This window comes from Lysobacter humi (ex Lee et al. 2017) (assembly GCF_054781815.1).
The window spans coordinates 160946-610467 of the sequence record NZ_BAAGTR010000009.1 but is presented as its reverse complement, the minus strand read 5'-3'; the positions used below and the strand labels follow the sequence as shown (position 1 = coordinate 610467).

The following is a 449522-nucleotide window of genomic DNA, read 5'->3' as shown; positions in this document are numbered from 1 at the left end:
CTCGAAACCCGGCTGGCCTACCTGCGCGAGCTCGAGGACCGGCGCGTCCAGGTCATCGCCAGCATCGAGGAACAGGGCAAGCTGACGGACGCGCTGCGCGCCGACCTGCTGGCCGCGGACAGCAAGGCGCGCCTCGAGGACCTGTACCTGCCGTACAAGCCCAAACGCCGCACCCGCGCACAGATCGCGCGCGAGGCCGGGCTCGAGCCGCTCGCCGACACGCTGCTCGCCGATCCATCGCAGGTTCCCGAGTCGGTGGCCGACGCCTACGTCGACGCCGAAAAGGGCGTCACCGACGCCCGCGCGGCGCTCGACGGCGCGCGCGCGATCCTGATGGAGCGCTGGGGCGAGGACGCCGCATTGGTCGGCGAGCTTCGCGAATGGCTCGCCGGCGTGGGCATGATCCGCGCGAAAGTCATCGAGGGCAAGGAGGCCGAGGGCGCAAAGTACCGCGACTACTTCGACCATGCCGAGCCGCTGGCGAGGATCCCGTCGCACCGCATGCTCGCGCTGCTGCGCGCGCGCCGCGAGGAGATCGTGCAGATCGACCTCGATCCGGGCACGGATGCGGACGCCGGGCACCTGCAGGGCACCGGCCGCGTCGCGAAGCACGCCGGCATCCGCAACGACGGCCGCCCGGCCGATCAGTGGCTGATGGACTGCGCGCGCCTGACGTGGAAGGCGAAGCTGCACCTGCACCTGATGCTCGACCTGATCGCGCAGGCGCGCGAGCGCGCCGAGGCCGAGGCGATCGACGTCTTCGGCGACAACCTCAAGGACCTGCTGCTGGCGGCGCCGGCCGGCCCGCGCGCCGTGCTCGGCCTCGATCCGGGGCTGCGTACCGGCGTCAAGGTCGCGGTGGTGGACCGCACCGGCAAGCTGGTCGCCACCGACACGATCTTCCCGCACGAACCGCGCCGGCAATGGGATCAGTCCATCGCCACGCTGCGCCGCCTGTGCACGCAGTACGGCGTGGAACTCATCGCGATCGGCAACGGCACCGCGTCGCGTGAGACGGACAAGCTCGCCGCCGACCTCATCAAGCTCGCGCCCGAGCTGCGCCTGACGAAGATCGTGGTGAGCGAGGCCGGCGCCTCGGTGTACTCGGCATCCGAAATCGCCTCGCGCGAGTTCCCGGAGGTCGACGTCTCGTTGCGCGGCGCCGTATCGATCGCTCGCCGGCTGCAGGACCCGCTCGCCGAACTGGTCAAGATCGAGCCGAAGGCGATCGGCGTCGGCCAGTACCAGCACGACGTCGACCAGTACCGCCTCGCCCGCGCGCTCGACGCGAAGGTCGAGGACTGCGTGAACGCCGTCGGCGTGCACGTCAACACCGCATCCGCTGCATTGCTCGCGCGCGTCTCGGGCCTGTCCTCGACGGTCGCGGAGAACATAGTCCGCCATCGCGACACGAATGGCCCGTTCCGCTCGCGCAAGGAGCTCATGAAGGTGCCGCGCCTGGGCGACAAGACGTTCGAGCAGTGCGCCGGCTTCCTGCGCATCGCCGACGGCGACGAGCCGCTCGATTCGAGCTCCGTGCATCCCGAGGCGTATCCGGTGATCGAGCGCATCGTCTCCTCGACCGGCAAGCCGATCCGAAGCCTGATCGGCGATGCGGCGTTCCTGCGCGGCCTGAGGCCCGAGCAGTTCGTCGACGACCGCTTCGGCGTGCCGACGGTGCGCGACATCCTCAAGGAGCTCGAGAAGCCGGGCCGCGATCCCCGCCCGGAGTTCAAGGCCGCGCGCTTCGCCGATGGCGTCGAGGACATCAAGGACCTTCGCCCGGGCATGGTGCTCGAGGGCGTCGTCACCAATGTCGCCGCGTTCGGCGCGTTCGTGGACATCGGCGTACACCAGGACGGCCTGGTGCACATCTCCGCGCTGTCGAACACGTACGTCAAGGATCCGCGCGACGTGGTCAAGGTGGGCGACATCGTCAAGGTGCGCGTGATGGAAGTGGACGTGCCGCGCAAGCGCATCGGGCTCACCTGCCGCCTCGAGGACGCCACGCCCCGTGCGCCGCGCCCAGAGCAGGCGGCTAAACCGGCGCCCGCACGCGGTGCCGCGCCGACGGGGCGTGGTCCGGGGCGCGACGCCGGCGGTCATGCGGCCGGACGCGGCGCGCCGAAGCCACAGCAGGCGCCTGCGAACAATGCGCTGGCCGAGGCGTTCGCGCGCGCCAAGCGCACCTGACGTGCTCGAGTGCCGCGGCGACGCGTCGCGGCGTCAGAACAGATCGCCCTGTGGCGGCTCGGGCAGCGTGTAGTCGAGCCGCCCGTCGACGATCCGCGCCGCGCCGGTGTACGGATGCTCCTTCGGGGCACCCTGGGCCTGGACGTGCAGCACCGTCCAGCCGTCGGCCTTGAAGTCGTCCGAGATCAGCGAGCGGTGGCACTGCCACCACACGGCCTCGGCGCACATCACGGCAGTGCGTCGCGCCGTCGCAAGTTCGGCAAGGCGCGAGCGCGCCTGCCGGTAGGCGACGGTGTGCATGTAGTCCGCGTAGCCGCGGAAGGCCTCGTGGCGCCACGCAATGTTCGGCGAGTCCGGGCGGGGCCGCCGTCGGCCGCCGAGGTCGCGCATCGGCACGTAGTCGATGCCCGCCTGCTGCAGCGCCTCCGCCATCGCGTCGCCATTGAACTGCGGATGCCGCCGCGAGCCCGCGAGCAGCCGCACGTCGGCGATCGCCTCGATGCGCTCGCGCTGCAGGATCTCCACGAACGTGGTCCACGCGTGCGTGGAATGGCCGACCGTCCAGAGTCTGCGATCCGCTGGCATGCGGCGATGCTGCCGCGGGCGTGATGAAGCGGCGTTGACGGCCGGGCGCCTAGGCTGCGGGCTTCATTGGAGAGTCCCCATGTCCGAGCCCACCACCGGCTTCGCGCGCACCGCCCAGATCGTGCGCTTCCTGCTGAAGTACCGCAGCGCCGGAATCTTCACCGGTCTCGAGCACGACGCCGTGCTGCAGGAGGTCGACGCGGAGGCCGAGGACGTTCCCGCCGGAAAGGCGGAGGAATTCGTCACCGACCTCGAAGCGCTCGGACCGACCTTCATCAAGCTCGGGCAAGCGCTGTCGACGCGGCCGGACATGGTGCCGCAGGACTACCTCGCCGCGCTCGAGCGCATGCAGGACAACGTGGTCGAGCTGCCGTTCGACACGGTGCGCCAGGTGGTGGAGGAGGAACTCGGGGTCCGCCTCAACAAGATGTTCCAGTCGTTCGACGAGAAGCCGCTCGGCAGCGCCTCGCTCGCGCAGGTGCACCGCGCCGTGCTGCGCGATGGCCGCGAGGTCGCGGTGAAGGTGCAGCGGCCGGACGCCGTCACCAGCGTACGGACGGACCTCGAATCGCTGCACTCGATCGCCGGCAAGATCGAGCGCCGCACCGACCTGGGCCGGCGCCTGAAGTTCGGCGACTGGGTCTCCGAATTCGGCCGCACGCTGCTCGCCGAGCTCGATTACCGCATCGAGGCCGAGAACCTGCAGCGCTTCGGCGAGCGGCTGCAGCCCTACGGGCGGCTCGTCGTACCGCGCCCGGTCTGGAGCCTGTCGGGCCGCCGCGTGCTCACGATGGACCTGATCCGCGGCCGAAAGGTCACCGACATCACGGGGCTGCAGCGCACCGAGCAGCGGCTCGGCGACCTCGCCGCAGACCTCATGCGTGCCTACCTCGACCAAGCCTTCGTCCACGGCGAGATCCATGCCGACCCGCACCCGGGCAACCTCCTGTTGAGCGATGACGGTCGGCTGGCCATCTTCGACCTCGGGATGATCGCGCACGTGCCCCCGAAGCGGCGCGACCGCCTCCTCAAGCTGCTGTTCGCGGCGGTGGACGGTCGCGGCGAAGACGTGGCGAACGAGGGCATCTCGATCTCGACGCGCCTGGAGGACTTCGACGAGGAGCGCTACACCCGCGAGGTCGGCCAGCTGGTCTCGTCCTACGCTGCGCGCCAGGGCGGCCGCTCGGTGTCGGAAGGCCGCCTGGTGCTCGACCTCACCCGCGTGGCGACGGCCTGCGGCCTGCGCACTCCGCCCGAGCTCAGCCTGCTCGGCAAGACGCTGCTCAACCTCGAATCCATCTGCGACGCGCTCGATCCGGACATGGATGCGAAGGACGTCGTGCAGGAGCACCTCAACGAGGTGATGGGCAAGCGACTGCGCCGCACGCTCTCCCCTGCCGGTCTCGCGGGCGAGATCATCGAAGTGGAGGGCCTGGTCCGCGAGGCGCCGCGCAAGCTGAACAACCTGCTGACGCTGCTCTCGGACAACCGGCTGCAGGTGCGCCTGGAAGGGTTGGACGACTCGAAGCTGATGGAGAACCTGCAGAAGATCGCGAATCGGATCACCGTGGGCCTGATCATCGCGGCCCTGCTGATCTCCTCCGCGCTGATGATGCGCAGCGGGTCCGGCACGACGCTCCTCGGGTATCCCGCCATCGCGATCGTCCTGTTCATCATCGCCGCCGTGCTCGGCCTCTTCGTGGTGATCAGCGTGCTGATCACCGACCGCCGCGCGCAGCCGAAGGAAGAGCAGAGCCTCAACTGAAGCGGCCGAAACGCGCGCAAGTATCTGAACGAGCTGACCACGGCTGCTTGCACGCGGCCGTCATCCCACTAAATTAGGCACATGGCTTCACCGGAAAACGACGTCGGTGAAGCGTGTCCTAACGAGGGGTGAGTCCATGCGCCTTCCGATGCTCGCGGTCGCCGCCGCGGCCTGCTTCCTGCCTGCGTCCATCTCGATCGCCGAGCCCAATGCGCCGGCGCGTCCGGCCGCGTCCGCGCCGCGGCTGCAGTCGATGCCCACTCCGGCCTCCGCGCCTGTGGCGTCTTCGACCGATCAGCTGGTACGCCGTCTGGCGTCGCTGGCGCCTGCCGCCGACCCGAAGGTGATCCGCATGGCCGTCGACGCGCGCGAGTGCGCGATCGCCAACGGCGATGCGACCGGCCAGGGCGAGCGGCTCGCCGTCATCGACTATTCGATGCCCTCCACCCGGCCGCGCCTGTGGGTCTTCGATCTTCGCGGCGAGCGCCTGCTCTACGCCGAGCACGTCGCGCATGGCCAGGGCACGGGCGAGAACATGGCGCGCGCGTTTTCCAATCGCGAAGGCAGCCACCAGACGAGCCTCGGCCTGTTCCGCACCGCCGAGACCTACCACGGCGGCAATGGCTATTCGCTGCGCATGGACGGCCTGGAGCCGGGCTTCAACGACCAGGCCCGCAACCGCGCGATCGTCATGCATGGCGCGGCGTACGTGAACCCGGAGGTCGCGCAGCAGCGCGGGCGTCTCGGACGCAGCCACGGCTGCCCGGCGGTGCGCACACAGGTCGCGCGCGAGATCATCGACACGCTCAAGGGCGGCCAGTTCGTCTTCTCGTATTACCCGGACCCGAACTGGCTGCGTGCCTCGCGCCTGCTCGCCTGCAACACGCGTCGCACGCAGGTCGCGACGCGCTGACCTCGTCTGTCACGGCGGCTTTGCGACGACGGCCGGACACTCCAGTGTCCGGCCGTTTTCTTTTGCCCCGATGACCGACGCTTCCACGCCGCAGTCCCCCGCCTTCGTTCGCCGCTACCTGCAGTCGGCCGTCATCGACGCCGACGACTACCTCGACGTCGCCCGCCAGCGCTTCCGCCGCGTCTTCCGCACGCACCAGCCGCGCCACATCGCGGCCTACCGGGGCTGGGGCGATGCCGATGGCGTACAGATGATCGGCCGCGTGCTCGCGGAAAAGCCGCTGGGCGGCCCCGGTGAGGCCGACGGCTGGTGGGACAACCTGCTCAACACCTATCGCCGCTTCGAGAGCGACGAAGTGCCCGGCGCTGCACTGAAGGTGCAGTTCGGCGCGTCCGCGGTCGACGTGGTGAGCGATCACGAAGGCTACTACCAGGCGCAGCTGCCGGGCTGCGGCGCGGTCGACACGCTCTGGACGAATGCCGCGGTCAGCCTCGCCGACGGCACGCTGCTCACGCCGCAGCCGATCCTGCAGGTCCATGCGGACGCGGGCATCGGCGTGATCTCCGACATCGACGACACAATCCTGCAGAGCGGCATCACCAACTGGAAGACCGCCGCACAACTGACGTTCCTGCACAACGCCCGTACCCGCAAGCCGCTCAAGGGCGTCGCGAAGCTCTACCAGGCGCTCCAGGCGGGCGCGGACGGCGCCGGGCGCGTGCCGATCTTCTACGTCTCGAGCTCACCCTGGAACCTCTACGACCTGCTCGAGGATTTCATGGAGCTCAACGCGATCCCGCCGGGCCCGGTCTTCCTGCGTGACCTCGGCACCGACGAGGGCAAGTTCCTCAAGACCAAGGGCCATGGCCACAAGCTCGAGCGTGCGCGCGAGCTGATCAAGCGCTTCCCGAAGCTGCGCTGGGTGCTGCTCGGCGACTCCGGACAAGCGGACGCCGAACTCTATGCGGAAGCAGCGCAGGAGTTCGGCGAGCGCATCGTCGCGATCTACATCCGTGACGTCGACCCGGAGCTCGACTCCGCCTACGACCGCGCGGTCGGTGGACACTTCGAGCGCGTGGCCGGCACCAAGGTGCCGATGCTGCTCGCACGCGACAGCCGCGCGATCGCCGAGCACGCGGCGGGCCTCGGCCTGATCGACCCGGCGTGGCTCGATGCGATCGGCCGCGAAGTGGATCGCGACGAAGCACGGCCGACGCTCGGCGAAGCCGCTGCCGAGGCGGCCGCGGAGGGCGCGGGCCCCGCTGCGGGACTCGCGGCCCCGGTCGATACGGCCGGTGCATCCGATGCGACCGATGCCGGCGCCGCCCGCGATGCCGACGCGCCGCCACCCGGCGAGCTGCCGCCGTCCGACGCGGAGGCCGCCCCCTCCAGCGGCGCCGGAAAGCGCCCGGTCGGCTAGAATTCGCGGTTCCCCACGCCGTGCCCCGCCGATGTCCTCGCCTTTCGGCACCGAGACCGTGCTCGACGTCCGCCACTGGACCGACGCCTACTTCAGCTTCACCACCACCCGCGACGACGGCTTCCGCTTCGACAATGGCCAGTTCGTGATGATCGGCCTTGAGGTTGAAGGCCGTCCGCTGATGCGTGCGTATTCAATCGCGAGCGCGAACTGGGAAGAGCAGCTCGAGTTCTTCAGCATCAAGGTGCCCGACGGCCCGCTCACGTCGCGCCTGCAACACATCCAGCCGGGTGACCGGGTGCTGATCGGCCGCAAGCCCACCGGCACGCTGCTGATCCACGACCTTCATGCCGGTCGCAACCTCTACCTGCTCGGCACCGGCACCGGCTTCGCGCCGTGGCTGTCGATCGTGAAGGATCCCGAGACCTACGAGCGATTCGAGCGCGTGATCCTGTGCCACGGCGTGCGCGAGCCGCGCGACCTCGCCTATCGCGACTACATCGTCAACGAGCTGCCGCGACATGAATTCCTCGGCGAGCAGATCCGCGAAAAGCTCCTGTACTACCCGGCCGTCACCCGCGAGGACTTCATCGTCGATGGCCACAGCCACCGCGGCCGCCTGACCGACCTGATGGCGACCGGCGTGATGATGGAGCAACTCGGCATCGCACCGCTCGACGCCGGGCATGACCGCGCCATGATCTGCGGCAGCCCGCAGATGCTCGCGGACTTCCGCGCGCTGCTCGACGGCCGCGGCTTCACCGCGGCGCCGCGCATCGGCACTCCGGGGCAGTACGTGTTCGAGCGCGCCTTCGTCGAGAAGTGAGGCGCGCCGCCGCGCACCGCGAGTGATGCGGAGCAGGCGTGGTGCGGCCGCAGCGCATCGTCACTCCGATCCGCGCCGAGGCGGGATGCGGACGCCCGTCAGGCGACGACGCGTTCCGGCCGCAGGGCCGCCCGGTAGGTCCGGCTGCACGGTATCGAGGTGCCGTCGCGCATCGCGATGCGTGCATCACCGGTGTCCAGCGGCTCGATCTCGACCACGCAGTCGAGATTGACGATGTAGCTGCGATGTACCCGAACGAACCGCGCCGGATCGAGCTGCGACCCGATCGCCGCCATCGTGGTGCGCAACGGATAGTCACGGCCACGCACGCGCAGGTTCACGTAGTTGCCCGCCGCCTGCAGCCACTCGACGTCCGCGGCCGCGACGAGGAATTCCTTGCCGAGCTTGCGTACGAGGAAGCGTTCGGGGCGCTCGGGGAGCGCGGGTGCGGCCGTGCCGTCCGGCGTGGCCAGCAGGCTCGCCTCGCCCTGCAGGCGCCGCAGCAGCAGCCGGTACAGCTCGATCGTCAGCACGATGCCGGCGAACTGGCGCACGTCCTTGAGATATTCGTAGACGAAGACGCCCCCCCAGGGACCGGGGTCGTAGACGTCGCCCTGCGTGGCGTAGATCGCCTTGCGCAGCGCGACCATCCCGGCCACGTGCGCCAACGACCACAGCACGCTGCCGAGCAGCAGCCACGGCAGGTGCCGACGCCAGGTGTCGAAGTGCAGTGGGAACCTCCGGGTGAACGCGAGCACGGCCGGAAGGAGCGCGAGCGCGACGAGATGGCTCGTCCACTCCCACACCGCCGGTTCCCAGGCGGCGAAGTCGAGGCCGCTGCGCCGGATGTCCATCAGCGCGGTGACGCTGTTGGCGACCGCGCCGATCACATAGCTGGCGATCCAGAAGCCCCACTCGACGCTACGACGCCAGGGCCGGTATCGCGTCCACAGCGTGTCGGAGGCGTCGTCCCGGACAAGCGGCGATGGGGTCTGGTGATCCATCCACGCATTCTCGCGCACCGCGGCACCGGGGCGGCGCGATTCGTCCCTCCCGTCCGCGGTCCGTCACTGCGCCTGCGCGATCAATCACTTGGCGATGAGCATGGGAGGAATGCAGGAGGACGCTTCCGCGATCGACGTTCCGGACCCGCCCCGATGACACCCCGCCGCCACGACATCGACGCCCTGCGCGCGCTCGCCTTCGCCCTGCTCATGCTGTACCACGGGTGCATGCTGTACGTGGCCGGTGAGGACTGGGGCTGGCACATCAAGAGCACGCACCTCGCCGAATGGCTGCAGGCGCCAATGCTGTTCGTGAACCGGTGGCGGATGATCCTCGTGTTCCTGATCTCGGGGCTGTCGGCGCACATCCTGCTGCAGCGGATGCCCGGCGCGCGCTTCGCGGGCTCGCGGACCCTGCGGCTGCTGGTGCCGCTCGTCGTCGGCATGATCGTGATCGTCCCGATCCAGCCCTACGTGCAGGGGGTCTCCAACGGGGCCGTGGCGCCCGGCCTGCTCGACTTCCTGCTCCGCTACTACAGCGGCCAACGCTGGCCTGAAGGGGCGTTCGACGGCTGGGAGCACGGCTACACCTGGAACCATCTCTGGTACCTGGCCTACCTGTGGGTCTATACCCTCACGCTCGCCGCGATGCTTCCGCTGCTGCGCAGCGCCTCCGGGCATCGCCTCCGCGCAGGGCTGCTTCGCCTACGCGGCGCGCGCCTGCTGCTGGTCCCCGCCCTGCCCTTCGTGATCGCAACGCTCGCGCTGCAACCCCATTTCGAGGACACCGGCGACCTCGTCAACGACTGGTACCGCCACGCGATCTATTTCACCGCCTTCCTCTACGGCTGGTGGATCGGCACCGATGCGGGCATCTGGGCCGAGCTCGCGCGCCTGCGCCGCCGATCGCTGGCGGCCGCGCTCGCGACGTTCGCCATCTACTTCACGCTGGTCGATACCGTGCCCGACGAGCCCGGCCCCACAATGCAGGCCGTGATCTGGACGTTGCGCAACGTCTATATCTGGTTCGCCTTGTGCACGATCCTGGGCTGGGCGCACGCGCTGCTCAACCGTCCATGGCCATGGCTGGGCTGGGCCAACGAGGCGGTCTTCCCGTGGTACGTGTTGCACCAGAGCCTGACGGTACTGATCGCCTACTGGCTGGTGCCGCTGCAGTGGCCGGCAGCGATCGAGGCCTCGATCGTCCTCATCGGCACGGTCGCGGGCTGCTGGGCCGGGTTCGCCGTGATCCGGCGCGTCCGGTGGCTGCGTCCGCTGTTCGGGCTCAAGCGCATTCGCCCGGCCGCGCTCGGGGCGAATGCCGCGGCTGCGCCTGCGCTCGCCTGAGCGGCCGCCCGGACGCCCGGGCGACCGCATGCGGCGTCAGTGATGCTGCCGGCGCAGCGGAACACCGGTGACGAAGGGCCGGATGCCCAGCGCCTCGTGCAGCTGCGACGGCACGTAGGCGCGGTCGCCCTTGATGACCAGAGTGGCCTTGCGCAGGTCGGTGATGCTCGTCGTCGGATCGCCGTCGATGAGCACCAGGTCGGCGAGCAGGCCCGGCGCGACGCGCCCGCGATCGTCGACCTTCGCATGCTTCGCCGCGTTGAACGTGGCCACCTGCAGCGCCTGCGCGGGCGTGAGGCCGGCCTGCACATAGAGCTCGAGCTCGCGGTGCAGCGTGAAACCCGGCATCTCGTCGGTGCCGGCGAGCAGCGGCACGCCGGCCCGGTACATCCGGCCGACGAACTCGACCATCTTCGCGAAGGACTTGTCGTAGCGGGCCGCGGTCGCGTCGTCGGGGATGTCCATTTCGGCGGCGAGGCGACTGCGCGTGACGTCCGGCGGCAGGTGATCCGCCACGCCCGCGACGATCGGCGACATCTCGCCGTCGCGCTGGTGGATGAACTCGAACGTGGCGAGCGTCGGATCGATCGCGATCTTCTTCGACGCCAGCAGTGCGATGAAGTCCTGCACCTCCTTGCCGTCGAGATCGAGGTCCGCCGTGCGCTTAGCCGGCAGGTAGAAGCGCTCCAGCGTGCGCGTATCGGTCGTGTCGGTGACGAAGAAGTTCAGGAGCAGCTGGTTGACGTGGTTGATCTCGTCATAGCCCTGCTCCGCGGCATCGCGCGCGCGCATGAAGGCCGGCACGTGCCCGCTCACGCGCAGGCCCTTCGAATGCGCATAGGCCGCGGTATCGCGCAGGATCGCCTTCGGGAAGGAGTTGTAGATCTTGATCTGCGGATAGCCATTGGCCGCATACCAGTCGACCGCCTTCTTCGCGCCGTCGAGATCCTTGATCACGAAGCCGTTGCGCGCCGACATCGGGCTCTCGCCTTCGATGAAGCCGGCCGGCACCACGCGCGGGCTCATCAGCGTGCCCGCCTTCTCCTGTGCGATCAGCTGCTGGAGCGTCGCGTTGTCGTTGCCCATGTCGCGAACGGTGGTGACGCCCGCGGCGAGATTCAGCCCGCCGTCCCAGCGCCCGACGTGACCGTGCATGTCGAACAGCCCGGGCAGCAGCACGCGGCCCGCACCATCGATGACACGGTCGGCCTTCGGCGCGGTCGCCGCGGTGGGTGCGACCGAGACGATCCGGCCGTCGCGGATCAGCACGTCGCTCGCCGCGCCGAGCGTCGCCGCGGCGCTGTCGAACACGCGCGCGCCGCGGATGAGCGTGGTGCCGGCCAGCGGCTTGCCGAGACGCTGCTGCATCGCGACGAGCAGTTCGCCCTCGGCCTTCTTCTGGCGCTCCTCGAGCGCGGCGGCGCTGGCCTGCCAGCCGTCCTGCACGAGCTGCAGGTAGCCCGGGGCGATGAAGGCGAACAGGCGCGGCGTGGCCTCGTCGGTGAACCAGGCGAAGCCGGGCGTGAGCCCCTGGCCCGTCATCGCCAGCAGACGCACCTGGCGCTGCGTGCCCTTCGCATCGCGCACGGTCTCGCGCGCGAGCTCGCGGACCGTGAGCGTGCCGCCCGGCACCAGCGGAAGCTTGCCGTCGGCGCGCTTGGCGAGCGCCGCCACGGCGACGGACGCCGTCTCCGGCGTGCCGCCGAGCGGCGAATACTGCGCGGTGCCGCTGACGGTCGACGAGCCGGCGTCGGCCGTGGACTTCCACTGGACCTTGTCGCCCTCGCGCACGTAGCTCTCGTCGATCTTCGCCCCGAAGGTGGACGTGCCGGTGACACGGTAGCGCTGGAAGGTACCGTCCGGCGCGAGCACGAACTCCTCCTTGAGCTCCGGCCCGCGGCCGTTGTCCTTGAAAATGAAGTCGGTCCGGACGACGCCGTCGTCGCCGTGGGTCACGACGTGGTGGCCCGCGGTCTTGCCGCCGTCGACGAGCGCGACGTAGCGGAGCGTCTCGGCCGACCAGGCCGGGAGGGCGAGCATCGCGAGCGCGAGTCCAGTGAGCACGGGCTTCATGGCGTCTCCTTACGCGCCGGCAGTGGCGCCGCCGCCGAGCCTCGCGCGGCATCGCCGGGCGCGCCACTGCCGAAAGGCACATACGACGATGCCGCCCGGAGGCGGCATCGTCAGTGGCGTTCGCGGGGCGGCCTCAGTGCTTCGGCTGGGACACCTTCTCGACGAGGTCGGCGGTGCGGCGGTCGCGGCCGCTCAGGGCCACGTCGGCCTGCGCCACGATGCCGCAGAGGCGGCCTTCCCGGTCCACCACGAGGATGCGGCGGATCTGCTCGCTCTCCATGAGGTCGGTCGTCTCCGCGAGGCCACTTTCGAGGCTCACGGTGGTGACGGGGCTCGTCATCACCTCGCTCGCGGTGCACTGCTGGGGGTCGCGGCCCTCGGCCACCACGCGCAGCGCGATGTCGCGGTCGGTCACCGTGCCGACCGGCTTGCCGGAGGCGTCGATCACCGGCACGAGGCCGCAGTCGTTCTCGAGCATCAGCCGGGCGATCTCGCGGATCGGCGTCTGCGCCTGGCACGTGGCGGGGTCGGGGGTCATGACGCTGCGGATGTCCATCGGGTTCCTCGAGGCGACGTGGGGGAAGCCGCAAACCTGCCCCTGCCCCGGTTTGTCGTGCGTGAAAGGCCGGCCGGTCGTTAAGGCCGCCTATGCCTTTCGTCATGGGCCCGTAAAGCGCCGCTGGTTTAGGCTCGCGCATTCACCCTGTCGAGGTTCCTCCATGAAGCATCCTCTCGCCCTCGCGCTGGCCGTGGCCCTCTCCACGACGGCCCTGCCGGTGCTCGCCCAGTCCCCCAAGGCCCAGCCCACCGTGAACGCGACTGCGAATCCCTTCTTCGTCGAAAGCACGCTGCCGCTGCAGTACCCCGCCTTCGACCAGATCGACGACAACGAGTTCGGCCCCGCGTTCGACCGCGGCATGGCCGAGCAGCTGAAGGAGATCGAGGCGATCGCTAACAACAAGGCGAAGCCCACCTTCGAGAACACCATCGTCGCGATGGAGAAGTCGGGCCGCGTGCTGTCGCGCGCCGCATCGGTCTTCTTCAACCTGACCAGCGCCGACACCAATCCGGCCCGCGAGAAGCTCCAGGCCGAGTACGCGCCCAAGTTCTCCGCGCATTCCGATGCGATCAACCTCAACTCGAAGCTGTTCGCCCGCATCCAGGCCCTGCACGAGGACCGCGCCAAGCTCGGGCTCGACGCCGAGAGCGTGCGCCTGATCGAGCGCTACTACACGAACTTCGTCCGTGCCGGCGCCAAGCTCAACGAGGCCGACAAGGCCAAGCTCAAGGCCATGAACTCCGAGCTTGCGCAGCTCGGTACCAAGTTCAGCCAGAACGTCCTGGCCGAAGTGAATGCATCCGCGATCGTCGTCGACAGCCGCGACGAGCTCAAGGGCCTGTCCGACGAGCAGATCGCCGCCGCCGGCGAGGCCGCCAAGGCGCGCAAGCTCGACGGCAAGTACGTCATCGCGCTGCTCAACACGACCACGCAGCCCTCCCTCGCCAACCTCGAGAACCGCGCCCTGCGCGAGCGCATCTACAAGGCGTCGATCGCCCGTGGCGCGCGCGGCAACGAGTTCGACAACCGCGCGATCGTCTCGCGCGTGACCAAGCTGCGCGCCGAGCGCGCCAAGCTCCTCGGCTATCCGACCCATGCGCACTACGTGCTCGAGGACGAGACGGCGCTGAACCCCGATGCCGTCAACGCGATGCTGCGCAAGCTCGCGCCGGCCGCGGTCGCCAATGCGCGCCGCGAAGCCGCCGACCTGCAGGCCATGATCGACAAGGAGCAGAAGGCCAAGAAGCAGCCGACCTTCAAGCTCGAGCCGTGGGACTGGCAGTACTACGCGGAAAAGGTCCGCCAGGACAAATTCAACTTCGACGAGAGCCAGCTCAAGCCGTACTTCGAGATGAAGAACGTGCTCGAGAACGGCGTCTTCTACGCGGCCAACCAGTTCTACGGCCTGTCGTTCAAGCAGCGGACCGACCTGCCCACCTATCACCCGGACGTGCTGGTCTACGACGTCTTCGACAAGGACGGCAAGCAGCTCGCCATCTTCCTCGCCGACATGTACGCGCGGTCCTCCAAGCGCGGCGGCGCGTGGATGAACTCGTACGTCGACCAGTCCAAGCTGATGGGCACGATGCCGGTCGTGGCGAACCACCTGAACATCCCGAAGCCGTCGGAAGGCAAGCCGACGCTGCTCACGTGGGATGAGGTGACCACCACGTTCCACGAGTTCGGCCACGCGATCCACGGCATGCTCTCGAACGTGAAGTACCCCACGTTCTCCGGCACGAGCGTGCCGCGCGACTTCGTCGAATACCCCTCGCAGGTCAACGAGATGTGGGCCGACTGGCCGAGCGTGCTGGCCAACTATGCGAAGCACTACCAGACCGGCGCGCCGATGCCGAAGGAGCTGCTCGACAAGGTGCTCGCGAGCTCGAAGTTCAACCAGGGCTTCGCCACGACCGAGTACCTCGCCTCGGCGATGCTCGACCAGGACTGGCACCAGGCCACCGCCGAGCAGCTGCCCGACGCGAACGGCGTGCTGGCCTTCGAGGCCGCCTCGCTCAAGAAGAACGGCCTCGACTACGCCGCGGTGTTCCCGCGCTACCGCACGCCCTACTTCAGCCATATCATGGGCGGCTACTCGGCCGGCTACTACGCCTACATCTGGTCGGAAGTGCTTGACGCGAACACCGTGCAGTGGATCAAGAGCCACGGCGGCCTGACGCGCGAGAACGGCGACCACCTGCGCGCCACGCTGATGAGCCAGGGAGGCAGCCAGGACGCGATGAAGCTCTTCCGCGACTTCGCGGGCCACGAGCCGAAGATCGAACCCCTGCTGGAGCGTCGCGGCCTGACGGCCCCGGGCGCGGACGACGGCAAGGCGCCGGACAGCAGTCCGACCGAGACCACGCCGTCGGGCAGCGCCGGCACCTGATCGCCGCTTGCGTCGCCTGCAACACGAACCGCCCGGAGCGATCCGGGCGGTTTTTTATTGCATGTATGACGGGTGTGCGTGCCGGTCAGGCCAGGCTTTTGGAGTACACCACGTCGTGGTGCGTCTTTGGCCCTGAGCCGGCACGTCGTCGACGTGACGGCGCAGCCACGCGGCATTTCGACGACGGCCGCATGGCCGTCACCGATCCGACCTCAGCGCCGTTCCGCCGCGCTGGTGTCGCGTGCGCCGCGGAACTCCGAATCCGGCGCCCAGTTCGGCCATGCCGTCGAATCGGCGAGCTGGCGGCCGACCGTGTAGAGCACCTCGAGGTCGCGCGCCATGCCGGTAAACGCCCACGAGGCTTCCCAGTGGTCGGCCGGCTGGTGGTAGCGGTCGGTGGTATAGGCCTTGTCGGCGGCATCGCCGGCAGCGCGCCCGCCCTGCACGCGATCGTTGCCGGACCCATAGGACACCGCCGGCACGCCACGCTTGGCGAACGGGAAGTGGTCGGAGCGGAAGAACAGGCCGGCTTCCGGGCGTGGGTCGGGCGAATACATCAGGCCCCACCGCTTCGCCGTCGCGACCAGCCGGTCCTGCAGCTCTACCTTCGCGTCGCCCGACGTGGTGAAGTCGCGCGCCGGGCCGTTCGGATCAAGCGCATCCATGTTGAGCACGCCGGCGGTCTTGCCGAGCGGATACAGCGGCTTGGAGGCGTAGTACTCCGAGCCGAGCAGGCCTTTCTCCTCGGCGGTGACCGCCAGGAAGACCACCGAGCGATCGGTACGCGGCGCCTTCGCGAAGGCGCGGCCCAGCTCGATCAGCGCCGCGGTGCCCGTCGCGTTGTCGACGGCGCCGTTGTAGATCGTGTCGCCCTTGGCATCCGGGCGGCCGATCCCGAGGTGGTCCCAGTGCGCGGTGTAGATCACCGTCTCGTCCGGACGCTTCTTGCCGGGCAGCCGTCCGACCACGTTCTGCGACGTGATCACTTCGCTGCTGACGTCGTAGCGGGCGGAGAACGTGGTGGCTTCGAGCGTGACCGGGCGGAAGTCGCGCGTGCGCGCCTGCTTCTTGAGCGTCTCGAAGTCGAGGCCGGCGCGCCTGAAGACGTCGACCGCGACATCGCGCTGGATCCAGCCCTCGAGCGGCGCATGCGACTCGGACGGATTCGCGCGCACGACGTCGAACATCGTGTTCGTGTTCGAGTTCTTGACCGTCGCCCAGCCGTACGACGCGGGGTCGGTCTCGTGCACGATCAGCAGCCCGGCGGCACCCTGGCGTGCCGCTTCCTCGTACTTGTAGGTCCAGCGGCCGTAGTACGTCATGGCCTTGCCGCCGAAGTCGCCCTGCCCCGTCTCGAAGTCGGGGTCGTTGATCAGCACGACGGCGATCTTCCCCTTCAGGTCGACGCCCTTGAAGTCGTCCCAGTTCCGCTCGGGCGCACGGATCCCGTAGCCGACGAAGACCAGCGGCGCGTCCGTGATCGAGACCGACTTCGCGCCGTTGAGCGCGGCGCGCACGGCGACCTGCTCGCCCTGCACCAGCGCCTGCGTGCGCCCGCCCGAGCGCAGGCTCAGGCTCGGCGTGCCGGTGATGTCGGCGCGCAGCAGCGGCACCGCCTGCGTCCACAGGCGCCGGCCGTTCGCGAGATCGCCGCCCGGCTGGAGGCCGGCGGCCTTCATCTGCGCGACGAGGAAGTCGACCGTTTTCTTCTCACCCGCCGTGGCAGGGCCACGCCCCTCGAATGCATCCGAGGCGAGCGTCTTCGTCAGCGAAGACAGGCGTTGCGGCGAGAACTTGGGCGCGTTCGCCGCGACGGCGGTGGCCGCGGCGAGCGTGAGCGACGCGCTGAGCGCGGAGACGAGCAGGAGCCTGGACAAGCGGGACCTCGGTCGACCGGTGGGAGCTCCGGATAGTAGACCGGCGGTTGCCGCCGAAGCGTCGCGCCGGTGATCCTGAGGCGCGACGCCGATGGAACACGCGACGTCAGTGCGCGGTACGCGCCGGCTTCTGCGGCGGCCGATAGCCCGACTCCATCATGTGGCCCCGCGCCAGGCGATCGGCATCACAGGGAACGGGAGGCTGCGGCGGCGCGGTACGCGACTTCGCCGGGGTGGTGGTGGCTGGATGCGCCATGCGGTCACTCCGGTCTGGGGGAACGGAATTGTCGCAGTGCAGCATCTCAGGGCCCGCGACGAATGGCCGCTTGCTGCTTTTCGGGGATGCGATTTCACGGTGGCGCGGGCGTCGAAGCTGAACGAAGTCGGCTACGCCCCGCGCGGTCCCCGGGCGGAGGGCCGCTTGCGGGCCACCTGAGCGTCGGGAGGTGCAGTTCCTTGCGTAGCGCCGCCGTTGCGGCCCCCAGCACTCTTGGTCGCCTTCGTGCCACTGCTCTTCGCGGCACCCACCCTTCGCCCGGTAGTCGGTCCAGTCGTATTTGCCGGCTGCTTCCCGGCGACTGGACGCTTGAGCGCCTTCTTTGCCGCGCTCGTCCGTGTTCGACCCCCGGCACTACCTTCGTCGGCGGGTGCGGACTCCGGAGCCGCCGGGGTTTTCCTGCCTGCAACCGGCCCCGCGGAGGAGGCCTGCTTTGCGCGGGTGTCGCCGCCGTCCGCGCTCGGCTCCGCACGCCGGCGTCGACTCGCGGCGACGGCACCCGACTGTCGACTGTCGCCGGCCGCCGGTCCCACCCGGCGCTTGACCGCCGCCTTCGAGCGGCCGGCGCCGGCGGACCCGGTGTCGAGCAGCACCCACGTCGGCGCGTGGTCGCTCGCCCCGGGCCGCCCACGCACCCAGCGGTCGACGCCTGCATCCGCGAGCATCGGCGCGAGCGCGGGGCTCAGCAGCAGGTGGTCGATGCGCAGGCCGGCGTCGCGCTCCCAGTGCTTCCTGAAGTAGTCCCAGAACGTGAATATCTTCGCGTCGCCATGGACCGCGCGGACCGAATCCGTCCAGCCCTGCGCGAGCAGGCGGAACCAGGCCTCGCGGCTCTCGGGCTGCAGCAACGCGTCCTTGCGCCACGACTTCGGGTCGTAGATGTCGAGCTCGTCCGTCGGCACGACGTTGTAGTCGCCGGCGAGCACCACGGGGCCACCCTCGTCGAGAAGCCCTCGCGCGTGCGCGATCAGGCGCTCGAACCACGCGAGCTTGTAGTCGAACTTGGGGCCCGGCCACGGGTTCCCGTTCGGCAGATAGAGCGCACCGACGACCAGGCCATGGATCTCGGCCTCGAGGTAACGGCTCTGCTCCGGGGCTGGATCGCGGGGGAGCCCGCGTCGACGCTCGACCGGCTGCGCGCCCCGCGCGAGGAGCGCGACGCCGTTCCACGACTTCTGGCCGTGCCAGATCGCCCCATAGCCGCGTGCCTCGATGTCGCCTGCCGGAAACGCCTCGTCCGGCGCCTTCAGCTCCTGCAGGCAGACCACGTCGGGCTGCTCGCGGTCGAGCCATTCGAGCAATGCGCCGAGCCGCGCACGGATTCCGTTGATGTTGTACGTCGCGACTTTCAGCCGGGCCATGCGGCGATCCTAGGCACCGCCGGTGCAGGGCCGGTGAGCGCGACTCAGGCGAGCAGTCGCTCCATCAGCGCGAGGTAGAGATCCGGCAGGCGCTCGAGGTCCGCGACCGCGACGTGCTCGTCGACCTTGTGGATGCTCGCATTGACCGGCCCGAGCTCGACGCAGTGCGCGCCCAACGGCGCGATGAAACGCGCATCCGACGTGCCGCCGCCCGTGCTCTCCTCCGGCGACGTGCCCGTGAACTGGCCGAGCACCGCGCAGGCCGCGTCACGCAGCGGCCCTTGCGGCGTGTAGAACGGCTCGCCGCCGCGGTGCCAGGCGACGCTGTAGTCGAGCCCGTGACGCGTGAGTACGTCCTCGCAGGCCGCCTCCAGGCGCGCGGCGTCCCAGTTCGGGTTGTAGCGGAGGTTGAACAGCACTCGCATCTCGCCCGGGATCACGTTGTTCGCACCCGTGCCCGCGTTGACGTTGCTGATCTGCAGGCTCGTCGGCGGGAACGTCGCATAGCCGTCGTCCCAGCGCCGCGCCGTGAGTTCCGCCAGCGCCGGAAGCGACTGATGGATGGGATTGCGCGCCTTTTCCGGATACGCGACGTGCCCCTGGATGCCGCGCACCGTGAGCGTCGCCGACAACGTGCCGCGACGGCCCACGCGCAGCAGGTCGCCGAGCACGGCCTTCGACGACGGCTCGCCGGTCACGCACCAGTCGATGCGCTCGCCGCGCTCGCGGAAGACGTCGGCGACGCGGCGCACGCCGTCGATCGCATCACCCTCCTCGTCCGACGTGACCAGCATCGCCACGCGGCCGCGATGCGCGGGATGACGCTCGACGAACCGCTCCAGCGCGACAACGAACCCGGCGACGCTCCCCTTCATGTCCGCCGCGCCACGCCCGTAGAGCACGCCGTCGCGGATCTCCGGCACGAACGGATCGCTCGCCCACGCCTCGCGCGGTCCCGGCGGCACCACGTCCGTATGCCCGAGGAGTACCAGCGTCGGGCCGCCATCGCCGTGCACGGCCCAGAGGTTGTCCACCTCGCCGAAGCGAAGGCGCTCGCAGCGGAAACCGGCGCGCTCCAGGCGCTCGGCGATGAGCTGCTGGCAGCCGGCGTCGTCGGGCGTGACCGACGGGCGCGCGATGAGGTCGCACGTGAGTTTCAGGACGTCGCTCATGGGCCGATCCCGAATCGCTTCTTGAAGCCGTTGTCGGAGAACCCCTGCGATATGTCGCCGTCGTCGGTGACGACGAGCGGTCGCCGGATCAGCTGCGGATGCTCGCGCAGCAGCAGCTTCCACTCGGCGTCGGAAGCCGCGGCCTTGCGTGCCGGCGGCAGGTTCCGCCATGTGGTCGAGGACTTGTTGACCATCGCATCCCAGCCGCCCAGCTTTTCCTTCCACCCGACGAGCGTCTCCGGCGACGGCCGCTGGTCGCGATAGTCGACGAAGTCGTGCGTCACGCCGAAGCGCGCGAGCCAGTTCCGCGCCTTGCGGCAGGTGTCGCAATTGGCCAGGCCGTAGAGCGTGGTCGGCATGTCAGTCGGCCAGCCCGCGCAGCAGGTCGTTGATCGAGGTCTTCGAGCGCGTCTTCGCATCGACCTGCTTGACGATCACCGCGCAGTAAAGCGAGTGCGAGCCGTCCTTGGCCGGTAGCTGACCGGAAACGACGACCGAGCCCGGCGGCACGTAGCCGTAGCTGATCTCGCCGGTCATGCGGTTATAGATGCGCGTGCTCTGGCCCAGGAACACGCCCATGCCGATCACCGAATGGTGGCCGACGACGACGCCTTCGACGACCTCGGAGCGGGCACCGATGAAGCAGTGGTCCTCGATGATCGTCGGCGTCGCCTGCAGCGGCTCCAGAACGCCGCCGATGCCGGCGCCGCCGGACAGGTGGCAGTGCGCGCCGATCTGCGCGCAGGAGCCGACCGTCGCCCACGTATCGACCATCGTGCCCTCGCCCACATACGCACCGATGTTGACGAAGCTCGGCATCAGCACCACGTCCTTGCCGATGTAGCTGCCGCGGCGCGCGATCGCGCCCGGCACCACGCGCGCGCCGAGCTTGCGGAAGCGTGCCTCGTCGAAGCCCTCGAAACGCGCCGGGACCTTGTCCCAGAACGGCGCGGGCTGTGCGTCGACGACTTCCATCTCCTGCGTGCGGAAATAGAGCAGCACGGCTTTCTTGAGCCACTCGTTGACCTTCCAGCCGCCCTGGCCGTCCGGCTCGGCGACGCGCAACTCCCCGGCTTCCAAGCCGTCAATCACGCGTTCGACGAGCGGGCGCGTCGAGCCCTCGATCTCGTCGACCGTGAGCATCGTGCGGCGCTCCCAGGCGCTGTCGATCATGAACTGCACGTCGTCGAGGCCGGGCCCCTTCGGCGCGGCCTTGCGGCGTGGCGACTTGCGGGCGGGGGTCTTGGCGGGCGGGGTCATGGACAGTCTCCGTCGAGGCAGGCGAGCAGTGCGTCGCGCAGCGCGTGCTGGTGGGTTTCGTCGAGGGGGCGGTCGACGCCAGCGGCATCGACGCGGGTGATCTGGAACACGTCCTCGGCGCGTTCGCCGAAGGTGGCCACGCGCGCATCGTGCACGCGCAGACCCTGCTCGCGCAGCACGTGCGCGACGTCGGCAAGCAGCCCCGGTCGATCGGTGCAGACCAGGCTCACCAGCGTGCGCGACGGTGCTTCGATCGCGTCGAAGCCGACCTGCGGCGCGATGCGGAAGTGCCTGAGATGCCGCGGCTGCGCACGCCGTGCAGGGCGCACCCCGGTGAGGTCGCCGGCCAGCACCTCGCGCAGGCGTCGCGTGACATCGCCGGGCTCCGGCTGTATGCGCGGGTCCACAGGCACGACCTGGAAGCTGTCGAAGACGCGCGCGCCGGGGCCGTCGAGCACGCGCGCCTGCGCGATCGCGAGGCCGAGGCGGTCGAGCGTGATGACGATCGCGGCGAACAGGCCGTCGCGGTCGGGCGAATGCACGAAGACTTCCAGCGCGCCCTGGTCGCCGAGCGGACGCGCGGCGACGCATGTATCGGCATCGCCCATCGCGCGCAGGGCCTGGGCCTGCCAGGCCAGCTGATCGGGACGACCGCGCTGGAAGCCGACGTCCGGCATGCGCGCCAGGAGTCGCTCGACCTCATCTGCCCCCAGTCCCTCCACGCCCAGGAGCGCGGCGGCTTCGGCTCGCGTCTGGGCCGCGCGCTCGTCCGCGACCAGCGGGTTTTCCAGCCCGCGTCGCAGCGCCAAGCGCGCCGACGTGTAGAGATCGGCGAGCAGCCGGTCCTTCCACGCGTTCCAGAGCTTGGGCGACGTGCCCGCGATGTCGGCGCAGGTCAGCAGGTAGAGCAGCTCGAGCCGCTCGCGATCACCCACCTTGAGCGCGAAGCGATGAATCACCTCGGGGTCGGCGATGTCCTGCTTCTGCGCGGTCACCGACATCAGCAGGTGCTGCGCCACGAGCCATTCGACGGTGGCGACGTCGCCCGGCGGGAGCGCGATCGCCTCGCAGAACTCGCGCGCATCCACTGCGCCGAGCTCGGAGTGGTCGCCACCGCGCCCCTTGGCGATGTCGTGGAAGAGCGCCGCGAGCAGGAGCAGCTCGGGTCGGCGCAGGCGCGGCCAGACCTCGTGCGCGAGCGAGAAGCGCTCGTCGGCACCGCTGGCGAATGCCTCGATGTTGGCGAGGACGGCGAGCGTGTGCTGGTCGACCGTGTAGACATGGAAGAGGTCGAACTGCATGCGCCCGGAGACGTCGCCGAATGCGGGAATCCAGCGCGCGAGCACGCCGAGCCGTGCCATCCGCGAGAGCGTCCGCACCGGCCGCGGCGCACGCAGGAGCTGCAGGAACGCCGCACGCGCGTCGGGCGTGGCGGCATGGAACGGCGGCACGATGTCGAGCGCTTCGGCCAGTGCACGCGCGGTATGGGAATGCAGGCCACGTACGCCCTCGCCCGCGGCCCAGGCGGCGAAAAGCGCGAACACGTCGAGCACGTCGCGCGGCCAGGGTGATCCCGCGCTCGCGGCGAGGTAACCCCGCCGCGATTCGAAGCCGGGCGCGAGCGGCTGCGGATCGACCGGCCCCTCGAGCTGCTCCTCGAAGCGCTGCAGGAGGCGGTCCCCGATGCGCCGCACCAGGCCGGCGCTCCGGTAGAAGGTCTGCATCATCTGCTCGACCGCGAGCGCGCCGGGCGCGTCCACGTAGCCCATGCGCGCGGCGAGCGCCTTCTGGTAGTCGAAGCGCAGGCGCTCCTCGCGCTTGCCCGCGACGAGGTGCAGTCCGAAGCGAAGGCGCGCGAGCACGTCGTGCTGGCGCTCGAGCGTCGCCTGCTCGTCCGCGCCGAGCTGGCCGAGGGTGATCAACGAAGCGAAATCGCCGGTGCCGAGCACGCGCAGCGCCATCCAGCGCAGCGTCTGCAGGTCGCGCAGGCCGCCCGGCCCTTCCTTGAGGTTCGGCTCCAGTCCGTCGGCCGTATCACCGAAGCGCGCATGGCGCGCGAGCAGCTCCTCGCGCTTGGCCGAGAAGAACCCATGCGGCGGCCACACGCGTGCCGGATCGATCGCGGAGGCCAGGGCCAAGCATTGCGCGCTCGACGCGTGCAAGGGACGCGCCTCGAGCATCGCCGTGAGCGTGGCGATGTCCTCGGCGCCCGCGGCAGTGCACTGCGCGGGCGTACGGACCGCGTGACCCACGGGCAGGCCGGCATCCCAGAGCAGCGCGACGAAGCGCGAAAGCCCGGCCGCGATCGCGGAATCGGGATCGTCGGGCGTCAGCACGAGCAGGTCGACGTCCGACTGCGGATACAGGCTGCCACGCCCGTAGCCACCCACTGCGAACAGCGCGACGCCGCTGGCGGGGGGCATCGCGCGGCCCCAGGCCTCGATCACCAGCGCATCGACGCCGGCGGCGCGGCGGCGTGTCAATGCGCGCGCATCGGCTTCGGCGCCGGCACCGTCGAACGCCTCCGCGAGCTGCGTTGCGAGTCCGGCCAGTCGCGCGCGTGCACCGGCCGCCCAGGCCGCGTCGTCCTGCGCGTCGTGCTCCGCCCGGCCGGTCGCGGCGGGCTCCGCCGCGCGGTCGCTCATAGGTCGTTGTCGTCGCCCGGCAGGCGCGTGAGGATCTCGACGCCGTCGTCGGTCACCGCGACGGTGTGCTCCCACTGCGCGGAGAGCTTGCGGTCCTTGGTGACCACGGTCCAGCCGTCCGGCAGCACCTTCGTGTGGCGCGTGCCCTCATTGATCATCGGCTCGATGGTGAAGGTCATCCCCGGCTTCAGGACCAGCCCCTCGCCGGCGCGCCCGTAGTGCAGCACCTGCGGATCCTCGTGATAGATCTTGCCGATGCCGTGTCCGCAGTATTCGCGCACCACGGAGAAGCGTTCCGACTCGGCATACGTCTGGATCGCATGGCCGATGTCCCCGAGCGTCGCGCCCGGCGTCACCGCGCGGATGCCACGGAACATGGCTTCCCGGGTGACGTCCACCAGCCGCTTCGCCATCACGGACGGCGTGCCGACGAAATACATGCGGCTGGTATCGCCGTGGTAGCCGTCTTTGATAACGGTCACGTCGATGTTGATGATGTCCCCGTCCTTGAGCACCTTTCCGACGCTCGGGATGCCGTGGCAGATCACGTTGTTGACCGACGTGCAGACCGTCTTCGGAAAGCCCTTGTAGCCGACGTTCGCGGGGATCGCGCCCTGTACGTTCACGATGTGGTCGTGGCAGATGCGGTCGAGCGCCTCGGTGGTCACGCCGGGCTTCACGTGCTCGGCGACGACCTGCAGCACCTCGGCGGCCAGGCGGCCGGCGACGCGCATCTTCTCGATGTCTTCGGGGGTCTTGAGGGTAATCGGCATCCCGCCATTATGCCGCGCAAGGTTGATCCGCACGTGCGCCGTGGCCCCAGCGCGCCGCCGCGCGCTGCGATACCCGCTTGCTCCTGCACCCGACGCCCGCGGGTCAGGGGGCGCTCCAAGAGGCCGGGCCAGGCCCATCGACTGGGACAACCGGCCGGCCTGGTCCGTCCCGCACCCGCGCCTCCGATCGCACCCCCCAAAGCGTGTCGGCCACCGCCGGTTGCCCGAAGTGTCTGATCCGACTACACTTTCGGGGCTCCGTGGCTCGCCGCGGGCCGCCCACGCCGGGCGCAGGGCATCGCGGCACGCGATTCCCGGGCGAATACACACCTGTCGCCACCGTCGATGCCGGGGTGCCCCGAATGGGGTTCGGACATCGGACGCGGCAGGGAGGCCCAACCCCGGAATCCTCGCCCGCATCGCGGGTGGCCGCTCCTTTTCTTCGGCCGGGTTCCACTGCCTGGAGTCACTGCAATGCCCCAGATCACCATGCGCCAGATGCTGGAAGCCGGCGTCCATTTCGGCCACCAGACGCGCTACTGGAACCCGAAGATGGGTCCGTACATCTTCGGCGCCCGCGGCAAGATCCACATCATCAACCTCGAGAAGACCGTTCCGCTCTTCAACGACGCGATGAACTTCCTCTCGGGCGTCGCGCAGAAGCGCGGCATGATCCTGTTCCTCGGCACCAAGCGCTCCGCGCGCGAGTCCATCAAGGAAGCCGCGGAACTCTGCGGCATGCCGTACATGAACCAGCGTTGGCTGGGCGGCACGCTGACCAACTTCCGCACCGTCAAGCAGTCGGTGCAGCGCCTGAAGGAACTCGAGGCCGCCGAGACCGACGGCACGTTCCAGAAGCTCGTCAAGCATGAAGTGCTGCAGCTGCGCCGCGAGCGCGAGAAGCTCGAGCTGTCGCTGGGCGGCATCAAGGAGATGAACCGCCTGCCCGACGCGATCTTCGTGATCGACATCGGCCACGAGGACATCGCGATCAAGGAAGCCAAGAAGCTCGGCATCCCGGTCGTCGCCGTCGTCGACACCAACTACGACCCGGAGCTCGTGGACTACGCGATCCCGGGCAACGACGACGCCATCCGCGCCGTGCAGCTGTACGCGCGCGCCGCCGCCGAGGCCGTGCTCGAGGGCAAGGCCGCCGCGCCGCAGGCCGCTTCGGTCCGCGAGGAAGACTTCGCCGCCGCCGAGGCCGGTGCCGAGGGCGCCGAGGACCGCAAGGGTCCGCGTCGCGCGCCGGCCAAGAAGGGCGCGCCGCGCAAGGCCGACGCTCCGGCTCCGGCCGCCGAGTAAGCGGTTCCACCCGGTGGCCACGCGCGTCGTGGCCACCGCGGTTCCGAGTTTCCCGTGACAGCCGCCGTCGGCGCCTGCACGCCGTCCCGCGACGCGGGACACCCTCCCCATACGAATGAGGCTACGTCCATGGCAGAGATCACTGCTTCCCTGGTCAAGGAACTGCGCGAGCGCACCGGCGCCGGCATGATGGAGTGCAAGAAGGCACTCACCGAGAACGGCGGCGACATCGAGGCGGCGGCCGACTGGCTGCGCAAGACCGGCCTCGCCAAGGCCGACAAGAAGGCCAGCCGCATCGCCGCCGAAGGCAAGATCGTCGCCGCGCAGAGCGAGAAGACCGCGCTGCTCGTCGAGATCAACTCCGAGACCGACTTCGTCGCCAAGGACACCAACTTCCTCTCGTTCGTCGAGACCGTCGGCCAGGCCGCGCTCTCCGCCAACGACGTCGAGGCGCTCAAGGCCACGAAGCTTGCGAGCGGCGAGACGGTCGAGGAAGCCCGTGCCGCCGTTATCGCCAAGGTCGGCGAGAACGTGCAAGTGCGTCGCATGGCGCGTATCGACAGCGACAACACGCTGGCCGCCTACGTCCACGGCGGCCGCATCGGCGTCATCGTGGAGCTCAAGGGCGGCAATGCCGAGCTCGCGCGTGGCCTCGCAATGCACGTCGCCGCGATGAACCCGCCCTACATTTCGCCCGCGCATGTGCCGGCCGACTTCGTGGCGCGTGAGAAGGAGATCGCGCTGGCGCAGGTGAAGGACACCGGCAAGCCGCAGGAGATCCTCGAGAAGATGATCGCCGGCAAGATCGCCAAGACCGTCAACGAGATCTGCCTCACCGGCCAGGCCTATGTGCTCGACACGAACCAGACCGTCGAGCAGGCGCTGAAGGCGGCCGGCGCGGAAGTCGTCAACTTCGTCCGCCTCGCCGTCGGCGAAGGCATCGAGAAGCAGACCGACGACTTCGCGGCCGAGGTCATGAAGCAGGCCGGCCTCGCGTAAGCGACCGCTACCGCGATACCGGAAGGGGCCGTGCACCGCACGGCCCCTTCTTTTTGCGACGCCGACGCTGCGCCGCCACGTGCCCTCGCCTACAATCGCGCCGCCCCCGCCAGCAGGTCCCGCCATGTCCGAACTCGCCTACCGCCGCGTCCTCCTCAAGCTCTCTGGCGAGGCACTGATGGGCAGCGAGGACTACGGCATCGACCCCAAGATCATCGATCGCCTCGCGCGGGAGGTGATCGAGGCGCAGCAGGCGGGCGCGGAGATCGCGCTGGTGATCGGCGGCGGCAACATCTTCCGCGGCGCGGGCCTCGCCGCGACGGGGATGGACCGCGTGACCGGCGACCACATGGGCATGCTCGCGACGATCATCAACGCGCTCGCCATGCAGGACGCGCTAGAGAAGCTCGGCACGAAGTGCCGTGTCCTGAGCGCGATCAAGATCAACCAGATCTGCGAGGACTACATCCGGCGGCGCGCGGTGCGGCATCTCGAGAAGGGCCGCGTGGTGATCTGCGCCGCCGGCACCGGCAATCCGTTCTTCACGACCGACTCCGGTGCCGCGCTGCGCGCGATCGAGATCGGCGCCGACCTGCTCCTCAAGGCCACGAAGGTCGACGGCGTGTACGACAAGGATCCGAAGAAGCACGCCGACGCCGTCCGCTATGACTCGCTCACCTACGATGACGTGCTCGGCCGCGACCTGCAGGTGATGGACACCGCGGCCTTCGCGCTGTGCCGCGACAGCGGCCTGCCACTGCGCATCTTCGACATGGACCAGCCGGGCCAGTTGCTGCGCATCCTCCGGGGCGAGCCGATCGGCACCCTCGTCCAGCGCGGCTGAGTCCCCGGCCGTGGGCCACGCGCATCACGACGGCGGCCACGGGCATCACCATGGCCATGGCGCGACCCGCGCCTTCGCCGCCGCCACCCTCGCGAACCTCGCGTACAGCCTGCTCGAAGCGGGCTACGGCGTGCTCGCGAACTCGCTCGCGCTGCTCTCCGACGCCCTTCACAACCTCGGCGACGTCGCCGGCCTGGCGCTCGCCTGGGGCGCTGCGACGCTCGCGCGCCGCGCGCCCACCCGGCGGCACACCTACGGCTGGCGGCGCGCGACGCTGCTCTCGCCGCTCGCGAACGCCCTCCTGCTGGTCGGCTTCGCCGGAGCCCTGGTCTGGGAGGCCTACCGCCGTCTGGCCGCGCCGCCCGACGTGCCGGGCCTGCCGGTGGTCGTCGTCGCGGCGATCGGGATCGCCGTGAACCTCGGTACGGCCTGGATCATGCACGGCGGCCATCACCACGACCTCAACCGGCGCGCCGCGTTCCTGCACCTGGTGGCCGATGCCGCCGTCTCGGCGGCGGCCGTGCTCGCGGGGCTCGGCATCTGGGCGCTGGGCTGGACCTGGCTCGACCCCGCCACGGCCGTGCTCGTTTCGGTGGTCGTCGCGATCGGTGCCTTCGGCCTGCTGCGCGAGAGCTTCGATGCGGCGATGGACGCCGTGCCGCGTGGCATCGACCAGCGCGAGGTACAGGCGTTCCTGGAATCGCAGGACGGCGTCACCGCCGTGCACCATCTGCACATCTGGCCGCTCGGCGCGGGCGAGATCGCGATGACCGCGCACCTCGTGCGCCCCTCCGCCGGCGACCACGACCGCTTCCTGGACCGCATCGGCCACGAGCTCGACGTCCGCTACGGCATCAACCATCCGACGCTGCAGGTCGAGCACGGGGACGCGTGCGAGCACGACCGCCACGATCGCGCCCCGCATCATTGATGGGCCCCGACGGATCGACGGCAGCCGTGCCCTATAATCGCCGGCCGACCGACCCCGACCGGAGCCCGCGATGCTCAACGAGATCAAGAACGACACCAAGGCGCGCATGGCGAAGAGCGTCGAGGCATTCCGCCACGACCTGGTCAAGATCCGCACCGGCCGTGCGACCACAAGCATCGTCGACCACATCAAGGTCAACTACTACGGCTCCGAGGTCCCGCTCTCGCAGGTCGCCAGCGTCGCGGTGAGCGACTCGCGCTCGCTGACGATCACGCCGTGGGAAAAGCCCATGGTCGGCGCCGTCGAGAAGGCGATCCTCGCATCCGACCTGGGCCTCACGCCGAATACCGCCGGCATGGTGATCCGCCTCAACCTGCCGCCGCTCACCGAGGAGCGCCGGCGCGACCTCGCGAAGGTGGTGCACTCCGGGGGCGAAGACGCGAAGGTGGCGATCCGCAACATCCGTCGCGATGCGAACCACCAGGTGAAGGAGCTCCTCAAGGAGAAGCAGATCACCGAGGACGAGTCCGCACGCGCCGAGCAGGACATCCAGAAGCTGACCGACGAGGCGATCAAGAACGTCGACGAGGTCGTGAAGGCGAAGGAACAGGAGCTGATGGCGGTCTGACCGCCGTCGCCCGACGCACTGGCGCACGCGCCACGCCGACGCGCCATGTCCACGCCGCCCGCCCCGCCCCGCATTCCGCGCCACCTCGCCGTCATCATGGACGGCAACGGGCGCTGGGCGCAGAAGCGCTTCCGCCCGCGCATCATCGGCCACCGTGCCGGTGCGCGTGCGGTGAACATCTGCATCGACTTCTGCCTCGAGCGCGGCATCGAGGCCCTGACGCTCTTCGCGTTCTCGAGCGAGAACTGGGACCGCCCGCCCGACGAGGTCGGTGGCCTGATGAAGCTCTTCAACGGCGCGCTCGAGCGCGAGATCGACGAGCTCGACCGCCGCGGCGTGCGCCTGCGTTTCATCGGCGACCGCTCGCGTTTCACGGACGCCATCCGCGCGCGCATGGCAGCGGGCGAGGCTCGTACCGCCGGCAATACGCGGCTGCAGCTCGGTATCGCCGTGAGCTACGGCGGGCGCTGGGACATCGTGCAGGCGGCGCGCAGTCTCGCCGAGGACGTGGCGGCCGGTCGGCTCGCACCGTCGGACATCGACGAGGCGCGCCTCGCCGGGCGCATCGCGCTGGCGGACGCCCCCGCGCCCGATCTCTTCATCCGCACAGGCGGCGAGCTTCGTATCAGCAACTTCCTGCTGTGGCAGCTCGCCTACACGGAGTTGTGGTTCACCGATTTGTTGTGGCCGGAGCTGGATGCGGCGACACTTCAGGCTGCGCTGGACGACTTCGCGCGCCGTGAACGCCGTTTCGGCCTGACCGGGGCCCAGGTCGCCGGCCCTACCGAGACGACCGAATGACCCGTACCCGTGTCGCCGCCGCCCTGGTGATGGCCCCCGTCGCGATCGCGGCGATCCTGCTGCTGCCGACGCCCTGGATGATGGTGGCAGCCGCCATCGTCTTCCTCGCCGGCCTGTGGGAGTGGTTCGACCTCGCCGAGGTCGACGACTCGCTCGCACGCACGGTGCTCGTCGTGGCGAACCTCGGCCTGATGGTCGCAATCGTCTGGGCCTCGCGCGTGCGGGGCGGCGGCACGCTCGCGCTGTTCCAGCTCGCGTCGATCGTCGGCGTGGTGTGGTGGCTGCTCGCGCTCGCCTGGCTCGGCCGCTACGAATTCGGCAGCAACCACGAATCATGGGCGCGTGCGCTCAAGCTGGCCGCGGGCACGCTCGCGGTGGTTCCCGCCTGGTGCGCGCTCGCCTGGCTGCATGCGGAAGAGCCGAACGGCCACCGCTGGCTGCTCGCGGCGCTCGCGGCGGTTTGGGCGGCCGACACCGGCGCCTACTTCTCGGGTCGCTATCTCGGCCGCCACAAGCTCGCTCCGCGGGTGAGTCCGAACAAGACGATCGAAGGACTGCTCGGCGGCGTCGCCGCGGGCACCCTGGCCGCGGTCGGCTTCGCGATGTTTGCGGGCGCACCGATGTCGGACCTGCCGAAGGTCGCGCTCGTCGCCGCTGCGGCGGTGCTCGTCTCGATCGTGGGCGATCTCTACGAGAGCCTGCTCAAGCGGCACGCCGGCAAGAAGGACTCGGGCACGCTGATCCCCGGCCACGGGGGCGTACTCGACCGCATCGACGCCGTGCTCGCCGCGCTCCCGGTGTTCGCGCTCGGCAAAGCGATCCTGGACTTCTGATGCAGCGCATCGCCGTCCTCGGAGCGACCGGCTCGATCGGCACGTCGGCGCTCGACGTGATCGCGCGCCATCCCGACCGCCTGCATGCGAGCGTGCTCGCGGCCGGCCGCGACGTCGATGGTCTCGTCGCCTGTGCGGCGGTCCATCGCCCCGAGCACGTGGCCATCGCCGATCCATCGCGCCTCGACGACCTGCGTCGGGCACTCGCCGCGGCCGGCGTGGCCTGCGAGGCACATGCGGGAATGGACGCGATCGATGCGCTGGTCACGGAGGCGACCTGCGATACCGTCGTCGCCGCCATCGTCGGCGCCGCGGGACTGTCGTCGACCCTTGCCGCCGCCCGTGCGGGCCGCCGCATCGCCCTGGCGAACAAGGAATCACTCGTGCTCGCGGGCGAGCTGGTGATGCGCACCGCGCGCGCCTGCGGGGCGACGGTGATCCCGGTCGACAGCGAGCACAGCGCGATCTTCCAGTGCCTGCCCGCCCGCGGCGACGCCGCCGCGCGTGACACGTCGGGGCTGCGCCGGCTCGTGCTCACGGCGTCGGGCGGCCCGTTCCGGGGGCGGAGCCGCGCGGCCATGGCGGACGTTACTCCCGCACAGGCGGTTGCGCATCCGAAGTGGTCGATGGGGCCGAAGATCTCGGTCGACTCGGCCACGCTGATGAACAAGGGCCTCGAGGTGATCGAGGCGCACCACCTGTTCGGCGTGGACGCCGATCGCATCGACGTCGTCGTGCATCCGCAGAGCCTGGTGCATTCGCTGGTCGAGTTCGTCGACGGCTCCACGCTCGCGCAGCTCGGACTTCCGGACATGCGCACCGCGCTCGCGATGGCGCTCGGCTGGCCGGACCGGATCGCCTCGGGCGTCGGCGGGCTCGATCTGGTCGCCGCCGGCGGACGCCTCGATTTCGAGCCGCCGGACCACGACGCCTTCCCCAGCCTCGGCCTCGCCTTCCGCGCCCTCCGCGCCGGAGGCACCGCGCCGGCCGTGCTCAACGCGGCGAACGAAGTCGCCGTCGATGGATTTCTCGGCGGGCGGATCCGCTTCCTCGACATTCCCGCGCTGGTCGCGTCTGCACTCGACGCGGTCGACAGCACGCCCGCCGACGACCTGCCGGTGCTCGAGGAGGCCGATGCCCGTGCTCGCCGTCACGTCGCCGCCCGGATCGACCATGCCGCATGACCGGCTCACGGCCGCTGGGCCCACCGCCGCCGTTCATCGGGCGGTGAACCTTCGCCGGTCAACGTGGTCAGTACCCGCGACCAGGCCGGCGGACGGCCGGGAGCCGACGTGAACGAGATTTTCGGATCGATCTGGTGGCTGATCGTCAGCCTCGGGATCCTGGTGACCTTCCACGAGTTCGGCCATTACTGGGTCGCGCGTCGCTGCGGCGTGCGCGTACTGCGCTTCTCCGTCGGCTTTGGCCGCGCCCTCTGGCTGCGCCGCGGCGCAGACGGTACCGAATACGCGATCGCCGCGATCCCGCTCGGCGGCTACGTCCGCATGCTCGACGAGCGCGAGGGCGACGTGCCCGCCGCCGAGCTGCACCAGGCTTTCAATCGCAAGCCGCTCGGACAGCGCGCGCTGATTGTGCTCGCGGGCCCGGTCGCGAACCTGCTGCTCTGCGTGATGCTGTTCTGGGGCGTGTTTGTCATCGGACGCCCGGATTACGCACCCGTCGCAGGGCGCGTCGAGGCGCTCGCGGAGGCCGCGGGGCTACGCGCCGGCGACACGGTCCTCGCCGTCGGCGAGCGCCGCACACCGACGTGGACCGAGGTCGAGTTCGCGCTCATTCCGGCGGCGCTCGACCGGGAAGACGTCGACGTCCGCGTTCGCACCTCGCAAGGCCAGGACGCAACCCGTCGCCTGCGCCTCTCACAGCTCCCGGCCGAGATCGACGAGCTGCGCGCGGTGGACGCGATCGGCCTGCGGCCGCGCCATCGGACCGTGCCTGCGGTCGTCGGAGACGTCCGCGCGGACGCCGCGGCCCGCGGCATCGTGCAGGCGGGCGACCGGATCGTCGCAGTGGATGGCCACGCGGTCGATTCGTGGGACGACGTCCCCGAGCGCGTCCAGACGATCGGCCGCCGCGGTGGTGCCGCGACGATCGAGGTCGAGCGACGGGGCGAGCGCCTCGCATTGCAGGTCGCGCCGCGCCTGGTGAAGGACGGCGACGCTTCGCGCTGGCAGCTCGGGATCGCGCCTGCGGACCCCGGGCGTCCGCCGACGGACGCGGTGCTGCGCTACGGCCCGCTCGAAGCGGTCCCCGCGGCGTTCCGCGAAACGGTCCACCAGACCGGGCAGCTGCTCGCGATGCTCGGTCGGGCGGTGACCGGGCGCATCGACCTGCGCAACACCGTGGCAGGCCCGATCACCATCGCGCGCGCCGCCAATACCTCCGCCGAACACGGGCCCGCGTGGTTCCTTTCGATGCTCGCCCTGCTCTCCCTGAGCCTGGGCATTCTGAACCTGCTTCCGATCCCCGTCTTGGATGGGGGTCACCTGCTGTATTACCTTATCGAGCTGGTCAAAGGCCGGCCGCTCAGCGAGCGCGCCATGGCGGCCGGGCAGTTCGTCGGCCTGGCGCTGATCGCAGGCCTCATGGGCCTGGCGTTCTACAACGACATCGTGAACAACCTGGTCGGCTGACACGGCCACCGTGCCGACCACCGCGCCCGCAATTCCCGGCGCCCCTACGGATTGGATCCACCGGACCTGATGATGACGCGACCCCTGTCCCGCCGCCTGCTCGCCCTCGCCCTCGCTTCCGCGATCGCAGCGGCCCCGGTGATCCCCGCCTTCGCCGAGACGTTCGCGCCCTTCAACGCGAGCGACATCCGCGTCGACGGCCTGCAGCGCATCTCCGCCGGCACGGTGTTCACCTACCTGCCCATCGAGCGCGGCGACGCCGTCGACTCGGCGCGCGCCGCCGAGGCCATCCGCGCGCTCTACAAGACCGGCTTCTTCGAGGACATCCGCCTCGATCGCCAGGGCGACATCCTCGTCGTCACCGTGACCGAGCGCCCGGCGATCAACCGGCTCACGATCACCGGCAACAAGGACATCAAGACCGAGGACCTCACCAAGGGCCTCACCGAGATCGGACTGGCCGAGGGCGGCACGTTCGACCGCCTCGCGCTCGACCGCGTCACGCAGGAGCTCACGCGGCAGTACAACAACCGCGGCAAGTACAACGTCGTGATCACGCCGACGGTGGCGCGCCTCGACCGCAATCGCGTCGACGTGACGCTCGCGGTCGCCGAGGGCGACGCGGCGCGCATCCGCCACATCAACCTCATCGGCAACGAGAAGTTCGAGGAGAAGGACCTCCGCGACAACTGGGAGTCCGCCGAGTCGAACTGGTTGAGCTGGTACCGCCGCGACGACCAGTACTCGCGCGAGAAGCTCTCGGGCGACCTCGAGAAGCTCAACGCCTTCTACCTCGACCGCGGCTACATCGACTTCAACGTCGATTCGACGCAGGTGCAGATCAGCCCCGACCGGCGTGACATGTTCATCACCGCCGGCCTCACGGAGGGCGAGCAGTACAAGGTCTCGGGCGTGCAGGTCACCGGCGACACCGTGCTGCCGAAGGAAGAGATCGAGAAGCGCGTCTTCGTGAAGGAAGGCCAGATCTTCTCGCGCCGCCTGCTCGAGATCAGCTCCGATGCGATCACGGCGACGCTCGGCAACGTCGGCTACGCCTTCGCGCAGGTCAACACGGTCCCCGACGTCAACCGCGAGGACAAGACGGTCGGCATCAACCTGCAGGTCGTGCCGGGCCCGCGCGTGAACGTGCGCCGTGTCGTGTTCAAGGGCAATACGCGCACCTCGGACGAGGTCCTGCGCCGCGAGATGCGCCAGTTCGAAGGCAGCTGGTACTCGCAGGCCGCACTCGACCGCTCGAAGATCCGCCTGCAGGGCCTGGGCTTCTTCGAGTCGGTCGACGTCGAGACCGTGCCGGTGCCGGGTACGCCCGACCAGGTGGACGTGGCGGTCAACGTCAAGGAGACGACGTCGGGCAGCTTCGTGTTCGGCCTCGGCTACTCGCAGCTGACCGGCCTGACCACGCAGATCCAGCTGTCGCAGAACAACTTCCTGGGCACGGGCAATCGAGTCTCGGTGCAGGCGAACCGCAATTCCTACCTGCAGCGCTACGACTTCTCGTTCACCAACCCGTACTTCACCGACAGCGGCGTTTCGCTGGGCTACAACCTGTGGTGGCGCGAGTTCGACAACTCCAACTACAACACCGCGCAGTTCAGCTCGACGAGCGGCGCGGCGCAGGTGGTGCTCGGGATCCCGATCACCGAGACCGACACGGTCACCGCGCTGATCGGCATCGACTCGAACGAGATCTTCGCGTCGCCCGGCTCCACGCCGCTACCGCTCGTCGACTACATCGACGCGGTCGGCCAGCGCACGTTCCACACATGGCGCGCGCAGATCGGCTGGTCGCGCAATTCGCTCGACAACTTCCTCACGCCCACGACGGGCATGACGCAGCGCTTCAACGCGGAAGTCGCCCTGCCCGGCTCGACGGCCGAGTACTACAAGATCAACTACGACATCTCGAAGTTCTGGCGCCTGTCGCGGCACCTCGTGCTCAACACGCGCGCGGACATCGGCTATGGCGACAGCTACGGCGACCCCTTCGTGCGCAACGTCTGCTTCACCGCAGGCACGGTGAGCGACGCGAACGGCGACGGGGTGCCGGATACCTTCACCCCGGGTCCGGACCCGAGCGAGCCGTGCCTGCCGACGTCGCCGGACTACCGCCGCACGATCACCGCGGACGGCCTGCCGTTCTTCGAGAACTTCTACGCAGGCGGCGTGCGCTCGGTTCGTGGCTTCGCGGACAACACGCTCGGTCCCCGTGCGGTGGCGTTCCCGGGCTCGACGTTCACCCAGCCGATCGGTGGCGCGCTCAAGACCACGGGCTCGGTCGAGATGTTCTTCCCGACTCTGATCAATAGCCCGGCGGCCCGCCTGTCGGCGTTCATCGACGTCGGCAACGTCTACTCGGACTTCGACTCCTTCGATGCGGGCGAGTTGCGCGCGTCCACCGGCATGGCGCTCACGTGGCGTTCCCCGATGGGCCCGATCACGATCAGCTACGCCTATCCGATCAAGAAGCAGGAAGGCGACGAGCTCGAGCGCCTGCAGTTCACCTTCGGCGGCGTGTTCTGACGTCGCCATGACGCACGACGGCGACGCACGCCCGCACTACACGGCCGGCGAGCTCGCCGAGCGCTTCGGGCTTGAGCTGCGCGGGGATGCGGCGCAGCCGGTGGAGGGCGTCGCCACGCTCGGCGACGCCGGTCCGCGACGCCTGAGCTTCCTGGCGAACAGCAGGTACCGCGCGCAGCTCGCGGACAGCCGCGCGGGCGTCGTCGTGCTCGCGGCCGGCGACGCGGCGGCCGCGCCCTGTACGGCGCTCGTCGCACGCGATCCCTACTCGGCCTTCGCGCGCATCGCCGCGCTGTTCGAACCGCGTGCCGACGCGCCGGCCGGCGTGCACCCGAGCGCCGCAGTCGATCCGACGGCGCACATCGACCCCACGGCCAGCATCGGCCCGCACGTCAGCATTGGCGCACGCAGTCGCATTGCCGCGGGCGCCGTCGTCGGCCCGGGCTGCGTCATCGGCGAGGACTGCAGCATCGGGGAGGCGACGCGCCTCGTCGCACGCGTCACGCTCGTCACCCGGGTGAGGCTCGGCGCCCGCGTGCTCGTCCATCCGGGTGCGGTGCTCGGCGCCGACGGCTTCGGGATCGCCATGGATCGGGGCGCCTGGCTCAAGGTGCCGCAACTCGGGGGCGTCGTCGTCGGTGACGACTGCGAGATCGGGGCGAACACGACTATCGATCGCGGCGCTCTTGCCGACACCGTCCTCGAGGAGGACGTGCGGCTCGACAACCAGATCCAGATCGCGCACGGCGTGCATGTCGGGGCGCATACGGCGATGGCGGGTTGCGTCGCGGTGGCAGGCAGCACGCGCATCGGCCGCTACTGCCTGATCGGCGGCGCAGCGGGAATCGTGGGCCATATCGAGATCACCGACCGGGTGACGATCACCGCGATGAGCCTGGTCACCCATTCGATCCACGAGCCGGGTGAATACTCGTCTGGCACGCCGCTGATGGACAACCGCAGCTGGCGCCGCGCCGCGGCCCGCTTCCGGCAGCTCGACCGGCTCTTCAAGCGCGGCGGCTGAGGCGCGGGCCGATCCCCGCGTGAAGGATTATCATGCCGGGTTTCCGAGGCCGGACCACGAGGACGGCCGTCGAGCAGGATCCCGAATGAGCCAGACCGTGCAACTCCCCGTCGACGTCCGTGGTATCCAGGCGCTGCTCCCGCATCGCTATCCGTTCCTGCTGGTGGACCGCGTCGTGGAGTTCGAGCCGCGCAAGCGGGTCCTCGCGATCAAGAACGTCAGCTGCAACGAGCCCTTCTTCAACGGGCATTTCCCGGGGAACCCGGTGATGCCCGGTGTTCTGGTCGTCGAGGCGCTCGCGCAGGCCGGCGGCCTGCTCACGCAGCTCACCGCGCAGACCGAAGGTAACTCGAAACCCGGGGAAAAGCTGTTCTACCTCGTCAAGGTGGACAACGCGAAGTTCATGAAGATGGTCGTGCCGGGCGACCGCCTCGAGCTCGACGTCGAGCTCAAGCGCCACATCCGCAACATGGCGATGTACACGGGCGTCGCACGGGTGGACGGCGAGGTCGTGGCCTGCGCGGACATCCTCTGCGCCGAGGCGCAGTCCTGAGATGGCGGCGACGGTCCATCCGAGCGCGATCGTCGAGGCCGGCGCGACGCTGGCCGACGGCGTGGTCGTAGGCCCGTTCTGCTACATCGCGCGCGACGTCGAGGTCGGCGCCGGCACCACGTTCGGCCCGCACTGCTCCGTGCACGGCCCGACACGGATCGGGCGCGACAACCGCTTCATCGGCCACTGCGCCGTCGGCGGCGAGCCGCAGGACAAGAAATTCGCGGGCGAACGTACCGAGCTGGTGATCGGCGACGGGAACACGTTCCGCGAGTTCGTCACGCTCAATCGCGGCACGGGCAACGGCGGCGGCACCACGCGGATCGGAAGCCACAACTGGCTGCTCGCGTATACGCATGTCGCGCACGACTGCACGATCGGCGACCACTGCATCTTCTCGAACAATGCCACGCTCGCCGGGCACGTGACGGTGGGCGACCACGTCATCCTCAGCGGCTTCGCGGGCGTCCACCAGTTCTGCCGGATCGGTGCGCATGCCTTCGTCGGCATGGGCGCGTTCGTCAATGGCGACGTGCCGCCGTTCGTGATGGTCGCGCAGGAGGACTACGGCCGGCCGCGCGGCATCAATGCCGAGGGCCTCAAGCGTCGCGGATTCACGGCCGAGCGCGTCGCCGCGATCAAGCGCGCCTACCGAGCGCTCTACGTGGCCGGCGGATCGCTGGACGACGCGCGCGCCAAGCTCGCCGAGCTCGCGACCGACAGCGTGGACGTGCGCCTGCTGCTCGAATTCATCGACGGCGGCGAGCGGCCGCTGCTGCGCTGACGCGATGGCGTCGAGGCCGCCACGCATCGCGATCGTGGCCGGTGAAGCCTCGGGCGACCTGCTCGGCACCGGCCTGATCCACGCGCTCCGCGCGCGCTGGCCGGACGCGGAATTCGCGGGCGTCGGCGGCGACGGAATGCGCGGCGCCGGGCTCGATGCATGGCATGACGCCGACGAACTCGCGGTGATGGGACTCGCCGAGGTGCTCCGCCACCTGCCCCGTCTGCTTCGCCTTCGCAGCGCCCTGCGCACGCGGCTGCTGCAGTGGCGGCCGGATGTCTACGTCGGCATCGATGCGCCGGACTTCAACCTCGGCGTGGAGCGCTGGCTCAAGGCGCGCGGCATTGCCACCGTGCACTACGTCAGCCCCTCGGTCTGGGCCTGGCGGCAGGGGCGCGCGGCGAAGATCGGCCGCTCCGCCGATCGCGTGCTCTGTCTGTTTCCGATGGAGCCGCCGATCTACGCACGTCACGGCGTCGACGCGCGCTTCGTGGGCCATCCGTTCGCCGACGAGATGCCGCTCGACCCCGATCGCCGCGCCGCGCGCGAGGCCCTGCGGCTGCCGGTGGACGGCCCCGTGCTCGCTCTCCTGCCCGGTTCGCGCCGGTCCGAGATCGAGCGGCTCGGCGCGGATTTCCTCGCCGCGGCGGCGCAGGTCGCGTCACGCGTGGCGGGCCTGCGGGTCGTCGCGCCCATGGCGCATGCCCGGGCGCGCGCGACGTTCGAGCACATCGTCGCCGGCAGCGACGCGGGCACCCAGCTCGGCGATGCGCTGCGGATCGTCGACGGCCATGCGCGTACCGCGATGGCGGCGGCGGACGTCGTGCTGCTGGCATCGGGCACGGCGACGCTCGAGGCGATGCTCGCCAAGCGCCCGATGGTGGTCGGCTACAAGGTCGCACCGACGACCTACCGGCTGGTCAAGGGCCTGGGCATGCTCAAGGTCGACCGCTACGCATTGCCGAACATCCTCGCCGGCGAGTCGCTGGTGCCCGAGCTGATGCAGCAGGACTGCACGTCCGACGCGCTCGCCGATGCCGTGGCCGCCTGGTTCGCCGATCCTGGCGCGGTTGCCGCGCTCGAGCCGCGGTTCATGAACCTGCATCTGGAACTGCGACGCGACGCGTCCCGGCAGGCGGCCGAGGCCGTCGCCGAGGTCGTATCCTCGCGCCATGCCGACGTCCGTCCCCCAGCTCGCGCTTGACCTCGCCTCGCCCACGGCAGCGGAACGCATCGCCGGTGTCGACGAGGCTGGGCGCGGTCCGCTGGCCGGGCCGGTCGTTGTCGCGGCGGTGGTCTTCGAGCCCGGACGCACGCCGATCAACGGGCTGGCCGACTCCAAGCAGCTCTGCGCGGAGCGGCGGGAGGTCCTCGCCGTGCGTATCAAGGCCCGCGCGATCGCCTGGCATATCGAGGTGGTCGATGCCGCCACGGTCGACCGCCTGAACATCTATCACGCGACGATGCTGGGCATGCGCGCCTGCGTGGAGGCCGTGGCGCATGTCGCACGGGTCGCACGCATCGACGGCAATGCGCTGCCGAAGGGCCTGCCCTGTCCCGCCGAGGCGTGGATCGGCGGCGATGCGCGCTGCCGCTCGATCATGGCCGCCTCGATCCTCGCCAAGACGCATCGCGACGCGCTGATGACCGAATTGCATGCGCAATGGCCGCAGTACGGCTTCGACCAGCACAAGGGCTATTCAACCCCTGAGCATCTAGCGGCACTGGTCAAGTATGGGCCGTGCAGCGCGCATCGCCAGACCTTCAAGCCCGTCGCTTGCGCTAGAACAGCAGAATATCCCACGCCCAAACGCGCGGACTAACATAATATTTACGTACTGAAGTGACTTCGCCTTGCGCTACCAAACGATTTCAGTGGCATGATGGCGGTCACAGTTCATTCAGTTTGATGCCATGTCGACTCGTATTGGACGCCTCCCGGTTTTCGCCGGCATCCTGGTTGTAGGCGCATTGCTGATTGCTACGATTTCCAGTCGAGGCCGTGAGTCAACGGCATTTGTCTCGGATGGGCCCGCGTCGCAAGGTGCCGGCAAGACCTTAGGATCGGAACGGAGCGCAGTTGCGGCAACCGCGGGTGGGATTGCACACGTGCCCTCAACGCCCCCACCTAAAGTGATCCATGACGTCGACGCCGAGCGAGAAAAGATCATACGAGCCAATGAATCACGATGGTTGAGCGACGCTCGCTCATCTGCTGAGGAAGCGGCGCTCGAGGCGGACATTAATACGGTGTTGTCATCGAAAGATTTGGCCTCCGTGCGCTCGCATCCTACTGACGTGCATGCCGACTGCCGAGTGAGTATGTGCAAGGTCGAAGCGGGATTCGGTGCCGACGGTGGCGGCGACTGGGTTGTTCGCATGACCCTTCTGCTAGCTGACCGGTTCGCAACAGCGCGAAACGTGACGGTGGTTTCGGCGGACGGTACCGCGCGGGAGGTCCTCTACTTGTATCGCCACGGCGTGATTCCCCCGAACTGATCCCAGGGAACCGCGCACCCTGCCTTAACAGCGCGGACTAGGCCTTTGCAGGCTAACGAGGTGTAACCATGAAGCGTTCTTCTCTCGTAGGCTCCGTGGCGGCGTCCGTGCTCGTTCTCGGCGCAGCCCTTACCTTCACTGTTTCTGCAAGCACGAACATCACGCGGCCAGCTTCAAGCATCTGCAAGGCGGCGTTTGGCGCCGGGGCGAGCGTCTTCTACTTTGATGCAGAGTTCGCTCAAAATACGTCGACCGGCACCCAGTATTTGTCGTGTTCCGTGGATGATATCCACGACACGACGTCGGTCCAGTCACCGACTAACCTGAATCTCCACTTTCAGAACCCGAACGCTTCGGCCGCAACGGTGACCTGCGTTGTGGTCCTCACGCACCCGGGGCTTTCGCGATCGGTTGCGTCCTATACGATTAACGTCCCGGCAAACACTGGCTCGGCCCACTCCTTTAGCGATATTGGCCCCGGCTCGACTCCGGCGCTCCCGGCGCGCACGGAATCGCTTGACATGTACACCATGAGTTGCGCGATCCCCGCAGGCGTGAAGTTCAACAATATTTCGGTTCAGAGCCCGCGGAATATGGCAGCATAATCGCCTTGGATGGGTACCTAGGAGGCCCCGACACGTCGGGGCCTCCTTGCTTTTTGGGCTTGGACGCCGCAACGCCTATGCGTAGTCGCAAGCCCGGTCTGGGCAAGCCGCGCACCATCCTCCTCCGGTCGTGCCCTGTCGAACGTGCTCGCACATGTCCCGCTTCGTCCACCTGCACCTGCACAGCGAGTATTCGCTCACCGATTCGACCATCCGCATCGACGAGATGGTGAAGCGGTCGGTCGCGCTCGGGCAGCCCGCGGTCGCGCTGACGGACGTCAACAACCTCTTCGCCGCCGTGAAGTTCTACAAGGCGGCCGAGGGCGCGGGTATCAAGCCGATCCTCGGCGCGGACGTGGCGCTGGCGGACGGCAACGAGTCGCCCACTCGGCTCACGCTGCTGTGCCGCGATCGCGAGGGCTATCTCACGCTCTCGCGCCTGCTGTCGCGCATGTGGATGGAAGGCCATCGCAACGACGGCGTCGCGCTGCGGCCGGACTGGCTGCGCGAGGACAACGCCGGCCTGTTCGCGCTGGCCGGACGCCAGAGCCTCGGCGGAACCCTCGCCTGCAGCGGGCGCCATGACCTCGCGGAGGCCTGGCTGGTCGACTGGAAGGACGTGTTCGGCGACCGGCTGCACCTCGAGCTCGTGCGCACGGGGCGCAAGGGTGAGGATGCCTTCAACTCGTTCGCGCTCTACGCGGCGTCGCTGCGCGACATTCCCGTGGTCGCGAGCAACGACGTGCGCTTCCTCGAGGCGAGCGGCTACGAGGCCCACGAGGCGCGTGTCTGCATCGCGACGGGCCGAGTGCTCGACGATGCCAAGCGCCCGCGCGAGTACAGCCCGCAGCAGTTCCTGCGCTCGTGCGAGGAGATGGACGCGCTGTTCGCGGACGTGCCGGACGCGCTCGAGAATGCGCATGCGCTCGCGTTGCGCTGCAACGTGCAGATGAAGCTCGGGGAATACGCGCTGCCAGCGTTCCCGGTGCCCAGCGAGCATACGATCGAGTCGTGGCTACGCAATACCGCGCGGGAAGGCCTCGCCAAGCGCCTCGAGAAGGCGCCGCCGTCGGACGGACGCACCGCCGAGGACTACGCCTCGCGGCTGGAGACCGAGCTCGACGTCATCATCAAGATGGGGTTCCCGGGCTATTTCCTGATCGTCGCGGACTTCATCAATTGGGGTAAGTCGCACGGCATCCCGGTCGGCCCCGGACGCGGCTCGGGCGCGGGCTCGCTCGTGGCATGGGCGCTGGGTATCACCGACCTCGACCCGCTGCCCTACGACCTGCTGTTCGAGCGCTTCCTCAATCCCGAGCGCGTGTCGATGCCCGACTTCGACATCGACTTCTGCATGGATCGCCGTGACGAGGTGATCGACTACGTGGCGCGCAAGTACGGCCGCGACCGCGTCAGCCAGATCATCACCTACGGCACGATGTCGGCGAAGGCCGTGCTGCGCGACTGCGGCCGCGTGCTCGGCCACGGCTACGGCTTCGTCGACTCAATCGCCAAGCTGGTGCCGTTGATCCCCGCCGATCCGCTCTCGCTCGACGACGTGCTTGGCCGGAGCGACCGCGCGAAGAAGGATCCGGAGCGCTCGATCGGCGAGTTCATCACCCGCTACAACGCGGAGGACGACGTCCGCGATCTCGTGGACCTCGCGCTGCAGCTGGAGGACCTCACACGGAACGCCGGCAAGCACGCCGGCGGCGTGGTGATCGCACCCTCCCCGCTCAGCGACTTCTGCCCGCTGTTCGCCGAACACGACGGCCAGGGCCGCGGCCGAAACCCGGTCACGCAGTTCGACAAGGACGACGTCGAGGCGGTCGGCCTCGTCAAGTTCGACTTCCTCGGCCTACGCACGCTCACGATCATCGATTGGGCGGTGAAGTCGATCAACGTGCGCCGCGAAAACGAAGGCGCGGATCCGCTCGAGATCATCGCGCTCCCGCTGGATGACCCGAAGGCCTACGAGATCTTCGCGCGCGGCGACACGGTGGCAGTGTTCCAGTTCGAGTCGCGCGGCATGCGCGAACTGCTCAAGCGCGCGCAGCCCGACCGCTTCGACGACCTCATCGCGCTCGTTTCGCTGTACCGCCCCGGTCCGATGGACCTGATTCCGGACTTCATCGAGCGCAAGCACGGCCGGCAGGAGGTGCAGTACCCGCACCCGCTGCTCGAGCCGGTGCTGGCACCGACCTACGGCATCGTCGTCTACCAGGAGCAGGTCATGCAGACCGCGCAGATCCTGGGCGGCTATTCGCTCGGTGGCGCCGACCTGCTGCGCCGCGCGATGGGCAAGAAAAAGCCCGAGGAAATGGCGAAGGAGCGCGTGAAGTTCGAGGCCGGTGCGAAGGAGCACCACGGCATCGAGCCCAACGTGTCCGGCCCGATCTTCGACCTGCTGGAGAAGTTCGCGGGTTACGGCTTCAACAAGTCGCACGCGGCGGCGTATGCGCTGGTGTCGTACCAGACCGCATGGCTCAAGGCGCATTACCCGGCCGAGTTCATGGCCGCCGTGCTGTCGTCGGACATGGACAACACCGACAAGGTCACGGGCTTCCTCGACGAGGCGCGCGCGATGGGCCTCACGGTGCTGCCGCCCGACGTCAACGAGTCGGCCTACATGTTCTGCGCGACCACACCGGACACGATCCGCTACGGACTCGGCGCGGTGAAGGGCGTCGGCCGTGGCGTCTGCGAGGCGATCTGCGACGCGCGCCGCGCCGGGCCGTTCAAGGACCTGCTCGACCTCGGCCAGCGTGTCGACGGCGGGCGGCTGAACCGGCGTGCCCTCGAAGCCATGGCGCAGGCCGGCGCGCTGGACGCGCTCGGGCGCAACCGCGCGAGCCTGATGCTCCAGATCCCCGAGGTGCTGCGCGCGACCGACCAGCTGTCGAAGGAACTCGCGGCCGGCCAGGCCTCGCTGTTCGGCGGTGTCGATACCGCGGCGCCGGCGCTGCACATCGACCTGCCGGTCTGCGACGAGTGGCCGATCGGCCGCCTGCTCGAGGCCGAGCGGGACACCCTCGGCCACTACCTCAGCGGCCATCCGTTCGATCCGTATCGCGATGACGTGCACGCGCTGATCGGCTTCGACCTCGGCGACCTCGACCGGATCTGGGCGACGCGTCCGGATACCGGCGGACGCGGCAGCTGGCGGCAGGAGGTCGAGACGACGGTCGCCGGGCTCGTCGTCGGCTTCCGCAAGAAGGGCGACTCGCAGGTGTTCGTCCAGCTCGAGGACGGGCGCGGCCGGCTCGAGTGCGCCTTCTTCGCCGAGACCTACGCCGAGAATGCGTCGCTGATCGGCAAGGATCGGCTGCTCGTCGTGCAGGGCGGCCTGCGCGAGGATGCGTTCTCCGGCGGCTTCGCCCTCAAGGCGCAGCGCTGCTGGGACTTCGCCCAGCTCTGCGCGCGCCATGCACAGCGTCTCGCCCTGCGGCTCGACCTGCGCGACGCCGGCACGCTCGCACGCGTGGAGGCGCTGCTCGCCGCACGGCGGCCGGGCCCGACGCCGCTGCGCCTGCACCTGCTGATCGACCGCGCCTCGGGCCTGGTGGACCTCGACGGCAAGGCGGGCGTACGGATCGACCAGGAGCTCATCGAGACGCTCCGGGCGACACCGGGCGTGCGGATGGTCAAGCTCGCGCTCGCCAGGCCCTGGGCGCACTGAGCGGACAGCCCCGGACCATACGCCGCCGGCGGGTCGAATCCGGCCTTCACGGGCTACACTGCCCGCCTTTCACCCGCCCGGTCGCGCATGAATCCGAACTACCTCGATTTCGAGCAGCCCATCGCCGATCTTGAAGCGAAGATCGCCGAACTCCGGCATGCGAGCGATGGCAATTCGCTCGACGCCGCGCCCGAGATCCGCACGTTGCAGGACAAGGCTCGCAAGCGCACCGCGCAGATCTTCCGCGACCTCAGCCCGTGGCAGGTCTCGCAGCTGGCGCGGCATCCGCAGCGGCCCTACACGCTCGACTACGTGCAGGTGATCTGCGACGAGTTCCACGAACTCGCCGGCGACCGCGCGTATGCGGACGATCCGGCGATCGTCGGCGGCCTCGGCCGCATCGCGGGGCGCGCGGTGATGATCATCGGCCACCAGAAGGGCCGCGACACGAAGAGCAAGATCCGCCGCAACTTCGGCATGCCGCGCCCGGAGGGCTATCGCAAGGCGCTGCGCCTGATGAAGATGGCCGAGCGCTTCGGCCTGCCGCTGATCACCTTCATCGACACGCCCGGTGCGTACCCGGGCGTGGGCGCCGAGGAGCGCGGCCAGTCGGAGGCGATTGCGCGCAACCTGATGGAAATGGCCGAGCTCAAGGTGCCCGTCGTCTGCACCGTGATCGGCGAGGGCGGCTCCGGCGGCGCGCTCGCGATCGGCGTCGGCGATCGCACGCTGATGCTCGAATACAGCACGTATTCGGTGATCTCGCCGGAAGGCTGCGCGTCGATCCTGTGGAAGTCCGCCGACAAGGCGAAGGACGCCGCCGAACAGCTCGGCCTGACCGCCAAGCGCCTGCATTCGCTGGGGCTCGTCGACAAGGTGGTGCGCGAGCCTACCGGCGGTGCGCATCGCAATCCCCAGCAGATGGCGCGGCGCCTGAAGAGCGTGCTGCTCAACGAGCTCGACAGCCTCGCGCGCCTGCCCGCCGATACCCTGCTCGAGCGCCGCTACCAGCGCCTGCGCAGCTACGGCGCGTACGAGGCGGCGTAGCTTCCGCGCGCCTGATCGCGTCCTCCGCTTGCATCGGGTCGACAGGTCCAAATCGTCGGCGACTCCGGCCTGCGGCAATGGGCATGTTGATGGGCCCGCCTCGGGTCGCTCCTCCGCCAAGCGCCGTCGTGTCGCTGCGTCGACGACGGTGCAGTGTGTCGGTTCGGCGCGTCAGGCTGCCCGAATGGCACCATGCCGCCCATGCCCCACCCGCCTTTCAATCCGCCGGCCGACGGGCCCGTCTGCATCGCCTTGAGCGGCGGTCTCGACTCGACGGCACTGCTGCATGCCCTGTCCGGCGATCGATGCGTACGCCGCGACGGGCTGCGCGCGATCCACGTGCACCACGGCCTCCATGCCGCCGCGGACTCGTGGGCCGATCACTGCCGTGCCACATGCGCGGCGCTCGACGTGCCGATCGACGTCGTGCATGTCGATATCACCGCGCATGCGCATCTGGGCGCCGAGGGGGCCGCGCGCGCGGCGCGGTACGCGGTGTTCGCGCAACGCCTCGTCCCCGGCGAACGGCTCGCGCTCGCGCATCATCGCGACGACCAGGCCGAGACGTTCGTGCTGCGCGCACTTCGAGCGTCGGGTGTCGACGGCCTCGGCGCGATGCGCGCGCGCGCGCCGTTCGCCGGCGGCGTCCTCTGGCGCCCGTGGCTGGGTATCCCGCGCGAGCACATCCGCGCCTACGCGGCCGAGAACCGGCTTACCTTGGTCCAGGACCCGTCCAACGGGGACACCGCGTTCGATCGCAACTTCCTCCGCCACCGTGTGCTGCCGGGCCTCCGGGGCCGCTGGCCGCACGTGGATGCAGCCCTCGCGCGCGCTGCCGCACTCGCTGCGGATGCCGCGACGCTGCTCGATGCCGCCGATGCCGACCTTCTGTCGCTGCTCGCGACCGACGACCCCGCCACGCTCGATCTCGGCGGGCTCAAGCGCCTCCCCGAGGCGCGCCGGGCGCGACTGCTGCGTCGCTGGGTCGCATCGCTCGACCTGCCGCCCTTGCCGGCGCGTGCGATCGCTCAGCTCGAGGCGGAGGTCCTGTACGCCCGCCCCGACGCGGAGGCCGCCTACCGATGGCACGGTACGCGACTGTCGAGCTGGCGCGACCGCCTGCATGCCAGTCGGGAAGGCGTCGCGGCGCCCGTCTACCCGTCGCTGTGGGATGGTCGCCTGCCGCTTCGTTCTGACCAGGGCGACGTGCTGGAACTGCGCCCGGCAGCGGCACTCCCCGCGCCCGTGTCAGTGCGTTCGCGCGCAGGCGGCGAGCGCATCCGGCTTCCCGGGCGCACGCATCGGCATGCACTCAAGGACCTGCTGCAGGCACGCGCGGTCGCGCCCTGGCATCGCGTGCGCCTGCCGCTGCTGTTCGCGGCGGATGGCGAACTGCTCGCTGCAGGCGACCTCGTCGTGTCGGCGACGCTGCGGGACATGCTGCGCCCGCTCCACGCGCGACTTGCGTGGTCACCCGCGCGCGGCCTTGTGCGCGCCACGGCCGATTGACCCCGCCGACCCCGCTCGCCACACTTGCCCGATGGCGAAGAAGAATCCCGCGGAGCCCTCCCCCGTCGCCGATTTCGAGCGCTCGCTCGATGCCCTCGAGCAACTCGTCGAGCGGATGGAACAGGGCGACATGTCGCTCGAGGAATCGCTCGCGGCGTACGAGCGCGGCGTGGGCCTGTACCGGCGCTGCCAGACGGCGCTCGAGGACGCCGAGATGCGCGTACGCCTGCTGACCGATCCGCAGGATCCCGAGTCCGCGCAGCCGTATCCCGACCTGCCCGCCCCGGATGCCTGACCCCGCCTTCGACGCCTGGCGCGTTCGCATAGACGACGCACTGGCGCAGGCCCTCGCATCCGCACCGGCGGTACCGCCACGCCTGTCGGACGCGATGCGGCATGCGGTCCTGCTCGGCGGCAAGCGCATGCGCCCCCTGCTCGCATTCGCCGCGGGCAGCGTCTTCGATGCCGACGAGGCGCCGCTACTCGCATCGGCCGTCGCGGTCGAGCTGGTGCATGCCTACTCGCTGGTGCACGACGACCTGCCGGCGATGGACGCCGACACGCTCCGCCGCGGCCAACCGACCGTGCACGTCGCCTTCGACGAGGCTACGGCGATCCTCGCGGGCGATGCCCTGCAGGCACTCGCCTTCGACGTTCTCGTCGCTGCACCCGTGTCGCCGCCCGTGGCGGTCGCGCTCGTCGCCACGCTCGCGCGTGCGGCCGGCGGCGCAGGAATGTGCGGTGGCCAAGCGCTCGACCTCGAGGCGACGGGCCGCAGCGCGGAGGTCGACGTCCCGGCGCTGGAACGCCTGCACGCCCTCAAGACCGGTGCCCTGATCCGCGCGTCGGTGCGCATGGGCGCGCTCTGCGGCCGGGCCGACGGCGATGCGCTGGCGTCGCTCGACCGGTTCGCGGATGCGCTGGGGCTCGCCTTCCAGGTGCGGGACGACATCCTCGATGTCGAGGGTGACAGCGCCGCGCTCGGCAAGACCGCCGGCAAGGACGCGCTGCAGGACAAGGCGACCTTCCCGGGGCTGCTGGGCCTCGATGCCTCGCGCCTGCGGCTGGCCGCGCTCTGCGAGACCATGGAAGCGGCGCTCGAGCCGTTCGGCGAGCGCGCTGGCGCGCTGCGGCTCCTGGCCGCATACGCCGTACAGCGCAGCCACTGACGCGGCAGCCACCGACGCGTCAGCCCCCTCGTCAAATGAAAAGGCCCGGCAGCGCCGGGCCTTTCCGTCGGTCGACCGCTGGGCTTACTTGATCAGCCGCAGCGTGAACGGATAGCGGTAGGCCACGCCCTCGTTCGCCTTGATCGCCGCCATGACGGTGAGCACGAGCGCGGCGATCGCGACCGCAGGCAGCAGCAGGAAGCCGATCAGCACGATCATCGATGCACCCGCGATCAGCATGGCGATCGTGACCGTGATCTGGAAGTTCAGCGCTTCCTTGCCCTGGTCGTCCACGAACGGCATCGTGTCCTTCTTCATCAGCCAGAGAATCAGCGGGCCGATGATGTTGCCGAACGGCAGGATCAGGCCGAGCACGGCCGCGACGTGCGCGAACATGCCCCACTGGCGCTCTTCCGTAGTGCGGGACGTGCCGACGGCGGCGGCATCGCCGTAATGCGGCGGTGGAACCGAAGGGCCGCTCGAAGGTTCGTTGAAGTCGCTCATCGCCGTGTCCTGGTGGTGTGAAGGCTGTTGCCGGAGCCGCCACTTTCCGCCGGACGCAGCGGATGGTCAACCGCCGTCGGTCACGCTGCCCGCGACGGTCATGCGACCGACGAGGATCGAGCCGGTCAGGATGTGCGAGCGCCGGTCGACATCGTTGCCCACGGCCTCGATCGCACCGAACATCGCGCGCAGGTTGCCGGCCACGGTGATGCCGTCAACCGGATAGCGCAGCTCGCCGCCTTCGACCCAGAAGCCGGCCGCGCCGCGCGAATAGTCGCCGGTCGTCGTGTTCGCCCCGTGGCCCATCAGCTCGGTGACGAGGATGCCGCGGCCCATGCGGCCGAGCAGCTCTCCGAGGCCGCCGGCATTCGCGGTGACCTGGAGGTTGTGCACGCCGCCCGCGTTCGCGGTGGTCTCGAGGCCGAGCTTGCGCGCCGAGTAGCTGCCGAGCACGTAGCGGCGGAGCACGCCGCCCTCCACCAGCGACGAATCGCGCGTGGCCACGCCTTCGGCGTCGAAGGCCGACGAGCGCAGCCCGCGGACGAGGTGCGGACGTTCATCGATCCCGAACCAGTCCGGGAACAGCGGCGTGCCCACCGCGTCGACCAGGAAACTCGCGCCGCGATAGAGCGCGCTGCCCGAGACCGCGCCGAGCAGGTGGCCGATAAGCGAGCGTGCCATTTCCGCGGCGAACAGCACCGGGTACTCGCCGGTCGGCACCTGGCGCGGGTCCAGCCGCGAGACCGCGCGCTCGGCGGCGCGACGCCCGACGGCCGCCGGCGCATCCAGGTCGCGTTCGGCGAGGCCGAACGTGTACCAGCCGTCGCGCTGCATGCCGTCGCCGCGGCCGGCGATCAGCGCGCAGCCGAGGCTGTGCTGTGTATGCCGCTCACGTCCCAGGAAGCCGTGCGTGTTGGCGTAGACCGACACGCTGCGCCCACTGCTCACCGTCGCGCCGTCGGAGTTCTCGATGCGCGCATCGGCGTCGCGCCCGGCGGACTCGCAGGCGAGAGCGAGCTCGATCGCACGGTCGGCGTCGAGCGCCCACGGGTGCCAGCTGTCGAACTCGGGCATTTCGCGCGCCATCAGCGCGGCGTCGGCGAGCCCTGCGGCGGGATCTTCCTCGGTGTACCGCGCGATGGCGCAGGCCTGCTCGACCGTCGCGACCAGGCTCTCGTCGCGCAGGTCGGCGGTGCTGGCGCTGCCCTTGCGCCTGCCGAAGTAGACGGTGACGGCGATGCCGCGATCGCGGTTGGATTCGACGGTCTCGACCTCGCCCATGCGCACCGTCGCGCTCAGCCCGGCGTCTTCCGAGCAGCTCACCTCGGCCTGCGTCGCGCCCTTTCGGCGGCAGTGGTCGATGAGGCGCTCGGCGAGGCCCGAGAGCATGTCGAGGCGCTCGGTGCTGTCGTCGTGGAGGGTCGTCGTCGGGGCGATCGCGTTCAATGTCTTATCCTTCCGGGCCTTGCATCCACGGCCACGGCCGCGGACGGATCAACGAGCGTCGCGACCGGGTTCGCGCGCTGGAGGCACGATGCGCGGTCGCGACGAAGAAAGCGGTGAATTCCTCAGCCCCAGCCGCAGCGAGAAGCGGCGGCAGGCGCTCGGCGTGCTGGAGCTGGCCGAGACCCTCGCCGCGCTGAGCGAGGCGCAGCTGGCGCGCGTGCCGGTGCCCGAGGCGGTGCTTCCGCACATCGCGGACACGCGGCGTATCACCGCGAACGTCGCGCGCAAGCGCCAGCTGGCGTTCCTGGCCAAGCAGATGCGCCGGCTCGACGAGTCCGAGCTGCAGGCGATGCGCGACGCGCTCGACGAGAACAGCAAGGCCGCGCGGGTGGAGGTGGCGGCGATGCATCGCGTCGAGGACTGGCGCGACCGCCTGCTCGACGGCGGCGACGAGGCCTTGGCGCGCTTCCTCGACGCGCACCCGCAGGGCGACCGCCAGCGCCTGCGGCAACTCGTGCGCAATGCACTCGAGGAGCGCCGACGCGGCAAGCCGCCGCAGTCGTATCGTGAACTCTTCCGCGAGATCCGCGACGCGGTGCTGGCTGGTGGCGATGCCGCAGCCGCGCACGAGGACGACGCCATCGACGACGCGGCGCACTGATCGCGAGATCGACGGGGCGGCGGCGCGGCTTCGGCCGCCCGCTCGTCGCGAGGGAGCTCGATGCCGAGCGAGCGCTGCGCCGCCCGTGCGCACCGGCACCCTCAGGCCCGCGTACCGCCGACCGTGAGCCCGTCGATCAGCAGGGAGGGCTGGCCGACACCCACGGGCACGCTCTGTCCATCCTTCCCGCAGACGCCCACGCCTTCGTCGAGCGCGAGGTCGTTGCCGATCATCCGCACCTTCTGCATGGTCTCCGGCCCGTTGCCGATCAGCATCGCGCCCTTCACTGGCGCGGTGACCACGCCGTCCTCGATCATGTAGGCCTCGGTCGCCGAGAAGACGTACTTCCCGGACGTGATGTCGACCTGTCCGCCGCCGAAGTTGACCGCGTACAGGCCGCGCTTGACCGAACGGATCATCTCCTGCGGATCGTGCGGGCCGGCGAGCATGTAGGTGTTGGTCATCCGCGGCATGACCAGGTGCGCGAACGACTCGCGACGGCCGTTGCCGGTGGGCTGCATGCCCATGAGTCGCGCGTTGAGCGTGTCCTGCATGTAGCCGACGAGCACGCCGTCCTCGATGAGCGTGGTGCAGTTCGTCGGCGTGCCCTCGTCGTCGATGTTGAGCGACCCGCGGCGGCCGGGCAGCGTGCCGTCGTCGACGATGGTCACGCCTGGCGAGGCGACGCGCTGGCCGATGCGGCCGGCGTACGTCGACGTGCCCTTGCGATTGAAGTCGCCCTCGAGCCCGTGGCCGACCGCCTCGTGCAGCAGCACGCCGGGCCAGCCGCTGCCGAGCACCACCGGCATGACGCCCGCCGGCGCGTCGATGGCGTCGAGGTTCACCAGCGCCTGCCGCAGCGCTTCGCGCGCGAGACGTTCCGGTGTATCGCCGCCGAGCAGCTCGTCATAGCCATAGCGCCCGCCACCGCCCGCATAGCCCTGCTCGCGCCGGCCGCCGTGCTCCACGATGACCTGCACGTTGAGCCGCACGAGCGGCCGGACGTCGGCCGCGACCAGGCCGTCGCTGCGCGCGACCAGCACCGTGTCGACACCGCCGGACAGGCTCACCGTCACCTGACGCACGCGCGGATCGGCGGCGCGCAGCAGGCGGTCGACGCGGCGCAGCGCCTCGACCTTGGCCTCGTTGCCCATCGCGTCGATGGGATCGAAGGCGGCATACAGTGCGCGCCCGCCGCTGCGGACCAGCGGGCGATCGCCCGCGAGCGCGTCGCTCGCCACGGTCCCCTTGGCGATCGCACGCGCGGACTGCGCGGCCTCCAGCAAGGCACGCGTGTCGATCTCGTCGGAGTACGCGAAGCCCGTCTTCTCGCCGCTGATCGCACGTACGCCCACGCCCTGCTCGATCGAGTGCGCCCCGTCCTTGACGATGCCGTCCTCGACCGTCCAGCTCTCGCGGCGCGCGTGCTGGAAGTAGAGATCGCCGAAATCGACGCCGGGGGCAACGAGCGCGGCGAAGGCGCGGTCGAGGCTGGCGACATCCAGCCCGGCGGGCGCGAGCAGGCGGGATTCGGCGGACGACAGCGCTTCGGTCATGGACTATTCCGTGGTGGCGCGACGCGGGCGCCGCTGCGGGGACTATAGGGAAGCCGGCGTGAGCGCTCAGCCGGCGGGCTCGACGGGGACATGCGTGCGGCTCTGGCTGCGGCTCATCACCTCGACCTTGGGATCGGCCCAGGGGCCGGTCACGCGGTACGTCTTGGCGCCGATCTGGCCCAGCGGCTTGCGCAGCACGGCATTGGCCGCCGCGCCGATCGCCGCGCCGACCGGCCCGCCCGTGAGTGCGCCGACGGCCGTGAGCAGGTTGCCGGACTTGGGGCGCACCTCGATGGTCTGGTCGAAGGTCTGCTGGCGCAGGTTGGCCGCGCCTTCGATGTCGATATCGGCCGCGGGGCCGCGGATCGCGAGGCCCTCGCTCCGCGCGAGCCCGCCACCGAGGCGCACGGTGCCGCGCAGGCGGTTGAAGCTGAAACCCTTCGAGAAGAAGTCGCGGAAGTCGAGCGTGAGCCGGCGCGGCAGCTCGGCGAGGCTGAGCAGGCCGAGCACGCGCCCCGCCCCGGGCTCCACTTCCAGCAGGCGGCCGTCACGTGCATCCACCGCCAGGCTGCCCTCGAGTGCCGCAGCGGAGAAGTCGGTCGGCGCGCCCTCCCAGCCGGCGACGAAGCGGGCCGTGCCCTTTCCACCGCCCAGACGCCCCCCGAAGCCGAAGCCTGCGAGCAGCGCGCCGAAGTCGCTGCTGGTCACCGCGACGTCGAGCCGCGTGCGCGCCGCGCTCGCACGGCCTGTCCAGCTGCCGGTCGCCTCGATCTTCTGGCCGCGTCCCTGCGCGACGAACTGCTCGAGCGCGAGGCCGCCCGGCATCGGGCGCATGCGCAGCCGCGAGGCGCCGAGCGACGCCGTCCCCAGCCGCAGGTCGTCGATGTCGACCGAGATGCCGGGCAGGCCCGCAGGATCGACCGAAGCAGGCGCCGCCGCGGCGGCGGTGCGCGCCGAGGGCGCCGGGCCCCCGCGCGACGCATTCGCTACGGCCGGCGTCGTGCGCGAGCCTGCCGCCGGCGCTGGCGGCGGACGCCAATGCACGCGCGCGAAGCGCCCGCTGATCGTGCCGCCCCGGTCGGGCACGGTGATGCTGCCGGCCAGTGCCGGGCCGTCGACGCGAACCCCGAGGGCGCCGCCCGCCGCCGGCGCGACCTGCAGGCGGGACTCGCCGAACTGCCCGCCCAGCATCATCAGCCGGGCGGTGCTGACGTCGACGCGCTGCAGCGACAGCCCATCGCCCCCGCTTCCCGTTCCGCCGCGTGCGAAGGCGATCCAGTCGAGTGCGTCGAGCTGCGCGGCGCGGCCCGTCGCGACCAGTCCCTCCGCGGGCGCCGGCTCCGACACCGTGCCGCCGCCGAGCGCCACGCGCACCCCGGTGCGGCCACGCACCGTGCGCGCACGCACGCCCATGACGTCGCCGAGCGCGACGGTGACGTCGCCGCTGCCCAACGGCAGGGGCGTGTCGACGAATGCCGCGAGCGCCTCGCCCGACGGCTTGCGCAGCGGCGCGGGGAGATCGAGCGCGGTGCCGACCAGCGACGACCGCAGCTGCAGGTGTGCGCTCTCGCTGACGCCCGGCGCGGCCCGCGGCACCACCACGCCGACGGTCCATGTCGAGCGCCCCCCGACGTGCGGCGCGAGCCAGGCCATCTCGGGTGCGCGCGCCAGCAGCGCATCGATGTCGAAGCTGCCGTCGACACCACCCTCGAACGCATTGCGCGCATCCCGCACATGTCCGACACCCGCCCGCAGCGCGAGCGCGCCCGGTTGGCCGTCGTGGCGCACGAGCAGGCGGTCGGCGGCGAAGCCGGCCTGGTCGTAGCGGGCGCGGCCGCGCACGTCGTCGAAGCGCAGGTTCCAGCGCCGATCGGCGAGCGTCGCGCCGCGTAGGTCCACGCTGCCGTCGATGGCGAGCGGCTCGGCCCGGCCGAGCGGCATCGAAAGCCCGAACTCCACCGCCGCCGGGCCGGAGGCCGAGATCGCGTCGAACGTTTCCGGCTGCATCGCGCGCAGCGGACTCGCGCGCACCACCTCGAGCACCCGCGCGGCGTCCGCGAGGCCTTGCGCGTCGACGCGGAGCGTGCCGTGGCTGTAGTCGTCGATCGACGCCTGCAGGCGGGGCAGCGCGATCTGCCCGACCCGGCCGCGGCCGTCGATCTCGAAACCGTTGCCGACGAAGGCGACGTCGGCAGTGACGTCCTCCGCGGCCGGCCAGTCCGGCTGGAACTTCACCGTGGCGCCGACGACGTGGCCGCGCGCTTCGAAGCGCCCCTCGCCGTGGACGAACGGCCAGTGGTCGAGGTCCCCGGCGACGATCGCGCGCCCCTGCTCCACGCGGCCGCCGACCAGCGCGGCATCGAGCCAGTGGACGACGGTGGCGGGCATGACGTGGCGCACCCAGAAGCGCTTGGCGACCGGAACCTGCGCCGGCCGGATGTCCGCGGCGAGCGTCATCCACGGGCGACTGCCGTCGCCCTGCCACTGCAGCCCGCCGCGCACGTCGGCGGCATAGCCTTCGCCCGCCACGTGCAGGGCCTGCGTGTCGACGCGCCAGCCCGGCGCATCCTGCCAGCCGTTGGCCCGGCCGCTGAGTCGCACGACGTGGTCGGGGCCGAACGCCTGCGGCCATGCGAAGCGGACGGGGCTCGTCGGGTCGAAGTCGAACTCGAGGCCGCGGGTATCGGCGAGCACGCCGCCGGCGAGCCCCGAGATGCCGGGGCTGCCCCCCACGCGTGCGAAGCCGATTCGACGCACGCGGGCCTCCACCCGTAGCGCCTCGCCACGGCCGTGCATCCGCAATTCCTGCACCAGCCCGGCGGGCCGCGCGGCACGGATCCAGCGGCGCAGGCCGGGCTCCATGCGGTCGGTCAGCGCCGCCGCCTGCAGCAGCGGCGCGGCGTCGACCTCGCGCGCGGCGAGTCCGAAGCGGCCACCGCCCGCGATGGCGAGGCCGTCGAGCGTCTGCTCCCGCTGGCCGGCGCCGATGCGCAGGCGCGGCAACGCCACGCTCCAGCGACCCGCGGCGGCCGTCCATTCGCCAAGCACGTCGAGCGTGCCGACGTCGAAGGCCGGCGCGCGACCGTCGAGCGGCGCACCGGCGAGCGTCACCTCGCCCAGCGAAGCACGCGCCGTCACGCGGGTGACACGCTTGTCGCGCACGTCGGCCCACGCTTCCGCGCGCCCGCGCCCGCCCGTGACGCGAACGCCGGCGGCCTTGAGCGCGCCCGACCAGCGCGCAAGGTCGACACGCTGCGCGCCCGCGTAGACGTTCGCGTCGCCGCTCGCGCGCCGGTACTCGACCACGCCATCCACCGGCGTTGCATTCGCGGCGGGCCACGCGCGCACGCCGGCCCGCACGCGGTCGCCGTCCACGCGCATGCGCACGTCGACGCGCGGCACGGTGAGATCGATGCCCAGCTCCGGCGCGACCACCGCGAGTCGGCCGTCGACGACGTGCAGCTCGCCGAGGCGATCGAGCGCGGCGAAGGGATCGCCCCCGGCCGTTTCCTGCCCCGGCAGCCCGCGGACATGCCAGAGCCCGTCGCGACCCCGCTCGAGCGTGAGATCCAGCCCACGCAGGCGCAGCTGGGTGAAGGCATGGCCCGGAAGCAGGCCCTGGTAGACGGACGCGAGGAGCTCGGCGTCGCCCAGGAGCACCGCGTCGCCACCCTCGCCGATCCGCAGGCCCTGCAGGCGCACCAGCGGGCCGAGCCGCGTCCAGTCGGTGCGCAGCGCATCGAAGGCCACCGGCCGGCCGGTGCGATGCTCCAGCCAGGCCTCCACGCGCGCCGGGTGCTGCGCGAGCAGCGGCAGCGCGAGGCTCGCCAGGCCCAGCACGATCGCGAAGCCGATCACCGCCGCGGCCAGCAGATAGCCGAGACCGACATGCGCGCGCTTGGCGTGGCGGAGGATCACGGGGCGGCGAAGTCCGAAGAGGAAAGGAAGCCGGCGGGCGCGAAGCACGCGTGGCGATGCGCGCGACGCGGCCCCGCCGCGCCGACGCTGCACGCCGCACGGGGCCGCATCACGCGCGCGAGGCCACGCAGGCGTCAGAGCAGCACGACATCGAACTGCTCCTGCGAATACTGCTCGTCCGCCTGGAAGCGGATCGACTTGGCGAGGAATTCCTCGAGCTCCGCGACGGCCGCCGATTCCTCGTCGGTGATGCGTGCGACCACCTTCGGCGACGCGATCACCAGCAGGCGCTGCGCATCGAACTGGCGCACCTGCCGCACGATGTCGCGGAAGATCTCGTAGGTCACCGTCTCCGGCGTCTTCAGCGAGCCGCGGCCGCCGCACTCGTGACAGGGCTCGGACAGCTGCCGCTGCAGGCTCTCGGTGGTGCGCTTGCGGGTCATCTCGACGAGACCCAGCGGGGAGAAGTCGTACACGGTCGTCTTGGCGTGGTCGCGGGCGAGCGCCTTCTCGAGCTGGCGGAGCACCTGCCGCTTGTGCTCGGCATCCGTCATGTCGATGAAGTCGATGATGATGATGCCGCCAAGATTGCGGAGTCGAAGCTGACGCGCGACCGACTGGGCGGCCTCGAGATTCGTGCGGTACACGGTTTCCTCGAGGTTGCGCTGACCGAGGAATGAACCGGTGTTCACGTCGATCGTCGTCATGGCCTCGGTCTGGTCGATGACGAGGTAGCCGCCGCTCTTGAGCGGCACCTGCTTCTCGAGCGCCCGCTGGATCTCGTCCTCCACGCCGTAGAGGTCGAAGATCGGCCGAGCGCCGGCGTAATGCTCGATCTTCTCGTTGAGGCCCGGCATGTACTGTGCGGCGAACGCCTTCAGCCGGTCGCAGGTCTCGCGCGAGTCCACCTTCACCTTCTCGACGTCGCGACGCAGCAGGTCGCGGACCGCGCGCATCGGCAGCGACAGATCCTCGTAGACACGCTCGCCCACCTTCGACGCCTGCGAGCGCTCCTCGATCAGCGACCAGACGCGACCCAGGTAGGCGACGTCCTCGGCGATCGCCTCGTCGGGCTGGCCTTCGGCGTTCGTGCGCACGATGTAGCCGTGCTGCGCGCCGCCGGGCGATGCCGACGTCACGATGTGCTTGAGTCGCGCGCGCTCGGTTTCGTCCTCGATGCGCGCCGAGACGCCGACCACGCGCGTGCGCGGCAGCAGCACGAGATAGCGCGACGGTATCGACAATTGCGTGGTCAGCCGCGCGCCCTTGCTGCCGATCGGGTCCTTCACCACCTGCACGACGATGTCCTGCCCGTCGCGCAGCAACTCGGTGATCGGTCGCGTGGGCTGGGATGGCAGCGGCGCGGCTTCCTCGCCGCCTTCGCCCACCGGCGCCGGCTTGACGACATCCCCGGCATGCAGGAAAGCCGCGCGCTCCAGGCCAATGTCGACGAACGCGGCCTGCATGCCCGGCATCACGCGCTGCACGCGGCCCTTGTAGATGTTGCCGACCACGCCACGCCGCCAGCCGCGTTCGATGTGCAGCTCCTGCAGCATGCCGTTCTCGACGACCGCCACGCGCGTCTCGCGCGGCGTGACGTTGATCAGGATCTCCTCGGTCATGCGCCCGCCCCGTCCGCCGCGAAAACGTCGACGCCGAAGTCGGCGAGCAGGCGCGCCGTGTCGTGCACGGGCAGCCCCATCACGCCGGAGTAGCTGCCGTCGAGCCGCGTCACGAACGCCTCCGCACGGCCCTGGATCGCATAGGCGCCCGCCTTGCCGGCCCACTCGCCGGTGGCGAGGTAGCCGTCGAGCTGGCCCGGCGTGAGCGCGGCGAAGGTGACCTCGGACAGGCTGATCGCCTGCGCCTCGCGGGAGGCGGACATCAGCCAGACCACGCTCACGACCTGGTGCGTGCGGCCGGACAGTCGCATCAGCATCGCCGCCGCGTCGTCGGCGTCGGCGGGCTTGCCGAAGACCTCGTCGTCGAGAACGACCTCGGTATCCGCCGCGAGCACCAGTGCGTCGGGGCTCGAGCCGACCGCGAGCAGCCCGGCGCCGGCCTTCTCGCGGGCCACGCGCCGCACGTAGTCGAGCGCGGGCTCACCGGGCTGGCGGACTTCGGGAATGTCGATGTCGAGGACGTCGGGGACGAGGCCCAGGCGGCCGAGCAGTTCGCGCCGACGCGGCGATTTGGAGGCGAGATAGAGCATCGGCGCAAGAATACCCGGTCGCCCGACCGGCACCCTGTGCTGAACGGCCCATCCCGCGCACAACCCCGCGACGGCTCACCGCTCGTTCACCGCAACGGCACGACCCTTCCCTCCAAGGAGCACCACCCGATGAAGCTTCTCCATGCCCCGCGCCGCCCCCGTTTCCACAGCCTCGTCCTTGCCGTCGCACTCGGCCTCGGCGGTGCGTCGATGAGCGCCGCGGCGCAGGCGCCCGCCACCGTGCAGGTGGCCGCCGACGGCACGCTGCTGACGGTCTCCGCGCAGGCCGAAGCACGCCGCGCACCCGACATCGCGACCGTCTCGACGGGCGTCGTCACGCAGGCCGCCGACGCGAACGCCGCGATGCGCGCGAACGCGGAGCAGATGACGCGCGTCGTCGCGGCGCTGCGCGCGGCCGGCATCGCCGAGCGCGACGTGCAGACCTCCGGCGTCAACCTCAACCCGCAGTACCGCTACGCCGAGAACCAGCCGCCGGTGATCACCGGCTACCAGGCGATGAACACGGTCAACGCGACCGTGCGCGACCTGGGTCGCCTCGGCCGCATCCTCGACGCGCTGGTCGCGACGGGCGCGAACCAGATCAACGGCCCCACCTTCGACATCGACGACAAGGACCCCGTGCTCGACGAGGCGCGCCGCTCGGCACTCGAGAAGGCGCGTGCGCGTGCCGACATGTACGCGCGCACGCTCGGGCTGCGCGTCCGCCGCATCGTCAGCATCGACGAGACGGGCATGCAGGGCGGGCCGCGGCCGATGATCGAGATGGGCGCGATGAAGGCGATGGCACGCGACCAGGCGACGCCCATTGCGCCGGGCGAGAACGTGCTCGGCGTGAGCCTCAACGTGATCTTCGAACTCGGGAGTACGCAGTGAATCCACGCGACGCCAGCGCCGGCGCGGCCGGCAACGCTCCGCCGGAGCCCGGCCCGAAGCCGGATCCACGACCGGGCATGAACCCGGGCTACGACGACGCAAACCCCGACAGCCGCGAGGACGTTCCGCGCAATCAGCCGGACGCCCGCGGCGAGAACTTCGGGAAGCTGCCCAACCCCGAGGCAGGCGGCCTCGAACGCGATCCGGTCGCACGTCCCGACCCCGCCGCCGACTCCCCCTGACACACTCGCGTGCCGTCGAAAAGGCCTGCATCGCAGGCCTTTTTCGTTGTCGGTCCGATGTTGCACGTCATCGCCCCGGCAATGCGACGGCGGCCACGGAATCGCGCTTCCGAACCACGCACGAACCCCATACGTCCACGTGATGCGTTCGATCCGGCACAGTCCCTCTGGAGCCGGTCATGCAGACAGCGATCCACTTCCGCGACGTCCATCCCGACAAGTCCCGCATCGCCGCCATCAGCGCCGCCATCGCGTTCAACGGGATGCTGCTGATGTTTCTCGTTGCGCCGATGACGGCGCCGCCGGTGGCCGAGCTCGGCAAGAAAGAGCCCGACGTGATCCTGATCCCGCCACCGCAGGCGAAGAAAGAGGAGCCGATCCGGGTCCCGATCGAGCGGCAACGCCCCCGTGATCGCGCGCCCGTTCGCGAGCAGCCACGCCCGGCCCCGATCACGCCGCCGGTGCTCGTCGACTCGCAGCCCGGCGACGAGCAGGCCGAGATCGTGCCCGAGCACATCGGTCCCGTCGTTCCGCCCGCCGATCCGGTGCTCCCGCCGGACGACGGCCGCCCCATGGAAGGCGCACACCTCGAGTACGCGAGCGCTCCGCCGCCGGCCTTCCCGCGCGAGGCGATCCGCGACCAACTGACGGGCACCGTCGTATTGGAAGTTCTCGTCGACGTCGACGGCACGCCGCTCGACGTGAAGGTCTCGCGCTCCAGCGGGCACCGCGTGCTCGATGCCGCGGCCCGCAAGCAGGTCCTGTCGAAGTGGAAATTCCGCCCGGCGATGCGCAACGGGCGCGCGGTGCAGGCGATCGGCATGGTGCCGGTGGAATTCCGCCTCGACGAGTGAGGCCGGCGTTCGGCGTCGGCCGCGAATGCCCCGATGGCGCAGGGACGCGCGTCGGGTTGGGCCGCTGACCGCGTGCTGCTGCCCACGGCGCAGTCCACCGCTTCAGGCGCGGTGATACGGATGATTCGCGAGCAGCGCCGCCGCCCGATAGAGCTGCTCGGCGACCACGAGGCGCACGAGCATGTGCGGCAGCGTGAGTGGGCCGAGGCACCACGACTCGTCCGCCTTCGCGCGCACGTCGTCGGCATGGCCTTCGGGGCCGCCGATCAGGAAGGCGAGGTCCCGCCCCTGTCCGCGCCAGTGCTCAAGGCGCTGCGCGAGCTGCTCCGACGTCCATGCGCGCCCGCGACCATCGAGCATCACGATCCAGGCGCCGCGCGGCACCGCCGCGAGCACGCGCGCGCCCTCGTCCGCCATCGCGCGCGCCGGGTCACGCCCCTTGCCGCGCAGGCCCGGCTCCACCTCGAGCAGTTCGAGCGGCAGCCAGTGCGAGAGGCGCTTCCGGTATTCGCCGAAGCCTTCGGCGACCCAGCCGGGCGCGCGCTCGCCGACGGCGACGAGGCGTGCCTTCATGGCGGGCTCAGCCGACGCGGGTCAGAGCGAGGGGCGCGGACGCCGTTCCACGTCGAACTCGTCGGCGTCGTCCTCGAAGCTCAGCGGCTCCTCGTCGTCCTCGCCGAGCGAGCCGTTCTGGAGTTCGTCCATGCGGCCCGGCGGCTCGTCGCCGACCGTCCACAGTCGCTCGAGCGCGTAGAACTCGCGCACGCGCGGCAGCATCACGTGCACCACGACATCACCCAGGTCCACGAGCACCCATTCGGCCTCGCGCTCGCCTTCCACGCCCAGCGGCATGACATCGAGGTTCTTCGCGAACTTCACCACCTCGTCGGCGATCGACTTCACGTGCCGCGTCGAGGTGCCGGAGGCGATCACCATGTAGTCGGTGACGCTGCTTTTGCCCCTTACGTCGATCTCGACAATGTCGCGCGCCTTCAACTCCTCGACCGCCTCGCGCACGGTCTTCAGCAGTTCGTCCACCGAGGGGGGCGGGCTGGGCAGGCGGGTCTTGATGACGTGGGCTTGGGTGCTCAAGGGCGAAGGGCTCCGTGGTGCGTGAAGGCCAGTATAGGGCGCTAGGCTGCGACGCCCGGTGCATATAGCCGGTGACGGTCGATGTAGGCCGCCACCGGCGCCGGGACGAAGTGGCGCCACGGCTGCCCGGCGGCGATCCGCGCGCGCACGGCGGTCGACGACTCCTCGCGCGGCGGATCCACCGGCAGCAGCGCGAGGCGGCCCGCCGGCGCGTCGAGCAGGGTATGCAGCGGCGACAGCCGCGTCGTGAGCTCGTCGACGAGTCCCGCCGGGGCGCCGCGCGCGACCTCGGGCATCGTCGCGTGGCCCGGGCGCGCGACCGTCAGCACGTGCGCGAGCGCGAAGAGCTCGCGCCAGCGATGCCACCGATGCAGCTGGGAAAGCGAATCCGCGCCGATCATCCAGACGACCGGCAGCGCGCTGCCGAGCTGGGCCCGCAGCTCGAGCAGCGTGTCGACGGTATAGGAGGGCGCGTCGCGCGAAAGCTCACGGGCATCGACCCGCAACCCCCGCTCGCCGGCCACCGCGAGCTCGACCATCCGCAGCCGGTGCCTGGCGTCGGCATGCGTGGCGTCCTTGTGCGGCGGGTCGGCGGCAGGAACCAGGTGGACGTCGACGCCGAGCGTGGCCCGTACGTGGAGCGCAACCGCCACGTGCCCGCGATGGACCGGATCAAACGTGCCGCCGTATCCGACGTAGGCCCGCATCAGTTCGCCGCGAGCAGCCGCACCGCGGGGCGATCGGCGAGCGCGAGCATCAGCCGTTCGAGCTCGACCCAGGCGTCGCCCGCCGCACGGCCCTTGGCGATGCGGTCGACGCGGCCGGCCTGCACCAGCAGCGCATCCCATGCGGCGGGCGCATGGCGCTGCAGGGCGCGCCGGTACATCGGCTGGCGCGAGTCCCAGATGCGCTGCGCCTTGAACGCCGCCGCGAGGTTGCCGCCGCGGGCCTGCATCTGTGCGAGCGCCGCGCCGCGCTGGAGTTCCATCACGATCATCCCCAGCAGGCCGGGCACGGCTTCGCCTTCCGCACGCAGCCCGGCGAGGACCCGCGGCACCTGCGGCACCTGCCCGTTCATCGCGGCATCGATCAGCCGGAAGACGTCGTAACGCGACGCGTCGGCGACCAGCGCTTCGAGCGTCGCGAGCGTCAGCGGCCGCAGAGAACCGCGGCCGGCGCCCGGTGCGGCCGGTGCGGTGCCCAGCAGCAGCATGAGCTTCTCGACCTCCTGCGCCGCGGCGAGCAGGTTGCCCTCCACGCGCTCGGCGAGGTGCATCACCGCATCGCGATCGGGCGCGAAGCCGCGCGACTTGAGCCGCCGCTCCAGCCAGCCGGGCAGTTCGTGCGGCTTCACCGCCCATGCGATGGCCACCGCGCCGATCCGTGCGATCGCCTCGCTCCAGGCGCCGCCGTGCTGGCGCGACCAGTCCTCCGCGGTCACGAGCAGGATGACGTCGGGCGACGGCGCCGCGCAGTACTCGCTGATCACCGCGGCCCCCTCCTTGCCCGGCTTGCCGGTGGGCAGGCGCAGTTCGACGAGCCGCCGCGAGGCGAACAGGCTCGGCGCATGGAAGCTCGCACTCAGGGCATCCCAGTCGGGCTCGCGCTGGCCGCCGCCGGCCTCGTGGACCTCGCGCTCGCCGATTCCGTCACGCCGGGCCGCCGCGCGCACGGCGTCGGCCGCCTCGAGCACCAGCAGCGGCTCGGGCCCGGCGACGAGGTAGGCGGGCTGCAACGGTCCGCCGTCCAGGCGCGCGACGAGCTGGTCCGGCGTGAGTTCCGCGGCCACCGCAGGCTCAGCCGCCGCCGGAGGATCCGTTCGCGGCGTCGCCCGGCGACGGGACGATCGCGGGCTCGGGCGTCTCCAGCGTGCCGGTCACCGGGGCGTTCTTGAACACCGCGTCGATGCGACGGAGGATCGATGCGCCCATCTCGCGGCGCAACTCGCGGGAGAGAACCTCGCGCTCGCCCTCGGCGCCGATCGCATTTACCGGGTTGGAGACGTAGTCACGAGAGAGCTCGATCGTCTGGCGCGGGACCACGACCGTTCCGGCGGCATCACGCAGTTCGAAAACGACGGCGTAGCGCAGGCTGAATTCCTGCGAGCGACCGAGTTCGTCGACGCTGATCGGCAGGTCGCCCCAGCGCTCGGTGATCACGTCGAGCACGGCGCCTTCCCCTGCGCCGCGTTCCACCGTGGCGCCACCGCGCTCGAGCATCTGCGCGATCGATTCCGCCAGCGGGCTGTACGGGTCCGCGGAGACCACGCGCAGCGGGCCGAACTGCGTCGGGAGCGAGAGGCCCTCGCGCAGGTGGAACCCGCAGGCGGTCAGGCCGAGGGCGAGGACGAGGGGCAGCAGGCGTCGGATCATCGGGGCAGTCTGCGGGAAGGAGTCGCGGGACGGCAATAGCGTCGGCATGCGGTGCGGAACGCGCCGTGACGCCCGGGCCGCAACGGCACCGGGCGCGGGCAGCGCATCAGCCGGCGACGATGTTGACGATCTTGCCGGGCACCACGATCACCTTGCGGATCGCCTGCCCCTCGAGGAACTTCGCGACGCCCGGCTCGGCGAGCGCCATCGATTCGACGTCCTCGCGCGCCGCACCGACCGGCGCCTCGATCGTGCCGCGCAGCTTGCCGTTGACCTGCACGGCGAGCGTGACCGCGTCGCGGGCCAGCGCGGCGGGGTCGGCCTGCGGGAAAGGCACGTCCTCGAGAAGCGTCTCGGGGTGCCCGAGCGCCTGCCACAGCGCGTGGCAGACGTGTGGCGTGACCGGATTGAGCAGCAGCACCATGGTCTGCAGCGCCTCGTGGCGCACCGCGCGGCCCTGGTCGCTCATGTCGTCGAACTTCGCGACGGCATTGAGCAGCTCCATCAGCGCGGCGATCGCCGTATTGAAGGAATGGCGGCGACCGTAATCGTCGCCCACCTTCTGGATCGCCTCGTGGAGCTGGCGACGCAGCGCCTTCTGCGCGGGCGTGAGCTGCGACGGCTCGACCTCGGGGTGGTCGGGCCGCGCGACGTGCGTCGTGACCTCGCGCCAGAACCGGCGCAGGAAGCGCGCCATGCCCTCGACGCCCGCCTCGTTCCACTCGAGCGACTGCTCCGGCGGCGCGGCGAACATCGAGAACAGGCGCACGGTGTCGGCGCCGAACTTCGCCACCATCGTCTGCGGGTCGACGCCGTTGTTCTTCGACTTCGACATCTTCTCGGTGCCGCCGATCTGCACGCGGCCGCCGTCGACCTTGCTGTGCGCACCGACGATCTTGCCGCGCTCGTCGCGGTCGATCTCGACGTCCGCCGGATTGATCCAGTCCTTGCCGCCGTTGTCGAGCTCGCGGAAGAACGTGTCCGCGATGACCATGCCCTGCGTGAGCAGGTTCGTGGCCGGCTCGTCGCCATCGACGAGGCCCGCGTCGCGCATCAGGCGGTGGTAGAAGCGGAAGTACAGCAGATGCAGGATCGCGTGCTCGATGCCGCCGATGTACTGGTCGACCGGCAGCCAGTACTTCGCACGTTCGTCGACCTGCTCGGCGGCGCCCGGCGAGCAGTAGCGCGCGTAGTACCAGCTCGACTCCATGAACGTGTCGAAGGTGTCCGTCTCGCGCTCCGCAGCGCCGCCGCAGTTCGGGCAGCTCGTGCGACGCCATTCGGGGTCGGACTTGATCGGCGAGGCCACGCCGCTGAATTCGACGTCCTCCGGCAGCAGGACGGGGAGCTGGTCCTCCGGCACCGGCACGTCGCCGCAACGCGCGCACAGGATTACCGGGATCGGGCAGCCCCAGTAGCGCTGCCGGCTCACGCCCCAGTCGCGCAGGCGGTAGTTCACGCGGCGACGGCCGCGGCCTTCGGCTTCGAGGCGCGCGGCGAGGTACTCGAACGCCTCGCCGTATTCCATGCCGTCGAGTGCGTCGGAATTGACGATCCAGCCCTTCTCGGTCCACGCGCCCTCGTCGAGGATCCGGCGCTCGAAGGCGTCGACCACCTCGACCGCCGCGCGGGTCTCGTAGGCGTCGGCGGCGCCCGACTCGCCAAGCGCGACGGTCATCGGGTCGTCGTGGCGTACGAGGTGCGTCGCGGCCTCGAACAGGGCGTCGCGTACCTCCGCGGGTGCGACCACCATGCGGATGGGCAGGTCGTACTTCTTCGCGAAGGCCCAGTCACGCTCGTCGTGGCCCGGCACGCCCATCACCGCGCCGGTACCGTAGTTCATCAGCACGAAATTCGCGACGAACACGGGCAGCGGCTCGCCGCTGAGCGGATGGATCGCGCGCAGGCCGGTGTCGAGGCCGCGCTTTTCCTGTGTTTCCAGTTCGGCTTCGGAGACGCCGCCCCGGCGCAGGTCGGCGATGAACCCGGCGAGGTCCGCGTCGCGCTCGGCAGCGGCCAGCGCGAGTGGATGCTCGGCGGCGATCGACACGAAGGTCACACCCATCAGGGTGTCCGGGCGGGTAGTGAACACCGTGAGCGGTGCGAGCGCCGCGCCGGACGGATCACGCACGTCGAAGGCGATCTCGAGCCCTTCCGAGCGCCCGATCCAGTTGCGCTGCATCGTCTTGACCGCATCCGGCCAGCCCGGGAGCGTGTCGAGGCCGTCGAGCAGCTCCTGCGCGTAGTCGGTGATGCGCAGGAACCACTGGGGGATCTCGCGCTTCTCGACGAGGGCGCCCGTGCGCCAGCCGCGGCCGTCGATGACCTGTTCGTTGGCGAGGACGGTCTGGTCGACCGGGTCCCAGTTCACCACCGAGTTCTTGCGGTAGGCCAGGCCCTTCTTCATGAGCCGCACGAACATGCGCTGCTCGTGGACGTAGTAATCCGGGCGGCAGGTGGCGAACTCGCGCGACCAGTCGATCGCATAGCCCATCTGCTGCAGCTGGGCCTTCATGTGCTCGATGTTCGCGTAGGTCCAGCGCGCGGGCGCCGTGTTGTTCTTGATCGCCGCGTTCTCCGCCGGCAGGCCGAAGGCGTCCCAGCCCATCGGCTGCAGGACGTTGTGCCCGGTCATGCGCTTGTAGCGGCTGATGACGTCGCCGATCGTGTAGTTGCGCACGTGCCCCATGTGCAGCGCGCCCGACGGATACGGCAGCATCGACAGGCAGTAGTACTTCGGCCGGCCGGGTTCCTCGCGGACCTCGAAGGCCCGCGTGTCGCGCCAGAACGCCTGGGCGGCGGCCTCGGTGCGGGCGGGGTCGAAGGCGCGGGGGTCGAGGATGTCGGGGGCGTCGGGGGAAGACACGGCAGGAAAAGCCCAGGAATGCGATCGGCAAGCCTATCGCAGCGCACAAATCGGCGTCACGCCTCGCGTCCGGGCCGGCCCCCTGCCGCGGGGCGAGGCACGGCGGGCTCGACAACGTCTTTGCCCCCGGCCCCTCGGGCGGCGGCTGTGCTTCAATCGGCCGCCTGTCGACCGGAGTTCACGATGCCCTCGCTCGCCCGCCTTCCGCTCGCCCTCGGCCTCGCGGTCGTGTCCGCCACCGGCTTCGCCGCGCCCGCCGAGCCCACCGCCCTGCACTGCGAGCGCGTGTTCGACGCGCGCGCCGGCCGGCTGCTCGGGCCGCATACCGTCGTCGTTCGCGACGGTCGGATCGCCGAGCTGCGTGCCGGCCGTGTCGAGGTTCCGGGCGCGCGGAGCGTCGATCTCGCGGGCCGCACCTGCACGCCGGGCTGGACCGACCTGCACGTGCACATGGCGCAGCAGTCGAGCCCGAAGAGCTACGAGGAGGAATTCCGCCTCGACGACGTCGACTTCGCCTTCCAGTCGGTCGGCTATGCCCGCAAGACCCTCCTCGCCGGCTTTACCAGCGTGCGCGACCTCGGCGGCTCGATCGCGCCGCACCTGCGCGATGCGATCAACCAGGGCCTGGTCGACGGCCCGCGGATCTGGGCGGCCGGCACCTCGATCGCCACCACCGGCGGCCATGCCGACCCCACCAACGGCTACAACACCGCGCTGCAGCACCTCGTCGGCCCGCCGGGCCCGACCGAGGGCGTGGTGAATTCGATCGACGACGCCCGCCAGGCCGTTCGCCAGCGCTACAAGGAAGGCAGCGACGTCATCAAGATCACCGCGACCGCCGGCGTGCTCTCGTATGCGAAGTCGGGCGACGCGCCGCAGTTCACCGTCGAGGAAGCCCGCGCCATCGTCGAGACCGCGAAGGACTACGGCTATCGCGTCGCGGCGCATGCCCACGGCAAGGAAGGCATGAAGCGCGCGGTGCTCGCGGGCGTGACCAGCATCGAGCACGGCACCTACATGGACGACGAGGTCATGTCGCTCATGAAGCAGAAGGGTACGTGGTACGTACCGACGATCTACGCGGGGCGCTTCGTCGCCGACAAGGCGAAGATCGACGGCTACTTCCCGCCCGTCGTCCGCCCGAAGGCCGAACGCATCGGCGCGCTGATCCAGGCGACCGCCGGACGCGCCTACCGCGCGGGCGTGCGCATCGGCTTCGGCACCGACATGGGCGTCGGCCCGCACGGCGACAACGCGCGCGAATTCGTCTACATGGTCGAAGCCGGGATTCCGGCGGCCTACGCGCTGCAGTCGGCGACGTTCTTCGCCGCGCAGGTGCTCGGCACGGACGACCAGGGCGTGATCGAGCCGGGCAAGCGCGCCGACATCGTCGCCGTCCCCGGCGACCCGCTGCAGGACATCTCGAGCACGCTAAAGGTCGACTTCGTGATGAAGGACGGCGTGGTGTACCGGCAGCCGTGAGGGTCGCCGCCGGTTTCGCGGGTGCCCTGCTCGCCTGCTCAACATCCATCGCGAGCGCCGCGGCACCGACGCCACCGGTCTATCGCGAGTTCGGCGAATGGATCGTCGCCTGCGACGTGACCGGCGCCTGCGAGGCGCGCGGCTTCGTCGACGACGGCGGCGAGGGCCTGCACGCGCGGTTCCGGCGCGATGCGGGCGCCGACGCCGAACCGGTGCTCGACATCGAGAGTCTGCCCGCATCGGGGGGCGAGATTTTCGTCGGGACGCGTCGCTGGCGTCCGACCCGGTCCGGCGCACTCGACTGGCGGTCGCGCGATGCGCAGGCCGACGAGCCTCGCGTCCGGATCCGCGGCATCGACGCGGTGCGCGAGTTCGTCGTCGCCGCGCAGGCGGCCGAAAGCTTCCGCATCGCGGCGGAAACCGGAACGCTGGTCGGGTTCAACGCCGCGATGCTGTTCGTCGACGACGTGCAGGGCCGCGTGGGCACGCCCGGTGCGCTGGCACGGCCCGGCTCGTCTAAGGCGCGCATACCGGCGCCGAAGCCGCTGCCCGCCGCGCCGGCCGCGGGCCGCGTGCGTGAGATCACCGGAGAAGCGGCACGCCGGTACACCTCCGCGATCGCCATTCCGGCCGACACCTGCGACCCGGCACTGCGCCACGAGTCGTCGCAGCTCTACGACATCGGCGGCGGCGAGGTCCTTGCGCTGATCCTGTGCTGGCGCGGCCCGTACCAGGCCGCGTCCGCGCTGTACCGGGGCCCGGGCGCACGCCCTTCGGCCGCGCGGCCCGTCCTGCTGCCCTTCCCCGCCGGCCTGTCCGGCCCCGACGAGGACGGGCACGTGCTGTTCGCCGACTTCGAACCGGCCACTGCGAGGCTGTCGTCATTCGGCAAGGGCCGCGGCATCGGCGACTACGGCGAGGCGGCGACGTGGATCTTCGACGGGCGCGAGTTCCGGCTCGTCCACTTCGCGATGCTCGCCCGGCCCGGCTGGCACCTGCCCGGTGATTTCCCGGTCCTGTGGCGCACCGCCGCGCCGCGAGGCGCGCGCCCGTGACCGGCGAATGGATCGGCTACGTCGCGGCCTTCCTCACGACGGTCTCGTTCATCCCGCAGGCGATCAAGACGATCCGCACGCGGGATACCCGCGGCATCTCCGTCGGCATGTATGCGGTGTTCACCGTCGGCGTCGCCTGCTGGTTCGGCTACGGCCTGGTGCTCGGCTCGTGGCCGATGATCGTCTCCAACGTGATCACGCTCGCGCTGTCGGGCACGATCCTCGGGCTCAAGCTGCGCTACGGCTGAGCCCGGCGGCGACGAGGAGCGCGGCGAAGTAGCTGCCGAACGCGATGCGCTGCGCGAGCCCCACGGGCAGCACGTGGGAGCCCACGAGAGCCGCGAGCAGCGTGAGGAGTGAGAGACCGAGCACCAGCAGCGCGCGACCGCGGTGCTGCCGCTCCCGCAGCCCGGCGAAGAGCAGGACGGCGCCGGTCGCGAAAGCGACCCACCAGAACGTCCACGCGGCGCCGTGCAGATGACTCGATCGTGCGAACAGGTCGCGCGAGTCGAGCGGCCAGAGGCCCTGCAGCGCAAAGGCGATCCCCGCGAATGCGAGTGCCTGGGTGCCGAGCCGCGCCGTCCACCGGGCCGTGCGCAGCCGCTCGCGGAGGATCAGCGACGTAGCGGCCGCGAGCGCACCTGGCAGCATGTAGGCGAGCACGTTGAACGCCGTTGCGCGCGGGACGCCCGAGGCCCCCAGCATCGCGACGGGATGCGCGAGCTGCGAATAGACCTCGAAACGGCCGCCGAACACGGCCACGGCGCCCGCGAAGGCGATGGCGGCGAGCAGCGCGCAGGCGCGCGCCGGGGTGACAGGAAGGTGCATGGCGCCATGCTAGCGTGCCGGCCTTGCCCCACCGTCCGCGCGCCCCCATCTGCCCGGCATTCCGAGGAATATCCATGATCGACGCCGCCCATCCGCATGTCTTCGACGCCACCGCCGACCGCTTCCAGGAGGAAGTCCTCCAGCGCTCCCTGCAGGTGCCGGTGCTGGTCGACTTCTGGGCGGAATGGTGCGGCCCCTGCAAGCAGCTGGGCCCTGTCCTGGAGAAGCTCGCCGATGCCTACGGCGGCGCCTTCCTGCTCGCGAAGGTGGACGTCGACAAGGAGCAGCAGCTGGCCGCGGCCTTCCAGGTGCGCTCGATCCCGACGGTCTTCCTGGTCAAGGACGGCCAGCTCGTCGACGGCTTCCCCGGTGCGATGCCGGAGGGCGCGCTTCGCGAGTTCCTCGCCTCGCACGGCATCGAGCCCCGCGCCGCCTCCCCGGCAGCCGCCGAGCCCGAGCGCGCGCCGGTCGACGCGCACGCCGAAGTGGTGCGCCTGCGTGCCGACGTGGCGGCGAAGCCGGACGACGACGCGCTGAAGCTCGACCTCGCGCTGGCTCTGCTCCAGACCGGCGCGACGGCCGAAGTCGAGGGCATCCTCGACGCGCTCCCCGCGAATCTGGCTACCGACGACCGCGCCGAGCGCGCGCGAAGCCACCTGCGCCTGCTTGCGTCGGCGAAGGACGCGCCGCCGCCGGAGGTGCTGGAGGCCGCCGTCGCCGCCGACCCCGCCGACCTCCGTGCACGCCACCTGCTCGCCGTCCAGCGCCTGCTCGGCGGTCGCGAGGAGGACGGCCTCGAGCACCTCATCGAGATGCTCCGCCGCGACCGGGCCTTCGACGACGGCCTGCCCCGCCGCACCCTCATCGATGCGTTCCGGGTGGTCGCCGACGACGATCTCGTCGGCCGCTACCGCCGCCGCATGTCCTCGCTGCTGTTCTGAGGTCGTGGTTCCGCGTATCTCGGCCGGCGCGCTGCGCCTGCTGATGAACCTCTGGCCGCCGTTCCTGGCGACCGGCATCCACGTGAGCCGCATCGCCGACGACTGGCGCCATGCGCGCGTCGAGCTGCGCCTCCGGCCCTGGAACCGCAATGCGGTGGGTACGCACTTCGGCGGAAGCCTCTTCGCGATGACCGATCCGTTCTGGATGCTGCTGGTGATGCGCAGTCTCGGGACGGACTACTGGGTCTGGGACCGGTCGGCGACGGTCGACTTCCTCCGTCCCGGGCGCAGCCGCGTCCATGCGGACTTCCACCTCGATGCCGACACGCTCGAGGCGATCCGCCTCGGCACGGCCGACGGCGGCAAGTACCTGCACTGGTTCGAGACGCCGGTGGTCGATGCCGACGGCGAAGTCGTCGCTCGCGTGCGCAAACAGCTCTACGTGCGTCGCAAACCTGCACGCTGATCGCGCCGCCGTCTTCGCGCTGCTCGCGTGGCGTCGTATGCTCGGGCGGACATGACCGAACCCAGCCCCGGACCGCACGCACCCGAATTGCCGCAGGTCGAGGGCTATCGCCTGCTCGGCGAGGTCGGCCGCGGCGGCATGTCCACCGTGTATCTCGCTGAACAGGTGGCGCTGGGGCGGCAGGTCGCGCTCAAGGTGATGGCGCCTCATGCACTGTCGGACGAGATCAGCCGGCGGCGCTTCGAGAACGAGGTGCGCACCATCGCGCGGCTCGAGCATCCGCACATCGTGCGCATCCACGAGCTCGGCCGCACGCGCGAAGGCGTGCCCTACTACTCGATGCCCCATCTCGCCAAGGGGCACCTCGGCGACAAGGACTACACGCGCGACGAGCCCGGCGCTGTCGGGATCGCGGACGCGCTGCTCGCGGCACTGGAGTACGCGCATTCGCGCGGCGTGGTCCATCGCGACGTCAAGGCCGAGAACGTGCTGTTCGACGACGCCGGGCGTCCCCTGCTCGCCGACTTCGGCATCGCATTGCGCCGCGGCTATGGGCCGCGCGTCACGGCGGCGGGCCTGGCCGTCGGCAGCACCGCCTACATGGCGCCGGAGCAGGCGCGCGGCGAGGACGTCGACGGGCGTGCCGATCTCTACAGCCTGGGCGTGCTTCTCTGGGAGACGCTCGCGGGCCGCCTGCCGTACGAGGCGCAGGACGCGCTCTCGATGGCGCTGATGCATGCGCAGAACCCGATCCCCAGGATGCCGCGGCACCTGCGGCACTGGCAGCGCTTCATGCATCGGGCGCTCGCGAAGCAGGCCGACCAGCGCTTCCAGACGGCCGCCGAGATGCGCGAGGCGATGCACGCCGTGCGCCCGCCACGGTGGCTGCCGGTCTGGGAGCGCACGCGTTCGGTGCTCGGCGGAAACGCGATGCGGGGCTTTGCGGCCATCGTCGCGGTTCTTGCACTCGCGGCCGCGGCGATCGCCTTCTGGCCGCGTGCGGAGCGGACCACGCCCCCGGCGAGCTCGCCGCCCGCGGCGACAGCCTCCTCGACTCCGCCCCCGGCCGCTGATCCCGACCCGATCGACTCGATGCTCGCGCCGCTACCCGGTGCCACGCTGGAGGTGGCCATCGAGCAGGCCCGCGCGCACCTCGCGCGCGGGGAGCTCGTCGCACCCGAGCGCGACAACGCACTCGTCGCGGTCATGACCGCCTGGCGCGACAGCCCGCACGATCCGCGGGTACAGGACCTCGCGCGCGACTTCAATTCCGTGATGCGCGAGCGCGTCGTGCGCGACCTCCGCGCCGGGCAGGACACACAGGCGCGCCGCATCCACGCAGGCGCGAAGGAATTCATCGCGCTCGCCGGCCGGGATGGCACCGCCGCGGCCAAGACGCTGCGCCAGTCGACGACGGACGCCACGCGCAAGCGCCTGGAAGATGCGCTGCGGCGCCGCGACGCACGCGAGGCGCGCCGTGTGATCGAGCTCGCGCGCGAGCTCGACGTCGCCGACCGCGATCTCGCCGCCTGGACGAAGGACGTCGCCGCGGTCGCCGCGGGTCGTGCACCCGTGGTGGGTGGCTCGAGCGACGGCCTGCCGACCGGTGCCGTGGCGCGCCATGCGGTGACGCGCGGCGAATTCGAGCGCTTCGTCGAGGCGACGCGGCGCGCACCGGCCCTCTGCCGCGAGCGCGCCTCGCTGCTGCGCGTCTTCGCGCCGCGCTCCTGGAAGTCGCCCGGCTTCCAGCAGTCCGGGGGCGATGCAGTGGTCTGCGTCTCCTACCAGGACGCCGAGGCCTATGCGCAGTGGCTCGGCCAGCAGACCGGGGAGCGTTATCGCCTGCCGACGGAGGCCGAGTCATCGCGCATGCCGGCACAGTCCGGCAGCCGCACGGTGGGCCTGTGGCTGCGCGACTGCGGCACGAACTGCACGCAGCGCCGGGTGACGGCCGGCTCCTGGCGTGGGCGCACCGCCGCGAGCCTGCTGCAGGCCAACCGCGGCTACGACGACGTCGGCTTCCGCCTGATCCGCGAGCGCTGAGCCGGCGCCGTAGAATCGGCGCATGCGCAAATCCACCCTGCAGGGCCTCTTCCTCACCGGGCTGCTCACGCTGCTGCCGCTATGGCTCACGTGGGTCGTCGTCACGTTCGTCTTCGGCCTGCTCTCCGACATCAGCCGTCCGCTGATCGGCCCGGCGCTGCAGGGCGCGGCGGCGGGCAGCCCGTCGCTCGCGTGGCTCGTCGAGCCGTGGGTGCAGAACTCGCTCGCGATGCTGGCCACGCTCGGCGTGATCCTGCTCTCGGGACTGATGGCGCGGCGCGTCTTCGGCCAGCGCGTGTTGCGGTGGTTCGAGGCGCTGATCAAGCGCATCCCCTTCGCGAACATCATCTACGGCAGCGCGCGGCAGCTGCTCGACATCCTGCAGACCAAGCCGGACGGCACGCAGCGCGTGGTACTGATCGACTTCCCGCATACCGAGATGAAGTCGATCGGTTTCGTCACGCGCGTGCTGAAGGAACAGGGCACGGGCCGCGAGCTGGCCGCGGTCTACGTGCCGACGACGCCGAATCCGACCTCGGGCTATCTGGAGATCGTGCCGGTCGAGAAGATCACGCCGACCGACTGGACCGTCGACCAGGCGATGAGCTTCATCATCTCGGGCGGCGCGGTATCGCCCGAGAGCATTCCGTTCTCGCCGCCAGCCGCAGAGTGAGCGCGATGCACCCGCCTGCCCCGCCGCATCTCCTCGCCGATCGCGCGACGCGCCTGTTCGTCGGGCTCGCCGCCCTGTTCTGCGTGAACACGGTGCTGGCCGAGTTCATCGGCGTAAAGATCTTCGCGCTCGAGCCGACCCTGGGCATCGCGCCGTTCGAGTGGCGCCTGTTCGGGCAGAGCGGCTCGCTCAGCTTCACCGCGGGCACGCTGCTGTGGCCCGTGGTCTTCCTGATGACGGACGTCATCAACGAGTTCTTCGGCCGCCGCGGCGTGCGGCTGGTCTCCACGCTCGCTGCCATGCTCATCGTCTACGGCTTCCTGTTCGCCTTCGCCGCGATCGCGCTCGCGCCGGCGGACTGGTGGGTCGGCGCCGCCCGCGCGCAGGGCGTGGCCGACTACCAGGCGGCATTCACCGCGGTGTTCGGGCAGGGCCTCTGGACCATCGCGGGCTCGCTGGTGGCCTTCGTGCTGGGCCAGCTCATCGACGTGGCGGTGTTCCAGCGGATCCGGCGGGCCACGGGCGAGCGTTGGGTCTGGCTGCGCGCGACGGGCTCGACCGCCGTCTCGCAGCTCGTCGACAGCTTCGTGGTGCTCTACATCGCGTTCGTACTCGGACCGCAGAAGTGGCCGACGTCGCTCTTCCTCGCGGTCAGCACCGTCAATTACGCCTACAAGATGCTCGCCGCCCTCGCGCTCATCCCGCTGATCTACCTCGTGCGCGCCGGCATCGTGCGCTACCTCGGGCGCGACCGCGCCGACGCGCTCCGGGTCGCCGCGGCCGCCTGAAGGCACCGTGACTTCCGACCGGCGTGCGGACCGGGCGCCTGCGCGATGCTTGGCGGGTCCCTCAAGGAGTCCACCATGACCCTCCGCCCGCTCGTCCTCGCCGTCGCACTCGTCACGGGGGCCGTCGCCCTCCCCGCCCTCGCCCAGGCGCCGCAGGCCGCCACGCAGCAGTCCAAGGCCCAGCGGCTCAACGCGCTTTACGAGCAGTACTGGGAGGAGTCGCTCAAGCTCAATCCGCTGCAGGCCACGTTCCAGGGCGATCCCCGCTACAACGACCAGCTGCCGGACTTCGGCAGCAAGCAGTTCCGCGATGAAGCGCGCGCGTTCACCGAGCGCTGGCTCAAGACGATCGAGGCCGTCGGCCCGGAGGGCCTGTCGGGGCAGGACCTGCTCAGCTACGAGATCTTCGTCCGCGACGCGAGGAACTCGCTCGAAGGCGAGCGCTTCCCGGGCTGGATGATGCCGGTCAACCAGATGGGCAGCATCCCGATGTTCGCGGTGCAGATGGGCTCGGGCACCGGCGCCCAGCCCTTCAAGACCGTCAAGGACTACGAGAACTGGCTCGCGCGCGGCAACAAGCTGCCGCAGTTGATCGATACCTCCATCGAGAACATGCGCGCCGGCATGAAGGCCGGCGTGGTGCAGCCGCGCGCGCTGATGGTGAAAGTGGTGCCGCAGCTCGATGCGCTCATCCAGGACAGCGCCGAGAAGACGATGTTCTGGGGCCCGATCGCCAGCATGCCGAAGGAGTTCTCGGAGGCCGACCGCACCCGCCTGACCGCCGCCTACCGCACGATGATCGAGCAGAAGGTGATGCCGTCGTACCGCAAGCTGCGCGCCTTCATCAACGACGAGTACATCCCTGCGACGCGCGAGACATACGGCATCGACAAGCTGCCCGACGGCCAGGCCTGGTACGCCTTCAGCGCGAAGGCCAGCACGACCACCGACCTCACCCCGGCGCAGATCCACGACATCGGCCTCGCCGAGGTCGCGCGCATCCATGGCGAGATCCGCAAGATCATGCAGCAGACCGGCTTCAAGGGCTCGCTGCAGGAGTTCTTCCAGTTCATGCGCACGGACAAGCGCTTCGAGTACAAGACCGAGGACGACCTGCTCAAGCACTACCGCGGGCTGGAAGCCAAGATCAACGAGAAGATCCCGCAGCAGTTCTCGCTCATCCCGAAGTCGCCGTTCGAGATCCGCCCGGTCGAGGCGTTCCGCGCGAAGTCCGCCGCGGGTGGTTCGTACATGTCGCCCAGCGAGGACGGCTCGCGCCCCGGCATCTTCTACGTCAACACCTACGATCTGCCGACGCGCAAGACGTGGGACGCCGAAGACCTCTACCTGCACGAGGCGATCCCCGGCCACCACTTCCAGATCGCTCTGCAGCAGGAGCTGACCAACCTGCCGAAGTTCCGCCGTTTCGGCGGCGAGACCGCGTTCGCGGAAGGCTGGGGCCTGTACGCCGAGTCGCTCGGCAAGGACCTGGGCGTCTACACCGATCCGTACAACTACTTCGGCTACCTGCAGAACGAGCTCTGGCGCGCCATTCGGCTGGTCGTCGACACCGGCCTGCACAGCAAGGGCTGGAGCCGCGAGCAGGTGATCAAGTACATGCTCGACAACTCGGCCGAGAGCGAGACGCAGTCGACCGCGGAAGCCGAGCGCTACATCGCGTGGCCGGGCCAGGCGCTGGCGTACAAGATCGGCGAGCTGAAGATCAAGGAACTGCGTGCACGCGCGGAGAAGGCACTCGGCGGCAGGTTCGACATCCGCGAGTTCCATGCCGAAGTGCTGAAGGACGGCGCGGTGCCACTGCAGGTGCTCGAGGCGAAGATCGACCGCTGGATCGCGTCGAAGAAGGCCTGATGGCGGCGGCCGGCGGCGCCTCCAGGCGTCGTCGGTCGTTTCTGCGCACCACCTCCCTCACGTCGCGGGTTGTGCAACGGCGGGAACAGAAAAGGGCCGCGTGAGCGGCCCTTTTCCTTGACGCGTTCGACGAGCCGTCAGCGCGGCGCGCTTCCGCTGCGGCGGCGCTCGCCACTGCCGGTGCGGCCCTGCTTCGGACCGGCATGCGCATGGCGCACCGCCGGCTTGCCGTGCGGACGATGCGCGGGCTTGCGACGCGCATTCGGCACCGGGCCCGAGAACTGGAGCGGACGCGCGGGCGTGAAGCCTTCCACCTCGACCAGCTGCACGTTCTGCTGCAGCAACTTCTGCACCTGCCCGAGCAGCGGGCCTTCGTCCATCGCGACCAGCGACAACGCCTCGCCCTTCGCGCCGTTGCGACCGGTGCGACCGATGCGATGCACGTAGTCCTCGGCGACCATCGGCAGCTCGTAGTTGATGACGAGCGGAAGGTCCGGAATGTCGAGGCCGCGCGCGGCCACGTCGGTCGCCACCAGCACGCGCGCCTTGCCCGACTTGAACGCATTGAGCGCCTTCTGACGCTGGGCCTGGCTCTTGTTGCCGTGGATCGCCACGGCCTTCAGGCCCGCCTCCTCCAGCTGCTCCGCAAGACGGTTGCAGCCGTGCTTGGTGCGACCGAAGACAAGGACCTGGTCGGTGTAGCGCTCGGTCAGGATCTTCACCAGCAGGTCGCGCTTGCGTGACGCGTCCACCGGATGCGCGCGATGCGCGATCGTGTCGGCGATCGTGTTGTTCGCGGTGACCTGCACCTGCTGCGGGTCGCGCATGAACTCGAGCGCCAGCTGCTTGATGCGCGTCTCGAACGTGGCCGAGAACAGCAGCGTCTGCCGCTGCTTCGGCAGCTTGGCGAGCACACGCTTGATCGCGGGCAGGAAGCCCATGTCGAGCATGCGGTCAGCCTCGTCGAGCACCAGGATCTCGATCTCGTCGAGGCGAACGGTGCCCCGATCCATGTGGTCGATCAGGCGGCCGGGCGTAGCGACGAGCACGTCGACGCCGCGGCGCAGCAGGTCGACCTGCGGCTGCATGCCGGCGCCGCCGAAGATGGCGGAAATGCTCATGCGCAGGTGGCGCGCATAGCCGCGCAGGCTCTCGGTGACCTGCACCGCGAGCTCGCGCGTCGGCACGAGGATCAGCGCGCGCGGCTTGCGCGGGCCGTTGATCGCGGTCGTCTTGCCGAGGCGATTGAGCAGCGGCAGGCCGAATGCCGCGGTCTTGCCGGTGCCGGTCTGGGCACCGCCGAGCACGTCGCGACCCGACAGCACCAGCGGAATCGCCTGCTGCTGGATCGGGGTGGGCTGGGTGTAGTTCTGGTCGGCGAGCGCGCGCAGGATGGCGGGCGACAGGCCGAGCGCCTCGAACGTCGAGGTATCGATCGTCATGGAAAACTCCGGAAACAGTAGGTGCCACGGCGTTGCCGTGGATCGACTCGGAGCTTTCCCTGAACCGCGCTGCGAGATGGAACGTCGTGACGCATCCTGCGTTCGCCGGATGCGTGTCTGCGCCGAGAAATCGTGCGGGATGACCGTCGCACCGGAACCGCGCAAGGCGGGCGAGAGCGAAAGAAACCTGGGAAGCGTGCCGCGGAAGCGGCGATGCCAGGCGCTGAACGGGGCGAATGGTACGTGAAAAGGCGCCGGGCTGCCTGAGCGCTGTGATTTTCGTTCAGGCGACCGTGCCATGACCTTCGACACCCGCCGCTGGCCGCTCGCAGCCGCTAATGTCGTATGGCATGCCACGCGGCGTGTCTGTCGCCATGTGCGGCATCCCCGTCCCACTGTCCTGGCCCGGAGCCCGACGTGATCCCCAAGAAATCCCCCCTCCTGCTGTCGCTCGCGATCACTGCCGTGCTCACCGGCTGCCCCGTCAAGGACGAGGCCGTCCCCCAGGCCGCCGTCGGAGATGCCGCGCCGGCCGCCGCGCCGGCAACCCTGCGCCTCGACGAGAGCCGCCTGCCGCCGGTGAACCGGTTCGCCAAGGCCGACATCGACGCCTCGAAGAACGCGTGCACCGACTTCGGCGGCTACGTCAACGGCACGTGGCTCGCCTCCAACCCGATCCCGAGCGACCGCACCTCCTGGGGCGCGTTCGAGATGCTCGACGAGCGCAGCAATGCCGTGCAGCGCCAGCTCGCTGAGCAGGCCGCGGCGATGCCGAACGCCGATGGCGTGGAGAAGATCGTCGGCGACTTCTGGGCGACCGGCATGGACGCGGCGGCGATCAATGCAGCCGGCCTCACGCCGCTGCAGAGCCGCATCGAAGCGATCACCGCGCTGAAGACGCCTGCGCAGATCGCCGAGCACCTGCGCACGACGGCGGCGCGCGGCGAGGGCACGCTGTTCTCGTTCGGCCCCGAGGCCGACTTCAAGAATTCGGCGGTGAACATCGCCTACGCGGGCCAGGCCGGCCTGGGCCTGCCGGACAAGGGCTACTACGTCGACAAGGACAAGAAGGACAAGCTCGCGGCCTACCAGCAGCATGTCGCGAAGGTGCTCGAGCTGTCGGGCATCCCGGCCGCCGACGCCGCGAAGCAGGCCCGGGACGTGATCGCGTTCGAGACGCGCCTGGCGAAGGCCTCCAAGTCCAGCGAGGAGCTCTCGCGCGACGTCTCGCTCTACTACAACCCGATCACCCCGGCCGAAGCCGACAAGCTCACGCCGAACTTTCCGTGGACGACGTTCTTCGAGTCGCAGGGCGTCGCGCCGCCACAGATGTTCTCGCTCGCGATCCCGGGCTTCCACAAGGAAGTCAGCCGGATGATCGGCGACGTTCCGGCTGCGCAGTGGCAGAGCTATCTGCGCTTCCATCTCGTGGACAGCGCGTCGCCCTACCTCGCGGACAACTTCGCGCAGGAGCACTTCAACTTCTACAACAAGGCGTTGCGCGGCCAGAAGGAGATGAAGGAGCGCGGCAAGCGCGTGCTGCAGACCATTGGCGGCCAGGCCGGCGAGGCACTGGGCCAGATGTACGTGCAGGTCGCGTTCTCGCCGGAGTCGAAGGCGCGCATGCAGGAGCTGGTGAAGAACCTCAGCGCGGCGCTCAAGGACCGCATCGAGAACCTGGCCTGGATGAGCGCGGACACCAAGAAGAAGGCGATGGAGAAGTGGGCAAGCTTCACGCCGAAGATCGGCTACCCCGACAAGTGGCGTGAGTGGGACGGCCTTGCGACGTCGCGCGACAGCTACATCGGCAACGTGATGGCCGCCAACGAGTTCAACTACAAGTGGCAGCTGTCGAAGATCGGCAAGCCGGTCGACAAGACCGAATGGGGCATGAGCCCACAGACGGTCAACGCCTACTACAACCCGCTGCAGAACGAGATCGTGTTCCCGGCCGCGATCCTGCAGCCGCCCTTCTTCGACCCGAAGGCCGACGATCCGCTCAACTACGGCGGCATCGGCGCGGTCATCGGCCACGAGATGATCCACGGCTACGATGACCAGGGCTCGCGCTTCGGTGCCACGGGCAACTTCGAGAACTGGTGGACGCCCGCCGACGCGAAGGGCTTCTCGGGCCTGACCGACAAGCTCGTGAACCAGTTCAATGCCTACGAGGCCGCGCCGGGCGCGAAGGTGAACGGCAAGCTGACCCTCGGCGAGAACATCGCCGACCTCGGCGGCATCGCAACGGCCTACGATGCGATGGTGCGCGCCACCGCCGGCACGCCCGACCCGATGATCGACGGCATGACGCGCGACCAGCGGTTCTTCGCCAACTGGGCGACGGTGTGGCGCCGCAACTTCACGCCGGAAGAGCTCAAGGTGCGCCTCACCACCGACTCGCATGCGCCGGCGAATTTCCGTGCGATCGGTGCGCCGTCGAACCTGCCGGCATTCGCGAAGGCCTTCGGCTGCTCGCCGGGCCAGCCGATGGTCCGCCAGGGCGACCAGCAGGTCGTCATCTGGTAAGCGGTCCGCGATGAGCCAGGAAAAGGCCCGGGATTTCCCGGGCCTTTTTCGTTGTGGCGTGCGTGAGGAATTCGTTCAAACCACGCGAAGGCGCATTGCTAGACTTCCGCCGATTCCGCCATCGGACCCCCGCGATGACCCCACGCCCGCTCGCCTGCGCCCTCGCCTTCGCCGCATTCGCGCTCCTCGCCACTCCGCAGGCCGATGCCCAGAAGAAGAAGCGTGCGCCGGCTGCGCCCGCGGGGCCGACGGCCTGTACCGACTTCCACGCGTTCGCGAATGCCGACTGGTACCGTGCGCATACGCTCGTCCCGGGCACCACGTCCGTCTCCGCGCTCGACCAGCTCCGCCAGCGCGCGCAGCAGCAGCAGATCGACCTGCTCAATGCCGCCGCCACGGCGCCTCAGGGCCAGATCCAGACGCTGCTCGGCGCCTTCTGGGCCAGCGGCCTGGACGAGGCCGCGGTCGAGCGCGACGGCGCGAACCCCGTGGCGCCGCTCCTGTCCCGCATCGATGCGATCCGCCGCGCGAAGGACATCCCGCCCGCGATCGCCGCACTGCACCAGGTCGGCATCCCCGTCGCGTTCAACTTCAGCGCCGACATCGACCTCGCCGATACCGACCGCCACATCGGCTACTTCAGCGACGGCGGCCTCGGTCTGCCCGACCCGGCCTTCTACACGCGCACCGACCCCGAAACGCGCGAGGTGATGACGCGCTACCGCGCCTACGTCGAGAAGATCCTGCTCCTCACGGGCGTGCCGCAGGCGCAGGTCGCGGCGACGGCGCAGCAGGTGATCGACCTGGAAACCCGCCTCGCGCAGGCCTCCCGCCCGCTCGCGCGCGGCGCCGATCCGCGCGCGAACTACGCGGCCGTGCCGACGGCCGGCTTCGGCAAGCAGTTCAAGCGCCTGCAGCTCGCGGAGTTCCTCAAGGCGCAAGCCGTCAGCGACGACCAGGTGTCGATGGCGAACCCGGCGCTCTTCACCGCGCTCGACAACTACGTCGCCTCGCTGCCGCCCGCGCAGTGGAAGGCCTACCTGCGCTGGCGCGTCGGCGACGCGATGGCGCCCTACCTCAGCAAGTCCTGGCGCGATGCGAGCTTCGACTTCCGCGGCCGCGTGCTCGGCGGGCAGGTCTCGCCCGTGCCGCGCCAGCAGGCGGTGCTCGACGCGATCAACCTGGCAGCCGGCCCGATGCTCGGCCGCGAATACGTCGCGCGCTACCTGCCGGCGACCTCGCGCGCGCGCGCCGAGGAGATCGCGGGGCAGATCCGCGACGCCCTGTCGACGATGATCGATCGCGATGCGCGCCTCGGGCCGGCGGCCCGTGCGGAGGCGAAGGCCAAGCTTGCGGCGCTTCGCATCGAAGTCGGCGCCCCGCGTCGCGACCTCGACTTCACCGTGCAACCGATGGGGCGCGGCAGCTTCGGCAGCAACATGCTCATCGCCTCGACATGGCGCCATCGCGAGGAGATGCGACGCATCGGACGCGGCAATGCCGACCGCCGCTGGGACGTGCTCCCGCAGCAGCCCGCGCTGACGTACGACGTGCCGCAGAACCGCCTCATCGTCACCGCGGCGATGCTGCAGCCGCCCGTGTTCGACGTCACCCAGACCGCACCCGCGCTGTACGGCGCGTACGGCGCGCTCGTCGGCCATGAGCTGAGCCATGCGATCGACGCACGCGGTCGCCTCATCGATGCGAAGGGTCAGGCGCGCGACTGGTGGACGCCGGTCGAGACGGCCGCGTGGACGTCGCTGTCGAGCCGCGTCGCCGGCCAGGCGAGCGCGCTGCCCTATCCCGCCCTCACGGGCGTCCGCGTCAACGGCAGCCTCGTCGACGACATGCTGATCGCCGACCAGGCGGGCGTCGAGCTCGCGCAGGCCGCGTTGCAGCAGGCCCAGCCGGGCGCACCGAAGGAGACGATGCAGGCCTTCTACACCGCGTGGGCGCGGCTCTGGCCGGAGCAGGTATCCGTCGACGTCGCCACCGAGCGCGCGGCGACGAGCACCTATCCACCGGGCCGCTGGCGCAGCGACGTGCCGCTGATGAATCAGCCCGCGTTCGGCGCGGCGTTTACCTGCAAGGCGGGGACGCCGATGCAGCCGAAGGCGGAGCAGCAGGTGCGGCTCTGGCCGTGAGCGATCGATGGTCGGCGGTGCCGCATCGGCACCGCCGCATCACCGCGACGTTCCGCGCCTGGCCTGAAGCTAGTTGACGATGCGCAGTCCGCTGCGCGACGCGCGTCCGCCACGACCCGGCGGAGGCCGGCGACGCCAATGGCGGATCAGCAGCCAGCCGAACAGCATCCCACCCAGATGCGCGAAATGCGCGACGCCCGGCATCGTGCCGGTCAGGCCGAAGAACAGTTCGATGAGGCCGTAGACGATCACCAGCGTGCGCGCCTTCATCGGCACGGGCGGGATCAGCAGCATCACGCGCTGGTGGGGAAAGAGCATGCCGTAGGCGAGCAGCAGCCCGAAGATGCCACCCGAGGCACCGACCGTCGAATACGGCTCGCCGCCCATCGCGATGGTTCCGTAGCCCACGACGAGCTGGCAGAGCCCGGCACCGACGACGCACGTCAGGTAGTACGTCAGCATCTTCCTCGCGCCCCAGGTGTGCTCCACCTGCGCGCCGAACATCACCAGCGCGAGCATGTTGAAGAAGAAGTGGGCGACATCGAAGTGCAGGAACCCGTACGTGACGAGCTGCCACGGCATGAAGCCCGGACGATCCCCGTCGCCGCTGCCGATCGGGTGCAGCTCGAGGTACTCGAACACGCGCCAGAGCCCGTCGCCGACTCCGCCCTGCGGGAGGTTCGACACGAGCGCCTGCAGCAGGAACACCACCGCATTGGCGATCAGCAGGTAGCGCGTCGCGAGGGGCAGCTTCGAAAACATGGCGTCTCCTTGACGCCACCATGTTAGCTGCTGCACCGCACTATCGGATGAGGATCAGCCGCCCGGCGGCCCCCACAGCGCCGCGTCGAGGCTCTCGGCGAGGGGACGCGCGCGCGCCATGCCCACCACGCGACCGCGCTCGACGACAACGCCTTCCGCGCGAAGGCGCGCGCACTGCTCGGCATGACCGACGCTGCCTTCGGGAAAGGCGATGCGCCCGTCGGAGCGGAGTACGCGGTGCCACGGCAACCCCTGCACATCGCCTCGGCTCAGCAGCCGCGCCACCAGCCGCGCGCGCCCGGGCAGCCCGGCGCGGCGTGCGATCTCGCCGTAGCCGGCGACCTGGCCGCGCGGCACCGCGCGGATCGCCGCATGGATCCGCGTGGCCGCGTCGTGGATACCGGAATCACCCGTCATGGCGCTAGCATAGCGGTCGTCCAGGAGAACCCCATGCGCGACTTCGACGCGATCCGCGAGTACCTCGACGGCGCCGGCCACGACATCAAGCTGCACGACGACGAGATGATGTGCGTGGAGCTGTCGCTCGACCACGGTCGCCGCCACCAGTCGATCTTCCTCAGCCGGAGCGCGGACGAGGACGGGCGTGCCTACCTGCGCGTGAGTACGGTGGTCGCACCGATGACGGGAGTCGACGCCCGGCGCGCGCTGGTCTTCAACTGGGACAGCCAGGTGGGCCATCTCGCCACCGGCGACCTCGACGGCGTACCGCACCTGCAGCTGTGCGAGAACCGGCCGCTCGACGGTCTCGACCTCGCCGAGGTGCACCGGCTGGTGCTCGAGATCGGCGGCGTCGGCGACCGCATGGAGCGCATGCTCTCCGCGGGCGGGGATCTCTTCTGACGGGCGGCGCCGCTCGGCACGGCCATGAACCACCGCCACGATCGAAACACTAATTTGACGGGTGACTAACCGCTTCCGGCGGATGGTGGTCGCGCGGCGAGCCCGCCGCACTCTCCGAAGCGAGTGCGTCTCCCGCTCGGGAGCCGAACCCCGGTGGATGAGCCCCCACCGGGGTTCTCTTGTCGGCGGCTCAGGCCCAGCCGAGCATGCGGAAGAGGCTGAAGAGCCCGTAGGCGATGCCGCCGGCCATCGGGATCGTCAGGATCCACGCCCAGATCATCCGCTCCACGACCGTCCACCGGATCGCGTTCGAGCGCTTCGCGGTGCCCACGCCCATGATCGCCGACGAGATGTTGTGCGTCGTCGAGACCGGGATGCCGAGGTGCGAAGCGGTCAGGATCACCGCGGCGGCGCTGCTCTCCGCGGCGAAGCCGTGGATCGGATGCAGCTTCACGAGCTTGTGGCCGAGCGTCTTGATGATGCGCCAGCCGCCCGCGGCGGTACCGGCGGCCATCACGATGGCGCAGGTGAGCTTGATCCACAGGTCGATGTCACCATCGGCGATCGCATTCTGCGACGGATGGAGGAACGAGAGCCACCCGGGCAGGTCCTCGAGCGTGCCCGCCGTCTGCGCACTGACGAGCGTGAGGGCGATGATGCCCATCGTCTTCTGCGCATCGTTCGAGCCATGGGCGAAGCCCATGGCCCCGGCGCTGACCAGCTGCGCCTTGCCGAACAGGGCGTTCATCCACCGCGGTCGCGCGATCCGCGCCAATGCGCCGCCGCTGCGCGCCATGAGCCCGATGATGGCGAACAGGATCCCCATCACCACGAACCCGGCGGTGAAGCCCGCGATCGGTGACGAGACCATCGGCACGATCACCTTCCACAGGATGCCGGCGCTCTTGTACCAGGGGTCCTTCACTTCGGACCAGATGATGACCTCCGGATTGTTCATCGCCGCGGCGAACGCCGCGCCCACGAGTCCGCCGATGAGCGCATGCGACGACGACGACGGCAGGCCCCACCACCAGGTGATCAGGTTCCACACGATGCCGCCGATGAGCGCGCACAGGATCAGCTGCGAGCTGACGTCGACGACGCCCGAATCGATCAGGCCGGAGGAGATCGTCTTGGCGACCGCGGTGCCCCAGAGCGCACCGACGAGGTTGGTGAAGGCCGCCAGGCCCACGGCCTGCGCGGGCGAGAGCACCTTGGTCGCCACGACCGTCGCGATCGAGTTCGCGGTGTCGTGGAAGCCGTTGATGTACTCGAAGACCAGCGCCGCGAGCACGACGAGAAGGACCAGCGTGAGCATCGCGGCGGCCTCTTACGAGTTCTTGAGGACGATTTCGTAGGCGACCGTGCCCGCGTCCTGGCAGCGGTCGATCGCCTTCTCGAGGATCTCGAAGAACTCCTTGAGCAGGAACATCTGCTGGGAGTCGAGGTTGCCGGAATAGATGTCGCGGTAGAGCTCGAGCATCAGGCGGTCGGCTTCGTTCTCGACCGCGCGCAGACGGTCGATCTGTGCCTTCATCGGCTCGAGCTTCATCGCCGGCAGCTGGCGCACCATCTCGACGACGATCCCGGCGGCCTGTTCAAGCATCGCCGCGCGTGGCGCGAAATCGATGCCCTGCAGGTGGCGAAGCGCGAGCGAGTAGCGGTCGGCGAACTTCTCGACCTGCTTCGGGATCTTGTACAGCGCCGAGGCGAGTGCCTCGATGTCCTCGCGCTCGATCGGCGTGATGAAGCTGTTGACCAGCTCCTGCCGGATCTTGTCGGAGGCGGTCCGCTCGCGTTGGCGCGCGAGCTTGAACGCATCGAGTGCCGGCTGCTGCGCGGTGTCGCGCAGCATCGCATGCAGCGACCGGGTGCTGTCGTGCGCCGCGACGGCGGCCTCTTCGAGCAGCGAGTAGAACTGCTTGCCTTGGCCGAAGATCGTCTGCAGGGAAAACATGCGGGCCTCGTGGTGGGTACGGCGATCCGCCAATTATGACGGTTCGATGACCCGGTGTAGCCCTGCCTTCACAATTTGGTCCTTCACGCGACTGTTACCATCGGCGCCCCCACCCCCCTGCCCCCTCCATGGACGACGACCCGGAACCGCGAAGTCTGATCCACTGCGTGTCCTGCCTGCCCGCCTCGCCCGCCCCCGGGGGTCGACGTGGTTGAGTTGCTCGTCGTCGCCTTCCTGATCCTGCTCAACGGCTTCTTCGCGATGTCGGAGATGGCCTTGATGACGTCGCGCAAGCTGCGGCTCAAGCAGATGGGGGAGGAGAAGGGCGCGGCCGGACGCGCCGCGCGATGCGCGCTGGCGCTGGCCGAGCATCCGGACAACCTGCTGTCGACCGTGCAGATCGGCATCACGCTGATCGGCATCCTCGCCGGCGTCTTCGGTGGCGAAGCGATCGGGCTGCTGATCGCGTCGCACCTCGAGGGCTGGTGGCCCGATGCGCGGGAATACGCCGACAAGATCGGGCTCGGCATCGCCGTGGGCCTGATCACGGCGGCCTCGGTGATCTTCGGGGAACTGGTCCCCAAGCGCCTCGCCCTCACCGATCCCGAGCGCATCGCGGTCCTCGTCGCGCTCCCGCTCAACGCACTCGCGCGTGCCGCGCGACCGGCCGTGCGCCTGCTCGGCATGATCAATCGCGGGGTACTGCGCCTGATGGGCGTGCGCGACGACTCGCGCAGCGGCGTCAGCGAAGAGGAGATCCGCATGCTGGTGAGCGAGAGCCACGAGCAGGGCGTGATCGATGCCGACGAGCGCAAGATGATGAACCGGGTGCTCAGCCTCGGCGACCGCTCGACCGAAAGCCTGATGACGCCGCGCACGCGCATCGTCTGGCTCGATGCGGGCGCGGCGGTCGACGAGAGCATCGAGGCGATGCGCGAGGCGCCCTTCTCGCGCTTTCCCGTCTACCGCGCGAACGACCAGGACGTGCTCGGCGTGCTCGAGGCGAAGTCGCTGCTCAGCGCGCTCGGCACGGGCGCGATGCCCGACCTGTTCGCGAACCTGCGCGAGCCGTTGTTCGTCTCGGAATCGACGCCGGCGCTCAAGCTCCTCGAGATCTTCCGCGAGGAGCAGCAATCGCTCGCCCTCGTCGTCGACGAATACGGCGACGTCACCGGGCTGGTGACGGTCAACGATCTGATGGGCGCCGTGCTGGGGCGCATCCAGTCGAGCGAGGGCGACGAGGCCACCGCAGCTGTCGTGGTGCGCGAGGACGGCTCGCTGCTCGTCGACGGCGCACTCGGCACCGAGGAGCTCCGCGAAGTCGTCGGGCGCAGCGTCCTGCCCGGCGAGGAGGAGCACGACTTCCACACGGCCGCGGGCATGGTGATCGCGCACTTCGGCCGCATTCCTCACGCCGGCGAGTCGTTCCTCTGGGATGGCTGGCGGATCGAGGTCGTCGACCTCGACGGACCGCGCATCGACAAGCTCCTGCTGCAACGCGTCGACGAGCCCGAGGACGAGGGCGATGCGCGACCGGGCTGAGGCATCCCGCGAAGTCGGCACGCGTGCCCTCCTCGACCGCTTCGCCGACGGCGATGCCGCCGAGCGCCTGCGGCTCGGCGACCTGTTCCGCGGTCTCGGCGATCGCTCCTTCGGCATGCTGCTGATCGCCGCGACGGCACCCGCTTTCATTCCGATCCCGGGCCTGGCGGGCGCACTGAGCGGCCCCCTGGTGATGCTCGTGGGCGTGCAGCTGCTGCTGCGCCTGCGTCAACCGTGGCTGCCCGGCTTCGTGGCCCGTCGCGGCCCGAACCGCGGCACGATGGCGCGGCTGCGCGACCTGCTCGCGCCGTGGCTGGGACGCCTCGAGCACGTCGTGCGGCCGCGCGCCACGGTGATGCTCGACCACTGGTTGCCCGACATCGTGACCGGGCTGCTGGTCCTGGTGCTCGGCCTGCTGCTGTCGCTGCCGATCCCCTTTACCAACTACATCCTCGCCGCGTTGCTGCTGCTGTTCGCGCTCGCCCTGCTCGAGCGCGATGGCGTGCTGATGGGCGTGGCCTGGCTGAGCGGGCTCGCGGCCGTGGTGGTGTTCGGCGTGCTGTCCGGCAGCCTCGCCGGTGCGGCCGCGCGGTTCCTCGACCGCCTCGGCTGAGGCCTGACTCAGGCCTCGACGGCTTCCGTCGCCAGTGCGAGGAAATCGGCGAGTTCCAGCGGGTGGCCGAGCCAGTAGCCCTGCGCGAGGTCGCAGCGACGCTCGCGCAGGAGCGCGTACTGGCCTTCCTTCTCGACGCCCTCGGCGACGACCGTGATCCCGAGCGAATGGGCCATCGCGATGATGGCCGATGTCAGCGCGAGGTCGTCCGGATCGCGCAGCACGTCGGCCACGAAACTGCGGTCGATCTTGACGCCGTCGACCGGCACGCGACGCAGGTGCGAAAGCCCCGAGAAACCGGTGCCGAAGTCGTCGAGCCAGACCTTCACGCCCATCGAGCGCAGGCGCGCGAGGAGCTGGCTTGCATGCGCCTCGTCGCCGATGACGGCGGTTTCAGTCAGCTCGACGTGCAACTGGTCGGCCGGCAGCCCGGCGTCGCGCAGGCTCGCCTCGACCATGCGGGCCAGGTCGCCGCTGCGCAGCTGGCGCGGCGAGACATTGACCGAGACGAACAGCGGGGGGCGCCCCGGCGGGCGCGCCCGTTCCCACTGCATCGCATCGCCGCAGGCCGCGCGCATCACCTGCGGACCGATCGTCTCGATCAGGCCGCTCTGCTCCGCCACGTCGATGAAGACCGACGGCGCGATCACGCCCTGCTCGGGGTGCCGCCAGCGCAGTAGCGCCTCGGCGCCGACGAGGGCGTGGTCGCGAAGACGGTAGACCGGCTGGTAGACGATCCGCAGCTCCCCTCGATCCCAGGCGCCACGCAGCTCGTGCTCGAGGTGGACGCGTCGCTCCACCGCCTCGTTCATCGCGCGGCTGAAGAACCGGTAGCAGTGCTTGCCCGCGACCTTCGCCTGGTACATCGCGATGTCGCCGTTCTTGAGCAGCGAGGTCGCGCCGGCCGCGTCGTCGGGATAGAGCGTGATGCCGACGGACGTGCCCATGAAGATCTGGCGGCCGTGCAGCGTGAGCGGCTCCGACAACGCGGTGATCAGCTCCTCGGCGAGTCGCGCGGCGGTCTGGCGCACGCCCACGCCCTCCACGAGGATCACGAACTCGTCGCCGCCGAAACGGGCGACGCGCCCGCCGCTACCGCCGATCCGCTCCACGATCTGCGCGATGCGGTGCGCGAACTGCAGCAGCGCCTCGTCGCCGGCATCGTGCCCGAGCGTGTCGTTCACGCGCTTGAAGTCGTCGACGTCGCAGAACAGCAGCGCGAGCTGCTGCTCCGCGCCGTCGAGCTGCAGGAGCCGCGCGTCGAGCAGCTCGCGGAACGCGAGGCGATTGGCCAGCCCGGTGAGCGCATCGGTGTACGCCATCCGCCGGATCTCGCGACTGTGCCTCGCGACGCTGCGGCTCATCCGTCCGAAGGCGCGGATCAGGTCACCGAGCTCGTCCTGGCGCCGCGTCGACGGGATCTCCGCGTCGAAGTGTCCGCCCTCGATCGCGCGGGCGGAATCGGCGAGCGCGCTGATCGGCCGCACCAGGCTGCGCTGGATGAGCGCAAGCAGCACGCCGGCGAGCGCGAGCAGTGCGCCGGAGAGCATGAGGATGGCGAGCAGCTGGCGCTGCCCCAGCTCGCGGATCTGGCCGCCGAGCTCGACCATCGCCGCGTCCTGGAACCCCCGGCCGTCACTGCGGTCGAAGCCCACGCGGACGCCGCCCAGGCGGGAATCGCCGATCATCACGGGGGCGACCGCATCCATCACGTCGCGCGTGGTCTGCACATGCACCTCGCGCGCGCCGATGGCCTCGAACGCCAGCACGTCGTCCATGCGACGGCCGTAGGTCGGGATGTCCGGCGTGCCGTCGTGCAGGATGTTGCCGTTCGCGTCGAAGACCAGTACATAGCGCACGCCCGGCTGGCGCAGCGATGCCTGCGCGAGTGCGCCGACGGCGTCGAGGTCGAAGTAGTAGAGCGGATTGGCGAGCGCCTCGGCGAGTTGCTCGGCGGTGCCGGTGGCCCGGCGCCGCAGGTCCGCGTCGAGCACCTGGTCGGAGGCACGGCGCGACATGGCCTCCACCATGCCGGTCACCTCCTGCTGGCGCATCCAGAACAGCACCATCAGCGCGCTGACCATCAGCACGGCGAAGCCCACCATGGCGAAGAACTGCGCCTGCAGGCCGAACCGGAGCTTCATTCGACGTCCGCCCTGACCCGGCTCACGCCACGCCCGATCGCCTGCAGCGCGCGCTCGGACCGCGGGTCGATCGGCAGGAAGCGCGTGGTGCCGAAGAACGCGAGCATCGCATCGCGCGCCGCGGGATCGCCCGCCGCCTGCAGCAGCACCTGGCGGAGCCGCGCCTCGATCCGCGCGTCGAGGTCACGACGGACCATCTCCACGGCGCGCGGGTAGTCGTCGGTGCGCCCGATCAGGACGAAGTCGCGCCGGAATGCCGCGGGCACGCGGCCGGGGTTCTCCCAGTCGAGGTTGCTCATGACGCCGGCATCCGCCAGCCCCTTGTGCACCCAGGTCGCGATGTTGAGCTCGGATCGCGCGAACAGGTAGCCGACGGCGCCCGGGCTCGGCTGGTCGTCGGGCGAGAGGAGGATCTCGAGCGGCATGCCGCGCTCGAGGAGCGTGGCGGCGGGTACGAAGTAGGCGCTGGTCGACGAAGGGCGCTGGAATGCCACGCGACGCCCGCGCAGGTCCTCCAGGCCGTCGAGGCCCCGGTCGCGACGCGCGAAGAAGACGCTGTGGTACTGGCTGACGCCGTCGCGCTCGGTTAGCAGGATCGGGCGGCCTCCCCCGCGCTGCTGAAGGAGCGAGGCGGTGCCCGCCGTCTCGGTGATCCAGTCGACGCGGCCGCGGCGCATGTAGCTGGCCATCTGCTGGGCGTCGCGTGCCATGAGGATGCGGCCTTCGCGGATGCCCACGTCGGCCATCCGCGGCACCACGTAGTCGAGCAGCGGCTTGAGCTGGTCGTAGTGCGCGCGTGGGTCGTCGCTGATCCGGCCGAGCACGAGGACGCCGTTGGAGGCCTCGGCCGCGGAAAGCGACGGGCACGCGGCGGCGGCGGCCAGCAGCAGGCAGGCGAAACGAAGTATTCGCGCGATCACGACGACAGCCGGAAGTGCTCCCCGGCCCCAGCCTAATCGAAACCGTCAGCCCGCGATACTTCCTTGACCGCCGTCACGGTCTCCGGCGAGCCGCGCCATGCGTTGGGCGTCGGCGAGCACCCCGCGGAGCAGCCGGAGCTCGCGCTCGTCCAGGTCGGCGCGGTTGAAGATGCGGCGCAGCTTGCGAAGGGCGCTGTCGGGTGTGCGGCCCTTGTGGAAGTCGATGGCGTCGAGCGTTTCGGCGAGCTGCGCGTAAAAGCCTTCGAGCTGCTCGTGCGACGCCGGCGGGTCGCGCGGCTCGGCCGGCCCGGGGGCGCCCGCGCGATCCAGCAGGGCCATGCGCACCTCGTAGGCGAGGACCTGGACGGCGGCCGCGAGGTTGAGCGAGCTGTACCCGGGGTTCGCGGGGATGTGCACCGCCGCGTGGCAGAGGTGCAGCTCCTCATTGGTGAGTCCGGTGCGCTCACGGCCGAACACGAGCGCGACGTCGCCGTCGTCCAGGCCACCCGCGAGCCGCCCCGCCGCCTCGCGCGGGCTCAGCTCGGGCAGCGCCACCCGGCGGCTGCGGGCGGTGCACCCGAGCACGAGCCGGCAGCCGGCGAGTGCCGCCGCGAGGTCGGGCGTCGTCGCGGCGCCGGCGAGCACGTCGTCGGCCCCGGCCGCCAGCGCCTGCGACTCGGCGTTCGGGGCGACTTCGGGCGCGACGAGGACCAGCCGTGACAGGCCCATGGTCTTGATGGCACGGGCGGCGGAGCCGATGTTGCCAGGGTGCTGGGTGCCGACGAGGACGATGCGGACACGGCCGGCGGCGAGGTCGAAGGGGTCGGTGCTCATGCCCTCAATGGTAAGCTTCGCGCCCCGCCATCGAGGGCGGATCGCTCTTTTCAAAGGCCGCGCGCCGGATCACACCATGCAGAAACCCGCCATCACCTTGATGATCAAGGCCGCGCGCGCCGCCGGCAACGTCCTCCTCCGCCACATGCACAAGCTCGACGCGCTGAACGTCGTCGAGAAGGACCGCATGGACTTCGCGAGCGAGGTCGACGGACTGGCCGAGAAGGAGATCATCAAGGAATTCCGCCGCGCCACGCCCGACTACGCCATCCTCGGCGAGGAGAGCGGCCCCCTCAACACCGGCGCGCGTTCGCGCTACACGTGGGTGATCGATCCACTCGACGGCACCAGCAACTACCTGCGCGGCATCCCGCATTTCTGCGTATCGATCGCCCTTTGCGAGAACGGCGAGCCGATCAACGGCCTGGTCTTCGATCCGCTTCGCAACGAGATCTTCCACGCCACGCGGGGCGCGGGCGCCGTGCTCAACGACAAGCGCATCCGCGTCGCCGACCGCCGCGACCTGTCCGGCGCGATGCTGATCACCGGCTTCCCGCCCCGCGAGCGCGAGCGCGCGAGCGCGCAGCTCAAGACGGTCGATTCGCTGCTCGGCACCGCCGAGGACATCCGCCGCACCGGCTCCGCCGCGCTCGACCTCGCCTACGTCGCGGCCGGTCGCGCCGACGCCTATTTCGAGGCGGGCCTGAAGCCGTGGGACATCGCAGCCGGCGTGCTCCTCGTGCGCGAGGCCGGCGGCAAGGTCGTCGACTTCCGCGGCCGCCCGATGGGCCCGATGGACAATCGCGGCCTCGTCGGCCGTCCGCTCGTCGCCGGCAACCTGAAGGTGACGGACGAGCTGCAGAAGCGGATCGTGGACACGGGTTACGCCGCGACGTTCGACTGAGGTATCGCGCGGCCTCGGCCGGTCGGCGAACGGAATCGGCGGGAGCGCGTCTGCGGCAATCGGAGCGCGCCACCGATCGGCGCCCGCGACATTCATGCTCGGCCAGCGACGTGTGTCCGGCTAACGCATCTATGCCGCCGCCGTGCCGGTATCAGGCCCGCCCGGTCTTCTGAGGAACGATCCCACGCGGCGGCACGCCGCTCCAGGCCGCGCGGCACTGGAGTGCCCATCAACCGCGCGCTTCACCTGCGTATCCCGCCGTAGCGCCCGACGAGGCGCACGCACCCGCGAGTACGTCCCCAAAACGCACGGGGCCGCTTCGCGCGGCCCCGTGGATACAGCGCAGGGCTGCGCTCAGGGACGACGCGCGAGTGCTTCCTCGTCGCGGACCTTCGGCATCAGGTCCTGCTTGCTCGCGCCCAGCCACAGCAGCAGCGGGCAGGCGACGAAGATCGACGAGACGGTGCCGACCACGATGCCGATGATCTGCGACTCCGCCATGCCGCGCAGCGAGCCACCGCCGTACAGGTAGAGCGCGACCACCGTGAGCAGCGCGACGAACGACGTGATCACCGTGCGTGAAAGCGTCTGGTTGATCGATGCGTTCAGCACCGCCACCGGCTCCGCGCGCATGCCGCGGAAATTCTCGCGCACACGGTCGAAGACCACGATCGTGTCGTTGATCGAGTAGCCCATCACCGACAGCACGCCGGCGAGCACCGTGAGGTCGAACTCGTGCCCTGTCAGCGCGAACCAGCCCAGCACCACCACCACGTCGTGGAGCGTGGTGATGATCGCGGCAACGGCGAACTTCCACTCGAAGCGGAACGAGATGTAGATCAGGAAGCCGACCACCACGAAGACGAGCGCCCAGGCGCCGTTCTCGAAGAGCTCGTCGCCGACCTGCGCACTGATCTCGGCGCTGCTGCGGACCTGCGCCGGGTTATCCGGCGTGGATGCCGCCTTCGCGATGTCGGCGGTCAGGCTGCTCGCACCCGTGCTCGCGCCTTTGCGCGGCAGCCGGACGAGCAGCTCGTTGCTGGCGCCGAACGCCTGCACCTGCGCGTCTTCGAACCCGGCGCCGGCAAGGCGCTGGCGGACCTGGTCCACCACCACGGGCTTGGCGAACTGCAGCTCGATGCCCGTGCCGCCGCGGAAGTCGAGCGCGAGGTTGAAGCCCTTCGTGACCATCGCGCCGATGGCGACGAACATGATCAGCGAGAGCACGACGAGCGAGACCCAGCGCAGGCGCATGAAGTTGAATGCGCTGTCGTAGGGGAAAACGTTGAACGGCTTCATGGGGACGTCCGGAAGAGGTCGGGCGCCGGCCGGAGCCGGCGCCGGGGGGTCAGATCGCGAGCGACTTCAGCTTGCGGCGCCCGCCGTAGATCAGCGAGGCGATCGCGCGCGAGCCGGACACCGCGGTGTACATCGACGTCAGGATGCCGACGATGAGCGCGACGGCGAAGCCCTTCACCGGCCCGGTACCGAAGGCGAACAGCGCGATGCCCGCGAGGATGGCCGTGAGGTTCGCGTCCGCGATCGTGCCGGCCGCCTTCTCGTAGCCGGTCGCGATCGCCGTCTGGGGCGGAAGCCCCGCACGCAGCTCCTCGCGTATGCGCTCGTTGATCAGCACGTTCGCGTCCACCGACATGCCCACCGTCAGCGCGATGCCCGCGAGACCCGGAAGCGTGAGCGTCGCGTTCGCGATCGACATCACCGCGATCAGCGCGAGCAGGTTGATCAGCAGCGCCAGGCAGGTGATCACGCCGAAGACGCGGTAGTAGAGCAGGAAGAAGACCAGCGCGAAGCCGAACGAGTACATCACGGCGCGCAGGCCGCGCTCGATGTTCTCGCGGCCGAGGCTCGGCCCGATCACGCGCTGCTCCACGAAGAACATCGGCGCCGCGAGCGCACCGGACTTGAGCTGCTGCGCGAGGTCGCGCGCCTCGTCGGCCGAGAGGCCGGTGGTCTGGAAGTCCTTGCCGAAGACGCCCTGGATCGTCGGCGAGCTGATCACGCGCTCCTCGCGACGGGTGCCCTGCACCTCGCGGCCGCCCACGATCTCGGTGACCGGCACCTGCTCGACATAGACCGTCGCCATGCGCTTGCCGACGTTGTCGATCGTGTGGTCGAGCATGCGCTGGCCGCCGGCGCTGTTGAGCGTGATGCTCACGCTCGGCTGGCCGCTGCGCTGGTCAACCGCGGGAATCGCGTTGACGAGCTGCTCGCCCGAGACGAGCACCCGCTTGGACAGCAGCAGCGGACGGCCCTGCCCGTCCTTGTAGACCCGTGCGCCCGGCGGGACGGACTGCGTGGCGAGCGCCGTCGCGGCCTCGGTCTCGTCACCGACCACGGCCCGGAATTCGAGCGTGGCGGTGGCCCCGATGCGGCGCTTGGCTTCCACGGTGTCCTGCAGGCCGGGCAGTTCGACCACGATGCGGTCGGCGCCCTGGCGCTGGATCACCGGCTCGGCGACGCCGAGCGCGTTGACGCGATTGCGCAGCGTCGCCAGGTTCTGGTCGATCGACTCGCGTGCGATCAGCTGCAACTGCTCCGGCGGCAGCGTGAGAGCGATCTCGCCACCGTTGACCTCCGAGCGGAACACCGGATACGACTTCTGGAGGAGCTCGATCGCCTTGTCGGCGTCGCCCGGCTGCGCCAATGCGATGCGCAGCGAAGCGGGTCCGGTGCGGCCGACCGACGTGGCGCGGACGCCGGCGTCGCGGAGCATCACGCGGATGTCCTCGACGAAGTTCTCGACGCGCTGGTCGAGCGCCGCCTTCTGGTCCACCTGCAGCACGAAGTGCACGCCGCCCTGCAGGTCGAGGCCGAGCGGCATCGCCTGCGCACCGATGGATTCGAGCCACGCGGGCGCGGTCGGCGCCAGGCTCAGCGCGACCTGGAAGCGATCCGCCTCGAGCGGGCGCAGCACGTTGGCCGCGCGGTTCTGCGCCTCGGTGCTGTCGAGGCGCACGAGCACCTCGCCGTCCTCGATCGCGACCGAGCGCGGGCGGATCCCCGCCTCCGCCAGCAGCGATGCGGTGCGCGCGCGCAGGGGCTCGTCGACGGTCGCGCCCTTGGGCGCGGTGACTTGGACGGAGGGATCCTTCTGGAACACGTTCGGCAGCGCGTAGAGCGCGCTGAGCACGAGGACGATCAGGAGGACGGCGTATTTCCAGCGCGCGTAGGTCAGCATCGAAATTCCAGCGGCTCCCCGCCGCGTCTCAAACCGGTTTCGGGGCGGCTCAGGCCGCCTTCAAGGTGCCCTTGGGCAGGACGTTCGCGATCGCGGCCTTCTGCACGCGCACGCGCACGCCGTCGGCGACCTCGACGGTGACGAAGTTCTCGCCAATGTCGGCGACAGTGCCGGCGATGCCGCCGGAGGTGAGCACCTCGTCGCCCCGCGCGAGCTTGTCGAGCATGCCCTTGTGTTCCTTCGCACGCTTCATCTGCGGGCGGATCATCAGGAAGTACATGACGCCGATCAGCACGAGGAACGGCAGGAAACCCAGGATGCCGCCACCCGGGCCCGGCGCGGTCGCAGTCTGGGCATGGGCGGCGGGGATGAGCAGGTCGAGCAGCGACATGGCGGTATCCGGCGAAATCGACTCCGGATTATGCCATGCGCCAGCGACCGTCCGGCCCCGGGGCCCGTTCAGTCGGCCGCGCCGGCCCGCCGCGCCGCGTAGAACGCGTCGCGGAAAGCCGCGAAGCGCCCGGCTTCGATCGCCTCGCGCATGCCGGCCATGAGCCGCTGGTAGTAGCGCAGGTTGTGCAGCGTGCCGAGCATCGGGCCGAGCATCTCGTTGCAGCGGTCCAGGTGGCGGAGGTAGCTGCGCGTGTAGCCGTTGGCGCAGGCGTAGCAGTCGCAGCCCTCCTCGATGGGCCGCAGGTCGCGCTCGTACCTGGCGTTGCGCACGCGGACGGTACCGGTCGACGTGAAGTAGTGCCCGTTGCGCGCATTCCGCGTCGGCATCACGCAGTCGAACATGTCGACGCCACGGGCGACGGCCTCGACGAGGTCCTCCGGCCGGCCGACGCCCATGAGGTAGCGCGGCCGGTCCTCCGGCAGCTGCGGCGCGGTGTGCTCGAGCATGGCGTTGCGCTCGGCCTCGGTCTCGCCCACGGCGAGGCCGCCGATCGCGTAGCCGTCGAAGCCGATCGCCTTGAGGCCGTCGGCCGAGCGCGTGCGCAGGTCATGGTGGACGCCGCCCTGGACGATGCCGAACAGCGCGGCGTCGTTGCCCTCGTGCGCGCGCTTGCTGCGCTCGGCCCAGCGAAGCGAGAGCTCCATGGACTTGCGCACCACCTGCGGATGCACCGGCTTGCCGTCGATCTCGACCGGTGGGCACTCGTCGAAGATCATCACGATGTCCGAGTCGAGCACCTTCTGGATGCGCATGCTCTCCTCGGGGCCGAGGAAGACCTTCGCGCCGTCGGTCGGCGAGGCGAACGTGACGCCCTCCTCGGTGATCTTGCGGCGGTGGGCGAGCGAGAAGACCTGGAATCCGCCGGAATCGGTGAGGATCGGCCCGCTCCAGCGGGTAAAGCCATGCAGTCCGCCGTGGTCGCCGATGACGTCGAGCCCGGGGCGCAGGTAGAGGTGGAACGTGTTGCCGAGGATGATCTCGGCGCCCAGCTCGCGGACCTGCCGCGGGGTGACGCCCTTGACCGAGCCATAGGTGCCCACCGGCATGAACGCCGGCGTCTCGACCGTGCCGCGCGGGAAGGTCAGCCGCCCGCGGCGTGCGACGCCGTCGGTGCCGAGGAGCTGGAAGGACATGCGGCTCATGGGGTCACTCGTTCTATGGACGGCGGCCGTGCCGCTCAGTCGGCCGCCGCGTGCAGCAGCATCGCGTCGCCGTAGGAGAAGAACCGGTAGCGCGCGTCGACGGCGTGTCGGTAGGCCTCGAAGACGCGCTCCTTGCCCGCGAACGCCGAGACCAGCATCAACAGCGTGCTCTGGGGCAGGTGGAAATTGGTGATGAGCGCATCGACCGTCGTGATGCGATAGCCGGGCAGGATGAAGAGCCGTGTCTCGCCTGCGAACGGCAGCAGGTCGACGCGGCCGTCCGCATCGCGGCGCGTGGCGCTCTCCAAAGCGCGCACGACGGTCGTGCCGACCGCGATGACGCGCCCGCCCGCCTCGCGCGTGCGACGGACCTGCTCGACCAGCGCCGCGCCCACGTTGATCCACTCGCTGTGCATCACGTGGCGGCTGACGTCGTCCTCGCGCATGGGCTGGAACGTGCCGGCGCCCACGTGCAGGGTCACGTGGCCGAACTCGACCCCCATGGCACGCAGGCGCTCGAGCAGCGGCTCGTCGAAATGCAGCCCCGCGGTGGGTGCCGCGACCGCACCGGCCTCGCGCGCGAAGACGGTCTGGTAGCGCTCCGCATCGTCCGCGCCGGGCTCGCGCTGGATATAGGGCGGCAGCGGCAGGCGCCCCGCGTGCAGCAGCCAGGACTCGAGCGGCTCCGGCACGTCGAAATCGAGCTCGAAGAAGGCGTCGTCCCGGCCGAGGACCCGCGCCGTGCCGCCCGCGTCGAGCTCGATGAGCGCCCCCTCCTTCGGGGTCTTGCTCACGCCGAGCTGCGCCCGGGCGCGATTCCCGCCGAGCAGCCGCTCGATCATGATCTCGACGCGCCCGCCCGTCGCCTTGCGGCCGAAGAGCCGCGCCGGGATCACGCGCGTGTCGTTGAAGACCAGCAGGTCGCCAGCCCGCAGCAGCGACGGCAGGTCGCGGAAGACCCGATCCTCGAGGCCACCGGATGCGGCGTCGCGCACCACGAGCAGCCGGCTCGCGCTGCGCTCGGGCAAGGGCGCCTGCGCGATCAGCTCGGGCGGCAGGTCATAGTCGAAGTCAGACTTCTTCACGGATTCGCGGGACGTTCGGGGGCGGAGAGTTTACGTGCGCCCGTCAGCGTTCGAACTTCGCCGACAGGATGATCGCCGAGGTGGTCCGCTCGACCCCGTCGATCGCGCCGATCCGGTCGGTCAGCGCGTCCATCGCCTCGACGCTGGGCACGACCCCGAGGGCCATCAGGTCGAACGGCCCGCTCACCGAGTGCAGTGCCCGCACCTCCGGCAGCGCGCGCAGCGCCTCCGAGACGGCCGCCATGTGGCGCGGAAGCACGGTGATCATGATGTGCGCGCGGATGTACCCGCGCTCGACCCCGTCGGCCACGCGCACGGTGTAGCCGGCGATCACGCCGTCGCGCTCGAGCCGATCGATGCGGCTCTGCACCGTCGTGCGCGACAGCCCGAGCCGGCGGGCGATCTGGGCGGTGGACGCCCGCGCGTTCTCGCGAAGGACGCTCAGGAGCGCCTCGTCGGACTCATTACTGGGCATATCGCCGCAGGGGTTCGTCGAATTGACGAATTATGGCATTTTTTCGTCGAAATCGCGCTACCAACCGACGACAGCTTGCCGGACAATGGCCGCTTGCCATGTTCCCGGGGGAGAAACCATGACCGTGCTCGACATCCTGCGCCCGTTGCGTGACCGCCGCGGAACCCGACGTACCGAGGGGCTCGACGATGCGACGGTCGTGCGTTTCGCCGACTCGCATCCGGAGCTGCGCGAGGCGATCGAGGCGGCCGCCGCGGAGTTCGCCCGCGTGCAGGGCGACATCGCCGACCTGCTCGACCTCGACGAAGACGAGCAGATGCGCCGCGTGCAGGCCGGCTATGTCAATTTCTATCCCGACGACGCGGTGAATCCGTACGTCGCCCTCGCTGCACGCGGCCCGTGGATCGTCACGCTCAAGGGCGCGGTGCTCCACGATTCCGGCGGCTACGGCATGCTCGGCTTCGGCCACGCGCCGCAGGCCGTGCTGGATGCGATGGCCAAGCCGCAGGTGATGGCCAACATCATGACGCCCTCGCTGGCTCAGCTGCGCTTCGACCGCGCGATCCGCGCGGCGATCGGCACCTCGCGCGGCGGCTGCCCGTTCGATCGCTTCTTCTGCCTGAATTCCGGCTCCGAGTCGGTGTCGCTCGCGGCGCGCATCGCGGATGCGAACGCGAAGCTGATGACGGACCCCGGCGCGCGCCACGCTGGCCGCACGATCAAGCGCCTCGTAGTCAAGGGCAGCTTCCACGGCCGCACCGAGCGCCCTGCCCTGTATTCGGATTCCTCGCGCAAGACCTATGCGCAGCACCTGGCGAGCTTCCGCGGCGAGGACTCGGTGATCACGGTCGAGCCTTACGACGTTGACGCCTTGCGCCGCGCATTCGCCGACGCCGACGCGAACGGCTGGTTCATCGAGGCGATGTTCCTCGAGCCGGTGATGGGCGAAGGCGATCCGGGCCGGAGCGTGCCGCGCGCCTTCTACGACGCCGCTCGCGAGCTCACCCGCGTGCATGGCGCGCTGCTGCTCGTGGACTCGATCCAGGCCGGCCTGCGCGCGACGGGCGCGCTCTCGATCGTCGACTACCCGGGCTTCGAGGATGCCGAGGCGCCCGACATGGAGACCTATTCGAAGGCGCTCAACGCCGGGCAGTACCCGCTCTCCGTACTTGCCGTCGGGCGTCGCGCCGCGGACCTCTATCGCAAGGGTCTGTACGGCAACACGATGACCACCAATCCGCGCGCGCTGGACATCGCCTGCACGGTGCTGGAGCTGGTCACGCCGCAGGTGCAGGAAAACATCCGCGCACGCGGCGCGGAGGCGGTCGCACGCCTGGACGCGCTGCGCGGCGAGCTGGGCGGGCTCATCACCAAGGTGCAGGGTACGGGCCTGCTGTTCTCCTGCGAGCTGGCGCCGGAGTTCAAGTGCTACGGCGCGGGCAGCACCGAGGAATGGCTGCGCGAGCGCGGCATCGGCGTGATCCACGGCGGCGTCAACTCGCTGCGCTTCACGCCCACGTTCACCATCACCAGCGATGAGCTGGACCTGGTGGTCGGCATGGTGCGCCGCGCGCTGCTCGAAGGACCCCGGATCGAGCAGGCGGTCGCCGCCTGATCGACACAAGGAGGCCGGGGCGACCCGGCCTTCGTCGTTTCAGGCGCTGCCGCCGAGGTGGATCGCCGCGGAGAGGATCGCGAGCAGCGAGCCGACGAGCACGACGATCCACGTCAGCAGCGTGCCCCAGAAGCGGCCCTTCGAATAGCCGGCGGAGGCGCCGAGCCCCGCGGCGTGCGCGAGCCGCGCGCCGAGCAGCACGAGTCCGAGCGCGGCGACCGCCACCTTCGCCAGGCCGCCGAGTTCGAGCAGCGCCAGCAGTACCAGCGCGAAGGGCACGTTCTCGATGAAGTTCGCATGCACGCGTATGCGCCGCAGCAGCTCGGGATCGCCGCCGTCGCCGAGTCCGATCTTGCGGCCGCGCCGCACGCGCACGATCGGCCACAGCAGTGCGAGCAGGAGCAGGCCGTGCAGGCCTGCGATCAACAGGGTGACGACGGGCATCAGGCCTTGCCTCCGGTGATGGCGCGGACGAGGAACCACAGGCCGACGAGCGAGCCGACCGCAACGGCGATGAACCACGGCCGGAGCAGCTCCACCGGCCTGCGCGTCGCCGCGGCGATGTCGATGGCCGGACGCACCGGCGCAGGCGCCGCCGCAGCGCGTGCACTGAGCGCCCAGGCGCCACCCCGCAGTTCCACCTTGCCGGCCAGTGGCGGCAGCACGAACTCGTGCCACGTGATGCGGACGTCGCCGATCTTGGGTCGCAGCGGGTTGTAACTGCTGCCGAGGCCGTCGCCTTCGGGCTGGTAACGCTTGGCGATCCTGCCGGGAAGACGCGAGAAACCCGGGCGCATCGGCGTCCACTGGCCCACCAGGCGCGCGACGCCGAGCGGCAGCGGCTTGCCGTCGAGGCTGATCGACTCGACCCACCACTGGCGATTGCGGATCGGCAGCCGCGCGGGATTGCGATGCGCGGCATCGAACGCGGCCGAATCGATCGGCGCGGCGTTCCACACGCGCGAATAGCCCCGCGCGTCGCGCCGCCACTGGTACATCTCGACGCGGCGCTCGAGTCCGAATGCCGACGATTCCACGCCGAAGTCGGTGTCCGTCAATACGCCGCTCGCCTTGGGCTCACCCTCCGGCGGCTGTTGCGCGTGCAATGGCGCGGCCGCCAGGAGCGCGGCGATCCACGGTGCGGCGAGCGCCCTCATGCGTGGAGCGGGCGCGCCTGCAGCGCCGCGACCTCGTTGGTGGTGCCGTACCGGCCCTCGGGCGTGCGGACCACACGCGCGAGGGCGCAGTCGGGATCATGGGTGAAGTACAGGTGCACGTCGCGCTCGAGCATCGCGTCGAGAAAGGCCCGCTTCTCGTCGATCAGCAGCTCGGCGTTGCGGTCGTAGCCCATGGTGATCGGCACATGCACCCACGGGCGTCCGGGAATCAGATCCGCGCAGAAGACGACGCCACCATGGGGCTGCCCGTCGGCGCCCGGCGCGCCGACGATCTCGGCGAGCATCAGGCCCGGGGTGTGGCCGTCGCTGAAATGGAAACGCACCGTGCTGCCGAGCGCCTCGCAATGCGGGCCGTCGACCAGCTCCAACCGGCCGGTCGATTCGAGCAGCGCCGGGAGCGCGGGGATGAAGCTCGCGCGATCGCGGTCATGGGGATCGCGTGCCCGCTCGAAGTGGCGGCGGCCGACCACGTACGTGGCATTGGGGAAGACGAGCGACGGGGCGTCGCCTTCGCGCCAGGCGGCCAGCAGCCCGCCGGCATGGTCGAAGTGCAGGTGCGAGAGGACGACGACGTCGATGTCCTCGGGCCGGAAGCCCACCTGCGCGAGTGAATCGAGCAGGACGTGGCGATCCTCGACCACGCCGTAGCGCTCGCGCAGACGCGGATCGAAGAAGGCGCCGATGCCGGCCTCGAACAGCACCGTGCGGCCCGCCAGTGGGCTCGCGAGCAGCGCACGGCAGGCGAGGTCGATGCGGCCGTGCTCGTCGGGCGCCGCCCATCGGCTCCACAGCGCGCGTGGCGCATTGCCGAACATCGCGCCGCCGTCGAGCTTCTGGCTGTTGCCCGCGATCGACCAGAGTTTCATGTGCCGCTCCCGGGCGCCGAAGACCGCATTGCAGCGCTCCTGCCCGCGCGGGTCAACCACAGGGACCGATGCGCTCCATCCGCGGGGCGCGAAACGAAAAGACCCCGCATGCAGGCATGCGGGGTCTCGCGATTCGATGGTGGCCGGGGAGGGAATCGAACCCCCGACACGGGGATTTTCAATCCCCTGCTCTACCAACTGAGCTACCCGGCCATCGCCACGGCGCGCCGTGGGAGGCGGAATGTTACGGAGTCGTGCACGCCTTGGCAAGCCGGATGGCCGGTAAACGGATGCGTCGCAGGGCCTTGGATCGGCCGCTCGCGACGGCATCATGGCGTTTCATCCGTCCTGCCGGAGCACTGCCGTGCGATCCGTCCTCCTCCTTCTGACCGCGGCACTCGCCACGGGTTGCGCGACCGGTGCCGCCACGCGCCGGGCGGAACAGCTCGAACTCTATCGCGCGCATGCCGGCGCGCCGGTGCGCAGCTTCAGCGCGATCGGCCGCGTCGACAGCTGGACGCCGCTCACCGACGACTCGATCGTGGTATGGACGTCCCCGCGGCGGGCGTATCTGCTGAGCGTGCCCGGTTGCCCGGACCTCGACTTCGCGCACGGCATCGCGCTGAGCGAAAGCGCCGGCCAGGTCCACGCGGGCTTCGACCGCGTGACGCCGCTGGGGCACAACACCATCCGCGTGCCGTGCATCATCGACGAGATCCGGCCGATCGACGTCAAGGCGTATCGCGAAGCCCGACGCATCGCGGAGCTGGAGCGTCCGCGCGACTAGGCGACCAGGCCTTGCCGCGGTTCGCCGGCCGCTGAAACGACGACGCCCCGGGAAGCGATTCCCGGGGCGTCGCACGTCAGGCCTCGGGACCTCAGTCCTGCGCCGCCTGGTACGCCGTCAGGTAACGCCCGGCGGCGACTGCGAATGCCGCACGGGTCACGGTCTTGTTCGGGTCGAAATACGCCTTGAGCGTCGGCTGCAGGTCGAACGGCCCCTGCACCACCGCGAAGCGCGCGTTGATCAGGCCCGCATCGAGCGCCAGCTGCACGTAGCCGCGCAGGCTGGCGGGGATCGCCGAAGCATCCTCGATCGGCACGCGCTTGCCGTCGTACATCACGCTGAGCGCCCCGTCGAAGGCCTGCGCCTCGCTCTGCAACGCCATGCTCTGCACCAGCGAGTACGCCAGGCTGACCCGGGTGACCGAGTCGTTCGGGCGGAACGCGCCGTTCACCGTGCCCATCACGCCGTTCTGCGACTGGGTGAGGTCACGCAGCGCGCCGCCGTTGGCGACCGCGGCCTCCGCGAACGTATAGCCCGCCGTGCCCGGCGACATGTCGCTGAAGCTGGAGCGCCCGTTGAACGGCAGGTGCTGGCGGACGTTCTGGCCCATCAGCAGGTACTGCGCGAGTTCGATGCGCTTGAGCACCTGATCGGGACGGAACTGCTTGTCGGAATAGCCGTCGACCAGACGGTTGGCGACCGCGAACTCGATCGCGCTGCGGGCCGGGTGGTTGGCGACGTCGCCCATGCCGGTGTAGCCGCCACTGCGGAGCATGGCGATCTCGCCGCGGATGGTGCCCGGCGCGCCGTAGCCGTTTGTCGCGTTGAGCGGGTCGACGTCGTTGCCCGAGACCGAGCCGATGCCGCGTACCTGCACGCGCCACGTGCCGGCCTTGCCCGGCGCGCCGGTGACGACCGTCTCGCCGAGCTGCGGGAGCGCGATCGAGGAACCGTAGCGGTTGCCGTCCGGATCGATCAGCGAGATCGCGACCGTGTTGTCGCTGATCGTGGCGCGCGCCGAGACCCAGCTCACACCCTCGTCGACCGTGAAGACGTGGTCTTCCAGCGTGCCGACCGGCGCGAAGAACAGCTCGAACGGCTGCGGAGCGCCGCCCGGCGCGAGCAGCGCGTTGGCATTGAAGGTGCGCAGCGAGTTGACCGTGCTGCCCCAGCCGTTGCGCACGCCCGAGGCCTCGGCGACGGCAGCATACGCATTGAGGTGGCCGGCGCCGGCCTCCCACGCCAGCCGCCCGGTCATGTTGGTGGCCGTGCGGACGATGATGTCCTTGACCTGAGCGGGGGTGAGGTTCGGATTCGCCTCGAGCATCAGCGCGACCACGCCGGCCACGTGCGGCGTCGCCATCGAGGTGCCGCTGGAGTACGTGTAGAACGGCAGGTGCTCGGGTGCGAGGCCGACGTCCTGCGTCGCCGCGAGCGGCGGCAACAGGCCGGTGTTCGCGCGGGTCGAGATGATGTCGACGCCGGTCGCGACGATCGTCGGCTCGTTGTAGTACGTCCAGGTCTTGCCGTCGGGCATGGTGAACGTGCCGCTCTCGCCGCGCTTGCCGCGCGAGGAGAAGCTCGTGAGTACGCCGTCCTTCTCGCCTGCGCCCACCGAGATCACCCAGGGCGCCTGCGCATACGGATTGTGGGTGTCCTCGCCCGCGCCGTCGTTGCCGGCGGCGAAGACGGTCACGATGCCGCGCTTGTAGAGCTCGTAGCTCGCGATGCTGACGGGATCGCGCGGATCGAACTTGCCGCTGCTGCCCCAGGAGTTGCTGGTGACGCGGATGGTGTCGCGGAACGAGAACTGATTCGTGGCCGCGTAATCGAGGCCACCGACCGCGTCGAGCACGAAGAGCACCGCGCCCGAGCCGTAGCCCACGAGCGACGCACCCGGCGCCGCGCCGCGGAACAGGCCGTTCGAACGCTCGCCGGTGCCGCCGACGCTGCCGGCGCAGTGCGTGCCGTGGCCGGAGCTGAGATCGGAGTTCGGCACGTTTTCGATGTAGGTGATCGGCACGATGCCGGGCACCACCTCGCGCGCGACTTCGGCCAGGACGTTCTGCGGCGCCAGGACGTTCTGCACGACATGCTCGCCGAGCTTCAGGTCCTCGTGCGTCGCGTCGATGCCCGAGTCGTTCACCATCACGCCGATGCCGCGGCCGCTGTAGGGGATCGCCTTCAGGAAGTCGGCCGGATTGGCGACGACGCGGGCCGCGCCCGACATCTCGCGCTGCTCCTTGTTGAAGTAGCGCAGCGGCGCGTTCCAGAAGATCGACACGACGTCGTCCCGCCGGGCGAGCGCGCGGATCTCGGCGGGGGTCGCGAGGACGCCGGCGATCGGCAGGGTGCGCATCGTGCGGCCGCGCTCGATGCCGAGCGCCTTGAGCGCGGTGAGCTGGGCGGCATTGACCGGCCCCGACTGCTTGTACGTGACGACGACGGCCAGCTCGTCCGCGGCGGCTGCCGCGGACATCTTCTGGACGAGCTGCGGATCGAGGTGCGCGTCGGCCAGGGCGACGCCGCTGGCGAGCAGGCCGGCGGCGAGCGCGGAGATACGTACGGTGAGGGAGCGGGAACGCGGGGCAGCGGACATGGGGGAGGCTCCAGAGGAAATGCGCCAGGGCCGGCGACGCTCCAGTTGTCCCATCTGTGCGCCGCGGGTCACATCCGGTGTTCCCTCCATCCGATCCGGGGGTAAACACTCATGCGCGGGACAGCCAAAGCGCGGTATACCGTTCCCGCGCCCCGCCCGGCCGTCCGGCGGAGGTGAGGGGTCGTCCAACATCGTCTTCACGTCGTGCCCGCTAGCGTCGCCGCATTCACGGCGCCTTTACGCCTGACCGGAGTCTCCATGTCCCGTGCGCTCACCCGCTGGTTCGCCGCAGCCGTCCTGCTGCTCGCCGCTCCGCTCGCCCTCGCCCAGTCACTGCCGGTGAACGTGACGGTGGCCGGCAACGTGGCCCGGATCGACGTCGGCGCCCTGGATGCGCCGCTTGCCGACGTCACGCTCACCTTCGATTCGCCGACCGGCCTCAACGCGGCGAACCTCGGCGTCAGCGCGCAGCTCGTGTCCCTGACCGACCCCGCTCTGCTCGCCCGCCTTCCCGGCGCGCTCGCCTCGCTCGACCCGTCCTTCCCGTTGCTCCTCACCATCGAGCCGCCCGCGGGTGGCCTGGCCTTCGAGCGCCTGGTCAAGGTCGAGATCCATACGCACGCGCTGGTCTACACGTACGGCACCAACTACCGGTTGTTCAAGGCGCCGCTCGGTGGTGCGTTCCGCGACATCACCACGCAGGTCGCGCAGGGCAGCGTCCGGGCCCGCGGCACCACGGGCGGGTTCTCGCAGTTCCTCATCCTGGCCGACGTGCGCCGCACGGGCGACGTCGTGACCGAGAAGCTGCAGCGGCTCCAGAGCCGCATCGCGCTTCTTCCGGCGACGGAGGCGGCCCCGCTCGAGGCCCACCGCGCGGCAGCGGCGAACGCCGTGGCCGACGCCCGCTACGACGATGCCCTCGCCCAGCTGGACGCGCTCGCGGCGCGCGTAAGCGCACGCGCTGGCACCACGATCCCCGACGTCTGGACCGCCGGCGGCGGCTCGGCGAACCATGCGGGCGAGCTGCTGGCCGGCGTCGACACGGCCAAGTTCTCGATCGCCTACCTGCGCAACTTCGGGCACTGAGTCGCGGTCCCATGGCGCCGCGGCCGGCCGGCCGCGCGCTACTATGCCGTGATGCAGGCACGGCTCATCGCCTATGTCCCGGAAGGGGCCGCGATCGCGCGAATCGTCGCGCCGGGCGAGCGTCTGCGCATCGGGCGCACCGAAGACGCCGACCTCTGCCTCGCGCATGCATCGATCTCGCGCCGGCATGCCGAGCTCCAGCCGCTGTCCGCCGGCGGCTGGACCCTCGTCGACCTCGAAAGCAAGAACGGCAGCTTCGTCGACGGCGCCCGGGTCACCGGCGCGCCACTGCCGCAGAACTGCTGGCTGCGTCTGGGCGACGTGCATTGCGAGTTCAGCACGCTCGACGCGCAGGCCGCCGAGGCGCAGGCCCGGCGCTGGCGCGAGCGGCGCACCCAGGCGACCGCCCTCACCGCGCGGATCGATGCGCTGGCGCAACCCGACGGCGGCGCTCCGGCGCGTAGCCATGCCCTGCTCGAGCACAGCCTGCGCGCCGTGCTCGAGCTCGCGCAATGCAGCCGGGGCTTCGTGCTGGTCGTCGAAGCTGGCCGGTACCGCGTGGCCGCGGCGCTGTCGCTCGATCCTCAGCAGCCGGTGCGCGACGGATTCTCGGGGAGCCACGGTGCGGTCGCGCGGGCGCTCAACACGCGCCGGCCGGTCGTGCTCAACGACATCGGCCAGGAGGCCTGGCTCGCGCGTCGCGAGTCGGTGATCCAGAGCCGGCTGCGGACGCTGGTCGCCCTGCCGCTGTTCGACGAGGAGCGGCCGCTCGGCGTGATCTACGCCGACCGCCGCGAGCCGGGCGCGCCGCTCACCGACCTCGACCTCGAGCTGCTGCAGGCCTTCGCCGAGCGCTGTGCGCTGTGGATCGCGGCCGAGCGCGGCGATCCCGAGCCGGGTGGCCCGCCGCCACCCAGCGAGGACGACTGGCCGACGCTGTTCACGGGATCCGGCGTCACGCGATGACCGACGCCACGTCGACCGGCCTCTACGCCCAGATGGACCTGGCGCCCGGCACGATGCTCGCCGGGCGTTTTCGCATCGAGAGCCTGGTCGGCGTGGGTGGCATGGGCGTGGTCTACCGGGCCCTCGACACGGCGCTCGACATCCCCGTCGCGGTCAAGCTGCTGCGACCGGAGCTCGCCCTGCGCGCCGACGCCTTCGAGCGCTTTCGACAGGAGCTCCTGCTCGCGCGGCAGGTCTCGAGCCCGCACGTGGTGCGCATCCACGACATCGCGCGGCATGAATTCCCCGGCGCCGAAGCGCGCTGGCTGATCAGCATGGATCTGATCGAGGGCGAGCCGCTCGACCACCGCCTGGACCGTGGACCGCTCGAGGTCGACGACGCACTCGCGATCGCCCGGCAGGTCGCGCTCGGGCTGCAGGCCGCGCACGCGCGTGGCGTGGTCCATCGCGACCTGAAGCCGGCGAACGTGCTCATCGACGGCTCGGGCGCGGCCTACATCACCGACTTCGGCGTGGCGCGGTCGCTCGCGGGCAGCACGCGCACGGCGACGTCAGGCATCGTCGGCACGCCGGACTATCTTTCGCCGGAGCAGGCACGCGGCGACCCGGTGGGGCCGCGCAGCGACCTCTACGCCCTCGGCCTGATCCTGCACGAGATGCTCACCGGCGAGCGCGCGTTTCCCGCGGCGACCGCCGCCGAGGCGCTCGCGCAGCGCCTCGTGCGCTCGCCGCCGCTGCTCACGGAACTGCGTCGCGACGTGCCCGGATGGGTCGCGCGCCTGGTCGAGCGCCTGCTCCGCCCGCAGCCGTCGCATCGGCTGCCCGATGCCGCGGCCGTCGTGCAGGCGATCGACCGCCGCGAGCTCCCGCGCGATTTCCGCCCACGCGCACTGCTCCGGCCTGCCGTCCTCGCGGCGTTGCTTGGCGTGGTGGCGCTCGGCGGTGCGGGCTGGTGGTGGACGGCCATGCGGGAAAGCGCGACGGCCGTCGTCGCACCCGAGCCGTCGCGACCGCTCGACCGCCTGCTCGTCGCGCCGCTCGAGGCCGCTCGATTGCCCGATGCGCTGCGCATCGGGCTCGACGTGCAGCTTCGCCATGCGCTGCAGAACGAGAGCGGACTCGCGCTCGTCGACACGGACCGCACGCTGCAGGCGCTGCGGCAGCTCGAGCCCGCGACGAGCCCGGCCGCCGCCGACCTGCGCCGCACGGGCGCCGCGAGCCGCGTGCTGCGCCTGCGTCTCGAGCCCGCAGGCAGGGGCTGGCAGGTCCTGGGCGACCTGGCTGGCGACGGTGCACCGCGGCCCATCGCCGGCCCCATGGCCGCCGACGCGCCGCGCGCCCTCGCCGCATGGCTCGCAAGCGACTCAACGCGCGTGATGCTCGGCAGCCGAGGCGCCCTGCGGGTCGAGCTGCCCGACGCCTCAACGCTGTCCACGGTCGGCGCTGCCGAGATCGCCCGGCGCGACAGCCACTACGACGCCGCGCTCGCCACCTTGCGGCAGTCGATGCCCACCGACAGCGCGGACGTTGCCGGTTGGCTGGTGTTCGCCGACGTCGCGCAGGCGGTCGGCGAGCGCGAGGCCGCGATGTCGGCGCTCGAGCGCGCGCAGCGTGCTGCGGCAGCGCGCGGGGCGCCCCTGCAACGGATCGTGCAGGCCGAGCGCGCCCTGCTCGAGGGCGACGGCGCGACTGCGACCCGATTGTGGCGCGAGCGGCTCGCGGCGGCGCCGTCCGACACCCGTGCCGAGCTGCAGCTCGCGCGCGCGCAGGGCGCGTCCGGCGATTTCGCCGCGGCAGTGAAGACCCTGGAAGCGCTCACCGTGCGCGACGCCCAAGAGGCGCGCGCCTGGTTCGAACTCGGCAAGTTCTCCATCCTCAAGGGCAATGCGCGGCCCGCCGTGGAAGACCACCTCGTCCGCGCGCTCGTGCTCTTCAAGCGCAGCCGCAACCGTTACGGCGAGGCCGAGGCGGTGAATGCACTCGGCATCGGTTACGGGCGACTCGGCCAGACTGCCGACGCCGAAGAGCAGTTCCGTCGTGCGGTGACGCTCCGCCGGGAGGTCGGCAACCAGCGCGGCGTCGCCACCAGCCTGCGCAACCTCGCGAACGTGCTGAGCCAGCGCGCCGCGTTCGACGAGGCGGCCCGGGCACTCGAACAGGCGCGCGTGCTGCACGTGCAGCTCGGCGATCGTCCGGGGCTCGCGGCGCTCGACAACGAGCGCGGCCTGCTGGCCGAGGAACGCGGCGACTATCCTGCGTCGCTCGAGGCGTTCCGCCTCGCGCTGCAGGGCTGGGAGCGCGCATCCGATCCGCATGGTGTCGCGCAGGCACTCAACAACATCGGCTTCGCGCACTACCAGCTCGGCGCCTATGACGACGCGCAGACGTACTGGCAGCGCGCGGCCGATACGTACCGGAGCCTCGGCGACCACACGGGAACGATCCGGACCGGGCAGAACCTCGGGCTGCTGGATGCCGCGCGCGGGCGGTGGGACGACGCGGGGCGCCGCCAGGACGAAGCGCTGCGCCTGGCGACCGCCCAGCAGATGCCGGAAGAGGCCGCGGTCGCGCATCGCAACCTCGCCGAGCTCGCGCTGATGCGCGGGCGCATCGGCGATGCGATGCGCGAGGCCGCGGCTGCGCGCCGGCTGTTCGACGAACGCGACGACGTGCGCGGCAGCATCGATGCGCGCCTGCTCGAGGCGCAGGCGCTGCTCGCCGCGGGCGCGGCGGAACAGGCCGATCGGGCCCTCGCGGCGCTGCGCGGCGACCTCGGACAGGCCTCGTCGGAGCAGCGCGCGATCGCGAGTCGCCTCGCCGCCGAGCGCGCGCTCGCGGCCGGTGATCGCCGCGCCGCCAGCGCCGCCGTACAAGCCGCAGCGCCCCTTGCGCAGGCTTCCGGCGTGCGCGTACTGCAGCTCGAGCTGGACCTGCTCCGCGCGCGCATCGGCAGCGCCGACGCCGCCGCGCTCGACCGCGCGACCGCGGCGCTGGGAAATGCCGGGCTGCGGCTGGAGTGGCTGGAGGTCGCGACCGCGGCAGCGATGGCGCGCGGCGACACAGCGGCGGCCGTCGCGCATTACCGCGAAGCCCGCGCGCTCCTGCGCGACGCGCATCCGCCGGGGGCGGCGCGGCTCCACGCCACCGGTGCGGAGGCGCTGCGCGCATCCGGCGACCGCCTCGGCGCGGACGATGCGGATCGCGCCAGACGCGAGGCCGCTGAGGCGCTCGCGGCATCGATACCGCCCCCGCTGCGCGCGCAGGCGGTGGCCCAGCAGGGACGGACCCCATGAGCCCCACCGATCGCTACGAATCGCTCCTGCAGCGCCTGGAAGCCAACGAACGCGAGTTCCGGCGCCTCGGCCGTTCGGTGCTGCGCGTGCAGGAGGACGAGCGTCGCCGCCTCGCGCGCGAGCTGCACGACGGCGTCGGCCAGAACCTCACCGCGCTCAAGCATCGCCTCGCGCAACTGCGCGACGCGCCCTCGGTGGATCCCGCGCTCCGCGAGGGCCTCGATGCGGCGATCGATCTCTGCGCGCACACGCTCGAGGACACCCGCGAGCTCTCGCGCCTGCTGCGGCCGACCATCCTCGACGACCTGGGCCTGGAGCCCGCACTGCGTTCGCTCGGCCGCAGCGTCGGCGAGTCGGCGGGGATCGCGGTGGCGATCGAAGTCGAGCCCCTGCCCGCGCTGGACGGCGAGTACGAGACGCTGCTCTTCCGCGTCGCGCAGGAGGCGCTCAACAACATCGCCAAGCATGCGCGGGCGCGCAGCGTGCTGCTGCGCGTGGTGGAGCGCGACGCTCGCTTGCAGTTGCAGGTGGTCGACGACGGCGTCGGCTTCGATCCCGCCGAGCGCGCGGGCGGCAGCGGCCTGTCGGGCATGCGCGAGCGGCTGCGTCTGTTCCAGGGCACGCTCGACGTGCACTCCTCGCCCGGCAGCGGTACGCGCCTGCGCGCGGTGGTGCCGCTCCCCGCCTGAGCCGGCTTGACGCCGACGCGCCCGGCCCCGCAGGGTTGGGGCCATGCCGCCCATCCGCATCCTGATCGCCGACGACCACACCCTCGTGCGCGAGAGCCTCGTCGGCCTGCTGCAGGCGGAGGGCGACGTGGTCGTCGTCGCCCAGGCGGCCGACGGCATCGATACCGTCGAGAAGGCGCTCGCGGTGCGGCCGGACATCGTCGTCGCGGACCTCTCGATGCCGCGCCTCAACGGGATCGAGGTCGTGCGTCGCCTGCGCGAGGCGCTGCCGGACACGCGCGTGCTCGTGCTGACCATGCACCAGGAGGACGAGTATGTGCTGCAGGCCGTGCGGGCGGGCGCGTCGGGTTACCTCGTCAAGGACAGCGCCTCCGCCGAGCTTCTCGCCGCGGTTCGCAACCTGCACGCCGGCCGTGGGCACTTCGGGCCGCAGGCGGCGCGCACGCTCGCGCAGCAGCTCCAGCATCCCGAGCGCACGCTCGACGATCCCTACGGGCGGCTCACCACGCGCGAGCGCGAGGTCTTCCACCTGATCGCCGAGGGCCTGACGACGAAGGAGATCGCGCGCAAGCTGGACATCAGCGCGAAGACGGCCGAGAACCATCGGGCCCGCGTGCTGGACAAGGTCGGCGTGCGCAATACCGCCGAGCTCGTGCGCTACGCGCTGCGCAAGGGCCTGCTCGACTGAGCCTCACGCGGCATCGACAAGACGCCGGCGAATGGGGGATTTCCCCGATGCCCCCTGGGGTGCAGACCGGATAGGTCACGACGGCGGCGCAGACGATGCTCGGTGGCGGAATCATCCCCCTTCCGAGACATACGCCATGTCGATGCTCCGTCGTTCCCGAATCCGCGCCAGCCTGCTCGCTGCCGCGATCATCGCCACCCCCTTCATCGCCGAGGCACGCCGCCTCGACCGGCAGCTGGAAGCCGTGCTGCCGACGCTCGCCGCAACGGATTCGCTCGAAGTCATCGTCACCTTCAACGGCACCTCCCCGGTGACCGACGCGCAGCGCGCCAAGCTCGCCGCACTCGGCCTGAAGGGCGTGACCATGCGCTCGCTGCCGATCGCCGGCGTGGTCGCCACGCCCGCGCAGATCCGCTCGCTGCTCGCGATGCCCGAGGTGCGCTCGGTCTGGCTCAATGCGCCCCTGCAGCTCGAGAACCGGGAGGCCACCGCGCTCACGGGTGTCGACCGCCTGCGCACCGACAGCGCGATGCGCATCAATGGCCTGCCGGTCACCGGCCGCGGGCTCAGCGTGGTGGTCAACGACTCGGGCGTGGACGGCACGCATGCCGACCTCGCCTTCCCGGAGCACACGCGCCAGAACGTGCTCGCGCAGACGAACCTGTACTCGCTCGATTCGATGCTGCCGATCACCTACCAGGAGGGCGTGGCGAACACCGACCTCGGCGGCGGCCACGGCACGCATGTGGCGGGCATCATCGGCGGCAACGGCGCGCGTTCGCCGGGCGCGTCGATGGAAGGCGTCGCGCCGGGCGCCGGCATCATCGGCTACGGGTCGGGCGCGGGTCTCTTCATCCTCGACACGATCGGCGGCTTCGACTACGCGCTGACGCACCAGGCGCAGTACAACATCCGCGTCATCTCCAACTCGTTCGGCAACACCGGCGACACCGGCACCGCGTTCGATCCGGACGATCCGACCAACGTCGCGACCAAGAAGCTCGCCGACCGCGGCGTGGTGGTGGTGTTCTCGGCCGGCAACTCCGGCTCCGGCGAAGGCACGATCACCGGTAACTTCAAGAAGGCGCCGTGGGTGGTCACCGTCGCGGCGGGCGACAAGCAGGGCCGGCTGGCGACGTTCTCCTCACGTGGCGAGAAGGGCCGCGGCGGCCAGGTCGAAGTGGACGGCGTGACCTACACGTGGGAGGACCGCCCGACGGTTACCGCGCCCGGCGTGGACATCGCCTCGGCCCGCGCCTCGCTCGGCGCGCTCGACAAGACGTCGATCGACGCGGACGCCGCGGCGCTCGGCACCGGCCTCGCGCCCTACTACACCATCATGTCGGGCACCTCGATGGCCGCGCCGCACGTCTCCGGCGTCGTCGCGCTGATGCTCGAGGCCAACCCCGGAATGGACTGGCGCGACGTGAAGCGCGTGCTGCAGGAGACGGCCACCAACATCCCCGGCCACGAGTCATGGGAAGTCGGCGCGGGCTACGTCAATGCGTACGCGGCGGTGCAGAGCGTGCTGGGCAAGGGCACGTTCGGCAGCACGGTGAACGCGACCCGCACGTTCCATGCCAATGCACTGGTGTCCACCGCCGGCAGCCAGGACTACGACATCGACTTCAGCCCGGTCGGCCCGACCGAGTCGGTGCAGTTCAACGTCGCCGAGGGCATCTCGCTCGTCGCCGCGCGCGCGAATGTCGGCGAGAACACCGTCGCGATCTCGCTCACCGACCCGAACGGCAAGCGCTATGGCTCGTCGATCGCGTTGCCGGTGCTGGGCCAGAACATCGCGGTGTCCGCGCCGGGCGTGCCGGGCACGTGGACGCTCACGGTGCGCGGCGTCGGCTCGGTCTCCGGCAACAACCTCGATCCGGCGGGCGTGACCAACGGCTACGGCGTGCCGGGCACGGTAACGGTCAACGTCAAGCAGCTCCGCACCGACGGCTACACCGGCCTCAACGACGTGGCGGGCCACCCGGCGCGCGGCTTCATCGAGTTCGGCGTCTCGCGCCGCCTCGTCGACAGCGGTGCGGACGGGCGCTTCCAGCCGGACGCGATACTCACCCGCGGCCAGCTCGCCGACTTCCTGACGATGGGCGCCGGCGTGCGGCAGTACAAGCCGGTCGGCGGCGGTTCGACGCTCACGGACCTCGGCACGGCGCATCCGGTCGCGGCGGCGGCGGAAGCGGTGACGGCCAATGGCGCGGCGCAGCGCGACCTCTCGCATCGGCAGTCCGGCGTCATGGGCCGCTTGGGGACCACGTTCCGGCCGAACGACGCGGTCACGCGCGTCTCGCTCGCCTACTCGCTCGTGCAGAGCCTGGGCCTGCAGGCGGAAGCCTCGTCGTTCACCGGCGACGTGACCGCGCTCTACGACGGCAAGCGCATCGTGGTCGCGGATGCGGCGGCGATCCCCGCGAGCCTGCGCGGCTATGTGCAGTACGCGCTGGACCTCGGTCTGATCAACGCGCGCTTCGCTGTCACGCAGGGGCCGTTCGACCTGCAGCCGACGATCCAGGCCTACTTCGATCCGTCGCAGACGGTAACCCGCGGTGCCTATGCAGCCGCGGCGAGCCGCCTCTACAACGCCTACGGCCTCTAGTCCTCCCCTGTACTGGAGCCGGGAAGCCCGCCGCAAGGCGGGCTTCTTTTTTTTTGCGGGCGCGTCGGTGCGGGCTGCTCGCGTCACAGACCCGTTAGCGCCGGTCTGCAGCGCGGCCGCCGTCGAACCGCTCACTATGTCCCGACTAGGGCGGGTGACCACCGGGGCGCCGCGCCTCCGACCCGCGGCGCTTCGTGCGTCGGCAGCGTCGATGGCTCGCCCGCGTACAAGCCACCCTTCTTCTTCGCACCCGGTTACACCGAGTCATCCGATCTGCGCCTGCAGACGACACGCGCGCGAACCACAAACGAAAACGGCGGCTGCATTGGCCGATGCAGCCGCCGTCCGGACCGATGGGCGCGGATTACCGGTTGGTGCCGGTCGTACCCGTCGTCCCGGTGCGATTCGTGTCGTGGTGAACAACGGTGTGGCGCTTGCGCGGCATCAGGCCGAGCAGGCCGAGGAGACCGAGAAGGCCCCAGTCGAAGCCGTCGTCGTCGTCGCGGGTGTCCACGGCATCGGCGCGATCGGCGCGGCCGTCATTGGCGTCCTGCGCGAGAACCGGCGCGGCCGCCGTGGCGAGGAAGAGCGAAAGCGCGAGTGCGGTAGTGGCGGGGGTCTTCTTCATGCGTGGGGTCTCCAGTCGGTTCGAAAAGTGCGACCTGCGTCGCGTTCCAAACCTAGAGCCCCCGGAGGGACAGTCACGTCAACGGCTGTAGGAAACGCTCAGCAAGGCCTCACGTCGCGACGACACCGACGCGCCGCTCACCGGGTCCGCCGTGGCTCGAGCACTCGAGCAGTCCCCACGGGATTGCGCGGATCGCTGCCGCCTTCGACCGTGCCCTTCGCGCGGTCCCACTGCACCGTCTGCAGGTTGCCCCAGACATGGCTCGAGCCGCGGCCGTCGGTCGCCGCCGGCGGAGTCGCGATCGTGTGGCCCATCGCGCGAAGCGCGGCGAGCGTCGCGTCCGGCAGCGCCGACGTCTCCGTCTGCACCGCATCCGGCAGCCACTGGTGGTGGTAGCGCGGCAGCGCCGCGACCTGCTGCGGCGAGAGGCCGTCCGCATAGCCGAGGATCCCGAGCAGCACCATGGTGATGATGCGGCTGCCACCGGGCGTGCCGAGCACCGCCACCTTCTCGTCGGAGACGAGGAACGTCGGCGTCATCGAGCTCAGCATGCGCTTGCCGGGCTTCGGTGCGTTCGCCTCGTAGCCCATCACGCCGAAGGCGTTCGGCGTGCCCGGGCGCAACGCGAAGTCGTCCATCTCGTTGTTCAGCAGCACGCCCGTGCCGCGCGGGATGAAGCCCGAGCCGTAGGTGAGGTTGACGGTCTGCGTGGCCGCGACGCGATTGCCCTCGGCATCGATGATCGAGAAGTGCGTGGTCTCCTCGTCTTCGAGCGGCGTCGGCGCGCCGGACAGCATCGCGCTCGGCGTCGCCTTCTCGGGGTGGATCGTGGAGCGCTGGCCCGCGGCGTATTCGGCGCTCGCGAGCAGCGTCGACGGCACGCGCACGAAATCGGGATCGCCCAGATAGAACGTGCGGTCGCGGTATGCGCGGCGCATCGCCTCGACGGTGAGGTGCACGCGCTGCGCCTCCGGGAGCTTCGCGAGGTCCCACGGCTCGAGCATCTGCAGCATCTGCGCGAGCGCGATGCCACCGGACGACGGCGGCGGCGCCGTCACCACCTGCCAGCCGTCGTATTCGAACCGCAGCGGTTCGCGCTCCTTGACGCGGTAGCCGGAGAGATCCTGCGCGGTCCAGCGCACGCCCTCACCCTCCACTCCTTCGAGCAGCCGGCGCGCGACGTCGCCGCGGTAGAAGCCGTCGAAGCCGTGCTTGGCGAGCGCCTCGAGCGTGCGCGCGAGATCGGGCTGCACCAGCAACTCGCCGACTTCGGGCGCATCGCCGTCGGCGAGGAAGACCTCGCGCGTGCCGGCGTAGCGCTCCATCACCTTCGCGCGGCTGCGGTAGCCGTCGGCGAGCCGCTCGTAGACCGGGAACCCGTCGCGCGCGATGCGGATCGCGGGCGCCAGCGATTTCGCGAGCGGCAGGCGCCCGTACTTGCCGGCCAGATGGACGAACGCGGCCGGCAGGCCCGGGATGCCGGCCGACCAGGGGCCGTTGGTGGCGCGATCCCGATCGAGCGCGCCCCTGGCGTCGAGATAACTTTCCGGCGTGACCGATGCCGGCGCCACTTCGCGTGCATCGACGAAGACATCGCGCCCGCGCCGGGCGTCGTGCAGCAGGAAGAAGCCGCCGCCGCCGAGGCCCGAGCTGACCGGCTCGACCACCGAGAGCACGGCGGACACCGCCACCGCGGCGTCGAACGCATTCCCGCCGTCGCGCAGCACCTCGAGGCCGGCGTCGGTCGCCAGCGCATGCGCGCTCGCGATGACTGCGGTGGGCGGGCGGGCGTCCACGCGGCGCGTGTCCTTCGCCGCGGCAGGCAGGACGAATCCGAGCGAAAGTACGACGACGGCGACGGTCGGCACGAGGCGCATCAGGCAGGCTCCAGCGAGCCGCCGGCCAGGCGGATGGCCTTGGCGAGCAGCTCGTCGCGGGATTCGGGAATCGCAGGGTCCGGGTCGATGCATTCGACCGGGCACACCACCACGCACTGCGGCTCGTCGAAATGCCCGACGCACTCCGTGCAGCGCGCGGGATCGATCACGTAGATGACCTCGCCCTGCGAGATCGCCTGGTTCGGGCAGGCGGGCTCGCAGACGTCGCAGTTGACGCAGAGTTCGTTGATCTTGAGCGACATGGAGGCCGGGCTTCGAGCCGGGTCCTCATTGTCGCACCTGTCCGCCGTCGCGATGCTGACGCGGGCGATACGCCGGCTTCCGTTGCCGGGACGCCCGGCGCCGCGAAGGCGCCGCCGGCCCGCAGCGACCGCAGGCGGCCGAGAGTGGGCCGAAGCGTCGCCCGCGACGGCATGGCGCCGGGCACCGGAAACGAACACGGCCGGCAGTTCGCCGGCCGTGCAGGACCGCGGTGGCGCGGGATTACTTGGCTTCGACGAACTGGAACGTCGCGCCCGACGGCTTCACCGCCGCCTCGACGCGCGCCTGGTCGGCGGCATCGCCGACGAACAGCACCTTCACGCCCTTCATCGAGCTCGGTGCGGCCTTCGCGAACGCGGCGGCGGCCAGATCGGCACTCTTCGCGGAATCCGGCGAGCCGAACGCGAGCAGCGTGCCTTCCACGCCGCCGCGCTGCACGTCGCCGAGCGCCTTCTCGAGCTGGCGGTCGTAGGCGCCCTGGAAGTCCGGGGAGTCGGCCGCGGGCAGCGTGTAGCCGTAGATGCTCAGCGCGCCGTCGGCATTGCGCTGGATCACGTCGGTCAGGTACGCGTTCCAGGCGTTCTCGTCGTTGCTGGTCGGCTTGGCGACGGCGGCCTTCTGGGTCGCGGCGTTCGTGGTCGGCGCCTCGTCCTTCTTGCAGCCGGCGACGAACGGGAGGCTCAGCGCGGCGACGAGCAGCAGGTGGGTGGTCTTCATGATGTCCTCGGTGGGTTCGTCAGTTGCGCTGCCAGTGGGCCTGCAGCGCGGAGGCTACCGCCGGCGGCACGAAGCCCGAGACGTCCCCGCCGAGGCGGGCGATCTCGCGTACCAGCGATGAAGAGATGAAGCCGTACTGCTCCGCGGGAGTGAGGAACAGCGTTTCGGCCTCGGGGATCAGATGGCGGTTCATGCTCGCCAGCTGGAACTCGTATTCGAAGTCCGACACCGCGCGCAGGCCGCGAAGCAGCACGCCGGCGCCGATGTCGCGCACGAAATGCGCGAGCAGGCAGTCGAAGCCCTGCACTTCCACGTGGGGGTGGTGCGCGACGGCCTCGCGGGCGAGGCCCACGCGCACGTCGAGCGGGATCGACGGCCCCTTCGACGGGCTTTCGGCCACGCCGATGATCAGGCGATCGAACAGCGGCGCGGCCCGGTCCACCAGGTCGATATGACCGTTGGTGATCGGGTCGAACGTGCCGGGGTAGACGGCGGTGCGGTGTCGGGCCGCGCTCATCGGGCTCACTGTGCTGTGGGCGGCTCCCCGGCCGCCCGGTCGGGGCCGAGTGTAGCAGCGGGCGCCGATGCGGCCGGCACGCGGTAGAGCGCATGCCGGACCTCGCGGGTTCGACCCTCGCGATGCAGCGACCAGTCGGCCGGCACCGCGGCATCGGCGCCGTGCGGCGCCTCGACGTGCACCAGCGCCCCCGGCGCCAGCCGGGGGGCGAGCGCCGGCCAAACGTCGCGCCACATCGATGCGCCGAACGGCGGGTCGACGAAGGCGATGTCGAAGGGCGCGCCGGCATACGTGCCCAGCCAGGCGAGCGCATCGCTGCGCACCACGCGTCCGCCCTGTGCATCCGGAAGGCGCGCGAGCGTGGAGGCGAGCGCGGCGGCGAGCGCGGGATCGCGCTCGAGCAGCACCGCCTCGGCCGCGCCACGCGACAGGGCCTCGAGCCCCAGCGCGCCGGTGCCCGCGAAGACGTCGATCACCCGGGCGCCCGGCAGGTACGGCATCAACCAGTTGAACAGCGTCTCGCGCACGCGGTCGGACGTGGGCCGAAGCCCGGGCGAGGCAGGCACGTCGAGGCGCGTCCCGCGCCAGTGGCCGCCGATGATTCGGATCCTGCCGTGCGGGCTGTTCATCGGGGGCGGGGCTGGGCCGGTGCTAGCATGTCGCGCCCATTTTCCCCCATTCCGACGCGCGCCATGCTGGGTTTTTTCCGACGCAAGAAGCCTGACGGGAGCGAGCGCCGCCTCTCGGTCGAAGAGCTGGCCGCCGCGTTCCCCGGCGCGCAGCAGCCCGATGCGCCGGGCGTGGCTGCGGACGACGACGCCGCGACGTCGGTCGTGGAGACCGAATCCGCGCTTCGTCCTGCGACCCAGCCCGACGCGCCGGTCGATGCCGATCCGCCGGTTCCTCCGCCTTCCGACGCGCCCGCGCTCGAGTTCACCGCGTTCGGCACCCCGGTGCACGAGGCCGCGACCCCGGTCGTGTCGCCCGTTCCACCCACCCCGCCCGGGGTCGCGATCGAGCACGCGGAGTCGGCGAGCACACGGGCGGTCAACGCCTTCCTTGGACGCGCCCCTGCTGCGGCCTCAGCCCCGGCGGCAGTCGCGCATTCCGACGCATCAGCCTCGCAGACGCCGTTGGTAGATGCCTCGGCCACCGCCCCTGCGAGCGCCAACGTATCGGCGCCGGAACCGTTCACACCGGCGCCTCCGGCCGCCCAGGGCGACAACGCCGACCTCGATTCGGGCAGCACCGCGCCTGCCGCTGCGGCCGGACGGCGCGGCTGGCTCGACCGGTTGCGTGGCAATGCGCTCACGCGCTCGATCACCGGCCTGTTCGCGCGCAACCCGAAGCTCGACGACGACCTGCTCGACGAGATCGAGACAGCGCTGATCACCGCGGACGTCGGCGTGACCGCCACGACGGAGCTCGTGGAGCGCCTGCGCCGGCGCATGAAGGCCCGCGAATTCGCCGATGCGAACGCGCTGCTGGCCGCGCTGCGCGCCGACCTGCTCGCCATGCTCGAACCGGTGGCGAAGCCGCTGGTGATCGACCGCGGCGTGCGTCCGTTCGTGATCCTGACGATCGGCGTGAACGGCGTCGGCAAGACGACGACCATCGGCAAGCTCGCGCGCCGCTTCCGCGACGAGGGCCGCACGCTGATGCTCGCCGCCGGCGACACGTTCCGCGCCGCAGCGGTCGCGCAGCTGCAGGCCTGGGGCGAGCGCAACGGCGTGCAGGTCGTCGCGCAGGGGCAGAATGCCGACGCGGCGTCGGTCGCCTTCGATGCCCTGCAGGCGGCGAAGGCGCGCGGCACGGAGGTGCTGATCGCCGATACCGCCGGCCGCCTGCATACACAGCAGGGCCTGATGGCGGAGCTCGGCAAGATCCGACGCGTGATCCAGAAGCTCGACGCGGCCGCGCCGCACGAGGTGCTGCTGGTGATCGACGGCACGACCGGCCAGAACGCGCTCTCGCAGCTGCGCCAGTTCCATGCCGCGGTCGGGGTGACGGGTCTGGTCGTCACCAAGCTCGACGGCACGGCGAAGGGCGGCGTGGTCTTCGCGCTCGCCCGCGAGTTCGGGATCCCGATCCGCTTCGCCGGCATCGGCGAGCGCCCCGAGGACCTGCGCGTCTTCGACGCCGCCGCCTTCGTCGACGCGCTGCTGCCGGAGTCGCTGGGCGGCGGATGACCGCCGGCGACGACGACCTCGATCTCCGCGCGCCGCAGCGCCGCTCGCGGCGTCGCGTCGTCCTGCTCGTCGTGGTGCTCATCATCGGTGCGATCGCAGGGCTCGCGCGCTGGGCGTCGCGCCCCGAGCAGGTCGCGCGCCTCGTGCTCGCGCAGACCGGCCGCGCACTCGGGCTCGAGATCACTGCGGCAGGCGTGACCGATTACACGCTGCGTGGCCGTCCGCAACTGGTGCTGCGAGACGTCGTGGCGAAGCGCCCCGGTGATGGAACCGCCGTGCTGCGCGCGAAGCGCATCCTCCTCGCGCTGCCGTGGACCACGTTGCGATCGCGCGGGCGCGACCTCGTGGTGCATCGCGTCGAGCTCGACCGCCCGGAGATCGATCTCGCCGCCTTGCAGCGCTGGCTCGCCACGCGCCCGAAGTCCACTGAAAGCCGCGTGCCGCGCCTCACCGACGGCTTCGTCGTACGCGGCGGGTCGCTCGTCGCCGACGGGTGGCAGCTCGAAGGCGTCGACCTCGACGTCCCGCAGCTCGCGCCCGATCGTCCGTTGCGGGTGCATGCGGCCGGGCGCGTCGTCGCCGGGACGACGCGGATTCCCTTCGACGTGCGCGCCACGGTCATGCGTCCGAAAGCGGGCGCGGGACTCGGTGTGGTGGGCGGCGTGACGGTGGAACGGCCCGATTGGAGGCTGCCGATGCACGTCCGGCTTTCGGGGCGGCCGCAGCTCGATCGGCAGCTCACGCTCCACGGGCTGCGCCTGGGCGCGCGGGCGCACTACGCGAAGGCGGCGACGCGCCTGCCGTTCGCCTTCGGCCTTGCCGGGCGGGCGCGTTTCGAGGACGGCCTCGTGCTGGAGCCGATCGGCATCGCGCTTCGGCAGGGCCGGGAACTACCCGACCTCGACGCCACAGGACGCATCACCTGGTCCCGCGCGCTCACGATCGAGGCCGATGGCGCGCTCGCGCGCTGGCCGTCGCGTTGGCCTGCGCTGCCCGAGCCCCTGGGCCGGCCGCGCGGCCCCCTGCCGATGCACCTCGCGTACACCGGACCGATCGACTTTTCGGGCCGCACCGATCTCGAACTGCGCGATCGTCGCTCGGTCTTCGACGGGGCGTTCCGCCTGCCCGACGTGCTCGAATGGATCGACGCGCCGCCTGGCGGCACGCCGATTCCGCCGATCGCCGGCCGCGTGTCGACGCCGCGGCTCGAGATTCCGGGTGCGACGCTCGAGGGCGTCGAAGTGACGGTCACGCCGTGACGGATGCAACGCCGTCGTTCGCAACGCGCCTGCTCGCCTGGTTCGATACATCCGGCCGGCACGACCTGCCGTGGCAGCATCCGCGCACGCCGTACCGCGTCTGGCTGTCGGAAGTGATGCTGCAGCAGACGCAGGTCGCGACGGTGATCCCGTACTTCCATCGCTTCGTCGACGCCCTGCCCGACCTGCCATCGCTCGCGCACGCGCCGCTGGACCGCGTGCTCGCACTGTGGTCGGGCCTCGGTTACTACACCCGCGCGCGCAATCTGCATGCGGCGGCGCAACTGTGCATGGCGCGCCACGGCGGCGAGCTGCCGCGCGATGTGGCCGCGCTCGCCTCGCTGCCCGGCATCGGCCGCAGCACGGCGGCCGCCATCGCCGCGCAGGCCTGGAACGACCGCCACGCGATCCTCGACGGCAACGTCAAGCGCGTGCTCGCGCGCGTGCATGCGGTGGAAGGCTGGCCCGGCACGCCGGCTGTCGAGCGCCGGCTGTGGACCTTCGCGCAGCAGCATGTCGACGACCCGGCACTTCCGGACGCGCGCATCGCGGACTACACGCAGGCGCAGATGGACCTCGGCGCGACACTCTGCACGCCGCGCCGCCCCGCTTGCGTCATCTGCCCGTTGCAGGACATCTGTGTCGCGCGGCTCGAAGGCCGACAGGGCGAGTTGCCCACCCCGCGGCCAGCGAAGGTGTTGCCGCGGCGCTCGGCGGTGCTCTTAGCGCTGCGCGATGCCGAAGGCCGCCTGTTGTTGCAGCGTCGTGGGCCTGTCGGCGTCTGGGCCTCGCTGTGGTCACTGCCCCAGTTCGACGACGAAGCCGCCGCCGATGCGTGGCTCGCGCGCCATGCGGTGGCGGCACGTGAGCTCATGTGGCTCGACGACGTGCAGCACGGCTTCTCGCACTACCATCTCACCCTGCGCCCGCGCCTGCATGCCACCGGCACGCCGGCCGCGGTCGCCGATGACGACATGCGCTGGGTCGATCGCGCCGCGATCGCCGGGCTCGGCATCCCGGCGCCGGTCCGCAGCCTGCTCGAACGCCTCCTGGAGACCTGACATGCCCCGCACCGTGGACTGCGCCTGGCTCGGCCGCGAGGACGAAGCGCTCGACTACATTCCCTGGCCGGGCGAGCTCGGGCGCCGCGTGCATGCCTCGGTGGGCAAGCAGGCGTGGGCGGCGTGGCTCGCGCACCAGACGATGCTGATCAACGAGAACCGGCTGTCGCCGATGAACCCGCAGCACCGCGCGTATCTCGCCGAGCAGATGGAGAAGTTCCTGTTCGGCGGCGGCGCGGACGCGGCACCCGGCTATACGCCGGACGTCTGATCACCTGGCGCCAGCGCGACGGCAGCCGACCGCTCGGGGCGTGGGCCCCATCGTCGCGCGTGATCGCGGCCACACCCACAGCACGCACGCGACGTTTGCCGGGTCGCGCTCGCAATCGTCGATGAGTGCCCGCGCCTGCGCGACGTCAAGCCGCGGCGGGCACGGAGCCCTCCACTGCAGCATGCGCTCCGGCCCAACGGCGAAATACAGCAGCGAAAACCCGACCTGCGGCACGACGAGCCACGCCATTTGGTTCCGGCCGTCGACCCTCGCGGCCGCGGGCATCGCCGAACGACAGCTCCATCATCGGCGCGGGGAAGTGCCGGTCGACGGCCCTTCCCGCGCCGGGTGGGAATGATCGTGCTCGCGTCGTCCACGGTCACCGTATGGCCAACGGCGAGCGCCCGCTGCCCGTCGTTTAGGCCTACGAGCGTGCGGCGTGCCATGCCGGGATGCCCGCCGCGAGCGCGACGAGCCTCACGGCGGCGATGCATGCAAGCCGGCGGTCCATGGGCTCAGGCGTCGAGTTCAGACCAGCGCGCGTACGCAGCATCGAGCTCGGACTGCGCGTTGGCCATCTCCGCATTGTGCGCGGTGATCATGCCTGGGTCGCGCTGGTAGAACGCCGGGTCGGCGAGCGCCTCGGTGAGCAGTGCGAGCCGTGCTTCGAGCGCCTCGATGCGCGCGGGCAGCTGCTCGAGCTCGCGCGATTCCTTGTAGCTGAGCTTGCGCTTCGGGGCCGGTGCGGCAGCGGTGGTCGACGCCGACGCCATCGCCGCTGGGGCAGCCTTCGGCTTGGAGTCCGCGCGCGGCGCGGCGCGCTGGCGCAGCCAATCGCTGTAGCCGCCGACGTATTCGCCGACGACGCCCTCGCCTTCCATCACCAGCGTCGATGTCACGACGTTGTCGAGGAAGTCGCGATCGTGCGAGACGAGCAGCAGCGTGCCGGGGTAGTCGCCAAGCAGTTCCTCGAGCAGTTCGAGCGTCTCGACGTCCAGATCATTGGTCGGCTCGTCCATCACCAGCAGGTTCGAGGCGCGGGCGAACAGGCGTGCGAGCAGCAGGCGGTTGCGCTCGCCCCCGGAAAGGCGCGTGATCGGCGCACGCGCGCGCTCCGGCGTGAACAGGAAGTCCTGCAGGTAGCCGATCACGTGCTTGCGCTTGCCGTTGAGCTCGATGAACTCGCGGCCCTCGGCGACGTTCTCGATCGCGTTCCAGTCCTCGCGCAGCGTGGCGCGGTACTGGTCGAAGTAGGCGATCTCCAGGCCGCTGCCGGTGCGCACCTCGCCCGCGTCCGGGGCGAGCTCGCCCAGCAACGTGCGCAGCAGCGTGGTCTTGCCGCTGCCGTTGGGGCCGATCAGGCCGATGCGGTCGCCGCGGAAGATCGTGGTCGAGAACGCGGTGAGCAGCGAGCGCCCGCCGAGCGCCACGGAGACGTCCTTCGCCTCGATGACCTTGCGGCCGGACGCATCGGCATTCGCGGTCTCCATGCGAACCCGACCGGTGAGGTCGCGCCGCTGCGCGCGCTCGTCGCGCATCGCCTTCAGGCGACGCACGCGGCCCTCGTCGCGGGTGCGGCGGGCCTTGATGCCCTGCCGGATCCAGACCTCTTCCTGCGCGAGCAGCTTGTCGAAGCGCGCGTTCTCCTGCGCTTCGGCGTGCAGGCGCTCTTCGCGACGGCGCAGGTAGTTGTCGAAGTCGCCCGGCCAGCTGGTGAGCGCCCCACGATCGATCTCGACGATCCTCGTGGCGAGCGCACGCATGAAGCGTCGGTCGTGGGTGATGAAGACGAGCGTGCCGCGCCAGCCCTTGAGGAAGCCCTCGAGCCAGTCGATCGACTCGATGTCGAGGTGGTTGGTGGGCTCGTCGAGCAGCAGGACGTCCGGCGAAGAGACGAGCGCGCGCGCCAGCATCACGCGGCGCCGCATGCCGCCGGAAAGCCCGGCGAATGGCAGGTCGCCGTCGAGCGAGAGGCGCGTCAGCGTTTCGGTCACGCGCTGGTCGAGCGACCAGGCGCCTGCGGCCTCGATGCGGGCCTGCACGTCGGCCATCGCGGCGGGGTCTGCAGCCTCGTCGTGCATCAGGTGGTGGAACTGCGCGAGCAGCGCGCCCTGCTCGCCGAGCCCGCCGGCGACCACGTCGAAGACGTCGCCGGCCGTGTTCGCAGGCACTTCCTGCTCGAGCCGGGCGACACGCACGCCGTCCTCGCAGCGGATCTCGCCGTCGTCGGGCGTGAGCTCGCCGGCGATGAGCTTGAGCAGCGTGGACTTGCCGGCGCCGTTACGGCCGATGACCGCGATGCGCTCGCCGGGGTCGATGGAGAGCTGGACGGCGTCCAGCAGGAGCGGGCCGCCGACGCTGAAGTCGACCGCCTGGAGAGTGATCAGGGGCATCCGACCATTGTACGGCGCGCGGTCAGCGCGATCGGGCGTCGACGGTCACCCAGACCGTGTCGGCGTACCAGCCGTCCTGCGACGGGCGCCCGTCGATGCGCACGAGGTCGCCGCTCTCGAGCTGCTCCGGACGCACCGGCTGGCCGCGGTAGTCGAAGCGCGTGCGGCCGTCGAAGTAGACGCGCTCCACGCTGCCGGCGTATCCGCCGCGGGTGATCTCGAGGAGCCCCCGACCAAGATCGACGCGGCGGACCGCGCCTTCCAGCGCGGCCGGCGCGCCATACGCGCCGCCGTAGCCGGGCGAGGCGCCGCCGTCGCGCACATTGCGCAGGACCTCGATCGTGCGCGCCCGCAGCTGGCGCCCGTCGTCGTCGACCTGGACGCGGACCACGTCGCCGCGCTCGAGGCCCGACGCATCGACCTCGCGGCCGCCGTAGTAGGTACGCGTGGCGCGGTCGAGCTGGAGTTCCACCCGGCTGCCGTAGCTGCCGTAGCCGTCGGTGGTGATCCACAGCCGACCGGTCGATGGATCGAAGCCGTCCACGCTGCCGGTCACGTCGCGACCGGTCTGTCCACGGTCGGGATAGCCGCCGTAGGGGCCGCCCGCGCCCGGATAGCCGGTCGCGCACGCCGTGAGGACAGCCAGGAGCAGCGTGGCAAGGACGACGCGCACGACGCGCGGGAGGGACGTTCGCATGGTGACGACTCCACAGTTTCCCGCGAGCCTCCGCCGACGCCGGTGAAGCGACGGTGTGCGTGATGAGGTCGCCCGGCTGCCGGGCGGCGACGTCGATGGGCACGCGCGGCGCCGACCGCGGATCGCGGATCGCGAATGGCGAATGCGCCGTTCGGGTCCCGATACGCACCTGTCGCCGGCGGCAGGAGGCACCATCGCGCCGCAAACCCGCAGCAAGCGCCGCGCGGCTCAGGAGCTGCAGGACAGCATCGAGCACCCGGCCTTGACGCGCGCCCAGTCCGGCCGGCGCGCGGCGAAGGCGTCTCGCCCCGGCTGCTCGTCATACGGGCGCCGCATGACGTCGAGCAGCTCGGCGATGCCCGAGGCATCGCCGCCCGCCGCGCGATCGATGGCCTGCTGCGCGAGGTAGTTGCGCAGCACGTAGCGCGGGTTCGCGCGGTGCATGCGCAGCCGCCGTTCCTCCGGATCGCCGCCGTCCCGTGCAATGCGCGCGGCATAGCGCGCAAGCCAGGCCCGCAGGGCCGGCTCGCCTTCGGCGCGCTTGGCGGCGTCGTAGAACGCCGGCTCGAGCGCATCGGGCGGCGCGTTCGCCGGGTCGAGTTCGCCGAGCCCCCGGAAGAACAGCGTCATGTCGACCTCGGTCGCCTGCATCCAGGCCTGGAGGTCTTCCATAAGTTCGAGGTCGCCTTCCTCGAAGCCGCGCAGGCCGAGCTTGGCCACGACGTTGCCGCGCTCGGCGGCCTCGTAGGCGGCGACGTACCGCGCGAGGCCGTCCTGCAGCGGTGCCACGTCCTCAGACAGCGGTGCCAGCGCCCCAGCGAGGCGCCCGAGGTTCCAGTAGGCGACCGCCGCCTGCTGGCCGAAGCGGTAGCGCCGCCGCTGCGCGTCCGTCGTGTTGGGCGTCCAGTCCGCGTCGAAGTTGTCGATCCAACCATACGGGCCGTAATCGATCGTCAGGCCAAGGATCGACATGTTGTCGGTGTTCATCACACCATGCACGAAGCCGACGCGCATCCAGTGGCCGACCATCACCGCGGTGCGCTCGCACACCTCGCCGAACCATGTGCCGACCGCGTCGGGGGCGTCGGCGTCGAGGTGCGGGAAATCGCGCCGGATGCAGAAGCCGACGAGGCGGCGCAGCAGCTCGAGGTCCATGCGCGAGGCGGGAAGCTCGAAGTGGCCGAAGCGGATGAACGATGGCGCCACGCGGCAGACCACCGCGCCCGGCTCCGGCGCCGGGTGGCCGTCGTAGAACATGTCGCGCACCACCGCGTCGCCGGTCGCGACGAGGCTCAGCGCACGCGTTGTCGGCACGCCGAGGTGGTGCATCGCCTCGCTGCACAGGAATTCGCGGATCGACGAGCGCAGCACCGCGCGGCCATCGGCGGTGCGCGAATACGGCGTCGGGCCTGCCCCCTTGAGCTGCAGCTCCCAGCGCTCGCCGGCGGCGTTGACGACCTCGCCGAGCGTGATCGCGCGGCCGTCGCCGAGCTGCCCCGCCCACTGGCCGAACTGGTGCCCGCCGTAATTGCCGGCATACGGCCGCATGCCCGGCAGCAGTGCGTTTCCGCCGAAGACCTCGGCGAACCCCGGCGACGCCGCGTCGGATTCGGACAGCCCGAGCGCCGCAAGCATCTCGCGGGACACCGCCAGCACGCGGGGTGCGGCCACCGGCGTCGGCGCCACCCTCGACCACACCGCGCCGTGCACCTGGCGGCGGCCGCCGTCCTCGCGCGGATCGCCCGGCAGCTCGGCGACGAAGCGATTGTCGAAATGCAGGCCCGCAAGGCTCATGGGGCGGCCCGGCCGATGCCTGCGTCGCGGTGTGTATCGATGGTCTGCATCGTCGGCATGCTAGCCCCCGCGCCTGAAGCCGCCGTCGAACCGGCCGCACGCGGGTCGACAGGCCATTGAAGGGCGAACGGCTACACTGCCGCCCCCGTCCGGCCCGCCCGGCGCGTCGTCCCGAGCCCGCATGAGCGCCGATTCCGCTCCCACGCCCCCGACCTTTTCCGACCTCGCGCTGGGCGCACCACTGCTGCGCGCCCTCGCGGATGTCGGCTACGAGACGCCTTCGCCGATCCAGGCCGCCACGATTCCGCCGCTGCTCGAGGGCCGCGACGTCATCGGCCAGGCGCAGACGGGCACCGGCAAGACGGCCGCCTTCGCCCTGCCCGTGCTCGCGAAGATCGACCCGACCCGCCGCAAGCCGCAGGCGCTCGTGCTGGCGCCGACGCGCGAGCTCGCGATCCAGGTCGCCGAGGCCTTCCAGAAGTACGCGACCTACCTCCCCGACTTCCAGGTGCTGCCGATCTACGGCGGCCAGGGCTATGCGCCGCAGCTGAGTGCGCTGAAGCGTGGCGTGCACGTGATCGTGGGCACCCCCGGGCGGGTGATCGACCACATGAAGCGCGGCACGCTCGACCTCTCGGAGCTTCGGGTGCTGGTGCTCGACGAAGCCGACGAGATGCTGCGCATGGGCTTCATCGACGATGTGCAGGCCGTGCTCGACGCCACCCCACCCACGCGGCAGGTCGCGCTGTTCTCCGCGACGATGCCGCCGCCGATCCGCCGCATCGCGCAGACGCACCTGAAGGATCCGGTCGAGATCGCGATCAAGTCGACGACGACGACCGCCGCGAACATCCGCCAGCGCTTCGTGTCGGTCAGCGGCCACCACAAGCTCGACGCCATCACGCGCGTACTCGAGGCCGAGACGTTCGACGCGATGATCGTCTTCGCGCGCACCAAGATCGCCACCGAGGAGCTCGCCGAGAAGCTCGCCGCACGTGGCATCGCCGCGGCGGCGCTCAATGGCGACGTGCAGCAGGCCCAGCGCGAGAAGATCGTCCAGCAGCTCAAGGACGGCCGCATCGACGTGCTCGTGGCGACCGACGTGGCCGCACGGGGTCTCGATGTCGATCGCATCACGCACGTGCTGAACTACGACATCCCATACGACACCGAGAGCTACGTGCACCGCATCGGCCGCACCGGCCGCGCGGGTCGCACCGGCGAGGCGATCCTGTTCGTGACGCCCCGCGAGCGCGGCATGCTGCGCGCGATCGAGCGCGCCACGCGCCAGCCGATCGAGCCGATGGAGGCGCCGAGCATCGAGGCGGTGAACGAGCGCCGCGTGGATCGCTTCCTCACGCGCATCTCGGAAGCGCTGGAAGCGGCCGACCTCGGCACCTATCGCGAGCTGATCGAGCGCTTCGAGAACGAGCGCAACGTGCCGGCGGTCGAGATCGCCGCCGCGCTCGCCCGCCTGCTCCAGGGCGAGTCGCCCTTGCTGATGCCGACCGCGAACGATCCGCTGCGCGAGCGCCCCGCGCCACGTGAGGACCGCGGCCGCGTCGAGCGCCACGGCCGTGACGATCGCCGGCCGCACGGCGAGCGCTTCGACCGCCCGGCGCGCGACGACCGCTTCGCGGACCGCGGTGCACGCGGCAATGCGCGCCCTTACGAAGGCGGCGGCGCCTCGGGCGAAATGCGCACGGAGCGCCCGCGCCACCACGATGCGCCACGTCCCGGCGCCGATGCCCGCGTCGAGCGGCCCCGCATCGAGCGCGGACCGGGTGCTCCGGCCGACCACGCCACGTCGCATCCGTATGCGCCACGCGAGTATCAGGGCACGCGGCAGGGGCACGATCGCCCCCGCGGTGAGCACGGCGCATCGATTCCGCGCGATGCCGGCGCGGGCTTCGAAGACCGTGCACCGCGCCCGCCACGGAACGACGGCGAGCGTGGCTTCGACGAGCGCCTACGCGAGCGCGCGCCTCGTACTGCGCCCGAGTCGGGCATGGAGACCTTCCGCATCGAGGTCGGCCACCAGCACGGCGTCAAGCCGGGGAACATCGTCGGCGCGATCGCCAACGAAGCGGACCTGGAAAGCCGCTACATCGGGCGCATCGACATCCGCGACGCATTCACGCTGATCGACCTCCCCGAGGGCATGCCGCACGAGGTGATGGAGCACCTGCGACGCGTGCGCGTCGCCGGCCAGCAGCTGCGCATCAGCCGCGACAACGGCGCACCGCCGCGGCGTAGCGGCCCCGGATCCGACGGACCGCGCCGTGGCGGTCCGGGCGACGGTCCGCGTCGCGGGCCGCCCGGCGGCGGCTTCGCCGGCCGGCCGCCCCGTCGGGATCGCTGACCGAGGCGCGATCACCCGGGCTCCGCGGCGGACGACGTCGCCGCGAAGACCGTGACGCCGGAACGCTGCCTTCCGAGGTGTGCCGCGCGAGGCGATCCATCCGGCGCGACATCACCGGGTCCAGGGTGCCGCCGAGCAGCGGGCGCTACGTCACGCGGATGCTGCAAACGAAGCGCTTGCAGCGGGCCCTCCTTCGCCGCGCGATCTGCTGGCTGCAGCCCCCGGTATTGCCGTGGCGACGCGGACGTAACGCGATCCGTCAGGCGGGATGGCGCGTGCAATGGATGTTCGACCCTAGGGACTCTCCGCAGAGCGGCGGCTTCATCCCGGACGAGGACGTGCCGTGCGCGCTACAGCGTGCTCACGGCATGTCCCGTTCCGCGTCCGCCGCGCGGATTGCGTACCCCGACCCGCCCAGGTGCACGCGCGCCTCGCCTTCTGCGGATAGCGGGGCACGCTGCGCGCCTATCCCTACTGCAGGTCGAGACGCACGTTCTCGCTGAGGTTGCCCGGGTTCTTGTTGACCGCGGTCATCAGGAAGTACAGCGCCTTGCCGGCCGCCGAGCCCGGGCCGTCCCAGTACTCGGCGCTCTGCGCCTGCACCCGCAGCATGCAGAGGTTCGGGTCGTCCTTCCCGTCGGGAAAGAAGATCGACATCGCGGGCGTCCAGTGCGCCTCGATGGTCGCGCGGTCGCGCGTGATGCCCGCCAGACCGGCGATCGAGACGTACGTGTTCTTGTCCTTCGACGAATAGGCGACGTTGACCTGCGGATTCGCCTCGATTTCGCGCACCTTCTCGCTGTCGAAGCCGGTGACGAACCAGAGGTCGCCGTCGCGCTCGACGCCCTGCGTGCCGAGCGGACGGCTGAGCAGGCGGCCGTCCTCGGCCTGGGTCGTCAGCATCGCGACGTGCATGCCCTTGATCAGCTCGCGGAGCTTTTCCAGGCCGGCTTCGCGGTCGGGGGTGTGGAAGGTCGGGTCGTGGCGGTCCATGGGGGCTCCTCGTGGAAGGCGCCTATCGGACCCCAGCGGCGGGCAACGCGCGGTGAAGCGTCAGGCCCCGTCGTCGACCAGCGGCGCGAGTGCGGGATCGAGCGCCACGCGGCCGTCGAAGACGAAGCAGCGCCCCGCGTAGCCGTAGCCGCCGACGCGCTCGAAGTAGCCGAGGATGCCGCCGTCGAGCTGCAGGACGTTCGCCATCCCGTCGGCCTGCAGGTGCAGGGCGGCCTTCTCGCAGCGGATGCCCCCGGTGCAGAAGCTCACCACCGTGGCGTCGGCGAGCGATTCGCGATGCGGCTCGAGCGCCGCCGGCAGGTCGGTGAAGTTGTCGATGGGCAGCGTGAGCGCGCCGGCGAAGGTGCCATGGGCGACCTCCTCGCGATTGCGCGTGTCGAGCAGGACGAGACGGCGCCCGGCGTCGTCATGGCCCTGCTCGATCCAGCGCGCGAGCGTGGCCGGGTCGACTGCCGGCGCACGCCCTTCCAGCGGCGCGGTGCCATCACGCCGGTACGTGATGATCTCGGGCTTGAGCTTGACCTTCAGCCGTCCGAACGGCTGCGCGCGGCTCCAGCTGCGCTTGACCTCGAGGCGCGCGAATCGGGCATCGTCCGTGAGCAGCGCCAGAACGGCCTCGACCGCGGCGGCCTCGCCCGCGAGGAACAGGTTCACGCCCTCGGGGGCGACCAGCACCGTCCCCCGCACGCCACCGGCCTCGCAAGCCTCGCGCAGGCGCCCGGCGATATGCTCGGGCGCGTCCAGACGGACGAAGTGATAGGCGGCGACGTTGAGCAGCATGGCGGCATTGTAAGTGCGGGCTCCGGCCACGCCGTGGCGTCGGTCAACGCTGCGCTACGCCGGTTCCAGGTGCGGCAGCGGGTGCCGTGAGATCACGTACGTCGCCCCGTTGTGGTCCTGCTTGAAGACGAACCCGTAGGCCATCTCGAGCGGCTGCGGCAGCCACAGCACGCGCGGTTCCAACCGGAAATGCCCGTCCCAGCCGGCCGCGAGCGCGGCTTCCTTGGCCGACTCCCAGCGCTGCAGGAAGTCGAGCGTCGCCGCGGTGTCGACGCCCTCGCGCGGGTCGCTGCCCTCGCAGGGCACGGCGAAGGCCTCGAGCGTTTCGCGGACGGTGCGCAGGTGGTGCCAGCCGTAGTCGATCGGACCGACCAGATAGACATGCCAGTTCATGCGCGGCCCCCTGCCGGCGAAGTGGCCCCGACTCTAACCGACCGCGGCATGCGCCGCGATCAGCCGAGGCCGAGCTGCGGCCCGATGACGTACCAGGCGGCGATCAGGACGACCGCCCAGATCGCCAGCTTCACGAACAGGCCCACCGCCTTGAACGTGAGGTAGAGCGCGAGCAGCGCGAGGGCGATGACGATCCAGCTCATGGGCATTCCGCGTTCGGGGTCCGACGCATGCTGCCCGAGAACCGTCGCGGGTGGCGTGACGCGGTGCGCGCGGCGGCGCGGGGCGGCATCATGCGCGCCCCACGCCTGCGCGCCGCCGATGCCTGCCGATCCCATATCCCTGCCCGGCATCGCCGTGATCGGCGGTGGCCCCGCCGGCCTGATGGCCGCCGAGGTCGCGCGCGCGGCCGGGGTGGAGGTCGACCTCTTCGAGGCCAAAGGCTCGGTCGGGCGCAAGTTCCTGATCGCGGGCAAGGGCGGGCTGAACCTGACCCACGGCGAGCCGAGGCCTGTGTTCGACGCGCGCTACCGCGAGCGCGCGGCGGAGGTCGCCCGCTGGCTCGACGCCTTCGACGGCGACGCGCTGCGTGACTGGGCGCGCGGGCTCGGCGTCGATACCTACGTCGGCACCTCCGGGCGCGTCTTCCCGCTCGACCGCAAGGCGGCTCCGCTGCTGCGTGGCTGGGTGCGCCGCCTGCGCGATACCGGCGTGCGCTTCCACGTCCACCACCGCTGGGCCGGCTGGGACGGCGCCGCGCACCGCTTCGAGACGCCGGAGGGCCCGCGCGCGGTGAGCGCCGCGGCCACGGTGTTCGCGCTCGGTGGCGCGAGCTGGCCGGAGCTCGGCTCGGACGGCACGTGGGTCGCGCCGTTCGCGGCACAGGGCGTGGACATGGCGCCCTTGCGACCGGCGAACTGCGGCTTCGAGATCGACTGGACGCCGCACTTCGCGGCCCGCCACGCGGGCACGCCGCTCAAGCCCGTGGTGGCCCACTGGACCGACGCCGCCGGCGACGAGCGGGCGCTGCAGGGCGAATGCGTCGTGAGCAGCTATGGCATCGAGGGCAGCCTGGTCTACGCGCTGTCCGCTGACCTGCGCGACGCCATCGACCGCGACGGGTCCGTCGTCCTCCGTCTCGACCTCGTGCCCGGGCGGTCCACCGCGGCGATCGCCGACGCCCTGCGTCGCCCGCGTGGCCGGCGGTCGGTCGGTGAGCACCTGCGTCGCAACGGCCGGCTGTCGGCCGTGCAGGCAGGCCTGTTGCACGAGGTCCTCGGCACGCCGCTGCCCGAGGACCCGGCGCGGCTCGCGGCCACGTTGAAGCGCCTGCCGCTGCAACTGCAGGCGCCCCGCCCCATCGACGAGGCGATCAGCAGCGCCGGCGGCGTACGGCTCGAGGCGCTCGGCGACGACCTGATGCTCCGCGATCGACCGGGCACGTTCGTGGCGGGCGAGATGCTCGACTGGGAAGCGCCGACCGGCGGCTACCTGCTCACGGCCTGCTTCGCGAGCGGCCTCCGTGCGGGCCGCGCCGCGGCCGCATGGACGCAGGCGCGACATTCGGGCTGACAGCCTCAAGGCCCCGCTCCGCCCGCCGATATCCGTTCCGTGGGCCGCCGGAGGGGCGGCCGCGGCACGCGCGCGCCGGACCGCCGCGCGAGAACAGGAAGCCCCGAGATGACTGCCCGCCCGACCGTCCTGCTGTGCGACGACTCCCGCGCGCTGCGCATGCTCACCAGCCAGCAGCTGGACGCGTGCGGCTACGCCCTCGCAGGCGAGGCCGACAACGGCGTCAAGGCTGTGGAGCAATACCTCGCGCTCAAGCCGGACGTCGTCCTGCTCGACCTCGTCATGCCCAAGGTGGACGGCAAGGCCGCGCTCAAGCGCATCCTCGAACTCGATCCGGCGGCCCGCGTGATCGTGCTCAGCTCCCTCGGTGCGCAGAATGACATCGAGCAGTGCCTGCGCATGGGTGCGAAGAGCTACCTGCAGAAGCCGATCGACCGGGAGACGCTCGCGCGCGTCCTCGGCGAAGTCACCGCCTGAGGACCGCGACCATGGCAGCCAAGTTCTTCGGCCAGTTCCTGCTGGAAAAGGGCGTCATCGACGCGGCGCAGCTGCTGCGCGCGCTCGACGTGCAGCGGGAGTCCAATCCCGCGCTCGGCGAGCTCGCCTGCGCACGCGGCATGCTCACCGCCGACCAGGCGCAGGCCATCAACGAGCGCCAGCGCCGCGAGGACAAGCGCTTCGGCGACATCGCGCAGTCGATGGGCCTGCTGACCGGCGACGAGGTCGGCCAGCTGCTCGACGAGCAGAAGTCGCGGCGCAAGCTGTTCGGCGAGATCCTCGTCGAGGAAGGCATGCTCAGCCGCGAGCGCCTCGAGGACGAGCTCCGCCAGCACGCGGGCGAGCGCGACGAAGCGCTGCGCTCGCTCGATGCGATGGTCGCGGGCCACCAGCTGGGTCGCCGAGTGGCCAACAGCGTGGCCACCTGCGGCAAGATCTTCCCGCGCCTGCTGCGCACGCAGTGCCAGTTCTCGCGCGTGGTGGATCCCGCCGCAGTGCCGGCCTGCGACGTCTTCGCGCTGGTGCGCGTGGCCGCCGACCGCCCGCTCGCGATCGGCATCGCCTGTGACGCCGCGACCATGACCGCGTTCGCCACCGCTTTCATGTCGATCCCGGCCGAGGCCTGCGACGAGGAGCTCGCGCGTGACGCGGTGGGCGAGCTCGTCAACGTGCTGATGGGCTACGTGGTGAAGGACGCATTGCCCGAAGATGCGAGCTATCGCGCCGAGCCACCGGATTTCGAGACGCCGCTGGCAGGCGTTGCCGACGGCATGCACGTGCTGCTGGAGATGACCTCGCAGCTCGGCCCGTTCGTGCTGGTGCTCGGCGACTGATCGCTCAACGCGCGAGGTGGTAGAGCTCGTAGCGATCCGGCGCCGGATCGAGTACGAGCAGCAGCTCGCGCGGCCCGATCCGCACCAGGCGCCCGACGGAGTCCGACTCGCGCGGCGCCGCGCCCGGATCGTCGATGCGGCTGTAGGCCACTGGAGGCTCGTCATTGACCGTGGCGCCACCGATGAAGGCCAGGCTGCGACCGTCGCCCGAAGGCAGCAGAAGCCCGCTGCGTCGCTGCGAGCCGCTCGTCTTCGCGAAGCGCAGGCGCGCACCGTCGCGGGCGATCGATGCGGCGAAGAAGGGATACGCGAACGTACCGTGGGCATTGACCTGCAGCGAGCGGACACGCCAGCGCCCCACGACATCGCCGAGCGGCTGCGGCCGCGCTGCACGCCTCAGCAACTCGCGCGCGCGGGCGAAATCCTCGGGATAGGCCCCCTGCTCCGGCCGGACCCGCTCGGCGAGCGCGAGCGCGCGCTCGATGCGCGGGATGTCGTCGGCATGGACCTGCCTGCGCCACGTGCCGCCGCCCCCCGCGGCAGCGGGGCCCATCGCGAGCACGGCGGCCAGGACGAACAGTGCGAAGCGGGCGGATGCTCGATGCATGACGGGTCTCCTGAGGGTCGCGACGAAGCTAGCAGGCGGACCTGAAACCGCGCCTGCCGCGCCTCCTGCAGCGGCGGCCGGTTTTCACGGCCCCTTGAGCCGGGCGACCCACAGACTGGCTTCCGACAAGCCCGGGGAGCTTCCGCATGACCACCAGTTCTCAGCCCACCGTCCTCACCGAGCGCGAGCTCGCCGCGCTGCGCCTGCTCGCGGTCGATGGCCGCGCCAAGATCGACAAGACCCTCGAGGACGACCTCTACGCGAAAGGCATGCTGCAGTCCTCGTGGGACCGCTGCCTGTCGCCGGCCGGCCGCCACGCGATCCATGTCGAGCGCCCGGGCATGGTGCCGGGCATCGACAACTGAGGAGGATCGCCTCGCGCGCGGGCGCCCGTGGGCAGCCCGCGTGACGATTCTCCCTCAGCGGGTCGCGCCGGTCGCCGGCTGCGACGTCGCGGAGCCCGCGGCACTCGTGGCACCGCCCGTCGCAGGCGTTCCCGAGGCGCCCGGCATGCCCTGGGCCGATGCAGATGACGCGGCGCCCGTCGGGCGGACCAGGCGCCAGGTCCCGAACTTGTCCTTGACGCCGTCGCCGTTCGTGCTGCCGGCCCCCGTATCCGCGGCATAGCGATAGAGCGGATGGCCGTCGTAAGTGACCTGGCGGCTGCCGTCCGGACGGACGATGCTGGCGATCATCGCGCCCTGCAGGCCCGGCCCGCCGCTGGGCTGCGTACCGCCCATGGCGACCGGCGGCCATGCGGTCAGGCACTCCCCCATGCATTTGCTGCCGTCGCGGTCGCCCTCGAGGGCGTACAGCGTCGCGCCGTTCCCGTCGCCCACGTAGGGCCCCTTGGGTCCCTGGCTCACCAGCGTGAGCGTGACGCCGCTCGACGGTCCGCCGGCCGACGCCGCCCCCGGCTGCGACACGCTGTTGCCGAGCGCCGGGCTCGCCGACTGCACGGGCTCCGACGGTGGGCCCACGTCCTGCGCCGCATCGGCCTCGTTGCCGTCGCGCGGGCGGTCGACCGCCCCGTCCGCGAGCGGATCGCCGCGCTCGCAGGCGCTCAGGCCTGCAACGGCCGCGAACACCGCGGCCGCGATCATCGTCCTGTTCCGCATGGTCTTGCCTCCTCGTCGTCCGGTTGCAACGGCCGCAGCCGCAGGCCGCATGAATAGCGGACCGCACGTGAGTATCGGGTGCCCGGGTCAGGCGCTGCGGCGGGCGCGCTTGTGCTCGTACATCCGCTCGTCCGCCGTGCGCAGCACCTCGCTCGCGTCGGCGCTGCCGTCATGCACCACCCAGCCCACGCTGCAGCGGATCCGCAGCCGCACGCCGTTGACCAGCCGCGGCCGCGCGAGCTCGTCCTCGATCGCAGCCGCCACCGAGCGCACGTCGCGTTCACCTGCGCGCAGCGACGGCAGCAGCACGACGAACTCGTCACCGCCTAGGCGCGCGACCACGTCGGTGTCACGCACCGTCTCGCGCAGCGCGTTGGCGGCGGCGCGCAGCACCTCGTCGCCCATGGCGTGGCCGTAGGTGTCGTTGACGTCCTTGAAGTCGTCGAGATCGATGAACAGCAGGCCGAACGGATGCGCGGGATCGCGCGGCACGGCGCACAGCCCCTCCAGCTGGGCCTCGAACGTGGAGCGGTTGGGCAGGCCGGTGAGCGAGTCGAGCGAGGCCGCGTCCTGGTAGCGCTGCGCGGTGGCCTGCGTATCCACCAGCGCATCGTGCAGGCGGTGCAGCAACCGCGCATTCTCCTCGAGCGCGAGCTGCCGGCCGAGCGCGCCGCCCATCGCGTTGCCGATCAGCGCGACGGCGTGCGCGTCGATGTCGTCGTAGGCATGCGGCACGGAGGAGCAGACCTCCAGCACGCCGAGGGCCGCCTCGCCGTACCGCAGCGGCGTGGCGATCAGGGAATTGAGCGAATGCTTTCGGCGCGCGTCGCCGCAGATGCGGTCGTCGTCCCGCGTCGAATCGCTGCGCACCGCCTCGCGGCGCGCGATGCACGCCTGCGCAAGGGTCTCGCCACCGTTGTAGACGTCCGTCTCGAGGGATGCCATCTGGCCCAGCCGGCAGGCGATGCTCAGGCCGCCTTCGCCGCCGTCGAGCAGCACCACGCCGCCCGTCGAGCGCGTGAGCCCGATCACCTTGTCGAGCGCGTCCTCGACGAACGCATGCGCCTCGCCGGCATGCTCGGCGATCGATGCGAGCGTCGAGACGAGCCCACGCAGGCGATGTATTTCGCTGTCCTTCGCGGATGAGGAGATCCATGGAAGGCCCCGTTCCGTGCGGGGTCGTCCGGGCGTCAACACTAGGCGGATCCGGCAACGGCAATGGTCCGCATCGTCGGCGCGTCGCGATCAATCCGGTGTGACGTCCGGGAGGTACGCGATCACGCTTCGCGGGGAGAAGCCCTCGCGCGCCTGCGGGGAAAACCCTCAAGCGGCCGTCGCGTCGATCGGTTCCACGAGGTCGGGACGATCGTTGCGGACATTGCCGACGGCGCGATCGACGCGATGCCAGGCGACCGCCGCTTCCGGCGCCGCGAGTGCGAGCTCCATCGCGCGCGCCGGGGGCGCATGCAGCCAATCGTGGAAGGCCGCGGCGCGGAGGATCAGCGGCATGCGGTCATGGATGCCCGCGACGGACTCGTCCGCTTCGCGCGTGATGATCGAGTACGTCAGCAGCTCACCGCCGGCACCGTCCGGGCGCGCCTCGAACAGGCCGCCGAAAAACATCACGGGTGCATCGGCGGGATGGATGAAGTACGGCTGCTTGCCGCTGCCCTCGGGCTTCCATTCGTAGTAGCCCGTCGACGGCACCAGGCAGCGACGCTGCTTCCATGCCGCACGGAACGCGGGCTTCGTCTCCACGCCGTCGAGCCGCGCGTTGATCGTGCTGTAGGCGAGCTTCGCGTCCTTCGCCCAGGGCGGCAGCAGGCCCCAGCGCATCGGCAGCACGCGTCCGCCATCGGCGTCCGGCACGATCGTCCAACCGCGCTGCGTCGGTGCACGGTTGTACGTCGGGGTCGGCGCGTCGGCCGGTACGTCGACCGCGAGCGGCTGCGCCGCCGCCTGCACCTGGGCCCAGCTCGCGATGAAGGTGTCGCGTCCGCACATGCATCCAGTCTAGAGCGCGCGCCGTACCACGACTGCACATGGGCGTCACGACGCGTAGACCGGCCGGTCACGAGCCGCGGCCAACACTCGACTTCCCCGCAACCCCTGGAGATTCCATGCGACTCTGGCGCTGGTCGTTCGTAATGCTCGCGGCGAGCGCGTTGATCGCCTGCATGCCGCGCCCCGACAAGACACGCCCCGTGCCCTCGGCGCTGCTCCCGTCGGACCAGGGGTCGCATCGTCTCGTGGTGGTGCTGCCGGGTCGCCGCGACCGTCTCGAGTCGATGCGCCGCAGCGGTGTCGGCGAGGCGATCCAGCGCGCGTGGCCGGACGCCGACGTGCTCTTTGCGGAGCTGAGCATGCCCTACTACCTCGACCGCAGCGCGACGAACCGGCTGCACAACGAGGTGATGCTGCCGGCGCGGCGCCGCGCCTACACGGAGATCTGGCTGGTCGGTGCCTCGCTCGGCGGAATGGGCGCGATCCTCTATGACCGTGACTATCCCGGCCAGGTCGACGGCATCGTCCTGCTGGCACCCTACACCGGCGAGCGCGCGATCCACGACGAGATCCGTGCGGCAGGCGGCGTCGCGAACTGGAATCCCGATGCCGGCACCGATCGCCCGGGACAGGAATGGCAGCGCGAGATCTGGCGCCACCTGAAGACCTGGGCGGCGGAGCCCGAGCGCACGCGCAATGTCTGGCTCACCTACGGCCGTGACGACTACCTGCGCGACGGCATGCCGCTGCTCGAGCCGCTGCTGCCGCAGGGCCAGGTGATGCTGCGCGACGGCGCACATACGTGGAGCGTGTGGACACCGGCGACCGCGGACGTGCTGCGCGCGGTCGATCCCGATCGGCGCCAGGCCGCCAACGACTGAGAACGCCGGCACACCGGCGCACCTTTCCGACGCAGAGGACGTTCAATGCATATCGAGATCAACACCGACAACCACATCCGCAACGACGAGTCGGTCGTGCGCCACGTGCACCAGACCCTCGAGCCGCTGCTCGAGCGCTATGCGGGCCAGGTCACGCGCATCGAGGTGCATCTGCACGATACGAATGCGGACAAGAAAGGCGACAACGACAAGCACTGCCTCGTCGAGGCGAAGCTCGAGGGCCGCCCGCCGATGGCGGCGTCCGAGAATGCGCAGACGCTCGCCGCGGCGATCAACGGTGCCGCGAAGAAGCTGCAGCGACGCCTGAGCCACGACCTCGGCAAACTGCACTGACGATGCCAACGTCCCGGTCGCGCGACGCTCCTGCGTCGCCGCGCCCACGGCGCATCCATCGCACCCGCGGTGCTCTAGCCAGTCGTCGACAAGCCTGTATGCGTAGAGTGTCCTCCCCAAGCGTATCTGCCCGATGAGCCTCGTGCCGCCGATTCCCGCCATGGACGCGCAGCCCCTGCGCGGCCGTGTCGTGCTGGTCACGGGTGGCGCGCAGGGCATCGGGCGCGGCATCGCGCAGTGCGTGCTCGCCGCGGGCGGCGCGGTGGTCATCGGTGATTCCGATGCCGAGGCGGGCCGGGCCTGCATCGCCGACTGGGGCGTGGGCGCGGCCGCGATGTTCGTGCGCGTGGATGTCGCGCGCGAAGCGTCGATACGTCGGTTCGTGTCCACCGCGCGCGAGGCCTACGGCCGCATCGATGGGCTCGTCAACAATGCCGCGATCGCCGATCCGCACAGCGGCCCGGTCGAGCGCCTCGCGCTTGCCGACTGGAATCGCTTCCTCGCCACAGGACTCACGAGTGCCTTCCTGTGCGCGCGCGAAGCCGTGCCCGCGCTGCGCGAGGCCGACGGGAGCATCGTCAACATCGCATCGACGCGCGCGTCGCAGTCGGAAGCCGACACCGAGGCGTACGCCGCGACCAAGGGTGGCCTCGTGGCGCTCACGCACGCACTCGCGGTGAGCCTGGGGCCCGACATCCGTGTGAACTGCATCAGCCCCGGTTGGGTGCCGACCGAGGCGTGGCGCAAGCCCGGATCACGTCGCGCGCCTAAGCTGCATGCGCGCGACCATGCGCAGCACCCCGCCGGCCGCGCCGGCGTACCGGACGACATCGGCGCGCTCGCGGTCTACCTGCTGTCGACGGCGGCGGGCTTCGTCACCGGCGCGGAATTCGTGGTGGACGGCGGCATGAGCCGCAGGATGATCTACGCCTGAGGAAGGTCGTCGCCGCGCGGAAGCTTCAGTGCCCACATGTTGTCGACGAGGTTGGGATAGCGGCGCCCGTTCTCTTCCGCACGCTGGCGGGCGGCGTCCTTCTGCGCGGGCGTGAGCCGCCCGCCGGCGCCGCCACGCGACTTCGGCGCGGGCTTCTTCCAGGGCGGGCTTCGATCGGTCGGCATCGGGATGCTCCGGCAGGGGCTCGAACGTAGCATGCACAGCATGGACACCGATGCCGCCATCGACGCGCTGCACGACTGGCTCGGCGCCCGGCGCCGCGTGTTCGTGCTGACCGGCGCCGGCGTGAGCACCGCGTCGGGCATACCGGACTACCGCGGGGCCGACGGAGCGTGGAAGCGCCGGCCACCCGTCACCTACCAGGCGTTCACCGGCGACGAGGCGACGCGACGACGCTACTGGGCGCGTTCGTTCGTCGGCTGGCCGATGTTCGAGGCCGCACGCCCGAACGCCGCGCATGTCGCGCTCGTCGGCCTGCAGGACCGCGGCGTGGTCGGCGGCCTGCTCACGCAGAACGTCGACGGCCTGCACCAGCGCGCCGGCGGCCGCGACGTGATCGACCTGCACGGGCGGCTCGATACGGTGCGCTGCCTCGCCTGCGGGTCGCGGTTGCCGCGCGACGAGGTGCAGCGCCTGCTCGCCGCGCGCAATCCGGACTGGCGCGGTCGCGAGGCCGGTTCCGCGCCCGATGGCGACGCCGACGTCGAAGCGGGCTTCGAGACGTTCGACCCCGCGCCCTGCCCCGCCTGCGGCGGCATGCTCAAGCCGGACGTGGTCTTCTTCGGCGAGAACGTTCCGGGTCCGCGCGTGCAGGCCGCGCGCGAAGCCCTGCTCGGGAGCGACGGCCTGCTCGTGGTCGGCTCGTCGCTGATGGTCTATTCCGGCTACCGCTTCGCGCGGCTCGCGGCGGACGCGGGGCTGCCGATCGCGATCCTCACGCGGGGCGTCACCCGCGCCGACGACCTGGCGTCGCTGCGGATCGATGCGGACTGCACGCAGGTGCTGCCGCCGATGATCGGCGGACGCTGAAACAGCCGCTGTCACCCTGCTCCGACCCGTGCGCCGCGAGACTCGCGCCGCACGGACGGACGCCATGAAGATCCATCACCTCAACTGCATTTCCACCTGCCCGCTCGGCGGGCGCCTGATGGACGGCTTCACGCCGTCGATGGTGGCGCGCGGCCACCTCACGTCGCACTGCGTGCTCGTGGAGACCGATCGCGGCCTGCTGCTGGTCGACACCGGCCTCGGGCTGCGCGACGTGCGCGATCCGCGCACGCGGCTCAGCCGGTTCTTCCTCGGCCTCGTCGCACCGGACTTCCGTGAGGAGATGACGGCGGTGCGCCAGATCGAGCGCCTCGGCTATCGCGCGGAGGATGTCAGCGACATCGTGCTGACCCATCTCGACTTCGACCACGCCGGCGGCCTCGACGACTTCCCGGCCGCGCGCGTCCATCTGCTCGCCCGCGAGCGCGACGATGCCGAGCGGCAGGCGACGTGGCTCGATCGTCAGCGCTTCCGCCCGCAGCAGTGGAGCTCGCGCGATCGCTGGCACACCTACGCCGGCGCGTCCGGCGAGCGCTGGATGGGCTTCGACTGCGTGCGCGAGCTCGAGGGCCTGCCGCCGGACATCCTGCTGGTGCCGCTGACCGGCCATACCCACGGGCATGCGGGCGTCGCGATCCGCGAGTCGACGGGCTGGCGCTTCCTCGCGGGTGATGCGTACTTCTTCCACGCCGAAATGGATCCGGTGCGTCCACATTGCACGCCCGGCCTGCGGGCCTACCAGTGGATGATGGAAAAAGACCGCGGCGCGCGCCTGCGCAACCAGGGGCGGCTGCGCGAACTGCGTCGCAGCCACGCCGACGAGGTCGAGCTGTTCTGCTCGCATGACGTGCTGGAGTTCGAGCGCCTATCCGGGCGCTCCGCGCGTATTCCGGCCGACCGGCTCGCGTCGGAGAGCGCGCCCGCCCGCATGCGCGTCGGCGACGTGCACTGGCTCGAGGGGATCGACGACGGCGACGCGCCGAGCTGGACGCGTCGCGATCGCGGGCCCGGCGGCCCGTGGCGGCATCACTAGCGCCACCACCCTGCGCCCACATGCGGGGCGCGACGATGGCCGTCGAGCTATCGAGGAGCCCTCCATGATCACCCGTACCGTCGTCATCACCGGCGCATCCAGCGGCTTCGGCCGCGGGGTCGCCCTCCGCCTCGCCGCCCAGGGCTACGGACTCGTGCTCGCCGCGCGTCGCGGCCAGCTGCTCGATGCGCTCGCCGAGGAATGCGGCAATGCGGTCGCCGTGCATGCCGATGTCGGTGATCCGACCCAGGTCGAGAAGATCGCGGCCGTCGCGGTCGCAAAGTTCGGGCGCTTCGACGTCTGGATCAACAATGCCGGCGTGGCGGCGATCGGGCCGTTCGAGAAGATTCCGCTCGAGGACCACATGCGCATCGTGCAGACGAACCTCGGCGGTGCGATGGCGGGCAGCCACGTGGCGCTGCGCCAGTTCCGCCGGCAGGGCTCGGGCACGCTGGTGAACATCGCCTCGATGCTCGGGCGCACGCCGGCGCCGTACTACGCATCGTACTGCGCGACCAAGTACGGGATCATCGGCCTGTGCGACGCATTGCGGCAGGAGGTCGCCGCGCAGGGCGCGACCGACATCCGCGTCTGCGCCGTGCTGCCGATGGCCGCCGACACGCCGTTCTTCGACCACGCTGCGAACTACAGCGGCCACACGCTGCAGCCCTTCCCCATCACCGATGCGGAGGAAGTCGTCGAGGCGATCGTCGGCGTGGTGAACGCGCCGCAGGACGAGATCACCGTCGGCATGTCGGCCACGGCAGCGGTGATCTCCGAGCGCATCTCGCAGGCCGTCACTCACGGGATGACCGGCGCCATGACGCAGCTGCTGCAGGACGAGGCACCCGAGGCGCCCGACGTCGAGGGCAACCTGCACCGGCCCGTGCACATCGGAACCGGCGTGCACGGCAGCATCCTGCAACGGATGGACGTCGAGCGCAGCCGGCCGGGCCACTGAGCGCACGGCCGCTTCGACAGTCGGGTCACCGCGCAGCGGCGAGGCTGGGCGGACTTCCCATCGACGAGGTGATGCGATGACCCGCACCCCGACCAACGAACCCGGCTCGACCGGTCACGGCTTCAACCTGAGCGGCGGCGGCCTGGTGGGCCACAAGGACGCCGGTCTCGACTCGGCGCGCGAGGCCGCGGCCCGCGAGGCGGCCGCCACGCAGGCTCAACGCGATGCAGCGCGCGACGGCGCCGACACCAGCGTGGCAGGCGGCCCGGGCACGTCCACCGGCCCCGGCATCAGCCGCGTCGGCAGCGGCACCACGGGCCTCAACAACTACTCGCCGGGCAGCGACCTCTCGGCGGGCGCACGCCTTGCGGGCGAGTCGGGCGGCGAGCGCGCCTCTGCCGGCATCAACGATGCCGACCGCGCCTCGCGCGACCGCGGCAACGACCTCGGCGGCTGACCCCGCGCACCGCCACGGCCGTCGCCCCGCGCGGCGGCCGTATCATGTCGCATGACCGAATTCACCGACCTGCCCCTGCGGCCTGCGCTGTTCGAGGGGCTCGATGCCCTCGGCCACGCCTCGATGACGCCCGTGCAGGCACGCAGCCTGCCGCTGCTGCTCGAGGGCCGCGACCTCGTCGCGCAGGCCCCCACGGGCAGCGGCAAGACACTCGCCTTCGCCCTCGCCCTGCTCCACCGCATCGAGCTCGCCGACGCGCGCGTGCAGGCCGTCGTGCTCTGCCCCACGCGCGAGCTCGCCGAGCAGGTCGCGCGCCAGATCCGCAAGGTCGCGACGGGCCTGCCGAACCTCAAGCTGCTCGTGCTGACCGGCGGCATTCCGCTGGCCCCGCAGATCGCGTCCCTGCAGCACGCGCCGCACGTCGTGGTGGGCACGCCGGGCCGCGTGCAGGAGCTGCTCGACGGCCGTCACCTCGATCTGTCCGCGTCGCGCGTCGCCGTACTCGACGAGGCCGACCGCATGCTCGACATGGGCTTCGAGGAACCGATCCGCGCGATCTTCAAGAAGCTCCCAGCCGACCGCCAGACGCTGCTGTTCTCGGCCACGTTCCCCGATGCCGTGCGGGCCGTCGCCGCGCGCTTGCTGCGCGAACCGGCCGAGGTCACCGTCGAGGCGGGCGCCGCGGATGGCGCGATCGAGCAGACGTTCTTCGAGGTCGAGCCCGCCCGCAAGCCCGCAGCGCTCGCGGCCCTGCTGCTCGAGCACGCCGCCGAGTCGGCCGTCGTCTTCTGCAACATGCGCCGCGATGCCGACGAGGTCGCCGCCTCGCTCGTCCACCTGGGCTTCGCCGCGCTCGCCCTGCACGGCGACCTCGAGCAGCGCGACCGCGACGAGGTGCTGGTGCGCTTCGCGAACCGCAGCTGCACGGTGCTCGTGGCGAGCGACGTCGCCGCGCGCGGGCTGGATGTCGAATCGATCGGGCTGGTGGTGAACTTCGATGTGCCGAGCGACGCGGACACCTACGTGCACCGCATCGGCCGCACCGGTCGCGCCGGCCGCGAAGGCGTCGCGCTCACGCTGTGCACGCCGCGCGAGCGCACGCGTGCCGGTGTGATCGAGGCCGCGCTCGGCACGCCGCTGCGCTGGCGTGCGGCACCCACTGCCGCACTGCGCCCGGGCTTGGCGCCACCTGCACCGATGGCGACGCTGCGCATCGATGCCGGTCGCACCGACAAGCTGCGCCCGGGCGACATCGTCGGCGCGCTGACGGGCGACGCAGGCCTTCCCGGGGACGCCGTCGGCCGCATCGACGTCTTCCCGACGCGCAGCTACGTCGCGATCGACCGCCGCCAGGCGGGTCGCGCGCTGGAACGCCTGCAGGCGGGCAAGATCAAGGGCCGCAAGTTCCGTGTCCGACGCCTTTGAGCCCGACGGCCCGCGGATCTGGGTCGACGCCGACGCCTGCCCGGTGCCGCTGCGCGAAATGCTGCTGCGGGCCGCCGAGCGCGCACGAATCCCCACGACGTTCGTCGCGAACCAGTGGGTCCGCATGCCGCCGTCGCCATGGGTGCGGTCGGTGCAGGTGGCCGGCGGCCCCGATGTCGCCGACGACGCGATCGCCGAACGCGTGCAGCCCGGCGACCTCGTCGTCACGCAGGACATCCCGCTCGCCGCGCGCGTGATCGAGCGTGGCGCCACGGCGCTCGGCCCGCGCGGCGAGCTGCATACCGCATCGACGATCGCCGAGCGCCTGTCGATGCGCAATTTCATGGACGAACTCCGCGGCGCGGGCGTGCAGACCGGCGGCCCCGCCACCTTCCATGCGCGCGACCGCCAGGCGTTCGCCGCCCATCTCGACCGCTGGATCGCGCACTGCCGCGCGCCGCGACGCTGAAACCGGAGACCCGATGCCGACTTCGTCCCGCCCCCGCCACCCTCGCCGCCGCCCGACCTCCAGCGGTGGCGCGCTCCCCGCACATGCGCACCTTCTCGATCCGGCCGGCCATGTGATCGGCGGCGCGGCGCTGCGCGGCGAGGAATGGGTGATGGTGCTGCGCGGTACCGTGGTGGCGGCGGTGGACAGCGCGGCGATGATGATCGCGATGCTGCGCCACACCGCGGCAAAGCTCGGCGCACGCCTGAGCGTCTCGCCGGTGCTGACCGCGCGCGCCGCCGAGGAGGCTGCCGGCGACGGCTTCGAGCTCGAGGCCTACCTCGCCCAGCTCGAGAGCGAGCGCCGCGAACGCCTCGACCCGCGCACGGACGACAACGCCACGCGGCAGTAGCTTCACGCTGCCGCCCGGCGTGTCGCGCCACTCTCTGCGACGTTTCGACGCCGCGGAGGTGGCATGCCGCAGGAAAGCGCCGGGATCCTGATGTATCGCCGCTCGCGCGAGGGGCTCGAGGTGCTGCTCGCGCATCCCGGCGGGCCGTTCTGGCACGCGCGCGACGAGGGCGCCTGGGGTATCCCGAAGGGCGGCCTCGAACATGGCGAGACGCCCGAGCAGGCCGCGCGACGCGAGTTCCAGGAAGAAATGGGCCGCGCGGTGGACGCTCCGCTGCAGCCGCTCGGCCGTCTTCGCCAGAAGGGCGGAAAGTGGGTGGAGGCGTTTGCGGTCGAGGGCGAGTTCGACCCCGACCGCCTGTGCAGCGCCATGTTCCGGATGGAGTGGCCGCCCCGCAGCGGGCGCTTCACCGAGTTCCCCGAAGTCGACCGCGCGGCCTGGTTCCGCCTCGACGAGGCGCGCCGACGCATCCTCGAAAGCCAGTCACCGCTCCTCGACCGACTCGACACGCTGCTGCATGGCGGGCCGTTGATCTGAATCCCGAGTACCCGGCCAATCGACGCAGGCATCCCGCTGCAAAGTCGACCGCCTGCCGCGCGGATGCCCCCGCGCCGCGTCGCGCGCATCGTTGCCCCGGATGCGGAATGCAGCATCCGGTAGCTCAGGCAGGCGGCAGACCCACCTGCCCTACCGCGGGCGGTCCACATGCGACGTAGCCGACGCACCCGCGCAGCCGATCCGTCGAGTGCACCGCGACGCGATGCGCCGCGGTCACCGACGCCCGCATGGAGCCCATTCGGCTCACAGCGAGCGGATCAACGCACGCCGCGTCGCCGTCGAGCCGCACCGTTCCTACCGCAGCTGGCTGTCCTTGCTCGCGCGCCGGTTGTAGCCCGCGAACTGGCCTTCGCGCTCGTCCTCGGCCGACTGGCAGGCGACGCACAGGCGAACACCGGGCAATGCGCGACGGCGCGCCTCGGGGATCGGCGCCTCGCACTCCTCGCAGTGCTCGCGGCCGGGCCCCGTCGGCAGCCGGCTGCGCGCGCGACGGATCGCGTCGCCCACCGTCGCATCGATCTGGTCCTGCACCGCGCCGTCGCCGGCCCAACCGGTCGCCATGTCGCACCTCGCTCGTGCCGATAATGATGCCGCGCCGCAGGTGAATCGCATGCGAGCCCCCGCGTCGACGGCCGCCGCCGCAGCCCGCAGAATGCCCTCGGGCGACCCTGGGGACTACCGATGACGACGCAGCCTGCCGATCCCGCCGCGCACGGAATGGGGATTCCGCTCGATCCCACGCTCCAAGCGCTGGTCCGGCCGATCCTCGAGCTCGTCCAGGAGGTGACCGGCCTGGAGTCCACCTACCTGACGTCGATCGACCTCGGCACCGGGCGCCAGTCGGTGCTGATCGCGCGCAACACCGGTGAGCTCGCCATCCCCGAGGGGCTGCATGTGCCTTGGCAGGACACGCTCTGCCGCCGGGCGCTCGCGGAAGGCCACATGGTCGAGCGTGACGTGCCGGCGCGCTGGGGCGACTCCGACGCCGCGCGCCTGCTGGGCATCCGTACCTACGTCAGCTGTCCGGTGCGGGCCGACGACGGCCGCGTGCAGGGCACGCTCTGCGCCGCGAGCACGCGCAGCCAGGACATCGACGCCACGGGACGGCGCGTGCTGGAAATGGCGTCGCGGCTGGTCGCGTTGCACGTCGACCGCGAGGCGCTGGTGGCCGCGCTGCGTCGTGCGAACGCGGAGCTCGCGCGAAGCGCGCTCACCGACCCGGTGACCGGCCTGCCGAACCGGCGCGCGCTCGAGCTCGAACTCGGCCGAATGCTCGCGCGTGCGCAGCGCGATGGGATGGCGGTCTTCGTCGCCTTCATCGACCTCGACGACTTCAAGCGCGTCAATGACCGCCACGGCCACGAAGCCGGCGACCGCCTGCTGCGCGCGATCGGCGTACGCCTCGCGGACGGACTGCGCGGCGGCGACCTCGTCGCACGCTTCGGCGGCGACGAATTCGTGGTCGCCGGTACCGTGCCGCGCGAGACGGCCGAGGCGTCGGCGCAGATCGTGCGCGCACGGCTGGCCGAGCAGACCGCCGGCGGCTTCGACGTGGACGGCACGCGCGCCTCGGCGGGCGCCAGCGTGGGCCTGGTGATCTCGCGCGTCGGCGAATTCGATGCGGGCGCACTGCTCTCGCGGGCCGATGCCGCGATGTACGACGCCAAGCGCGAGCGAAAGTCGCGCGCGTGAGCGGCACGGGGCCAGCCCGCGCGGGCAGCGAACCCGATGCGCCGACTCGCGGACGGCCCGGCCGCGACTACGCGCCGCTCGCACGGCGCATCCTGCTGCTGGCGGGCGTCGGCGCCGTGCTCGGCCTGCTCGCCAGCTGGGCATGGCACCAGCCGTTCCTCGCCTACCCGCGCGCGCTCGCGGATCTCGCGCGCCAGCCAGCGCCGTCGTCGCTGCCGGTCCCGGTCGACGGTGTGCGCGCGGTCGCGATCGCCGACACCTGGGGCGCGCCGCGCGGACGGGACCGGCGGCACCAGGGGGTCGACATCTTCGCGCCGCGCGGCACGCCGGTGCTCAGTGCGACGCGCGGGGTCGTCGTCGCCGTGCGCGACCAGGGCCTCGGCGGCCGCCAGGTCTGGGTGCTCGGTCCGGGCCGCGAACGCCACTACTACGCGCACCTCGATGCCTGGGCGCCGGGGCTCGCACGCGGTGACCTGGTTCGGGCGGGCACCCGGCTCGGCAGCGTCGGCACGACGGGAAACGCCCGCGGCACCCCGCCGCACCTGCACTACGGCATCTACGGCGCGGACGGTGCCCTCGACCCGTTGCCGCGCCTGCGCAGGCATCGTGCGACCGCCGAGTACGCGGCCTCCCCGGGCTCGACCTCGAAGGACACGGCAGGGGCGGACGCCGACGCCGGCGCGCGCCACACGCCGCCATCGCGCTGACGGCGCTTGGGCGCGCACGGCGCGGATGCGACAGTAGCCGCCCCGCTCCTGCACGCGACCGCATGTCTCCACGCCTCCGCCTGTCCCTCGTCGCGCTCTCGATCGTCGCCGCGCTCGCCGCCTGCGACCGCGCGCGCAAACCCAAGCCGCGCACGCCCGCCGAAGTCCGCGCGGAGCTGCGCCGCCTGCTGCCGTCGACGGTCCGCGACCGCGATGGCTGGGCCGCCGACGTGCAGGCGGCGTTCGCCTCGCTGCAGATCGAGCCGTCGACGTCGAACCTGTGCGCCGCGCTCGCGGTCACCGAGCAGGAATCGACCTACACCGCGGATCCGGAAGTCCCGGGGCTCGGGCGCATCGCGCTGCAGGAGATCGAGCGGCGCGCTTCGCGGCTGCACATCCCGCCGTTGGCGGTTCGCGCCGCGCTCTCGATCGACTCGCCGGACGGCCAGCCGTGGAGCGAGCGCATCCGGCGCACGCGCACCGAGCGCGAGCTCAGTGCGGTCTTCGAGGCGATGATCGCCGAGGTGCCGATGGGCGGGCGCCTGCTCGCGCGCGCGAACCCTGTGCGCACCGGCGGCCCGATGCAGGTGAGCATCGCCTTCGCCGAGCGGCATGCGCACGACCGCACCTATCCGTATCCGGTGAAGACGTCGATCCGCAACGAGGTGTTCACCCGGCGCGGCGGCATGTACTTCGGCATCGCGCACCTGCTGGGCTACGAGGCGTCGTACAAGCGCCCGATCTATCGCTTCGCCGACTTCAACGCGGGCTGGTACGCGAGCCGCAATGCAGCATTCCAGCGGGCGGTGACGCTTGCTTCCGGCGTGCCGCTCGACCTCGACGGCGACCTGATCCGGCACGAGGAAGACGAGAACGGCAGCGACGTGAGCCGCACGGAAGCCGCGGTGCGTACGCTCGCCCCGCAACTGGAGATGAGCGAGGCGCAGATCCGCCGTGCGTTGTCCCGCGCGGGCCGCCACGACTTCGAGGAAACCGAGCTCTACGAGCGCGTGTTCGCCCTGGCCGAGCAGTCCACCGGCCGCTCGATTTCGCGTGCGGCGCTTCCGCAGATCCGCCTCTCGAGCCCGAAGATCACGCGGCGACTGACCACCGAATGGTTCGCGACGCGCGTCGACGCCCGCTACCGGCGCTGCATGCAACGCGGCGGCGGGAAGCGCTGACGTAGGCCTGCATCGCGTCGCCTCGTCGGAGCCTGTCCGCCTGCGACCTCGCGCGGGGTCGAGCCCTCGCGTCGCAGCGGGACGCGGCGGCGAGACGCCATACCGCGGGTACCCGCGGCCATCCGGGCCAGCACAGTGGATTTCAGATTCGCGCCCCGGCGCCGATATCCGCTGTGCCTCCCCTTCGATGCCCGCGCCGATGACCGTGCGCCACGCCCTCCTCCTCCTGCTCGCGCTCCTGCCCGCGTTCGCCGACGCCGCACCGGACGACGGCAGCCGCAGCCGGCGGCCGCGCCGTGCGCCGCTCGACCCGGCCACGCTGCAGCTCGAGCCGGTCGCCGCGGTGCTCGTCGACCGCGACCGCGACACGGTGCCGGATCGAAAGGGCAAGGCCGTTCGCGTGCGCGGCGTCGTCACCGTTCCGACCGGCGTGCTGCGCGAGAACGGCTTCCAGGTGCTGATCCAGGACGCGACGGGCGGCATGGGCCTGTACAACCGTTCGCTGGACACCCAGCTCGCCGCGGGTGACGTGGTCGAGGCCTGGGGCGAGGTGAGCCAGTACAAGGGCGCGGTGCAGCTTCAGGACGTGCAGGTGCGCCGCATCGGCACCGCCAGGCTGCCGGCCGCGCCCACCGTCGCCGTCGCCGAGGCCGACGGCCCGGCGCACCTCGGCCGGCGCATCCGCATCGAAGGCGTCGTGGGCGGACTCACGCTGGACACCTACGGCATGCTCCGCATCACCGGCGACGACGGCGGCTCGATCCCGCTGTTCATCCCCGCGGCGCTCACCGACGACTTCGACTGGAAGGCGCTCCCGCGCGGCACGCGGGTGGCGGCGGTCGGCGTGCATTCGCTGTTCAAACCGACCTGGCCCTATGACGGCGGCTACCAGCTCGTGATGGCCAGCCCGGCGGACCTCAAGGTGCTGCAGCCGCCCAGGCCCGAACTGCCGGCATGGATTCCGTGGGCGATCGGCGGCACCGCCGCGACGCTCCTGCTCGGGCTGCTCGGCTTCCACCTGGCCCAGCGCCGCCAGCGGGCGCGGGAACTCGAGCTCAAGACGCTGTCCGCCCTCTCGGCCGCGCTCGCGCAGCCGGGCCTGTCGGACGCCCAGCTCGCCCGCCAGGCCTGCGGCATCCTGACCGCCTACGGCGTGGTCGAGGCGGCGATGGTGCACGTCTTCGACGAGCGCGGCTGCCTGGTGCAGCTCGCCATCTCCGCGAGCGACCCGCGCCTTGCGCCCGCGCTCGAATCCACCGAGCCGCTCTGCGCGACGGACGGCGTCGGCCCGGCCCAGAGCCACCAGATCGAAGCCCATGCCGCGGACAAGGGCCTGCGCGTGCTCGCGATCCATCCGCTACTCGCCACGACGGGCTCGCTGGGGTTCCTCGTCGCCCTGTCACCGCGCAAGCGCCGACCCAACGAGATGCAGGAGCGGACGCTGCTCGCGGCGGTCAAGCTGCTGGCGATGAGCCTCGACAACCAGCGCATGCAGGAGCGCGCCCGCATCGAGCAGCAGGAACTGCAGCAACTCGTGATCACCGACGAGCTCACCCGCCTCTACAACCGCCGCTTCCTCGAGGAGTACCTGCGCGTGCAGATCCCGCTGGCCAAGCGCCGCGGCGGCGGCCTCGCCTTCCTCGCGATCGACATCGACCACTTCAAGGCGATCAACGACACCCACGGGCACGAGGCCGGCGACCGCGTGCTCGCGGGCATCGGCGCACAGCTGTGCAGCGTGAGCCGCGGCGCCGACCTGCCCGTGCGTCTGGGCGGCGAGGAGTTCCTGCTGGTCGTGGCCGAGCACGAGGTCGACGGCGCGCTCACGATCGCCGAGCGCGTGCGCGCCGCGATCGCGGAGCATCCCTTCGAGGCCGGCGGCGAACGCCTGCGCGTCACCGTCTCCGTCGGTGTCGCCCTGTTCGGCCTGCACGGCGACGACATGCCCACGCTGCTGCGCGCCAGCGACGAGGCGATGTATGCCTCCAAGCGCGCGGGCCGCGACCGCGTCACGCTCTCGACGGCGATCGGGACGATCTACAGCTGAGCCCGTGCGCCCCTTGCCGGGACGCGCTGCACTCACTTCGCGGACGAAGTGGTCGTCGGCGCAGCCGGGGGTGCGAGGTGCTGCGCGAGGAATGCCGCGATGCCGGACCAGGTGGCTTCGATGTTGTCGATCTTCTCGAAGCCGTGGCCCTCCCGGTCGAAGAAGAGGCCCACCGGCTTGCGTCCCGCAAGGTTGAGCATGCGCACCATCCGGCGGCTGTGCTCGAAGTCGACGCGCGCATCCTCCCGTCCGTGGACCAGCATCAGCGGCACCACGAGGTCGGCGGCCCGATAGAGCGGCGAGGTGGCGCGCATGTCGTCGAGATCGGCCGCGACGTTCGGATCGCCCATGATCCGCACCACCGTGTCGCGCATCGCGTCGCCGGCTGCCACGCTGTCGCTGGCGGTGAAGAAGAGCGCGCGATCACTGACGCCGGAGATCGACACCGCGCAACGGAAGCGTCCGGGCCAGCGGATCGCCGAGACCATCGCGGAGTAGCCGCCGTAGCTGCTGCCGAGCGTGCACATCCGTGATTCGTCGATAGGGTAGCGTGCCACCGCCGCGCGGATCGCAGCGTCGATGTCGTCCTCGATCAGGCGCCCGTAGTTGCGGTGCCCCGCCTCGCGGAACGCGCGCCCGTACCCTTCGGAGCCCCGGAAGTTGACCTGCAGCACGGCATAGCCGAGCGACGCAAGGAACTGGACCTCGCGATTGAAATGCAGGTCGTCCTTGACCCCGATCGGGCCGCCGTGCGCCATCACGATCAGCGGCCGTGGTCCGCTGCCGGTCGGGCGGGTCAGGAAGGCGTCGAGCTCGACGCCGTCGCCCCGGTCCACCTTGAGTACGTCGGCAGGTGCGAATCGGCGGTCGGCCAGCCCCGGGTAGTAGTCGTCGAGCAGGCCGGCGCTCCCCTTCGCGACGTCGAGAAGGTAGAGCTGCGGCGGCTGGTCGATGCCGTCGACCATCAGCACGCGGACATTGCCGTCCCGGCTGCGCTCGAGGGTCAGCACCGACCGGTTGGGGAACGCGCGTCGCAGCATCTCGGACAGCCGCTGGTTCTTCGCGTCGAAATAGTCGGTCACGAGGCGACCATCGCGGTAATAGAGCACCGCGACGGGTTCGCGCCGTTCGTCCAGCACGGCGCCCCTCAGGTCGACGCCGGGCCTGCTGTGCACCGTGCGGCCCATCCGGCCGGTGGCGAGGTCGAACTCGACCAGGTCGCGCTGCCCGCGCCCTTCGTCGGTGAACCCGTAGAGCCGCTCGCCGTCGAACGAGAGCTGCAGTGGCATGAACTTCGACGGGTCGACCACCATTGCTTCGCGGAAGCGGCCGGCGACGCCATGCATCGCGACGATCTCGTTCTCGTCCTCGTCGCCCGGCTTGGGGCGGCGCTTGAAATAAAGCCGCAGCCGGCCCTGTCCATCGGTGAGCCATTGCAGGTCGTCGCTGACGCCGGCGTTGAGCCGCTCGCTGATGCGCGCACCCTTGAACTCACGAACCGTCTTCTCGTCGGTCAGATCGAGGCGATGGACGGAGAGCTGCCCGCGGTCGTCGCGACGCTGGTAGAGCACCACGCCCGGCTCGTTCGGCAGCAGGTCGACGAGGTCGCCCACCGGGCCCGCAACGCGACGCGCCTTGAGCGGGCCCGCCTCGGGCAGCTCGATGTGCAGCACCTGCAGCCAGTCGCCCAGCGGCGAATGCATGGTCGCGAGCAGGATCCGCTCGCTCTCCCACTGCACGTGATCGAAGCTCATGTCCGAAACCAGGACGCGCACGTTGGTGCCGCGTGCGATGTCGAAGACGTCGAGGGCCCACTTGTCCTCGCCCTCGCGGAGCGCCTGCGCGAGCAGGCGTCCGTCCTGGCTCAGCGAGACGTCGTCGATCCGCGCGTCCTTCCAGAGGTCGCGGGGCGCGAGCGGAAGCGGCGTCGCGGGCTTGGCCGGTGCGGTGACCGCATCGAGCTCGGTGTCCGAGCGCGCATCGCCATTGCGTCGAGCGGCGTACAACTCGGGAAACGGATCCGGATACCGCCCCGAATAGGCGAAGCCGTATCCCGCGGGCGTGGACGGATGCTTGGCCCGCAGCCAGTCGAGCGCGGCGAGCCCGCGGTTCGCCAGCCGCAGCTGCGATGTCGAGAACGCGCCACCGCGATAGACGAGGTCGCCCGGATAGTTGACCTTCCCCGGCTTCACCTCGAAGGCGAAATCCTCGTCGTCGCCGACGTCCACCCAGTTCGTGTAGATCCAGGTGTCGAGCCGCGTCACGCGCGTCCAGTGGTAGCGCCCGCCGGGAACGGCGTAGAGCCGTGTGGTGCGTCCCTTCTCGAGAGAGCGGAACGTTCCGCCGCCGAGGATCGCGCCGTCACGACGGAAGCGGACGCTCGCGAGCTCATAGTCGGTATCGATCGAGACGAGCAGGAGCCCCTCGCCCGGCCGAAGGTCGACCGGCTCGCCGGGCTTGATCAGTCGCGTCGCCCAGGCGGGTGCGGCCGCGAGCAGCAGCGCGAGCACCCATGCCGCGCCCAGGACCAGCGTGTAGCGGCCCGCGGGCCGTGGCTTTCGAAACATCCGGACACTCCCCCTCTCCCCCGCGCATGCTAACCGGCGGGCACGTCCCGTCGCACTTTCACCACCCACCGACGCGGTCACGACGGATGATCGCTGCTTGCCCCGGCGGGGCGCGAAGAGGTGAACGGCATGCGTGAAAACATCGAAGTGGGCCAGATGATCTTCGTCGCCGACGGCGAGATGGGCGTCGGCGCCGTGCGCGAAACGCGTGAGGGCGAAGTCGTCGTCAACATCCAGAATGCGGGTGACTTCACGCTGCCGATGGACGCGATCCGCGACGTGCACTCGGGCAAGGTGCTCCTCGACCTCGATCGTCTCGCGCCGGACGTGGTCGAGGCGCTGCGGCACGTGCACGACGCCGAACTTCCCGAGTTCAGCGTGATGGACCCCACCGACGGGACGCCGGACAGCGCACGGCGCCATTGAGGCGCGATGGGTCCGCTTGGGCCGCGTGCCGGACGCCATCCGCTGCAAATACGCCCTCGTGCACGGACGACGGTCGCCGAAACGCGCCGGAGTCCGTGCTGGCGCAAGCCCGGCGCATCCGCCGTCATCCGCGGGTCATCGCGCGGGAAGGCGGCGCGGGTAACCTGTTGCGCATTCCCATGACCCGACTGCACCCCATGACGCGTCTCGCCCCGCTCCTCCTGGGCCTCGCCCTCACGCTGGCCTGCACCCACGCCGCCGCCAGCAGCTTCGGCGGCACCACCGGCGGCGCGACCGCCAACGGCGCGTCCAATACGTCGGGTAGCACGTCCGGCGACGACAAGGTGGTGGCCGAGGCCCGCGACGACGCGGCCCTGTTCGTCGCCACCGACGGCCGCGTCCGTGGCGCGCGCCTCGAGGCCGCCCTGCGTTTGCTCCGCGAACGTCATTCCGGCGCGCGCGAGGCGGACGACCTGCAGCTGGCGCAGGCCATCCTGGCCCGCTGAGCGACCGCGTTCCGGTCACGGCCGCGGAAGCCTGCCTGCGTGCGCGCGCTGACGCAGGTGTCGCTCGCCCTCGCGCTCCTGCTCGGGGTGCGGCCTGCAAGCGCCGTCGAGGCACTGTCGGCGACGGAATCCGTCATGGCCGAGGGCCTGGTCGCCGAGGTACGGGCGCAATTGCCGGACGCCTGGGCCCGGGCGCCGCACGCGCAGCCGCGCATCGAGTGGACGGATGCACTGCCCGCCCACGTCCACGGCCGTGCGCTGCGTGGGCGCGTGCTGCTGCGTCGCGCGCTGCTCGCCGCGGTCGTGAGCGCACCGGACGCCACGACCCGCGACCGTGCGCGTGGCGTGGTGCAGGCGGCACTGGTGCACGAGCTCGCGCACCTGCTCGACCGCAGCGACCTCGGTGGCCTGTCGCGCGATCCGCGCCTGCTCGACCTCGCCGGCTGGCAGGTGCGACCGCTGGCGGGGCGGAGCAGCAACGCATTCCGCCTGCGCAGCCCCGACGCGTACGAGCGCGCGCGTCCCGCCGAATTCGTGGCCACCAACCTCGAGCGCTACGTGCTCGACCCGGAATACGCCTGCCGTCGCCCCGCCCTCCATGCCTACTTCAATGCGCGGCTCGGAGCGCCGCGCATCGCCGCGGCACGCTGCGCGGCCGGCCATGCCTTCGTGCAGTCGTCCGCCGTGCACGACGGCTCGCCCGCACTGCTGGAGATCGCACCCGAACGCGTCGCGGAGGTCGACTACCTGCTGGCGGAGCCCGGCCGCGGCGCGATGAGCCGCTGGGGACACGGCATGCTACGGCTGGTGATCTGCGCGCCGGGCCGGCCGCGCGGCCCGGACTGCCGGCTCGACCTCGCGCACCACCGCGTGCTCTCGTTCCGCGCCTTCGTCGACGACGTGCAGATCTCGAACTGGAAGGGCCTGACGGGCGCCTACCCCTCGCGCCTCTTCGTGCTCCCGCTGAACCAGGTGGTGGACGAGTACACCAAGGTCGAATTGCGCGGCCTGCGGTCCGTGCCCTTGCGGCTCTCGCGCGATGAGATCGACGCCCTGCTCGAGCGCGCGGCGCAGGTGCACTGGAGTTACGACGGACGCTACCGCTTCGTCGGCAACAACTGCGCCGTCGAGACATGGAAGCTCCTGCACGACGGCGTGCCGCGTCTTGCCGCCTTGCCGGTCGCCGCGATTACGCCGACCGGCCTGCTCACGCGGCTGCGGCGCACGGGCGTCGCCGACCCCGCGCCGCTCGCGGACCCCGACGCGGCGCGTCGCCTCGGCTACGCCTTCGATTCGCAGGAAGCGCACTACGCCACGCTCCTCGCGGGCGTGCGCAACGCGCTCGATCTGCCGGTGCGCGACGTCCGCGGCTGGCTCGCGCTCGATCCCGAAGCACGCCGTCCATGGATCGACCGCGCCGACCTGCGCGCAACTGCCGCGCTGCTGGTCCTCGAAACCGCGGCGCAGCGCCGCCAGGAACATCTCGCGCTCGATGCCCTCAAGCGCCGCCTGCTCGGCGGTGCGGTCCAGCGCAGCGCCGGTACGCGCGCCACCGACGTGCTGCGGCTCGCCGATCGGCTGTCGCGCCCCTCGGGCCTGCTCGACGACCCGGGTTACGGCCTGCCGCACGGCGTCGAACGCGAGCGCCTGCGCTCCGAGGGCGACCGCGTCGCGGCCGACTGGCGCGCCGAGAGCGAGGCACTGCGCATCGCCGCGCGCGAATGGCTGCCGCCTGCGCAGCGCCGCGCGCTCGACGCCACCGCGGCAAACGTCGCGCGCCTCGGCGAACGCGTGCGGCGGCTGCATCGCGAGGCAGGCGGGCTGCGACTCGACTGAGCCTCAGTCGTCCTCGTCGAGCGGCTCGTCCTCGAGCGGATCGATGGGTTCGTCCTCGCCGGGGTCGGCCGGCTCGAGCAGCGTGTAGTCGTCGACGTCGCGGCGGCGGATCCGCTTGGACACGCGATAGGCGACCAGTGACGGCTGCGGCATGCCGAGCAGAAAACGCGTGGCAAAGCGCGGGCCTGCGATCCACTCGCCGATCGCATCGGGACGGAGGAAGACCGGCCCGTCGGGGACGAGCGGCGCCGGAATCGCCCGGTTCTCGTGCGTGAGGATCGCGAAGCTCTGCTTCTGCGGTTCGTCGGCGGGCCAGCGGTCCCACAGCCCTGGCGCGAACAGTGCGTCGCCGGAGGCCGCCTGGATGAAGTACGGCCGTGGCGGGCGTGTCGTCCGATCCCACTTGAAATAGCCCGACATCGGCACGACGCAGCGGCGTTTCTCCCAGGCGCGCGAGAACACACGGCTGCGCGCCGCACGCTCCAGCCGCGCGGTCACCGTGGTGTACGGCGTTTCCGGCTGGCGCGACCAGCTCGGCACCAGCCCCCATTCGAAGTCCTCGACGCGCAGGCCGTCGCCGCGGTCGAACAGCACGGCGGCCGCGCCGCGCGACGCGATGTTGTAGCGCTCCGGGGCTTCGGCGAGCGACGCGGCAGCCGAGGCATCGAGGCCGCGCGGCAGCCCCTCGGGCAGGAAGGCCTGCACGAACCGGCGCATGCGCCGTCAGGTCCTCGCGTCGCGGGTGGATCGGTCGCGCATGACGCCTCCGCCGATGTGACCGGCGGTGGATAGCACGGTCGCGGTGAGCCGCACGTCAGCCGTGCGGCGCGGCCGTCAGGCGAGGCGCCCCAGCCCGTTGCAGAAGGCCTGCCAGGCCGGCACGTCCCCGATGAAGGCGAAGCCGACATGCTGCGCGATCGTCAGCGCGAGCAACGCGCGGTAGGGCATGAAGGCGCGGCCATGGCGCCGATCGTCGAGGAGCAGCGCGAACAGCAGCAGCTCGGTCACCACGAATGCGCTGTGGAAGGCGGCGTCGAACGACTGCACGAAGGGCAGCACGACAGGTGCGAGCCGACCGAGGGCGGGCGGCAGCAGAAGCAGCGCCGTGGTCGCCATCCAGCGAGCATGCAGGTGGACGTCGCGGCGATGGCGGATGGCGAGGTAGACCGCCGCGCCGAAGAAGCCCGTCGCGAGCAGGTCGACCCACGCCAGGCGCGGGCCGAACGCCTGCTGGAAGGGGTTCGAGCCGGTGCACATGTCCTGGATGATCAGCAGTCCCGACACCACGAACAACGGCGCCAGCACATAGGCCGACTTGCCCAGCACACGGTGGAGCGCGAGCCTGCGCCGGCGCACCAGCAGGCCCTGCGTGATCAGCAGGAGCATCCACGCGAGCGAGACGATCCCGTGGAAGTGGCGGACCGCGTCCGTCTCGCCCAGTCGCGACAGGTAGGACGGATAGAACGCGGCGAGCGCCACGAGCAGCAGCGCGATGAAGTAGTAGGCGGCCCGCGGATACAGCGGGCCCGGACGTGCGACGGCGACCATGGAGGCCTCCCGGATGCCGCGCACCTCCCCCGATGCCGGCCCGCGAAGGATGCCCCGTCCCGCCCGCAGCGGGACGGCCGCCCGTCCGCTCGCGGCAGCCGTATGCTTGGGCCCTTCCCTCCACGGAGCACCGCATGCGCCGCCTCCTGCCCGCCACCGCCCTGCTGACGCTCGCCCTCGCGGGCTGCCAGAGCGTTCCCGAGACCGGCGCCGCGTCGGTCCCGCCTGCCGTGGAATCCGCCGCCCCGACGCCCGACGCGCGCTTCGCGGAGATCTCCAGGCGCTGGCTGGACGGCTGGATGCGGCTCAATCCCGTCACCGCCTCGCAGCTCGGCGACCACCGCTTCGATGCGGAGATCGAGGACCTCTCCCCGGCCGGGCGCGAGCGGATGATGGCCTTCCATCGCGCGACGCTCGCCGAACTCGACGCGATCGACCTGTCGACGCTGTCGCGCGAGAACCAGATCGACGCACGCATCCTGCGCAACCAGGTGGCGGGCGACATCTGGAACCTCGAGACCTACCGCCCCTACGCCTGGGACCCGCAGCTCTACACCGCGATCGCGGGGAGCGCGATCTACAACCTGATGGCGCGCGACTTCGCGCCCATGCCGCAGCGCCTGAACTCGGCGACGGCGCGCATGGAGCAGTTGCCGAAGCTCTTCGCGCAGATGCGGGAGAACGTCGAGCCGGCGCGCGTGCCGAAGATCCATGCCGAGACGGTCGCGCGCCAGCACGGTGGCGTGCTGCAGCTGATCGACCAGTTCATCCTGCCCAATGCCGGCCAGCTGCAGGGCGCGGACCGTGCGCGGCTCGATGCGGCCGTCGCCGCGCTGCGCACGGCGGTCGCGGAGCAGCAGACGTGGCTCGACAAGACGCTGGTGCCCAATGCGAAGGGCGAGTGGCGTATCGGTGCGGAGCTCTACGACCGGAAACTGCAGTTCGCACTGATGTCCTCGCTGTCGCGCGCCGAGATCGGCCAACGCGCGCGGGCCGAGCTCGCCCGCGTGCGCGACGAGATGTACGGCATCGCGCGCAGCGTGCTTGCCGGCCGCAAGGGCGCGCCTGCGATCCCGGAAAAGCCCAGCGATGCGCAGCGCCAGAAGGCGATCGAGGCCGCGCTCGAGCTCGCCTACGCCGAGCGCCCCGCGCGCGATCGCGTGGTCGACGATGCGAAGGCGGCGCTCGACGTTGCCACGGCCTTCGTCAAGGCCAAGGATCTCGTCACCGTCCCGCCGGATCCGGTGAAGATCATCACGATGCCGGAGTTCCAGCAGGGCGTCGCGGTGGCCTATGCCGATTCGCCCGGCCCGCTCGACAAGGGCCTGGACACCTACTACGCGATCTCGCCGATCCCGAAGGACTGGACGCAGGCGCAGACCGATTCGTTCCTGCGCGAATACAACACGCGCATGATCCACCTCCTGAGCATCCACGAGGCGATGCCGGGGCATTACCTCGAGGGCGCGCATTCCGCGCGGCATCCGTCGATCCTGCGTGGCGTGCTGCGCTCGGGCCTGTTCGCCGAGGGCTGGGCGGTCTACACAGAGGACGTGATGGCCGATGCCGGCTACATGGACAACGACCCGCTGTTCCGCCTCGTCCAGCTCAAGTTCTACCTGCGCACCATCGCCAACGCGATCCTCGACCAGGGCGTGCACGTCGACGGCTGGAGCCGCGAGCAGGCGATGCGCCTGATGACGCACGACACGTTCCAGCAGGAGCGCGAGGCCGCGGGCAAGTGGGTGCGCGCGCAGCTCACCAGCGCGCAGCTGCCGACCTATTTCGTAGGCAGTGCGGAGCACTTCGACATGCGTCGCGCGGTGGAGGCGAAGGAGGGCGCGGGCTTCGACGCCAAGCGCTACCACGACCGCGTGCTGTCGTACGGCGCGCCGCCGGTGCGCTTCGTGCGGCAGATGATGCTGGACGAGCCGATCGAGTGATCGCGCACGCGGCACCGAAGGGAGGGCGGCCGGCGGCCGCCCTCTTTCGTTCGGGCGGGCCGGTGACAAATCCCGCGCCCGTGCCAATCACGGGGTCATACGTCACCGCGCGTGGAGCCCATGACCGCCGAAGCCGCACTCACCATGGATGACCGCGATGCCTTTGCCGCCTTGCTGCAGGCGCACCGGGGCATCGTGCACAAGGTCGCCGCCGCCTATGCGCGGCATCCCGACGACCGCGCCGAGCTCGCGCAGGAGATCGCGGCGCAGCTCTGGAGCGCCTGGCGCGGCTACGACCGCAGCCGTCTGTTCTCGACCTGGATGTACCGCGTCGCGCTGAACACCGCGATGACTGCCGCGCGTGATCGCCGCATGCGGCAATCCCACGTGGGCGAGCTCGACGACGCGGTGCTCGAGCACGTCGGCGCGGCCGCGCCGGATTCGGACGCGGCGTTGCTCCTCGCCCAGGTGATGGAGAGCCTCGACGCCCCCTCGCGCGCGCTGCTCCTGCTGCATCTCGAGGCACGCAGCACGCTGGAGATCGCCGACGTGCTCGGCCTCAGCGCCACCGCCGTCACCACCCGAATCCACCGCATCCGGCAGCGCCTGCGCGACCGGTTCGCCCCCGAGACAGGAGCCAACCCATGACGAACGATGCCTTCGACCGCCTGCAGGCCGCCTGGGCCGACCTCGACCGCCGCGTCGCCACGCAGGAGCACCTGCGGCTGGACGACGCACGCCGCGGACGCCTCGCCTCGATCCGGCGCCGGCTCTGGCCGTTCGCGACCGGGCAGCTGCTGCAGGCCCTGCTCGGGATCGGCCTGATCGCACTGGCCGTGGACGTCGAGACCTCGGCGGCCGCCGCGCCCTCGCTCATGGCCGCTGCGATCGCGCTGCATGCCTACGGTGTCGGCATCCTCGCCTGGGTCGGGGTCACGCTCGCCCTGCTCCCGCGCTTCGACCCGGGCCGCCCGGTGGTCGAGGTGCAGGAGCGGCTGCTGCGGCTCCGCCGCGCCTACCTGCGCGGGAGCATCGCGATCGGCCTGGTCTGGTGGCTCATGTGGATCCCGTTCCTCGCGGTGCTCGCCGCGTGGCTGGGCCTCGACGGCTACATGGCGCACCTGGCCGCGCATGTCGGCGAGCGTCCATCGCTCCTCACGTGGCTGATCGCGATGAGCGTCGGGGGGTTCGTCGGGAGCCTCGCGCTCGTCGCCCTTGCGCGGAAGCGTCCGCGGCTGCGCGAACGCCTCGTGCGCGTCATCTCGGCCGAGAGCCTGACGCGCGCGAACGACGAACTGGACGCCGTGCTGGCGATGCGGGACGCCACCGACTGACCTCCGTCCGTACCGTTCGCCGGATCCGCGGGCCGGTGCCGGTTTTCGCCCCGCGATGGGCCTAGACTGGCCTGGCCGCCACGTCCGGAGGCCGCCATGATCCGCACGCTCCTCGCCCTCCTGCTGCTCGCGCTCTCGACGACCGCCGCTGCCCAGCCGGTCGTCCCGCCGGCCGGCGACGTCCTCGCCCTGCCGGCCGACCTTCGCGAGCGATTCCATCGAGAGGTCCTCGCGAAATCGCTGCCGCCGAAGGAGCGACTCGACGCTATCGTCCGTTTCCTGATCGAACCGAGCGGCATCTACCTGACTTATCGGGCGGACGCCACGTATACCATCGCGGAGGCGTATGCCAAGCGAGACGCGAACTGCTTGACGTTTACCCTGATGGCGGTGGCCCTCGCCCGAGAGGCCGGGCTCGAGGCCTATGGCCAGGCGATCGAGAACACGCTCGTCTGGGAACGCGAGGGCGACGTCGTCTACCGCACCAACCACGTCAACGCCGGCGTGTCGTTCCAGCGCAAGCGTTTCGGCATCGATGTCTCGCAGGACAGCGTGATGCTGCGCGGCCTTCCGGACCCGATCAGCGACGCCCGCCTGCTCGCGCTCTACTACAACAATCGCGCGGTCGAGATCGACGCGAGCGGCGACGCCGCGACCGCCGACGCCTACATGGCGCGGTCGCTCGAGCTCGACCCCGAGTACGCGACGAGCTGGAGCAACGCGGGCGTGCTGCGCATGCGACGCGGCGACATCGACGGCGCCGAGCGCCACTACCGGCGCGCGCTCGCGATCGACGCCACGCACGCCGCGACGCTCTTCAACATGGTCGCGCTGCAGGAACGCCGGGGCGACCGTGCGCAGCTCGCGCACTTCCGCGAGCGACTCGACCGCGTGCAGGCGCGCGACCCGTTCCATCATTTCCAGAAGGCGGTGGCGCTCGAGGCGGCCCGCGACTTCACCGGCGCGCTGCGGCACTACCGTCGCGCGATCGCCCTGCACGACGGCGAGCACCGCTTCTTCCACGGCCTGTCCCGCGTCCAGGCAGCACTCGGCGATGTCGAGCACAGCCGCAAGTCGCTGGAGCGCGCGCACGCGCTCAGCGGCGGCGATGCGCGGATACGCTACCTCGGCAAACTGCAGAAGCTGCAGAAGCTTCGCGGCGGACGGGGCTGACGGCGCAGGCGACAGCGCGCGGCAGATCGCGCGACGCCGTCGCCGATCCGATGCCTATTGCGGGCGATCGAGCAACTCCTGCGCCACGTCGACCACGTCGCGCAGCTGCTCCGGCTTCTTCAGCACCGTGCAGCCGTAGCGTTCGCTCAGCTTGTCGATCGATGCCAGGTCGCCGAGGGACGTGAAGATCACCGTGCGCGGGCGCTCGGGCATCTGGTCGAGCGCGGCCAGCACCTGCCAGCCGTCGACGTCCGGCATCATCAGGTCGCATACGACGAGGCGGGGCTGGAGACCGGCCTGCAGGTACTGCAGCGCGACCAGCCCGCTCTCGGCCTGGAAGACCGTATGGCCTTCCATCTCGAGCAGGTCTGCGAGCATCTCGCGCACGCGGGCGTTGTCATCCACGACGAGGATCTTGGTTTCCATGTCGGTCACGGTGGCGGTGGCGCGACATTGGTAACCCGGCGGCTATTCACTGCGCGTGAGGCCGCTTGCACCCGCGGCGGGCCCGGGGGAGACCCGGGCCCGCCCGGGATCGACGTCAGAACCCGCTGACGTCCAGGCGTCCACCGCTCACGACCCGGCCGGCGCACGAGGGCGTCGCGACCGCCGAGCCGAGCAGTGCGGCCTTCACCTGCGCGGCCGTCGCCGACGGATGCCGCGCCTTGTACAGCGCCGCGGCGCCCGAGACGTGCGGCGTCGCCATTGACGTGCCGGAGTAGCTCGCATAGCCCGAGACCGGCGACCTGGACCCGCGGGCGCGCACCGGCACGGTCGACCAGATGCCCGAGCCGGGTGCGCAGATGTCGACGGTATTCGCGCCGTAGCTCGAGAACGAGCTCATGGCACCGGTGTTGGTGATCGACGCGACGCCGACGACGTTCGCGTTCGGATATTCGGACGGATAGCAGTCCGAGCCCGTGTCGCAGTCGTAGGCCGAATTGCCGGCGGCGGCGATGAACAGGATGTTCTCGTCGTTCGCACGGGCGATCGCGTCCTGCAGGGCCTGCGAGAAGCCGCCGCCGCCCCACGAATTGCTCGTCGCCACCAGGTTGATGCCGTGGCGGCGCTTCAGGTCGGTCATGTAGTCGACCGCCTTCACCGCATTTGCCGTGGTGCCACCGCGACGGCCGAGGAACTTGGCATTGATCAGCTTGACCGACCAGCAGACGCCGGCGACGCCCTTGCCGTTACCGCCGACGCCGCCGATCGTGCCGGCGACGTGCGTGCCATGGTCGTCGTCGGTGCCGTCGAACACGCTGTTGTTGCCGCCGTCGAAGTCCCAGCCGTAGACGTCGTCCACGTAGCCGTTGGAATCGTCGTCGATGCCGTTGCCCGCGATCTCGCCCGGGTTCCTGCCGGCGTTCGCGGCGAGGTCCTCGTGCGAGTACATGTAGCCCTCGTCGATGATGCCGACCCAGACGTCGCCGCACGACGTCGCGCCCGCGTTCCAGGCCTCGCCCGCCTGCGAGCCGAACGCGTTCGCCGGGTTCGTGGCGTTGCCGTACATGCCCCACAGGCTGCCGTTCGTGTAGTAGGTGTCGTTCGACGCGTCGGCATGCGTGTAGATCCAGTTCGGCTCGGCGTACTCGACGGCCGGATCGGCCTGCAGGGCCGCCACCGCGCTCGCCACCGGCGTGCCCACGGGCAGGCGCAGCAGCACGGTCTCGCCACGCCCGCGGCGCAGCGTCTCGACGCGCGATGCGCGCAGGCCGCCCTGGACGGCGCTGCGTGCCGCGGCGGGCGCGCTGTCGCGGTACTTCACGATCAGCTCGCCCGACTGGTGCGGCCGGCCGGCCTGCAAGGCCGCGGCGACGAGGTCGGGACGGCCGCCGGCGAATGCCGTCGAGCCCAGTCCAAGGGATGCGAATACGGCGGCCGCCAGCGCGCCGGTACGGAAAACTCGGTCCATGTGTCCACCCTCCGGGAACGCGTGCGGGACTGCACGCACCCCGCTTATGGCATGAACCGATGGTGACCGCCATCACAAAATTTCGACTGAAGTTGCGCTCTGGCGCCGCCGGGACGGTTTATATCCGTGTAGACGGAATGAAGACGGCCGTAGGGACCACGGCGTTGCGCCCATGGCGCCCACCTCGCCGACGGACGGTCGTTCGAGCTTGCCGCGCCATGCCGAAGCGTCCGGGGGTTTGCGGCGCCGCAGCATCCATGGAAGACCTGCGGATGAGCGCCATGCTCGCTCAACGCCGCGCGGTTCGGGATCACGATCCGCAGGGAGCGCAGCGTCCTCCCGCCGCCGGGTATGCACCGGCGGTGCCCGAAGGCGAGCGAGCTACGCGTCGGTGCCGACCGGCGTGCCAAAGATGCGGTCGCCGGCATCGCCGAGCCCGGGCAGGATGTAACCGCGTGCATCGAGGCGCGCGTCGATCGCGCCGGCCACGATCTCGACATCCGGATGCGCGGCGCCAACGGCCTGCAGGCCCTCCGGCGCGGCGACCAGGCACAGCGCCTTGATGCGCGGCACGCCGGCGGCCTTGAGGCGGTCGATCGTCGCGATCAGCGTGCCGCCGGTCGCGAGCATCGGATCGAGCACGAGCGCGACCCGGTCCGCGAGGTCGCCCGCGAGCTTCTCGTAATAGCCCACCGCCTGCAGCGTGGCCTCGTCGCGCTGCAGGCCGATGACGCCCACCTTGGCGGCGGGCAGCAGCTCCAGGACGCCCGGCAGCATGCCGAGCCCCGCGCGCAGCACGGGCACGAGCATCACCTTGCGGCCGTGGATGCGCTCGGCGCGGACGGGCCCGGCCCAGCCCTGCACGTCGACCTCCTCGGTCGCGAGGTCGGCGGTGGCTTCGTAGGTCAGCAACAGGGCGATCTCCGCGGCGAGCTCGCGGAACTCCTTGGTGCCGAGGTCTTCGCGGCGAAGCAGGCCGAGCTTGTGCCGGACGAGCGGATGGCGGACCTCGGTGACCTTCATGCTGCGAACTCGACGACGGGGGACGACAGTCTGCCCGACCGCCGCGACGGCGTCGCCGGCCGGCGCCCGAAGCCCCGAAAGCCGCGCCGCACCTGCCCTCCCCGACTTCGGGTACCCTACGCCGCCCCGATTCGGGGTCATCACCAGGTATGCATCACATGAACAAAGGTCAGCTCGTCGACGCCATCGCCCAGCGCTCGGAACTCACCAAGGCCCAGGCGGAAGCGGCGCTCAGCGCGACGCTCGAGTCGATCACGGACGCCCTGAAGCGCGGCGAGGCGGTGACGCTGGTCGGCTTCGGCACCTTCGAGGCGCGCAACCGCGCCGGCCGCCAGGGCCGCAACCCGAAGACGGGCGAGACGATCGAGATCCCGGCGTCGATCAATGCGACGTTCAAGGCCGGCAAGGCCCTGAAGGACTCGCTGAAGTAAGCGCGGCGGATCGCGCACACTAGACGGCCGGGGCGACCCGGCCGTTTTGCTTTTCAGGGCCCCCGCTTCGCGGGCGCGAGGCGCTCGTGGAGCTCCGGGATCATCATCGCCGCGGCCGAGCCGTACCAGCGGTGGTACTCGGCGACCATCTCGCCCTGCACGATGACCGGATCGGTCTCGGTAAGTCGGCGCGCCTCGTCGAGGTCATCCACGGCGAGCACGAACAGGCCGCGCCAGCCCGCGGGATCGGCCTCGAACGGCCCAGCGAGGGCGAGCTTTCCCGCCTTCGACAGGCGCTCCATGTTCGCGAAGTGCCCGGCGAACATCGCCTTGCGCGCCTCGCCGTCGGGCACTCGCGTGGGGCCGGTCTTGAGGATCACGAGCACGTACTTGCGCATGCCGCGCGCGTCGGCGCCGAGCCGCTGCGCGAGCGCATGGTCTGCCGCGGGCGCTGGGGCGGTCGGCGCTGTCGAGCCCTCGGCAGGCGTCGCGGCGAAGGCCGGCAGCGCGGCGGCAAGCAGGACGGCGGAAACGAGCATGCGTCGCATCGAAGTCTCCCGGGGCGTGCTGCTGCAGGTTAACCGCGACGACGCCTCGTGCACCGTACCCCTGCTGCGATGCGCCGATGCGATCCCAGACCGATGCACCCCGACCGGGCGAGCTGGTGCACGAGCCGGCCTATGTCTTCGCTTTCCGCAGTCTCGAACCCGCCCCGGACCCGCCGTCCGGCCTGCTCGTGTTGCTGCATGGCGTCGACGGCGACGAGACCCAGCTCGCGGGAATCGGCGCCGCGGCACCGCCAGGCACGTGGGTCGTGCTCCCGCGCGGGCCGCGCTCGATCAGCGGTGATCGCATCGGCTGGTACCGCGTCGGCCTGAGCGAGGACGGCCTGCAGATCGTCGAGGACGAGGAAGCCGAGGCGCGCGCCAGGCTGGTGGAGTTCGTGGCGCAACTGCAGAAGCGCCACGACATCCCGCCATCACGCACGCTGCTCGGTGGTTTCAGCCAGGGCGGCATGCTCGCCGCGGGCGCCGCGCTCGACGCACCGCGCGCGGTCGCGGGCTTCGCGATGCTCGCCGGCCATCCGCCGCCCGGCATCGACGCTCCGCATCCGCGCGGGGACATGGCGCACCTCCACGCACTGGTCGCGCACGGCCGCGACGACGGGACGCTGCCACTCGCGGACGCGGAGGCCGCCGCGCGGCGCCTGTCCGAGCTCGGCGTTCGCACCCGCCTGCACATAGTCGATGGCGACCACCTGCTGACGCGCGCGCTGCGCGACGAGGCGGTGGCCTGGATCGGCGAGCGGCTGGGCGACGGCGCGCTCAGCGGTGGGTGAAGAACATGAGGTGGACGAGGCGGCCGTTCTCGATGCGGTCGCCGAAGCCGGGCCCCGCCGTGTGCCACAGCCACGGCCTCAGCAGCACGAGGCGGTTGAAGCGCATCGGCACGCTCATCGTGAGCTCCCAGGCACCGTCGTCGAGGCTGTCGCGCTCCACGATGTCCCGGTGCGCCTCCTCGTACGAGGCGTAGCCGAGCGCCGCGACTTCCTCGGACGTCATCGGGCGACGATCCGTGCCGGTGCGCCTGTGGCGGAAGAAATCGGTGCCGCCGCTGCAATGCTCGGGAAGCGAGAGGTAGAGGATGCCGGACCAGTAGCCCGGATCGACGTGCACCTTGCCGCGCGCGCTGTCGGCGGCGAGCGTGATGCGGCACTTCTCGTGCGAGCCGGGCGGGTCCATCGGGCGCAGCGGCTCGCCGACGAGCTGCGAGACATAGTCCGCGAGCCCCGGGATCTCCAGCCGCTGCAGCGAGTTCCGCCCGGGAAAAACGCCCTGCACGTCCGGATACGTCAGGCCGAGCGCGGCTTCGCGCAGCGCTTCGGGTGATTCGAGGAAGTCGTCGACAACGATGAGCGACGTGGGCATCGGATGCGGCACGAACGCGGCGGCGTGCCGCCCCGGCATTCTGCGCGAAGCATGCGTCGCGCGGCATGCCCGTGAGCACGAAAAGAAGCAGGCCGCCCGAAGGCGGCCTGTCCCTACCCCGCTCGGCGAGCCGTCAGCGGCTCACCAGATGCGCACGCGATCCTGCGGTGCGATCCACAGCGGATCCTTCTCGGTGATGCCGAACGCGGCGTACCAGGCGTCGACGTTGCGCAGTGGCGCGAAGGCGCGGATCTGCCCCGGCGAGTGCGGACCGTTGACCAGCTGCTGCCGCAGCGCATCGTCGCGGAAGAGCGTGCGCCAGACCTGGCCCCAACCCAGGAACAGGCGCTGCTCGCCGGTGAAGCCGTCGATCACCGGGGCCGGCTTGCCGCCGAGCGATTGGCGATACGCCTCGAGCGCGATCGTGATGCCGCCCAGGTCGGCGATGTTCTCGCCCATCGCCACACGGCCGTTGATGCGCATGCCGGGCAGCGTGGGGAAATCGAACGCCTCGTACTGGGCGCCGAGCTTCGCGGCCTGCACCTCGAACTTCGCCGCGTCCTCCTTGGTCCACCAGTCGCGCAGCACGCCCTTGCCGTCGGACTTGCGGCCCTGGTCGTCGAAGCCGTGGATGATCTCGTGGCCGATCACGCCGCCGATGGCGCCGTAGTTCACCGCCGGATCCGCATCGGGATCGAAGAACGGCGGCTGCAGGATCGCGGCGGGGAAGACGATCTCGTTCTTCACCGAGTTGTAGTAGGCGTTGACGGTCTGCGGGGTCATGCCCCACTCGCCCTTGTCGACCTGCTGGCCGATGCGCGCGCGACGGAAATCCCACTCGAAGCGTTGCGCGCGCTGTGCATTGCCGAAGGCGTCGCCGGCCGTGACCTTCAGGCCGCTGTAGTCGCGCCACGTCTCCGGATAGCCGATCTTGAGGCCGAAGCCCTCGAGCTTGGTAAGCGCCTCGGCGCGGGTGGCATCGCTCATCCACTCGAGCTGGCCGAGCCGCGTGCGCAGCGCGGACTTCACGTTCGCGACGAGCGCATCCATCTTCGCCTTCGACTCGGCGGGGAAGTAGAGCTGCACGTAGTCGCGTCCGATCGCCTCGCCCATCGCGGCCTCGGCGAAGGCGGCGGCGCGCTTCCAGCGCTCCTTCTGCTGCGGCTGGCCGTTGAGGAACTTCGAACGGAACTCGAACTCCGCATCGACGAACGGCTTGGACAGCAGCGGCGCCGCCTGGTCGACGGTGGAGAAGGCCTGCCACGCCTTGAGCGTGTCGAGGTCGGCTTCCGCGTAGATCTTCGCGAGCTTCGGGAACGCGGTGTTCTGGCGCAGCACCGCGCGCTCGGCGTGGTCGACGCCGGCGGCCTTGAGGTACGTCGGCCACGGGAAGCCGGGCGCGTAGGCCTGGAGCTCCGCGGGTGTGGTCGGGTTGTAGGTCTTGTCGCGATCACGGCTGTCGGCGCGCGTCCAGTGGGCCTCGGCGACCTTCGTCTCCAGCGCCATGATCGCCTTCGCGTTGTCGGCGGGCTTCGGCCAGCCGGCGAGCCGCAGCATCTGCTCCACGTACGCGACGTAGCGCTCGCGCTGCGGCGCGAACTTCTCGTCGAGGTACATCTGGCGGTCGCCCAGGCCCAGGCCCGACTGGCCCAGGTAAAGCGTGTAGCGATCCGGGTCCTTCGCATCGTCGCCGACGAAGGCGCCGAAGAAGCTGCGTCCGAAGCCGCCGTTGCTGCGGCCCATCAAGGAGGCGATGTCGTCGCGGCTCCTGGCCTTGCGGATCTCCGCGAGCGCGGGCTGCAGAGGCGTGGCGCCGAGCTTCTCGATCGCCGCCTCGTCGAGGAAGCCGCGATACAGCGCCGCGACCTTCGCGGCGTCGCCGCCCTTGGCGGGATCGGCGGCGGGATAGCCCTCGACGAGCTTGCGCACGCGCGCTTCGGACAGGTCGCGCAGCATGTCGAAGCCGCCATAGCGCGACTTGTCGGCCGGGATGGGCGTGTTCTTCGCCCAGGCGCCGTTGACGTAGCCGAAGAAGTCGGTGCCGGGGGTGCGGCTGCGATCCATGCCGGCGAGGTCGATGCCCCAGGTGCCGAGGCGCGCGGCGGCGGTCGGGTCGACGGCGGCGCCGCCGCCGGTGGTGTCGGTCGCGAACAGCGCCTGCAGGGTGCAGGCCTCGTCGAGACAGTCGTGGTTCTCTTCCGCGCGCAGCGGCGCGGCGAGCGTGAGCGCGGCGGCGGTGGCCAGCGCGAGGAGCGTCTTGTTCAAGCGGGATCTCCAGGTCCGCGCCGGTGCGGCGCGAGGCGTGCGCCGAGCATACGGCGCGTGCCTGACCGGCCCCCTAGGCCGAAAGTCGTAGTGCCGACGCGGGTGCGACGCCGTTCACGGATCCGAGGCCTCGGCGACGGGCTACGCGGCGCTCAGCCGCCTTCGCCCGCCGGCGGCGGCTTCGTGGGCGCGGGCGTCGGCATCGGTGCACTCGACGGGGCCGCCGGTGCGACGATCGGCGGGCTCGCCACCGGGACCGGGCACCGGCGCATGCCCGCGGGCAGCGGGAGCGTGCAGACCTCGCAGCAGGGCGTCGCGGGGCCTGCGGGCGCGCCCGATGGCGCGGGGACGTTCGCCACCGGCATGAGCTTGAGCAGCGCGACCCAGTCGTGGCGGCTGAGGTTGCAGTCCTGCGGCCGCTCGGGCGTGCACTCGGGCTCGGCGCCACCGCGGCGCGGCAGGCTCCAGAACCGCCCCGACCGATTGACCGGCAGCAGCCGCATCGTCACGCCCTGCAGCACGTTGCCGCCGACGAGCCGCGCCTTGCCGCCCGCGGTCGAGACGACGATGTCGCAGTGCATCGCAAGCCCGTCGGAAAACGGGCGATCGAGCCAGCTGCGGAATCCTGCGGCGCCGAAGGCCTGCCCCGGCATGCGTGCGTAGCAGAGCAGGTCGCCGACCGCCGGCGCCTCGGCGTCCGGGTCGGCGAGGCGGTACGGCCCCGCGCCCGTCTGGCGATGCGCGGCGCGCACGTAGTCCACATGGCGCGCCGACGGCTCGAAGCCCGGCACGCCGGCGCGCCCGAGCACGTAGGACACGAACACCGCCGACCACGGCGTGTCGACGAGGAAGGCGCGGCAGAGTGCGGCGCCGGGGCCGCGCACATCGCCCCAGCAGTCGGCGTCGGACGGCAGGCCGTTCGGTGGCCACCGCAGCCCGCTGGTCTGCCAGTACTGCGCGACGCGACGCCAGGCCGGCGTGGCGCCGTCGCGCAGCCGCAGGCCTTCCGCCTCGGAGACGCGCACGCTGGCCAGTCGCCCCTTCTCGTCGATGAAGGGCGCGTACCACAGCGCATGCTCCGTGCAGGCAATGGCCGCGATGCGCGAGGCGGTGTCGCCGGGGGTGGTCCCCTGACCCGCGCAGGCGTCGGCGGCCCGCGCGGTGGGCGCGGTTACGAGCCCGAGCAGGAGCAACGCGAGGGCATGCGGCGATCGGATCGACATGGGCGGGCCAGGGGCGGAGTCGCGGCACCCTCGCACAGCCGGTGTCTGCCGCGGGTCGACGTGCGCCTAGCGCGGCGCCGAGGCGGCGAACTCGGGCGCGCGCCGAGCTCGGCGACGACCGCCGCGAGCCGCGGATGCGCGAGCGGGACGAGGCCGTAGAAGACGAGGTGGTCGAGCAGCGCGAGCAGATGGAACGTGGCGTACGTCGCCTCGCGCTGAAAGATGTGGTGGTGGGCCTCGAGCCAGTCCAGTCCCGCGAGCATCGAGGCACGCATCTTCGCAAAGCGCGCATGCGCATCGACATCGATGCCGGTGCGCGCGGCGAGGATCAGCTCCACCTCGGTCGCCATCACGCCGTTCATCACCGCGCGCGCGTTGAGCACGTCGACGTCGTCGCTCAGCACGCCGAACCGGTCGTGCGGGTCATGGCGGCGCACAAGCCACGCGGCGATGTGGTCGGAGTCGAACACTGCGGTACCGTCGGGCGCGATCAGCGTCGGCACCTTCATCAGCGGATTCGGTCCGAAGGCCGCAGGGACGCCGTCGGCGACGTTGCCGGCATCGACGAGCTCCAGCGGCAGGCCCAGGCCCGCCGCGAGCAGGCGGACCTTGCGTGAGAAATGGGACCGCGGCGTATACACGAGGCGCATCCGGATCTCCACGGCGCGACGAGGGCGCCGCGTGTCGATGCTAGGCGGTCACACGCGCGGGTGCACCGGCCGTGCGTCGGCCTGGAGGTTCCATCGTGCCGCGACAAGACGCGGGCGTTGCGCCGCCATGTCGTGCCTGGCCGCCAACCGACTCCGAACGACGTGCGCCGACGCGACCGACATCGCACAGATGCACCAGGCATTCCGATTCACCAGCGCGCATGCCTCCCCAGGCTCTCGTGCATTTAGCGGATCGCCTTGATGCCGGGCACCACGCACGGTCGACGGCGCGCTGCGCGGTCGATGCGCCAGAAGTCGGCGCCCGCACGCATCCTGCATACGGAAACGCCACCGCAGTGCGGTGGCGTTTCGTGACTTCATGGGCTGAGCTTCAGTGCGCGCGTTGCGAGCCGTATGCGGCGCCTTCGTCGCCGCCGGTGAGGCTGCGACCCGTGACATCGGTGCCGGCCGTCGACGGCGCGGTCGAGGCGCTCGACGACGCGGCGCCCGGCTGCGTCATCTCGCGCGCATGCCGCGCGAGCTCGCCGCCGTGCTCGCGTGCGGTCGTCTTGACCTTGTCGATCATGCGGTCGCTGACATCGCCCATCAGCTCGTCCTCCTTGCGGGTCGGCGGGATCAGCGCGCCGAGCAGCGCGCCGACCGCCACGGCGATCGCGCCGGCCGCGAGTGGATTTTCCTCCAGCATCGCACCGTAGCCCTGCGCCGCACGGCCGACGCCGCCGGCGACCGATTCCTTCGCCGAATGCGCGCCGCTCTTGATCGAGCCCGCCGCGCCGTGCGCCTTCTCGCCGATCGTCGACTTCGCGGCATGCAGCTTCTCCGACAGGCCGCCGCTCTTCGCCTCGACCTCCGTCGTGGTCGACTCGGAGACCGTCACCGTCGACGTGCCCGCCGAGCGGTTCGCGGAATAGAGCCACATGAGGCCCGCCGCCGTGATCAGCGCCGGCACGGGGTTGGCCTTGACCGCTTCGGCGAGGTTTCCGGCGAACTCCTTGCCGCTGCCCTTGCCCATGCCGAGCACGCGGTCGAGCATCTCGCCGGGCGAGAGCTTGCTCTCCAGCGCCTGCACGATCTCCTCGATGTGCTGGCGCTGGCGGCCGATCTCCATCTCGATCTGGGCCGGATCCTTCTGCGCCTGCTGGCCGATGGTGGACGGGTCGTTCATTGCGTACCTCCTCGAATCGCATTCGTGTCCTTGCGCAGCGAGTCGACCGTACGATCCGGTCGCAGCGACGCGTTCTTGAGCTTCTCGCGGCCTGCCGTCACCAGCATGTAACCGGCTGCGAGCGCGATGCCGCCGACGATCAGCGCGGCGAGCCACGGCGCCATCACCTCGCTGAGCAGGTAGACCGCCGCCATCAGCACGATCACCAGCCCCGCGAGCGCCACCGCGCCGCCGGTCGCGATCGAACCGGTCGCCTTCTGGACTTCGGACATGTGCTCGCGCATTTCGCTTCGCGCGAGCGCGAGCTCGTTGCGCAGCAACGCGGGCACCTCGTGGGCGAGCTCCTTCAGCAGGGTGCCCACGGAGGCATCGGCAGTCGACGAGCTCGATGGCGCCGTTGCGGATGCGGCCGTGCGTGCACTCGCATCCTCGTAGTACGGCGCGTGCACGTGGGCGCGACCGTCCGTGCCGCCGGCGCGGTCATTCGGATCGGACGTATTCATGCGCCCTGCCCTCCCTGCCCGTCACGGTCTTCGCCGCTCCGCACGCCGAGGCTCGCGCCCGCACCGGCCGAGAGGCCCGGCGTCGTGCCGGTGCCGTCCGTCAGGCCCGTGTCGGCCCCTCCGCTCGCGATGCCTTGGTCGCCGCGCGCGTCGAGATTGCGCGTGCCGCCGAGAGCGGTGCCGGCTGGCGCGCTGACGTCGCTGCTGGACGTCGAAGCCGACGCGCCCGCGCCGTAGCCGGTGCTGCCCGTCGGCGGGCTGCTCGACGGGGTCTCGCCATAGCCCTGTGCCGTGGGGCTGCCGGTCGAGCCGGCGGCGCCGAGGCCCGCGCTGCCTGATCCGCCGGTGCCCGAGGCATTCGATCCCGCCGACATCCCGGAACCGCCGGTGGCGCCCGTCATCCCGGACGCGCCTGGCGCCGCTGACGATGCTGCAGCCGTTCCGGGCGAAGCGCCGCGGGACCCGAGCCCCGTCGCCGTGGTCGAGCCGGATCCGCCGAGCGAGCCCGCGCTGAAGACCGTGTCCTGGCTGCCGCGGCCGCCCGCGGACGAGAGCGCGAGGCCCGTGTCCGAGGCCGATGCCGCAAGGTCCGAGCCTACGTCCGCACCGCTGCCCGCGCTGCTGCCGTGCTCGTGCTTCGTCGAGGCCTTCGCGAAACGCGTCAGGCCGAAGCCGAGCGCGACCGCGCCGGCGACGAATACGGTCGGGTTCTCGCGCGCGATGCGGCCCACCTCGTGGAGGAGGTCATCGCCGCTCTTGTCGCGCAGGCCCGAGGCCACGCGCGTCATGGTCTCGGACATCTGCACGATGTAGCCGGACAGGTTGCCGACCGTGCCGTCGCGCTCGAGTTGCGAGGCGGCGTCGCGAACGCCTTCGGCGAGTTTCTCGAGCGTCGTGGCGGTCGCCTGCCGTGTCGATTCGATACGCTCCTGGCCCTGCACCTTGACCTGCTCGGCCACGGAGCCGACCTGCGTGCGCAGGTCGCCGTCGGCACCGCCCGACAGGCCGTTGCCCGACGGAGCCTGCGTGTGTGGATTGTTCATTGAAGCCTCCTGCATCTGGGGGATGCCGCCCTGGGGCGGCCTTGCGCGGCGCGCATGGCGCGATCGATGCGATCCGTCGCGGTGACGGCGCCTCCGATCGATGCCGGATCCGCGCACGGAGCATCCACTCGCGCCGGTGACTTCGCCGTTTAAGCGGCCGCGCTGTCGTTACGCGTGCGCCTCGCACCGCGCGGCGCTCCCGACGAGGCCGCTTCAACAAGCGCTTGACGCCGCGGACGGCGGTCAACGGAACCGGATTGCGCGCTCCGCTTCGCCGGTACGCAGCTTCGCCCGTCCCTCATCCCCGGCTGGCTAGGCTCGGCGTCCGAGCGATACGACGCCGGCGTCGCGGCCGGGCACCCTCGCCACTAGGAGCCGACCATGATCCGTACCTCCCTCCTCGCCCTTGCGACCGTGCTCGCGCTGGGCGCCTGCGCCACGACCGACGACACCGGCAATGCGCGCACGGGGACCACGTCCAATACCGTCACCGGCGCCGCCGCGGCGTCCACCGCCGGGTCTAAGGCGATCGGCGCCTACGGTGCGATCGGCACGTCGGACGACGTCCGCGGACGCTCCGGCGCGAGCGGCAACTCCGTGCTCACCGGGCGCGCCGCGATGGCCGGCAGCGACGCCGGTACCGACGACGACGTCGACGAGGACGCCGACCCGCCGCGCTGATGCCGTCTTCGACGGTCATCGTCCCCGCGCGTGCGATGCAGCGGTGCGTCGCCGCCACTGCGGTGCACGCGCCGCGGCGCTAGGCTGGTCGGCGCGGACCGCCCCGCCCCCCATCGCCAACGGAAATCCCGATGACTACGAAAGCCTTCGGCGCACACGCCGCCGACCGACCGCTCGAGCCCATGGACATCGAACGCCGCGCGCCGGGCCCGCGCGACATCCAGATCGACATCGCCTACTGCGGCATCTGCCATTCGGACCTGCACACCGTGCGCTCCGAATGGGCGGGCACGCGGTACCCGTGCGTGCCGGGGCACGAGATCGTCGGGCACGTGAGCGCGGTCGGCAGCGAGGTGGACGATTTCCAGGTCGGCGAGACCGTCGGCGTCGGCTGCATGGTCGACAGCTGCCGCCAGTGCGCGGCCTGCCAGGAAGGCCTCGAGCAGTACTGCGCCGTCGGCTTCGTCGGCACGTACAACGGCCGCACGCAGGACGCGCCCGGGCACACGCTCGGCGGCTACTCGCAGCGCATCGTGGTCGACCGCCGCTATGTGCTGCGCATCCGCCATCCGGAGGAGCAACTCGCCGCGGTGGCGCCGCTCCTGTGCGCGGGCATCACCACCTACTCGCCGCTGCGCCACTGGAATGCCGGGCCCGGCAAGAAGGTCGGCATCGTCGGCATCGGCGGGCTCGGACACATGGGCATCAAGATCGCGCATGCGATGGGCGCGCACGTCGTGGCGTTCACCACGTCGGAGTCCAAGCGCGCGGACGCGAAGGCACTCGGCGCCGACGAGGTGGTCGTCTCCCGCGACGAGGCGCAGATGGCCGCGCACGCCGGCACGTTCGACTTCATCCTCGACACCGTCGCCGCGAGCCACGTGCTCGATGCGTTCACCGCGCTGCTCAAGCGCGACGGCACGCTCTGCCTCGTCGGCGTGCCCGAGCATCCGCATCCCAGCCCGAACATCGGCGCGCTGATCTTCGGCCGCCGCTCGATCGCCGGCTCGCTCATCGGCGGCATCCCGGAGACGCAGGAGATGCTCGACTTCTGCGCCGAGCACGGCATCGTCGCCGATGTCGAGACGGTGCCCGCGCAGCAGATCGACGAGGCCTACGAGCGCATGCTCCGCAGCGACGTGCGCTACCGCTTCGTGATCGACGCGGCCACGATGGCGGGCTGAGCCGCGCCCGCCCGCTCAGTAGCCGCGGGCGGGGTCCACGATGCCGGTGACGTCCAGCCCCGCCTGCAGGCGCAGGATCTTCGCGGCGATCTGTTCCGCGGCCAGCTCGACATCCGTCAGTGCCGCCACGTGCGGCGTGACGTGCACGCGCGGATGCGACCAGAACGGATGGTCGACGGGCAGCGGCTCGTGCTGGAAGACGTCGAGGTAGGCCGCGCCGAGCCTGCCCGCGTCGAGCGCCTCGACCAGCGCGGCCTCGTCGACGAGGTCGCCGCGCGCAATGTTGAGCAGCGCCGCGCCCGGACGCATCCGGGCGAGTCGGTCGCGGTCGAGGAGCCGTACGGTCGAGGCGGTGGACGGCAGGCAGAGCACCACGAGCTCGCTCGCGCCGAGCACGCCGTCGAGCGCATCCGGCCCATGCATGCATCGCACACCCGGGACGTCACGGGCGCCGCGGCTCCAGCCGATCACGTCGAAGCCGAACTCCGCCAGCGCCTTCGCGACCGCACCGCCGAGCACGCCGAGGCCGAGCACCGCGATCCGGAAATCCACGCGCGCGCGTGCAGGCCGCGGCGACCAGCGCCGCTCGGCCTGGTCACGCGCGTAGACACGCAGGCCACGGAACTCTCGGAGCGCGGTGTACAACGCGATCTCGAACATCTGCGGCGCCATGCCCGCATCTTCCATGCGCACGAGCGGTACGCCACGCGGCAGCTCGGGCATTGCGAGCAGGCCATCCACGCCGGCGCCCAGCGAGAAGACCGCCTTCAGGCACGGCTGCTCGGCGAATACGGTCGCGGGCGGCTTCCACAGCACGGCGTAGTCGCACGGCGGCGCACCGAGCCCGGCGTGCACGCGGGCGTCGGGCAGGTGCACTTGGAGCGCATCTCGCCAGGCCGATTGGTCCTTCGCGGTGCAGACGAGGATGTCGATGCGCGTGCTCCCGGTTCGGCCGACGCACGTCATACACGGCGATGATGCATTGCACCAGTGCGCGACGGGCTTCGCCGATCGCATCGAGGCCCCTTGCGCACGGGCATGCATCGTGGCAGCGAATGCGTGCGGCGTGCGCGTGGCGAAATTTCCGCCAGTACAGCCCCGGACCAAGCGGCGGCAGGCGTGGAACCGGCTGTACCCGGGTCGATCCCCAGACTTGTCCACACCCCCTGTGGATGAGCATGCACGCCGGACCCACCACCGCCGGCGCCACGTCGCGAAAGTCAAGCGTTCTTTCGCGTGATCCTGCAGTACCGCGTCGCGGCTCGCAGCCGTGCCACGCCATGCACGAGGCGCGACGTCCGACGGCGTTGTCGCAACCGCGCCTGCGTGTTCCCGTCACCGGGCGCCCACACGGCCGCGACGCCCGGCCGGCTACACCGGTGCCCTGCCCCCGAGGAAACCGCCATGAGCCGCCAGGCCGAATTCGAAGCGAAGCTGTGGGATGCCGTGAAGTCCGATCGCACCGTGATGCTCGCGCTGGAGACCGACCGCGCGCCGCATCCGGTCCCGATGACCGCGCAGATCGAAGGCGATGCCGGCGGCCCCGTCTGGTTCTTCACGGCGCGCGACACCGACCTGGCCGAATCGGTGAAAGGCGAGCGCCGTGCGTTCTTCACCCTGGTCGACAAGGGCCACGGCCTGTTCGCCACCGTGCACGGCCGGCTCGTGCACGACAACGATCCGGAGATGATCGACCGCCTGTGGAATCCCTTCGTGGCCGCCTGGTACGAGAAGGGCAAGGACGACCCGAAGCTCGCGCTGCTGCGCTTCGATCCGGATGACGCGGAGATCTGGCTCAACGGCTCCAGCCTGGTCGCCGGCGTCAAGGCACTGTTCGGCGTCGATCCCAAGCGCGACTACCGCGACAAGGTGGCGGAAGTCCCCCTCGGCACCCGCGACGACACCAGCGGGCGCCGTCCGGCGCACTGAGGCCCGTACCGTCGGCGCGGGCCTGCCACGGGCGATCCGGGCCCCGCTCGATGGACGCGGACGCGCCTTGCGGCAGGCACTCAGCCGTGCGCGAGTGCGTAGTCGAGCGCGGCACGCACGGCGGCGACCTGCGCGTCGTTGCACTGCTCGGGCGTCGCGCGCGGGCTGTCGGGATAGACCTCCGTGGTCGTCACGTAGCGCGCACCGGTGATGCCGGCGCAGAGCGCGAGCTTGGCGACCGGGTAGTTGATGACGCCCGGCGCCACCACCGGTGAGCCGATGATCTCGCTGTTGGCATCGGCGGGCGCGATGTGCGTGACCTTCGACACCGCCTCGATGATCGCGCGCTGGAAATCGGGCTGCGGGTTCTCGGTGTCCCCGACGGTGTAGAAGCCGTCCGGTATGCCGCCGGCCTCGAACGGCTTGCCGTCGCGCGCGGCGAGGGCCGGACGGAACTCGGACTCGTCGCTGTCGGTGGTCTCGTGCAGGTCCACGTGCACGAGGATGCGCCCGCGCAGCGGTGCGACCAGGCGCAGCAGGGCCGCCGACTCGCCGGCCGGGCTGCCCTCGCGGAACGATCGGTTCGGATCGATCGCGTCCGGGTTCCAGCGGTTGATCCGCTCGTAGGCCCAGGGGCTCACGCACGGTGCCACGAGGATGTCGATGCGCCCTGCGTAGTCGTCCATGTAGCGCTCGACGAACTGCAGCGCACCGTGCACGCCGCTCGTCTCGTAGCCGTGCACCCCCCCGGTGACCAGCGCGAGCGGACGCGTCTCGGCCCAGCCGCGGCTGCGGATCGCGAACAGCGGGTAGGTCTCGTCGTCGTAGTCGAGCTCGCCGTAGCACTCGACGTCGAAGCGCTCGCGACAGCGCTCGATGGCCGCGACCACATCGGCATAGCTGCGTCGCCGCGGCTGGCGTGCGCGCCAGGCCGCACGCTCCTGCGCGCCCCAGGGCTGGCCGGGCGTACCGATGGGATAGGTGCGGCTCATGCGTCTCTCGCTGGCGGGTGTCGGCGCCGACCATAGCACCGGCGCGCCGGTGCGGAAGGCGCCGATGGCATGCTATGCGCGCCGCGGGGAGCGGTGCAGCGGGACGCACGATGCGCCGGAAGACGCGACGACTCATGGCGGCACGCCGGATGGGGCTGGGCCGTCGACTGCTCCGCTGGGCGGCCCTCGGCGCGCTCGCCGTCGCCGTGCTGGTGGCGAGCGGGATCCTGCTCGCGGATCGACTCACGCCACGCGCGGTGGGCGCACGCAGCACGGCACTGGCGCCGGCCGCCGATGCGACCGCGATCGATCGCGAAGTGGCGCCGCTGCTCTTGGCGCAGCCCGGCCGTACGGGCGTGCTCGTGCTGCCCGATGGACTCGACGCCTTCGCCGCGCGTGCGCTGTCCGCGCGCAAGGCGGGCCGCAGTCTCGACCTGCAGTACTACATCTGGCACGACGATCTCACCGGCCGCCTGCTCGGTCGCGAAGTGCATGCCGCCGCCGAGCGCGGCGTGCGCGTGCGCCTCCTGCTCGACGACATGAACGCCGGCGGCCTCGATCCGCTCCTGCTCGCGCTCGACGCCCACCCGAACATTGAGCTGCGCCTGTACAACCCGTTCCGCAACCGCACCGGCGCGATGCGCATCGTGGAGATGCTGCAGCGCGCCGGCAGCCTCAACCACCGCATGCACAACAAGGCGTGGATCGCGGACGGACGCGTCGCGGTGGTCGGCGGACGCAACATCGGCGACGAGTACTTCGCCGCCGCGCAGGCGGTGAACTTCCGCGACCTCGACCTGCTGCTGTTCGGGCCGGCCGTCGGGCAGGCGTCCGCCGTGTTCGATGCGTTCTGGAACAGCGCCGCGGTCGTGCCGATCGCGGCGCTGCACCCGCCAGACACCTCCGACCTCGTGCGGCTCGTCGCCGAGGCCGAGGCGCAGGCGAAGGGCAGCGCGGCCCGGCCCTACCTCGCGCGGGTCGACGCCTCGGCGGCGGTGCGCGACTACTACAGGCAGGCGCTCGCGCCGCACTGGACGACCGGTGTTCGCGTGCTGTCCGACCCGCCGACGAAGACGGTGGCGAACCGCGACCGCTGGCTCATCCATGCGCTCACGCCGCTGGTCGAGCACGCCCGCGACAAGGCGCTCGTGATCTCGCCCTACTTCGTGCCCGGCGAGGACGGCGCGCGCGTGCTCGCGCAGGCTGCAAGGCGGGGCACGTTCGTCGCGGTCGCCACCAATTCGCTCGCGGCCAACGACGTGCCCGCGGTGCACGTCGGCTATTCGCGCTACCGCGACGCGCTGCTCGACGCGGGCGTCGCCCTGTACGAGATCCGGTCGCAGCCCGGTGCGCCCCTCCCCGCCTTGCACGGCAGCAGCGGCGCGAGCCTGCACACGAAGGCGATCACCGTCGACGACCGGCGCGGCTTCGTGGGCTCGTTCAATTTCGATCCGCGATCGATCGCGCTGAACACCGAGATGGGCGTGCTGTTCGACGATCCGGCGATCGCGCGCAGCGTGCGGGACGAGTTCCTGCGGCTGGCCGGCCCCGACGCGAGCTACTGGCTGCACCGCGGGCGCGACGGCGGCCTGCGCTGGCTCGACCGCCACGCCGCGCCGCCGGTGTCGCACGACGTCGAGCCCGGCACCGGCGCCCTCGAGCGCGCGCGCGTCGCCGCGATGCGCGTGCTGCCGATCGAGTCGCAGCTCTAGCGGCACCCGCGGCCTTCCCGTGGGCGTCGCGATCGCCGATGCTGCGCGCCCGGCCGCGGCGCGGCGCCAGTCCCGGAGTCTCCGTGTCGCACTACACCGCCCCCCTGCTCACCCGCGCACTTGCCGACGACCTGCAGCGCGCGCGGAACCGCGGCGAGGCGACGTGGTCCGGCTCCCTGGACCTCGGACGCTCGACCGGCCAAGCGCGGCTGGAAGCGGCCTGCTGGCACTGGCGCGAGGCCGCCTACCCGTATCCGGAGCGCCTCAAGGACCGCACCATCCATTACTGGGACGGCGAGGATTTCGCGCCGGTCTCCCGTTACGCCGGCGCCCTGATCAAGCTCGTCCCCACCGAATGGGGCGCGCCGACGTTCGAGATCGACGGCATCAAGATGCTGCCCACGTCGAAGGCGTCCCCCGTCGACGACGCGCGCCGCAAGGTGGCGCTCGTCGAGCCGCGGGGCAAGTCCGTGCTCGACACCTGCGGCGGGCTCGGCTACTTCGCGGGCTGCTGCCTCGAGGCCGGCGTCGCCCGGGTGCGCTCGTTCGAGAAGAACCCCGACGTCCTCTGGCTGCGCACGCTCAATCCGTGGTCGCCCGATCCGGCCGGAGCGCAGGCCGGCGGGCGGCTGGAGCTGTCGCAGGGTGATGTCGCGCAGGCGATCCACATGCTGCCCGACGCATCGTTCGACGCGGTGCTGCACGATCCGCCGCGCTTCGGCATCGCCGGCGAACTCTATTCCCAGGCCTTCTACGACCAGATCGCCCGCGTGATCCGTCGCGGTGGCCGGCTGTTCCACTACACCGGCAACCCCAATGCGCTCACCAGCGGGCGCGACGTGCCCGGCGAGGTCGCCACGCGCCTCGCGAAGGCGGGCTTCCGCGCGGAGCGCGCGCTGGACGGCGTGTTCGCCGTCCGCCGCTGAGCCTCAGCCCGGTGCCGCCAGCGCGGCGAGGCGCGCGGCGAGCTCGTCGACGCGATAGGGCTTGGCGATGAAGTCGGCGCCTTCCGGAATGGTGGGCAGCTGGCCGCGCGCATAACCCGACGCCAGCAGCACCTTGATGCTCGGCCGGCGGCGACGCGCCTCGTGCATCAGGTCGACGCCGCTCATGCCCTTGGGCATCACCACGTCGGTGAACAGGATCTCGATCTCCGGGTCGCGATCGAGCACGTCGAGCGCCGCGAAGCCCTCGTCGGCGGTCAGCACCGCATAGCCGAGGTGGCGCAGCGTCTCGATCGCCATCACCTGCACGTCCGGATCGTCCTCCACGAGCAGGATCTTCACGGGTGCGCCGGCGTCGCCGCCGTCGCGGGAATCGCCTTCCGCGGCGTCGCGGATCGGCAGATAGAAGCGGATGACCGTGCCCTCCCCGACCCGCGATTCGATCGTGACGTCACCGCCGGACTGCACGGCGAAGCCGTAAACCTGGCTGAGCCCGAGCCCGCTGCCCTTGCCCACCTCCTTGGTGGTGAAGAACGGCTCCATCGCGTGCTCGATCACCTCCGGCGGCATGCCGCTTCCGGTGTCCTCCACGGTGACCAGCGCATAGCGCCCCGGCACGCGGCGGCCTTCGGCTTCGGCCTGCTGCACGTCGCGGGTGCGGATGGTGATGCGGCCGCCCCCGGGCATGGCATCACGCGCGTTCACCACCAGGTTCAGCAGCGCCGCCTCGAACTCGGCGCCGTCGACGTTGACCTCGCCGATGCCGCGCCCGAGGTTGAGCTCGATCGCGACGTCCTCGCCGACGGCGCGCCGCAGCACCGACTCCGCGACGTAGATGAGGCCGTTGAGATCGTGCACTTCCGGCCTCAGCGTCTGCCGGCGCGAGTATGCGAGCAGCTGGCGCGTCAGCAGCGCGCCGCGCTCGGCCGCGCGCTGTGCGCCGACGAGCAGCCGACGCACGCGCTGCGGATCGTTCGGGTCGGCGGCGATCAGGTCGAGGCTGTTGGTGATGACGGTGAGCAGGTTGTTGAAATCGTGCGCGACGCCGTACGTGAGCTGCCCGATCGCCTCCATGCGGTGCGCCTGCAGCATCGCCTGCTGCGCGACTTCCAGCGCGCGTTGCTTCTCGCGGCGCTCGCTGACGTCACGCGTGACCTTGGCGAAGCCGATGAGCTGGCCATCGTCGTCGAACACCGGGTCGATGATCACGTTCGCCCAGAAGCGGGTACCGTCGCGACGGACGCGCCAGCCCTCCTTCTCGTAGCGCCCCTGCGTGCGGGCGGTCTCGAGCGCCACTGCCGGCTCGCCGCGGTCGCGGTCCTCCTCCGTGTAGAAGCGCGAGAAGTGCTCGCCGATGATCTCATCGGAGGCATAGCCCTTGATCCGCTCGCCGCCGGCATTCCAGCTGGCGATGCGGCCGTTCGTGTCGAGCATGTAGATCGCGTAGTCGGTCACGCCCTGCACGAGCAGGCGGAACTGGCGCTCGCTGCCGGCGAGGCCTGCCGGCAGGGACGCCTGTGCGCGAACGGGCTTCTGTGTCGGATCCAACGGTGATCCCCCGGGAAAGCGCGGCAGCCTAGTGAGGGGCATGTGAAGCCGGCGAAACGATTCGGGCGCATGGCCGTGCCTGCGCGCGAAGCGCCGGCCTGCCTAGAATCGGCACACCCGCCGATCGGAGACGCCCGTGCCCCTGCCTGTCCGTGCCCTGACCCTCCCGCTCGCCGCCGCGGTCGCCGTGGGCCTGCTCGGGGGGTGCATGTCGACCTCGCCCGAGCGCGCATCGCCCAGCGCCCCTGCGAACGCGCGCGTTGGCGCGTTCTTCGAAGCGTTCACCGACGACTGGATGCGCCGCAATCCGAACGCGGCGACCGCGAGCCGCTACTTCGGCGGCGCGACGCAGGACGCGCTCGACCGCGGGATCACGCCGCAGACCGAGACCTTCGAGCGCGAGACGGTCGCGCTCGCCCGCCGCGGCCTGACCGACCTCGCCCGCTTCGATCGTGCCGCGATGAGCGAGACCGAGCGCGTCTCCGCCGACCTGATGCGCTGGCAGCTGCAGTCGATCGTCGACGGCGAGCCTTTCGGCGACCTGCAGTTCCCGCTCAACCAGTTCAGCGGCGCCAACGTTGCGCTGCCGAACCTGATGACGGTGATCCATCCCGTCGGCAACGCGCGCGATGCCGAGAACTACGTCGCGCGCCTGCGCCTGTTCGACGAGCGCATGGGCGAGGCGGTGCGTGAGAGCCGCGCGCAGGCCGCCAAGGGCATCCTGCCGCCGCGCTTCATCCTGCAGGCCACCATCGCACAGATGAGGCAGTTCGTCGCGCCGGAACCTGCGCGCAACCCGCTGGTGGCCACGCTCGCCGAGAAGCTGGGCGGCGTTTCGACGGTGGACGCCACGCGGCGCGCGGCACTCGTCGCCGAAGCCGCACAGGTCGTCGACGGGGAGGTCTACCCGGCATGGCGCGCGGCGATCGCCGAGCTGGAGGGCCAGCTGCCGAAGTCGACCGACGACGCAGGCCTGTGGCGGCTACCGAACGGCGCCGCGGCGTACGCGCAGCGCCTGCGCCAGTTCACGTCGACCGACCTCACCGCGGAGCAGATCCATGCGCTGGGCCTGCGCGAGGTCGCGCGGATCGAGGCGGAGATGGACACGATCCTGCGCTCGCTCGGGCGCACCCAGGGCCCGGTCAAGGAACGCATCGAGAAGCTCGAGGCGGACCTCGCCTACAGCGACGATGCCGCGGGCCGCGCCAAGATCATGGCCGACATCGATACGATGATCCGCGACGCGGAGAAGCGCGCCGACGCCCTGTTCGACATCCGCCCGAAAACGCCGGTGATCGCGCGGCCGTACCCGGAATACCGCTGGGCCTCGGCCGCGGCGAGCTACACGGCGCCACCGCTCGACGGCTCTCGACCGGGCGTCTTCCAGATGCCGCTGCGCAAGGACCGCCTGACCAACTTCGGCCTGCGCACGCTCGTCTACCACGAGACGGTGCCCGGCCATCACTTCCAGGGCGCGCTCGCCGTGGAGAACGCGGGCGTGCCGAAGTTCCGGCAGATCCGCGCGTTCGGCGGGATCTCGGCCTTCAGTGAGGGCTGGGCGCTGTATGCCGAGCGCCTCGCCGCCGAGGAAGGCTGGTACGAGGGCGATCCGCAGGGCCGGCTGGGCCAGCTCGACGCCGAACTGTTCCGCGCGCGTCGGCTGGTCGTGGACACGGGGCTGCACGCCAAGCGCTGGACGCGGCAGCAGGCCATCGACTACGGCATTCCGCCCTCCGAGGTCGACCGTTACGTGGTGATGCCCGGGCAGGCGACGAGCTACAAGATCGGCCAGCTGGAGATCATCCGCCTGCGCGACAAGGCGCGGGCGCAGCTCGGTGCACGCTTCAATCCGCGCGAGTTCCACAACCTGCTGCTGCTCACCGGCACCGTGCCGCTGACGCTGCTCGAACAGGAAGTCGACGCCTGGATCCGCAGGCAGCGCGGCTGACCCGCCCGTTCGGGACAGCGCCTGCCACGGCGTGACGATGGCGGCGCAGGCGCGCGCCTGCGCGCGTGCGTCCATGACGGCGATAGCGACGGCGATAGCGACGGCAATGGAAGCGGCAGCGGCAACGACGAGCGTGCGGTCGCGATCCCGGCGGCATGGCGCCGTCGCCGCGAGAGCGCGCTAGCGGGCGACGTCTCGCGCGCGGCGCGCAATCTCCGCGGCGATGCGGTCCGCGCGCGTGTTGAGCTTGGGATCCTGTGGACTGATCTTCGCGGCGTTCGCCTTCGCGAACGCCTGGCGCATCAGGGTGCGACGGCGGTCCTCGAGCGCGCGGGCCTCGCGCAGCGCCGCGGCGCCCTGGAGCTCGCCGCGGACGTTGCGTGCGCCGAGCGCGGCGGCGTCCTCATAGTAGCGCTGCATCGCCGGCCAGCCGGCATCGCGCGCGAGCGACGCCATCAGCAGGTTCTCCAGGCTCACGATCTTCATCGAGCGCGCCGCGGAGGCCGCGTCGCCGCGCGGGAGCCCCGCCGACCGACCCGTGACTCGCATGCCCACGAGCATCACCAGTGCCTGCTTCTGTGCGGGGCCCAAAGACTTCAGGCCGACGCTCGCCGAATCCAGCCCGGGCAACGCCTGCGGGGCGCGTGCCTGCGCCATCGATGGGATCCCGGCGACGACGAGCAGCAGGGCGAGGAGCGAGGCAGGCAGGCGCATGATCCGGACCGGTCCGTGGGGGACGGCGACGTTATCCGATCGCCGGTGAACCGCGCCGCGCCCGCATGGCGCACGACGTGCCGGGTCCACGGCGACCGGCGACGCCTCAGCCGCGCCAGTTCGCGTGCGTGCGCCAGAACTCGACCGCGCGGCGGTAGGCTTCGCGATCGATCGGCACGCCCGAGCCGCCCTCTTCCACGCCGAGGGCATTGCGCATCATCGTGATCGGCGCCATCGGTGTCTCCGCGGGCTCGGCGGTGTACATGCAGCCGACCACGCCCCAGTCCGCGGCGATGCGCGTGCCCTCCTTCGCCAGCTGCTCGCGGCTGTAGAGGATCGGGATCAGGTACGTGGCGACGGGCGGCTCCAGGCCTTCGAACCAGCGCACCAGCACCGGGAGCTCCTCGCGGGTGCGCGACTCGTAGTCGGTGCGCAGCAGGTGCCGGTTGTCGTCGGTGATCGGCACCGCGAGGCAGCGCGTCGAGGTCCAGTTGCGGTGCACGTGCAGCTTGCAGAACGGTGCATAGCCGTCGAGCACGTGCAGCGGCGCCACCTCGTTGAGGTGGCGCTCGAAGGCTTCGGGCGTGCAGTCCTGGATCGTGTTGCGGCGCGGCTCGCGTGGAAAAAGTCGCGGGCGGGCGAAGTCGGTGAGGACGATCGACATGGAGGCGTCACTCCGGGCGGGCCCGGCATTATCCCCGTGCGGGCGGCGAGGTGATCGACGGGTCGCGCCCGAGCGCCTGCGCCACCAGCAGGCCGAGGACCGCACCGGCGAACTGCGCGAGCGCGAACCCCGCGACGTCCTCCGGGCGGATCCCCGCGAACGTGCGCGTCATCGAGCGTGCCAGCGTCACCGCGGGATTCGCGAACGACGTGCTCGCGGTGAACCAGTAGGCGGCAAAGATATACGCGGCCACCAGCATCGGGATCGCGGCAGGCCGCTGGCGCAGGCCGAGCAGAACGGTGAGCACGAGGCCGAACGTGGCGACGCCCTCGCTGAGCCACTGCCCGGCGCCCGTGCGCATGCGGTCGCCGGGCTGCAGCACGTCGAGGCCGAACATCAGGTGCGCGAGTACGACGCCCGCGACGGCGCCGGCGACCTGCACCAGCATGTAAGCCACCGCATCGCGCGTGTCGAGCGCCCCGCGCAGGCGGAACACGAGCGACAACGCCGGATTGAAGTGCGCGCCGGACAGCGGGCCCAGCAGCACGATGAGCACGTAGAGCATGCCCGCCGTCGCGCCGGCATTCGCGAGCAATGCGACGCCGCGGTTGCCGTCCGAGAGGTCCATGCCCATCACGCCGGAACCGACCACCGTCGCGAGCAGCAGCGCGGTGCCGAGGAATTCGGCGAGAAGCCGGTGGCCGAGCGGGATCACAGCGAGCCCAGCAGGGCCTTCACCCGCGCCTCGATCTCGTCGCGCACCGCGCGGTAGCCGTCGTCGTCCATGTCGCGCGGGTCGGGGAGCGCCCAGTCCTCCCTGCGGGCGGCCGGGATCCACGGGCAGTCGTCGCCGCAGCCCATGGTGATCACGGCGTCGAAGCCGCCCGTGACGGTGTCGAGCGACTTGGACTCGTGCGCGGCCAGGTCGTAGCCCCGCTCGGCCATGAAGCGCACCGCCTTCGGATTGATCCGACCCGACGGCCGCGACCCGGCGCTCGCCGCCTCGACGGCGTCGCCGCCATGCATGCGCGCGAAGGCTTCGGCCATCTGGCTGCGGTTCGAATTCTCGACGCAGACGAACAGGACGCGACGCGCTCCCATGTCAGGCTCCACAGCAGGCGGTTTCGGACGGGACATGCGTGCACGACGTCGTGCAGCCGGTGTCGCACGCCGAGCTCGCGTCCCGCGTATGCAGCTCGTCCGGCGTGAGGTGCTCGAGTACGGCAAAGACTTCCCACTCGTTGCCGTCGGGGTCGGCGATCCAGAACTTGTCCTGGCGGGCATAGCAACAGCTCACGTCGCGCTCGTCGCGCGGCACCAGGCCGGCCGCCAGGGCACGGGCACGCAGGGTGGCGACGTCGTCGCTTGCGTCCACCTGCAGGCCGAGGTGAGAGAGCGTGCCTCGCACGTGAAAGTGCGTGCCGGGAATCTCGTTCAGCACGAAATTCAGGGCGGGCGCGTCGAGGTCGAACTTGGCATAGCCGGTGCGGCGCGTACGGCTGTCGCGGCCGGCGTCGTCCTGCAGCACGGAATGCACGGTCGTCACGTCGCGGTAGTGCTTCACCGGCGCGCTCCCGAACAGCGCGGTGTAGAACGCGACGGACGCGTCGACATCGGCGACGTTGAGCGAGACGTGCGGTTTGCGGACAGCGGCAAGCGTGTGGGTCACGGGGAACTCCGGGTCAGGGGCAGCGGGTGGTGCCGGGGCCGCACGCGGCGCCTTGGCAGCAGTTCTCGGTGAGGTAGGCGATCAGCCCGTCCATGCGCGCGTAGTCGGCATGCATGCGGATCACCCGTCCCTCGCGGGTATCGGCGACCAGGCCGGCGGCGCGGAGCACGTTCAGATGGGCGGTCAGCGTCGCCGGCGGCAGATCGAGCGCTTCGCGCAACTCACCCACTGCCAGGCCGTCGCGACCGGCCTGCACGAGGGCACGGAAGGCGGCGAGGCGCGTTTCATGCGCCAGTGCACGGAGCGCGGCAAGCGTCTGTTCGGTATCCATGTTTCCATATTTCCAGAAATATCGAATCGATGCAAGCGCCCTTGGGGTCGCGGTCGGGCCCTACGGGCGCGCGCGGCGCGCGCGGCGCCCGTAGCAGAACGTGCAAGCGGTCCTGACGGCCCTGTCGCTATCGTCGGCTGCGACCTGCCCCTACCGGAGCCCGCCCGATGCGCACTTCCTCCCCACGCCCCCTCGCCGCATTGCTCGCCGGGGCCCTGCTGACTGCCTGCAGTGCGACGCGCGACGCGCCGGTCGCGACCGCGCCTTCCGCTGCGTCGTCGGCCGGCGCCACGACGCCCTCGATCGCGCCCCCCGGCGCACCCTTCGCGGCAATCGAGGCCGGTCGTTTCGAATTGCCATGGGCGATGACGTTCCTTCCCGACGGCCGCCTGCTGGTGACCGAGATGGCCGGCAGCCTTCGCCTGTTCGATCCGTCGACGGGCCGCACCGGAGTCGTGACCGGCACGCCGAAGACGGTGAAGGTGTCGCAGGGTGGACTCGGTGACGTGGTCCTGCATCCGCAGTTCGCGCGCAACGGCCTCGTCTACATCAGCTACGTGGAGCCCGGCGACGGCGACCTCTTCGGCGGTGCGGTCGCGCGCGCGCGGCTCGTGCTCGACGCCGACGGCGGTGCGCGCCTCGACGACCTGCGCACGATCTGGCGGCAGGCGCCGAAGCAGACCGGCGGCGGCCACTTCGGCTACCGCATCGCCTTCGATCGCGACGGCATGCTGTGGATCAGCTCCAGCGAACGGCAGAAGTTCGACCCCGCGCAGGACATGGCGACCAACCTCGGCAAGATGATCCGCCTCGCCGACGACGGCAGCGTGCCGCGCGACAACCCCTTCGCCGATCGCGGCGGCGTGGCCGCGCAGGTCTGGTCGCTCGGGCATCGCAACATCCTCGGCGTGGCCTTCGATGCACAGGGCCGGCTCTGGGCACACGAGATGGGCCCGAAGGGCGGCGACGAGCCCAACCTGATCCGCAAAGGCGCGAACTACGGCTATCCGATCGTCTCCAACGGCGACCACTACGACGGCAAGCCGATCCCCGACCACCCGACGCGCCCGGAATTCCCCGCACCGGTCATCACGTGGAATCCGGTGATCTCGCCCGCGGGCTTCGTCATCTACTCGGGCGACCGCTTCCCCGAGTGGCGCGGCAGCGGCTTCATCGGCGGGCTCTCGTCGAAGGCGCTCGTGCGGGTGGCTTTCGACGGCGACAGCGCGCGCGAAGCCGAGCGCTGGGACATGGGCACGCGCATCCGCGAAGTCGAACAGGGTCCGGACGGTGCGCTCTGGGTGCTCGAGGACGGCAACCGCGGCAGCCAGGGGCGGCTCTTCCGGCTGATCCCCAGGGGCTGAGCGTCAGACGTGCAGCGCCCGCGCCCCGAAGTCAATCGCGGTCGGGCGCTCCGAGCGGAAAGTACCCGCGGTACGGACGCGCCTCGTCGACCGCACGCGCGAACGACGGGCGCTCGAGCAGGCGCCGCCGGTACGCCCGCAGCGCGGGATACGCGGCGTCGATGGGATGCACCCAGTCGGCGTAGAACAGCGCGGGCGCCGCGGCGCAGTCCGCGAGGCTGAAGGTGCCGCCGGCCGCCCATTCGCGGCCGGCGATGCGGGTCTCGAGCCAGGCATACGCCGTCTCCAGCGCGGCGGCCGACTCGCGCAAGGCCACATCGCGACGCCCGTCCGCGCGCAGCGCCTCGAAGACCGGCTGCTGCATCGGGCCCATCACGTACTGATCGAAGACGCGGTCCATGAAACGCACCTCGAGTGCGTCGCGCGGATCGTCCGGCAGCAATGCGACACCGCCGCGATGATGCAGGTGCAGATGCTCGATGATGATGCTCGACTCCGCGACCGCACGGCCGTCGTCGACGAGCACCGGCATCTTCCGCAACGGCCACGCGGTCGCCCATGCGGCCGTCGCCCCGGGCTGGTCCGGCGCGATCACGCGATAGTCGAACGGCGTTGCGTTCTCGTAGAGCGCGATGAGCACCTTCTGGCAGTACGACGAGAAGGGATGGCCGTAGAAGACGAGGGACATGCGGGCTCCGGGTCGGTGATGCCGGCGGGTCGATCACGCCCCCGTACGGCTGTCGCGCAGGATCGCGGCCCCGGCAGAATGCCAGTCCGACGCCCGCCTGGAGCCGCCGATGCATGACCTCGACCGCCCGGTCTGGGCGAGCCTGACCACGTTCCACGCGGGCGTCGCCGTGGGCGACGAACGTGCGCGGCGCTATCGGGAGGACGTCAACCTGTTCGCGTCGGCACGCGACGACGACGATCCGGCCTCGCTCGCGGCGCTTGCGGCGTTGCTGCGGCCCGGCGAGCGGGCCTACGTGCTGCAGGTGCCGCCGGTGCGCGTGCCCGCGGATTGCGTCGAGCTGCGGCCCGGCCGCGGCGTGCAGATGCTCGCCACACGCGCGCTGGTCGACGACGAGGGCGACGACCTGCAGCCACTCGGCGATGCGGACGCCGCCGAGATGCTCGCACTCGCGCAGCTCACGCAGCCCGGACCCTTCCTCGCGCGAACGCACACGATGGGCCGCTTCATCGGTGTGCGCATCGACGGCCGGCTCGCGGCGATGGCCGGCGAACGGATGCGCTTTCCGGGTCATACCGAGATCAGTGGCGTGTGCACGCACCCCGACTTCCGCGGGCGCGGGCTTGCACGGCGGTTGTCGGCCGTAGTCGGCGCGCGCATCCAGGCCCGCGGCGACGTCGCGTTCCTGCATGCCTGGGCGGACAACCGCGCGGCGATCGCGCTGTACGAGTCACTCGGCTTCGCGCTGCGCAGCGACGTGCATGCATCGGTCATCGCGCGTCGGTGAGTACGACACTCGGGCGTGCACTCGGCATGCTCCGCCCCGCTCGCGATTCGTCCAGCGGTCGGCGCGATCGTCGACGTGCGCGGCACCCGCGCCGCAACCGCACCTCGTCGAGCCAAGCGGCCGATGTCGTCTGCAGGTGACGGGGGCACGCGCCTCCGCTGCGTATGCTGCACCGCAACACAGCGCGCGGACCGGCCATGAAGTTCCTTTCCAGACTGCTGCACCGCACCGCCGGCGACCGTAAGACGCCAAACCATGACGCGGCGGGACATATCGCCCGCGCGCTCGACGCCGCCGGCCTGACCCGCGGCGATCGCCAGGGCGTTCGCGGGATGATCGACCGATCACTCGCCGACGCCGGCCTGCACGTGCACGGCGCTCCCGTCGACGAGGCCACCAGCGATGCCACGCAGCTCGACGAGACGTCCCCCGGCAGCCAGGGGCGCTTCCTGCACGCCACCTTCGCCAATGCGCACGGCCGTCGCGATTACCGCCTCTACGTGCCGGCCGACTACGCCGCCGACGGCCCGCCGCGTGCGCTGATCGTCATGCTTCATGGCTGCACGCAGTCGCCGGAGGACTTCGCCACCGGCACGCGCATGAATGCGCTCGCCGATCGCCACGGCATGCTCGTCGCCTATCCGCGGCAGATCGGCAAGGCCAACCACGCCAAGTGCTGGAACTGGTTCCGACCCCAGGACCAGCGCGGCGACGCCGGAGAGCCGTCGATCCTCGCGGGCATCATCGAGCAGATCGCACAGGGCTATCGCATCGATCCGCGGCGCGTCTTCGTCGCAGGCCTGTCGGCAGGCGCAGCGATGGCGGTCGTGCTCGGCCGCACCCGGCCCGACCTGGTGCGCGCCATCGGCGTGCATTCCGGCCTGCCCTACGCCAGCGCGCACGACGTGCCTTCGGCACTCGCGGCGATGCAGGGGCGTGGCCCGAAGCCCGAGGCGCGTGGCGGCCTGCTCGACGTGCCGGTGATCCTGTTCCACGGCGACGAGGATCGGACCGTGGTGCCCCGCAATGCCGACGCGATCGTCGCCGCCGTGCGCCCGAAGCTCCGGATGCGGCGCGAATCCGGCCAGGTTCCCGGCGGACGTGGCTACACGCGCGACGTCGGCACCGACGACACGGATCGTCCGTGGCTTGAACGCTGGACCGTCCACGGCGCGGGCCATGCCTGGAGCGGCGGCGATGCGGCCGGCACCTACACGGATCCGCCGGGGCCGGACGCATCGGGCGCGATGGTCGACTTCTTCCTGCGGCAGTAGGGCCGACCCGCACGACCCGGGCCGCGGCCGCGTCCGAGGTCGTGGTAGGGCGATGGCGACATCGGCGCACGCGCCCTGGGCCCCGCCGGCAGCTGGTCAGGAAAGCCTTGTCACGCTGCGATTTCCGCGCGGCCCCGCGGGGCATTACGCTGACGCCCGCCACCGCCGGTCTCCCCCATGCGACCTTCCCTGCGCCTGCTCCCTGCCGCCCTGACGGCGATGGTTTTCGCTGCGTCCGCGCAGGTGCCCCCGCCGGGCCCGGGCGGGCACCCCCACGGTCCGCCCCCGCCCGGCCATCCCCCCGGCATGCACCCGCCCGGGCACCCGCCCCCACCGCCGGAAACGCGCGTTGTCGTGGTCGAGGTGCCGGTGATCGTGCACGCGCCGCCGGCGCCGACACCGGTCGCCGTCGCGCAGGAGCAACCGGCGCCGGCGGAGACCGCGGCGCCGAGTGGAGCCACACCCGCCAAGGCCGCCGCCGAAGCCGTCTCGCAGGACACGCCCGTGGGAACGCACCCGGCCACGGCGGCGCCGCAGCCGCCCGCTGCCGCGGGAGTGGCACCCGTCGAAGCCATCTCACCGCCCACGACAGCCGCGGCCGCGACGGGCCCGGTCGAGACGCCGCCGTCCCGCTGGCCCGGCCGCATCGCGGCGGTCGTCGGCCTTCTCGCGGCGGTCGCCTGGCTCGTGACATGGCTGCGCGGGCGCGGCCTCGCCGCGCAGGCCGCGAACCTCACGCAGGCGCAGCGGGAGCTGCGCTCGCGACACATGCGCCTGCGCGAGGAATCCGAGCTCCTGCGCCAGCTCGCGACGAACGATCCGCTCACCGGCACGCTCAACCGGCAGGCCTTCGGCCAGGAGTTGCGCGAGCGAGTGGCGACGCTCGCGCCGTTCCGTCGCCCGCTCAGCCTGGTGGTGTTCGACCTCGACCACTTCAAGCAGATCAACGATCGCGACGGCCACCTCGTAGGCGACGCCGCGCTGCGCCTCGTCGCGGGCATCGTGCGCGAATGCCTCGACAGCGACGACCTGTTTGGGCGCTTCGGCGGGGACGAATTCCTGATCGCATTCACCGACCAGGCGCCGGACGCTGTCGCCGCCGTCACCGAGCACATCCGTGGGCTAGTGGAGGTGCGAGCGCTCGGCCACCAGCCGCCGCTCACCGGTCTCTCGGTGAGCATGGGCATCGCGCATGCGACCGGCACCGACGACTACGACACCGACCTCCTCTTCCACCGTGCCGATTCCGCGCTGTACGTCGCCAAGCGCCGTGGACGCAATCGCGTGGTGGTCGCCGATGCCGCCCTCGTCGAGGCCGCGGATTCGGTCGAGGCCGTGGGCACCGTCCGGCACCTGTAGCGCAGGCGACGTGCCCTGCCCCACGATTCCGCAGATCGATACGACCGCGATGCATCCACCCCCGTCCGAAGACGTGCGCATCGCGCACTGCGCCACCTGCGATCGCAGCGCGACGCTGGCCGCGCACGGCGACGGCACGTGGTGCGGCTGGTGCGGGCGGGAGGTGGCGCTCGTGCTCAGGCCCGCGCGCATCGTCCACGAATCCGCGCTGCGGGCGACCGCCGGCCGCGCGGCGATCGACCCGGAGAACCCACCGCTGCAGGCACTGAGGATCCCCGCGGGCTGGCGCGTGGCCTACAACAACGGCCTCTACGCCGTGGACCCCACGCCCGAAACGATCCGCTGGTGGTGGATCTTCAAGCAGGACATGCTCGTGCTCGTGCACGACGAACGCGGTCGCCTGCTCGACGTGGGCTGGTCGCCGGAGATGGACGTGGAGGCCGGCCGCTATCGCCTGCACCTCTACGCGGGAGACCACCACGGCGCAGTCCTGCACGCCTTCGAGACGCGCGACCGCGAGACGCTGGTCGCGGAACTCGAGCGCCTGCTCGACGCCGTGAGTTTCCGCGGGCTCTGAGCCAGGCGATCCGTCAGGCCAGGGGCCGCATGCGGCCGGGCAGCCTCCTGACCCGCGCGTGGCGCGGCCGGTTCCGCGACGCTTGCTCACCAAGGCACGTCACTGCCGTCCCAGGCGAGGAAGCGCCCGGTGTCGGCGGGCGTGCATCCGGCGATGACGGCGAGCAGGTGCTCCGCTGCCGCATCGGCCGCGTGGAGCCGGCCGGCGGGCACGCGCGCCTGGAACGGCGCGGACAGCGGCGTGTCGACGGTGCCCGGATGCAGGAGCAGGCAGATCGAGCGCGGCGCGCGGCGCGTCCACTCCATCGCGAAGGTCTTCATCAGCTGGTTCTGTGCCGCCTTCGATGCGCGGTAGGCGTACCAGCCGCCCGCACGGTTGTCGCCGATCGAGCCGACGCGCGCGGACAGGCTCGCGAAGACGGCCGGCTCGCGATGCGTGAGCTGCGGCATCAGCGCCTGCGCGAGCAGGATCGGCGCGAAGGCATTGACCGCGAACACGGCGTCCAGCGCATCGCGCCGGACGTGCTCGACGGACTTCTCCGGCCGGATACCGTCCGCGTGGAGCAGGCCCGCCGCGTTCAACACCAGATGGAGTGCCCCGACGCCGTCCAGGGCGTTACGGAGCGCGTCGAAGCCCGCGTCGCACGCCAGATCCGCGTCGATGCACCGCAGGCGCGTGCCGTGCAGCGCATGCAGATCGCGCAACGGTTCGCTGGACGAGGCGGTGCGCGAGACCGCGAAGAGCCGCGCGACCTGAGGATGCCCGAGCAACCGTCGGACGAGCGCTAGGCCGATGCCGCTGCTCGCGCCGGTCACGAGCACCGAGGCCGGTGCGCGCAGGCCTGCGATGAGGGAATCAGACGGTGCCATCTACGACGCCTGCACGCTCGAGGACGAAGGCCGGAATACAGCGCGGCTGCCATCCTCCGATCGCGCGGCGAGCCACCCGGTCTGGGGCGGCCGCGACGGCCAGGCGTTGGCCGCCATCTATGCGCGCGGCCCTTCGACGGTTCACGGGGAGTCGGGCCAGCACTACTGCGAGTCCAGCCAGATGTAGCCCATGACGACGACCAGCGCCGCGAGCACGGCGAGCGCGATCTTGATCGCGCTGTAGGGACGCTCGCCTGCGATCGCGCCGGTGTATCCGTTGACTAGGACTTGGAACGTGCGCCGCCCGTAGTCGTAACTCACCAGCCAGACCGGCACCAGCACGTGCTTGAACGTGCGGCCGCGGTAGACCGCCTTAACGTCGAGGTTCCGGTGCGTGTCGCCCGGCACCTGCGCGGCGCACAGCTCGCGCATGGCGTGCTCCATCTGCGCCATGTTGAGCGCGGACGCACGGCGCAGGTCGACCTGGTAGCGCTCCACCGTCCAGCCGCGTACGAATTCGGGTGCATAGGGCTGCAGGTCCGTCGTGGTGGGGAACGGCTCGACCGCGTCGAGGAGCGCCGCATGTGCACCCTCGCTGCCGGTCACCAGGTCATCGTCGAAGAAGTGCTCGAGTGATCCCGCGGCGGGCACCCAGCGCACGTGGCGCACCTGGCGCGTGCGTGTCTGCCCGTTCTGGGTGTAGCTCTCGGTCGTGTAGTGGTAGTGACCCGCCTCGGCCGTCCAGTCGGCATGCACCTGCGCGTCGAACGTCCAGTACGGCAGGTAGATGCCACGCAGCGTGTCGGTGAGCGCGGCCCTCTTCAGGCGGTTCGGTGCGAACCAGCGCGTGCCGTACCAGCGGCGGATCGACTCGCGCACCTGCGATTCGCCGACGCGGAACGGCAGGAGGCTCTGCGGCGTGATCGCATCCTTGAGCGCGGCATGCGGCACCACGGCGGGCGAGCCGCAGAAGACGCAGCGGTCCGCGATGCGCTCGGCGTCGAGGGTCGAGATCGCCCTGCAGCTCGTGCACTGAACCTCGCGGCGGCCGTCGCCATAGCCGCGCCCGCCCTCGTCGGCACGCGACAGCGCCTGCGCGAGGTCGAGTTCCGCGATCGTGCCCGCGTCCGCTGTATCCGGGGCCCAGGGCGCGACGGTGCCGCAGTACGGGCAGACCAGCGCGCGTTTCGACGCGCTCCACTGCAGGTCGCCGCCGCATTCCGGGCAGGCGCGCTTGTCGAGTACCGCGTCGGGCACCGGCACCGCCATCTGGCTCATCCGGTCAACCGCCGCGCAGGTACTCGTCGAGCGCGCTGCGCGCGATCCGATAGGCGTTCCCGATGCGCCGCCCCTTCAGCTCGCCCGACTCGATCGCCGCGATCACGTCCTCGACCGAGACCGCGAGCACCTGCGCGGCCTGCTCGGGCGTCAGCACGTCGCCGGTGGCCGGCGACCCCGCCGTCGCCGGCTGCGCCTGCATGCCGCGCATCATCTCCTGCGCCATCGCGAAGCCCACGGCCATCTGCGCCGGAGCTGCAGCCACGGACGCACCCTCGCCGCCCTCGCCCATGCCCGTGGCCATCTGGAACTTCACGTAGGCGTTCAGGTCGCCGACCGCGGCCATGCCCGAGCGCTTGTCGATCGCCTGCTCCACCTCGGGCGGCACCGAGACGTTCTCGAGCACGAACGCGGTGATCTCGAGGCCGTACTTGCCATGCATGATCGGATTGACCACGGGCAGCAACGCCTCGCCGAGCTCGCTGTAGCGCGTGGCGACGTCGAGCGCCGGCACCTTGGCGGTGGCGAGCGCCTCGGTGAACACGCTGACCAGGCGCGAGCGCATCGTGTCGGCGAATTCCTCGAGCCGGAAGTTGTGGTCGGTGCCCGCGACCTCGCGCAGGAACTTCGGCGCGTCGCTGATGCGGAAGTCGTACGTGCCGTAGGCGCGCAGCCGCACCAGGCCGAAGTCCGGGTCGCGCATCATCACCGGATTCGCGGTGCCCCACTTGTTGCCGGTGAACAGGCGGGTATTGAGATAGTAGATGTCGCACTTGAAGGGCGACTCGAAGCCGTACTTCCACCCAAGGATCCGCGAGAGGATCGGAATGTTCTCGGTCTTGAGCGTATGCCTGCCGGCGGCGAAGAGGTCGGCGTACTGCCCCGCGGCGACGAACTGGACAAGCTGGCCCTCGCGCACGATCAGCTGCGCGCCGTTCTTGATCTCCTTGTCCTCGTCGGGGAACCGCCAGGACAGCGTGTCGCGCGAGTCGTCGGTCCATTCGATGATCTCGATCGCCTGGCCCTTGATGAAATCCAGAACGCCCATGTCCGCTCCTCGTCGCCGGATGGCGCATCGTGCGCCGGTCGGCCGATTCTAGGGCCGGCGATGGCGATCCGGCGGACGCATGTCGGCCGCAACACGTGCCTACAGGAGCAGCCGCGCTGCGAGCCACGCCGGCACCCCGGCGAAGTACGCGACGCGTGCCGCCGCGAGCAGCAGTCGACGCGCTGCTGCTGCATGCCGGGGGCGCACGATGAGCGCCAGTGCGGTGCCCATTTCCGCGGCCAGGCGCAGCCCACCGGCCAGGAGGACGAGCTTCACCGCCCATGAGGCCCACCAGAGCAGGAGTGCCGCCAGGTAGGCCCGTGCGCCGAAGGTGTAGTACTCACTGAAGGGCCCGCCATAGGCGATGACCTGGTGCAGGCGGAACGCGGGCAGCGCGGGCATCAGGGGGAAGAGCACGAACTTGACGAAGGGCCGATCCACGCGCCAGGGCGCGACCTCGAGCGCCTCGTGGAGGGCCCGCCGGCGCGTCGCGAAGCCACGAGCGCGTGCGGACGGAGACTCCCCGTCCGCAACGCCGTCGCGCAAGGGTCCCGCTGCGGCCGGCGACAGCACGCGCAGGGCCGTCGCCGTCGAGCGAAGCGCGATCCCCTGCGTCCATCGGCGTGTTGCACCGAGCACCAGGTCGAAGCCCGGCCCGGGCCACGGCAGTCGCCAGGCGCGCAGCCCGGCAATCTCCGCGCGGTCGATCTCGACCGTACGTGCTGCCGAGACGAGTACGAGGTGGGTGTCGCTGACCTGCAGCCGTGCACGGCAGCGCCACGCGAGCGTCGCGGCGACGGCCTCGGGAACCAGCACCCAGAGGGCGAATACACGAATCTCGGCGAGCATGCGTGGCGTGTCGTCGCTCGCGAGAACCGCGATGCCGAGGACCAGCACCGCGCCGCGCGAAAGAAGGCGCAGGCCACCGATCGCGACACGCTGCCACGGGCGCAGCACCAGCACGGAGTGCGTGGCCTGCAGCCACGCATTGGGGGGCTCCGCGGTCGTCACCCGCGCGCCGTGCCGCCTCCGCGGCGCGAATGCGACCAGCATGGCGCCGGCGAGCAGCACGAGGGCGAGGGGGCCGAGCCAGTCGCCGAGCCGCATCGCGAGCGTCGCCGCATGCTCGCGCGGCCGCACCTCCGCGAGGAGCGTGGCACGTTCACCCATCGCCGTGCGCGCGGTGATCTCGCCGGTGGCGTCCACCACCCCGCTCATGCCGTTCGTGGTCGCCCGCACCTGCGGAAGGCGCGTCTCGATGCTGCGGAACGCCGCGACCGCCAGGTGCAGGCGTGCGCCGAGCGGCGCGCGGGTGAACCATGCATCGTTCGAGAGGCCGACGAGCAGCTGCGCGCCGAGCCGCGCGCCGTCGCGCGCGAGCACGGGGTCCACGTCGTCGCGACAGACCAGCGGAGCCACCGGAATCTCGCGGCCATCGGCCGTCAGTAACGGAAACACCCGTGCACCGTCGCCGGGCCGCCAGGTGCCGGCCCAGGGCAGCTGGCGTCGCAGCACGGCGCCGTCGATCGCGGGCGGCACGAATTCCGTGAGCGGAAACAGGCGCGTCTTCCGGTACGCGCCCAGCGGTCCACGCACCGGGTCGACGAACGCCGCGACCACGTACTCGCCGTCCAAATCGCGCTCGTACGTGCCGAACACGAGCGGCGTTCCGATTCGCGTGACGAAATCGACGATCTCGCGATCGAGCTCGGCGGCGGCCTCGCTGCGCGGCTGGCCGAACGTCGTCGGGTAGACGGTCTCGGGCCAGACCAGCGCATCGGCGCCCTGCGCGCGGAGCTGCGTCGAGAGTGCGTAGTGCGTGTCGAGCACCTCGCGCACCACCGCGTAGGCACCGCGCTCGCGGCGCAGGCGCTCGTAGTCGACGATCGCCGCTTGCACGAGTCCGATCCGAAGCGATGCGCCGGCCGGCGCATTGGCGAGCGTGGACAGCCGGTAGGCACCGTAGCCGGCCAGCGCGAGCGGCAGCGCGGCCGCGAGCAGCAGAGGCCGCGTGATCGCGCCGGCCGTCGCACGGCGTCGCCTGACCGCGGTCGCGAGCGCTGCGTTGGTCGCGAGCAGCACGAGCGTGAGGCCCGCAGCGCCGGCGAGGTCGGCCCCCTGCCGCAGAACGCGCGAGGGCTGCAGGCCGTGGCCGAGCGTGTCGCCGAAAAGCCGCGGCGCCGCCCATTCGACCGCGATCCAACCGGCGATGGCCAGCACTGGGGGCAGCGCGCCGGCGAACCTCCGCGACGCGACGTGACGGACCAGGGCGAAGGCGATGAACTGCGGCTGCAGGAGCGGCGCCGCGACGAGCAGCACCGCCCCGGCGAAGGCCGTCGGGAGCCCGGTGTAGTCGGCGATCGCCGGTGCGAACCAGCCGAGCGTCGCGGCCACGAACGCGACCGACATCGCGACCGCCGCGGCGAGCGTCGCCCGCAGCGCGCGCAGGCCGTCGAGCGCGACGAGCCACGGCACCAGCATCACGAAGCCCACCGGCCATGTACCGCGGGCGTAGGCGGCGGCGAGCAATGCCGAAGCGACGATCCCGGCGAGCGCGATCCCCCTGGCCCCGCCGATCCCCGCGGGCCTCAGCGGCGACCTCCAACATCCGGCGGCGGGATCCGCACCCAGCGCAGCGGCATGCCCGGTGGCGCGAGGTCGGGCGTGACGACGCGATCCGCCGGAACGGGCACCCGCCGCCCGCCGACGACGACGAACTCGCGGTCGGGCGAGAACATCAGGATCGGCGCGATGCGCTCGCCCTCGTCGGACGCCTGGTGGTGGCGCACGTAGCCCTCGGGCAGCACGAAGCCTTCGGGCACCTCGAGTCCGCGCAGCGGCGGGCTGGTGCCGGGCGGCGGGAACGCGCCGAGCCCCGTGCGGATGCCGCGCGCATGCAGCGCGGCGATCACGTCGCGCATCGCCGGGGCCTCGCCGGGCAGCACGTAGTCGGAGAGATCCAGTGTGGGATCCTCGCCCTCGGGCGACGCCGCCGCGGGGCCGCGTGCCGACATCGCGGCCGGTCGGGGCCCGGAGCCGCGGTGTCCCCGCGGCGCGCCTGCGACATGCCGCCGCCCCTCGGCATCCCCGGCGACCGCGTCCTGCGCGGCGCGTGCCGGCGCATCGCCGAGCCCCACGCGACGCGAAACGGTCCAGCCTCCCGCGGCGATCGCCAGCACGACGATCGCCGCGAGCCACCACGTGCCGCCGCGCACGTCCCGACGCGGGCGCACGGTCACGCGCACCCCGTCGAAGCCCTCGTCGCGACCATCACCGCGCACGGGTCACTCCCTTCATCGCGGTCAAGGACTCGACGGCGAACGGAGCGCGAGCAGCCAGCCCATGCGCTCGTGACCGAGCTGGTTCCAGATCGCATTGCGCCCGTTGGTGAACGACGTGTACCGCGCAGCGCCCGAGCCGGTGGTGCCGCCGAACAGGCCGGCGCTGACCGTGCCGCCGGTGTAGGTCGGATGGGTGTCGTCCGACTGGATGTAGTCGTAGCTGCTCGACGACGAGACGAAGTGCGTGTTCGCGTCGCGCAGCGTCGAGCGCAGCGTGGACGTGATGCGCGTGACGTAGCTCGCCTCGCTCTCGCCCGGCACCCAGCGCAGCGCCTCGGAATCGATGCGGCCGTCGCCGTTGGTGTCATAGTCGGCGCCCATGTACTCGGCGAAGTTGTCGGCGCAGACGAAGCCCTTCTGCCGCCCGTATTCGCACATCCAGTAGTTCATCCGGGCGAGCGAGGGCAGGAACGTGCTGCGCATATTGACCCGCGCGCCGGTGCTGGCATCGGTGCAGGAGCTCGAGGTGTTGTCCGCGTTGTAGCCCGGGTAGTAGAGGTTGCCGACGATCTTCGCGCGGGTCCCGGCGTAGGCATTGGCATTGATGAAGTCCATCGAGCGCGCCACGTACGTCTTGCACGTGTTCTCGGCATTGGTGAGCACGCTGTAGTTGCAGGTGCCGGTCTGGCCCTTGAAGCTCGAGCGTGCCTGCAGGCCGTCGTTGCCACACATCTCGAACGTGACCACGCGCGTCGACGCCGACTGCATGTACGACTTCTCGGCCACGATCTTGTTGTTGTAGATGTCGGAGGCCACGGCACCACTCTTGGTGCGGCGGACGCTCTCGACATCGGCGTTCCAGAACGTGGCGAGGTATTCGGCCTGCACGGTCGGGCCCGCGTACTTCGCGGCGCTGGTCGTCGAGCCGTTGTACCCGGCGTAGATCGAATCGCCATAGGCGACGACGCGATAGCGCGTGCTCGTGCCGGCGCGGTCGATCGTCCACGAGACGTTCTGGTTGAGCGTGTTCGCCGCAGCCGGCACGCCCGTGAGCAGCAGGGCCAGCGTGGGGAGGAGTACGCGGTTCATTCCATGCGGTGCGAGTTTCATTGCCTGTCCCTTGCGAGTGGAGGGCGCGAACCGAGCGCCGCGCCTGCGCTGTCGTGCACGCAACGGGATCGGGACCATGCCCCGGCCATACGCCACCGTTCCGTACGCTAGCGTCTGTTAGGCGTCGAGTCAGTAAAGCGGCGTGAAGGCCGTAAGCCCCTGAATCGAAAGGCCGTTTTTCTGAGCTTCGGCTGCTGCAGCACAGCATTACCCGGTGCCGGGTTGCAGTCGACGCAAGTCGCGCTTTCGTCCACGCGCAGCGAACCCCGACACGGACGCGACACCCACCGGCCATGCCGGCACACTTGTCGCACCTTGGGAGGGTTCATGCGCCGATCGCTGGATATCGCTCTGTTCCTGCTGCTGGCTCTCGCCGCGTCGCTCGCTGCGCACGCAGGCGAGGGCCTGCCCGTGCACCTGCCGGAGGGTGCGTACCGCGAGGGCGATCCGGCCGCCATGGCGATCCATCCGGGTCCGGGGCAGAAGGCGAAGTACCGCGAGTACCTGAGCGCGGTGCTCCGCCAGAACCCGCGCAACGTCGCCGCTCGCGTCGCACGGGCCTACCAGCTCAAGAATGCCGGCGCCCTCGACCGCGCACGTGAGGATCTGGACCGCGCTGCCGCCGATGCGACGCCGGGCAGCGAGCAGGCGCGCCACGTGCTCTGGTCGCGCGGCTGGGTGGCCTATGACCTCGGCGACTATCCTGCGGCCCTCGTGGACTGGCGCGCGGCGATCGCCGCCCACGGCGGACGCCCGTTCTGGGCGCCGTACACCCTGGCCCTGCTGTACTGGACGACCGGCGACCGCGAGACCGCGCTGGCCTGGTACCAGGCCGCCGTCGAGACGATTCCGGCGTGGGGTAACGACGAAGGCTTCGCCGATCGCGTCGACCACTGGCGGCCGGCGCAGCGCGCCACGATGGAGGCGGTATACGCGGCTTGGAAGGCGCGTCGTTCGGCGGCGGCGAACTAGGCGACGTCCAACGCTTGTTGGTGCCACTCCAAGCGCGATCGCGCGCAGAGCGTTCGTCCCTGTTCGAACGCCGCGTGCGAGTGCGTCGCCAGCGGGCGTTGTCGACTCGTCCGGGGCCGCCGATCGCCCGCTAGGCGAGCAGACGCTCGAGTTCGGCGTCCTTCTCCCGCCATAGCCCGTTCATCCACTGCTGGAAACGCACGCGGAAGGCCCGGTCGTTCTGGTAGTCGCCCGCGAGCAGCTCCTGCGGAATCGCACGCTGGCGCACGTGCATGCGCACCTCGCGCACGCGTCCGGCGAGCAGGTCCACGAGTGTCGGGCGGCCCTCGGGATACGCGATGGTGACGTCGAGGATCGCGTGCAGGCCCTCGCCCATCGCATCGAGCACGAAGGCCACGCCGCCCGATTTCGGGCGCAGCAGTCGACGGTATTCGGCGCCCTGCTTCGCCTGCTTCGCGGGTGTGAAGCGCGTGCCTTCGACGAAGTTGACGATCGACACCGGGATCTCGCGGAACTTCTCGCAGGCCCGGCGCGTGGCAACGATGTCGCGCCCGGCGAGCTCGGGGCGTCGCGCGACCTGCTTCGGGGTGTAGCGGCCCATGAACGGGAAATCGAGCGCCCACCACGCGAGCCCGAGCAGCGGTACCCAGAACAGCTGGCGCTTCAGGAAGAAGCGCATGAACGGGATGCGCCGGTTGAAGAGCTTCTGCAGCACGATGATGTCGACCCAGCTCTGGTGGTTCGCGAGCATCAGGTAGTGCCCGTCGCGACGCAGGTCGCCCGCGATCTCCGCATCGATCCGGGTCCCGGTCAGCCGGTCGAGCGCCCAGCTGTTCACGCCGATCCAGCTCTCCGCGATGCCGGTCAGCAACGGGTCACTCGCCCGACGCAGCCGCGCGGACGGCAGCAGCGCCTTGAGCAGTGCGGTGCCGAGCAGTGGCCCGACGTGGAGCACGGTGCTCACGACGATCAGCAAGAGGACGAGGGTGAACCGGATTGCGGGCATGGGGTCGTGCGCCGGTCGGGGGCGCCTATTGTGCCGGGCCCGGCTGCCGAGCCTTCGTCGGGGCATCGATTCCATGGGCCCGGCGTTGCGCGGCCCCGCGTGGTCCGCCTCGGGCCCGAGATCCGACACGCCTGCGGCGGTCTAGCCGTACCGTGACCGATGGCGGTCGAGAGTACGCGCGACCCGTGCGAGCGCCGCCTCGACCTCGCGTGCGAAGGCGCCGTCGGGAAGCTCGCGCACGGCCGAATGCGCCGCGCAGACGATGCGCGTGTCCGCCCAGCGCGCTGCGAGCGCGCGGGCCCAGGCCGCATAGGCGTCGGCGGCGCCCGCGACGGGCCGCAGCGCGCGGGCGAGCATCGGATGCATCCGCAGGGATGACTGGCCGAACAGGCCGCGCAGGGCTCCGGGAGCGGCGAGCACATTGAGGGTGTCGTCGACATGGACGACGCGCGACCCGCGGTGGCGGACCAGCACCGACGCGACATGCACGCGCTCGTCGGGGCAAACGAAGTCGACGCCGTCCGGCACGGACAGCTCGACCAGATCCGCGAACGGATGCGTCTCGTCCCAGGTCTCGACCGGGGGCCCGGCCCACGGCAGCGCGGGCGCGCGTTGGCGATGTCGCGCAGTGCCGTGGAGGATCGCGGCAGGGAACAGCCGATGCGTCGCCTCGACGTGCATCGTGTGGAACGGATGCACGTGCACCACGGCGTCGACGCGCTCGCCGCCGCCGGTGAGCTCCATCAGCGCGCGCCGCGCCGCCTCGTCGAGCGCGCAGCCGTCGATCACCACGAACCGGCCGTCCGGACGCTGCACGACCGACATGTGGGTGCCGATGTCGAGCACGCCGCCCACGCGGTAGGTGCCGCGGATGTTCCAGAACGCATCGCCGAGCTTCTGCATCGCGCCAGCATAGGGTGGGCCGGTGAAGTCGCGGCGAGCATCGCGCTTGGCCGGGGCGACCGCGGGACATCGGTCCCTTGGGCGCCCTGCTCCGACCACAGGGACGCCACCGAGACGGCGCCCACCGCGCGCTCCCCGTCGCCGCGGTCGACAACATCGTTCGTTGGCGGATCGGTGAAGGCGTACGAACGGTGCAGGTCCCGCGGCGCGCGCCCGAACGGTGCCCGCACTGGTACCGGGCGACGGCGATCCGGGCCCAGGCCGCGGACCGCCGCCGTGCGCAGCTAGATCGTCAGAGCGCGCTGCGGCATGGCGCGCTCGGCCGGCGCCGGGTCGGCGATCGCGGCGAGCTGGCGTCCGCTCTCCTCGACGCTCTGGCGGACAGCCTGCTGCGTATCCACGAAGGCCATGCGCGAATGCGGGCTGCCGAGCTCGCCCTGCACCGCGAACAGGCGCCGCCCGTCGTCGCCCAGCAGGACATGATCGATCGACGCGAGCCCTTCGCGGCGCGCGGCGACCACCATCTGCGCGGCCGCGCGATCGGTCGTCGCATCGTGCGACCTGCCGATGCTGGCTTCGAGCCGATCCATTGCCGCCTTCGCCTGCGCGAACAGGCGCGCATCGGGATGCGCCGGATCGCCCAGCGCGGGCGTGCTCCCGCTCACCGGCCCCGTCCGCTGCGCAGGCGCCGCGAGCGCCGCGCGCGTGCCGGGCCCGACGATGCCGTCGTCCTCGAGCCGCTGCGCGCGCTGGAAACGACGCACCGCCTCGTCGGTCCGGGGGCCGAAATCCCCATCGACCTCGATCGCCCGGCCGCGTGCATCGGTCGCGCCGTGCCGGCGCAGCATCGCCTGCACGCGTTCGACCTCCGCCCCGCGATCACCGAGACGCAGCACGGGCTCGCGCGGCGCCTCGGGGCGGCCACCCTGCCCCGGCGCGTCGCGCACCGGCGCCCCGCCGCCGATCGCGGCATAGGCCTCGGCCGGCGACATCCCGCGCTGCACGTTCGCGCGGTAGGACTCGCGCATGTGGTCGAGCGCCTGCTGCACCTGGGCCGCGCTGATGGAGGCATGGTTGCCCGCACTGTCGCCGTCGTAATAGCCGCGACCGGTGCGCGGGTCGGCGACGCTCGCGAATTCCTGTGCCAGTGCGAGCTGCGCGGCGCCCAGCGCGCGTGGGCCGCCCGCGCCGGTGATGTAGTCGCGCACGGCGGGCCGCTTACCGCTGACCAGGTACTCGGCGAACATGCGCTCCTGCACGTCGGGCGTGAACCGCGTGGACGGGTCCACGCCGAGCCGTTCGACCGTCTCGCGCAGGGTGGCGGGGACGATCTGGAACTTGCCGACGGCGAACAGGTACTGCGGATGGTGGTGGGGCAGCGACTGGCGCCGCATGACCTCGCCGACGGTCATCTCCGAAAAGTCGAGCGTGGCGCCGCGGGCATCACCCGCGCGGCCGCGATTGAAGCTGCCGTATCCGCCTTCGCCGCGCCCGATGAGGTCGCTGAGCGGCGTCGGCCCGTACCGCCCGGAGGGCGGCGTTGCAGGCGGAGGCTGTGCAGGCTGTCGCAGGGCGCCGAGCGTGTCGCGACCGGCGATTCCGTCGTCTTCGAGCCCGCGCGCACGCTGGAAGTTGCGTACGGCCTGCTCGGTGCGCGGGCCGAAATCGCCGTCCACCGGAAGCACGCGCCCCTGCCCATCGCGGATGCCGAGATCGTGGAGGCGCTGCTGCAGCGCGCGCACCGCGGGGCCCGTCTCGCCGAGCCGCAGTACGCCGTCGGCCATGGCGTCGGGCGCGGGACCCCGGGCGGGGTGACGGTCGGGCGTGATCACGCCGGAATTGATGTCGCGGATGTACTGCCGGAATGCAGCGGGCTCCATCTCGATGTGCGCGTGGACGGACCCCGGCGTGCCGGTGTCACCCATGCGGCCGAGCCGCGCGCCGTAGTCCACCCGGCTGCCGTCGGCGGGCGTGGTGCCGGGTTCCATGTGCAGCACCTGGGCGAGCATGCGCGCACCCGGAGTGCCGTAGGGGCGGTCGTAGATGCGCACGGCGTTCGTGGCATCGCGCAGGTGGCGCACGTAGCCCGCGGCCGGTGACGGGATGTCGGCAGGACGCCCGTCGTCGACCGAGAAGATCATGTCCTTCTTCACGAAGGTGCGCCCATCGACGTGGCGGACCTCCTCGAGCCGGCCGTCGATCGTCTCGTACTGCCGGCCCGGCTCGCGTCCGGAGCTCGGATGGTGCTTCTCGAGATCCTCGTAGCGGTGCACGCTCTCGACGTGACGGCCGACGCTCTCGGTGATGCGGTATCGCGACATCGTGCACTCCTTTGCTGATGCGGAGGGATCGTGCGGGGATCAGTCGAGCGCGGGTGGCAACTCCTCGGCGAGGCGCCAGCAGTCGCCGGCCCGCTCGAAGCGGAAGGCACGGCCCTCCGCACTACCGTAGGCATACCGCACCACGGCGCCGGCGGCGTCCTCGCGGACATCCACGCGCAGCGGCGCGGGATCGATGCGCCCGGCCGGATCGACGTGGTGGAAGCCGCGCGCGTCGTGGCTCAGGCTGAAGCGCGGATAGTCGGACCCGGCATAGGCCACGGGGACCAGACGATCGCCGCCCTCGTCGGAGTGCAGTTCGCTCGCGAGCACGAGTGGCGCCGAAAAGGCACCGCGCGACGCGGGCATTGCGGCGAAATGCTGCAGGAACGCGTCGAAGCCCGCGGCCGGACAGGCATCCGCGGGCGGCGTGGCGACCGCCGTGGCGTCGCTCGATTTCACGAGCACGGCCGCCGCGTCGGCGCCATTCCAGCGGTCGATGTCGCCATAGGTCCGCAGCACGAGGGTTCGACCCGTCGCCGGATGTGCGAAGCGCATCAGGCAGTGGCCGTCGCCGCTGCAGCTGTCGGTCTCGGGCAGTGCATCGCAGACGGGGGCCTCGCCGCCGACGTTGCCGCGGCAGGCCGGCGTGCGCAGGGGCCGCCAGCCGTCGGCGAGCAGCGACTCGCGGACGCGCGCATAGGGCTTGCCGGCATGCGCATCGGGCTCCGGTGGCGCGGCCGTCGCGGCACGCACTGCAGGTGCGACCGCGGCCTCAGAAACGCCGGGCGTCGACGCAGTGCCGGACGTGCCGTCCGACGGGCCTCCGCAGGCCACGAGTCCAAGAAGCAACAGGCACATCCATGGCGTCCACATCGATCGCTCCGCAGTCCATTGCAGGGCCTCGCGGATCCGCGAGGCCGTCCGGCTCCTTGATAGCAGCCCGTGGGCGCGGTGGGAAGACGCCGGTCACCCGCCCCGGGCCTCCCCGGCTCCCAAATCGGCCGACATGCGATCGCGGCGCGGGTGACATACCCGCGCGCCGGTCACTCCATCCAGGGATTGCGCACGAGCCGTGCCCCGGGGGGAAGCCGCCCGTCCCTGATCGATGCATCGAGCTGCGCGAGGCGGACCGCGGTCGGGTCGTCCGGCGGCAGGAACTTTCGCGCGGTCGCCCATGCGGCGCGGGCACCGGTGATGTCGTGCAGCCGCGCCAGCGCGTTGCCGCGCTCGACGGCGCATCCCACGTGGAACGGGGCGACGCTCAAAATCTCGCCACAGCGCTGCGCGACCTTCGTCCAGTCGGGCCGGCGCTCCTCGTAGATGTGGCTGATGAGGTCGCCGTAGAGCGACATCGCGCGCATGCGCGGCTCGTCGAGGCGGCCCTGCCAGATGCCGAGCGTGCCCACGCGCCCGACCAGCCGCAGGTTGGCGAGCGTCTTCTTCGGATCCCAGTCGTAATCGGGATCGGGAATCGTCGCGCCCATGCCCATCAGGAACACGCCCTCGAAGCGCCCCGCGACGTTCGTGTCGTCGATCCCCGACGCGAAGCGCCGCAGCGGGAACGCCACGGCACGTTCCCACTCGGGCATGTAGTAGTAGCGGTTGTAGACCGGCAGCGTGGTGCCGGTGCGTGCGCGAACGAACGCCGCCGCCTCGGGAAGGCGCTGGCCGAGATCGACGCCCTCGTCCGCGAAGCCTTTCCACGCGTTCTCGGTGCCGCCGGCGAGCTCGTTGAAGTACTCGTACAGCCTGGGCTCCCGGACGGTCATCGCGAGCGCGAGCGCGGCGGGCACGAAGGCGGCCGGTCGCCATGCGCGGCGCGGCAGCAGGGACAGGCGCCAGGCAAGCACGCCGGCGAGGCTCGCCAGCGCGACGACCAGCGGCAGCGCATGGCGGATGCCGGCATACGTGCCGCGCGAGGTGAGCAGCGCGAGCCAATACGCGAGCGCCATCGCGCCCATGCAGGCGAGGAGCCGGCGGCGGTCGGCGTCGAGCGGCGCGCGCCAGAGCGCGACCGCGCCGGCAAGCGCCGCGAACAGCAGGGCGAGCGGCACCTTCGCCAGCAGCATGCCGGGCCAGAAGAACCACGGCGGCGCGCCGCGATGCTTCGTGCCGAACAGCCAGTGCTCCTTCTGCCCGCGCCCTTCGACGCCGGCGCGGATCGTGTCCGCCAGGCCCCAGATGTAGGGACGTGGCAACACGTGCAGCCGATCGGCCGTCTGCAGCAGTCCGCGTTGCATCGGCGAGGCGACATCCTCGATCTTGTCCGCGATCGGTCGGTTGAACGGATCGCGGCCGTCCGGCGTCGCGTGGTACTGGAAGCCGTAGGTCGACCAGAGCACGGCGACCGCGATCACGGCCGACGCCGCGAGGCGGGCGACGCGTCCGGGGCGGCCGATCGGCGCCATCGGCGCCGCAGTGGCATCGCCGCGACGCCGCCCCGGCAGCAATGCAAGGACCAGCAGCGCGATGCCGACGCCGACGACGCCGGCGATCGCCGAGTGCTTGCTCGCCAGCGCGACGCCCGCGGCGACGCCGAACCCGGCGAGTCCCGCGCCGCTCCACGATCGCGCGAAGATCGCGCCCATCGCAGCGGTGAGGCCGAGCGCGAGGGCGACGGGCAGGTCCGTCATCAGCAGCGGCAGGTGCGCGCCGACGGTGGGCTCGACGGCGAGGAAGGCGAGCATGCCCGCCGCCCACCACCCGCCGGCGAGCCGCGCGACGGCAAGACCCAGCGCGCCGAGCAGCAGCAGGTTCAGCGCGAACATCGCGCGCCGGATGGTGGCTTGCGAGACGTCCGCCGGGTTGTCGAGGAACGTCATCGTTTGCACGAACCGGCGCTCAGCGCGCTTTTCCTTGAGCACGGGGATCGGCGGCAACACCGTGTCGCGCGGCGCGAACAGGCCCACCCACGACTTCGCCAGCGGCGGATGTTCGGGATTGAGCCGGTAGTCGCCGAAGCGCACATACGCGACGCCCGAGGCGTAGTGATAGGGCTCGTCGATGGTCAGGCCGTCGCGCGCGGTGCCGGCGGCCGAGCGCACGAGCGCGAGCAGGAGCAAGGCGACGACGACCAGCACCAGGCGGGTCGACAGGCGTGCGGATGTGTCCATGGTGGTCCCGTCCCGAGGCGACGCCGGTCCGGTCCCCCGCCGACGCATCGCGCCGTGGCCCGGTCCAGCGTCAGGGAGTCTGGACACGATCCGTGACCCGCGTCACACCACTGGTCGGTCTAACGAAAATTTTCCGCTTGCCCAAGGGCCTCGCAACGGCTCCCGGCCGGCTGGCGCTCAGTAGCGCAGCCTCGGCTCGCGACCCGACGGGCCCCGGCGACCGCGCCTTGAGCTTCCGAGCCCCCTCGGGCCCCCGGAGGGCGTAGGATGGGCCCCGCAACTGTTCCACGCGCGCGCTTCGCTCGGCCCTGCCGCCCGTCCCGCTCCCTCCACGCGCTACCGCTTCCGCGGGCGCCCCTTCGGGAGCCTCCCATGCCCTCCTTTCCGCGCCTCCGGGCGCCTGACGACCCGTTGCGGTCGATTCCCCTCGACCCGCCCGTTCTCGCCAGTGTCGCCGACCCGGTGCCGCCTGCGGCCGATTGCGGCCGCTGCGACGCGGTCTGCTGCCGGCTCACGGTGGTGGTGCAACCGGAGGACGGCATCGCCGAGCACCTCACCACGCATCTCGAGGGCCTGCGCGTCATGGCACGCGACGCCGAGGGCTGGTGCGTGGCGATGGACAGCGCGCGCATGTGCTGCTCGATCTACGACGCGCGCCCGGACGTCTGTCGCCGCTTCCGCATGGGCGGGCCCTACTGCGAGGCGGTACGCGAGGACTATTCGCGCAGCGGCCACCCCCCGATCCTTTCCACGCTCCTGGAGCAGTAGCCATGACGACCAAGACGACCCCGACCCCTGCGTCCTCCCCGTTCGTGCGCCGTGCCGAGACCGGGCGGCAGATCACCAGCGAGCATCTCGATGCGCACCTCGAAGCGTTCCGCGCGGCCGGCGGCGTGGTCGAGGTGCTCGGCAACACCCCGATCCACAAGCCGTGGCGCGCCGCGTCGCGTGCGCCCGCCAAGCCCGCGGAATGACCCGAGCCCATTTCCCAGAAGGAGCCTGAAGCCCCATGCCCAAGCCGAATTACGCGTTCGAGAAGCGCCAGCGCGAGCTGGCCAAGAAGAAGCAGAAGGACGAGAAGGAAGCTCGCAAGCGCGACGCGCGCCCCCCGCGCCCGGATGGTTCGACCGACGGCACGCCGCCGCCGGCGTGATCTCGCTGGCGCCGACGACGACTCGAGGCGCGGCACCACCGCGCAGCGCGCGTCGCTCGGCCGGATGCCGCCTGGGGACAATCGACGGGCGGTTCGCGCGACGGCCTGCTCACGCCGGTCGGTCGCGTGCCGGCGCACTCCGGGCCCCGCATCGGACGCGAGCGGCACGCGCTGCGGTCTCCGCGCTTCGCCGCGCCTTCGTCAGCGGGCCACGCCTTCGACTGCCCGGTCCAGTGCCGCGATGTCGATCCTGCGCATCGTCATCATCGATTCGAAGGCGCGCGCTGCCGTCTCGCCCCCGCACGCGAGCAGCTCGGTGAGGCGACGCGGCGTGATCTGCCACGACAGGCCGTAGCGGTCGCGGCACCAGCCGCAGGCGCTTTCTTCGCCGCCGCTCGACACGATGGCGTCCCAGTAGCGGTCGGTCTCGGCCTGGTCGTCGGTCGCCACCTGGAAGCTCACCGCCTCGTCGAAGGTGAACTGCGGCCCGCCGTTGAGCAGCAGGAACCGCATGCCGAGGATCGTCGCCTCGACCATCAGCACGTCGCCGCGCTTGCCCGCGGGGTAGTCGCCCGGCGCGGTGTGGACCGCCTCGATCCCGCTCTCGGGAAACGTCGCCGCATAGAAGCGCGCAGCGTCCTCGGCGTCGCCGTTGAACCACAGGCAGGGCTGGATCTTCGGGCTCATGGCAGGCACTCGCGGTGGATGCGACAGCCTAGCGTCGTCGCGGAGCGGTCGACTGCCTTACGCCATGCGTCGGCGAGCGTGTCAACGAACGGTGCAGCATCGCGGTGTCGGCATCGCATCCGTCCATGCCGCACGGCAAGCATCGTGCGTCCGCGACCGGGTGCGGCGGGGTTCGCGTCACCGCCGCCTGTGGAACACACGGGTACGGAGCGACCGGTACACTGCCGCGCCCAGCTGCCGGATGACCCCGTGACCGATCCGGTCCGCCTTGCCCAACGCGTCGCCGCGATGCTGCAGTGCTCGCGCGCCGATGCCGAGCAGTACGTGCGCAACGGCTGGGTATCGGTCGACGGGCGCGTCGTCGAGCTGCCGCAGTACCGCGTGACCGACGAACGCATCGAGATCGATCCGGACGCGCGCCTTGAGGATGTCGAGCCGGCCACGATCCTGCTGCACAAGCCGGTCGGTATCGACGCGATCGACGGCCCGCGCCCCGCGCTCGCGCTGGTGACGCCCGAGACGCAGTGGGCCGACGATCCGTCCGGCGTACGCCGGCTGCAGCGGCACTTCCATCGCCTGACGCCGCTGGTGCCGCTCGAACGCGGGGCGAGCGGCCTGATGGTGCTCACGCAGGACGGCCGCGTGTGGCGACGCCTCACCGAGGATGCCGACGAGATCGAGCATGAGTACCTCGTCGAGATACGTGGCGACCTCGGGCCGTACGGCATGGCGCGCCTGAAGCAGGGGATGGAATTCCGCGGCCGCGTGCTCGGCCCCTGCGCGGTCAGCTGGCAGAACGAGAACCGACTGCGCTTCGCGCTCAAGGGCGCGCGCGAAGGCCAGCTGCGCCACATGTGTGGCCAGGTCGGGCTCGACGTCGTCGCCATCCGCCGCCTGCGCATCGGGCGCATCGGTATCGGCAAGGGGCCGGAGGGCGCGATGCCGCCGGGGGCGTGGCGCTACCTGCGCGTAGGCGAGAAGTTCTGAGCGTCCCCGCCTCGGCGGGCGCCCCGCCGAGGCAGGACCGCCGTGTCGTCAGGCCGCAGGCGCCGAGCGTGCATTGCGCTCGAACTTGTCCCAGCCCTTCTTGCCCTTCAGGAAGTCGATGCTGCCCTTGAGGCCGGCAACGAGGATGATCGGCTTGAACAGCAGCAGGTCGAGCAGCGAGTACAGGCTCATCGTGACGAGGTCGCGCGTGCGATAGTCACGGTGCTGGCGGTTGTCGATCAGCACCGCGAGCATGCTGGGCGTTGCGACGATCAGTGCGGCGAACAGCAGCATCGCCGTCACCGCGAAGCCGTCGAGCACGCCCCAAAGGCCCAGCACGAGCAGCAGCACCAGCGACAGTGCCTGCATGAGCGGCGACAGCGCTTCGAACAGGATGTTGTACGGCAATGCCACCAGGCCGACGGCGCCGTAGCGCGCGTTGAACCACATGCGCCGGTAGGCCCAGACCGTTTCGAGCAGTACCCGCTGCCAGCGCGCACGCTGCTTGATGAGGTCGCGCACGTTGTCCGGGCCCTCGGTCATCGCGACCAGCCGCGGCAGCGAGGCGATCTGGTAGCGCTGCCCGCGCCGGCGGAAGTGCTCGTGCACCCGGTAGGTGAACTCGATGTCCTCGCAGGAGAAGCGCGGGTCGAACGGCCCGACCTCGGCGAAGAGGTCGCGCCGCCAGATGGCGAACGCCCCAGGGCTGCACATCATCGCGCCGATCGCACTGAAGGCGAGCCGGTTCACGAGGAACGAGCGCATCAGGTCGATGTTCTGCAGCACGCTCAGCCAGTTGAGGTCCACCGCCCGGCAGCCGCCCTGCTGCTTCGCCTCCGGATGCCGGCTGGTGCCGAAATAGCTCGTCACGCCCAGCACCTCGCTCGGGTTCTTGAGCACGATCGCCATGCCGTCGAGCAACGCGTTGCCGCCGTAGATCGTGTCGCCGTCCACGCAGCAGAGGTACCGGTAGGCCGCGAAGTTCATGCCGCAGTTGACGGCATCGGCCTTCGAGCCGCGGTTGACCTTGCGCACCACGCTGAGACGAGGGTCCTTCTGGCTGCGGTAGAACGCGATGACCTCGCCCGCATCGAACGTCGGATTCACGCGGATGTCCGACGGCACGAGGTCGAATGCGGCGCGGAGCGTGGCCAGCGTGCCGTCGGTCGAGCCGTCGTCGACCAGAATGACCTCGAATTCCGGATAGTTCTGCTCGAGCAGCGACCTCACCGCCGCGACGACGACGCGCTCCTCGTTGAGCGCGGGCGCGATGATGCTGACGGGGATCGACAGGCTCGACTGCACGATCGGCACGGGATTCTCGACGGCCTGCTGCGCATACAGCCGCAGGGCATACGCGAGCGAGAGCACCAGCGTGGCCAGCAGGCCCGCGACGAAGAAGCCCTGGTAGGTCGCCACGACCTGCGCGAGCACCTCCACCATGCCGTGTGTATCAGGCATGCGTGGACTCCAGAGCCGGTCCGGCACCACGCAGAGCATCGGAATCTGCCGAAGCGCTGCGGATGGTATTGGTGATCTGCGCGATCGTCTCGCGCGCCGATGGATCGAGCAGCGGCCCCGCCGGCGGCAGGTGCTCGAGCGTGACCGGGCCGAGTTCGACGAGCGTGCGCTTGACCGCGAGCTGCACGGCGTCGTTGTCGTCGCCCAGGTGCCGTGCGAGCGCATGCACCATGCCCGGCTCGGGGAACCGCGCCAGGATCCGCGCCGCCTGCGTGCGGACGAAGAACACCGGGTCGTCGAGCATCCGCGGGGCCTGCTCCCGCAGCCGGGGTGCATCGAGCGCGGCGAGCGAGGCGAGTGCGATCTTGCGCACGTCGGCGGCGGGATCGGAGAGCAGCGCCGCGAGGATCGCCTCCGACCGCTCGCTGTAGCGCGACTTCCCGAGCAGGTAGGCGATCCAGTAGCGGGACTTCGGCGCGCCGCCATCGAGCCACGCGACGTAGAGGTCGGTGAGGTCGATCGGAAAGTATTCGAGGTGGGTCGCGATGCGCGACGCCGGCAGCACGCCGGCGTCGAGCGCGCGCAGCAGGACCTCCGCGGCGCCATTGCTGCCGTGCACGTCGAGCATGTCCAGCGCCGCGTAGGCGAGTACAGGCTGTCGGCTCGCGAGCGCCGTCTCCAGCAGCGGCAGGACGGCCGGCTGCGACGTGCGCGACACTGCGTAGAGCGCGGTGACCTGCTGCCCGCGCCAGCGCGACGCCGCGGCCCGCGCCAGAACCTTCTCCAGGCCGATGCGCTCGATGTAGGCCTCCGCGGCCGCCTGCGCGGGCCCGCGGCTCGACGCGGCGTTGCTCAGGTAGCGCGCCAGGTCGCGTGTCTTCGCGCGCCGCATGTGGTCGCGCACGGCCGCGACGCCCGCCGAGGACGCGCCGGTACGCCGTTCGATCGCGTCGAGGCCGAGAAGGAAGTGGCCGTAGGTGCCGCGGTAGACCAGATGGTCCAGCAGCATGAAGAGGAACAGGCCGAGCCAGAGACAGGCCGCGGCCAGCGGGAGCAGAATCGTCAGCTCACCCGCACTCATCGGCTGTACTGCACGGAGAGCGCGGGCGTCCGCTGCCGGAATGCATCGCCTTCGCGGCCGGCGCCCAGGTCGAGCCGGACGCTCGTCGACGGGCCGGGGTCACGTGCGTAACCGGCGCCCGCGGACCGACCCTCCCCCTGCACGCCCCGGCCGCCATGAACCACCACCGCCGAGTGCTCGACGCGCGGCGTGACCTGCGACGTGTGCGGCGCGCCCGCCACGGCGTTGCCGCTATGCAGGCCGGCGGGCAGAGCAAGCGCGGCGAGCGCCCTACGCGACATGCGCCGCATGGAAATCCGCGACCGCGTCGATGATCTCCTCGAGCGTGGTGGTCGGTGCGAAGCCGATCGCCTCGCGCACGCGCGAGCAATCCGGCGCGCGATCCACCGTTTCCTCGAAGTCGGGGCCGAAGACCGACTCGTACGAGGCGAAGCGGATCTCCGAATCGCTTGCGAGCTGCGCCTTCACGCGCCGGGCCAGCTGCAGCACCGACACCGGCTCGTTCGAGCCGACGTTGAAGACGCGGCCGTAGCAGTCCTCCCGCTTGACGAGCCTGCGCAGCGCCCAGGTCACGTCCTTGACGTAGCCGAAGCAGCGCCGGTGGCTGCCGTCACCGTAGACGGTGAGCGGCTGGCCCTCGAGCGCGGCGGAGACGAAGCGCGGCACCACCATGCCGTACTTGCCCGACTGCCGCGGCCCGACGGTGTTGAACAGGCGCACGATCACGATCTTCAGGCCGTGCTCGCGGTGATAGGCGAGCGCATGGAACTCGTCCAGCGCCTTGGCACAGGCGTACGACCAGCGGCCCACGTGCGTCGCGCCGAAGACGAGGTCGTCGTCCTCGTGGAACGGCAGTTTCTCCGACTTGCCGTAGACCTCGGACGTGGACGTGAACAGCACGGGCTTCTTGAGCTGGTCGGCGAGCGTGAGCACCACGCCCATCCCGTGCGCGCCGGTCTCGATGGTACGGATCGCACTCTCGACGACGCGCTGCACGCCCACCACCGCGGCGAGGTGGAAGACGTAGTCGACGCGCTCCATGAGCCGGCGCATCAGCACCGGGTCGGACACGCAGCCCCGGTGGAATTCGAAGCGCGGGTTCGCCTGGTGCGCCGCGATGTTCTCGAGCGAGCCCGTCGACAGGTCGTCGATCACCAGCACGCGGTGCCCGGCATCGAGCAGCTCGTCGCACAGGTGCGAGCCGATGAAGCCGGCGCCCCCGGTGATCAGATACGTTTCCGTGGTCTTCATTGCGACGCTCTCCGAATGGACGAGGGGACGCCGCCTGCGGGCAGGCTACGGCACGATCACTTCGCCGGTGCCCATGCCTCTCCTCCCCGCCTCGAGCGCTGCGCGATCGAGAACTCCCCGTCATCGTTCCTGCAAGTTCCGTTCCACCCCGGTTGAGGCCCCAACCTCAACGGCTTGCATACGCCTGCGCATGGAAAGCTGCCCCTCGCGGGTACCGGCAATGCCGCGCTACGTCACATTTTGGCGCTGCGAATACTACCTTGTGGATCATCCGATCACGGCACGGCCGCAGGTGATGCCTGCATGCAATGAAGCGCACCACGGAGCGTCAGGCGGCGAGGCTCATACGCGGCGCATCTTCCGCGACGATCACAGGATGACGCCCCGCTCGCATCATCGCGCGCCGGTGACCTGCGCCAGGTCCATCGGGCTGCCCTCGCGGCCCGGCACACCGCGCCCACCGCATGGATCAGTGAACATGAGCCTCGGTCGACGACTGCCCCTCGAGCCAGCGCTCGAGATCGTCGGCCCCGCCGATGCGCTCGTCACCGACGAAGATCAGCGGCGTGGTCGCCAGCCCATGCTCGGTCTTGAAGGCGTCGACCTCGGCGCGCGACGTCAGCGGTCGGTCGTCGACCGGGAGCCCACTCGCCTCGAGCAGGCGCAAGGCCTTCAGGCCGAACGGGCAGACGTGGTCGCTCAGCACCATGCGGTAGACCGTGGCGCGCTCGGCGTGCGTTTCGTTCGCCATCGGAAGCCCCAAAGATGCCGATGCTGGGCAGGTGCATGCGAGGACGGGGTCAATGCGGCGGTAGACGCATCAAGCCCGGCGGCCCGCGAGTGAATGCAGCACGACCGGCCGCGACCCGCATCGCGTGGTTTCCACCTCGCGTGAACCCTGCCGCCACCATCGTTCGCCGCATGGACACGTCATCCCGAACCCGCGCAGTTCTCACCACCGCGATCGCTGCGGTTCTTGCCTGTGCATGCAGCCGCTCGGAGCCGGAGAACTTCTTCCGCGTCGAGCCGTCCGCCCGGGTCGCCGACGAGGCGCCGCTGGAACCGGAGCCCTCCGACGCCGAATCGACCCTCGGCGAGGCACCGTCGCAAGACATCGCCGAGATTCGTGTCGACGGCCTCGACGACGCACCACCGGGTGACGGGTCAGGCCCGGGACGCGAGGCCGCGCTGCGCTACATGACCGAGCGCCGCGAAGCGCCCGAGGTCGTGGCCGGCCGTATGGCCGAACGCGCGGTCCCCGTCGATGTTCCCGACGCCGCGGCGCCACGTGCGCGCACCACAGTGTCCGCCGGCCGCCCCGTCGCGCAGCGCGAGCCGGTCACCACCGTCGCCGAGCCCACCGCGCAGATACCGCGTTCCGAGGCCGTCGCACTTGACCCCGACGGCGCGCGTGAGCTCAACCGCATCGCCATCACGCACATCGCCGCCGGCCGCACCGCGCAGGCCATCACCGCGCTCGAGCGCGCGCTGGAGCTGCAGCCACGCGACGCCGAAATCCTCGGCAACCTCGGCTATGCCTATATGCTCGCCGGCGACCATCGTGCAGCGCGCGCCCGGCTGGTGAGCGCGCTCGACATCGCACCGACGCGCTCGGCCACGTGGCTCAACCTCGGGCAGACGTATGCCGAAATGGGACAGCGCGACGTCGCGGTGGAGGCCGTGGTCAAGGGTTATCGCTATTCCACGCGCAAGCCCAGCGTCCGCTCGGCGCTTCAACGCGCCGCCAGCGGTCGGCAGTTCGACCCGGGCTGGCGCGAGGCCGCAGCCCTGGCACTCGACCGCATCGGCGCCGACACCCGCTCCTGAGCCACACGGCGCGGCGTCGCGTTGCGATCCGGTCCGCGCCGCGATGACCGGCACATCGTCGACGCTTGCACTGCGGGATTGCGATCAGTTCGAGCCGCCCCCCGCCCGGCGCGATCCCTTTCGGCGCGATCGCGGCCTGCGCCTGCTCTGCGACGCCCTCAGGCGATCGGCGTCCGCACCGCCGCGGTGTCGGAACGCATCGCTCTGCGCTCAGCCCCGCCCGAGCGCACGCGCGTCCGCGAGCGCGGCGCGCAGAACCCGGAGGTAGTCCGGGCGCGACGCGGGCGCCTGCGCCACCGCCGACGCCAGTCCCTCGACATAGGAGGACACCAGCGCGGATGCATTCCAGAGATCACGCATGTCGGCCATCGACTTCGACACGGCGTCGCGCACGTGCCAGTCGACGTTGATGCCCTTCTCCGCCTGATTGGCCAGGTCGACGACCCGCAGCAGATGCGGCGTCACCAGACCGACGACAGTGTTGTTCATCCCTTCCTCCCTGCTTTCGCAGGGCGAAGACTAGCGCGGCCGGTCCGCAGGTGGCGATGTCGGTCGTCCATCGACGCGCTGGCCAGCCGCGCAGGGCGATCAGTCCTCGTCCTGCGCCTCGCGCCCCTGCTGCCGGATCAGCGCGAGCTCGCGGGCGTCGTTGATGGCCTCGCGCACGCTGTCGAGGTCCACACGGCGCAGGTCCGGCGTGAAGCGCCCGGTGAGCGGCGTGTCCGGTTGCAGGTCGCCGGCTTCGTACAGCGCCCACATCTCCTCGCCGAACCAGGTATCGAGCAGCTCGGGCGCCCAGCGGCCGAGGCTCGCGGTGAGGTTGTTGACGTCGCGCAGCAGCATGGTGCGCGCGGCGTTGTTGCCCGCGGCGCTCACCACCTGCGGGAAGTCGATGACGACGGGGCCGTCGGGGCCGACCAGCACGTTGTACTCGGACAGGTCGCCGTGGATCAGGCCGCAGCACAGCATGCGCACGACCTGCCGCACCAGCACGGCATGGAACTCGCGCGCCTGGTCGCCGCTGAGCTCGACCTCGCCGAGGCGCGGCGCGGAATAACCATCAGCATCCGTGACCAGCTCCATCACCAGCACGCCGTGGAAATAGCCGTAGGGCGTGGGCACACGCACGCCGGCGTCGCGCAGCAGGTACAGCGCGTCGACCTCCGTGTTCTTCCATGCGGTCTCCTGCTGCTTCTTGCCGTACTTGCTCGCGCTCGCGATCGCGCGCGACTCGCGGCTGCCGCGCACCTTGCGGCCTTCCTGGTACTGCACGCGCTGCTTGAAGCTGCGCTGCGCCATGTCCTTGTAGACCTTCGCGCAGCGCACGTCGTCGCCCGCGCGCACCACGTACACCGCGGCTTCCTTGCCGCTCTTCAGCGGCCTGAGCACTTCGTCGATGACGCCGTCGTCGATCAGCGTCTGCAGGCTGGCAGGGGTCTTCACCGCGCTCCGATCGCCACGCGGGAGGGCGGCGGGGGGCGCACAGTGTCGCAGGTCGCGCCGGGCAATCCCGTGGCCGGGTTGACACATGCGACGCCCGGGCGGTCGCAGCGGGTCGGCCCCGCCCGACGCGAGACGATGACGCGATCCGGAGACGATCCCCGTCCTACCGCGGACCTAGCGCACCTGGCCGGACAGCGGGCGCCACGCGGCGAACAGCATCCCCACCGCGACCGGCAATGCGAGCGCGTGCCCGGCGAGCGTGGCGCCCGGGTCGACCACCGCGTTGAGCACCAGAGCGCCCTGCAGGCTCACGTAGGCGCTCGCGACCAGCACGAGCTCGAACGGGCGGGCATTGCGGAACAGCGCGCCGAGCGCGAGGCCCCACAGCGCGATCGACGCGCCGGTCACCAGAAGCGCGAGCGCGGCCGCGGGTGACTGCACCGCGAACCGGACGATCGCCGGCGCCGTCACCGTCCAGGCCAGACCGACCGCGACGATCACGCGCGCGCCCAGCAGGCGGCTGCGCATGCCGGACGCCGTGAACACCAGGGCGCCGGTACGCGTGTCGAGCTCGCGCAGCACCGCGCGACCGAAGACATCCATCGACAGCAGCCAACCTGCGAGAACCGCCGCGACCAGCCCCTTCTCCGGCGCGACGGCCTGCGCCACGTACACGGCGCCCATCGCGACGAACCAGCGCCGGCGACGCGGCCTCAGCGCGAGTTGCACCTCGGCGCTCACGAGCGCGCCGAAGGCGCTGCGGCGCAGCGGCGCGAGCAGGATGTCGAGCAGGCGCAGGCGACGGCCCTCGGTCGATGCCGCCCGCGCCCCGGCGCGCTGCGCTGCGAAGCGGTCGAGCAAGGGCGCCGCCGCGAGCAGCGCGACGACTGCGATCGCGATCCACAGCCCGCGTGCGGCCAGCAGGTCGGCGCCGACGTTCCACTGCGTCCAGTCGAACAGGAGCGGCGCCTTGCCTTCCAGCGCCTGCGTGCCGACGCTCAGGCCGCCACCCCCGAGGCCCGCGCCGGTGGCCGCGGCATGCTTCGACAGCGCCGATTCCACCGCGAGCATGCCCTGCGGATCGCCCGGCCAGCCGCCGCCGTGCTCGCCGCGCGCGATGTTCGTCGCGAGCAGGAAGGTCCACACAAAGAAATAGGCGACGTTGCCCGCGCTGCGGCGCAGCCACGGCACGAGGTCGAACCAGACCGCGAACGTCGCGGTGAGCGCGAGCGCCGGCAACGCGACCAGCACGACCGGCTTCACCAGCTCCAGCGCGTCGAACACGGGGACCTCGCCGCGCACGAACTGCGCGACCACACCCGTCGCCATGCCGGCGGCGAGCATCAGTCCGAACAATGCGAGGTGGCTCAGCCACTTGGCCGCGAGGTAGCCCGCGCGGTGCATCGGTGTGGCCACCAGCAACTGCCAGACGCCGGTATCGAAGTCACGCACCACCGTGCCACGCACCACGTAGAACCCCGCCAGCGAGAGCAGCGCGCCGTAGATCGACGCGATCACCAGGCCGACCCACGCGCTCGAATAGCGTGCGCGCGCGCCCTGGCCGAAGGAGACGGTGAGGTAGTCGGCATCGACGGGCGGAAAGCTCCACCACGACAGCGCCGCCAGCCCGGCGAGCAGCAGCCAGGTGCGCGGCGCGCGCAGGCGCTGGCGCAGGTCCGCTATCGCGATGGCGGCGACGATGCGCGGCGCGCTCATGCGGCGAGCTCCGCACGGTGCAGGCGCCACAGGTAGGCGTCCTCGAGGTCCGGCGCGACGGCCTCGGCATCGTTCGACGGCGCGCGCTCGCCCACCACGCGCACTTCGACGCCATGGCTGCGGCGCTGCGCACGGCTGATGCGATGCGCGGCGCGTACGTCCGCCAGCTGCTCGGAGGGCACCGTCCACTGCCAGACGCGACCGGCGGCGTCGGCCATGAGCGCCTCGGGCGTGCCGTGGAAGCGGAGCCGGCCGCCGGCGAGCACCGCGATCTCGCCCGCACTCGCCTCGATATCGGAGACGATGTGCGTGGACAGGATCACCAGCCGGTCGGCCGCGAGTTCGGCGAGGAGGTGGCGGAAGCGCGCGCGTTCCTCCGGGTCGAGGCCGACGGTGGGTTCGTCGACGATGAGCAGGCGCGGGTCGTTGAGCAGCGCCTGCGCGATGCCCACGCGCTGGCGCATGCCGCCCGAAAAGCCGCCCAGGCGACGGTCCGCGGCGTCGCCGAGCCCGACCTGCGCGAGGCACTGGGCCACGCGCTCGCCCACCGCCTTCGACGGCAGGCCCTTCACCGCGGCGAGGAAGGCGAGGAACTCCCGGGCCGAGAGCGCGTCGTAGACGCCGAAATCCTGCGGCAGGTAGCCGAGCTCGGCACGCAGCGGGTCGGGCCGGTGCGCGATGTCCTCGCCGCGCCAGGTCACCCGGCCGCTCGTGGGACGCGTGAGCGTGGCCAGCAGCCGCATCAGGCTCGACTTGCCGGCCCCGTTCGGGCCGAGCAGCCCCAGTACCCCCGAGCCCAGCCGCATGTCGACCCCGTCCACCGCGCGGTGGCCGCCCGGATACGCGTACCCGACCGACTCAAGCACCAGTTCGACACCCATGTCCCACCCCGCTCCAGAATTCGTATTGGTAGCGTAGTGATGTAGTACACCCAGTGTCTGTAGGCCGATCGTCAGGGATAGGCCCTGGGGGTGCCCCAATCCACACCCTTGTGCACGGCACCGGGGACACGACCGCTGTGCCCTCCACACATTCGCGAGACGTGCATCGCCTGCTTGCCGCCGCCCGCATTTCTCCGCGTCTACACCCGCAGGCCTGCGCGCCGTTAAGGTCTCGAATGGCTGCCGAGTCGCCTCCGCTCGTCGAACTGCTCGACCTGATGCCCGACGCGGTCTGCGTCGTGGATCCGGACGGCGTGCTGCTGTACGCAAGCGCCGCGTTCGAGCGGATGCTCGGGTATCCGCGCGCGGCCCTGCTGGGCACCCGGTGTTCGACCTCGTCCACCCCGACGACCGCGACGCCACGCGCCAGCAGGCGGCGCGGCTGATGGACGGCCGCGGGCAGCGCCATTTCCGCAACCGCTACCTGCACCGCGACGGCCACGCCGTCGACCTGCTCTGGTCGGCGCAGTGGCTTCCCGCGTACGGCGTGCGCGTCGGCGTCGCCCGCGACGTGAGCGAGCTGCGGCGCGTCGAGCAGGAGCTTGAAGACCTCGCGAACCACGACATGCTCACTGGCCTGCCCAACCGGCGACGCCTGCACGAGCTGCTGGTACGCGCCGTCGCGGATGCGGCGGACCGTGCCACACCCCTTGCCGTTCTCTACATCGACCTCGACGGCTTCAAGGCGATCAACGATGTCCATGGCCACCCCGCCGGCGACCGCGTGCTCACGGAGGCGGCGCGCCGGTTCCAGGCCGGCCTCCGCCAGGGCGACACCGTGGCGCGCATCGGCGGCGACGAATTCATGGCCCTCCTGCCCGGCTGCGACACCGCGGGCGCACGCGCTGTCGCCGATGCGATGCGCGCGCACCTGCGGCGCCCCATCGTGCTCGAGGGCGTCCCGCTCGCGCTGGTCGCGAGCATCGGCATCGCCGCCTTCCCTGCCGATGCGCGGGACCCGGAGTCGCTCATCGCCTGCGCCGACCGCGCGATGTATGCGGCCAAGCGCGAACGCGCGCGGCTTGCGGACGCGCCGGTCGACTTGGCCTGACTTGGCGCGATGCAGTCGACCGCAGCGCGCGGTGGAAAGTCGAACGTAAACGGCTCCGCGACATCCTGGGATCGACGCCGGTCTCGTTCCGCGAGCTGCGTCCGCTAGCCCGGGTTCCGGCGTGTACGTCGCCCGCGCGGTGAGCGAACTTCTGCCGGAAGACCGGAAAGCCGATGACATGCATCGCGCGTGGCACGGGCCGCGCCGGGATCCTCCGCGCCGCGCTCAGTGCGCGCGCGCCCGTCGCGCGCCGCGCTTGCGCCACCACAGGTAGACGCCGGTCACCGAGAGCAGGCACGTGGCGAGGCCGATCACCACCACGGCGATCTGCCACGCGCGGCCACCGACCGATGCGATGTGCAGGCCCACCAGCCAGTCGTCCAGCCCCTGCCCGCTGACGTCGCCGCGCGCACGCTTGAGCGCGACGATCCGGCCCGACTCCATGTCGAAGAACATCCGCGACTGCGGACGCTTCGACGGCAGGTCATCGGACGCGGTGAACCGGTACTCGAACGCGCTCGCGCCACGCCGGAACCCCAGTGCGTCCTCCGCCACCACGTGGAAGCCCTGCCGCGCGCCGAGTTCGCGCACGAGTGCGCGCGCCTGCACCAGTCGCGCGTCCCAGTCCGGCCGGTAATCGGCGGGGGCTGGTCGGTCGGGCAGTTGTGCGAACACATCGCGGTAGCCCAGCGCCGACATCACCGGCGTGTACGCCCCTCGCAGGTTGAAGCCCACGCTCGACCACGCGAACACCAGCAGGATCGGCCACAGCCACAGCCCGCTCGCACGATGCCAGTCGAAATGCAGCGAGACCGCATTGCGCGGCGGCAGCCGCACGCGCCATGCCTTGCGCCACGATGCCCAGCTCCAGCGCGCCGGCGGGAGCGTGAGGTAGAAGCCGACCAGGCAGTCGAGCGTCCACACCAGCGAAACGATGCCCAGCAGCCAGGCGCCCCACTCTCCGAGCGCCAGCTCGTAGTGCAGCGCGAACACGAACGGCATCAGCTGGTGCATGCCTTCGGACAGGTCGGCCGACGTGCCGCGATGCACCTCGCGCCCGGTGTAGGGATCGATCGCGACCTCGTCGAAGCCCAGCGGGGCATCGCCGCGTGGCGCCGGGAAATAGACCCAGGCATGCCCGGGCGTCGCCGACAGCGTCATGCGGTCGATACGCGCCTCGGGTACGGCACGCTCCGCCGAGCGCAGGAGCGCACCGGGGTCGAGCAGCTTCGCGCCCGGATGCGGCGGTTCGACCTCGACCCAGTCCGCAGTCGCCGCGTGCAGTTCCTCGTAGAACGCGAGCAGCATTCCGGTAAGCCCGGCCAGCGCGAGAAACAGCGCAAGGCTCAGCCCCGCCCAGCGATGCACGAGCACCCACAGCGGCCGCAGCGTAAAGCCGCGGCGCTGCGCGCGAGCGGTGGCCGCGTGGTCCGGCCTCGCATCCTCGCTCGAGAGGGAAACCCGGGCGGCGCCGTCCATGGGCGCCTCAGAACCTCGCGCGATAGCCGAGCGTCAGCCGGCGGCCCTCGGCGAGCGTAGGCACGAAGCCGGAAGCCGATGCCGTCGTGTTCTCGTAGCGGCGATCCAGAAGGTTCGCAACGCCCACCACCACCTGCCCGCGCCCCGTCTCGAACGCGATGGTGGCGTCGGCGACGAATACCGAGGGCGTCTCCACGAAGCCGAGCGACTGCTCCGACGTCGAGAAGAAGTCCGTCGCCGCGATGTAGGTGCCCTGCAAGCGCGCGGACAGCGCACTGCCCGAGAACCAGTCGGCGTAGGCGGTGAGCCGCGTGGGCGATACCGTGTCGGACGCGAACGGGATGAAGCGCCCGAGCGCCTGGTTGTAGATCTCGCCCTCCTGCCACGTGAACACGCCGCCGAAGCCCCACTGCGGCGATGCGTCCCAGTGCGCGGTGGCTTCCACGCCATGGACGCGCTGCGGCACGCGGAGCGGGATTAACGGGCAGAACGACTGCCCGGCACAGCTCGGGTCCGCCTGCAGCAGGGACGCCGCCTCGGACTCCGAATAGAACGCCGCGACCGTCATGTCGACGGGACCGAGCCGGCCGCGCGCGCCGACCTCCCACTGGTCCGACACGGCGGGCTCCGGGCTGATGAGCCCGGGATTGGTGGCACGACGCGCCGCACGCCCGAGCTGCGTGATCTCCGCGCCCTGGTTGTAGCTCGCATACAGCTGGAAGCGCGGCAGCAGATCGAAGATCACGCCCAAATTGCCGAGCAGCAGCTCCTCGTCGCGGAAGTCGCCGGGCGTGCCGGTGCCCGGCAAGCCTTCGAAGGCGCGCTCGGTGCCGATCTCGCCGCGGTAGAACTCCTTGCGCAGGCCGCCGGTGATCCGCGTGCGGCCCAGCGACCAGTTCGCCTGCGCGAACACGCCGGTGGTGTCGAGCGTGACCTCGGGTGCGATGAAGCCGATCACGCGACGCGGATGAGTGGGATCGAGCTGCAGGCGGATGAGCCGGTTGCGCTGGTGGTCCACGCCGTACTCGATCTCGAGCGCCGAGCCTGCGACCGAGAAATCACGCGCGAGCGTCAGGCGCAGGCCCGCGGTCGAGTTGTCACGATCGTCACTGAAGAAGTCCGGCGCACCGCCGTTCGCGTCCTGGAAGTTCGCGCGCTGGCGGAAGGTCTGGTCCTGCCAGAACGCCGTGGCGAACAGGCGATGGCCCGCCAAGCGGTCGGCCTCGAGTGAGACCGCCAGCGTGTGCTGCCGATCGAAGCTCTCGCGACGGAACGGGTTCGACTGCACGGCGATCACGCGCGGGAAGGCGACGCCTGCGTCCACCTCCGCGCCATCGACGTTGTATTCCTGGCCCGGATCCTCGCGGTATGCAGTGGCCGTCGCGCGCAGTCGAACGCTGTCGCTGAGTTCCACGCCGACCGAGCCGTTGAGGCCCATGCTCTCGAACGCCGTGGCGGGGATGTAGTCCCCGTTGGGATCGCGTGCGCCCTCGGCGTTCTGGTAGCCCAGGCCCACGTAGTAGTCGACGCCGCCGCGGTCCTGGCCCACGCCGCTGTAGAGCTCGGTACGCGTGGTGCCGGAGAACTTGCTCGTGTTCGCGCTCACCTGCGCGGCCACGTCGATCTCGGGCTCGGCGCTGGTGGCACGCCGTGTAATCAGGTTGACGATGCCGCCCGGTGCACCCGCGCCGAACAGGGCCGTCGCGCCGCGCACCACTTCCACGCGCTCGATCGCGAACGGGCTGAGCTGGAACGCCGAATTGCAGTTCGACGGCCGCAGGTCCTGGTTCGCCGGCACGCCGTTGATCTGGAAGCTCGGATTGCGGCCGCGGATGTTGATCAGGCACTGCGAGCGCGAGCCGGTGGAAAGGTTGAGCCCCGGCACACTCACGTCGAGCGCGCGCAGGATGTCGGTGGACACCGCCTGCTGCGCGCGCAGCGTCTCGCCGTCGAGGATCGACACCGCCGTGGGGATGTCGCGCAGCTCGCGCTCGGTGCGTGCACCGGTCACGGTGACCCGGTCCAGCTCGTCGGGGGTGTCGGTAGTGCCCTGCGAAGGCGTGTCCTGTCCGAGGGCGTCGAGGTGACAACCCATGGTTAGACTGAGGCCGAGGGCGAGAGCGAGGGGGCGACGGGTCACGGGCCTTCCAGATGCGAACGATTCGCATTTATTGTGAAGGTCCTGTCGATGGCGGTCAAACGGACCGCCGCGCAGGCCGCGCGCCGCGGACAGCGCGCCCACCTGCCACCCACGCGCGTCGACTTCGCGCAAGTTCGCGGCCGTGACGGCTGAGGCCTGTGACGCGGGGAGCGGCCCTGGAAGGCCGGCCGTGCTCGGACGATCGAACCGCGCTGCTTGGCCCGCTGCGGGTGAACCGGCCCGGCATGCGCCGCTGCCGGCGCCATTCCAAGTCCCGCCGGTAGCGGATGGCGATTGGCGAATCGCGTGGCTACCGCGCTCTACGCACGCACGAGCGCATCGATGATGTCGTCGATCCGCACGGTCGGGTTGGCGGCGACGCAGCGGATCCACTCTCCCCCGTCGACGATCGTGGTCGACGTCATGCCGGACGGCGCGCGCCGCACGATCTCATCCACCCTGCCCTGCACGGAGCGGAACAGCACGACGCCGGTCTGCGGCACGGCGAAGAGCTCGAGGCCCGGCGCCGCCTGCACCGCGACGGCGAGGCGTTCCGCGGCAGCCATGCATCGATCCAGCCGTTCGGCGATTCCGCTGCGGCCCCACGCGAGCAGCGTCCCGAGCAGCGGCACCGCCGCCGCCCCGTGCGAGCCCAGCACGCCGACATTCGGCGCCGCGAGGTAGGCGCCGCCCGAGCTGATCGCGGTGTTGGCGCGCGCGGTGTCGCGGAAGAAGACCAGCGCCGATTCCTTTGGCTGGAACAGCCATTTGTGCGCCGAGACGGCGACCGAGTCGGCGCGGTCGATCCCGTCGAGACGCGATGCGTGGCGCGCGGACAGGCGTAGTGGTCCCGCCCACGCCGCGTCGACGTGCGTCCACGCTGCGCGACCGCACAGGTCCAGGGGATCGATCGCGCCAGCCGACGTCGTGCCCGCCGTCACTACCAGGCAGGCATTCGCGAGATCCGGCAATCGCGAGGCATCCAGACGCTGGGCGCGATCCACGGGCACTTCCTCGTAGCCCATCCCCAGCAGTCTGGCGGACTTCGCGATGCTCATGTGCGAAGCCGTGGACGCGACGACACGCGTGGCACCCGCGACATCACGCGCCGCCCAGAGAGCGGTGAGGTTGGAGATCGTGGAGCCCGGCGTCATGTGGCCGCCGTCCATGCCGAACATGGGTGCGAGCCAGTCGACGACGAGTGCTTCGGCCTTCCTCGCGAACGGCGCCGTCGCGGGATGCAGGAGGTTCTGGTTCAGGCGTGCATTCCAGAGCGTCAGCGCCCAGGTGAGCCAGGGCGTCGGCGGGTCCATGTGCGCGAACGCGTGCGGCGCATCCAGTCGCGCTGCGTTGCCCAGCACCGCCGGTGCGAGCACCTCGAGCGCGGCATCCGGACCGATGCCTTCCACGGGAAGAGTGGGCGGGAGCGGTGCCCCGCTCTCCGCGGCGTCCCGGCCCGCACCGAGCAGCTCCAGCGCTCGGAGCAGCCCGCACGCGTCGACTTCGAAATCGGGATCTCGTGCCACGCAGGGTCCTCGTCGGGACGCGAGACGGCGTCATCGCGAGCGATTATGTCGCGCAGGGGGGCTCAGCCATCCTGCCCTCGACTTTTCGCCATGCCCCTCGCGTTCGAAGCGCGGAGCGCAGGCGCGCCGCGTGCGCCACGACGTCGTGCGCCATCAGGCGAACTGCTTCGCTGCCGACGTCGACAGCGTCGACGTTACGCGGCGCTTGGACGCACAGAAGAAGATGCAGTCGCACGACAGCGCATCGTCCAGTACGCAGCGCTCGATACATCGTGCGATTGAGGCGCACCGACGCAGCACCGCCGATCGCTACGATGAAGGCGGAGATCGCGCGATCGTTCCATGCGTCGACACTCACGCGTATCGCCGTCTTCACGCAACGTCGACGTATGCCAACACGACCTGTACGCGGCTCATGGCCGCTTCGGAAACGTCGTTATATTCCCGACTCCCCCAACGCAAGGAGGATTGGAATGACGAAGCAATATCTGCCGACGACACGTCTGCTGGGCGTGGCGATGATCGCCCTGAGCCTGTCCGCATGCGCCACGTACGACGACGAGTTCGCCGCCGTGAATTCGCGCCTCGATCAGATCGACACCCGCGTACAGGGCGCGGCCCAGAGCGCCGAAGCCGCCAACCAGTCCGCACAGCGCGCGAACCAGCGCCTGGATCAGCTCGAAGGTCGCGTCCAGCGGATCGAAAGCGCGCCGGGCCGCAGGCCGCGCGGTTGATCCTCCATCGCACCCTTTGCAATTCATGAGATGAGCCGGAGCCGGTGGCCGTGTCGGCCACCGGTTCCTCGCCACGACGTCTCGAGGAACTGCCTTATCCGTATGCGCACCCATTCCGCGATCGGCACGATGTTCGGCGTATTGATGCTTGCATTCGCGGGCGCCGACACGGCTCACGCCAAGGACTCCGGCACGAAGGCGACGACGGCCGCCGACCAGCTTCCACCGGGCCAGGACGTCTCCGACACGGTGGTCGAGCTCGCAGGCTGGGTCGTCGCGGCGAACGACAGCCTGGGCTATCCGTTCGCGGTGATCGACAAGGCGTCCGCGCAAATCCTCGTGTTCGGCAGCGACGGTCGGCTTCGCGGCGCCGCGCCCACGCTCCTCGGCTCGGCGACCGGTGACCACACCGCGCCCGGCGTCGCCGGGCTCGCGCTGCGCGAGATCCCCGGGCGCGATCGAACGACGCCGGCCGGGCGCTTCGTAGGCGGATTCGGTCCGTCCGTCGATGCCGGGCGCGTCCTATGGGTGGACTACGATTCCGCGGTCTCCATCCATCCGATTCCACCGGGAGCGCCGGCCGAGAAGCGCGCCGAGCGCCTCGCCTCGCCCACGCCCGACGACAACCGCATCACGCACGGCTGCATCAACGTCTCGCCCGAGTTCTACGAGCGCATCATCCGCCCGACGTTCAAGCGCGGCGGCGTGTTCTACATCCTCCCGGACCACGCATCGATCGGGGAAACGTTCCCGGAGTTCGCGCAGGGCCGCACGGCGGCGCACGAGGATGGCAAGCGCTCGCGCGGCAGTCGTGACTGAAGTGCGATAGCCGGCCCGTCGCCGATGTCTCTCCATCGGGCGGTCGACACCTGATGCACGCGAGCCGCGCGATGCTCGACATGTGCAAGCCGCGACGATGCGTGGTCGCCGCGTTCAGCCCAGTGTCGCAGGCGATCGACGCTGCCGGCCGCTAAAGTCGCCCTGCACCTGCAGCGATGCGATCAGCGGCTTCCTCCGACGCGCGAAGCAGGCACCGGCGCACAGCCCGGCCGCGTCGCGACATGCGCCCGAAGGAAGGACTCGATTCGGTCGAAGTGCCCGGCGACCGACTCGTGTCCACCGTCGACCACCAAGAGCTCATGCGCGTGGCGGAACCCGGCGCCATCGAGGCGTTGCAGCATGCGGCGCGACATCCGTACCGAAGGCCACATCTCGTCCTCGCGGGCCGCGGCCAGGAGGATCGGGCCGCCGATCCGCTCGACCGGGATCGCTGCACCGGCGGCCGCCTCGCCTGCCAGCGTGCGATCCATCACCGCGTGGATGTCGCCGCCGATGAGGTCCGGCGTCGCCGCCCATGGGATCGGCGCGAACGGCACGGGCTTGCCACGGTACGACCAGGAGGACGTGTTCATCGCGTCGGTATGCGCCGCGAAGACGGTATCGCCCGGGGCCATCGCGACCACCGCGTCGATGCCGGGATCGTGCGCGGCGAGCACCAGTGCGAGCTCGGCGCCCTTCGAGCCGCCCATCAGAATCATGCAGTCACTGTTGACCGAAGGATCAGATTGCGCGTCGCGGATCGCGGCCTGCACGCCCTCGAGCGCGATGCGATCCAGGTTCTGCGGCGTGTTCGGCAGGCCGAAATAGCCCAGTGCGAGGAATGCATAGCCCTGCGTCTGGAACCGATCGCGTTGCGCACGCCACCGGTCACGCGCCCAGCTGTTTCCACCCTCCGCGCCACCGAGGCCGACGATCAGCGGCCGCGGTGGCCCGGGCGGCGCATACAGGCGCGCGTCGACCTGTCCATGGCGCGCGGGTGGCGTCTGCGTGTCGAAGCTGTACACCCGCCAGGCCAGCCACGCGGCACCGGCCAGCAGCAACGCGAGCGCGATCCCGACGAACCACAGCAGGATCTTGAGTACGGCCGGAAACGCACGTGCGGTCATGGCGGACGCCTTGTTCGATGAGGGAAATGACGGGGCGACCGCGCGGATCAGTCGCCGTCGGTACCGGTCCAGAAGAAGACGTCGTCGACGCCGAGGCCGAATGCCCTCGCCAGCCGCATCGCGAGCTCCAGCGACGGCGCATAGCGCCCGCCCTCGATCGCGATGATCGTCTGGCGCGTGACGCCCACGCGGCGCGCGAGTGCCTCCTGCGAAAGCTCGCCATGCTCGAAGCGGAGCCTGCGCAGGTGGGTGCCGACGGGTGAGGTGGTCATGGAACGCCGTCCGCCTCGGCTTCGGCAGCCGCGGCGTCCTGTGCATAGGCATGCAGGCGCGCGATCGCGTCGACCAGCACGCTGCCGATGACAGCCAGGATCAGCGCGTGGGCGATCGTCGGCCGCGACAGTTGCGCCACCCAACCTCCGTGCACGAAGCCCAGTGTCAGGATCTGCACCGCGAGCACGGCGAGCAGCGCGTAGTGCGCCGCGCGCAGGCCGAGCGCCGCGATGGCGCGGTCGCGCTCGTCCGAGCGCGGCGACGGGTCGCGCACGATCCAGTAGGCCAGCAGCGCGCCTGCCACCAGCGTCCAGCTGTCCTGGCCGAGCGCATCGACCACCGGGGTATGCATCACCAGCGTGGGGCCAATGCGGTACAGCGTGGCGAACAGGTGGGCCGCGACGACGGCATTGGCGACCAGCGATACCCAGAGCATTCGTTCGGGCGAACCCGGCGCCGTGCCGGCGAGCACGCCCCAGCGCCGCCGCACCGCGAATGCCACCGCGACCATCAGCAATGCCCCGGCCAGCCCCGGTCGCAGCGGCCACACCGCCGCGCCGCTGGCGAGCAGCACGCCGAGCCCGATTCCGACCATGACGACGATGAGGATGCGAAACATGTGTCTGGTCCGACGGACAGTATGTCTGCTAAAGCTTACATGCGTGGCGGCAGCAGCGGCAACTTGTCGGAGCCCGGCCAATGCGGGCACGTTGGCCTGACCAGGCCTGGCCGCGCCGCGGTGCGAGAACCGAGCGCTGCTCCGATCCCGATGCAGGTCCTGACTGCTGTACGCGTCACTTGGCCTGACGACCGTCGCGCGCATTGCCGCGAGCCGCCAGCTCCCGGTCACTGGGCAACGACGGCTATCCGCCGCGGACGACGCGGGCGCGAGCCGCCTTCAGGCAGGCGCGATGCATGCAGCAGGAGGCCAAGCGCCGGCCTCACGAGGAAGGCGCCCGATCGCGTTCTAGTAGCCGGAGTTCACCGGCAGAAACACGCGATCACGCCGTGCCCGGCGTTTCGCCTCAACGCAGCGCGTCGACGATCGCACGTGTGAACGCCGGTACGTCGTCCGGCTTGCGGCTCGTGATCAGGTGTCCATCGACCACCACTTCGCGATCCGCCCAGCGCGCACCGGCATTGGTGAGGTCCGTGCGCACCGAAGGCCACGATGTCACCTCGCGGCCGTCCACCACGGCCGCCTCGACGAGCAACCACGGCGCATGGCAGATCGCGGCGAGCGGCTTACCGGCGCGATCGAACGCGCGCACGAAGTCGACCGCCGCCGGGTCGATGCGCAGCTTGTCCGGATTGATCTGCCCACCCGGCAGCACGAGTGCATCGAACTCATCGGCCTTCGCGTCCGCGAGCTCCAGGTCGACCTGCACCTCGTCGCCCCAGTCGTCCTCGTCCCAGCCCTTGATGCGCCCGCCCTTGGGCGATACGACGAGCACCTCGAAGCCCGCCTGCCGAAGCCCGTCGCGGGGCCCGGTCAGCTCGGTCTGCTCGAAGCCGTCGGTGGCGAGGATGGCGATGCGCTTGGCCATGGGCGTGCTCTCCGATGCGGGGAGCGAACGCTAGGCCGGGCCCGGTCGAACGGTCGTGAACAGCAGAAGACAGGCACACCCCGCAGAGCGATGCGGCGCACGCGGCTTGCCTGACCGGCGTCGGCGCCTCGAGCACCGTGATCACCCTTCGCGACCGTCGGCGGCGGTGTCGAGAGCGATGAGCTCCCTCGACACCGCCATTTCGTAGACCCGGCTGCGTACGCATGCGGACCCGCTTCCGCATCCACTGGGAACAGCGGGCGCATGGCGCACATGCGCACCGCCGGGACGGAGCAGAATCGTGTGCGGAGGCGACACCGGCGCGAGGCCAATCGCCCGTCGCCCGGCAGGACCGGCGGCGCATCCGCGCCGCCGGTCGATCCGTTACGGCATCAGCACCGTATCGACGACGTGGATCACGCCATTGCTCTGGTAGACGTCCGCTGTCGTCACGACCGACGTACCGCCCTTCGCATCCACGATCACGACGTCGCTGCCGCGCATGCGCGCCGTGAGGCTGCCGCCCTGCGCCGTCTTCAGCATCGCGCTGCCACCGCCGGCGCGGATGCGCGAGGCGAGTTCGGCGGCATCGATGCGGCCGGGCACCACGTGGTAGGTGAGCACGGTCGTCAGCATCGCCTTGTTGTTCGGCAGCAGCAGCGTGTCGACGGTGCCCGCGGGCAGCTTCGCGAACGCGGCGTTGGTCGGCGCGAACACGGTGAACGGGCCGCTGCCCTTGAGCGTGTCGACCAGGCCGGCGGCCTTCACTGCAGCGACCAGCGTGGTGTGATCGGCCGAGTTGACCGCATTGTCGACGATGTCGCGCGTGCGCAGCATCGGCGCGCCGCCCACCATCGGATTGGCACCTGCGGACGCGGATACGGACGCATCCGCGGACGCCATCGAGCTAGAGGAATCCATACCGCCCGTCGCGCAGCCCGCGAGGGACAGGGCGGCGGTACAAGCGAGCGTGAGTGCGATCAGGGATGTCTTCATGCGGATCTCCTTGGGGGACGGTGCAGCGGCGATGCGGAAGGCCCGCAGGTCGCCATGCCCCCGGAGTTACGGCATCACGACGGATGCGGATGCACCTTGCGACGGATCGCGCTGGCCTCGCGCCTGCCGACGCATCCGAATGCGAACGCGGACTAGCGAGCGGCGCGGGTGCTGATGTCGACCCGAGCGCCGGTTCGATACGACTTGACGGCGCTGTGGAAACCCAAGCGTACGAGTGCAAACGGCGCCCCATGCCGCATGAGGAATCGCGACCTTGCCGACGCAATGCAGCAGGCCGGCATCCAGGATGCCGGCCTGCTGTCGGGGATCGAGCGGTGTCCGACGCGCCCGGCGTCAGCGCGCGACGCCAAGGCCCGCGTAGTACTTCTTGAACGCCTCGATGCGCATCGCGAACACGCCGCCGGTGCCCAGCGGCGTGTTGCGCACCCAGCTGGCCTCATGGGACGCGAAGCTGCCGTTGAAAGTATCGACGCGACCCTCGTGCCGCCCCCACGGATTGCGGAGCACGATGTAGCGCTCGATCGCCGGCGGCTGGCCGAGGACGGACAGGCCCGACGTGCGGGTGATCCAGCCGAGCACCGAATACGCGTGCCAGCCGACGATGCCGGTCGAGGCGTCGTACGCGATCTTGTCGGGTGCGTCCTCCGCCTTGGCGTACGTCCAGGCCGTCATCGGGTTCACCGTGCGCCCGCTGCGGACGCGGTTGAAGATCGGCACGATCGGCCCGGCGGGCTGCGGCGTGGCGATGCAGTTGTCGCGCAGCTGCGTCCACAGCGCATCGGCGGTGGTGCCGTGGGTCGCCGTGTAGTGCGCGGTCGTGCCGGGCACCAGTCGCGCGCAGGCATCCACCGGGTCGCCGGCATGCAGCACCAGGAGGTCCGGCTGGTCGGTGAGGTTGCCCGAGCGGAGCTTCGCGAAGGCCTTCTCGTACACGCCCGGCCACACTTCGCCGCCTTCCGCCGAGCGTCCGAAGCGCGGCAGGCCGGTGGCGGTGTCCACGGGCACGCGCTCGCTGACTTCGAAGCGCTTGGCGGCGCCCGCGTCGATCAGGTCGATGGCGTTGACGAAGGCGTCCTGCCCCGGCCCGGTCGTGCGGTTGCGCTGCAGGATCGCGTACGGGCGGCTCATCGCGACGGACGCCAGCGCCGCGATCAGCCAGCAGTCGCCCACCGCGCCCTGCACCGGGTCGGCGAATTCCGTGCCTTCCTCGAAGAAGTCGCCGGGATCCGTCCAGCTGGCATTCTCGTACTGCGTCTCCTGCAGGTGCGGCAGGAGCTTCGGCGTGAGGATCTCGGCCAGGCGCGTGCGCAGCGCCGGCGAGATGTTCTGGTGCAGGTCCGCACGCAGCTCGCGCAGGCGCGGGGCGCGCGCGGCCTCCGCGGTTTCGGCCTTGAGCGGCGCCTGCAGCGCGAAGGTCGGCGCGCCGCGGCCGCCGTTGAACAGGGCGTCCGCGGGCGTTTCCAGCGTGCGCTCCAGGATCTCCATCGGCCGCTCCACGCGGTTCCAGTCGATGCGCTTGCTCAGCACGGTTTCGGTGAGCGCGTAGGGGTTGACGGCACCGCTCAGCATGTTGGTTTCCATGGCTTCGAATCCTTCCGTTGCGGGTGTAGCGAAGTGGGGTGCCCTGGCGCGGCATGCGGCCAGGGCGCTTTTACAGCCCCCACAGGATCGGCCTGGCCCGTCGCGCAAACTGTCGGGCGATGACGTCTTGTGCCGTCGGACTTTTCCCCATAAGCAGCGGTCGTCGCGCGCTTCTCCGGATGTGCCGTCAGCAACATCGCCCAAGGCCGCTTGGAGGCGGCATTGGGCGCTTGAAGACGGTCGCGATGCGGAATCGGCCGGGACGTTGCACGACGCGTGCTCAGTCACGGCGCGCGCTCAGTGCACTGCACTCCGACCTCGCCTACAGAGTTGTGCACGACCGGCGCCGGCGCGGCCACCCGCAAGCGGATCGGCGCCCCGTCCCTGCCACCGCCCGTCGCTCGATCCCCGTCTCTCCGTATAGTTCTTCCGCGTCCACATGGAAGTCCCGATGTGTCCCACCGCCTCGCACTTGCGCTCGCCCTCTTCGCTGCCGCCGGCAGCGCGCTCGCCGCCGAATGCCCGTCGGGCGAGTCCTACGACCGTGCGCGCGCCGTCGTGCAGGACCTGCAGCGCATCGTCACGCCCGACGGCGTCGACGACACCTACGCCGCGACGATCGGCGGCATCGCGCAGTCGATCAACGTGCGTGGCGAGGACCGCGCCAATCCGATGATCCTGTTTCTGCACGGCGGGCCGGCCTCGCCGAGCATGCCGAGCCACTGGCAGTTCCAGCGCCCGCTCGAGGAGTACTTCACCGTCGCGCACTACGACCAGCGCGGCGCGGGCAAGACGCATCGCGCCAACGACCCGCAGGCCGTGGCCGGCACGCTCACCCTCCAGCGCTACGTCGACGATGCGATCGAAGTCGCCGAGCACCTGCGCGCGAAATACGGCAAGTCGAAGCTGATCCTCGTCGGGCACAGCTGGGGCACGGTGGTCGGCATGAAGGCCGCGCTCGCGCGCCCCGACCTCTTCCATGCCTACGTCGGCATGGGGCAGGTGATCAACACGCGCGAGAACGAGCGCCTGAGCTTCGAGTTCGGCCTGGCCGAGGCGAAGAAGCGCGGCGACCGGATCGCTGTCGCCGAACTCGAATCCATCGCGCCCTACCCCGGCGACCGCCCGATCACGCGCGACCGCATCGTCACCGCCCGCAAGTGGCCGCAGCAGTACGGCGGCATGACCGCCTACCGCGACGGCGAGGCGAACTACTACTTCGGTGCCTCGCTGCTCTCGCCCGAATACGACTGCGCCGACCGCAAGGCCTTCTTTGACGGCAACGTCTTCACCCTCGGCCGGCTGCTCGACGAGTTCCTGCAGGTCGACTTCACCGGCGTGACGCGCTTCCCCATCCCCGTGGTGATGTTCATGGGCCGGCACGACTACACCACGCCGTCGGCGCCGACCGCCGCCTGGCTGCAGCGCGTGCAGGCGCCCGCCAAGCACGGCGTCTGGTTCGAGCACGCCTCGCACATGATCCCGTGGGAAGAGCCGGGGCACACGCTGGTGAGCCTCCTGCAGCACGTGCGACCGCTCGCGGTGGACTCTGCAGCCGAGTGAGGCCGGCGGCGGACGCACTGCGCCACGTTTGCCTCTCCGGCGCCGGACCATGGTGGCGCGCGTAAGGCTTCGATGACCGGTCAGCCCGGTCACCGGCCGCGCCCGCCACGCTCCGCCTGCGGTTCGATTGCCCCGACAGACCCGACCGATGCGCGGCCCCTCGATCGCGCTCCGCCCGGCCCGCCCCGGTGAAGTCCGTGCCGTCCACGCGACCGAACGAAACAGGCCGCCCGAAGGCGGCCTGTCGGCACAGCATGGACACAGCATCAGGTCGGGGCGGAGCTTCTCATTGCCGCGCCGCGGCATGGGACGACGCCCCTGCGCCGCGGCTCGGGTCTTCCCGATCCGGCGCGACGACGATCATCCGTCGCCGCGACCGCGTTCGACACATCAGCGAGGCCGCGAACGGCAGCCGGTCAGGGCCCGGTCTCCGACGTCTGGACCGAGCCACCGCGGCTGCCACTGAAGACGAGGCGCAGCGCGAGGGTGCGGTTCGAGAACACGTCACCGTGCTCGACGTTGTAGAGCAGCGAGAGCTGCCAGCGCGGGCCCAGCTGGAGATCGAAACCCGCACCCGCCGCGAACGTGTCGGCGTTCGAACTCCGCAGGCCGAGCACGTAGTCGGCTGACGACGGCTGGACGGCGTAGTTCATCGCCGCCGTCCCGTCATTGCGCAGGGCGTCGCGGAACTCGAGCGTCCAGAACGGCCGCACCGGGCGCGTGCCCATCACGAAGGGATGACTGCCCTCGAGGCCGACCGCGAGCGTGCGGCTCTCGACCGTCTGCGCGCGGTAGTCGAGGTCGTAGATCCCCAGACCGGACTCACGGTAGCCGTCGAGCTCGCTGCGGCTGCCGTCGAAGCGCCCGTAGCCGGTCACCGTGCCCGCATCGGACTGCTTCGCATAGCCCATGCCCACCGAGACGAACGTCTGGTCGCCGGTGCGCTCGGCACGGCTCTGTGCGCCCGCCACGCTGCTCCAACGCGTGACGTCGAAGTCCAGCCAACCGCGACCGAGCACGCCGTCGACATGCAGGGCATCGGTGATGCGCCACAGGCCGTAGATCGCGAGCGAGCGCTGCCGCCCGTCGACGTCCGAGCGGCGATCGTCGAAGCGCGTGTCGGACCAGCCGAGGCCGGCTGCCACGCCCACCACGTTGCGCTCGCCGAGCGCACGGTCGATGCCGAGCGTCAGGCCATCGCTCCGCATGCGGAAGCCCGGGCTCGGCAGGTCGCGGTCGCGCTGGCCGAAGAGGATCGTGCCCGCGGACCACGCGGACCAGCCGCCGTCGGCAGCGGACTCGTCCGTGCCTGGGGGCACGGTCAGGCTCACATCGCCGGCCTGCACCGCCACGCGGTGCGACGCGGCGAGCTCGCCCTCGGTCGCACGGATCTGCCGCAGGCGGTCGCGGATGTTGGCCTGCTGCGCGCCCGCGAAGCGAACGCTCGCATCGACCTGCGCCTGCGCACCCTGGATCACCGACGGATCCTGCGTCGGATCCGGTCGACCGCTGACGGTGAGCGTCGTGCTCACCGAGGAGGCGGCGTAGTTGCCATTCGCCGCCTGCGTCGCGGTGAGGGTGGTCACCCCGGGCGCGAGCACGGTCACGGTGCGGCCGCTGACCGTCGCGACGGCGGGGTTGCTACTGGCATACGTGAAGCCGCCCACCGACGGACTGGTCGGCACGGGCAGCTCGAAGCTCCCCTCGCCCACCGTGCGCTGCAGCGGCGCGATCCATGCCAGGGCCGGCACCGCCGCCTGGATGGCGACGGTCAGCGTCGCGCGCGGCGCGGCGGCATGGTTCGCGTCGCCGGCCTGGTCGGCGGTCAGCACGCAGCTGCCCGCGCCCATGATGGTCACCGTGCTCCCGCTGACGGTGCAGACGGCGGGCGTGATCGACGCGAAAACGACCGGACTGGTCGAGGCACCGCCCGTCGCGACGAGGCCGAACGTGGCATTCGGTGCATAGACCGGAGACGGGACGGTGGACGCGAAGCCGGTGATCGACTGCGCGGCCGCGGCGATGGCGACGTCGAGCGTCGCCTGCGGCGCTGCGGCGTACTGCGCGGTGCCCGTCTGGTTGGCGGTCACGCGGCAGGTGCCGGCGGCGAGCATGGTCGCGGTCGTCCCGCTGATCGAGCAGACCGCTGGCGTGCCGGTCGCGAAGACCACCGCATTGCCGCTGGCGCCACCATTCGCGCTGAGGGCGAACGTGCCGCCGGAGACGAAGACCGGTGCCGCGGGGTTCGCGGCGAAGCCGGTGATCGCCTGCGCCGCCGCGCCGATGGCGACGTCGAGCGATGCCTGCGGCGCCGCCGCGTACTGCGCATTGCCCGGCTGGTCGGCCGTGATGCGGCAGCTGCCGCCCGCGAGCGTGGTCACCGTCGAGCCGGACACGCTGCAGACCGCGGGCGTGGCGGTGGCGAAGACCACGGGATTCCCGGACGCACCGCCGGTCGCCGACACGGTGAACGTGCCGCCAGGTGCATACGTCGGCGCCGCGGGCGTTGCCATGAAGCCGGTGATCGCCTGCGCCGCGGCGCCGATGCTGACGTTGAGCGTCGCCTGGGGCGCCGCCGCGTACTGCGCATTGCCGGCCTGGTTCGCCGTGATCGCGCAGAGCCCTGCCGAAAGCATGGTGGCCGTCGAGCCTGCCATGCTGCAGACCGCCGGGGTCGTCGTGGCGAACACGACTGCGTTGCCCGATGCGCCACCCGTCGCGGCAACCGTAAACGTGCCGCCGGGGGCATACGTCGGCGCCGAAGGCGTCGCGACGAAGCCGGTGATCGCTTGCGCCGCCGCGCCGATGGCGACGTCGAGCGAGACCTGCGGCGCCGCCGAGTACTGGGCATTGCCCGCCTGCTCCGCGGTGAGGCTGCAGGTGCCGCTCGCGAGCATCGTCACCGTCGTGCCGGCCAGGCTGCAGACCGCCGGCGTGGTGGCCGCGAACACGACGGGATTGCCGGAGGCACCGCCCGTTGCGCTCACGGTGAACGTTCCGCCGGGCGCGTACGTCGGCGCCGACGGCGTCGCGACGAAGCCGGTGATCGCCTGGGGCGCCGCGGCGATGGCGACGTCGAGCGAGGCCTGCGGCGCCGCGGTGTACTGCGCGTTCCCGGCCTGGTCGGCGGTGAGCGAGCAGGTCCCGCTGGCGAGCGTGGTGACGACGTTGCCCGACACGCTGCAGATCGCGGCCGTGGTCGTGGCGAACACCACCGGATTGCCCGATGCGCCGCCCGTGGCGGCCAGGGTGAACGTACCGCCGGGCGCGTACACGGGCGCGGCCGGCGTGGCTGCGAAACCCGTGATCGCCTGCGTGCCCATCGGCGTGACTGCATTGGACGGCGCCGATGCCGCGCCCGTGCCGACCGCGTTGATGGCGCGAACGTCGAAGGTGTAGCTCGTGCCGTTGACCAGCCCGGTCACCGTGATCGGGCTGCCCGTGCCGCTGGCGGTAAGACCGCCCGGCGTCGAGGTGACCTGGTAGCCGGTGATCGCCGCGCCGCCGTCATCGGCAGGCGGCGTGAACGAGACCGACGCCTGTCCCGGGCCGGAGAGCGTGGCGGTGCCGATGGTCGGCGCCGTCGGCACCCGCGTGCACGTCAGCACGAGGTTGGTGACATCGGCCGCGATCGATGCGCCGCTGGTGGGCGCGATGGCACAGGCATGCCCCGGCGGTGCACTCGACACGCTCACCGCCCACGACGCACCGGTCGGCAATCGCGTGGCGAACTGGAACGTGCTCGCGGCGGCAGGAACGGCCACCTGCTGGACGCTCGACGGCCCCGTTGCATCCAGCTGGAGCGTGACCGTGCCCTGGTGCCCCGAGGCCGTGCCGCCGACCGCGTGCGAAGACGCCGCGAGGCACACCAGCGCCGAGCCGTTGCCTGCGTTCACGCCACTGCTGAGCACCGGCGACATCAGGCCGCTCGCGCTCGAGCTGCCGCCCGCGCCGCCGCCACCGCCACCGTTCCAGTTCTGCTGGCAGGCTGTCGTGCCGACGCCGGCACCACCGCCGCCCGCACCGATCGTGGCGCCGCCGCCACCGCCGCCGCCGCGGCCCGCACCCGCGAACGAGCCGCTGAAATTGAAGGCGGTGCCGCCGTTGCCGGTGACGGCATTGCCCGCCGTCGCCGGAAAGCTGCCGCACCCGCCGCCGCCTGCACCGCCGACACCCACGGCGCCGCCACCCCCGCCGAACGGGCCGGGGCCGCCCGGCACATTGGCGCCGGCGGTACCGTTGCCGCTGCCGCCGGCACCGCCGTTGCCACCGGCGATCACGTTGGCCGTGCTCCACCCGGCATTGCCGCCGCCACCGCCGCCGCCGGCGATCGCGACACGGTTGCCGATCGCATTGCCGCCGACGCGCAGGTCGGTGGCACCGCCACCGGTGCCGAATGCGCCGTCGCCGGCGCCGCCGCCATTCACGGCCTGCACGCCCTGCGCGCCGACCCAGATGGACATCGTCTGTCCGGGCGTTACCGCCAGCGTGCCGCGCACGCGGCCGCCGAGGCCGCCGCTGCCGCCCGGCGAGTTCGGGCTGCCGCCGACCGTGCCGGCGCCGCTGCGCCCGGCACTGCCCTGGGCACCGTTGAGATACACCGTCGCCGAGCTCACACCCGCGGGGATGACCAGCGTCTGCTCACCGCCGGTGTAGCTGAAGGCATGCGCGGTCTCGCCCACGGCGCAGCTCTGCGCCTGTGCGGTGCCGGCGCATAGCACCCCGAGGACGGCGAGCGTGGCGGAACGCACGTGCGCTACATGGCGCATGGCGATGGACGCACGCGGCGCGCGGCTGCACGGGCGCTCGGCCCGGCCGGAAAGACGGTTCAGCATGGAAATCCCCTGTGGACGCCGCCGGCCTGCATCCCCATGCAGTCGGCACCCGAAGGCGGGTGCGCCAGCGACGTCGCCATTGTCACAGATTTCGTGCCGCCCCGTTCAGGACGACCCACGCGCCCCGCCGGCGACTCGGCCGCGCGCATGCGCCGCCGGCGTTGCCGCCACGGTTGTCCCCTGCCCGCCCGCCGACCGCCGAGCCCCTCGCCGCGCGAAGGCATGCACGACGTGCGATGCGTGAAAGCGGACGCCACGCATCTGCGGGTCGGCCGTACACCTCCGCGCCAGCACGTCAGTACGTCCGGCAGTGCGATCGCGGGTTGGTATCGGCCGCGGGTGCGGCGTAGCCTCGGGGTTTCCCGGGCGCGGACGCCCGGCGATGCCACGAGGAGGCCACATGGACCGCGAACCCTCGCTCTACGCCCAACTCGATCCAGGTTCCCGGGCCTTCGTCGCGCGGGTGCTCGCCTCCGCGCGCGACTACCTCGGGGCGCGCGTGAGCTTTCTCGCCGAAATGGTCGGCGGCGACAAATTCATCCGGGCCGCCGACGGCGAGGCCGAAGCCGCCGGGCTTCCCGTCGGCATGCGCTTCGACCTCGAGGACTCCTACTGCTATCGCCTGCTCAACGGGCGGCTGCCCGAAGCGATCTACGACGCCCGCACCAACCCCATCAGCTGCGACATCCCGCTCACCCGCGTGCTGGGCATCGAGTCGTACATGGGCGTGCCGGTGCTGCTCACCGACGGCAGCGCCTTCGGCACCCTGTGCTGCGTCAACTTCGACCCGAACCCCGAGGACTGCGCGCGCGATGTCGCCTTCCTGCGTTTTCTCGGCGGCCTCCTGGGGCAGCAGCTCGACGGCGCCGCGCACGCGGTCCAGCTCGCACGGCAGCGGCGCGTTCACGTCGAGTCGATCCTCGCGTCCGGTGGCCCGACGATGGTGTTCCAGCCGATCTACGAGGTGGGCGCCCGGCGCCTGATCGGCGTGGAGGCCCTTGCCCGCGCCGAGGTGGACGGCAGGGCGCTGCCGCCCGAGCGCCTGTTCAAGGAGGCCTGGGACGCCGGCTGCGGCCCCGACATGGAGCTCGCGGCCATCCGCGGGGCGCTATGGGCGCTGGACTGCCTGCCGCGCGATGCCTACCTCGCCGTGAATGCGTCGGCCGCCACGCTCGCGTTGCCGCAACTGCTCGCCATGGTGTCGCGGGTGGATGCGAAACGGCTGGTCGTCGAGCTCACCGAACATGCGTCCGTCGCCGACTACGACGCCCTCACCACCGCGCTGGCCACGCTGCGCAGCCTGGGCGTGCGTGTCGCGATTGACGACGTCGGCGCGGGCTACTCGAGCCTGCGCCACGTGCTCCGGATCGCCCCCGATCTCATCAAGCTCGACATCGGCCTGATCGAATCGATCGATGTCGACCTCGCCAAGCAGGCGCTGCTCACCGGCGTGATGGCCTTCGCGACGCAGACGCACACCGGCGTGATCGCCGAAGGCGTCGAGACCGCCGCGCAGGCCGAAACGCTCGCGCGCGCGGGCGTGCCGCATGCGCAGGGCTACTACTTCGCGCGCCCCGGCACCCTGGCGCCGCTGATCGAGACTGCATAGGACACGCCAACGGGGCGGCCGGCGGAACCGCCCGGCACGAACGCCCGTCCGACCCATCCCGCACGCGCGAACGACGTCGCCCCCGGCGCTGCATCGCGCCCGAGCCCGAGGTAGCGGCCCGGGGCAACACGCGGGGCAGGCGATCGGCCGCACGCTCGCGCGGGTCATCGCCTGTGGCGCCGTTTTCGGTGCCGTGCTCCACCGGCGGCGACGCGCTCGGCTGGCACGACGCCATCGCCCGTACCCGCGTCATCCGGACGCGGCAATCGCGCTGTGGGTTCTCGGCCGAGCACTGGCCGAAGGCGGCGTGCCTGCAGCAATGCGACAGTGACCGTGATGCGCCGCAGACCCTGAAGCGCGGCCCCGACGCCGCATCGGCATGGCGAGCCGGCTTGCAGTGCCGCGGCCGTCGCGCAGGATATGCACCCCGCACCGACTCACCCGGGCCGCGCTGCAGGCCCGACGCACCCCGCAAGTGCGTGGCCACCGGCAAGAGCCGCCGCTCGCGCGACGCCGGTCACGACGTACCCGCCCCCGGCCCGTGCACCATCGGCCCGTGGATGCCTGCGGACCCCTGCCATGAGGACGACCGACCCCGCGGCGGCGGGGCCCACGCCGACCCTGCCGCACCAGCCCGCGCTCGACCACGCACGCAAGATCGCGATGTGGGTGGCGCGTGCCCTGCCCGCGGCGCCGCAGGCCCGCCGCGGCACGCCGGCGCTCGCGCTGCACAACCAGGTGATCGAGCACCACCTGGGACTGGTCACCCTGGCCGAGGGGCACCTGTTCGGCCCGATGCTGTCGCTGCTGCGCCCCACCGTGGATCGCCACCTGCGCGCGCTGTGGGTCGAGCGGCTCTCGGGCGACGCGGTCGAGCGCTTCCTGTTCGGGCCGGACGCGCCCGACGTCGACACGCTGCTGCGCCTGCTGCGCAAGGCGTCCCGCCTCGGCGAAGGCGAGGCACTGCTGGCGGCATGGGAGCGCTCGCCCCTGTTCCACCACCCCGCACTCGTCGTTCCCGGGGCCGACGCGGGCGTCCGCCAGGATGCACCCATGCACCTCCTGCCGACACTGGACGACGTCGTCAACGGGCTCACCTTCGGCACCGGGCTCGCACTGCTGTCGGCGATGCGCATGGCGCAAACGCTGGGGGATAGCGGTACCGAGCAGTCGGCGCGCTTCCGGTTCGGGGTGATGGCGGGGATCAGGAGCTAGGCGTCGCGGCTGACCTCGACGCAACGCGTTCGCCTCAACGGCGAAGAGTCACGGCACGAACCCATTGACCGGCCGTTCGTGGGCCGCGCCCGGGGTGCGCCGCAGCCCACCTGACGGGTCCCGACCTCAACGTGTCGGATGTTGCGCGATGAACTCGTCCACCGCCTGCCGGCGGGCCGCTGTGCGCGCGGCGGGCGGCGCGTTCGCGACGTCCGGCGCGCGCGTGGTCTGCGGCAGGCGCGCGTCGGGCACCGGGCGTGACGTGGGCGCCGCCCCGGCGGTGCTTCGCGCACGCAAGGACGCGATCGCGATCGGCGCGGGCACCGGGCGCGGGGCCGGCAGCACCACGACGCGACGCCCGTCGGGCGCACGGAAATGCCGTGCCGCGTGCTTCCATGCCTTGCCCGCCTTCGCATGGCCACGCTTGTGGCCGTGCCCGTGCTTGCCCGGCTTGGCGTCGGCGATCCCGCTGGCGGCGAAGGCCAGGGCGACGACGACGGCGAGCATGCCTCGGAGGCAGGAGTGATGCGGGGCCATGGCGGCAGCATGCGCGGGACGCATTCAATGCAGCGTCGATTGGCACCGAGCGCCTGACGGCTGTCGCAATGCGCGTCAGCAACGCGAGCACCGGGTGAAGGCGTCTAGCGTGGATCGGCTCGACGCCCCCTGTGATCGAGCGTTTTCGGCCTGCCTGCACCCGGGCGTAAATGCCCTGCGACGGACAGGGGCGCTTCACGCGTCATGACGCGCGGAGCGTCGGGCGGATCGTTCCGCGCGCGTCCCGAAACCGACCCATCGCTGCACGAATCGGTGGAACCGCTCCGCGAATCGCATCGACCGCTTCGGGAAGCGTTGCGGCGGCCCCGGGAATCACTCCGAACGCTTCCGGAAGCGTTTCGACCGATTCCGATGGCCCTCGTGGCGCCTGCCTGAACCCTTGAACCGATTCGGAAAGCGGCCTGCCGGCCTTCGACAGGCCGGCGACCGCTTCCCCAAACGAAACAGGCCGCCCGAAGGCGGCCTGTGGAACGGCGTGGAACGCGGGATCAGGCCGGCTCGGCGGCCGGGGCGGCGGCCTTGCGGCGCGTCTTCGCCCAGCGGCCCGACAGCTCGCGGCGAAGCTCGTCGAGGCCCTGCGCGCCGCCGGAGAGCTTGATCTGCGCGTAGCCCTCCAGAGCGAAGTCCATGGTGTCGCTGCCGAGGGCCGTCACCGTGTCGTTCAGCCGCGAGGTCAGGCGCTGCAGGCGCTCGAGCACGGGGCGCAGGCGGTCGTAGGCGGCGAGGTCGGCCTGTGCGCCGGCCAGGTCCATGCTGGGCGGCACGATCTTCGGGTTCTGCTCGAGCACGCGCAGCGTCTGGCGGGCGAACGGCTCCGAGCGCGGGCCCATGATCATCAGCCCCTTCCGGTCGCCGGCGTCTAGCGAGATCAGCCCCGGCAGCGCGGCCTCGATCTGGTCGAGCGCACTGCGCACCGCATCGAGCTGCTGGTGGGACACTTCGAGCGAAATCAGGTTCTGCGACACGTCCATCTCCTTATGTTTCCCTGTGTGCGAACGCGGACTCATGTCCGCGCGTCCTTGCTCCGCCGGGTCCGTGGCGTGGTCCGTGCCGGGGCGACGGAGCGGGGTCGAGTGTGGCAGAGGCTTCGTGCGCAAAGCAAAGGATCCGGCTGCTTCAGGAAGTACTCTCGCGGCTGTTCTTTTCCGTAAAGCCCTATGAGCTGGCGCACCCTGTTCGGAGCGACGCGTATCCCGGGTGACGACCCGTGCGGCGCCTTACCGCAGCTGCTGAGCGACGCCCTGAATGTCGCGTTACGCCCTGTCAAAGCCGACGGCGGTGTCGCCGAGCTTCTGCATCTGCCTGCAGAAGAACTTCTCAATGTCGATCGGCGGCTCCGCGCATATCGAGGCGCTGTTTACGCAGCATGGTCGCCGCACACGCTGCGCCACATTGCATCTTGCCCGGTGCAGGACGAGATGCGTCATGCCCTGCTCTTCATCGCATGCGCCCAGCCCGACGGGCGGGAACGGCAGAAGGCGGTATGGCGCTTGGCGGACTTTCCCGCCTACCTCACCTTGGCGGCTGCACTGGTGCGTTGCGACGACTGGGCCGCCCCCGTTCGCTTTGCCGCGCGCGACGCCGTGGTTCGGCTTCTCCCGTTGTGCCAGCCCGTGGACGTCCTGGCCGCCTGGCCCCTCGTGCTGCGCCTGCAGAAGCGCAAACGGGCGGGAGACCCGTGGCTCGAAGAAGCTGTAGAGGGCTGGATGCTCCTGCCGGCGAACGCAGAGGTCCTCCGAGCCGCTCTTGCGAGCAACGCGTCGGTAATGCGGCATTGGGCGTACTGCCGGGCCATCGATCGCGGAGGCGACCTCTGGGTCAGTGCAGTGCTGCAGCCTGATCCACGAATCGGCCTGTATGCGCTTGTCCGCGCCCAGACCGCGCTCGACCCGGTGTCCCTAGGTGATCTCGCCAAGGCAGGGCTACGCGCGCCTCACCCCGTGATCCGCCGGGAGTCACTGCGCACCCTCTCAGGAACAGACCAAGCCGCTGCCGCATCGATGCTGCCGAGCGCCTTGCTCGATCGGTCGGCCGGGGTACGCCGCCTCGCGGCCTACCTCATGCGTCAGAAAGGACTCGACCCCCGCCTCGAGTGGAGGAGCGCCCTCGACCGAGCAGGCTTGCCCTTCCCACTGGGCGCACTGGCGTCGCTATCGGAAGCTCCCGAGGAGGAAGACGATCCGAGGTTCCGCCCGTTGCTAACGGCTGCACGTTCGCAGGTTCGTCAGCTGGCGCTCCGAGGCGTGCTCCACTTAAGTGCACCGATCTCGCCGGCAGAACTCGCAGGGCTACTCGATATGGGCGGGCGGCGGGTCATCGCCACGCTCGCTGACGCCGTGCGCGAGAGCGCCATTTGGCTCGACAACGCACTGATCCTTAGCGTTCTCGCATCGGGCGAGGCGCGGCAGGCTCGACTGCAGCATCTTCGCACGCTGCTTTGCATCGGTGGCCTCTGGGATCGTCTCGACCAGCTGCTCGCACTTCATGTCCCACCGGAGCACACGAACTGGTGGCTCGCAGCAGTCGACGATTGGATACGCCGGAGCGATACATACGCGCCGATCGGCGACATGCGAAAGCGGGACCTGCTCGCCGCGCTAGCCACTCGTGCCACCGAGCTGCAGACCCCTCGCGTTTCGAGGGCTGCTGCTGCACTGCAGCGCTACTCATGAACGGATCGCCGCTACGCACTTCCAGCGCAGCGCAAGGCAACGCGTAAGGCCAATCGTGGGCGTGACCCTGACCTCGTTACCAGCCCCGGAATTCGACTCTGCCCCTGCTCCCGCGGACGCAACGTCTAAAAGCCGAGGGCCCACTTGGGAGGCCCCATCGCACGCTGCGTTACAACCCAAAGCAGAGAAGCCCGCCGAAGCGGGCCTCCCTACCTGTCGCGCCGGCGATCAGCGCGCGCGAACCACGCGCGTCTTCGGGATCGTGTCGTGCCAGCCGGTGCCGTCCTCGCTGAAGAGCACCGAGAACGCCTCGAACGGGATCATGCGGGAACACGTGCGGCCAAGCGCCTGGCCGAACGACGGCGCGCCGCCCTTCTCGGTCACCACGCGCGTGCCGCAGATGAACTTGCCGACCGTGCGCCCGAAGATCGCTTCGAACAGCGTCCAGTAGAGCAGGAACACGGGGATGCTGACCGCGTAGGCGCGTGCGCCCTGCACGGCATCCTCGCCGGCGACGGCGATCACCGGGATCATCACCGCTATCACCAGCACGAAGTAGACCGCGTAGTCGATCAGCATCGTGAGGAATCGTCGGCCCTTGCCGGCGTTGTCGGCGGCAGTGAGCGGGCGCGGTACTTGGGCAACGACGGCGTCGCCGGCGTTGTACGGGTTCTGCAGTTCCATCGGTTTCCCCTGGTGGTGTTGCGGGGTCGTAGGCCGCCGTCCCCACGGCGGCCCGGAAAGCTTAAGGCTTCGAGCCCGTGTCGGTCGGTGCAGCGACCCCGCGAATGGGTCAGGTCCACTTCCGACGAAAGCACTAGTCGGAAAGGGAACCTGACCCCATTTCCCCATTTCCCCGGCGCCACGGATTCCCTGCGAGGCGCCGCTTACCGGGCGCTGCTGTCAGAAGCGCTGGCCGAGCACGACGTCGCCGCCGTCCGCGCGTACCCGCAGCAACAACGCGCGTACGGCCGCGATGGCTTCCGGGCGATGGTCGAGGCCAAGACGCGACGCTCTGCCAGTGTGCGGCCTGCGCATCGTCCTGCTCGCGTCTTTCCTACGATGGGGTAAGTAAACCTGACCCCTTTAGCCGACCCCGTTAGCCGCGGACCCCTGGTTCTCGCCACCGCGCAACGCTGCGTCGCGATCCTGCAGGGCGCAACAGGCCTCTGGCGCCCCCACGGTGTGTGATTGCCCCGAGTCCGAGAGATCCGATGACCGCACCGTCCTCCCCTGCTTCCACCGAACCCTCGCTGTTCACCCCCATCCGCATCGGCGCGATCGACCTCGCCAACCGGATGGTCATGGCCCCGCTGACCCGCAGTCGCGCCGCCGCGGGCCTCGTGCCCGGCCCGCTCGCCGCGGAGTACTACGGCCAACGCGCCACGGCCGGCTTGATCATCACCGAGGCGACGCAGGTCAGCGTGCTCGCGCAGGGCTACATCGCCACGCCGGGCATCTACACCGAGGAGCAGGTCGCCGGCTGGCGCCGCGTCACCGACGAGGTGCACCGTCGTGGCGGCCGCATCGTGGTCCAGCTGTGGCATGTCGGCCGCGTGTCGCATACCTCGCTCCTGCCGCCCGGCGAGGTGCCGGTCGCACCCAGTGCCGTCCGCGCGAACACGCAGACGTTCACCGCCGAGGGGCGCGTGGACGTATCCGCGCCACGCGAGCTCGCGCTCGAGGAGATCCCGGGCATCGTCGACGACTTCCGCCGCGCCGCGCGCAATGCGATCGACGCGGGCTTCGACGGCGTGGAAGTCCATGGCGCCAACGGCTACCTGATCGACCAGTTCCTGCGCGACGGCGCGAACCGGCGCGGGGACGCGTACGGCGGTTCGATCGAGAACCGCACCCGCTTCCTGTTCGAAGTGGTGCAGGCCGTGACCGACGAAATCGGCGCCGACCGCACGGGGGTTCGTCTGTCGCCGGTCACGCCGGCGAGCGACCTGCGCGACAGCGATCCGCAACCGCTGTTCGAGCGCGCGGTCGAGCGGCTCGACAGCCTGGGCATCGCCTTCGTGCACGTGATCGAAGGCGCCACGGGCGGCCCGCGCGACAACCTCCCGTTCGACTACGCCGCCCTGCGCGCGAAGTTCCGCGGCGCCTGGATCGTGAACAACGGCTACGACCAGGAAATGGCCGAAGCGGCGGTGCGCGAAGGTCATGCGGACGCGGTCGCCTTCGGCGTGCCCTTCCTCGCCAACCCCGATCTCGTCCGCCGGTTCCGCGAGAACGCGCCGCTCAACGCGCCGAACCCGCAGACGTTCTACGGCGGCGGCGCCGAGGGCTACGTCGACTACCCGTTCCTGGCGGACGGCGTCGACGGGTAGGCTGCTGTGCGTGCCTCGTACGCCCCGTGTGCGCGGGGCACCTGCGTCGGTGCCCGCGGTCTGCGAGAAATGGAACCCGACGCCTTTTTTCCTACCCGTTAGTTGGGTAAGTGAACCTGACCCCGTTAGCTCACTCCTCAGACCAAAAAGACCCCGGCACGAGGCCGGGGTCCATGTCACGACGCGTGACCACGCATCTCAGAACGTGACGCTCCAGCTGTTGATGTAGCCGGTGTCCAGGTTGGCGTTGTCGTTCACGCGCAGGTTCCACGTGCCGTTAAGCGCCTCGCTCGACAGGTTCACCGTGTAGGTCTGGTTAATGTTGTCGGCACTGCCGCCCGTGCGGTTGTGCAGCACGTAGACGCTGCCATCGGGCGCGACCAGGTCGACCTTCAGATCAGCGATGTAGGTGTGCACGATGTTGACGGTGACCGGCACGCTGCTGGAGGCATTGCCCGAGCGGCCGGACACCGTGATGGGGCTGTTGACCGTAGCGTTGTCGTTGATCGGGTAATCGGCGCTGTTGGTGTACGTCGTGCCCGGCGGCGGCGGCGGCACGCTGCCGCTCAGGGTGTAGAGGAGCCGGTTGGGCGAGCCGCTGCCGGCGCTGGTGACCTTGTTAGGCGTGGAGGCGTTGTTGAGTGCCGCGGTCACCTGGCTCGGGGTCGCCGTCGGGTTCGCCGCCAGATAGAGCGCCGCCGCCCCCGCCACGTGCGGCGAGGCCATCGAGGTGCCGCTGATGGTGTTCGTCGCCGTCGTGCTCGTGTACCACGCGGACGTGATCGACGAGCCCGGCGCGAAGATGTCCAGGCACGTGCCGTAGTTGGAGAACGATGAACGTGCATCAGTGCTCGTGGTCGAGCCGACCGTGATCGCCGAGGCCGCGCGCGCCGGCGAGTAGTTGCAGGCGTTGGAGTTGTCGTTGCCCGCCGCGACCACCACGGTCACGCCTGCACTGGTCATCCGTGCAACCGCGGCGTCGGTCGTCGAGGAGGCACCGCCACCCAGGCTCATGTTGGCGACGGCCGGCTTGACGTGATTGGCGGTGACCCAGTCCATGCCGGCGATCACGCCGGAGTTGGTGCCCGAACCGGTGCAGCCCAGCACGCGCACCGGGTGGATGGTCACGCCCTTGGCGACGCCGTGCGTCGTGCCGCCGACGGTGCCCGCTACATGGGTGCCGTGGCCGTTGCAGTCGGTGGTGCCGCGACCGTCACTGATGGCGGTGTAGCCATTTCCCATGCGACCGCTGAACTGGCTGTGGGTGCCGAGCACGCCCGTGTCGATGATGTAGGCATGCACGCCGGACGCGGTGGTGTCGTAGGTGTAGGTGCCGCTCAACGGCAGGTCGCGCTGGTCGACCCGGTCGAGGCCCCAAGTGGCCCCGCTTTGCGTCGCGGTGGCATAGACGATGCCGTCCTCCTCGACGTACTCCACGCGCGGATCGGCGAGCAGGCGCGCGAGTGCAGCGTCGTCGGCGCGCGCGACGAAGCCGCGCAATGCGTGCTCGAAGCTCTTGAGGACAGTGACGCGGTGACGCGTGGCCATCTCGCTGGCGACGGCCGGGACGCGTGCCGCGCGATTCGATTCGCTCATCAGCCGGGCCGAATTGGCCTTGAGCACCACGATGTACTGGCCCTCCACGGGACGCGCGACGGTGCGGAAATCCGCCCCGAAGGCCGCGGTAGTCGTGCACAACAGCGAGGCGCCGACGGACGCCGACAGCAGGGAGATTCGGAGATTCATGTTCAATCCTTTTGACATGGTCGGAGGGTGCAGATGCGCCACCAAAGCGGCCGACGCGCTGCGCAGTTGCATTGCGTGAAATGCACTGGACCGATCCCTGCCCTGCCGTTTGGCCCATCTCCCCTACACCCGGCAGATCCCTTCGGCCCGCGGCTCAACGATTCCTGAACCGCGACTGTACGTTAGGCGTGATCGCCGTCGCAGGCACGCCGCACCGCAACAACCCGAAAACGGAGAAAGATGGGGTTCGGGGCCAGGAAGGGATGACAACTCGCCCGGTAAACTTGAGACCCCGCCACCGACTGGTTGAACGAGGTCAGGTTCACTTCCGACGCGCATTTCGGGTTCGACCTACAACCGCGATCGCCGCCGCCCTGTGCCGAGGCCGTCTGCCGCATCGCGAGGTATGCCGATGGCCCGCCTCCCACGTCTCGACCTGCCTGGCATCCCGCGACACGTCGTGCGGCGCGGCAACAACCGCCTGCCATGCTTCCTCGACGATGACGACCGTGCGCACTACCTCCACCTGCTGCGCGACGCGCTGGGCGCCGAGCGCTGCCGGCTGCACGCCTACGTCCTCATGGACAACCACGTCCATCTGCTGGTCACGCCAGCGGACAGCGGCGGCGTCGGCGTCCGCCGGATGATGCAGAAGCTCGGGCGCCGATACGTTGGGCAGTTCAACGCCCGCCACGCCTGGACGGGGACCTTGTGGGAGGGGCGCTACATGGCCTGCCGGGTCGACAGCGACCACTATTTCCTGCGCTGCGTGCGTTACATCGACCTGAACCCGGTACGCGCGCGCATGACGGACGATCCGGCGGCCTACCCATGGTCGAGTTGCGCCGCCCTGTGCGGACTGCGCCGCGATCCACGCCTCACGCTGCACCCGACGCAGATCGCGCTCGGCGCCACGGATTCCCTGCGAGGCGCCGCGTACCGGGCGCTCCTGTCGGAGGCGCTGGCCGAGCACGACCTCGCGGCTATCCGCGCCTACCTGCAGCAACAACGCGCCCACGGCCGCGATGACTTCCGGGCGATGGTGGAGGCGAAGACGCAACGCTTTGCCGGGGTGCGGCCGGCGCATCGTCCGGCTCGGATCGGCCCTACGGCCGGGTAAGTGAACCTGACCCCGTTTTCCCGAGAAATGGAACCTGACTCCGTTTTCCCGAGAAATGGAACCTGACCCCTTTTTTCCCCTGCGAGGCGCCGTGTACCGCGCGCTCCTGTCGGAAGCGCTGGCGGAGCACGACCTCGCCGCCATCCGTGCCTACCTGCAGCAACAACGCGCCTACGGCCGCGATGACTTCCGGGCGATGGTGGAGGCGAAGACGCAACGCTTTGCCGGGGTGCGGCCGGCGCATCGTCCGGCTCGGATCGGCCCTACGGCCGGGTAAGTGAACCTGACCCCGTTTTCCCCACACGCGTCAACAGAAGCCATGGGGCAGCGACCGCTTCAGGAAACAGATCGAGGGGCTGACCGGCCGCGCCCTACAGGTGCGGCCCGCCGGGAGGCCAAGGACGCTAGTGAGAAATTGAACCTGACCCCTTTTTCCCTCGGGCCCCAGCCCCGCCGATCAGCGGGACATAGAACCTGACCCCTTTCTGCACTCTGACCTCTATCTCCCCGTTGGCAGCAACTTGCGCCCGAATGCGACAGTAAAGCCATCAGGCACTGGCTTATAAGGTGCAGACGGCGACCGGTGGCTTGACTGAAATCGCCGAAGTGCATCTATCTCAATCACACCGGTAACGAAGTAGTCGGTCAATCCGCCCTTCACGCGCAGAATATCGCGCTGCCAGCTCTCCTTCGCGGGCGCTCGAATGCGGCTGTCGCCATAACTACGATCGTTGCACTGCACAACATACGCGTGCATATCGAGCGCGGCCGACTCGACCAACGAGTTGAAGGTCTCAGTGTCAGGATTCCATTCGGGAACAACTAGAGCATCGATTTCGCCACGCAGCGAAGCGCGATAAGAGATGTTGGTGAGTTCGCTACACACCAAGATGGCGAACCGGAATGTTCCATGCTGGATCACGGGCGGCGATGTCCAACGCTTCTCTGGGGCGAGTTTGACGCCGCCGACGCGATACAACTCTTGCTCTTCGTGAAATGCAGGGCGTTGTTTGTCCTGCCGATAAATCATGGCGGACCGAAACCCCAAGCTGTGGTGGCTCAGCGACGTCCAAACCTGGTGCCCGACGCGGCTGCGCCCGGCGTGCAAGTACTCAACTCCTGCTACCAAGCTGATCCCCCGCCCTTGCAGCTTCTGCGATATGCGCATGAACCAACGTAGCGGAATCGACAGCTCAGGAAAGATCGCATAGGAGGGGCGACTCCGATCCGATAGCAACCCATTTATGAGCTGCGTGACTCGCGAGTAGCGCTCCAGCCCCTTAGGGTCTGGAGATCGGACCACGGCAGCCGTCCAGCTCGCGAGATCAGTTTTCCAGCTAGACACCGCGATGGTCTGACTTGGAAGTGGGCTGGGGAGCCGATCCGGAACATCCAGCGCAAGAATGCCCTTGCTGTCTATGAACGGCAGGTCAGCAGCAAGCTCGAACCCTCGCAGCGCGAGCACGATGGCACTGATCCGTGGCTGGTTGGATCTAACCAATGGATCGAGCGGCAGAAGATAGAGCTCGGCTAGTCCAAACGGCCGCGTCGCAAAGAGAAAGCCGATGGGCGCCCGGTTCTTGGGAAATCCAAGAGACAAACACAGATCGAAGACACCGAACCATGCGTCAGTGGGCTCAAGCGATACTGGTGGAGAAACAACCGCCAACGACTTTCTGCTTGGCACGCCACGATGCGTAATCATTTCGCGCGGCAAACCAATAAAACGCAGGGGCGTGTGCGCTAGATCGTGCGCGAACCATCGAACATGCTGCGCTTTCCGCGCACTTATCGATGTGCCCAGCGGCAAGGCCACATCGGCCATCGAGGCGTTCCAACCATCTTTCTCACCACGGGACAGGCGGACTGGAAAGGCGGCGGTGATCGCCTGGTCAACGGCAGTACAGAGGCGAAGTCGCCACCGATGGACGATCTCATCGTGACTAGGGCAGTCAGATTCATCGCACGATTTCAGCGTGCTGACGCAGCTTAGCTCGACCTTACGAATTAGCTGATCGAGCGCATCGATGATTTGCCGCAACTTAGCGAAGTCCGCACACGCAGTCGCCAACTTGACCACTCGGGGCAGATAGATCTCTAAGTCGAAGAAGTGAGGGAGCACCAAAACATGTTGAATAAAAGCGTCGAAGAATGCGTGTCGGTGGCCCTGCCAAGCGTCAGGCTCTAGGTCCCGCTCGTAAGCCTCGAAGTCGCGCAACTTGATTGCGAACCCCGCCCGCCGCATCGATAGCAGATCCGCTTTCCGCAGGTTGTCAGCGATCTCTCCGTCGCTCTGCGTCGCCGCGACCAAGTCTGTACTTACATGCCGCGCCTCAGATGGCAGATTTGGCATAGCCCGCCACTCGCTAGCGCGCTCGGCGATTTGGCGAGTAATAGACGCCAGCAACGTTTTTCCGCTCGCACCCCGTAGAACAAAAATCTTATTTTTCCCGTTTGCAAACTCGACGCGACTGCCTTGAAGGTAGGGCGGGCAAAAGGAAACCTTGGTTTTCTGCTGATCGCTCCACTTCAGTTTTCCTTGGGCACGGTCAAAGAGCCATTCCCAAATCTCCGTCGTAGACTTGAAATCAGAGCCGTTCTCCATGACTAGAATGATGTCGTCGACGTAGCGACCGTAATAGAGCGGCACTACGTGCTGCTCGACCACTTGGTCTAACTCCAAAAGCGCAACATTCGCCACGACTGCCGACGCGGGCAAACCAACAGGCAATCCTTTTCCTAGAGGCGTTGCTTTGCTCCACGCGATAAGCGCAGAGATGAACAGACGATGCAGCTTGCGGTCATCCTCTCCTAAGTCGAATTCGAACCTCGCGTTGAAGCCCTCATCGAGCAAAAAGTCGGGGTTCAATTCGTGGTAAAACGAGCTAACGTCGGCGGTAATGGCGACGACTACTTTGTCCTCCTCGAGCGCTGAGGACATCGCACGAAGGCCGTTGTCTCTCCACTGTTTGAACGGAGTCAGATACGGCTTGAAAGACCCTAACGACAGCGGGTTAGCTTTCCCCGACTTTGCGCGTCGTAAGCGATTGCCGTAGGCACAGTCCCCAAGGCGGGCGTCGTACTGACTGCCTACGCGAAAGAGCCATAGCGCTGACAGAACGTGGAAGTTGACACTCACATCAGCCATGACACGGAACTCTGCGCAGGGTTTAGCACCACTGCACTTGGCTTCCATCTGCTCACAGATGTGCGTCCACTCGCTCTCTGGCGACGAGAAGATCAAGCCATTTGCGGCCTCGCCCGAGTTGGCGTGGTCGTACTTAACGCGCTTGGTGGCGACGGTCCAGCCCCCAACAAAATTAGGCAACTTGACCCAAGACTCGTCATCTTGGTTTAGGCAAGCCAATAACGCTCGAAGATTTGCGTCGAGCTCTGACTCATATTCAAGGAGCCGTCCGAGCGCATTGTGAGAGGTGTAGTAATAGTCGACTTTCGCCTTGCGGTAGGCGAGAGCCAATTCGTGCAGTGTTATCGCCATATCGCCCCCCCGATTTATGGCATGCATATAAAACCAAAGCCCGCATTGCGGGCTCCGGCTTAGACAAGTTCACATATTCCGCCTGTACTCCCCACCCACGTCATACAACGCATGGCTGATCTGCCCCAGCGAATGCGTTTTTACCGCCTCCATCAGCGCCTCGAACACGTTGCGGCGCTCGCGGGCGGTCTTCTGCAGGAAGCGTAGGCCCTCCCCGGCCCGCGCGTTCCGGTTCTGCTGGTAGCCGGCCACGTTGGTGATCTGCTGGCCCTTCTCCTCCTCGGTCGAGCGGATGAGCTCGATCTCGGTGGCCACATCGCTATGGCCGTCCTTGCCGAGGAAGGTGTTGACGCCCACCAGCGGCAGCGAGCCGTCGTGCTTCTTGTGCTCGTAGTAGAGCGACTCTTCCTGGATCTTGCCGCGCTGGTACATGGTGTCCATAGCGCCCAGCACGCCGCCGCGCTCGGAGATGGCTTCGAACTCCTTGTAGACGGCTTCTTCGACGATGTCGGTGAGCTTGTCGACGATGAAGCTGCCCTGCCAGGGGTTCTCGTTGAAGTTCAGCCCCAGCTCCTTGTTGATGATCATCTGGATCGCCACGGCGCGGCGCACGCTCTCTTCCGTGGGCGTGGTGATGGCCTCGTCGTAGGCGTTGGTGTGCAGGGAGTTGCAGTTGTCGAACAGCGCGTAGAGCGCCTGCAGCGTGGTGCGGATGTCGTTGAACTGGATCTCCTGCGCGTGCAGGGACCGGCCGCTGGTCTGGATGTGGTACTTCATCATCTGGCTGCGCGCGGAGGCGCCGTAGCGCTCACGCATGGCGCGGGCCCAGATGCGGCGGGCGACGCGGCCGATGACGGTGTACTCCGGGTCCATGCCGTTTGAGAAGAAGAACGACAGGTTGGGCGCGAAGTCGTCGATGTTCATACCCCGCGCGAGGTAGTACTCGACGATAGTGAAGCCGTTGCTCAGGGTGAAGGCGAGCTGGCTGATCGGGTTCGCGCCGGCTTCGGCGATGTGATAACCGGAGATGCTCACCGAGTAGAAGTTGCGGACCTTGCGGTCCACGAAGTACTGCTGGATGTCGCCCATCATGCGCAGGGCGAACTCGGTGCTGAAGATGCAGGTGTTCTGCGCCTGGTCCTCCTTGAGGATGTCGGCCTGCACGGTGCCGCGCACGGTCTGCAGGGTCTGCGCCTTGATGCGCTCATAGACCTCGGGCTCGACCACTTCGTCGCCGGTGACGCCCAGCAGGCCGAGGCCGAGGCCGTCGTTGCCTTCGGGCAGCGGGCCGGCGTAGGTGGGGCGCTCGCGGCCTTCGAACAGCGCGTCGATCTTCTCGCGGGCGGCGAGCCAGCGGGCTTCGTCCTCGCGCAGGTACTTCTCCACCTGCTGGTCGATCGCGGTGTTCATGAACATCGCGAGGATCATCGGTGCGGGGCCGTTGATCGTCATCGAGACGGACGTGGTGGGCGCGCACAGGTCGAAGCCGGAGTACAGCTTCTTCATGTCGTCGAGCGTGGGGATGTTGACGCCCGAGTTGCCGATCTTCCCGTAGATGTCCGGGCGCGGCGCCGGGTCCTCGCCGTACAGCGTGACGCTGTCGAACGCCGTGGACAGACGCGCGGCGGGCTGGCCGAGCGAGAGGTAGTGGAAGCGGCGATTGGTGCGCTCGGGCGTGCCCTCGCCCGCGAACATGCGGATCGGGTCCTCGCCGGTGCGGCGGTACGGGTAGACGCCGCCGGTGTAGGGGTATTCGCCCGGCAGGTTCTCCTTCTGCAGGAAGACCAGCAGGTCGCCCCAGCCCTTGTAGGTGGGCGCGGCGATCTTCGGGATCTTCTGGTGGCTCAAGGATTCGCGGTAGTTCTCGACGCGGATGACCTTGTCGCGGACGGTGTACTCGTTGACGTCGTCGATGATCGACTTCAGGCGGGCGGGCCAGGCGCGCAGCAGCTTCCGCGCCTCGGCGCTGAGGGACTGGATGGCGTCGTTGTAGCGCTGGCGCAGCGTGAGCAGCGTTTTGTCGCCGCCGTCGGTGAGGGCTTCGGCGGCGAAGAGGTCGAGCGGCCTGGGCAGCGCGGTGTCGCCGAGGGCTTCGAGCGCCTGCCAATACGACTGCGCGCGGTCGGCGATCTCGGCCTGCGTCTCGATCTGGCGGTTGATCGAGCGGCCCTGCTCGGCGATCTCGGCGAGGTAGCGCACGCGGCTGCCGGGGATCAGCACCGTGGCGCGCGGCTCCTTGAGCGAGGTGTCGAGGTCCGGGGTCCACTTCTCCTCCGGCAGCTGCAGCTTCTCGCGCAGCAGGCGGCAGAGGTTGGCGAACATCCAGCTGATGCCGGGGTCATTGAACTGCGAGGCGATCGTCGGGTAAACCGGCACGTCCTCGTCCTTGAGGTCGAACTTCACGCGGTTGCGCTTCCACTGCTTGCGCACGTCGCGCAGGGCGTCCTCGGCGCCGCGCTTGTCGAACTTGTTGAGCACGACGAGCTCGGCGTAGTCGAGCATGTCGATCTTCTCGAGCTGGCTCGGGGCGCCGAAGTCGCTCGTCATCACGTACATCGGGAAGTCGACGAGGTCGACGATCTCCGAGTCGGACTGGCCGATGCCGGCGGTCTCGACGATGACGAGGTCGTAGCCGATGCCCTTCAGGAAGCCGATGCAGTCGCGCAGCACCGCATTGGTGGCGGCGTGCTGGCGGCGCGTGGCCATCGAGCGCATGTAGACGCGCGGGCTGCGCAGCGAGTTCATGCGGATGCGGTCGCCCAGCAGCGCGCCGCCGGTGCGGCGGCGGGTGGGGTCGACCGAGATCACCGCGATGCGCATCTCGGGGAAGTTGGCGAGGAAGCGGTTGAGCAGCTCGTCGGTGACCGAGCTCTTGCCGGCGCCGCCAGTGCCGGTGATGCCGACGACGGGCGTGCGGCTGCCCGCGAGCTGCCACTGCTTGCGCAGGTGCGCGAGCTGCGCCTCGTCGAGCGCGCCCTCCTCGATCGCCGAGAGCATGCGGCCCAGCGAGATCTCGTCCTCGATGCCGGGGTTCTGCGCGGGCGGCGGGTTGTCCACGCGCGCCTGCGAGGCGCGGCGGATCACGTCCTCGATCATCGCGACCAGGCCCATGTGCATGCCGTCGTTCGGGTGGTAGATGCGCTCCACGCCGTAGGCCTGCAGCTCGCGGATCTCCTCGGGGGTGATCGTGCCGCCGCCGCCGCCGAAGACGCGGATGTGGCCGGCGCCGCGCTCCTTCAGCATGTCGACCATGTACTTGAAGTACTCGACGTGGCCGCCCTGGTAGGACGAGAGCGCGATGCCGTCGGCGTCCTCCTGCAGCGCGGCGCGCACGACGTCCTCCACCGAGCGGTTGTGGCCGAGGTGGATCACCTCGGCGCCCTGCCCCTGGATCAGGCGGCGCATGATGTTGATGGCGGCGTCGTGGCCGTCGAACAGGCTGGCGGCGGTGACGAAGCGCAGCGGGGTCGCGGCTTCGGCGGTGGTCTCGGGCAGGCGGTCGGCAGGCGAGCTCATGGGCGCACGCATCTATTTCTAAGGATGGGCCGATTGTAGCGCGGGCTCCGTACGCCGCCCGAGGCCTGCGTAGGGTCGGTTACGCTGTCGCCATGACGAATCCGCATGACCTCGACACGCTGCGCGGCGCTGCCGAATCGGGCGCGCCCGATGCCCTGTTCCGCTACGCCACCGCTCTGGTGGCCGCGCTGCGCATGGAGGAGGCCTTCGAGGTCCACGTGCGCGCCGCCAAGGCGGGGCATGCGCCCGCGATGATCGAGGTCGGCCGCATGCACCTGTACGGGGTCGGCACGGATGAGGACGTCGAGCTCGCGGTGCGGTCCTTCGAGCGCGCCGAGGCCGCCGGACAGCCCATCGGCGGCTACTTCCTGGCGCTGATCGGGCTCGGCGGCGTGGCCCTGCCGCGCGACGAAAAGGTCGGTGCGCGCCTGCTGGCCGCGGTGCAGGCGGGCCATCCGCCCGCGCTGCGCGCCGCGGCGATCCACTTCGGCCGCAAGCCGAACCTGCAGGACCAGGCCCTGGCCGTGCAGCTGCTCGACCACGCCGCAGGCCGCGGCGACGCCGTCGCGGCACAGCTCTTGGCCGAGCGGCTGCGTCGCGGCGAAGGCGTCACCGCCAATCCGGAGGCGGCGCAGCAGCTCCGCGCCAGGCTGCGCGAGGGCGGGTTCCCTGACTTTCCGGAGATCGTCGCGGTTCCGGCTGCGCCGCGCCGCACCGTGCCGCCGTCGACGCTGGCGCTCGACGAGGTGACCGAGCCCCCGCCGCAGACGCGGCTGTCGGAGACGCCACGGATCGCGCAGGTCGACGGGCTGCTGTCCGTCGACGAATGTCGCCTGCTGGTGGCCAGCGCGCAGCCCCTGCTGCGGCCCTCGCAGGTGCACGACGCGGCCGCCGGCGAAGCGGCCCGCAAGGCCCTGCGCACCAGCAGCGATGCCGCGTTCGACCCGCTGCTGGAGGACTTCGCCCTGCGCCTGGTGCAGTTGCGGATGGCGTCGGCGGCCGGCGTGGAGCTCGTGCAGGCCGAACAGCTGATCGTGCTGCGCTACGGGCCCGGCCAGGAATACCGCCCGCACCGCGACGACCTGCCGCCCGAGGCGATCGAGCGCGACCGCCCGGCCGCCGGCAACCGCATGCGCACGATCTGCGCCTACCTCAATACTCCGCTCGAGGGCGGCGCCACCGACTTCCCCGCCGCGGGCGTGCGCATCGAGCCCGAGGCCGGCCGCGCCGTCGTCTTCGATAGCCTCGATGCCGAAGGCCGCCCGGTGCCCGACTCGCTGCATGCGGGCCTGCCCGTCGAGCGTGGCGAGAAGTGGCTGGCCACGCTGTGGTTGCGCGAGCGCGCCTATCGCGCGTACTGATCGGTTCGAACGACCACGGGAGACGGCGCTGATGCGGACGATCGCGCTCGTGATGCTGATGCTGGCGTCGGCGGCCCGGGCGGGCGAGCCGCCGAAGGCGGTGACCACCGAGCTGTACGAGGACGCGCGGGTCCGCGCCTACGAGGTGCGCTTCGAGCCGGGGGCGACCGCGCGGCTGCTCGCGCGCCCGTTCCGCATGGTCCGGGCGCTCGACGACGGCATGCTCGAGCGCAAGGCGCCGGGCGAGGCGGCGGTGGTCGAGCACTGGCGTGCCGGCGAAGTGCGGGCGCTGCCTGCCGACGTCGCCGCCACGCGCAACGTGGGCGCGTCGGTGTTGCGCCTGTACATCGTCGCGCTCAAGCCCGTGTCGAGCTCGTCTGCGACCCCCTGAAGTCTGCCGACGTACGCCGGCGCATGTGCCGTGCGGCGCGCGCCTCGCGAGCCCCGGCCCTTCGCGGTGGACGCCCGCGCAACGCGAATGGACTAAAATCCCGCTTCTGTGTCGGGCCGATCGCGCCGGGCACATCGCGCGTCCCTTTCGATTCAACGACTTAACCAACCAGTCGGCCGGAACGCGCGGAGCGCGCTCGTCGGCGCCGGCGCGGAGCCCGAGATGATCTTCGAAACCCTCGACACCACCGGCCACGAGCAGGTCGTCTTCTGCCACAACAAGGACGCGGGCCTCAAGGCCATCATCGCGATCCACAACACCGTGCTCGGTCCCGCTCTGGGCGGCACGCGCATGTGGCCGTACGCCAGCGAGGCGGAAGCGCTTAACGACGTGCTGCGCCTGTCGCGCGGCATGACGTACAAGAATGCGGTCGCGGGCCTGGACATCGGCGGCGGCAAGGCGGTGATCATCGGCGACCCCGCGAAGGACAAGTCCGAGGCGCTGTTCCGCGCGTTCGGCAAGTTCGTCGACTCCCTCGGCGGGCGCTACATCACCGCCGAGGACGTTGGTATCGACGTCAACGACATGGAATACGTCTACCGCGAGACCGAGTTCGTCACCGGCGTGCATCAGGTGCACGGCGGCTCGGGCGACCCCTCGCCGTTCACTGCCTACGGCACGCTGCAGGGCCTGATGGCCACGCTCAACCGCAAGTATGGCAACGAGGAAGTCGGCAACTACTCCTACGCCGTGCAGGGCCTGGGCCACGTCGGCATGGAATTCGTGAAGCTGCTGCGCGAGCGCGGCGCGAAGGTGTTCGTGACCGACATCAACAAGTCGCTGGTCGACCGTGCGGTCGAGGACTTCGGCGCCGAAGCGGTGGGCACCGACGAGATCTACGACGTGCAGGCCGACGTCTACTCGCCGTGCGCGCTGGGCGGTACGGTCAACGAGAAGACGCTGCCCCGCCTGAAGGCCAAGGTCATTTGCGGCGCCGCGAACAACCAGCTCGCCAACAATGCGATCGGCGATGAAGTCGAGAAGCGCGGCATCGTCTACGCCCCGGACTACGCGGTGAACGCGGGCGGCGTGATGAACGTGGCACTGGAGATCACCGGCTACAACCGCGAGCGGGCGATGCGCATGATGCGCACGATCTACCACAACCTTGCGCGCATCTACGAGATCGCCGACCGCGACGGCATCCCGACCTACAAGGCCGCCGACCGCATGGCCGAGGAGCGCATCGCGATGCTCGGCAAGCTCAAGCTGCCGCTGGGCCGCTCGAAGCCGCGCTTCGAGGGTCGTATCCGCGGCGGGCACTGATTTATCGGTCTTTGACCGATAGATCCCCTGCGTTTTTCGCATAGCGAAAAACTCGGGCCCAGTTGTCAGCTCCCACGACCCCGCCGCTGCCACGGCGCCCCCCTTGATTCAAGGGGGGTTGTGGGTAACGCACCCGCGTCGCCTCCGGCGGTGTCTTTTCGCCGTATCGCGCGACGAACGAAAACGCGAGGCACTGAACGATGCGACCTTTCCCCCTCGGTGAAGAGATCGATGCGCTGCGCGACGCGGTCCGCCGCTTCGCCGAGTCCGAGATCGCGACGCGTGCCGCGCAGATCGACCACGACAACGCCTTTCCGCAGGACCTGTGGCCGAAGCTCGGCGAGATGGGACTGCTCGGCCTGACGGTGCCCGGCGAGTACGGCGGCAGCGAGATGGGCTACCTCGCGCATCTCGTGGCGATGGAGGAAATCTCGCGCGCCTCGGGCTCGGTGGGCCTGTCCTACGGCGCGCACTCCAACCTGTGCGTTTCGAACCTGTATGCCAACGGCAACGAGGCGCAGCGGCAGAAGTACCTGCCCAGGCTCTGCACCGGTGAGTGGAAGGGCGCGCTGGCGATGAGCGAGCCGGGCGCCGGCTCGGACGTCGTCGGCTCGATGAGCTGCCGCGCGGAGCTGCGCGACGGCGCGTGGGTCGCCAATGGCAACAAGATGTGGATCACCAACGGCCCCGAGGCCGACGTGCTGATCGTCTACATGCGCACCGCAGGCAAGGACGCCGGCAGCAAGTGCATGACCGCCTTCCTCGTCGAGAAGGGCATGAAGGGCTTCTCGACCGCGCAGAAGCTCGACAAGCTCGGCATGCGCGGCTCGAACACCTGCGAGCTGGTGTTCGAGGACTGCGAGATCCCCGCGGAGAACGTGCTCGGCGACGTGCACAACGGCGTCAAGGTGCTGATGAGCGGGCTCAACACCGAGCGCCTCGTGCTCACCGGTGGCCCCCTTGGCCTCATGCAGGCCGCGATGGACATCACCCTGCCCTACGTGCGCGAGCGCAAGCAGTTCGACATGCCGATCGGCTGCTTCGAGCTGATGCAGGGCAAGGTCGCGGACATGTACACCGCGCTGCAGGCGTCGCGGGCCTTCGCCTACCAGGTGGCGCGCGACTATGACGCGGGCCACCGCTCGCGCATCGACGCGGCCTCCTGCCTGCTCAATGCCTCCGAGGCCGCGGTGCAGGTCACCCTCGAGGCGATCCAGTCCCTCGGCGGCAACGGCTACATCAACGAGTACCCGACCGGCCGCCTGCTGCGCGACGCCAAGCTCTACGCGATCGGCGCCGGCACCAACGAGATCCGTCGCATGCTGATCGGGCGCGAGCTCTTCGCCGGCAACGCCTGAGCCGGATGCAACGTTGGCCACGAAGGACCGCCCCCCGGCGGTCCTTTGTCGTTTCAGGCCTCACGCGGCGCTAACGAAAGGCCTCGGGCATCGTACGCATGGGCGTTTGCGGCACCGCAACAAGCCGCCGCATAATCGGGTGATTCCGGCCCCGGGCCGGCCCCCACGGAGATCGCCATGAGCGACGTCGTCATCGTCGGTGCCAAGCGCACCGCCATCGGTTCCTTCCTCGGCCAGTTCACGGGCGTCCCCACCCCGGCGCTCGGCGCCGCGGCGATCAAGGGCGCCATCGAGCAGGCCGGCATCCCGGCCGATTCCGTGCAGGAAGTGCTTATGGGCTGCGTGCTGCCCGCGGGCCTCGGCCAGGCGCCGGCGCGCCAGGCGGCGATCGCCGCAGGCGTGCCGACCTCGGCGGCCTGCATCACCATCAACAAGGTCTGCGGCTCGGGCATGAAGGCGATGATGCTCGCCGCCGACATGATCCGCGCGGGTTCCGCCGAGGTCGTGGTGGCGGGCGGCATGGAGTCGATGACCAACGCGCCGCACCTGCTCAACAACTCCCGCACCGGCGTGCGTTACGGCTCGGCCGAGTTCCTCGACCACATGGCCCACGACGGCCTGACCAATCCGTACGACGGCAAGGCGATGGGCGTGTTCGGCGACGCGACCTGCAGCAGCTACGAGTACAGCCGCGAGACGCTCGACGCCTACGCCGCCGAGAGCGTGCGCCGCGCGCAGGACGCGGTGAACTCCGGCGCGTTCAAGGCCGAGATCGTCCCGGTGACGGTCAAGGGCCGCAAGGGCGAAGTCGTCGTCGACACCGACGAGGAGCCGGGCAAGATCGATGCGTCGAAGATCCCGTCGCTGCGTGCGGCATTCGGCAAGGATGGCCTGCTGACCGCCGCGACGTCCTCGAAGATTTCCGACGGTGCCGCCGCCGCGGTACTGATGTCGTCCGACGCCGCGCAGCGCCTGGGCGCCACGCCCATCGCACGCGTGGTCGCGCAGGCCGGACACGCGCAGGAGCCCGAATGGTTCACCACCGCCCCCGTCGAAGCCATGCGCCGCGTGCTCGCGAAGGCGGGCTGGACGGTCGACGACGTCGATCTGTTCGAGGTCAACGAGGCCTTCGCCTGCGTCGCGATGGCGCCGATGAAGGACCTCGGCATCCCGCATGAAAAGCTCAACGTCAATGGCGGCGCCGTCGCGCTCGGCCACCCGATCGGCGCGAGCGGTGCGCGTCTCGTCGTGACGCTGCTGCATGCACTGCAGGCGCGTGGCGGGCGTCGCGGCGTCGCCTCGCTGTGCATCGGCGGCGGCGAGGCCACCGCGATCGCCGTCGAGCTCATCTGAAGTTAAAGAAATGTGATGTGCCGTTGGTCATGCGATCGCTTGACATGAAGCGGCCGCTTGTCATCATGTCTATGGCGCGCAACTGCGCGTTGCCTAAAACCACGACGAGGAATCGAACCATGAACATCAATAAGGCGCTGCTCGCCCTGGCTCTGGGCCTGGCCCTGACGGCTTGCGCGAACAAGGATCAGGCTGCCGACGCAGCTGCCGAGGCCAGCGAGGCCGCGGGCGAAGCCCAGGAAGCCGCCAACAACGCCGCCGCTACGGGCGACGCCGCTGCGGGCGCTGCTGCCCAGCAGGCTGCCGACTCCGCCGCCGCCGCTGCTGACGCCGCCGCCACCTCGGCCGACGCCGGTGCGACCGGTTCGGCTGACGCCGGCGACGCCGCCGACGCCGCCGAGAACGCGGCCGACGCCGCCGAGCAGGCGCAGGACGCTGCCGAGCAGTCCGCTGCTTCGGCCGGCGCTGCCACGAACAACAACGGCAACTAACATTCGTTAGCGACTGTTGTAAGATGTGAAAAAGCCGTCGGTGATCCGGCGGCTTTTTCCATGGTCAGTGAACGATAGACCGGCCCCGAGCCGAGCGATGCGCGCACTGGCGTTGCCTGACTGCAGTTCTTTTTCTTTTCAGACAACTCCTCCGGAGAATGCAATGAACACCAAGCTCTACGTGCTCCTCGCCGCCGCCGTCCTCGCTCTGTCGGCCTGCAAGAACGAAACCGCTACGGCCCAGGGCGAGGCCGCTGAGGCCGGCGCCGCGACCGACGCCGCGGGCGCCGCCGCTGCCGACGCCGCCGCCGCTGCCGGCAACGCCGCCGCCGAAGGCGTCGACGCCGCCGCTGCCGCCACGGGCGAAGCCGCTGCCGAGGCTGGCGCTGCTGTCGACCAGGCTGCCGACGCCGCGACCGCCGCCGCCAACGAGGCTGCTGCCACCGCCGCGAACGCGACGGCCGAGGCTGCCACGGACGCCGCCCAGGCTGCGAACGAGACGGCCAACAAGGCCGAAGCCGCTGCCGAAGAAGCCAAGAAGTAATCACTTCGCTTCGAAGCTGCTGCACTGGAAGGCCCGCGAAAGCGGGCCTTCTTTTTTGCTTCCAATGCGCCGCGCATTTCCGGATACGCGGCCGCGATCGCCTGTGGCGCGTGAGCCGCAGTAGCCCGGCACGCAAGCTTGTGGTTTGATCGCGCGTCCCCGCAGACCCGTCCGCCCATGCCCGCGCTTCCCACGCAGCTCGACCCCCGTTCCGCGCAGTTCCAGGAGAACGCCGAGCACCATCGCGCCCTGGTCGACGAGCTGCGACGGCGCCTTGCGCGTGCGGCGGAGGGCGGCGGCGACAAGGCGCGCGACAAGCACACCGCGCGCGGCAAGCTGCTCGCGCGCGATCGGATCACCGGGCTGCTCGACGAGGGCTCGCCCTTCCTCGAGATCGCACCGCTGGCGGCGGAGGGCATGTACGACGATGCGGCGCCCGCGGCCGGCATCGTCTGCGGCATCGGGCGCGTAATGGGCCAGGAGGTCGTCGTCGTCGCGAACGACGCGACGGTCAAAGGCGGCACCTACTTCCCGATGACGGTCAAGAAGCACCTGCGGGCCCAGGAAGTGGCGATGGAGAACCGCCTGCCCTGCATTTACCTCGTCGATTCCGGCGGCGCGTTCCTGCCGATGCAGGACGAGGTCTTCCCGGACAAGGAACATTTCGGCCGCATCTTCTACAACCAGGCGCGCATGTCGGCGGTCGGCATTCCGCAGGTCGCGGTGGTGATGGGCAGCTGCACCGCGGGCGGTGCCTATGTTCCGGCGATGTGCGACGAGAGCATCATCGTCAGGGAACAGGGGACGATCTTCCTCGGCGGCCCGCCGCTGGTGAAGGCCGCGACCGGCGAAGTGGTCGACGCGGAAGCCCTCGGCGGCGCGGACGTGCACACCAGCGTCTCGGGCGTGGCCGATCACTTCGCCGAGAACGACGACCATGCGCTGCAGATCGCGCGCGACATCGCGGCGAACTTCAACCGCCGGAAGGTCTTGCCCGTCGCCACGGTACCTGCGCGCGAGCCGCTCTACCCCGCCGACGAGCTCTACGGCATCGTGCCGAAGGACACGCGTCGTCCGTTCGACATCCGTGAGGTGATCGCGCGGCTGGTCGACGGCAGCGACTTCCACGAGTTCAAGGCACGCTACGGCAAGACGCTGGTGACCGGCTTCGCGCACCTGCACGGTTATCCGGTGGGGATCGTCGCCAACAACGGCATCCTGTTCTCGGAGAGCGCGCTCAAGGGCGCGCATTTCATCGAGCTGTGCAACCAGCGCGGCATCCCGCTGGTGTTCCTGCAGAACATCACCGGCTTCATGGTGGGCCGGAAGTACGAGAACGCGGGCATCGCGAAGGACGGCGCGAAGATGGTGACGGCCGTGGCCTGCTCGCACGTGCCGAAGTTCACGGTGGTGATCGGCGGCAGCTTCGGCGCCGGCAACTACGCGATGTGCGGCCGTGCCTATGGCGCGCGCTTCCTGTGGATGTGGCCGAATGCACGCATCTCTGTGATGGGTGGCGAACAGGCGGCGAGCGTGCTCGCGACCGTACGTCGCGACGCGCTCGAAGGTGCGGGCCAGCCGTGGAGCGTCGAGGACGAGGAGGCGTTTAAAGCTCCGATCCGCGACCAGTACGAAACGCAGGGCAGCCCCTACTATGCGACCGCGCGGCTCTGGGACGACGGCGTGATCGATCCGATCGACACCCGCCGCGTGCTCGGCCTCGGGCTGTCGGCGAGCCTCAATGCGCCGATCGAGGAGCGCACGCGGTTCGGCGTGTTCCGGATGTAGGCGGATGCGCCCGCCTGCCGGTTGAACGCAGGCGCGGAGTCGAACGGTTGCGTGGTGCCCGCAGGCGGCGGCCGCTTCGCTTCGACGGCGAACGTCTCTGCACCCGACCTGCATGCCCGTTGCGCTGATCGCGATGCGGTGCGGTGTCACGCGCGTCCAACGATGAACACGCCGCGCCCATCGCTGGAGCCTGCGCGTTGCTGAGCGCCGGCTGCACGCCGCCTGCGTGCGTGGTGCGCTGCAGGCTGCGTCACGGATTTGGTGTGTAGGGCGCGTGATAAGGTCGACCTTCCCCCGGCCCGTGCTCCGGCACGGGCAGCTGGGCCGACCGCGTCATGCGCACCGGCAGGCGGTTGGCCCCTTACCCAGGAGCCGTCATGGCGATCTTCCCGAATTCCACCCCGAAGCGTGAGGCCAACGGCGCTGCGCCGCAGCCCGAGTCCGCACTCGGCAAGCAGCCCGACGCCAACGAATTCTCGTTCGCGCCGCAGGCCGCGTCGCCGATGACCTCGTCCGCACCGGCCGCGTCGCCGATGCGCGCGACCCGCGACACCAAGGAGTCGGTGATCGCCTCCGACCTGTCGATCGAGGGCCGCATCCAGGGCTCGGGCCACGTCCGCATCGCCGGCCGTTTCACGGGCGACATCGCGGTCGAGGGCGATCTCACGATCGAGGTCGGCGCACGCGTCAACGGCGGCGTGCGCGCGCGCCGCGTCAACGTGGCCGGCGAGCTGGAGGGCAACATCGAGTCCGCGCAGCGCGTGGAGATCGTCGAGAGCGGCTCCATGGTCGGCGACGTCAATGCAGGCGTGGTGACGGTCGCGCCGGGCGCGAAGATGCGCGGCCGCGTCGAGTTCGGCTGGGAGGCCGCGGCGCCTGCGACCGCGCCCGGGACGACCTCGGGCACGGCATCGACCAAGGCCGACCGTGGCACGCCGGAGGCCGGCGGCACGGCATGAATCCGGCCCGTCCCGGTACCCCGGGCGCGACACGGACCTGTCCGCACTGCAAGGCAACCATCCTCGACAGCGCCGCGGTCTGCCCCGCGTGCCGGCACCACCTGCGCTTCGAGGCGCCGGCGGATGGCGCGCGTGACCGGTCGACGTCGCTGCTCGTGGAGGGCGTGCTGCAATCCGATCGTCCGGGCGAGGCCGTCGAATACACGATGGTGCTGGTGATCCGGGACGAGCGTGGCGAGGAGGTCACGCGGCAGGTGGTCGGCGTGGGCGCGCTCGAGGGCACGCAACGGCGCAGCTTCAGCGTGGCGGTGGAGACGCATGCGATGCCGGCCGGCAAGGGTCGGCGTCGCTGACGCCGGGCATTCGCCAATCCGCGAAAAGCGATCGGGACCCGCGGCGCGTGCCGCGGGTCTCTGCATTTGGGGGGTCGTCATCCCGGCTAGTGCCCTGCCCGACTGCATTCGCCGATCGTGCAACCGCTTGGCAGGTGACTGAGTGCAACGCGAATGGTGACGGTGGCTGCTCGTGTTCGTGGCCGCGTCGGCGACTGAAGCGAGGCATGCACGTCGTCGCGCCAGGCGGCGACACGGGCGTTACATCAGTTGCGCGTACCGCAGCCGTTGCACCCGCCGCAGGCGCCGCCCGCGGCGACCGGCGGCGCGAGCCGCAGGCCGATACGGTGTAGCCACGCCGGGCCCGCATCGATGCACCGCAGGGCGACCCAGCCGCGCATGCGACGGGTCGCCGTCGGCATGCGGTCGTGCAGCACGTAGCCGCCGCTGGCCAGCACGGCAAGCGCGACGAGCACATGCTGCAGCAGCTGGCCGGTCTGCATCGTCAGCCGCCGAGCCCGCGGGCGAGCTGGTAGGTCACCAGCGATGCGAGATACGCCAGTGCGAACAGGTAGCCCGCCGCGATGCCGACCTGCCGCCAGGAATTTGTCTCGCGCCGGATCGTCGCGAGCGTCGACAGGCACTGCGGCGCGTAGATGAACCAGACGAGCAGCGCGAGGCCCGTCGCGAGCGACCAGGTGTCGGCCAGGATCGGCTGCAGCGCGCTGATGGCGGCCTCGTCGTCCGCGACCTGCAGCGCGTAGATCATCGCGAGCGAGGACACGGCCACCTCGCGCGCGGCGAGCGCAGGGATCAGTGCGATGCAGATCTGCCAGTTGAAGCCGAGCGGCGCGAATACGGTCGTGAGCGCATTGCCGAGGCGGCCGGCGAGGCTGTAGTCGATCGCGGCAGCAGCGGCACCTTCCGGCGGTGCCGGGAAATTCAGCAGGAACCACAGCAGGATGGTCAGCGACAGGATGATGCCGCCGACTCGGCGCAGGAAGATCCATGCGCGCTCCCACAGCCCGATCAGCACGTCGCGCGGATGCGGCACGCGGTAGGACGGCAGCTCGAGCATGAGTGGATGCTCGCGCTTGTCCGGCCGCCACTTCTTCATGACCCAGGCCACCGCCATCGCACTCAGGATGCCGGCGACGTAGAGCCCGAACAGCACGAGGCCTTGCAGGCTGAAGACACCGCCGACCTGCTCGCGCGGAATGAAGGCGCCGATCAGCATCGTGTACACGGGCAGGCGTGCCGAGCAGGTCATCAGCGGCGCGACGAGGATCGTCGCGAGGCGATCGCGCGGATCCTGGATCGAGCGCGTCGCCATGATCCCGGGAATGGCGCAGGCGAAGCTCGACAGCAGCGGAATGAAGGAGCGCCCCGACAGCCCCGCCGCCGACATCGTGCGATCGAGCAGGAACGCCGCGCGCGGCAGGTAGCCCGATTCCTCGAGCGCGAGGATGAAGAAGAACAGGATCAGGATCTGCGGCAGGAAAACGATCACGCCGCCGAGGCCCGCGATCACGCCGTCGGCCAGCAGGCTCGTCAGCGGGCCCGGCGGCAGCGCGTCGGTGACGGCGCCACCGAGCCAGCCCGTTCCCGCGTCGATCAGCTCGGCGACCGGCGCGGCCCAGGCGAACACCGCCTGGAAGATCAGGAACATCACCACGACCAGCGCGAGCAGGCCGAAGACCGGATGCAGCAGCCAGCGGTCGAGCGCATCGTCGATCGCCGCCGTGCGCCGCGGCATGGTGACCGCCGCCTCTAGGATGTGCCGCGCGCGCGCGTGCAGGTCGTCGAGATCCACGCCCTGCACATGCGGATCCGTGGCGGGCGGCAATGCCGCGGCGCCGGCGTCGAGCAGCTGCACGAGCCCTGCTGCGCCGCCGCTGCGTACCGCTACCGTCGGCACCACCGGCACGCCGAGCTCGCGGGCGAGCACGTCGAGATCAATGCGGATGCCGCGACGGCGTGCGGCGTCCATCATGTTGACGGCCACCACCATCGGCCGGCCGAGCGAGCGGACCTCGAGCGCGAAGCGAAGGTGCAGGCGCAGGTTGGTGGCATCGACGACGCAGACGATGACGTCCGGCGCCGGCTCGCCGGGGTAGAAGCCGCGGCAGAGGTCGCGGGTGACGGCCTCGTCGAGACTCGCCGCCTGCAGGCTGTAGGCGCCCGGCAGGTCGAGTACGACGTACTGGCGCCCCGACGGCGCGACGAAGCGGCCCTCCTTGCGCTCGACGGTGACCCCCGCGTAGTTGGCGACCTTCTGCCGGCTGCCGGTGAGGCGGTTGAAGAGCGCCGTCTTGCCGCAGTTGGGATTGCCGACCAGGGCCAGGCGGATGACGTCGCTGCTCATGCGGGCCTCAGGCGTCCACCGCACCGGTCTCGACGCGCACGCGCGCGGCCTCGCGGCGGCGCAGCGCGAAGCGGGTGAAACCGACCTGCACCAGCAGCGGCTCGGCACCCACCGGCCCGGCAGCCATCACTTCGACACGCTCGCCGCCGACGAAGCCGAGCTCGCGCAGGCGTCGTGCGATGACGTCGCCCGGGGCGGCGTCCTCGACGTCGAGCACGGTGGCCGCGGTGCGCCGGGGAAGTTCGGACAGTCTCACGAGGCGGATGCCGGCCAAATGGGAATCGTTCTCGATTCTACCACCCCGCAACCCCAATGGCCGCTGGCTCAACGGCTATGATCACGAGCTTTCCCCCGCGCGCCCGCCATGAGCCATCCCCTGCTCCACCTCCGCGACGGGCCGGTCGCGCGCCTGCGGCTGAACCGGCCCGAGCTGCACAACGCCTTCGACGCGACGCTCATCGCGGCCCTGAACGGCGCGCTCGCGGCGGTCGCGGCCGATCCGGACGTGCGGGTGGTGGTGCTGGAAGGCGAAGGCGCGTCGTTCTCCGCCGGCGCGGACCTCAACTGGATGCGCGGCATGGCCGCCGCGAGCGAGGCGGCCAATCGCGACGATGCCCTCGCCCTCGCCCGCCTGATGCGCGGCCTGGACGAGCTGCCGAAGTCGACGATCGCGCGGGTCCAGGGCGCGGCCTTCGGCGGCGGCGTCGGCCTCGTGGCCTGCTGCGACATCGCCATCGCAACGCCGAACGCGAAGTTCGGGCTCACCGAGAGCAAGCTCGGGCTGCTGCCTGCGGTGATCTCGCCATACGTGGTCGAGGCGATCGGCCCGCGCGAGGCACGGCGCTGGTTCGCCACGGCCGAGCTGTTCGATGCCGCGACCGCGCATCGCATCGGCCTGCTGCACGAGGTGGTCGACGATGCCGACGCGCTCGATGCCGCCGTCCAGCGGCAGGTCGACCTGCTGCTTAAGGCCGGCCCGATCGCCACTGCGGAGGCGAAGCGACTCGTGCGACGAGTGGCGTCGCACGCCGATCGCGACCGCCACGACGCCGACAACGCCGCGCTGATCGCGGCGCTTCGCGTCTCGCCCGAGGGCCAGGAAGGCCTCGGCGCCTTCCTCGACAAACGCAGGCCCGCTTGGGCGCCGTGAGGAGCAGATCGTGTTCGACCACCTCGGAATTCCCGTTTCCGACTACGCACGAAGCAAGCGCTTCTACGAATCGGTCATGGCCTCGTTGGGCTACTCGATCGTGATGGAGGCCACGCCCGAGCAGGCCGAGAGCGGCGAGCCCGCTTGCGGCTTCGGTCCCCCGGGCCGCCCGCTGTTCTGGATCGGCCGCGAGCCGGGCGGGATCGCATCCGTCCACGTCGCCTTCGAGGCGAAGACGCGTGCCGACGTGCAGGCTTTCCACGCCGCGGGCCTCGCCGCCGGGGGGCACGACAACGGCGCGCCCGGCCCGCGCCCGCACTACGGGCCGCACTACTACGCGGCCTTCGTCCTCGACCCGGACGGCCACAACATTGAAGCCGTCTGCCACGCACCGGAATCGGCCTGAGTGTTCGACAAGATCCTGATCGCCAATCGCGGCGAGATCGCCTGCCGCGTCATCCGCACCTGCCGCGCGCTCGGCATCCGCACCGTGGCCGTCTACTCGGAGGCGGATGCGGACGCGCAGCACGTGCGCCAGGCCGACGAGGCCTACTGCATCGGCGGCCCGCGCCCGCAGGAGTCCTACCTGCGCGCGGATGCGATCCTCGACGTCGCCCTGAAGTCGGGCGCGCAGGCGATCCACCCGGGCTACGGCTTCCTCAGCGAGAACGCCGACTTCGCCGACGCCGTGGAGGCCGCGGGCATCGCCTTCATCGGCCCGCCAGCGGCGTCGATGCGCAAGATGGGCAGCAAGGCCGGCGCGAAGGAGCTGATGCAGGCCGCGGGCGTGCCCGTGGTGCCCGGCTACACCGGCGAGGACCAGTCGCCCGACCTGCTGCAGCGCGAGGCCGACCGCATCGGCTACCCGCTGATGATCAAGGCGGCGCACGGCGGCGGCGGCAAGGGCATGCGCATCGTGCGCACGTCCGAGGAATTCCTGCCGAATCTCGAAAGCTGCCAGCGGGAGGCGCGCAACGCCTTCGGTCGCGACCGCGTGCTGCTCGAGCGCTACATCGAGCAGCCGCGCCACATCGAGATCCAGGTCTTCGCAGACCGCCACGGCAACACGATCCACGTGTTCGAGCGCGAATGCTCCGCGCAGCGCCGCTACCAGAAGGTGCTGGAGGAATCGCCCTCGCCGTTCCTGACGCCGGAGCTGCGCCGTGCGATGGGCGATGCGGCGGTGCAGGCCGCGCGCGCGATCGACTACGTCAATGCCGGCACCGTCGAGTTCATCGTCGGGCAGGACGGCGGCTTCTACTTCATGGAGATCAACACGCGCCTGCAGGTCGAGCATCCGGTCACCGAGATGGTGACGGGCCTCGACCTCGTCGAGTGGCAGTTGCGTGTCGCGTCTGGCGAGCCGCTGCCTCTTGCCCAGCATGCGCTCGCGCAGCGTGGCCATGCGATCGAGGTGCGGCTGTACGCCGAAGATCCGGATGCGGGCTTCCTGCCGGGCTCGGGCCGCCTCGAGCGCCTGCGCCTGCCGTCGAACGGTGACGGCGTACGCGTCGATTCCGGCGTGGTCGAAGGCGACACGGTCACGATCTTCTACGACCCGATGATCGCCAAGCTCATCGTGCACGGTGCGGACCGCGCCCAGGCACTCGCGCGGCTGCGCGACGCGCTGGCGGCGTGCGAGATCGCCGGGCCGAAGTCGAACGTCGAGTTCCTCGAGCGCCTGGTGCGCCATCCGGCCGTCGTCGGCGGCACGATCGACACGGGTTACCTCGACCGCCACCTCGACGAGTTCGTCGGGTCCGAGGCCGGCGCGTCGGCCGTTGCCTTCGTCGCGGCGATCGTGGCGCGCCTGCTTGGTCGCGAGCGCGCCTCGCGCGGCTGCATCGCGGCGTCCGGCGATCCGACGTCCCCCTGGGCCGCAAGCGACGGCTGGCGCATCGGCGGGCGTGCATCCACGCGATTCGCGGTGCTGCATCACGGCGAGCGCCGTGTGGTGCGCGCCAGCGGCGCGGCGGGGGCCTACGTCGTAGAGCTCGGCGACCGCCGCCACGAGATCGCCGGTGCACGCCTCCACGGTGACGTCATGAGCCTTCGCATCGACGGCACGGCACGGCGGTACACCGTCGCCGGCGGCGGGCGCGACTGGTCGGTACACGACGGCGAGCGCCGGCTGCGCCTCGTCGAAGCGCCGCTGCACGAGGCGACCGGCGGCGCAGTCGCCGGCGGCGCCGATCGCATCGCCGCGCCGATGCCGGGGCGGGTCGTCGTCGCGCGCGTCGCGCCGGGCGATGCGGTCACCGCCGGGCAGGAAGTGATGGTGATCGAGGCCATGAAGATGGAGCTGAGCCTGAAGGCACCGCGCGCCGGCACGATCGCGGAAGTGCGCGCCACGCCCGGTGAATTCGTCGAGGCCGATGCGGTGCTCGTGACGCTGGAGGCCTCGGCATGAACGGCGACTTCGTACGGATCGTCGAGGTCGGTCCGCGCGACGGCCTGCAGAACGAGAAGGCGACGATCGCGACCGCCGACAAGATCACGCTGATCGATCGCCTCTCCGCGACCGGCCTCGTCGAAGTCGAGGCGACGAGCTTCGTGAGTCCCAGGTGGGTGCCGCAGCTCGCCGATGCCGCCGATGTCTATCGCGGCATCCAGCGCCGCGAGGGGGTCCGCTATCCCGTGCTGGTACCGAACCTGCAGGGCTACGAGCGCGCACGCGAGGTCGGCGTGGACCACATCGCCGTGTTCACCGCGGCGTCGGAAGCATTCAACCGCAAGAACATCAATGCCTCGATCGACGAGTCGCTCGAGCGCTTCGCGCCGGTGATGGAGCGTGCAAAGGCCGACGGCGTGCGCGTGCGGGGCTACGTCTCCACGGTGCTCGGCTGCCCCTACCAGGGTGCGGTGCCGATGCCGGACGTCGTGCGGGTCGCGCGCGCTCTCCATGCCATGGGCTGCGAGGAGATCTCGCTCGGCGACACGATCGGCGTCGGCACGCCGGGCAAGGCCCGGCAGATGCTGCGCGCGGTCGCCAACGAGGTGCCGATGCAGGCGCTCGCGGTGCATTTCCACGACACCTACGGCCAGGCGCTCGCGAACGTCCTCGCCTGCCTCGAGGAAGGCGTGCGCGTGGTGGATTCCGCCGTCTCCGGCACCGGCGGCTGCCCGTACGCGCGCGGCGCGAGCGGCAACGTCGCCAGCGAGGACGTCATCTACATGCTCCACGGCCTCGGCCTGCGTACCGGGGTCGATCTCGATGCACTGGTCACGGTCGGTCAGTGGCTCTCCGGCCTGCTCGGCCGCGAGACGTCGAGCCGTGTCGCCCGCGCGCTGGGAGCTGCCGCATGACCGCGTATTCCATCCGACCGATCGAGGCGCGCGACGATGCAACCGTCGCCTCGATCATCCGAAGCGTGATGCCCGAGTTCGGCGCCAGCGGAGCGGGCTTCGCGATCAACGATCCCGAGGTCGACTGGATGTCACGCGCCTATTCGTCGCCACGGAGCGCGTACTTCGTCGTCGAGGTCGACGACCGCGTGGTCGGCGGCGGCGGCGTCGCGCAGCTCGAAGGCGGCGATGCCGGCACCTGCGAACTGCGCAAGATGTACTTCCTCCCCGAGGCGCGTGGCCTGGGTGCGGGCGCAACCCTGATGGCCCGCTGCCTGGACGCAGCGCGCGGCTTCGGCTTCGAGCGTTGCTACCTCGAGACACTCACCGGCATGGACGCGGCGATGCGGCTCTACGAGCGCAGCGGCTTCCGTCGCATCGATGCGCCGATGGGTGCCACCGGCCATGGCGGCTGCAACACCTTCTACCTGCGGGCCCTGTAGGCCCGCGCGCGGCTCTGTCGCGCATCGCGTGGACCTGCGGCACGTCTGTTCGACGTCCAGCCGCATGGTTCTCCGCAACGGTGCAGCTTCGTCGCCACGGGCGCGTTGCGGCCGAACCTTGGCGCCTAAGCCGGTGCACGGGCCCTCAGGCAAGGTGGCACGTGCCATCGGCCTGCCGTAAGTTGCGGCGACGTCGCCCACAACGCTGAAGGACCTGCTATGGGAATGCTCGCCTGCCTGCACGCGGTCGATGCCGCCACGCTCGAACGGCTCCGTGATGATCCCGAGCTGATCGAGGCGCTCATCGACGAGGAGGACGGAGAGCCGACCGCGGCGACGGACCTCGACAAGGCCTGGCACTGCATCCACTACATGCTTACGGGCGATGCCTGGGGCGGCGACGGCCCGCTCGCCGCGGCCATCCTCGGCGGCGAGCCTGCAGGCGAGGACGTTGGGTACGGGCCCGCCCGCCTGCTGCGCCCGGGCGCAGTACGCGAGGTCGCGACGGCGCTCGCCGGCATCGACGACGCCGAGTTCCGTTCCCGCTTCGATCCACCTGCAATGCAGGCCGCGGATGTCTACCTCGCCGACATGTGCGCACGCGACGCGGACGAGGCGCTCGACTACCTCGTCGAAAACTTCCGCGAGCTCGTCCGCTTCTATTCCGGCGCCGCCGAACGCGGCGACGGTGTCGTGCTTTCGATCTGCTGAGCCCGTCCGCCCACACCGCGACGGCCTGGGCCGCCCAACGCCGTAAAGCCGTCGCCAGCCGCTAGAATCGCCGCCTCCCCGCTTCGAGGACCCCCCATGCAGCTCTCCAACGCCCGCGCCGTCATCACCGGCGGCGTCTCCGGCCTCGGCTTCGCCGTCGCCCAGCGGATCGTCGCCGCCGGTGGGCGCGTCGTCCTGTTCGACGTGAACGACGAGAAGGGCGCGGCTGCGGTGCAGTCGCTCGGCGAGGCCGCCTCGCGCTATGTGCGCACCGACGTGACGGACGAAGCCGGCGTCGCTGCGAACGTCGCTGCGGCCGTCGAATTCCTCGGCGGCCTCAATGTCGCGGTCAACTGCGCGGGCATCCTCGGGTCCGGGCGCATGCTCGGCAAGGACGGCCCGATGCCGCTGTCGCAGTTCGCCACGACCGTGATGGTGAACCTCATCGGCAGCTTCAACGTCGCCAAGGCCTGTGCGCAGGTGATGCAGGGCAACGAGGCCGGCGACGACGGCGAGCGCGGCGTGATCATCCACACCGCGTCCGTCGCGGCCTACGAAGGCCAGATCGGCCAGGCGGCGTACTCGGCGTCGAAGGGCGGCGTGGTCGGCATGACGCTGCCGATGGCCCGCGAGCTCGCGCGCTTCGGCATCCGCGTCATGACCATTGCACCCGGCGTGTTCTGGACGCCGATGGTCGACGGCATGCCGGAGTCCGTCCAGCAGTCTCTTGCGGCGTCGATCCCGTTCCCGTCGCGCCTGGGCCGGCCCGAGGAGTTCGCCGACCTGGCGGCGTACATCCTCGGCAACACCTACCTCAACGGCGAGACCATCCGCCTCGACGGCGCGACGCGCCTCGCGCCGAAGTAACCGGGGACTGCAATGAAGGCCTACGACATCAAGAAGGGCAACGTCGTCGAGCACAACGGCGGCGTCTACCAGATCCGCGACATCGAGCGCAGCAGCCCGCAGGGCCGCGGCGGCAACGTGCGCTTCCGTTTCACCATGTACAGCGTGCCCGGCGGCAACAAGCTCGACGCCAGCTTCGACGGCGACGACGACCTGCGCGAGGTCGACCTCGCGCGGCGCCAGGCGACGTTCTCGTACATGGACGGCGACGCCTTCGTCTTCCTCGACGACGAGGACTACACGCCGTACACCCTCGACGCCGCGAGCGTCGGCGACATGGCCGGCTACATCGTGCCCGACCTCGCGGGTTGCTACGTGCAGATCATCGACGACGCGCCGGTGGGGCTGCAGCTGCCCCAGTCGGTCGTGCTGGAGGTGATCGAGACGCCGCCGGAGCTCAAGGGCGGTACGGCGACCAAGCGCCCGAAGCCCGCGCGCCTGTCGACGGGCATCGAGATCATGGTCCCCGAATACATCGCCCAGGGAGAGCGCGTGCTCGTCAACACGACGACGGGCGAGTTCGCCGGCCGTGCGGACTGAGCTGACCGTGCTCGCGCTCGCCGTCGCCTTGGCGGGCTGCGCGAGCGCGCCGGCGGGCGATCGCGTGTCGTCGGCGGGCACGCCCGTCGTGGCTGCGCCTGGCAGCTGCGTGCCGCCCCGACTCTCGACGGCAGGTGCGGACCTGTGCGCCTATCCGGCCGACGTTCGCGCCTTCGTCGAGGACCGCGACGCCTGCGATCACTTCCGCGGCGAGCCCTGGCCGGAGACGGATTCCGACGCCGACCGTGCACGACGCCGTGCGCTCGTCGAAGGCGTGCGCACCGCCTGCGCGGGCACGGACCGGCGGCTCGCCGACCTCCGCGCGCGCTACCGCGACGATGCGCGCGTGATTGCCCTGCTCGCGCCGTTCGAAGAGCGCATCGAGGACTGAACCCGGATCAGCCGGCGCGCGCGAGCCACTTGCGCGCCATCCGGCGCACGGAGTCGTCGGCGTCGGGATCGTCCACCAGCGAATCGACGCGGCGCCATGCGAGGTCGAGGGATTCCTCGCCCACGACGAACGCTTCGTCATCGCCTGCGCGCACGACGAAGCGTGCGTCGTAGTGCCAATGCGCCGGTACGTCGTGGCGCTCGGGGATCCAGTGGCGGTCCAAGTCGAACAGGCCGGACTCGAGCGTCAGCCCCGTCAGTCCCGACTCCTCCTCCGCCTCGCGCAGGGCGACCCGCGCGAGGTCCGCATCGCCGTCGGCATGGCCGCCGAGCTGCAGCCATCGGGCGAGCTTGCGGTGATGGGTAAGCAGCACGCGCTCGCCCGTGCGGTCGACGAGCCAGGCGGATCCGGTGAAGTGGCCGGCGAGGCGTTCGCGCGCGAACGGGTCGTGCGCCGTCTCCGAGAGCAGCTCCACGAAGTGCGCGACAACGGCCGCGTCCTCCGGCCGGCGCACGGCGTAGTCATCGAGCAGGCGCCTGAATGGGACGTTCGATACGTCGCGACGTGCAGTCATGCGGAAGCCCGGAGTGGTGCGTCGCAGCATTATCCCTGTTTAGGCGGGGCGCGACTTGTGCGGTGCGCCACTGCCGGCTAAGGTCGCCGGGTTGCATACACCGCCGAGCCGGGCGGGCCACGCGCCCGCGCGCGCACCGTTTTCGATCAAGGGGAACCTGATTCAATGGCGACCACTCCCAACCGCGGCCTCGTCAGCCGCATGCTCATGCGCAAGAGCGTCGCGCAGGTGCAGATGGAGACCGAGACCAGCCAGCTCAAGCGCACGCTCGGGCCCTGGAACCTCGTCTTCCTCGGCATCGGCTGCATCATCGGCGCGGGCATCTTCGTCCGCACCGGCAATGCCGCCGCCCTGCACGCCGGTCCTGCCGTCCTCCTCTCGTTCCTCGTGGCCGGCATCGTCTGCGCGCTCGCGGGCCTCTGCTACGCGGAGCTGTCGTCGACCCTGCCCGTCTCGGGCTCGGCCTACACCTACAGCTACACGACCATCGGCGAGTTTGCCGCCTGGATCATGGGTGCGCTGCTGCTGCTCGAGTACGGCCTGGCGGCGTCGGTGGTGGCGGTCGGCTGGTCCGGTTACGTGGTCAGCCTGCTCGGCGACTACGGGCTCGTGATCCCGCCGGAGCTGACCGGCCCCGCGGGCCATGCGCTGGTCCGCGATGGCGCGCCGGTGCTCGACGCCGCGGGCAACCCGGTGACCACGCTGTTCAACCTGCCCGCGCTGCTGATCTGCCTCGCGCTGGCCGGCCTGCTCGTCGTCGGCGTCTCCGAGAGCGCGAAGGTCAACAACATCATCGTCGCGATCAAGATGTCGGTGATCGTCGCCTTCATCCTGGTCGTCGGCTGGTTCGTCATCCAGAACTTCGACACGCTCAAGGGCAACTGGGATCCCTTCATCCCGGCAGCGACCGGCGAGAAGGGCGAGTTCGGCTGGGGTGGCGTGTTCCGCGCGGCGTCCATCGTGTTCTTCGCCTACATCGGCTTCGAGGCGGTCTCGACCGCCGGGCAGGAAGCGAAGAACCCGAAGAAGGACATGCCGATCGGCATCATCGGCTCGCTTGCGGTCTGCACCCTGCTCTACATCCTGGTCTCGATCGTCCTCACGCTCGTCGTCAACTACAAGACGCTGAACGTGCCGGATCCGGTCGCGGTCGCGGTCGATGCACTGGGCCCGCAGTGGGGCTGGTTCGCCAAGCTGATCAAGGTGGGCGCGATCGTCGGCCTGACCTCGGTGGTGCTGGTGCTCATGTACGGCCAGACGCGCATCTTCTACACGATGGCGCGCGACGGCCTGCTGCCCCGCGTCTTCTCGACGATCCATCCGAAGTTCAAGACCCCGTGGGTGAACACGGTGCTCGTCGGCGTGCTGACCGCGTTCGCGGCGGCCTTCTTCGACATCAACACCCTGGGCGACATGACCTCGGTCGGCACACTGGCGGCCTTCGGCATCGTCTGCCTGGCGGTCATCTGGCTGCGCCGCACGCATCCGGAGATTCCGCGCGGCTTCCGCGTCCCGCTGTACCCGGTGCTCCCGGCGCTGGGCATCCTGGCCTGCTTCGCGCTGATCTTCACCGTCGAGACCCGCGTGCTGGTGTTCTTCGCCTGGTACGCGGTCGGCGCGATCGTGCTGTACTTCCTGTACGGCATGCGCAATTCCCGCCTGAACAAGGGGCTCGGCCAGATCGACGGCCCGGAGCTTCCCGAGTTCAAGGAAGACGCGCCCGGCCGCTGACGCCCAGCGGCCGCGACGTTCGGATGCAAGGAGACGGCGCGGGCAACCGCGCCGTTTTCTTTGGCGCGGCGGCGGGCGCCGTTGCGGCAATGCACGCCACCGACGCCGGCTGCCCTAAAATCGCCCGATGACCGACGTGCTCCCCTACGACCCCGAACGCCTCGCGCAGGCCGCCGGCGAAATCATCGTGAACGTGCGCGAGCTCGCCGCGCGCGGCTGGACGCCCGCGACGAGCAGCAACTTCTCGCGCCGGATGGACGCCGGGCACGCGGCGATCACCGTCTCCGGGCGCGACAAGGGCCGGCTGGTCGATGCGGACATCATGGTCGTGGACCTCGAGGGCGCGCCGGTCGCCACGACGCAGAAGTCGTCGGCCGAAACGCTGCTGCATACGCAGCTGTACAAGCGGTTTCCCGACATCGGCTGCGTGCTGCACACGCACTCGATGAACCAGACCGTCGCCTCGCGCCTGTACGCGCGCGAGGGGCGCGTCCGCCTGGAGGGCTACGAGTTGCTCAAGGCCTTCGCGGGCAACACGACGCATGAGACCCTGCTCGACCTGCCGGTCCTGCCGAATTCGCAGGACATGCCCGAGCTCGCCGCACAGGTGGAAGCGCTGCTCGACGCCGGCCCGCTGTGGGGCTACCTGATCGAGGGGCACGGCCTGTACGCCTGGGGCCGCGACATGCCCGAGGCGCGCCGCCACCTCGAAGCCTTCGAATTCCTGCTCGCCTGCGAGCTGGAGATGCGCCGCGTCGGCGCGACCTACGTGCCGGCGTCGCCGGCGCATTGACGAATCCCGGACACTGCCATGAGCCGCCTGCGCATCTTCGACGCGTCCACGCCGGACCGCCCCGACTTCACCTCGACCGACGCCGAGGCCATCGCGCGCGAGCTCGCGCCGATCGGCGTGGGCTTCGAGCGGTGGGAAGCCAGCAAGCCCATCCAGCCGGGCGACGCGCCCGACGTGATCCTCGACGCCTACCGGGCCGACATCGACCGCATCGTCGCCGAGCGGGGCTTCACCACGGTCGACGTGGTCTCGATCGCGCCCGATGCGCCGCATCGCGAGGAGGCGCGCAAAAAGTTCCTTGACGAGCATTTCCACAAGGAAGACGAGGTGCGCTTTTTCGTCGCCGGATCGGGCATGTTCACGCTGCACGTGGACGGCAAGGTCTACGAGATGGTCTGCGAAGCCGGCGACCTGATCTCGGTGCCGGATTCCACGCACCACTGGTTCGACATGGGACCGGAGCCCAACTTCGTGGCGATCCGCTTCTTCCAGCAGCCCGACGGCTGGATCGGCCACTTCACCGGCACCGATATCGCGCAGCGCTTCCCGCGCTTCGAGAAGGATCCGACCGCCTGACGCCGGGACCCCGCGTACCCGCAGGGCCCGGCGCCGCGCGTCGGGCCCTTTTCACTGACACCGACCCGCGAGCCCCCCATGCCCGTCCGCGCGATCCTCACCGACATCGAAGGCACGACCAGCAGCATCTCGTTCGTCAAGGACGTGCTGTTCCCGTACGCGCGCCGTGCGCTGCCCGGCTTCGTGCGCGAGCGCGGCGGCGAGCCCGAGGTGCGTCGCTGGCTCGATGCGGTGGCGACCGAGCACGGCGCGGTGTGCAGCGACGACACGATCGTGGAAATCCTTCAGGGCTGGATCGACCAGGACCGCAAGCACACCGCGCTCAAGGCGCTGCAGGGGATGATCTGGGACGCCGGCTATCGCAATGCCGACTTCACCGCGCACATGTATCCGGACGCGGCCGAGGCTCTTCGCGAATGGCATGCCGCCGGCCTGCCGCTGTACGTCTACTCGTCGGGCAGCGTGCCGGCGCAACGCCTGTTCTTCGGCCACAGCTCTGCCGGTGACCTCACAAGTCTGTTCTCGGGCTGGTTCGACACCGAAATCGGCGGCAAGCGCGAGGCGGCGAGCTACCGTCGCATCGCGGAGGGCGTCGGGCAGCAACCCGGCGACATCCTGTTCCTCTCGGACATCGTGGAGGAGCTCGACGCCGCGCGCGAGGCGGGCCTGCAGACCGTGCTGGTCGACCGCCTCGAGGACTATCCGCAGCCGCGCCGCGGCGATGCGACCGGCGGCCACCGGCGGGTGGAGCGCTTCGCCGACGTCGGCGTGTGACCACGGCTCAGGGCGCGACCTCGTCGAGACGGTAGTCGATCGACGCGCGCTGTTCGCCTTGCCACGGGTCGAGATGCCGCACGTCGACACGGTGCGTGCCTGCGGCGAGGTCGGTCGGCAGTGCGCCGCGGAACAGATGCGTGGAGGGCTGTGCTTCCGGCGAGCGGTCGTAGCCGCGCGGCCGCGCGGCCTCGTCGTCGCGAACGTTCTCGGCCAGCAGTCGCGGATCCGGGCGTTCGACGCGCGGCATAGGACGCCAGTCGCCCCCGTCCACGCGGTATTCCACGCGCGAGCCTGTGTGCGCCATGAAGACGTTCGCATAGACGCCCCAGGCCGGGTACGCACCGCGGCGCAGCACGCGCGGCGCATGGAGCGCCATTGCGGACGTCGCCGACGGACCACCGTCGCCGAGGCGTGCCGGATGCCAGCTCAGTGCGTAGTCCCCCCGTGCATCCACGCGCATGCGGGCATGGCCGTTCGGAGTGCCATCGGCCATCGTCGCGTCCGGGATGCCCTGCGCATCGCGTACGCCCGACCAGAACGCGCCGCAGACGGCGCCGACGTTGAACTCGTGCAGCGGGGCCTCGGCGCGCCAGCCGCGTGCGCGGTCGTGGAAGACATGGCGTTGCACGTGCCCGTGGCCGCTGAGCACGAGCCGCTTCGGGAAGCGCTCCAGCAGACGGAACAGACGCTCGCGGTCGGCGTGGCGGAAGGTCTCGCGGCCGTCCTCGTCGAACAGCGGAATATGCAGTGCCAGAACGAGCAGGCGCCGCGGATCGAGCGTGGGCAGGTAGGCCTCGAGGAAGGTGAACTGGTCCTCGCGCAGGCCGCCCACGTAGGCGGGTCGCTGTTCGGGCCGGTAGATCACGTCGTCGAGCACGACGAAGACCGCCTCGGGCTCCTCCCAGGCGAAGGTGTCGGGGCCGAAATGCCGGCGGAACGTGTCGAGCGAATGCGCGTCGTCCGGCGCGTCGAAGTCGAGGTCGTGATTGCCGGCCGCATGCAGCCACGGCGTACGCAGCCGGCGCGTCACCGCGTTGAGCGCCGGATAGAGGGCGAGGTCGTCGTTGGCGACGTCGCCGAGCGTCAGGCCAACGTCCGCCGCACGTGCGCCGCCGTGCGCGGCGACCAGGGGATCGACGACGTCGCGGGCGTAGTGGCCCACGTCGGTGAGTGTCGCGGTCTGGGGGTCGGCGAAGACGAGCACGTCGAGTGGGCGCCGACGGGCAGGTTCGCGACGCAGCGCGAATGCGCCGCAGTGCGCGCCGTCGCGGGGCAGGCCGCCGTAGCGCAACGCGGGCGCCTGCGGGTCGGGCACCGGCTGCCAGTGCGCTGGCAGGCCGTCGTCGCGCGTGCCGACCCGGTAGCCCGCCGGCTTGATGACGAACAGCGGCCGCCCCGGCGTGGGCGGCAGTGCATAGCGGCCGTCGCGTCCGGTGATGGCGATGCGCAGGCCGTCGGAGACGCGGACGCCGGGAACGCCCGGCTCCCGCGCATCACGCCGGCCGTCGCCGTCGCGATCCTCGAAGACGACCGGTTCGCAGACCGCGGCACGGGCAGGCCCGGCGACGCCGAGCAGGACAACGAGCAGGGAGGCGATGGCGTGGCGCACGGCGGGCATCGGTCGCGGAGGCGCTGCAGAGCCTAGCAGCGGGCCGCGCCGACGCCGTGCCGGGGCCGTCAGCCGGCCGCGTGCCGCTCACGCAGCAGCGCCTCCACATCGGCCAACGCGAGGCCGCGGGCGTGCAGCAGCACCAGCAGGTGATACAGCAGGTCGCCTGCCTCGCCCCGCAGGGCATCGGCGTCCTGCGCGACCGCCGCCAGCGCGGTCTCGACGCCCTCCTCGCCCACCTTTTGCGCGATGCGGCGCACCCCACCCTCGAATAGCCGCGTGGTGTAGCGCCCCTCCGGACGTTCGCGCTGCCGACGCGCGATGAGCGCATCGAGTTCGCCGAGGAAGCCGCCGGGCGCGGACGGGAAGCAGCTCGCCCGGTCGAGGTGGCACGTCGGGCCCTGCGGCGTCGCGAGCACCAGCAGCGTGTCGGCATCGCAGTCGAGCTGCAGGTCGACCAGTTCCAGCACGTGGCCGGACGACTCGCCCTTCGTCCACAGGCGCTGCTTGCTGCGGCTGAAGAACGTGACCCGGCGCGTCTCGCAGGTGTGCCGCAGTGCCGCGGCGTCCATGTAGCCGAGCATCAGCACGCGCAACGTGGCGGCGTCCTGGACCACCGCAGGCACGAGCCCGTCCTGCTTGGCGAAATCGATCTGGACGACGTCGAACGCGGGAATGAAGGGCGCCTCAGACATGGCGGACCTCGATCCCCGCGGCGTCGAGCTGCCGCTTCAGGGCTGGAATCGCGACGTCCCCCGCGTGGAAGACGCTCGCCGCGAGTGCACCGTCCACGTCGGCCTCGCGGAAGACGTCGACGAAGTGCGCGGCGCTGCCCGCACCGCCCGAGGCGATCAACGGAACACGGCAGGCGGCGCGCGCGGCGCGGAGCTGCACGATGTCGTAGCCGGTGCGCACGCCGTCGCTGCCCATGCAGTTCAGCACGATCTCGCCGGCGCCACGGTCCTGCGCCTCGGCGATCCAGTCGAGCGTGAGGCGTGCGAGCGCCCGGGTACGCGACGGGTCACCGGTGTACTGGCGCACGCGCCACTCGCCATCCTCGTCGCGCAGCGAATCCACGCCCACGACCACGCACTGCACGCCGAAGGCGTCGGCGAGTTCGTCGATGAGTTCGGGCCGATCGAGTGCGGGGGTGTTGATCGAAACCTTGTCGGCGCCGGCGTGCAGCACGATGCGCGCGTCCTCGACCGAGCGGATGCCGCCGGCGACGCAGAACGGGATGTCGATCAGCCGCGCGACGCGCTCGATCCAGTCGCGATCCACGCGCCGCGCCTCGGGGCTCGCGGTGATGTCGTAGAAGACGAGCTCGTCGGCACCCTCGTCGCGGTAGCGCAGCGCGAGTTCGACGATATCGCCCATGTCGACGTGGTCGCGGAAGCGCACGCCCTTCACGACGCGACCGTCGCGGACGTCGAGGCAGGGGATGATGCGCCGGCTCAGCATGTCGCACCCACCGGCGTTCGCAGCCGTTCGACCGCATCGGTGAGCGTGAAGCGGCCGTCGAGCAGGGCCTTGCCGAGCACGATCCCCGCACAGCCCGCGGCGCGGGCGGCATCGACGTCCGCCGCCTCGCGGGCGCCGCCGGATGCCTGCAGCCGCACTTCCGGCGCGTGCCGGTGCAATCGCGCGTAGAGCTCGAGGTTGGGACCGGCCAGCATCCCGTCGCGCCCGATGTCGGTGCACAGCAGGTGGCGAAGGCCGGCATCGCGATAGCGGTCGAGGACGTGCTCGAGCCGCGCGTTGCTGCCCTGCGTCCACCCGGCGGTGGGCAGCGTCCAGCGGCCACGTTCGTCCGGGCGCGTGTCGAGCGCGACGGTGATGCGCTCGACGCCGTAACGCACGAGCCACGTACTCACGAGGTCCGGCTTGCGAACAGCGAGCGAGCCGATCACGACGCGGTCGACGCCGGCGCGCAGCAGGCGCTCGACGTCCACCTCCGAGCGCACGCCGCCCCCGCTCTGCACGCGCAGCCCGGTCTCGGCCCGCAGGCGCTCGAGCAGCGGCGCGAGCGTCCACCCGCCGTCACGCGCGGCGTCGAGGTCCACCAGGTGCAGCCAGCGCGCGCCCGAGCGCTCGTAGTCGATCGCGAGTGCGACCGGATCGGTGTCGTAGCGCGTCTCCTGCGCGTAATCGCCCTGGCGCAGGCGCACCACGCGGCCTTCGCGCACGTCGATCGCGGGGTACAGCTCGAAGTCGCTCATGGCTCGATCCGGAGGAAGTTTTCGAGCAGCCGGGCACCGGCGGCGGCGGAGCGCTCGGGGTGGAACTGCGCGCCCATGCGCAGCCCGTCGCGCACCACCGCCGCGAACGGCACGCCGTGCTCGCAGGTGGCGAGGGCGGCGTCCGTCACCGGCGCCGCATAGCTGTGGACGAAGTAGGCGGCCTCGCCCTCGGCGACCCCGGCGAGGAGCGGATCCTCGCGACGCCGCGCAAGACGGTTCCAGCCCATGTGCGGCACGCGGATGCCCGGCGCTTCGGGCAGGCGTCGCACGCGCCCGGGCAGCAGCCCGAGGCAGTCGACGTCGCCCTCCTCCGACGAATCGAAGAGCAGCTGCATCCCGAGGCAGACGCCGAGCAGCGGCTGCCGCAGCGAGCGCACCAACTCGACGAGCCCGAGCTCGTGCAGCCGCGCCATGCCGGCCGGTGCGGCGCCCACCCCGGGCAGCACCACGCGCTCGGCGGCGGCGATCTCGGCCGGGTCGGCACTCAGCCGCGCGCTCGCGCCCAGCCGCTCGAAGGCGTACCGCACCGAGCCGATGTTCGCGCCGCCCGCATCGATGAGCACGACGTTCACAGCACGCCCTTGGTGCTGGGGAGATCATGCCCCGAGCGTGCGATGGCCTGTCGCAGCGCGCGCGCCACCGCCTTGAAGCTCGCCTCGACCACGTGGTGGTCGTTGCCGCCGCGCACGCGCAGATGCAGGTTGAGGCCCGCCGTCTCGCAGAGCGACCGGAAGAAGTGCGGCACCAGCTCGGTGGGCAGGTCGCCGACCGCCTCGCGCACGAAGGCGCCGTCGAAGACGAAGTACGGGCGACCCGAGAAGTCGACCGCGGCGCTCGCGAGCGTCTCGTCCATCGGCAGCGTGACCGCGCCGGCGGCCGGCGCGGGGTCGGCGCCGTAACGGCCGATGCCGCGCTTGTCGCCGAGCGCCTCGCGCAATGCCTGCCCGAGCGCGAGCGCGACGTCCTCGACGGTGTGGTGCTCGTCGATGTGCAGGTCGCCCTCGCAGCGCACACGCAACGCGAAGCCGCCGTGCTTGCCGAGCTGTTCGAGCATGTGGTCGAAGAAGCCCAGGCCGGTTTCGACGTCGGGCTCGGCGGCACGGTCGAGGTCGACCTCGACTTCGATCGCCGTCTCCTTCGTTCGCCGGCTGAGCCGCGAGGTGCGCGGCGCATCGACCAGGGCATGCGCGATGCCGGGCCAATCCCACTCGCCGCCGAAGGCGGCGGTGCGCAGCTGGAACGCGCGCACGCCGAGGTTGCGCGCGAACTCGACGTCGGTGGGCCGGTCGCCGACCACGGCCGAGCGTGACCAGTCGATGTCGCGATCGCGCAGGTAGGGCAGCGCGAGGCCGATCTGCGGCTTGCGCGTCGGCGCATTGTCGGCCGGGAAGCTGGTGTCGATGAGCACGTCGCGGAAGGCGATGCCCTGGCTCTCGAACAGCTGCATCATCAGCGCATGCGGGCCATCGAACGTCGCGCGCGGGAACGCCGGCGTGCCGAGGCCGTCCTGGTTGGTGACCATCACGAAGTCGTAGCCGGCGTCGCGCAGGCGCAGCATCGACGGCACCACGTCGCGCACGAAGCGAAGCTTTTCGTATGCGTCGATCTGGAAGTCCGCGGGCTCCTCGATGAGGGTGCCGTCGCGATCGACGAACAGGATCGGCCGGCTCATGCGGCCACCCGCGCCGCGAGCGCGGCGACGACGCGATCGTTCTCGTCCGGCCGGCCGACGCTGATGCGCAGCGCATCGCCGAGCGCGGGATTCGCACGCATGTCGCGCACGACGATTCCCGCCTCGAGCAGGCGCTCGAAGGCCGCCTGCGCATCGGAGAAGCGCACGAGCAGGAAATTCGCCTGCGACGGGTAGACGCGACGAATGCCCTGCACCGATGCGAGCGCCGCCGTGAGCCGCGCGCGTTCGCGGACGGCCGTGGCGACGCTGCTGACCGTCGCTGCGCGGGCCGCCGGCGACAGCGCGGCGAGCACCGCTGCGACGACGGGCGCAGGCAGCGGATACGGCGCCTGGCAGCGGCGCAGCACCTCGATCAGCCGGGCGTCGGCGACGACGCTGCCGAGGCGAACGCCGGCCAGCGCGTGCGCCTTCGACAGCGTGCGCAGCACGGCGATGCCCGGGCGGCGGTCGAGGAGCGAAATGGCGGAGGCGCCGTCGGCGAACTCCTGGTAGGCCTCGTCGACCACCACGAGCGCCCGGCCCTCGAGGCGCGCAGCCAGCGCATCCACCGCCGCGAGGGGCAGCGCACCCCCGGTGGGATTAGCCGGGGAGCACAGGAAGACGAGCTTCGCGCCGCGGGCGATCGCCGCTTCGGCGACGGCATCGAAGTCGCAGGTGAAGCCGTCCACGCCGTCGCGCAGCGGCACGTCCACCACCGGCGTCGCATTCAGCCGCGCGCTGACCGCGTACATGCCGAAGGTCGGCGACGTCACCACGATCGCGTCGCCGCCGGGGCGGCACAGGGCGCGCACCAGCAGGTCGATCGCCTCGTCGCTGCCCCGCCCGGCCAGCACCTGCTCGGGCCGGCAGCCGTACAACTCCGCGAGGGCCGTGCGCAGGCGCATCGGCTGCGGGTCCGGATAGCGGCGCAGCGTGGCGGAGAGATCGGCTAAGTTCGCGACCGCGCCCTCGTTCGCATTGAGCCAGACGTCGCCGTCGAGGCGCTCGCTGCGCGCGGAGCGATAGCCGGCGAAATCGCGCAGGTCCTCGCGAACCAGGTCGAGCGGTGCGCTCATGCGAGCGCCTCCAGCCGGAGCGCGACCGCACTGCGATGCGCGTCGAGCCCCTCCGCCGAGGCGAGCTCGACGGCGCACGGCCCGATCGCCCGCAGGCCGCCCTGCGCGACCTCCTGCACCGTGATCGCGACCTGGAAGCTCGCCACGCTCAGCCCGCCCGTCGTGCGCGCGGCGCCACCGGTGGGCAAGACGTGGTTGGTGCCGCTGCAGTAATCGCCGAGCGCTTCCGGCGCCCAGTCGCCGAGGAAGACCGAGCCGGCCACCTCGACGCGCGGCAGCCACGCGCGTGCGTCGCGCAGCGCGAGGATCAGGTGCTCGGGCGCGTAGGCATTGCTGACGTCGAAAGCGTCGTCGAGCGAGTCGGTGAGCACGAGGCGCGACTGCTCCAGTGCGCGCCGCGCGATGTCCGCGCGCGGGAGCCGGGCGAGCTGCGCATCGACCGCCACGCGCACCGCGTCGAGCAGGCGCGCGTCGTCGGTGACCAGCAGCACCTGCGAGTCGGGCCCGTGCTCGGCCTGCGACAGCAGGTCCGCCGCGACGAAGGCCGGGTTCGCTCCGGCATCGGCTATGACGAGTACTTCCGACGGGCCGGCCGGCATGTCGATCGCCGCGCCACCATCGGCCATGGAGACCTGGCGCTTGGCTTCGGTGACCCAGCCGTTGCCCGGGCCGAACAGCTTGTCGCACTTGGGCACGGCCGTCGTGCCGAACGCCATCGCGGCGATCGCCTGGACGCCGCCGAGCCTGAAGATCGTGGTGATCCCGCAGCGCGATGCCGCGTAGAGCACCGCGGGATCGGCGCTGCCGTCCGGGCGCGGCGGCGTGCAGAGCACGGCGCCCGTGCAGCCGGCCAGGCGCGCGGGAACGCCGAGCATCAGTGCCGTGGACGGCAGCGGCGCGGATCCGGCCGGCACGTACAGGCCGACGCGGCGGATCGGCCGTAGCATGCGCTCGCACTGCACGCCCGGCGCCGTCTCGACGCGGATTTCCGGCGTCATGCCGGCGCGGTGGAAGGCCTCGATGCGCGACGCCGCGTCGTCGATCGCCGCCACGAGGGCGGCAGGCAGCGCGTCGCGCGCGGCGTCGATCTCCGCGCGGCCGACCCGGAAATCGTCCAGCACGACGCCGTCGAACCGCTGCGTGAGCTCGCGCAGCGCGGCGTCGCCGCGGGCGCGCACGTCGGCGATCAGGTCGGCGACGGCCTGGGTGACCTCGCCCGCGCTGCGCTGCGCGGGACGCCGCAGCGCCTCCTCGCGCTGTGCGGTGTCCAGCTCGGACCAGCGGATCGTCCTCATGCCAGCATGCTCTCGACGGGCAGCACCATCAGCCCCTGCGCGCCGGCACGCTTGAGGTCCTCGAGCCGTTGCCAGGTGAGCCGGCCGTGGCAGAGCGCCTGCAGCGCGAGCCGGTCGGCGCCGTCCACCTGCAGCATCGTCGGGGCGTCCGCGTCGGGCAGCAGCGGGAGGAGTTGCGGCAGTGCGCTGCGCTGGGCCTGGAACATCAGCAGGCGGCTGTGGCGGGTGCGCAGGGCGCCGTCCAGGCGACGCAGCAGCAGCTCCGCGAGGCCGGCGCGCTCGCCATCGAAGTCGTTCGCGGGCGCCGCGAGCACCGCCTCGCTCTCCAGCAGCGTCGCGACCGGCTTGAGCTGGTTCGCCGCGAGCGTCGCGCCGCTGGAGACGAGGTCGCAGACGAGGTCGGCCTGCCCGAGGCGCGGCGCGATCTCGACCGAGCCCGAGAGCATCACCACCTCCGCGCCGATGCCCTGCTCGTCGAGCCAGGCCTGCAGCAGCGCGGGGTAGCTGGTCGCGATGCGCCGCCCTTCGAGCTGCTCGGGGCCGCGCCAGTCCCAACCGTCCGGCACGGCGAGCGCGAGCCGGCAGCCGCCGAAGCCGAGCGCGCGCAGTTCGCGGAAGGCCGTCGGCGCGCCACCGCGGCGACGGTCGCGGTCCTGTTCCTGCAGCACGTTGCGCCCGACGATGCCGAGGTCGCAGACGCCGTCGGCGATGAGGCCGGGGATGTCGTCGTCGCGCACCAGAAGCAGGTCGATCGGAAGCGCCTCGCCGTAGCAGAAGAGGCGGTCGCGGCTCTCGCGCCAGCTCAGCCCGCAGGCGCCGAGGAGTGCTCGCGCGGGGTCCGCAAGGCGGCCGGACTTCTGGATCGCGATCCGCAGGCGGTCACGGGGTTCGGGGACGATGCTCATGGGGAATTACTCGGTGACTTTGCTGAGGCTGCGCTCGATGGCCGTGCCGTAGCCGCCCGTTCCGCGCTCGAGGGTCCGGGCGACACGCCCGATCGTGGTCACGCTGACGAGCGTGCGGTCGTGGATTTCGCGGTAGGGCACGCCCTCGCGGATCAGCGGCACCACGCGCCAGCGGTCCGCCATGGCCTCGAGCTCCGCGGGGGTGCAGAGATCCTCGAGGAAGGCGAGTACGTCGGCGGGGCGCTCGAGCGCCGCCAGCGCCCGCGAGAGCGATTCGAGCGACGCCTGCCTCTCGGCAGCGTCCAACGGCGGGCGGCGTTTCATCGTCGTCCAATGTATTAATGCGTTATCACATTGTGGCGACGGTAAGGGGCGACGTCAACACTTATGTGGTGCGTGCACCTTCTCGGGGAATGGCGGCCGCCGTGTGCCTTGTGCCTTGTGCCGTGTGCCGACGGCCGCCGTCGCATGGGTGCAGTGCGAGTGCTGCGCTCCGCGCCGATACAGGGCTGCGGTCACCAAGTCGCGCGCGGTGGCTTACCGCGCACCCGTGATCTCGCCGAGGCTGCAGGCGCCAGAGCCGCGGAACTGGCCTGTTCGACGGCGACGGGCGTGGGGGCCCTACGATCCTCGGATGTACGCAACGAGCGAATAACGGGTCGGCACCGGAGCGGCGCCGATGCTGTGTGAGCGCGCCAACCGCGACGCGCCAGCCCCGACTCGGCGGCCGCGTCGCAGGGCCGTTCCCTAGCCGCAGAGCGCCGCGCGCGCCGCCGCGAGCACGCGGCCCTCGGTCACGAGCCGTACCGCCGCCTGCACGTCGCCGTCCATCGCGCGGTCGAACGGCATGAAGGCGATGCTCTCGCGGATCGCTGCATGCGCCGCGGCCACCGCACGGCCCGGGCCGAAGGCTTCGGCGGAGGCCAGCTCGGCGCGCAACTGCTCGACTTCGTCGAGGAACTGCGCATGCCCGTCCCCGCCGGCGAGCGGTGCGCCCGCGACCTTTGTCGCGAGCTGCTCGGTCGACGAGTCCCGGGCCAGCGCGCGCGCCGCGTTGATCATGTCGCGACGAAGGTCCAGCGCCTGCGCTGCGGTATACAACTCGAGGCCCAGCACCTTGCCGAGGTCGTCGACCATCGCGAGCACGTGCCGCGCCTCGTTCGCGCCCATCGAGACGTGGTCCTCGGCATTCGCACTGGTCGGGATGGAATACACCGACGCAGGCATCGCGCGGCTCGCCAGGTCGTTGACGATCGCCGCCGCCGTGTACTGCACGATCATGAAGCCCGATTCGGTCGCATCCTCGTTGCCGATCAGGAAACCCGGCAGGCCGTCGTTCGTGGCGGGATCGACCAGCTTGTTGAGGCGGCGCTCGGCGATGCTCGCCAGCACCGGGATCGATGCCTTCACGTAGCTCATCGCGAGCGCGAGCGGCATGCCGTGGAAGTGACCCGCCGACACCACCTGCTCCTCGACGTGCTCGGCCTGCGCGTCGGGGAAGACGATCGGATTGTCGGTGAGCGAATTGAGCTCGATCTCGAGCACGCGCGCGGCCTGCGCGACGGCGTCGCGCACGGCACCGTGCACCTGCGGCACGCAGCGCAGCGAATAGCTGTCCTGCGGCTGGTGCTTCTTGCCGCCGCGGAAGGGGCGGAAGCGCCGGTAGAACTTCTCGCGGCCGTGCCGCTGCGAGGTCGGCACCCAGTCCCAGCCGATGTCGAAGCGCAGTTCGCGGGCCTCGTCGGTCTCCCAGCTTTCCGGCAGCCACGGGCGGAAGCGCGGCACGAGGTGGTAGGGAATATCCGCGAGCGTGGAGCCTTCGAGCAGGCGACGGAGGTGCGCCGCCACGGCCACCTGGCCGGGGTGCGGCCGCAGCTCGTGCACCGCTTCGGCGAAGGCGCCGAGCCGGCCGGCGAACGCGTCGACGGTCATCGCCGCGGCGAGGTCGGCGGTGTCGAGCAGATCCTCGAGCTTGCCGAGCGCGAGCACGCCGGTCGCAAGCATCTGCGCCGTGCCGTTGTTGAGCGCCAGGCCCTCCTTGTACGAGAGCGTGACCGGCTCGAGCCCGGCGCGTCGCAGCGCCTCGCCACCGGGAAGGCGCTTGCCTTCGTGGAAGGCTTCGCCGCCGCCGAGCAGCACGATCGCCAGGTGCGAGAGCGGCGCGAGGTCCCCGCTCGCGCCAACCGAGCCCAGCTGCGGCACCACGGGCACCACGCCCGCATTGAGCATCGCGACGAGCGCGCGCAGGGTCTCCACGCGGATGCCCGAATGCCCGCGCATCAGCGTATTGATGCGGATGCAGAGCATCGCGCGCACGACGGTGGGCGCGAACGGCTCCCCGACGCACACCGCATGCGTGACGATCAGGTTGCGCTGCAGCTCGGCATGGAGCGACTCGTGCGGATTCGCCGCGTCGCGCCCTGCACCATTGCGCAGGCGGTACGAGCCGAGCAGGCGATCGGCATTGCTCCCGAAACCGGTGGAGACGCCGTAGATCGGCTCCTCGCGGCCCACCTGCTCCGCAAGGAATTGTGCCGCGCGCGCAACCGCGGGCAACTCGGCCTCGTCGAGCTCCACCGGCGCGCCATGCGCGACCGCGAGCACCTGCGCGCGCGTGAGCGAGCGTCCATCCAGATGCACGGGCTTCATGCGCGCGCCGCCTGCGGCTGTGCGAGCTCCACGCGCAGCGTGGCGGCGAGCTCGGCGCGGTCGACCTGGAACTGGTCCTCGCGCCGCAGGTCCTTCACCGTGACGCGGTTCGACGCGATCTCGTCCTCGCCGAGCACCACGACGAAGCGGATGCCGGCGCGGTCGGCATAGCGGAACTGCTTGGCGAGCTTGGACGGCTCCATCACCACCTCGGTGTTGAAGCCGGCGTGGCGCAGCTCGGAGGCGACCGCGAGGCAATGCGGCAGGTGCGCGCCGTCCATCTGCGTGACCAGCACCTGCACGGTGCTCGCCGCCGGGCCGAGCAGCCCGGCCTCGCGCAGTTGCCAGAACAGGCGCGTCAGGCCGATCGAAATGCCCACGCCCGGCAGCTTCGACTTCGTGTAATGGCTCGCGAGGTCTTCGTAGCGGCCGCCCGAGCAGATCGAGCCGATCTGCGGGTAGTCGTTCAGCGTTGTCTCGTAGACGGTGCCGGTGTAGTAGTCGAGCCCACGGGCGATCGACAGGTTGAGCGCATAGGCCGATTCCGGGACGCCCATCGCATGCAGGAGGTCGAGCACCTCGCGCAGCTCGGCGATGCCGCGCTGAAGGGCCTCGCTCGGCGCACCACTCGCGGGATCGCCGAGGCGGTCGAGCACGGCGATCGCATCGGCACGCGAGGTCGAGCGCACTTCGACGAAGCGCAGGATTCGGTCGACGGCATCCGCCGCGAGTCCGAAGCCTTCGCCCGCCAGCGTCTCGCGCACATAGTCGGCGCCGCGCTTGTCGAGCTTGTCGACCTCGCGCAGCACCAGTGCCTGCAGCTGCGGATCGGCGACGCCCTGCTGCTCGAAGAAGCCGCGCATGAGCTGGCGGTTGTTGAGGTGGATCGTGAACGCGCCGACGTCCAGCTCGGAGAATACGCTGTGGATCACCGCCGGCAGCTCGGCGTCGAAGCGCACCGAGAGCGCGTCTTTGCCGATCACGTCGATGTCGCACTGGTAGAACTCGCGGAACCGCCCGCGCTGCTGGCGCTCGCCGCGGTAGACGCGCTGCATCTGGTATCGACGGAACGGAAACGCCAGCTCGTGCTCGTGTTCGGCGACGTAGCGCGCGAGCGGCACGGTGAGGTCGAAGCGCAACGCCATCTCCGGCAGCCCCTCGCCGCCCTTCTCGAGCGCGCCGGTCGACTGCACGAAATACACCTGCCGCTCCGTCTCGCCGCCCGACTTGGTCAGCAGCACGTCCGACAGCTCCATGACCGGCGTCTCGACGGGCAGGAACCCGAAGCGCTCGAAATTGCGCCGGATGACGTCCAGCATGCGCTGGAAGGCGATCTGGTCGGGCGGCAGGAGTTCGAGGACTCCGGCCGGCGTGCGTGGCTTGATCAAGCGCGGGCTCCGCGGGGTGGACGCTGGACGCGGAAGTTTACCGGCCGGTCGCCCGCCGCCCTATGCCGACGTGCCCGCGGCGTCGCGACATTCACGCCCCCTTGTCGAGGCGGGTGGGGGACCGCTAGAATTCGCGGCTCTGCCGTCGGGGTGTAGCTCAGCCTGGTAGAGCGCTACGTTCGGGACGTAGAAGTCGCAGGTTCGAATCCTGTCTCCCCGACCATCTGATTCCGCTGTATGCAAGAAGCCGGCCCCGCGCCGGCTTTTTTGTTGCGTGCGCGCCGATGCAGGCAGCCGCGCCTCGTCCGTCAGGCCGCAAGTGCGCCGGTGCGCACCGGTGTGCTCCGGCCTCGATCCTCACGAATGCTCCACCCGGACGGGCGCACTTTGGCCGCATGCGCCTGCTCGACGCCCAGCTCCACCGTATCAGCCTCCGCGACGCCGCAGGCTGCGCGCTGCTCGCGGCACTCGTCTGCGCCTCGAGCGCACTGTTCGGCTGGGCAACGGGAACCGGAACGACGTTCGCCTTCGAGCTGTTTCCGGGCGTACTGCTGGGCTGCCTGATGGCGCGCGCAGGCATCTCGATCGTGCGATCGCCGCTGGCCGCGATCGCACTGACGCCGGCCCTCGTATCGCTGATCGCAGGCTCGGCCTTCGTCGCCGACGCCGTCGCAGGCGTCGTCCGCTAGGCCTATACGCGAAGCCGGCCGAGCGGGAACGCGACGCCGTCGACGAGCAGCGGGCCGCGCGCATCGCGTGCCGACTGCGGTGGCTCGAGCGAATCGCGGACATCGGCCTCGACCACGTCCAGCACGCGCTGCACGCCGCATTCCGTGCCGAACAGGCTGCGCGGCGTGGCGCCGAGCGCCGGCGAATGCGTGTCGAGGAAAGCGTGCACGCGCTCGGCGCTGCCGTAGACATCGCCGAGCGCCCGGTGCAGGCGGACCAGCGTGAGCGCACGCCGGCCCTCCGGCGAATCGGGGTCGAGCAAGGCCTGCGACCCGAGGAGGCTGTCGACCAGTCTGGCATCGGTCGCCAGGATGAACTGCAGTAGCTGGCGATCGAGATCGAGCGTCTTCGTCGCCCGCAGCGCGCCGTAGGTCAGTGCCTGCGCCGACGCGAAGCCGTCGAGCACCTGGTAATCGCTGGTGTTCCCCATGTGCGAAGCCTTGGGCGCATCGCGTGACGGCCGGGTGCACGGATCCCGTTGAGGCCCCGTCGAAACTGAACCACGACGAACCCGCCCTGGAATCGACGCGACGCCGGGACGCGACGTCCGCCGCAAGGCGGACCACCCGCGGTCGACATGCGGCAAGCGGCGTTCGGCACGGCCGCTCGCACGGTAATGCTAGCCAGAACGCCGGCTGTCCGAAAAAATGTGACGTATTGCTCCGTTCAGCGCACGTTGCCTTCACACCTGAATCGGAACACTCCGCTCTAAGGCGTATTCCCACCCCGACTGTTTCTGGAACGTTACGTGCGACTCCAATCAAAACAAGCACTTGCGTTACTCCTGCCGCTCGTTCCGGCGCTGTGCGCCGCCCAGCAGGCGGTGACGCCGGCTGGACGGCCCGTCGCGACGCAGTCGACGCCCCTTCCTGCAGTGGCCGATCGCGCGACCCGCGACCGGCTCGTCGCCGAGGCCGAGGCCCACCGCAAGGCCGAGCGCTGGGCCGCGGCACTGGCGATCTACGAGCACCTGCTGGCCGCCGACCCGCGCGACGACGTCGCGTATCGGATGCGCGCGCTCACGCTCGCCGACCTCGGCGCGGCCTACCGCGCAAACGAGCTGCTCGCAGCCTGGCCGTCGGCCTTCGCCGACTTCCAGCGCGACCGGATCCAGGGCGACGCGGTGGCCCGTGCGATCGGCTGGGGCGCGACCTACCAGGAGCGCGAAGAGACACGCGACGCCGAAATGGAGCGTGCGCTCGCCGCGCTGCGCGAACGGCAGGCGCAGGGCGACCGCACCAACTGGGAAAAGCGCCGGCTGCGGATGGATTCGTTGCTTGCGCTGAACGCGCTGCGCCGGTTCGAGGAGACCGTTGCCGAGTACCGCGCGCTCGAGCGCGAGGACGCCAACCTCCCCGCCTATGTCCATGGCCCCGCGGGTGATGCGCTGCTCGCCCTGCGTCGGCCGGAAGAGGCCGAGTCCGTCCTCAAGAAGGCGATGGCGCTCAATCCGCGCGACGTGGATACGCGGATCCTCCTTGCGTATGCCTACATCGAGCAGGAACGCTTCGACGACGCCTACCTGCTGATGGACGACCTCGTGCGCTCGCAGCCCGCCTGGGCACGGCGCGAGGGCGCGCGGCAGAGTTACGAGAACTGGGACCGCTACAAGGCGGAGCTGGCGCAGGCGATGATGATCTCGCTGGGCCACGACCATGCCCGCGCCCACGACATGCTCAACGCGATGTCGCGCACGGGGCCGCGCCATTCCGGCACGCAGGCCGCGCTCGGCACCGTGCTGCATCGGCAGGCGCAGCCCACCGCCGCGCTCGAGCGCTACGACATCGCACTCACCCTCGACCCGCGCAATCGCGATGCCGGGATCGGGCGCGTGTCGGCACTCTTCGACCTGCAGCGTGCCGACGAGGCCGTCGATGCGCACCGCGCCTTGCGCGAGCGCTTCAAGAACGACATGCACGTGGCCCGCCTCGATCGCGAAGTCGCACTGCGACTCGGCTCGCAGGGGCGCGTCGGCGTCGTCTGGGGGCGCAACGATCCCGAGAGCGGTGCCACGAGCTCGCCGTTCGGCGTGCGCGATCGTCGGATCGGGCTCGAGGCATGGTCCCCCCTGCTCGGCTACCGCTGGCGCGTCGGCCTGGTCGGCGACGAGGTGAGCGCGGAGTTCCGCCCGGACACCGTGCGCTACCGGCGGCTCGGCGCGGCGGTCGACTATCGCTACCACCAGCTGGGCCTGCGGGCGTCCGTCTATGCCGTCAGCGAGCCCGACGACGACAGCGCCTGGACGCTCGACGCCGCGTGGCGACTCAACGATGCATGGACGCTCCGCGGGCAGGTCGCCGAGAACGACGTGGAGACGTCGCTGCAGGCCCGGCGTGTCGGCATCACCGCGGATTCCGTGTCCGTCAGCGCGAGCTGGGCACCGAGCGACCTGCTCGCGATCGACGGCCGCCTGAAGCGCCTGCGCTACGACGACGGCAATGACCGCGACCAGGCGAGCGTGTTCGCGCGCTGGCGCATGTACACGGCGCCGCACCTGCTGATCGATGGGCTCGCGTCGGGCTGGTGGAGCCGCGGCTCCGAGGTCGGGCGCCCGTACTTCAATCCCGGTCGCGATGCGATGGCGACGGTGGGCGTGCGGTTCGACCATATCGTGTGGCGTCGCTACGAGCGGCACCTGCGGCAGAAGCTCGAGCTGCACGCCGGCCCGTACTGGCAGCAGGGGTTCGGCACGGCGTGGGTGCCTTCGGCGTCCTATCGCCACGAGTGGCGGCCCGCGCAGGGCCACACGCTCGAATACGGTGTCTCGTGGTCGCGGCCGGTCTACGACGGGGGCCGCGAGCGGCGGCTCGCTTTCGAGGCGGCCTATCGGTGGGGGTTCTGATGCGTTTCGCGGCTCTGGTGCTTTTCCTCGTCCTCGCCCTGCTGGTCCCCGGGCGCGCCGACGCGCTCCTCGTGCTCAGCTATCACGACATCCGTGACGACGTCGCGGCAAAGGGCGACCCCGACCCGTTCGCGGTGTCGACCCGCAACTTCGCCATGCAGCTCGACTGGCTGCGGGCGCACGGCTACGTGCCCGTCAGCGCGAAGGCCGTGCGGGACGCGCGCAGCGGCGGCCGTGCGCTGCCCGACAAGGCCGTCCTGCTCACCTTCGACGACGGGCTGCGCAGCACCTACACCCATGCGCTCCCGCTGCTGAAGGCGTATCGCTACCCCGCGCTCGTGGCGGTGGTGACGAGCTGGATGGACCTTCCCGCCGATGCGCGCGTGCCGTACGGACATCGCGACTTCACGCGTGAGGACTTCCTCAGCTGGGCGCAGCTGCGCGAAATGCAGGCGACGGGACTGATCGAAGTGGCCTCGCACAGCCACGCGCTCCACACGGGCGTTCCCGGGAACCCGCAGGGCAACCAGCTGCCGGCCGCGATCACCCGCCAGTGGAACGGCGGTTACGAGTCCGAAGCGGCCTACCGGGCGCGCGTGCGCCAGGACCTCGAACGCAGCGCCGCGCTGATCGAAAAGAACACCGGGCATCGCCCCGAAGCCATCGTCTGGCCGTATGCGGCGTACAACCGCGTAGCCAATGCGCTGGCGGCCGAGCTCGGCATGGACATGTCGTTCGACCTCGAGGGGCGCTTCGCCGAGGTCGACCTCGGCCAGACCGGTCGCGACAGCCTCACCCAGGGCGGCGAGAGCCTGGCGCGCCTGCTGATGTACAACAATCCCGACATCGGCGATTTCGTGCACGAGCTGCGGCGCGATATCCGCCTCGACGGCATCCGCGCGATCCAGGTCGACCTCGATTACGTCTACGACCCGGACCCGGCGCAGACCGAGCGCAACCTCGGCGTGCTCGTCGAACGCATCGCGCGCATCAAGCCGTCGCACGTCTACCTGCAGGCGTTCGCCGACCCCGACGGTGACGGCGCGGCCGAGGCGATGTACTTCCCCAACCGCCACATGCCGATGCGAGCGGACCTGTTCAACCGCGTCGCCTGGCAGCTCCGGACGCGCGCCGGCGTGGCGGTCTATGCATGGATGCCGGTGCTGGGCTTCGACCTGCCCGACACCGAGCGCCAGTCGCGCCTGCGCATCACGGCGAGCAACCCGCAGGAGATCCCGCGTCTCGATCCCACGCGCCCCGAGGCGGCCGCGCTGATCGCCGATCTGTACGAGGACCTTGCGATCTCGGCGCACTTCACCGGCATCCTGTTCCACGACGATGCCTACGTGCGCGAGGACGAGACGCTGGCCGACGGCACGCCGACCGGCAGCGCGCGCACCGAACGGCTCATCCGGTTCACCCGGCAACTCGAGGAGCGTGCCGAGCACTGGCGCCCGAAGCTCATCACCGTGCGCAACCTGTTCGCGCAGCCGGTGCTCGAGCCCGCGAGCGAGGCCTGGTTCGCGCAGCAGCTTCCCGCGTTCAACCGCGCCTACGACTACACGGCTCTGATGGCGATGCCCTTCATGGAGAAGGCCGCGCGTCCCACCGACTGGCTCGAGCACCTGACCCGGCAGGTCGGTACGCATCCCGACGGCTTCGACCGCACCATCTTCGAGCTGCAGTCGACCGACTGGCGCGACTCGCGCCCCGTCGACCCGGCCGTGCTCGAAGCACAGGCCCGCCGGGTGCTCGCGCTCGGCGGCCGCCACCTCGCCTATTACCCGGACGACTTCCTGAAGGACCGGCCACCCCTCGACAGCGCGCGAGCCGTGATCTCCGCCCGCGCTTTCCCGTACCTCGAGCGCTGACATGCCCCAGATCGACCTGCTCGGCCTTTTCTTCAACTTCGCGTTCTACTACCCGGTCGTGATGTCGCTGTTCTGGATGGCGGGCGGCATCTACTACTACGTCCGGCGCGAGCGCGGGCAGCTCCGGCCGGACCAGCCGCCGATGATGGACGGCTATCCCATGGCGTCGATCCTCGTGCCCTGCCACAACGAAGGCGCGAACGTCGAGGACACGGTCGCGGCCCTGGTCGCGCAGCGCTATCCGAATTTCGAGGTGATCGCGATCAACGACGGCAGCACGGACGACACGGCCGCGCGCCTCGACGCACTCGCCGAGCGCCATCCGCTGCTGCGTGTGATCCACCTCGACCGCAACATGGGCAAGGCGAACGCGCTTCGCATGGGCACCCTGGCCTCGCGCGGCGAGTACTTGGTCTGCATCGACGGCGACGCCCTCCTGCACCCCGATGCCACGCACTGGCTGGTCTGGCATCTCAACAGCGGCCCGCGCGTGGGTGCCGTCACCGGCAATCCCCGCATCCGCAACCGCTCGACGCTGCTGGGCCGCCTGCAGGTCGGCGAGTTCTCCTCGATCATCGGCATGATCAAGCGCGCGCAGCGCAGCTACGGCCGGCTGTTCACCGTCTCCGGCGTGGTCTCGGCCTTCCGCAAGACCGCCCTGCACCGGGTCGGCTACTGGTCCGACGACATGGTGACCGAGGACATCGACATCAGCTGGCGCCTGCAGCTCGACCACTGGGACATCCGCTACGAGCCGAATGCCCTCGCCTACATCCTGATGCCGGAAACCTTCGCCGGGCTCTGGAAGCAGCGCCTGCGCTGGGCGCGTGGCGGCGTGGAAGTGCTCCTGCGCCATGCGCGGTCGGTCAACAGCTGGCGCTCGCGCCGCATGTGGGGCGTGATGCTCGAATACGTGCTGAGCGTCGTCTGGTCGTACGTGATGCTGTCCATCATCGTGCTGTGGCTGCTCGGCTACCTGATCGACATGCCGCCGCAGCTGCGCACCAGCGGCCTGATTCCCAAGTGGCACGGCGTGGTCCTGGGCATCACCTGCCTGCTGCAGTTCGCGATCAGCCTGACGATCGACCGGCGCTACGAGAAGGGCATCGGACGCAACTTCTTCTGGATCGTCTGGTATCCGATCGCCTACTGGCTGCTCAGCCTGTTCACGACGATCGTCGCCGTACCGAAAACCCTGCTTGCGCGCCGTCGTGAGCGTGCCGTCTGGACCAGCCCCGACCGAGGTTACCGATGAACACCACCGTCAACGAGCCGACCTACATCACGCATCCGCGCAAGCCGCCGTCGGCCGCGGTCCGCACGCTGCACGGTGCGATCACGATCGCCGCGTGGGTCGTCTACGCCTACCTGTGGTTGCCGGTGATCACCGTCGTGGCCTGGTACCTCGGCGTGCGCACGAGCTGGGTCGAGCTGGGGGTGAAGAACTACAGCTTCGACCAGGCCACCTTCGGGATCCTGTTCACCCTCGCGATCGTCGCCACGGTGCTGCTGATCGGCTGGGCCGAGTACAACCGGCACAAGTTCGGCCGACACGATCGCCGCACGCCGATCCTCGATGTCGGCGTGGACGACGTCGCGGGCTCGCTCAACACCGACGCGGAGGTCAGCCGCACGCTTGCCGGCAGCAAGTCGATCACGCTGGCCATGGGCGACGACGCGCGCCCGGTCGGCATCCACCGCCACACGCCGCTGTCCGGGCTGCTCTGACGGATCGCCGCCCGGTGCGCCCGGCGGCTTTCACCGGGTCGAACGGTCGGGGCTGTCAGCCTGTGGGAAACACCCGCAGGAGTCCTAATGGACGACCGCATCGAGTCGCTCGAGGCCGAAGTCGCGTTCCTCAAGGACCAGATGTCGCTGCTCGCGCAGTATCTGGCCATCATGATCGGCCGCGCGCAGGTCAACGACTGCATGCTCTCCGCGCTGATCCTCTCGCATCCCGAGCGCGAGTCGCTCAATCGCATCTGGCGGCAGTCGTCCGCGGTGGTGATCCCGGACGTGATCGTCCGCGGGCCCTCGCAGTGGGACGCGGAGATCGCCGACACCGCGAAGCAGCGCGTCGAGCACCTCAACAACCTCGCCGATCCCGAGACCGGCTGAGCCCATGCGGGCTCAGCCTCCGCCGCGGCCGAGCAAGGCCTTCGCGTCGGCCAGCCGCGCGTCGATCAGGTCGAGCCGCGGATCGCCCGGCGCGCCTTGCGACACGCGGGCGTCGAGGCTGCGCACCGGATCGCCGCCTGCCCATTGCGCCGGATCGGCCGCGCGTCGGTAGGCCTCCCGGAACGGCAGTCCGTCGCGCGCGAGGTCGATGGCGAGGTCCGTCGCGTACATCGAGGGATCGATCGCCGCCGCCATCGCGTCTGCGCGCCATTCGAGCGAGCGCAGCAGCTCCGGCACGAGCGCGAGCGCGCCGAGCGCCTGGCCGACGCCTCGCACCAGCGGCGCCTTGGTGAACTGCAGGTCCCGGTGGTAGCCCGAGGGCAGCGAGAGCAGCTGCTCGATCTCCGCGCGCGCGGCTGCAACGGCCGGATGGCTCGCACGTAGGAGTTCCACGACGTCCGGATTGCGCTTGTTCGGCATGATCGAGCTGCCGGTGGTGTAGCGCGCCGGCAGCCGCACGAAACCGAATTCGGCGGTCGTGAACAGGCTGAGGTCCCAGGCGAGCCGCCGCACATCGAGCAGCGCGGTGCCGAGCGCGTCGAGCGCAGCGATCTCGAACTTGCCGCGCGAGAGCTGGGCATAGGAGGGGCTGACCTGCAGGCGGGCGAAGCCCAGCGCCGCGCCGGTCGCCTCGCGTGGGAGCGGCAGGTTCACGCCGTAGCCGGCGGCGGTGCCGAGCGGGTTCGCATCGATCCAGTCGAGCGTCTGCAGCGCGCGCAGCGCATCGTCGACGAAGCCCTCGGCCCAGCCGGCCCACCAGGCCCCTGCGGACGAGACCACCGCCCGCTGCAGGTGCGTATAGCCGGGCATTGGCAGTCGCCGTTCGTCCGCGGCACGCGACAGCGCGACGCCGGCGCACTCGATACACAGGCGCGCCGCTTCCGCGAGCCGGTCCTTGAGCCACAGGCGCGTCGCGACCAGCACCTGGTCGTTACGGCTGCGGCCGGTATGGATGCGGCGGCCCGCATCGCCCAGGCGGTCGGTGAGATAAGCCTCGATCGCCGAATGTCCGTCCTCGTGCCGATCGTCGAGCACGAACTGCCCGGCCTGGAAATCATGGGCAAGCGCGGCCAGCGCGACGTCGATCGAGTCGAATTCCTCCGCGGCCAGCAGGCCGATCGCCGCGAGCCCGCGCGCGTGCTCGCGGCTCGCGCGGATGTCGCAGAGGAAGAATTCGCGATCGAGCACGACGTCATCGCCGGCGAGGAAGGCCTGGATGCGGGCATCGACCTCGACGCCGTCCTTCTGCCACAGCAACTGCGTCATCAGACCTTCTCCTGCGGCGACGGAACTCGCGGAACGCCCAGCAGCCCGTCGAGGCCGTAGGCGAGGTTCAGATTCTGCAAGGCCTGCGTGGCCGCGCCCTTGAGCAGGTTGTCGAGCGTGGCGACGACGACCAGCCGTCGGCCGTCCGACGAGAGCGAGAAGCCGCCGACCTCGGCACCGTGGGCGCCGGCGATCCGGCTCACCCATGGGCCGTCGTCGACGACGTCGACGAGCGGCGCAGCCGCGTAGAAGTCCCGGTAGCGTGCGCGCACCGCGTCGAGCGCGACCGGCTCGCGCAGGTGCAGGTTCGCGGTCACGGTGAGCCCGCGGAAATGCGGCGCGACATGCGGCATGAATTCCACCGCATGACCCAGGTGCCGGCTGACTTCGGCCTCGTGCACGTGCCCGGTGAGCGCATACGGCATGAGATTGTCGCGCAGCAGCGCCGGGTCGTTTTTCGGCGACGGCGAAGTGCCCGCGCCCGAGTAACCCGAGACCCCGAAGCACTGCACCGGCCCGTCGAGCGCGTCGCGCATCGGCGCGATCGCGAGCTGCATCGCCGTGGCATAGCAGCCGGGGTTGCTGATGCGTCGGGTGCCCGCGTCGACCGGCGCGAGCTCGGGGAGCCCGTAGGCCCAGCCGGCATCGAAGCGGTAGTCCGCCGAGAGGTCGACGAGGGTCGCCTCCGGCGCGAGGCGCGAGATCGCCTCGACGTAGGACGCAGCCTTCCCGTTCGGGAGTGCGAGCAGGTAGGCGCCGTGCGGAAGCGCCGGTAGCATCGCGGGCGCCGCGTCGCTGTAGCGCAGGCCCGCCGGCGCGCCGTCGACGTGATCGGCCACCGGTTGGCCCGCGCGTTCGCGGGAGGCGACGAATGCGAGGTCGAATCGCGGATGCGCGGTCAGCAGGCGGATCAGTTCGGCCCCTACGTGGCCGCGTCCGCCGACCAGCGCGACGGGGATGCGATCGGTGTCAGTCATGCGTGGCGTCCAGGCGTTCGTCGAGGCGGTCGCGCACCTGCGGCCATTCGTCGGCGAGGATCGAGTAGATATGCGTATCGCGCAGGCTGCCGTCGCGATGGCGGAGATGCCCGCGCAGGATGCCGTCGCGACGCGCGCCCAGCCGTTCGATCGCCGCCTGCGACTGCAGGTTCAGGTGGCTCGTCTCGAAGGCGACGGATGCGCAGCCGAGCGTATCGAAGGCATGCGCGAGCAACAGGCGCTTCGCCTCGGTGTTCAGCCCCGTGCGCTGCACGCGGCGCGCATACCAGGTGTAGCCCACGGTGAGCCGCGGCACGCGCGGGTCGAGGTGGTAGAAACGCGTGGTCCCGACCACCGCTCCGTCCGCGTCCATGACCACGAACGGCAGCGCCTCGCCGCGCGCCTGCATGGCGAGCGCGTCGGCGACGTAGCCCATCGCCTCCTCGCGCGACGGCACCAACGTATAGACGAGTCGCCACAGCTCACCGTCCGCCGCGGCCTCGCCCAGCGCCGGCGCGTGCGCCGCCTCGAGCGGCGCGAGGCGCACGTGGCGCCCACCGAGCGTCGGCACCTGGGTCCAATTCGGCAGGCTCATGCGGGATCTTCCAGCGTCGCCGGATGCGTCGCGCAGTAGTCGATGCAGCGTGCGATCTCGCCCATGTCATCGATGCCGTACCAGAACACCTGCCACGGATCGCGGCGGATGCAGCCGTCGGCCTGCGCCATGTAGAACGCGTTGACCGGATTGTCGCGGCGCGAGCGCCAGAACAGCCGGGGCGTCGCCTCGCGCATCACCTGCCAGACGGCGCGCCCGAGGCCTTCGCCCTGCGCCTCGTCGAGCACCGCGAACTTGTCGAGGTACGGGCGGCCGTCCTGCAGCGTGATGATGACGGCGGCACGGTAGTTCTCGCTGACGTGCACGCGATACGGCACGGTGCGCTCGAAGTAGTCGGGCAGCAGCCGGCGCCCGAAGGCCGACTCGATGAGCCCCTGCAGGCGTTCCGTGTCGAGCTCGCCCCAGCCGCGCGCCTCGAGCACGCGCTCGCCGCGCCGAACCAGCGTGCCCGAGCCCCGGTGGGTGAACAGTTCCTTCGCGAGCTCGGCCGGGCGCGTGATCGAGACCGACGACGTGAGCGGCAGGTCCGCCAGCAGCGCGCCGATCTGTTCCAGCTTGAGGCGCATGCCGCCGGTGAGCCACGGCTGCTCGAGCAGATGCTCGTATTCGGTCGACAGGTTGATCGAGTCGATGACCTGCCCGTCGCCGTCGAGCAGCCCGCCCGTGCCGGTGAGGAAGACGATCTTGTACGGCTGCAGCGCGCGCACGAGCTCGTTCGCGGCGAAATCCGCATTGATGTTGAGGATCTGCCCGGCGGCGGTCTCGCCGAGGCTCGCGATCACGGGAATCGATCCGTGCCGCAGCGCGGTGCGGATCGGCGCGGTCTCCACGCGCGCCACGCGGCCGACCAGCCCGAGCGCGTCGCGATCGAGATACTCGGCCTCGAAGACGCCGGACATGATGGACGTCGCCCGGGCCCCGGCCTGTTGCAGCGCCTCGGCGAGCTGCAGGTTGGCCTGCTGGAAAACGCGACGCACGACCGCGAGCGTCTCCGGCGACGTCACCCGAAGGCCGTTCACCGTCTGCTTCTCGACGCCCGCCGCGGCGAGCTCGGTGTCGAGCTGCGGGCCCGCGCCGTGCACGACGATGGGTGTCAGCCCGACGTCCTGCAGGAAGGCCAGCGACGAGGCGAGCGCCTCGAGGTCGTCGCGCAGCACGGCACCGCCGACTTTCACCACCGCGAAGCGCTCGGCATCGAGTTGCGAGAAGCGACGCAGGTACTGGTCGATCTCCTTCGCGCTGCCCATGCTCGAGAGCAGCCGCACGATGGTGCGGCGCATCTGGATGTCCTCAGCGGGCGTCACGCTGCACCTCCGATGATCCGCGCCGCATGCGCGGCGTATCGCTCGAGCTGCGCGATCTCGACCCACTCGTCGGCCGCATGCGCCTGCGCGATGTCGCCGGGCCCGAAGACGATCGCGGTGAGGCCGGCTTCGGAGAACAGCGAGGCCTCGGTCCAGAAGTCGACGGCATTGCCGATCGGCAGGTCGAGCTCGTCGCAGAGGTCGCGTGCACGCAGCCGGCCGCGCTCGGCGGCGTCGAGCCCCCCGGCCGGCAGCGGCGGGCCGCGGAAGGTCTCCTCATAACCGGACAGGTGCCCCTCGCCCGCAAGCGCCCGCAGGCGCGCGTGCAGGTCGTCGGTCGGCATCGACGGCAGCGGACGGAAGTTGAAGCGCATGCGCGCGCTGGGTGCGATCACGTTGCCCTTGATGCCGCCCTCGACGGTGCCGATGTTGAAGCGAAGGCCGGTGAGCCCGCCGAAGCGCTCGTGCGCGAGCGATCCGACCAGGTCGAGCGCCCCGCCCGCCCAGCGCACCGCGCGATGCACCGCGCTCGCTTCGAGCGCGCCGGCCGCCGATGCATGCCCGGCCTGGCCGGTGAAGCTCACGAGCGCCGAGCTGATGCCGCGGTGCGCGAGCACGGCCTCGCAGCGGGTCGGCTCGGCGACGAGCGCGGCCTCGAAGCCGTGGTCCGTGGCGAGGAAGCCGCGGATGCAGCGCGCGTCGTTCGCCTCTTCGTCCGTGCTGAACAGGAAGGCGGCATCGCCATGGCTCGCGGCCGCGGCCGCGAGCAGTCCGGCGGCCGCGCCCTTGATGTCGCAGGCGCCGAGGCCGATGGCGCGGCTGCCGTCGATGCGCAGGCGCAGCGGATCGCCCGTCCACTCGGGCGACGACGGTACGGTGTCGAGGTGGACGTTGAACAGGCGCTTCGGCGCGCCGCGCACGGCGAGCATCGAAACGGCGCCCGCGCCGTGGTCGACGACGTCGATTCGAAAGCCCGCCAGCTGCGCGCGCAGGTAGTCGAAGATGCCGCCGGTGCCGATCGCACGGGGCGGGTTGCGCGTGTCGAAGGCGACGAGGGCCGCCAGATGCGCGAGGATCGCGTCGCGCACGGTCAGCCCCCTGCCCCGCGCGCGTTGACCTGCGCCCACAGCGTGCTGCTCATGCCGAACAGCTTGATGAAGCCCTCGGCCTCCTCGACACCCCAGTCCGCGGACTGGGCGTAGGTCGCGCCCTTCGAATGCAGCAGGTGCGGCGAGCGCACGGCGACCGCGTCGACGGTGCCACCGTGCGTCTCCAGCACCACCTCGCCATTGACCATGCGCTGCGACGACGCGAGAAACGCCTCGAGGTCGGCTTTCAGCGGATCGTGGAAGAAGCCTTCGTAGACGAGCTCGACCCACTTGCGCGCCACATCGGGCTTGAAGCGGTTCTGCTGCTTGGTCAGCACCGCCTCCTCCAATGCGCGGTGCGCGGCGAGCAGCGCGGTCAGGCCGGGCGCCTCGAAGACGATCCGGCCCTTGAGGCCGATCGTGGTGTCGCCGGTGTAGAGACCGCGGCCCACGCCATAGGCCGCGAACAGCGTGTTGAGCCGTGCCAGCAGCTGGGCACCGGGAAGCGTGACGCCATTGATCGCCACCGCCTCGCCGCGTTCGAAGCGCAGCGTCACGCGCATCGGCTCAGTGGGCCACGCCTCGCGCGGCGCGCACCAGCCGCGCGCGCCCTCGCCCGGCGCCTCCCAGCGGTCGATCTCGCCGCCGGAGAGCGTCACGCCGAGCAGGTTCTCGTTGATCGTGTAGCTCTGCTGCTTCGCGCGCACCCCGAAGCCGCGTTCCTCGAGGTACTTCTGTTCGTAGGCACGCGTCTGCGTGTGTTCCTTCTGGATCTCGCGGATCGGCGCGAGGATGCGGTAATCGCCGCTCGCCTTCACCGCGAGGTCGAAGCGCACCTGGTCATTGCCCATGCCGGTGCAGCCGTGCGCGATCGCGTTGGTGCCGAGTTCGGCGCAACGCGCGAGCGCGGCGTCGACGATCAGGTAGCGGTCGGAGACCAGCAACGGATACCGCCCCTGGTAGGCCTCGCCCGCCTGCACGAACGGCACCACGAAGCCGTTCCAGATCGCGGGCCCGCCGTCCACGGTGACGTGGCTCGCGACGCCGAGCTCGTGCGCGCGCTGCTCGATGTAGGTGCGCTCCTCGGCATCGACGCCGCCGGTGTCGGCGAAGACGGTATGGACGGTCCAGCCCTGCGCCTGCAGGTAGGGAACGCAGAAGCTCGTGTCGAGCCCGCCGGAGAAGGCGAGGACGACGTCTCGGGAGGTGGCGGGCGTGGAGTCGGAAGCGGTCACGGGGATGCTCGATGGAGAGGGAAAGGAATCAGGACTGGGGCGCGAGGAGCGCGGCCATCACGGCCTTCTGCACGTGGAGGCGGTTCTCGGCCTCCTCGATCGCGATGCAGTTCGGCGAGTCCATCACCGCGTCCGTCGCCTTGACGTTGCGGCGCAGCGGCAGGCAATGGCTGAAGACGCCGTTGTGGGTCAACGCCATCTTCCGCTCGTCGACGATGAAGTGCTTGTGGGCATCGCGGATGGGCTTCTCGGGGCCCCAGTTGCCGAAGTACGGCAGCGCACCCCAGCTTTTCGCGTAGACGACGTCCGCGCCGGCATAGGCGCTGTCGATGTCGTGGCTCACGGTGAGCGAGCCGCCGCTCTCGGCGACGTTGTCCGCAGCCCAGCCCATGTAGCGTTCGTCGAGCACGTAATCGGGCGTCGGGCACAGCAGGGTCACGTCCATCCCGAGGCGCGTGGCGATCGTCAATGCGGAGTTCGCGACGGCCGTGTTGAGCGGCTTGGGGTGGTACGTCCAGGTCAGCACGTACTTCCTGCCACGCAGATCGGTCGTACCGAAATGCTCCTGCAACGCGAGCGCATGCGCGAGCTCCTGGCACGGGTGCGTGATCGTCTCCATGTTGATCACGGGAACCGTCGAGTACTTCGCGAAGGCCTTGAGCACGCGGTCCTCGCGGTCCACGGACCAGTCGACGAACTTGGGGAACGCGCGCACGCCGATCAGGTCGACGTAGCGCGCCAGCACGCGCGCGACCTCGGCCACGTGCTCCTCGGCCTCGCCGTCCATCACCGCGCCGAGGTCGAACTCGATCGGCCAGGCGTCTTTGCCGGGCTGCAGCACGATCGCATGGGCGCCGAGCTGGAACGCGCCCAGCTCGAAGCTGGTGCGCGTGCGCATCGACGGATTGAAGAACACGAGCGCGATGGAGCGCCCGCGCAGCTGGTCGCCGAGTGGCGCCCGCTTGAAGGCCGCGGCCTGTACGAGGAGCGCGTCGAGCTCGGCGCGGGACCAGTCCTGGGTATTGAGGAAATGCTTCATGGGGGCTCCGGGCGGAAATCGCCGGGCCCCGAAACGCGAGAACCCAGCGCGATGGCTGGGTTCTTGAGGCATCCCGTCAGTGCGACGGGACGAATGGCACCTCGATCACCCGGCCGTTGGCAGGGTGCGTCGGCGCGCGCGCGAGGTCATGCCCGCCGCCATCCAGGCGGAGGTGAGGACGTCGGCGTCGGCGTAGTGGGCATTCATCGGGCGGCGATGCTCTCACGGGGAACGGGGTGGCGCAAGCCGATCACGGCATGGGCGTGACGGAAATCCGGATCCGCAGCAGGTGTCCGGGATCCTCGGCGAGGCGCGAGCGGTACTTGGCACCGCGATAGGCGTAGTCGACGTCGAAGGCGATCGGCCGGCGGAACTGGCGCTCGACCGGCACCATGCGGCAGTTGCGGGCCGGCGACTCCGCCGCCGTGCCGTCGCGCTTGAACGCACCGCGCACGGCCCCGACCACCCGCGACAGCCGCGAGCCGTCGGCCGCCGTCGCGCCGGCCTCGTCGCAGCGCTGCTCCATCCGGGTGGCATTGAGGGTCTGGTAGACCGGCGTCACCCGCATCACCTTCGCGTACTCGTAGCGCACGTTCTCGCGCTGGACGATCGTGGTGCCCTGGCCGTACGCGGCATTCGCAGCCAGCAGCAGCGCCAGCACGGGGAACTGCAGGTGACGATGGCGCAAGGCGGGCCTCCCGGCGGGTCCGGAGGCCGGAGAGTGTATGCGCGCCAGCGGCCGGAGCGATGAACAACCCCTGTCGCCGGGCGTCCGGGCCACGGCCGGCTAGAATGGCCGGCTGCACCGAGGTGAGCCATGAGCCTGCGCCTGTACAACAGCCTGTCGCGACGCGTCGAGCCCTTCGAACCGCTGGATCCGCGGCGACCCACGATGTACGTCTGCGGACCGACGGTCTACAACTACGTGCACATCGGCAATGCGCGCGGCCCGGTGGTATTCGGCGTGCTTGCCGACCTGCTGCGCCGGCGCCACGGCGCCCTCGCCTACGCGCGCAACATCACCGACGTCGACGACAAGATCAACGCCGCCGCGCGCGAGCAGCAGGTGCCGATCGCGGCGATCACCGACCGCTTCGCCGCGGCCTACCGCGAGGACATGGGCGCGCTCGGCGTGCGCCTGCCGGATCTCGAGCCGACGGCGACCGGCCATATCCCGCAGATGATCGCGATGATCGAGCGCCTCATCGACGCCGGGCACGCATACGCGGCCGAAGGCCACGTGCTGTTCGCGGTGGCGAGCTTCGACGGCTACGGCAAGCTTTCGCGGCGTGATCGCGACGAGATGCTCGCCGGCGCACGCGTCGAGGTCGCCCCGTACAAGCGCGATGCGGGTGACTTCGTGCTGTGGAAGCCGTCGACCGACGACCTGCCGGGCTGGGAGTCGCCCTGGGGCCGCGGCCGTCCCGGATGGCACATCGAGTGCTCGGCGATGGCCGCGGCGCACCTCGGCGAGACGATCGACATCCATGCCGGCGGCGTCGACCTGCAGTTCCCGCACCACGAGAACGAGATCGCGCAGAGCGAGTGCGCGCACGGCGGCAAGCCGTTCGCGCGGTTCTGGCTGCACAACGGCATGCTCAACTTCGGCGGCGCCAAGATGAGCAAGTCGATCGGCAACATCGAGAAGGTGCACGACCTCGTGCGTGCCCATCCGCCCGAGGCGCTGCGCCTGGCGCTGCTTTCCGCGCATTACCGGCAGCCGCTGGAATGGTCGGATGCGCTGGTCGAGCAGAGCGTGCGCACGCTCGACCGCCTGTACGGCACCCTGCGCGACCTGGCCGACGTGGAAGCGCAGGCGGTCATCCCCGCGGCGGTCGAGGCGATGCTGGATGACGACCTCAACACGCCGCAGGTGCTCGCCGAGGTCTCGCGCCTGGCCGGCGACGCCCGCCGCGCGACCGATGCCGCCGAGCGCACGCGGCTGAAGTCCGAGCTGCTCGGTGCGGGCCTCGCGCTCGGCCTGCTCCAGCAGGCACCGGCCGACTGGTTCGCCCGCGGCGCGTCGGAGGGCGACGACGCACAGATCCAGGCGCTCGTGGACGAGCGCGGCGCGGCCAAGGCGGCACGCGATTTCGCCCGGGCCGACGCGATCCGCGAGGCGCTCGCGGCCGAGGGGATTCTCCTCGAGGACACGCCGGCCGGCGTACGTTGGCGCCGCGCCTGAGCCCACCGGAACGACGCCACCCGTGACCGACCGTTACTTTCCGCTCGAGCCCACGCCCGCCGAGGCCCAGGCCGCCATCCGCGACGAGTTCGCGTTCTTCGCCGACTGGTCCGAGCGCTACCAGTACCTGATCGACCTCGGCCGCAAGCTGCCGCCACTCGACGAGGCCGAGCGCACCGAGGTCAACCGCCTGCTGGGCTGCCAGTCGAAGGTGTGGATCGTGTCGACGGGCGACCGGGACCGCCTCGACTTCAGCGCCGCAAGCGATTCGGCGATCGTCAGCGGGCTGATCTACCTCGCGCTGCGGGTCTACTCCGGGCGCTCCGCCGCCGAGATCGCCGCGACCGAGCCGACGTTCGTCGCGGACATCGGCCTCGCGCGGCACCTGTCGCCCACGCGCAGCAATGGCCTGAGCGCGCTGCTCGCCTACATCCAGGACATCGCGCGGCAGGCCGCGTGAGCGCGTCCCCCACCCCTCCCCCCGCCGACGCGGCGGCCGTGCATCCCCTGCGCGTGCGTGCCTTCGCCGCGCTGATGGGCTACCGGCTCCTGACGATCCTGTCCTACCAGATCGTCGCCGTCGCAGTGGGTTGGCAGGTCTACCAGCTCACGCGCGATCCTCTGCAGCTCGGGCTCATCGGCCTCGCGGAAGTCATCCCCTACTTCTGCGTCGCGCCGTTCGCCGGCTACCTCGTCGACCACCTGGCCCGCCGCAAGCTCGGCGTGGCCGCGTGCCTGGGTCTGGCCGCCACCGGCCTCGTGCTCGTGCTGGTCACGACGTTCGGCGCGTCGAAGGACGGCATCTGGCCCATCTACGGCGCCATCGCACTTACCGGCGTCGTCCGATCGTTTCTCGGCCCCGTCTACAACGCGCTGTTCGGGCGCGTGCTGGTGCGCGCGCAGTACACGCGGGGCGCGAGCATCGCGAGCATCGTCTTCCAGTCGGGACTCGTGATCGGCCCCGCGATCGGCGGCCTGCTGCTCGGCGGCTGGCTGTTCGGCACGCGCGACGTGCGCGTCGCCTACGCGATCGCCGCGGTGCTCGCGCTCGCCGCGGCGGTCGCGGTCGGCTCGATGCGGGTGACGGAGCCTGCGCAGGCCCAGCAGCGCGGGCCGGTCTTCGCAAGCATCGCGGAAGGCGCGCGCTTCGTCTTCTCGCACCAGGTGCTGCTCGGGGCGCTCGCGCTCGACATGTTCGCCGTGCTGTTCGGTGGCGCGATCTCGCTCGCGCCCGCCTTCATCGCCGACGTGCTCCACGAGGGCCCGGAAGCGCTCGGCATCCTGCGCGCGGCGCCGGCGCTGGGCTCTGTGGCCGTCGGGCTCTGGCTTGCGCGGCGCCCGCTCGAGCGCCATGCCGGGCCCGCGATGCTCGCCGCGGTGGCCGCGTTCGGCCTTTGCATGATCGGCTTCGCCCTGTCGAAGGTGCTGTGGCTCTCGGCGCTGTTCCTGCTGCTGTCGGGTGTCTTCGACGGGATCTCCGTGGTGATCCGCTCGACGATCCTCCAGCTCGCCACCCCGGACGAGATGCGCGGGCGCGTCTCGTCGATCAACGGCATCTTCATCGGTTCGTCGAACGAGCTCGGCGCCTTCTGGTCGGGCGCGATGGCGCGGCTGCTCACGCTGGTGCCGTCCGTCGTGATCGGCGGGTGCCTGACCCTCGGCGTGGTGGGCGTCACCGCCTGGAAGGCCCCGAAGCTGCGCCGGCTGGACCTGCGGGCGTTACGCTAGCCCCGACGCGGCATGGGGATGCCGCGCGAGCGTCCGGGGAGGACATGATGCATTCACCACCGAAGTGGCTTCGCGGCGTCGGGATCGCCGCGCTCGTCTGGAACCTGCTGGGCTGCATGGCCTTCGCGATGGATCTCGCGATGACGCCCGACGACGTCGCGAAGCTCGACGCCGTGCAACGCGCGATGTACGAGTCGCGGCCGGTCTGGTCGATCGTGGGCACCGCGCTCGCCGTGGTCGGCGGCGCGCTCGGCTCGCTGGGCCTGGCGCTGTACCGCCGCTGGGCCATGCCGCTGCTCGCCGCATCGCTGCTCGGCGTGCTGCTGCAGGACGCCGGCATGCTCCTCGCCGCACCCGCGTCGCCGGGCCCGGTGGTGATCGGCATGCAGGGCCTCGTGCTCGTGGTGGCGGTCGCTCTAGTGGCGCTCGCTGCGCACGCGCGCTCCCGCGGCTGGCTCCGTTGAGCGGGAGCAGGACGCCATAAAAGCGAAGCCCCGCCGGAGCGGGGCTTCGCGATCGTGCAGGGCGTAACGGATCAGTCGCCCATCTGCTTCTGCAGGTGCTCCCAGCGCTCCTGCGCGTCGATCGTGCGCTCGGCGGTCAGGCGGGCCTCGAGGCGCTCCAGCCCGATCTCCTCCCCCGTGTCGACGCAGTAGCCGTAGTCGCCGGAATCGATGCGCTTGAGCGTGCTGTCGATCTTGCTGATCAGCTTGCGGTAGCGATCGCGCGTGCGCAGCTCGAGCGAGTTCTCCGTCTCGCGCGTGGCGCGCTCGGCCTCGTCGCCGACGTCGCGGACTTCCTCGCGCAGGTTCTCGATCGTCTGCTTCGACTCCTCGACCAGATCCCCACGCCACTGCAGCAGGCGCTGGCGGAAATACTCGAGCTGCAGCGGGTTCATGTACTCCTCGTCGGACTTCGGCTTGTACCCGTCGGGCACGACGGGGCGACCGGTGGCCTCGTCCGTCTTGTACTCGACGACCCGCTTCGGGCCGCTCGGCGCGCTCGATGCGCCGCGCCCCGACGTCACCGCGACCGCGACCTTGCCCGCCTGGCGCTCCGGGACGGCGGTGGCGCGGCCACCGGACGCTCCCGCCGCGGCATCGGACGCCGCTGCGCTCTTCTTGTTGGTGCTCTTGCTCATGGACTCCACCTGCGGGGGCGCCGCCTGCACGCTCTTGGCAGCACGCGCCCCGGTCTTCTCGGCGCCCGCGCGACCGGCGCTGGCCTGGACGGCCCCGCCTGCCTGCGGACGTTCGTTCTGCCCTTCCGGGGCCGGAGCGCGCGCGGACCGCTCGAGGTCCGTCGCCGCCACCGGCGTCGAAGGGGTCTTGCGCGCTGCCGTGGCCTTGTTCTGCACGGCAGCGGGTTTCTGCGGCACCGTCTTGGCGACCGGGCGCGCGGCGGGCGTCGACTTCGCGGCGGCCTTCTTGGCGACCGGCGCCTTCCTGGCCGGTGCGGCTTTCGCGACCTTCTTCGCCGCGGCCTTCTTGGCGGGTGCCGGCGCAGGCTTGGCGGCGCTCTTGGCCGGCGCCTTCTTCGCCGGAGCGGCCTTGGTGACCTTCTTCGCCACCGACTTGCCGACCGCCTTCGCGGGCGCCGGCTTCTTGGCGGCGGGCTTGGCGGACTTCTTGGCCGCCGGAGCAGCCTTCTTCGCGGTTTTCTTCGATGCCACGAGCGCCTGTCCTTTCTTCCCTTGAGGCGGGAAAGCGCGCTGTTATACCCTGCCCGGAACAGCCGCGGCAACCGAATTTCCCGCATGTTCCGCAGCGCTCGCGGCACGCTCACGTGCGGCACGTGCAACGCGCTCCATTCCGACGCGAATCGCACGGTGCCTTCTCGCCATCATGGTGATCCACCGCATCAAGGCCCCGTGATCGACCGCGCACTCATCGTCCTGCTCCGTGGCTACAAGCGGTTCATCAGCCCGCTGCTCGGGCAGCGTTGCCGTTTCCATCCGACGTGCTCGGTGTATGCGATGGAAGCGATCGAGCGCCACGGCGCGATGCGCGGCACTTGGCTGACCGCCGGTCGACTGCTGCGCTGCCAGCCGTTCCATCCGGGCGGCCACGATCCCGTGCCGCCGCGACGCGAGCACACTTGAAGCGAGCGCATCGCGCCGGTTACAGGCATGCGAGCACGTGGCGCCGACGCGCCGCCCGTCAACGTGCGCAAGCAGGAGGACCCGATGACGCACCGCCTCGCCTTTCCGATCGCCCTGATGCTTGCACTCGCCGGCTGCGGGCTGCAGACCGGGCGTCCCGACGTCCCCGCGCGCGCAGTGCCCCCGGCGCCCACGATGCTCGAGGTGCCGTCGCAGGCGTCGCAGGGCGCACTCGTCGTCGGGCGCACGACGTTCGATGCGCGTGTGGCGGTCGGCGGCCGCGACGTGCGCGTCGCGGGCGACGGGCGTTTCGTGTTCGGCATTCCGCGCGATGCCACGGGACGCATCGAGGTCCGTTCGACGCGGCCGGGCGACGCGCCGACGGTGCGTGCAGTCCGCGTCGAGCCGCGCGACTGGCCGGTCGAACGCGTCGATGGCGTCCCGCCGTCGACCGTCGATCCGCCGCCGGCGATCGCCGCGCGCATCCGTGAGGAACAGGCGCGCGTCGCCGCCGCGCGCGTACGCGACGATGCACGCATCGATTTCCTGCAGCGTTTCATCCGCCCCGTGGAAGGACGTATCAGCGGACGCTTCGGCAACCAGCGCGTCTACAACGGTGCCCCGGGCGCACCGCATTCGGGCATGGACATCGCGGCGGCATCGGGCACACCGGTGCGGGCACCCGCGGCGGGTATCGTCACGTTCGCCGACCCGGGGCTCTACCTGACCGGCGGCACGCTTCTGCTCGACCACGGCCATGGCGTGAGCTCGAACTTCCTGCACCTGTCGCGGATCGATGCGCGCATCGGCCAGCGCGTCGAGCAGGGCGACGTGATCGGCGCAGTGGGCGCCACGGGCCGCGCGACCGGGCCGCACCTGCACTGGGGCATGAACTGGTTCGAGACGCGGATCGACCCGTTGCTGGTGCTCGAAAGCCCGCAGGCGCGCTGACGGCCACGGCAAGCGAGCGCGCGGGCCGTCGAACCCGCGGCTTCAGGCGACGCCGGCTCCCGTGCCGCGGATGCGGGCGACAGCATCGTGCGCGTGCAGGCTCTCGAAATGCGAGACCGTGGCATCGAAACCCGCGACCTGGGTCGATGACGACAGCGCCGCGGCGACGCGGCGGGCGGCGTCCTCGCAGAACATCAGGTTGCGGGCATTGAGCGCGGCGAAAGCCTGCTCGTCCTCGCGCTTCACGGCGGTCTGCACGGGCGTCCCGAGTGCGGTCTCCAGCGAGTCGATGAGCTCGACGACAGGAAGCTGCGCGAGCCCGCGCGCGAGCTCGACGCGCACGTCTGCACGGCTGCGCTGCGCATGCGGCGTGGCGACGAGGCCCGCCTCGGACTGCAGCCAGTCACGCACCTGCGCGGCATCGGTGCGCTCGTCGCTGCCGAAGGCGCGCACGAAGGCCTCCGCGCTCATCTGGCGCGAGAGCGCGGCCGAGGCCGGACACGTGCTGGAGTAATCGACGGCTACGCGCAGGCCGATTCGCAGCTCGACGCCGTGGCGCTCGACGTCGACCTCGACCGGATAGCGCTTCCACCCCGCGTTCGCGCTCGCGAGCGCCGGCCGCAGAAGCAGCTGGTCGAAGCGGATCACCAGCCGCGCGGCCTGCGACAGGCCCGCCTGTGTCTCGACGAGCGCGTCGATCACGCGCGCGAGGCCAGGCGGCGTGAGCTCCTCGGCGGCGAACGCATGCTGCAGGCGCAGGTAGAGCCGCGACATGTGGATGCCGCGCTTGTCGGGATCGCGCAGGTCGACGAAGACGTCGACGCTCGCCGGGACCTGCATCGCCTCGCCCGTGGCCGAGCGCGTGCGGACCGGCAGCGCGATGCCCGCCATGCCGACCCAGTCGATCGGGCGCGCCAGCACGGCGCGGTCGTGCGCGACATCGGGCATGACGCGGGGAGCGTTCGGTGCGGTCATCCGGCCGTCGGATCGTGGGGAGCGCGCATTCTACCGGCGCGGTCCCGCGCGGCAGTGCGCGGGGCGCGGAACGTTCAGTCGCGCGCCGCGCGCCAGCTGGCGAGGAGTGCGGCCCATGCCGGCAGCGGCCGCGCGGCGTCACCGCGGCGCAAGCGCTCCCGCGCCAGCCCGGCCTGCAGGCGACGTACGCGTGGTGCGCCAGCGCCCCTCGGCCACGCCGCGAGCAGATGCGCGCGCCAATGCGTCGCACCCTCCGGCCCGGCCGCCAGCATTTCAAGCGGCAGGGCGCCGTCGGGGTGGCGGGCAAGGCGCGCGTGCAGCCACGTCGCGGCGACGAGCGCGGGATCCGCGCGACCGCCGAACAGCCCGGCGTCGGTGGTTGCCGCCGCAGCCGCGGTCAGCGCGAGCGCCTCGTGCGCCTCGGCGATGGCCGCCGGGCGATCGCGCGTGGCTGCGAGCTGCGGCAGGCTGCGCGCGAGCGAGGACCAGCCGCCGTCGCAGCGCTGGAGCACCGCGCCGAGCGGATGGCGGCGCCGGCCCTGCGCCCAGCCGTCGAGCTCCTCCATCCACCAGCCGAGCTTGGCCTCACCCGGGCGTGCATCGGCGCCGCCCCAGGCGGCGTCGAGCAGCTCGACCTGCAGCACCGACCACGCGGTCGCCACAGCCCGCTGCGATGCCGGCACGAAGACCTCGGCGATCGCCCACTCCGGGCACGCGGTGCGCCACTTGTCGACGAAGGTGCCCGCGTCGTCGGCGCCGGTTTCCGTGTTCATCGCCCCGGCCAGGCGCCCGCCTGCAGCAGGTCGCGCGGCGTCTCCACCATCACGTCGCCGAGCCAGGCGGCCGGGTCGTCGTCGTCGAGCCGGTAGCCCCAGAGCGCCACCACGGAGGGCATGCCCGCACGGCGCGCGGCGAGGATGTCGCGCTCGTCGTCGCCGACGTAGGCGCAGTCGCCGGGCGCCACGCCCAGGCGCTCCGCGGCGGCGACCAGCGGCAGCGGATCGGGCTTGCGCGCGGGCAGGCTGTCGCCGCCGATGAGCACCGCCGAGCGCGTGCTCCAGCCGAGCATCGGCATCAGCGCGACGGCGAGCGCCTCGGGCTTGTTGGTGACGATGCCCCAGCGGCTTCCGGCGCCTTCGATCGCGTCGAGCAGCTCCGGCACGCCGTCGAACGCTCCCCCATGGCGGCCGAGGACGTCGCGATAGACCTCCAGGAACTCGGGAATCCACGCCTCGCGGATATCCGCAGGCGCGTCCGGGAATGCCGCGCCGACCATCGCGCGCGCGCCCTTCGAGACGTGCGGACGCAGTGCTTCCAGCGCCATGGGGCCGTGGCCACGCGCCTCGCGCATGGCGTTGACCGTCGCGAGCATGTCCGGCGCGCTGTCGAGCAGCGTGCCGTCGAGGTCGAAGAGCACCACCTTCGGGAACGTCACGGCGCTTGTTCCGGCTTGCGCGCGCTGACGATGTAGTTGACGTCGGTCCGCGACGACAGCCGCGCGCGGCCGCTCCACGGCATGTAGGCGAGCCCGCTCACGTCCTCGAGCTCCAGCCCCGCGCGGCGCAGCCACGCCGCGAGCTCGGACGGGCGCACGAAGTCGCGGTACTGGTGCGTGCCCTTGGGCAGCAGCCGCGCGACGTACTCGGCACCGACGATCGCGAACGCGAACGCGGCGGGCGTGCGATTGATCGTCGACACCGTCAGGCGGCCGCCGGGCCGCAGCAGGCGCGCGCAGGCATCGATCACCGACTGCGGGTCGGGCACGTGCTCGATCATCTCCATGCAGGTGACGGCATCGAACCGGCCGGCTTCGTCCTCCGCGAGCGCTTCGACCGCCTGCGCGCGGTAGTCGACGGTGACCCCGCTCTCCAGTGCATGCAGTCGCGCGACCTTCAGCAGCTCCGGCGCGAGGTCGAGCGCGACGACCTGCGCGCCCGCGGCCGCCATCGCCTCGCTCAGCAGTCCGGCACCGCAGCCGATGTCGGCGATGCGCGCGGCGTGCAGCGTAGTGCGCTCGGCGACGTACGCGAGGCGCACCGGGTTGAGGGCGTGCAGCGGCTTCTGCGGGCCTTCGGGGTCCCACCAGCGGCTGGCGAGCGACCCGAAGCGGTCCAGCTCGGCCTGGCGAAAGTTGCCGGATGCGGTGCTGCTCATGCGCGGTTCCTGATCGCGGCGATGCGCATGCGCCACTGGCGCGCGTTCGCCTTGAGGGCTTCGATGTCGAGGTCGACGAGCACGCGGTCGCGCAGCTTCGCGCGCCCGGCGATCCAGACGTCGCTCACCTGGTGGCGGCCGGTCGCATAGACCAGCTGCGAGATCACGTTGTGCAGCGGCTGCGCCTCGAGCGCGTCGAGGTCGATGCAGACGAGATCCGCCTGTTTGCCCTCGACGATCGAGCCGATGCGGTCGCCGAGCCCGAGGGTACGCGCGCCGCCCAGGGTGGCGGCATGCAGCGCACTCGCCGCATCGAGCGCCGAGGCATCGTTCCCCACCGCCTTCGCGAGGAGTGCCGCCGTGCGCGTCTCGCCGACCATGTCGAGGTCGTTGTTGCTCGCGCAGCCATCGGTGCCGATACCGAACGTCACGCCTGCATGCTGCAGCCTGCACACCGGGCAGAAGCCGGAGGCGAGCTTGAGGTTCGACTCCGGGCAGTGCGCGATGCAGACGCCGCGCTCGGCGCACAGCGCGATCTCGTCGTCGGTCAGCTGCGTCATGTGCACCGCGATCAGGCGATCGTTCACGAGACCGAGCCGGTCGAGACGCGCGAGCGGGCGCACGCCGTGCTGCGCGATCGAGTCCGACACCTCCTGCGCCGTCTCGTGCGTGTGCAGGTGGACGCGCAGGCCATGGGCCTCTGACAGCGCGCGCACGCGCTCGAAGTTCGCGTCGCTGACCGTGTACGGCGCATGCGGCGCGAGCGCGGTGCCGACAAGGGCATGGCCGCGCCAGCGATCGTGCACCGCCATGCCCTTGTCGAAATACTCGTCGGAGCTCGCGGCCCAGGCCGTCGGGAAGTCGATAACCGGCAGGCCGACCAGTGCGCGGAAGCCGTGCGCGGCGTAGGTCTCGGCCTGCACGTCCGGGAAGAAGTAGTTCTCGTTGGCGCAGGTGGTGCCGCCGCGGAGCATCTCGGCGATCGCGAGCGTTACGCCGTCTCGCACGAACTCCGGCCCGATCACCGCGCCCTCGACCGGCCAGATATGGCCCTGCAGCCATTCCATCAGCGGCAGGTCGTCGGCGATGCCGCGCAACAGCGTCATCGGATTGTGCGTATGCGAATTGACCAGCCCCGGAACGAGCGCGGACGACGGGCGCGACACCGCCTCGCGTGCGTCGAAGCGCTCGCGGAGCGCCGCGCGCGGGCCGATCGCGACGATCGCGTCGCCGCGGATCGCGACCGCATGGTCCTCGAGCACGACGCCGCGCGGCTCGACCGGGACCACCCAGCCGGCTTCGATCAGCAGGTCGCAATGTTCGGTGGCATCGGGCATCGGCTACCTCGCGGTCGGAGGTGGAAGGGTACGCGCTCCCGCGTCGGGCGCGAGGCATGCGGCGGAAACGACGAAGCCCGCGGATGCGGGCTTCGGAGCGGACGGCGCCGACGGTCGCGCGGCGTCCACGGCGCGACCGCCCGGGGCGGCCGCCGCGGGATCACTTCACCCGGCTGACGTACTCGCCCGAGCGGGTGTCGACCTTGATGGTCTCGTCCTGGTTCACGAACAGCGGCACGCGAACCACGGCGCCGGTCTCGAGCGTGGCCGGCTTGCCGCCGCCGCCCGAGGTGTCGCCGCGCACGCCCGGGTCCGTCTCGGTGATCTTGAGCTCGACGAAGTTCGGCGGCTGCACGGAGATCGGCGTGCCGTTCCACAGCGTGACCACGCACTCCTCCTCGCCCTTGAGCCACTTCTCGGCGCCGGCCATGCCCGCCTTGTCGGCCTGCACCTGCTCGAAGGACTCCGGGTTCATGAAGTGCCAGTACTCGCCGTCGCCGTAGAGGAACTGCATGTCGGTGTCGACGACGTCCGCCACTTCCAGGTTATCGGTCGCCTTCATCGTCAGCTCGACCACGCGGCCGGACTTGATGTTGCGGTACTTGATGCGGGTGAAGGCTTGGCCCTTGCCCGGCTTGACGTACTCGGTCTCCGTGATGACGCACGGGTCGTTGTTGACCAGGATCTTCTGTCCGGTCTTGACGTCGTTCATGCCCAGGCTGGCCATGCGAATTGCTCCTGCGGATGGATCACGCGGGGCCCCGCCGGGGCCGGCCGCTAGAATGAAGGGACGCCGGGGCGCGACGCGCCGGCGAATCGAGGCGAACAGCCGGCAATGATACCCGCAGCCCTTCCCCAGCCGCATCCCGCGGCCGCCCCGCGGTGGCAGCAGCTCTGGCGCGAGGCCGTACGCGATCCGCGCGAGCTCCTGGCCCTCGTCGGCCTCGGCGCGCTCGCCGGACGCATCTCCGACGCCGCCGCGGCCGCGTTCCCGCTGCGTGTCCCACGCGGCTACGTGGCGCGCATGCGCGTCGGCGATCCGGCCGATCCGCTCCTGCGGCAGGTCCTGCCGGTGGTCGACGAGGACGTCGTCGCACCCGGCTACGCCTTCGATGCCGTCGGCGACACGCTTGCTCGCGCGGGCCAGGGCGTGATCCGCAAGTACCGTGGCCGTGCGCTGCTGGTCGCCACGGGCAGCTGCGCCATCAATTGCCGCTACTGCTTCCGCCGCCATTTTCCCTATTCCGAGGAGACGGCCGCCGCGGGCGCCTGGGCCGCTGCGGTCGATCTGATCGCGGAGGATCCGTCGATCGACGAGGTGATCCTGTCGGGCGGCGATCCCTGGTCGCTCTCGACCGCGAAGCTCGCCGAGCTCACCGATGCCCTCGCCCGCGTGCCGCACCTGCGCCGGCTGCGCGTCCACACGCGCCTGCCGGTCGTGCTGCCCGAGCGCGTCGACGACGCACTCGTCGCGTGGCTGCGTGGGCTGCCGTGGCCGACGGCGGTCGTCCTCCACGCGAACCACGCGCAGGAGTTCGACGACGCCGTCGACGCGGCCTGCCGGCGCCTGCGGGAGGCGGGCGCGACGCTGCTGAACCAGGCCGTCCTGCTGCGCGGGGTCAACGACACGGTCGACGCGCTGGCCGCACTGAGCGAGCGGGCGTTCGCCGCCGGGGTCGTCCCCTACTACCTGCACCAGCTCGACCGCGTGCAGGGCGCCGCGCATTTCGAGGTGCCGGACGACGAGGCGCGCCATCTCCACGCGACGCTGGCATCGCGGCTGTCGGGCTATCTCGTCCCGAGGCTCGTCCGCGAGGTCGCCGGCGACCCCGGCAAGCGCCCCCTCTAGGGCGGGACGGGCTGGCCGGACGGTCGGCTGCGTGCGACCGGCGGCATGGAATTCCGGCGCGGGACGTGACTCGGCCGCCGCCGTCTGTCATAAAGCGCCATCGCTAGGAGGTGGGAATGCAGTTCGGGAAAGACGCGGCCCTGCGACTTCTGATCGTCGACGACAGCGTCGAGGCGGCCGAGGCGGTCGTCAGCGGCCTGCGCAATGCCGGCATCGCGGTGCGCCCCTCGCGTCCGGAGACCGCCGACGACCTGGCGCAGCTCATCGGCCAGCAATCGCCCGACATCGTCCTCGCCGCGCGCAATGCCGCGGCGCTCCCGGCGACCACCGTCCTGCAGAACGTCGCGGCCAGCGGCAAGGACCTGCCCGTGCTCCTGCTCGTCGACGAGATCGACGAGGCCGGCGTGCTCGAGGCGACGGGGCTCGGCGCCCGCGGCGTGGTGCTGCGGCGTCGCATCGACCATGTCGTCAGCACCGTGCGCGCCGAATGGGCCGACCTCGAGGCCCGCCGCGCGCTGCGCAAGCTCGAATTCCAGGTCCGCGAGACCGAGCGCCGTTGCGATGCGCTGATCGAGTCCTCGCGCGACCCCATCGCCTACATCCACGAAGGCATGCACATCCGGGCCAATTCGGCCTACCTCGAGATGTTCGGCTACGAGTCCTTCGACGAGGTCGAGGGCATGTCGCTGCTGGACATGATCGCGAGCGCGCACGTCGAATCGTTCAAGCAGCTGCTCAAGCAGATGTCGAAGGGCGAGCCGCCGCCGCCTCGCGTCGAGGTCGAGGCGCGCACGCTCGAGGGCGCGCAGTTCCCGGCGGTCATGGAATTCACGCCGGCCATGTACGAGGGCGAGCACTGCCTGCAGCTGGTGCTGCGCCGGCAGGAGCTCGACCCCGCGCTCGCGCGCGAGGTGGAGGAGCTGCGCCAGCGCGACCAGGTCACCGGCCTGCTGAACCGCCCGACCTTCCTGCGCGCGCTCGAGGATGCCGTAGCCGACGCCGCGCAGAACTCGACGCACCATGCCTTCCTGCTCATCGAGCCCGACTACTACGCCAAGCTGCTGCAGGACATCGGCCTCGATGCCGCGGACGACCTGATCGCGGCCTGCGCGCGCCGCCTGCGCGAGAGCGTCGGCGAGGACGTGGTGCTGGCACGCTTCGGCGAGCACCAGTTCGCCGCCCTGCGCCGTGGCAGCGACCACGAGAAGACGCAGGCGCTGGCGGAGCAGATCCGCGGTGCATTCGCCGAGCATGTGGTCGAGGTCAGCAACCGCTCGCTCAATGCCACCGTCAGCATCGGCGGCGTGCAGATCGGCGAAAAGATTGCGAGCGTGACCGCCGTGCTCGCGCGCGCCACGCAGGGCGTGCAGTCCGTCATCGGCGTGGGCGGCAACCGTGTCGAGCTGCACGACCCGGGCGCGGCGGACCGCGCCGAGGAAGAGCGCGTCCAGGCCTGGGTGCAGCGCATCCGCGACGCGCTCGACTCCGACCGTTTCACCATGGCCTACCAGCCCCTCGTGAGCCTGCATGGCGAGTCGGGCGAGATCTACGAGGCGTACCTGCGCATGAAGGGCGACCAGGGCGAGCTCGTCGCACCGCTCGCCTTCCTGCAGATCGCCGAGGAGAACGGGCTGCTCTGGGAGATCGACCGCTGGGTGGTCGGGCGCGCGCTCGAGGTTATCGGCGAGCGGATGCGCGCCGGAAAGCGCACCACACTGCTCGTCAAGATCACCGAGCACTCCCTGCAGGACGACGGCCTGCTCAAGCACATCGAGGAGCAGATCTCGCTGCATGGCGCGGACGGCTCGCTGCTGGTGGTGCAGCTGCCCGAGTCGAAGGTCTTCACCAACCTGCGCGCGGCGCAGGAGTTCCAGACGCGGGCGGCGCGCTCGGGCGTGCGCGTGGGCCTGGAGCATTTCGGCGCGGGCCTCAACTCGTTCCAGCTGCTCGCCCACTTCGACGCCGACTTCCTCAAGATCGACCGTACCTTCATGGAGAACCTCGGCACCAGCGCCGAGTACCAGCAGCGCCTGCGCGAGATCACCGACAAGGCGCGCGCGCTGGGCAAGCACACGATCGCCGAGCACGTCCGCGACGCGCAGAGCATGAGCGTGCTCTTCAGTGCCGGCGTCGACTATGCGCAGGGCTTCTTCCTCGCCGGTGTCAGCCCGGCGATGGATTACGAATTCCCCTGACGGGCAGCCGCTGCAAAAAAAAGCCCGCCGGATGGCGGGCTTTTTTATCGTGGCGACGCGATCAGCTCACCATCGTCGTGGCGGGTCGATCAGGTCACGACATGCGCCGACGGGTTCTCGACGGGCAGGCGCTTGAGCACCTCGATACGCTCGGCGAGCGGTGGATGCGTCATGAACAGCCGACGAAGCCCATGGGCCACGCCGCCGCTGATCCCGAAGGCCTGCACCGTCTTGGGCAACGTCGTCTCGCCGTAGGTCCGGGACAGGCGCGTGAGCGCGGCGATCATCTTGTCGCGCCCGGCGAGCGAAGCCGCGCCCGCATCGGCACGGAACTCGCGGTAGCGCGAGAACCACATCACCACGATGCTGGCGAGCAGGCCGAAGACCAGATCGAGCACCATCACGGTGACGAAGTAGCCGATGCCGCCACCCTCGCGATTGCCCGACAGGTAGCCGTCGATGATCCGCCCGACCACGCGGGCCAGGACGATCACGAACGTGTTGAGCACGCCCTGCACGAGCATCATGGTGACCATGTCGCCGTTGGCGACGTGGCTGACCTCATGCGCGAGCACCGCCTCGGCCTCGTCGCGGTCCATGGCGCGCAGCAGGCCCGTCGACACGGCGACGAGCGAGTTGTTGCGGCTCGGACCGGTCGCGAAGGCATTGATTTCCGGCGCGTCGTAGACGGCGACCTCGGGCATGGCGATGCCCGCCTGCTGCGCCTGGCGCCGCACCGTCTCCACGAGCCAGCGCTCCGTCTCGTTCCGCGGCTGTTCGATCACGTGCGCGCCGGTGCTGCGCTTGGCGATCCATTTCGACATCATCAGCGAGATGAAGGAGCCGCCGAAGCCGAACAGCGTCGCCATGACGAGCAGGCCCGAGCCCGTGCGCGGGTCGATCCCCAGCACGCGCATGACGATGCCGAGCAGGACCAGGACCGCGAGGTTGGTGGCGAGGAACAGGGCGATGCGCTTGAACATGGGTCGATCCTGATGAAGGCCGCTTACGCCGGACCACGTGCGGGCACGTGCCGGTGCTTTCAAGCGCGGCGTGCGCCCGGTAAAGCGGGCGTTCCGGGATGACGCTGCCACCCCGGGGCCGTTTCGCGCCCTCTCCCACCGGTGATCTGCACGCAGGCTCGCTCCTGGCCGCGCTGGGCAGCTGGCTGTTCGCACGCCGCGCGGGCGGGCAGTGGCTCGTGCGGATCGAGGACGTCGACCGCCCGCGCGAGGTACCCGGCGCCGCGGAGCGCCAGGTCGGCGCGCTGCACGCATTCGGCTTCGAGCCCGATGGCGAGATCGTCCGCCAGAGCACCCGCGAACATCTCTACCGCGATGCCCTCGCGCGGCTGCGCGCGGCGGGGCTCGCCTTCGACTGCTGGTGCAGCCGCGCCGACCTCGCTTCGACGGGCGGAATCCATCGCGCCTGCGTGCGCGGCCCTGTCGACGGGCGGCGACCGGCCGTGCGGCTCCGGGTCGAGGATGGCGCCACGGCCGCCTTCGAGGACGCGATCCAGGGCCCGTACGGGCAGGACCTCGGGGCGGAGGTCGGAGACTTCGTACTCCATCGCGCCGACGGCCTGTGGGCCTACCAGCTCGCGGTCGTCGTCGACGACGCCGCGCAGGGCGTGACCGAAGTCGTGCGCGGGGCCGACCTCCTGGACTCGACGCCGCGGCAGATCCTTCTCCAGCGCGCCCTCGGGCTTCCCACGCCGGCCTATGCCCACCTGCCCCTGGTCCGGGATGCCGACGGGCGCAAGCTCTCGAAGTCCGATTCGGCCCACCCCCTCGATCCCGCCGCGCCGCTGCCTGCCCTCCATCGTGCCTGGGCGCAGCTCGGGCAGGCAGCCGAGCCCGTCGCGGGCGCGGCGGGCCCGGGCGACTGGCTCGCGCGGGCATTGGCGGCGTTCGACCCCGCACGGATCCCGCGTGCCCTCGCGTCGAGGTAGCCGCCGTGCAGCGGTTCGTGCCTAGAATCCCCGAGGGCGCACGGTCGCGCCGACAGGAGCGGAAGACATGCAGAGTCGTGTAGCACTCGTCACCGGCGGCACCGGCGGCATCGGCACCTCGATCATCGAACGCCTCGCGTCGATGGGGCACCGCGTCGCCACCAACTTCCGCGATGAGGCCAAGGCCCGCGACTGGCAGCAGCGCATGCAGGCCCGCGGCGTCGAAGTCTTCATGACCCGCGCCGACGTCGCCGATCCGACGCAGTGCGAGGCGATGGTGCGCGAGGTCGAGCAGGCGCTCGGGCCGGTCGACATCCTCGTCAACAATGCCGGCATCACGCGCGACACGACCTTCCACAAGATGACCGCGCAGCAGTGGAACGAGGTCATCCAGACGAACCTGGGCTCGGTCTTCAACGTCACGCGCCCGGTCATCGACGGCATGCGCTCGCGCAAGTGGGGCCGCATCATCCAGATCAGCTCGATCAACGGCCAGAAGGGCCAGTACGGGCAGGCGAACTACGCCGCGGCGAAGGCCGGCATGCACGGCTTCACCATCTCGCTGGCGCAGGAAAACGCCAAGTTCGGCATCACCGTCAACACAGTGTCGCCGGGCTACATCGGCACCGACATGGTGATGGCCGTGCCGGAAGAGGTGCGCAACAAGATCGTCGCGCAGATCCCGACCGGGCGCCTCGGCAATCCGGAAGAGATCGCGTACGCCGTCTCGTTCTTCATCCCCGATGACGCGGCGTGGATCACCGGCGCGAACCTCGCGGTCAACGGTGGCCAGTACATGGGCTGGTGACGGCCGATGAAGCGGTCAGCCCGCGGGGTTGGCCGCTTCGCACCGGAAGTTGCGTGGCGTTGCGCGGTGCGTCATTCTCGGCGCATCCCGCTTCCGGTCCTCGCAGATGGCTTCTCCGCGCGTCATCAAGAAGTATCCGAACCGTCGGCTCTACGACACCGAGATCTCCAGCTACATCACGATCGAGGACGTGCGTCAGCTGATCGTGGACGGCGAGGAATTCGAGGTGCGCGATGCCCGCTCGGGCGACGACCTCACCCGGCAGGTGCTGCTGCAGATCATCGCCGAGCACGAGCAGGACGGCGAGCCGGTGCTCTCGACGCAGCTGCTCAGCCAGATCATCCGCTTCTACGGCGACTCGATGCAGGGCTTCATGTCGAGCTACCTCGACAAGTCGATGCAGCTGTTCCTCGACCAGCAGCAGCAGTTCCGCTCGCAGATGGGCGGCCTGCTCGGGCAGACGCCCTGGGCGCTGATGAACCAGCTCACCGAGCGCAACATGCAGATGTGGAAGGACTTCCAGCAGAACCTCGCCGGGAGCATGGGCACCACCACCGGCAAGCCGCGCGAACGCAAGGAAGGGTGAGTCGACCGCGGTGATGGATCATGGGCCGCCGCAAGGCGGCCTCGTCGTATGCGGCACCGGCCTGCGCCTGCCTGCCACGACCGCGTGTTTTTGCACCGCAGACGACCGGCGTGGCGGCACGCAACGCCGTCTCGCCGGACCCGAGCGGAGCGGGCCACCGCGCCCATCGCTCGCGCCGATCAGCGCGCCGGCTGCCCGCCCGCGCAGTACTTCGCCTGGAACTGCTGCGCCTGCGGAATCAGCGACTGCAGGTGCTGGATGCGATTGGCCGGGTCCGGATGCGTCGATGCGAATTCCGGCGGCCGCTGCCCGCCGCCGATCTGCGACATGCGCTCCCAGAGCGGAACGGCCTCGCGCGGGTCGTAGCAGGCCGCGGCGGCGAGCATCAGGCCGACGGCGTCCGCCTCGGACTCGTGCTCGCGCCCATACGGCAGCAGGAAGCCGTACTGCGCGCCCGCGCCGAGCGCGCCCATCACGGCACGCTGCTGCATCGGATCCATGCCGGCCAGCGCGACGCCGGTCGCGAGCTGCCCCATCTGCACCAGCTTCTGCTGCGCCATGCGCTGCGAGCCGTGGCGCAGCAGCGCATGCGCGATCTCATGGCCCATCACCACGGCCATCGCGTCCTGGTTCTGCGCCACCGGCAGCAGGCCGGTGTAGACGGCCATCTTGCCGCCCGGCAGGCAGAACGCGTTCTGCTGGTCGGACTGGATGACGGCGACATCCCACTCGAAGGTCTTCCAGTGCTCGGGCGGCGTCGCGCCGTTCGCGCGCGCGAGATCCGCGGTGACCTCGGGAACGCGCGCGACGAGGCGCTGCGCGATCTCGCGGATCTGCCGCGTGACCTGCGCGTCGGCCGGCATGAGCGCGCCCTGCTGCTGCGCCTCGCCGAGCACCTGGTCGAACGCCTGCGCGCCGAGCTGCACCTCTTCGGTCGGCGACGCACCGTAGTGCGCATCGCGCCCGGTCAGCGCGTCCTTCTCCTTGCTGCCGAACCAGGAGATCGCCGCGTAGATCGCGAAGCCCAGCATGATGATCCAGCGGAGCTTGCCGAGGCCGAAGCCCCCGCGCCGGCCGTGGGCGGCGCCTTGCATGCCGAAGGGGGCGATTCGCATCGAACGGGCTCCTGCTGGACGACTCGGTCAGAGTTCGCGCACCACCCGGAAGCCGATGCGCGCATTGGTGGTGTCGGCGTCGAAGCCGCTGCGCCAGGCCGCGCGCGTCTGCTCCGGCGAGCTGGCCCACGAACCTCCGCGCACCACGCGCTGCCGGCATCCGGGATTGACCCAGGGACGCTGGTCGCGCGGCGCGCGGCGGTAGCCGGCATGCCAGCAATCCGCCACCCACTCGCTCACATTGCCGGCCATGTCGTGAAGGCCGAATCGTCCAGGGGTATAGCGTCCGACCGGTGCCGGGCCCCACGCCCCGTCGAGGTAACCGCGGAACGCGTTCTGCCAGCGGCGCCCGGCGGGTGAGACGTCGCCCTGTCCCGTGAAGTTGCCGGCGCCGGCCGGCGGCGCGCCGTCGCCCCAGGGATAGATCGTGGTCGCGCCGGCGCGGAGTGCGTACTCGAATTCGGCCTCGCTCGGCAGGCGGTAGCGGTACCCGGTCTGCTCCGCGAGCCATTCGGCATACGCGCTCGCGTCCTTCGCGCTCACGTGCACGACGGGCAGCGTGTCGGCCGCGACGCGGCCGAGGTAGTCACGCGTCCAATCCACGTTGCCGCGTCGCACGAAGTTACCGCTGCGCAGGTCGTAGGCGATCGAGTAGCCGCGCCGCACGGAGCGCGGTCGGTAGCCCGTCGCCTCGACGAACTGCCGGAACTGCGCGACCGTCACTTCGGTGGTCGAGACCGCGATGCCGCGCGGAAAACGGATCTCGCGCAGCGGGCGCTCGACGTCGCTGCCGCCCGGCTGGCCCGGGGGCGAGCCCATCGTGAAGCCGCCGTGCGGGATCACGCGCATGGTCGGGGTGCGCCCGCCGTCCCGCAGCGCATCGGTAAAGCGCTGGCCGGGCTCGAACGCGCCGTAATGCACCGCGTAGTCGATCCGCCGACGCAGCTCGGCCGCCGTCGGGTCGGCCGGCGGCGCGATGCGAAGGATATGCGCGAGATGCCCGCGTGCGACTTCGATGCCGCGCGGCTGCGCGAGGGCTGCCAGGCCCGCATCGCGCAGCGCGCCGACGCGCGTCGCCCGGCCGAATGCGATGGCGGCGCGCGCCCGCGCCACGGCGCCGTTTTCCGGGCGGACGCGCGCGGCATGGTCGAGCCAGGCCTCGGCGAGGGCATAGTCCTCGCGTGCTGCGGCCTCCTCGGCGCGCCGGATCAACGCGCTCTCGGCCGCCGCAAGGCCCTGGCGTGCACGCGCGTCGGTCGCGCGGAGCGCCAATGCGCGGCGGAACCAGGGGATCGCGCCGCTGCGCCCGTGCTCGCCGACATCCCCCGCCGCGAGCGCCTTCTCGCCCTGCGCGCTGTAGAACTGGCCCTCGTCGATGCGATCGACGCGCTGCAGGTAGCGCTCGACGTCCGGGCGCTCCAGCGCGACCACGCGCAGCACGTCGGCGGCGCGATGCACGCGGTCGAGCGCGTCGGGATCGTCGTCGACGTCGGCGAGGTCGCGGCGCGCGTCCAGCAGCAGGCCGGTGACCGAATTGCGCAGGCCTGCCTCGGCCCGCGGCCGCGTCGGCGGATGCCGCGTCAGCGCGAGGAACAGCGGAATCGCCGCGTCGGCGCCGTCGACGAAGCGACGCTCGCGCAGCGCCACGTCCGCCCGGTCGGCGAGCGCACCGGCATTCGCATCGGTGACCTCGATCGCCGGCGGCCGCCAGACGCCGCGCGCGTAGGCGTCTTCGCGCACCGAGACCACCGGCGCACTGCGGGGCTGCGTGCCTGCGTCGTCGCGGCGCCGGTCGCAGCCCGGCAGCACCAGCAGGAGTGCGAGCGCTAGCCCACCTGTCGCACGCAAGGCGCTGCCTCCTGACGCTGCCGTCGGGTCACGGAAAGTAGGCTATTGTCGCCCGCTCCCGCAAACCCGGCACCCGCCTTGGCCCACTGGATCGACCGCCCCGAATTGCTCCGCGACCGCATCGCCGGCCGCTTCGACCGCATCGGGCTGGACACCGAATTCATCCGCGAGCGCACGTACTGGCCGAAGCTCGCCCTCGTGCAGATCGCGCTGCCGACGGCCCACGGCATCGAGATCCTCCTCGTCGACCCGCTGGTGGCCGGCATGGCCGAGGCCCTGGCGCCGCTCCTCGCGGATGCGTCGGTACTCAAGATCATGCACAGCCCCAGCGAGGACTTGATCGCGCTGCGGCAGGCCTGCGGCGAGGTGCCCCGCCCCCTGTTCGACACGCAGGCTGCGGCGGCGCTCGCCGGCGTCGGTGCGGGCATGGGCTACCAGAAGCTCGTCGCCGAGGTGACGGGCGTGGCCCTCGAAAAGGGCGAGACGCGCTCGGACTGGATGCGCCGCCCGCTCAGTGCGTCCCAGCTCGACTACGCCGCCGACGACGTGCAGTACCTGTTCGAGCTGCACGATGCGCTCGCCGCGCGACTCGATGAGCAGGGCCGCAGCGATTGGCTCGCCGAAGACATGGCACGCACCGTCGAGCTGGCGATCGAGGATCCCGCCGACCCGTGGCCGCACCTGTCGATGCGCAGCGCGGGTTTCCTCGACCGCGACGGCCAGGTGCGCCTCCTGCGGCTGCTGCGCTGGCGCGACATGCATGCACGCCAAGCCGATCTTCCGCGCAGCTGGGTGCTCGACAACGAGCTCGCGTATGCGATCGCGCGCCCGGCGCCGACGACGCGCGAAGCCGTCGGCGACCTGGTGCGTGCGCATCCGAAGGGCCCGCGCAAGCTGGTCGACGCGCTCTGGTCGGCGCTCAACACGCCGGTCGACGGCGAAGCCGACGCTCCTGACGCGGCCATTGCCGAGCGTCGCGACAAGAACCGCGTCAAGGCGATGCAGCAGGCGGTGACACGACAGGCGGAGGCACTCGGCGTCGCCGACGCGGTGCTGGCGTCGCGCCGCACGCTCGAACCGCTGCTCGATACGGGTGAATGGCCCGCCGCGCTGGCGGGCTGGCGCCGCGCGCAGCTCGAGCCCGTGCTCACGCCCCTCCTGCGGGCCAACCCGGGCGACGCAGGCTGACCGCACGGTTGCGAACGGCATAAAAAAAACGGCGCCCGGAGGCGCCGTCGAAAATCGTGGTGGAGCGGAGGGGGATCGAACCCCTGACCTTCGCGATGCGAACGCGACGCTCTCCCAGCTGAGCTACCGCCCCACGATGAGGATGCGCAGTTTACCCACCGACCCCGCCCGTGCCAAGTCGCCGGGCGCGGTCTCGAAGTGTGATTTCCGGCAAGGTCCGTGTCCGTGCGAAAATGCGCCGCACGGGCCCCGTAGCTCAGCTGGATAGAGCGGTCCCCTCCTAAGGGACAGGTCGCACGTTCGAATCGTGTCGGGGCCGCCATCGCCCATACCCAAGCCGCCGGTCGCGGCTGTCCCTGCCCGGCCCGCCGGCGCGCGACAGCGGCCGTCCGGCGTCCGATCCCGCCAGGAGTTCCTCCATGACCCACCCCGTCCTCACCGCGCTCGGCCTGACCGAACTCGAATCGGGCACCTATCTCGGCAGCGACCAGTGGTCGAGCACGCGCGACGCCGGCGTCGTCGAGTCGATCAGCCCCACCGACGGCTCGCTGCTCGCGCGCGTACAGGCCTCGTCGCAGGAGGATTACGAGACGATCGTCGAGCGCGCGCAGGCCGCCTACAAGGTCTGGCGCACCACGCCGGCCCCGCGCCGCGGCGAGGCGATCCGCCTCTGCGCCGAGGCGCTGCGCGAGCACAAGGACGCGCTCGGCTCGCTGGTCGCGCTGGAGATGGGCAAGTCGAAGCCCGAGGGTGACGGCGAGGTGCAGGAGATGATCGACATCGGCGACTTCGCCGTCGGCCTCTCGCGCCAGCTCTACGGCCTGACGATGCATTCCGAGCGCCCCGGCCACCGCATGTACGAGCAGTGGCATCCGATCGGCCTCGTGGGGATCATCTCGGCGTTCAACTTCCCGGTCGCTGTGTGGGCGTGGAACTCGTTCGTTGCGGCCGTGTGCGGCGACATCTCGATCTGGAAGCCGTCGCCGAAGACCCCGCTCTCGGCGATCGCCTCGATGCGCATCTGCAACCAGGCGCTCAAGGACGGCGGCTTCCCGGACATCTTCTTCCTGTTCAACGACGCCGGCAGCGACCTCGCGCAGGCCTTCGTCGACGACCACCGCATCCCGCTGATCTCGTTCACCGGCTCGACGAAGGTCGGCCGCATGGTCGGCGAGCGCGTCGCGCGCCGCATGGGCCGCTCGCTGCTCGAGCTCGGCGGCAACAACGCGATCATCGTCGACCCGTCCGCCGACCTGAAGCTCGCCATCCCCGCGATCGTCTTCGGCGCCGTCGGCACCGCGGGCCAGCGCTGCACCACCACGCGCCGGCTGTTCGTGCACGAGTCGATCTACGACGAGGTGCTCGGCAAGCTCGTCACCGCTTACAAGCAGGTCGAGGGCAAGATCGGCGACCCGACCGACCCGGCGAACCTCATGGGTCCGCTCAACTCGAGGGACGCGGTGCAGGCCTACCTCGACGCGATCGAGCGCGCGAAGGCGCAGGGCGGCACGGTGGTGTCGGGCGGCGCGGCGATCGATCGCCCGGGCAACTTCGTGCTGCCGGCGCTCGTCACCGGCCTGACCAATGATGCCGAGGTCGTGCAGACCGAGACGTTCGCGCCGATCCTCTACGTCATGAAGTACTCGACGCCCGATGAGGCGATCGAGCTGCAGAACGCGGTCCCGCAGGGCCTGTCGTCGTCGATCTTCACCACCAACCTCAAGGCCGCCGAGCAGTTCCTGTCGGCCGCGGGCTCCGACTGCGGCATCGCGAACGTCAACATCGGCACCTCGGGCGCCGAGATCGGCGGGGCGTTCGGCGGCGAGAAGGAGACGGGTGGCGGACGCGAGTCGGGCTCCGACGCGTGGAAGGCGTACATGCGTCGCCAGACCAACACGATCAACTACTCCGACGCGCTGCCGCTCGCCCAGGGCATCAAGTTCGACCTCTGAGGCCGACATGCCCAGCACGCCCGCGCCGCAGCCGATGCCCGTGAGCCCGCCCACCAGTGGGCTCGCGATCGCGAGCCTGGTCCTCTCGATCATGGCGTGGGTGGCGCTGCCGCTGCTCGGGGGCATCGCGGGCGTGGTCTGCGGGCATCTGGCGCGGGCCGAGATCCGGCGCAGCCGCGGGGCCGTCGAGGGCGACGGGCTCGCGGTCGCCGGGCTGATCGTCGGTTACGTCAACATCGCGCTCTTCGCCGTCATCGCGATCATCGCGGTGCTGCTGTTCGCCGGCGTGTTCGGCCTGGCTGCCCTGAACTGATGTACGGCCTCCTGCGCCCCCTGCTCTTCCGCCTCGATGCCGAGCGCGCGCACGGGATCGGCCTGCATGGGCTGGACCTGATGCGGGCGACCGGCACGCTCGGGCTCGTCGCCCGACGCCCGCAGCCGTTCCCGGTGCAGGCGTTCGGGCTGCGCTTCCCGAATCCGGTGGGGCTCGCCGCGGGCCTCGACAAGAACGGCGAGCACGTCGACGCGCTCTTCGGGCTCGGCTTCGGCTTCGTCGAGATCGGCACGGTGACGCCACGCCCGCAGGCGGGCAATCCGAAGCCGCGCATGTTCCGGGTGCCGCGGCATCGCGCGCTCATCAACCGGCTCGGCTTCAACAACCAGGGCATCGACGCGCTGGTGCGCAACGTCGGGCGCATCCGGCGTCGCGATGGCGTGCTCGGCATCAACATCGGCAAGAACAAGGACACGCCGAACGAGTCGGCGCAGGACGACTACCTGCACTGCCTCGAGCGTGTGTATCCGCTCGCCGACTACATCACCGTCAACATCTCCTCGCCGAATACCGCGGGCCTGCGCGAGCTGCAGGAGGAGCAGGCCCTGCGCCGGCTCGTCGGGACGCTTCGCGATGCGCAGGAGAGCCTCGGTGCGCGCCATGGCCGCCGGGTGCCGATGCTGGTCAAGGTGGCGCCGGACCTCAGCGACAGCGACATCGAGGCCGCGGCACGCGTGCTGTCGGATCTCGAGGTGGACGGCGTGGTGGCCACCAATACCACCGTTTCGCGCGAGGGCATCGAGGATTCGCGCCACGCGGACGAGCCCGGCGGCCTCTCGGGCATGCCGTTGATGTCGCAGTCGACGTACGTGCTGCGGCGCCTGCGCACGCGGCTGCCGGAGTCGATTCCGCTGATCGGCGTCGGCGGCATCCTTTCGGGCGCGGATGCGGTCACCAAGATGGCCGCCGGCGCGAGCCTCGTGCAGTGCTACAGCGGCTTCATCTATCGTGGCCCGGTGCTGGTGCGCGAATGCGTCGAGGCGATCCGCCGCCGCAAGGAAGCCCCGAGCCGCGGCCCGGTGCCGCCGGCATGACCGATGCCCTGCCCGGCGTGCGCATCACGCGCGATGCCGACCTGCGCACGCTCAATACCTTCGGCCTCGCCGCGCGCGCGCCGTGGCTCGTCGAGGTCGACGACGCCACACGGCTCGCCGATGTATTCGCCATGCCTCCGATCGCCGGCACCGCGCCGCTCGTGCTCGGCGGCGGCAGCAACGTGCTGCTGGTGGACGATCCGGACGTGCCGGTGCTGCGCCTGACAGGCATCGCGCTGCGGGTGCTGGAGGACGACGGGCAGGCGGCGCTGTTGCATGTCGACGCGGGCGTCGAATGGCATGCGCTGGTCATGCGCACGCTCGAGCTCGGATTCACGGGGCTCGAGAACCTCGCGCTCATCCCGGGAACGACGGGCGCCGCCCCCATCCAGAACATCGGCGCCTACGGCGTGGAGGTGCGCGAGCGCATCGAGGCGGTGCACGTCTTCGAGCCCGCGACCGCCGCGTCCGCGCGCCTTGGGGCGGACGCCTGCGCGTTCGCCTATCGCGACAGCCTGTTCAAGCACGAGCCCGGCCGCTACGTGGTCACGGGCGTCGAGTTCCGGCTGGCGCGCAGCGCGTCGCCGAGCCTCGCCTACAGCGGCATCGCCGAGGAGCTCGCGGCGCGCGGAATCGCAGCGCCTACGCCCCACGACGTCGCCGAGGCGGTGATCGCGATCCGGCGGCGCAAGCTGCCGGACCCGGCTGTGGTCGGCAACGCCGGCAGCTTCTTCAAGAATCCGATCGTCCCCGAGGCGCAGGCACTCGCGTTGCTCGACCGGCATCCCGGGCTGCCGGTGTTCCGGGCGGGCGACGGCCTGCGAAAGCTGTCCGCCGCATGGCTCATCGACAGCCTGGGCTTCAAGGGTGCGCGGAATGGCGACGCGGGGGTCTCCGCCGCGCATGCGCTGGTGCTGGTCAATCACGGATCCGCAACCGGACGCCAGCTGCTCGACCTCGCTCGGCGCATCGCCGATGCCGTGGAGGCCCGCTACGGCGTCGCGATCGAGCCCGAGCCGCGCATCATCGGGGCCACGTGGCGCGACTGATCCGGGGCCACGGGTGGACCGCACGACGCGTCACGCCGACGTCGGCGTGCGGACGGGATGATCCACGCCCATGACGTCGCCGGCATCGCTCCAGCCCACGATCATGCGCGCGGCCATGCTGATGCTCGCGAGCACGCTGTTTTTCGGGCTCATGGCCGTGGCGATCCGCCTCGCATCGGCCACCCTGCATGCGTTCGAGATCGCATTCTTCCGCAACCTCTTCGGCGTCCTCGCGGCTCTCCCTCTCGTGCTACGCCACGGACCGGGGCTGCTGCGCACCACCCACCTGCCCCGCTATGTCGTGCGCTGCCTCGTCGGCGTCGTCTCCATGCTGTGCGGCTTCTGGGCGATCGCCCACCTGCCGCTCGCGCAGGCGGTATCGCTGTCCTACTCGACGCCGCTGTTCGTCACGGTGCTCGCGGTCTGGCTGCTCGGCGAGCGCGTCCGCGCGCGGCGCTGGGCAGCGGTCGTCGCCGGCTTCGTCGGCGTGCTCATCATCGTTCGCCCGGGCACGTCCGGCTTCAGCATCAACTCGCTCATCGCGCTGACCGCCGCGGTGATGAGCGGAATCGTGTCGATCCAGATCAAGCAACTGTCCGCGCTCGAGCCCGCCGACCGCATCGTGCTGTGGACGACCATGCTATGGGTGCCGATGTCGCTGCTCCCCGCACTGACCGTCTGGGAATGGCCGCAGGGCATCACGTGGCTGTGGGTCGCGGCCGCCGGGCTGCTCGGTACCAGCGGCCACATGCTGTGGACGCGCGCGCTCAAGCTCGGCGACGTCTCGGCGCTGACGCCCATCAGCTTCATGCAGCTACCGGTGGTCGCGGTGGCCGGCTGGTTCATGTTCGACGAGCCGCTCGACCGCTACACGCTGCTTGGGGCACTCGTCATATTCGGTGCGAACGCCTACATCGCGCATCGCGAGGCCCAGCTCGCGCGGCGCGCGGCCACGTCGGCACCGGTGGAAGGGGCTAAGCCGGGGGAGTAGCAGGCCGGGTGCGTCATCGACGGCGCAGTGGAGGAACCACCCCTGCGCCTACCTGTCGGCCGAGTGGGCCCGCCCGATTCGGCTGCGCGGCCAGCGCGGCGCGGCATCGCTTCACACCTGCGCGCGACAGCGCCCGCGGCGCGGCGCGGCGAGCGCGGACGCGGACGCGAGGCCAGATCAAGCACGCCAGACGCTGCGCGCGCGACGCAAGCGCGAAAGCAGCCTGATGCGCTGCTCTCGAGGGTTGCGGCGTGAGCCTGCGCGCAGCCGTCCCGCAGCCGCGACACGGATGACCAGGCAAGAAAGCCAGCACCTCGCGCCTTGCAGGACCGAGCAGGCCAGGCCTCGCAAGCCGACGATTCAACTTCGGGACCGAGGACACCGGACATGTCGCCATGTACCGGCTGCAGCGAGCGTCGAACGATCGAAACACCGTCACGCAACCGCCCTTATGGCGATCGGAACCCCAAAAAAGAAAGCGCCGGGCAAGCCCGGCGCTTTCGTACCACTGGATCGACTTACGGGGCGACGGTCATGCGGATCAGGACCGGCGCGACCGGACGGGTCGGATCGTTCGTCGCGAAGCAGGCGAAGGCCGAGTAGGTACCCGGCGCCATGCCGGCGGCGTTCACGCTGATGCTCGTCGCGACCTGATTGCCCTGGTCGACCTGACCACGGCTCAGGCTCGGGCCGATGAACCACGGCGCGCCGCAGGTCACCGCACCCGTGATCGTAGCCGCCATGCCCTGCGGGCTGGTCTGCATCGTCCAGGCGCCCGTACCGTCGGCGGCCGGGGTCAGCGTCGCGTAGACGTTGTCACCCACACCCGTCGCATACCACGCCCAGCGCGTTGCCACCGGCAGGCGCGGGCTCACCACCACCCAGTAACGGCCGGCCGGCAGCGTCACGTTCTGACCCGCCGCAGCGAGGTTGAGCGAGATGTTGCCCCCCGAGATCGTCACGCCCGCAGCGGTCGGCGCCGCGGTGTAGCGCCACACGGCCGTGTTGGTCGGATGCGACGGATTGCCGTTCGGCGCGCCGGCCGCGTCGGGGTAGATACTCCAGGTGATGTCCGTCGCGCTCGTCAGGGCGCCGGCAGGCATGAAGCCCTGCACGACCAGCGACTGCATCTGGGTGGACGCATTGAGCACGAAGTCGTCGCTCGCGTACTGGCCCGGAATGCCGCCGACAGTGGCCGGATCGGTGAACGTCGTCGAGTACCAGCCGCTCCCCAGGCCGGTCCAAGGCTGGTTCATGACGATCGCGGTCGCCGTGCCGCTCGAGCGGTAGCTGAAGTTCAGCGAAGCACCACCGACGTTGCGGATGGCGAACGCGGCGGAACCGCGGCCGTTGACCGGCACCGAGACCGTCGCCGGAACCGGCGTGGCCGCGAAGGACGGCGGCTGGATCGCGATCGCGACGGGCAGGCGCAGGGTCGGGCCCGAGTTCGGCACGAGCGAGAGCTCGCCGAAGCTCGTGTTGCCGTTCGGCGCGATGCCGCTGGCCGAGCCCTTGACCGTCACGGTGACCGTGACCGTCTGGCCCGGGGCTACGCTGAACGTGGCCGGAGAGACCGTCGCGGAACTGAAGCCGGTGATGCTGGCATTCCAGGTCTGGGTCTGCGACGCCGTGCTACGGAACGTACGCGTGAACGTGCACGTGTTGTAGCAGGTGCGGCTCATCATGCTCGCGAGGTTGAGCGTCGACGGATCGCCGTTCGTGGCCGGGTTGGCCGCGAGGAAGTTCGCCTTGGTCTCGTTGAGCACGAGGCCAGCACGCGCCGCCAGGTCCACCTGCACGCGACCGGTGCCGCGCGAGAACGGATTGGCGAGCGTGACGCCGTCCTGCATGAGGACCGCCGCCTTCGACGTCATCATCAGCGCCGACTTCACTTCCATCGGCGTCCACGTGGGGCGCATCTGGCGGACGAGCAGCGCAGCGCCCGCGTTGTGCGGCGACGCCATGGACGTGCCGCTCAGCAGGCCGATCGCATTCTCGGAGCCCGTCAGCGTGGTGCCGGCCACGACCGCGAGGATGTTCACGCCCGGCGCCGTGATGTCCGGCTTGATGAGCGAGAACGTACCCGCCGGGCCACGCGAGCTGAACGCCGCCAACTGGTCCGGCGTGTTCGGCACGACGACCGGCGGATAGCTGATGCCGGCGGTGGTGGTCGTCGGGTTGGCGGTGAAGAACGTGGCAAGCGCATTGCCCTCCGCCTGGCTGATCGAGAACGCCGGAACCGTGGTGCCCGGAACGGACGGCGAGATCGCGCCGGCCTGGTTGTTCGCGATTACGACGGCGATCGCGCCGGCCGCAGAGGCATTGTTGACCTTGTCGGAGAAGCCGCAGGTGCCGCGACGCACGACCGCGATCGCGTTCTGGAACGCGTTCGCCGGGAACGCGGCGCAACCGTCGTTCGCGGAGTTGATGCCGGGGCTGACGCGCAGCGGGGTGTTACCCGGGATGGCCGCGGAGTGAACCGCGCCGCCCGCGCCTTCCGTGAGGAAGATCTGCTGCAGGTTCGCCGGCACCGGCGTCGGGCCGGTGACGTTGAGCGTGTACTGGAAGTCGCCACGGCCGTGCTGCGAGGCGGCAGTCGTGCTGACCCACGGCTCGTTGTGGCTCATGGTGTTCGGGCCGGGGCCGCTGTTGCCGGCCGAAGCCGCGACGTAGATGCCCGCGTCGACGGCATTGAGGAACGCCATCGAGACCGCGTCCGTCCACGGCGAAGCGCCGCCGCCGATCGAGAAGTTCAGCGCGTCGACGACGCCATCGGCGATCGCCTGGTTGACGGCCTGCACCGACGAGACGTTCGGGCACGAGCCCTGGCCGCCCGGAACGGTGGTGTAGCAGACGTCGAACGCGACGATGTTCGCGCGCGGCGCGACGCCCGAGATGCGCAGCGGGACGTTCTTGAACACCACGTCGCGCACGTTGCCCGCGACCGTCGCGGCGGTGTGGCTGCCGTGGCTGTTCGTATCACCGAAGCCCGGCTCCTCGCGGTAGGCCGAGGGCTGGTTGCAGTAGGTCTGGCCCGGTGCCGTCTCGACGTTGCAGACGAAATCGTAGCCGCCGATCAGCTTCGAGTTGCAGCGGCCCGCGTCGACCTGACCCGGCGCACACGTGCCGAGGTAGTTGCCGAAGCCCAGCGGGTTGGTGTGCGTGTAGCCGTCGACCGGCGAGACCGCCGCGAACGACGGGCTGCCCCAGTTGATGCCGGTATCGATGATGCCGATGACCATGCCCTCGCCACGCACGCCCGGGGCGTAGGGGCGGGTCGAGCCGAGCCACATCTTCTCCGCGCCGATCAGCGCCGGGCCCGCATCGGTGTGCAGTTCGACTTCACGATACTCGTCGACCATGAGGACCGACGGATCGTTGCGCATGCGCTTGGCATCCGCGGGGGTGACTTCCGCGATGATCGCGTTGAGCGCGTGCTGCATGCGTGCGTGCACGCGCACCGGGCCGGACGCGAGACGACCGAGGTCGGCTTCGTGGCGGATCTGCTGCTGCTTGAGGAACTGCACGTAGTCGACCGCTTCGTCGCTCTTGACGTCGAGCTTGCCGGCGTCGGCGCCGCTCTGGATGCGGGGCGCTTCCTCAAGGCCTGCGATCTCGCCGTCGTACGACGCCAGCGGCGCTTCCTTGAAGACGATGATGTGGAGCGCCGGACGATCGCTCACCGCCGCGCTGAGCGACGTCGGCGTCGCCGACGAGGCAGCCGTCGACGGGGCCTGGCGCCCGAAGCTCTTCGCGATGCTCACGCTCAGCTGGCTGAGGCGCGACACCATGTCGCGACCGGTGCTGGTGGACCGCACGCCGACAGCGGCGGCGGCCAGACCCGCCACGGTCAGTGCCGCCGCAGCGACCTTGAACCTGGTACTTGTCATTTGACTCCCCTTTGGACCCGCGAAAATCGGCTGGTCACACCCGATCGGGCACACCTGAACCGACGCCGAATCCGAGCATAGGTGATCTGTCCGGTTTTTTCGTTTTGCAGTGCAGCATTTCCTGAACGTCTCATCGGAGCGGCCATTGGCAGCCCTCTCATGAGCCGCCCGTGCGACCATTCCGGGCCTCGACCGCCGCCGGAATCCGCATGGCCAATTCCCGTACTCCCCTTTTCGTGCTGCTCGCCGCTGCGACGGCAGTCGGGCTCACGGTCTACGTCGTAAAGACCCGCGATCCACAGGCCGTCGCGACGGTGGAACCCCCAACCGCAGCAGCGGCCACCACGCCCGTCGACGAGCCGCCGACCCGGGTGTCGCTGCGCGACGGTCGGGTCGCGACGCCGGGTTCGACCGGCGTTGAGGTTACGCCCGAACAGATGGCAGCGCGCCGTGTCGAGGCGGACAAGCAGATCCATGCGGCACTTGCCCGCATGGACGCCGAGTTCCGGCAGCAACCCACCGGCACCGGACTGGCGGCGGCCCAGGGGCGCGCGCAGGCACTGCTCTCGGATCCACTGGTGTCGCAGGCGATCGCGCAACCGGCATCGGCCGCGTTCGAATGCCGCGCGCAACAGTGCCGTCTTACCGCCGAGTTCGCGCCGGGTGCACCACCGGACGACTGGCTGACGCGCATCAGCACCGCCGGTGCTTCGCTGCTGCCGAATGCGCAGGTCGGACGGGTCCGGCTGCCGGACGGCCGGACGCAGGTCATCGCCTACTACACCGGCGCATCCTCGGCAGGGATGCGGCCTTACAAGGGTCAGCGCTGACCGAGTCGCAGCGGCAACGTACCAAAAGAAAACGCCCGCGAATTCGCGGGCGTTTTCATTACAGCGGCGCGTTGCGGATCAGAAGTTCTTCGGCTGGACAACGTCGATGTAGCTCACGACTCCGCCGCCGGGCACAAGGCAGTTGACCGACAGCGACGCGTCATTGCTGCGGATCGGCAGGTCCGTCGTACCGTAAAGGAGCTCGCCGCCCGTATTCGCCGCGAGCGTTCCGCTCTTCGACGAGATGCTCGTGAGGCTGGCGCTCTGCCCGTCGTATCCAAGCTGCGCCACGCAGGTTGTCTGCGCGTTCGTGGCCGCGGTATTCCGGATTCCGATCGCGACCTGGAGGCCCGTCGTCCCGTCAGCGGTGTACGGAAGGCTAGGGTCCGAGAGCAGCGGGAAGGAACAAACGATGTAGTTGCCCGTCGTCACCGTGTTCTGCACGTATTGCGGGGCGAAGTAGAACGTCTCACCACTCCGGCCGGAAGACGGCTGGCAGTCTGCACCTGCATTGCCCGTGTACCACAGCGAACCTGCCGCGACAGCGGTCTGCGGCGACACGGCGGCACCGAGAGTCAGAGCGAAGGCCAGCAGGCCTGCATTCATCGCTTTCATCATTGTTCCTTAGTGTGAGTGACCAAACGGGTGGGACGACCGCCATTGCAGGCGCCTGTTGACCCGACGACCGTCAGCGGCCCCCTTTTGGCTTCCGCAGTCGATCGAGTCATCCAGCTTTCGAGCCGGAGCCGCGCCAGATTCACTGGTGATTAAGACACGGCTGGGGCTGGATAGTCCCTGTTTGCACGTAAGGCTGCAAGGGTTCCGGCCAGACGAGGCGTTCAGGTAGCGATGCAGGTTCGAAGAGCCTTTGCCGACCGTCCTTTCGGCACCACGGGCCGTCGCGATTTTGTGCGCTGCATCATCCGCTGCGCCGGCTAGACGCGTCGTTCCCGTCGGACGAGGAGCCGGCAGATCAGGACCCAGGCGAGCGCTGCGCACCAGCCGGCGAGGATGTCGGACGGGTAATGCACCCCGAGGTAGACCCTCGACAGGCCTACCATCACCGCGAAGGCGCTGCCGGCGATCAGCACGACCCAACGCCAGCGGGTATTCCAGGCGAGCACGATGCAGACCGCGGCGAGCGTGGCGCTGCCCATCGCGTGTCCACTCGGAAAGCTGTACGTGGACTCGGATGCGAGGGTGGTCCACAGGTTCGGTCGGGGACGCGCGATGACGTGCTTGGCCGCCACGTTCAGAAGTCCCGAGCCGGCCAGCGCGAGCGCGGCGAACGCGCCATCCCGCCACCGGCGACGCAATGCGAGGGCGATCACCAGCAGGACGTCGGCGGGTACGACGCCCCACGCATACCCGACATCCGCAAGCACGAGCGCGGCGCGGTCGAGGCGATCACCCGCGATCGCATGCATGTATCTCAGCACAGGCTCGTCGAACGGCAGCGGCCCGTCATCCATGACCTCCTCCGCCAACTCGCCGAACCCCCACAGCGGCAACGCGATGCAGGCGAACGCGATCAGCAGCGCGCGGCCGTGGCGGCGGAGGATGTGGCGGAGGACGGAAACCTCGCGCCGCGCCGCCTCGGCGGGCGCCGCGACGTCAGGCCGCGTGTCCGGCGCCATAGCGCCGCTCCACGTAGCGGTCGATGAGCTCCACGAATTCGTCGGCGATGCGCTCGCCCCGCAGCGTCACCGACTTCTCGCCGTCCTCGAAGACCGGCGCGGAGGGCGCCTCGCCGGTGCCCGGCAGGGAGATGCCGATGTTCGCGTGGCGCGATTCGCCCGGGCCGTTCACGACGCAGCCCATCACCGCGAGCGTGAGGTTCTCCGCACCGGGATGCGTGATGCGCCATTCGGGCATCTTCGCGCGCACGTGCTCCTGCACCTTCTGCGCGAGTTCCTGGAAGAACGTGCTCGTGGTGCGGCCGCAGCCCGGGCATGCGGTCACCATCGGGGTGAAGGCGCGAAGGCCCATCGTCTGCAGCAGTTCCTGCGCGACGATCACCTCGTTGGTACGCGACTGCCCCGGCTCCGGCGTGAGCGAGATGCGGATGGTGTCGCCGATGCCTTCCTGCAGGAGGATGCCGAGCGCGGCGCTCGAGGCGACGATGCCCTTGCTGCCGATGCCGGCCTCGGTGAGCCCGAGATGGAGCGCGAAGTCCCCGCGGGTGGCGAGCTCGCGGTACACCGCGACCAGCTCCTGCACGCCACTGACCTTCGCGCTCAGCACGATGCGATCGGCCGGCAGGCCGAGCTCGACCGCACGGTGCGCGGAGTCGAGGGCGGAACGGATCAGCGCCTCGCGCAGCACGCGGCCGGCATCCCACGGATCCGCGCGCCGGGCGTTCTCGTCCATCAGCTGCGCCGCGAGCGCCTGGTCCAACGAGCCCCAGTTCGCACCGATGCGCACCGGCTTCTCAAAGCGGATCGCGAACTCGATGAGCTGCGCGAACTGGGTGTCGCGCTTCTTGCCGAACCCGACGTTGCCGGGATTGATGCGGTACTTCGCGAGGGCTTCCGCGCAGGCCGGCTCGCCCGCGAGCAACTGGTGGCCGTTGTAGTGAAAGTCGCCGATGAGCGGGACTTCGACGCCCATCATCGCCAGTCGGTCGCGGATGCGCGGCACGGCTGCCGCGGCTTCCGGGTTGTTCACGGTGATGCGCACGAGCTCCGAGCCGGCCCGCCACAGGTCGGCGACCTGTTGCGCGGTGGAGACGACATCCGCGGTGTCGGTGTTCGTCATCGACTGCACGACGACCGGCGCCCCGCCGCCAACCTGCACGCCACCGATCACCACGCCACGCGTGGCACGCCTCGGCAGGGGGCCGTAGGCGGCGGGGTCGGCGGGCGGTGCGGCGGGGGTCAGGACGGCATTCATGGCGGCGATTTTACGGCCTCGGCACTGAATCGCCCGGCCGCGGCGTTCGCTTCCCCTTCGCGACCGCCGGCGCTAACGTGGCCGGCCGCCCGCGCCCCGCCCCATGGACAACGAACGCGCCACGCCCGTCTTCTCGCCGAGCCAGCTCAACACGCTGGCCCGCGACATGCTCGAGACCACGTTCGGCGCGGTCTGGGTGGAGGGCGAGCTCGGGAGCGTGACGCGGCCGGCGTCGGGCCATCTCTACTTCACGCTCAAGGACGCCCGCGCGCAGATCCGCTGCGCGATGTTCAAGCCCAAGAGCACCTGGCTGCGCTTCCAGCCGCGCGAGGGCCTGCGCGTGCTCGGCCGCGGCCGCCTCACGCTCTACGAGGCGCGCGGCGAGTACCAACTGGTGCTCGACCACCTCGAGGAAGCCGGCGAAGGCGCCCTGCGTCGTGCCTTCGACGAGCTCAAGGCGCGCCTCGCCGCCGAAGGCCTGTTCGACCCTGAGCGCAAGCGCGCGCTGCCTGCGCATCCGCGGCGCATCGGCGTGATCACCTCGCCGACGGGCGCCGCCGTCCGCGACGTGCTGAGCGTGCTCGCGCGCCGCTTCCCGCTGGTCGAGGTCGACGTGCTGCCGGTGCAGGTGCAGGGCACCGGCGCGGCGCCGCAGATCGTCGACATGCTCCAGCGTGCCGCGGCGAGCGGCCGCTACGACGTGCTGATGTTGACGCGCGGCGGCGGCTCGCTCGAGGACCTGTGGTCGTTCAACGAGGAGTCCGTCGCGCGCGCGGTCTCGGCGAGCGCGGTGCCGGTGATCTGCGCGGTGGGGCACGAGACCGACTTCTGCCTGGCGGAATTCGCGTCCGACCGCCGCGCACCCACGCCGTCGGTCGCCGCCGAGTTGCTGGTACCGCATCGCGACGATCTCTCGCGGCGGATCGAAACGCTCGGCCGCCGCCTGCAGGCGCTGCAGGCCCAGCGCCTGCAGGCGGCGATGCAACGCACCGACCGTGCCGCGCTCCGGCTCAATGCGCTGCGCCCGCAGGCCTACGTGCAGATGCTCTGCCGTCGGCAGTCCGAGGCGTTCCGTCGCCTGGAGGCCGCGTGGCAACGCCGCCTCGAGCGCGAACAGGCGCGGCTGCGCCATGCCGAGGCGGTGCTCCGCGCACGCCACCCCGAGCGCCGCCTGGGCCGACTGCGCGAACGTGTCGCGGCCATCGCCAACCGCCCACAGGCGGCGATCGGCCGGCGCCTCGCGCATGACGCGCTTCGGCTGCGTGGGCTCGCGCGGTCCCTCGAAGCGATCAGTCCGCTGGCCACCGTCGCACGCGGCTACGCGATCCTGCGCCACGACGACGGCCGGATCGTCCGCCGCAGCAACGACGCGGCACCCGGTGATCGGCTGCGCGCCCGGGTCGGCGACGGCGAGCTCGCGCTACGCGTGGAAGCGATCGACCGGGACGCCTCGTGACCCCACCCCACGACCAGCCGCTCTACCTCGCGGGCGCACCTGTCCTCACCGGTGAGTGGCTCGAGGTGCACGACAAGTACGACGGCCGCGTCATCGGCCGCGTCGCGCGCGCCGACTCCGCCACTGTCGAAACCGCGATCAGCGCCGCCACGGCGGCACGCGGGGCGATGGCGGCCCTCGCCCCGCATGCGCGTCGCGCGGTGCTGGAGCACTGCGTCGCCCGTTTCGGCGACGAGCGCGAATCGCTCGCGCAGCTCGTGTGCGGCGAGGCCGGAAAGCCGATCCGGGATGCGCGGGGTGAGGTCGATCGCCTGATCGACACGTTCCGCATTGCCGCCGCGGAGACGATGCGGCTCGACGGCGAGGTGCTGGACCTGCAGGTGTCCGCCGGCGCCGCCGGCCTGCACGGCCAGACGCGGCGTGTGCCGATCGGCGTCTGCAGCCTGATCACGCCGTTCAACTTCCCGCTGAACCTGGTCGCGCACAAGGTCGCGCCGGCGATCGCTGCGGGTTGCCCGTTCCTGCTCAAACCGTCCGAGCGCACGCCGCTCGGTGCGCTCGCGATCGGTCGGATCCTCGCCGAGACGGACCTGCCACCCGGGGCGTTTTCCGTGCTGCCCTGCGACGTCGCGGCATCCGCGCCGCTCGTCGAGGATCCACGCATCGCGATGTTGAGCTTCACCGGTGGCCCCGTCGGCTGGCAGCTCAAGGCACGCGCGGGCCGCAAGCGCGTGACGCTCGAGCTCGGCGGCAATGCGGCCTGCATCGTCGACGCCGACCCGGGCGTGCCGATGGATCATCTGGTGCGGCGCCTCGTCTTCGGCGCCTATTACCAGAGCGGGCAAAGCTGCATCAGCGTGCAGCGGATCATCGCGCACCGGGACGTCGCCGATGCGCTCGAAGCGGCGCTCGTCCCGGCGATCGGCGCGTTGCGCACGGGCAATCCGCACGACGAGGCGACGGACGTCGGGCCGCTGATCGATGTGGCGTCGGCCGACCGCCTCGAAGGATGGATCCGCGACGCCGTCGGCGCCGGGGCGCGGGTCCTCGTCGAGGGCCGCCGTCGCGGAACACTGCTCGAGCCATGGCTGCTCGCCGACGTGCCGCGCGACCTCGCGCTGTATCGCGAGGAGGCCTTCGGCCCCGTCGCGATGATCGAACACGTCGACACGTTCGATGCCGCGATCGAGCGCGCGAACGACTCACGCTACGGCCTGCAGGCGGGCGTCTTCACCGCGCGCCACGAGCATGTCCAGCGCGCATGGGCACGGCTCGAGGTCGGCGGCGTGATCGCGGGCGACGTGCCGAGCCTGCGCGTCGACTCGATGCCGTATGGCGGAGTGAAGGATTCGGGCATCGGCCGCGAGGGCGTGCGCAGCACGCTGCTGGAGATGACCGAACCGCGCCTGCTCGTGGTACGCACGCCGGGCTGATCAGCCGGCGACCACTTCCAGGGCAGGAACCTCGTTGACCAGCTCGGGAAGCGGGCGCCCGTAGAGGTAACCCTGCCCCAGCGTGCAGCCGAGCTCGCGCACGACCTGCTGCTGGTGCAGGTTCTCGATGCCTTCCGCCACCGTGTGGATGCCGAGCGAGCCGGCCAGCGCCTGGATCGCTCGCACCACCGCCTCGCTCTCGTTGCGCGTCTCGCTGCTCAGGCCGGCGATGAAGCTCTGGTCGATCTTCAGGCACTCGATCGGGAAGCGGTGCAGGTAGGACAGCGCCGAGAAGCCGGTGCCGAAGTCGTCGAGCTGCGCGAGCACGCCGTGGCCGCGCAGGTGGCGCAGCATGTTGAGCACGCGGGGAGCCTCGTCGAGCAGCGCGACTTCCGTGATCTCGATGCGCAGGCGGCGCGGATCGGCGCCGGCGCGGTCGAGCAGGCGCAGCAGGCGGTCGGCGAAGCCGACGTCGCGGAAGTGGCGCGGCGAGACGTTGACCGAGATGTAGCCTTCGCGCGTGTGCGCGATGCGGTCGGCGACCTGCGCGTAGACCAGCCAGTCGACCTCCTCGATCAGCGAGCTGTTCTCGCCGACGCCGACGAACGCGGCGGGCGTGAGCAGGCCGCCGCTCGAATGGCTCCAGCGCAGCAGCGCCTCGTGGCCGACCACGCTGCGGTCGGCAAGCCGCACGATGGGCTGGTAGAAGGCCACGAAGCCGTCCCCGTTGATCGCGCGGCGCAGGTCGGCCTCGAGGTCGAGGATGCGCATGGCCTCCTCGCGCATGGCCTCGTCGAACGTGGCCCAGCGGCCGCGGCCCATCGCCTTGGCGCGATACATCGCGGCGTCGGCGTCGCGCAGCAGCTCGGAGCCGCTGCGGTAGCGCGGGTGCCAGAGGGCGACGCCGATGCTCGCGGAGGGAAACACCTCGCGTCCCGCCACCCACCACGGGCGGCCGAGCGTCTCCAGCATGCGGGCGGCGAGCTCCTCGACCACCTCGACGCTCTCGAGGTCGCTCACCAGCACGGCGAACTCGTCACCGCCGAGGCGCGCGACGATGTCGCCCTCGCGCACGACGGAGGCGATGCGGCGGCCCGCCTCGATCAGCAACTCGTCGCCCGCCGAGTGCCCCGCGCTGTCGTTGATCAACTTGAAGCGATCGAGGTCGAGGAACAGCACCGCGAACAGGCGGCGCGGCACCGCATGCGTCGACTCGATGGCTTCCGAAAGGCAGTCGACCAGGTGGCTGCGATTGGGCAGGCCCGTCAGCGCGTCGTGGCGCGCCTGGTGCATGAGGCGCTGCTCCGCGCGCAGGCGCTCGGTGATCTGTGCGACCAGCTCGCGATTGGCACGGGCGAGCTCGCGCGTGCGAGCTTCGACGCGGCGCTCGAGGTCGGCATGCGCCTGCACGAGCCGCTCCTGCGAGCGCTTGCGCTCCAGGCCGATGCCGATGTGGTGCGCGACGAACGTGAGCAGCTCCTGGTCGCGCCGGGTGAAGCGGATCTCGGGCGAGTAGCTCTGCACCGCGATCACGCCGACCGCTTGCTCGTCGCGGTAGAGCGGCACGCCGAGCCAGTATTCCGCGAGCGCGCCGCGGCTGGCGAGCAGCCCGTCGCGGGTCAGCCGATCGATCGTCGCGCGGTCGGCGAGCAGCGGCGTCTTCTGCGTGAGCACGTACTCGGTGAGGCCGAAGCCCAGTGGACGCTTGTCGCGCGTCCCGTCGCGCTCATCGACCGAGTACGGGAACTCGAGGTCCTCGCCGTCGTCGGAGATCATCGCGATGTAGAAATTCCGCGCGTAGAGCAGCTCGCCGACGACCGCATGCACTTCGCGGTAGAAGACGTCGAGCGACGGCGCGCTCATTGACAGCTCGGTGATCCGGAACAACGCCGAATGCAGGCGCTCGGCGCGCTCACGCTCGGCAATCTGCGAGTGCAGCCGCTCGTTCATGCGCTGCAAGGCGAACGTCCGCTCGCGCACCCGGCGCTCGAGGTCTTCGCGTGCAAGATGGCGGTCGAGCGCGGTGAGGATGTGCTGGGCGACGAAGGAGAGCAGCGCACGCTCCTCCTCGCCGTAGACGGCCGCGCGATCGTAGCTCTGCACCACGATCGCGCCGCAGACGCGGTCGTCGCGGCACATCGGGACGCCGAGCCAGTCGAGGCTGTCCGGGCCATGGCGGGTGTCGCGATCGACGCCCAGCTGCGTGCGGATCGCTTCCGAGGGCCCGCGAATCGCATCGCCGTGGCGCAGCACCGCGAAAGTCAGGCTGTTGGGCATCTCCTCGGCGGTGAACTCGCGCGCGGGATCGGCCTGCCAGTCGTCGCGCTCGTCGGCGAAGTAGACGAAGCGCAGGCTCTCGCGGGCGTCGTCGTAGAGCACGATGTAGAAATTCGCCGCATACATGAGCCCACCGATGACGTGGTGGACCATCCGCAGCATGTCGTGAAGGTCGTGGTCCGAGCCGGCGAGGTCGGCGATCTCGAACAGCGCCTGCTGCAGCCGCTCGGACTTTTCCAGCGACTCGGCGCGGGCAAGCAGCCGCTCGGCCTCGAGGTGGGTCGTGATGAGCGCCCGCGCCATGTCGGTCCACGCCAAGCGCAGGTCGGCGTCGACCGGCGCGGACAGCCCGACAGCGACCGCGGCGCGGCGACCGCCCGGCAGCGCCCAGCACTCGCCGATCCGCTCGGCGACGGCCTCCGGCCGTGCTTCGCCCGCCAGAAGCGCGCGGCAGCGATCATGCAGGTCGGGAACGGCGTCGTCCGAGGCCGCCTCCCCCGGGGCGACACGGTCGTGCCAGGCGACCACGAGTTGCGCCTCGACCGGCAGCCCCTGCTCCAGCGCGGCGACGAGGTCGCGGCGAAGGGCTCGCAGGGGCGCGCTGTCGGGGGTCTCGGGGCTGGGCACGCCGGCTCCGCTCGGGGTCTGTCCGCAGAATACGTGATGGGTACCGCATTTGAACCCCCGGCGCCAGAGCGACCGTGGGCACAAGGTCGTTAGCGGCAGGGCTGTACCGCGGCCTGAGCAGTCCGTACGCTGCCGCCGATGAACGGCCCGGACGCCACCGACGAATCGCTGATGCAGGCCTGGGTGGCCGGCGACGCGACGGCGTTCGAGCAGCTCTACGGCCGCCACAAGGGGCCGCTCTACCGGCACATCCTGCGGCAGCTGCGCGACCCCGCCCTCACCGACGAGGTGTTCCAGGACGTCTGGCAGCGCGTGATCACCGCGCGTGCCGGCTGGCGCCCCGATGCGGCGTTCAGCACGTGGCTCTACCGCATCGCCCACAATCGCGTGACCGACCACTGGCGCGCAGCACGCCATCGGCCTGCCGCCCCGGCGGACGCCGATGCCCGCATCGAGGCCGTCGCCGACCCCGATACGCCCGAACGGACGTTGAGTGATTTCGAACAGCGTCGGCGCCTGCAGCTGGCGCTCGACGAACTGCCCGACGAGCAGCGCGAGGTCGTGCTGCTGCGGCTCGAGCAGGAGCTCACGCTCGAGCAGATCGGCGAAATCACCGGTGCCGGCCGCGAGACCGTGAAGTCGCGCCTTCGATACGCGATGGACAAGCTGCGCGCGAGACTCAAGCCATGACCGCCCCCACGCCCGACCTGCCGAACGACGCGCTCTCCGCCGAGGAGCGGGCGTTCGCCGCGCAGCTCGCCCGGCTCGACGCCGGCGCGGGGCCCTCGGCGGCGCTCGACGCGCGCATCCTCGCCGCGGCACGGGCGGCGCAGGCGCCGCGCCCTGCGCGCACGCCGCGCCGCTGGCCGGCAATGGCGGGTTCGGCGGCGATCCTGGTCGCCACGCTGGGCCTCGCCTGGCAGCTGAGCCCCATGTTCGAGCTGCCGCCGCCGCGCGCGGAGACCCGCGAGCAGGCCGCGCGCGATGGTGATGGCATGCACGAGGCGGACGTCGTCGTGGCTGTCGAGCCGGTGCAGCCGCGTGCCGCGCCCCCCGTCGACGCCGCGATCGCCGATGCGGCTGCGCCCGCGACTGCCCCCGCGCCGACGGCGCAGCGACAGGCGGCGCCGTCCAGCGTGCCGCGCCTGGCCGTCGCGCCACCGCCCTCGCCCGCCGCGAAGCGCGCCGAGGCGCGCGCGGCCACCGGCAATGCGACCGAGGCGATCGCCGCGGACGCCGCCGCCGCAGCCCCCACTGCCGCCTCGGCCGCGCCACAGGCCGAGGACGCCTCCACGCTCGACCGCGTCTCGGTGACGGGCAGCCGGGTCCGTCGCCCGGGCCCCGTGCCCAGCGACTACGCGATGCTGCCGGCCGAATGGCTCGAGCGCATCCGCGAGCGGCGCAGCGAGGGTGACGTGGAAGGCGCGCGCGAGAGCCTGCGCCGCTTCGTGCTCGAGAACCCCCACGTGGAGGTCCCCGAGGACCTGCGCGACCTGCTCACGCGATGAGCCACATCCGCGCGTGCTGACGCTCGCCGGCCCCGCCCGCGCCGAGCTCGAGGTGAAGCACAGCCGCTTCGTCGCGCAGGCGATACCCGTCGCCACGCCCGAGGAAGCGCTCGCCGGCCTCGCCGCGATCGCGGATCCGGCGGCGACGCACAACTGCTGGGCCTTCCGGACCGGTCAGGCCTATCGCTCGAACGACGATGGCGAGCCGTCCGGCACCGCAGGCCGCCCGATCCTGGCCGCGATCGACGGCCAGGGCCTCGACGGCGTGCTGGTCGTGGTCACGCGCTGGTACGGCGGGGTCAAGCTGGGCGCGGGCGGGCTGATTCGTGCCTACGGCGGCGCTGCGGCGCAGTGCCTGCGCGGCGCCGAGCTCCGTGCGGTCGTGGCGTCCCGGACGCTGCGGCTGCGCTACGGCTTCGAGGACACCGGGGCGGTCCACCTCGCGATGGCCGCCATGGAGGCCGAGCGCCTGACGGAAACGTTCAACGGCGACGGCGTCCTGCTCGAGCTGCGACTACGCGCCGATCGCGTCGACGCCTTGAAAGCGCAGCTGCGCGACGCCACACGCGATCGGATCCGCCTTCACGAGCCCGATGCCGATGCCTGAGCCCACCGGGCCGACCGCCGCCCCCGCCGCGCGCCTGCGCGGCCTGCGCGTCCTCTGGCCGTTCGTGCAGCGGCACCGCGCGCTGTTCGCGGCGTGGCTCCTGGCACTCGGCGCATCGTCGTCGGCGACGCTCGCGATGCCGGTCGCCTTCCGGCGGATGATCGACCAGGGCTTCGCGGTCGGCGGCGGCGACGCGATCGATCGCGCCTTCGTGCCGCTGTTCGTGCTCGCCCTCGCCCTCGCGATCGCGACCGCGGCGCGCTTCTACTTCGTTTCGCTGCTCGGCGAGCGCGTCGTGGCCGACCTGCGCGACAGGCTCTACGGCCACCTCCTTGCGCTCGACGCGGCCTTTCACGATCGCACCCGCTCGGGCGAGCTGGTTTCGCGACTCAGCGCGGACACCGAGCTGCTGCGCAGCCTGGTGGCGACGACGATGTCGGTCGCCCTACGCAGCACGGTGACCTTCGTGGGCGGGCTCGCGATGCTGTTCGCGACCAGCCCGCGGCTCGCGGCCTATGCGCTCGTCGGCATCCCGCTCGCGGTGCTGCCGATCGTGCTCGGCGGCCGGCGGCTGCGGAAGGTCTCGCGCGACAGCCAGGACCGCATCGCCGAGGCGAACGCGGTTGCCGCCGAGGCACTCGGCGCCGCGGCGACGGTGCGCGCGCATGCCCGCGAGCCGTTCGAGCGCGGGCGCTTCGCCGAGGCGCTCGCCCTCGCGGTGCGGACCGCACGTCGGCGCGTCGCGTCGCAGGCGGTGGTCACCGCGATCGCGATCAGCCTGATCTTCGGCGCGATCATCGTCGTGCTGTGGCTCGGCGCGCATGACGTCGTCGCCGGGCGGCTGTCGGCGGGCACGCTCGGGCAGTTCGTGCTCTATGCGCTCATTGCGGGCGGCTCGATCGGCGCGCTCGCCGAGGTCTGGAACGAGCTCCAGCGCGCCACCGGCGGCATGGGCCGCATCGCCGAGCTGTTCGACGAGGCGCCCGGGGTCGTTCCGCCGGCCGAGCCGCGCGCGCTGCCCAAGTCCGTGCGTGGCGAAGTGGCCTTCGACCGCGTCACCTTCGCCTATCCCGGCGAACCCGGGCGCCCCGTGTTGCGCGACTTCGACCTGCGTGTGCGGCCGGGCGAGACGGTGGCGCTGGTCGGGCCCTCCGGCGCCGGCAAGAGCACCGTGTTCTCCCTGCTGCTGCGTTTCCACGACCCGCAGGCCGGTACTGTCAGCGTCGATGGCGTACCGGTGCAGGCGATCGACCCGGCCGCGCTGCGCGGCGCCATCGCACTCGTCGCGCAGCACCCGACCCTGTTCGCGACCAGCGTCCGCGAGAACGTGCGCTACGGCCGGCTCGAGGCCGACGAGGCCGCGATCGCGCACGCGATCCGCTCCGCGCACGCGGCCGATTTCGTCGCGGCGCTGCCGCAGGGCCTGGAGACGCCGCTCGGCGAGCGCGGTGCGCGGCTGTCGGGCGGGCAGCAGCAGCGCATCGCGATCGCGCGCGCGGTACTGCGCGATGCACCGATCCTGCTCCTCGACGAGGCCACCAGCGCGCTCGATGCCCAGAGCGAAGCCGCGGTGCAGGCCGCGCTCGAAGAGCTGATGGAAGGCCGCACGACGCTGGTCGTCGCGCACCGCCTCGCCACCGTGCTGCGCGCCGACCGCATCGTGGTGATGGACGCAGGCCGGATCGTCGCCGAGGGCACCCACGACGAACTCATCGCGCGCGGCGGCCTCTATGCGGAGCTCGCGCGACTGCAGTTCATCGACTGACGACCCGGGCCGAGGAATTCGCGTGGACGCGTTGCCTCGCCTCCGGCCGCTCCCTGCGCCGGTGCGTTCCCGCGCAGCGCCCTACTCCACGGGCGCCGGTTCCACACGGGCGCCGCGCGCGAGCAGCGCTTCGAAGGCCTCCGCCGGCACCGGCCGGCTGTAGTAATAGCCCTGCACCTGGTCGCAGCCGTGCCCGTCGAGCGTGGCCGCCTGCGCCGCGGTCTCGACGCCCTCGGCCACCACTTGTGCCTCGAGCGCATGCGCCATCGCGACGATCGCCTGCACCACCGCGCCCTGCTTGCGGTCGTCGGGCAGCCGCCGCACGAAGGAGCGATCGATCTTGATCGTGTCGAAGCGATGGTCGGTGAGGTAGCCGAGGTTCGAGTAGCCGGTGCCGAAATCGTCGATCGCGATACGCACCTCGAGGCTCCGCAACCCGGCGATGAGCCGGCCCGCACGCTCGGGGTCCGCGAACATCTGGCTCTCGGTGAACTCGACCTCGAGAAGCGGGCCCGGCAGGCCGGAGCCGCGCAGTGCGTTCGACACCATCGCCAGCAGGCGATCGGCGTCGAAGCGCGCGAGCGAGACGTTCACCGACACCGGCCCGTGCAACAGGCCGGCGTCGAGCCATCGCTTCGACTGCCGGCAGGCCGTGAGCATCACCCAGCGATCGATCTCGCCGACGAGCCCGCTCTCCTCCGCGACGGGGATGAAGTCGAGCGGCGGCACGAGCGTGCCGTCCGCGCGGCGCCAGCGCACGAGCGCCTCCATGCCGGTGATGATGCCGTCGGGCCGGTGCACCTTCGGCTGGTAGACGAGGAAGAGGTCGCCGGCCGCCAGCGCATCGCGCAGATCGTGCTCCAGCCGCAGGCGGCGCTCGGCACGCTCGCCCATGCTGCGCGTGAAGTAACTGAAGCGCCCGCGGCCGGCGTGCTTGGCGTGGTACAGCGCGGCATCGGCCTGGCGCATCAGCGAGCGCATGTCCTGGGCATCCTGCGGGTACAGCGCGATGCCGATGCTCGCCGAGACGTGCAGCCGATGCTCCTCGACCTCGACCGGCTCGCGCAGCGCGAGCAGCATCGCCTCGGCGACGCGCGCGGCGTCCTGCGGCTCCGCGCGGCGCTCGAGCAGCACAACGAACTCGTCGCCGCCCTGCCGGCTCACCGTGTCTTCGGCCCCGACGACGCCGAGCAGCCGCCGCGCGACCTCCTGGAGCACGAGGTCGCCGGTCTGGTGCCCGAGCGAATCGTTGATCGTCTTGAAGTGGTCGAGGTCGACGAACAGCAGCGCGCCCGCCAGCCCCAGCGGCACGCCGGCGAGCGCATGCTCGAGCCGGTCCTGCAGCAGCACGCGGTTGGGCAGGTCGGTAAGTGGGTCGTGCTGGGCCTGGTGCGACATCTTGAGCGCCATCGCGCGCGTCTGGCTGATGTCGTGGAAGACCATCACGCCGCCGACCAGCCGGCCTTCGCGGTCACGGATCGGCGCGGCGGTGTCCTCGATCGGCCTGCGCTCGCCGTCGCGACGTTCGAGCAGCATCTCGCGCTGCAGCGCCACGATGCGGTCCTCGCCCAGCGCGATCTGCAGCGGCGACAGCGGCGGCTGCCCGGTCGCCGGATCCACGAGCCGCACCACGTCGCCCACATGCCGCCCGAGCGCATCGCTCTCGGCCCAGCCCGTGAGGTCCTCTGCGACCGGATTGAGCAGCGTGATGCGCATGTCGGTGTCGCAGGCCACCACCGCATCGCCGATCGAGTCGAGCGTGACGCGGAAGCGCTCCTTCTCCGCGGACAGCGCACGCTCCGCGGCCTTGCGCGCGGTGAGGTCGAGCGCGAGCACGAAGATGCCGTCGACCCCGCCCCGCCCGGCATGCGGGATGTAGTGCACCTCGAGGTCGCGATCGCCTACGCGCGTCTCGAACGTACACGGCTCGCCGGCACGCGCGCAGGCGACGTGCGCGGCGACCGAGTCGGCATAGTGATCGCCGAGCACGTCGCGCGGCGTGCGGCCGATCACGCCCGACGCGGGCTGGCCGAGGAACTGCGCATAGCGCCGGTTGACCAGCTCGTAGCGCCCTGACGCATCGATGCGGCCGATGGCTGCGGGCATGTTGTCGGTGACGAGGCGGAACCGCTCGAGCGCATCACGCAGCGCACGGCTCGCCGCGCGGCGTGCCTCGGTCTGCACGGCGACCACGAGTGGCGCGAGCATCGCGAGCGCGGCGTAGGCGGCCACGTCCCGGAACTCGAGGCCGGCCAGCCCGGGTGCGAGATCGTCGGGCATTGCGCGATGCAGCGCCAGAAGCGTGGCGACCACCAGCAGGTGGATGAGCGCGCTGCCCAAGCTGCCCAGGCGCAACGCGGCGAGCACCAGCGGGATCACGATCACGACGAATGCGCCTTCGAAGGCGCGCACGGCGACGACCGTCGTCACCACGCACAGCAGCGCGACGATGCCGAAACGCACGAGCTCGCGTCGGCGAAGCAGGCGCGCGCGCGCCTGCGGCGTGGCGGCGAGCATCGCGGGCAGCAGCGTCAGCATTCCGAAGGCGCCGCCGACGAACCAGTCGCGCCACAGGGTCCAGCCGCCCCGCCCGCCCTCGATCAGCCAGGCCGCGCTCGCCGTCAGCGCCGGCGCGCCGGCAACGGCGATACCCACCACCCAGGCGAGATCCGACACGCTGGCGAGGCCGCGCGGATCGCGCCGCGCCACGACGAACGCCGCATAGGCGAGGCCCGCTTCGAGCACGCGCAGCGCGCTGCGCAGGGTCGCGTCCATGGTCTCGCCGGTGCGCGCACTCGGCGCGGCGCCCGCCGCGAAAACGATGAAGGTGGCGAGCAGCACGCCGATCGCCAGTGCATGCGACGGACGTCGCAGCAGCAGCATGCCGAGCGTCCACGCGCCGGCCAGGCGGATGCCGGCGACGCGTGTGTCCTCGATCCAGCTCAGTGGAATGACCGCATAGGCGAGCAGCACCGCGCCCAGCACGGCAGCAAGCGTCCAGCCCCAGGAGTTCCGGGCGCCGTGTCCCAGCTGCGCTGTCGCGTCCGCCGCCATCCGCCCGCCTCCCCGCATCAGCCCGCGAGCTTAGGCAATAGTCCGGGGCGTGCAAACGACAGGTGAGCGCGCTCACAAAAAAGGCCCCGCTCGCGCGGGGCCTGGAATCCGGTCGAAGGTCCGGTATCAGGCGGGCACGACGCCCGAGGCCTGCATCCCCTTGGGACCCTGCGTCACCTCGTAGGTGACGCGCTGGCCTTCCTGCAGGCTGCGAAAGCCCTTGGAGCTGATGGCCGAGTAGTGCACGAACACGTCCGCAGTGCCGTCCTCTGGCGAGATGAAACCGAAGCCCTTGGCGTCGTTGAACCACTTCACGGTGCCGTACTGCATATCCTTGATGACCTCATGCTGGGAGCGTTGGCGCGCCGCGATGCCGGAGTGGACGCGGCCGCGACCCGAGTATGCAAACGTCTCCCGCGGTTTGACAATCAGGTGTTTGAATCGGCCGCGATGCGATCGAGCAGCGCGCCCAACAGGCCCGGAAGATGCGCCGACGCCGCCGCGACGTTGTCGAGCACGTCCTGGAGCGTGATCACCTCGTCGACCTGCGGACCCGCACCGGCCGCCCAGTTCGCGACGATCGCCAGGCAGGCGTAGTCGAGCCCCAGCTCCCTCGCGAGGCCCGCCTCCGGCATGCCCGTCATGCCGACGAGATCGCAGCCGTCGCGGCGCATGCGTGCGATCTCCGCACGCGTTTCCAGGCGCGGGCCCTGCGTCGCGCCGTAGCAGCCCGCGTCCACGAGCGGCACCGCGGCGGTCGCGGCGGCCTCGACGATCTCCGCGCGCAGCCAGGGCGTGTAGGGCTCGCCGAAGTCGACGTGCAGCACCTCAGTTCCCGGCTCCTCGCAGATCGTGGAGATGCGGCCCCACGTGTAGTCGATCAGCTGGTCCGGGCAGGCGAGCACGCGCGGGCCGAAGCGCTCGGTGATGCCGCCGACGGTATTGAGCGCGAGCACGCGTCGCGCACCGAGCGCCTGCAGCGCAGCGAGGTTGGCGCGGTAGTTCACGAGATGCGGCGGCACCGAATGCCCCTCGCCGTGGCGGGCGAGGAAGGCCACGCGATGGCGACCGAGGCGGCCGACGCGTACCGGCCCGGACGGACGCCCGAAGCGCGTGTCCGGCTCGTGCGCCTGCACGTCCTGCAGGTCCGCGAGGCGGTAGAGGCCGGTGCCGCCGATGACGGCGAGGGCGATGTCGCTCATGGATGTCCTTGCGGATGCGCCGCGATGCGACGCGTGGCGCCGCTCACAGTGCGGCGAGCGCGTCGTCGGTGAGCGCGCGGATGACGGGGAGGTTGCGGCCCTGGTCCTGGAAGTCCATGCCGTAGCCGAAGACGTAGCGATCGGGGACGTCGACGCCGGCGTAGTCGGCGCGCACGCCCTCGACGCAGCGATCATGGCGCTTGACCGCGAGCGCGGCGATGCGCACGTCCGCGGCGCCCTCCTCGCGGCACCAGCGCACGATCGCGTCGAGCGTGTGGCCCTCGTCGACGATATCGTCGACGAGCAGCACGCGGCGGTCTTTAAGCGACGTCGCCGGCCGATGCTTCCAGACGAGTTCGCCGCCGCTCGTCGCGCCGCGGTAGCGGGTGGCGTGCAGGTAATCGAACTCGAGGTCGAGCCCGAGCGCGCCGATCTCCATCGCCAGCCGCGCGGCGAACGGCAGGCCGCCGTGCATCACGGTGAGGAACAGCGGCACGCTCCCGGCGAAGTCGTCGCGGATCACCGGCGCCATGCGCTCGATCGCCCGCTCGAGCGTCGCGCGGTCATGGATGAGGTCGCTGTTCTCGAGCGCCCAGGCGATGTCGCGGCGCATCAGGCGAGCCCTTCGATGCGGCCGCGCGTGGCGGCGTAGCGCTCGTCGGCGAGCAGGCCGTCCCAGGCGAGCGGGCCGCGGCCGATCAGGCCCGCCATCGCCATGGTGTTGAGCGCACGGCCCTCCACGGCCTCGAGCGATTCGGGGACCAGCTCCGGATGGCAGACGAGCACCACGTCGCAGCCTGCATCGAGATGCGCGTCGATGCGCGACTTGATCCCACCGGCCGAGAATGCCGCCGCCATGCCGATGTCATCGGAGAACACCACGCCGCGGAAGCCCATCTCGCCGCGCAGGATCTCCTCGATCCAGCGGCGCGAATAGCCTGCGGGATCGGGGTCGACCGCCGGGTACTTCACGTGCGCCATCATCACCGCGTCCGCGCCGCATTCGATGCCCGCCACGAAGGGAACGAGATCGAGCGCGCGGATCTCCTCGAGCGGACGCGCATCGACGGCGTCGTCGAAGTGCGTGTCCTCCAGCACCGACCCGTGTCCCGGGAAATGCTTGAGCGTCGCGGCCATGTCGGCCCTGTGCATGCCGGCGACATAGGCACGCGTGAACTCGGCGACGACCTGCGGGTCGGCGGAGAACGCGCGATCGCCGATCGCGCGGTTGCCGCGGCCGAGGTCAACCACGGGCGCGAAGCTGAGGTCGACGCCGGTCGCGCGCACTTCGGTCGCCATCAGCCAGGCATGCTCCTCGGCGAGCTTGAGCGCGCCTTCGGGATCACGGCGATAGAGCGCGTCGAACGTCTCGAGCGGCGGGAAGGCGGTGTAGCCCTCGCGGAAGCGCTGCACGCGGCCGCCTTCCTGGTCGACGCAGACCAGCTGCGGCTGGCGCGCGGCCTCGCGGATCGCCTGGCTGAGCTCGGCCACCTGCTGCTTCGAGGCGACGTTGCGGGAGAACAGGATGACGCCGCCGCAGGCATCGTGCTGCAGCCAGTCGCGCTCCTGCGCGGTGAGTTCGGTGCCGGCGATGCCGATGACGAGCATGGACGGGTGCTCCGGGGAGGTCGGGACCGGGCATTGTGCCCCGGACCGCGTGGAGACGGCAGCGGCGTCAGCTGCGCCAGGTCGAATAGGGACGGCTGGCGAGCGCGAGGTTGTAGTAGCGCGCGTCGTCGGTGACCTCCTCGCCGAGCCAATCCGGCCGCTCGTAGGTGGCATCCGCTGCCTCGAGTTCGAGCTCGGCGACCACCAGCCCCGCGTTCTCGCCGAGGAACTCGTCGACCTCGAACGTGCGCCCGCCGACCTCGACGTAATGCCGCCGCTTGTCGATCACGCCGCCCACCGCGAGCTCGAGCAGCGCGCGGGCATCGTCGACCGGGATCGGGTAGTCGAACTCCTGCCGCGTGGTGCCGAGCTCGCGTGACTTCATGTTGAGGTAGGCCGCGTCGCCCTGGATACGCACGCGCACCGAAACGTTCATCGCGCCGGCGTCCAGCGTGGCCAGATCGTTGAGGTAGGCCTGCGCCATGGGCACGACGCGGGTCGCCTGTGTGCGCCAGGCGTCGGAGGTGACGAGGAATTTGCGTTCGATTTCGATGGGCATGGACTTGGGTGATCCGGGTTCGCGGGCTGTGCGGAATGCGGCCTGAAGTTTAGAGAGCGTTTCGGGCGCCACAGCGCACGAAACGCCATCGCCTTACGTCCGACGCGCGCCGGACGCTTCCCACTCAGCCGCCTGCAGACGTAGCCGCGGATCGAAAGCCGTCCAAGCGCGTAAGGGAACGCGTGGCGACGCGTTCTTGATGCGCAGCGCGTGGAGTTAAACCTTGCGCGGCTCGAACACCGCGATCGATTCCACATGCGCCGTATGCGGGAACATGTCCATCACCCCCGCGGCCCTGAGCTTCCATCCCTTCTCATTGACGAGAAAACCCGCATCCCGCGCAAGCGACGCCGGATGGCAACTGACGTAGACGATCCGCTTGAACTGCTTCAGCGGCAGGTGCTGCAGCACGAAGTCCGCCCCGGACCGCGGCGGGTCGAGCAGCAGCTTGTCGAACGACTCGCGCATCCACGGCTCGCCCGAGAGGTCCTTGGCGAGGTCCGCCGCATGGAATTCGACGTTCGAGAAGCCGTTGTGCGCGATGTTCTCCTGCGCGCGCCGCACCAGGCCCGCGTCACCCTCCACGCCGACGACCTCCCGCGCATGCCGCGCGATCGGCAGCGTGAAATTGCCGAGCCCGGCGAACAGGTCGAGCACCCGCTCGTCCGCCTGCGGCTCCAGCAGGTCGAGCGTGGTCTGGATCATCCGCTGGTTGAGCCCGGCGTTGACCTGGATGAAGTCGAGCGGCCGGAACTTGAGTTCGACGTCCCAGGCCGGCAGCCGGAACGCGAGCTTCGGCTCGTCGGGCTCGAGCGGATGCACCGTCTCCAGCCCGCCCGGCTGCAGGTAGATCGAGAAACCGTGCTCGCGACCGAATGCGGCGAGCTTCGCGCGATCGCCGTCGGTGAGCGGCACCAGATGCCGGAACGTCAGCGCGATGGCGTCGTCGCCCGCGATGAATTCGATCTGCGGGATCTCGCGGCGCGTATCCAGCGAGTCGACCAGCGCCGAGATCGCAGCGATGCGCGCGCCGATCGCCGGGATCACGGTGTGGCATTCGGCGATGTCGGCGACGAAGCGCGGATCCGACTCGCGAAAGCCCACGAGCGTCTTGCCCTTCTTTTCGACCCGGCGCACCGATAGGCGGCCCTTGCGACGGTAGCCCCATGCGGCGTCGGTCAGCGGCGGCAAAACCTGCTGGGGCGTGACATGCCCGATGCGCTCGAGATTCTCCATCAGCACGCGCTGCTTGGCGAGGATCTGCTTCGCTTCGTCGTAGTGCTGCAGGGCGCAGCCGCCGCAGGTGCCGAAGTGCCCGCAGCGCGCAGCCACGCGTTCCGGCGCGGCTTCCAGGATTTCCACCGCGCGCGCCTCGTCGAAGCTGCGATGCCGGCCCGTCTGCACGGCCATCACCCGCTCGCCCGGCAGCGCCCCCGCCACGAAGACGGCCTTCCCGTCCGGCCGGCGGGCGACGCCGCGGCCGTCGTGGGTGAGGTCGGTGATGTCAGCGGGGAACGGGGTCAGGTCGAGGCGGGCCACGGCGCGAGAGCTGGAAAAAGGCCGCGCATTGTCGCAGACGCCGCCCCCGCGCCCTGAACCGACCGCCCCAAAAGGCGACGGCCCGCCGAAGCGGGCCGCCGGTCGGCGCCCCGGGGCGCCTCTCCCAAGCCGTTATTTCTGCTTCCAGCTGCCGCCGGACTGGTACCACCAGCCGTCGCGCGCGCTGGCGATCCACTGCTGCGCGAAGACCTCGCGAATGCGCGCCTCCCACTCGGGATGCCCGTTCGCGACGGCGATCTCGCGATACACGGCGTTGCGGTCGCGATTGTCGTCGGCCACCGCCTGGTTGATGGCCACGCGATCCTTGAGGGGCAGCTTGGCCGCGTCGCGCACGGTGATCGTGCCGTCGGCCGCGAAGCCCAGCGCGCCGGCGTCGAAGCCCGCGCGCAGGCGCGCATCGAAGCGCTGCTCCATGCGCGCCTGGATCGCCTGGATGGCGGGCGTCTTGATCGTGATGTCGGGCTGGCCCTGCGCATGCGCCGTGCCGATGCCGACCATCGATGCGAAGTCCACGCGCGCGAGCTGCGCGGCGATGCGCTCGCCCAGCGGCGCCGGCGCCATCGCGCTCTGCCCGCGCGGCTTCTCGCCGGTGGTGGTCCCGCCCTCCTCCGTGATCACCTTCTCGACGAACTCGCGTGCGGCCTCGCGAGCCTCGGCGGCGGGGAAGTAGACGTTGATCGTCACGCAGGCGGTCAGGACGACGGCGGGCAGCGGAAGCATCATCCAGCGGCGCATGGTGGTTCTCCTTTCGGTTGCAGGGATGCTGCCGCCGCCGGCGTGAAGGCCAGCGGAACGGCCGCTTGATCAGTCTACGACGGGCTTCGCGTCGCCCTTGCCTACCGCGACCAACCGCTCGACGAGCGTCGGCCAGTCCACGCGGCGATTGAAGCCGACCACGCGCAGCCACGGGATCCCGCCGCCCTCGACGATGACGAAGCCGGTGCCCGCTGGCCGCAGGCCGTCCATGTCGCAGACCTGGTCGACGAGCCTGCACGAGATACCGATGCGCGAGTAGGCGAAGTCGTCGAACAGCCCGATCACGCGGTTCTGCAGGCTCGAGACGAACGAGGCATCGCCGACGCTCGAAAGGTCCTGGACGGCGCGCTGGGAGATGCGCTGGCGCACGCCGCGGTGGCGGTCCGTGCGCAGGCGCGCGTCGAACGTCGTGGCCTGCCAGTCGACGAGCCGCAGGCCGGCGATGCGCCCGTCGAGCCGGCCGGTGATGGTCCCGAAGCCGAGCGTGCCGGTGAGCATCTCGAGGTCGAGATCGTCGAGTACGATGTCGGCGCTCACGGTCGGCGCGACGCCGAACGGGCGCTCCATCGACAAGGACGAGACCTCGACACGTCCGCGGAAGACGTCCAGCGCGAGGCCGCCATCGAAGTCGAGCCGGTTCCCGCGGTAGCGCGCATTCGGGATCCGCCCGCCGAGCGTACCCCCGAAGGCCGGCAGCCCGAAGGTCTTCGCAAGCTGCGCAAGGTCGAGCCCGGCGACATCGAGCGCGAACTCGGCTTCCGCAGGCCCTGTGGCGGACGGGGGCCGCAGGGCCAGCCGGTCGAAGCGCAGGCGCCCGCCGAGCATCGGCACGTCCACGGCGTCTTCGATCCGCAGCGCGCCGGCCGCGCTTTCGAGCGGAATGCGCGTCGGACCGAAGTCGATGCCGTAGAGGCGACCCGCGGACCAGCCGAGGTCGCTCGTCACGGGAACGTCCGCCGAGAAGCGCACGTCGCCGCCAAGGCCCTGGAACGCGAAACGGCCCGAAGGATCGTCGAGCACGACGTCCCGCAGCGTCGCCTCGGCCTGCGAGAGGCGGCCGCCGGCGAGCCGAAGCCGCGCGTCGAACCCGCCTGCCATGCGCAGGTCGGCGAGGCCCGCGCCGCCGAGCGCGCCGGCCAGGTAGGCATCGCGCGCCGCGGCGAGGTCGTCGCTGCGCAGCGTCACGTCGAGCGCATCGACGGCCCCGCCCGGTCCGAAGCCTATGCTGCCGTTCGCGGCGAGCGCGGCCCCGTCGCGCCAGTCGAAGCGCGGAATTCGCCAGCAGCAGGCGCCGCGCTGCTCGGCCTCGATCGCAAAGGCGGGCCGGCGATCCGGCAGCGCGACATACGCGGTGCCGAACAGCGCCTCGCCGCCCCCGATGCGGCCCGCGAGGCGAACGCGATCGGTGTCGCCGAGCAGCAGGTCCAGGTCGAAGCCGGCGTCCAGCCCTTCGGCGGCGATGCGGCCGTCGGGGGTGTCGAAGCCGACGCCGCGCAGGTCCACCGGCCCCGCGATGTGCAGCCCGCCGCGCGTAGCCCGCACCGCGAGGCGTGCGTCGCCCTGTCCCTCCTTGAGCTGCGCCTCCGGCCAGGCCCGCCCGAGCAGCGTGCGCATCCAGGCGAGCGGGATCGCGGTGAGGTCGATGCGGGTGACGTCCGTGGGCTCGCCACGCCGCGTGACCTCGATGCGGCTCCCGCCGCGCACCAGTCGCGCGCCGAGGCCACGCGCGTCGATGTCGACGTCCAGCTGCATCGCCGCGCCGTTCGCCGCGCGCACGGGCCCGCTGCAGCGCCATGTGGACCAGTCGCGACGACGGAGCGTGCAGCGCCAGTCGAGCGACGCGAACCGGTAGCCGAGGTCCGGCGCATCGACGCGCGACGCGCGCAGGCGCAGCGCGCCCTGCCTCGCACCCTCGGGCCAGTCGAGGTCGACGCGCACGCCGTCCATGGTGCCGACGGGCGATACGATCCGCGCGATGCGCGCCTGCGCCGCGCGCGCGTCGGCGGGCACGGGGGCGAGCACCATGCAGGCCGTGAGCAGGCCCGCCATCGCGCGTAAGATCGGCGGCATCCGCGCGAGGATAACGACAGGACGCCCGAGCCCGATGACGGAACGATCACTCCGCGTGCTGCTGGTCGAGGACGACCCGGTCAGCGCCTCCTTCCTGCAGGCCGCGCTGGAGCGCCTGCCCGCGCGCGTCGACATCGCAAGCTCGTGCACGCGCGCACGGGGCCTGACGCGCACCGGCACCTACGGCCTGCTCGTCTTCGATGCGAACCTGCCGGACGGGCGCGGCGACGCGCTGCTGGGCGAGCTGCGTGGCGCAGGCGTCGAAGCCCCCGCGATCGCACACACCGCATCGCGCGACGGCGCAGAGCACGAGCGCCTGCTGGCCGCGGGCTTCCTCGAAGTGTTGACCAAGCCGCTCTCGACCAGCGAAGTGCTCTCCGCGGCGCGCCACGCGCTCGACCTGCCGCCACCGCCGATCGAGGCGACCCCGGGCGTCGTCGATTCGCCGCTCTGGGACGACGCGTCCGCGCTGCGCGCCCTGGTGGGCGATCGCTCGCACCTCGATGCGCTGCGCCGCCTGTTCGTCGTCGACCTGCGTGCCATGCGCGCGGCCGTCGCGAATGCGGTGCGCAGCGGCGATGCGGCGGTGCTGCAGTCCATCCTGCACCGGCTCCGCGCGAGCTGCGGATTCGTCGGCGCCCCGCGGCTCGCGCAGGCCGCGCGAACGATGTCCGAAGGCGACGCGCGGGCCGAATGGCCGGCGTTCGACGCGGTCGCGGGCGAGACGCTCGAGCAGCTGCCGGTGTCCGATCCGGACTGAGTCTGGCGCGATCACGTCGGCGGGCGCTGTTGCCGCATCGGCATGCACTGACCGCCAGAGGAAGGCGTCCGGTTATCGTCACTGGACGTCGGCACGGAGCATCGCGTTGCCCCGACGCGCGATGGTTAAGCAGCGCGCTGCGATCCGGCGGCACACCCATGGAGGCCGTGGTGCATCACCGATGTCGGTGTCGCACGCCGCGTGCTGAAGGGTTGCTGCGGCACGCGCCTCAATTCCCATCCCCCGTCGACGACGCTGGCGCCAGCCGCGCCAGCTCGCCGAGCATCTGCCACGATGCGAGCCCGCGCGGCCCCAGGTGGTGCTGGAGGACGCGACGCATCGCGCGACGGAGCGCGGCGAGATCCGGCGTCGGCGGCGCCTCGTCGCCGACCAGGGCGAGCAGCGCGCGGCCGCTCGGTGCGTCGCTGCGGTCGGCATGGCCGCGGTCCGACAGCAGGCGTCGCGGGCCGTAGTCGGGATCGAGCCGATAGCGGGCCGCCGGGTCGATCGGCTGGCCGTCGGCGTCGAGCGACCAGTCGAAGCCGAGACCGAGCGCCTGCAGCAGGTCGCGCTCGTAGCGACGCAGGGTCCAGGCGAGGCCGTCGCCCGCACGCAGACGCTCGCGGGCACGCGCATAGGCGGCGAACAGATCGGGCTGCGGATCGTGGCGCGGCGCGAGGCGGAGCGTGAGCTCGTTGAGGTAGAACGCCGCCAGTGCCGCCTCGCCCGGAAGGCGCGGCGCGGCGTCGACCGCCTCGGCGGCGGTGAGCCGCGCGAGCTCGCCGCGCTGCACCGCGTCGAACCGGATCCATTGCAGGGGCTGGAGCGCAGCGCGCAGCACGTGCCGACGCGGGCCCAGCACGCCGCGCGCAAGCAGGCCGACGCGGCCGTGCTGCGCCGTCAGGAGCTCGACGAGCAGGCTCGTCTCGCGCCAGGGCCGCGTGTGCAGGACGAATGCGTTCTCGGCGACGTAGCGCATGGGCCTCCGGAGCCGGCGGGTGTCGGCGCCGTATTACCGCATCCGGCGCGCGGCGGCGTGATCGCCGTGGTCAGTCCGTGTAACCGAACGCCTTCAGCGCGGCTTCGTCGTCGGACCAGCCCTCGCGCACGCGCACCCACGTCTCGAGGAACACCTTCGCGTCGAAGAGCTTCTCCATCTGCTGGCGTGCGCGCGAGCCGATCTCGCGCAGGCGCTCGCCGCCCTTGCCGATCACGATTGCCTTCTGGCCCTGCCGTTCCACCCAGATCACCGCGCCGATGCGCAGCAGTGCGCCGTCGACGACGAAACGCTCGATCTCGACCGTCGTCGCGTACGGCAATTCCTCGCCGAGCTGCCGCATGAGCTGCTCGCGCACCATCTCACCGGCGAGGAAGCGCTGGCTCTTGTCGGTGATCTCGTCCTCGCCGAAGAGCGCGTCCTGCTCGGGTACGAGCGCGAGCACCGTACGTACCAGGTCGTCGAGCCCGATCTTCTTGAGCGCCGACACCGGGTGCACGCCTGCGAAGTCGCGGCCCGCGGAGACCTTGGCGAGGTACGGCAGCAGCGCGGTCTTGTCCTTCAGCCGGTCGACCTGGTTGACCACGAGCACCACCGGCAGGCCCGCGGCCTTCAGCGTCTCGTAGGCCAGCCCGTCCTCGTCGTCCCAGCGGCCGGCCTGCACCACCAGCACCGCGGCGTCGACGCCCTCGAGCGCACCCCGCGCCGCCCGGTTCATCAGCCGGTTCATCGCGCGCCGCTGCTCGCGGTGGATGCCCGGCGTGTCGACGAGGATCAACTGGCCCGCCTCGAACGTGGCGATGCCGAGCAGCCGATGCCGCGTGGTCTGCGGCCGGTTGGAGGTGATGCTGATCTTCGCGCCGACGAGCGCGTTGACGAGCGTGGACTTGCCGACGTTGGGACGCCCGAGGACGGCGACGTGTCCGGCGCGATGGGGAGCGGTCATCCCGCGATTGTACGGCGCCGGTGACGCGATCCCGTCAGCGCGGCGCCGCGAGGCCCGCCAGCGCTGCCTCGGCGGCGACCTGCTCCGCCGCACGGCGCGACGTGCCGATGCCCTCGGTCACCAGCGGCGGCTGCGCGAGGGTGCATGTCACCCGGAAGGTGCGGGCGTGCTCCTCGCCGTCCTCGGAGACGAGCGCATAGACCGGCAGGGGCCTCTGCCGGCCCTGCAGCCATTCCTGCAGGCGGGTCTTGGCGTCCTTGCCGACCTTGTCGGGCGGCGGCAGTGCCGCCATCGCGGGCTCGAACCAGGGCAGCACGGCATCGCGACAGGCTTCGAACCCGGCATCGAGATAGATCGCCGCGACGACCGCCTCGACCGCGTCGGCGAGGATGGAATCGCGGCGATGCCCGCCCGACTTCATCTCGCCCGGCCCCAGCGTGAGGCGCGTGCCGAGCTCGAGCGTCCGCCCGATGGTGGCGAGGGAGGACTCACGCACGAGCTCCGCGCGGGCGCGTGTCAGGGCGCCCTCGTCGACCTTCGGCCAGCGGCGGTAGAGCGCCTCGGCGACCACCAGGTTGACCAGGGCGTCGCCGAGGAACTCCAGACGCTCGTTGTGCGGCGCGCCGGCGCTGCGATGGCGCAGCGCCTGCGCGAGCAGCGAGGGCTCTGCGAAGCGGTGGCGGATCGGGTCAGTCACCGATCCGCTTGAGTTCCTTTTCGGCCTTGAAGTGGCCTACGACGTCGAGGTTCGCGATCAGCGGCTTACGGACCTCGTAATCGACGGTCATCATCCAGCCCGCATCGCGCCGCACGAGCTTGACGTGCTCGGGCTTGATGCTCTCGACATAACTGATATCCATGCGCTTGAAGAAGCGGTCGCGCACAAAGGCTGCATCACTGGTCGCGAGATCCGTGTCCGCTGCCATGCTTTCGAGTGCCTTCTTCACGGAGAAGTACTCCAAGTACATCGGAACCAGCTTCATGCCGACATAGATGAAGAAGCCGACGACCGCGAGCACCACCACGAAACTCGTGAGGGTCATACCACGCTGATTACGCATCATTCCCCATCTCCCCGGGCTCCCCGCCCAACACTATCACTGGATGCCGTTGCCGATGCGGGAGGTGTCGAACGCCTCCTTGCAGAGCAGGCCTTCGCAATTCAGCCACACCAGGAACGCCTTGCCGCGCAGGTTCGCCTCCGGCAGGAAGTTCCAGTATCGGCTGTCCTCGCTGTTGTCGCGATTGTCGCCCATCACGAAATAGTGCCCCGGCGGGACGGTCCACTCGCCCTCCCGGCCGCCGAGCTCCTGGGGGCGGTCGGTGCGCTCCAGAATCCGGTGCGTGCGGCCGGGCAGCAGTTCTTCCAGTTCTTCGGCGCCGGTCATCTCGGCACCGTTGGCGACGCCCCGGTAAACGCCCACCGAGCGGTAGTCGAGCGGCTGGCCGTTCACGAAGACCCTGTCGTCTCGATACGCGATGGTGTCGCCCGGCAGGCCGATGATCCGCTTGATCCAGTCCTGCTCGGGATGGTTCGGCGGCCGGAAGACGACGACGTCGCCACGCTGCGGCGCGCCGAGGGCCACCACCTTCCGGTTCGTCACCGGCAGGCGCAGCCCGTAGCTGAACTTGTTGACGAGGATGAAGTCGCCGGTCAGCAGCGTGGGCATCATCGAGTTCGAGGGGATGCGGAACGGCTCGGCCACGAAGCTGCGCAGGATCAGCACGATCGCGAGCACCGGGAAGAACGAGCGCGAGTAGTCGACGAGGATCGGCTCCTCGCCGTCCTCGAGCAGGCCGTCCCGCGCAGCGCGGCGCTTGGCCAGGAACAGCCGGTCGGCGAGCCAGACGAGGCCGGTCAGCAGGGTCAGCACGACCAGGGCGATTTCGAACCAGCGCATTCGTGTTCCTCGGGGCGGTGTCGCTAGACGGTGGGGTGGTCGCGGCGGATATCGGTCGTGAGCTTACTGGTCGACCTTGAGCACGGCGAGGAAGGCCTCCTGCGGGATCTCGACGCGCCCGACCTGCTTCATGCGCTTCTTGCCTTCCTTCTGTTTCTCGAGGAGCTTCTTCTTGCGCGAGATGTCGCCGCCGTAGCACTTGGCGAGCACGTTCTTGCGCATCGCCTTGACGGTCGTGCGCGCGATGACCTGCGAGCCGATCGCTGCCTGGATCGCGACGTCGAACATCTGGCGCGGGATCAGCTCCTTCATCTTCTCGGTCAGGTCGCGCCCGCGGCGGTCGGCATGGCTGCGGTGCGTGATGATCGAGAGCGCATCGACCTTGTCGCCGTTGATGAGCGTATCGACGCGCACGAACGGGCCGGCCTGGAAATGCAGGAAGTGGTAGTCGAGCGAGGCATAGCCGCGCGAGACGGACTTGAGCTTGTCGAAGAAGTCGAGCACCACCTCGGCCATCGGCAGCTCGTAGCTGATCTGCACCTGCTGGCCCATGTAGGTGATGCCGATCTGCACGCCGCGCTTTTCCTCGCAGAGCTTGATCACGTTGCCGACGTAGTCGGGCGGCGTGAGGATGTTCGCGCGGATGATGGGCTCGCGGATCTCCTCGACCATGTTCACCGGCGGGAGCTTGGCCGGGTTGTCCATGGGGATGACGGAGCCGTCGGTCTTGAGCACCTCGTAGATCACCGTCGGCGCGGTACTGATGAGGTTGAGGTCGTACTCGCGCTCCAGCCGCTCCTGCACGATCTCCATGTGGAGCATGCCCAGGAACCCGCACCGGAAACCAAAGCCCATCGCCTCCGAGCTCTCGGGCTCGAAGCGCAGCGCGGCATCATTCAGGCGCAGCTTCTCGAGCGCCTCGCGCAGGTCCGGGTAGTCCTCCGCATCGACCGGGAACAGGCCGGCGAAAACGCGCGGCTGCATCTCCTGGAAACCCGGCAGCGGGCCGGGCGCGGGGTTCGCGGCGTGCGTCAGCGTGTCGCCGACCGGCGCGCCGTGCACGTCCTTGATCGACGCCGTGATCCAGCCCACCTCGCCGGCGCGCAGCGCGTCGAGCGGCTTGCGCTTCGGCGTGAACACGCCCACGCCTTCGACCTGGTGCGCGCGGCCCGTCGACATCACGAGCAGCTTGTCGCCGGGCTTGATCTCGCCCTGCATGACACGCACGAGCGAGACCACGCCAAGGTAATTGTCGAACCACGAGTCGATGATCAGCGCCTGCAGGCGATCGGTGTCGCGCTGCTTGGGCGGCGGGATGCGGTGCACGATCGCCTCGAGCACGTCGATCACGTTGAGGCCGGTCTTGGCACTGATCGCGACCGCGTCCTCCGCGTCGATGCCGATCACCGCCTCGATCTCGGATTTCGCGCGCTCGATGTCGGCCGTCGGCAGGTCGATCTTGTTGAGCACCGGCACGACTTCCAGGCCCTGCTCGACCGCCGTGTAGCAGTTGGCAACGGACTGGGCCTCGACGCCCTGCGCCGCGTCCACGACCAGCAGCGCGCCTTCGCAGGCGGCGAGCGAGCGCGAGACCTCGTAGCTGAAGTCGACGTGCCCTGGGGTGTCGATGAAGTTCAGGAAGTAGGTCTGCCCGTCCTTCGCCTTGTACGGCAGGGAGACGGACTGCGCCTTGATGGTGATGCCGCGCTCGCGCTCGATCGGGTTGCTGTCGAGCACCTGCGCTTCCATCTCGCGCGCCTCCAGCCCGCCGCAGATCTGGATGATGCGGTCGGCCAGCGTCGACTTGCCGTGGTCGACGTGGGCGATGATGGAAAAGTTGCGGATCTGCTGCATCGGGACGGCGGGGCCAGGCGAAATAACCCGGGATTATCGCATAGGCCCCGGACCATCCCGGCGGCCGCGGTGTCCGCGGCCGCCTGAAGGGCTCAGTCGCGCTCGACGGCGACGAACTGCGTGCCGTTGGCGCGGCGCACCAGCAGCATCACGCTCTGCCCGCGCGGCACCGCGGCGACGGCGCGCGCGAACGCGGCCGGGGAGTCGACCGCCGTGCGGCCGACCTGGAGCACGACGTCACCCGGCTGGAGTCCGGCATCCCGGGCCCCGTTGCCGTCCACGCGCGCGATCCGCACGCCCTCGCCGGCCCGCAGGCCGAGGCGCTGGCGATCGGCCGCGCCGACCTCCTGCACCGCGAGGCCGAGCGCTGCAGGGCCCGTGGCCGCGGCCGGCGCATCGGCAGGCTCGCGCGGCGTGCCGCCCGCGCCGCCGCCCTGCACCGCCAGCTCGTCCAGCACCACCGGCACCTGCACGGTTCGACCGTCGCGCACCACGGTGAGCTGCGCGCGCGTGCCGGGCGTCAGCGCGCCGATCAGCGGCGGCAGGTCGCTCGAGACATTGACGGCACGCCCGTTCACCGCGCGGATCACGTCGCCGCGTTGCAGGCCCGCGCGCGCGGCGGCGCTGCCCTGCGCCACGTCGGTGACCAGCGCGCCGTTCGCGTCCGGCAGACCGAAGCCGCGCGCGGTCTCCGCGGTGAGCGCCTGCACCTGCACGCCCAACTGCCCGCGCTGCACGCGCCCGGTCGTCTTGAGCTGGTTGACCACCGAGACCGCGAGGTCGATCGGGATCGCGAAGCTCACGCCCATGTAGCCGCCCGAGTTCGAGAAGATCTGCGAATTGATGCCGACCACTTCGCCGCGCGTGTTGAGCAGCGGGCCACCCGAATTGCCGCGATTGATCGCGACGTCGGTCTGGATGAAGGGCACGTACTGCTGGTTCGCGTACGGATTCGCGCGGCCGACGGCGCTGACGATGCCGGCGGTGACGGAGCTCTCGAGCCCGAACGGCGAGCCGATCGCCACGACCCACTGGCCTGCCTTGACCGACTGGGTCGCAGTACGCAGCGCGGGCAGGCCGCGGCCTTCGATCTTCAGCAGCGCGACGTCGGACTGCTCGTCGCTGCCGACCACCTTCGCCTGGAATTCGCGACGATCCGACAGGCGCACGGTCACGCGGTCCGCGCCATCGATGACGTGATGGTTCGTCAGCAGGTAGCCGTCGTCCGAGATCAGGAAGCCCGTGCCCTGCGAGACGCCGCGTGGGCCGCCGCCGGGTCCGCCTTCGGGGCCACCGGGGAACGGCATCTCGTCGCCGAAGAAGCGTCGGAAGAATTCGGGGATGCGCTCGTCGTCGGGCAACTGGGCACGCGCCGTGCTGCGCCCGCGCACTTCGGCGCTGATGTTCACCACCGCCGGGCCGACCTGCTGCACGAGGTTGGTGAAGTCCGGCAACCCCGTCACCATCTGCGCGGCCGGCGGCGCGGTGGACGGCACCGGCAGCGGTGCATCGGCGCGCTGCTGCGGCTCCGCCGTGCAGGCGGTGGGCAGCGCCAGCGCGATCGCGCCGACGAGGGTGAGCATGCGGAGGGGTCGGTTCATCGAATCGGCCTCGGGCGGTGTCTGGAAGGGGGATGTGGGCGCTGCAGCCCGTGGCTCAAGGCGTCGGCGACGCCCCGGCGTCCGCGCCGCTCTCGAGGCGCGGCTCGAACGGATAGAACGAAGGCGCGTCGTCGGCACTCTGGCGGCCGTTTCCGTAGCGCGCGGTGAAGCCGCCGGCCGTCGCACCCGTGAGGGAGGCACGTGGCCACGGCTGCGCATCGATGCTGTCGGCCGGCTGCAGGCGGAACGGGTTCGAGGCATCCGCGACCAGCACCGCGGCGGTCGATGCGACAGGCGCGGTGGGCGCACTGCGGTCACGGGCTGACGCGACGACCGTACGTGCCGGGCGCGCGGCGATCGAGCGGCGCGGAGAGGCGCGTTCCGCCGCCGCGGTGTCGACCTCGACCGGCGACGACGACGCGTCATCGGACGCTGCAATGGACGCGCGCGGGATCGCAGGCGACGGCGGGACGGCCGTCGCCACGGGCGCTCGCATGCCGGGGGTCGTCGGCGCGGCGGCGACGGCAGGCTGTCGATCGGGCGTCTCGCCCGGACGCAGCCCGATCACCGCGGCCAGTGCGATCGATGCGGCCAGCGCGCCGCCGGCCCAGCCGTAGATCCGACGCGAGCGCGTGGGCCGATCGCGGCGCGCGATCGAGGCTGCGGGCGTTTGCGCGATCGCAGCGACGTCGGCCGCCACCGCGGCCCGTACACGCCCGGCGAAATCGGCCGGCGCCGCGATCGGCGCCCGCCGGCGCAGCGCGTCGCCGATGAGCTGCCAGCGCCCCGTCGTGCCTTGCCACTCGGAATCGTGCGCGAGCCGGCGCATCGCGAACAGGCGCGCCTCGCCGCCGAGCTCGCCGTCGAACAGCGCGCTCAGGGTCTCGTCGTCGTGCCTGGGGGTGTCATGCGAATTCATCACTGTCGCTCCCGGATGCCGTCGGTATCGAGCAGGGGTTTCAGAAGCGCGTCGATCGCATCGCGCGCGCGGAAGATGCGTGATCGCACGGTGCCGATCGGGCAGCCCATCCGCTCCGCGATCTCGTCGTAGCTCAGCCCCTCGACCTCGCGCAGCGTGATCGCCACGCGCAGCTCCTCGGGCAGGCGATTCACCGCCGTCATCACCGTGGTCTCGACCTCCTGGCGCAGGAGCTCGTGCTCGGGCGTGTCCGTGTCGCGCAGGCGCAGCGACATGTCGAACTGCTCGGCGTCCATGACGTCGATGTCGTCGGTGGGCGGCCTTCGGTGCTGGGCGACGAGATGGTTCTTGGCGGTGTTCACGGCGATCCGGTGCAACCAGGTGGAGAACTGGGCGTCGCCCCGGAAGTTGCCCAGCGCGCGGTAGGCACGCATGAACACCTCCTGGGCGACGTCCTGGCATTCGCTCCAGTCGTGCACGTAGCGCCCGACGAGCCCGATCACCCGATGCTGGTACTTGCGCACCAGGGCATCGAAGGCGGAGCTGTCGCCGCGCTGCACGCGCTCGACCAGTTCCCGATCCAGGGACGCATCGCGTCCCGGGACGGGTTCCATTGCAGACCCTTCCTCTTCGGCCATACCGGGCCGGCACTCCTGTCAGCTCGGCGTGGCCGAGGCTTGGGACAACGGGATCGCGAAAAAGTTCACCGGCGCGTGGCCGGTGCGGGGTCGACGCCCCGTGGACGTCGCGATCGCTATTTGACGTGGATGAAACGAACTCCGGATGATAGCCGGTCGCTCCATACGTAGACGGATGGTGAAAATGGACCGCAGGTCGAACGACCCCCGCTTCGACGGGCTCCCGATGCGCCACTGGCAGGCGCAGACCCGCGACGACGGCGTCGTGGTGCTCGGCTTCGACCGCGAGGGCGCCGCGGTCAACACGTTCTCGCAGGACGTGCTGATCGAACTCGACGGCGTGCTCGAGCGCCTGCGCCTGGAACCGCCGCGCGGGCTCGTGATCTGCTCGGCGAAGGAGAGCGGCTTCATCGCCGGCGCGGACATCAGGGAATTCCAGGTCTTCGACCAGCGCGGCACGGTGGGCGACGCGATCCGTCGGGGCCAGCAGGTCTTCCAGCGCATCGCGGAGCTGCCCTTCGGAACGGTGGCGGCGATCCACGGCTTCTGCATGGGCGGTGGCACGGAACTCGCACTCGCATGCCGGTACCGCGTGGCGTCCGACGATCCGTCCACGCGGATCGGCCTGCCCGAGGTCAAGCTGGGCATCTTTCCGGGTTGGGGCGGGAGCGTGCGCCTGCCGCGCCTGATCGGCGCCCCGGCGGCGTTCGACCTGATGCTCACCGGGCGCTCGGTCACGGGACGCGCGGCGAAGGGCATGGGGCTCGTCGATCGGGTGGTCGAACACGCGAACCTGCTCGATGCGGCCGCGAAGCTCGCGCTGCGCGGCGCGGAGCGCCCGTTCAAGCAGAAGCTGCTCGGCTGGGCCACGAACAGCTGGGCCGCGCGGCAAGCGCTCGCCCCGCAGCTCGCCAAGCAGGTCGCGCGCAAGGCGCGTCGCGAGCACTACCCGGCACCGTACGCATTGATCGACAGCTGGAAGCGCGGCGGCGCGACGACGCAGGCGCAGCTCGAGAGCGAGCGCCGCGCCGTGGTGAAGCTTTCCGCGACGCCGACCGCGCGCAACCTCATTCGCGTGTTCTTCCTGCAGGAGCGGCTCAAGGGCCAGGGCACGAAGGCGCATGGCATCCAGCGCGTACACGTCGTCGGCGCCGGCGTCATGGGCGGCGACATCGCGGCGTGGTCGGCCTACAAGGGCTTCGAGGTCACGCTCGCCGACCGTGAGCAGCGCTTCGTCGACGCCGCGCTCGAGCGCGCGGGCGAGCTGTTCGCCAAGCGCGTCAAGGACGAAAGCAAGCGGCCCGCAGTCGCGGCGCGCCTGCGCGGCGACGTCGCGGGCGCGGGTGTCGCCGATGCCGACCTCGTGATCGAGGCGATCGTCGAGCGGCCTGACGCCAAGCGTGCGCTGTATGCCGACGTCGAGCCGCGCCTGAAGCCCGATGCGCTGCTGACGACGAACACCTCGTCGATCAAGCTCGACCAGCTGCGCGAAGGCCTGGCGCGCCCCGCGCAGTTCGCCGGCCTGCACTACTTCAACCCGGTCGCACTGATGCCGCTGGTGGAGATCATCCGCCACGACGGCATGGACCCGATCACCGAGCAGCGCCTCGCGGGCTTCTGCCGCGCGATCGACAAGTTCCCCGTACCGGTCGCGGGCACGCCGGGCTTCCTCGTCAACCGCGTGCTGTTCCCCTACATGCTCGAGGCGGCGACGGCCTATGCCGAGGGCATCCCGGGGGCCGTCATCGACAAGGCCGCGGTGAAGTTCGGAATGCCGATGGGGCCGATCGAGCTCGTCGACACGGTGGGCCTCGACGTCGCCGCAGGCGTCGGCGCGGAGCTCGCGCCCTTCCTCGGCCTGCCCATCCCGGCCGCGCTCGCGGTGCCGCCCGAGGCCGGGCGTCGCGGCAAGAAGGACCGCCAGGGCCTGTACAAGTGGGAGAACGGCAGGCCGGTGAAGCCGCAGGTGCCGGACGGCTACAAGCCGCCGGACGACCTCGAGGATCGCCTGGTCCTCCCGCTGCTCAACGAGGCGGTCGCCTGCCTGCACGACGGGGTCGTCGAGGATGCGGACCTGCTCGATGCCGGCGTGATCTTCGGCACCGGCTTCGCGCCCTTCCGCGGCGGCCCGATCCAGTACATCCGCGAGACCGGCGTCGACATGCTGCTGCAGCGCCTGCGCCAGCTCGAGGCGCGCCATGGCGACCGATTCTCGCCGCGGCCGGGTTGGGACAACCCGGCGCTGCGCGGCTGACCGCGCTCAGTCGGCGTCGAGGGCGACGCCGACCTCGCAGACGATCGCGGGATGCCGCTGAACCACCGGGGTCGACGACATGAACTCGCCGTCGCCGTGCGGGTAGTCGTCGGGACGCGTGTCGGGCGGACACAGCCGCACCGGGCCGGCGAACCGGCCCGGGTCGAGGCGTCCGCCCTTCCAGTCCATCACGAGTCCGCCGTAGTCCCAGTCGAAGCCAGCGAATGCGAACGGGCGGCCGTTGAGACGCTCCAGCTCGCGGGTGTCGATGCCGATACGGACGCCGTCCGCACGGCGCCGGGTCGAACCCTGGCGGACGACGACCAGGGTCGGATGGCGCGCGGCCTCGTCGGGGACGATTTCGACGCGACGGGCCGGATCGTCGGCGAACAGCACCCAGCCCTCGAATGTCTCGCCCTCGGCGCCCGGCAGCGTCTGCCGAACGAGCGAGCCCGCGCCGTGGCGCGCGAGCAACGTCTCGAAGGTGTCGTCGGGCCGGGCGACCGCGTCGAGCGTGTCGACAGGTGCCGCGACGCCACGAGGCGCCGACTGCTCGCCAGCCTGCGCGCTCGCAACCGGTGCGGGCGCGTCAACAACCGGAGCATCCGGCCTCGCAGAGGTCCCCGCACGGGTCGCGGCGGGGGAATGAGGTGCATCGGCGGCAGGGCCGCAGCCGGCGACGAGCGCAGCGGCGCATGCGGCCGCGGCGAGCGCACGCGTCACCGCGGCGCGCGGCGGGATCACATCGTGTGCGTCGGACGGTCGCCCGCGAGCAGGCCGGCGAGCACCGTCTCGATCTTGCCGCGCACCTGGTCGCCTTCGGCCGACTCCGGGAACTGCACGCCGATGCCGGCGGGGTGGCCGCCCTGCGCGCCCACCGGCGTGATCCAGACGACCTTTCCGGCCACCGGCAGGCGCTCGCCCGATTCGGGCAGCGTGATCAGCAGGAAGACCTCGTCGCCGAGCGAGTAGCGCTTGGGCGTGGGCACGAAGATGCCGCCGCCCTTCAGGAAGGGCATGTACGCGTTGTACAGCTGCGTCTTGTCCTTGAGGGCCAGCGACAGGATGCCCTGCCGTGCGCCACCGGGGGTCGAGCTCATCGTTCGCGGGTCTCCGGGCCCGTACGCGCGGTGTCGCGCCAGGCCATCAACAGTTCCATCAGCACGAGGTCGGACCGGACGGTGGTCCGGAGCAGGTCGCGGCTGCGGTTCGCTTTGTCGAACCAGGCCGCCAGACTGCGCGCCGTGCGCGGGTCGGTCAAGCCGGCGGCCTTCTGCGCGACGAGGTCGGCGGCGTGCGCCACGCGCTCGGCGGCCTGGACGTCGGCCCATTGGCCCGTGACCTCCTGCACCGACGCCTCGCCGCGCGCGAGCCGCTGGAGGTCGCGTCCCACTCCGCGCCGCAGCTCCAGCCCGCCGTTGCGCAGCCAGTCGTCCGCGAGTCCGGGATGCCCGCGCGACGCGGTGAGCGCTTCGTCGGCATCGGCGGCCGCGTGGCCCTGCGCGGCGAGCCAGGCGCGTGCTTCGTCCGCGGGCGGCAGCCGGAACTCCACGCGCTGGCAGCGGCTGCGGATCGTCGCAGGCAGCCGCGCGGGCTGGGACGTCACGAGCAGCAGGTAGCGGCCCGGCACCGGCTCCTCGAGCGTCTTGAGCAGCGCGTTCGCCGCGGCGGTGCCGATCGCATCCGCCGGCTCGACGAGCGCGACGCGCGCACGACCGTACTGCGGGGTAATGAGTAGCTGCTGCGTGAGCTCGCGCATCTGGTCGATGACGATCTCGCTGCGCATCTTCTTCGGGCTCGACTTCTCGTTGAGCACGTAGCCGATGAACAGCGCATCGGGATGACCCGGATGCCCGTCGGGATGCGCGAGGCTGCCGTCCGGGCGCGTCTCCTGCGGATCGCGCTGGTGCCGCTGCGCGAACTGCCGGCAGCTGCGGCAGGCGCCGCACGGATCGACGCCGCCCGGCGCGTCACACAGCAGGTAGTTCGCGAAGCGCTCGGCCACCCGGCGCTTGCCCAGGCGCGCCGGGCCGTGGATGAGCTGCGCATGGCCGAGGCGTCCCGCCGAGTGCGCGGCGACGAGGCCTTCGTAGGCGCGCCGCTCCCAGGGTGCGGTCACGGCAGGCGCTCGCGGTAGCGACGCAGTGCGTCGACGGCGGCGGTGGCGACGTCCTCCGCGGGGCGCGTGGCGTCGAGCACGACGAAGCGCGCCGGATCCGCGGTCGCGCGATCGAGGTAGGCCAGGCGCACCCGCTCGAAAAACGCGTCCTGCTCGGCTTCGATGCGATCGGGACCGCCGCGACCGCGCGCCCGCGCGAGGCCGACCTCGACCGGCACGTCGAGCAGCAGCGTGAGTCCCGGTCGCAGGCCGACGACGTCATGCTCCAAGCGGTCGATCAGCGCGGGATCGCAGCCCCGTCCACCGCCCTGGTAGGCATGGCTCGCGTCGGTGAAGCGGTCGCTGAGCACCCAGTCGCCGCGATCGAGCGCCGGTTTCACGACGTCGCGCACGAGCTGCGCGCGCGCGGCGAACATCAGCAACAACTCGGCGAGGTCGCAGGGCGCGTCGGCGGCAGGATCGAGCAGGAGGCCACGGATCTTCTCGCCGAGCGGCGTGCCGCCGGGCTCGCGCGTGCACGTCACGCGCGAGCCGCGCTCGAGCTCGGCGCGCAGGGCGGCGAGCACGGTGGACTTGCCGGCGCCCTCCCCGCCTTCGAGCGTGACCAGCCGCGGTGCGGTGCGCGGCGCGGCGTCGTTCATCGGCGCGCCGCCTGCGCGGCGCGGTAGTTGACGAGGTACTTGCGCACGTTCGCCTGATGCTCGGCGAGGGTCTTCGCGAACAGGTGGCGACCGCTGCCATCGCCGACGGCGACGAAATACAGCGCCTCGCCGGGAGCCGGGTTCGCGACCGCCTGCAGCGCTTCCACGCCCGGCATCGCGATCGGCGTGGGCGGCAGGCCGGCGCGCGTGTAGGTGTTGTACGGCGTGTCGGTCTGCAGGTCGACCTTGCGGATGTTGCCGGCATACGCCGAGCCCATGCCGTAGATCACCGTCGGGTCGGTCTGCAGGAGCATGCCGATCTCGAGCCGGCGCAGGAACAGCCCGGCGATCTGGGGGCGCTCCGAGGCGATGCCGGTTTCCTTCTCGACGATCGACGCGAGCGTCAGCATCTCGTCCGGCGTCTTCAGGAAATGCCCCGGCTTGCGCGAGCGCCATGCGGCGTCGAGCGCCTTCTGCATCGACTCGTGCGCACGCCGGAGGATGTCGAGCTCGGTGTCGCCGCGCGTGTAGACGTAGGTCTCCGGCAGGAAGCGCCCCTCCGGATGCTGCCCGGCATGGCCGAGCTTCGCCATCAGCGTCGCGTCGTCGAGGCTCGTCGCGTCGTGTACCAGAGGTTCCGCCCGCGCGAGGGCGGCACGGACCTCACGCATGTTCCAGCCCGGCACGAGGGTGACGCGGTGCTGGATGACCCGGCCGTCGCGCATCGCGACGAGCAGCTGGCGCGGCGTCATCCCGGGCTCGAGGCGGTACTCGCCGACCTGGATGCGCCCGGCCGCGCCGAGCTGGCGCGCGAGCGCCGTCCATTCGAGTCGATGCCCGCCGATGCCGGCGGCCTCGAGCTTGCGCACCACGGCCGGCAGCGAATCGCCCTGGCGGACCATGATGCTGGTGCCCGGCGCGACGCCCCGCATCGGCGCGTCGGCGAAGCCGGCATACATGTACCAGGTGCCCGCGAGCCCGGCGGCGAGCGCCAGCAGCAGCAGGAGGGTGAAGCATCCAAGGCGGCGCTTGCGCGGGCGACTCACGGCGACTCCGGTCGGAAGGCGGGATGGGCGGCCGCGAGGCGATCGCGGAGCTTGGCGACCCGCGGATGCGGCGTCCAGCTGCGTTCGCCGAGGCGGGCGACTTCGAGGATACCGCGCAGCGCATTGCACAGAAAAACCGCGTCGGCCGATTCGATGTCGTCAGGGCGCAATTCCGCTTCCGAGGCCCCGACCTCCGCGAGCACCCAGTCCCGGCAGACACCGCGCACGCCGCAGCGGTCGAGCACCGGCGTCAGCCAGCGATCCTCGTGCAGCACGAAGACATTTGCCGCGACCGCGCAGACCACCCGCCCGTCGATGTCGCAGAGCAGGCCCTCGTCGGCGTCGTCGTCGGCCGTCCACTCGCGCCGCGCGAGCACCTGCTCCAGGCGGTTGCAGTGCTTCAGCCCGGCGAGCACGGGTTGCGGGGCCAGTCGCGTCGTGCACCAGCGCAGGCTCAGCGTGCCGCCGACGGCGGGTGCCTCGTGCACGGCGAGCGACCACAGCGGCGCCGCATCGGACGGCGCGTAACCGCGCTGCGCCGGGCCGCGCGTCAGCAGCAGCTTGAGTGCCCCACCTCCGCCATCGAGCAGGTCGACCGCCGTGCGACGTGCCAGCGCGGCATCGGGCAATGCGATGCCCAGCCGCACGGCGCCGTGCGCGAGCCGGCGCCAATGCGCGTCCCACCAGGGAACGTCGCCGTCGACGGCGCGCATCGTCTCGAACAGGCCGTCGCCGTAGGCGCGCCCGCGGTCGTCGAAGGGGATCGTGTCGAGCGGCGAGTCGCCGAGGAAGAGACGGCTCACCGCGCGGCACCGCTGCTCGCGTACGACGCGCCGCGCATCCGGTCAGACGCCCAGCGCACGCAGCATCCCGCGGGCCTTCGCGCGCGTCTCCTCGAGCTCGCGCACAGGATCGGAGTCGGCGACGATGCCGGCGCCGGCTCGGAAACGCACTTCGGTGCCCGCCACCTCGGCGCTGCGGATCAGGATATTGAAGTCCATGTCGCCATCGCGCCCCAGCCAGCCCATCGCGCCGGTGTACGCGCCGCGACCGGTCGCCTCGAGCTCCGCGATGATCTGCATGCAGCGCACCTTCGGGCAGCCGGTGATCGTGCCGCCCGGGAACACGGCGCGGAGCACCTCGCCGGGCGTCACGTCGTCGCGCAGGCGACCGCGCACGTTGCTCACGATGTGGTGCACGTGCGCATAGCTCTCCACCGTCATGAGCTCGTCGACCTCGACGGTGCCCGGGCGGCAGACGCGCCCGAGGTCGTTGCGTTCCAGATCGATGAGCATCACATGCTCGGCGCGCTCCTTCGGATGACCGACGAGTTCGCGCACGCGGTCGGCATCGTCATCACCCGGCAGGCGCGGGCGCGTGCCGGCGATCGGGCGGGTCTGCACGAGGTCGCCGCTGACGCTCACCAGCCGTTCGGGGGAGGCGCTCACCACGGCCCAGCCAGGCCCGGTGAACAGGCCCGCGAAGGGCGCGGGATTCGCACGCCGCAGCTGCGCGAAGAGTCCCGCGGCGTCCGCCGGGGCGTCGAAAAGCGCGGTCCAGGTGCGCGAGAGATTGACCTGGAAGACGTCGCCCGCCGCGAGGTAGTCGAGCACCCGCTCGACGCTCCGGGTGAAGCGCGCCGCCCTGTCCTCGGCGACGTCCCGCGGCGCCTGCCATGGCGGCAGCGGCGGGAGCGACGCGGCGTGCGCGAGATCGCGCTCGATCGTCTCGATCCAGGCGCCGTCGTCGGCCTCGGCGACCGCCACCGTGCGACCGGTCCCGCGCTCGCGCAGCACCGCCGCCGGGCAGCGCTGCGCGACGGCGATGGGTAGTGGGCCCTCCGCGCGTGGCAGGCGCAGGACCCGCTCCACCTGCGCGGCGGCCTCATAGGCGAGGAACACGGCCCAGCCGCCAACGAAGGGCGGGCGCGCGGCGGCGTCGACGCGAGGGCTACGCTCGGCCTGCCAGGCCGCGTCCAGCGCGGCGAAGAAGTCCTGCGAATCCGCTTCGCCCGCCTCCACCCGGTCGCGTCGCCATTCGATGCGCGCACCGTCCGCGAGGGGCAGCAGGTCCCAGCGGCCCTGCGGCGTGCCGTGCGCACTGGATTCGAACAGGACGGGGTAGCGCGCGGGGTCGAGCCGGTGCAGCGCGAGCAGGTCGGGCGCCGACGCGATCTCGCGCATGACGATGTCGTCCATCGACGCCCCCGACGCCGTCACCGCCGCGCCGCCGCTTCGCTCAGACGCGGCGGAAGACGAGCGTGCCGTTGGTGCCGCCGAACCCGAAGCCGTTCGACACCACGACGTCCACCTGCGCCTGGCGCGCCGTGTTCGGCACGTAGTCGAGGTCGCAGCCTTCCGACGGATTTTCGAGGTTGATCGTCGGCGGAATGATGCCGGCATGCAGCGCCATCACCGAGAAGATCGCCTCGGCGCCGCCGGCCGCGCCGAGCAGGTGGCCGGTCATCGACTTGGTGGAGCTGACCATCGTGCGGTAGGCCTGGTCGCCGAGCGCGCGCTTGATCGCCATCGTTTCGGCAAGGTCGCCGAGCGGCGTCGAGGTGCCGTGCGCGTTGACGTAGCCCACCTGTTCCGCCGACACGCCGGCATCCTTGAGCGCGGCGACCATGCAGCGCGCGGCGCCTTCGCCGTCCTCGCTGGGCGCGGTCATGTGGAACGCGTCGGACGTGGCGCCGAAGCCGGCAAGCTCGCAGTAGATGCGCGCACCGCGGGCCTTCGCGTACTCGTATTCCTCGAGCACGAGGATGCCGGCACCGTCGCCCAGCACGAAGCCGTCGCGGCCCTCGTCCCACGGGCGCGAGGCGCGCGTGGGATCGTCGTTCCGCGTGCTCATCGCCTTCATCGAGCAGAAGCCGCCGACCGACGTGGGCGAGGAGCCACGCTCCGCGCCGCCGGCGAGCATCACGTCCGCATCGCCGTACTGGATCATGCGCATCGCCATGCCGATCGAATGGTTCGACGTGGCGCAGGCGGACACCGCGGAGAAGTTCGGGCCCTTCATGCCGGTCAGCAGCGAGACCTGCCCCGGCAGCATGTTGATGATCGTGCTCGGCACGTAGAACGGCGAGATCTTGCGCGGGCCGCCCTCGTGGAACTTCACCGACTGCTCCTCGATGCCGAGGATGCCGCCGATGCCGGAGCCGAGGAGCGCGCCGACGCGTTCGGCATTCGTGTCGTCGATCGTGAGGCCCGCATCCTCCAGCGCCATGAGCGAGGCGCCCACGCCGTAATGGATGAACGGATCCATCTTTTTCGCGTCCTTCGGGTTCACCCACCGGGTGACGTCGAAGTCGCGCACCTCGCCCGCGATCTTGGTGGTGAAATTGGTGGCATCGAAGTGCGTGATCGGACCGATGCCCGAGCGCCCGTTGACGATGCCGTCCCACGTCGTCGCCAGGTCGTTACCCAGCGGGGACACGATACCCAGACCCGTCACTACGACACGGCGCTTGGACATGGAACTTCACCTCGGAATTCGATACCGGCGGCGCCGGCAGAGAGTCCATGCGACGACGCGGCGGCGTATGGACGGATTTCAAAAACACGGGGCCGCAATGCGGCCCCGTTGACGACGCGTGGGGACCGGATGCGCCACGGGCATCCGTCCACCGGTGCGGCTTACGACTTGACGTGAGCCTTCACGTAGTCGATCGCCTGCTGCACGGTCGTGATCTTCTCGGCTTCCTCGTCCGGGATCTCGCACTCGAACTCTTCCTCGAGCGCCATCACCAGCTCGACGGTATCGAGGGAGTCGGCGCCCAGGTCATCGACGAACGAGGCATTGGTGGTGACGTCCTCTTCCTTGACGCCCAGCTGTTCGACGACGATCTTCTTGACGCGCTCTTCGATGCTGCTCATTGGATCTCACTCCTCCCGGACGGGATATTCGATGGACAAGTCTAAATGAATCGCGGCGGGCCGGAGTATAGCGGCCGGCCCCGCGTGAAAAAGTCGTTGGGCGTCGCCGCCCGTCGCCTCAGGGCATGTACATGCCGCCGTTGACGTGCAGCGTCTCGCCAGTGATGTAAGCGGCCGACGGCCCCGCCAGGAACGCGACCGCGCGCGCGATGTCGGCGGGTTCGCCGAGGCGGCCGAGGGCGATCTGGTCGAGCATCCCCTTCTTCGCATCCTCGGGCAGGCCGCGTGTCATGTCGGTGTCGATGAAGCCCGGCGCCACGACGTTGACGGTTACGCCGCGCGAGCCGATCTCGCGTGCGAGCGACTTCGAGAACGCGATGATGCCGGCCTTCGCCGCGGCGTAGTTCGACTGCCCCGCATTGCCGGTCACCCCGATCACGGACGCGATGTTGATGATGCGGCCCTTGCGCGCCTTCATCATGCCGCGCATCACCGCCTTGCTCGAGCGGTAGACGCTGGTGAGGTTCGTGTCGAGGATCGCCTGCCAGTCTTCGTCCTTCATGCGCATCAGCAGGTTGTCGCGCGTGATGCCGGCATTGTTGACGAGGATCGAGATTCCCCCGAACTCCTTCGTGACCGCGTCGACCAGCGCTTCGATCGCGCCAGGCTCGGTCACGTTGAGCACGCGCCCGTGGCCGCCGCGCGACGCGAGCCGTTCGCCGATGGAGGTCGCGCCCGAGTCGCTCGTCGCGGTGCCGATGACCGTCGCGCCCTGCGTGGCGAGCTCATCGGCGATGGCGGCGCCGATGCCACGGGTGGCACCCGTCACCAGCGCGATCTCGCCCGCGAGCGGGGCGGTGTTCGTCGTGTCGCTCATGCGCGGCTCCAGTCCTGCAGTGCGGCGTCCAGTTCGGCGGGCGTGCCCAGCGGACGCACGTCGATCGACTTGTCGATGCGCTTCACCAGCCCGGTGAGCACCTTGCCCGGGCCGCATTCGGCGATGCGGCTGACGCCGCGCGCGGCGAGCGCTTCGATGCACTGCGTCCACTGCACGGGCAGGTAGAGCTGGCGCACGAGCGCGTCGCGGATCGACTGCGTGTCCTCGCGGACCTCGCCGTCGACGTTCTGCACGACGGGCAACGTCGGCGTGCTCCAGGCGAGCTCGCCCATCGCCTCGGCGAGGCGGTTGGCGGCTTCGCGCATGAGCGGCGTATGCGAGGGCACGCTCACGGCGAGCTTCACGGCCTTGCGCACGCCGCGCTCCGCGAGCATCGTCAGCGCACGATCCACCGCGTCGGCGTGGCCGCCGATCACGATCTGGCCCGGTGAATTGAAGTTGGCGGGCACGACGACTTCGCGGCCGCTGCTCGCCTCGCAGACCTCGAGCACGAGCGCATCGTCGGCACCGAGGACCGCCGCCATGGCGCCGGTGCCGCTCGGCGCGGCGGCCTGCATGAGCTGGCCGCGCAGGCGCACGAGCTTCGCGCCATCGGCGAGTGAAAGCGCGCCCGCCGCGACCAGCGCGCTGTACTCGCCGAGCGAATGGCCGCCAAGCTGCGTCGGCATCGCGCCGCCGCGCGCCTGCCAGACGCGCCAGACGGCGATGCCCGCCGCGAGCAGCGCGGGCTGGGTGAATTCGGTGGTGTTGAGGTCGGTATCGGGACCGTTCTGGCTCATCGCCCAGAGGTCGACGCCGGCGCCTTCGCTCGCTTCGGCGAACGTGGACTGCACGAGCGGCTCGGCCGCGGCGAGGTCCGCGAGCATGCCCACGGACTGCGAGCCCTGGCCGGGAAAGACGAACGCAAGTTGCGTCGGGGTATCGGTCACGCGCGGGACCCGTGGGTGCGAGCGCGCCATGATACGGATGATCGTCCGCAGCTGTCTGTACCCCGCCGTACGCGTGCCGATCGATGGCGTTGGCGTCACGGGACGATCGCTTCGAGGTCGGCCGCTTGAATCGCCGCTTCCCGGCGGCCGTAAACGACGAAGGCGACGCCGCATCGCCGCGACGTCGCCTCCCGTGCGTCGATACGTGGTGCCGTCAGTAACGGACGAGCGCGCTACCCCAGGTGAAGCCGCCGCCAAACGCCTCGAGCAGCAGCAGTTGGCCACGCTGCACGCGCCCCGAACGCACCGCCTCGTCGAGCGCGAGCGGCACCGAGCCCGACGACGTGTTGCCGTGCCGGTCGACGGTGACGACCACGCGGTCCATCGGCATGTCGAGGCGCTTGGCCGTCGCCTCGATGATGCGCAGGTTGGCCTGGTGCGGGATCAGCCAGTCGATGTCGTGGCGATCGAGCCCGTTCGCCTCGAGCGTTTCCTCGACGACGGAGTCGAGCGCCTTGACCGCGTACTTGAAGACGTCGTTGCCGGTCATCATCACGCGCACGCCGGCGTTCTTCTCGTCCGGCTTGAAGCCCGCGGAGACGCCGACCGGGTTGAACAGAAGCTCCTTCTTGCTGCCGTCGGCGTGCAGGTGCGTGCTGAGGATCCCCGTCTCGGTGTCGGCCTTGAGCACCACCGCGCCGGCACCGTCGCCGAACAGCACGCAGGTCGCACGATCCGACCAGTCGAGCATGCGCGTCAGCGTTTCCGCGCCGACGACGAGCGCCGTCTTCGCAGCGCCCGAGCGGATGAACTTGTCGGCGACGGTGAGCGCGTAGATGAAGCCGGAGCAGGCCGCATTGACGTCGAACGCCGGGCAGCCGATCGCGCCGAGGCGGTTCTGCAGCAGGCAGGCCGTCGACGGGAAGATGATGTCGGGCGTGGTCGTGCCGAGCACGATCAGGTCGATCTCGGCGGCGGTGACGCCGGCGGCCTCCATCGCGCGCGTGGCGGCATGGAAGGCGAGGTCGCAGGTGGTTTCGCCCTCGGCGGCGACGTGCCGCTCGCGGATGCCGGTGCGGGTCGCAATCCATTCGTCACTGGTCTCGACGAACTGCGCGAGATCGGCATTGGTGAGCACCTTCTCCGGCAGGTAGCTGCCGGTGCCCGCGATGCGCGAGAAAACTTGGGTCATCCGTCGTGCCTCGACGATGGGGAGTGCGTGCGGGCGGCGCGCGCACGACGCAGAAACCGAAAACGGATGCGACCCGTGGGATCGCATCCGTGGCATGCGGGTTCGACCCGCGAGGGCCGCGACACGCGCGGCCCGCCTACCGGGCGCCGGGCGCCCGCAGGCTCACTCTTCGTCGGCGATCTTGGTCTTGGTGTCGATGACCTTCTTGCCGCGGTAGTAGCCGTCGGCCGTGACGTGGTGGCGCAGGTGCGCCTCGCCCGTCGTCGGATCGGTCGAGACCTGCTTCGGGCTCAGCGCGTCGTGGGCGCGGCGCATGCCACGGCGGGACGGGGAAACGCGGGACTTCTGGACGGCCATCGGGGTGCTCCGGTGAAACGTGTGGCGGCGTCGGGCATGGAAGCCCGGGCCGAAAGGTGGAAATTATCGCCTATTCGGGGCGTTTCTTCAGCGCGGCGAGGGCGGCGAACGGATTCGGCTTCGCCTCGTCCTCTGCTTCCCCGGCCGTCCATTCGCGCTCGACGGCCTCGGTACCCGGCATGATCGGCACGACCGGCACCGCGAGGATCAGCTCGTCCTCGATGAGATCCAGCGTCCGCAGCTCGCCGCTTTCGTCGACCAGCAGCGCCTCGTAACCCGGCGGCAGGGCCGACTCGTCGGCCTCGTCGCGGATCAGCCCCATGCGCTGGTCGATCTCGACCGGCAGCAGGAAGCGCTCGAGCGTGCGCTGGCAGACCAGCGGGAACGACGTGCTCGCCCTGACTTCGACATAGGCCACGCCGAGCGTGTCGCGATCGAAGTCCAACGAGAACACGACCTCGCCCTCGGGCTCGGCGAGCAGGCTGCCGAGGCGCTTGAGCGATGCGAGCGGGACGCGCCCTTCGAGGCCACGACGGGCCGTCACCTGGCGCCAGGCGTCCAGGGTCTCGGGCACCGGGGTTCGGGACGATTCCACGGACATAAGCCGCGGAATGGTAGGGGCCGGTGAACGGACTGTCAAACCGCGACGCAGGCCCGTCGCGTTGCGGCGTTGACGCCACGCGCGTCAGACTTCGCGGACGCCCCGGGAGACCGTAGTGACCGTTGCTGCCCTGATTCTCGCTGCCGCCGCCGCGGTCACCGCCGTCCTGCTGTTCCGCCGCTCGCACCGCCCGACGCCCCACCAGCGCGCGGTCCGGGACGTGCTCGACGCGGCCGACGCCCTCGAGGACCGCCTGCGCGCCGCGCGCGCGGAGATCGAGGCGGTGGCCGGCGAAACCGGGCCCGACCCCGTCGCCGACGCGATGCGCGAGATGCTCCGCCAGCGGCTGTGGCTGCGCGACCACGGCGAGGACGCCACGCCCGAGCAGCTCGCCGGCGTGCGCGACGCCATCGACGCCGCCCGCGGGCGCATCGAGCACCAGCTCGAGCGCATCGAGGAAGCGCGGCTCCCGCGCGCCTGACATGACGCTGGTCCTCGGCTCCACCTCGCGCTATCGCCGGGAACTGCTCCAGCGCCTCGGCCTGCCCTTCGACTGCGCACGTCCCGACGTCGACGAGACGCCGGTGCCCGGCGAAGCCCCGGGAGCGATCACGCGCCGGCTCGCCGAGGCGAAAGCGCGCGCGGTCGCGTCCGCTTACCCGGCCGCTTGGGTCATCGGGTCCGACCAGCTCGCCGAACTCGACGGCCAGCCGCTCGGCAAGCCGGGGGGCCGCGAGGGCGCCTTGCGGCAGCTCGGTTCGATGTCGGGGCGCGCGGTGGTCTTCCACACCGCCGTCTGCGTGCACGGGCCCGCGGGTACCTGGCTCGAATCGGACCGGACGGTCGTCCGCTTCCGCGCGCTCGCGACGGACGAGATCGAGCGCTACGTCGATGCCGAGCAGCCGTTCGACTGCGCGGGCAGCTTCAAGTCCGAGGGGCGCGGCATCACGCTTTTTGACGCGATCGAGACGCTCGACCCGACCGCGTTGATCGGCCTTCCTCTAATCGCGACGGCGCGCCTGCTGCGGCGTGCGGGCTACGCCCTGCCCTAGCGCGCGACCTCGATCGGCACCTCGGCCCACGGCTCCACGCTGCCGTCCCGGCCATGCAGGCGCAGGCCGAGCCAGTGGCGACCGGGCGCCAGGCCGCTGACGTCGACGCTGCCTTCGTAGCCTAGGCGCGGCCTGCCGGGATCGCTGAGGCCGGGCCAGGATTTGTCGAGCCCTTCGAACGGCTGTCCGTAGTCGAGCGTCGCGACGGGGCGGCCGTCGAGCGTCGCCTCGACGCGCTCGATGCCCACGCCGTTCTTGAACGCCCAGCCGCGCACGGCGACCCGGCCGCTCACGCGCGCGCCCGCGGCGGGACTGTCGATCCATGCCATCGCGGGCGTCGTGCACGGGCCCTCGCGCAGACCGTCGAGCCGGAACAGCGCGAGCCGCTGGCGCCCGTGATCGACGTTGAGGATGCGCGGCGGCGGCAAGGGACCAATGCGCCTGCACAGCTCGAGGTAGCGCGCGTGCAGGTGCTTGAACTCGACCTCGCTGACACCTACCGCGAGCAGCACGGGGCCCTTGCGCAGCATCGCGCGGGGATCGGCGTCGAGCCCCCACAGATCCAGCTGCGGCGCGCGACCGTGCTTTCGGTTGAGTGGATGATCCAGCACGGGGATACGCGGATCGCCGAGCGCGAAGCCGAGCTCGGCACCCAGCTTGAAGTTGTCGGCGAGCACGCGGCTGCCCGGCGGCATCGCGGCGAGCTCCTTGCGCACGGCCCAGGCGACCTCGTCCCAGCCGGCGAAGTTCGCCGGGTACCACTTCTCCGCTGCAGTACGCGCGCGCACGTCCGGGATCGATACCGCGACGTAGTAGCCCAGCACACTCGCGAGGCCAAGCGCGGCGGTCACTACGGTCGCGATGCGCGCGCTGCGCGACCAGCGCTCGAGATACCGGGGCAGCAGCGGCAGCAGCGCAAGGAAGCCCGGCACCGGCCAGTGGAAGCTCACCCGCTCGGTGTCGGCGAAGAAGCCGAGCAGGAAGAAGCCGCCGACCATCAACAGACCGAGAGACGCGAAATAGCGTGCCGACATGAGCGGGCTGTGGCGCGCGTCGCGGCCGGCCTGGAGCAGCGCGACGAACAGCAGCGGCGTGACCAGCAGCGCCTGGATGGCGATGAACCAGATCCCGTCGGAGTGGAACGCCCACGGATGCCGATCGACGAGCTGGAAGCGCAGGCCCGCGTCGGCATTGTCGTAGTTCCAGGCGACGAGCGGCGCCCACGCCGCGGCGCCGACCGCGATCGCGATCAGTACGCGCGGATCGCGAAGGATGCGGCGGCCCTCCGCCATCAGCGCCAGCGCGACGAAGCCGACGGCGATCACCGCGATGAAGCGGTAATGGCTCAGCGCGCCCAACGCGAGACCGAACGCGAGCTCGAGCGCGTGCGCGGCATCGACGCGACGCAGCAGCGCCGCGCCGGCGTCGATGCACAGCAGCGTCGCCAGCGCCATCACCGGATCGGGAACCGCGAGCAGGCCGAGCGTCCCGGCGAGCGGCAGCAGCAGCGCGAAGCTGCCCGCGATCCAGCCTTCCAGTGCGCCGAATGCGCGCCGCGTGATGCGCACGACGAGGATCGGCACCAGTGCCGCGAGCGCGAGGAACGGCAGGCGCACCGCGAGCGGATGCGGGCCTGCGATCTCCACCCCGAGCCGGGTCAGCCAGGCGGTCAGGCCCGGCAGGTCGGAATAGGCCGGCGCGAGGTGCTGGCCCTCCTGCCAGTAGAACGCCTCGTCGACGAACAGGGGCAGGTGCGCGGCAACGACCAGCTTGACCGCCAGCACCACGCACCAAAGCGCCCAGAACACGCCCCGCGCGTGTCCCGCCGCGGGCTCCGACTGCATACTCATCCGACCTCGCTACACTCGGTGCGGGCCCGTCGTCGGGCGCGCAGGGCGGCCACGCGGCCGCGTCGAATCCACTCCGCGGAGACACAGATGGCGTCAGGCACGGCGGCGGGCATGCTAACCCAGGCCCTGCGCGATGCCCTTGACCGGGCACAGACGCAGGTCAACTCGCTCGTGCTCGGCAAGGCGCACGAGGTGCGGCTCGCACTCGTCGCGCTGCTGTCGGACGGGCACATCCTGATCGAGGACCTCCCCGGCCTCGGCAAGACCACGCTCGCGCATGCGCTCGCGGCCACCGCGGGCCTGCAGTTCCAGCGCGTGCAGTTCACCTCGGACCTGCTGCCGGCCGACATCCTCGGCGTGTCGATCTACGACACGTCGCGACAGGCGTTCGAGTTCCATCCGGGCCCCGTCTTCAGCCAGGTGCTGCTCGCCGACGAGATCAATCGCGCGCCGCCGCGCACGCAGAGCGCGCTGCTCGAGGCGATGGCCGAGCATCAGGTCACGATCGACGGCGTGACGCGCCCGCTGCCCGAGCCCTTCTTCGTGATCGCCACGCAGAACCCGGTGGACCTGTCCGGCACGTATCCCCTGCCCGACTCGCAGCTCGACCGCTTCCTGCTGCGCCTCACCCTCGGCTACCCCGGCGAGGACGCCGAGCGCGCGCTGCTCGCCGGCACGGACCGTCGCGAGCTGATCGCCCGCATCGCGCCGCAGTTCGAGGGCGACCAGTTCGCGCAGGCGCGCGCTGCCGCCGCGCAGGTGCACGCGAGCGACGCACTGATCGCCTATGTGCAGGCGCTGCTCGCGCGCAGTCGCCGGCACCCCGGCGTTCGCGTCGGCCTGTCGCCCCGCGCGGGCCTCGCCCTGCTGCGCGCGGCACGCGCGCATGCCCTGCTGCTCAGGCGCGGCCATGTGGTGCCGGAGGACGTGCAGGCGCTGTTCTGCCACGTCGCCTCGCACCGGCTCGTGGTCGACACCGATGCCGGCAGCGACACCGCCGCCGCGAAGGCCATCCTGCACGCGGTGCCGGTCGACTGATGGCCTCGCGCGGCACGCTCGCGCAGCGGCTCGTGGCGCTGGCGCGGCCGCGCCAGCCCGAGGCGCTGCCCGTGCGTTTCGACCGGCGCCGAATCTACGTGCTGCCCACCCGGTTCGGCCTGTTCTTCGCGGCGCTCGTCGCCGTGATGGCGCTCGGGGCGCTGAACTACAACAACAATCCCGCGCTTCTGATGGCGCTGCTCCTCGCAGGCGCGGCGATGGCGGGCCTGGTGGCGGCGCAGTTGCAGCTCAGCGGCCTGGAGGTCACCGCGGTCGAGGCCGAGCCGGTCTATGCCGGCAAGCCGCTGCGCGTGCACGTGCATGCGCGGGCCGCCGATGCACGCCTGCGCACCGGGTTGCGGGTCGATGCGCCGGGCGTCGCTGGCGTGCCGCTGGTGCTGCGCGACGGCGCCGGTGTCTCGGTGCTCGAGGTCGAGACGCACGAGCGGGGCTGGATCGACGTGCCGCGCCTGCGGATCGCGACGACCTGGCCGCTCGGACTGGCGCGCGCGTGGTCGCACGTCTGGCCGGAGCGCCCGCTCCTGGTCTATCCGCAGCCGGAGCCGATGGGGCCGCCGTTGCCGACGGGTTCCGGCGATCCGGCCGCGCGCCGCGTGCATCCGGCGGGCGACGACGTGCACCACCTGCGCCCGTATCGCCCGGGCGATCCGCCGCGCACCATCGCCTGGAAGCCGTCCGCACGCCGCGGCACCCTGCTCGTGCGCGAATACGAGCAGCCGGCGGGGGTGGACATCGAGCTCGACTGGCTTGCACTCACCGCGTTGCCGACGGAGCCGCGCATCGCGCGCCTCGCGCGCTGGGTCGAGGAAGCCGAGCGCGACGGTCGTCGTTATCGCCTGCGGCTGCCCTCACAGCCGGCGCTCGGTCCGGACCAGGGCCCCGCGCATCGCCATGCCTGCCTGCGCGCCCTCGCGCTGCTGCCCCATGGCTGAGGCACGCTCGCCCGCACTGGATCCCGGCAGCCGGGCGTGGGCGCTGGCCGTGACGGTGGCCTGCCTGGCGCCGCTGCTGCTGCAACTCCCCGGCGCGACCGCCCTCGCCATCGGGGGCACCGGGCTCGTGATCGGCGCGATCTCCTGGCGTCGTGCCCTTCCGTTCGCCGCGCGTGCGCTGCTCGCGGCCGCGATCATCGCCGCGGTGGTGGCGCAGTTCGGCATGCAGTTCGGTCGCGACACCGGGTGCGCGCTTCTCGGCGCGATGCTCGCGCTCAAGCCCGCAGAGACCATGAGCCTGCGCGACGCGCGCAGCCTCGTCGGCTTCGCGCTGTTCGCGCCGTTCTCCACGTTCCTCCTCGACCAAGGCCCGACGACGCTCATTCTCGGGCTCGTCGCGAGCCTGCTCGCGCTCGGTGCACTCCAGCGGCTCACCGCACTCGAGAGCGGCATCGCGCCCCCACCGCTGGCGCGACCCGTGGTGCATGCACTCCGCCTCGTCGCCTACGGCCTGCCGCTCGCGATGGCGGTGTTCTGGCTGTTCCCCCGCATCGGCACACCACTCTGGGGCGTCCCCGACCGTGCGAGCGCACGCTCGGGATTGTCGGACGAGATGTCACCCGGCGACTGGGTCTCGCTTCTGGCCGACGACTCGATCGCGGTGCGCGCGCGTTTCGACGGGGCGATGCCGCCCCGGTCGGCGCTGTACTGGCGCGGCCCGGTCCTCTGGGATTTCGACGGGCGCAGCTGGCGTCGCCCCGCCGGGCTGGGCCGCATCGACATGCCCGATCCGGTCCCGGGCGCGACGACCTGGACCTATACGCTCGAGGTCGAGCCGACCGACCGCAGCCAGCTCGTCGCCCTCGACATGCCGCTCGCCGCCCCCGGCGGCGCCCGGATGCGCGAGGACAGCAGCCTCGTCGCGGAGCGACCGCTCGCGAGCCTCACGCGCTGGCGCATGACCTCGGCGCTTCCGTCCGCGTATCGAGGTGCCCTGCCGGACGACGCCAGGCGCCGTGCGCTCGCGCTGCCGGCCGGCTTCAATCCGCGCGCCGTCGCGCTGGGCCGCGACCTGAAACGGCGCCTGCGCGACGATGAGGCAGTGATCGATCACGTGCTCGGCTGGATCCGCAAGGATTTCGCCTATTCGATCGCCGCGCCGCCGCTCGGGCGCGATACGGTCGACGAGTTCCTCTTCGGCACGCGCCTCGGCTACTGCGAGCACTTCGCCGGCGCGTTCACCGTGCTGATGCGCTCGGCCGGCATTCCGACGCGCGTCGTGACCGGTTACGTCGGTGGGCAGCGCAACCGCATCGGTGGCTACTGGATGATCCGCCGCATGGATGCGCATGCGTGGACGGAAGTCTGGCTCGAGGGGCGCGGCTGGGCCCGTGTCGATCCGACTGCGGCGGTCGCACCCGAGAACATCTACGACACCCTCGAGGACCAGCTTCCTGCCGATGGACTGATCGGCGCGATCCAGGGTGGCGACGGCATCGTGCAGGTCGGCGACTGGCTGCGACAGAACTGGAACGACCTGGTGCTCGGCTTCGATGCGAACCGGCAGGCGCGGATGTTCCGGCCCCTGGGCCTGGAGCGCGTCGGCCCCGAGCAGCTCGCGATCCTCTTCGCGGTCGCCACGTCTCTCGCACTCGGCCTGATGGTCGCGCTCAGCCTGCGCGGCCCGCGCGAGCGCGATCCGGTGCTGCGGGCCTGGCATCGGCTCGGCGCACGCTATGCGCGCCGTGGCCTCGGACGCGCGGCGCATGAACCGTCGACGACATGGGCTGAACGGATCGGTAAATCGGGCGCGGCTTCGGCCGGGGAACTCGTCGATCTCGCCGCCCGCTTCACACGCTGGCGGTACGCTGGATCCATCGCGGACGGCGAGTCCGCCCGGCGACTGGCGCGCGACCTGCGCGCGCATCGTCCCCGGTGAACGGCGCTGGACGCGCTCCAACGGAGTAGCCCATGAACATCGCACGCCCCCTGCTGGTGTCCGCCCTCGCCCTCGGCCTCGCCGCGTGCGTCACGCAGCCCCGACCGCTGCAGGGCGAGTTCACGCAGATCACACCGCGCGAAGCCGTCGACCGCGACAGCACTGGTGCCGTGGTGCGCTGGGGCGGTCGCATCGTCGAGGTCGAGCCGCAGGCGAACCGCACCTGCTTCCACATGATCTCCACCCGCCTCGACACGTACGGACGCCCGTACTGGGCCAGTGACGACGTCGGCGGGCGCTTCGTCGCCTGCCGCAACGGCTTCTACGACCCGGCGGTCTTCGAGCGCAATCGCGAGGTGACCTTCACCGGCCGCGTCGACGGTTACGACAACCGCCGCATCGGCCAGTACGACTACCGCCTGCCGCGCATCGCGGCGGACGTGGTCTACCTCTGGCCCGTGCGCGAGCGGGTGAACGTGGTGACGCGCCCGGCGCCCTGGCCCTGGTGGGGCTGGTGGTGAGTGGTCCTGACCGAAAAAGCCCGGCGATGCCGGGCTTTTTCATGGCGCGCCTGCAGGGCCAACAAAACGCGCGCCGCCCCGATACGACGCCACGGCACGTCCGCGCAGCCCCATACATCGATCCGGACATGACCGGGCGTCGCTCACACCGGGGGACGCCCGCGAACACCCGAGAGGCGCAACGCCGATAGCGGATGCAACGTCCTCGGCGCCGGCGCGGCGAGGTCTGTGCCCAATGACAGGGAGACAACGCCGCCCACGCCGGGACGCCTCGTGGCTTACGACGTTCCGATCCCCGCGCTCAGCGCGACATGCCGAACCCGCCCAGCGGCGCGCCGGCCAGCAGGTGCAGATGCACCTGGAAAACGGTCTGTCCGCCGTGCCCGTTGCAGTTCATCACCACGCGATAGCCGTCGTCCGCGAAACCCTGCTCGCGCGCATGGCGCGCGGCCGCCAGCATCAGCCTGCCCAGCAGCGCGGCATGCTCCGGCTTCGCGTCGTCGAGCGTCGCGATGGGCACCTTCGGCACGAACAGCACGTGTACCGGGGCCGACGGCGCGATGTCGCGGAAGGCGATGAGGTCATCGTCCTCGTAGACGATGTCGGCGGGGATCTCGCGGCGGATGATCTTGCCGAAAATCGTGGTGTCGGTGGTCATTCGCTGATCTCCGTGCGGCTGCCGAAGGCATGCGAGAGCGTGCCGCGGTCGACGTATTCCAGCTCGCCGCCGAGCGGCACGCCGTAAGCGAGGCGGCTGGGGCGCACGCCCTGCTGGCGCGCGAGCTGCGCGAGGTAGTGCGCGGTCGCCTCGCCTTCCACGGTCGGATTCGTCGCGATGATGAGCTCGCGCACTTCGCCCTCGCCGAGCCGCTTGGCGAGGCGATCAAGGCCGAGTTCGCGCGGGCCGATGCCATCGAGCGGCGAAAGCCGGCCCTGCAGCACGTAGTAGAGGCCCCGATAGCCGGTGGCCTGCTCGATCGCGAGTCGGTCGGCGGGTGTCTCGACCACGCACAGCTGGTCGGCATCACGCGAGCCGCTCGCGCAGACCGCGCACACCGGCGTCTCGCTGAAATCGCGGCAGCGCTCGCAGTGGCCGATGCGGTCCACCGCCTCGGCGAGCACCTGCGCAAGGTGCTGCCCGCCCGAGCGCTCGCGCTCGAGCACGTGGTAGGCCATGCGCTGCGCGGACTTCGCGCCCACGCCCGGCAGGATGCGGAACGCGTCGATCAGCTGTTCGAGCAGTGAACTCATTCGGAGCCTCCCGCCACCGCGCACCGGCCGGTGGTCCGTGCCCCGCAGCAGAACGCAGGGCGCATGCAGGGCATGTGCAACGGGCTCAGAACATCCCCGGCAGCTTCATGCCCGGCGGCAGCGGCATCCCGGCGGTGGCGGCGGACATACGCGCCTGCGACTCGGCATTGGCCTTGTTGACGGCGTCGTTGAACGCGGCGGCGACGAGGTCCTCGGCCATCTCCGGATCCGACAGCACGCTCGGGTCGATGCGCACCTTGCGGCACTCCATGCGACCGGTGATCGTGACGCTCACCATGCCGGCACCGGCATTGCCGGTCACCTCGATCTTGGCCAGATCCTCCTGCGCGCGTGCAAGGTTCTCCTGCATTTTCTGCGCCTGCTGCATCAGCTGTCCGATGTTTCCACGCATTGCGGTGTCCTCTGGCCGGTCGGCCTTGGGGAAAGGGTCAGTTCTCGAGCGGACGCACCGACTCGGGGACGATGCGGCCGCCCTGCGCCATCAGGCGGCGCACGTCGGGATGCTGCTCGAACTCACGCTCGGCCTCGGCCTGACGCGCATCGCGCGCGCGATCGATGTGCACGCGCAGGGAGTCCACGGGCTGCTCGGGCGTCTCGAAGCGGATTTCCGGCGGCGCGCCGAAGCGCGGCGCCAGGGCCTCGGCGAGCATCTTCACCATCGCCGTGCCGCGCAGGTGCTCGTCCGACGGCTCGATCGACAGGCGCACGGCGCCGTCGGAGCAGCCGAGGAAGCCGGCGTGTTCGGCGAGCAGCCGCGCCGGGCCGCGCAGGTCGCAGTCGGCCACCCAGTCGCGCCAGGCATGCGCGTCGACGAGGCCTCCGTCGGCGGCCGCGCGCATCCCGGTGGTCGATGGCGAGGGAACACTTGCCGACACGGGGGATGAAGCCGGGCGGCTGTCGGTCGCTACCGGTGCGGGCGCGGCGCCATGACCGGGAGGAGCGCTCGCGACGGGCGCAGGCACGCCCACTGGAGTCGATGAAGCTCGCGTAGGCGCGGGCGCCGGCCCGCCCGACGTTTCGAGCGCAGCCGCGGCCTGCGGCGCGGCGTCACGACCGGCGGACGCGGATGCGCGGCCGGGGGCCGCCGGCCCACCCGCCAGCTCGCGGCGTGCGGCATCCGCGCCTCCCGGCGTCGATTCGCGCGCGCCGCCGGAGGCCGGACGGAACGCCAGCATCCGCAGCATCACCATCTCGAACCCCGCGCGCGGGCTCGGCGCGAGCGGGAGGTCGCGCCGTCCCGCGAGCGCCATCTGGTACCAGAGCTGCACGAGCTCGGGGGCGAGCGATGCACCGAGTCCGTCGAGGTCCACGCCGTCGCCCGCGATCTCGGCACCGGGCACGAGCTGCCGCACCTGCACGCGATGCAGCGCCTCGGCGACAGACTCGAGCACGTCGTCCCAGTCGGGCGAGAACTCGCCGAGCCGCGCGACTTCCGCCAGCAGCGCGGCGCCGTCGGCATCCGCGAGCGCCTGCAGCAGCGCGCCGACACGGCCGCGATCCACCGTGCCGAGCATCCCGGCGACCAGATCGGTCTCCAGGCGCGAGCCCGTGTAGGCGATCGCCTGGTCCAGCAGCGAAAGGCCGTCGCGCAGCGATCCGTCGGCGGCATGTGCGAGCTGGCGGATCGCGCCGTCCTCGGCCGGGATGCCTTCGGCCTCGAGGATGCGGTGCATCTGCCCACCGATCTGCTGCTCGTCGAGGCGCTTGAGGTTGAACTGCAGGCAGCGCGACAGCACGGTGACCGGCAGCTTCTGCGGGTCGGTGGTTGCGAGCAGGAACTTGACGTGCCCCGGCGGCTCCTCGAGCGTCTTCAGCAGCGCATTGAACGCGGATTTGGACAGCATGTGCACCTCGTCGATGAGGTACACCTTCACCCGGCCGCGGCTGGGCATGTACTGCGCGTTGTCGATCACTTCGCGCACGTCGTCGACGCCCGTGTTGCTCGCGGCATCGATCTCGAGAAGGTCGATGAAGCGGCCGGCGTCGATGTCGCGGCAGGAATTGCACTCGCCGCACGGGTCAGCGGACGTACCGCGCTCGCAGTTCAGACTTTTCGCGAAGATGCGCGCGATCGTCGTCTTGCCCACGCCGCGCGTGCCGGTGAACAGGAAGGCGTGGTGCACGCGGCCGCTGTCGAGCGCATTCGTGAGCGCGCGCACGACGTGCTCCTGCCCGACCAGTTCGGCGAAGCGCTTCGGGCGCCATTTGCGGGCGAGGACCAGGTAGGACATCGGGACCAACGGCAGCGGATCGCGCGCGGCGCGCGAGGGACGGCGATTGTGCCAGAGGCCCGTCGCAGCCCGCGCGCGCCTTGTGGGGGGCTCCCGGCGACGCGTACAATCGCGGGTTCCGGGAGCGGCAGGACGCGGCGCCCGGGCCAGGTGCGGAGAGGTGTCCGAGTGGTTGAAGGAGCACGCCTGGAAAGTGTGTAGGCGGCTAAACCCCGCCTCGGGGGTTCGAATCCCCCTCTCTCCGCCATATCACCGCCGCGAACGCGGCAAGCTCCATCCAGTACGTCTCTATGGTGGCCCCGTCGGCCCCTCGCGACGCTAGGTCGAAAACCCCGCCAGGGCCGGAAGGCAGCAACGGTATCGACTGATGCGGGTGCCGAGGCCAGCCGGCGGGGTCATCGCCATTTCGGTAGTCCGTGAGCGGCGTTCGGGTCGCGCGGCGCGCTGGAGCGCACTCGTCATGGCGCTTGATATCCGGAGGTACCGACCGACATGGATCGCGCGGCCGACGTCATCGCAGCCTGACGACCGCCACACGCAGCCGTTGCGGCTTGTAGCGCCCCGGCGCGCTGCAAGGACGACGCGCCACCGGCACCCTATCCCATCCGGCAAGCGCCCTCATCGTCGGCATATCCGCGAACGCTCGCCGTCACCGCGTACGGCGACGCATCGCCTGGATCCTTACTCCGCGTACAGGCCCGCGAAGGCCGACGGATCGGAGACTTCCAGAACCGCGGCCACGAAGTGATGCGGCACGTGCAGGCGCACGTCGACGCTGTTCTCGTCGTCCTGCTCGAGCCCGAGCGTGAGCTCGACGTATTCGCCTTCGAGGTCGACCCGGCGGCACTCGACGTAGGCGCCGAACGAGGCGCCGACGCGCAGCCAGGGCGTGAGCAGCGTGGCGAGCTCGAGACGACCGGGCTCGGTCAGGAACACACTCACGTTGCGGCGGCGCTTGGACATAGGGACTCTCCAGGTCTTTCGAAAAGATTAGGTACCGCGTCGTTGCGGCCACGCGACGGTGCGGTGACGGATCAGCCGCTGCCGTGCCAGGGCGTCGCGACCGGCGCGGTCGGCGGCGCGAGTGCGATGCGCTCGCCGGGGCGACCCACGCGATGGCCGCGCGCGGCGAGTGCCTCGCCGTCCGCCCGGCTCGCGTAGTGGTAGAGCACGCAACGCGCGAGCAGCTCGGGTGGATACTCGCGCTCCAGGTCGTCGATGCCGCTGTGCGACGGATTGCCGTGCAGCGCGCAGTCGTGCGCGACGAGCTCGCCCGCTGCGGCGTAGCGCGCCAGCATCTCGGGGATCGGGCGCGTGTCCCCGCTCCAGACCATGCTTCCCTCCAGCCGCAGGCCGAAGGCGGTGTCCGGCCAGTGATGCCGCACCGGAAATACCTCAAGGCGTACGCCGTCGTGCCAGAACGCATCGCCGACGGGGATCAGCCGGAACGCGTCCCAGAAATTCGCCCCACCCTCGGCAAGCACGTTCGGATAGGCCGCGACACGCTGGTGCAGGAGCGGCACGAGGGCGGCCGGCACGTAGACGACGACCTCACCGCGGCGCGCCGGATCGAAATACGCGTCGACGAAGAGGCGCTCGAAACCGCCCACGTGGTCGAGGTGCACGTGCGTCACGAACAGCGTGCGCGGCGCATGGCCGTACTGCGCGAGGAAGGCGGTAAGCCCTTCCCCGCCGCAGTCGATCGTAAGCCACGGTGCGCCATCGCGCTCGATGGTCGCCATCGCCGAGCCGAGCTCGACCGCCGCCGCGTTGCCGACCCCATGCAGCCGCAGGGCCCAGTCAGGCGTCATCCGAATCCTCCAGCGCGGCGTCGTAGGCCGCACGCAGGCGCGCGAAATCCCGCTCGACGATGTCCGGATCACGCGCGCCGCGGCGCTTGTGCAGCGAGCGCAGCAGGCGCGCGAGGTTCGCTTCGCGCCATGTACGCACACCCGTCCGTAGCGCACCGCGGTCGAGGTCGATCACCCAGCCGCGGCCGCCATCATCGAACAGCAGGTTGTCGGCATTGAGGTCCGCATGGTCGAGCCCGACGCGATGCATCCGCGCCACGAGCCGGCCCGCGGCCTCCCATGGCGCGTCGCCAGCAAGTGCGGCGTCGGCGAGCGTCCGGGTATCGGGCAGGCGCGCCATCAGCAGCGCTGCGCGGTAGTGCAGACCGGAGCGGACGTACCAGGCCGCGATCGGCACCGGGACGTCGAGCCCGCGCGCGAGCACCTCGCGCGTCAGGCGGAACTCGGCGACGCTGCGCACGCGCGCTTCGCCGTGCCAGACGTAACCCGCACGGCTCAGTCGCGCGGCGAGGCCGCCGCGACGGTAGTGCCGGAGCACGCAGGCGCCGAACGGCGCGTCGACGAACCATGCGCTGCCGCGGCCGCCGCTGCCGACCGGGCGTGCCGCAGAACCCCACCAGTCCGGATCGAACCACGCGGCCTGCGCTTGTCCCAGGCGAGAGCGGTCGAACACAATCGCGCCACGTCCGCCCGGGCCGTCGACTTCGATGCGTCCTTCGTCGGCCCGTTCGCGCGCCATCCGCCGGAGTCTAGCAGTCACGTGACACGCCCCGTCCCGCTTCGACCCGATGCGCGCATCTGCCTGCTGCGGCTCTCCGCGCTCGGTGACGTGACCCATGTGCTTCCCCTCGTGCACACGCTCCGCGACGCGATGCCGCAGGTCGACCTGACCTGGGTGATCGGTCGCGGCGAGCATCGGCTGCTGCAGGGGCTGCCGGGCGTGCGGTTCGTGGAATACGACAAGAAGTCGGGCATCGCGGGAATGCGCGAGGTGCGGCGCCAGCTGGGCACGCGCTTCGATGCACTCCTGCAGATGCAGGTCGCCGCACGTGCGAACCTGCTGTCGGCGTTCATCCCGTCGCGCCGTCGGATCGGCTACGACCGCAGCCGCTCCAAGGACCTGCATGGCCTGTTCGTGCGCGAGCGCATCGCCGACCGCCCGGGCATCCACGTGCTCGACGCGATCGGCAGCTTCGCCGAGCCGCTGGGCATCACGCGCAGGGAGGTCCGCTGGGACATGCCCGTGCCGGCCGAGGCCCATGCCTGGGCAGCCGCCCAGTGGCCGGAGGACGGCCGGCCGGTCCTCATGATTTCGCCCTGCTCGAGCCACGTGCTGCGAAACTGGCGCGCCGAGCGCTACGCGGCACTCGCGGACCATGCGGTGGAACGCGGTTGGCGCGTGGTGCTCTGCGGTGGCCGCAGTGAGCTGGAGCGCGCGACCGGCGATGCGATCCTGGCCGCGATGCGGCACCACGCGCTCGACCTGATCGGCAAGGACACGCTCAAGCAGCTGCCGGCGCTGCTCGCGCGCGCGGATCTGCTGGTCACCCCGGACTCCGGCCCCATGCACATCGCCAACGCGATGGGAACGAAGGTCTTGGGCCTGCACGCCGCGAGCAACCCGGCGCGCAGCGGCCCGTACACCGACCGCCGCTACTGTGTCGACCGGTATGACGACGCCGCGCGCCGGCATCGCGGTCGACCGGCCGCGGAACTGCCCTGGGGCACGAAGATCGAGCACGAAGGCGTCATGGACCTCGTCACCGTCGACGACGCGATCGCCGCCTTCGAGCGCTATCGTGCCGATAGCGGCAGGTAGGGCGCGCCCTCAGCCGGCCGGCTGGCGGTAGTCCTCGTACGACTTCTCCTCGACGTAGGACGAGCCCAGGGCCAGGTTGATGTCCTTCTTGATGCGCGCGCGCTCGTCGTTCTCGAAATAGACGGCGCGGGCAAGGCGGATGAACTCGGCATCGAACTCCTGCCGCTTCTCCTTCACCCGGATGTCGTCCTCGATCTCCCACAGCCGCTCGTTGACGGCCTTGAGCTCGGCCCGGAGGCGGACGATGTCGTGGCCGGCGGCGGGGTGCGCCATCCAGGTCTTCTCGAGCGCGGCGAGTTCCTTGCGGACGTTGGCGAGCTTCGCCTCGTCCTTCATGCGCTCGGACTTGATCTGCAGGATGGCGATCTTGTCGAGCAGCTCGCCGAACGACACCGGCACCTGGATCTCGGACATGGGCAGCCTCGGATTCGCGGGGGCGACAGTGTACCCGCCCGTTTCCCGCCCTTGTCGCAGGGCCGCCGGCCGCCGTATCATTCGCGGCCCCGCTGCGCGTCGGCGGGGCCACCGGAGAGGTGGCAGAGTGGTTGAATGTACCTGACTCGAAATCAGGCGTACGTTTATAGCGTACCGAGGGTTCGAATCCCTCCCTCTCCGCCAGATCTGGAAAAGGCTCCCGAAAGGGAGCCTTTTTCTTTTGCGGCGGCATGCCAGCGGCTGTCCTGGTCCACAGGCGGCCCCCGACGGAACGCCGCGTCGCGCGTCCCGATCCGTGGCGAGGCCCCGCCAACCGCGCGGACCTGAGCGAGCGGCAGGCGACTACACCCGCCTGCCGGTCGACGGGTGCACCCTGAGGGATTGCCCGCCTTGCCCTCCGCCCCGCCGGCGCCGATCATGCGACGGGCCAGCCGGCCGGCGTGCGAGCACATGATCGAATACGGACATCTCACCCACGCAGGGCTGCGTCGCGAGCTCAACGAGGACACCTACTACGCCGACGGCGAGCTCGGTCTGTTCCTCGTCGCCGACGGCATGGGCGGCCACGAATACGGCGAGGTCGCCAGTGCGCTCGCACGCGACACGATCGTGCGCGAGGTCCGTGACGGCACACCGCTCGCGCAGGCGATCCGCATCGCCGACGAGGAGATCATCGCGACCTCCCGCCGCCGCAACGATGCACTGCCGATGGGCACCACGGTCGTCGCGCTGCGCACGCGGGGGGATCGCTTCGAGGTCGCGTGGGTCGGCGACAGTCGCGTGTATCTGTGGCGCGACGGCCAGATGCTGCAGCTCTCGCAGGACCACAGCTATGTGCAGGAGCTGATCGCCAACGGTGCCCTTACGCACGAGCAGGCGCGCAGCCATCCGCATCGTAATGTGGTGACCCAGGCCCTCGGCGTCACCGATCCGCGCATGCTCAACGTCGAAACGATGACCGGCGAGCTGCGCCCCGGGATGCAGCTGCTGCTGTGCAGTGACGGCCTCACCGAAGAAGTCGACGATCGCGCGATCGCCGGCGTGCTCTCGCGCCAGGACTGCAGTGCGCAGGAATGCGCGGAGACGCTCGTCGCCGCGGCGCTCGACGGCGGCGGTTCCGACAACATCACCGTGGTGCTCGTGCGCCGGGCCTGAGGTTCACGCGGTGGCGAGTTCGCCGTCCGCGGCGACGTCGACGTAGCGATCCCATACCGCCGCGCCGGCCTTCTTGCGCAGCACCGCGAGGCGCGCCTCGTGCGCGGCGAGCTCCTCGCCCGATACGAGCACGCGCGGCCTCGGCCGGCCCAGGTCGATGTCGAACGGCAGCGCGTCGAGGCCCTGCTCGTCCGTCACCTCGCCGAAGCCGAGGTCGGTCTGGCCGGACGTCAGCCCGATGTAGACCTCCGCGAGCAGCTGGGCGTCCAGCAGTGCGCCATGCAACTGGCGATGCGAATTGTCGACGCCGAGCCGGCGGCACAGCGCGTCGAGCGAATTGCGCTGGCCCGGAAAGCGCTGGCGCGCGAGGAGTAGCGTGTCCTCGATGCGGCAGCGGGCCGCCAGCTTGCCGTGGTGGCCGCCGCACAGGCGCAGCTCGTTGTCGAGGAAGCCGACGTCGAAGTCGGCGTTGTGGATGATCAGCTCGGCGCCGTCGATGAAGGCGATGAAGTCCTCGACGATCTCCTCGAAGCGCGGCTTGTCGGCGAGGAAGTCGCGCGTGAGGCCGGTGACTTCCGACGCGCCGGGCTCGAAGTCGCAGTCTGGATTGATGTAGCAGTGGAACGTGCGCCCGGTCGGGCGGCGCTCCACGAACTCGACGCAGCCGATTTCGACCACGCGGCAGCCGCGCTCCCAGCTGAGCCCGGTGGTTTCGGTGTCGAGGATGACCTGTCGCATGCGGGGGGATTCTGCCATCACCGTGCGAGCGCCGGTGCGCGCACGGTCTCGGCCTGCGCGCGCGCGAGGCGATCGACGCGCTCGTTGTCGGGATCGCCTGAATGCCCCTTCACCCAGTGCCAGTCGATGCGGTGGCGATGCGTGGCCTCGTGCAGGCGCTCCCACAGGTCGCGGTTCTTGACCGCCTCGCCGCCCGCGGTACGCCAGTTGCGGCGGATCCAGTTCGGCATCCACTCGGTGATGCCCTGACGCACGTACTGCGAGTCGGTGAACAGGTCGACGTGGCAACCCTCGGTCAGCGCCTCGAGGGCCCGGATGGCGGCCATCAGCTCCATACGGTTGTTGGTCGTCGCAGGCTCGGCACCGGAGAGCTCGCGCTCGCGGGTGCCATAACGCAGGAGCGCGGCCCAGCCGCCGGGGCCCGGATTGCCCAGGCAGGCGCCGTCGGTGTGGACGTGGACGGATTTCAGGGTCGAGGGGGCGGCGTTCGGCATCCGGGCATTGTGCAGCTGCGCGGGCATCGACCGCTCGTCGGATTCGCTACATACGCCGCGGTACGGATGCGAGCTCTAATGGCATCAAGGCTTTACGCACGGTTCCGCATAGTCAGCCTGCAGTGAAAGGAACGGCCCGCGGTCACCGCGGGTTGACGCGGCCACCGGTGGCGGGCAAGGTCGCCCCTTCTTCGGGACCAGCACCCAGCCGTTCAGCGAGTTCAGGAATGCCTGACAGCTGAGGTGGCACTAACCGATGGAGGTATTGCCCATGCGTCTGCAGTGTGTCCCTGCGCGCGTCGACAATTACATCTGGATCCTGCGCGACACGCAGGGCCGCGCTCTGGTGGTCGATCCCAGTGAGGCGGGCCCCGTGCTTGACGCCGCGAACGCCGAGTCGTTCGAGCCCGCCGCGATCCTCCTCACGCACCACCATGCCGATCACGTCGCGGGCGCCGCGCCCCTGCTCGAGCGCTGGCCCCTCGTGCCCGTCTACGGTCCGGACGACGACCGCGTCGACCTGCCCATGCAGCGCGTCGCCGACGACGCGCGCTTCGCGGTCGCCGGCTGGTCGATCCGCGTGCTTCACGTGCCGGGCCACACGCGCACGCACATTGCTTTCTACGTCGAGACCGCCGGCGACGCGCCGGTGCTGTTCTGCGGCGACACCCTCTTCAGCCTGGGCTGCGGCCGCCTGTTCGAAGGCGACGCGGCGCAGATGGAGGCCTCGTTGGGGAGGCTCGCGGCTCTACCTCCGGACACCCGGATCTGCTGCGGGCACGAGTACACGCTGGCCAATGCCGCATTCGCGGCGGTGGTTGAACCTGACAACACGGCGCTCCGGCGCCGACTGAAGGAGGCCCAGACCATGCGCGACGCCCATCGTCCCACGCTCCCCAGCACCCTGGCCGAAGAACTGGCCTGCAACCCGTTCCTGCGCTGCGACCAGCCGCAGGTGATCGACGCCGCGGCCCGCCGCCTCGGGCGTCGCCCCGCCGATCGCGTCGAGACCTTCGCTGCGCTGCGCGGCTGGAAGGACGGGTTCGCCGCATGAAGACGACCGCCCTCCTTCGCCGCGGCCTCGCCGCCGCGGCCGTCGTGCTGTGCCCGCTCGCCGCCAGCGCTGCCGATACCGCCGGTGCATCGGCCGTGACCGGCCGCCACGTCTACGAGACCTTCCGCGCCGGGCTCGCCGAGCCGTCCTGCCCCGCGACGCCGAGCCGCTGGATGCGCCAGTACGCGCATGCGCCGCAGAAGCTCGCGAGCCGCGGCGACGCCACGCTGTCCACCTTCGCCCACGTGGTGGAATCGCTGCGAGCGGCGAACCTGCCGACCGAATACGCGCTCATCCCGTTCGTCGAAAGCGGCTACAACCCCGCCGCGCGCAGCCCCGCCGGGCCCGCCGGCCTGTGGCAGATGATCGGCTCGACCGCGCGTAACCATAAGGTGCCGATGCGTGCCGGCTACGATGGGCGCATGTCGCCGGTCGACTCCACCCGGGCGGCGGTGCGCTATCTCAAGACGCTGCACGGCATGTTCGGCGGCAACTGGCGGCTCGCGGTGATGGCGTACAACGTCGGCGAGTACCGGGTGATCGGTGCGCTGCGCCGCTCCGGCCAGAGTCCGCGCACCGCCCGTGCCGAGCTGCTTGAAGGCCTGCCGGAGATCACCCGCGTCTACGACGACAAGCTGCATGCCATCTCCTGCGTGTTCGCGCAGGCCGATGCCAAGCCGCAGTGGCTCGCCGCGATCGACCGCCCGGTGCAGCGACTCGCGCCGGTCGCCGGCCCGACGACCTGGGTCGCGATGGAGACGCGCGCGACGCAGCCCAAGGCGCTGCGCAGCGTGCAGGAAGCGCCCGCCGTCCCAGCGCCGTCCGTCGTCGCGGCGGGCTCGGCGATTGCTGCGCTCGGGCAGGCGACGGAATCGCCTGCCTCGAGCGCAGCCGCGGTCACGCCGCTCACGGCGGTGTCTGCCGTCGCGACGACGCCTGCAGCCGCCGTGGCGAGCACTGCCTCGGCCGAGCCCGCGTCGGCCCGGCGCCACACCGTCGTCGCCGGGGAGAGCCTCTGGCGCATCGCCCGGCGCTACGGCGTCAGCGTTTCGCAGCTCCTGAGCCTCAACAGCCTCGACGGCGGTCGCCTGCTCGCGCCGGGCATGGTCCTCGCGATCGACTCGGCGCTCGCGGCGCGCAAGTAGCCCGGCGACCGCACAGCGGGCACACTAGCGCCCCTCGCCCGCCAGCCGGGGGCGCCATTCGTTGGAGAGCACATGGGTTTCCTGCAGGGCAAGCGCGCACTGATCACCGGTATCGCGAGCCAGCGTTCCATCGCGACCGGCATCGCCGAGGCAATGCGCCGCGAGGGCGCGGAGCTGGCCTTCACCTACCAGACCGAGAAGCTCAAGTCGCGCGTGGAGTCCGCCGCCGCCGAGCACGGCAGCGACATCGTGATCCCCCTCGACGTCGCGTCCGACGAGCAGATCGCGCAGTGCTTCGAGCAGCTCGGCCAGCGCTGGGACGGTTTCGACATCCTCGTCCACTGCATCGCCTATGCGCCGCGCGAAGCGATCGAGGGCGAGTTCCTCGATGGCCTGACCCGCGAGAACTTCGCGATCGCGCATGACATCTCTGCGTATTCGCTCGCCGCGATGGCGAAGGCCGCACGCCCGCTCATGAGGGGTCGCAACGGCTCGATCGTGACGCTGAGCTACCTCGGCGCCGAGCGCGCGCTGCAGAACTACAACGTGATGGGCGTGGCGAAGGCATCGCTCGAAGCGACGGTGCGCTACCTCGCGCTCAACCTCGGCCCGGAGGGCACGCGCGTCAACGCGATCTCCGCCGGTCCGATCAAGACGCTCGCCGCGGCCGGCATCGCGAACTTCCGCAAGATGCTCCACCACTTCGAGTCGTACGCACCACTGCGCCGTAGTGTCACGATCGAGGACGTCGGCAACACGGCCGCCTTCCTGTGCTCGGATCTGGCCGCGGGTATCACGGGCGAGGTGACCTACGTCGACTCCGGCTACAACATCCTCGGCATGACCGGCATCGGCGACGACGACTGAACGCCGCTCCGTGTCGACGCAAAAGCCCGGCCTAGGCCGGGCTTTTGTTTTGGGCGATCGACATCGATAGCCATGGATCCGCGTCCGCAAACGCGCGAGGCCCGGCATCGGCCGGGCCTCGCGGGTGCCTGCAGCATCGGCACCGGACTCAGAGCATCGATTCCTGCACCTCGATGCGCATGCGGCGACGCAGCGCTTTCGTCATCGCCTCGACGTCCGTCATGCCGTTGAGCTCCGCGATCTGGCGACGGATCGCCTCGCCCTGGCCGGGCGGCAGCTCGGCGGTCGTGCCCGGCTGCACGCGGTCGACCGTGAACACGATCGCGCGCGCATCGGGCAGCACGTGCGAGCTGGCCGCGACACGGCCCTTCTGCGGAACCACGCCGAACAGCATGTCCGACGAGCCCTCGCCGAAGACATCGGTACCGCGCGGCAGCCCGACCAGCGGGCGCGGCGCGGCCAAGCCCTGCGCTGCCGCGACCTGCGCGAGCGGCTGGCCACCACGCACCTGCGCGAGGACCGCCGCGGCACGTCGTTCGGCCGCCTTGCGCATGCGGTCGGCGCGGACGTCGGCGACCACGCGGTCGCGCGCCTCGGAGAGCGTCAGCTGGCGTGCGGGCCGATGCGCCACCACGCGCAGCAGCACCACGTGGTCGTCGCCGACCTCGAGGGCATCGCTCACCATGCCGTCCTGGATCGCCGACTCGGCGAACGCGGCGCGCTGCACGGCCGGATGCGCGAGCACGCCGGCACCCTGCCCGCGGGCGATCGGCCCGACGCGCTGCGCCTGCAGCCCCGCCGCGCGCGCGGCGGCCGCCAGCGCATTCGGATCGTCGAGCGATGCATCGACGATCTTCGAGGTGAGTGCATTGAAGCGCTTCTCGCGCTCGGTCTTCACGTAATCGGCCGCGAGCGACTCGCGCACCTGCTCGAACGCCTGCTGGCGCCCGGCCTGGACCTCGCGCAACTGGATGACGTGCCAGCCGAAATCCGTCTTGACGGGTGCGCTCACCTGCCCCGCCTGCATCGCGAACAGCGCCTTCTCGAATTCGGCCGCCATGACGCCACGGCCGACCCAGCCCAGGTCGCCACCGTTCGCCTTGGAGCCCGTGTCGTCGCTGTTCGCACGTGCGAGCGCGGCGAAGTCCGCACCCGGCGCTCGCGCTTGTGCGGCAATGCGCTGCGCCTTGTCGCGCGCGGCGGTCGCGGCCGCGGCACCGCCGGCGGCATCCACCCGGATCAGGATGTGCGACGCGAGGCGCCGCTCCTCGGCCGTGTAGCGTGCGCGATCCTTCTCGTACTGCTGGCGCAGGACCGCATCGTCGACGACCGGCATCGGCAGGGCCGCGCCGTTGACGTCGACATACTCCACGGTGACGGCTTCCGGCGCGCGGTATCGGTCGCGCCGCTCGCGGTACCAGCGTTCCATCTCCGCGGGCCCCACCGGTGCGGTGTCGATCGCCGGTGCCGGCAGCTCGAGCAGAGTGAAATCGCGGCGCTCGCCGATGATCGCGACGAGCCGCTCGAACTCGCGTCCCGTCACGAAGCTGCTGCCGGCGATCGCCGTCGGTACCGCGCTCTGCACGAGCGAGTCGCGGATCGTCTCCTCGAACTGCGCTTCCGACTGCGGACGGTCCAGCCCGGTGGCGAGGACGCGGCGGTACTGCTGGATGTCGAAGCGCCCGTTCGCCTGGAATGCCGGGATCGAAGCGATCTCCTTGCGCACCATCGTGTCGCTCGCGACGACGCCATGCGTCTCGGCCCACAGCTTCTGCACGCGCTGGTCGACGAGCCGCTCGAGGATCTGGCGCTTGTTGTCGACCGCGTCGAAGGCGCGCAGGTCGAACGCCTCGCCCTGTTCCTGCCGCGCCTGGCGGCGGCGGTTCTCGAGCTCGCTCCGGTACTCGTCCTGGGTGACCTCCGCCTTTGTCCAGACGAAAGGCATCCACGCCGGCGCCGATTCCCACCACGACGGCGGTACCGCGATCGTGGCGACCGCCTGGCTGTTCGACCGCTGGACGTAGTCCGTGATGCCGACGAAGGCGAAAGGCACGATCAGCAGGCCGAGGATGACGGTCGCGAACCAGCCGGAAGTCTTGTCGCGCAGGGTCTGGAGCATGGGAGGACGCGGTCGGGGCGGAGCCGCACAGTGTAGCCGCTCCACGTGCCGTCAACGCCGCGTGAGCCCGGATCACGGGCAACAAAAAAGCGCCGTTTCCGGCGCTTTTCGTAGATGGCGGAGTGGACGGGACTCGAACCCGCGACCTCCGGCGTGACAGGCCAGCATTCTAACCGACTGAACTACCACTCCGCTGTTGCATTGCCTGCGGTGTCTCCACCGCCGAAGACTTCGCGGACGAACCGCCCGGGATCTTCGACCCGGAACACGAAGGCGCCGTTGCCGGCGCCTCGGTAAGAGTGGCGGAGCGGACGGGACTCGAACCCGCGACCTCCGGCGTGACAGGCCAGCATTCTAACCGACTGAACTACCGCTCCACTTTCTTTCCGCCTACCGGGCCGCCGTGGTGGGTGCTGAGGGTTTCGAACCCCCGACCCTCTCCGTGTAAAGGAGACGCTCTACCACTGAGCTAAGCACCCGGCCGTACCGCTGGGCGGTGCCACCAACCCGAACCGGCGCTGGCGTGCGAGTTCGCTAGTTTACAGCGTCCTTGAGGGCCTTGCCAGCCTTGAACGACGGATTCTTCGAGGCCTTGATCTTGATCGTCTCGCCGGTCTTGGGATTTCGGCCCTGGCGCGCCGCGCGCTTGCGAACCTGGAAGGTGCCGAAGCCCACGAGGGTGACGGTGTCGCCCTTCTTCAGCGTCTTGGTGATCACGCTCACCATCGCGTCGACGGCGTTGGCGGCTTCCGTGCGTGACAGCTCGGCGGCGTCGGCGACGGCCGCAACAAATTCGGCCTTGTTCATGCGTAATGCTCCATGGGCGGCGGCTGCCGCACTGTGACGAGCCGGGTCGTCCCGACCTGCGATGCCACCTCCACGCAACGTGCGCGCGGACGGGGTTCCGTTTATACCAGCGCGCGAAACCGGTCGACAAGCCTGAAACCCAGCGCCCACGCGGGTTTCAGGCCGTCGTCGAAATCGGTCAGTGCGTGATCTCGACCGGCGGGGTCGTCGACACCGGCGCCTCGTGGACGGGCATCTCCTCGGGCACCGGGACCGGCGCGGCAGCCGGCGTCACCGGACGCTCGAGCGCGATGTCGAGCACCTCGTCCACCCACTTCACCGGAATGATCTTCAGGCCCTTGGTGACCGACTTCGGCATGTCGACGAGGTCCTTCTTGTTCTCGTCCGGGATGATCACCGTCTTGATGCCGCCGCGCAGTGCGGCGAGCAGCTTCTCGCGCAGTCCACCGATCGCGAGGACGCGGCCGCGCAGTGTGACCTCGCCCGTCATGGCGACATCCGCCTTGATCGGATTCCGGCTGAGCAGCGAGACGAGCGCAGTCACCATCGCGATGCCCGCCGACGGCCCGTCCTTCGGCACGGCGCCCTCGGGCACGTGCACGTGCAGGTCGTGCTTGGTCAGGAAGTCGATGTCGATGCCGAGCCGCTCGGCGCGTCCACGCACGACCGACAAGGCCGCCGACGCCGACTCCTTCATCACGTCGCCGAGCTGGCCGGTGAGCAGCATCGCGCCCTTGCCGGGTGCGAGCGCCGCCTCGATCTGCATCAGGTCGCCGCCGACCTGCGTCCACGCGAGGCCCGTGACGAGCCCGACCTCGTTCTGCTCTTCCGCGCGACCGAAGTCGAACTGCTGCACCCCGAGATACTTCTCGAGATTCTTCGGGTTCACGACGACCGGGTTCTTCCGCACCTTGGCGCCCGCGAGCGCGAGTTCCTTCACTACCTTTCGGCAGATTTTCGCGACCTGGCGCTCGAGGTTGCGCACGCCCGATTCGCGCGTGTAATAGCGGATCGTGTCACGCAGCGCGTCGTCGGTAACGCGGATCTCGTCCTCGCGCAGGCCATTCGCCTTGATCTGCTTGGGCAGCAGGTAGCGCTCGGCGATGTTGAGCTTCTCCTCTTCCGTGTAGCCCGGAATGCGGATGACTTCCATGCGGTCGAGCAGCGGACCGGGGATGTTCAGTGAATTCGACGTCGCGACGAACATCACTTCCGACAGGTCGAGGTCGACTTCCAGGTAATGATCGTTGAACGCGCTGTTCTGCTCGGGATCGAGCACCTCGAGCAGCGCGGACGACGGGTCGCCCCGGAAGTCCATCGCCATCTTGTCGATCTCGTCGAGCACGAAGAGCGCGTTCTTGCTGCCGACCTTGTTGAGGTTCTGCACGATGCGCCCGGGCATCGAGCCGACATAGGTGCGGCGATGCCCGCGGATCTCGGCCTCGTCGCGCACGCCGCCCAGCGACATGCGCACGAACTTGCGGTTGGTCGCCTTTGCGATCGACTGGCCGAGCGACGTCTTGCCCACGCCCGGCGGACCGACGAGGCACAGGATCGGCCCGCGCATCTTCTGCACGCGCGTCTGCACCGCGAGGTATTCGAGGATGCGCTCCTTGACCTTCTCGAGGCCGAAGTGGTCGGCATCGAGCACGTCCTGCGCCACCTTGAGGTCCTTGCGGACCTTGGTCTTCTTCTTCCATGGCACGCCGAGCAGCCAGTCGAGGTAGTTGCGCACCACCGCGGACTCGGCCGACATCGGCGACATCTGCTTGAGCTTGTTCAGCTCGGACTTCGCCTTGGCCTCCACCGCCTTCGGCATGCCCGCCTCGGCGATCTTGCGCGCGTACTCGTCGATGTCGTTCGGCGCATCGTCGAGTTCGCCCAGCTCCTTCTGGATCGCCTTCATCTGCTCGTTGAGGTAGTACTCGCGCTGGCTGCGCTCCATCTGCGACTTCACGCGGCCGCGGATCCGCTTCTCCAGCTGCTGCACGTCGATCTCGCCGTCGACGAAGCCGACCAGCATCTCCAGGCGCGCACCGATGCCGTGTGTCTCGAGCAGCCGCTGCTTCTCTGAGATGCGCACGGACAGGTGGGCGGCGATGGTGTCGGCCAGGCGGCCGGGCTCGTCGATGCCCGAAAGCGTCTGCATCAGCTCCGGCGGCAGCTTGCGGTTGGATTTCACGTACTGCTCGAACAGGCCGAGCAGCGTGCGGGTGATGGCCTCGAGTTCGCGCTCGTCGCGATCGCCGTCCTGGTCGATGACCTTCGCCCGACCGACCAGCGCGCCGTTCTTCTCGACGACCTTGTCCACCTTCGCGCGCGAGACGCCCTCGACCAGCACCTTGATCGTGCCGTCGGGCAGCTTCAGCAGCTGAAGCACGTGCGCGAGGGTGCCCACCGAGTACAGGTCGCTGCCGGCCGGGTCGTCCACGTCGGCCGACTTCTGCGCCACCAGCAGGATTCGCTTGTCGGCTTCCATCGCGGCGTCGAGCGCGCGGATGGACTTGTCACGGCCCACGAACAGCGGGATGACCATGTGGGGGAAAACCACGACGTCGCGGAGCGGCAGGACCGCCAGGTCCAGGGTCTCGCGGGCGGTGGATTCGGTCATTGAGGTGCTCCCGGGATCATGGCTGCAGTCCAGCATGGCGCTGCGGCCGAAAAAGGTGCGTGGAGACGCGTGTTCCCGCCCTAAATGGGGCTCGGCCGGGATGTTGCAAGCGTCGTACCACCCCTGCCGACGTCGCCAAGTGACTGAATCATCGGGCCAACGATGCAAGCGGCCGCGGAATTCCGTCGCGGGTGCCGGGCCCATGCGGCATCACTGCGACGAGGCCTGTGATGCGGCTTACGACCCTACCGCATGGCCGGATGCGTGGGGGCGTATCCCATCGGCCGGCCAAACGACAGCGGGCGGCCGAAGCCGCCCGCCGGGGTTCACGCGAGGGATTACCCTTACTCGCCCGATGCGGCCTTGGCCTGCGGCGCGGGCGGGTTCTGGTAGATCAGGTACGGCTCGGCCCTGTGCTCGATCACCGTCTCGTCCACCACCACCTTGCTGACGTTCTCGACGGACGGCAGGTCGTACATGGTGTCCAGCAGCACCTGCTCGACGATGGTGCGCAGGCCACGCGCGCCGGTCTTGCGCTTGAGCGCCTTCTTGGCGATGGCCGAGAGCGCGTCGGGGCGGAACTCGAGCTCCACGCCCTCCATCTCGAACAGCTTCTTGAACTGCTTGGTGATCGCGTTCTTGGGCTCGGTGAGGATCTTCACCAGCGCCGGCTCGTCGAGCTCCTCGAGCGTCGCGATGACCGGCAGGCGGCCCACGAACTCCGGGATCAGGCCGAACTTGATCAGATCCTCCGGCTCGACTTCCGCCAGCACCTTGCCGATGTCGGCCTTGCGCTCGGAGCTCTTGACCTTCGCGCCGAAGCCGATGCCGCCGGAGTCCGTGCTGCGCTGCTGGATGATCTTGTCGAGGCCGGCAAACGCGCCACCGACGATGAACAGGATGTTGCGCGTGTCCACCTGCAGGAATTCCTGCTGCGGATGCTTGCGCCCGCCCTGCGGCGGCACCGAGGCGACCGTGCCCTCGATCAGCTTGAGCAGCGCCTGCTGCACGCCCTCGCCCGAGACGTCGCGGGTGATCGACGGGTTGTCGGACTTGCGCGAGATCTTGTCGATCTCGTCGATGTAGACGATGCCCTGCTGCGCCTTCTCGACGTCGTAGTCGCACTTCTGCAGCAGCTTCTGGATGATGTTCTCGACGTCCTCGCCGACGTAGCCGGCCTCGGTGAGGGTCGTCGCGTCCGCCATCGTGAACGGCACGTTGAGCAGGCGCGCCAGCGTCTCCGCGAGCAGCGTCTTGCCGGAGCCCGTCGGGCCGACCAGCAGGATGTTCGACTTGGCCAGCTCGACGTCGTCGTTGCGCTGGCGGCTCTCGATCCGCTTGTAATGGTTGTAGACGGCCACGGCGAGCGTCCGCTTGGCGCGCTGCTGGCCGATCACGTACTGGTCGAGGACCTCGAGGATCTCCTTGGGCTTCGGGAGGTGGCTGCGCGTGGACTGCGCCTTCTCCTGGAGTTCCTCGCGGATGATGTCGTTGCAAAGCTCCACGCATTCATCGCAGATGAATACGCTCGGGCCGGCGATGAGCTTGCGCACCTCGTGCTGGCTCTTCCCGCAGAACGAGCAGTAGAGGATCTTGCTGCTTTCGCCCGTGCGGCCCTGTCGGTCGTCGCTCATGTTCTGCCTGGCTGATACGGATAGCGCGGCATGCAGGGCATGCCGCTGAATGGCGGCCCGAGGATAGCACAGGCCTCCCGGCGCCCTTCCGGGGCCGGAGGCCATGGATCCGGGGTTCTGTGAAGGCGGTCCGGCCGCTCGCCGGAACCGCCGTCAGCTGGCCTGGATGGAGTCTTCGGGACGGCGCTCGAGCACCTGGTCCACGAGGCCGTATTCCTTCGACGCCTGCGCGCTCTTGAAGTTGTCGCGCTCGGTGTCGCGGGCGATGGTCTCGATCGCCTGGCCGGTATGCTTGGCGAGGATCTCGTTCAGCTTGTGGCGCAGCGTCAGGATCTCGCGGGCATGGATGTCGATGTCCGATGCCTGGCCCTGGAACCCGCCGAGCGGCTGGTGGATCATCACGCGCGCATTCGGCAGCGCATAGCGCTTGCCGGCCGCACCCGATGCCAGCAGCAACGCGCCCATCGAGGCCGCCTGGCCGACGCAGATCGTGCTCACGTCCGGCTTGATGTACTGCATGGTGTCGTAGATCGCCATGCCGGCCGTGACCACGCCACCGGGCGAGTTGATGTAGAGGTTGATGTCCTTCTCAGGGTTCTCTGCCTCGAGGAAGAGCATCTGGGCGACGATCACGTTCGCCATGTGGTCGTCGATCGGACCGACCAGGAAGATCACCCTCTCCTTCAGGAGGCGCGAATAGATGTCGTACGCGCGCTCGCCGCGGCTGGTCTGTTCGACCACCATCGGCACGAGGTTCAGGGCTTGGGTGCGGTTGTCCATGTAATCGGTGAATCCGTGGGGAAGTGCGGTCCGGTCAAAGGTGAGGCCGACCGGACCGCAACGCAAGCCCCGGGCCCCGCTTACTGGCGGATCGCCTCGGCGAAGCTCAGCCGCTCTTCAGTGTGCTCGGCGCGCTCGGCGATCCAGTCGATCACCTGCTCCTCCATCACGCGGTTCTGCAGTCCCTGCATGAGGTTCTGGTCGTTGCGGTAGAGCTCGATGACCTGCTGCGGCTCCTCGTACGTGGAGGCGATCAGGCGCATCGTCTCGTTCACGCGACGCGGGTCGAGCTTGAGGTCGTTCCGGCGGGCCACCTCGCCCACGAGCAAGCCGACCAGCACGCGCTTGCGCGCCGGCTCCATCATCTGCTCGAGCAGGCCTTCGGGCAGGTCGCCCTGATGGCCCTGGCGACGGGCATTCTCGAGCGCCTGCTGGGCGAGCGAGCGGGCTTCGTTCTCGACCAGGCGACGCGGCAGCTCGACATGCTCGTAGGCCGCGACCAGCTGCTCGCCGACTTCCTTGCGGAGGCGATTCATCAGCGCACCCTTGAGCTCGCGCTCGAGGTTCAGGCGGATGTCGGCGCGGAACTGCTCGGCATCGCCGCTCTTCACGCCGAAGCTGCGAATGAATTCCGCGTCGACCTCGGGCATCACCGGCTCGGCGATGCGGGTCGCGGTGATGTTCACCTGCACGTTGCGGCCCGCGAACTCCTGCACGCGCCAGTCGGCCGGGAAGTCGACGTCGAACTGCTTGCTTTCGCCGGCGGTCATGCCGACCAGCGCCTGCTCGATCGCCTCGAGCATCATGCCCGAGCCGATCACGTCGGCACCGCGCTCCACGCCCTCGGCGGGCACGCGCTGCTCGCCGGCCTGCGACCACGTTTCGAACTCGACCATATCGCCCGCCTGCGCGCCACGCTCGGCGGTCTGCCAGCTGCGGCGCTGCATGCGCAGGTTCTCGATCATCGTGTCGATGTCGGCGTCGGTCACGTCCGCGACGTGGCGGACGACCTTGAGCTTGGCGACGTCGATGTCGCCGAAGTCCGGCACGACCTCGAAGTCGGCAACGAACGCGATCTTGCCGTCGTCGCCCTGCGTCGGCTGGATCTGCGGATTGCCCGCGATCTGCAGCGAGTTCTCGCGCACCGCCGTGCGGAAGCTGTCGCCGAGCATGCGGTCGAGGATCTCGGAGCGAACCTGCTGGCCGTAGCGCTGCTCGATGACCTTCGTCGGCACCTTGCCCGGACGGAAGCCCTTGATCTTGGCGCCGCGCGCGATCTCCCGCAGGCGCGCCGAGACGGCCGTCTCGAGCTCGTCGGCCGGGAGGCTCAGGGTCATGCGGCGCTCGAGATTGCCGACGGATTCGACCGAAACTTGCATATCCACTCCTGCGACCGCGGCCATGCCACGGCTCGTATCTGTCTGACGGGTCGGGGCGGACTGCCGGTCGGCGCCGCCGCGTTAAAGGAACGCGATAGTTTGGCGGATCGGGCGGTGTGGCGCCACCGGGGCCGTGTGCGGTGCCGGGCTGTCGCCGTCGAGCCGCCACCCCGGGTCGCGGGCTGTGCCGACAAGGGCGGCTGGTGTTCAGCGGTGGGCGGCACATATCGCCGGGCATTGGCGGTGTCAGGGGACGGTGTAGCCGGGGCGCGGCGATCCGCGTCGGTTCTGTCCGTCCGCGCCCGGCAGTCCGCAAGCGGGTGACGCAGGGCGTGACGACGCCTTGTCCGTGCGCAGCGGCGTGCGGATCAACCTGGCGTGGTGCGAAAGGCGGGACTCGAACCCGCACGCCTTGCGGCGCTGGAACCTAAATCCAGTGCGTCTACCAGTTCCGCCACTTTCGCGATCGAGCTACAGGGAACCCCAAACAAAAAAGCACCCGGCGGACCGGGTGCTTCGGAGGTGGTGGGCCGTCAAGGATTCGAACCTTGGACCTATTGATTAAGAGTCAACTGCTCTACCAACTGAGCTAACGGCCCGTACTGCGAAGTTTACCAGCAATCCCGCGCGAAACAAGCGCGAAAGAGCAAATTGGGGTGGCTGAGGGGACTCGAACCCCCGACATCTGGAATCACAATCCAGTACTCTAACCAGCTGAGCTACAGCCACCATAAAGCGTTGTGGCGACGGCCAAGAAGCGGCAGTACACCGTTACCCGGTAAAACGACGCGCTGCGCGCGTCCTCGTTCGCTGGCGCCTTCGACCCGACCCGACCCGACGGAGCGCGCCCGGCAGGAATCGAACCTGCAACCACCGGCTTAGAAGGCCGGTGCTCTATCCGGTTGAGCTACGGGCGCAAGGCTGAGCCGAACCGTAACGACAACTGCCGGGATGGTCGGGGCAGAGGGATTCGAACCCCCGACCCTCTGGTCCCAAACCAGATGCGCTACCAGACTGCGCTATGCCCCGGCCGGTACTTCCGTGGCGCGCCAGCGCTGCGAAAGGTCCGTCATTCTCGTAGGCGGTGCGCATGGTGTCAATGCGGACGCCGGCACCATGGCCGGCTATCCTCGCGCCAGCCTCTTTCGACAAGGAATCGCCATGCGCAGCGGCAACCCCGCCCTGAAGGAATCCACCTTCCTCGACCTTGGGACCGGCACGGTCGTCCAGGGGTCGAGCGGAGCGATGAGCCTCAACGGCACGGTCAACAAGACCGCCTTCCTGCTGGTCCTCACCCTCGCCGCGGCGCTGTACCCGTGGAGCCGCTACTTCGCCAACCCCGCGGACGCCGGCGTCATGGGTCTGGCGATGGTGGGTGCGATCGGCGGGCTCGTCGTGGCCATCGCCACGGTCTTCAAGAAGACCTGGGCGCCGGTCACAGCACCGCTCTACGCGCTGCTGGAAGGCCTCTTCATCGGTGCGATCTCCGCCGTGTTCGAGGCGAAGTTCCCGGGCATCGTGATGCAGGCGGTCACCCTCACGTTCGGCACGCTCGGCGCGCTCCTGCTCGCCTACCGCAGCGGCCTGATCCGTGCGACGGAGAACTTCAAGCTCGGCGTCTTCGCCGCGACGGGAGGCATCGCGCTGCTCTACCTGATCAACATGGGCATGCGCCTGTTCGGCTTCGAGGGGATGGCCTTCATCCACGAGAGCGGGACGATGGGCATCCTGTTCTCGCTTTTCGTGGTCGTGATCGCCGCGCTGAACTTGGTGCTCGACTTCGACTTCATCGAGAGTGGCGTGGAAGCGCGCGCACCGAAGTACATGGAGTGGTACGCCGCGTTCGGCCTGCTGGTAACGCTGGTGTGGCTGTACCTCGAGATCCTGCGCCTGCTCTCGAAGCTCCAGTCGCGCGACTGACCTCGGCGCCGCGCAACGAAAAAGGCCGCCCGAGGGCGGCCTTTTTCCTGGCAGACGTGCGCCTCAGATGCGGCGTGCGATCGCCTGCGCGAACGACATCGTGTTGCCGGTGCCGCCGAGGTCGGGCGTGAGCGAGTCCTTTTCCTCGAGCGTCTGCACGATCGCCTTGCGCAGGCGTTCGGCCTCCTCGCACTTGCAGAGGTGGTCGAGCATCTGCGCTGCGCCGAGCAGCAGCGCGCATGGATTCGCCTTGCCCTGGCCGGCGATGTCCGGCGCCGTGCCGTGCACGGCCTCGAAGATCGCCGCGTCGGTGCCGATGTTGGCGCCCGGGGCGAGGCCGAGGCCGCCGACGAGACCGGCGCAGAGGTCGGAGATGATGTCGCCGAAGAGGTTCGTGGTCACGATGACGTCGAACTGCTCGGGCTTCATGACCAGCTGCATGCAGCAGTTGTCCACGATCATCTCGTTGCACTCGATGTCGGGGTATTCCTGCGCCACGAGGCGGGCCGTCTTCAGGAAGAGGCCCGACGTCGACTTCAGGATGTTCGCCTTGTGGACGACGGTGACCTTCTTGCGGCCGGTGCGGCGCGCGAGGTCGAAGGCGTAGCGCACGATGCGCTCCGAGCCGCGGCGGGTGACCTTCTGCTGCAGCACGGCCGTCTCGCCATCCTCGGACACCGACTGGCCCTCGCCGATGTAGGCGCCCTCGGTGTTCTCGCGCACGGTGACGAGGTCGACGCCGGTCGGAAACCGCGACTTCGTGTTCGGGAACGACTTCGCGGGCCGGACGTTCGCATACAGGTCGAAGCGCTTGCGCAGCTCGACATTGATCGAGCTGAAGCCCTCGCCGACCGGCGTGGTCAGCGGGCTCTTGAGCGCGATGCGCGTGCGGCGGATCGAGTCCATCGTGGACGCGGGCAGCAGCTCGCCATGCTTCTCGAGCGCGACGATGCCGGCGTCGGCGTACTCGTACTGCAGGCCCAGGTTCATCGAATCCAGGACGTGCAGGGTGGCGTCCATGATTTCCGGGCCGATGCCGTCGCCGCGGATGACCGTGATGGTTTGCGTCATGAGAATTTCCGGCTGGTGGGCGCCGGCCGCTTGACCGTACGGCGCCGGATGAACAGCCGGGCATTATGCCGGAAGGGCCTGCGGGACGCCCTTGGACGGACGTCCCGGTTTCCGGATGCGGCCGCTTCAGCCGTGGTCGTGGGCCGCGGGCGCCGCCTCGCCCTGTTCCAGTCGGTCGAGGAAGTCCACCGCGCGGCGCATGTGCGGGATCACGATCGAGCCGCCGACGACGAGCCCCACCGAGAAGGCCTCGAACATCTCGTCGCGGTTCACGCCGGCCTCCTTGCACTGCGCGACGTGGTAGGCGATGCAATCGTCGCAGCGCAGGACCATCGACGCCACGAGGCCGAGCAGTTCCTTGGTCTTCACGTCGAGCGCGCCGGCCTGGTAGGTCTGCGTGTCGAGCGCGAAGAAGCGGCGTACGACCTGGTTCGGCTCGGCGAGGATCCGCTCGTTCATGCGCTTGCGGAAGGCGGTGAACTCGGCGACGCGGTCCTTCTCGGTGCCCGACCCGCTCATGCCCGGCCCTCCAGCAGGGGCTCGAGGCCACCGGCGCGGTGCAGCGCGATCATGTCGTCGTAGCCACCGACATGCGTGTCGTTGATGAAGATCTGCGGGACGCTGGTCCGTCCGGTGGCCTCCGTCATCTTCCTGCGCTGCTCGGGCTCCAGGTCGACACGGACTTCCGACCAGGTCTGCCCCTTGCTGTGCAGGAAGTTCTTTGCCGCCACGCAGTAGGGGCAGACGGCCGTGGTGTAGATCACGATGTTCGCGGGGGTGGTCAAAACGGGGCTCCGGCTGGGATCGCCGGGACTATGGCGGCCGCACTGCCGCATTTCCAGCCCCGCGCGCGGAACACTGCGAGATCCGCGCGGTCGAAGGTTCACTTAACCGGCGATTCACGCCTGCGGGCCCATGAACGGGCATGCTCGCGGCGCCGTCCGCGGCCGCTCTACGGGGACTTCCGTGCTTCGAACCCAACTGCTGACCGCCCTCCTCGTCGCCCTCGCCGGCCTGCCGCTGGCCGCTGCGCAGGAGACGCGCCTGCCGGAGATCGGCTCGTCGGCCGCGCGCCTGATCACGCCGGCGGAGGAGGCCGAGTACGGCCGGATGCTGATCGCGCAGCTTCGGCACTACGACTACCTGCTCGAGGATCCGCTGCTCGACAGCTGGCTCGACACGCTCGGCCACCGGCTCGCGGGCGCGAGCGACGATGCGCGTCGCAGCTATCGCTTCTTCATGCTGCGCGAGCGGCAGATCAACGCGTTCGCGACGCTCGGCGGGCACGTCGGCGTCAATGCCGGGCTGGTCCTCGCGGCCGATCGCGAGGACGAGGTCGCCGGCGTGCTCGCGCACGAGGTCGCGCACGTCACGCAGGAGCACGTGCTGCGCAGCGTGGAACGCGCGCAGCGCGACCAGCTGCCCATGCTGCTCGCGATGCTCGGCGCGATCGCGGTCTCGCAGCGCACCGGCGGCAATTCGGGCGACGACGCGGGCAATGCGGTGATCGCCGCGGCGGTCGGCATCGCGCAGCAGCGCCAGATCAACTACACGCGCTCGAACGAGTCCGAGGCCGACCGCATCGGCATGCAGACGCTCGTGCGCAGCCGCTTCGACCCGACCGGCATGGCGGACTTCTTCGCCAAGCTGCAGGCCCGCTCGCGCAGCAATGCCGCGAGCCTGTACGGGGAGACGCCGGACTACCTGCGCAGCCATCCGGTGACCACCACGCGAATCACCGAAGCCAAGGAACGCGCGGAGCGCATCGCCCGCTCGCCGCAGCCGGCGTTCGAGACGCGTGCCGCGGACAATCCGCTGCTGCCGGGCGGCCTCGTGTTCGGCGCCACGGCACCCAACGGCGGCGCGACCGGCCTGTTCGACGTGGCCCGCGAGCGGCTCCGGGTGATGAGCGCGCTCACGCCGGCGGCGGCCGTCAAGGAATACGAGGACATCAAGCGTGCGCGGGCACTGAAGCCGGCCGAGCGATACGGCCTGGCTGTCGCCCACCTTCAGGCCGGACAGGCACGGCAGGCGCGACCGCTGCTCGAGGCGCTCGTCGGCGAGCGGCCGCAGGACACCTGGCTACAGCTCGGGCTCGCGGAGGCCGAAGCCGCATCCGGCGACGGCGCGGCCGCGGACGCCCGCCTGGAACGGCTCCTGCGCCAAGCCCCGACGAGCCGGCCCATCGTGCTGACCTATGCGCGGATCCTCGGCGAGCGCAGCGGCGCGAACGCCGGCAAGCGTGCGCAGGCGATCCTGCGGCCACTGCTGCCCGTCTCGGGCGACGACGCCGTCTTCCAGAAGCTCTTCGCCCGGGCGAGCGAGATGGCGGGCGACACGGTGCGCGCCGGCGAGGCCCATGCCGAGGCCGCCTACCTGAGCGGCCGCCCGGAGATGGCGCTCGTCCAGCTCAATACGCTCAAGCGACGCGAGGACGTCGACTACTACGCCCGCGCCCGGATCGACGCGCGCATCGCGGCGATCACGCCGACCGTGCTCGAGCTCAAGCGCCAGGGCATCCGCGATCCGGACGTCGAGCGCTGACCGGCTGTCACGGACCTGTAACCGAACGGTAGTGTAGTGCCGGCTGACTGGACTCCCTGCCCCGCGGTGACCGCGTGCACAAGCGCATCCTGATCGTCGAGGACGAACCCGCGATCCGCGACATGGTCGCCTTCGCCCTGCGCAAGGGCGAGTTCGACCCCGTGCACGCCGGCGACGCCCGGCAGGCGCAGGAGGCCATCGCCGACCGCGTGCCCGACCTGATCCTGCTCGACTGGATGCTGCCCGGCACGAGCGGGCTGGAGCTCGCGCGGCGCTGGCGGCGCGACGCGCTCACCCGCGAGGTGCCGATCATCATGCTGACGGCGCGCGGCGAGGAGAACGATCGCGTCGGTGGGCTCGAGGCGGGCGTCGACGACTACGTGGTCAAGCCGTTCTCTGCGCGCGAGCTGCTCGCCCGAATCCGCGCGGTCCTGCGGCGCTCGCGCGAGGACGACGAGGACGGCAGCATCGCCGTCGGCCCGCTGCGCATCGACGGTGCGGCGCATCGCGTGCACGCCCGCTCCGACGCCGGCGAGCAGCCGGTGCAGATCGGTCCGACCGAATACCGCCTGCTGCACTTCTTCATGACCCACCCCGACCGCGTCTATTCGCGCACGCAGTTGCTCGACCATGTCTGGGGCGGCAGCGTCTACGTCGAGGAACGCACCATCGACGTGCACATCCGGCGCCTGCGCAAGACGCTCGAGCCGCACGCGCTCGACGGCATGGTGCAGACCGTGCGTGGCGCCGGCTACCGCTTCTCGGCATCGGCGGACGCCTGAGCCGGTCGCGGTCGCGGCAGCGGCCGCCCTACACTGCCGCCATGCTCGCGCCCCACGACCGCATCTGGCTGCGCACCCTGGGCCAGCTCCTGCTGCTCGGGGGCCTCGGGCTGCTCGCCGGTGCCCTCGCTCGCGCGCCGTGGGCGGGCCTCGCGCTCGGCGCGATCGGCGGGCTGGCGCTGCAGCTGTGGCAGCTGCGCCGGCTGATGGCCCGCCTCGCCTCGCACCGGCGCACGCCGTCCACGCAGGTGACCGGCGCGTGGGCCGAGGTCGACCGCCTGCTCGACCGCCGCCATGCCGATGCACGTCGCCGTCGGCGGCGGCTGGTCGAAATGCTGCGCGCCTATCGCGCCGCGGCCGCGGTGTTGCCCGACGCCGTCGTCATCGTCGACCGGCTGAGCCAGCGCATCGTCTGGTTCAACCCGGCGGGCACGCGGCTGCTCGGGCTGCGCCATCCCGACGACCTCGGCCAGCCACTGGTCGAGCGCCTGCAGCCGCTGCCCATGGCGCGCTGGCTCGCGCAGGGGCGCAATGCCGAGCCGCTAGAGGTCGACTCGCCGCTGCAGCCGGGCACGACGCTCAGCCTCAAGCTGCTGCCCTACTCGGACGACCTGTGGCTGCTGCTCGCGCGCGACGTCACCCGCCTGCTGCAGCTCGAGCAGATGCGCCGTGATTTCGTCGCCAACGTCTCGCACGAACTGCGCACGCCGCTGACCGTCCTTCACGGCTACCTCGACATGCTCGATCCGGACGACCAGCCGGAATGGGCCCCGATGATCGAGGAGATGCAGCGCCAGTCGCAGCGGATGACGCGCCTCGTCGAGGACCTGCTCGCGCTGTCGCGCCTGGAGGCGCGCGATGAATTGCCGTCGGAGGAGGTCGTGCCGATGGCCGGCATGCTCGCGGCGCTGCGGCGCGAGGCCGTGGCACTGAGCCAGGGGCGGCACGAGGTGCTGGTCGAGGACGAGGCCGGCGTCGACCTGTGCGGTTCGCCGCCCGAGCTGCACAGCGCGTTCTCGAACCTCGTCGCCAATGCGGTGCGCTACACGCCGGAGGGTGGCGCCGTGCGTATCCGTTTCCTGTGCGAGCGAGATGCCGACGGCGGCCCCGGCGTGGCGCTCGCCGTCAGCGACACCGGCTTCGGCATCCCCGCCGCGCATCTGCCGCGCATCACCGAGCGCTTCTACCGCGTGTCCAACAGCCGCTCGCGCGAGAGTGGCGGCACCGGGCTCGGGCTGTCGATCGTCAAGCACGTGCTGCACCTGCACCAGGCCCGGCTGGAGATCACCAGCGAGGTCGGCGCGGGCAGCACGTTCTCCTGTCATTTCGCCGCCGCGCGGGTCCGTCCGCGGCAGGCCGTGGAGCACATCGCATGAGCAACGAAGCCGCGGGCGAGGACCTGCTGCGCGATCCGTCGCTGTACTTCAACCGCGAGCTGTCGCAGCTCGATTTCAACTTCCGCGTGCTCGCGCAGGCGCAGGATCCTTCCGTCCCCCTGCTCGAACGCCTGCGCTACCTGTGCATCAGCTGCACGAACCTCGACGAGTTCTTCGAGATCCGTGCCGGCACGCTGCAGCACGCCGAGGAACTCGGCCTCGCGGCGGGACCGGACGGGCTGGTCCCCGCGGCCACGCTCGCGCGTATCCACGACCGCGCGGCCGAGCTCGTCGCGCAGCAGTACGAATGCTGGAACGACGTGCTGCGGCCGGCGCTCGGCGAGGCCGGCGTCCGCGTGCTGCATCGCGATGCCTGGAGCACCGCGCAGGCCGACTGGCTGCGTGGCTATTTCCGCGACGAGATCCTGCCGGTGCTGTCGCCGCTGGGGCTCGACCCGGCGCATCCGTTCCCGAAGATCCTCAACAAGTCGCTCAACATCGTGGTCGTGCTCGAGGGCCGCGATGCCTTCGGGCGCGCCGGGCACCTGGCGATCGTGCGCGCGCCACGCTCGCTCTCGCGCATCATCCAGCTGCCCGAGGCGGTCTCGGGCGGGCCGAACGACTTCGTCTTCCTCTCCGCGGTGCTGTCGGCCTTCGTCGACGAGCTCTTCCCCGGCATGACGGTCAAGGGCGCCTACCAGTTCCGCGTGACGCGCAATTCGGAGCTCCTCGTCGACGAGGAGGAGGTCGAGAACCTCGCGCTCGCCCTGAAGGACGAGCTCCTCGGCCGCGGCTACATGCGCGCCGTCCGGCTGGAAATCGCCGAGCAGTGCCCGCCCGAGATCGTGACGACGCTGCTGCAGAACTTCGGATTGCCGCAGTCGGCGGTGTACCGGATCAACGGGCCGGTCAACCTCAACCGCGTCATCCAGATCTACGACCTCGTGCGGCGACCGGACCTCAAGTTCCCGCCGTTCACCCCACGCATCCCCGCCGGCCTCGACACGATCTTCGAGACCGTCGCCTCGCGCGACATGGTGCTGCACCACCCGTTCGACTCGTTCTCCCCGGTGCTGGAGCTGATCCGGCAGGCCGCGGAAGACCCGAACGTGCTCGCGATCAAGCAGACGCTCTACCGCGCCGGCAAGGACTCGCCGATCGTCGAGCACCTGATCCAGGCCGCGCGCAACGGCAAGGACGTGACCGTGGTGGTCGAATTGCGCGCCCGCTTCGACGAGGAGGCGAACCTCGGCCTCGCCGACCGCCTGCAGGCCGCGGGCGTGCAGGTGGTCTACGGCGTGGTGGGCTACAAGACGCACGCGAAGATGCTCCTCATCGTGCGGCGCGAAGGGAGCAGGCTCTGCCGCTACGTGCACCTCGCCACCGGCAACTACCACTCGGGTACGGCGCGTGCCTACACGGACATCGGGCTGATCACGGCCGACGCCGACATCGGCCACGACGTGCACCTGATCTTCCAGCAGATCTCAGGGCTCGCGCCGTCGCTCGAGCTGCGCCGCATGCTGCAGGCCCCGTTCACCCTGCACAGCGGCATCCTGATGCGCATCGAGCGCGAGGCCCGCAATGCGAAGGCGGGACTGCCGGCGCGCATCATCGCCAAGATGAACGCGCTCAACGAGCCCCAGGTGATCCGTGCGCTGTACCGTGCCTCGCAGGCGGGCGTGCGGATCGACCTTATCGTGCGCGGCGCCTGCTCGCTGCGGCCCGGAGTGCCGGGCATCTCCGAGAACATCCGCGTGCGCTCGATCGTCGGGCGCTTCCTCGAGCACAGCCGCGTGTACTGGTTCTGCAACGGCGGCGAGGGGGAGCTGATGTGCGGCAGCGCGGACTGGCTCGAGCGCAACCTGCTGCGTCGCGTGGAGACCGGCTTCTCGATCATCGATCCGCGCGTGGCGCGGCGCATCTTCGAGGAAGCGCTTGAGAACTACGTCGACGACAACTGCAATGCCTGGGAACTGCGGGCCGACGGGCAGTACGCGCGCGTCGAGCGCGGGCCCGACGAGCGCGCCCATTCGGCGCAGTTGCGCCTGCTCGGCAAGATCTGCGGATGAATGGTCTCCTGCACACCGCGCGGTTGCCGCTGAAGGACGGCGACCTGCTGGCCGCGGTCGATCTCGGCTCCAACAGCTTCCACATGGTCGTGGCGAGCTACGTGCTCGGGCAGCTGCGCGTCGTCGACCGCATCAAGGAGACGGTGCGCCTCGCCGAAGGCCTGGATGCGAAGGGCGGGCTGAGCGCGCCGGTGCGCGACCGCGCCTTCGAGTGCCTTGCGCGCTTCGGGCAGCGGCTTCGCGACATCCCACCGCAGCAGGTTCGCGCGATCGCGACCAACACCGTACGCCGGCTCGCGATGCCCCAGAGCTTCCTGATGCCGGCGGAGAGCGCGCTCGGGCACCCGATCGAGGTCGTTGCCGGCCGCGAGGAAGCGCGCCTGGTCTACCTCGGCGTGGCGCACGAGCAACCGCCCAAGCCCGGTCAGCTGCGGCTGGTCATCGACATCGGGGGCGGCTCGACGGAATTCATCATCGGCAGCGGCTTCGAGGCGATCGAGCGCGAGAGCGTGCAGGCCGGCGCGATCGCCACCACGCGTCGCTTCTTCGCCGATGGCGAGCTCAGTCGCAAGCGCTGGAAGGCCGCGGTTGCGGAAGTCAGCGCGGAGTTCCAGCAGTTCGGGGGGACGTATCGGGCGCTGGGCTGGGACGAGGCGCTCGGCTCGTCGGGCACGGCGAAGGCGATCGGCGAGATCTGCGCCGAGATGAAGCTCACCAAGGGCGCGATCACCGCCGAAGCGCTGCCGGTGGTGCGCGATCGCCTGCTGCAGGCCGACCGGATTGCCGACATCGACCTGCCCGGCCTGTCCGGCGAGCGCCGACCGATCATCGCCGGCGGCCTCGTGGTGATGGAAGCCGCCTTCGAGGCGCTCGGCCTGCAGCGCGTCGCGGTCAGCAAGGCGGCCATGCGCGAAGGCGTGCTCTACGACATGCTCGGCCGCGGCGGCGAGTTCGATCCGCGCGACGCCTCGGTGACCGCGCTGGTGGAGCGTTACGGCATCGACCGCGGCCAGGCCGAGCGCGTCGAGACCACGGCGCTGCGCCTTTTCGACCAGGTCGCCACGGCGTGGTCGCTCGATGCCGACGACCGGCTGATGCTCATGCGTGCGGCACGCCTGCACGAGCTGGGGCTGGCAATCGCGCACAGCCAGTACCATGTGCACGGCGCTTACGTGATCGAGCATTCCGACATCGCCGGTTTCTCGCGGCAGCAGCAGCAGTTCCTCGCGGCGCTGGTTCGCACGCATCGCCGGCGCATCCCGAAGTCGGCCTTCGATGCCCTGCCCGACCGCCTGCTCGCCTCTGCGCGGCGCCTCGCGGCGTTGCTGCGCGTGGCCGTGCTGCTGCATCGGGGCCACGACCCCGAGCCGATCCCGCAGCTGGGTGCGCGGGGTGAGCCCCAGCGACTTGTGGTGACGCTCTCGCGCCGCTGGTACGAGGCCCGTCCGCTCCTGCGGGCGGACCTCGGCGGCGAGACGCCCTACATGGAGGCCCTCGGCATCGAACTGCAGGTCGAGGCCGAGTAGCCCGACGCGGAAGGCGCGTCCGCCTGGACGCGCCTTCCGGGAATACGACGTTACGCGGTGCGCGAGGCCGCGAGCTGCGCCGAGACGCGGTACCAGTCGAGCTTGCGCGTCACCACCATGATCGCGGCGAGGATCACGAACAGCAGGCCTGAGCCCAGAACGAGGGCATTGTCCTCGGAGATCAGCAGGCCGTAGAGCGCGCCGTAGAGCAACGCCAGCATCGCCGCGAATCCGATGCCGTTCGCGACGCTGCGCAGCACCGCGCTCAGGTAGAAGCCGATGAGCCCGATGCAGGCGATGCTCGCCGCCACGTAGGCCACGCCGAAGCGCAGGTGTTCGCTCAGGCTCACCAGCAGCAGGAAGAAGATCGCGAGCGCAAGGCCGACGAGGCCGTACTGGATCGGGTGGATGGGCGTGCCGCGGATCATCTCGAACATGAAGAAGCCCACGAACGTGAGCACCACGAACAGCACGCCGTACTTCGTCGCGCGGTCGGCCTGGGTGTAGGCGTCGACGGGGTTGGCGAGCACCACGCCCAGTGCTTCGAGCGCAGCGGACGGCCGCACGGAACCGTCGAACCCGCGGGCCGGCGCAGCTTCGCGGGAGAGCGGCTGGACCATGCCGCCGCCGAGGTACTGGCGCTGCACATCGGTCGCCACCGACGCCACGCGCCACTGCGCCTCGAAGCCGCGGCCGTCGATACGGCTGCTGAACGGCGAGATGCCCTGGAAATTCGGATGCGGCCAGGCGGATTTCACGTCGATGCGATTGTTCTTGCCAAGCGGCACGATGCCGAACGATTCCGAACCGGCGAGATCGAGCCGCAACTGTGTGGCGAGGCGCAGGCGCTGACCGGCCGCGGGCGCTTCGAGGCGGACGTGCAGGCCGTTCGCCTCGCGCGCGCCGTGGCCCTCGCGCAGCTCGAGCTCGCGACCACCCACCTGCAACCTCGGCGTGCCGCGGATGCCGCGCACGTCGGCGATGCCGTAGCTCAGCCACGGCTGCAGCACCACGCGCTCCGCGCCGGGCGCGGTCTCGGCGGGAATGACCACGTCGAACTCCGCGCGCACGTCGCCGCGCCAGTCGTACAGGCGCACGTCGTAGATGCCGCGGCGCCGGACGGTGGGGGTCAGCGGGCCGGCGATGTCCACGGCCGTCGGAAAGAAGACCCACTGCCCTGCCTGCCGCTTGCGCACGGTACGCGCGACGCCGGCACGATCGACTTCCTCGACGCTCACCCACTCGGTGTACGGCACCGTGAGCACCGGACCGGCGATGGCCTGCGGGCCGGCGAACGAGCGCTCCACGCTCGCCACGGCCTCGGCCCGGTAGCGCTCGCGCTCGCCGATCACGCCGCGCACCATCCCGAGCGCGATCAGGATGGCGAGCGTCATCGCGCCCACCATCAGCAGTTTCAGCCAGATCCTCATTGCCGCGACATCCTCGTTGGAGAGGACGCCAGCCTCGCGGCCGCCGGTGCATGCACGATGGCGCGCCGGTGAAGCGGGCATGAAGCGTCAACCCGCGGGCAGGCTCAGCGTGGCCACGGCGCCGCCGCCCTCGCGATTGGCGAGCGCGACGCTCCCCCCGTGGAGGTCGGCCACCTCGGCGACAAAGCACAGCCCGAGCCCGCTGCTGCGGCCTTGGCCGCTGGGCCGGGGCAGTGAATAGAAGCGCTCGAACACGCGCGCCTCGGCGTAGGCGGGCAGACCGGTACCGCGGTCGAGCACGCGCACCACGACGGCGCCCGGCGCGCGCGCCGCCTCGATGCGGATGGGCGCGCCGTCCGGCGAGAAGTCCGCTGCGTTCTCGACCAGATTGCCGACGGCCTGTCGCAGCAGGAACGCATCGCCCGTCACCCGCAGCCCCGACGGCTCGCGCTGGAGCCGTTGTCCGCGCGACTGCAGGCGCTCGCGCGTATCGGCCTCGACCTCGTCGAGCAGCGCGTCGAGCTCGATCGCGACCGGCGCCTCGAGCGCCTGGCGATGCTCGACCGCCGCGAGCGCGAGCAGCTTGTCGATCATCTGCGCCAGGCGATCGGCCTGCGCGTGGATTGCCGCGACGAAGCCGGCGCGGTCGGCGTCGGGCATCGGCCGCTCCAGCAGCTCGGCGCTCGCGCGGATCGCCGTGATCGGGCTTTTCATCTCGTGGGTGAGCGCATGCACGTATTCCTCGACGTACTGCTTGCCCTCCAGCCGCGTGCGCATCGTCTCCAGCGCACGACCGAGCTCGGCGAACTCGCCGGCGCTGCGCGGCAGTGCGGCACGCTCGCCGGCCGTTACCGCCTGCGCATAGCGCCGCAGGTGGGCAAGCTGGCGCGACAGCCATGCCGCGGCAGCGATGCCCACCAGCAGCGCGACGCCCAGCAGCACCACGCCCCACTTCGTCACGATGCGCTGGCTGCGCTCGATGAACGGGTCGATCAGGCGATTGGGCTTTGCCACCGTGAGCACGCCGATGATCCGGCCCCGCGCGTCGCGGATCGGCGCCGCCACGTGCATCACGGTCGACTTCGGGTCGTACGGGCTCTCCGGCGATGAGCGCGCGCCGTACTGTCCGCGCAGCGTGAGGTGGACATCGCGCCAGCGCGAGTAATCGGCGCCGACGTCGCGCCCCGTGCTGTCGAACCGCACGATGCCCTTCGCATCGGTCACGTAGACACGATAGCCGGCGCTGCGCTTGGCGAAACCCCAGATCTCGGCCCCGGGATCCCGGCCGCGCAAGGCGCGCACGCGATCGGCGAAGCGGCCTTCGGCAATGCGGCCGGCCACCATGTCGTCGGCCGCGAGCTCGGCCAGCACGTTCGCCGTGTCGACGAGCGTGTCCTCCATCGCCTGCCGCACGCCGGGCTTCACCTGTGCCACGAAGACTTGGCTCAGCAGCAGCCCGGCCAGCGCGACGATCGCGAAGTAGCCGAGGAAGATCCGCAGGCCGATCCGCACGGTCAGTCCACGTGCAGCGAGTAGCCGAGCCCGCGCTGCGTGCGGATCGGGTCGGCCTCCGGCGCCACGGCGCGCAGCTTGGCACGTAGTGTCTTGATGTGGGTGTCGACCGTGCGATCCGTGCTATCGCTGTCGCCGCCCCAGACGCGGTCCATCAGCTGCGCGCGCGTGAGGATCGCGCCCGGCCGCTGCAGCAGCGCGGCCAGCAGGCCGTATTCGTAACGTGTGAGGTCGAGCAGCCGCCCGTGGTAGAGCACGCGATGGCCTTCCGCATCGTGCATGAACGCGCCGGCGCCGTTGCCCGTCGGCTGGCTGCGCCGGAGCACCGCGCGGACCCGGGCGACAAGCTCACGTGGCGAAAAGGGCTTGGCGACGTAGTCGTCGGCGCCGATCTCCAAGCCCAGCACGCGGTCGGCCTCGGCGTCCCGGGCGGTCAGGAAGATCACCGGCAGCGCGCGATCGCGCCGCAACTCGCGGCACAGCGCGAAGCCGCCGACGTCCGGCAACCCCACGTCGAGCACGGCGAGGTCGAACGGCGTGGCTGCCGCCGCGCGCAGCGCATCGCCGCCCGTGAGCGCATGCACGACCTCGAAACCCTCGCCACGCAGGGCGAACTCGACGGTGCGGGCGATCGCGTGCTCGTCCTCGACCAGCAGGATTCGGGGCATGGGTCCTCCTCGTTGGGCGGCAGCATAGTGCAGCCGCCCCGCGTCCGGCCGCCGCGGCGGTTAGGCTTGTCGCATGAACTATCGCCATGCCTTCCACGCCGGCAACCATGCCGACGTCCTCAAGCACGTCGTCCTGCTCGGCCTCTGCGACGCGCTCACGGCCAAGCCGGCGCCCGTCTTCGCGCTCGACACCCACGCCGGGCGCGGGCTCTACCGCCTCGACGATGCCGCCGCGCGCCGCACCGGCGAATCGGACGAAGGCATCGGCCGGCTCGACGTCGGCGGTCGCGGCATGCATCCGCTGCTCAAGCGCTACCTCGGCGCGGTGAACGCCTGCCGCGCGCGCCACGGCGGCCAGGCCTATCCGGGCTCGCCCTGGCTGCTCGCCCACGCGCTGCGCGACCAGGACCGGATCGCGGCCTGCGAGCTGCAGCCGGAGGAGGCCGAGGCCCTGCGCGCGAACTTCGCGGACGACCGCCGCGTGGCCGTGCATGCGCGCGACGGCTACGGCGGGATGCGCGGCCTGCTGCCGCCCCGCGCGGGCAACGAGCGCCTCGCGCGCGGCCTGGTGCTGATCGATCCGCCCTACGAAAAGCAGCTCGAGGAGTTCGACGACGCGATCGGCGCGGTGCGCGACGCACTGGCGCGCTGGCCGCAGGGCACGTACGCGCTGTGGTACCCGATCAAGCTGCGGCGCGCGCTGCAGCAGTCCTACCGGCGCTTCGCGACGCTGCCCGGCAAGTCGGTGCTCGTCGCCGAGTTGCTGGTACGCCCCGACGACTCGCCGCTGCGCATGAACGGCAGCGGCATGCTGCTCGTCAACGCGCCCTGGCAGTTCGATGCGACGCTGCGCGAGGTGCTGCCGGCCCTCGCCGGCCTGCTCGCCGACGGCGGCGCGTCCGCGCGCGTGGAGTGGCTGCGCGCGCCGGACTGACAGCTCCACCGCGCGCGGGCGGACGAGCCGCCGTCACGGCTGTGCGAGCCGTGCGCGAGCGGCGGTATGCGAAACTCCGGCGCCTCGCCCCACGCCGGATGACCAATGCCCGCCGCCAGCCTCCTCGCCCTGATCGACGACATCGCGACGATCCTCGACGACGTCGCGGCCATGACCAAGGTCGCCACCAAGAAGACGGCGGGCGTACTCGGTGACGACCTCGCGCTCAATGCGCAGCAGGTCACCGGCGTGCAGGCCGACCGCGAGCTGCCGGTGGTCTGGGCCGTGGCGAAGGGCTCGCTCGTCAACAAGGCGATCCTGGTGCCGGCGGCGCTCGCGATCAGCGCCCTCGAGGCCTGGCTGCGCAGCCGCGGCCTGAACATCCCGATCGTGATCCCGCTGATGATGATCGGTGGTGCATTCCTGTGCTTCGAGGGCGTCGAGAAGCTCGCGCACAAGTGGCTTCACAGCGCGGAGGAGGACGCGGCCGACCACAAGGCCCACCTCGACGCGGTGCTCGATCCGAACGCGGACGTGGTCGCCGTGGAGAAGGAAAAGATCAAGGGCGCGATCCGCACCGACTTCATCCTGTCCGCCGAGATCATCGTGATCAGCCTCGGCGCGGCGGCAGGCAAGCCGTTCCTGACGCAGGTCGGCACGCTGGTCGCGATCGCGCTGATCATGACGGTCGGCGTCTACGGCCTGGTCGGCGGCATCGTGAAGCTCGACGACGCCGGCCTGGCGCTCAGCCGTCGCCCGGGCGCGGGCGCGCGCGCCTTCGGCGCCGCGCTGCTGGCGTCCGCGCCGAAGCTCATGAAGGTCCTCTCCATTGCCGGCACCGCGGCGATGTTCCTGGTCGGCGGCGGCATCCTTGTACACGGCATCCCGGCGCTCGAGCACTTCATCGAGCCGTACAAGCAGGGCGTGACCGGTACGCTGCTGTCGATGGCCTTCGATGCGGTGGTCGGCATCGCGGTCGGCATCGTCGTGCTGCTGGTGGTGAAGGCGATCGCGCGGCTGCGCGGCAAGAAGCACTGACGCCGCTCACGCCGCGACGGGCATCACCTGCTGCAACAGCACGCCGGCGAGCGTGGCCGCCGGCACCACGGCGGCGACCGGCCATTTCCATTTCGACAGGCCGACCGCGACGAGCCCCGCGATCGCGAGCGCGGCAACGCCCGCCGCCGGCACCTGCCGGCCGACCAGCGCCATGCCGAACCAGAGCGCGAGCTGGACGATCACGCCGACCACCGCCGAGGTGATCGCCGCGAGCGCGGCACCGGCGCGCTCCGAGCGGCCGATACCCTCGATCCACGGCGCGAGCGTGAGCACGAAGAGGAAGCTCGGCAGGAACGTCGCCCAGACCGCGACCCCTGCGCCCAGCAGCGCCGAGGCGAGCGGCGATGCGAGGTCCGGATGCTGCCAGCCGCCCACGAAGCCGACGAATTCGAGCACGAGCACGAGGGGGCCGGGCGTGGTCTCGGCGAGCCCGAGCCCGGCCATCATCTGGCCCGCGTCGAGCCAGCCGTGCGTCTCCACCGCCTGCGTCGCCACGTAGGGCAGCACGGCGTATGCGCCACCGAAGGTGACCAGCGCGGCCTTGCTGAAGAACAGGCCCATCGAGGCAGCGGTGCTCTCCGGCCCCAGCCAGCCGCGCAGCGCCAGCAGCGGGATCCACCACGCGGCGAGCAGGATCAGGCCGACGCCGGCGGCATGCGCCACGCCCCCGACGCCGCCGTGCATGGCGACCGCCGGCGCATCGCCGTGCCCGCCGGGCGGCGGCAGCCAGGCCGGGCGCCAGCGGTGTACCGCGATGCCGACGAGCGCCGCGCCGAGCAGCAGCAGGGGAAACGGCAGCTGCAGGGCCGCGACCAGCAGCAGCGCGACCACCGCGAGCACGAGCGCGAACGGCGTGCGCAGGATCCGCGCGCCGATGCGGATCGCCGCATGCACCACGATGCCGAGCACCGCCGCCTGCAGGCCGAACACGATCCCAACGGCGATGGTCGAGGTGCCGAAGCGCATGTAGAGCCAGGCGAGCGCCGCGAGCAGCAACGCGGCCGGCAGCACGAACAGGCTGCCCGCCACGAGCCCGCCGCGCAGGCCATGCAGGCGCCAGCCGAGCCACGCGGCGAGCTGCATGGCCTCCGGGCCGGGCAGCAGCATGCAGAAGTTCAGCCCCCGCAGGAACGTCGCCTCGTCGACCCAGCGCCGCTTGTCGACCAGCTCGGTGTGCATGATCGCGATCTGCCCGGCCGGTCCCCCGAAGCTGATGCAGCCCAGCAGCGCCCAGAAGCGCAGCGCCTCGCCGAAGCGCGGGCGCTCAGTCGGCGAATTCACGCTGCAGCTTCTTCGGTAGCTTGGCGCGCACGAGCTCGTAGCTGGTGCGCAGCATCGCGGCGAGGACCTCGCCGGGCACGCGGTCTGGCCGGGCGAGCACCCAGCTCGCGCGCGCCAGGTAGGGCGCGGGCTCGAAGGCCGGCTGTGCGGTCAGCTCGAGGAAGCGCTCCGGCTGCACCTTGAAGCTGAGCGGTGCCTCGGGCCCGGCGGCCTCCGCGCGCGCGCAGAACATCTTGCCGCCGACCGACCAGACGCGGTCATGCTCCCATTTGATATCGGACGTCACGCCCGGCCAGGCCTCGAGCAGGCGTCCCAGCGCCTCGTTGTCCATGATGGCTCCGCACGACGATCTGATAACGCGCATTCTGGAAGCATCGCGGCATGGCTGCACGTGATCGACTTCCCCCATGGCACGAGCGACACCGGCTTCCGAACGGCCGGGAACTGCTCGTGCGGCCCGTCCGACCCGAGGACGCGGGCCCGCTGGCGGCGGGCTTCGAGCTGCTGGAACCGGCGGCGGTGCGCACGCGCCTGTTCGGTGCCGCAGCCCTCGAGGGCACGGCCGCGCAACGCTTCGTACGCCCGAATCCCAAGACCGAGTTCGTGCTGGTGGCCACCGACGAGTCGCCACCGGGCGAAGCCGTGATCGCCGCGCTCGGCCACGTCCGCAATGATCCCGTCGGGCATCTCGGCACCCTCCACATCCTCAGCGGCCGGTTCGTCACCGGCCAGGGCGTCGCGCGCTACCTCCTCACGCGACTGGTGAAGTGGGCGCGCGGACGCGGTCTCGGTGTCCTCGAAGGCGTGGTGCCGGCCGACAATGCACCGCTGCTCGAACAGGCCGCCGCGCTGGGCTTCGTTCCGACGCCGCCGGCGCTCGATGCGGATCCGGCGCTGGTGACCCTGCGGCTCGACCTGCCCGCACGGTGAGGCACGCGTGCCGGCGCAGGCGCTGCGACGGCGTCCGCTAGAATTGCGCGCCTGATGGTCTCCCCCACCTTTCCGACCCCGCCGCTGCCCCGCGCCGGCCAGCAGCGCGCCTGGTGGCGTGCGCCCGCCTCCGCCTCGGCCCTCGCATTCCACGTTGCCGGTGCCGCGCAGGCCCATGCCGGCCCCGTGCTCGCGATCACCCGCGACGTGCAGGCCGCCCACCAGCTCGAGGGCGACCTGCGCACGCTGCTCGGTGCGGCCGCCGCGACCGACGGCGCGCTGCCGGTGCTCGCGTTTCCCGACTGGGAGACGCTGCCCTACGACGCCTTCAGCCCGCATCCCGACATCGTCAGCCAGCGCCTGGCGACGCTGCACCGGCTGTCGACGCTCACACGCGGCGTCGTGGTGCTGCCCATGCATTCGCTCATGCAGCGGCTCGCGCCGCCCCGGCACGTCGTCGGCGGCAGCTTCGACGTGCGCGTCGCCCAGCAGCTCGATCTCGATGCCGAGAAGCGCCGCCTCGAAGCGGCCGGCTACCGGCACGTGCCCCAGGTGCTCGACCCGGGCGACTTCGCGGTACGCGGCGGCCTGCTCGACGTCTATCCGATGGGCGCCGACCAGCCGTTCCGCATCGAACTGCTCGACGACGAGATCGACACGATCCGGCTGTTCGACCCGGAGAGCCAGCGCTCGCTCGACAAAGTCGAGCGCATCCACCTGCTCCCCGGCCGCGAGATCCCGCTCGACGAGGCCGCGCTCAAGCGCGTGCTCGAGCGCCTGCGCGAGCGCTTCGACGTCGATACCCGCCGCAGTGCGCTCTACCAGGACCTCAAGGCCGGCCACGCGCCGAGCGGCATCGAGTACTACCTGCCGCTGTTCTTCGACGTGACCGCGTCGCTGTTCGACTACCTGGGCGAGAAGGTGCTGCCGGTCGTCGCCGAGGGCAGCTTCGAGGCCGGCGAGCATTTCTGGGCGCAGACGGGCGATCGCTACGAGCAGCGCCGGCACGATGTCGAGCGCCCGGTGCTGCCGCCGTCGGAGATCTACTTCGCACCCGACGCATTGCGCGGCCTGCTGAATGAGACCTCGCGCGTCGAGGTCTGCGGCAGCGGCCATGCACAGCACGATCGAGCGCAGCACCTTGGCGACCAGCCGGCGATGCCGCTGCCGCTCGCACCGCGCGATCCCGCGGCCGCGGACTCGCTGAAGTCCTTCCTCGGCGCTTTTCCCGGCGACGTACTGATCGCCGCCGACAGCGCCGGCCGGCGCGAGGCGCTCCTGGAACTGCTCGACGCCGTCGGCCTGAAGCCCACGGTGTTGTCGGACTGGTCGACGTTCTACGCACGCGGCCCGGCGACACGCGAGGGCGCCGGCGCGCCCGAGGCCAAGCTGTTCGCCATCGCGGTCGCGCCGCTCGACGACGGCTTCGCGATCGCGATGCCGACGTTCACCGTCCTCACCGAGCGCCAGCTCTTCCCGGAGCGTGCGAGCCAGCCGCGCCGCCGCAAGCGCGTGGGTCGCGAGCCCGAGGCGATCATCCGCGACCTCGGCGAGCTCACCGAGGGCGCGCCGATCGTGCACGAGGACCACGGCGTGGGCCGCTACCGCGGGCTTGTCACGCTCGACGTGGGCGGCACCCCGGGCGAATTCCTCGACATCGAATATGCCAAGGGCGACCGACTCTACGTCCCGGTCGCGCAGCTTCACCTGATCAACCGTTATTCCGGCGCGTCCGAAGAGACCGCCCCGCTGCATTCGCTGGGCGGCGAGCAGTGGACGAAGGCGAAGAAGAAGGCGGCCGAGAAGGTCCGTGACGTGGCCGCCGAGCTGCTGGAGATCCAGGCCAAGCGCCGGGCGCGCGCAGGGCTCGCGATCGACGTCGACCGCAGCATGTACGAGCCGTTCGCCGCGACCTTCCCGTTCGAGGAGACGCCCGACCAGGCCGCGGCGATCACGTCCGTGGTCGTCGACCTGCAGTCGAGCCAGCCGATGGACCGCGTGGTCTGCGGCGACGTGGGCTTCGGCAAGACCGAAGTCGCCGTGCGCGCGGCCTTCGTCGCCGCGGCCGGCGGCAAGCAGGTCGCGCTGCTCGTGCCGACCACGCTGCTCGCCGAACAGCACTACCGCAACTTCCGCGACCGCTTCGCCGACTGGCCGATCCGCGTCGAGGTGTTGAGCCGCTTCAAGTCGAAGAAGGAGATCGCGGCGGAGCTCGAGAAGGTGGCCGAGGGCAAGATCGACGTCATCGTCGGCACGCACCGCCTGCTGCAGCCGGACGTGAAGTTCAAGGA

General features: G+C 70.7%; 407 protein-coding genes, 14 tRNA genes, 1 other RNA gene and 6 pseudogenes (2 of these 428 running past the window's edge). 197 read left to right on the top strand and 231 right to left on the bottom strand.

Features of this window, described 5'->3' with window-relative positions:
• On the top strand, positions 1-2193 hold the 3' portion of the coding sequence (locus ACYVJJ_RS09750; protein ID WP_460833105.1) for a Tex family protein. 177 nt of this gene lie to the left of the window's left edge; the window shows 2193 of its 2370 coding nt (coding positions 178-2370); the start codon falls outside the window, past its left edge; its stop codon occupies positions 2191-2193.
• A 33-nt stretch (positions 2194-2226) separates the two neighbouring features.
• On the opposite strand, the gene ACYVJJ_RS09745 is transcribed toward ACYVJJ_RS09750, so the two are convergent.
• The gene (locus ACYVJJ_RS09745; protein ID WP_460833103.1) at positions 2227-2778 is read right to left on the bottom strand and encodes a DUF488 domain-containing protein; all 552 of its coding nucleotides are present in this window, start codon (positions 2776-2778) and stop codon (positions 2227-2229) included.
• A gap of 79 nt (positions 2779-2857) precedes the next feature.
• Here ACYVJJ_RS09745 and ACYVJJ_RS09740 point away from each other — a divergent pair, with 79 nt between their 5' ends.
• The 4 genes from ACYVJJ_RS09740 to ACYVJJ_RS09725 all read left to right on the top strand — a co-directional run bounded on the left by ACYVJJ_RS09740 (position 2858) and on the right by ACYVJJ_RS09725 (position 7702).
• Positions 2858-4543, top strand: a complete 1686-nt coding sequence (locus ACYVJJ_RS09740; protein WP_460833102.1) for an ABC1 kinase family protein — start codon at positions 2858-2860, stop codon at positions 4541-4543.
• Positions 4544-4796: 253 nt separating this feature from the next.
• Complete coding sequence (locus tag ACYVJJ_RS09735; protein WP_460833364.1) at positions 4797-5456, top strand: murein L,D-transpeptidase catalytic domain family protein; 660 nt, start codon at positions 4797-4799, stop codon at positions 5454-5456.
• Between the two features lie 70 nt (positions 5457-5526).
• Positions 5527-6876, top strand: coding sequence for an App1 family protein (locus ACYVJJ_RS09730; RefSeq protein WP_460833101.1), 1350 nt, complete (start codon positions 5527-5529; stop codon positions 6874-6876).
• A 31-nt stretch (positions 6877-6907) separates the two neighbouring features.
• Positions 6908-7702, top strand: a complete 795-nt coding sequence (locus ACYVJJ_RS09725; protein WP_460833099.1) for a ferredoxin--NADP reductase — start codon at positions 6908-6910, stop codon at positions 7700-7702.
• Between the two features lie 98 nt (positions 7703-7800).
• Here the strand turns inward: ACYVJJ_RS09725 and ACYVJJ_RS09720 are convergent, their stop codons facing one another.
• Positions 7801-8706, bottom strand: a complete 906-nt coding sequence (locus ACYVJJ_RS09720; RefSeq protein ID WP_460833098.1) for a LytTR family DNA-binding domain-containing protein — start codon at positions 8704-8706, stop codon at positions 7801-7803.
• 153 nt (positions 8707-8859) lie between these two features.
• Here ACYVJJ_RS09720 and ACYVJJ_RS09715 point away from each other — a divergent pair, with 153 nt between their 5' ends.
• Positions 8860-10053 carry an acyltransferase family protein gene (locus ACYVJJ_RS09715; RefSeq protein WP_460833096.1) on the top strand — a complete coding sequence of 398 codons (1194 nt, stop codon included), beginning with the start codon at positions 8860-8862 and terminating at the stop codon, positions 10051-10053.
• A gap of 36 nt (positions 10054-10089) precedes the next feature.
• Here the strand turns inward: ACYVJJ_RS09715 and ACYVJJ_RS09710 are convergent, their stop codons facing one another.
• A complete protein-coding gene (locus ACYVJJ_RS09710) occupies positions 10090-12126 on the bottom strand; it encodes an amidohydrolase family protein (protein ID WP_460833094.1) in 2037 nt (678 codons plus the stop codon).
• Positions 12127-12259: 133 nt separating this feature from the next.
• Positions 12260-12682 carry a CBS domain-containing protein gene (locus ACYVJJ_RS09705; protein WP_460833092.1) on the bottom strand — a complete coding sequence of 141 codons (423 nt, stop codon included), beginning with the start codon at positions 12680-12682 and terminating at the stop codon, positions 12260-12262.
• A gap of 163 nt (positions 12683-12845) precedes the next feature.
• Here ACYVJJ_RS09705 and ACYVJJ_RS09700 point away from each other — a divergent pair, with 163 nt between their 5' ends.
• A complete protein-coding gene (locus tag ACYVJJ_RS09700) occupies positions 12846-15074 on the top strand; it encodes a M3 family metallopeptidase (protein ID WP_460833090.1) in 2229 nt (742 codons plus the stop codon).
• 212 nt (positions 15075-15286) lie between these two features.
• Here ACYVJJ_RS09700 and ACYVJJ_RS09695 read toward each other — a convergent pair whose 3' ends face one another.
• The 8 genes and pseudogenes from ACYVJJ_RS09695 to map all read right to left on the bottom strand — a co-directional run bounded on the left by ACYVJJ_RS09695 (position 15287) and on the right by map (position 24439).
• On the bottom strand, positions 15287-16951 hold the full coding sequence (locus ACYVJJ_RS09695) for a M28 family metallopeptidase (protein ID WP_460833088.1): 1665 nt from the start codon (positions 16949-16951) through the stop codon (positions 15287-15289).
• Between the two features lie 106 nt (positions 16952-17057).
• Positions 17058-17207 (bottom strand): hypothetical protein, encoded by a 150-nt coding sequence (locus ACYVJJ_RS09690; protein ID WP_460833086.1) that lies wholly within the window; start codon positions 17205-17207, stop codon positions 17058-17060.
• Between the two features lie 610 nt (positions 17208-17817).
• Positions 17818-18589 (bottom strand): annotated as a pseudogene (locus ACYVJJ_RS09685) (exodeoxyribonuclease III); the annotation flags it as partial.
• A 44-nt stretch (positions 18590-18633) separates the two neighbouring features.
• Entirely contained in the window at positions 18634-19761 is a 1128-nt protein-coding gene (gene dapE / locus ACYVJJ_RS09680; protein ID WP_460833084.1) for a succinyl-diaminopimelate desuccinylase, read from the bottom strand.
• Positions 19758-20120, bottom strand: a complete 363-nt coding sequence (locus tag ACYVJJ_RS09675; protein ID WP_460833082.1) for an arsenate reductase — start codon at positions 20118-20120, stop codon at positions 19758-19760. The genes dapE and ACYVJJ_RS09675 overlap by 4 nt, the downstream gene beginning before the upstream one ends.
• A gap of 1 nt (position 20121) precedes the next feature.
• A pseudogene (dapD, locus tag ACYVJJ_RS09670) lies at positions 20122-21009 on the bottom strand (2,3,4,5-tetrahydropyridine-2,6-dicarboxylate N-succinyltransferase); the annotation flags it as partial.
• A gap of 8 nt (positions 21010-21017) precedes the next feature.
• Positions 21018-23666, bottom strand: coding sequence for a [protein-PII] uridylyltransferase (glnD, locus tag ACYVJJ_RS09665; RefSeq protein ID WP_460833080.1), 2649 nt, complete (start codon positions 23664-23666; stop codon positions 21018-21020).
• Positions 23663-24439 carry a type I methionyl aminopeptidase gene (gene map, locus ACYVJJ_RS09660; RefSeq protein ID WP_460833078.1) on the bottom strand — a complete coding sequence of 259 codons (777 nt, stop codon included), beginning with the start codon at positions 24437-24439 and terminating at the stop codon, positions 23663-23665. The genes glnD and map overlap by 4 nt, the downstream gene beginning before the upstream one ends.
• Positions 24440-24913: 474 nt before the next feature.
• Here map and rpsB point away from each other — a divergent pair, with 474 nt between their 5' ends.
• The 22 genes from rpsB (at position 24914) to ACYVJJ_RS09550 (ending at position 48841) form a co-directional block, all read left to right on the top strand.
• Positions 24914-25744 carry a 30S ribosomal protein S2 gene (gene rpsB / locus ACYVJJ_RS09655; protein ID WP_460833076.1) on the top strand — a complete coding sequence of 277 codons (831 nt, stop codon included), beginning with the start codon at positions 24914-24916 and terminating at the stop codon, positions 25742-25744.
• Positions 25745-25873: 129 nt separating this feature from the next.
• Positions 25874-26743, top strand: coding sequence for a translation elongation factor Ts (gene tsf / locus ACYVJJ_RS09650; RefSeq protein ID WP_460833074.1), 870 nt, complete (start codon positions 25874-25876; stop codon positions 26741-26743).
• Positions 26744-26867: 124 nt separating this feature from the next.
• Positions 26868-27587 carry a UMP kinase gene (pyrH, locus tag ACYVJJ_RS09645; protein ID WP_460833072.1) on the top strand — a complete coding sequence of 240 codons (720 nt, stop codon included), beginning with the start codon at positions 26868-26870 and terminating at the stop codon, positions 27585-27587.
• 10 nt (positions 27588-27597) lie between these two features.
• Positions 27598-28518, top strand: coding sequence for a cation diffusion facilitator family transporter (locus ACYVJJ_RS09640; RefSeq protein ID WP_460833070.1), 921 nt, complete (start codon positions 27598-27600; stop codon positions 28516-28518).
• A gap of 70 nt (positions 28519-28588) precedes the next feature.
• Complete coding sequence (gene frr / locus ACYVJJ_RS09635; protein WP_460833068.1) at positions 28589-29146, top strand: ribosome recycling factor; 558 nt, start codon at positions 28589-28591, stop codon at positions 29144-29146.
• Between the two features lie 45 nt (positions 29147-29191).
• On the top strand, positions 29192-29947 hold the full coding sequence (uppS, locus tag ACYVJJ_RS09630) for a polyprenyl diphosphate synthase (RefSeq protein ID WP_460833067.1): 756 nt from the start codon (positions 29192-29194) through the stop codon (positions 29945-29947).
• Entirely contained in the window at positions 29944-30780 is an 837-nt protein-coding gene (locus tag ACYVJJ_RS09625; RefSeq protein ID WP_460833065.1) for a phosphatidate cytidylyltransferase, read from the top strand. The genes uppS and ACYVJJ_RS09625 overlap by 4 nt, the downstream gene beginning before the upstream one ends.
• Positions 30780-31964 carry a 1-deoxy-D-xylulose-5-phosphate reductoisomerase gene (dxr, locus tag ACYVJJ_RS09620; RefSeq protein WP_460833063.1) on the top strand — a complete coding sequence of 395 codons (1185 nt, stop codon included), beginning with the start codon at positions 30780-30782 and terminating at the stop codon, positions 31962-31964. Before ACYVJJ_RS09625 ends, dxr begins: the two co-directional genes overlap by 1 nt.
• Before the next feature lie 108 nt (positions 31965-32072).
• The gene (gene rseP / locus ACYVJJ_RS09615) at positions 32073-33431 is read left to right on the top strand and encodes an RIP metalloprotease RseP (protein WP_460833061.1); all 1359 of its coding nucleotides are present in this window, start codon (positions 32073-32075) and stop codon (positions 33429-33431) included.
• 72 nt (positions 33432-33503) lie between these two features.
• Positions 33504-35972: an outer membrane protein assembly factor BamA gene (bamA, locus tag ACYVJJ_RS09610; RefSeq protein WP_460833059.1), complete on the top strand. Its 2469-nt coding sequence runs from the start codon at positions 33504-33506 to the stop codon at positions 35970-35972.
• 7 nt (positions 35973-35979) lie between these two features.
• A complete protein-coding gene (gene lpxD, locus ACYVJJ_RS09605) occupies positions 35980-36996 on the top strand; it encodes a UDP-3-O-(3-hydroxymyristoyl)glucosamine N-acyltransferase (RefSeq protein WP_460833057.1) in 1017 nt (338 codons plus the stop codon).
• A gap of 85 nt (positions 36997-37081) precedes the next feature.
• On the top strand, positions 37082-37549 hold the full coding sequence (gene fabZ, locus ACYVJJ_RS09600) for a 3-hydroxyacyl-ACP dehydratase FabZ (RefSeq protein ID WP_460833056.1): 468 nt from the start codon (positions 37082-37084) through the stop codon (positions 37547-37549).
• Between the two features lies 1 nt (position 37550).
• Complete coding sequence (gene lpxA / locus ACYVJJ_RS09595; protein WP_460833055.1) at positions 37551-38333, top strand: acyl-ACP--UDP-N-acetylglucosamine O-acyltransferase; 783 nt, start codon at positions 37551-37553, stop codon at positions 38331-38333.
• Between the two features lie 4 nt (positions 38334-38337).
• Positions 38338-39537 carry a lipid-A-disaccharide synthase gene (lpxB, locus tag ACYVJJ_RS09590; RefSeq protein WP_460833053.1) on the top strand — a complete coding sequence of 400 codons (1200 nt, stop codon included), beginning with the start codon at positions 38338-38340 and terminating at the stop codon, positions 39535-39537.
• Entirely contained in the window at positions 39506-40156 is a 651-nt protein-coding gene (locus tag ACYVJJ_RS09585; protein ID WP_460833052.1) for a ribonuclease HII, read from the top strand. The genes lpxB and ACYVJJ_RS09585 overlap by 32 nt, the downstream gene beginning before the upstream one ends.
• Before the next feature lie 310 nt (positions 40157-40466).
• The gene (locus ACYVJJ_RS09580; protein WP_460833050.1) at positions 40467-40832 is read left to right on the top strand and encodes a hypothetical protein; all 366 of its coding nucleotides are present in this window, start codon (positions 40467-40469) and stop codon (positions 40830-40832) included.
• A 68-nt stretch (positions 40833-40900) separates the two neighbouring features.
• Positions 40901-41437 carry a hypothetical protein gene (locus tag ACYVJJ_RS09575; protein ID WP_460833049.1) on the top strand — a complete coding sequence of 179 codons (537 nt, stop codon included), beginning with the start codon at positions 40901-40903 and terminating at the stop codon, positions 41435-41437.
• 154 nt (positions 41438-41591) lie between these two features.
• Complete coding sequence (gene dnaE / locus ACYVJJ_RS09570) at positions 41592-45116, top strand: DNA polymerase III subunit alpha (RefSeq protein ID WP_460833047.1); 3525 nt, start codon at positions 41592-41594, stop codon at positions 45114-45116.
• An 87-nt stretch (positions 45117-45203) separates the two neighbouring features.
• Complete coding sequence (locus ACYVJJ_RS09565; protein ID WP_460833046.1) at positions 45204-46163, top strand: acetyl-CoA carboxylase carboxyltransferase subunit alpha; 960 nt, start codon at positions 45204-45206, stop codon at positions 46161-46163.
• A 201-nt stretch (positions 46164-46364) separates the two neighbouring features.
• On the top strand, positions 46365-47672 hold the full coding sequence (tilS, locus tag ACYVJJ_RS09560) for a tRNA lysidine(34) synthetase TilS (RefSeq protein ID WP_460833044.1): 1308 nt from the start codon (positions 46365-46367) through the stop codon (positions 47670-47672).
• A gap of 31 nt (positions 47673-47703) precedes the next feature.
• Complete coding sequence (locus ACYVJJ_RS09555; protein ID WP_460833043.1) at positions 47704-47967, top strand: exodeoxyribonuclease VII small subunit; 264 nt, start codon at positions 47704-47706, stop codon at positions 47965-47967.
• Positions 47960-48841 carry a polyprenyl synthetase family protein gene (locus ACYVJJ_RS09550; RefSeq protein ID WP_460833041.1) on the top strand — a complete coding sequence of 294 codons (882 nt, stop codon included), beginning with the start codon at positions 47960-47962 and terminating at the stop codon, positions 48839-48841. Before ACYVJJ_RS09555 ends, ACYVJJ_RS09550 begins: the two co-directional genes overlap by 8 nt.
• 84 nt (positions 48842-48925) lie before the next feature.
• On the opposite strand, the gene ACYVJJ_RS09545 is transcribed toward ACYVJJ_RS09550, so the two are convergent.
• Positions 48926-49345 (bottom strand): DUF4870 domain-containing protein, encoded by a 420-nt coding sequence (locus ACYVJJ_RS09545; RefSeq protein WP_460833040.1) that lies wholly within the window; start codon positions 49343-49345, stop codon positions 48926-48928.
• A gap of 66 nt (positions 49346-49411) precedes the next feature.
• A complete protein-coding gene (gene pmbA, locus ACYVJJ_RS09540; protein WP_460833362.1) occupies positions 49412-50734 on the bottom strand; it encodes a metalloprotease PmbA in 1323 nt (440 codons plus the stop codon).
• 145 nt (positions 50735-50879) lie between these two features.
• On the opposite strand from pmbA, the gene yjgA reads away from it, so the two are divergent.
• Positions 50880-51452, top strand: coding sequence for a ribosome biogenesis factor YjgA (yjgA, locus tag ACYVJJ_RS09535; RefSeq protein WP_460833038.1), 573 nt, complete (start codon positions 50880-50882; stop codon positions 51450-51452).
• Positions 51453-51553: 101 nt separating this feature from the next.
• Here the strand turns inward: yjgA and tldD are convergent, their stop codons facing one another.
• From tldD to ACYVJJ_RS09515, 4 genes are all read right to left on the bottom strand, one after another.
• On the bottom strand, positions 51554-53008 hold the full coding sequence (gene tldD, locus ACYVJJ_RS09530; protein ID WP_460833036.1) for a metalloprotease TldD: 1455 nt from the start codon (positions 53006-53008) through the stop codon (positions 51554-51556).
• 66 nt (positions 53009-53074) lie between these two features.
• Positions 53075-56926: a YhdP family protein gene (locus ACYVJJ_RS09525; RefSeq protein ID WP_460833034.1), complete on the bottom strand. Its 3852-nt coding sequence runs from the start codon at positions 56924-56926 to the stop codon at positions 53075-53077.
• A gap of 134 nt (positions 56927-57060) precedes the next feature.
• On the bottom strand, positions 57061-58548 hold the full coding sequence (gene rng / locus ACYVJJ_RS09520; RefSeq protein ID WP_460833032.1) for a ribonuclease G: 1488 nt from the start codon (positions 58546-58548) through the stop codon (positions 57061-57063).
• Positions 58545-59138 carry a Maf family protein gene (locus ACYVJJ_RS09515; RefSeq protein ID WP_460833030.1) on the bottom strand — a complete coding sequence of 198 codons (594 nt, stop codon included), beginning with the start codon at positions 59136-59138 and terminating at the stop codon, positions 58545-58547. Before ACYVJJ_RS09515 ends, rng begins: the two co-directional genes overlap by 4 nt.
• Positions 59139-59267: 129 nt before the next feature.
• On the opposite strand from ACYVJJ_RS09515, the gene ACYVJJ_RS09510 reads away from it, so the two are divergent.
• The 3 genes from ACYVJJ_RS09510 (at position 59268) to ACYVJJ_RS09500 (ending at position 61128) form a co-directional block, all read left to right on the top strand.
• Positions 59268-60032, top strand: coding sequence for an SIMPL domain-containing protein (locus ACYVJJ_RS09510; RefSeq protein ID WP_460833028.1), 765 nt, complete (start codon positions 59268-59270; stop codon positions 60030-60032).
• 77 nt (positions 60033-60109) lie between these two features.
• The gene (locus ACYVJJ_RS09505) at positions 60110-60274 is read left to right on the top strand and encodes a hypothetical protein (RefSeq protein WP_460833026.1); all 165 of its coding nucleotides are present in this window, start codon (positions 60110-60112) and stop codon (positions 60272-60274) included.
• A gap of 179 nt (positions 60275-60453) precedes the next feature.
• On the top strand, positions 60454-61128 hold the full coding sequence (locus tag ACYVJJ_RS09500) for an energy transducer TonB (protein ID WP_460833025.1): 675 nt from the start codon (positions 60454-60456) through the stop codon (positions 61126-61128).
• Positions 61129-61230: 102 nt separating this feature from the next.
• Here ACYVJJ_RS09500 and rlmH read toward each other — a convergent pair whose 3' ends face one another.
• The 6 genes and pseudogenes from rlmH to leuS all read right to left on the bottom strand — a co-directional run bounded on the left by rlmH (position 61231) and on the right by leuS (position 67434).
• A complete protein-coding gene (gene rlmH, locus ACYVJJ_RS09495; protein ID WP_460833023.1) occupies positions 61231-61701 on the bottom strand; it encodes a 23S rRNA (pseudouridine(1915)-N(3))-methyltransferase RlmH in 471 nt (156 codons plus the stop codon).
• A gap of 123 nt (positions 61702-61824) precedes the next feature.
• Positions 61825-62220, bottom strand: a pseudogene (gene rsfS, locus ACYVJJ_RS09490) (ribosome silencing factor); the annotation flags it as partial.
• Between the two features lie 41 nt (positions 62221-62261).
• Complete coding sequence (gene nadD / locus ACYVJJ_RS09485) at positions 62262-62927, bottom strand: nicotinate-nucleotide adenylyltransferase (RefSeq protein ID WP_460833022.1); 666 nt, start codon at positions 62925-62927, stop codon at positions 62262-62264.
• Positions 62927-64009 carry a DNA polymerase III subunit delta gene (gene holA / locus ACYVJJ_RS09480; protein ID WP_460833020.1) on the bottom strand — a complete coding sequence of 361 codons (1083 nt, stop codon included), beginning with the start codon at positions 64007-64009 and terminating at the stop codon, positions 62927-62929. Before holA ends, nadD begins: the two co-directional genes overlap by 1 nt.
• 7 nt (positions 64010-64016) lie before the next feature.
• Positions 64017-64592 (bottom strand): LPS-assembly lipoprotein LptE, encoded by a 576-nt coding sequence (locus ACYVJJ_RS09475; RefSeq protein WP_460833019.1) that lies wholly within the window; start codon positions 64590-64592, stop codon positions 64017-64019.
• Between the two features lie 106 nt (positions 64593-64698).
• On the bottom strand, positions 64699-67434 hold the full coding sequence (gene leuS / locus ACYVJJ_RS09470; RefSeq protein WP_460833361.1) for a leucine--tRNA ligase: 2736 nt from the start codon (positions 67432-67434) through the stop codon (positions 64699-64701).
• Positions 67435-67641: 207 nt separating this feature from the next.
• Between leuS and ACYVJJ_RS09465 the strand changes: the two genes are divergently transcribed.
• The 3 genes from ACYVJJ_RS09465 to ACYVJJ_RS09455 are packed head-to-tail and all read left to right on the top strand — an operon-like array spanning position 67642 to position 70243.
• The gene (locus tag ACYVJJ_RS09465) at positions 67642-68940 is read left to right on the top strand and encodes a metal-dependent hydrolase family protein (RefSeq protein WP_460833017.1); all 1299 of its coding nucleotides are present in this window, start codon (positions 67642-67644) and stop codon (positions 68938-68940) included.
• Positions 68937-69995, top strand: a complete 1059-nt coding sequence (locus ACYVJJ_RS09460; RefSeq protein WP_460833016.1) for a DUF1176 domain-containing protein — start codon at positions 68937-68939, stop codon at positions 69993-69995. Before ACYVJJ_RS09465 ends, ACYVJJ_RS09460 begins: the two co-directional genes overlap by 4 nt.
• On the top strand, positions 69992-70243 hold the full coding sequence (locus ACYVJJ_RS09455) for a SemiSWEET transporter (protein WP_460833014.1): 252 nt from the start codon (positions 69992-69994) through the stop codon (positions 70241-70243). The genes ACYVJJ_RS09460 and ACYVJJ_RS09455 overlap by 4 nt, the downstream gene beginning before the upstream one ends.
• On the opposite strand, the gene ACYVJJ_RS09450 is transcribed toward ACYVJJ_RS09455, so the two are convergent.
• Positions 70224-70823 carry a DUF998 domain-containing protein gene (locus ACYVJJ_RS09450; protein WP_460833012.1) on the bottom strand — a complete coding sequence of 200 codons (600 nt, stop codon included), beginning with the start codon at positions 70821-70823 and terminating at the stop codon, positions 70224-70226. The genes ACYVJJ_RS09455 and ACYVJJ_RS09450 overlap by 20 nt on opposite strands.
• 74 nt (positions 70824-70897) lie before the next feature.
• Between ACYVJJ_RS09450 and trxA the strand changes: the two genes are divergently transcribed.
• The 6 genes from trxA to ACYVJJ_RS09420 all read left to right on the top strand — a co-directional run bounded on the left by trxA (position 70898) and on the right by ACYVJJ_RS09420 (position 77606).
• Positions 70898-71764: a thioredoxin gene (gene trxA, locus ACYVJJ_RS09445; RefSeq protein WP_460833010.1), complete on the top strand. Its 867-nt coding sequence runs from the start codon at positions 70898-70900 to the stop codon at positions 71762-71764.
• Between the two features lie 16 nt (positions 71765-71780).
• A complete protein-coding gene (locus tag ACYVJJ_RS09440; protein WP_460833359.1) occupies positions 71781-72230 on the top strand; it encodes a DUF4442 domain-containing protein in 450 nt (149 codons plus the stop codon).
• 51 nt (positions 72231-72281) lie between these two features.
• Complete coding sequence (locus tag ACYVJJ_RS09435; protein ID WP_460833008.1) at positions 72282-74273, top strand: serine/threonine-protein kinase; 1992 nt, start codon at positions 72282-72284, stop codon at positions 74271-74273.
• A gap of 22 nt (positions 74274-74295) precedes the next feature.
• A complete protein-coding gene (locus tag ACYVJJ_RS09430) occupies positions 74296-74946 on the top strand; it encodes a DUF502 domain-containing protein (RefSeq protein WP_460833007.1) in 651 nt (216 codons plus the stop codon).
• 5 nt (positions 74947-74951) lie between these two features.
• Entirely contained in the window at positions 74952-75734 is a 783-nt protein-coding gene (locus ACYVJJ_RS09425) for a queuosine precursor transporter (protein WP_460833005.1), read from the top strand.
• A gap of 75 nt (positions 75735-75809) precedes the next feature.
• On the top strand, positions 75810-77606 hold the full coding sequence (locus ACYVJJ_RS09420) for a DUF885 domain-containing protein (RefSeq protein ID WP_460833003.1): 1797 nt from the start codon (positions 75810-75812) through the stop codon (positions 77604-77606).
• Between the two features lie 137 nt (positions 77607-77743).
• Here ACYVJJ_RS09420 and ACYVJJ_RS09415 read toward each other — a convergent pair whose 3' ends face one another.
• Positions 77744-79048 (bottom strand): DEAD/DEAH box helicase, encoded by a 1305-nt coding sequence (locus ACYVJJ_RS09415; RefSeq protein ID WP_460833001.1) that lies wholly within the window; start codon positions 79046-79048, stop codon positions 77744-77746.
• Positions 79049-79465: 417 nt separating this feature from the next.
• Between ACYVJJ_RS09415 and ACYVJJ_RS09410 the strand changes: the two genes are divergently transcribed.
• On the top strand, positions 79466-81574 hold the full coding sequence (locus ACYVJJ_RS09410) for a M13 family metallopeptidase (RefSeq protein WP_460833000.1): 2109 nt from the start codon (positions 79466-79468) through the stop codon (positions 81572-81574).
• A gap of 134 nt (positions 81575-81708) precedes the next feature.
• Positions 81709-83718, top strand: a complete 2010-nt coding sequence (locus ACYVJJ_RS09405) for a M13-type metalloendopeptidase (protein ID WP_460832998.1) — start codon at positions 81709-81711, stop codon at positions 83716-83718.
• Between the two features lie 69 nt (positions 83719-83787).
• Here the strand turns inward: ACYVJJ_RS09405 and ACYVJJ_RS09400 are convergent, their stop codons facing one another.
• Entirely contained in the window at positions 83788-84480 is a 693-nt protein-coding gene (locus tag ACYVJJ_RS09400; RefSeq protein WP_460832996.1) for a rhomboid family intramembrane serine protease, read from the bottom strand.
• A gap of 54 nt (positions 84481-84534) precedes the next feature.
• Positions 84535-84897: an MGMT family protein gene (locus tag ACYVJJ_RS09395; RefSeq protein ID WP_460832994.1), complete on the bottom strand. Its 363-nt coding sequence runs from the start codon at positions 84895-84897 to the stop codon at positions 84535-84537.
• Between the two features lie 33 nt (positions 84898-84930).
• Here ACYVJJ_RS09395 and ACYVJJ_RS09390 point away from each other — a divergent pair, with 33 nt between their 5' ends.
• Positions 84931-85341 (top strand): hypothetical protein, encoded by a 411-nt coding sequence (locus tag ACYVJJ_RS09390; protein WP_460832992.1) that lies wholly within the window; start codon positions 84931-84933, stop codon positions 85339-85341.
• Positions 85342-85531: 190 nt separating this feature from the next.
• On the opposite strand, the gene ACYVJJ_RS09385 is transcribed toward ACYVJJ_RS09390, so the two are convergent.
• Complete coding sequence (locus ACYVJJ_RS09385) at positions 85532-86659, bottom strand: inorganic phosphate transporter (RefSeq protein WP_460832990.1); 1128 nt, start codon at positions 86657-86659, stop codon at positions 85532-85534.
• A gap of 12 nt (positions 86660-86671) precedes the next feature.
• On the bottom strand, positions 86672-87298 hold the full coding sequence (locus ACYVJJ_RS09380; protein ID WP_460832989.1) for a DUF47 domain-containing protein: 627 nt from the start codon (positions 87296-87298) through the stop codon (positions 86672-86674).
• 207 nt (positions 87299-87505) lie between these two features.
• Between ACYVJJ_RS09380 and ACYVJJ_RS09375 the strand changes: the two genes are divergently transcribed.
• A complete protein-coding gene (locus tag ACYVJJ_RS09375; RefSeq protein WP_460832987.1) occupies positions 87506-88840 on the top strand; it encodes a hemolysin family protein in 1335 nt (444 codons plus the stop codon).
• A complete protein-coding gene (locus ACYVJJ_RS09370; protein WP_460832985.1) occupies positions 88824-89453 on the top strand; it encodes an exopolysaccharide biosynthesis protein in 630 nt (209 codons plus the stop codon). The genes ACYVJJ_RS09375 and ACYVJJ_RS09370 overlap by 17 nt, the downstream gene beginning before the upstream one ends.
• A gap of 8 nt (positions 89454-89461) precedes the next feature.
• Here the strand turns inward: ACYVJJ_RS09370 and ACYVJJ_RS09365 are convergent, their stop codons facing one another.
• Genes ACYVJJ_RS09365 through ACYVJJ_RS09355 form a run of 3 tightly spaced genes read right to left on the bottom strand, consistent with a single transcriptional unit; the run spans position 89462 to position 93351 of the window.
• Positions 89462-91597: a putative bifunctional diguanylate cyclase/phosphodiesterase gene (locus ACYVJJ_RS09365; RefSeq protein ID WP_460832983.1), complete on the bottom strand. Its 2136-nt coding sequence runs from the start codon at positions 91595-91597 to the stop codon at positions 89462-89464.
• Positions 91594-92517 (bottom strand): phosphate/phosphite/phosphonate ABC transporter substrate-binding protein, encoded by a 924-nt coding sequence (locus tag ACYVJJ_RS09360; protein WP_460832982.1) that lies wholly within the window; start codon positions 92515-92517, stop codon positions 91594-91596. The genes ACYVJJ_RS09365 and ACYVJJ_RS09360 overlap by 4 nt, the downstream gene beginning before the upstream one ends.
• 45 nt (positions 92518-92562) lie before the next feature.
• A complete protein-coding gene (locus ACYVJJ_RS09355) occupies positions 92563-93351 on the bottom strand; it encodes an RNA methyltransferase (protein ID WP_460832980.1) in 789 nt (262 codons plus the stop codon).
• A gap of 76 nt (positions 93352-93427) precedes the next feature.
• On the opposite strand from ACYVJJ_RS09355, the gene ACYVJJ_RS09350 reads away from it, so the two are divergent.
• The gene (locus tag ACYVJJ_RS09350; RefSeq protein WP_460832978.1) at positions 93428-94255 is read left to right on the top strand and encodes an inositol monophosphatase family protein; all 828 of its coding nucleotides are present in this window, start codon (positions 93428-93430) and stop codon (positions 94253-94255) included.
• Positions 94256-94609: 354 nt separating this feature from the next.
• On the opposite strand, the gene secF is transcribed toward ACYVJJ_RS09350, so the two are convergent.
• The 6 genes from secF to ACYVJJ_RS09320 all read right to left on the bottom strand — a co-directional run bounded on the left by secF (position 94610) and on the right by ACYVJJ_RS09320 (position 100610).
• Complete coding sequence (gene secF / locus ACYVJJ_RS09345) at positions 94610-95554, bottom strand: protein translocase subunit SecF (RefSeq protein WP_460832977.1); 945 nt, start codon at positions 95552-95554, stop codon at positions 94610-94612.
• A 49-nt stretch (positions 95555-95603) separates the two neighbouring features.
• Positions 95604-97454: a protein translocase subunit SecD gene (secD, locus tag ACYVJJ_RS09340; RefSeq protein WP_460832975.1), complete on the bottom strand. Its 1851-nt coding sequence runs from the start codon at positions 97452-97454 to the stop codon at positions 95604-95606.
• Between the two features lie 49 nt (positions 97455-97503).
• Positions 97504-97845: a preprotein translocase subunit YajC gene (gene yajC, locus ACYVJJ_RS09335; RefSeq protein WP_460832973.1), complete on the bottom strand. Its 342-nt coding sequence runs from the start codon at positions 97843-97845 to the stop codon at positions 97504-97506.
• 68 nt (positions 97846-97913) lie between these two features.
• Positions 97914-99050 (bottom strand): tRNA guanosine(34) transglycosylase Tgt, encoded by a 1137-nt coding sequence (gene tgt, locus ACYVJJ_RS09330; protein WP_460832972.1) that lies wholly within the window; start codon positions 99048-99050, stop codon positions 97914-97916.
• 35 nt (positions 99051-99085) lie between these two features.
• A complete protein-coding gene (gene queA, locus ACYVJJ_RS09325; RefSeq protein ID WP_460832970.1) occupies positions 99086-100135 on the bottom strand; it encodes a tRNA preQ1(34) S-adenosylmethionine ribosyltransferase-isomerase QueA in 1050 nt (349 codons plus the stop codon).
• Between the two features lie 43 nt (positions 100136-100178).
• The gene (locus ACYVJJ_RS09320; protein ID WP_460832969.1) at positions 100179-100610 is read right to left on the bottom strand and encodes an Lrp/AsnC family transcriptional regulator; all 432 of its coding nucleotides are present in this window, start codon (positions 100608-100610) and stop codon (positions 100179-100181) included.
• A 118-nt stretch (positions 100611-100728) separates the two neighbouring features.
• Here ACYVJJ_RS09320 and ACYVJJ_RS09315 point away from each other — a divergent pair, with 118 nt between their 5' ends.
• The gene (locus tag ACYVJJ_RS09315) at positions 100729-102225 is read left to right on the top strand and encodes an aminotransferase class III-fold pyridoxal phosphate-dependent enzyme (RefSeq protein WP_460832967.1); all 1497 of its coding nucleotides are present in this window, start codon (positions 100729-100731) and stop codon (positions 102223-102225) included.
• Between the two features lie 39 nt (positions 102226-102264).
• Here ACYVJJ_RS09315 and ACYVJJ_RS09310 read toward each other — a convergent pair whose 3' ends face one another.
• The 4 genes from ACYVJJ_RS09310 to ACYVJJ_RS09295 all read right to left on the bottom strand — a co-directional run bounded on the left by ACYVJJ_RS09310 (position 102265) and on the right by ACYVJJ_RS09295 (position 104482).
• The gene (locus ACYVJJ_RS09310; RefSeq protein WP_460832966.1) at positions 102265-102669 is read right to left on the bottom strand and encodes an MAPEG family protein; all 405 of its coding nucleotides are present in this window, start codon (positions 102667-102669) and stop codon (positions 102265-102267) included.
• Positions 102669-103382, bottom strand: coding sequence for a TMEM43 family protein (locus ACYVJJ_RS09305; RefSeq protein WP_460832964.1), 714 nt, complete (start codon positions 103380-103382; stop codon positions 102669-102671). The genes ACYVJJ_RS09310 and ACYVJJ_RS09305 overlap by 1 nt, the downstream gene beginning before the upstream one ends.
• Complete coding sequence (locus ACYVJJ_RS09300; protein ID WP_460832962.1) at positions 103379-104269, bottom strand: MBL fold metallo-hydrolase; 891 nt, start codon at positions 104267-104269, stop codon at positions 103379-103381. The genes ACYVJJ_RS09305 and ACYVJJ_RS09300 overlap by 4 nt, the downstream gene beginning before the upstream one ends.
• Before the next feature lie 137 nt (positions 104270-104406).
• A tRNA-Phe gene (locus ACYVJJ_RS09295) sits at positions 104407-104482 on the bottom strand.
• 151 nt (positions 104483-104633) lie between these two features.
• Here ACYVJJ_RS09295 and ACYVJJ_RS09290 point away from each other — a divergent pair.
• Entirely contained in the window at positions 104634-105056 is a 423-nt protein-coding gene (locus ACYVJJ_RS09290) for a DUF6491 family protein (RefSeq protein WP_460832960.1), read from the top strand.
• A gap of 91 nt (positions 105057-105147) precedes the next feature.
• Here the strand turns inward: ACYVJJ_RS09290 and ACYVJJ_RS09285 are convergent, their stop codons facing one another.
• On the bottom strand, positions 105148-107655 hold the full coding sequence (locus ACYVJJ_RS09285; RefSeq protein ID WP_460832958.1) for a S8 family peptidase: 2508 nt from the start codon (positions 107653-107655) through the stop codon (positions 105148-105150).
• 258 nt (positions 107656-107913) lie between these two features.
• Here ACYVJJ_RS09285 and ACYVJJ_RS09280 point away from each other — a divergent pair, with 258 nt between their 5' ends.
• The 6 genes from ACYVJJ_RS09280 (at position 107914) to ACYVJJ_RS09255 (ending at position 116988) form a co-directional block, all read left to right on the top strand.
• On the top strand, positions 107914-108741 hold the full coding sequence (locus ACYVJJ_RS09280) for a DUF6689 family protein (RefSeq protein ID WP_460832956.1): 828 nt from the start codon (positions 107914-107916) through the stop codon (positions 108739-108741).
• Between the two features lie 51 nt (positions 108742-108792).
• Positions 108793-109707 carry a GAF domain-containing protein gene (locus tag ACYVJJ_RS09275; protein ID WP_460832954.1) on the top strand — a complete coding sequence of 305 codons (915 nt, stop codon included), beginning with the start codon at positions 108793-108795 and terminating at the stop codon, positions 109705-109707.
• Positions 109704-113000 (top strand): protein kinase domain-containing protein, encoded by a 3297-nt coding sequence (locus ACYVJJ_RS09270; RefSeq protein ID WP_460832952.1) that lies wholly within the window; start codon positions 109704-109706, stop codon positions 112998-113000. Before ACYVJJ_RS09275 ends, ACYVJJ_RS09270 begins: the two co-directional genes overlap by 4 nt.
• Positions 112997-113689, top strand: a complete 693-nt coding sequence (locus ACYVJJ_RS09265) for a sensor histidine kinase (protein WP_460832951.1) — start codon at positions 112997-112999, stop codon at positions 113687-113689. Before ACYVJJ_RS09270 ends, ACYVJJ_RS09265 begins: the two co-directional genes overlap by 4 nt.
• A 43-nt stretch (positions 113690-113732) precedes the next feature.
• The gene (locus ACYVJJ_RS09260; RefSeq protein ID WP_460832949.1) at positions 113733-114377 is read left to right on the top strand and encodes a response regulator; all 645 of its coding nucleotides are present in this window, start codon (positions 113733-113735) and stop codon (positions 114375-114377) included.
• Between the two features lie 136 nt (positions 114378-114513).
• Positions 114514-116988 (top strand): S8 family serine peptidase, encoded by a 2475-nt coding sequence (locus tag ACYVJJ_RS09255; RefSeq protein ID WP_460832948.1) that lies wholly within the window; start codon positions 114514-114516, stop codon positions 116986-116988.
• Positions 116989-117352: 364 nt separating this feature from the next.
• Here the strand turns inward: ACYVJJ_RS09255 and ACYVJJ_RS09250 are convergent, their stop codons facing one another.
• The 6 genes from ACYVJJ_RS09250 to rsmD all read right to left on the bottom strand — a co-directional run bounded on the left by ACYVJJ_RS09250 (position 117353) and on the right by rsmD (position 121638).
• Complete coding sequence (locus tag ACYVJJ_RS09250) at positions 117353-117616, bottom strand: WGxxGxxG family protein (RefSeq protein WP_460832947.1); 264 nt, start codon at positions 117614-117616, stop codon at positions 117353-117355.
• A 137-nt stretch (positions 117617-117753) separates the two neighbouring features.
• Positions 117754-119493, bottom strand: coding sequence for a gamma-glutamyltransferase (gene ggt / locus ACYVJJ_RS09245; RefSeq protein ID WP_460832945.1), 1740 nt, complete (start codon positions 119491-119493; stop codon positions 117754-117756).
• Positions 119493-119756, bottom strand: coding sequence for a YfhL family 4Fe-4S dicluster ferredoxin (locus ACYVJJ_RS09240; protein WP_460832943.1), 264 nt, complete (start codon positions 119754-119756; stop codon positions 119493-119495). Before ACYVJJ_RS09240 ends, ggt begins: the two co-directional genes overlap by 1 nt.
• 241 nt (positions 119757-119997) lie before the next feature.
• Positions 119998-120492: a hypothetical protein gene (locus ACYVJJ_RS09235; protein WP_460832941.1), complete on the bottom strand. Its 495-nt coding sequence runs from the start codon at positions 120490-120492 to the stop codon at positions 119998-120000.
• Positions 120493-120511: 19 nt separating this feature from the next.
• Positions 120512-121009: a pantetheine-phosphate adenylyltransferase gene (gene coaD, locus ACYVJJ_RS09230; RefSeq protein ID WP_460832939.1), complete on the bottom strand. Its 498-nt coding sequence runs from the start codon at positions 121007-121009 to the stop codon at positions 120512-120514.
• A 5-nt stretch (positions 121010-121014) separates the two neighbouring features.
• Positions 121015-121638 (bottom strand): 16S rRNA (guanine(966)-N(2))-methyltransferase RsmD, encoded by a 624-nt coding sequence (gene rsmD / locus ACYVJJ_RS09225; protein ID WP_460832937.1) that lies wholly within the window; start codon positions 121636-121638, stop codon positions 121015-121017.
• A gap of 63 nt (positions 121639-121701) precedes the next feature.
• On the opposite strand from rsmD, the gene ftsY reads away from it, so the two are divergent.
• From ftsY to ACYVJJ_RS09205, 4 genes are read left to right on the top strand one after another with little or no spacing between them, the layout of a single operon-like run.
• Complete coding sequence (ftsY, locus tag ACYVJJ_RS09220; RefSeq protein ID WP_460832935.1) at positions 121702-123198, top strand: signal recognition particle-docking protein FtsY; 1497 nt, start codon at positions 121702-121704, stop codon at positions 123196-123198.
• On the top strand, positions 123195-124457 hold the full coding sequence (locus ACYVJJ_RS09215) for an AsmA family protein (protein WP_460832934.1): 1263 nt from the start codon (positions 123195-123197) through the stop codon (positions 124455-124457). Before ftsY ends, ACYVJJ_RS09215 begins: the two co-directional genes overlap by 4 nt.
• A complete protein-coding gene (mutY, locus tag ACYVJJ_RS09210; protein WP_460832932.1) occupies positions 124454-125518 on the top strand; it encodes an A/G-specific adenine glycosylase in 1065 nt (354 codons plus the stop codon). Before ACYVJJ_RS09215 ends, mutY begins: the two co-directional genes overlap by 4 nt.
• Before the next feature lies 1 nt (position 125519).
• Positions 125520-125789, top strand: a complete 270-nt coding sequence (locus ACYVJJ_RS09205; RefSeq protein WP_460832930.1) for an oxidative damage protection protein — start codon at positions 125520-125522, stop codon at positions 125787-125789.
• Positions 125790-126304: 515 nt separating this feature from the next.
• On the opposite strand, the gene ACYVJJ_RS09200 is transcribed toward ACYVJJ_RS09205, so the two are convergent.
• The 3 genes from ACYVJJ_RS09200 to ACYVJJ_RS09190 all read right to left on the bottom strand — a co-directional run bounded on the left by ACYVJJ_RS09200 (position 126305) and on the right by ACYVJJ_RS09190 (position 130673).
• Positions 126305-128182, bottom strand: a complete 1878-nt coding sequence (locus ACYVJJ_RS09200) for an ATP-binding cassette domain-containing protein (protein WP_460832928.1) — start codon at positions 128180-128182, stop codon at positions 126305-126307.
• 22 nt (positions 128183-128204) lie between these two features.
• Positions 128205-128879, bottom strand: a complete 675-nt coding sequence (locus ACYVJJ_RS09195; protein WP_460832926.1) for a DUF5666 domain-containing protein — start codon at positions 128877-128879, stop codon at positions 128205-128207.
• A 228-nt stretch (positions 128880-129107) separates the two neighbouring features.
• Positions 129108-130673, bottom strand: a complete 1566-nt coding sequence (locus tag ACYVJJ_RS09190) for a protein adenylyltransferase SelO (protein ID WP_460832925.1) — start codon at positions 130671-130673, stop codon at positions 129108-129110.
• 181 nt (positions 130674-130854) lie between these two features.
• On the opposite strand from ACYVJJ_RS09190, the gene ACYVJJ_RS09185 reads away from it, so the two are divergent.
• Positions 130855-133035 carry a DEAD/DEAH box helicase gene (locus ACYVJJ_RS09185; RefSeq protein WP_460832923.1) on the top strand — a complete coding sequence of 727 codons (2181 nt, stop codon included), beginning with the start codon at positions 130855-130857 and terminating at the stop codon, positions 133033-133035.
• A gap of 471 nt (positions 133036-133506) precedes the next feature.
• Here the strand turns inward: ACYVJJ_RS09185 and ACYVJJ_RS09180 are convergent, their stop codons facing one another.
• From ACYVJJ_RS09180 to ACYVJJ_RS09165, 4 genes are read right to left on the bottom strand one after another with little or no spacing between them, the layout of a single operon-like run.
• On the bottom strand, positions 133507-134028 hold the full coding sequence (locus ACYVJJ_RS09180) for a pyridoxamine 5'-phosphate oxidase family protein (protein ID WP_460832921.1): 522 nt from the start codon (positions 134026-134028) through the stop codon (positions 133507-133509).
• 60 nt (positions 134029-134088) lie between these two features.
• On the bottom strand, positions 134089-134829 hold the full coding sequence (locus ACYVJJ_RS09175) for a sulfurtransferase (protein ID WP_460832919.1): 741 nt from the start codon (positions 134827-134829) through the stop codon (positions 134089-134091).
• A gap of 54 nt (positions 134830-134883) precedes the next feature.
• Positions 134884-135222, bottom strand: coding sequence for a hypothetical protein (locus ACYVJJ_RS09170; RefSeq protein WP_460832918.1), 339 nt, complete (start codon positions 135220-135222; stop codon positions 134884-134886).
• Positions 135223-135281: 59 nt separating this feature from the next.
• Positions 135282-135425, bottom strand: coding sequence for a hypothetical protein (locus ACYVJJ_RS09165; RefSeq protein ID WP_460832916.1), 144 nt, complete (start codon positions 135423-135425; stop codon positions 135282-135284).
• 118 nt (positions 135426-135543) lie between these two features.
• On the opposite strand from ACYVJJ_RS09165, the gene ACYVJJ_RS09160 reads away from it, so the two are divergent.
• From ACYVJJ_RS09160 to ACYVJJ_RS09150, 3 genes are all read left to right on the top strand, one after another.
• Complete coding sequence (locus tag ACYVJJ_RS09160; protein WP_460832914.1) at positions 135544-136794, top strand: TIGR03862 family flavoprotein; 1251 nt, start codon at positions 135544-135546, stop codon at positions 136792-136794.
• Between the two features lie 108 nt (positions 136795-136902).
• Entirely contained in the window at positions 136903-137271 is a 369-nt protein-coding gene (locus tag ACYVJJ_RS09155) for a response regulator (RefSeq protein WP_460832912.1), read from the top strand.
• An 11-nt stretch (positions 137272-137282) separates the two neighbouring features.
• Positions 137283-138125: a chemotaxis protein CheX gene (locus ACYVJJ_RS09150; RefSeq protein ID WP_460832911.1), complete on the top strand. Its 843-nt coding sequence runs from the start codon at positions 137283-137285 to the stop codon at positions 138123-138125.
• A gap of 4 nt (positions 138126-138129) precedes the next feature.
• Here ACYVJJ_RS09150 and ACYVJJ_RS09145 read toward each other — a convergent pair whose 3' ends face one another.
• On the bottom strand, positions 138130-138732 hold the full coding sequence (locus ACYVJJ_RS09145) for a DUF4893 domain-containing protein (RefSeq protein WP_460832909.1): 603 nt from the start codon (positions 138730-138732) through the stop codon (positions 138130-138132).
• A gap of 146 nt (positions 138733-138878) precedes the next feature.
• On the opposite strand from ACYVJJ_RS09145, the gene ACYVJJ_RS09140 reads away from it, so the two are divergent.
• Complete coding sequence (locus tag ACYVJJ_RS09140) at positions 138879-139097, top strand: hypothetical protein (RefSeq protein WP_460832907.1); 219 nt, start codon at positions 138879-138881, stop codon at positions 139095-139097.
• A 54-nt stretch (positions 139098-139151) separates the two neighbouring features.
• Here ACYVJJ_RS09140 and ACYVJJ_RS09135 read toward each other — a convergent pair whose 3' ends face one another.
• The 3 genes from ACYVJJ_RS09135 to ACYVJJ_RS09125 all read right to left on the bottom strand — a co-directional run bounded on the left by ACYVJJ_RS09135 (position 139152) and on the right by ACYVJJ_RS09125 (position 141854).
• Positions 139152-139850: a COG4315 family predicted lipoprotein gene (locus tag ACYVJJ_RS09135; protein ID WP_460832905.1), complete on the bottom strand. Its 699-nt coding sequence runs from the start codon at positions 139848-139850 to the stop codon at positions 139152-139154.
• A gap of 87 nt (positions 139851-139937) precedes the next feature.
• Complete coding sequence (locus tag ACYVJJ_RS09130) at positions 139938-141044, bottom strand: GGDEF domain-containing protein (protein ID WP_460832903.1); 1107 nt, start codon at positions 141042-141044, stop codon at positions 139938-139940.
• Positions 141045-141173: 129 nt separating this feature from the next.
• The gene (locus tag ACYVJJ_RS09125; RefSeq protein ID WP_460832901.1) at positions 141174-141854 is read right to left on the bottom strand and encodes an SOS response-associated peptidase; all 681 of its coding nucleotides are present in this window, start codon (positions 141852-141854) and stop codon (positions 141174-141176) included.
• A gap of 116 nt (positions 141855-141970) precedes the next feature.
• Between ACYVJJ_RS09125 and ACYVJJ_RS09120 the strand changes: the two genes are divergently transcribed.
• From ACYVJJ_RS09120 to ACYVJJ_RS09110, 3 genes are all read left to right on the top strand, one after another.
• Entirely contained in the window at positions 141971-142735 is a 765-nt protein-coding gene (locus ACYVJJ_RS09120) for an alpha/beta hydrolase-fold protein (protein ID WP_460832899.1), read from the top strand.
• Between the two features lie 45 nt (positions 142736-142780).
• Positions 142781-143089, top strand: a complete 309-nt coding sequence (locus ACYVJJ_RS09115) for an HPF/RaiA family ribosome-associated protein (protein WP_460832898.1) — start codon at positions 142781-142783, stop codon at positions 143087-143089.
• A gap of 133 nt (positions 143090-143222) precedes the next feature.
• Positions 143223-144023, top strand: a complete 801-nt coding sequence (locus ACYVJJ_RS09110) for an SDR family oxidoreductase (protein WP_460832896.1) — start codon at positions 143223-143225, stop codon at positions 144021-144023.
• Here the strand turns inward: ACYVJJ_RS09110 and ACYVJJ_RS09105 are convergent.
• Positions 144014-144208, bottom strand: a complete 195-nt coding sequence (locus ACYVJJ_RS09105; protein ID WP_460832894.1) for a hypothetical protein — start codon at positions 144206-144208, stop codon at positions 144014-144016. The genes ACYVJJ_RS09110 and ACYVJJ_RS09105 overlap by 10 nt on opposite strands.
• Positions 144209-144239: 31 nt before the next feature.
• Between ACYVJJ_RS09105 and ACYVJJ_RS09100 the strand changes: the two genes are divergently transcribed.
• The 8 genes from ACYVJJ_RS09100 (at position 144240) to ACYVJJ_RS09065 (ending at position 150364) form a co-directional block, all read left to right on the top strand.
• A complete protein-coding gene (locus ACYVJJ_RS09100; protein ID WP_460832892.1) occupies positions 144240-145073 on the top strand; it encodes an NAD-dependent protein deacetylase in 834 nt (277 codons plus the stop codon).
• Between the two features lie 64 nt (positions 145074-145137).
• Positions 145138-146124: an MBL fold metallo-hydrolase gene (locus tag ACYVJJ_RS09095; RefSeq protein WP_460832890.1), complete on the top strand. Its 987-nt coding sequence runs from the start codon at positions 145138-145140 to the stop codon at positions 146122-146124.
• Positions 146125-146188: 64 nt separating this feature from the next.
• The gene (locus ACYVJJ_RS09090) at positions 146189-147085 is read left to right on the top strand and encodes an SDR family NAD(P)-dependent oxidoreductase (RefSeq protein WP_460832888.1); all 897 of its coding nucleotides are present in this window, start codon (positions 146189-146191) and stop codon (positions 147083-147085) included.
• A 76-nt stretch (positions 147086-147161) separates the two neighbouring features.
• Complete coding sequence (locus tag ACYVJJ_RS09085) at positions 147162-147542, top strand: hypothetical protein (protein ID WP_460832886.1); 381 nt, start codon at positions 147162-147164, stop codon at positions 147540-147542.
• 51 nt (positions 147543-147593) lie between these two features.
• Positions 147594-148967, top strand: coding sequence for an ATP-dependent RNA helicase DbpA (gene dbpA, locus ACYVJJ_RS09080; protein ID WP_460832884.1), 1374 nt, complete (start codon positions 147594-147596; stop codon positions 148965-148967).
• Complete coding sequence (locus tag ACYVJJ_RS09075) at positions 148951-149436, top strand: YaiI/YqxD family protein (protein ID WP_460832882.1); 486 nt, start codon at positions 148951-148953, stop codon at positions 149434-149436. The genes dbpA and ACYVJJ_RS09075 overlap by 17 nt, the downstream gene beginning before the upstream one ends.
• A 13-nt stretch (positions 149437-149449) precedes the next feature.
• Complete coding sequence (locus tag ACYVJJ_RS09070; protein ID WP_460832881.1) at positions 149450-149827, top strand: hypothetical protein; 378 nt, start codon at positions 149450-149452, stop codon at positions 149825-149827.
• A 63-nt stretch (positions 149828-149890) separates the two neighbouring features.
• Positions 149891-150364: an NUDIX domain-containing protein gene (locus ACYVJJ_RS09065; protein ID WP_460832879.1), complete on the top strand. Its 474-nt coding sequence runs from the start codon at positions 149891-149893 to the stop codon at positions 150362-150364.
• Positions 150365-150679: 315 nt separating this feature from the next.
• On the opposite strand, the gene ACYVJJ_RS09060 is transcribed toward ACYVJJ_RS09065, so the two are convergent.
• Positions 150680-150946 (bottom strand): DksA/TraR family C4-type zinc finger protein, encoded by a 267-nt coding sequence (locus tag ACYVJJ_RS09060; RefSeq protein WP_460832878.1) that lies wholly within the window; start codon positions 150944-150946, stop codon positions 150680-150682.
• A 120-nt stretch (positions 150947-151066) separates the two neighbouring features.
• On the opposite strand from ACYVJJ_RS09060, the gene ACYVJJ_RS09055 reads away from it, so the two are divergent.
• The 4 genes and pseudogenes from ACYVJJ_RS09055 (at position 151067) to ACYVJJ_RS09040 (ending at position 156012) form a co-directional block, all read left to right on the top strand.
• A complete protein-coding gene (locus ACYVJJ_RS09055) occupies positions 151067-152077 on the top strand; it encodes a GGDEF domain-containing protein (protein WP_460832876.1) in 1011 nt (336 codons plus the stop codon).
• Positions 152074-152688, top strand: a pseudogene (locus ACYVJJ_RS09050) (M23 family metallopeptidase); the annotation flags it as partial. The gene ACYVJJ_RS09055 and the pseudogene ACYVJJ_RS09050, both read left to right, overlap by 4 nt.
• A 158-nt stretch (positions 152689-152846) precedes the next feature.
• Complete coding sequence (locus ACYVJJ_RS09045) at positions 152847-153965, top strand: DUF1615 domain-containing protein (protein WP_460832874.1); 1119 nt, start codon at positions 152847-152849, stop codon at positions 153963-153965.
• 199 nt (positions 153966-154164) lie between these two features.
• The gene (locus ACYVJJ_RS09040) at positions 154165-156012 is read left to right on the top strand and encodes a diguanylate cyclase (RefSeq protein ID WP_460832873.1); all 1848 of its coding nucleotides are present in this window, start codon (positions 154165-154167) and stop codon (positions 156010-156012) included.
• A 32-nt stretch (positions 156013-156044) separates the two neighbouring features.
• Here the strand turns inward: ACYVJJ_RS09040 and ACYVJJ_RS09035 are convergent, their stop codons facing one another.
• A complete protein-coding gene (locus tag ACYVJJ_RS09035) occupies positions 156045-158579 on the bottom strand; it encodes an alpha/beta hydrolase family protein (RefSeq protein ID WP_460832871.1) in 2535 nt (844 codons plus the stop codon).
• A 129-nt stretch (positions 158580-158708) separates the two neighbouring features.
• Here ACYVJJ_RS09035 and ACYVJJ_RS09030 point away from each other — a divergent pair, with 129 nt between their 5' ends.
• The 3 genes from ACYVJJ_RS09030 to ACYVJJ_RS09020 all read left to right on the top strand — a co-directional run bounded on the left by ACYVJJ_RS09030 (position 158709) and on the right by ACYVJJ_RS09020 (position 161347).
• Positions 158709-159005, top strand: coding sequence for a hypothetical protein (locus ACYVJJ_RS09030; RefSeq protein ID WP_460832870.1), 297 nt, complete (start codon positions 158709-158711; stop codon positions 159003-159005).
• 197 nt (positions 159006-159202) lie between these two features.
• On the top strand, positions 159203-159511 hold the full coding sequence (locus tag ACYVJJ_RS09025; protein ID WP_460833357.1) for a DUF2388 domain-containing protein: 309 nt from the start codon (positions 159203-159205) through the stop codon (positions 159509-159511).
• Positions 159512-159550: 39 nt separating this feature from the next.
• Positions 159551-161347 (top strand): DUF7844 domain-containing protein, encoded by a 1797-nt coding sequence (locus ACYVJJ_RS09020; RefSeq protein ID WP_460832868.1) that lies wholly within the window; start codon positions 159551-159553, stop codon positions 161345-161347.
• A gap of 3 nt (positions 161348-161350) precedes the next feature.
• On the opposite strand, the gene ACYVJJ_RS09015 is transcribed toward ACYVJJ_RS09020, so the two are convergent.
• Together ACYVJJ_RS09015 and ACYVJJ_RS09010 are read right to left on the bottom strand one after the other, a co-directional pair.
• Complete coding sequence (locus ACYVJJ_RS09015) at positions 161351-162064, bottom strand: SOS response-associated peptidase (RefSeq protein ID WP_460832866.1); 714 nt, start codon at positions 162062-162064, stop codon at positions 161351-161353.
• 117 nt (positions 162065-162181) lie between these two features.
• On the bottom strand, positions 162182-162895 hold the full coding sequence (locus ACYVJJ_RS09010; RefSeq protein WP_460832864.1) for a hypothetical protein: 714 nt from the start codon (positions 162893-162895) through the stop codon (positions 162182-162184).
• Positions 162896-163029: 134 nt separating this feature from the next.
• Between ACYVJJ_RS09010 and ACYVJJ_RS09005 the strand changes: the two genes are divergently transcribed.
• The 4 genes from ACYVJJ_RS09005 to ACYVJJ_RS08990 all read left to right on the top strand — a co-directional run bounded on the left by ACYVJJ_RS09005 (position 163030) and on the right by ACYVJJ_RS08990 (position 167345).
• On the top strand, positions 163030-164838 hold the full coding sequence (locus ACYVJJ_RS09005) for a DUF885 domain-containing protein (RefSeq protein ID WP_460832862.1): 1809 nt from the start codon (positions 163030-163032) through the stop codon (positions 164836-164838).
• 120 nt (positions 164839-164958) lie between these two features.
• Complete coding sequence (locus ACYVJJ_RS09000) at positions 164959-165486, top strand: RNA polymerase sigma factor (protein ID WP_460832861.1); 528 nt, start codon at positions 164959-164961, stop codon at positions 165484-165486.
• Positions 165483-166172 (top strand): hypothetical protein, encoded by a 690-nt coding sequence (locus tag ACYVJJ_RS08995; protein WP_460832859.1) that lies wholly within the window; start codon positions 165483-165485, stop codon positions 166170-166172. Before ACYVJJ_RS09000 ends, ACYVJJ_RS08995 begins: the two co-directional genes overlap by 4 nt.
• Positions 166173-166268: 96 nt before the next feature.
• Positions 166269-167345 carry a transglutaminase-like domain-containing protein gene (locus ACYVJJ_RS08990; protein ID WP_460832857.1) on the top strand — a complete coding sequence of 359 codons (1077 nt, stop codon included), beginning with the start codon at positions 166269-166271 and terminating at the stop codon, positions 167343-167345.
• 54 nt (positions 167346-167399) lie between these two features.
• Here ACYVJJ_RS08990 and ACYVJJ_RS08985 read toward each other — a convergent pair whose 3' ends face one another.
• The 3 genes from ACYVJJ_RS08985 to upp all read right to left on the bottom strand — a co-directional run bounded on the left by ACYVJJ_RS08985 (position 167400) and on the right by upp (position 170280).
• A complete protein-coding gene (locus ACYVJJ_RS08985) occupies positions 167400-167771 on the bottom strand; it encodes a response regulator (RefSeq protein ID WP_460832856.1) in 372 nt (123 codons plus the stop codon).
• A 115-nt stretch (positions 167772-167886) separates the two neighbouring features.
• On the bottom strand, positions 167887-169257 hold the full coding sequence (locus ACYVJJ_RS08980) for a S8 family peptidase (RefSeq protein ID WP_460832854.1): 1371 nt from the start codon (positions 169255-169257) through the stop codon (positions 167887-167889).
• A gap of 381 nt (positions 169258-169638) precedes the next feature.
• On the bottom strand, positions 169639-170280 hold the full coding sequence (gene upp, locus ACYVJJ_RS08975) for a uracil phosphoribosyltransferase (RefSeq protein ID WP_460832852.1): 642 nt from the start codon (positions 170278-170280) through the stop codon (positions 169639-169641).
• A gap of 158 nt (positions 170281-170438) precedes the next feature.
• On the opposite strand from upp, the gene ACYVJJ_RS08970 reads away from it, so the two are divergent.
• Positions 170439-170711: an HU family DNA-binding protein gene (locus ACYVJJ_RS08970; RefSeq protein WP_460832850.1), complete on the top strand. Its 273-nt coding sequence runs from the start codon at positions 170439-170441 to the stop codon at positions 170709-170711.
• Positions 170712-170764: 53 nt separating this feature from the next.
• Here ACYVJJ_RS08970 and ACYVJJ_RS08965 read toward each other — a convergent pair whose 3' ends face one another.
• Positions 170765-171250, bottom strand: a complete 486-nt coding sequence (locus ACYVJJ_RS08965) for a YciI family protein (protein ID WP_460832848.1) — start codon at positions 171248-171250, stop codon at positions 170765-170767.
• A gap of 86 nt (positions 171251-171336) precedes the next feature.
• Here ACYVJJ_RS08965 and ACYVJJ_RS08960 point away from each other — a divergent pair, with 86 nt between their 5' ends.
• A complete protein-coding gene (locus ACYVJJ_RS08960) occupies positions 171337-172050 on the top strand; it encodes an alpha/beta hydrolase (RefSeq protein WP_460832846.1) in 714 nt (237 codons plus the stop codon).
• Here the strand turns inward: ACYVJJ_RS08960 and ACYVJJ_RS08955 are convergent.
• From ACYVJJ_RS08955 to ACYVJJ_RS08925, 7 genes are all read right to left on the bottom strand, one after another.
• The gene (locus ACYVJJ_RS08955; protein ID WP_460832844.1) at positions 172037-172639 is read right to left on the bottom strand and encodes a DUF6445 family protein; all 603 of its coding nucleotides are present in this window, start codon (positions 172637-172639) and stop codon (positions 172037-172039) included. The genes ACYVJJ_RS08960 and ACYVJJ_RS08955 overlap by 14 nt on opposite strands.
• 141 nt (positions 172640-172780) lie before the next feature.
• Positions 172781-174904: a M13 family metallopeptidase gene (locus tag ACYVJJ_RS08950; RefSeq protein WP_460832842.1), complete on the bottom strand. Its 2124-nt coding sequence runs from the start codon at positions 174902-174904 to the stop codon at positions 172781-172783.
• Between the two features lie 152 nt (positions 174905-175056).
• Positions 175057-176127, bottom strand: a complete 1071-nt coding sequence (locus ACYVJJ_RS08945) for a DUF2272 domain-containing protein (RefSeq protein ID WP_460832840.1) — start codon at positions 176125-176127, stop codon at positions 175057-175059.
• Complete coding sequence (locus tag ACYVJJ_RS08940; protein ID WP_460832839.1) at positions 176076-176777, bottom strand: glutathione S-transferase N-terminal domain-containing protein; 702 nt, start codon at positions 176775-176777, stop codon at positions 176076-176078. Before ACYVJJ_RS08940 ends, ACYVJJ_RS08945 begins: the two co-directional genes overlap by 52 nt.
• Before the next feature lie 391 nt (positions 176778-177168).
• Positions 177169-177963: a DUF3618 domain-containing protein gene (locus ACYVJJ_RS08935; RefSeq protein WP_460832837.1), complete on the bottom strand. Its 795-nt coding sequence runs from the start codon at positions 177961-177963 to the stop codon at positions 177169-177171.
• On the bottom strand, positions 177960-178466 hold the full coding sequence (locus ACYVJJ_RS08930) for a phage holin family protein (protein WP_460832836.1): 507 nt from the start codon (positions 178464-178466) through the stop codon (positions 177960-177962). Before ACYVJJ_RS08930 ends, ACYVJJ_RS08935 begins: the two co-directional genes overlap by 4 nt.
• Complete coding sequence (locus tag ACYVJJ_RS08925) at positions 178463-179509, bottom strand: hypothetical protein (protein WP_460832835.1); 1047 nt, start codon at positions 179507-179509, stop codon at positions 178463-178465. Before ACYVJJ_RS08925 ends, ACYVJJ_RS08930 begins: the two co-directional genes overlap by 4 nt.
• A 381-nt stretch (positions 179510-179890) precedes the next feature.
• On the opposite strand from ACYVJJ_RS08925, the gene ACYVJJ_RS08920 reads away from it, so the two are divergent.
• Positions 179891-180190 (top strand): hypothetical protein, encoded by a 300-nt coding sequence (locus tag ACYVJJ_RS08920; protein ID WP_460832833.1) that lies wholly within the window; start codon positions 179891-179893, stop codon positions 180188-180190.
• 131 nt (positions 180191-180321) lie between these two features.
• Positions 180322-181374: an NAD(P)-dependent alcohol dehydrogenase gene (locus ACYVJJ_RS08915; protein WP_460832832.1), complete on the top strand. Its 1053-nt coding sequence runs from the start codon at positions 180322-180324 to the stop codon at positions 181372-181374.
• 15 nt (positions 181375-181389) lie between these two features.
• Here the strand turns inward: ACYVJJ_RS08915 and ACYVJJ_RS08910 are convergent, their stop codons facing one another.
• A complete protein-coding gene (locus tag ACYVJJ_RS08910; RefSeq protein WP_460832831.1) occupies positions 181390-182250 on the bottom strand; it encodes a 2-hydroxyacid dehydrogenase in 861 nt (286 codons plus the stop codon).
• Between the two features lie 528 nt (positions 182251-182778).
• On the opposite strand from ACYVJJ_RS08910, the gene ACYVJJ_RS08905 reads away from it, so the two are divergent.
• Positions 182779-183303 carry a pyridoxamine 5'-phosphate oxidase family protein gene (locus tag ACYVJJ_RS08905; protein ID WP_460832829.1) on the top strand — a complete coding sequence of 175 codons (525 nt, stop codon included), beginning with the start codon at positions 182779-182781 and terminating at the stop codon, positions 183301-183303.
• Between the two features lie 80 nt (positions 183304-183383).
• Here the strand turns inward: ACYVJJ_RS08905 and ACYVJJ_RS08900 are convergent, their stop codons facing one another.
• Positions 183384-184295, bottom strand: a complete 912-nt coding sequence (locus ACYVJJ_RS08900) for a M14 family metallopeptidase (RefSeq protein ID WP_460832827.1) — start codon at positions 184293-184295, stop codon at positions 183384-183386.
• Between the two features lie 134 nt (positions 184296-184429).
• Here ACYVJJ_RS08900 and ACYVJJ_RS08895 point away from each other — a divergent pair, with 134 nt between their 5' ends.
• The gene (locus ACYVJJ_RS08895) at positions 184430-186007 is read left to right on the top strand and encodes a phospholipase D family protein (RefSeq protein WP_460832825.1); all 1578 of its coding nucleotides are present in this window, start codon (positions 184430-184432) and stop codon (positions 186005-186007) included.
• Between the two features lie 83 nt (positions 186008-186090).
• The gene (locus ACYVJJ_RS08890) at positions 186091-186933 is read left to right on the top strand and encodes a class I SAM-dependent methyltransferase (RefSeq protein ID WP_460832823.1); all 843 of its coding nucleotides are present in this window, start codon (positions 186091-186093) and stop codon (positions 186931-186933) included.
• 3 nt (positions 186934-186936) lie between these two features.
• On the opposite strand, the pseudogene ACYVJJ_RS08885 reads toward ACYVJJ_RS08890, so the two are convergent.
• Both ACYVJJ_RS08885 and ACYVJJ_RS08880 read right to left on the bottom strand, forming a co-directional pair.
• Positions 186937-187275: pseudogene (locus tag ACYVJJ_RS08885) on the bottom strand (response regulator); the annotation flags it as partial.
• A gap of 48 nt (positions 187276-187323) precedes the next feature.
• Positions 187324-188460: pseudogene (locus tag ACYVJJ_RS08880) on the bottom strand (ATP-binding protein); the annotation flags it as partial.
• A gap of 175 nt (positions 188461-188635) precedes the next feature.
• Between ACYVJJ_RS08880 and ACYVJJ_RS08875 the strand changes: the two are divergent.
• A complete protein-coding gene (locus tag ACYVJJ_RS08875) occupies positions 188636-190447 on the top strand; it encodes a DUF885 domain-containing protein (protein WP_460832822.1) in 1812 nt (603 codons plus the stop codon).
• Positions 190448-190627: 180 nt separating this feature from the next.
• On the opposite strand, the gene ACYVJJ_RS08870 is transcribed toward ACYVJJ_RS08875, so the two are convergent.
• The 6 genes from ACYVJJ_RS08870 to ACYVJJ_RS08845 all read right to left on the bottom strand — a co-directional run bounded on the left by ACYVJJ_RS08870 (position 190628) and on the right by ACYVJJ_RS08845 (position 193825).
• Entirely contained in the window at positions 190628-191161 is a 534-nt protein-coding gene (locus ACYVJJ_RS08870) for a hypothetical protein (RefSeq protein ID WP_460832820.1), read from the bottom strand.
• Between the two features lie 106 nt (positions 191162-191267).
• Positions 191268-191825, bottom strand: coding sequence for a DUF3228 family protein (locus ACYVJJ_RS08865; protein WP_460832818.1), 558 nt, complete (start codon positions 191823-191825; stop codon positions 191268-191270).
• Positions 191826-191853: 28 nt separating this feature from the next.
• Positions 191854-192540: an aquaporin gene (locus ACYVJJ_RS08860; RefSeq protein ID WP_460832816.1), complete on the bottom strand. Its 687-nt coding sequence runs from the start codon at positions 192538-192540 to the stop codon at positions 191854-191856.
• Complete coding sequence (locus tag ACYVJJ_RS08855; protein WP_460832814.1) at positions 192537-192926, bottom strand: arsenate reductase ArsC; 390 nt, start codon at positions 192924-192926, stop codon at positions 192537-192539. Before ACYVJJ_RS08855 ends, ACYVJJ_RS08860 begins: the two co-directional genes overlap by 4 nt.
• A gap of 1 nt (position 192927) precedes the next feature.
• The gene (locus ACYVJJ_RS08850) at positions 192928-193494 is read right to left on the bottom strand and encodes a VOC family protein (protein WP_460832812.1); all 567 of its coding nucleotides are present in this window, start codon (positions 193492-193494) and stop codon (positions 192928-192930) included.
• 13 nt (positions 193495-193507) lie between these two features.
• Entirely contained in the window at positions 193508-193825 is a 318-nt protein-coding gene (locus ACYVJJ_RS08845; RefSeq protein ID WP_460832810.1) for an ArsR/SmtB family transcription factor, read from the bottom strand.
• A gap of 167 nt (positions 193826-193992) precedes the next feature.
• Between ACYVJJ_RS08845 and ACYVJJ_RS08840 the strand changes: the two genes are divergently transcribed.
• Complete coding sequence (locus tag ACYVJJ_RS08840) at positions 193993-195189, top strand: PQQ-dependent sugar dehydrogenase (protein WP_460832809.1); 1197 nt, start codon at positions 193993-193995, stop codon at positions 195187-195189.
• A 31-nt stretch (positions 195190-195220) separates the two neighbouring features.
• On the opposite strand, the gene ACYVJJ_RS08835 is transcribed toward ACYVJJ_RS08840, so the two are convergent.
• Positions 195221-195877: a glutathione S-transferase family protein gene (locus ACYVJJ_RS08835; protein ID WP_460832807.1), complete on the bottom strand. Its 657-nt coding sequence runs from the start codon at positions 195875-195877 to the stop codon at positions 195221-195223.
• A 109-nt stretch (positions 195878-195986) separates the two neighbouring features.
• On the opposite strand from ACYVJJ_RS08835, the gene ACYVJJ_RS08830 reads away from it, so the two are divergent.
• From ACYVJJ_RS08830 to ACYVJJ_RS08815, 4 genes are all read left to right on the top strand, one after another.
• A complete protein-coding gene (locus tag ACYVJJ_RS08830) occupies positions 195987-196664 on the top strand; it encodes a GNAT family N-acetyltransferase (protein ID WP_460832805.1) in 678 nt (225 codons plus the stop codon).
• Between the two features lie 197 nt (positions 196665-196861).
• Positions 196862-197938, top strand: a complete 1077-nt coding sequence (locus ACYVJJ_RS08825) for an extracellular catalytic domain type 1 short-chain-length polyhydroxyalkanoate depolymerase (protein ID WP_460832803.1) — start codon at positions 196862-196864, stop codon at positions 197936-197938.
• Positions 197939-198292: 354 nt separating this feature from the next.
• Entirely contained in the window at positions 198293-199297 is a 1005-nt protein-coding gene (locus tag ACYVJJ_RS08820; protein ID WP_460832802.1) for a GGDEF domain-containing protein, read from the top strand.
• A 49-nt stretch (positions 199298-199346) separates the two neighbouring features.
• Entirely contained in the window at positions 199347-199874 is a 528-nt protein-coding gene (locus ACYVJJ_RS08815; RefSeq protein ID WP_460832800.1) for a hypothetical protein, read from the top strand.
• Positions 199875-199960: 86 nt separating this feature from the next.
• On the opposite strand, the gene ACYVJJ_RS08810 is transcribed toward ACYVJJ_RS08815, so the two are convergent.
• The 6 genes from ACYVJJ_RS08810 to ACYVJJ_RS08785 all read right to left on the bottom strand — a co-directional run bounded on the left by ACYVJJ_RS08810 (position 199961) and on the right by ACYVJJ_RS08785 (position 207439).
• Complete coding sequence (locus ACYVJJ_RS08810; protein ID WP_460832798.1) at positions 199961-200743, bottom strand: SDR family NAD(P)-dependent oxidoreductase; 783 nt, start codon at positions 200741-200743, stop codon at positions 199961-199963.
• A gap of 162 nt (positions 200744-200905) precedes the next feature.
• Positions 200906-202021, bottom strand: coding sequence for a hypothetical protein (locus tag ACYVJJ_RS08805; protein ID WP_460832796.1), 1116 nt, complete (start codon positions 202019-202021; stop codon positions 200906-200908).
• 4 nt (positions 202022-202025) lie between these two features.
• Positions 202026-203069, bottom strand: a complete 1044-nt coding sequence (locus ACYVJJ_RS08800; RefSeq protein WP_460832794.1) for an SPFH domain-containing protein — start codon at positions 203067-203069, stop codon at positions 202026-202028.
• A gap of 99 nt (positions 203070-203168) precedes the next feature.
• Positions 203169-205598, bottom strand: a complete 2430-nt coding sequence (lnt, locus tag ACYVJJ_RS08795; protein ID WP_460832792.1) for an apolipoprotein N-acyltransferase — start codon at positions 205596-205598, stop codon at positions 203169-203171.
• A 59-nt stretch (positions 205599-205657) separates the two neighbouring features.
• A complete protein-coding gene (locus tag ACYVJJ_RS08790) occupies positions 205658-206350 on the bottom strand; it encodes a hypothetical protein (RefSeq protein ID WP_460832790.1) in 693 nt (230 codons plus the stop codon).
• Positions 206351-206371: 21 nt separating this feature from the next.
• On the bottom strand, positions 206372-207439 hold the full coding sequence (locus ACYVJJ_RS08785; protein WP_460832788.1) for a hypothetical protein: 1068 nt from the start codon (positions 207437-207439) through the stop codon (positions 206372-206374).
• A 348-nt stretch (positions 207440-207787) separates the two neighbouring features.
• Between ACYVJJ_RS08785 and ACYVJJ_RS08780 the strand changes: the two genes are divergently transcribed.
• On the top strand, positions 207788-208432 hold the full coding sequence (locus ACYVJJ_RS08780; RefSeq protein WP_460832786.1) for a tetratricopeptide repeat protein: 645 nt from the start codon (positions 207788-207790) through the stop codon (positions 208430-208432).
• 130 nt (positions 208433-208562) lie between these two features.
• Here the strand turns inward: ACYVJJ_RS08780 and ACYVJJ_RS08775 are convergent, their stop codons facing one another.
• The 5 genes from ACYVJJ_RS08775 to ACYVJJ_RS08755 all read right to left on the bottom strand — a co-directional run bounded on the left by ACYVJJ_RS08775 (position 208563) and on the right by ACYVJJ_RS08755 (position 215775).
• Positions 208563-209438 carry an acyltransferase gene (locus tag ACYVJJ_RS08775; RefSeq protein ID WP_460832784.1) on the bottom strand — a complete coding sequence of 292 codons (876 nt, stop codon included), beginning with the start codon at positions 209436-209438 and terminating at the stop codon, positions 208563-208565.
• Positions 209439-209579: 141 nt separating this feature from the next.
• On the bottom strand, positions 209580-210341 hold the full coding sequence (locus tag ACYVJJ_RS08770) for a hypothetical protein (protein ID WP_460832782.1): 762 nt from the start codon (positions 210339-210341) through the stop codon (positions 209580-209582).
• 284 nt (positions 210342-210625) lie between these two features.
• Complete coding sequence (locus ACYVJJ_RS08765; protein WP_460832780.1) at positions 210626-212662, bottom strand: peptidoglycan-binding protein; 2037 nt, start codon at positions 212660-212662, stop codon at positions 210626-210628.
• A 39-nt stretch (positions 212663-212701) separates the two neighbouring features.
• Positions 212702-213511, bottom strand: a complete 810-nt coding sequence (locus ACYVJJ_RS08760) for a hypothetical protein (RefSeq protein ID WP_460832779.1) — start codon at positions 213509-213511, stop codon at positions 212702-212704.
• Between the two features lie 194 nt (positions 213512-213705).
• Positions 213706-215775: a hypothetical protein gene (locus ACYVJJ_RS08755; RefSeq protein WP_460832777.1), complete on the bottom strand. Its 2070-nt coding sequence runs from the start codon at positions 215773-215775 to the stop codon at positions 213706-213708.
• A 372-nt stretch (positions 215776-216147) separates the two neighbouring features.
• On the opposite strand from ACYVJJ_RS08755, the gene ACYVJJ_RS08750 reads away from it, so the two are divergent.
• The 3 genes from ACYVJJ_RS08750 to ACYVJJ_RS08740 are packed head-to-tail and all read left to right on the top strand — an operon-like array spanning position 216148 to position 216928.
• On the top strand, positions 216148-216543 hold the full coding sequence (locus tag ACYVJJ_RS08750; protein WP_460832776.1) for a YkgJ family cysteine cluster protein: 396 nt from the start codon (positions 216148-216150) through the stop codon (positions 216541-216543).
• A gap of 2 nt (positions 216544-216545) precedes the next feature.
• Positions 216546-216749 (top strand): hypothetical protein, encoded by a 204-nt coding sequence (locus tag ACYVJJ_RS08745; RefSeq protein WP_460832774.1) that lies wholly within the window; start codon positions 216546-216548, stop codon positions 216747-216749.
• Between the two features lie 35 nt (positions 216750-216784).
• On the top strand, positions 216785-216928 hold the full coding sequence (locus tag ACYVJJ_RS08740; RefSeq protein WP_460832773.1) for a hypothetical protein: 144 nt from the start codon (positions 216785-216787) through the stop codon (positions 216926-216928).
• Between the two features lie 201 nt (positions 216929-217129).
• On the opposite strand, the gene ACYVJJ_RS08735 is transcribed toward ACYVJJ_RS08740, so the two are convergent.
• Positions 217130-217615, bottom strand: a complete 486-nt coding sequence (locus tag ACYVJJ_RS08735; RefSeq protein ID WP_460832771.1) for a VOC family protein — start codon at positions 217613-217615, stop codon at positions 217130-217132.
• A 249-nt stretch (positions 217616-217864) separates the two neighbouring features.
• Between ACYVJJ_RS08735 and ACYVJJ_RS08730 the strand changes: the two genes are divergently transcribed.
• The gene (locus ACYVJJ_RS08730; protein WP_460832769.1) at positions 217865-218602 is read left to right on the top strand and encodes an rRNA pseudouridine synthase; all 738 of its coding nucleotides are present in this window, start codon (positions 217865-217867) and stop codon (positions 218600-218602) included.
• A 48-nt stretch (positions 218603-218650) separates the two neighbouring features.
• Here ACYVJJ_RS08730 and ACYVJJ_RS08725 read toward each other — a convergent pair whose 3' ends face one another.
• From ACYVJJ_RS08725 to ACYVJJ_RS08710, 4 genes are all read right to left on the bottom strand, one after another.
• A complete protein-coding gene (locus ACYVJJ_RS08725; protein ID WP_460832767.1) occupies positions 218651-220063 on the bottom strand; it encodes a glycosyltransferase family 2 protein in 1413 nt (470 codons plus the stop codon).
• Entirely contained in the window at positions 220056-221144 is a 1089-nt protein-coding gene (locus tag ACYVJJ_RS08720; protein WP_460832766.1) for a HEAT repeat domain-containing protein, read from the bottom strand. Before ACYVJJ_RS08720 ends, ACYVJJ_RS08725 begins: the two co-directional genes overlap by 8 nt.
• 270 nt (positions 221145-221414) lie before the next feature.
• Positions 221415-222395 (bottom strand): GDP-mannose 4,6-dehydratase, encoded by a 981-nt coding sequence (locus ACYVJJ_RS08715; RefSeq protein ID WP_460832764.1) that lies wholly within the window; start codon positions 222393-222395, stop codon positions 221415-221417.
• A gap of 469 nt (positions 222396-222864) precedes the next feature.
• The gene (locus ACYVJJ_RS08710; protein WP_460832763.1) at positions 222865-223146 is read right to left on the bottom strand and encodes a thioredoxin domain-containing protein; all 282 of its coding nucleotides are present in this window, start codon (positions 223144-223146) and stop codon (positions 222865-222867) included.
• Between the two features lie 14 nt (positions 223147-223160).
• Between ACYVJJ_RS08710 and ACYVJJ_RS08705 the strand changes: the two genes are divergently transcribed.
• Positions 223161-224222, top strand: coding sequence for a tetratricopeptide repeat protein (locus tag ACYVJJ_RS08705; protein ID WP_460832761.1), 1062 nt, complete (start codon positions 223161-223163; stop codon positions 224220-224222).
• A gap of 210 nt (positions 224223-224432) precedes the next feature.
• Here ACYVJJ_RS08705 and ACYVJJ_RS08700 read toward each other — a convergent pair whose 3' ends face one another.
• From ACYVJJ_RS08700 to ACYVJJ_RS08685, 4 genes are all read right to left on the bottom strand, one after another.
• On the bottom strand, positions 224433-224711 hold the full coding sequence (locus ACYVJJ_RS08700; RefSeq protein WP_460832759.1) for a hypothetical protein: 279 nt from the start codon (positions 224709-224711) through the stop codon (positions 224433-224435).
• A 99-nt stretch (positions 224712-224810) separates the two neighbouring features.
• Entirely contained in the window at positions 224811-225665 is an 855-nt protein-coding gene (locus tag ACYVJJ_RS08695) for a PA4780 family RIO1-like protein kinase (protein ID WP_460832758.1), read from the bottom strand.
• A gap of 174 nt (positions 225666-225839) precedes the next feature.
• A complete protein-coding gene (locus ACYVJJ_RS08690; protein WP_460832756.1) occupies positions 225840-227381 on the bottom strand; it encodes an ABC transporter permease in 1542 nt (513 codons plus the stop codon).
• Positions 227378-228262, bottom strand: a complete 885-nt coding sequence (locus ACYVJJ_RS08685; RefSeq protein ID WP_460832754.1) for an ABC transporter ATP-binding protein — start codon at positions 228260-228262, stop codon at positions 227378-227380. Before ACYVJJ_RS08685 ends, ACYVJJ_RS08690 begins: the two co-directional genes overlap by 4 nt.
• A 67-nt stretch (positions 228263-228329) precedes the next feature.
• Between ACYVJJ_RS08685 and ACYVJJ_RS08680 the strand changes: the two genes are divergently transcribed.
• Positions 228330-229373: a diguanylate cyclase domain-containing protein gene (locus tag ACYVJJ_RS08680; RefSeq protein WP_460833355.1), complete on the top strand. Its 1044-nt coding sequence runs from the start codon at positions 228330-228332 to the stop codon at positions 229371-229373.
• A 225-nt stretch (positions 229374-229598) separates the two neighbouring features.
• On the opposite strand, the gene ACYVJJ_RS08675 is transcribed toward ACYVJJ_RS08680, so the two are convergent.
• The 3 genes from ACYVJJ_RS08675 to ACYVJJ_RS08665 form a co-directional block, all read right to left on the bottom strand.
• Positions 229599-230852 (bottom strand): PepSY-associated TM helix domain-containing protein, encoded by a 1254-nt coding sequence (locus tag ACYVJJ_RS08675; RefSeq protein WP_460832752.1) that lies wholly within the window; start codon positions 230850-230852, stop codon positions 229599-229601.
• Positions 230853-230859: 7 nt separating this feature from the next.
• Positions 230860-232992 (bottom strand): TonB-dependent receptor, encoded by a 2133-nt coding sequence (locus tag ACYVJJ_RS08670; protein WP_460832750.1) that lies wholly within the window; start codon positions 232990-232992, stop codon positions 230860-230862.
• A 320-nt stretch (positions 232993-233312) separates the two neighbouring features.
• Positions 233313-234518 carry a pyridoxal phosphate-dependent decarboxylase family protein gene (locus ACYVJJ_RS08665; RefSeq protein WP_460832748.1) on the bottom strand — a complete coding sequence of 402 codons (1206 nt, stop codon included), beginning with the start codon at positions 234516-234518 and terminating at the stop codon, positions 233313-233315.
• A 473-nt stretch (positions 234519-234991) separates the two neighbouring features.
• On the opposite strand from ACYVJJ_RS08665, the gene ACYVJJ_RS08660 reads away from it, so the two are divergent.
• Both ACYVJJ_RS08660 and ACYVJJ_RS08655 read left to right on the top strand, forming a co-directional pair.
• Positions 234992-235252, top strand: a complete 261-nt coding sequence (locus tag ACYVJJ_RS08660) for a hypothetical protein (RefSeq protein WP_460833353.1) — start codon at positions 234992-234994, stop codon at positions 235250-235252.
• A 102-nt stretch (positions 235253-235354) separates the two neighbouring features.
• Entirely contained in the window at positions 235355-236071 is a 717-nt protein-coding gene (locus tag ACYVJJ_RS08655) for a hypothetical protein (protein WP_460832746.1), read from the top strand.
• Positions 236072-236253: 182 nt separating this feature from the next.
• Here ACYVJJ_RS08655 and ACYVJJ_RS08650 read toward each other — a convergent pair whose 3' ends face one another.
• From ACYVJJ_RS08650 to ACYVJJ_RS08625, 6 genes are all read right to left on the bottom strand, one after another.
• Positions 236254-237198 carry an alpha/beta hydrolase family protein gene (locus tag ACYVJJ_RS08650; RefSeq protein WP_460832744.1) on the bottom strand — a complete coding sequence of 315 codons (945 nt, stop codon included), beginning with the start codon at positions 237196-237198 and terminating at the stop codon, positions 236254-236256.
• A 47-nt stretch (positions 237199-237245) separates the two neighbouring features.
• Positions 237246-237470, bottom strand: coding sequence for a helix-turn-helix transcriptional regulator (locus tag ACYVJJ_RS08645; protein WP_460832743.1), 225 nt, complete (start codon positions 237468-237470; stop codon positions 237246-237248).
• Positions 237467-238090 (bottom strand): hypothetical protein, encoded by a 624-nt coding sequence (locus ACYVJJ_RS08640; RefSeq protein ID WP_460832741.1) that lies wholly within the window; start codon positions 238088-238090, stop codon positions 237467-237469. Before ACYVJJ_RS08640 ends, ACYVJJ_RS08645 begins: the two co-directional genes overlap by 4 nt.
• Positions 238091-238496: 406 nt before the next feature.
• Positions 238497-239018, bottom strand: a complete 522-nt coding sequence (locus tag ACYVJJ_RS08635; protein ID WP_460832740.1) for a type 1 glutamine amidotransferase domain-containing protein — start codon at positions 239016-239018, stop codon at positions 238497-238499.
• A 384-nt stretch (positions 239019-239402) separates the two neighbouring features.
• Complete coding sequence (locus ACYVJJ_RS08630) at positions 239403-239939, bottom strand: fasciclin domain-containing protein (RefSeq protein ID WP_460833352.1); 537 nt, start codon at positions 239937-239939, stop codon at positions 239403-239405.
• A gap of 429 nt (positions 239940-240368) precedes the next feature.
• The gene (locus ACYVJJ_RS08625) at positions 240369-241616 is read right to left on the bottom strand and encodes a C2 family cysteine protease (RefSeq protein ID WP_460832738.1); all 1248 of its coding nucleotides are present in this window, start codon (positions 241614-241616) and stop codon (positions 240369-240371) included.
• Between the two features lie 453 nt (positions 241617-242069).
• Here ACYVJJ_RS08625 and ACYVJJ_RS08620 point away from each other — a divergent pair, with 453 nt between their 5' ends.
• Positions 242070-243179, top strand: a complete 1110-nt coding sequence (locus ACYVJJ_RS08620) for an alpha/beta fold hydrolase (RefSeq protein WP_460832736.1) — start codon at positions 242070-242072, stop codon at positions 243177-243179.
• 416 nt (positions 243180-243595) lie between these two features.
• On the opposite strand, the gene ACYVJJ_RS08615 is transcribed toward ACYVJJ_RS08620, so the two are convergent.
• Positions 243596-248014: an autotransporter domain-containing protein gene (locus tag ACYVJJ_RS08615; RefSeq protein WP_460832734.1), complete on the bottom strand. Its 4419-nt coding sequence runs from the start codon at positions 248012-248014 to the stop codon at positions 243596-243598.
• Positions 248015-248414: 400 nt separating this feature from the next.
• Between ACYVJJ_RS08615 and ACYVJJ_RS08610 the strand changes: the two genes are divergently transcribed.
• Both ACYVJJ_RS08610 and ACYVJJ_RS08605 read left to right on the top strand, forming a co-directional pair.
• Positions 248415-249623 carry a sensor domain-containing phosphodiesterase gene (locus tag ACYVJJ_RS08610; RefSeq protein WP_460832732.1) on the top strand — a complete coding sequence of 403 codons (1209 nt, stop codon included), beginning with the start codon at positions 248415-248417 and terminating at the stop codon, positions 249621-249623.
• A 579-nt stretch (positions 249624-250202) separates the two neighbouring features.
• On the top strand, positions 250203-250838 hold the full coding sequence (locus ACYVJJ_RS08605; protein ID WP_460832730.1) for a hypothetical protein: 636 nt from the start codon (positions 250203-250205) through the stop codon (positions 250836-250838).
• Positions 250839-250964: 126 nt separating this feature from the next.
• On the opposite strand, the gene ACYVJJ_RS08600 is transcribed toward ACYVJJ_RS08605, so the two are convergent.
• Both ACYVJJ_RS08600 and ACYVJJ_RS08595 read right to left on the bottom strand, forming a co-directional pair.
• Positions 250965-251345 (bottom strand): hypothetical protein, encoded by a 381-nt coding sequence (locus ACYVJJ_RS08600; RefSeq protein WP_460832729.1) that lies wholly within the window; start codon positions 251343-251345, stop codon positions 250965-250967.
• A gap of 539 nt (positions 251346-251884) precedes the next feature.
• A complete protein-coding gene (locus tag ACYVJJ_RS08595; RefSeq protein WP_460832728.1) occupies positions 251885-252361 on the bottom strand; it encodes a hypothetical protein in 477 nt (158 codons plus the stop codon).
• Positions 252362-252553: 192 nt separating this feature from the next.
• Here ACYVJJ_RS08595 and ACYVJJ_RS08590 point away from each other — a divergent pair, with 192 nt between their 5' ends.
• A complete protein-coding gene (locus ACYVJJ_RS08590; protein WP_460832726.1) occupies positions 252554-254068 on the top strand; it encodes a hypothetical protein in 1515 nt (504 codons plus the stop codon).
• A 228-nt stretch (positions 254069-254296) separates the two neighbouring features.
• On the opposite strand, the gene ACYVJJ_RS08585 is transcribed toward ACYVJJ_RS08590, so the two are convergent.
• Positions 254297-254752, bottom strand: a complete 456-nt coding sequence (locus ACYVJJ_RS08585; RefSeq protein ID WP_460832724.1) for an RDD family protein — start codon at positions 254750-254752, stop codon at positions 254297-254299.
• A 530-nt stretch (positions 254753-255282) separates the two neighbouring features.
• Here ACYVJJ_RS08585 and ACYVJJ_RS08580 point away from each other — a divergent pair.
• Positions 255283-256401, top strand: coding sequence for an alkene reductase (locus ACYVJJ_RS08580; protein WP_460832722.1), 1119 nt, complete (start codon positions 255283-255285; stop codon positions 256399-256401).
• Positions 256402-256599: 198 nt separating this feature from the next.
• On the opposite strand, the gene ACYVJJ_RS08575 is transcribed toward ACYVJJ_RS08580, so the two are convergent.
• A complete protein-coding gene (locus ACYVJJ_RS08575) occupies positions 256600-258147 on the bottom strand; it encodes a S8 family serine peptidase (protein WP_460832721.1) in 1548 nt (515 codons plus the stop codon).
• A gap of 406 nt (positions 258148-258553) precedes the next feature.
• Between ACYVJJ_RS08575 and ACYVJJ_RS08570 the strand changes: the two genes are divergently transcribed.
• Both ACYVJJ_RS08570 and ACYVJJ_RS08565 read left to right on the top strand, forming a co-directional pair.
• On the top strand, positions 258554-259267 hold the full coding sequence (locus ACYVJJ_RS08570) for a transposase (RefSeq protein WP_460832719.1): 714 nt from the start codon (positions 258554-258556) through the stop codon (positions 259265-259267).
• Between the two features lie 91 nt (positions 259268-259358).
• Complete coding sequence (locus ACYVJJ_RS08565) at positions 259359-259544, top strand: hypothetical protein (protein ID WP_460832717.1); 186 nt, start codon at positions 259359-259361, stop codon at positions 259542-259544.
• Between the two features lie 222 nt (positions 259545-259766).
• Here the strand turns inward: ACYVJJ_RS08565 and ACYVJJ_RS08560 are convergent, their stop codons facing one another.
• Positions 259767-262766 (bottom strand): RNA-directed DNA polymerase, encoded by a 3000-nt coding sequence (locus ACYVJJ_RS08560; RefSeq protein ID WP_460832716.1) that lies wholly within the window; start codon positions 262764-262766, stop codon positions 259767-259769.
• A 69-nt stretch (positions 262767-262835) separates the two neighbouring features.
• A complete protein-coding gene (locus ACYVJJ_RS08555) occupies positions 262836-266282 on the bottom strand; it encodes a methylmalonyl-CoA mutase family protein (RefSeq protein WP_460832714.1) in 3447 nt (1148 codons plus the stop codon).
• Between the two features lie 92 nt (positions 266283-266374).
• On the opposite strand from ACYVJJ_RS08555, the gene ACYVJJ_RS08550 reads away from it, so the two are divergent.
• The 10 genes from ACYVJJ_RS08550 (at position 266375) to ACYVJJ_RS08505 (ending at position 276206) form a co-directional block, all read left to right on the top strand.
• Positions 266375-267643, top strand: a complete 1269-nt coding sequence (locus tag ACYVJJ_RS08550) for a 2OG-Fe(II) oxygenase (protein WP_460832712.1) — start codon at positions 266375-266377, stop codon at positions 267641-267643.
• 31 nt (positions 267644-267674) lie between these two features.
• Positions 267675-268034 carry a hypothetical protein gene (locus ACYVJJ_RS08545; RefSeq protein ID WP_460832711.1) on the top strand — a complete coding sequence of 120 codons (360 nt, stop codon included), beginning with the start codon at positions 267675-267677 and terminating at the stop codon, positions 268032-268034.
• 222 nt (positions 268035-268256) lie between these two features.
• Positions 268257-269360, top strand: a complete 1104-nt coding sequence (locus ACYVJJ_RS08540) for a Glu/Leu/Phe/Val dehydrogenase dimerization domain-containing protein (protein WP_460832709.1) — start codon at positions 268257-268259, stop codon at positions 269358-269360.
• A 200-nt stretch (positions 269361-269560) separates the two neighbouring features.
• A complete protein-coding gene (locus ACYVJJ_RS08535) occupies positions 269561-270718 on the top strand; it encodes an isovaleryl-CoA dehydrogenase (RefSeq protein WP_460832708.1) in 1158 nt (385 codons plus the stop codon).
• 177 nt (positions 270719-270895) lie between these two features.
• On the top strand, positions 270896-272071 hold the full coding sequence (locus ACYVJJ_RS08530; RefSeq protein ID WP_460832706.1) for a thiolase family protein: 1176 nt from the start codon (positions 270896-270898) through the stop codon (positions 272069-272071).
• A gap of 119 nt (positions 272072-272190) precedes the next feature.
• The gene (locus tag ACYVJJ_RS08525; protein WP_460832704.1) at positions 272191-272562 is read left to right on the top strand and encodes a hypothetical protein; all 372 of its coding nucleotides are present in this window, start codon (positions 272191-272193) and stop codon (positions 272560-272562) included.
• 163 nt (positions 272563-272725) lie between these two features.
• Positions 272726-273106: a hypothetical protein gene (locus tag ACYVJJ_RS08520; RefSeq protein ID WP_460832703.1), complete on the top strand. Its 381-nt coding sequence runs from the start codon at positions 272726-272728 to the stop codon at positions 273104-273106.
• 177 nt (positions 273107-273283) lie between these two features.
• Positions 273284-274894 carry a carboxyl transferase domain-containing protein gene (locus ACYVJJ_RS08515; protein WP_460832701.1) on the top strand — a complete coding sequence of 537 codons (1611 nt, stop codon included), beginning with the start codon at positions 273284-273286 and terminating at the stop codon, positions 274892-274894.
• Positions 274895-275271: 377 nt separating this feature from the next.
• Complete coding sequence (locus ACYVJJ_RS08510) at positions 275272-275853, top strand: bactofilin family protein (protein WP_460832699.1); 582 nt, start codon at positions 275272-275274, stop codon at positions 275851-275853.
• The gene (locus ACYVJJ_RS08505) at positions 275850-276206 is read left to right on the top strand and encodes a hypothetical protein (protein WP_460832697.1); all 357 of its coding nucleotides are present in this window, start codon (positions 275850-275852) and stop codon (positions 276204-276206) included. Before ACYVJJ_RS08510 ends, ACYVJJ_RS08505 begins: the two co-directional genes overlap by 4 nt.
• 245 nt (positions 276207-276451) lie before the next feature.
• Here the strand turns inward: ACYVJJ_RS08505 and ACYVJJ_RS08500 are convergent, their stop codons facing one another.
• Genes ACYVJJ_RS08500 through ACYVJJ_RS08490 form a run of 3 tightly spaced genes read right to left on the bottom strand, consistent with a single transcriptional unit; the run spans position 276452 to position 278806 of the window.
• The gene (locus tag ACYVJJ_RS08500) at positions 276452-276688 is read right to left on the bottom strand and encodes a DUF6587 family protein (RefSeq protein WP_460832695.1); all 237 of its coding nucleotides are present in this window, start codon (positions 276686-276688) and stop codon (positions 276452-276454) included.
• Positions 276689-276690: 2 nt separating this feature from the next.
• The gene (gene feoB / locus ACYVJJ_RS08495) at positions 276691-278550 is read right to left on the bottom strand and encodes a ferrous iron transporter B (RefSeq protein WP_460832693.1); all 1860 of its coding nucleotides are present in this window, start codon (positions 278548-278550) and stop codon (positions 276691-276693) included.
• A 7-nt stretch (positions 278551-278557) separates the two neighbouring features.
• Complete coding sequence (locus ACYVJJ_RS08490; protein ID WP_460832692.1) at positions 278558-278806, bottom strand: FeoA family protein; 249 nt, start codon at positions 278804-278806, stop codon at positions 278558-278560.
• A 108-nt stretch (positions 278807-278914) separates the two neighbouring features.
• Here ACYVJJ_RS08490 and ACYVJJ_RS08485 point away from each other — a divergent pair, with 108 nt between their 5' ends.
• From ACYVJJ_RS08485 to ACYVJJ_RS08445, 9 genes are all read left to right on the top strand, one after another.
• Positions 278915-279700: an enoyl-CoA hydratase-related protein gene (locus tag ACYVJJ_RS08485; protein WP_460832690.1), complete on the top strand. Its 786-nt coding sequence runs from the start codon at positions 278915-278917 to the stop codon at positions 279698-279700.
• A 10-nt stretch (positions 279701-279710) separates the two neighbouring features.
• Positions 279711-280106, top strand: a complete 396-nt coding sequence (locus ACYVJJ_RS08480; protein ID WP_460832688.1) for a VOC family protein — start codon at positions 279711-279713, stop codon at positions 280104-280106.
• Complete coding sequence (locus ACYVJJ_RS08475) at positions 280107-282110, top strand: acetyl/propionyl/methylcrotonyl-CoA carboxylase subunit alpha (RefSeq protein WP_460832687.1); 2004 nt, start codon at positions 280107-280109, stop codon at positions 282108-282110.
• Entirely contained in the window at positions 282107-283006 is a 900-nt protein-coding gene (locus tag ACYVJJ_RS08470) for a hydroxymethylglutaryl-CoA lyase (RefSeq protein WP_460832685.1), read from the top strand. The genes ACYVJJ_RS08475 and ACYVJJ_RS08470 overlap by 4 nt, the downstream gene beginning before the upstream one ends.
• Positions 283003-283488 (top strand): GNAT family N-acetyltransferase, encoded by a 486-nt coding sequence (locus ACYVJJ_RS08465; RefSeq protein ID WP_460832684.1) that lies wholly within the window; start codon positions 283003-283005, stop codon positions 283486-283488. The genes ACYVJJ_RS08470 and ACYVJJ_RS08465 overlap by 4 nt, the downstream gene beginning before the upstream one ends.
• 219 nt (positions 283489-283707) lie before the next feature.
• Positions 283708-284199, top strand: coding sequence for a YfbM family protein (locus ACYVJJ_RS08460; protein WP_460832682.1), 492 nt, complete (start codon positions 283708-283710; stop codon positions 284197-284199).
• A 96-nt stretch (positions 284200-284295) separates the two neighbouring features.
• Positions 284296-285066: an SDR family NAD(P)-dependent oxidoreductase gene (locus ACYVJJ_RS08455; RefSeq protein WP_460832681.1), complete on the top strand. Its 771-nt coding sequence runs from the start codon at positions 284296-284298 to the stop codon at positions 285064-285066.
• A 12-nt stretch (positions 285067-285078) separates the two neighbouring features.
• Positions 285079-285645, top strand: a complete 567-nt coding sequence (gene yeiP, locus ACYVJJ_RS08450; protein WP_460832680.1) for an elongation factor P-like protein YeiP — start codon at positions 285079-285081, stop codon at positions 285643-285645.
• A complete protein-coding gene (locus ACYVJJ_RS08445) occupies positions 285635-286036 on the top strand; it encodes a hypothetical protein (protein ID WP_460832678.1) in 402 nt (133 codons plus the stop codon). Before yeiP ends, ACYVJJ_RS08445 begins: the two co-directional genes overlap by 11 nt.
• Before the next feature lie 7 nt (positions 286037-286043).
• Here ACYVJJ_RS08445 and ACYVJJ_RS08440 read toward each other — a convergent pair whose 3' ends face one another.
• Complete coding sequence (locus ACYVJJ_RS08440) at positions 286044-286610, bottom strand: NUDIX hydrolase (RefSeq protein WP_460832676.1); 567 nt, start codon at positions 286608-286610, stop codon at positions 286044-286046.
• A gap of 165 nt (positions 286611-286775) precedes the next feature.
• Between ACYVJJ_RS08440 and ACYVJJ_RS08435 the strand changes: the two genes are divergently transcribed.
• The 4 genes from ACYVJJ_RS08435 (at position 286776) to mtnC (ending at position 290484) form a co-directional block, all read left to right on the top strand.
• The gene (locus tag ACYVJJ_RS08435) at positions 286776-288341 is read left to right on the top strand and encodes an amino acid permease (protein ID WP_460832674.1); all 1566 of its coding nucleotides are present in this window, start codon (positions 286776-286778) and stop codon (positions 288339-288341) included.
• Positions 288342-288468: 127 nt separating this feature from the next.
• On the top strand, positions 288469-289134 hold the full coding sequence (locus ACYVJJ_RS08430) for a methylthioribulose 1-phosphate dehydratase (RefSeq protein WP_460832672.1): 666 nt from the start codon (positions 288469-288471) through the stop codon (positions 289132-289134).
• Between the two features lie 18 nt (positions 289135-289152).
• Complete coding sequence (locus ACYVJJ_RS08425; RefSeq protein WP_460832670.1) at positions 289153-289710, top strand: 1,2-dihydroxy-3-keto-5-methylthiopentene dioxygenase; 558 nt, start codon at positions 289153-289155, stop codon at positions 289708-289710.
• Positions 289711-289788: 78 nt separating this feature from the next.
• The gene (mtnC, locus tag ACYVJJ_RS08420) at positions 289789-290484 is read left to right on the top strand and encodes an acireductone synthase (RefSeq protein ID WP_460832668.1); all 696 of its coding nucleotides are present in this window, start codon (positions 289789-289791) and stop codon (positions 290482-290484) included.
• Between the two features lie 7 nt (positions 290485-290491).
• Here mtnC and ACYVJJ_RS08415 read toward each other — a convergent pair whose 3' ends face one another.
• The 12 genes from ACYVJJ_RS08415 to hisS all read right to left on the bottom strand — a co-directional run bounded on the left by ACYVJJ_RS08415 (position 290492) and on the right by hisS (position 303321).
• Positions 290492-292105, bottom strand: coding sequence for a calcineurin-like phosphoesterase C-terminal domain-containing protein (locus ACYVJJ_RS08415; protein WP_460832666.1), 1614 nt, complete (start codon positions 292103-292105; stop codon positions 290492-290494).
• 59 nt (positions 292106-292164) lie between these two features.
• Entirely contained in the window at positions 292165-292791 is a 627-nt protein-coding gene (gene hisIE, locus ACYVJJ_RS08410) for a bifunctional phosphoribosyl-AMP cyclohydrolase/phosphoribosyl-ATP diphosphatase HisIE (RefSeq protein ID WP_460832665.1), read from the bottom strand.
• On the bottom strand, positions 292784-293557 hold the full coding sequence (hisF, locus tag ACYVJJ_RS08405; protein ID WP_460832663.1) for an imidazole glycerol phosphate synthase subunit HisF: 774 nt from the start codon (positions 293555-293557) through the stop codon (positions 292784-292786). The genes hisIE and hisF overlap by 8 nt, the downstream gene beginning before the upstream one ends.
• The gene (gene hisA, locus ACYVJJ_RS08400) at positions 293551-294315 is read right to left on the bottom strand and encodes a 1-(5-phosphoribosyl)-5-[(5-phosphoribosylamino)methylideneamino]imidazole-4-carboxamide isomerase (RefSeq protein ID WP_460832662.1); all 765 of its coding nucleotides are present in this window, start codon (positions 294313-294315) and stop codon (positions 293551-293553) included. The genes hisF and hisA overlap by 7 nt, the downstream gene beginning before the upstream one ends.
• Positions 294312-294908, bottom strand: a complete 597-nt coding sequence (hisH, locus tag ACYVJJ_RS08395) for an imidazole glycerol phosphate synthase subunit HisH (RefSeq protein ID WP_460832660.1) — start codon at positions 294906-294908, stop codon at positions 294312-294314. Before hisH ends, hisA begins: the two co-directional genes overlap by 4 nt.
• The gene (gene hisB / locus ACYVJJ_RS08390) at positions 294905-296008 is read right to left on the bottom strand and encodes a bifunctional histidinol-phosphatase/imidazoleglycerol-phosphate dehydratase HisB (RefSeq protein ID WP_460832659.1); all 1104 of its coding nucleotides are present in this window, start codon (positions 296006-296008) and stop codon (positions 294905-294907) included. The genes hisH and hisB overlap by 4 nt, the downstream gene beginning before the upstream one ends.
• Positions 296005-297084, bottom strand: a complete 1080-nt coding sequence (hisC, locus tag ACYVJJ_RS08385) for a histidinol-phosphate transaminase (protein ID WP_460832657.1) — start codon at positions 297082-297084, stop codon at positions 296005-296007. Before hisC ends, hisB begins: the two co-directional genes overlap by 4 nt.
• Entirely contained in the window at positions 297081-298379 is a 1299-nt protein-coding gene (gene hisD / locus ACYVJJ_RS08380) for a histidinol dehydrogenase (RefSeq protein ID WP_460832656.1), read from the bottom strand. Before hisD ends, hisC begins: the two co-directional genes overlap by 4 nt.
• Complete coding sequence (gene hisG, locus ACYVJJ_RS08375; RefSeq protein ID WP_460832654.1) at positions 298376-299284, bottom strand: ATP phosphoribosyltransferase; 909 nt, start codon at positions 299282-299284, stop codon at positions 298376-298378. Before hisG ends, hisD begins: the two co-directional genes overlap by 4 nt.
• A 6-nt stretch (positions 299285-299290) precedes the next feature.
• Complete coding sequence (locus ACYVJJ_RS08370; RefSeq protein WP_460832652.1) at positions 299291-299608, bottom strand: YerC/YecD family TrpR-related protein; 318 nt, start codon at positions 299606-299608, stop codon at positions 299291-299293.
• Positions 299609-300031: 423 nt separating this feature from the next.
• Entirely contained in the window at positions 300032-301933 is a 1902-nt protein-coding gene (locus ACYVJJ_RS08365) for an HAL/PAL/TAL family ammonia-lyase (RefSeq protein ID WP_460832651.1), read from the bottom strand.
• Complete coding sequence (hisS, locus tag ACYVJJ_RS08360; protein ID WP_460832649.1) at positions 301930-303321, bottom strand: histidine--tRNA ligase; 1392 nt, start codon at positions 303319-303321, stop codon at positions 301930-301932. Before hisS ends, ACYVJJ_RS08365 begins: the two co-directional genes overlap by 4 nt.
• Positions 303322-303467: 146 nt before the next feature.
• Here hisS and ACYVJJ_RS08355 point away from each other — a divergent pair.
• Together ACYVJJ_RS08355 and ACYVJJ_RS08350 are read left to right on the top strand one after the other, a co-directional pair.
• Positions 303468-303544, top strand: a tRNA-Pro gene (locus ACYVJJ_RS08355).
• Positions 303545-303716: 172 nt separating this feature from the next.
• A complete protein-coding gene (locus ACYVJJ_RS08350) occupies positions 303717-304010 on the top strand; it encodes a hypothetical protein (RefSeq protein WP_460832647.1) in 294 nt (97 codons plus the stop codon).
• A 2-nt stretch (positions 304011-304012) separates the two neighbouring features.
• Here the strand turns inward: ACYVJJ_RS08350 and ACYVJJ_RS08345 are convergent, their stop codons facing one another.
• Complete coding sequence (locus ACYVJJ_RS08345; RefSeq protein WP_460832646.1) at positions 304013-304480, bottom strand: antitoxin Xre/MbcA/ParS toxin-binding domain-containing protein; 468 nt, start codon at positions 304478-304480, stop codon at positions 304013-304015.
• A gap of 318 nt (positions 304481-304798) precedes the next feature.
• Here ACYVJJ_RS08345 and ACYVJJ_RS08340 point away from each other — a divergent pair, with 318 nt between their 5' ends.
• From ACYVJJ_RS08340 to ACYVJJ_RS08320, 5 genes are all read left to right on the top strand, one after another.
• Positions 304799-306892 carry a tetratricopeptide repeat protein gene (locus ACYVJJ_RS08340; protein ID WP_460832644.1) on the top strand — a complete coding sequence of 698 codons (2094 nt, stop codon included), beginning with the start codon at positions 304799-304801 and terminating at the stop codon, positions 306890-306892.
• Positions 306892-308763, top strand: coding sequence for a poly-beta-1,6-N-acetyl-D-glucosamine N-deacetylase PgaB (pgaB, locus tag ACYVJJ_RS08335; RefSeq protein WP_460832643.1), 1872 nt, complete (start codon positions 306892-306894; stop codon positions 308761-308763). Before ACYVJJ_RS08340 ends, pgaB begins: the two co-directional genes overlap by 1 nt.
• Position 308764: 1 nt before the next feature.
• Complete coding sequence (pgaC, locus tag ACYVJJ_RS08330; protein WP_460832641.1) at positions 308765-310018, top strand: poly-beta-1,6-N-acetyl-D-glucosamine synthase; 1254 nt, start codon at positions 308765-308767, stop codon at positions 310016-310018.
• Positions 310015-310491, top strand: coding sequence for a poly-beta-1,6-N-acetyl-D-glucosamine biosynthesis protein PgaD (gene pgaD / locus ACYVJJ_RS08325; RefSeq protein WP_460832640.1), 477 nt, complete (start codon positions 310015-310017; stop codon positions 310489-310491). The genes pgaC and pgaD overlap by 4 nt, the downstream gene beginning before the upstream one ends.
• Positions 310492-310578: 87 nt before the next feature.
• Positions 310579-310881 (top strand): hypothetical protein, encoded by a 303-nt coding sequence (locus ACYVJJ_RS08320; RefSeq protein ID WP_460832638.1) that lies wholly within the window; start codon positions 310579-310581, stop codon positions 310879-310881.
• 12 nt (positions 310882-310893) lie between these two features.
• On the opposite strand, the gene ACYVJJ_RS08315 is transcribed toward ACYVJJ_RS08320, so the two are convergent.
• The 8 genes from ACYVJJ_RS08315 to ACYVJJ_RS08280 form a co-directional block, all read right to left on the bottom strand.
• The gene (locus ACYVJJ_RS08315) at positions 310894-312207 is read right to left on the bottom strand and encodes an argininosuccinate lyase (protein ID WP_460832637.1); all 1314 of its coding nucleotides are present in this window, start codon (positions 312205-312207) and stop codon (positions 310894-310896) included.
• Positions 312207-313184, bottom strand: coding sequence for an N-acetyl-gamma-glutamyl-phosphate reductase (argC, locus tag ACYVJJ_RS08310; protein ID WP_460832635.1), 978 nt, complete (start codon positions 313182-313184; stop codon positions 312207-312209). The genes ACYVJJ_RS08315 and argC overlap by 1 nt, the downstream gene beginning before the upstream one ends.
• Positions 313177-313779 (bottom strand): GNAT family N-acetyltransferase, encoded by a 603-nt coding sequence (locus ACYVJJ_RS08305; protein WP_460832633.1) that lies wholly within the window; start codon positions 313777-313779, stop codon positions 313177-313179. Before ACYVJJ_RS08305 ends, argC begins: the two co-directional genes overlap by 8 nt.
• Positions 313776-315080 carry an acetylglutamate kinase gene (locus ACYVJJ_RS08300; RefSeq protein WP_460833350.1) on the bottom strand — a complete coding sequence of 435 codons (1305 nt, stop codon included), beginning with the start codon at positions 315078-315080 and terminating at the stop codon, positions 313776-313778. The genes ACYVJJ_RS08305 and ACYVJJ_RS08300 overlap by 4 nt, the downstream gene beginning before the upstream one ends.
• Positions 315081-315100: 20 nt before the next feature.
• Positions 315101-316192: an acetylornithine deacetylase gene (locus tag ACYVJJ_RS08295; protein WP_460832632.1), complete on the bottom strand. Its 1092-nt coding sequence runs from the start codon at positions 316190-316192 to the stop codon at positions 315101-315103.
• A gap of 2 nt (positions 316193-316194) precedes the next feature.
• Positions 316195-317427: an argininosuccinate synthase gene (locus ACYVJJ_RS08290; RefSeq protein ID WP_460832630.1), complete on the bottom strand. Its 1233-nt coding sequence runs from the start codon at positions 317425-317427 to the stop codon at positions 316195-316197.
• Between the two features lie 28 nt (positions 317428-317455).
• Complete coding sequence (locus tag ACYVJJ_RS08285) at positions 317456-318466, bottom strand: N-acetylornithine carbamoyltransferase (RefSeq protein WP_460832628.1); 1011 nt, start codon at positions 318464-318466, stop codon at positions 317456-317458.
• A gap of 250 nt (positions 318467-318716) precedes the next feature.
• The gene (locus ACYVJJ_RS08280) at positions 318717-319154 is read right to left on the bottom strand and encodes a hypothetical protein (protein ID WP_460832626.1); all 438 of its coding nucleotides are present in this window, start codon (positions 319152-319154) and stop codon (positions 318717-318719) included.
• Between the two features lie 129 nt (positions 319155-319283).
• Between ACYVJJ_RS08280 and cysS the strand changes: the two genes are divergently transcribed.
• The 4 genes from cysS to ACYVJJ_RS08260 are packed head-to-tail and all read left to right on the top strand — an operon-like array spanning position 319284 to position 322843.
• A complete protein-coding gene (gene cysS / locus ACYVJJ_RS08275) occupies positions 319284-320651 on the top strand; it encodes a cysteine--tRNA ligase (RefSeq protein WP_460832624.1) in 1368 nt (455 codons plus the stop codon).
• Positions 320652-320673: 22 nt separating this feature from the next.
• Positions 320674-321111 carry a SufE family protein gene (locus tag ACYVJJ_RS08270; RefSeq protein ID WP_460832622.1) on the top strand — a complete coding sequence of 146 codons (438 nt, stop codon included), beginning with the start codon at positions 320674-320676 and terminating at the stop codon, positions 321109-321111.
• Positions 321108-322379: an MFS transporter gene (locus ACYVJJ_RS08265; RefSeq protein WP_460832620.1), complete on the top strand. Its 1272-nt coding sequence runs from the start codon at positions 321108-321110 to the stop codon at positions 322377-322379. Before ACYVJJ_RS08270 ends, ACYVJJ_RS08265 begins: the two co-directional genes overlap by 4 nt.
• A gap of 47 nt (positions 322380-322426) precedes the next feature.
• A complete protein-coding gene (locus ACYVJJ_RS08260) occupies positions 322427-322843 on the top strand; it encodes a hypothetical protein (protein ID WP_460832618.1) in 417 nt (138 codons plus the stop codon).
• A 71-nt stretch (positions 322844-322914) separates the two neighbouring features.
• Here the strand turns inward: ACYVJJ_RS08260 and dksA are convergent, their stop codons facing one another.
• Complete coding sequence (gene dksA / locus ACYVJJ_RS08255) at positions 322915-324051, bottom strand: RNA polymerase-binding protein DksA (RefSeq protein WP_460832616.1); 1137 nt, start codon at positions 324049-324051, stop codon at positions 322915-322917.
• 198 nt (positions 324052-324249) lie between these two features.
• On the opposite strand from dksA, the gene yidD reads away from it, so the two are divergent.
• Together yidD and ACYVJJ_RS08245 are read left to right on the top strand one after the other, a co-directional pair.
• A complete protein-coding gene (gene yidD, locus ACYVJJ_RS08250) occupies positions 324250-324480 on the top strand; it encodes a membrane protein insertion efficiency factor YidD (RefSeq protein WP_460832614.1) in 231 nt (76 codons plus the stop codon).
• A gap of 117 nt (positions 324481-324597) precedes the next feature.
• Positions 324598-325431 carry a M23 family metallopeptidase gene (locus ACYVJJ_RS08245; protein ID WP_460833348.1) on the top strand — a complete coding sequence of 278 codons (834 nt, stop codon included), beginning with the start codon at positions 324598-324600 and terminating at the stop codon, positions 325429-325431.
• Positions 325432-325473: 42 nt separating this feature from the next.
• On the opposite strand, the gene folE2 is transcribed toward ACYVJJ_RS08245, so the two are convergent.
• The 6 genes from folE2 to efp form a co-directional block, all read right to left on the bottom strand.
• Complete coding sequence (gene folE2, locus ACYVJJ_RS08240) at positions 325474-326406, bottom strand: GTP cyclohydrolase FolE2 (protein ID WP_460832612.1); 933 nt, start codon at positions 326404-326406, stop codon at positions 325474-325476.
• A gap of 74 nt (positions 326407-326480) precedes the next feature.
• A complete protein-coding gene (locus tag ACYVJJ_RS08235) occupies positions 326481-327179 on the bottom strand; it encodes a phytoene/squalene synthase family protein (protein WP_460832610.1) in 699 nt (232 codons plus the stop codon).
• Positions 327176-327841, bottom strand: coding sequence for a phosphoglycolate phosphatase (gph, locus tag ACYVJJ_RS08230; RefSeq protein ID WP_460832608.1), 666 nt, complete (start codon positions 327839-327841; stop codon positions 327176-327178). The genes ACYVJJ_RS08235 and gph overlap by 4 nt, the downstream gene beginning before the upstream one ends.
• Complete coding sequence (ubiG, locus tag ACYVJJ_RS08225; RefSeq protein WP_460832606.1) at positions 327838-328560, bottom strand: bifunctional 2-polyprenyl-6-hydroxyphenol methylase/3-demethylubiquinol 3-O-methyltransferase UbiG; 723 nt, start codon at positions 328558-328560, stop codon at positions 327838-327840. The genes gph and ubiG overlap by 4 nt, the downstream gene beginning before the upstream one ends.
• Complete coding sequence (locus ACYVJJ_RS08220; protein ID WP_460832604.1) at positions 328557-329897, bottom strand: TRZ/ATZ family hydrolase; 1341 nt, start codon at positions 329895-329897, stop codon at positions 328557-328559. The genes ubiG and ACYVJJ_RS08220 overlap by 4 nt, the downstream gene beginning before the upstream one ends.
• Before the next feature lie 160 nt (positions 329898-330057).
• Complete coding sequence (efp, locus tag ACYVJJ_RS08215) at positions 330058-330624, bottom strand: elongation factor P (protein ID WP_460832602.1); 567 nt, start codon at positions 330622-330624, stop codon at positions 330058-330060.
• 108 nt (positions 330625-330732) lie between these two features.
• Here efp and epmB point away from each other — a divergent pair, with 108 nt between their 5' ends.
• Together epmB and ACYVJJ_RS08205 are read left to right on the top strand one after the other, a co-directional pair.
• Positions 330733-331746 carry an EF-P beta-lysylation protein EpmB gene (gene epmB, locus ACYVJJ_RS08210; protein WP_460832600.1) on the top strand — a complete coding sequence of 338 codons (1014 nt, stop codon included), beginning with the start codon at positions 330733-330735 and terminating at the stop codon, positions 331744-331746.
• Positions 331747-331862: 116 nt separating this feature from the next.
• A complete protein-coding gene (locus tag ACYVJJ_RS08205; protein WP_460832599.1) occupies positions 331863-333941 on the top strand; it encodes an EAL domain-containing response regulator in 2079 nt (692 codons plus the stop codon).
• An 89-nt stretch (positions 333942-334030) separates the two neighbouring features.
• Here ACYVJJ_RS08205 and htpX read toward each other — a convergent pair whose 3' ends face one another.
• Positions 334031-334924, bottom strand: a complete 894-nt coding sequence (gene htpX, locus ACYVJJ_RS08200; RefSeq protein ID WP_460832597.1) for a protease HtpX — start codon at positions 334922-334924, stop codon at positions 334031-334033.
• Positions 334925-335022: 98 nt separating this feature from the next.
• On the opposite strand from htpX, the gene gluQRS reads away from it, so the two are divergent.
• The 3 genes from gluQRS to phaR all read left to right on the top strand — a co-directional run bounded on the left by gluQRS (position 335023) and on the right by phaR (position 337286).
• Complete coding sequence (gluQRS, locus tag ACYVJJ_RS08195; protein ID WP_460832595.1) at positions 335023-335892, top strand: tRNA glutamyl-Q(34) synthetase GluQRS; 870 nt, start codon at positions 335023-335025, stop codon at positions 335890-335892.
• A gap of 67 nt (positions 335893-335959) precedes the next feature.
• Complete coding sequence (gene phbB, locus ACYVJJ_RS08190) at positions 335960-336700, top strand: acetoacetyl-CoA reductase (RefSeq protein ID WP_460832594.1); 741 nt, start codon at positions 335960-335962, stop codon at positions 336698-336700.
• 106 nt (positions 336701-336806) lie between these two features.
• A complete protein-coding gene (gene phaR, locus ACYVJJ_RS08185) occupies positions 336807-337286 on the top strand; it encodes a polyhydroxyalkanoate synthesis repressor PhaR (protein WP_460832592.1) in 480 nt (159 codons plus the stop codon).
• Positions 337287-337465: 179 nt separating this feature from the next.
• On the opposite strand, the gene ACYVJJ_RS08180 is transcribed toward phaR, so the two are convergent.
• Positions 337466-338401 carry a M48 family metallopeptidase gene (locus ACYVJJ_RS08180; protein WP_460832590.1) on the bottom strand — a complete coding sequence of 312 codons (936 nt, stop codon included), beginning with the start codon at positions 338399-338401 and terminating at the stop codon, positions 337466-337468.
• Positions 338402-338428: 27 nt separating this feature from the next.
• Positions 338429-340249 (bottom strand): SUMF1/EgtB/PvdO family nonheme iron enzyme, encoded by a 1821-nt coding sequence (locus tag ACYVJJ_RS08175; protein ID WP_460832589.1) that lies wholly within the window; start codon positions 340247-340249, stop codon positions 338429-338431.
• A gap of 78 nt (positions 340250-340327) precedes the next feature.
• Between ACYVJJ_RS08175 and rnd the strand changes: the two genes are divergently transcribed.
• Positions 340328-341437 (top strand): ribonuclease D, encoded by a 1110-nt coding sequence (gene rnd / locus ACYVJJ_RS08170; protein ID WP_460832587.1) that lies wholly within the window; start codon positions 340328-340330, stop codon positions 341435-341437.
• Positions 341438-341494: 57 nt separating this feature from the next.
• On the opposite strand, the gene ACYVJJ_RS08165 is transcribed toward rnd, so the two are convergent.
• Positions 341495-341570: transfer RNA gene (locus tag ACYVJJ_RS08165), tRNA-Ala, on the bottom strand.
• A 112-nt stretch (positions 341571-341682) separates the two neighbouring features.
• On the opposite strand from ACYVJJ_RS08165, the gene ACYVJJ_RS08160 reads away from it, so the two are divergent.
• The 5 genes from ACYVJJ_RS08160 (at position 341683) to murB (ending at position 345806) form a co-directional block, all read left to right on the top strand.
• Positions 341683-341759 (top strand) — tRNA-Arg (locus tag ACYVJJ_RS08160).
• Between the two features lie 97 nt (positions 341760-341856).
• A complete protein-coding gene (amaB, locus tag ACYVJJ_RS08155) occupies positions 341857-343389 on the top strand; it encodes an L-piperidine-6-carboxylate dehydrogenase (protein ID WP_460832585.1) in 1533 nt (510 codons plus the stop codon).
• Between the two features lie 7 nt (positions 343390-343396).
• Positions 343397-343702, top strand: coding sequence for a DUF4190 domain-containing protein (locus tag ACYVJJ_RS08150; protein WP_460832584.1), 306 nt, complete (start codon positions 343397-343399; stop codon positions 343700-343702).
• On the top strand, positions 343702-344757 hold the full coding sequence (locus ACYVJJ_RS08145) for a quinone-dependent dihydroorotate dehydrogenase (RefSeq protein ID WP_460832582.1): 1056 nt from the start codon (positions 343702-343704) through the stop codon (positions 344755-344757). The genes ACYVJJ_RS08150 and ACYVJJ_RS08145 overlap by 1 nt, the downstream gene beginning before the upstream one ends.
• Entirely contained in the window at positions 344754-345806 is a 1053-nt protein-coding gene (gene murB, locus ACYVJJ_RS08140) for a UDP-N-acetylmuramate dehydrogenase (RefSeq protein WP_460832581.1), read from the top strand. Before ACYVJJ_RS08145 ends, murB begins: the two co-directional genes overlap by 4 nt.
• A 30-nt stretch (positions 345807-345836) precedes the next feature.
• On the opposite strand, the gene ACYVJJ_RS08135 is transcribed toward murB, so the two are convergent.
• Entirely contained in the window at positions 345837-345959 is a 123-nt protein-coding gene (locus ACYVJJ_RS08135; RefSeq protein WP_460833378.1) for a hypothetical protein, read from the bottom strand.
• Between ACYVJJ_RS08135 and ACYVJJ_RS08130 the strand changes: the two genes are divergently transcribed.
• On the top strand, positions 345910-346797 hold the full coding sequence (locus tag ACYVJJ_RS08130; protein WP_460833346.1) for a DMT family transporter: 888 nt from the start codon (positions 345910-345912) through the stop codon (positions 346795-346797). The two genes, ACYVJJ_RS08135 and ACYVJJ_RS08130, sit on opposite strands and share 50 nt — an antisense overlap.
• Positions 346798-347315: 518 nt before the next feature.
• Here the strand turns inward: ACYVJJ_RS08130 and ACYVJJ_RS08125 are convergent.
• The gene (locus ACYVJJ_RS08125) at positions 347316-350687 is read right to left on the bottom strand and encodes a S8 family serine peptidase (protein ID WP_460832579.1); all 3372 of its coding nucleotides are present in this window, start codon (positions 350685-350687) and stop codon (positions 347316-347318) included.
• Positions 350688-350896: 209 nt separating this feature from the next.
• Here ACYVJJ_RS08125 and ACYVJJ_RS08120 point away from each other — a divergent pair, with 209 nt between their 5' ends.
• Positions 350897-351517, top strand: a complete 621-nt coding sequence (locus ACYVJJ_RS08120) for a hypothetical protein (protein ID WP_460832578.1) — start codon at positions 350897-350899, stop codon at positions 351515-351517.
• Between the two features lie 78 nt (positions 351518-351595).
• On the opposite strand, the gene ACYVJJ_RS08115 is transcribed toward ACYVJJ_RS08120, so the two are convergent.
• The 3 genes from ACYVJJ_RS08115 to ispG all read right to left on the bottom strand — a co-directional run bounded on the left by ACYVJJ_RS08115 (position 351596) and on the right by ispG (position 354409).
• Positions 351596-352132, bottom strand: a complete 537-nt coding sequence (locus tag ACYVJJ_RS08115) for a hypothetical protein (protein ID WP_460832576.1) — start codon at positions 352130-352132, stop codon at positions 351596-351598.
• Positions 352133-352452: 320 nt separating this feature from the next.
• Positions 352453-353154: a phosphatase PAP2 family protein gene (locus tag ACYVJJ_RS08110; RefSeq protein WP_460832574.1), complete on the bottom strand. Its 702-nt coding sequence runs from the start codon at positions 353152-353154 to the stop codon at positions 352453-352455.
• Positions 353132-354409 carry a flavodoxin-dependent (E)-4-hydroxy-3-methylbut-2-enyl-diphosphate synthase gene (ispG, locus tag ACYVJJ_RS08105; RefSeq protein WP_460832572.1) on the bottom strand — a complete coding sequence of 426 codons (1278 nt, stop codon included), beginning with the start codon at positions 354407-354409 and terminating at the stop codon, positions 353132-353134. Before ispG ends, ACYVJJ_RS08110 begins: the two co-directional genes overlap by 23 nt.
• Before the next feature lie 103 nt (positions 354410-354512).
• Here ispG and xseA point away from each other — a divergent pair, with 103 nt between their 5' ends.
• Positions 354513-355865, top strand: a complete 1353-nt coding sequence (gene xseA / locus ACYVJJ_RS08100) for an exodeoxyribonuclease VII large subunit (protein WP_460832570.1) — start codon at positions 354513-354515, stop codon at positions 355863-355865.
• Entirely contained in the window at positions 355862-357298 is a 1437-nt protein-coding gene (locus ACYVJJ_RS08095) for an aldehyde dehydrogenase family protein (protein WP_460832569.1), read from the top strand. Before xseA ends, ACYVJJ_RS08095 begins: the two co-directional genes overlap by 4 nt.
• Here ACYVJJ_RS08095 and ACYVJJ_RS08090 read toward each other — a convergent pair whose 3' ends face one another.
• A complete protein-coding gene (locus tag ACYVJJ_RS08090) occupies positions 357299-360202 on the bottom strand; it encodes a bifunctional diguanylate cyclase/phosphodiesterase (RefSeq protein WP_460832568.1) in 2904 nt (967 codons plus the stop codon). It lies immediately after the preceding gene.
• Positions 360203-360340: 138 nt separating this feature from the next.
• On the opposite strand from ACYVJJ_RS08090, the gene ACYVJJ_RS08085 reads away from it, so the two are divergent.
• From ACYVJJ_RS08085 to ACYVJJ_RS08070, 4 genes are read left to right on the top strand one after another with little or no spacing between them, the layout of a single operon-like run.
• The gene (locus ACYVJJ_RS08085; RefSeq protein ID WP_460832566.1) at positions 360341-360892 is read left to right on the top strand and encodes an RNA polymerase sigma factor; all 552 of its coding nucleotides are present in this window, start codon (positions 360341-360343) and stop codon (positions 360890-360892) included.
• The gene (locus tag ACYVJJ_RS08080; protein ID WP_460832565.1) at positions 360889-361710 is read left to right on the top strand and encodes a hypothetical protein; all 822 of its coding nucleotides are present in this window, start codon (positions 360889-360891) and stop codon (positions 361708-361710) included. Before ACYVJJ_RS08085 ends, ACYVJJ_RS08080 begins: the two co-directional genes overlap by 4 nt.
• Positions 361711-361723: 13 nt before the next feature.
• Complete coding sequence (locus ACYVJJ_RS08075; RefSeq protein WP_460832564.1) at positions 361724-362317, top strand: IMPACT family protein; 594 nt, start codon at positions 361724-361726, stop codon at positions 362315-362317.
• Positions 362310-364082: an ABC transporter transmembrane domain-containing protein gene (locus tag ACYVJJ_RS08070; RefSeq protein WP_460832563.1), complete on the top strand. Its 1773-nt coding sequence runs from the start codon at positions 362310-362312 to the stop codon at positions 364080-364082. The genes ACYVJJ_RS08075 and ACYVJJ_RS08070 overlap by 8 nt, the downstream gene beginning before the upstream one ends.
• 81 nt (positions 364083-364163) lie before the next feature.
• On the opposite strand, the gene ACYVJJ_RS08065 is transcribed toward ACYVJJ_RS08070, so the two are convergent.
• From ACYVJJ_RS08065 to ACYVJJ_RS08025, 9 genes are all read right to left on the bottom strand, one after another.
• A complete protein-coding gene (locus tag ACYVJJ_RS08065; RefSeq protein WP_460832561.1) occupies positions 364164-367136 on the bottom strand; it encodes a putative bifunctional diguanylate cyclase/phosphodiesterase in 2973 nt (990 codons plus the stop codon).
• 126 nt (positions 367137-367262) lie between these two features.
• Positions 367263-367466, bottom strand: coding sequence for a cold-shock protein (locus tag ACYVJJ_RS08060; RefSeq protein ID WP_460832559.1), 204 nt, complete (start codon positions 367464-367466; stop codon positions 367263-367265).
• A gap of 98 nt (positions 367467-367564) precedes the next feature.
• Positions 367565-368338, bottom strand: coding sequence for an S-methyl-5'-thioinosine phosphorylase (locus ACYVJJ_RS08055; protein ID WP_460832557.1), 774 nt, complete (start codon positions 368336-368338; stop codon positions 367565-367567).
• 43 nt (positions 368339-368381) lie between these two features.
• Positions 368382-368951 (bottom strand): hypoxanthine-guanine phosphoribosyltransferase, encoded by a 570-nt coding sequence (locus ACYVJJ_RS08050; protein WP_460832555.1) that lies wholly within the window; start codon positions 368949-368951, stop codon positions 368382-368384.
• Positions 368951-369946: a beta-N-acetylhexosaminidase gene (nagZ, locus tag ACYVJJ_RS08045; protein ID WP_460832554.1), complete on the bottom strand. Its 996-nt coding sequence runs from the start codon at positions 369944-369946 to the stop codon at positions 368951-368953. Before nagZ ends, ACYVJJ_RS08050 begins: the two co-directional genes overlap by 1 nt.
• A gap of 67 nt (positions 369947-370013) precedes the next feature.
• The gene (locus ACYVJJ_RS08040) at positions 370014-370505 is read right to left on the bottom strand and encodes a CYTH domain-containing protein (protein ID WP_460832553.1); all 492 of its coding nucleotides are present in this window, start codon (positions 370503-370505) and stop codon (positions 370014-370016) included.
• A 216-nt stretch (positions 370506-370721) separates the two neighbouring features.
• Positions 370722-372044, bottom strand: a complete 1323-nt coding sequence (gene rlmD, locus ACYVJJ_RS08035; RefSeq protein WP_460832551.1) for a 23S rRNA (uracil(1939)-C(5))-methyltransferase RlmD — start codon at positions 372042-372044, stop codon at positions 370722-370724.
• A 132-nt stretch (positions 372045-372176) separates the two neighbouring features.
• Positions 372177-372800, bottom strand: a complete 624-nt coding sequence (locus tag ACYVJJ_RS08030) for a DUF1318 domain-containing protein (RefSeq protein ID WP_460832549.1) — start codon at positions 372798-372800, stop codon at positions 372177-372179.
• A 69-nt stretch (positions 372801-372869) separates the two neighbouring features.
• Complete coding sequence (locus tag ACYVJJ_RS08025; protein WP_460832547.1) at positions 372870-374870, bottom strand: hypothetical protein; 2001 nt, start codon at positions 374868-374870, stop codon at positions 372870-372872.
• Between the two features lie 55 nt (positions 374871-374925).
• Between ACYVJJ_RS08025 and ACYVJJ_RS08020 the strand changes: the two genes are divergently transcribed.
• Positions 374926-375651: a response regulator gene (locus tag ACYVJJ_RS08020; protein WP_460832546.1), complete on the top strand. Its 726-nt coding sequence runs from the start codon at positions 374926-374928 to the stop codon at positions 375649-375651.
• A 229-nt stretch (positions 375652-375880) separates the two neighbouring features.
• Here ACYVJJ_RS08020 and recO read toward each other — a convergent pair whose 3' ends face one another.
• The 9 genes from recO to rpoE all read right to left on the bottom strand — a co-directional run bounded on the left by recO (position 375881) and on the right by rpoE (position 384483).
• Positions 375881-376630, bottom strand: coding sequence for a DNA repair protein RecO (gene recO, locus ACYVJJ_RS08015; RefSeq protein WP_460832544.1), 750 nt, complete (start codon positions 376628-376630; stop codon positions 375881-375883).
• A gap of 70 nt (positions 376631-376700) precedes the next feature.
• Entirely contained in the window at positions 376701-377594 is an 894-nt protein-coding gene (era, locus tag ACYVJJ_RS08010) for a GTPase Era (protein WP_460832543.1), read from the bottom strand.
• Positions 377595-377628: 34 nt separating this feature from the next.
• Positions 377629-378291, bottom strand: coding sequence for a ribonuclease III (rnc, locus tag ACYVJJ_RS08005; RefSeq protein WP_460832541.1), 663 nt, complete (start codon positions 378289-378291; stop codon positions 377629-377631).
• Positions 378284-378658, bottom strand: coding sequence for a DUF4845 domain-containing protein (locus ACYVJJ_RS08000; protein ID WP_460832540.1), 375 nt, complete (start codon positions 378656-378658; stop codon positions 378284-378286). The genes rnc and ACYVJJ_RS08000 overlap by 8 nt, the downstream gene beginning before the upstream one ends.
• A 33-nt stretch (positions 378659-378691) precedes the next feature.
• On the bottom strand, positions 378692-379495 hold the full coding sequence (gene lepB, locus ACYVJJ_RS07995) for a signal peptidase I (RefSeq protein WP_460832539.1): 804 nt from the start codon (positions 379493-379495) through the stop codon (positions 378692-378694).
• A gap of 63 nt (positions 379496-379558) precedes the next feature.
• A complete protein-coding gene (gene lepA / locus ACYVJJ_RS07990) occupies positions 379559-381349 on the bottom strand; it encodes a translation elongation factor 4 (protein ID WP_460832538.1) in 1791 nt (596 codons plus the stop codon).
• Positions 381350-381441: 92 nt separating this feature from the next.
• A complete protein-coding gene (locus tag ACYVJJ_RS07985) occupies positions 381442-382950 on the bottom strand; it encodes a Do family serine endopeptidase (RefSeq protein ID WP_460832536.1) in 1509 nt (502 codons plus the stop codon).
• 55 nt (positions 382951-383005) lie between these two features.
• The gene (locus ACYVJJ_RS07980) at positions 383006-383869 is read right to left on the bottom strand and encodes a sigma-E factor negative regulatory protein (RefSeq protein ID WP_460832535.1); all 864 of its coding nucleotides are present in this window, start codon (positions 383867-383869) and stop codon (positions 383006-383008) included.
• Positions 383869-384483: an RNA polymerase sigma factor RpoE gene (gene rpoE, locus ACYVJJ_RS07975; RefSeq protein ID WP_460832533.1), complete on the bottom strand. Its 615-nt coding sequence runs from the start codon at positions 384481-384483 to the stop codon at positions 383869-383871. The genes ACYVJJ_RS07980 and rpoE overlap by 1 nt, the downstream gene beginning before the upstream one ends.
• A 208-nt stretch (positions 384484-384691) precedes the next feature.
• Here rpoE and ACYVJJ_RS07970 point away from each other — a divergent pair, with 208 nt between their 5' ends.
• Positions 384692-386761, top strand: coding sequence for a 3-hydroxyacyl-CoA dehydrogenase NAD-binding domain-containing protein (locus tag ACYVJJ_RS07970; RefSeq protein WP_460832531.1), 2070 nt, complete (start codon positions 384692-384694; stop codon positions 386759-386761).
• 6 nt (positions 386762-386767) lie between these two features.
• Here ACYVJJ_RS07970 and ACYVJJ_RS07965 read toward each other — a convergent pair whose 3' ends face one another.
• The 14 genes from ACYVJJ_RS07965 to ACYVJJ_RS07900 form a co-directional block, all read right to left on the bottom strand.
• Positions 386768-387505, bottom strand: coding sequence for a hypothetical protein (locus ACYVJJ_RS07965; protein ID WP_460832530.1), 738 nt, complete (start codon positions 387503-387505; stop codon positions 386768-386770).
• Positions 387502-387861, bottom strand: a complete 360-nt coding sequence (locus ACYVJJ_RS07960) for a PilZ domain-containing protein (protein WP_460832528.1) — start codon at positions 387859-387861, stop codon at positions 387502-387504. The genes ACYVJJ_RS07965 and ACYVJJ_RS07960 overlap by 4 nt, the downstream gene beginning before the upstream one ends.
• The gene (locus ACYVJJ_RS07955; RefSeq protein ID WP_460832526.1) at positions 387858-388880 is read right to left on the bottom strand and encodes a DNA polymerase III subunit delta'; all 1023 of its coding nucleotides are present in this window, start codon (positions 388878-388880) and stop codon (positions 387858-387860) included. Before ACYVJJ_RS07955 ends, ACYVJJ_RS07960 begins: the two co-directional genes overlap by 4 nt.
• A complete protein-coding gene (gene tmk, locus ACYVJJ_RS07950; RefSeq protein ID WP_460832524.1) occupies positions 388877-389521 on the bottom strand; it encodes a dTMP kinase in 645 nt (214 codons plus the stop codon). The genes ACYVJJ_RS07955 and tmk overlap by 4 nt, the downstream gene beginning before the upstream one ends.
• Positions 389518-390567: an endolytic transglycosylase MltG gene (gene mltG / locus ACYVJJ_RS07945; RefSeq protein ID WP_460832522.1), complete on the bottom strand. Its 1050-nt coding sequence runs from the start codon at positions 390565-390567 to the stop codon at positions 389518-389520. Before mltG ends, tmk begins: the two co-directional genes overlap by 4 nt.
• Positions 390564-391370 carry an aminodeoxychorismate lyase gene (gene pabC / locus ACYVJJ_RS07940; RefSeq protein ID WP_460832521.1) on the bottom strand — a complete coding sequence of 269 codons (807 nt, stop codon included), beginning with the start codon at positions 391368-391370 and terminating at the stop codon, positions 390564-390566. The genes mltG and pabC overlap by 4 nt, the downstream gene beginning before the upstream one ends.
• Positions 391371-391412: 42 nt before the next feature.
• Positions 391413-392750 carry an aminodeoxychorismate synthase component I gene (locus ACYVJJ_RS07935; RefSeq protein ID WP_460833344.1) on the bottom strand — a complete coding sequence of 446 codons (1338 nt, stop codon included), beginning with the start codon at positions 392748-392750 and terminating at the stop codon, positions 391413-391415.
• Between the two features lie 55 nt (positions 392751-392805).
• Positions 392806-394044, bottom strand: coding sequence for a beta-ketoacyl-ACP synthase II (gene fabF, locus ACYVJJ_RS07930; RefSeq protein WP_460832519.1), 1239 nt, complete (start codon positions 394042-394044; stop codon positions 392806-392808).
• Between the two features lie 161 nt (positions 394045-394205).
• Positions 394206-394445, bottom strand: coding sequence for an acyl carrier protein (gene acpP, locus ACYVJJ_RS07925; protein WP_132331029.1), 240 nt, complete (start codon positions 394443-394445; stop codon positions 394206-394208).
• Between the two features lie 118 nt (positions 394446-394563).
• Positions 394564-395322 (bottom strand): 3-oxoacyl-ACP reductase FabG, encoded by a 759-nt coding sequence (gene fabG, locus ACYVJJ_RS07920; protein ID WP_460832518.1) that lies wholly within the window; start codon positions 395320-395322, stop codon positions 394564-394566.
• Positions 395319-396302 (bottom strand): ACP S-malonyltransferase, encoded by a 984-nt coding sequence (fabD, locus tag ACYVJJ_RS07915; RefSeq protein WP_460832516.1) that lies wholly within the window; start codon positions 396300-396302, stop codon positions 395319-395321. Before fabD ends, fabG begins: the two co-directional genes overlap by 4 nt.
• A gap of 184 nt (positions 396303-396486) precedes the next feature.
• A complete protein-coding gene (locus ACYVJJ_RS07910) occupies positions 396487-397464 on the bottom strand; it encodes a beta-ketoacyl-ACP synthase III (protein WP_460832515.1) in 978 nt (325 codons plus the stop codon).
• A gap of 162 nt (positions 397465-397626) precedes the next feature.
• A complete protein-coding gene (rpmF, locus tag ACYVJJ_RS07905) occupies positions 397627-397821 on the bottom strand; it encodes a 50S ribosomal protein L32 (protein ID WP_460832514.1) in 195 nt (64 codons plus the stop codon).
• Between the two features lie 70 nt (positions 397822-397891).
• Positions 397892-398422 carry a YceD family protein gene (locus ACYVJJ_RS07900; protein ID WP_460832512.1) on the bottom strand — a complete coding sequence of 177 codons (531 nt, stop codon included), beginning with the start codon at positions 398420-398422 and terminating at the stop codon, positions 397892-397894.
• Positions 398423-398537: 115 nt separating this feature from the next.
• On the opposite strand from ACYVJJ_RS07900, the gene ACYVJJ_RS07895 reads away from it, so the two are divergent.
• Entirely contained in the window at positions 398538-398903 is a 366-nt protein-coding gene (locus tag ACYVJJ_RS07895) for a hypothetical protein (protein WP_460832511.1), read from the top strand.
• A gap of 1 nt (position 398904) precedes the next feature.
• On the top strand, positions 398905-399474 hold the full coding sequence (locus ACYVJJ_RS07890; RefSeq protein WP_460832509.1) for a Maf family protein: 570 nt from the start codon (positions 398905-398907) through the stop codon (positions 399472-399474).
• Here the strand turns inward: ACYVJJ_RS07890 and ACYVJJ_RS07885 are convergent.
• A complete protein-coding gene (locus tag ACYVJJ_RS07885; protein WP_460833342.1) occupies positions 399471-401318 on the bottom strand; it encodes a glycosyltransferase family 39 protein in 1848 nt (615 codons plus the stop codon). The two genes, ACYVJJ_RS07890 and ACYVJJ_RS07885, sit on opposite strands and share 4 nt — an antisense overlap.
• A gap of 93 nt (positions 401319-401411) precedes the next feature.
• Between ACYVJJ_RS07885 and ACYVJJ_RS07880 the strand changes: the two genes are divergently transcribed.
• From ACYVJJ_RS07880 to ACYVJJ_RS07865, 4 genes are read left to right on the top strand one after another with little or no spacing between them, the layout of a single operon-like run.
• Complete coding sequence (locus ACYVJJ_RS07880) at positions 401412-402362, top strand: AAA family ATPase (RefSeq protein WP_460832507.1); 951 nt, start codon at positions 401412-401414, stop codon at positions 402360-402362.
• A complete protein-coding gene (locus ACYVJJ_RS07875) occupies positions 402359-403315 on the top strand; it encodes a DUF58 domain-containing protein (RefSeq protein WP_460833340.1) in 957 nt (318 codons plus the stop codon). Before ACYVJJ_RS07880 ends, ACYVJJ_RS07875 begins: the two co-directional genes overlap by 4 nt.
• A complete protein-coding gene (locus tag ACYVJJ_RS07870) occupies positions 403308-405254 on the top strand; it encodes a transglutaminase TgpA family protein (RefSeq protein ID WP_460832505.1) in 1947 nt (648 codons plus the stop codon). Before ACYVJJ_RS07875 ends, ACYVJJ_RS07870 begins: the two co-directional genes overlap by 8 nt.
• Before the next feature lie 32 nt (positions 405255-405286).
• Entirely contained in the window at positions 405287-405775 is a 489-nt protein-coding gene (locus ACYVJJ_RS07865) for a Slp family lipoprotein (RefSeq protein ID WP_460832503.1), read from the top strand.
• Between the two features lie 301 nt (positions 405776-406076).
• Here ACYVJJ_RS07865 and ACYVJJ_RS07860 read toward each other — a convergent pair whose 3' ends face one another.
• From ACYVJJ_RS07860 to dnaX, 4 genes are all read right to left on the bottom strand, one after another.
• A complete protein-coding gene (locus ACYVJJ_RS07860; protein WP_460832501.1) occupies positions 406077-406433 on the bottom strand; it encodes a histidine triad nucleotide-binding protein in 357 nt (118 codons plus the stop codon).
• Positions 406430-407026 (bottom strand): recombination mediator RecR, encoded by a 597-nt coding sequence (gene recR / locus ACYVJJ_RS07855; RefSeq protein ID WP_460832499.1) that lies wholly within the window; start codon positions 407024-407026, stop codon positions 406430-406432. Before recR ends, ACYVJJ_RS07860 begins: the two co-directional genes overlap by 4 nt.
• 85 nt (positions 407027-407111) lie before the next feature.
• Positions 407112-407438, bottom strand: coding sequence for a YbaB/EbfC family nucleoid-associated protein (locus tag ACYVJJ_RS07850; protein ID WP_460832498.1), 327 nt, complete (start codon positions 407436-407438; stop codon positions 407112-407114).
• 37 nt (positions 407439-407475) lie between these two features.
• The gene (gene dnaX / locus ACYVJJ_RS07845) at positions 407476-409278 is read right to left on the bottom strand and encodes a DNA polymerase III subunit gamma/tau (RefSeq protein ID WP_460832496.1); all 1803 of its coding nucleotides are present in this window, start codon (positions 409276-409278) and stop codon (positions 407476-407478) included.
• A 154-nt stretch (positions 409279-409432) separates the two neighbouring features.
• Here dnaX and ACYVJJ_RS07840 point away from each other — a divergent pair.
• Positions 409433-409525, top strand: a tRNA-Ser gene (locus ACYVJJ_RS07840).
• Between the two features lie 52 nt (positions 409526-409577).
• Positions 409578-409674: signal recognition particle sRNA small type (gene ffs, locus ACYVJJ_RS07835), an RNA gene on the top strand.
• A 285-nt stretch (positions 409675-409959) separates the two neighbouring features.
• Here ffs and ACYVJJ_RS07830 read toward each other — a convergent pair.
• From ACYVJJ_RS07830 to ACYVJJ_RS07820, 3 genes are all read right to left on the bottom strand, one after another.
• On the bottom strand, positions 409960-410241 hold the full coding sequence (locus ACYVJJ_RS07830; RefSeq protein WP_460832494.1) for a hypothetical protein: 282 nt from the start codon (positions 410239-410241) through the stop codon (positions 409960-409962).
• 71 nt (positions 410242-410312) lie between these two features.
• Entirely contained in the window at positions 410313-411089 is a 777-nt protein-coding gene (locus ACYVJJ_RS07825; protein ID WP_460832492.1) for an MBL fold metallo-hydrolase, read from the bottom strand.
• On the bottom strand, positions 411079-411828 hold the full coding sequence (locus tag ACYVJJ_RS07820) for a 3-deoxy-D-manno-octulosonic acid kinase (RefSeq protein WP_460832491.1): 750 nt from the start codon (positions 411826-411828) through the stop codon (positions 411079-411081). The genes ACYVJJ_RS07825 and ACYVJJ_RS07820 overlap by 11 nt, the downstream gene beginning before the upstream one ends.
• A 21-nt stretch (positions 411829-411849) precedes the next feature.
• Here ACYVJJ_RS07820 and ACYVJJ_RS07815 point away from each other — a divergent pair, with 21 nt between their 5' ends.
• Positions 411850-412908, top strand: a complete 1059-nt coding sequence (locus tag ACYVJJ_RS07815; protein WP_460832489.1) for a glycosyltransferase family 9 protein — start codon at positions 411850-411852, stop codon at positions 412906-412908.
• Between the two features lie 9 nt (positions 412909-412917).
• Here ACYVJJ_RS07815 and ACYVJJ_RS07810 read toward each other — a convergent pair whose 3' ends face one another.
• A complete protein-coding gene (locus ACYVJJ_RS07810; RefSeq protein WP_460832488.1) occupies positions 412918-413322 on the bottom strand; it encodes a DUF6165 family protein in 405 nt (134 codons plus the stop codon).
• A 113-nt stretch (positions 413323-413435) separates the two neighbouring features.
• Between ACYVJJ_RS07810 and ACYVJJ_RS07805 the strand changes: the two genes are divergently transcribed.
• Positions 413436-413526: transfer RNA gene (locus tag ACYVJJ_RS07805), tRNA-Ser, on the top strand.
• A gap of 267 nt (positions 413527-413793) precedes the next feature.
• Positions 413794-414498 carry a PP2C family protein-serine/threonine phosphatase gene (locus tag ACYVJJ_RS07800; protein WP_460832487.1) on the top strand — a complete coding sequence of 235 codons (705 nt, stop codon included), beginning with the start codon at positions 413794-413796 and terminating at the stop codon, positions 414496-414498.
• A 3-nt stretch (positions 414499-414501) separates the two neighbouring features.
• Here the strand turns inward: ACYVJJ_RS07800 and dnaQ are convergent, their stop codons facing one another.
• Both dnaQ and rnhA read right to left on the bottom strand, forming a co-directional pair.
• Positions 414502-415236: a DNA polymerase III subunit epsilon gene (gene dnaQ, locus ACYVJJ_RS07795; protein WP_460832485.1), complete on the bottom strand. Its 735-nt coding sequence runs from the start codon at positions 415234-415236 to the stop codon at positions 414502-414504.
• Positions 415237-415253: 17 nt separating this feature from the next.
• The gene (gene rnhA / locus ACYVJJ_RS07790; RefSeq protein ID WP_460833338.1) at positions 415254-415706 is read right to left on the bottom strand and encodes a ribonuclease HI; all 453 of its coding nucleotides are present in this window, start codon (positions 415704-415706) and stop codon (positions 415254-415256) included.
• Between the two features lie 295 nt (positions 415707-416001).
• On the opposite strand from rnhA, the gene gloB reads away from it, so the two are divergent.
• The 3 genes from gloB to ACYVJJ_RS07775 all read left to right on the top strand — a co-directional run bounded on the left by gloB (position 416002) and on the right by ACYVJJ_RS07775 (position 418796).
• A complete protein-coding gene (gene gloB / locus ACYVJJ_RS07785) occupies positions 416002-416784 on the top strand; it encodes a hydroxyacylglutathione hydrolase (RefSeq protein WP_460832484.1) in 783 nt (260 codons plus the stop codon).
• Positions 416781-417929 carry a lytic transglycosylase domain-containing protein gene (locus ACYVJJ_RS07780; RefSeq protein ID WP_460832483.1) on the top strand — a complete coding sequence of 383 codons (1149 nt, stop codon included), beginning with the start codon at positions 416781-416783 and terminating at the stop codon, positions 417927-417929. Before gloB ends, ACYVJJ_RS07780 begins: the two co-directional genes overlap by 4 nt.
• A gap of 72 nt (positions 417930-418001) precedes the next feature.
• Positions 418002-418796 carry an enoyl-ACP reductase FabI gene (locus ACYVJJ_RS07775; protein ID WP_460832481.1) on the top strand — a complete coding sequence of 265 codons (795 nt, stop codon included), beginning with the start codon at positions 418002-418004 and terminating at the stop codon, positions 418794-418796.
• 148 nt (positions 418797-418944) lie between these two features.
• Here the strand turns inward: ACYVJJ_RS07775 and ACYVJJ_RS07770 are convergent, their stop codons facing one another.
• The 14 genes from ACYVJJ_RS07770 to ACYVJJ_RS07705 all read right to left on the bottom strand — a co-directional run bounded on the left by ACYVJJ_RS07770 (position 418945) and on the right by ACYVJJ_RS07705 (position 429155).
• Positions 418945-420915, bottom strand: a complete 1971-nt coding sequence (locus ACYVJJ_RS07770) for a SurA N-terminal domain-containing protein (RefSeq protein ID WP_460832480.1) — start codon at positions 420913-420915, stop codon at positions 418945-418947.
• Between the two features lie 115 nt (positions 420916-421030).
• Positions 421031-421107: transfer RNA gene (locus ACYVJJ_RS07765), tRNA-Asp, on the bottom strand.
• A gap of 108 nt (positions 421108-421215) precedes the next feature.
• Positions 421216-421292 (bottom strand) — tRNA-Asp (locus ACYVJJ_RS07760).
• A gap of 27 nt (positions 421293-421319) precedes the next feature.
• Positions 421320-421394 (bottom strand) — tRNA-Val (locus ACYVJJ_RS07755).
• Between the two features lie 55 nt (positions 421395-421449).
• Complete coding sequence (locus ACYVJJ_RS07750) at positions 421450-421872, bottom strand: HU family DNA-binding protein (protein WP_460832478.1); 423 nt, start codon at positions 421870-421872, stop codon at positions 421450-421452.
• Positions 421873-421900: 28 nt separating this feature from the next.
• Positions 421901-424333, bottom strand: a complete 2433-nt coding sequence (gene lon, locus ACYVJJ_RS07745; protein ID WP_460832476.1) for an endopeptidase La — start codon at positions 424331-424333, stop codon at positions 421901-421903.
• Positions 424334-424677: 344 nt separating this feature from the next.
• Positions 424678-425967 (bottom strand): ATP-dependent Clp protease ATP-binding subunit ClpX, encoded by a 1290-nt coding sequence (gene clpX, locus ACYVJJ_RS07740; protein ID WP_460832475.1) that lies wholly within the window; start codon positions 425965-425967, stop codon positions 424678-424680.
• Positions 425968-426120: 153 nt separating this feature from the next.
• A complete protein-coding gene (gene clpP / locus ACYVJJ_RS07735) occupies positions 426121-426747 on the bottom strand; it encodes an ATP-dependent Clp endopeptidase proteolytic subunit ClpP (RefSeq protein ID WP_460832474.1) in 627 nt (208 codons plus the stop codon).
• Between the two features lie 80 nt (positions 426748-426827).
• Positions 426828-428126, bottom strand: a complete 1299-nt coding sequence (tig, locus tag ACYVJJ_RS07730; RefSeq protein ID WP_460832472.1) for a trigger factor — start codon at positions 428124-428126, stop codon at positions 426828-426830.
• A 379-nt stretch (positions 428127-428505) separates the two neighbouring features.
• Positions 428506-428590: transfer RNA gene (locus ACYVJJ_RS07725), tRNA-Leu, on the bottom strand.
• Positions 428591-428649: 59 nt separating this feature from the next.
• A tRNA-Lys gene (locus ACYVJJ_RS07720) sits at positions 428650-428725 on the bottom strand.
• Between the two features lie 53 nt (positions 428726-428778).
• Positions 428779-428855: transfer RNA gene (locus ACYVJJ_RS07715), tRNA-His, on the bottom strand.
• Positions 428856-428969: 114 nt separating this feature from the next.
• Positions 428970-429043 (bottom strand) — tRNA-Arg (locus ACYVJJ_RS07710).
• A 35-nt stretch (positions 429044-429078) separates the two neighbouring features.
• A tRNA-Pro gene (locus ACYVJJ_RS07705) sits at positions 429079-429155 on the bottom strand.
• Positions 429156-429287: 132 nt separating this feature from the next.
• Here ACYVJJ_RS07705 and ACYVJJ_RS07700 point away from each other — a divergent pair.
• Positions 429288-430046 (top strand): Bax inhibitor-1/YccA family protein, encoded by a 759-nt coding sequence (locus tag ACYVJJ_RS07700; protein WP_460832471.1) that lies wholly within the window; start codon positions 429288-429290, stop codon positions 430044-430046.
• A 63-nt stretch (positions 430047-430109) separates the two neighbouring features.
• Here ACYVJJ_RS07700 and ACYVJJ_RS07695 read toward each other — a convergent pair whose 3' ends face one another.
• From ACYVJJ_RS07695 to grxC, 3 genes are all read right to left on the bottom strand, one after another.
• Positions 430110-431117, bottom strand: a complete 1008-nt coding sequence (locus ACYVJJ_RS07695; RefSeq protein ID WP_460832469.1) for an isocitrate dehydrogenase — start codon at positions 431115-431117, stop codon at positions 430110-430112.
• Between the two features lie 126 nt (positions 431118-431243).
• A complete protein-coding gene (locus tag ACYVJJ_RS07690; RefSeq protein WP_460832468.1) occupies positions 431244-431636 on the bottom strand; it encodes a carboxymuconolactone decarboxylase family protein in 393 nt (130 codons plus the stop codon).
• The gene (gene grxC, locus ACYVJJ_RS07685) at positions 431633-431953 is read right to left on the bottom strand and encodes a glutaredoxin 3 (RefSeq protein WP_460833336.1); all 321 of its coding nucleotides are present in this window, start codon (positions 431951-431953) and stop codon (positions 431633-431635) included. The genes ACYVJJ_RS07690 and grxC overlap by 4 nt, the downstream gene beginning before the upstream one ends.
• Positions 431954-432032: 79 nt before the next feature.
• Here grxC and ACYVJJ_RS07680 point away from each other — a divergent pair, with 79 nt between their 5' ends.
• From ACYVJJ_RS07680 to ACYVJJ_RS07660, 5 genes are all read left to right on the top strand, one after another.
• Positions 432033-433661 carry a M48 family metalloprotease gene (locus ACYVJJ_RS07680; protein WP_460832467.1) on the top strand — a complete coding sequence of 543 codons (1629 nt, stop codon included), beginning with the start codon at positions 432033-432035 and terminating at the stop codon, positions 433659-433661.
• Between the two features lie 74 nt (positions 433662-433735).
• A complete protein-coding gene (phoB, locus tag ACYVJJ_RS07675; RefSeq protein ID WP_460832465.1) occupies positions 433736-434443 on the top strand; it encodes a phosphate regulon transcriptional regulator PhoB in 708 nt (235 codons plus the stop codon).
• A 41-nt stretch (positions 434444-434484) separates the two neighbouring features.
• Complete coding sequence (gene phoR, locus ACYVJJ_RS07670; protein ID WP_460832464.1) at positions 434485-435819, top strand: phosphate regulon sensor histidine kinase PhoR; 1335 nt, start codon at positions 434485-434487, stop codon at positions 435817-435819.
• Complete coding sequence (ppk1, locus tag ACYVJJ_RS07665) at positions 435816-437891, top strand: polyphosphate kinase 1 (RefSeq protein WP_460832463.1); 2076 nt, start codon at positions 435816-435818, stop codon at positions 437889-437891. Before phoR ends, ppk1 begins: the two co-directional genes overlap by 4 nt.
• Positions 437888-439417 carry a Ppx/GppA phosphatase family protein gene (locus tag ACYVJJ_RS07660; protein ID WP_460832462.1) on the top strand — a complete coding sequence of 510 codons (1530 nt, stop codon included), beginning with the start codon at positions 437888-437890 and terminating at the stop codon, positions 439415-439417. The genes ppk1 and ACYVJJ_RS07660 overlap by 4 nt, the downstream gene beginning before the upstream one ends.
• Positions 439418-439467: 50 nt before the next feature.
• Here the strand turns inward: ACYVJJ_RS07660 and creD are convergent, their stop codons facing one another.
• From creD to creB, 3 genes are all read right to left on the bottom strand, one after another.
• Positions 439468-440847, bottom strand: coding sequence for a cell envelope integrity protein CreD (gene creD, locus ACYVJJ_RS07655; protein WP_460832460.1), 1380 nt, complete (start codon positions 440845-440847; stop codon positions 439468-439470).
• 87 nt (positions 440848-440934) lie between these two features.
• On the bottom strand, positions 440935-442359 hold the full coding sequence (creC, locus tag ACYVJJ_RS07650; protein ID WP_460832459.1) for a two-component system sensor histidine kinase CreC: 1425 nt from the start codon (positions 442357-442359) through the stop codon (positions 440935-440937).
• Positions 442360-442361: 2 nt separating this feature from the next.
• A complete protein-coding gene (gene creB / locus ACYVJJ_RS07645; protein ID WP_460832457.1) occupies positions 442362-443027 on the bottom strand; it encodes a two-component system response regulator CreB in 666 nt (221 codons plus the stop codon).
• A gap of 73 nt (positions 443028-443100) precedes the next feature.
• Here creB and ACYVJJ_RS07640 point away from each other — a divergent pair, with 73 nt between their 5' ends.
• Both ACYVJJ_RS07640 and ACYVJJ_RS07635 read left to right on the top strand, forming a co-directional pair.
• Positions 443101-443961 carry a 23S rRNA (adenine(2030)-N(6))-methyltransferase RlmJ gene (locus ACYVJJ_RS07640; protein WP_460832456.1) on the top strand — a complete coding sequence of 287 codons (861 nt, stop codon included), beginning with the start codon at positions 443101-443103 and terminating at the stop codon, positions 443959-443961.
• Positions 443962-444066: 105 nt separating this feature from the next.
• Positions 444067-444999, top strand: a complete 933-nt coding sequence (locus tag ACYVJJ_RS07635) for a DUF808 domain-containing protein (RefSeq protein ID WP_460832455.1) — start codon at positions 444067-444069, stop codon at positions 444997-444999.
• A gap of 6 nt (positions 445000-445005) precedes the next feature.
• Here ACYVJJ_RS07635 and chrA read toward each other — a convergent pair whose 3' ends face one another.
• Entirely contained in the window at positions 445006-446301 is a 1296-nt protein-coding gene (gene chrA, locus ACYVJJ_RS07630; RefSeq protein WP_460832454.1) for a chromate efflux transporter, read from the bottom strand.
• On the bottom strand, positions 446285-446632 hold the full coding sequence (locus tag ACYVJJ_RS07625) for an MmcQ/YjbR family DNA-binding protein (protein WP_460832452.1): 348 nt from the start codon (positions 446630-446632) through the stop codon (positions 446285-446287). The genes chrA and ACYVJJ_RS07625 overlap by 17 nt, the downstream gene beginning before the upstream one ends.
• A gap of 119 nt (positions 446633-446751) precedes the next feature.
• Here ACYVJJ_RS07625 and ACYVJJ_RS07620 point away from each other — a divergent pair, with 119 nt between their 5' ends.
• Together ACYVJJ_RS07620 and mfd are read left to right on the top strand one after the other, a co-directional pair.
• A complete protein-coding gene (locus ACYVJJ_RS07620) occupies positions 446752-447231 on the top strand; it encodes a GNAT family N-acetyltransferase (RefSeq protein WP_460832450.1) in 480 nt (159 codons plus the stop codon).
• Between the two features lie 54 nt (positions 447232-447285).
• Positions 447286-449522: the 5' portion of a transcription-repair coupling factor gene (gene mfd, locus ACYVJJ_RS07615; RefSeq protein WP_460832448.1), read on the top strand. 1276 nt of this gene lie beyond the right edge of the window; only the first 2237 of its 3513 coding nucleotides appear in the window; it begins with the start codon at positions 447286-447288; its stop codon lies beyond the right edge, outside the window.

Excerpts from the sequence above, each read along its gene's own strand:
- ACYVJJ_RS09745 (WP_460833103.1), bottom strand. The coding sequence starts at position 2,778 with ATGCCAGCGGATCGCAGACTCTGGACGGTCGGCCATTCCACGCACGCG.
- ACYVJJ_RS09740 (WP_460833102.1), top strand. The coding sequence starts at position 2,858 with ATGTCCGAGCCCACCACCGGCTTCGCGCGCACCGCCCAGATCGTGCGC.
- ACYVJJ_RS09735 (WP_460833364.1), top strand. The coding sequence starts at position 4,797 with ATGCCCACTCCGGCCTCCGCGCCTGTGGCGTCTTCGACCGATCAGCTG.
- ACYVJJ_RS09730 (WP_460833101.1), top strand. The coding sequence starts at position 5,527 with ATGACCGACGCTTCCACGCCGCAGTCCCCCGCCTTCGTTCGCCGCTAC.
- ACYVJJ_RS09725 (WP_460833099.1), top strand. The coding sequence starts at position 6,908 with ATGTCCTCGCCTTTCGGCACCGAGACCGTGCTCGACGTCCGCCACTGG.
- ACYVJJ_RS09720 (WP_460833098.1), bottom strand. The coding sequence starts at position 8,706 with ATGGATCACCAGACCCCATCGCCGCTTGTCCGGGACGACGCCTCCGAC.
- ACYVJJ_RS09715 (WP_460833096.1), top strand. The coding sequence starts at position 8,860 with ATGACACCCCGCCGCCACGACATCGACGCCCTGCGCGCGCTCGCCTTC.
- ACYVJJ_RS09710 (WP_460833094.1), bottom strand. The coding sequence starts at position 12,126 with ATGAAGCCCGTGCTCACTGGACTCGCGCTCGCGATGCTCGCCCTCCCG.
- ACYVJJ_RS09705 (WP_460833092.1), bottom strand. The coding sequence starts at position 12,682 with ATGGACATCCGCAGCGTCATGACCCCCGACCCCGCCACGTGCCAGGCG.
- ACYVJJ_RS09700 (WP_460833090.1), top strand. The coding sequence starts at position 12,846 with ATGAAGCATCCTCTCGCCCTCGCGCTGGCCGTGGCCCTCTCCACGACG.
- ACYVJJ_RS09690 (WP_460833086.1), bottom strand. The coding sequence starts at position 17,207 with ATGGCGCATCCAGCCACCACCACCCCGGCGAAGTCGCGTACCGCGCCG.
- dapE (WP_460833084.1), bottom strand. The coding sequence starts at position 19,761 with ATGAGCGACGTCCTGAAACTCACGTGCGACCTCATCGCGCGCCCGTCG.
- ACYVJJ_RS09675 (WP_460833082.1), bottom strand. The coding sequence starts at position 20,120 with ATGCCGACCACGCTCTACGGCCTGGCCAATTGCGACACCTGCCGCAAG.
- glnD (WP_460833080.1), bottom strand. The coding sequence starts at position 23,666 with ATGAGCGACCGCGCGGCGGAGCCCGCCGCGACCGGCCGGGCGGAGCAC.
- map (WP_460833078.1), bottom strand. The coding sequence starts at position 24,439 with ATGCCGATTACCCTCAAGACCCCCGAAGACATCGAGAAGATGCGCGTC.
- rpsB (WP_460833076.1), top strand. The coding sequence starts at position 24,914 with ATGCCCCAGATCACCATGCGCCAGATGCTGGAAGCCGGCGTCCATTTC.
- tsf (WP_460833074.1), top strand. The coding sequence starts at position 25,874 with ATGGCAGAGATCACTGCTTCCCTGGTCAAGGAACTGCGCGAGCGCACC.
- pyrH (WP_460833072.1), top strand. The coding sequence starts at position 26,868 with ATGTCCGAACTCGCCTACCGCCGCGTCCTCCTCAAGCTCTCTGGCGAG.
- frr (WP_460833068.1), top strand. The coding sequence starts at position 28,589 with ATGCTCAACGAGATCAAGAACGACACCAAGGCGCGCATGGCGAAGAGC.
- uppS (WP_460833067.1), top strand. The coding sequence starts at position 29,192 with ATGTCCACGCCGCCCGCCCCGCCCCGCATTCCGCGCCACCTCGCCGTC.
- ACYVJJ_RS09625 (WP_460833065.1), top strand. The coding sequence starts at position 29,944 with ATGACCCGTACCCGTGTCGCCGCCGCCCTGGTGATGGCCCCCGTCGCG.
- dxr (WP_460833063.1), top strand. The coding sequence starts at position 30,780 with ATGCAGCGCATCGCCGTCCTCGGAGCGACCGGCTCGATCGGCACGTCG.
- bamA (WP_460833059.1), top strand. The coding sequence starts at position 33,504 with ATGACGCGACCCCTGTCCCGCCGCCTGCTCGCCCTCGCCCTCGCTTCC.
- lpxD (WP_460833057.1), top strand. The coding sequence starts at position 35,980 with ATGACGCACGACGGCGACGCACGCCCGCACTACACGGCCGGCGAGCTC.
- fabZ (WP_460833056.1), top strand. The coding sequence starts at position 37,082 with ATGAGCCAGACCGTGCAACTCCCCGTCGACGTCCGTGGTATCCAGGCG.
- lpxA (WP_460833055.1), top strand. The coding sequence starts at position 37,551 with ATGGCGGCGACGGTCCATCCGAGCGCGATCGTCGAGGCCGGCGCGACG.
- lpxB (WP_460833053.1), top strand. The coding sequence starts at position 38,338 with ATGGCGTCGAGGCCGCCACGCATCGCGATCGTGGCCGGTGAAGCCTCG.
- ACYVJJ_RS09585 (WP_460833052.1), top strand. The coding sequence starts at position 39,506 with ATGCCGACGTCCGTCCCCCAGCTCGCGCTTGACCTCGCCTCGCCCACG.
- ACYVJJ_RS09575 (WP_460833049.1), top strand. The coding sequence starts at position 40,901 with ATGAAGCGTTCTTCTCTCGTAGGCTCCGTGGCGGCGTCCGTGCTCGTT.
- dnaE (WP_460833047.1), top strand. The coding sequence starts at position 41,592 with ATGTCCCGCTTCGTCCACCTGCACCTGCACAGCGAGTATTCGCTCACC.
- ACYVJJ_RS09565 (WP_460833046.1), top strand. The coding sequence starts at position 45,204 with ATGAATCCGAACTACCTCGATTTCGAGCAGCCCATCGCCGATCTTGAA.
- tilS (WP_460833044.1), top strand. The coding sequence starts at position 46,365 with ATGCCCCACCCGCCTTTCAATCCGCCGGCCGACGGGCCCGTCTGCATC.
- ACYVJJ_RS09555 (WP_460833043.1), top strand. The coding sequence starts at position 47,704 with ATGGCGAAGAAGAATCCCGCGGAGCCCTCCCCCGTCGCCGATTTCGAG.
- ACYVJJ_RS09550 (WP_460833041.1), top strand. The coding sequence starts at position 47,960 with ATGCCTGACCCCGCCTTCGACGCCTGGCGCGTTCGCATAGACGACGCA.
- ACYVJJ_RS09545 (WP_460833040.1), bottom strand. The coding sequence starts at position 49,345 with ATGAGCGACTTCAACGAACCTTCGAGCGGCCCTTCGGTTCCACCGCCG.
- pmbA (WP_460833362.1), bottom strand. The coding sequence starts at position 50,734 with ATGCTCTCGGGCCTCGCCGAGCGCCTCATCGACCACTGCCGCCGAAAG.
- yjgA (WP_460833038.1), top strand. The coding sequence starts at position 50,880 with ATGCGCGGTCGCGACGAAGAAAGCGGTGAATTCCTCAGCCCCAGCCGC.
- tldD (WP_460833036.1), bottom strand. The coding sequence starts at position 53,008 with ATGACCGAAGCGCTGTCGTCCGCCGAATCCCGCCTGCTCGCGCCCGCC.
- rng (WP_460833032.1), bottom strand. The coding sequence starts at position 58,548 with ATGACCGAGGAGATCCTGATCAACGTCACGCCGCGCGAGACGCGCGTG.
- ACYVJJ_RS09515 (WP_460833030.1), bottom strand. The coding sequence starts at position 59,138 with ATGCTCTATCTCGCCTCCAAATCGCCGCGTCGGCGCGAACTGCTCGGC.
- ACYVJJ_RS09510 (WP_460833028.1), top strand. The coding sequence starts at position 59,268 with ATGAAGCTTCTCCATGCCCCGCGCCGCCCCCGTTTCCACAGCCTCGTC.
- ACYVJJ_RS09505 (WP_460833026.1), top strand. The coding sequence starts at position 60,110 with ATGAACCCGGGCTACGACGACGCAAACCCCGACAGCCGCGAGGACGTT.
- ACYVJJ_RS09500 (WP_460833025.1), top strand. The coding sequence starts at position 60,454 with ATGCAGACAGCGATCCACTTCCGCGACGTCCATCCCGACAAGTCCCGC.
- rlmH (WP_460833023.1), bottom strand. The coding sequence starts at position 61,701 with ATGAAGGCACGCCTCGTCGCCGTCGGCGAGCGCGCGCCCGGCTGGGTC.
- nadD (WP_460833022.1), bottom strand. The coding sequence starts at position 62,927 with ATGCGGGCCTACGTCGGATACGGCGGCACGTTTGATCCGGTCCATCGC.
- ACYVJJ_RS09475 (WP_460833019.1), bottom strand. The coding sequence starts at position 64,592 with ATGATCCGACGCCTGCTGCCCCTCGTCCTCGCCCTCGGCCTGACCGCC.
- ACYVJJ_RS09465 (WP_460833017.1), top strand. The coding sequence starts at position 67,642 with ATGCCCTCGCTCGCCCGCCTTCCGCTCGCCCTCGGCCTCGCGGTCGTG.
- ACYVJJ_RS09450 (WP_460833012.1), bottom strand. The coding sequence starts at position 70,823 with ATGCACCTTCCTGTCACCCCGGCGCGCGCCTGCGCGCTGCTCGCCGCC.
- trxA (WP_460833010.1), top strand. The coding sequence starts at position 70,898 with ATGATCGACGCCGCCCATCCGCATGTCTTCGACGCCACCGCCGACCGC.
- ACYVJJ_RS09435 (WP_460833008.1), top strand. The coding sequence starts at position 72,282 with ATGACCGAACCCAGCCCCGGACCGCACGCACCCGAATTGCCGCAGGTC.
- ACYVJJ_RS09430 (WP_460833007.1), top strand. The coding sequence starts at position 74,296 with ATGCGCAAATCCACCCTGCAGGGCCTCTTCCTCACCGGGCTGCTCACG.
- ACYVJJ_RS09425 (WP_460833005.1), top strand. The coding sequence starts at position 74,952 with ATGCACCCGCCTGCCCCGCCGCATCTCCTCGCCGATCGCGCGACGCGC.
- ACYVJJ_RS09420 (WP_460833003.1), top strand. The coding sequence starts at position 75,810 with ATGACCCTCCGCCCGCTCGTCCTCGCCGTCGCACTCGTCACGGGGGCC.
- ACYVJJ_RS09415 (WP_460833001.1), bottom strand. The coding sequence starts at position 79,048 with ATGACGATCGATACCTCGACGTTCGAGGCGCTCGGCCTGTCGCCCGCC.
- ACYVJJ_RS09405 (WP_460832998.1), top strand. The coding sequence starts at position 81,709 with ATGACCCCACGCCCGCTCGCCTGCGCCCTCGCCTTCGCCGCATTCGCG.
- ACYVJJ_RS09400 (WP_460832996.1), bottom strand. The coding sequence starts at position 84,480 with ATGTTTTCGAAGCTGCCCCTCGCGACGCGCTACCTGCTGATCGCCAAT.
- ACYVJJ_RS09395 (WP_460832994.1), bottom strand. The coding sequence starts at position 84,897 with ATGACGGGTGATTCCGGTATCCACGACGCGGCCACGCGGATCCATGCG.
- ACYVJJ_RS09390 (WP_460832992.1), top strand. The coding sequence starts at position 84,931 with ATGCGCGACTTCGACGCGATCCGCGAGTACCTCGACGGCGCCGGCCAC.
- ACYVJJ_RS09385 (WP_460832990.1), bottom strand. The coding sequence starts at position 86,659 with ATGCTCACGCTGGTCCTTCTCGTCGTGCTCGCGGCGCTGGTCTTCGAG.
- ACYVJJ_RS09380 (WP_460832989.1), bottom strand. The coding sequence starts at position 87,298 with ATGTTTTCCCTGCAGACGATCTTCGGCCAAGGCAAGCAGTTCTACTCG.
- ACYVJJ_RS09370 (WP_460832985.1), top strand. The coding sequence starts at position 88,824 with ATGCGCGACCGGGCTGAGGCATCCCGCGAAGTCGGCACGCGTGCCCTC.
- ACYVJJ_RS09365 (WP_460832983.1), bottom strand. The coding sequence starts at position 91,597 with ATGAAGCTCCGGTTCGGCCTGCAGGCGCAGTTCTTCGCCATGGTGGGC.
- ACYVJJ_RS09355 (WP_460832980.1), bottom strand. The coding sequence starts at position 93,351 with ATGAGCACCGACCCCTTCGACCTCGCCGCCGGCCGTGTCCGCATCGTC.
- ACYVJJ_RS09350 (WP_460832978.1), top strand. The coding sequence starts at position 93,428 with ATGCAGAAACCCGCCATCACCTTGATGATCAAGGCCGCGCGCGCCGCC.
- secF (WP_460832977.1), bottom strand. The coding sequence starts at position 95,554 with ATGAAGCCGTTCAACGTTTTCCCCTACGACAGCGCATTCAACTTCATG.
- secD (WP_460832975.1), bottom strand. The coding sequence starts at position 97,454 with ATGCTGACCTACGCGCGCTGGAAATACGCCGTCCTCCTGATCGTCCTC.
- yajC (WP_460832973.1), bottom strand. The coding sequence starts at position 97,845 with ATGTCGCTGCTCGACCTGCTCATCCCCGCCGCCCATGCCCAGACTGCG.
- tgt (WP_460832972.1), bottom strand. The coding sequence starts at position 99,050 with ATGAGCCGCATGTCCTTCCAGCTCCTCGGCACCGACGGCGTCGCACGC.
- ACYVJJ_RS09320 (WP_460832969.1), bottom strand. The coding sequence starts at position 100,610 with ATGCCCAGTAATGAGTCCGACGAGGCGCTCCTGAGCGTCCTTCGCGAG.
- ACYVJJ_RS09315 (WP_460832967.1), top strand. The coding sequence starts at position 100,729 with ATGACCGTGCTCGACATCCTGCGCCCGTTGCGTGACCGCCGCGGAACC.
- ACYVJJ_RS09310 (WP_460832966.1), bottom strand. The coding sequence starts at position 102,669 with ATGCCCGTCGTCACCCTGTTGATCGCAGGCCTGCACGGCCTGCTCCTG.
- ACYVJJ_RS09305 (WP_460832964.1), bottom strand. The coding sequence starts at position 103,382 with ATGAGGGCGCTCGCCGCACCGTGGATCGCCGCGCTCCTGGCGGCCGCG.
- ACYVJJ_RS09300 (WP_460832962.1), bottom strand. The coding sequence starts at position 104,269 with ATGAAACTCTGGTCGATCGCGGGCAACAGCCAGAAGCTCGACGGCGGC.
- ACYVJJ_RS09285 (WP_460832958.1), bottom strand. The coding sequence starts at position 107,655 with ATGTCCGCTGCCCCGCGTTCCCGCTCCCTCACCGTACGTATCTCCGCG.
- ACYVJJ_RS09280 (WP_460832956.1), top strand. The coding sequence starts at position 107,914 with ATGTCCCGTGCGCTCACCCGCTGGTTCGCCGCAGCCGTCCTGCTGCTC.
- ACYVJJ_RS09275 (WP_460832954.1), top strand. The coding sequence starts at position 108,793 with ATGCAGGCACGGCTCATCGCCTATGTCCCGGAAGGGGCCGCGATCGCG.
- ACYVJJ_RS09270 (WP_460832952.1), top strand. The coding sequence starts at position 109,704 with ATGACCGACGCCACGTCGACCGGCCTCTACGCCCAGATGGACCTGGCG.
- ACYVJJ_RS09265 (WP_460832951.1), top strand. The coding sequence starts at position 112,997 with ATGAGCCCCACCGATCGCTACGAATCGCTCCTGCAGCGCCTGGAAGCC.
- ACYVJJ_RS09260 (WP_460832949.1), top strand. The coding sequence starts at position 113,733 with ATGCCGCCCATCCGCATCCTGATCGCCGACGACCACACCCTCGTGCGC.
- ACYVJJ_RS09255 (WP_460832948.1), top strand. The coding sequence starts at position 114,514 with ATGTCGATGCTCCGTCGTTCCCGAATCCGCGCCAGCCTGCTCGCTGCC.
- ACYVJJ_RS09250 (WP_460832947.1), bottom strand. The coding sequence starts at position 117,616 with ATGAAGAAGACCCCCGCCACTACCGCACTCGCGCTTTCGCTCTTCCTC.
- ggt (WP_460832945.1), bottom strand. The coding sequence starts at position 119,493 with ATGCGCCTCGTGCCGACCGTCGCCGTCGTCGTACTTTCGCTCGGATTC.
- ACYVJJ_RS09240 (WP_460832943.1), bottom strand. The coding sequence starts at position 119,756 with ATGTCGCTCAAGATCAACGAACTCTGCGTCAACTGCGACGTCTGCGAG.
- ACYVJJ_RS09235 (WP_460832941.1), bottom strand. The coding sequence starts at position 120,492 with ATGAAGACCACCCACCTGCTGCTCGTCGCCGCGCTGAGCCTCCCGTTC.
- coaD (WP_460832939.1), bottom strand. The coding sequence starts at position 121,009 with ATGAGCGCGGCCCGACACCGCACCGCCGTCTACCCCGGCACGTTCGAC.
- rsmD (WP_460832937.1), bottom strand. The coding sequence starts at position 121,638 with ATGAACAGCCCGCACGGCAGGATCCGAATCATCGGCGGCCACTGGCGC.
- ftsY (WP_460832935.1), top strand. The coding sequence starts at position 121,702 with ATGCTGGGTTTTTTCCGACGCAAGAAGCCTGACGGGAGCGAGCGCCGC.
- ACYVJJ_RS09215 (WP_460832934.1), top strand. The coding sequence starts at position 123,195 with ATGACCGCCGGCGACGACGACCTCGATCTCCGCGCGCCGCAGCGCCGC.
- ACYVJJ_RS09205 (WP_460832930.1), top strand. The coding sequence starts at position 125,520 with ATGCCCCGCACCGTGGACTGCGCCTGGCTCGGCCGCGAGGACGAAGCG.
- ACYVJJ_RS09200 (WP_460832928.1), bottom strand. The coding sequence starts at position 128,182 with ATGCCCCTGATCACTCTCCAGGCGGTCGACTTCAGCGTCGGCGGCCCG.
- ACYVJJ_RS09195 (WP_460832926.1), bottom strand. The coding sequence starts at position 128,879 with ATGCGAACGTCCCTCCCGCGCGTCGTGCGCGTCGTCCTTGCCACGCTG.
- ACYVJJ_RS09190 (WP_460832925.1), bottom strand. The coding sequence starts at position 130,673 with ATGAGCCTTGCGGGCCTGCATTTCGACAATCGCTTCGTCGCCGAGCTG.
- ACYVJJ_RS09185 (WP_460832923.1), top strand. The coding sequence starts at position 130,855 with ATGAGCGCCGATTCCGCTCCCACGCCCCCGACCTTTTCCGACCTCGCG.
- ACYVJJ_RS09180 (WP_460832921.1), bottom strand. The coding sequence starts at position 134,028 with ATGGACCGCCACGACCCGACCTTCCACACCCCCGACCGCGAAGCCGGC.
- ACYVJJ_RS09175 (WP_460832919.1), bottom strand. The coding sequence starts at position 134,829 with ATGCTGCTCAACGTCGCCGCCTATCACTTCGTCCGTCTGGACGCGCCC.
- ACYVJJ_RS09170 (WP_460832918.1), bottom strand. The coding sequence starts at position 135,222 with ATGAACTGGCATGTCTATCTGGTCGGTCCGATCGACTACGGCTGGCAC.
- ACYVJJ_RS09165 (WP_460832916.1), bottom strand. The coding sequence starts at position 135,425 with ATGAGCTGGATCGTCATCGCCCTCGCGCTGCTCGCGCTCTACCTCACG.
- ACYVJJ_RS09160 (WP_460832914.1), top strand. The coding sequence starts at position 135,544 with ATGCCTGCCGATCCCATATCCCTGCCCGGCATCGCCGTGATCGGCGGT.
- ACYVJJ_RS09155 (WP_460832912.1), top strand. The coding sequence starts at position 136,903 with ATGACTGCCCGCCCGACCGTCCTGCTGTGCGACGACTCCCGCGCGCTG.
- ACYVJJ_RS09150 (WP_460832911.1), top strand. The coding sequence starts at position 137,283 with ATGGCAGCCAAGTTCTTCGGCCAGTTCCTGCTGGAAAAGGGCGTCATC.
- ACYVJJ_RS09145 (WP_460832909.1), bottom strand. The coding sequence starts at position 138,732 with ATGCATCGAGCATCCGCCCGCTTCGCACTGTTCGTCCTGGCCGCCGTG.
- ACYVJJ_RS09140 (WP_460832907.1), top strand. The coding sequence starts at position 138,879 with ATGACCACCAGTTCTCAGCCCACCGTCCTCACCGAGCGCGAGCTCGCC.
- ACYVJJ_RS09135 (WP_460832905.1), bottom strand. The coding sequence starts at position 139,850 with ATGCGGAACAGGACGATGATCGCGGCCGCGGTGTTCGCGGCCGTTGCA.
- ACYVJJ_RS09125 (WP_460832901.1), bottom strand. The coding sequence starts at position 141,854 with ATGTGCGGACGCGACACCTTCATCGCGAGCTGGGCCCAGGTGCAGGCG.
- ACYVJJ_RS09120 (WP_460832899.1), top strand. The coding sequence starts at position 141,971 with ATGCGACTCTGGCGCTGGTCGTTCGTAATGCTCGCGGCGAGCGCGTTG.
- ACYVJJ_RS09115 (WP_460832898.1), top strand. The coding sequence starts at position 142,781 with ATGCATATCGAGATCAACACCGACAACCACATCCGCAACGACGAGTCG.
- ACYVJJ_RS09110 (WP_460832896.1), top strand. The coding sequence starts at position 143,223 with ATGAGCCTCGTGCCGCCGATTCCCGCCATGGACGCGCAGCCCCTGCGC.
- ACYVJJ_RS09105 (WP_460832894.1), bottom strand. The coding sequence starts at position 144,208 with ATGCCGACCGATCGAAGCCCGCCCTGGAAGAAGCCCGCGCCGAAGTCG.
- ACYVJJ_RS09100 (WP_460832892.1), top strand. The coding sequence starts at position 144,240 with ATGCACAGCATGGACACCGATGCCGCCATCGACGCGCTGCACGACTGG.
- ACYVJJ_RS09095 (WP_460832890.1), top strand. The coding sequence starts at position 145,138 with ATGAAGATCCATCACCTCAACTGCATTTCCACCTGCCCGCTCGGCGGG.
- ACYVJJ_RS09090 (WP_460832888.1), top strand. The coding sequence starts at position 146,189 with ATGATCACCCGTACCGTCGTCATCACCGGCGCATCCAGCGGCTTCGGC.
- ACYVJJ_RS09085 (WP_460832886.1), top strand. The coding sequence starts at position 147,162 with ATGACCCGCACCCCGACCAACGAACCCGGCTCGACCGGTCACGGCTTC.
- dbpA (WP_460832884.1), top strand. The coding sequence starts at position 147,594 with ATGACCGAATTCACCGACCTGCCCCTGCGGCCTGCGCTGTTCGAGGGG.
- ACYVJJ_RS09070 (WP_460832881.1), top strand. The coding sequence starts at position 149,450 with ATGCCGACTTCGTCCCGCCCCCGCCACCCTCGCCGCCGCCCGACCTCC.
- ACYVJJ_RS09065 (WP_460832879.1), top strand. The coding sequence starts at position 149,891 with ATGCCGCAGGAAAGCGCCGGGATCCTGATGTATCGCCGCTCGCGCGAG.
- ACYVJJ_RS09060 (WP_460832878.1), bottom strand. The coding sequence starts at position 150,946 with ATGGCGACCGGTTGGGCCGGCGACGGCGCGGTGCAGGACCAGATCGAT.
- ACYVJJ_RS09055 (WP_460832876.1), top strand. The coding sequence starts at position 151,067 with ATGACGACGCAGCCTGCCGATCCCGCCGCGCACGGAATGGGGATTCCG.
- ACYVJJ_RS09045 (WP_460832874.1), top strand. The coding sequence starts at position 152,847 with ATGTCTCCACGCCTCCGCCTGTCCCTCGTCGCGCTCTCGATCGTCGCC.
- ACYVJJ_RS09040 (WP_460832873.1), top strand. The coding sequence starts at position 154,165 with ATGACCGTGCGCCACGCCCTCCTCCTCCTGCTCGCGCTCCTGCCCGCG.
- ACYVJJ_RS09035 (WP_460832871.1), bottom strand. The coding sequence starts at position 158,579 with ATGTTTCGAAAGCCACGGCCCGCGGGCCGCTACACGCTGGTCCTGGGC.
- ACYVJJ_RS09030 (WP_460832870.1), top strand. The coding sequence starts at position 158,709 with ATGCGTGAAAACATCGAAGTGGGCCAGATGATCTTCGTCGCCGACGGC.
- ACYVJJ_RS09025 (WP_460833357.1), top strand. The coding sequence starts at position 159,203 with ATGACGCGTCTCGCCCCGCTCCTCCTGGGCCTCGCCCTCACGCTGGCC.
- ACYVJJ_RS09015 (WP_460832866.1), bottom strand. The coding sequence starts at position 162,064 with ATGCGCCGGTTCGTGCAGGCCTTCCTGCCCGAGGGGCTGCCGCGCGGC.
- ACYVJJ_RS09010 (WP_460832864.1), bottom strand. The coding sequence starts at position 162,895 with ATGGTCGCCGTCGCACGTCCGGGCCCGCTGTATCCGCGGGCCGCCTAC.
- ACYVJJ_RS09005 (WP_460832862.1), top strand. The coding sequence starts at position 163,030 with ATGCGCCGCCTCCTGCCCGCCACCGCCCTGCTGACGCTCGCCCTCGCG.
- ACYVJJ_RS09000 (WP_460832861.1), top strand. The coding sequence starts at position 164,959 with ATGACCGCCGAAGCCGCACTCACCATGGATGACCGCGATGCCTTTGCC.
- ACYVJJ_RS08995 (WP_460832859.1), top strand. The coding sequence starts at position 165,483 with ATGACGAACGATGCCTTCGACCGCCTGCAGGCCGCCTGGGCCGACCTC.
- ACYVJJ_RS08990 (WP_460832857.1), top strand. The coding sequence starts at position 166,269 with ATGATCCGCACGCTCCTCGCCCTCCTGCTGCTCGCGCTCTCGACGACC.
- ACYVJJ_RS08985 (WP_460832856.1), bottom strand. The coding sequence starts at position 167,771 with ATGGAAACCAAGATCCTCGTCGTGGATGACAACGCCCGCGTGCGCGAG.
- ACYVJJ_RS08980 (WP_460832854.1), bottom strand. The coding sequence starts at position 169,257 with ATGGACCGAGTTTTCCGTACCGGCGCGCTGGCGGCCGCCGTATTCGCA.
- upp (WP_460832852.1), bottom strand. The coding sequence starts at position 170,280 with ATGAAGGTCACCGAGGTCCGCCATCCGCTCGTCCGGCACAAGCTCGGC.
- ACYVJJ_RS08970 (WP_460832850.1), top strand. The coding sequence starts at position 170,439 with ATGAACAAAGGTCAGCTCGTCGACGCCATCGCCCAGCGCTCGGAACTC.
- ACYVJJ_RS08965 (WP_460832848.1), bottom strand. The coding sequence starts at position 171,250 with ATGCTCGTTTCCGCCGTCCTGCTTGCCGCCGCGCTGCCGGCCTTCGCC.
- ACYVJJ_RS08960 (WP_460832846.1), top strand. The coding sequence starts at position 171,337 with ATGCGATCCCAGACCGATGCACCCCGACCGGGCGAGCTGGTGCACGAG.
- ACYVJJ_RS08955 (WP_460832844.1), bottom strand. The coding sequence starts at position 172,639 with ATGCCCACGTCGCTCATCGTTGTCGACGACTTCCTCGAATCACCCGAA.
- ACYVJJ_RS08945 (WP_460832840.1), bottom strand. The coding sequence starts at position 176,127 with ATGTCGATCCGATCGCCGCATGCCCTCGCGTTGCTCCTGCTCGGGCTC.
- ACYVJJ_RS08940 (WP_460832839.1), bottom strand. The coding sequence starts at position 176,777 with ATGCGCCTCGTGTATACGCCGCGGTCCCATTTCTCACGCAAGGTCCGC.
- ACYVJJ_RS08935 (WP_460832837.1), bottom strand. The coding sequence starts at position 177,963 with ATGAACGACCCGTCCACCATCGGCCAGCAGGCGCAGAAGGATCCGGCC.
- ACYVJJ_RS08930 (WP_460832836.1), bottom strand. The coding sequence starts at position 178,466 with ATGAATACGTCCGATCCGAATGACCGCGCCGGCGGCACGGACGGTCGC.
- ACYVJJ_RS08925 (WP_460832835.1), bottom strand. The coding sequence starts at position 179,509 with ATGAACAATCCACACACGCAGGCTCCGTCGGGCAACGGCCTGTCGGGC.
- ACYVJJ_RS08920 (WP_460832833.1), top strand. The coding sequence starts at position 179,891 with ATGATCCGTACCTCCCTCCTCGCCCTTGCGACCGTGCTCGCGCTGGGC.
- ACYVJJ_RS08915 (WP_460832832.1), top strand. The coding sequence starts at position 180,322 with ATGACTACGAAAGCCTTCGGCGCACACGCCGCCGACCGACCGCTCGAG.
- ACYVJJ_RS08905 (WP_460832829.1), top strand. The coding sequence starts at position 182,779 with ATGAGCCGCCAGGCCGAATTCGAAGCGAAGCTGTGGGATGCCGTGAAG.
- ACYVJJ_RS08900 (WP_460832827.1), bottom strand. The coding sequence starts at position 184,295 with ATGAGCCGCACCTATCCCATCGGTACGCCCGGCCAGCCCTGGGGCGCG.
- ACYVJJ_RS08895 (WP_460832825.1), top strand. The coding sequence starts at position 184,430 with ATGGCGGCACGCCGGATGGGGCTGGGCCGTCGACTGCTCCGCTGGGCG.
- ACYVJJ_RS08870 (WP_460832820.1), bottom strand. The coding sequence starts at position 191,161 with ATGCGCCTGCCTGCCTCGCTCCTCGCCCTGCTGCTCGTCGTCGCCGGG.
- ACYVJJ_RS08865 (WP_460832818.1), bottom strand. The coding sequence starts at position 191,825 with ATGTCGATCGTCCTCACCGACTTCGCCCGCCCGCGACTTTTTCCACGC.
- ACYVJJ_RS08855 (WP_460832814.1), bottom strand. The coding sequence starts at position 192,926 with ATGGGAGCGCGTCGCGTCCTGTTCGTCTGCGTCGAGAATTCGAACCGC.
- ACYVJJ_RS08845 (WP_460832810.1), bottom strand. The coding sequence starts at position 193,825 with ATGGATACCGAACAGACGCTTGCCGCGCTCCGTGCACTGGCGCATGAA.
- ACYVJJ_RS08840 (WP_460832809.1), top strand. The coding sequence starts at position 193,993 with ATGCGCACTTCCTCCCCACGCCCCCTCGCCGCATTGCTCGCCGGGGCC.
- ACYVJJ_RS08835 (WP_460832807.1), bottom strand. The coding sequence starts at position 195,877 with ATGTCCCTCGTCTTCTACGGCCATCCCTTCTCGTCGTACTGCCAGAAG.
- ACYVJJ_RS08830 (WP_460832805.1), top strand. The coding sequence starts at position 195,987 with ATGCATGACCTCGACCGCCCGGTCTGGGCGAGCCTGACCACGTTCCAC.
- ACYVJJ_RS08825 (WP_460832803.1), top strand. The coding sequence starts at position 196,862 with ATGAAGTTCCTTTCCAGACTGCTGCACCGCACCGCCGGCGACCGTAAG.
- ACYVJJ_RS08815 (WP_460832800.1), top strand. The coding sequence starts at position 199,347 with ATGCATCCACCCCCGTCCGAAGACGTGCGCATCGCGCACTGCGCCACC.
- ACYVJJ_RS08810 (WP_460832798.1), bottom strand. The coding sequence starts at position 200,743 with ATGGCACCGTCTGATTCCCTCATCGCAGGCCTGCGCGCACCGGCCTCG.
- ACYVJJ_RS08805 (WP_460832796.1), bottom strand. The coding sequence starts at position 202,021 with ATGAGCCAGATGGCGGTGCCGGTGCCCGACGCGGTACTCGACAAGCGC.
- ACYVJJ_RS08800 (WP_460832794.1), bottom strand. The coding sequence starts at position 203,069 with ATGGGCGTTCTGGATTTCATCAAGGGCCAGGCGATCGAGATCATCGAA.
- ACYVJJ_RS08785 (WP_460832788.1), bottom strand. The coding sequence starts at position 207,439 with ATGAACCGCGTACTCCTCCCCACGCTGGCCCTGCTGCTCACGGGCGTG.
- ACYVJJ_RS08780 (WP_460832786.1), top strand. The coding sequence starts at position 207,788 with ATGCGCCGATCGCTGGATATCGCTCTGTTCCTGCTGCTGGCTCTCGCC.
- ACYVJJ_RS08775 (WP_460832784.1), bottom strand. The coding sequence starts at position 209,438 with ATGCCCGCAATCCGGTTCACCCTCGTCCTCTTGCTGATCGTCGTGAGC.
- ACYVJJ_RS08770 (WP_460832782.1), bottom strand. The coding sequence starts at position 210,341 with ATGCAGAAGCTCGGCGATGCGTTCTGGAACATCCGCGGCACCTACCGC.
- ACYVJJ_RS08765 (WP_460832780.1), bottom strand. The coding sequence starts at position 212,662 with ATGTCGCGATACCGCATCACCGAGAGCGTCGGCCGTCACGTCGAGAGC.
- ACYVJJ_RS08755 (WP_460832777.1), bottom strand. The coding sequence starts at position 215,775 with ATGGACACATCCGCACGCCTGTCGACCCGCCTGGTGCTGGTCGTCGTC.
- ACYVJJ_RS08750 (WP_460832776.1), top strand. The coding sequence starts at position 216,148 with ATGCCCTCCTTTCCGCGCCTCCGGGCGCCTGACGACCCGTTGCGGTCG.
- ACYVJJ_RS08745 (WP_460832774.1), top strand. The coding sequence starts at position 216,546 with ATGACGACCAAGACGACCCCGACCCCTGCGTCCTCCCCGTTCGTGCGC.
- ACYVJJ_RS08740 (WP_460832773.1), top strand. The coding sequence starts at position 216,785 with ATGCCCAAGCCGAATTACGCGTTCGAGAAGCGCCAGCGCGAGCTGGCC.
- ACYVJJ_RS08735 (WP_460832771.1), bottom strand. The coding sequence starts at position 217,615 with ATGAGCCCGAAGATCCAGCCCTGCCTGTGGTTCAACGGCGACGCCGAG.
- ACYVJJ_RS08725 (WP_460832767.1), bottom strand. The coding sequence starts at position 220,063 with ATGCCTGATACACACGGCATGGTGGAGGTGCTCGCGCAGGTCGTGGCG.
- ACYVJJ_RS08720 (WP_460832766.1), bottom strand. The coding sequence starts at position 221,144 with ATGAGTGCGGGTGAGCTGACGATTCTGCTCCCGCTGGCCGCGGCCTGT.
- ACYVJJ_RS08715 (WP_460832764.1), bottom strand. The coding sequence starts at position 222,395 with ATGAAGACCACGGAAACGTATCTGATCACCGGGGGCGCCGGCTTCATC.
- ACYVJJ_RS08710 (WP_460832763.1), bottom strand. The coding sequence starts at position 223,146 with ATGGCGAACGAAACGCACGCCGAGCGCGCCACGGTCTACCGCATGGTG.
- ACYVJJ_RS08705 (WP_460832761.1), top strand. The coding sequence starts at position 223,161 with ATGCCGATGCTGGGCAGGTGCATGCGAGGACGGGGTCAATGCGGCGGT.
- ACYVJJ_RS08700 (WP_460832759.1), bottom strand. The coding sequence starts at position 224,711 with ATGAACAACACTGTCGTCGGTCTGGTGACGCCGCATCTGCTGCGGGTC.
- ACYVJJ_RS08690 (WP_460832756.1), bottom strand. The coding sequence starts at position 227,381 with ATGAGCGCGCCGCGCATCGTCGCCGCCATCGCGATAGCGGACCTGCGC.
- ACYVJJ_RS08685 (WP_460832754.1), bottom strand. The coding sequence starts at position 228,262 with ATGGGTGTCGAACTGGTGCTTGAGTCGGTCGGGTACGCGTATCCGGGC.
- ACYVJJ_RS08675 (WP_460832752.1), bottom strand. The coding sequence starts at position 230,852 with ATGGACGGCGCCGCCCGGGTTTCCCTCTCGAGCGAGGATGCGAGGCCG.
- ACYVJJ_RS08660 (WP_460833353.1), top strand. The coding sequence starts at position 234,992 with ATGACGAAGCAATATCTGCCGACGACACGTCTGCTGGGCGTGGCGATG.
- ACYVJJ_RS08655 (WP_460832746.1), top strand. The coding sequence starts at position 235,355 with ATGCGCACCCATTCCGCGATCGGCACGATGTTCGGCGTATTGATGCTT.
- ACYVJJ_RS08650 (WP_460832744.1), bottom strand. The coding sequence starts at position 237,198 with ATGACCGCACGTGCGTTTCCGGCCGTACTCAAGATCCTGCTGTGGTTC.
- ACYVJJ_RS08645 (WP_460832743.1), bottom strand. The coding sequence starts at position 237,470 with ATGACCACCTCACCCGTCGGCACCCACCTGCGCAGGCTCCGCTTCGAG.
- ACYVJJ_RS08640 (WP_460832741.1), bottom strand. The coding sequence starts at position 238,090 with ATGTTTCGCATCCTCATCGTCGTCATGGTCGGAATCGGGCTCGGCGTG.
- ACYVJJ_RS08635 (WP_460832740.1), bottom strand. The coding sequence starts at position 239,018 with ATGGCCAAGCGCATCGCCATCCTCGCCACCGACGGCTTCGAGCAGACC.
- ACYVJJ_RS08630 (WP_460833352.1), bottom strand. The coding sequence starts at position 239,939 with ATGGATTCCTCTAGCTCGATGGCGTCCGCGGATGCGTCCGTATCCGCG.
- ACYVJJ_RS08625 (WP_460832738.1), bottom strand. The coding sequence starts at position 241,616 with ATGGAAACCAACATGCTGAGCGGTGCCGTCAACCCCTACGCGCTCACC.
- ACYVJJ_RS08615 (WP_460832734.1), bottom strand. The coding sequence starts at position 248,014 with ATGCTGAACCGTCTTTCCGGCCGGGCCGAGCGCCCGTGCAGCCGCGCG.
- ACYVJJ_RS08610 (WP_460832732.1), top strand. The coding sequence starts at position 248,415 with ATGGACCGCGAACCCTCGCTCTACGCCCAACTCGATCCAGGTTCCCGG.
- ACYVJJ_RS08605 (WP_460832730.1), top strand. The coding sequence starts at position 250,203 with ATGAGGACGACCGACCCCGCGGCGGCGGGGCCCACGCCGACCCTGCCG.
- ACYVJJ_RS08600 (WP_460832729.1), bottom strand. The coding sequence starts at position 251,345 with ATGCTCGCCGTCGTCGTCGCCCTGGCCTTCGCCGCCAGCGGGATCGCC.
- ACYVJJ_RS08590 (WP_460832726.1), top strand. The coding sequence starts at position 252,554 with ATGAGCTGGCGCACCCTGTTCGGAGCGACGCGTATCCCGGGTGACGAC.
- ACYVJJ_RS08585 (WP_460832724.1), bottom strand. The coding sequence starts at position 254,752 with ATGGAACTGCAGAACCCGTACAACGCCGGCGACGCCGTCGTTGCCCAA.
- ACYVJJ_RS08580 (WP_460832722.1), top strand. The coding sequence starts at position 255,283 with ATGACCGCACCGTCCTCCCCTGCTTCCACCGAACCCTCGCTGTTCACC.
- ACYVJJ_RS08575 (WP_460832721.1), bottom strand. The coding sequence starts at position 258,147 with ATGAATCTCCGAATCTCCCTGCTGTCGGCGTCCGTCGGCGCCTCGCTG.
- ACYVJJ_RS08570 (WP_460832719.1), top strand. The coding sequence starts at position 258,554 with ATGCCGATGGCCCGCCTCCCACGTCTCGACCTGCCTGGCATCCCGCGA.
- ACYVJJ_RS08560 (WP_460832716.1), bottom strand. The coding sequence starts at position 262,766 with ATGGCGATAACACTGCACGAATTGGCTCTCGCCTACCGCAAGGCGAAA.
- ACYVJJ_RS08555 (WP_460832714.1), bottom strand. The coding sequence starts at position 266,282 with ATGAGCTCGCCTGCCGACCGCCTGCCCGAGACCACCGCCGAAGCCGCG.
- ACYVJJ_RS08550 (WP_460832712.1), top strand. The coding sequence starts at position 266,375 with ATGACGAATCCGCATGACCTCGACACGCTGCGCGGCGCTGCCGAATCG.
- ACYVJJ_RS08545 (WP_460832711.1), top strand. The coding sequence starts at position 267,675 with ATGCGGACGATCGCGCTCGTGATGCTGATGCTGGCGTCGGCGGCCCGG.
- ACYVJJ_RS08540 (WP_460832709.1), top strand. The coding sequence starts at position 268,257 with ATGATCTTCGAAACCCTCGACACCACCGGCCACGAGCAGGTCGTCTTC.
- ACYVJJ_RS08535 (WP_460832708.1), top strand. The coding sequence starts at position 269,561 with ATGCGACCTTTCCCCCTCGGTGAAGAGATCGATGCGCTGCGCGACGCG.
- ACYVJJ_RS08530 (WP_460832706.1), top strand. The coding sequence starts at position 270,896 with ATGAGCGACGTCGTCATCGTCGGTGCCAAGCGCACCGCCATCGGTTCC.
- ACYVJJ_RS08525 (WP_460832704.1), top strand. The coding sequence starts at position 272,191 with ATGAACATCAATAAGGCGCTGCTCGCCCTGGCTCTGGGCCTGGCCCTG.
- ACYVJJ_RS08520 (WP_460832703.1), top strand. The coding sequence starts at position 272,726 with ATGAACACCAAGCTCTACGTGCTCCTCGCCGCCGCCGTCCTCGCTCTG.
- ACYVJJ_RS08515 (WP_460832701.1), top strand. The coding sequence starts at position 273,284 with ATGCCCGCGCTTCCCACGCAGCTCGACCCCCGTTCCGCGCAGTTCCAG.
- ACYVJJ_RS08510 (WP_460832699.1), top strand. The coding sequence starts at position 275,272 with ATGGCGATCTTCCCGAATTCCACCCCGAAGCGTGAGGCCAACGGCGCT.
- ACYVJJ_RS08505 (WP_460832697.1), top strand. The coding sequence starts at position 275,850 with ATGAATCCGGCCCGTCCCGGTACCCCGGGCGCGACACGGACCTGTCCG.
- ACYVJJ_RS08500 (WP_460832695.1), bottom strand. The coding sequence starts at position 276,688 with ATGCAGACCGGCCAGCTGCTGCAGCATGTGCTCGTCGCGCTTGCCGTG.
- feoB (WP_460832693.1), bottom strand. The coding sequence starts at position 278,550 with ATGAGCAGCGACGTCATCCGCCTGGCCCTGGTCGGCAATCCCAACTGC.
- ACYVJJ_RS08485 (WP_460832690.1), top strand. The coding sequence starts at position 278,915 with ATGAGCCATCCCCTGCTCCACCTCCGCGACGGGCCGGTCGCGCGCCTG.
- ACYVJJ_RS08470 (WP_460832685.1), top strand. The coding sequence starts at position 282,107 with ATGAACGGCGACTTCGTACGGATCGTCGAGGTCGGTCCGCGCGACGGC.
- ACYVJJ_RS08465 (WP_460832684.1), top strand. The coding sequence starts at position 283,003 with ATGACCGCGTATTCCATCCGACCGATCGAGGCGCGCGACGATGCAACC.
- ACYVJJ_RS08460 (WP_460832682.1), top strand. The coding sequence starts at position 283,708 with ATGGGAATGCTCGCCTGCCTGCACGCGGTCGATGCCGCCACGCTCGAA.
- ACYVJJ_RS08455 (WP_460832681.1), top strand. The coding sequence starts at position 284,296 with ATGCAGCTCTCCAACGCCCGCGCCGTCATCACCGGCGGCGTCTCCGGC.
- yeiP (WP_460832680.1), top strand. The coding sequence starts at position 285,079 with ATGAAGGCCTACGACATCAAGAAGGGCAACGTCGTCGAGCACAACGGC.
- ACYVJJ_RS08440 (WP_460832676.1), bottom strand. The coding sequence starts at position 286,610 with ATGACTGCACGTCGCGACGTATCGAACGTCCCATTCAGGCGCCTGCTC.
- ACYVJJ_RS08435 (WP_460832674.1), top strand. The coding sequence starts at position 286,776 with ATGGCGACCACTCCCAACCGCGGCCTCGTCAGCCGCATGCTCATGCGC.
- ACYVJJ_RS08430 (WP_460832672.1), top strand. The coding sequence starts at position 288,469 with ATGACCGACGTGCTCCCCTACGACCCCGAACGCCTCGCGCAGGCCGCC.
- ACYVJJ_RS08425 (WP_460832670.1), top strand. The coding sequence starts at position 289,153 with ATGAGCCGCCTGCGCATCTTCGACGCGTCCACGCCGGACCGCCCCGAC.
- mtnC (WP_460832668.1), top strand. The coding sequence starts at position 289,789 with ATGCCCGTCCGCGCGATCCTCACCGACATCGAAGGCACGACCAGCAGC.
- ACYVJJ_RS08415 (WP_460832666.1), bottom strand. The coding sequence starts at position 292,105 with ATGCCCGCCGTGCGCCACGCCATCGCCTCCCTGCTCGTTGTCCTGCTC.
- hisIE (WP_460832665.1), bottom strand. The coding sequence starts at position 292,791 with ATGTCTGAGGCGCCCTTCATTCCCGCGTTCGACGTCGTCCAGATCGAT.
- hisF (WP_460832663.1), bottom strand. The coding sequence starts at position 293,557 with ATGCTGAGCCGGCGCATCATCCCCTGCCTCGACGTCCGCGACGGTCGC.
- hisA (WP_460832662.1), bottom strand. The coding sequence starts at position 294,315 with ATGAGCGACTTCGAGCTGTACCCCGCGATCGACGTGCGCGAAGGCCGC.
- hisB (WP_460832659.1), bottom strand. The coding sequence starts at position 296,008 with ATGAGCCGGCCGATCCTGTTCGTCGATCGCGACGGCACCCTCATCGAG.
- hisC (WP_460832657.1), bottom strand. The coding sequence starts at position 297,084 with ATGAGCGCACCGCTCGACCTGGTTCGCGAGGACCTGCGCGATTTCGCC.
- hisD (WP_460832656.1), bottom strand. The coding sequence starts at position 298,379 with ATGAGGACGATCCGCTGGTCCGAGCTGGACACCGCACAGCGCGAGGAG.
- hisG (WP_460832654.1), bottom strand. The coding sequence starts at position 299,284 with ATGAGCATCGTCCCCGAACCCCGTGACCGCCTGCGGATCGCGATCCAG.
- ACYVJJ_RS08370 (WP_460832652.1), bottom strand. The coding sequence starts at position 299,608 with ATGAAACGCCGCCCGCCGTTGGACGCTGCCGAGAGGCAGGCGTCGCTC.
- ACYVJJ_RS08365 (WP_460832651.1), bottom strand. The coding sequence starts at position 301,933 with ATGAAGCCCGTGCATCTGGATGGACGCTCGCTCACGCGCGCGCAGGTG.
- ACYVJJ_RS08350 (WP_460832647.1), top strand. The coding sequence starts at position 303,717 with ATGCGCCTGCTCGACGCCCAGCTCCACCGTATCAGCCTCCGCGACGCC.
- ACYVJJ_RS08345 (WP_460832646.1), bottom strand. The coding sequence starts at position 304,480 with ATGGGGAACACCAGCGATTACCAGGTGCTCGACGGCTTCGCGTCGGCG.
- pgaB (WP_460832643.1), top strand. The coding sequence starts at position 306,892 with ATGCGTTTCGCGGCTCTGGTGCTTTTCCTCGTCCTCGCCCTGCTGGTC.
- pgaC (WP_460832641.1), top strand. The coding sequence starts at position 308,765 with ATGCCCCAGATCGACCTGCTCGGCCTTTTCTTCAACTTCGCGTTCTAC.
- pgaD (WP_460832640.1), top strand. The coding sequence starts at position 310,015 with ATGAACACCACCGTCAACGAGCCGACCTACATCACGCATCCGCGCAAG.
- ACYVJJ_RS08320 (WP_460832638.1), top strand. The coding sequence starts at position 310,579 with ATGGACGACCGCATCGAGTCGCTCGAGGCCGAAGTCGCGTTCCTCAAG.
- ACYVJJ_RS08315 (WP_460832637.1), bottom strand. The coding sequence starts at position 312,207 with ATGACGCAGTTGCTGTGGCAGAAGGACGGCGTCGAGGTCGATGCCCGC.
- argC (WP_460832635.1), bottom strand. The coding sequence starts at position 313,184 with ATGACTGACACCGATCGCATCCCCGTCGCGCTGGTCGGCGGACGCGGC.
- ACYVJJ_RS08305 (WP_460832633.1), bottom strand. The coding sequence starts at position 313,779 with ATGAGCCTGCCGAATTGGACCCAGGTGCCGACGCTCGGTGGGCGCCAC.
- ACYVJJ_RS08300 (WP_460833350.1), bottom strand. The coding sequence starts at position 315,080 with ATGCGCCGCACCATCGTGCGGCTGCTCTCGAGCATGGGCAGCGCGAAG.
- ACYVJJ_RS08285 (WP_460832628.1), bottom strand. The coding sequence starts at position 318,466 with ATGAAGCATTTCCTCAATACCCAGGACTGGTCCCGCGCCGAGCTCGAC.
- cysS (WP_460832624.1), top strand. The coding sequence starts at position 319,284 with ATGAGCCTGCGCCTGTACAACAGCCTGTCGCGACGCGTCGAGCCCTTC.
- ACYVJJ_RS08260 (WP_460832618.1), top strand. The coding sequence starts at position 322,427 with ATGCATTCACCACCGAAGTGGCTTCGCGGCGTCGGGATCGCCGCGCTC.
- ACYVJJ_RS08245 (WP_460833348.1), top strand. The coding sequence starts at position 324,598 with ATGCTTGCACTCGCCGGCTGCGGGCTGCAGACCGGGCGTCCCGACGTC.
- folE2 (WP_460832612.1), bottom strand. The coding sequence starts at position 326,406 with ATGACCGCACCGAACGCTCCCCGCGTCATGCCCGATGTCGCGCACGAC.
- ACYVJJ_RS08235 (WP_460832610.1), bottom strand. The coding sequence starts at position 327,179 with ATGAACACGGAAACCGGCGCCGACGACGCGGGCACCTTCGTCGACAAG.
- ubiG (WP_460832606.1), bottom strand. The coding sequence starts at position 328,560 with ATGAGCAGCACCGCATCCGGCAACTTTCGCCAGGCCGAGCTGGACCGC.
- ACYVJJ_RS08220 (WP_460832604.1), bottom strand. The coding sequence starts at position 329,897 with ATGCCCGATGCCACCGAACATTGCGACCTGCTGATCGAAGCCGGCTGG.
- efp (WP_460832602.1), bottom strand. The coding sequence starts at position 330,624 with ATGGCCAGCCTGGGCATGAACGACGTCAAGACCGGACAGAAGATCCTG.
- epmB (WP_460832600.1), top strand. The coding sequence starts at position 330,733 with ATGATACCCGCAGCCCTTCCCCAGCCGCATCCCGCGGCCGCCCCGCGG.
- ACYVJJ_RS08205 (WP_460832599.1), top strand. The coding sequence starts at position 331,863 with ATGCAGTTCGGGAAAGACGCGGCCCTGCGACTTCTGATCGTCGACGAC.
- htpX (WP_460832597.1), bottom strand. The coding sequence starts at position 334,924 with ATGTTCAAGCGCATCGCCCTGTTCCTCGCCACCAACCTCGCGGTCCTG.
- gluQRS (WP_460832595.1), top strand. The coding sequence starts at position 335,023 with ATGACGCTGCCACCCCGGGGCCGTTTCGCGCCCTCTCCCACCGGTGAT.
- phbB (WP_460832594.1), top strand. The coding sequence starts at position 335,960 with ATGCAGAGTCGTGTAGCACTCGTCACCGGCGGCACCGGCGGCATCGGC.
- phaR (WP_460832592.1), top strand. The coding sequence starts at position 336,807 with ATGGCTTCTCCGCGCGTCATCAAGAAGTATCCGAACCGTCGGCTCTAC.
- ACYVJJ_RS08180 (WP_460832590.1), bottom strand. The coding sequence starts at position 338,401 with ATGCGAATCGCCCCCTTCGGCATGCAAGGCGCCGCCCACGGCCGGCGC.
- amaB (WP_460832585.1), top strand. The coding sequence starts at position 341,857 with ATGACCCACCCCGTCCTCACCGCGCTCGGCCTGACCGAACTCGAATCG.
- ACYVJJ_RS08150 (WP_460832584.1), top strand. The coding sequence starts at position 343,397 with ATGCCCAGCACGCCCGCGCCGCAGCCGATGCCCGTGAGCCCGCCCACC.
- ACYVJJ_RS08145 (WP_460832582.1), top strand. The coding sequence starts at position 343,702 with ATGTACGGCCTCCTGCGCCCCCTGCTCTTCCGCCTCGATGCCGAGCGC.
- murB (WP_460832581.1), top strand. The coding sequence starts at position 344,754 with ATGACCGATGCCCTGCCCGGCGTGCGCATCACGCGCGATGCCGACCTG.
- ACYVJJ_RS08130 (WP_460833346.1), top strand. The coding sequence starts at position 345,910 with ATGCGCGCGGCCATGCTGATGCTCGCGAGCACGCTGTTTTTCGGGCTC.
- ACYVJJ_RS08135 (WP_460833378.1), bottom strand. The coding sequence starts at position 345,959 with ATGAGCCCGAAAAACAGCGTGCTCGCGAGCATCAGCATGGCCGCGCGC.
- ACYVJJ_RS08125 (WP_460832579.1), bottom strand. The coding sequence starts at position 350,687 with ATGACAAGTACCAGGTTCAAGGTCGCTGCGGCGGCACTGACCGTGGCG.
- ACYVJJ_RS08120 (WP_460832578.1), top strand. The coding sequence starts at position 350,897 with ATGGCCAATTCCCGTACTCCCCTTTTCGTGCTGCTCGCCGCTGCGACG.
- ACYVJJ_RS08115 (WP_460832576.1), bottom strand. The coding sequence starts at position 352,132 with ATGAAAGCGATGAATGCAGGCCTGCTGGCCTTCGCTCTGACTCTCGGT.
- ACYVJJ_RS08110 (WP_460832574.1), bottom strand. The coding sequence starts at position 353,154 with ATGGCGCCGGACACGCGGCCTGACGTCGCGGCGCCCGCCGAGGCGGCG.
- ispG (WP_460832572.1), bottom strand. The coding sequence starts at position 354,409 with ATGAATGCCGTCCTGACCCCCGCCGCACCGCCCGCCGACCCCGCCGCC.
- xseA (WP_460832570.1), top strand. The coding sequence starts at position 354,513 with ATGGACAACGAACGCGCCACGCCCGTCTTCTCGCCGAGCCAGCTCAAC.
- ACYVJJ_RS08085 (WP_460832566.1), top strand. The coding sequence starts at position 360,341 with ATGAACGGCCCGGACGCCACCGACGAATCGCTGATGCAGGCCTGGGTG.
- ACYVJJ_RS08080 (WP_460832565.1), top strand. The coding sequence starts at position 360,889 with ATGACCGCCCCCACGCCCGACCTGCCGAACGACGCGCTCTCCGCCGAG.
- ACYVJJ_RS08070 (WP_460832563.1), top strand. The coding sequence starts at position 362,310 with ATGCCTGAGCCCACCGGGCCGACCGCCGCCCCCGCCGCGCGCCTGCGC.
- ACYVJJ_RS08065 (WP_460832561.1), bottom strand. The coding sequence starts at position 367,136 with ATGGCGGCGGACGCGACAGCGCAGCTGGGACACGGCGCCCGGAACTCC.
- ACYVJJ_RS08060 (WP_460832559.1), bottom strand. The coding sequence starts at position 367,466 with ATGCAGTACGGCACCGTGAAGTGGTTCAACGACGCCAAGGGCTTCGGT.
- ACYVJJ_RS08055 (WP_460832557.1), bottom strand. The coding sequence starts at position 368,338 with ATGAGCGACATCGCCCTCGCCGTCATCGGCGGCACCGGCCTCTACCGC.
- ACYVJJ_RS08050 (WP_460832555.1), bottom strand. The coding sequence starts at position 368,951 with ATGCGCCGCGACATCGCCTGGGCGCTCGAGAACAGCGACCTCATCCAT.
- nagZ (WP_460832554.1), bottom strand. The coding sequence starts at position 369,946 with ATGCTCGTCATCGGCATCGCCGGCACCGAACTCACCGCGCAGGAGCGC.
- ACYVJJ_RS08040 (WP_460832553.1), bottom strand. The coding sequence starts at position 370,505 with ATGCCCATCGAAATCGAACGCAAATTCCTCGTCACCTCCGACGCCTGG.
- ACYVJJ_RS08030 (WP_460832549.1), bottom strand. The coding sequence starts at position 372,800 with ATGCGCCGCTGGATGATGCTTCCGCTGCCCGCCGTCGTCCTGACCGCC.
- ACYVJJ_RS08025 (WP_460832547.1), bottom strand. The coding sequence starts at position 374,870 with ATGGCGGGCCTGCTCACGGCCTGCATGGTGCTCGCCCCCGTGCCCGCC.
- ACYVJJ_RS08020 (WP_460832546.1), top strand. The coding sequence starts at position 374,926 with ATGACGGAACGATCACTCCGCGTGCTGCTGGTCGAGGACGACCCGGTC.
- recO (WP_460832544.1), bottom strand. The coding sequence starts at position 376,630 with ATGCGCTACGTCGCCGAGAACGCATTCGTCCTGCACACGCGGCCCTGG.
- era (WP_460832543.1), bottom strand. The coding sequence starts at position 377,594 with ATGACCGCTCCCCATCGCGCCGGACACGTCGCCGTCCTCGGGCGTCCC.
- ACYVJJ_RS08000 (WP_460832540.1), bottom strand. The coding sequence starts at position 378,658 with ATGATGCGTAATCAGCGTGGTATGACCCTCACGAGTTTCGTGGTGGTG.
- lepB (WP_460832539.1), bottom strand. The coding sequence starts at position 379,495 with ATGCGCTGGTTCGAAATCGCCCTGGTCGTGCTGACCCTGCTGACCGGC.
- lepA (WP_460832538.1), bottom strand. The coding sequence starts at position 381,349 with ATGCAGCAGATCCGCAACTTTTCCATCATCGCCCACGTCGACCACGGC.
- ACYVJJ_RS07985 (WP_460832536.1), bottom strand. The coding sequence starts at position 382,950 with ATGAACCGACCCCTCCGCATGCTCACCCTCGTCGGCGCGATCGCGCTG.
- ACYVJJ_RS07980 (WP_460832535.1), bottom strand. The coding sequence starts at position 383,869 with ATGAATTCGCATGACACCCCCAGGCACGACGACGAGACCCTGAGCGCG.
- rpoE (WP_460832533.1), bottom strand. The coding sequence starts at position 384,483 with ATGGAACCCGTCCCGGGACGCGATGCGTCCCTGGATCGGGAACTGGTC.
- ACYVJJ_RS07970 (WP_460832531.1), top strand. The coding sequence starts at position 384,692 with ATGGACCGCAGGTCGAACGACCCCCGCTTCGACGGGCTCCCGATGCGC.
- ACYVJJ_RS07960 (WP_460832528.1), bottom strand. The coding sequence starts at position 387,861 with ATGAGCTCGACCCCCGGTGGCGCACGGCAGGGCATCCTGTCGCTGGCC.
- tmk (WP_460832524.1), bottom strand. The coding sequence starts at position 389,521 with ATGAACGACGCCGCGCCGCGCACCGCACCGCGGCTGGTCACGCTCGAA.
- ACYVJJ_RS07935 (WP_460833344.1), bottom strand. The coding sequence starts at position 392,750 with ATGCGCGAGATCGCGTCGGCGCCCGACCTGCTCGCGCTGCACCGGCTC.
- fabF (WP_460832519.1), bottom strand. The coding sequence starts at position 394,044 with ATGTCCAAGCGCCGTGTCGTAGTGACGGGTCTGGGTATCGTGTCCCCG.
- acpP (WP_132331029.1), bottom strand. The coding sequence starts at position 394,445 with ATGAGCAGCATCGAAGAGCGCGTCAAGAAGATCGTCGTCGAACAGCTG.
- fabG (WP_460832518.1), bottom strand. The coding sequence starts at position 395,322 with ATGAGCGACACGACGAACACCGCCCCGCTCGCGGGCGAGATCGCGCTG.
- fabD (WP_460832516.1), bottom strand. The coding sequence starts at position 396,302 with ATGGCGCGCTCGCACCCACGGGTCCCGCGCGTGACCGATACCCCGACG.
- ACYVJJ_RS07910 (WP_460832515.1), bottom strand. The coding sequence starts at position 397,464 with ATGACCCAAGTTTTCTCGCGCATCGCGGGCACCGGCAGCTACCTGCCG.
- rpmF (WP_460832514.1), bottom strand. The coding sequence starts at position 397,821 with ATGGCCGTCCAGAAGTCCCGCGTTTCCCCGTCCCGCCGTGGCATGCGC.
- ACYVJJ_RS07900 (WP_460832512.1), bottom strand. The coding sequence starts at position 398,422 with ATGTCCGTGGAATCGTCCCGAACCCCGGTGCCCGAGACCCTGGACGCC.
- ACYVJJ_RS07890 (WP_460832509.1), top strand. The coding sequence starts at position 398,905 with ATGACGCTGGTCCTCGGCTCCACCTCGCGCTATCGCCGGGAACTGCTC.
- ACYVJJ_RS07885 (WP_460833342.1), bottom strand. The coding sequence starts at position 401,318 with ATGCAGTCGGAGCCCGCGGCGGGACACGCGCGGGGCGTGTTCTGGGCG.
- ACYVJJ_RS07880 (WP_460832507.1), top strand. The coding sequence starts at position 401,412 with ATGGCGTCAGGCACGGCGGCGGGCATGCTAACCCAGGCCCTGCGCGAT.
- ACYVJJ_RS07870 (WP_460832505.1), top strand. The coding sequence starts at position 403,308 with ATGGCTGAGGCACGCTCGCCCGCACTGGATCCCGGCAGCCGGGCGTGG.
- ACYVJJ_RS07865 (WP_460832503.1), top strand. The coding sequence starts at position 405,287 with ATGAACATCGCACGCCCCCTGCTGGTGTCCGCCCTCGCCCTCGGCCTC.
- ACYVJJ_RS07860 (WP_460832501.1), bottom strand. The coding sequence starts at position 406,433 with ATGACCACCGACACCACGATTTTCGGCAAGATCATCCGCCGCGAGATC.
- recR (WP_460832499.1), bottom strand. The coding sequence starts at position 407,026 with ATGAGTTCACTGCTCGAACAGCTGATCGACGCGTTCCGCATCCTGCCG.
- ACYVJJ_RS07850 (WP_460832498.1), bottom strand. The coding sequence starts at position 407,438 with ATGCGTGGAAACATCGGACAGCTGATGCAGCAGGCGCAGAAAATGCAG.
- dnaX (WP_460832496.1), bottom strand. The coding sequence starts at position 409,278 with ATGTCCTACCTGGTCCTCGCCCGCAAATGGCGCCCGAAGCGCTTCGCC.
- ACYVJJ_RS07830 (WP_460832494.1), bottom strand. The coding sequence starts at position 410,241 with ATGTCCAAGCGCCGCCGCAACGTGAGTGTGTTCCTGACCGAGCCCGGT.
- ACYVJJ_RS07825 (WP_460832492.1), bottom strand. The coding sequence starts at position 411,089 with ATGACGCCTGACTGGGCCCTGCGGCTGCATGGGGTCGGCAACGCGGCG.
- ACYVJJ_RS07820 (WP_460832491.1), bottom strand. The coding sequence starts at position 411,828 with ATGGCGCGCGAACGGGCCGACGAAGGACGCATCGAAGTCGACGGCCCG.
- ACYVJJ_RS07810 (WP_460832488.1), bottom strand. The coding sequence starts at position 413,322 with ATGTCCGAGATCCAGGTGCCGGTGTCGTTCGGCGAGCTGCTCGACAAG.
- ACYVJJ_RS07800 (WP_460832487.1), top strand. The coding sequence starts at position 413,794 with ATGATCGAATACGGACATCTCACCCACGCAGGGCTGCGTCGCGAGCTC.
- dnaQ (WP_460832485.1), bottom strand. The coding sequence starts at position 415,236 with ATGCGACAGGTCATCCTCGACACCGAAACCACCGGGCTCAGCTGGGAG.
- gloB (WP_460832484.1), top strand. The coding sequence starts at position 416,002 with ATGCGTCTGCAGTGTGTCCCTGCGCGCGTCGACAATTACATCTGGATC.
- ACYVJJ_RS07780 (WP_460832483.1), top strand. The coding sequence starts at position 416,781 with ATGAAGACGACCGCCCTCCTTCGCCGCGGCCTCGCCGCCGCGGCCGTC.
- ACYVJJ_RS07775 (WP_460832481.1), top strand. The coding sequence starts at position 418,002 with ATGGGTTTCCTGCAGGGCAAGCGCGCACTGATCACCGGTATCGCGAGC.
- ACYVJJ_RS07770 (WP_460832480.1), bottom strand. The coding sequence starts at position 420,915 with ATGCTCCAGACCCTGCGCGACAAGACTTCCGGCTGGTTCGCGACCGTC.
- lon (WP_460832476.1), bottom strand. The coding sequence starts at position 424,333 with ATGACCGAATCCACCGCCCGCGAGACCCTGGACCTGGCGGTCCTGCCG.
- clpX (WP_460832475.1), bottom strand. The coding sequence starts at position 425,967 with ATGAGCGACGACCGACAGGGCCGCACGGGCGAAAGCAGCAAGATCCTC.
- clpP (WP_460832474.1), bottom strand. The coding sequence starts at position 426,747 with ATGGACAACCGCACCCAAGCCCTGAACCTCGTGCCGATGGTGGTCGAA.
- tig (WP_460832472.1), bottom strand. The coding sequence starts at position 428,126 with ATGCAAGTTTCGGTCGAATCCGTCGGCAATCTCGAGCGCCGCATGACC.
- ACYVJJ_RS07700 (WP_460832471.1), top strand. The coding sequence starts at position 429,288 with ATGCGCAGCGGCAACCCCGCCCTGAAGGAATCCACCTTCCTCGACCTT.
- ACYVJJ_RS07695 (WP_460832469.1), bottom strand. The coding sequence starts at position 431,117 with ATGACGCAAACCATCACGGTCATCCGCGGCGACGGCATCGGCCCGGAA.
- ACYVJJ_RS07690 (WP_460832468.1), bottom strand. The coding sequence starts at position 431,636 with ATGAGCGGGTCGGGCACCGAGAAGGACCGCGTCGCCGAGTTCACCGCC.
- grxC (WP_460833336.1), bottom strand. The coding sequence starts at position 431,953 with ATGCGGCAGTGCGGCCGCCATAGTCCCGGCGATCCCAGCCGGAGCCCC.
- ACYVJJ_RS07680 (WP_460832467.1), top strand. The coding sequence starts at position 432,033 with ATGAACGGGCATGCTCGCGGCGCCGTCCGCGGCCGCTCTACGGGGACT.
- phoR (WP_460832464.1), top strand. The coding sequence starts at position 434,485 with ATGCTCGCGCCCCACGACCGCATCTGGCTGCGCACCCTGGGCCAGCTC.
- ppk1 (WP_460832463.1), top strand. The coding sequence starts at position 435,816 with ATGAGCAACGAAGCCGCGGGCGAGGACCTGCTGCGCGATCCGTCGCTG.
- ACYVJJ_RS07660 (WP_460832462.1), top strand. The coding sequence starts at position 437,888 with ATGAATGGTCTCCTGCACACCGCGCGGTTGCCGCTGAAGGACGGCGAC.
- creD (WP_460832460.1), bottom strand. The coding sequence starts at position 440,847 with ATGAGGATCTGGCTGAAACTGCTGATGGTGGGCGCGATGACGCTCGCC.
- creB (WP_460832457.1), bottom strand. The coding sequence starts at position 443,027 with ATGCCCCGAATCCTGCTGGTCGAGGACGAGCACGCGATCGCCCGCACC.
- ACYVJJ_RS07640 (WP_460832456.1), top strand. The coding sequence starts at position 443,101 with ATGAACTATCGCCATGCCTTCCACGCCGGCAACCATGCCGACGTCCTC.
- ACYVJJ_RS07635 (WP_460832455.1), top strand. The coding sequence starts at position 444,067 with ATGCCCGCCGCCAGCCTCCTCGCCCTGATCGACGACATCGCGACGATC.
- ACYVJJ_RS07625 (WP_460832452.1), bottom strand. The coding sequence starts at position 446,632 with ATGGACAACGAGGCGCTGGGACGCCTGCTCGAGGCCTGGCCGGGCGTG.